Origin of the sequence: Brevundimonas sp. ZS04 (assembly GCF_001956865.1) — a bacterium.
GTDB lineage: Bacteria > Pseudomonadota > Alphaproteobacteria > Caulobacterales > Caulobacteraceae > Brevundimonas > Brevundimonas diminuta.
Genome location: NZ_MTHE01000003.1, coordinates 1 through 335,975, shown reverse-complemented (window position 1 = coordinate 335,975; position 335,975 = coordinate 1). Strand labels below are relative to the sequence as shown.

The window sequence follows — 335,975 nt, the reverse complement described above, 5'->3', positions numbered from 1 at the left end:
GGAGGGGGACGCGGCGAGGGCGCGCGGGCGACGCTCGCCCGCGTGGCGCGGCGGGCGCCGGAGGCCATGGTCAAGATCACCGGCAAGACGCATGACGCCGGTCACCTCGCCCGGCACCTCGACTATATCTCCCGCAATGGACGCCTGTTCCTGGAAGGTCCGGACGGCGAGCGGCTGAAGGGGCGCGCCGAGGTGGGGACGCTTGCGGACGATTGGGCGGGAGAGCTGTCCGCCGAGCCTCTAGGGCGGCGAGGCGCGGTCTCCATGTCGATCGTCCTGAGCATGCCGGCGGGCACCGAGCCGTTTCGTGTGGAGGACGCGTCGCGGGCCTTTGCGGAGCATGTGTTCGGCGAGCGCTTCTCTTACGTCTTCGTCCTGCACGACGAGGACCGGCATCCGCACGTCCACCTAACGGTGAGGATGTCAGGCCGTGACGGCGCGCGGCTGAATCCCAGGAAGGCGGATCTCCAGAGGTGGCGGGAGGTCTTCGCTGAAGCCCTGCGAGAGCGCGGCGTCGAAGCGGAGGCGACGCCACGACGGACGCGGGGCGTGGTGCGCAAGGCGGAGCGGACCTCTGTTCGGAAGGCGCGAGAGCGGTTTGAAGCGGGAGCAGGGCCCCTGCCCAAGGTGCTGGCGGGCGCCTTTCGCGAGGCAGCGCGCGGCGAGGGCGAAGGGGCGGTCTGGGAGCGTCAGGCGATCGAGCGTCAGCGCCTCATCCGGCGGGCCTATGTGGCGGAGGCTCTGGCGCTCGCCCGTTCCGATAATCCGCAGGACCGTGAACTCGGACGTTCGGTCGAAGCCTTCGTCCGCAGTCTGCCGAAGCCTGAGACCCGGCGGATGCGGCTGCGCGACGAGATCGTGGCGGTCCGGGGCCGCGCCAGCGGCGGAGCGACAAGGTCGCCTGAGCCCGGCCCTCGGGGCCGTTCGCGTTGAGGCGATGTCAGGCAGGATGGGCCGCTTTGAGTTCAAGGCGGAGGGCGCGCTGGATGCGCACGGCGTCGGCCTCATAGACGCCGGCGTCGTCAGCGTAGGCGCGCCAAGCCGAGACCGGAGCGCTGACTTCCTCGACAAGGGCGAGGGCTCTTCTACGGCTGAAGCCGCAGTAGCCTCCGAAGGCGACGAGGTCCTCCAGGTCGAAGTCGTCGCGTTTGCCGTTCAGGCTCATCTGATGCTGCCGGGTCCAGGGGCCCGAGGGATTGTAGGCGTAGGCCACGTCATAGGCGGGGGAGAGCCGCCAGGCGCCGGCGCGGTCCATCAGGAAGGCGATGTTCTTGACGTGGTCGTCCTGGTTGCGGATCAGGATGTTGAAGACCGCGCGGCGGAACTGCTGTTCGATGTCGACCGCCGGCAGGCCGAGCCTGCGGATCGTCTCGACGGCCTGTTCGTAGGCATAGGCGCCGGCGGCGTTGAAATCGAAATGACGGATGGCCGCCAGGGACTGCATGTGCAGCTTGTCTCCCGTGGCCCTTCGGTCGAAACGGCGGGTCATGAAATGGCTGCGGCCGCCCTCCTGGTGGAGGCGGCATTCGGACATGTCGACGCCGGCGTCGGCCGCCATGCGCGAGAAGGCGTATTCGATCAGGCCGAAGCCCTGGGGATCGGCCAGTTCCTTGTCGCGGTTGTTGCTCACCCCGTCGAACTTGATCAGCCAGTAGGTGAAGCCCGCATCCGCCGGGAGTTGGCCGGAACGGAATTCGCCTGTGGCCTCATTCCAGGCGAGCACCGCCTTGGCGCGGGCTCCGCCGGCCGAGGTGCCGACGCGCAGGATCTCCTCCAGGGTGTCGCGGTCGTCCTCGCCGGACAGGACGCCGTGCAGGTCGGCGCGGGCGTCGAGGACCTGGTTGGCGAGGTCGACGAGGGCGTCGATCTGGATCGGGCGCGAGCGGCGCTCGGTCTTGAGGATGGTCGGGTGGAACTCAAGCGCGCCCATGCCGCGCGTGCCGATGTAGCAGAGGCGTTCCACCGGATTGAAGCTGGCGGCGTCGCGGCCTTCGCGTGCGAGCCAGGCGTCGATCAGGGCGTTGCCGTACTTGTCGGGAAGGGAGTCCGCCAGGAGGCCGGGCAGGCCCTTGAAAGCGTCTCGCGGCAGTTCTGGAAAGGCGTAGGGCGCCGCGTTCAGCGGCATGACGAGGGGCGCCAGCTCCACGCCGCTGCCGAGGAAGTCTGGCATGTACTGGAAGACGGCGTGGCCGCGCGCCTCGACCCAGCTGACGGCGCCGATGTCGGTGCCCCACAGGCGGATGACGGCGTCGGTCATGACTGGTCGCCCCAGGCCCAGCGGGAGGCGGGCGGGGGCGAGGCGGCGGGCGCCGCGCGCCGGCGTTCCCGGCCGGCAGGGCGCACCCGTTCGACCGGGCGGATGTCCAGGGCGGGCGTAAGGGCCTCGAGGCGGCCGGCGATCTGCAGGGCGTCCATCACGCGGATGAGGTTGTCGAGGGAGATGTTCTTTCCGTCTTCCAGGCGACGCAGGGTGCTGAGCGAAAGCCCCGCCTCCGTCGCGAGCTGCGCCTGGGTGAGGTTGCGGCTCAGGCGTTCGGCCGCCAGCCCACGACCCAGACGTTCGGCCTGACGATTGATCTCGGCCTCGGCGATAGGCATGCAATCCTCCATATATGAACGATTGTCACTCATCAGGTATGATATCGTCTATATATGACTGATTATGAGTAGTCCAGATAGGGCGGGCTGTTATCGCTCATATATGACCATTAATGTCATGTAAGTCGCATAATGGTTCATATATGGATGTTTATGGCTCAGCGATCCCTATCCCGTATCCGCGTCTGACCAGCCTCGCGTTCGAACCGCCGGCCGGCGTCGAGGTGACGGATGACGCGGGCTACGGCGCGCCGCATCAGGCGGTCCCGGGCGGCGGGGTCCTTGATGAGGGCGCCAACAGCGATGGCGACCTGGGCCATGCGCGTCGGCGCCTGGGTTTCAGCCCGGATCCGGTCTTCGTCCTTCCGGGCTGTCTTGCGGGGCGGGGTCTTTCGTTCCGCCGCCTGGCGGTCGATCTCCCGGGGACGATAGCCCCGCACCTGGAGGTCGAGAGCCTGGGCCTGGACCCAGACCTCCCTGCGGAAGGCCTGATCGCCGCTGACGACGATCTCGCGCCAGCCGCGGTGGTCGGCGATCCGGAGCATGTCCCTGACCACGTCGGGATAGGGCTCGCGCGCGGTGAGGCGCCGGCCGTGATCCCGGAAAAGCGCCTCGCCGCTCCGGTTGTCCCGGTGGAAGCGTTCGGCCCTGCCTCTCCGGTCGTGCTCGACGAGGTACTTCGCCTCCAGCCCCTCGGGCAGGTCGCCCTTGCGGCGCGAGACCGGGGCCTGCTTCCGGGCGCGGCCGGGAACGGGGCTGAGCGCGTTCTCCGTGTCGCGAACGGGGGGCGTTGCGGCTTTGTTTCCAACCATCAGCCTCTCCCCTCGGCGCGGTCTCGCGGCGCGGCCGCATGGTCGATGAGGGCGTCCACCCAGGCCGCGACCTGAGCCTCGTCGGCCCCATGGCCGGGAGGCAGGGGCGCGCCCTCCTGCTTGAGCGAACGGACCAGGCCTTCGAAGCTCCAGTCGTCGTTTTCTGGGGCCGGGCCCGGGGAGGGCGGCGCTGGAGAAAGCCGGGGCGCCGGCGACGCAGGAATGGGCGGCACGTCCGGAGGCGCGACGGGCCGGCGTTTCAGCTCGGGGTGGGAGAAGAAGCGAAGCTTGCGGCCGAGAATGGGCGGGAGGCCGGCCTTCAGGACGATGAGGGCGTCGGCGTTCATCTGCATCAGCTCCTGGGGCAGCATCAGAGAGCGCCTCTGGTCGGACTGGGTGATCGAGCGCCTTCCGGCGCCCAGCAGGACCGGGCGGCTGCGGGACAGGGCGGCGTAGGTATAGGCGCCGAGCCGTTCGCTGAGATCCCGGGCCGTTCTCAGCTCCTTGGGCGCGAAGGCGACCTCGACGGCGCAGTTGGACATGATTTCTTCGGCGACGTCCGGGCCGTAGATGGCCCGGAGCTGGGCGGGGCTTTGCAGGACGGGCAGGAGGCGCAGCCCATAGCCGGCCACATAGGCGAAGGCCCGGGCGAGGACGCCGGCGTGGCCGAGGCGGGCGAACTCGTCGAGCAGAACCAGGACCTCCAGAGGCTCGGCCCGGCGATCCGGCAGGCGGCGGGTGTTCAGGTCCACGAGCTGCTGGAAGAAGAGGCTGTAGAGCGGGGCGCAGCGCGCGACATTGTCGGGGGAGACGCCGAGGTAGATGGAGGTCGGGCGGGTTCTCAGGCTTCTCAGGTCCATATCCGAGGACGCGGTCGCGGCGTCGACCAGGGGGTTCAGCCAGAGCGCCATGCGCGCCGTGATGGTCTGTTTGATGGAGGCGAAGGTGTTCTCGCCGGCCGTGGCGAAGTCGAGGAGGGCGGCGACGCAGTAGGACGACAGGGGGCGTTCGGAGCTAGCGCGCGCCTCGACCAGGGCGGGAAGGCGTCGGCGGGGGTCGCCGCCGGTGAGCTGGCGGAAGATCTCGCCCAGGGTGAAGGGCAGGTCGGGCGTTTCGGCCACATAGGCGCCGACGCCGATGAAGCCGGTCCGCGCGGCCTCGTTCCAGAAAGGATCGGCGTGCTCCGGGGCCGGGAAGAGCATGGTCGCGATCTTCTGGAGCTCGTCGAGGGTCTCGACCGAGTTGCGCCGGTTGATGTGGCCGAGCGGATTATAGCGCGCGGTGCGCCCCTGCGGATCGAGCGGATCAAAGCGCCAGACCGTCTGGCCGCAGCCGGCGCGGTAGCCGGCGGTGGCTACCCAGTTCTCCTGTTTGACGTCGAGGACCACGACCGAACCGGGCCAGGTCAGGAGATTGGGAATGACCACGCCGACGCCCTTGCCGGTCCGGGTCGGGGCATGGAGGAGAACGTGTTCGGGACCGTCGAAGACCAGGGGGCGGCCCCGAGCCTGGCCGATGACGATGCCGGATCGCGCCCGAAGCCCGGCCCGGGCGATTTCCGCGCCGTTCGCCCAGCGCGCGGCGCCGTGGAGAGGGCGGCGGCGTGAAAGGACGCTTGCCGCGGCCATGACGATGAGCAGCAGGGCGCTCGAGCCGGCGCCGACGCCCAGCCAGCGCGACAACTCGGGATCATGACGTGATCGCCAGACCCAGGCGGGAAGTCTGACCCAGTCGAGATCCGGCGCGAGTTGTCCCGTGCCGGCCATGGCGATGATGAGGGTCAGCGTCGCGCCGATCCCGGCCAGGGCGAGGCCGGCGACGGCCCAGGCCGCCGCCCTAGCCGCGGGCGAGGCGTTTGCGAGCGGGGTCATGCCAGACCTCCGTCATCCGGAAGCGGCCATCGACCTTCTTCATCTGCACCACCACATCCACCATCAGGTGCAGCAGGCTGCGGATGTCCTCGCGCGGCAGGTCGCGGCCGCCCTCGGACTCGCGCACCAGCAGGGTGAGTTGCTCGAAGGCCAGGGCTGCTGAGTCCGCATGTACGGTGGTGATAGAGCCGGGGTGTCCGGAGTTGACGGTGCGAAGGAAGAAAAAGGCGGCGGCGCCGTCGCGCAGTTCCTGTAGCAGGATCCGGTCGGGACGCATGCGCAGGGCGCTTTCCAGCAGGGCCCTGGGACCAGTCCTGGCCAGACCCTGGCCGTCTTTGAAGTAGAGGAGGTGGACGGCGTTGCGATGCGGGACCGTCAGCTCGCGCGTATCCTCGATTGTCAGGAGACGCTCATGGAGCGGGATGAGCTCGACGAGACCCTTGGCGAAGGAGGTCTTGCCCGAGCCGGTGGCGCCGGAGATGAGAATGTTGCGGCGGCTCTCCACCGCCAGCCGGAAGAAGCCGGGCCAGTCCCCATCCTGTCTCAGGGCGATCAGGGCGGCGTCTGTTTCGTCGATCTCGTGGCCGCTCACGGCCGTCGCCGTCGCGAACAGACCCGCGGCTTCGAAGTCCTCAAGCCCCATCCGGCGGCTGGAAGGCTTGCGGATCGTCAGGGAGATCATGTCGGCCGGGACGGCGGGGGGAAGAACGATCTGGCATCGCTCGTTTCCGGGCAGGACGGTGGAGCAGATCGGATGTACGGCATCGACGTCCTGCCGGGTGAAGGCCGCCGCCGCGACCGCAAGCGTATGCAGCCAGGCTTCGGTCAGGGCTGGAACCTTGTGCCAGCGCCATCGGCCGGAGGCTTCCACCCCCACCTCGCCCGGGCGGTTGACCACCACTTCGGTGACCGCCTCCGGTTCAAGGAAGGGGCTGAGCGGAGCGAGGTAATGGTCCAGGACGGCAGTGTCTTCCATCAGCGCGGCCGGAGGCGATAGACGTTCGCGAAATTGAGGTCCTGGGCCACGAAGATGGAGACCTCGGACCCCTGGCCTTTGCGCAAGGTGGGCGGGATGGCGATCGAGTTCTGCAGGGCGATGGCGGCGGCGTCGGACGGGACCCGTGCGGAGGACTGGAGGTCCTGTCCTCGGCCGGCCGCCGCATAGACGCCGTCATCTACGATCGACAACAGAAGGGCGCCGCCGAAGCGGTCCCAGAAACGGGTGTCGATCTCGCCGTCGAAGCCGGAGCGGCCAAGAGCGTCGGCCGCGGGCGAGGCGAGGGTCACCGCCACTCCTGTCGGCGTGACAGCCCGGGTCCACAGGACGAAGAGCCTGCGACGACCGGTTTCGAGCCCGCCGCGGTATTCGCCCAGAACCCGCGTTCCGCGTTCCATCAAGACCACGGTCCCATTGTCCGAATAGACGTCGCGGGACACCAGGCAGCTGACATAGCCCGGCGTGGCGCTGTCCATGGCGGTCTGCAGCACACAGGGCAGGCTGGTCCCGGCGGTGATCAGGAGGTTGCGATCGGGAAGGATACCCGCCCTGGCCTCGCCGATCGGGCTGAGGCGGCGAAGCTCGTCGAGCGAGGTGGGGCTCCGTGGGTCGGTCAGCGGCAGGGGGGAGGCGTGTCCGGAGGCGGGGGAGGCCCGGCCGGAGCGGCTATAGGCCAGAAGGGGAGCCCGCCGGGCGCTCTCGGCCAAGGCGCGCCTTTCATCGGCCGGCGAGGTCGAGGGGCTGGTCCGGTCGTGGGAAGGCTCGATCGCCGGCAGGACTTCAGCCTCGTCAGTCAGCGGCGCCGCATGGGGATCCCCGGCGTCGCCGATGAGCGGCGGGGGCTCGGGGCGACGGGCGGGTTCGAACGGCGCGCCCTGGCGGGCCGGCTGGTCGGCGACGGGTGGTTTCCGATCCCGGGCGTCGCCCCGCTCCCAGGTCGCGAAGAGGAAGACGCCGCAGCCGGCGGCGAGGGCGGCGAGCGTGATCATCCGACCCTGGCGTCCGCCGAGCCGGCCGGCGATGGGAGAGACGCCCCGGTCCTGAGCGGTCGGCGGGACGTCGGGGCGATCGATGGCGTCGGGCGGCGGCGTGGGATCGGCGGTCATGACCGGCTTCCCTTGTGGGCGCGCTCGACCGTCGCAGAGGCCGTGCCGGTCGCTGCAGCGAGGCCGCGAGCATCCCAGGCCTCGTTGAAGATGCACAGGACCGAGGCGCCGCGACGCAGACGCAGGCCGCGCGGGGTTCCATGGATGACCACGAACTCGCCGCGGACGTCATAGGGGATGAGCCGCTCGCCTCCGTCCTCGGCGACTTCGAATATGGCCGGAAGGGCCTGGGCGCCGGGAAAGCGCAGAAGGGTGAAGCGGCCGTTGTCGCTGACCTCGCTGGGCTGAAGCCGGCTGTCGCCCTGGACCGAATAGGCAAGATTGCGCGGCCCCTGGATCGCGCCCTGCTGAAGTTCGAGGCTGACGAGGCGTTCCTTCGCTAGATCGGCGGCCCGCGCCAGGCTGGCGGCGGCGCGCGCCTCATCGTCGTCGGGGTAGAGGAAGCGGATTTGATAGGCGATCGACGAGCTCGCGCTCGGGTCGCGCGCGACCAGTTCGAAGGCGTAGTGACGGGCCTGTCCAGCGCGGTCAGTGACCACCAGGAGATTGGTGGTCTGGTGGCGTTCGCGCGGTTTGAGGAAAAGGACCGAGCCTTCGGCGGCGACCTCCCAGGCCACGCTGTCGCCTATGGCGGCGTGCCGGATCGTCTCCTCGGGCGAAAAGACGATCTGGGTCGCGGTGCGAAAGGCCCCCGCCACGCGATAGACCTCGCCGGAGGCGTAGACGACCTCGCGCATGCGGGCGTCCGGCGTTTCTTGAGCGAGGACGGGAGCGGCGAGCGTCAGGGCGCCCAGGCTGATGGAAAGTACGAGAGCTTTCATCGGATGACCTCCGGGTCGGCGCGATAGGAAACGACCTGGAATCCGAGGGGATTGCGCAGCCGGTCGGCCTCCGTCATCGGCGCGCGGGTCCAGGTGAAGGCTATGGTGGCGATCCAGTCGCTCTCGACGACCTGCCGGGCGTGTCGGACTGTGCGGCGGAAACGGACATTGGCGACGTCGTCATTGATGAAGCCGATGGCGCGGATGGCGACGACGGCCTCGCCGTCAGGCCCGTAAAGGTTCTGCGGGCTCTGAGGGTTAGAGCCGCGGTAAAGCTCGGACCATCGGGTCTGTTCGCCGGGCGCCGAGAGGACGGACACCATGCGGAAAGCGTCCTCGGCGGCCGGGTCGAGATAGCCTTCCCGGGCGCGCACATATTGGGCGAGGAAGTATTTGCTGACGGCCTCGTCGTAGCTGGCCGGGCCCTGGTCCGTTGAAAGGCCCCTGACCACGTCCACCGCACCGGTCGACTGATCGACGCGGATGACGAAGGGTTCGGTCGTCTTTAGCGGCGTCAGGGCGATGACGGCCAGGCTCGAGGCCGCGGCGAGAAGCGTGGTCGCGCCTGCCGCAGTCCAGGCGAAGCGTCGCGAGCGAAGGGCGGAGGACAGACGGTCCTGATCCCAGCGTCGCGCCTCGGCGAAGTAGCGCTTCAGGTCGTCAGAGGGGACGCCGGTCATGCACAGCCTCCGGATGGTGGCGTCCCGGCGTCGGCGGTCGCCAGGGGGACGGCGGCGGGGGAGAGGATGGAGCCGTAAGGATTGGCCGGACGTCGGGCTGCGCCGTCGCAAGTCGGCAGCTTCGGACCGGGCAGGGAGGCGCAGCCGCTGAGGGCGCAGACAGCGAGAAGCAGAAGGCGAGGAGGCATGTCAGGCTCCTTTTAAGCGGATGGAGCCGCCGCTCTGAGGCGCGGGGCGTGCGAGCGGCGACGGCCCTGAGCCGCTGTTGCGAGGGCTGGGTAAGAAGTCTCCGACGGCGGCGCTGGCGCCGCCGGCGATGCCTGCCGCTATGGCCGGGGTCTGAAGGAAGAAGATCGCGCCAAGCAGACACAGGGCGATGAAAATGAGTCCGCCGACTATTGGGTCTGCGCCCTGGATCGCACCCCACTGGTCGCGCACAAGCGAAAGGACCAGTTGAAAGATGACGATTATCAGGGCGAAGAGGACCAGATAGTTCACCGCTTGGCTCAGCCAGCCCAAGAAGAAGCGCCGGGTAGCGTCGAACAGGGCGCAGGCGATGAAGATCGGACCGAGGGTCACGAGCAGGGCTAGGGCCAGCTTGGCGACCAGCACAACGCCGAAGCCCAGGGCTGCGGCCAGGGCGCCGATGATGAAGACCGCCGCCGAGATGACGTAGGGGGCCGGATTGAAGGCCGAGGCGTCGCGGGCGATGTCCTCGCCTAACCAGGCCGCATAGGCGAAGAACTGATCGAAGGCGGCGCCGACGCTCGGAGCCTCTGCGCCGCTGACCGCGCGGGTCAGGACATTGGGCAGGCCGGTGAAGAGCGGTTCGGTGACAAAGCTGGAATAGGCGGATGTGGTCGCCAAGGCGTAGATCAGGGCGAGCTTGATCGAACGGACGGCGAAATCCATCACCGGCTCGCTGATGGCGCCACGCAGGATGGCGAAGCCGTAGAGAACGACATAGAGGACAAGGGCGATCCTCAGAGGGCCCTCGACTTCGGCGATCACTGCGGACAGGCGGCTGCCGAGGAATTCGTTCAGGCGGCCGTCGATGAAGTCATAGCTTGGCTCGAAGACCCGGAAGTCCATCATCAGGGCTCCCGAACGGTCCGGGCGTAGGCGGCCATGCGTTCCCGCCGGCGGGCCTCAGCCAGACCCTGGCGGGCGACGACGCAATCGCGGGTCCTCCGGCCTGCGTCGCAGTCCGCCACAACCTTAGCGGCGCTCCCCGGCGCCTGTGCGATGCCTTCGGCGTCTCGTGGCGGTGGCGAGCAGGCCGGTAGAAGGACGCAGGCGAGAAGGACGACAGGGCGGGTCATCGGAAGGCGCGCTCATAGACCGCCTGTCGCGCCGTCCTTGCGGCTTCGGCTTGTTCGCGCACGCGCTGTTCCTCGAGCCGGGCTTCCGCGGCCTGGGTCAGGGCGAGACCCTGCAGACGGAGCTGTTCGTTCTGGATCAGGGCCTGTTCAGCCGCGAGGCGGGCCTCGAGATCCATAACGGCGCGGGCGTTGGGGGCGGCGTCCAGGGCGCGGCGCAGGCTTTCCAGGCCCTCGAGTCTCTGATCGGACGCCTGGCTGACGGCCTCGCCGATGGCCAGATCCCGGGCCGTCCGTGCCCCCGACCGTTCGAGGCTGTCGCGATAATAGGTCTCCGCGTCCCCTGAGGGCGGGGTGTAGAGGCGGGTCTCGCGGCGGATGGCGGCGGCGCGGTCCGCCAGATCGCCGAGCGCCGTCAGGTCTCCGTCAGCCGCCGCCCGCAGAGCCCTCAGGTCCGGCAGCGGATTGCGGACTTCGGGAACACCGAGGACGTTCGCCAGGGCGTTGACGTTGGAGATGGCGTTCAGGCTGTCGAACAGGGCCTGACCCTGTTCGACCTGGGCCTGAAGCGCGCGAAGCTGCTGCAGGGCGGTGCGGGCGTCCTCGACCAGCCGGGCGTAGGCGGTCGGGTCGTGAACGATGTGCTGGGCCTGGACGGCCGGGGCTGAGGACAGGAGGACGGCGCCGATCAGGGCCGCGAGCGAACGGGCGTTCATGAGACTCTCCTTCGGGCATGGAAGAGGTCGCGCCACTGGGCGTAGTCGTCGCCCGTCTCGGCGCGGATCTGGTCGAGCAGGGCGACGGTTTCGGTCCGGCCCGACAGGACCGCCAGGGCGTCGTCCATGCCGCTGAGGTCGAGCTCGACCACCAGGCTGTCGTGACCCTGCTTGACCAGGAAACAATGGGACGCGGGCGTCAGCTCGTCCCGGACCAGCCGGAACTCGGCCTCGCTCAGGCCGAAGCCGTCGACGTAGTCGCGGGCCCGGGCGTGGGCGTTGGGCAGGAAGATCTTGGTCGCGCACTGTTCCAGAATGGCGTGGGCGATGGGCGAGCGCAGGACGTCGGCGGGCGACTGGGTGCCGAACACCATCAGGGCGTTCTGCTTGCGCCAAGTCTTCAGGCCGTCCTGGGCCAGGTCGGTGAAGGCGGGGTCGCCGAGGACCTTCCAGAACTCGTCGATGTCCAGGACCAGCCGGCGACCATCCACCCGTTCGGCGATGCGGTGGAAGAGGTAGAGCATGGCCGGGATCCGGACCTCGTCATGGTCCAGCACCCGGGTCATGTCGAAACCGGCCAGGGGAGCCTCCAGGCTCAGGGCGTCCTCCTCATTGTCGAGAACCCAGCCGAGCGGGCCGCCGCGCTGCCAGCGCTCGAGACGAGCGCCGACCCCGCCGGCGTCGCCCTGGCCCAGCAGGCTCCTCAGTGCGGCGATTGACCTCTGCTGGCGGGGGAGGTCCTCCAGCGCCGCAACGCCATGATCAATCGCCCGGGCCTCTGCGACCTTCAGGGTTTCGTCCGGACGGCTGACCAGGGCCCGGACCAGCCGGACCAGGAAGGCGCGGTTGTGAGGCGACGGGGGCAGGGCCTTGAACGGGGCGAAGCCGGTCGACACGCCGTTGGCCAGGGTCAAATAGGTCCCGCCGCAGGCGCGCACGAAGATCTCTGCGCCCCGGTCCTTGTCGATGAAGATCTGCTGGGCGCCGAACCGCTCCAGCTGGGCCAGCATGAAGTTCTGGACGACCGTCTTGCCCGCCCCTGAAGGCCCGCAGATGAAGGTGTGGCCCAGGTCGCCGACATGGAAGTTGAAATAGAAGGGCGACCCTGCGGTCGTCCTGAGAGCGGCGACGGCGGGGCCCCAGTGGTTTCCGGCCGCCCTGCCGACCGGATGGGAATGGAAGGGGGCGAGCGCCGCGAAATTGCGCGAGGTGATGGCCGCCGGGCGGGTGCGCCGCGCGAAGGCGCCGGGAAACTGGGACCAGAAGGCGGCTTCGAGACCGAGGTCTTCGCGCGCCACGACCAAGCCGGAATCCGCCAGTAAGGCGCGCGCCTTGGACAGATGCTCCGCCAGGGCCGCGGGCGTATCGCCGTAGACCAGGACCGAAGCCTGGTGTTCGCCCATGACGAAGCGGTTGCTCGTCAGTTCGTCCAGGGCCTCCGACAATCCGGCGATCTGGGAGCCGGCCCGGTCCCGGGCCGAGACCATCTGGTTCTGTTTGCGCTCCATCACGGCCCGGGCGGAGGCCTTGGACAGGAAGGCGAAGGACTGAGAGACGGCAAAGTTGAAGCGGGCGCTGAGCAGGGCGTTCCACAGGCCGGGCCGGGTCGTGGCCGGATATTCCTTGATAGCCAGGACGCCGGCGTAACGGGCCGAAGCTACGTCCCGCAGTTCCAGGGTCTCCCGGCCAAAGATGACGCGGTTGGCGTAGAGGGCGCCGCCGAGGTGGCCGTAGACGATAGGGGCGGGCGATCGGCGTCCGGTCAGGACCAGCCCCATGATCTCCATGGGTTCGGAGAACCACAGGCCGTTCTTCTCATAGAGACCGAGGCGGCGCGGGGCGTAGCGGTCCAGATACTGGGCGAGGTCGCGTCCGGCTTCCTCGATCCGGCGCAGATAGACGGTGGCGGATTCGAGGTCTTCGCCTCGCGCCTTGCCCAGACGCCGTATCAGGGCGGCTGTCTTGTTTGACGGCGTGCGGCCCGGATGCAGGACCAGGGTGACGAAGAGTTCGTTGACCCAAAGGGGCTTGTCCGTCGTCCGGGCGTTCCAGGCGGCGCCCAAGTCGGCCGCGAAGGCGGAGCGATAGCCCGTGGAGGGTTCAGGCTCGATCCTGCGACGGATGAGGTGGTGCCAGACCGCGAACTGCTCGTCAGCGAGGTTTCGCCAGGCCTGGTTCAGCTTGAGGTGCCAGTCGTTGAGGTCGCGGGCGTCGGCCGTCTCGAAGCTTGCGCCCTGGATCTGGAACACCAGCATGAGGGCGCCGCTGTCGAGGGCCACGACATGATCGCTGACGTGGCGGGCATAGGGCAGGTGCGATCGGGCGTCGTTCTCGCGCTTGAGCCGGTTCCTGCTGATCCCGCCTTCAGCCACGGGTCAGCTCCGTGGCGCGGTAGCGACGGACCAGGGGCAGGGGGGAGGGCGAGCTTCCACCCCACAGGGCGCTGTTTCTGGCCCGCCCCTTGGTGTCGACATAGACGAAGAGCAGCCGGAAGGCGTTGTGGTCGGCGCGGCAGACGGCGCGAAACACCATGTGCAGGGCGGGGGCGACCAGCAGGTAGAGGAGGCTGCCCCCGATAAGGAAGACCAGTCCGGAGAGGATGACATTGACCCCCATGGCCTCCATGGGAACGCCCATGACCATGGCCGGCCGGGTGCAGGCCAGGAAGAGCGGGTCCTCGGCCAGGCCTTCCTCAGCCATGATCGCCTCCGGCAAGAAGACGGACCGCGGCCAGAACAATGACCAGACCGCTCCCCAGACCGCCGACGATCTGGGCGCAACGCAGGGGAGAGATCAGCCGGCGTCCGAGCGCCAGGCCGAGGGCGAAGGCGGTCCCGGCCGCCCCGAGGGAGAGAAGGGCGGGGCTCATCAGGCGCCGCCCGTGATGAGGTTGACGATCTCGGCCGCGCCGAAGACCACGATGATCCCGAGCACGACGATGGCGGCCCGCCGGAGATCAAACAGGCCGAACATCCAGAGGATGCCGACCACCACCACGGCCAGGACCGCCAACAGCCGGGCGGTGTTGCCGGTGAGCATGTCGACGACGTTCTGGAGCAGGCCTTCAATATTGGCCGAGGCGAAGGCGGGCTGGACCAGCAGAAGGCTGGAGGCGCCGGCGATCAGGGCAGCGGCGAAGAGGCGCTGCGTCCTGGAAGACTGTCGGATCATTTCTGACCTCCCGAGGCGTTTCCGGTGGAAGCGAAGACCAAGCGCGCGCTCGCCTGCGCCCGTCCGAAGACGTCCCAGCCGGCGACGGGACTCTGTTCGACAGGGCTCTCCGATGCGGCGACGGGCGCCTGAGGGTGAGAGGCGCGCGGGACTTGAGCCAGGCCGAGCGTTCCGGCGGCGGCCTCGACCCGGGCGACATAGCCGTTGCGAAAGCCGCGCTCCGCATGACCCGTATTGTATCGCGACAGGGCGACCCTCAGGCTCTGCTGCGGCGTCTCGTCCGCTCGCGGCCGATAGCCGGCGCGCAGGACGTGGTCCGCGGCGGCGAGGTTGCGGCAGGGATCGAAGACGGCTTCGGGGCTCAGGCCAAGCCATTCGAGATTGTCGCTGTTGATCTGGGCCAGGCCGAGATCAAGGTTGGCGCCGCGTTCGAGCAGGCCGCGCGCGATCTGGGCGGCGTCGGCGGCGTCCCTGGCGCGTCGCGCTGGGCGTGGACCGCGATTGACGCCGATGGCCAGGGGATCGAACCGGCTTTCGGCCCATGCCACGGCGGCCAGGGTCTCCGGCGCGCTCTGTGGGGCGCAGGCCTGGGCCAGGATGAGAATGGCGGCGAGATCCAGCAAGGCGGGCTCCGAGTTGTGGAGCCTCATTCAGCCCCGCCCCGGAGGAGGCATCGACCCGGCGCCTCCCTGTCGCAGGTCTACGGTGGGGTGATGACGGGGGGCGGCGAGGCGGCGGCGAGCCGCGCCACCGCCTGGATGCGAGTTCTCACTCCGAGCAGGCGGCAGGCGTCCGCCAGATGTTCGTCGACCGTGCGCGGCGAGAGGCCCAGGGCGGCGGCGATCCGGCTCGAGGTCAGACCCTCGGAGGCCAGGGTCAGGCACTGGCGCTGACGATCAGTCAGGGCGTCGACCGGAGCAGGGAGAGGCGACGTGGGGCGCATGAGGCCAGCACAGCCCGCCTCCCGCCCTGCGGCCAGCCCGCAACTTCCCGGCGTTGGATTTACGGACCCTGGTCGGCGGGAGGCTCGTCCTCGTCGCTCATGTCCGGCGGCACCAGCTTCTCAAGCCTCTGCTGAAGCCATATCCGCGCAGCCTCGTCGCGATGGACAGCCTGCATGGCTAGTTCGCGGAAGGCGCGGGTCACCATATTGATGATGGTGCGGCCGTCCAGTTCGGCGATCCCGTCCCCCATGTCGTCGTCGAGGGCGTGCAAGGCGACCACCAGGATCTCGACTAGCTTGTTGTCGGCCGCCCTCAGGGCGAACTCCGGCGAGCCGAGGGCCATGGCGGTGAAGATGGCGTAGGGGTCGGAATCCGTGACCCGGGCGAAGCGATGGATGCGCTCGTGATGGACCTTGCCTTTGCCGGCCTCGAACAATTCATAGGTCCGCAGACGCATCCCCATGGCGTCCGCCACGTCGATGGTGCGCATCCGGCGGTGCGTACGGATGAGGCGGAGCGACGCCGAAAGCGTCGCGCTCTGGGATTGGCGTTTCTCCGGGCCCATCGTCCGCATTTCTCCCTGCTGACGAGGTGTGCGGACTGAACCCCAGCACCCCTGCAGGTTGAAAAATGGGCCAGTGCTGACTCAAATGAAAGTCAGGAAATAAACGGGTGCCGGAAACTTGCGGGATGACGAAAATAACCTGCGGTTATTGGCCGTTTCGTCTCGCATGTCTTGGGAGCGACGGGAGAGTGGGAGATGAGACTGCATGATCCCTATCACATGGCCCTTTCGGCCCTCTCGGGATTCGTCGGGGAGGGCCGTTTCGGGGCGGGCATGCCCATGGTGGTCACGACTCTGGCCCGCGAACTCGGCCTGAGCCCGACGCCCGTCCGGGAAGCGTTGGCCAGGCTGGCCGGGGAAGGGGTGATCGAGCACTGGCCCGGACGGGGCTATTTCGCACCGCGACTGGCTGCGAGCGATATCGTCGAGCTCTACGACTATCATCAACGCCTTATTCTCTGGGCGATTGATGCGCCAGTCGCTGCGGGCGGGCTGGCTGTAGAGCAGAAGGAAGCCTCGCTGCTTGATCGTCTCGAACGGGTGTTCGCCGGAGCGGCGGGGCGATCCGGCAACAGGGTCCTGATCCGCGCCCAGCGCCTGGCGTCAGTCCGCCTTCGTCCGGTTCGTGCGGTCGAGATGACGGTGGCTCCGGTGACACTGGGCGAGGTCGAGCGCCTCGAGGCCCTTTCCCGGAACGAGGAATTGACCGGCTTCAGGGAGGAGGTCATCCGGTATCATGAAGGACGGATGGAGACGGTCTCCAGCATCTCCGCAGCCGTCCGCCGGTCAGGCGAAAGTATAGTTTAAATATAGCTGTCAAATAGGCAGGGGCGGGTGCTTCCTCGAGATACCGGCGCATTTCGCGTCGGTTCCAGGAGGTACTGTCATGTTGAAGACCCTGTCCGGCCTGATCCGCCTCGGATCGGCCTCCGTCCATACCCGCGCCGAGGTCGGCATCCAGAAAGCTGAACTCACCCCCATCTACCGCTACGACGACCTCGGCGCCCGCGCTGACATCGTACGGCTTGGTGGAGCCGAGCAACAAACCCGGGCGGATTCTCCCCGCGGTCAGTTCGAACTGATCCCGGTCCAGCGCTGGGAGATGAACGGCGCGACCCGCTAAAACGGCTGAGGGCGTCGCTTTTCTAGCGGCGTCCTCACGGCCGAAGGGAGATGAGAGATGACGGCTGTGTTCAGACCTGATGTCCATGCTGTGGCGGTCGACGACGCCCTGATCATTCTGGATTTGATGCGGGATGAATACCTCTGCTTGCCGGGGGCGGTGGCGGACGTAGATGGTGGGATCCAGAGCACCGAGTTGATCGCCACTCTTGACGAGGCTGGCCTCGTGACGACCGGGCCAGCCCCCGAGCGGCGGCCTCTTCCCCAGCGCCCATCGGAGACGGTCATCTATCAACGGCCTGAACATCCGCCCGCCATCGCCATGTGGCTGGCGGCGCTGCGGGCGGCGCTGGCGGTCCGCGCGATCCGGAAAGGGGCGGGGGTGGCCAGCTATCTCGCGCTCGCAGACGGGCCGGCCGGCGACCGGACGCCTGCCCGGGTCGCAGAGGCGGCGCTGGCCTTCTGGCAGATGGCGCCCTGGCTACCGATTGAGGGCGAATGCCTGGTGCGATCGGCCCTCCTGATGCGATTTCTGAAGCAACGGGGGCTGGAGGCCGACTGGGTCTTTGGTGTGCGACTCTGGCCCTTCATGGCGCACTGCTGGGTCCAACTGGACGACCTCTGTCTGAACGACGATGTCGAACGCCTGACCGCCTACACGCCGATCTACAGCAGATGACTCCTTCCGAGCACGGCTATATGGTCATTCAGCGCTATGGCCTGGACCCGGCGGGTCTTGCTGTCCTGGAGGCCGGGCGTCGCGGCCTGGAGCGCGCTGGATGGCGCTCTGTGCTGGTGGTTGACGATCTGGAAGTCTTCGTCGGGCCCCGGCGTCCGCCCAGAATCCGGCTTGTCCATCGTCGCTGCATCCTGATCGGAACCTATCGTCCGCACGGCCAAGCCCTTTCGGCCCTGATCGGCAGGAGCCGCAGCCCGGACGAACTCGCCCGAGCGACCGTGGCCGGCGGCTGGGGGAGATATGTCCTGGCCTGGCGGACCGACGCCGGTGACCTCGCGGTGTTGCGGGATCCGAGCGGAGCCGTCGACTGCCTGACTTGGAAGTGTGGCGGATTGTGGCTGGCGTCTGATCAGCCTCCGCCAGAGGCGGATGTCATGATGCCAGCGGTCTTGGCGATCGATTGGGACCGCCTGGGCGAGATCGCCGAGCAGCCGGGTCTGGCGAGTGATCAGCCGCCCTTGAAAGGCCTCACCGGGGTTGCGCCGGGAGAATATGCACTCATGGGCCGCACGGTCGCCCGCTATCCCGTCTGGCGACCGGCCGACATCTGGCGAACGCGTGACGTCGATCCTTCACCCACAGCGCTTCGAAGTGTGGTGGATGAAGCCGTTGTGGCGGAAACGGATGACCATGCAAGGCTGGTCGGCGAAATTTCCGGCGGATTGGATTCTGCGATTGTATCGAGCAGCCTCGCCGCCTCCGGCCGGTCCGACCGTGCCCGCTTCGTCAACTATTATGGCGATTGGGCCGAGGGCGACGAGCGCCCCTATGCTCTGGCCAGCGCGCGAATGAGCAGCCTCTCCCTCGAGGTGGTTCGAAAGCCGGTGGCGCCGATCACGCCTGGGCTGCTCGCGCCTCTGGGTTGGGGCGTGCGTCCTGCGCTGCACGGAGTTGATGCGGCCTATGACGAGGAGATGGCGAACCGGTTGGCGGTGGCGAACGCGACGGGATTGTTGACCGGTCAGGGCGGCGACGCGGTTTTCTTTCAGGCTCCTGATCCTCAGGTGGTCGTCGACCGACGCAGGCGGAGGGGATGGCAGGGGTTCGAGCCTGGCTACTGGGCCGAGGTTGGTCGCTGGACGCGTCATTCCGCTTGGACCGTCGCGGCATTGGCTCTGGGCGGTAGACGTGGCCGTCCCTTAAGCGCACGGCGTCACCCCTGGCTGGCGGGCTGCGAAGACCTGCCGCCCGCTAAGCGGGGGCAGGTGCTTCGTCTGGCCAACTGCCAGCTGTTCTGGGGGGACTGCCTGCGCGCGAGGACAGCCGACCTCGTCCATCCCCTGCTTAGCCAGCCGGTCATGGAGCATGCCCTGGCCGTGCCCGCCGACCAACTCCTGGCGGGCGTCCGAGATCGCGGGCTGGCGCGTCTCGCCTTCGCGGATCGCTTGCCCGCCCTAATCACCGAACGGCGGGACAAGGGCGACCTGAGCGTCTTTTACGGCCGGGTCGTGTTGGCGAGCCTGCCGATGCTCCGTCCCTTCCTGATGGAGGGGCGCATGACAGAGCACCGGCTGCTCGATCCGGTTAGACTTGAACGCGACCTGTCACCTCATCGGCTGATGTGGAGCGCTGACGGCAATCGTCCGCTTGTGCTCGGAGTGCTCGAGTCCTGGGCCCGACATTGGACTGATCGGATCGAGCGGCGTCGGCGGACCGAGATAGCGCGCCAGCCAGTCGATGATGCGGGCGTGCAGGTCCCTTAGGTTGCCGGGACTGGCGTAGGTATGTCCCTCGCCGAAATAGGTCAAAAGCCCCGCTTCCCGATTGCGACGGTAGAGGGCGCTGAAGAGGGTGCTCATGCGCTGAGTGTCGAGGTCGGACTCGATCAGCAGGGCCGGAGTGCGAATGGCCTCGGCCTGATAAAGAGGGCTGGTTTCGACGTAAGCCGCCGGCGCAGCTGCGAAATCGCCGATCGATGCTTGTCCCGTCTCGCCCCATCCAACCATGCGCCCAATGGGCACGCCTTCCTCGGGCGCGACCCGGTAGAACGGCGGCAGTTGCATGGACAAGCTCAGATCCGGATAGCCATTTGAGGCGATGACCGCGCTGAACCGATCGCTCTGGGCCGCAGCGCTGAGAACGCCGTAGCCGCCGAAGCTGTGACCGATCAGGGCGACCCTCCCAGGATCGACGAGCCCGAGATCGCCGGCGGCGTCGACCGCAACGAGTATTCGCTCTGCGATCCCCGCGGCCGGGCGGCTTTCGCCCGGCGCGAGCGGGAGGCTAACGACGAGGACGGCGTAGCCCGCAGCCGCGATCACGGCTGGATTGTTCTGCAACCGGGTTCCTCCGGGGAGGAGCGCCGACGGCGCGGAACGGGGGGCCGTCCCAGGATAGACCTCGACCACGACGGGCAGACGGGTGTCGGGGGCTGCGCCGGGAGGAAGGAGAAGCCAGCTTGTCAAAGGTTCGCCCGCCGGACCCGGGTGAGGCACGGGCACGATGCGCCCCCAGTCGATGTCGGACCATCCCTTATTGAGCGCGATAAGAGTCTTAATCCCCTCTACCGATCTAAGACGAACCTCGCTTTCGCCCTGTTTCGTCTGGCGGGTGACAAGGAAGTCAGCGTCCGGACTGGCCGCGAGGACCACCTCGTCGGGCTCCATCGGCGAGAGACAGGCTGGCGTCCCGTTAAGGCGTGACAGACAGGCCTGATCGACCAGGGTGCGAGCTCCCATATCCCGGGGCGAAGGGTTCCACCGCACTGGATTGCCCATATCGACGATCTGCCCCTGGTCGCGAAGCTGCCCGCGAGCGAGCAGCGGACTGTCCGGCGTGAAGCCATAGACGCCGTCAGAGCGTTGGATGGCGGCGCGTCCGTTAAGCTCAACAATCCGTTCCGAGGGCTCCCGGACAGGAATAAGGTCAGAAGAGGCTGAACCGGGACTGGCCCAGACGCGGGCGCCGTCAGCGGTCCGGGCCTGAACAATCGGCCGGCGGCCGTCCCAACTTGCAAGAGGAATGGCGACGCCGTCCCAGGTGCGCTGAACCCAGGGGGTTAGAGGCCCCAGATCAAGCGCCCTGGCGCGTCCATTCGACGATACAGTCCAGAACCGCCCGTCCTTGTCGAAGTCGCCGCCAAGGGGACGGCCGAAGACGATGAAGGCGTCGGACGCGGGCGACCAGGTCATGAGGTACATGGCCAGATCCTGGTCGGGCAGTGGAGCGCGCACGATGCCGCTGTCGAGCGCTACGAGGCTCAGACGTCCCCGGCGGATAGGGTCGCCGACCCGGACCGGGCGATCCGGTCGGGGTTGAAGATCTTCGGCGTCTTCCAGAAGTGCAGCGTGGCGGCCGTCAGGTGAGAGCCTGAGATCAAACCACTCCCCGCGGGCCAGCATTCGCGGCGTCCTGGCGAGGATGTCCAGGACGACAAGGGTGGACGGCTCGGCCTGGGTTCGGGACTGCCGGGTCTCGCCGCTCGGGATGTAGACGGCGCTGGCGCCATGACCGCTGGCGGCCGTGCGCCACAACTGCTCCACGCGTTTCTGGACCTTGAACCCGACCCGCATGGCGACAGGCGGATCGTGACGCGGTCGGGCGATGAAGACTAGTTCAGTGGGAGATCGCCAGGCGACAGTTTGGCCGAACTGGATCATCTCCGGAGTGAACGGCGTCCAGAGGATTTCGCCGGTGGCGAGTGTAAGCACGCCGAGCTGAAGATCGTCGGCTGTCACGCGAAACACGACCATGCGGGCGCCGTCGGGCGAGAAGGGGCCCGACAGGTGGCCGGCCTCGTGGCTGGGCGAGGCGAGGCGGATCGGCGCCTGATCCTGTGCGACGCGATGAATCTCCAGATCGGTCAACATGGCGCTGACCATGGTTGACAGATCATAGGACCCGGCTTGGTCATAGGGGCGCCGATGCTCGATCGCGACCCATTCCCCATCGGGACTGATGCGGGTCGTTCCGATGTCCTCGTGACCAAGCAGATCATCGATCGAGAAGGGGCGGGGCGTCTGGGCCGCGACCGGCCATGCCGTCGTGGTCGCCAAGGCTAGCGCGAGAAGGGAGCGCCGCATCACCAGGCCTTCGTCAGTTGCAAAGAGACGAAGCGCCCCATCACATTGGCGTTGGCGGCGTCATAGGCCACGCCCTCCGGTGCGTCATAGAAGGGCGGATCACGGTCGAACAGGTTCTGCACCGTAAAGGTGAGACCCGTTCCGGCCAGCGGACCATGGTCGGGCGTGAAGCGGACCGCGAGGTCGGCGGTCGTCCACGAGCCGATGCGCTTCCCGATCAAGTCCCGATAGGAATTGACGAAATTAACCGAGGACGAGACGGACCAGGGGCCGCGCGACCATGAGGTTGAGCCGCGTCCGCGCAGACCGACTGGAAAGTTGGGCCGGTCTAGCTGGGAGACTGCGGCGGAGGTCGGGGTCGGCTGCGCGTCGAACCGTTCGAGCCACGTCAGGTTCAGGCCGAGATCGAAAGCATCCGCTCCCCGGCTGAAGCCGTAGTCGATATTGAGGTCGGCGCCTTGAATCTGGACGCTGGCCGTATTGACGTAGCGGGCGTCGACGATGGTCCCATAGGATGAGGCCGGAAATTGGTCGCGCAACCCGGTCGTGGGCAGATCGAGGATGGCCTGGATAGCAGCGAGATCCTCGCTGTCGGCGGGGTTCAGGGTTCTGACGAAAGGTGCGAGAGAAGGATCGCTCAACACCGTCATGATACTTTCTAGGGCCGGCTGGCCGATCCGGTTTTCGAAATCGGTCCTGAAGCCGTTCACGCCGAGACGCAGTCCGGGAACAAGGTGCGGACGGATTTCGAAGCCGAGGGTCCAGGTGTCGGCCTCTTCGGGCTGAAGGTCAGGATTGCCGCCATAGAGAATCATGGACAGGATCTGCTGCGAGCCGCGTGGAAGGATCGAGGGGCTGGCGCTGGGCGCGTCGTGAACCTCGCGCAGCGCGGGCGCTCTGAAAGAGCGGCCGTAGTTGGCCTTGAGGCGCAGCGCATCGACAGGATCCCAGAAGATCCCGACCTTGGGGCTGGTCGTCTGGCCAACGTCGGCATAGTCCTCGAACCGGGCCGCGAGCGAAAGCTCGAGTCGTTCCAAGCCAGCACGACGGTTGTTGGCGCCGAAGACAGGGACGCGGACCTCGCCGAAGGCCGCCGCCACCTGTCTTTCCGTCCTGACCGCAGCGCCGATGGTGGGGGCGAGACCGCTGCTGAAGCCGGTGGACTGCCGTTTGAAGGTCTCTTCGCGGAAGGAAAGGCCCGTCGCAAGTCGGAGCGGCCCGCCCGGAAGCTCCAGGAGAGCGCCGGAAACCTGGAAATTGGCCGATGCGACGCCTGTCCGGCTGTAGGCGCGCGAGTAGCCCGAACTGATGAAGTCGAGGACGGCGGCCGTATTCACCGCCTCGTCGCCGAAGGGGTTCAGGTATCCGTCCCGCAAAGGACTGAAAGACGTGGCGGGATTGTCGGCGATCGCCCCGAGCGCTTCTCGCAGATAGGTGGACTGAAGCGCTCCGGAAGAGCCGGTCCGGCTCTCCTCCGAGGCGTAGGCGACATAGGCGTCGATCCGCCAGTCGTGGGACAAGTCGAAGGCGCCGCCCAGGCTGGCGCCCAGGCTCTCGACCTCGCCGAAGACGCGCGGCGGAGCAATCTGACCCTGGAAGGAATAGGCTATGGTATGGGAGCGGGCTCCCGTCGGCGAGACGAAAAAGGGGTTTGCGTCGGTCACCGTCAGCAGGGCGCTGATCGGAAAGGAGTGGGTTTCATAGTTGCGCTTGCTGTACCGGGCGTCGGCTGTGACCTCGAGCCGATCGCCGAGGCCCTGGCGCCAGAGGGCGTAGCCGCTGTGCCGGGTCTGCCGCGGCAGGACGTTGATGCCGGCGCGCAGGTTTTCGAGATTGACCTGCCCGGGCAGGAAGTCGTCGGGCTGAAGGCCGACGCCTGATTGACCCGGCGGTATGGCCCAGGCCGGAATATAGCCGCCTGACGCCGGATCGAAGACGACGATGTTTCCCGGATTGCTGTAGAATTGACGGCGATCAGTCCCGCCGCGCCATCGGAGATCGGAGTCGCTCGCCAGCCGCCTCTCCGTTCCGGAGAGGGCCTCGCGATCATTGTATTCATAGGTGAGCAGGGCGTTGCCGCTGCTCCAGCGACGGCCGAAGGTCTGGCCGAACTGGTATTCCCCACTGACCCCGTCGCTGGTGTTCCCGACCCGAATCCGCGTTTCCGCGCCGTCGTAGTCGTCCCGCAGGATGATGTTGACCACACCGCCCACGGCGTCGGCGCCATAGAGGGCCGAGGCGCCGTCGAGAAGGACGTCGACCCGCCTGATCGCGGCCGTCGGAATGGAGGAGATGTCGGCGAAATCGCCCTTGGAGCCCGTGCCCGCCATGCGGCGGCCGTTGATCAGTACAAGCGTGGCGTCGCTGCCCAGACCGCGAAGATTGACGCCGTTGGCGTAGGTCGAGTTGGTCCCGGAGCGATCGGCGCCGTTGTTAAGGGCGCCCTCATTGGCGGTTCCGCCGAAGTTCTGCGGCAGCGCGGCGAGCAGCTGGGCCACGGTGGCCCGGCCCTCGCGGTCCATCTGGTCCCGGTCGATGCTGACCACGGGCGAGGGGCCGTCGCCGACACCCCGGATCAGACTGCCCGTAACGACGACGTCGTCCACCACGGTCAGTTCGTTGTCGGTCAGCCCGGCGCGCGCGTTCGGATCGTAAAGCACGTAGACGTTGGGGCGGGTCCGGCGGAATGCCAGCCCGGTGTCGCGCAGCAGCGCAGCCAGCCCCGCTTCTGCGCTATAGTCGCCCTGAAGGCCGGGAGAGGTGCGGCCCTCCACAAGGGCGGCAGGATAGAGAATCTGGAGGCGGCTCTGCTCGACGAAGACGCTCAGGGTCCGGGCGAGAGGGCCGGCGGGCGCATCATACCGCCTCACGGCGTCCGCGCCCTGGGCCCAAGCCGGCGCGACGCAGGCTAAAAGGGCGGTTGATAGTGCTGTCGTCGTCCCCAATCCGATACGCATGATCTTCCCCGTTTGCTCCTCCCGCGTGGTGCGGGACGGGCAGAGACGCCGGGAAGGCGCGGGTCCCCTAACTCCGCCTAAAGATTATTTTCCTCAGGTTATCGGCGCCTCAAGAATGATGGCGCCGTCGGCGCCCGTGGATGCTGTGACGCCGTAGAGGTCAGAAAGCGCGGCGATGAAGGCGTCAGTGTCGCCTGTGTCGAAGGCACCGCTGACGGGAACCTGCGCGATGCCCGCGTCCTTCAGTTCGATCCGACGGTCGCTGTACCGGCTGACCTCAGCGATCGCCTCCTGGATTGGCGTCGCGGCGAAGATCAGCCGTCCCGTGGTCCAGCTTGTTTCACGGGCCGCGTCGACCGACTGGACCTGCGGACTTCTTCGGGCGGTGACGACCTGCTGGCCCGGCGTCAAGGACCAGGCGGGCTTGGATGTGCCGGAGGTCCCTACGTCGACGCGGCCCTCGATCAGGGTGACCTTCGCGCCCTGGCCCAGCTTCCGGACATCGAACCGCGTGCCGACGGCGGTGACGGTGGTGTCGCCGGCGGCGACGATGAAGGGGCGGGCCGGGTCGCCCTCAACGTCGAAGAAGGCCTGGCCGGAGACCAGGATCACGGATCGGCGGTCTGAGCGCAGGCGGACCTCCACCCGGCTGTTGGTATCGAGGACGACCTGGGATCCGTCGGCCAGACGCAGGGTACGCTGCTCGCCGACGCCGGTGGCGTAGGCCTGCGGCCGGTTCAGGGTCCAGACCGAGACCAGCCCTAGGGCGGCGAGCGCCATGGCGCTCGCCGCGATCGGCTTCCACAGGCGCGACACCATGTGGCGGGCCCGCACCCTCGGCGGGGCCTGGCCCAGGGCTTCCGCCGTCAGGGCGGCGATGTCGGGATCCTCGGCAAGCGTCCGACTCGTGTCCCAGGCCTTCTCGACGCGCTCGTAGGCGCGGGCATTGTCCGGGTCTTTCCGCCATTCGAAGAAGTCGTGGATATCGGTCGTCGACACGCGCTTCTGACCGAGACGGGCGAACCATGTCGCGGCTTCGTACCGCCGGGCGTCCCGTTCCTTATCGATCGTCATCCCGCCTATCCGTCCAGTTGCTCGACGCAGTGCTGCAACGCCTTAGACATACGCCACTCCACCGCCTTGACGCTCAACCCGCGGGCGGCGGCGATCTCAGGATAGCTCATACCGGCAAAACGGCTCAGGACGAAAACTTCACGGTAGAGGGGGGGCATGGTCAGAACCGCCTGCTTCATCATCAGCGCTTCGACTTGGTCGGCCGCTTCGCCCGGGTCGGCGGCTTCCGTAAAGGGCTCTGTCGTTCCCCGTCGTTTGCGTCGGCGGCTCTCGTCCCGGACCACGTTCATGGCGATCCGCAGGAGGAAGGCTCGGGGATGCCGGATGAGGCCTGCCGAATAGGGGGCGGCGCGAATGTAGGTTTCCTGAACCACGTCTGCGGCCTGATCCGGGTCGACGTGGGCCCGCAGCCTGCCGTCAAGCCAACGTGCATACTGGCGATAGAGGGCGTTCAGGCCCTCCAGCGCATCCGCTTTCAATTCCTTGACGTCGCTCACGTCGGTCTCCCGCCTCCAGGGCGGGCCGGGAATCCCGTGGGTCTTGGTCAGCCATGATCATCCGGACGCAGGACACAGCCTGCGCCAGGTACGACGACAGCTCACGCAGCAATTGCGCTTTCCAAATCCGAGTCCGCAAAGGGGATTCCAAGCCCCTGTCGGCGCCAGGGCCGACGCCCGAGCATGAATCAAACCGAATCCGGACGCAAGGCGAGGGGGTCGGGCGTTGGAATCCTCGCGGAACGAGGCCCGCTATCTACCAACGGAGCGCTGCCCTGCCCGAAGGGCCCCCGGCTCCAGCTCCGCGCCTGTTTCGCGGCGCCCGACGCCCAATCCTTAGGCGGGGGCCGCTCCGGGTTCAACTATGTGATGGAGGCCTATTCCGCAGAGAAGTTGCGGTCTGACCGCAACTCTTAGGCGTAGAGAATCGCCGTTATCGCCGTGTACGGACGGAGCAGCAGCCGGTGGGGGGAAGGAATGGACGCCAACCTGAACAGCCAGACCGCATGGCCGGTCACGCCCGGATTGAGCCCGCGCGAGCTCGAATGTCTCGCTTGGGTCAGCCAGGGCAAGAGCTCGACCGACATCGGAGCCATATTGGGCCTGTCAGCTCGCACGGTGGATAGCTATCTCGAGAAGGCAGCGTCCAAACTGGGCGTGCGTACGAGGATAGAGGCGGTGGCTGTGGGGGTGAGGCGAGGTCTCATCGAGGTGGACTAAGCGGAGGGTAGGCCTTGAGCCGCCGTTCTTCAGTCTGTTGAGGTTGATCTAGACGTGGAACTGGCCTGCAGCTGGGGCATCCGTCGAGATGGAATGCTTATGAGTTGTATGTGTAATTTTGTTCCGCCTTAGAACCTTCCTGGTTCCTCTACATATTGTTGCAGGCGAAGCAGGACCCGGCGCGTCTGGCTCGACGACAGCTTTGACTCATCTCGGGCCGCCGGTGACGTCCCGCTTTCGGGAGGGGTGGGATCTATGCTCGTCCTGGGTATCGGCGCGTTCTCCCCATTGGCGGGTGGGATCTCATGATCGGAGGTCCGTTCTTGCAAATGCCGCTCCACACTCGTTCGCGATATCAATCAGCAGTTGTCGCCGGGGCAGCACGCTGTAATACAAGCTGCACCACCGGGCAGAGAATAGGTCCGGCCAGCCTTGCATAGCTCTGCAACACTCGTTTTCGGTACCTCACTGAAGTTGATGATGATCGTTCAGGAAATCCTTCAGCGCGTCGAACGTCACTACGCCACGCCTGGCGTCGGACCGCTTATGCTGTCGTCTCTGGGGCAGGATTTGCGGAAGCACGGCCTCTGGCCCATCGAGAACGACAAGAGAAGCCTTGCTGCTTTCCTGAGCGAGGAGATCGGAGCTGTCGTCCTCAGATCGGATCCCACCGCGACTGCTTATGTCGTGGTTGTTCCCAAAGGCCAGGAAGCTCTCGCTGACAAGGCGTTTGAACGCAGACGAGGTCAGCAACTGCTAAAGCGACTGCCGCGGGCACTTTTACTCGCATTCTGTGTCGATACGAATGCTCCGGTCAGCGTGCGACTGAATCCCGCGCCGCTGCGATATGTGGTTGGCGATTTACCCGACGAAGTGGGTGAATGGGCTGCCGTCGAGGCCAATTTCCGGACGCCAGGGCTCTTTGTCCCTGAGGATCGCGGGCTTCCTGTGGCGGACGCCGACTTGCTTCTAGCTCATCTAACGGCTTGGGCGGACCTCCATGCGGTGGACCTGTTCGAGCTGGCAAGCCGACCGGCTCGGGAGGTTGCGCCACCGGCCGTGCCGGAATTGGCGGCAAATGCATTGGAACGCCTCTATGCCGCTCAGGCAGAGGCGCTCCGGGACAAGCTGGTGGTCCCGGTCGATATTGCATTGCTGTTGAGCCGCCAGCCGTAGCGATGGTTCGCGCGCGGAACCGTAAGGCAGCTGCCACGAGGCAAGGCGGTACTGATCTGTGTGTGATCGCAGGTCTGCCCAGAGCGATCTTGGGCAATGTGATTGAGCGGCTTCAGCAGCGCTTCCCCAAGCGGACGTTCAAGGGAACGCCAGCGCGCCAGGAAGACGGCGTCCTCTATCCGCCGGATATGATCGAGAAGCTGCTGCACGAAGTTGCAGACTTCGCCATTCGTCGACGATCATCTGGCAAGCTGAGTGATCCCGCACCGCGATCAATCATCCTCGCCTATGTGCCCGCCGCAGACGATGAACGACTTATGTCGGCCTTCGATTTCAGCGTCATGCCGGCTCCCTTGGCAGCTCTGGCAGCCTACGGAGGCGACAAGGGTAGGCAGTATCGCCATTCCGCTGATGCAGCGTTTCTGGCGGTGGAAGACGCGCTCGGCGAGCGGGGGATACCCAAACTCAATCTCGACGAGGTGAAGCAACGCGTCGCCCGATTGGCCAACGATTCCGAAGTTCTGCTCTTACCTCCTGAGAACTTTCGCCTCCACGATCGTGACCGTCTGAGCACGTTGTTTCGCAGCTACCGCCGCGGAGAACGCGTTGCGGCCGACCGATTTCCGGAGCTCCAAACGCAACGGCTCAGTTCAGCGGATATTCGAAGGCTAGGGGAGGATGTCCGGCACTGTCACGTGGACGCGGACAAGCGTGCATTCCTCATGGCGCATCCGGCAGCCTATGATGGTTCTGAGTGGGAGCTTGAGGAAGAGAAGGCCAAAGCTGCAGCGATCAAGCCGGTTTTGCGCAGCCTCTATCGCTTCGGCGCCCCCCTGCCGGACGGCTTTCATCATGACGTGCAGTTCGCCGATGGTTCGGCCTTTGCGAACAGCTCGTTCGATTGCTTGCGAAACGGGCTTGTGCGCTACACCTGTCCCTACGTGAACGTATATCCCGACGACTTCGTACGTCCTGGGAAAGCCAAGCGTGCACGTAAGGGAAAAAATAAAACGCCGCGACCTATCGGATAGGTGCGGCGCGATACTCGTTTAAGCCTAGTCTCCACCAGCCGGTCGACAAGGAAAACCCTGCCGTCCCACACGACCGGAGCCGAAGTGGGAGGTTCCTGAGAACCGTCGGATCTCGAGGCTTATGCCCCGGAGGCTTTCCCTAGCCTGCAGGCTAGGGTCACCGTCGGTGTGCCATAGGGCACGAGGAAACTCTTAGATAATCCGCGAATGCGGTTTCTCAAAGTTTTAAAATCGACGATTTCCGCTGCATTGGTCATTCCTGGCACCACAAAGTCGGAGAAACGTGGGTCAAATTCGATCATGGCTCTGACGCGGATTTCCCGAACGTCGGCTGCAGCCTGCGAGATCGTCCCTCCACTCGCCGTCTGGAAGGCGATGTTTCCAGTGGAGTTTTTGTGCGCAGTCCAAAGCCTCTAGTCGCCTCTACATTTTGCTGTAGGTGAGCGGGACTGATTGCGTCAGGCTTGATGACCGCTGTTGACTCAATGCGGTAGTTGGAAAGGTCTGCTCTCGTACGTCGGAGTTGACTTAGATTTTTGGGTTCAGCTGTACCGGAACTGACGCATAGGCATCTTTTCCCGCGACATTCACGTGAACAAAGGTGGTGAGGCCGGAGGTGAGATCGATGCTTGTCGCTTCAGGCCCGAAGCCGCGGAAATGCGTTAGACTGAGCCGTTCAATAAACATCGTACTAGACCTCCCCCTTGGTTATGGGGCCAGCGCCAACTTGCCCCTGATCGGCGGCCTGACGGCAGTAGGCGCGCTGAAACGTCAAAAAGCCAGAGGTCCCTGGCGCGCCCTTTTCAAGCGGGTGGCGCGACCGCTGATAGCTTCGAAAACGGCGTGTGACGAAGTTCGATCTGCGATCCCGGGGGCATGTGCGGAAGCGGTTACGGACATGGACCGGCCGCCACCGATCAGAGATCGCATGGCTGGAGAAGCGGTCGGGGGTGGGCTCTATTTTGGCGCCCCCGCCGATACGACAGCCTTCAAGCAGTGGTTGGTCGGGACGCTTCACGCCTGAGAAAGTCCCGCCATGCGAAGGGATCGATTTCTGCGAACCGTGTGGCGATTCAAGGGGGCTTCGAACCTTCGCGTCAAAGGGCGGCGATGGTGCGAACCTCGGCCATGAGCAAGGGCGAAAGGCCCAGGACTTCCAAGGGGCGGGTGCGAAGCCAGTTCAGGGCACCGGCCGGGTCCAGATCTTTGCGGATGGACAGCTTATTCAGCTTCATGGCGGTCACTCGGGAAAGGCCCAGGGAAATGAAGCTGATCATGGTTCGATCCGATGCGCCAACCTCGAGATAGAGAGGCAGGGACGGAATGCTAGAGGTCAGATCGCTTAAACCCGCCTGATCCAGGCCGTGAACGAGCAAGGCGCTGTAACAGCCGAACAGGCGGACGGCCTGGAAACGAATGTCCCTTTCGATCAGGTCCAAGGTGGTCCTGATGGTCGTCCGGACTGGCTTCCTTTCGTTTCTCTGAATCTGCTCGTCGATGATCAGGGGAAGAGGGTCGCCGATCATCCAGCGCTTGGCGATGACAGCATGGAACCTGTGAAGGCCTCCCTTGGTGTCGATCTCCAGAATGATTTCGTGGCAGAGCTGGAGTATCTTCGCATAGGACTTGTAGGCGTCTCCTTCGCGGGGATGAAGCGGTATCAATCCACGAGCGGGGGCCGAGCCTTGTGCGATCACGCCCGCCAGCCGATCGAACAGGCGTTGCTGCTTGTGCGCTGAAATGCCGGGCGTGCGACGCAAGACCTCTGCCGGCAAGGTGATCGTCTCCCGGGCTGCCTTCAAAGCTGTTTCAAGGTTGACAGTTCTTGGCGTGTCGGCCGAGACGCCTGCGCGTTCGAACGTGCGCCCCAGGTCATTGTCCTGAAAGTCAGTGTAGAGGCGCACGAACGTGGTTTCGAGGTCGGCGACGTCTCGACCCTTCGCCGGGGAAACCCCTTTGATGACATCCAGCAACTGATCATGATGGTCGTTGAGGCTGGACTGGATCGCCGGCGTGACGACCGAATCCTTGGGGCCATCCAGAGGCTGCTTCTTCCATTTCTCGTAGTCAATCAGGAAGATGTTGCCCTGGAACTCTCGCTTCAATCGTCCGGCCCGCCCGGCAAGATTCCAGAAGTCGGTTGATTCAAGAGGGTGGGTTCGCCCCTTTTCCGGCGCGAGCATGAAGATGTTCTTGGCTGGGAGATTGACTCCTTGGAGCAGGGTGCTGGTGCAGACTAGGAAGTCGATGTCGCCGGAAGTGACCGCTGCTTCAATCGCCCGGCGCAACTGGGTGGGAATGTTGGCGTAGTGAAAGGCCACCCCCGATTTCACACATTCCACGAGCGCATAATTGGCGTGAACCGCTTCCTTGGCCATTTCTGACAGTGCGATCCGGGTTTCGGTCGGCGGACGATCGGCGAGAAGCTCAGCGAGCTGCAGGGCGACGTTTTCCGCCTCTGCCGGCCCGTTGGCGTAGATGATGTTGGAATGCCCTCGGCCAAGCTCGACGGGGATCCGGGCCAGCTTTTCCATTCGCGATGCGAGAGCATGGCCCAGCTCTAGCCGCCCGAGCTCTCGCGGGGGGAGAGAGCCGTCACCGGCGGTTTCGACAAGAAGCCGGCCATTGGCGGCGGACTCGACCGTGACCACCAGGAAGTTCTGCGCGACAGTGGGTTCGACGGAAGAGAATTCGACCACATCCTTAAGGCCGAACAAGCGTCCGAAGACATCCAGATTGCGGATCGCGGGACTGGCGAAAAGAACCTGGGCGGCTGGATTGCCCTTCAGGAGATCATCAATCACCCATTGGAGAAGCACGCCGCGAGCGCCGTCGGAAATGGAATGGGCCTCATCGACGATGATGATGTCGGCGCGGAACGCCGGATGGGAGGTCAGCGCCAGTTGGACTCGCTCCTGAGTCATAACATAGATGGCGCGGCCGGAAAGGGCGCTGTCCGGATCGACCGGCACGGTGATGATATCGGGCGCTGACGGCAGGTCGCGGCCGAACATCCGAGACAGATCGTCGGAGACTTGGGCGATCAGGGCGCGGGTCGGCACGAGATAAACGACCGTGCGCGGCTGCGGGTCTTCGAAGAGCGAGGATAGATAGCCCTGCAGGACAAAGGACTTTCCGGCAGATGTCGGCGCCGCAAGGGCGATCCGGCGGCTGCTTGTCAGATCATTCCACAACTCTTGCTGAAAATCGGTCAGGAGGACCGACTGGCCGTTGATGACGACCTCATGATCCTCAGCCGCCGCCATTTCTTCAGCCGCTAGGGCGAATGGTAGGCTAGCCCGCGCCGCTTCGACTTCGGCCCGCGTCCCGATCGAGGGAAAGTTCCCCAGACGCATGAGAACGACACGCAGAGCCTGGTCCAGGGGAGCGTGTTCGGCGCCGAAGAGTTCATAGGTCGAGGTTGCGGCGCGGAAGGCGGCGCGGCGATGATCTGCGACATCGGAACAGGCCAGAATGGCTGCCGAGCGCATCAGTCGGGTCGCCTCAGATAGCTCGACGCTCCTGGGCTCCATGCCGCCGATCTCTCGGGTCAGGGACGCCAATTCCATTCGGTGGGCCGCGTCGTGGAATTTGGGATTTGACCAGACCTTGGTCGCGAGTTCCTGAATCATGACAGCCAGCCGATCCGCTTTTGGAAGAGGTCTCTGAAGTCCTGGACGGCGGGAAGCGGAAAGAAGAAGAGTTCGACCTCCTGCGCGGCGAGGCCCGCCGATTTGAATGCGGCTGAAACCTTGGGTGCGACCTCGGCAAGCTTGGCTCTGGCGAGGTCCCGGAAGGCCTCTTCTGCCTTGTCGCCAGCGGCCGCCGCGGCTTCGAAGCCGTCGAAATCAAACCCGATCAGACAGGTGACGACATCCTTGCGGTTATTGTAGGCCTCCTCGTGCGGGTCGAGATACCTGAGGAGGGCGGCCTTGCCCTTGTCGTCCAGGCCGGCGAAGTCGAGGTTGCGCTGGACCAACTGCAGCTCATGACCCAGTTCATCCTCTCCAACGGATTTGGCGATGGAGGTCGCGGCGGCGGAGATGGCTGCCCCCACGTCCTGGTAGAGTTTTGACTCGCCCCAGTAGAGAAAGAGGCGTTCGGTGTCCGGGCAGTAGCGGACATGAACGCCGTCCGCCCCATGGACCGGCATCTGGGGGTTGGTCTTCAGAGTCATCTTAGCGATGACCTGCGGCGCGCCCAGGATCCATTCCGTCAGAAGATAGAGCAGAAGCTCGCCCGCTTCGCCGTTTCGATTGGTCGCCCTGTGAGCTTTGATGAAGAGCTTGGCTGCGGCGTCGTTGAGCTGGGTGGCGGCAGCCAGGAAGTCGTCGAAGGGCAGGGTGGCCTGCTTGGCCTTCAGGTCGTCCACCTCTTTCCGACTGAGGGCGAAGTGGGGAAGGCTGAGCCAGATCTGATCCACCAGTTCCCGGACGGTAGTCTTTGCCTGCCGGAAGGAGGGGAAATGCAGACGCAGGGTCACGCCCGATCCTTCGCAAGCCACCTCATGCTGAAGCTCGCGGATGCGGGGCGCCAGCTTGGCGTAATCCTTGTGCAAGGCCACTAGGACCGCATGAAGATCAACGGAAGATGCTGGATTGATACTGCTCTGGCTCAAGGCGTCCGCCGGGGGTCTGATTGTTATGGGTTCCGGCGCTGGAGGCGGCCGGATGAGGAATGTCTGGAGCGAGGGCGCGAACTATCGCTTGCCCGTCTTCGCCCGCCCCCAGTGAACCAGGAGCCGGCCGCCAAGGACCGTGCAATATATGGTCAGGCCGAAGGCGAAGGCTTGGGTCAGCAGAAAAGCCGCCTTGACGGCGTCGTAGCGGCGAGAGGCTGGCGAACAGGTGAAGACCTCGCCGATGATGCTGATGATCTCAGGCAGAAAGATCAGAAAGGTCAGGGCGCCGCCGAGCATCAGCGGAAAGGCCTTGGACCAGAAGGCGACGCCGAGAGCGTTCCGCGTTGGCTTGAGGTTTTCAGGAATACCCTTGGTCGGCCGTTTTAGCGCATCCATGACGGGCTGGTGCCAGACGCTGAACAGGATGGCGAGCACAGCCAGGAGGAGGCTGGCGGCAGCGATCAGATCCGACAATTCTTGAGGCTGGGTCACGGCTGGGGCTTCACATCAGAGCCGTAGGTCTGGCAAAGCAGCGTGTAGGAGGCTGCCGCCGTGGTGTAGACGGAGACAGTGCCCTGTTTCTTGCTGATCCGGACGTGGTCGCTTCTGTCCCGTGCGAGAACCCGGTTCATCGCCTCGGCGAGACTGGCGGAAGGGATGGAGATCTCCACCAGGTCGTCAGCCCATTCGGCGTCATCCATGACCGCCTTGCCTGCGGCCTTCATCGAGGCCTCCAGACGCGTGCGATAGCGGGTCATGGTGTTTCGAATGAGGGTGCGGCTGGCCGGCAGGGTCAGCTGGAAAAGACCTGCGACCGTCTCTTCGTCGGGGAGGCCGTCTATAAAGACCCGTTCCGCGAGAAGCGCGAGACGCAGCTGGCGTAGTTCAGATCCGCTCGCCGGGGCTTCGCGGGCGAGGTACATGGCGACATATTCGTCGACGGCCGCCTGGGCATGGCCCTGCAGGTCCTGCTCGATATTGGCGGGCGTTGAGCCTATGGCCGCGGCCAGCGCCGGCAAGTCCGTAATCGGGATGTCGATTTCAAGATTGATCTTCACAAGAAACTCCGATCGACGCCGGGTCCGCGTCGGCAGTATAGGGCCTTGCAGGCCGGCCGCTATTTGGGCTTGTTGACATTGTCCCTAGTGGAGGCGTCTGGGTTGTCGCGCGCGTATTCGCGATTGTTCACCTTGACCACATGAGCGCCGGGATGTTCGCCGCGTTTGATCTCGGCGACGATGTTGCGACGGGGGACGTTCTTTCGCGCTCCCACGTCATAGTGTTCATTGCGGCCGCCCGGCCCGTCGTTCCTGCCCTTGATCCCAGTTATGATCGCTCCCCGCCATTAGAACAACAATGTTATCCATTATGCGGTGGTGACGATCAAGCCCGGGAGGAAGCCGGCGTCTTCATGAAGGCGGGCGGGAAAAGACATCGTCTGTTATGCGGCCGGGGAGAGCGGAGAACATCAATCTCGCGCCAGCCGTGGGCAGGCCGTCAGCTTTTCCCAGCCCTGCCGAATACTGGATGCTCGTAATGCGCCATGATCGCAGGCGCCTTCTAAGCGCAATCGCCGCAACCGTGCTCTTCTGGCTATGAGCCCTGAGCCTAGGAGGGTGATCCCGGCGATAGCTGCCGCGATCTGAAGGTAACGCCACGGCGTCTCCGCTACGGGAAGAATATGCAGCAGCATTCGTTCGTCGTCCCGGATTGAGCTGGCGATAATCCACGGCGGGGGCGGCGCGCAACGTCTGCAATGGGCCGATTTCGGTCTTGGGTGTCTGCGCTGAAAGCGGATCTGCGCGCGAGGTTCGGAATGTCGCCTTTCGGACAGCGCGGTAATGACCGCTCCTGGCGCTTTGAAGCCCTTGCTGCCGGAGGATGGCGACAGATCGGCAATATTCTGCGCGAGCATTTAGGGTCTGGGGGCTCTGCATTCGTCTCTCCACTCGTCGCCTGTAAGGCGATGTTTCCAGTGGAGTTTTTGTGCGCAGTCCGAAGCTTGTCGTTTCCCCTACATATCGTCAGTGGAAATCCCGCGATCCCGGCAGGATGCGTACGTCGCGCGGGTGCCGGTGCGGCGGCTGGCGCGGCGGTTGCGGATGGGCGACGATGTCCGCGCGGGCCAACTGCACGTTGGTCTCATGATCTTCTGACAGGCGGGACAGCTCGGCGCTGCGGTCGAGGATGCGGCGGGCGACGACATGGACGACGCCCTCGGGGCTTTTCTCGACCACGCCTTCGACCTGCATCAGGCGGGCGCCCATGACCTCGCGCCGGAACTGGTCCAGCATCCGCGCCCAGAGGACCACGTTGGTGATGCCGGTCTCGTCCTCCAGGGTGACGAAGACTGCGTTGCCCTTGCCCGGCCGCTGACGCACGAGGACCACGCCGGCGACCCGCACCAGGGAGCCGCCGCGTTTGGCTTCGGTGGCGGCGCAGGTCAGGACCCGCTCGGCGGCGAAGACGGGGCGCAGGATGGCCATGGGGTGGGCTTTCAGCGACAGGCGGGCGGTCTGGTAGTCGGCGGCGACGTGTTCGCCCAAGGGCATCAGAGGCAGATGGGCGTCGGGCTCCGCGCCCAGTTCCCGGGCGCCGCGTTCGCGCGCCTCGGCGGCTGCGAACAGGGGCAGGGGATCGTCGGCGGGCAGGCGGCGCACCGCCCATAGAGCCTTGCGACGATCCTGGCCCAATGAGTGGAAGGCGTCGGCGTCGGCCAGCTTGCGCATGGCTGCGGCGGGCAGTTCGGCGCGCAGGGCCAGGGTTTCGATATCGGCGAAGGGCGCCTCGGCCCGCGCCGCCGACAGGGCTTTGGCCCACTCCTCCCTGAAGCCGTCGATCTGGCGCAGGCCCAGACGCAGGACGGGAGCGTCCGCAGGCCCCTCCAGACTGTTGTCCCAGTCGCTGTGGGAGACGTCGATGGGACGCACCTCGACGCGGCCGACCTCCTGCGCCTCGCGCACGATCTGGGCGGGCGCATAGAAACCCATGGGCTGGCTGTTCAGCAGGGCGCAGGCGAACGCCGCCGGGTGGCGGTGCTTGATCCAGGAAGAGACATAGACCAGCCGGGCGAAACTGGCGGCGTGGCTCTCGGGAAAGCCGTAGGAGCCGAAGCCCTTGATCTGTTCGAAGCAGCGCCGGGCGAAGGCCGGGTCATAGCCGCGTTCGACCATCCGTCCGACCATGCGCGCCTCATAGGTATGAAGGCTGCCGTCGCCGCGGAAGGTGCCCATAGCCTTTCGCAGGCCGTTGGCCTCGCCGTCGCTGAACTCGGCGGCGACGATGGCCAGCTTCATCGCCTGCTCCTGAAACAGGGGCACGCCGAGGGTCTTGTGCAGCACCTGTTCCAGTTCGTCGGGCGGGCCGTGATCGGGGGAGGGCGAGGAATAGACGACCTCCTCCAGACCGTTGTGGCGACGCAGATAGGGGTGAACCATGTCGCCCTGGATCGGACCGGGGCGCACGATGGCGACCTGGATGACGAGGTCGTACAGGCAACGTGGCCTGAGCCGCGGCAGCATGTTGATCTGGGCGCGGCTCTCGACCTGGAAGACGCCGATGGACTGACCCCGGCACAGCATGTCGTAAACGGCCGGGTCCTCGCGCGGGAGGGTGTGCAGTTCCCAATCCTCGTTTTCATGCGCGCGGATCAAGTCGAAGGCCTTGCGGATGCAGGTCAGCATGCCGAGCGCCAGCACATCGACCTTCATCAGGCGCAGGGCGTCGATGTCGTCCTTGTCCCACTCGATGAAGGTGCGGTCGGGCATGGCGGCGTTGCCGATGGGGACCATCTCGTCCAGACGGTCCTGGGTCAGGACGAAGCCCCCGACATGCTGGCTGAGGTGGCGGGGGAAATTCAATAGACGTGAGGCCATATCGACCGCGCGGGCGATCATGGGGTTGGATGCATCCAGTCCCGCCTGAACGACGTGGCGATCGCCGATCTCGGTCCCCCAACTGCCCCAGTGGCTGGAGGCCAGACGAGCGGTGACGTCTTCGGTCAGGCCCAGAACCTTGCCGACCTCGCGGATGGCGCTGCGGGGACGGAAATGGATGACGGTGGCGGCGATGCCGGCGCGATGGCGACCATAGCGTTCGTAGATATGCTGGATGATCTCCTCGCGCCGCTCGTGCTCGAAATCCACGTCGATGTCGGGCGGTTCGTTCCGGTCCTCGGACAGGAAGCGTTCGAATAGAAGATCAGACTCCATCGGGTCCACCGAGGTGATGCCGAGGACGTAGCAGACCGCCGAGTTCGCGGCCGAGCCGCGCCCCTGACACAGGATGCGCTTGTTACGCGCCACGCGGACGATGTCGAAGATGGTCAGGAAATAGGGGGCGATATCCTTGCGGGCGATAAAGGCCAGTTCCTTGTCCAGCAGGGCCTGGACCTTGTCGGGAACGCCGTCGGGATAGCGCATGGCGGCGTGACGCCCCGTAAGCTCTTTCAGCCAGGCCTGTGGCGTCCAATCGGGCGGGACAGGCTCTTCCGGGTATTGATAGCTGAGTTCGGACAGATCGAAGGTCGCACGCGACAGGAAGGCGTTCGTCTCGGCTGCCGCCTCGGGCGCGTCTTTAAACAGGCGGGTCATTTCTTCCACGGGCTTCAGCCAGCGTTCGGCGTTGGCTTCCAGCCGACGTCCCGCTGTCTCGATGGTCGCGCCTTCGCGGATGCAGGTCAGGACGTCCTGCAGGTCGCGGTCTTCGGGAGCGGCGTAGAGGACATCGTTCAGCGCCAGCCAGGGAAGGCGAACCTTCTCCGCTATGGCCTTGAGCCGGGCCAGCCGGCGTCGGTCGTCACCACGCCGGTGCAGGGCCACGCCCAGCCAGACCGCGCCCGGCGCCGCCTCGTTCATGCGGGTCAGCACCTCCTCCAGCCCTGTCAGCCGGTCCGGCGGGACGAGGATCAGCAGCAGGTCCTCAAGATTGGCCAGCAGGTCGCGCAGGCCGATCTCGCATTCGCCCTTCTTCGCCCGTCTGTTGCCCAGGGTCAGCAGGCGCGTCAGCCGACCCCAGCCCGCTCGTGTCTCCGGATAGGCGATGACGTCCGGCGTTCCGTCGTTGAAGACCAGCCGCGTCCCGGTCAGCAGGCGGAAGTTCGCCGCGCGGCGCTTCACCTCTTCGGACAGGGCCGGATCGTTCAGCGGGTCCTCGATGAAGGCGATTTCGCCGGGGCTGCCGCCGTCGCGCATCCTGTCCGGCGGGGCCAGACCCTCGACGCGTATCTCCTTCAGCGCGCTCCAGGCCCTCACCACGCCCGCCACGGTGTTGCGATCGGCCAGCCCCAGTCCGGCGTGGCCGCGCAGGATTGCCGTCAGCACCAGGTCCTTGGGATGCGAGGCGCCGCGCAGGAAGGAGAAGTTGCTGGCCGTCGCCAGCTCGGCGTAGGCGCCGCAAGGGTCGAGCCTCCTCATGCGAACAGGCCGTGGATGAACCAGCGTGGTTCGGGCGTCTCGCCATAGAGGCCCTGGCGAAACAGCCAGAAGCGACGGCCGTCCCGGTCTTCGACCCGGTAATAGTCGCGGGTGCGCTGGTTCGGCGCGCGCCACCATTCGCCGCTGATCCGCTCGGGCCCCTCGGCGCGCGTCACCTCATGCAGGACGCGGCGCCAGCGGAACTTCAGCGGATAGCCGTCGGGGACCTCGGCCAGGGTTTCGACCGGCTGGGGCGGGTCGAACATCTGCAGGGGCCGCAGGGGCGGATCGTCGGGATCAAGGTCGGGCCAGGTCTCGTCGCCATGACGGGCGGCGGCCGGGACCAGCCGCGCGGCGCGTTCGGGAATGTGGGAGGCGAAGGGCTCGAACCGCAGCACGGCCTCGGGTCCCAGGCGCGCGGTCAGCCGGTCCACCAGACGGCTAAAGGCTTCCTCGCCGGGCGTCTCGCGTTCCAGTCCCTGCTGGGTCGGCGCCAAAGCCTGGGTCCAGGGCACGGACATCCGCATCTGATCGAAGCCGAACCCGGGGTCCAGTGGGGCGGCCAGTGTCGCCATCCGCTCGCGGAACAGCCGCAGGGTCGCGGGGGCGTCGCGGGTCGGGCGGCCGGTGCGAACGACGATGCGGCGCGTTTCGCCGTCCACGCGATAGAAGCCGGCCTCGAAGGCGCGGCCGCCCAGACCGGTCTGATCCAGCCTGTCCATGGTCTCGATCAGCAGGTCGGACAGAACCCGCTCCACATCCTCGGGCGCGGAGATCGGCTCGAAGAAGACGCGGTCGATTACGACGGGCGCGGGCGGGCGATGCGGAGTGATGCGCATGTCCTCGTCGCCCAGAACCCGGGCCAGTCGGGTCGGGAAGTCGGCGCCGAAACGGGCGGCCAGAGGCGCACGGGGCCGGTCGTCCAGGTCGCCCAGTCGTTTCAGGCCCAGGCGACGCAGGGCCTCGTCTTCCTTGTCCGATAGCTCCAGGGCGGCGACCGGCAGGCGACGCGCGGCGGCGCGGTCCTGGCCGGGTTCGAACCGGCCGCCGGAGCCGAAGCGGGCCAGGGCGCGAGCGACCTGGGGCGTGCCGGCCAGCGCGCATCGTATCTGAAGTCCGGCGCGTTCGGCTCGCGTCTGGACCGTCCGCATCAGGCCGGTCTCTCCGCCGAACAGGTGGGCGCAGCCGGTCACGTCCAGCATCAGGCCATGGGGCGGGTCCAGCGCGATCATGGGGGTGAAGCGACCGAAATCCTCCAGAACCCGCCCCAGCAGGGCGTCGTCGAGGTCCGGTCGATGGGCGACGACGCGCAGGGCGGGGGTCCGCGCTCTTGCATCGGCCAGGGCCAGGCCAGGGGTCAGTCCCGCTCGGACCGCCGCCGGATCGACGGCGGCCAGCCGTAGCGCGCCCTTGATCTTCTCCGCCAGGACGACCGGCGGCGCATCCTCAGGCGGCGCGCCGTCCCGCTGCTCCTGACGCCGCAGCCGGTCGCTGGGCAGCCAGGGGAACCAGACCGCCAGATAGCGGCGCGGGCGGGCGGAAGGTTCGCTGTTCACGATCCCACTCCATGATCCAGGTTCCGGTCCCCCCGCCGCCGCGCCGCCGCAGCAGGGTCGCCGAAAAAGACGGCCGCCCCGGCGCCCCGGCCTCCAGAGGTTCGGAGGCGCAGGACGCTACCGACCATCGGGTCTCGGCCGCGCTGGGGCAGGGCAGGGCGCCCGCTCGCGCCATGAACAGGGTCGCGCCGCCCGTCTCGGCGGCCAGAGCCAGTCGCCGGCTGGCCGTCAGGCTGAAGGCCTTGGCCTCGCCCCAGGCGCTCAACAGCACGGCGCCCACGGCGGGACTGCGCAGGGCTTCTTCGCCGACGGCCAACAGGGTCTGCACGTCGCGCGTCCGCACCAGCAGCAGGTCGCGCGGCGACAGGCCCATCTCATGCAGGCCCGGACCATGCGGCCGCCCCGCCTCCTGGGCCATCATCTCATGCAGACCCCAGACGACGGGTCGCCCCGCCGCCGCTCGCAGCGCCAGGCCCAGCCCAAAGGCGTTGACCGCCACCGCGTCGGCGGGGGCGGCGGCGCAGAGATCGTGCAGAACGCCCGTGGTCAGCGGCGCAAAGGCGTCGTCGCTTCCCGCGCGCACGCCCGCGCCGACGCGACGGCCGCCCCGATGCAGGGCCTCCAGGCGAGTCTTCAGCGCCGCCAGAGCGTCAGGTTGTGAACGGGTGTTCTCCATATGTTCTATATGCGCGCCAACCCCCTAGGGGAGTCAAGCGGGGCTTTCGGAAAGGTCCGCCCGCCTCATGCTCGGTCGCATGATCACATCGATAGTTAGGGGAAAGCGTCTTTTGAAACGTCTCTCCACCGTCGTCCGAAGACGATGTTTCCAGTGGAGTTTTTGTGCGCAGTTCAAAGCTTGTCGTGCCTTCGCCAGTTGACGCGTCCGTTCCGAGAAAAAGAGGGCGTCCGCCGCTCCCGATCGTCACTCATCCAACTGCCTTGTGGGAGGTTCATGATGACCCCCGGGACTTCCACGCCGCACTGGATCTCCAGATCCGCCGGCATGGCGAGAACTCACATCGCCTGCACCGGGCGATCGTGGTCGCCGGCGGGCTGACGGACCGGACGACCCTTGCGGCCTGGCGGCGAGGCCTGAAAGTCCCGCAGACGCCTGCCAGCCTGAAGGTCCTCGATATCATCGAGCATCGCTATCGGTTGGAGACCGGCTATTTGCGGTCGCGGCTGCAACGGCGTCGTGCGCTCTCCGGCCTGTTGCCGCCGGAGGTGCAACATGCGGAATCACGTCGTCTGGCCTGGCACCTGCCGGATGACTTCGATGAGAGGTCGGCCGAAGAGCGGGAGGCGATCCTGACCTGGGTGCGCTCGACCATCCTGTCCGGCGGCACGGCTTATCATCGTTATCATTCAACGGTTTCGAAGCATAGGTTCGCGCTTCGCTTTGACGGAAGCGGGCCGTCCGACCTGGCAGCTCCTGCACAGCTCCGGGCCGAGATGGACGCTCTTCTGCGGTTCAAGTCGGCGACGCTCACGGACATCGGCTATCAGCGCTCAGGCGTATGGGGCGCGGAGACAGCGGCGCAGCGTGAGGAGCATCTGGCTCTGCTGTTCGGCGCCTTGGCCGCTCTGCCTGACGACGAGGTCAGCGGCCTGGGGGTGCCCCGGGAGGACCTGACCTTCGGGCTGCTCGTCCTGCCGATAGTCTGGGACTGGTACGTGCAGTGGCGCGAGCGACGCCGGGGCTTCTTCACCGGCTGGGAGAGCGAGATGCTCCTGCTGGGCGCGGCCTTTTCGCGTAGCCAGACCGGCTGGCTCCGGCAGAGCCCGTGGCTGGCGGATCGGCTCCGACCCATTCCCGGCCTTGTCGCGCAGGAGGAGATCGATCGAATTTGTGGGGATTGGGACGGCGCCTGCGAGGAGGTGCATCGTCATGCCCTGGCCAGGTCCAGGGAGATCGAGCGGGTCGCACGTGTTCATCGGGATCCCTTTGAACCCATCCTGCCCATTCTCGAAGCGGCGAGCCCTGTCGGGGAGTATCGCAAGATCACGGAGGAAATCCTGCGCCGCATGCCCGAAGAGAGACGCTATCCCCGGGCCGCCGCGGAGGCGGTTCGGTCCTTTCTTATGCTGAGGCTGGGCCTGCACCTCGGGGTCCGGCAGAAGAACCTGCGACAACTCCAATTGCGTCCGCGGGGAAGCCCGCCGACGCCCGAAAGGGAACTGGAGGTCCGGCGGTGCGGCGAACTGCGCTGGAGCGAGAGGGAAGACGGCTGGGAGGTCTTCATCCCCTGCGTGGCCTTCAAGAACTCCGGCTCGACCTACTTCTCCAAACGCCCGTTCCGGCTTCTATTGCCGGACCTCGGCGGATTGTATCGCTGGATCGACGCATATGTGGGGCGCCATCGACCGGCCTTGCTGAACGGCTCGCGCGATCCAGGCACCTTCTTCGTCAAGACCGTGAAGACCTCGAGCCGCGACGCCGCCTACAACCAACAGACTTTTTACAGCGCCTGGCGCCAGGTGATCCAGCGGTATGGGATCTACAACCCTTACACGGGGAGGGGGGCGATTCCGGGCCTGCTTCCCCACGGGCCGCACAATGTGAGGGACGTCTTGGCGACCCATGTGCTGAAGCTGACAGGCTCCTACGAGCAGGCCAGCTACGCCATCCAGGATACGCCGGCCACGGTCGCCGACCACTACGGGCGCTTTCTCCCCCAGGACAAAGCGGCGCTGGCGGCTCAGGTCCTGAACCGGGTCTGGGAGGTGGCTTAGGTGAGCGGAGGGAGCCGGACGCGGGCGACATTTTCAAGGGCCAGCCTCAAGAGGGGAATACTCGCCGTAGAGGAGGCCGGGCACACGGTTCATGCGGTCGAGTTTCCGCCCGAGGGCGGCTTCACGCTGATCCTTGCTGCCGCAGCTGAACAGGCTGAGGTCAACGAATGGGATGTCGCTCTGGGGATTACCGACGCGCAAGGACGCCCCTTGCCTCGGTGAGGAATGAGATTCCCGATATTCGATCCGCGCTGACGTCGTTTGACGAAATGAACAACCGTTTTGTTCTAGCGCTGCTAGGTCGTGCATGTGATGGGAACAGAAACACCTCGCAAGATGATCCATGTGAGCATTGACGCCTTCTTCGCTTCGATGGAACAAAGGGACGATCCCGCCCCGCGCGGCCGTCCCGTTGCCGTAGGCCACGTCGCCTCGCGCGGCGGGGCCGCCGCCGCCGCCTGCTTCCGGCGGTTGTGTTTTCCGGGTCCTCGTAGCCTAGCTGAGCGGTAAATTCTTACCCGCGGACACCGCAGTTAAGGGCGAATCCGGGCACCCGGCGCAGGCCCCTGAAAGCCGCCGTGCTGGTTGAATTCAAAATTGTAAACAGAAGAGCCCGTCTGCTGCGCGAGTCTGCTGGACGACTCGCGGCTGAGACGCATTACTTCCCGTCTGTACGGGGGAGCGGTCTATGCCTGAAGGGCTGTCTCATAGGCAGGCGGAGTGCCTGAAGCTCTCCGCTTTCATGAGCGATAAGGAGATCGGCCGGAAGCTCGGCCTGTCGCCGCATACTGTTGAAAATCATATCCGGGAAGCCAAGCGAAAGCTCGGCGTATCCAGTCGCAAAAAGGCTCTGGAGTTACTGACGGAGTTTCCGTCAGACGGATCTGGAGGCATGGCGAGCTCTGGCGAAAACGGTCCAGCTCCGGGTGTCAGCGAGGCGTCTGTCGCCTTCGATCACAACATTGGCGCTCTTGATCCAAAAACGTCGTTCGGCGTGTATTCGGGGCTGGGGCGATGGCGTACGACGGCCGGGTGGCGAGCACCGAAGCTGGTGCTCATCGTTCTCCTGGCCCTGGGGATGGCGCTGGCGATCGGCGCCATCCTAGCCATAGGCCTGATGGTGTTCGGGGTGATCGAGACGCTTTTGAGCTGGCGATGAAAAAGGGGCTCTCGCCATGCGTAAACAGAACGACAAGGTCATGATGATCGGAACTGTCGTCGCTCATGATCTCATCGACTTCGAACATGCTCTTGATCAGGCCTTCCTGAAGGCCAGTCAGCTTTCGATCAGCATGATCGAAGGTCGTCGCGCCGCGGCTCTTTCTGCGGGGTACGGCCATACGGCTCTGCTGAGCCTGCACGGCGCCATGGGGGCAGTTCTGGACGCAAGGGGGCAGGCGATCCGGACACATGACCGGTTGCACAAGGCGGCCGAGGGCCTCGGGCTTGCGCCAGCGCGCCTGGGTCCGTCCGAAACCAAACCGGCCGAGAATGGTCCGGAAACCCCGATCCGGAAGGTTCTGCAGGTGGAGCCGGAGAGAGAGGCGTTGGTTTGATCGGATACCTTCTATGGTCACTCAATCTTGCAGGCCTTGCCCTGCTGGTCTGGAAGGGCGCCCGCGTCGAGCGGTACGCCGCAGCCATGATCGCCGCCTACATTCTTCTGGAGCCATGGTTTCAGCCCCTCCGGCTCTCGAGCTGGAGGGTGGGCCTAGCTGGTCTCAACCTCGCGCTTTTTGTCGGGCTATGGAGACTCAGCGCGAGTTCGACGCGCTGGTGGCTAGTTCTCGCGGCGGCGCTTCAGCTCCTGATCGTCTGCACTCATTTTCTGCCCTTCCTGTCCTCCGACCTGACCATATGGACGGGCGTGGCGGTGCGACTGACGCTGTGGACACTCATCAGCTTCACGATCTTCGCAGGGGTCTGGGAAGCCATGGCCGACCGTCGCTTCAGGGAGGCGGCTGATGGACAGGGGAATGGCGCAAATCATCGCGCCGGACCTGAACACGGTCTGGACTGAGGGAGATCTGTCGCTTCTGCGGTCTTTCATCGCAGCGGTCGAGCCGTTCGGAGCGGAGAGGCTGGCCGAGAGGCTGACGGGTGAGTTCGATACGCTCGGCGCTCTTTTTTCGGCCTCGCCGGAGCGGCTGTCCCGTGCAGTGGTTGAAGGGCGGGATGGGCAGAGCTTTGTCCAGCACGTCAGCATATGCTCGGCGATCGTCGTCCGATCGCTGCAACAGCGCGTGGACGGCAGAAGGATCCTGTCCTCTTGGCCGGCCCTGATCTCGTACCTGAGGGCCAGTCTTCAGTACGAGATCAAGGAGCAAACGCGGATCCTTTTCCTCGACAAGAAAAACGCCCTCATCAAGGATGAAGTGGCGGGCAGGGGGACAGTGGATCACGCGCCGATGTATGTCCGGGAGGTGATCCATCGAGCCCTGGACGTCGGGGCGTCCGCCATCGTCCTAGCTCACAATCATCCGTCAGGCGACGTCAAGCCGTCACTCGCGGACAGGAGCCTGACGAAGGACATAGCGGAGGCTTGCAGGGTGATTGGCATAACGCTGCACGACCACATCATTATCGGGGCCAGAGGCGACTTTACCTCGTTCAAGCAACAGGGCTTGTTGTTTGGCTGACATCGCTTAGGGGGCTGACTTGTCGATTAGCATCGTGCCGAACCAGACCATCAGCCGCATCGTCGGCTTTGCTGCCGGCCAGGCGGATCTCATGCCGGTAGGCTGGTCTTCCAACGACCTCTACCGGAAGCTCAGGGAAATCAACGAGCGGACCTTCCTGGCCCGCTACCCGCAAGCGGAACTCGAGGCCGGCTCCAGCGAGCCGGACATTCCCGGGGACGCCGCTGACTTCACGAAGCTGGTCCGGGCGCTAGGCGAGTACGAGTACAATTCCGACCTGTCGGGCGAGGGGCAACTGGCGGCGCTGCTGGCTTCGCTCATGTCGCGGGACGACGGCTAGCGTTCGCCAAGCCCTGCATGGCCCAGGCCCGGACTAGCGTGCCTGGAGGTCATCGATCATAGCGAGCATCTCCTCCAGCTTGCCTCAGGCTGCAGACAGTTTCCACGCCGCGACGAGATCCTGGCGGTCCGCCGGGCGGAGGACGGTCTCCAGCACCTCGTCTGATACCTGAACTATCTGTCGCCGGGTCGCTCTACCAGCCAGGCAAGAATCTGCGCGCGGACCTCAGGCCTGCTGTCCGGCATACTCATGGTGACGGTCTTGCCCTTGGCCTTGGCGTGCTCGATCAGCGTCAGTCGTTTCATTGGCGCGGGTAGCGGGCGGCTTGACCGCAGTGTTGAGGCGCTGCGGCGAGTTCTCAACAGTTGCGTCCTAGATCGCCTTCAGCCGCGTTAGACCAGCAGGGGCGCCGGTTTGGCTCAAGGAGATGGTTGCGCACGTGAAAGTCGCTCCCGGTTCGTAGGCGGTCCATGTGTCGCTTAGGCATTATTCTGAAGTAACGCGTGGAATGATATTCTGTGACCATTCCCGTTTTCTGCAAACTGTCTGGCAAATTGGGCGTGTGGCGTTGTCAATACGTCTCGAAAGATGCCTCGATCACGCGTTTTTTACATAAGTTATTTTTCTTAGTGTTTTCAAAATAATTGGATTTCGTCGGTTTCCAGATCGGTTTTGGCGATCAAAGATGGAAAAAATCAGGTAAAAACAAATCAGTAATTCGATTTAGTGTAATCGAGTGGGAGTGATTCAGGGCTTTCGGCAGCTTTCGAAACCACTTCCGAAGCTGCCGATATATCGCTGACGTAAAAGTGAATTTTGACGAGACCCTTCGAAGCCTTTCGAAGGGTCTCGCTTTTGTGGCGCGCCGCATATCAGTGGGCGTGCGGCCTGCGTCGCCAGTTCATCAGGTGGGCGGCGCTCAGCAGCAGGCCGCCGGCGACGGTGATCGGCGTCTCGGCCTCGTGCGTCGGCCATTCGGCGGCGGCCAGGAACAGCAGGGCGACGCCGACGGCGCCAAGGCCGATCAGGGGCCAGGCGCGACGGCCGTCCGGCGCAGGGCGAGTCAGCGTCCAGGCGGCGATGGGCGCGGCGGTCAGGGCGAAGGCCCAGTGCGCCCAGGGAGCCTCGGCGAATAACCCCAGAACCGGCATCAGGCCCGCGACCAGGGGAAGGGCCAGGCAATGGATCATGCAGAGGCCGGACAGGCCGATGGCGGCGGCGTCTCCCCAGGTCTGGGCGCGGGTGGTCATGGGCGGTCCTTTCGAGAGAGGGACGGCCGCGACGTCATGGGACGCCGCGGCCAGGCGGGGGAGGAGGGGAAGGACGGTCAGAAGCGGGCGCGGAATCCCAGGACGAGATTGCGGCCGCGCAAGGGGGCCAGATGGCTGATGAAGGAGGCGTGGTTCAGCGCCTTATCGTTCAGCAGATTGGTCCCGCGCAGGAAGACCTGGCCGTTGATGTCGGCGATCGTCGGGACGTCATAGGCCAAGGTGGCGTTGACCATGTCGTAGCCGGGCGTCTTGCGCTCGAAGGCGGCGATGCGGTCCTGCGTGAAGACGTGGACGTATTCCAGATTGCCCGACCAGGCGCCCTGATAGAAGTCGCCGCGCGCGCCCAGTCGGCCAGCGGGAATGCGCGGCAGATCGCCCCCGTCGCCCTTCAACTCGGCGCGGACGTAGTCGCCGAACACCGTGGCTGACAGGCCGGGCCGGAAGTCGTGGGTGATCTGGCCCTCGATCCCGGTGAAGCGGGCGTCGGCCTGGGTGTAGCGGATCAGGCGGAAGTCCTCGAACTGATCCAGCGTCCGCGCATAGACGTAGCCGTCGTAATCATAGCGATACAGGCTCGCGGCGAAGGTAGTGGCGCCCTCGATCTTCTTCAGACCCAGTTCGATCGAGACGGCCGTTTCGACGTCCAGATCGGGATCGCCGATCTCATAGGTGTTGGTGGCCAGGTGGACGCCGCGCGCATACAGCTCCTGCGCTGTCGGCGCGCGCTGCGAACGGGCCAGGCTTACGCTGGCGACATAGCCGGGCGTGAAGGTCCAACTGGCCGCGCCGGAGATGGAGAAGGGCTTGTGCTCGGCGTCGGGTCGTCCGCGCGCACGGGCGTCCTGCCATTCCTGGCGCAGGGCGCCTTCGAAGCGCCAGGCGCCGGCGACGTATTCCTCGACCAGGAACAGGGCGTGGTTCTCGGTCCGGCTTTCAGGGATGAAGGACTCGGCGCCGACGGCGGCGAAGTCGCTGCGCGAGGTCTGGGCGCCGATGACGCCGCGCACTCCGCCGATGGCGGCGTGCTGCACCTCGATGCGGGCGTCATAGCCTTCGTTGGTGAAGGTGGTGGCGATCTCGCCGTCGTCGATCTCGTCGTGGCGATAATCGGTGAAGCCGCCGCGGAAGCGGATGCGCTCGATCCCGGCGAACGGATCCTGGATCTCGCCGCGCACGTCCACACGCTTGCTGATCAGGTCGACGATCGGGACGTGATCGTGGTCATGGTCATGGTCATGATCGTGGCCATGGTCGCCGTCGCCGTGGTCGTGGCCGCCGCAATGCAGCTTGGAGCCGTGCGGGTGGCAGGACTCGTACTCGTGGCTGTGGCCGGGCAGGCCGTATTCGCTGCGCTGCTCCGTATAGGCGGCGCCCAGATGGCCGCGCGAACCGATCCATGACAGGCCCAGAGTCGCGGTCGAACTGCGGTTGAACGATCCGTCCAGCGTGGCCTCGTCGAAGTTCGGAACCTCGTAGTCGTCGGTGCGGCGACCGGCGGCCTCGACGCGGATGGCGAAGGAGCCGGCCCCGGCGGTCAGGCCGATCACGCCCGCCTGTTCATTGTCCGCCGTGCCCAGGCGGAACTCGGCGACGCCTTCGCCGCTGTTTTCGGGTACGCGCGTAGGAATCTTCCTGTCGATCAGATTGACCGCGCCGCCGATGGCGCCGCCGCCGTAGAGCAGGGCGGACGGGCCGCGCAGGATCTCGACGCCCTCCAGCAGCAGAGGCTCGCCGCCGACCGCGTGGTCGGGCGAGACTTCAGAGGCGTCCATCAGGGCCGAGCCGTCGCTGAGAACCTTGACGCGGGGCGCGGTCTGGCCGCGGATCACCGGACGGCTGGCCCCGCCGCCGAAGGTGTCGGAGTTGACGCCCGGCAGGCCGGTCAGCGTCTCGCCCAGGGTCGATTGTCGGCGCTGGATCAGTTCGTCGCCGCGCAGCACCGCCACATTGGACACCACATCTTTGCCGGATCGACCCAGGGCGTCGGCCGTCACCACCACATCCTCGACGCGCGTCGAGGCCGGGCCCGATTGCGGCAGGGCGTTCGCCCAGGCCGCCGTCGATACGGCTGAAAAACTCGCGGCCGCGAGCAGGATCGATCGTGTGTGCATGACATCCCCGTTCATGAAGAAGGTTGCTATTATGTTATATCATAACACTACACAAGTGAGTGCGGGCGGAGATCGAAACGAGGGCGGCGGCCCCCTCGCAGAGGCGGGCGGCCGTCTGCGTCGGGATGCACGCTCGGCGAAGCGCGCGCCCCTCGGCCTCGCTGGGCGATCATGACCCTGTCTCTTGGGCTGGCGTTCACTTGGGCGCCGTCGACAAGGAATCGACGGCTGGAACGAAACGTGATGAGCCGCGCCGATCCTGGCGTCTCAATCGCTCCCTGGAATTGAGTTCTCCCTCAAAGCGTCATCACATCCGCCTTGAAATGGGCAGAGATTTTGCAATCATCCCCCAAATTCGAAAATGATTTCGAATTTTAAATATCAATGCGGGCCGTGTGGAGAAATTTTTCGCTTAAAATAAAGTGGCGAAAAGGGGGCCTTTTGGGGGATCAGCCCGCGCTGAGGGGCGCTGGTGAGAACGTCAGCAAATAGAGGGGATTTCATGTTTTCTAGTGGTTCTCGGGGCCGTGGCCCCGCGATGTATCGCGTCTTGTTGGCCGGAGGGTGCGCGTCAGTCGCCCTGATGAGCGCGGCGAACGCCGCCGTCGCTCAGGAAGCGTCCGAAGATCCGGGCGCAGCCGTCGAAGTCAGTGAAATCGTCGTCACGGGGTCGCGCATCGCCCGCCGCGACTACGCTTCCAACAGCCCGCTGGTCTCCGTCACCACCGAGGCCATCGAGAACACCGGCCAGGTCACGGTTGAAAAGGCCCTGACCCAGATGCCCCAGTTCTCGGGCGCCATGGGGCAGAGCACGGCCGGGTCGTCCTCCACCTCTCTGAACGGCGGCCAGGCCTACGCCAGCCTGCGCGGCCTGGGGTCCAAGCGCACCCTGCTGCTGCTGGACGGCAAACGTCTGCAGCCGTCCAACCCGGACGGCTCGGTCGACCTGAACATCATCCCTGAAGCCCTGATCGGCAATGTCGAGGTTATCACCGGCGGCGCTTCGACCGCCTATGGTTCGGACGCCACTGCGGGCGTGGTCAACTTCATCCTGAAGCGCAACTTCAGCGGGGTGACGGTCGCGTCCCAGTACGGCGTCAGCGACTACGGCGACGGCGAGACCTTCCGCACGTCGATCACGGCCGGCGACGCCTTCGCCGAGGGCCGCGGCCGGGCGGTGATCTCGCTCGACTACTCCATGCGCGACGTGGCCTATCAGTCCAAGCGCGACTACTATTTCGTGCGAAACCGCCAGTCGAACACGGCCATCATCTCCCAGGGGGCGGCCTGGTTCGGCAGCAACCGTCCGACGCTGAGCGCCGTGAACGACGTCTTCGTGGGGCAGTACGGCGTCAATCCCGTGCTGGGCGCGGGCGACTTCTATAACGGCCAGATCGGCTTCAACACCGGCGACCAGACCCTGTTCAACCTGGGCGGCGCCTCGCCCGTGATGAACCTGAAGGATCCCGAGACCGATAACCACTTCCTGAACGCCGCAGGCACCAACATGCTGTGGGGCTGGAACCGCGGGCGCATCCAGAACGAGAACGAACGCTATTCGCTGTTCAGCCGCGTCGATTATCAGATCACGCCCGAGATCGACTTCTTCCTGCAAGGTTCGCTGACCAGTTATGAATCTGAGGGCACCTTCAACCCGACGCTGGCGGGCCTGGCCTATGCCCTGTCGGCGCCGGTGACCAACCCCTACATCGGGGCCGACTTCGCCCACATCCTGGCCTCGCGGCCGAATCCCACGGCGGATTTCGCCCTATGGAAGGATCTGGATTTCGCGGGCGAGCGCCTGCAGTCCTATGCCTACAACGTCTATCAGTTCATCGGCGGGCTGTCGGGCCAGGTGGGCTACAAGGACTGGACCTGGGAGGCCTACGCCAGCGCGTCCAAGGCTGATTTCGAGAATGTGCAGACCGGCGGCGTCAGCCGTTCTGCCATCACGCGCCTGCTCTACAGCCCCACCGGCGGGTCGGAATTCTGCGCCGGGGGCTTCAACCCCTTCGGCAACCATGATCCGTCGGCCGAGTGCGTGGACTATGTGCGCCGCAACACCACCAACACCAATGAGCTGACCCAGCGCATGGCCGAGGCCTCGATGCAGGGCGGCCTGTTCAATCTGCCCGCAGGCGAGGTGCGCTTCGCCGCTGGCCTGGGCTATCGCTACAACCACTTCGACTTCCGTCCCGACAGCGCCCTGGACCAGCCGGACGGCACCAGCGACATCCTGGGCTACAGCGAGTTGCGGGCCTCTTCCGGCGATGTGGATACGACCGAGGTCTTCGCCGAGTTCCTGGTGCCGCTGCTGCGCGACCTGCCGTTCGTCAAGTCGCTGGAGATGGATCTGGGCTATCGCTTTTCCGACTACAGCTCGGTCGGCGGCGTCCACGCCTATAAGGCGGACCTGAACTGGCAGGTGAACGACGTGGTGCGCCTGCGCGGCGGCTACAACCGCGCCGTGCGCGCGCCCAGCGTGGGCGAGCTGTATTCCCCCGTCTCTTCGGCGACGGTCGACATCGGCACTCCCTCCGCCAGCAACACCAACGGCGACCCCTGCGACTACCGCAGCTCGTTCCGCAACGGCCCCGACGCCGAAAAGGTCAAGGCGCTGTGCGTATCCCTGGGCGTGCCTTCGGCCCTGATCAATGACTTCCAGTTCGGCGCCGCCCAGGTGTTCGCCCTGACCGGCGGCAACCCCGACCTGCAGGAGGAAACGGCCGACACCTATTCGTTCGGCACGGTGCTGCAGCCGACCTTCCAGTCGCCCTGGCTGAGCAACATCAGCGCCTCGATCGACTGGTATCAGATCAAGGTGGCCGATGCGGTCGGCGTCCTGGGCGTCGGCAACGGCATCCGCTACTGCTTCAACGACGGGGGCAACAACCCGACGTTCGATCCCAACAACTACTACTGCACCTTGCAGGATCGCGGGACCAACGACGGCTATATGATCAACCCGCGTCAGCCTCTGCTGAACCTGGGCCAGTTCAACGTCACCGGCATCGACCTGCAGCTGGACTGGCGACTGCACCTGGGCGATGTCGGCCTGCCGGACGAGGGACAGCTCAGCGTCAGTTCGGCGATCAGCTATCTGAACAGCTTCGAGATCCAGGCCCTGCCGGGCGCGCCGACGTACGACTACGCCGGCACCTGGGGGACGGCGATCGAGGCCAACGCCGGTCAGGCGCACCCCGAGTGGAAGGCGTCGACCAGCGTCACCTATTCGCGTGATAGCTGGAACGTCGGCCTGCGCTGGCGCCACATGTCGGAGATGATCAACAGCGCCCGCGTGACCTCGCCGACCAGCACGGCGCGCGGGGTGGACGCCTATGACGTGTTCGACCTGAACGCCCGGGTGACGCTGCCTTACGACACGTCCTTGCGCTTCACTGTGACCAACCTGTTCAATGAAGCGCCGCCGCAGGTGGGGGACGTTCGCGGCACCTACGATCCGCAGAACTACGACACCATCGGCCGCTATTACACGGTCGCGGTCACCAAGACCTTCTAGAGCTCCGCAAGGAGATCTGAAGTCATAGCGGCGGGGCGACCGTCTCGCCGCACCTGATCCCGGCCTCGCGCCGGTAGTATTTCAAATGGGGCGGCGACCTATCGCCGCGTGGAGGAGGACAGTGAAATTGTCATCTAAGAAATCATGGGTCGTCGGCCTTGCGGCCGTTCTTCTCGCTTCAACGCCGGCCGTGGCGCAACAGGCCGCCGCCGCTCCGACCGTCTCTTACATTCACGCCGGGCGCCTGCTGGCTGATCCGGCCACCGGCCGCGTGACCCAGAACCAGACTCTGGTGATCGAGAACGGCCGCGTGCGCGAGATCGTCAACGGCTTCGTCGGCCAGGGCGACGTGGTCGATCTGTCGGATAAGTTCGTGCTGCCGGGCCTGATCGACAGCCACGTCCACATCACCAACCAGCAGGGCGAGGGCAACCGCGTCGCCCGCTTCACCAACACCGCCGCCGATTCCGCCGTTCAGGGCGCGGCCTACGCCCTGGTGACGCTGCGCGCCGGCTTCACCACCGTCGCCGACCTGGGCGGCGCCAGCGACGCCGTCGTGGCCCTGCGCAACGGGATCGCGGCGGGCAAGATTCCCGGCCCGCGTCTGCTGGTCTCGGCCGGTACGGTGACGCCGCACGGCGGCCATGGCGACGCCAACGGCGTGAACAGCGCCCTGGTGCCCGTGTTGCGCCAGAACGGCGTCTGCTCGGGCGCCGACGATTGCCGCCGCTCGGTGCGCGAACGCGTGCGCGCGGGCGCCGACATCATCAAGATCACGGCCACGGGCGGCGTGCTGTCCGACACCGGCGCGGGCCTGAACCAGCAGTTCTCCAATGAGGAGCTGCAGGCCATCGTCGAGACCGCGCACTTCATGGGCCGCACGGTGACCGCCCACGCCCACGGCACGGACGGCATCAACAGCTTCCTGCGCGCCGGCGGCGACTCGATCGAGCACGGCACCTTCCTGGACGACGAATCCATCCGCATCTTCAAGGCCAACAACGGCTGGCTGGTGCCGACCCTGCTGGCCGGGGACTTCGTCGCTCGCGAAGCCGCCCGTCCCGAAACCTTCTTCACGCTGAACCAGCGCAAGAAGTCTCTGGAAGCCGGTCCGCAGATGCTGGACATGGCGCGTCGCGCCCACCGCGCCGGCATCCAGATCGCCTTCGGCACCGACACCGGCGTTTCGCCGCACGGTGAAAACGCCAAGGAGTTCGCCCTGCTGGTCCAGGCAGGCCTGACGCCGCTGGAAGCGGTTCGCGCCGCCACCGTCGGCGCTGCGACCCACTTCCGCCTGCAAAACGAGATCGGTCGCCTGGCGCCCGGCTACGCCGCCGACGTGATCGCCGTTTCGGGCGATCCGCTGACCGACGTGACGACGCTGGAGCACGTCAAATACGTCATGAAGGGCGGCGTGACCTATCGGAACGACTGAGGTCGGCGGACGACTTCAATCGAGGGGGGGCGGCGAGAGCCGCCCCCTTTTTTGGCGTGTCTTCAGGCCGCCGGCTAATGCAGGGCCTCGCCGTGCTGACTGAAGTCGAGGCCCTCGATCTCGGCCTCGGTCTGTACGCGCAGGCCGACCGTGTATTTGCAGATCATCAGCACGACGAAGGTGCCGACGGCGCTCCAGATCATTGCGCCCCCTAGGCCGACGGCTTGCTTCCACACGCTTGCCCCTTCGGCGAGGGGATTGATGGCGGCGTTGGCGAAGACCCCGGTCAGCAGGGCGCCGGCGATGCCGGCGACGCCGTGCACCCCGAAGGCGTCGAGGCTGTCGTCGTACTTGAGTCTGTGCTTCAGCCAGACCGCGCCGACATAGGCGACCGGGCCGGAAATCAGGCCGATCAGGAAGGCCCCCTTGGGATCGACGAAGCCAGCGGCCGGGGTGATGGCGACCAGGCCGGCGACCACGCCGGTCAGCAGGCCCAGCAGAGTCGGCTTCTTCTTTAGCGTCCACTCCACCGCGATCCAGCCGACGGCGGCGGCGGCGGGGGCCAGCAGGGTGTTGAAGACGGCGACGGCGGCGATCTCATTGGCGCCCGCAGCCGAGCCGCCGTTGAAGCCCATCCAGCCGACGAACAGCAGTCCGGTGCCGATGGCGGTGAAGGCCAGGTTGTGCGGGGCCATGTTGTCGCGGCCCCAGCCGTGACGCGGGCCTAGAACGATGGCGCAGACCAGACCGGCCACGCCCGCATTGACGTGGACCACGGCGCCCCCGGCGAAGTCGAGCACGCCCAACTCGCCCATCCAGCCCCCGCCCCAGACCTGATGGCAGATCGGCGCATAGACGATCAGGTGCCACAGGGTGAAGAAGAGGACGCTGGCCGAGAACTTGATCCGCTCGGCGAAGGCCCCGGCGATCAGGGCCGGGGTGATGATGGCGAAGGTCAGCTGATAGCCGATCCACAGGAACTCGGGCAGGCCGGGGGTCAGGGCGTGGGCCGTCTTCACTCCGACGCCGTTCAGGAACAGGGCCTGGACGCTGCCGATGAAGCCGTTGGCCGGGCCGTCGCTGGTCCCGAAAGACAGGGTGTAGCCGGCGACGAACCACAGGACGGTGACGATGGCCATGGCCGCCGTGGAATGGGCGATGGTGGCGATCAGGTTCTTCTTCCTGACCATGCCGCCATAGAACAACGCCAGACCCGGCAGGGTCATCATCAGCACCAGGGCCGTCGAGGTCAGGATCCAGGCCGTGCCGGGACCGTCCAGCGCCAGCGGAACCTGATGCGCCAGAAGGGCAGGTGTGGGCGCTGCGGCTAGGGCGGGCGCGGCAAGCGCAACGGCGAAAAGGCCGCAACAGAATGCTGCGGCCTTGGAAATCGTCGGTGATGTCATGAGGGTCTCGGGGAGAAGACGCTGCGGAAGGGATGACGTCAGGCGGGTTGGGCCAGCCTGACGTCGGTGTTTGCGGCCTCGGCGGCGAGGACGGTCTTGGGCGCGATGCGGACGAAGCGCGGCGCGAACGTCGACCAGTCGGCCAGGACGCGTTTGGCCAGAGGCGAGGCGGTGGCGGAGGCGTGGGCCTCGATCAGGGCCTTCAGTCGGGCTTCCGCTTCGGCGTCGATGCGACCGACCCCGGCCAGATCGCCGTTGAGGGCCTGAGCCGCTCGAGCGTCGGCGTCGAGCACGAACAGCTCGCCGCCGCTCATGCCCGCCGCCAGGTTCCAGCCGACCGACCCCAGCACGACGACGCGACCGCCGGTCATGTATTCGCAGCCATGCGCGCCCAGACCCTCGACCACGGCCTCGGCGCCCGAGTTGCGGACGGCGAAGCGTTCGCCCGCCGCGCCGGCCACGAACAGCCGGCCCGAGGTGGCGCCGTAGAGGGTGGTGTTGCCGCAGACCTGCTGGTCGGCGCGCCACTCATAGGGACGGACATGGATGTCGGCCCCCGACAGACCCTTGCCGACGTAGTCGTTGACCTCGCCGGTGACGTCGAGGATCAGGCCCTTGGCCCCAAAGGCGCCGAAGCTCTGACCGGCGATGCCTTCCAGCTTCAGCTTCAGACGGCCCTGCGGACCCTCAGGCCCGAACTTGCGGACGATGGCCGAGGAGACGCCGGCGCCGGCGGTGCGCTGGGTGTTGTTCAACGGATAGGACAGTTCCAGCGTCTGGCCGCGCTCGAGGAAGGCCTGGGCGTCCTTCAGCACCTGGGCGTCCAGGCTCTCGGGCACGGGCTTGCGCACCTTGTCGGCCCAGCGGCCGGGACGGTCGACATCGACCTTCATCAGCAGCGGATTGAGGTCCAGGTCGTCGAGGTGCGAACCGCCGCGCCGTGTCTGACGCAGCAGGTCGGTGCGGCCGACGATCTCGTCGATCGTGCGCGCGCCGATGGAGGCCAGGATCTCGCGCACCTCCTCAGCGATGAAGGTGAAGAGGTTGACCACCTTCTCCGGCGTGCCGGTGAACTTGGCGCGCAGGCGCTCGTTCTGCGAGCAGACGCCGACCGGGCAGGTGTTGGAGTGGCACTGGCGCACCATCAGACAGCCCATGGCGATCAGGCCCGAGGTGCCGATGCCGTATTCCTCGGCCCCTAGTAGCGCGGCCAGGACCACGTCGCGGCCGGTGCGGATGCCGCCGTCTGCACGCAGGCTGACGGAGGAGCGCAGGTGGTTCAGGCTGAGCACCTGATGCGCCTCGGCCAGACCGATCTCCCACGGCATGCCCGCGTGCTTGACCGAGGTCTGCGGCGAGGCGCCCGTGCCGCCGTTGTGGCCGGCGATCAGGATGGCGTCGGCCTTGGCCTTGGCCACGCCGGACGCAATGGCGCCGATGCCGGTGGCCGAGACCAGCTTGACCGTGACCTTGGCGTCGGGGTTGATCGCCTTCAGGTCGTAGATCAGCTGGGCCAGATCCTCGATCGAATAGATGTCGTGGTGCGGCGGCGGGCTGATCAGGGTCGTGCCCGGCACGGCGTGACGCATACGGCCGATAAATTCAGTGACCTTGAAGCCGGGCAGCTGGCCGCCCTCGCCGGGCTTGGCGCCCTGGGCCACCTTGATCTCGATCTCGCGGCACTGGTTCAGATATTCGGCGGTGACGCCGAAGCGGCCCGAGGCCACCTGCTTGACCGCAGAGTTGGCGTTGTCGCCGTTCGGGCGCGGCACATAGCGCGCCGGATCCTCGCCGCCCTCGCCGGAGACGGCGCGCGCCCCCATCCGGTTCATGGCGATGTTCAGGGTCTCGTGCGCCTCGGGCGACAGGGCGCCCAGGGACATGGCCTGAGACAGGAAGCGGCGGCGGATGTCCGAGACGCTCTCGACCTCGTGCAGCTGGACCGGGGTCAGGCCGTCCTTGAAGTCCAGCAGGTCGCGCAGGGCCAGATCCGGCTGTTCGCGGACGGCGGCTGAGTACTGCTTGAAGCGCTTGAAGTCGCCGCGGTTCACCGCATCCTGCAACAGGTGGATGGTCCTGGCGTCATGGGCGTGGGCCTCGCCGCCCGCCCGGATGCGAAAGAAGCCGCCCATCGACGGGGAGGGGACGGCCGCGCCGAAGGCGACCGAGTGACGCTTGAGCGCCGCCTGCTCCAGACCGGCCAGACCGATGCCCGAGATGCGCGACGGGGCGCCGGGGAAGAACTCGGCGGCCAGAGCCCGCGACAGTCCCAGAACCTCGAACTCACAGCCGCCGCGATAGGCGGAGATGACGCTGATGCCCTTGCGCGCCAGCACCTTGAGCAGGCCGGCCTTGATGCCGTGCTTGTAGTTGAGGCAGGCGTCGTGAAGCGTCAGGCCCGGATAGGCGCCGCGATCCAGACGTTCCTGGAACAGCTCCTGCGCCAGCCACGGATTGACGGCGGTGGCGCCGACCCCGACCAGAACCGCGAAGGCGTGGGGGTCCAGGGTCTCGGCAGACCGCACGACCAGGGAGCAATAGGTCCGCAGGCCGGCTTCGATCAGGCGGCCGTGGGTCCCGGCGGTGGCCAGGATCATCGGCGCGGCCAGACGCTCGGCCGAGGCGTGCTCGTCGGTCAGGACGATCAGGGTGGCGCCGTCGCGGGCGGCGGCCTCGGCCTCGTCGCGGATGCGATCGAGCGCCTGACGCAGGCCGGCGCCGGGGCGATCGTCTTCAGCGGGCACTGGGTAGGTGCAGTCGATCACCGTGGTCGAGCCATCGGCGACGACGCCCAGCAGGCGCTGATACATGCCGGTGGTCAGGACCGGGCTGTCCAGCACGAAGACCTCGGTCTGGGCTTCGTCCTGGGCCAGGATATTGCCCAGGTTCTTGAAGCGGGTCTTCAGGCTCATGGCCCCGGCTTCGCGCAGGGGATCGATGGGCGGGTTGGTGACCTGGGAGAAGTTCTGGCGGAAGTAGTGAGCCAGGGGGCGCGGCAGGCTGGACAGGACGGCGGGCGGGGCGTCGTCGCCCATGGAGCCCACGGCCTCCTTGCCGTCGCGAACCAGGGCGTCCAGCAGCAGGTCCAGATCTTCGCGGCTGAAGCCGGCGGCGATCTGGCGACGGATCAGGGCCTCGCCGACAGCGGCGCGCGGTTCTGGTCCGGGGCCGATGATGGGCTCCAGATCGACCATGTTCTCCAGCCACTGTTCGTAGGGCTGGGCGGCGGCCAGGGCGTCGACGGCCTCATGCTCGTCATAGATGCGGCCGTGCTTCAGATCGACGGCGATCAGCTTGCCGGGGCCGATGTGCAGGCGGCGCTTGATGCGGCCCTCGGGCAGGGGGACCAGACCGGCTTCGGAGCCGGCCAGCAGCAGGCCGTCCACGGTCTCGACCGCGCGCAGAGGGCGCAGGCCGTTGCGGTCCTTGCCGGCCACGACCCAGCGGCCATCGACGGCGCACAGGGCGGCGGGGCCGTCCCACGGCTCCATCACCGCATTGCAATAGGCGTAGAGGGCGCGGTGCTCGGGCTTCATCACCACGTCGTCGGAGGACCAGGCCTCGGGCACCAGCAGGGCCTTGGCCAGGGGCGCGGGGCGCCCGGCGCGGACCAGAACCTCGAAGACGTTGTCCAGGGCCGCCGAGTCCGAACCGCCCGGCTGGACCACCGGCTTGACCTCCTGGTCGCGGTCGCCGAAGGCCGAGGCCGCCATGCGGATCTCGTGGCTGCGCATCCAGTTCAGGTTGCCCTGAAGCGTGTTGATCTCGCCGTTGTGGGCCAGCATGCGGAAGGGCTGGGCCAGCTTCCACTCGGGGAAGGTGTTGGTCGAGTAGCGCTGGTGGAAGACGGCGTAGCCGGCCTCGACCGTGGGGTCGTTCAGGTCGTGATACAGCTGACCCAGCAGCTCGGCGCGGACCATGCCCTTGTAGACGATGGAGCGGGCCGATAGCGAACATAGGTAGAAGCCGTTCAGGCCCGACGCCTGCACCGCCTTTTCGATGCGGCGGCGACACAGGAAGAGCTCGCGCTCCAGTTCCTCGATCTCCATGCCTTCCGGCGCTGCCAGCATGATCTGCTCGATCTCGGGCCGGGTGGCGTCGGCGCGCACGCCGACGACCGACAGATCCAGCGGCGTCTGGCGCCAGCCGTAGATGTAGAAGCCCGAGCGGATGGCCTCGGCCTCGACGATGGCGCGGGCGTGGTCCTGGGCGCCCAGGTCGGTGCGCGGCAGGAAGACCTGGCCCACGGCGATGGGGCCGGGGCGCAGGGTCTGGCCGACGGCGCGCACCTGGGCCGCGAAAAAGGCCTGGGGCAGTTCGATCATGACGCCGGCGCCGTCGCCGGACAGGCCGTCGGCGTCTACCGCGCCACGGTGGGCCACGGCCTTCAGCGACTTGATCGCCATCTCGACGATCTCGCGGCGCGGCTTGCCGTCGATGGCGCAGACCAGACCCACGCCGCAGGCGTCACGCTCCGACGACGGGTCATAGGCGCCGCCTTCGATCAGACGGGCGCGGTTCTCTTGATACTGAGCTAGCCAGTTTTGTTGCGGTGCGTCGGTCATGCGGCGGCTTCCTCGGTACGCGCGCGCAGGTAGCGGTCGATTTCAGCCGCGGCGTCCTGGCCGTCGCGCACGGCCCAGACGACGAGGGAGGCGCCGCGCACGGCGTCCCCGGCGGCGAACACGCCGGGCAGTGTGGTGGCGAAACCGCCATGCGCCACCTGCAGGGTGTTCCATCTGGTCAGGCCCAGGTTGGCGTCCAGCTGTTCGGCGAAGGCCTCGGGCTCAAAGCCGAGGGCCTCGATCACCAGGTCGGCGGGCAGATCGAAGTCCGAGCCGGGCACGGGGGCGATGTCGCGACGCTGGCCGGGCGCGGCGTCGGTCAGGTCCATGCGCTGGGCGCGGACGGCGACGACAGCCTCGCCCTTGGACATCAGGGCTTTGGGGGCGCCCAGCCATTCGAAGCGGACGCCTTCCTCCTCGGCGTTCTGCACCTCGCGGGCCGAGCCAGGCATGTTGTCGCGGTCGCGGCGATACAGGCAGACGACGCTGTTCGCGCCCTGGCGGATAGCCGTGCGGACGCAGTCCATGGCCGTGTCGCCGCCGCCGACGACGACGACATCGCGACCGGCGGCGTGGGGCGCGGAGGCGTCGGCGGCGTCGCCGCAGTCGACGCGGTTCTGGGCGATCAGGAAGTCGAGCGCGGCGACGGTGTCGTTCGGACCGCGACCGGGAACGCTCAGGGTGCGGGCCTGATAGACGCCCATGGCCAGCAGGACGGCGTCATGGCGCGACCGCAGCTCGTCCATCGTCACATCGACGCCGACGTTGGTGTTGAGCACGAACTCGACCCCGCCCTCGACCAGGCGGTCGATGCGGCGCTGGACGATGCGCTTCTCCAGCTTGAAGCCGGGGATGCCGTAGGTCAGCAGGCCGCCGGCGCGGTCGTGGCGGTCATAGACGGTGACGGCGTAGCCTTCGCTGCGCAGGCGATCGGCGGCGGCCAGACCGGCGGGGCCGGAGCCGACGATGGCCACGCTCTGGCCGCGTTCGGCCAGGGGACGGATGGGCTCGACCCAGCCGTTGTCGAAGGCCGCATCGGCGATCCAGGCCTCGACCGAGCCGATGGTGACGCCGTCCCAGCCGGACTGCTGCAGGGTGCAGGCGCCCTCGCACAGGCGGTCCTGCGGACAGATGCGGCCGCAGATCTCGGGCATGGTCGAGGTGGCCGAGGCGACGCGCCAGGCCTCGCGCAGGTCGCCGTCCGCCGACAGGGCCAGCCAGTCGGGGATGTTGTTCTGCAGCGGACAGGCGTTCTGGCAGAAGGGCACGCCGCAGTCGGTGCAGCGCGACGCCTGGGCCGTCCCGCCAGCGGCGGTCGGTTTGAGCGTGATCTCCGTGAAGGCGCGTACGCGCAGATCAGCGGGCTGTTTCTCCAGCCGACGCTGCTCGATCAGAAAACCGCCAGGGTTGGATCGTCCGCCTTTTTGCATTTGCGTATTAAGCGGGTTGCTGGCTTGCGGTGCAAAATAATTTTTCTTATTAGCTCTCGAAAAATATGAATTTGAAATATTATTGTCGAGTATTTTGCATTATGGCGCATAAATGATCTATTTTTTAGTGTGCGCTGCAACCTTTGTCGGGCGCGTGTCGCGGCGTGGGCGGCGGGCGAAGGGGCGTGATTGTGAGCGCCGCCTGATCAGTGCGCATCGTCATCGGGCCAATGCGCCAGAAGCTGGAGGCGGATTCGGCTCAGCACGATTGACCTGGGGGTATTGATTTTCGGACTGAGCGGACCGCGAGGGCGGCGTACTACTGCGGCCACAACTCTCGCATCCGCTGCACCAGTTCGGGCGAGGGCGGGCGGCCGCCTTGGGCGTCGGCGGGAGGCCAGCGGCCGGCCAGGACTTCGGCGCGCACGACCTGGGCCGAGGGCGGGGGGAAGCGCCAGCCGGCGGCGGTCATGCGGGCTTTGACGCGCGTTTCCGCCTGAGCCTCGGCGGGCTCGGCAGGGCGGACGGGGGCGTTCAGGGCGGAGGCGATGGTGTCGCCGTTGACGCCGACCGCCCAGGGATCGGCGCCGCGTTCCAGCAGAAGTTCGGCGATGCGGTAGTTGCGCATGGCGACGGCGGTTTCCAGCGGCGTGCCGCCGGTGCGGTCGGCCCGGTTCACGTCGGCCCCGTGATCCAGCAGCAGACGCACGGCGCCGAGCGAGTTCAAGGCGATGGCCTCGTCCAGCGGCCAGAAGGCGTCAGGCGCGACCGGGTCAGGCGAGGCGCCTGCCTGAAGCAGGGCCTGGGCGTGCCAGGGCTCGCGGGCGCGCAGGGCCAAGCTGAGCGGGGTCTCGCCGTTCGGGCCGTCGGGCGGGGCGCCCTTTTCCAGCAGCAGGCTGACCATGGCCCGGTCGTCGCGCGCGACGGCGAGGGTCAGCAGGTCAAGATTCTCGCCGTCGCCGATGCGGGCCAGGGCGGGATCGGCGTCCAGCAGGCGGCGGGCCTTCGCCAGGTCGCCGTCGCGGACCGCCTCGACCATGTCGCGGGTGGAATGGCCGTCCCGGCCCAGCGCGGCCACGCTGGCCGGGGAGGGCAGGACGGTGCCGACGACAAAACCGTCGGCGCGGGCGTCGCAACCGCTCATCAGAACTCCGGCGAGAAGGATTGGCGTGAAGAGGCGTCCGGGCATCTTGGCGCTGAACGGTCGGCGGGTCGAGGCCGTTCCGCCTCCTTATCGCATGGCGTCCAGGCTGGACTGGAACCATTCGACGCCGTGCAGGGCGCCGGGCGTCCAATTCCACCAGGACTGGTCCTCGGGCGGGGTGGGGGACACGGGGATGCGGTCGCCGACAGCTCCGGGCGCGTCGCCCGCCCATCCGGCGGCCACGCCGCCGAGCGGGCCGAGCAGAACCGCTCCCAGGCCTCCGAGGATGATGCGGTCGCCGCCGTCCTGCAGCAGGCTGAGCGGGTCGCCCTTGAGGTAGAAGGCGTCGATGTCGGGCGTCCGGCGCCCGCCCGCCTGGGCGGCCTCGATCGTCGAGGCGTGCAGGCCGGAGGCGTTGAAGGTGTCAGCGTCGTGGCCCGACGCCAGGGACGCGGCCGAGGCCATGCCGCCGCCCAGCGAGTGGCCGGTCAGGGTGACGTCCGCCTCGACGGCGGCCAGCCGCTGGCCGATGCGCAGGGCCTTGTCATAGTGCTCGGAGGACAGGCCCAGCGCCTGCTGACCGTTGTTGAGCCAGTCCTCGCCCGCCTGGGAGCCGCGGAAGGCGACGACGTAGCGGGTCTGGCCGCCCTCGTCGCTGACATAGACGCGGGCGCGGAACTCGGAATCGGCGCGCTCCAGCAGGTCGGGAGTCAGGCGCAGCCGGTCCAGGTCGTCCGGTCCGGCCACGCGCCAGCCGTCGGGCGGCGAAGGGGTGTCGTTGTAGACATCGGCCGACAGCGCCAGATGCGTGCGCGCTGCGTCCAGGTCGACGACATTGTCCGAACGGGCCGGGGCGGCCGCAGCCTGAGCCGAAACCGGCGCGGCGGGCGGCGGCGCCCAGTCCAGGGCGACGCGCGGATCGTCGTCGAAGCGCGCCGTCGCGGGCGTCGTCTGAGGTTGGAACGATGTCGCGCCGATCCGGTCGATCTGCATGGTCGCCTCCCGATCCTATGCAGTCACCCTATCGCTGCTCGCCGAACCGCGCTGCTAGGGTCTTCCCTAGACTGGAGGCCTAGCGCACCGCGCCTGCGCGCAGAGCCTGGTCGAAGGCGTCGCGGGCGGGGCGAGGCAGGGCGCGGACGCGTTGTGACAGCCATTCGGCGATGTCCTCGCCGGGAGCGGGCGGGGCGACGCCTGCGCCTTGAGCGAAGTCGGGCACGGCCTTGGGGTTTTGCGACAGCGCGGCGGCGACTCCGCCAGTGAAGAACCCGGCCTCCTCGGCGCGAGGGCGCCAGACGCCGCCGTCCTTCTGTTCGGAGGCGGACAGGGCAGGGACATCGGCGGTCAGCGCCGCCCATTGCCGCCCCAGATGCGCCGCCTCGCCGTTCTCCAGCATGGCGGCGGCGTAGGCCTGCAAGGCGCGGCGGCCGCCCAGACCGCTCTGAAGCTGGTTCGCCACGCCTGCAGGGTCGGCGTCCACGGCGGCGGCCAGGGCGGACAGGGACTCTGCATCGATCCGGGCGGCGGCCGCGATGAAGCTTTCGCTCGTGACGGCGGCCGAGGGCGTGGTTTTTGGCGTCTCGGGGGAGGAGTCGCAGGCGGTCAGCATGGTCAGGGTCGCCAGGATCGGGAGCCAACGGGGGGCAGGCAAGGCCGCGTCCTTTCCGTCCGGGCGCGGCCAGACTCTGAGGATCAGTTCAGCGGAATCCGCGTCACGGACTCCCAGCCCTCGTTGTAGCTGACTTCGGCTGGCCCGTCATAGGGGCGGCGGCCGTCCGCGCCGGTCGGGGTGGTCAGGGCCACGATGCTCTCGAACAGGTCCGCCTGGCCGCTCTGATACTGGCTCAGGGCCGTATCGAAGACCTGGTCGCTCAGCCAGCCAGTCGCATCGCCGACGCCCGGTCCGGGCAGCTTGCCGGTGGCGAAGCCGAAGATGGTCTTCAGCGTCTCGACGTTCTCGGCCGCGCCCTTGTTCACGCCCTCGAAGGCCTGGTGCAGGGCGCCGGAGAAGTAACCCATGCGCTCGGCGGCCGGATAGAAGACGCCGCCGTCCTGCTGCGTCGGGGCGGTGAAGCGTTGCAGCATGTCGCCCTTCAGATCATTGCCGCGCGCCAGCTGGTCGACCAGCCCGCGGATGGTGTCGGCGCCGCCGTCCTGACCCAGGGTCTCCTGCAGGAAGGCGGTCATGCCCTTGCCGGCCTGATAATCCTGCTCCAGCGCCTCGACGACGCCGTTGACGTCGGATTTCAGCAGGCCCTCCATGCCGGCGCGGATTTCGTCGGCGGCGTCGCCGGTCCCGACCGAAGGCGTTAGCACGCCGTTGGCGCCCGAGACGCTGGCCATCTGGCGCCCCGCCAGTTCGAACACCCGCGCCTTCAGCTCGGCGTCGGGGCTGGTGGCGGCGGCGTCGACGGCTGCGGCCAGCGGTCCGGCGTCATAGCTGTAGGTCGGCGCGCCGCCTTGCATGTTCGCGTACATGGTCTGCTGGGTTCCGGCCTCGAAAACGGCCGACAGCTGGGTGTCGTTCAAAGATGCATAGGCGGTGCTGAGCGCAGAGGCGTTGCCGCCCAGGCTGCCCAACACGTGGGCCACGGCCAGGCCCTCGGCGTCGCCCATGTCGGAGATCATCACGCCGCCCATGCCGTCGGCCTCGGTCGTCTGGGGCGCCAGGGCGGCGATGAAGCCGGTCTTTACGTCGGACGTCGCGTGGGCGGCGACGCCCTGCGCCAGCTCGATCTTCTGCTCGCGGTTGTCATAGGCGTTGTAGACGCGCTCCAACTGGGCGGCGTCCAGCGAGCCGCCCAGCGTCGCGTGCAGGTCGCGGCGCTCGTCCACGTTCAGCCCGCCGCCCATGCCGAGGAAGCCGGAGTTGTCGAGCTCGTCCGTCCACTTGTTCAGTTCGTCGTCGGACAGTTCGGAGACGACGGCGTTGCGCTCTTCCGCCGTCAGGCCGTTCAGCGCAGCGTTGATGTCTCGTAGGTCGCTCTGGGAGACGTCGTTGAAGAAGCCTTCGTCCAGGCGGTCGCGGATCGTGTCCAGCGCCTGATCGACCCGGCTGGTCGAAGGCGACCCGGGGACGGGGCCGCTGACGGGCGAGGCCAGGACGCGGGTGTCGACGGACGGCGAAAGAGGCGTGACGGTCATGACCGGCTCCTGCACGATACAGACGGATATTGGAGCAAGCCTATGATTGGGGCGTCGGCGACATAAGCTGGGGGCGTCCTTAGCTAGGGACATCCCCTATGCCGGGCCGCCTGCGAACAGCGCCGCTAGGGAAAGCCCCAGATTTCAGACGCGCGAAGAGACGCCAAACTGGCCTGACGGATCACCGCGTCTTTTGGAGCCGACCCATGTCTCTCGCCGCTTCCTCCGCCACCAGCCTGTCCTCCGCCGCCGGGGCGCGCGACGCCGCGCCCGCCCACACGGTTCGGGCGGGCGAGACCCTGTCCGGGATCGCCGAACGCTATGGCGTCAGCGTGGGCGACCTGTTGGCGGCGAACCGCCAGATCACCAATCCGAACGTGATCCATCCCGGCCAGACCGTGACGCTGCCGGTCGGCGCGGGGGAGGGGCGAGACGCGACGCCAGCCGAGGCGACGGTCTTTCATACGGTGCGCGGCGGCGACACCCTGTCGGGCATCGCCCAGCAATACGGGATGAGCTGGCGCGAGCTGGCGGCCGACAACGGCATCGCCAATCCGTCGCTGATTCAGGTCGGCCAGCAGATCCGTCTGAACGGCGCGGCGCCCGAGGCGGCGACGCCGGTCCAGTCGACGCCCGTTTCCGAACCCGCCGCTGAAGCGACGCCCGCGACGGCGCAGGAAGGCGTCAATCCGGACCTGGGCGCCCTGTCGGCGCGCTATGAAACGGGCGGGCGCGGTCCCGGCACGGTGTCGTCCGGTTCGGGGGATCCGGGCGGCGTGTCCTACGGCTCCTATCAGCTGGCGGTGAACCGCAACCGACCGCAGGAGTTCCTGGCCGCCGACGGGGCGCGCTGGGCTGATGAGTTCGGCGGGGCGGCGGCGGGCACGCGCGCCTTCTCCGACACCTGGCGCGCCATCGCCGCGCGCGAGCCGGAAGCCTTCCAGGCCGCGCAGCACGCCTTCATCGAACGCACCCACTATGACGTGCAGTCCGCCCGGATCGAGAATGCGGGCCTGGACATCTCCAACCGCTCGCACGCGCTTCAGGACGTGGTGTGGTCGACCTCGGTCCATCACGGCCCGAACACGGCGGTCGTCACCCGCGCCATGGCGGCGGTCGAGCGCCAGGGGATCGACGCCTCCAGCGCCGATTATGATCGCGCGCTGATCAACGCCGTCTATGACGAGCGCGGCCGTCGCGACGGCAACGGCGAACTGGCCTATTTCTCCAGCTCGCGCGCCGATGTTCAGGCGGGGGTCGCTCAGCGGTTCGAGGACGAGCGCCGCGACGCCCTGAACATGCTGGACGGCCGCTGAGCGCATGACTGAACCCAGCGCCATCTCCGGCGCGAACGGCGCCTCGGCGGTTTCCGCCGGGGCGTCGTTTGCTGAGGGCCGCGCATTGGCCGTCGGCGCCGCCGTCCAGGCGATGGCCGAACTGGCCGGCGCGGTCCTGCCCGATCCGGCGGACAGTGTGGATCGCGGCGTGGCCCTGTCCCAGGTCTGGGCCGAGCAGGGGCAGCAGGGCGGGGCGGTGGTCGGCGGCGACATGCGCGTGCTGGCCGCCCAGACCGGCCAGGCGGTCGCCGCGCGGCTGAGCGCCGTCTCTCCGATCGAGACGGGCCGCATCGACCGCGCCCTGACCGACTTCGTGCGCGCGGTTCAGGATCACGCCCGCGCGACGCCGCACCTGACCGCGCCCGCCGTGGTCGAACCCATGCTGCGGGCCCTGGCGGCGGGCTTGGCGCGTGAAGAAGGCCCCGCCGCCGCCCGCGACAGCGCCGTCGAACAGTTCGCCCGCATGGTGGACGCCGCGACCGACGCCCTGAACCGACGCTGAGTTCAAAGCTGTTCTGGTGAAGAAAAACCCCGCGGACCGAAGTCCGCGGGGTTCCGCGCTGAACCGCAGGTAAGTTCAGCGCGTCGGCGTTGGGCCGAGGGCGACGCGCGGGCTGCCGGGCTCGCTGGTTTCAGAGGCGCCGCCCAGGGCTTCGGCCAATCCGCTCAACACGCCGGTCAGCAGCCAGGCGCCCAGGACGCCGCGCAGGGCGTCGCTGAAAGCCTGAAGCGTCTCGGGCAGTCCGGCGTTGCCGATCTTGGTCAGGTTGAAGTCTTCCTGGCTGACGGCGTCGCCGGTGATGCCGCTGGTCCAGCCCGATCCGGCGGCGTCGTCCTCGCGGATGGTCAGGCCGTCGCGATAGGCGGCGTCGATGGCGTAGCCGTTGTTGCTCATGCTGATATTCAGGTCGCCCAGCCGGTTCTGGCTGACGCCGTCTATGATCATGGCCTGGTCGCCGCGCGTGATGACCAGCTGGCTGGTGACGGTGGCGTTGGGATTGTTGCCGAAGGGCTCGGTGTTGACGGTGATCTTGGTGCCGTTCTCGAGCTCCAGGGTCATGGTGTCCCAGAAGTCGCCGACGTGCTGGCCGTTGTAGTTGAAGTGCGGATCGCCCCAGATCTGGGTGACGTTGCCGTCGGCGTCGCGCACCACGAACTCGGAGTTGGCCTCGTTGATCTCCAGCGTATAGCCGTCGCCCAGGTCCACCGTGGCCTTGCCGTCCTGGGGCATGGAGGCCGAGAAGGCGGGGGCGGCGGGCTGGAAGGCGCCGTTGAGCATCACGCCCAGCTGGAAGCCCATCTGGGCGAAGTTGGCCGCTGTGGCCATGCGGTCGGCGACCGCGCCGAGCACGAGAGTCCCGACGGCGTTGGAGAAGGCGGTGTTGATGCTGGTCATCGTGCAGCCCCGAGGTTGATCTTGCTGACCGGCATCGGACCACGCTGGGGCTTGGCTTCACAGTCGGGACGGTCCCCATCAGGGACGACCCTAGCTTCCTAGCTTGAGCGTCGTCCCATCGCCTTCAGCACCTCCAGAACCGTGTCGTGGCGGCCCATGATCTCGTTCAGCAGGGTCTGCACCAGGCCGGTCATCATGATCAGGATGATCAGGGTCGCCAGCCACGCCTTGATCGACAGCGACAGGGAGAAGACGTTCAGCTGCGGCGCATAGCGGTTGACCAGGCCCAGGGCGCCGTCGGTGACGAACAGCACCACCAGAACCGGCGAGGCGAACAGCACGGCCAGGGTCATCAGCCGTGTGAACTCGCCCTCGAACAGGCTGAGGCTGCTCATGGTCAGCACCGGCGTCAGGCTGCCGATGGGCCAAATGACGAAACTGTCCAGTATGGTGCCGACCAATAGCAGCAGGCCGCCCGAGAACATGAAGACGAAGTTGGCCAGCCGTCCCAGGAACTCGCCGTTCAGCGAGGTCTGGTGCCCGCTGAGCGGGTCCACCACCTGAGCCATGGTGGCGCCGACCTTGGTGTCGATGATCTGGCCGGCGGCCTCGAACGCCCACAGCATGGTGGCGAAGAAGAAGCCGATGACCACTCCGACCAGGGCCTCCTTGCCGAACAGCAGGATCCACTGGACCGTCGGCAGGGTCATCTGGGCCACCTGCGGCTGCATGGTCAGTACGGCCAGGCCGAACACCAGGAAGATGGAGTTGCGAACCATCGCCGGCACGGTCTGCGGCGACAGCAGCGGCATCAGCAGGAAGGTCGTCGCCACCCGCGTGGTCGACACCGCCACCAGGATGGCGTTGTCGAACAGACTGTCCAGACCCTCGAACACCTAGCGGCGCACCAGGGCCGGAAACTCGGTGAAGATGCGGTCGCTGAACTGATACAGCGAGCCGCCGATCAGCGCCGCCGTGGCGAACAGGGTCAGCACGATGGCGAAGAATTTGGCCGTATATTGCAGAGTCTGTTCCTGAAGCTGCGTCGCCGACTGGATCACCGCCACGATCAGGCCGACGATGGAGGCGGCGATGATCGGCGGGGCCGACAGGAACAGGACGAGCCAGAGGGCCTGATTGACGAGCTCAATGGCCTGGGCGTTCATCATGGGGCGCTCTCCTAGACGTAACTGAGCACAAGGCCGTGGGACAACTTCACCCACCCGTCGATCAGCACGAACAACAGCAGCTTGAACGGTAAGGAGACGGTGGTCGGCGACAGCATCATCATCCCCATCGCCAGCAATATGTTGGACACCACCAGGTCTATGATCAGGAAGGGCAGGAAGATCAGGAAGCCGATCTGAAACGCTGTCGCCAGCTCCGACACGGTGAAGGCGGGCACGACGACCAGGAAGTCCCGCGCGGTGATCTCGGCGCGCTTTTCAGGCGTCGAGATGCGCTGGGCGGTGCGCAGGAAGAAGGCGCGCTCGCGCTCGGACGAGTGCTTGATCAGGAAGTCGCGCAAGGGCTCCTTGGCGCTATCGGCATAGGCGAACAATTGCTGGGTGTCGCTGAGGGCGGCGGTGGGCGGCATGTGGTTGGTGGACTCGGCCATGCGCTGGCCGACCGGGAACATGACGTAGAGCGTCAGGATCAGCGCCATGCCGTTCAGCACGATGTTCGGCGGCACCTGCTGCAGGCCCAGGGCGTTGCGCAGCAGGGACAGCACCACCACGATCTTGGTGAAGGACGTCACCATCACCGCCACGAAGGGCGCAAGCGCCAGCAGGATGACGGTGACGAGCGCCGATCCCGGCGAGAACTGGGACAGGTCCATGTCAGACGGCCTCCTTCGGGTCGGCGACGGCGTCGATCAGCACGGCGTAGGCCTCGCCCAGGGACACCAGGCGGCCGCGCGCGAAGGCCTGGCCGGCGCTGCGCAGGGTGACGCGCATTTCGGCGTCCAGTCCGGTCAGGGGCAGGATGGCGCCGGGGCGCAGCTCGGTCAGGGTCTTCAGCGGTACGGCGGTCTCGCCCAGATCGACCGTCACGGCGATCGGCGTGTCGGCCCCCGGCGTCAGTCCGTGCTCGTCTTCGGCAGGCGGGGCGGCGGCCTCGGTCATGCGGCTTTCCTTGCGTTGATGGGTGAAGTTTCGGGACGCGGGGTCGAACAGGCCGACGGCCGTCCCGCCGGGAACCGACAGACGCGCGGACCAGGCCCCGGCCAGAGCGGGGATCAGCAGCAGGTCGCCCGTGTGCAGGCTCGACAGATCGTCGGGCGACAGGCGCGGCCCCTCGATGAGCAGGCGGATCGGCAGGGGCAGGTTCAACCCCGACGCCTGATCGCCGACACGGCGCAGGCGCAGGGCCAATGCGGGCGGCAGGGACAGGCGCGCCTCATGCAGCGTGCGTTCGCCGTCGCTGAGGCGGACCTCGACGTGCGCCGCATCGAACGTGTCGGAACGCACGCCGACAGGCGTCAGCGCTTTGGCGCCTGCGTCTTCCAGCGCCGCCAGCAGCGGCTCCAGCGTCGAGACGGCGGCCAGCAGGGCGGCGTGGTCGCCGTTCTCGAAGGCCGCGCCGTCGATCGTCAGGGGCGCGACACGGACGGGGCCGTGCGGCGTGGCGAAGGCGACTTGCTCACCGACGAAGGCCTCGTCGCGATCGGGGATCAGAACGCTGACGCGCAGTTCGTCCAGCATCAGACCGTCCAGCGCGGCGACGGCGGCGGCGCGGGCGCGCACGGTCGGCTCGTCCAGCCGGGGCGGGCGCGCGGGCGCGAGCGAGGAGGGCAGGGCGTCCAGGGCCACGCTCACGCCTCCTCGACCTGGCCGGACACCGCCATGCGTACCAGATGGGTCAGGGTCGGCGCCTCCATCTTGGTCATGATGCGGGCGCGGTGCAGTTCGACCGTCTTGGGGCTGATGCCCAAGTCATAGGCGATGACCTTGTTGTAGGAACCGGCCACGACCAGATCCATGACCTCGCGCTCGCGCGCGGTCAGGCGAGCCAACCTTTCCTGATAGGCGAGGGACAGCGGGGAAGCGGTTGTTTCGTCTTCTGTTTCTGATGGCGTCGTGCGGAAGGCCAGGGCGATGGCCTCTTCCAGCGCCTTCTCCTGAAAGGGCTTCTCCAGGAAGGTGACGGCGCCGCGCCGCATGGCCTCGACCGCCAGGGGCACGTCGCCGTGGCCGGTCATGAAGATCACCGGCTGATCCAGCCCGCGCTCGCGCGCCGCCTCCATCAACTCCAGCCCCGACATGCCCGGCATCCGCACGTCCAGCAGGAAGCAGGCGGGTTCGACCGGGCGCTCGACCATGGCCTCCAGGAAGGCGGCGGGTTCTTCCCAGCACTCGACCTCATAGCCCAGGCTTTCCAGCCACCAGGCGGCGGACTGGCGGAACTCGGCGTGGTCGTCGACCAGGCAGATGCGGCCGGACGGCCCATCAGCCGGTGTTGCGACGGCGCTCATGGGCGGGCCTCCTCAGTCGGGGTTTCGGCCGCGGCCAGCGGCAGGGCGATGTGAAAGACGCTGCCGCCCGCCTCGCCGGGCGTGAACCACAGGCGACCGCGGTGCAGTTCGATGATCGAGCGGCAGATGCCCAGGCCGACGCCCATGCCGCCGCTGCGGGTGCTGAAGAAGGGCGAGAAGACGCGGGCGGACGCTTCTTCCGGCACGCCCGGCCCGGTGTCGGTCAGGGTCAGCTCGATCTGGCGCGCGTCGAGGCTGTGACGCGCCTCTATGGTGAGCTCGCGCCGGGGCAGGTCGACGCCGCGCATGGCGTCCAGGGCGTTGCGCGCCAGATTGACCAGCACCTGCTGGATCATGACCGGATCGCCCAGAACAGCGGGCAGGTCCGGCGGCGTGGCGGCGCGCGCCGTCACCCGGTCGCGGGTGATCTCCCAGTCCAGCAGATCCAGGGTGTTGCGAGCCAGGCGGGCCAGATCCAGCCGCTGCACCTGGGGTTGGCGCTGATCGACGAAGGTGCGGACGCGCTGGATCACGCCCGAGGCGTAGAGCGCCTGTTCGGTCGCGCGGTCCAGGGCCTCGGCGCCGGTCTCGAGCGTCAGGGCGCCGCGTTGCAGCCGCGCCTTCAGCCCGCGCAGGATGTTGGCGATGGAGCCGATCGGCTGGTTCAGCTCATGGGCGATCATGGTGGCCATCTCGCCGACCGACAGCACGCGCGAGGTGGTCAGCAGCTCCTCGCGGTCGGCCAGGTGGCGTTGCTGGGCCTCCTGACGCTCGGCGGCGTCGGACAGCTCCAGGAAGACTAGGCCGTCGGACAGGGCCAGACGCGCGTCATGCACCCGACGGCCGCCCGGCTGGACGATCAGGGCGTCCGAGGCGCCCTCGCGCCGCGCCGCCGCGATCGCCTCGGACAGGCCGGGCAGGCGGCATTCGACGGCCGACAGGGCCTCGCTCTCGCGCCATTCGGGGAAGGCGGCGACGAAGGCGGGAGAGCGCCACGTCAGGCCGCGCGCATCAAAGGCGGCGGCGCAGATGTTCAGCGCCGACAGGGCGGCGTCGGTCCATTGCGGCGCGTCGAGCGGGCGAAGGGCGACGGTCATCGGCGCGCCTCCGGGGCGCGGGCGGCTAGGGAAGTCCCGCATGGCGAGGGCGCGCCGATGCGCCTAGATTGGCGGTCTAGCGTGGAGCGTTCCACGTCGAGGAGACCGCCATGACCACGATCCGCACCGACAACACGCCCCTGTCCGGCGTCTGGTCGCGCGATCTGTCGGCCTCGACGCCTCTGGGCGCCGAGGCGCGGGCTCACGGTCGCGGCGGCCAGGCCTTCGGCGACTTCACCGCCTTCGCCGGCGACGACGTGCGCGTGCGGGTGTCGGATCGGCTGGACATGGACGCGGCCGCCCGCGCCATCGCCAATCATCTGACTGAAACCCGCGACAACGGCTTCGGCTGAGGCTATGCCTCGGTCATCGTGACCGATCTCGTTCTCAAGGCTGAACCCGACTGGGCCGGCGCGGCTCAGGCCCTGATCGACGGGCTGAATGGCCAGTCGACGCCCGATGCGCGCGTCACCGTACTGCAGCGCGTCTGCGACGGTCTGGGCGAGGCCCTCTATCCCGGTTTCGTCAAGCTGCTGGCCGCCGTGGCGCGCTTCGGCGACGAGGAGGCGCGGAGGCTGGCCGCCGACGCCCTGGCCCGCGCCCTGACGACCGATCGCCTGCCCGCCACGCGCCTGCCGGCCTGGGGCGCAGCGGCCTTTTCGAGCCTGTCCGGCCCCGGCGGGGGGCTGATGACCAACGCCCGCAGCGTGGGGCCGCTGGAGTTCCTGTGCGTCTGGCTGACCCGCGACGTGGTGGGCCAGCCGCTGGAGGACGAAGCGTTCGGGCGCGCGGCCGCCCTGGTCCTGACCCTGATCCAGACCTCGCCCGAAGCGGCGCGCCTCTATGCCGGAAAGCTGGCGGCGGACGCCGACAGCCCGACCGAGGGACTGCACAATCGCCAGAGCCGCCGTCTGGTGCGGCTGACCGCCGAGGGGCTGGCGGCGGGTCGCGCACCGGCCGAGACGGCGCGCGTCGTGCTGGACGCCGCCCGCGCCGATCGCGACCAGGGCCGCTGGGATTTCACGCCGCGCTGAGATCATGGCTCACCGCACCCCGTCCGGCGGGCGATGCTCGCTGTCGGCATCGGCGGGGGCGACGCGCACCTCGGACACGGCCACGCCGCGCGCCTCCAGCCGACGGCGCATCAGCTCCAGCGCGCGCTCCAGCTCGGGCGTCGGCCGCTGGTGGGCGGCCAGTTGCAGCGTCAGGCCGCCGTCGGCCAGCCGCATCACCCCGAACCCGGCCAGGGCGAGGGTCCGGTCGGTGAACTGCACCTGCATGCCCTTGGCGGCCTCGGCCTGGGCCGCCAGCCACGCCTTCTCCATCATCGACGCCATGGCCTCGACGTCGCCGGTGAAGCCCGCCGCTGCGGCGGGACCGCCCTGGACGGCGTTCAGGCCGGTCGCCCCCGCAATGTTGTTCAACTGGCCCTCGGCCTTGTCCGCCTTGTCGTCGGCCTTGGCCTCTTCGCGCGGCGCGTCGTGGGGGCGGTCGCGGACGGGTTCGGCGTCCTCGTCGCGGCGGGCGAAGCGGGGCTGGCGCTCGCCGGCTTCGAGCGCATGGCGGCGCGCGGCGGCCTGGTCCAGGGCCGCCTCGAAGGCGCCGCCGCTCCAGGCCGAGGGGGCGGGGCCGGCGGATCGCGCGGAAGGCGCGGGCCGGGCGGGGGCGGAGTTGTTCACGGCGTCGGCCATCAGGCGCGGCCTCCCATAAGCAGTTGCAGGCGCGGGCGGCCCCGTTCCTCGAAATCGAGCTGTTCCTGGTCCTCGCGGCGTCCGGCGCGCTGGGCCACGGCGCGGCGCAATTGGCCGTCGACGGCGTCGTGGCGGGCCGTGGCGCGCATCAGGGCGCGCAGGGCCTGATCCCGTTCAGCCTGGGCGGCCTCGACCGCCCGCTGATCTTCGGCGCGGGCCTCTGTTTCGGCCTCGCGGCGGTCGGCGATCAGGCCGCGTCGCGATAGGGCGCCTTCGATCAGGCGCGCGTCGCCGCCCGCGCCCGAGGCGAACCATTCGTCCAGGGTCTCGATATGGCGGCCGAGGGCGGCGATAGATTCCTCGCGCGCCTGCAACGCCGTCTGCGCCCGCGCCAGGGCGTCTTGGGCGACGGCGACCAGACGGCGCGCGGCCTCGACCCTCTGCGCCCGCAGCCGGGCCAGACGCCGCAGCAGGGTGATGCGGTCGCGCCCGCTCATGACGCGGCCTCAGCCAACTGGGCCAGGGCCGCCTCCGCCGCCACGCCTTCATACGCGCCCTGCTGCAACAGGCCGCGAAGGGCGGGCATCCGCTGCACGGCCTCGTCGGCCAGGGGATCGCCGCCGGGTTTGTACTCGCCGATCTGCAGCAGGAACTCGATCTCGGCGTATTTGGCCAGCCAGGCGCGGACCTTGCCCGCCGCCGCCTGATGCTCGGGCGAGGTCACGCGGGGGAAGACGCGGCTCAGGCTCGTCAGAGGGTCGATGGCCGGATAGTGGTTCGCCTGCGCCAGCTTGCGCGACAGATAGACGTGGCCGTCCAGGATGGAGCGGACCTCCTCGCCGATCGGGTCGCCGCCTTCCTCGTCCTCGATCAGCACGGTGTAGAAGGCGGTGATGGAGCCGCCCTCGATCGCGCCCGCCCGTTCGAACAGTCGGGGCAGTTCGGCGAAGACCGACGGCGGAAAGCCGCGCCGCACGGCCGGTTCGCCGACTGACAGGCCGATCTCGCGCAGCGCGCGGGCGAAGCGGGTGACGGAGTCCATCTGCAGCATGACACGCAGGCCCTGGGCGCGGAAACCTTCGGCGATGGCGGTGGCGGCGTGGGCGGCGCGGACGCGCTCCATCGCCGGGCGGTCGGAAGTGGCGACCACCACGACCGAGCGGGCCAGGCCTTCCGGCCCCAGGCTGTCGTCGAGAAACTCGCGCACCTCGCGCCCGCGTTCGCCGATCAGGGCGATGACGTTGACGTCGGCGGCGCAGTGGCGGGCGAACATTCCCATCAGCGTCGACTTGCCGCCGCCCGCCATGGCGAAGACGCCGACCCTCTGTCCCACGCCGACGCTCAGCAGCGTATCGACCGCGCGCACGCCGGTCGGGAACAGGGCGCTGATCGGCGGGCGGGCCAGCGGATTGGGCGCGTCGGCGTAGACGTCGCGCAGGGCGACCGGCCCGGCGATGGGGCCCAGGCCGTCCAGCGGGCGGCCGAAGGCGTCGATGACGCGGCCCAGCAGGCCGGGGCCGCTGGGGACTTCGGTCCGGTCGTCGGCGGCGATGACCTCGGCTTCGGGACCGAGGCCGTTCAGGCTGGTCAGGGGCGTCAGTATGGCTGCGCCGTCGCTCAGGCCCACGACCTCGGCCTTGACCACGGGGCCGCCGGCGGGGTCGCGGATCTCGACCTGCTGGCCGATGCGGGCGTTCAGTCCCGTGGCGCGCACGGTGGTGCCGAAGGCCTGAACGACCCGACCGCGCCGGTCCAGGGTGAGGGCGCGGCGCAGGGCGTCGTGCAGGCGCAGTTCGACGGCGTCGTGGCTCATGCGGCGCGCCCCCGCTCAAAGGCGCGCTCCAGGGCGGCGAGCTGGACTTCAAGTCCGGCGTGGCTGCGTCCGGCGGCGGTTTCGATGACGCAGTCGCCGGGGGCCAGGGCGTCGTCAGGGCGCACCTCGATCGCTGCGCCGATGGGCCACAGGCGGGTCGAGACGGCGCCGACGCCGTCGGGCGCGACGTGAACCACGACCGGCGCCTCGGGCAGGACGTCTTTCACCGCCCGCTCGGCCAGGGCCGCCAGCACGGCCTCGGGCGCCAGTTCGGCGGCGATGCGGCGCACCACGTCCAGCGCGAGGCGTCCGGCGGTCTCGCGCAGGCGCTCGCGTTCGGCCTCCATCTCGCGGTGCAGGCGGGCGGCGCGTTCGGCCACGTCGCGCGCGGCGGCGGTCAGCCCGGCCTCATAGCCGGCGGCGTAGCCGTCGGCGCGGCCCGCCTCGCCCTCGGCGGCGCGATGGGCTTCGACCTCGGCCAGCCGCGCCTGGGCCTGGGCCAGAAGGTCGACGGCCGTTTCGACGACGGCGCGTTCCTTGCGGCGAATGACGGGGCGGTCGGTCAGCAGGGCCGCGTCGGGTGCGGCGGCGATCAAGTGAAAACTCATGCGGCGATCCCGCAGAGGGTCAGGGCCAGACGGCGGGCGGCCTGGGCCTGGTCGGCGTCGAGGCGCAGCAGGGGCGGGGCCAGGCCGTCGGCCAGGCGTCGGGCCGTCTCGCCTGACAGACCGGCCAGCAGGGCGGCGGCGCCCAGACCTTCCAGCGCCTCGGCGTCCAGCGCGCCGACCGGCGGCGTCTCGGGTCGCTGGGCGGGCGGCAGGGCCAGGACGGCGTCCAGCGCGCCCTCGCCGATGCTGCGTCCGACGACGCCGAGCATCCGTCCGTCGATGCTGGCCGCCAGCCGCTCGGCCAGCAGCACGGCGCCGCAGGTCGCGGCCAGACGGCGACGCTCGTTCAGCGGCAGGGCGGACCAGGCGGGCGCCTTCAGGATTGCGGCGTAGTCCACCGGCGCGCGCGGCGGCGACAGTCGGCGGGCCAAGGCGCGGGCGCGCGGCGAGCGCGCGGCGTCATCGGCGCCGTCGAGGGCGCGGGCCCGGCGCCACAGGGCGGCGCGTTCGGTCCTGGCGGCGTCCGGCGTCAAGCCTCGCCTCGCTTGGCGTCTGCCTTGGCGCGCGGCTTGGGTCGCCGATAGAGGCCGTAGATGCCCAGTCCCGCCGCGCCCAGGATCAGCACGCCCAGCGGCAGGCTGAGCTGGGTGACGGCCGGCGCCTGCGGCTGGGTCAGGACTTCGGACGCTGGGAAGGCGACGACCGTGACCTTGTCGTAGGGCAGACCCTCGATCGAGTTGACCACCAGGGCCTTGATCGAGCCGGTCTGGGCCGAGATGTCGTAGTCGGGCCGATGCTTGATGAAGACCGAGGCGGAGGAGGGCGGCTTCTCCTGCGCCAGGGGATCGCTTTCCGGCACGGCGATGTGGACGCGCGCCTGCACCACGCCGTCGATGGAGGAGATGGTCTGGCCCAGCTCCTGCTGCAGCGCGTACATCATGCGCATACGCTGCTCCATCGGCGAGGAGACGAAGCCCTCCTTCTGGAAGACCTCGCCCATGCTGGCGAAGTTCTGGCGCGGATAGCCCCGGTCGTGCAGCAGGGCCACCGCGCGGGAGAAGTCGCCGCGATCCGCCTTCAGCACCCAATTGTCGCCGTCGCGGGTCTTGGAGGCGTCCAGCCCCTGAGCCTTGAGCACGGCGACCATCTCATTGGCGTCGCGTTCCGTCAGGCCGCCGTAAAGCTCCTGCTGGCCGCAGGCGGCGAGCAGGAGGGCTGCGCCCGCGAGGGCGGCGAGCGATCGGATTCGCATGACCGCCTCCCTCAGGACTGTTGCCGGAACAGCTGCTGCAGGCCGTCCGAGGTGCGGTTGGCCATGTTGGAGGTGAGCTGGCAGTTGAACATGAACTCGTGCGCGCGGACGGTCATCATGACCATCTCGCCCGGCGTCATGCCGCCGGCCTTGCCCTCGGCGGCCTGGGCCAGGGCGGCGAGGTCCGAGGCCTGACCGTTCACCTGCTCCAGGGCGCCCATCATGGTCTTCATGACGCCGTTGGGCTCGGTCGGGGCGGCCGAAGCCGACAGGGGCGTGACGTGCAGCAGGTTTTGGAACTGCACCGCCTGACTGAGGGTGGCGTTGTAGGCGACGTCGATCTGCTGCGTCTGGGGTTGCAGCATTTCGGGCGGCATGGCCGCTGCGGCGGCCGAGGCTTCGAAGGACATGGGCCCCTCCTGTTGAAATGAAGGGCTCAGTTCTTGCGAGCCATGGTCTCCAGCGCCTTGCCGACGGAGTCGGTCGAGGTGGAGGAGGAGTTGGCCATGAAGTTCATGCGCATCGACTCGGCGGTCAGCATGGCCATGGTCGAGGGCTTGTCCTCGCCGCCCGGTCCGATCTGCTCGGACAGTTCGACGATGCGGCCGGCCTGGGCGTCCAGGGTCTGGCCCCAGGAATGGGCCATGGCCTCGAACCAGGAGCCGGGGCGGGCCTTGTCGCGCTCGCTGTTCAGGCCGGGCGAGACGGCCAGCATGCCGAGGCCGTTCAGACTTTGGGATGACATGGGTATTCTCCTTTTGGGCTGGGGTCAGAAGTTGAGTTCGGAACGGGAGCCGTTGCGTTCGACCAGGACGCGGGTGTCCTCGATCGAGACGATGCGGTGGCCGGTCGGCAGGACGGCGCCGGGGAAGTAGCGGGCGCCGTCGGCGGTGGTGACGTGGCCGCGCTCGCCGCCGATCACCGACACCACCCGCTTGCCGCCGCCCTGCTGAATGTCTTCGAAGCGGCCGCCCTCGTCGGCGCCGGGCAGCATGCTGACGTCGATGCGGCGCAGGCCCTTGATCTCGCCCATGGCCAGACGCTCCAGGCGGGCGGCCTCGTCCGGGTCGCTGCCGGTGACGTCCAGCCGCACCATGCCCGCGCCGACCGAGCGTGCGGCCGCCTTCACGCCGTTGGCGAGGTAGAGCTCCTCGACCTGACGGGCGATGCCGTCGTGGGTCTGAAGCTCCAGGCGGGGGCGCCATTCGCGGGCGGCCAGGATGCGTTGCAGGCGCACGCGCTCGGCGTCCGAGGCCAGCATTCCCTCGATGCGCAGATCGCCCGCCTCGGTCTTGGTGACGACCAGCTTGTCGAACCCTTCCTCCGACAGGACGGCCTGGACCTTGGCGGGCTTGGGCTGCGACTTGGGCCAGGCCGGGACGCCCGTGCTGATGGCGAACAGGGCCGAGGCGGTGATGACGGCGATCAGCAGAACCGGAACGAACTTGGCCGAGCGCGACACCAGGGCGTTGGTGTTGTTCAGCAGATATTGCCAGTTGCGGCCGTCGCCAGCCGGGGCGTCGTCCTCATCGCCGTCGTCGTCCGGCAAGGGGCGGGCGGCGGCTAGGATGCGTTCGGCCTCGCTCCAGCGCGGGCTCTCGGCCTCGCCGATGGCGACGGCGTTGTCGCCGATCAGCAGCGGCAGATAGAGGGGCAGGATGGCCTGGGCTGGGGCGGTCAGCTCATGCCCCAACAAAGTCACGGAACCGGACGTCAGATCCAGGTCGGCGGCGTCCGCCCGCGCCTTCAGCGTCAGCCGCACTCCCTGGGCGCTGGCGTCGCGCAGCACGATGTCGGCGTCGAGGTCATGGCCCACGGCGATGACGCGGCCCCGCTCCAATGGCGCCGAGGCGCCGCGCACGCGCCCGGCCAGGACGCGAAGGACCAGGCTTTCGATCTCGGGTGCGGCGACGGCGTCGGCGGGCATGGCGGATCAGTCCTTGGCCGGTTCATAGGGGGTGAAGCCGGGCGGCGGCGCTTCGCGCACGGCGACGATCGGCGTGGCGGCCGGGGCGGGCAGAGGGTCGTTCGGCGCCGACCCCTGGTTGAAGCCCATGCGCGAACCGCCCTTGGGCAGGGCCGGGGCGGCCGGCAGGGGCTGGGTCTCGGGCGAGCCGGGAATGGCGCCGAAGTCCAGGCGCGGCGCAGGCGCTTCCTCGCCGATGGAGGCCAGACGCGGCGTGATCAGGAACAGGCGCTCGATCCGGCCCGTCGAACGCTCCGAGCGGCGGAACAGCAGGCCCACCGCCGGTATGTCGCCCAGCACCGGCACCTTGGTCACGGCGTTGACGTCCTGCTGCACCACCATGCCGCCCAGCAGCAGGCTCTGCCCTTCCAGGATCATGGCCTGGGTGTTCAGGGCTGCGCGCTGCACGACCGGGATGTCGTCGACGTCGGCGTCGGTCAGGGAGCCGTCCTCGATCTGGATCTGCATCCGGATACGGGTCTGGTTCTGGTCGCGCAGGACGTGCGGCGTGACCTTCAGCGTGGTCCCGGCGGTGACGTTGTAGAGGTCGACGTCCCGCTCGCCTTCCAGGCCGACGTAGAAGCTGCGGGTGTTCTCGAACAGGGCCTGGACGTTCGACAGGGTGACGATCTGCGGCCGCGAGACGATGCGGGCGACGCCTTCATCCTCCATCGCCGTGATGCGCGAGACGAAGTAGTCGCCGTTGCCGATGATGGTGGAGATGGCCAGGCCGTTGTTGCGCGGGGTTATGTCCTGGCCCCGGCGCAGGCGTTCGTCGTTGCGCGTGCCGTCGCCGAACAGGATGCCGCCGCGACCGTCGTCGAAGCGCCAGCTGATGCCCAGCTGACGCGCGCGGGTCGTGTCGATGTCGATGATGGTGGCTTGAATTTCGAGAAGCTGCGGCTCCTTGTCCAGGGCGGCGATCAGCGCCTCATAAGCGCCCATGCGGTCGGCCGTGTCGCGCACGATGACGGCGTTCAGGCGCGTGTCGGCCTGGATGCGCGCATGCTGGACCGGCGCGCCGCCCGCCATCTGTTCGTCTGCCAGCGCCAGACCGAGCGTGTCCGGCGTGGGGGTGAAGCCGCCATCGACATAGCTGGCGTCCATCAGGCCGTTCTGCGCCGCGCCTTGCGACGCCAGGCCCTGACCGCGCAGGCCCCCGACGCGCGGCGAGCGGCGGGTCTCGATGCGCCGGGCGACGGCGCCGTTCGGGTCGTTGCTGACCATGGCGCGCAGGATGGAGGCGACGCCCGGAATGGTGACTTCGCTCTGGGCCGTCTCGAAGGTCACGTCATCGGCCCAGGCGTAGCGCAGGGTGAAGACGCGATACTCATAGGTCGGCTGGGCGGCTTCGGCGCGAGCGCCGGGGCCGGCCCGGGCGATCTCGTCGATCTGCTGGATGAAGCGGCGCGTGCCGTTGGCGATCAGCATCTGCCCGGCGGGCTGCAGGGTGTTGCGGCTGTCCAGCAGGCCCATTTCCTGCGCCGTGGCGCGCACGCGGCGCAGCATCTGCGGCGAGGCGGGGATCGACTGGCTGGTCAGTTCGGAGGTCTGATAGATGTAGACCGCCCCGCCGTCATAATAGGCCACCAGGTCGAAGGCGTCCGCCACCTGGCTGAAGATGGTCGAGGCCGGGCCGCTGAAGGCGCCGTTCACCGTGCCGCGCAGGTTGGGGCTGATGATGACCGGCACGCCCAATTGGCCGAAGAAGCTCTGCAGGAACTGACCCACCGGCTGCTCGCGCGGGGCGATCTGCAGCGTCTGGTTGCCGATCGGCGGATCGCCCGCCGCAGCGGGCGCGGACAGGCCGAGCAGCGTGGCCGCGGAGGCCATGGCCAGGAAGGCGGTCTTGAAGCCTTTGCGGGCGGTCGGCGTCTTGATCGTCATGCAGGGTCCGTCGTTTCAGGCCGCAGCGGCCGTGGAGGCGGGAGGAGCGGAAGGGGCGGGAACAGTCGCCTGCGTCGCCGCGTCGAGGTCGGGCAGGGCGACCCGGCCGACGATCTCGAGCTTCAGGCTGGGCAGCAGCTCGTGGAACGACAGGGCGGGCGTGTCGAACAGCTCGGGCTCGACCAGCTTGCGGATGTGACGGCGCAGGTCGATGGCGGCCAGCACGGCGTCGGCCTCCGTGTCGCGCACCGTCTTCTGCACAGCCTCGATGATCTGGCGGGCCATGTCAGGCTCCAGCGCCAGCTGTTGTCCGGCGCCGCCGACGCGGATGGATTCGCGCAGGTGCTTCTCCAGCGCGGGCTCCAGCACGGCGGCCTTCAGTACGCCGTCGGGGGCGTAGCGGTGGCTGATCTGACGACGCAGGGCCACGCGGGCGAACTCGGTCAGGGCCAGCGGATCCTTCTCGCGCTGACCGGCGTCGGCCAGGGATTCCAGGATGTCGCGCAGGTTGCGCAGCGGCACCTCTTCCTCGGCCAGGCGACGCATGATCTCGGCGATACGGGCCAGGGGCAGGGCGCGCGCGACCTCCTTGACCACCTCGGGATAGCTCTCGCCGGCGCGGTTCAGCAGGGTCGAGGCCTCCTGGATGCCGATGAACATTCCCGCATTGCGCCGCAGCAGGCCGCGCACGCCGGCCAGGGTCGCATCCAGCGCGTCCTCGGCCGGGCCAGGATCGCCCGCGCCCAGGGGCGCCTCGAACGCCATCAGCCGCCAGCGGTCCGACGCCTCGGCCGGGCCGTAGCGCACCGTCACGCGCGGCAGGGCCACGCCCAGCGACGCCTCGAACTCGTCCAGCAGGGTCTCCAGGGCGGCGGTCAGGCGCTCCGGATCGGTCGCGCGCAGGGCGCGGCCGTCGATCTCCAGCAGCAGAGGCGTCATGGCGGCGCTCTCGGTCGGCCGCGTCTGGGTCGAGGCGATGGGGCCGTCGGCTTCGGCGGCGGCGCGGCCGGTCAGGGCCTTGACCTTGCGCCCGGCGGATTTGCGCCAGCGCGGCTCGATCATGATGGAGGCGGTCATAGCCGCCGCGCCCAGCAGCAGGAAGACCACGGTCGGAAAGCCCGGCACCAGGGCCAGCAGCCAGCACATCCCGCCCGCGACCAGGAAGACCTTGGGCTGGGCCGACAACTGACGGTGCATCGAGGCGCCCAGGTGGGCGTCGGTCTCGGAATCCCCGCCGCGCGTCACCAGCAGGCCCGCCGACATGGCCGCCAGCAGGGCCGGGATCTGCATCACCATGCCGTCGCCGATGGTCAGGATGGAGTATTTCTGGACCGCCGCGCCGAAATCCATGCCGTTCTGCAACATGCCGACGGCCAGGCCGCCCAGCAGGTTGATCACCACGATGATGATCCCGGCGATGGCGTCGCCCTTCACGAACTTCATCGCGCCGTCGAGATTGCCGTTCAGCTTGCTCTCCATCTCGAGCAGGCGGCGGCGGCGCTTGGCCTCGTCCTTGTCGATCAGGCCCGAGCGCAGATCGGAATCGATCGACAGCTGCTTGCCCGGCATGGCGTCCAGGCTGAAGCGGGCGGCGACCTCGGCCACCCGTTCGGCGCCCTTGGCGATGACGATGAACTGCACGACGGTGATGATCAGGAAGACCACCAGGCCGACGACCAGATTGCCGCCCGCCACCATGTTGCCGAAGGTGTTGATGATCGCCCCGGCGTGGCCTTCCAGCAGGATCATCCGCGTCGTCGCGATCGACAGCGCCAGCCGGAACAGGGTCGTGATCAGCAGCAGGCTGGGGAAGACCGAGATGTCGACGATCGAGGCGATGTAGATCGACACCAGCAGCATCACCACGCCCGCGCTGATGTTGATGGCCACCAGGGCGTCGATCGCCAGCGAAGGCAGGGGCATGATCATCATGGCGATGATCGCCGCCACCCCCGCCACCAGGAACAGGTCCGAATAGCGGCCGACGCCTCCGCCGTTGTGGCGCAGGCCCAGCAGTTTCAGCGGGCTGGCGAAGGACATGGACGCGCCTTGTGGCTGCCGGCGGATCAGGCCGAACGGAGATCGTTGAGAGCTATCGGAAGGAGGAACGGCGGGCGGTGAGGAGCTGGTCGTAGCGAGCCATGACCTTGCGGACGTAGTCCTGGGTCTCGCGATAGGGGGGGATGTTGCGGCCGTAGCGCTGCACGGCGCCTTCGCCCGCGTTGTAGGCGGCCAGCACCAGGCGCAGGTCGTTGCCGAACAGGCCCTGAAGCGTCTTCAGGTAGCGCGAGGCGGCGCGGATATTGGTTTCCGGCTCGTGCAGCCGCATCTCGTCAGCGACGCCGAAGCGGCGGCCGGTGGCGGGCATCACCTGCATCAGACCGCGCGCGCCGACGGGGGAGCGGGCGTTGGGATTGTCGGCGGATTCGATGCTGATGATCGCCTGCAGCAGGGCCGGATCAATGTCGTGCTCGCGCGCCGCCGCGACGATCAGATCGCCGTGCGGCGTCCAGCTGCGATGCGCGCCCGCGCTGATCGTCGGGGAGCGGCGCGTGTAAAAAACAGCGGTTTCTGAGGAACCGATCACCTCGGTCGGCGACTGATTGTCATAGATCAGCAGTTGCTGGGCCGCCTGCGCCTCCCGCGGCGCGTGTGTCGAGCAAGGCTCTGATCCGAACGCTCCGCTTCCCAGCGCCAGGGAAAACTGGGTGACGGAAGCGGCTGAAGCGACCAGCTGTGATGAGGTGGCGCTGCAGTCTTCCGCAATTGCGGAATGATTCCATACAGTAATTATAAGTATTACTGTGCCTGTTACCGAGCAAAATTGTCTCACTTCGTATTTCGCCCGAAGCTATGTGAATTTCGATCTTGTGTGACAGCGATATTATTGCTCATGAATGTTGTCAACGAAATCGGTAATGAAAATTTTTGCCAGTAGGGTTAACCCTAGCTTGCTTTTTATCTGAAGCGATCAGAGTGCGGATAAAGAATAAGCTTGACCATAAGCTGGGCTGTTTCTGTATTCAGCAAGGCTTGTTTCTGGTGTTTTTTCTAGTTGTTCGATGAGGCGGAGCGCAGGTGGCGGAGAAGAACGACGGCGGCGACAAGACAGAGCGGCCGACGCCGAAACGGCTTCAGGACGCGCGCAAGAAGGGCGACGTCGCCAAGAGCAAGGACGTCGGCTCTACCGCCGTGCTGCTGGCCTGGCTGCTGGTCGGCCTGATGCTGGCGGGGGCGGTGTTCGAGAATTTCGCCGCCCTGTTCGACGACGTGTTCCGCGTGATGGACCAGCCCTTCGGCGACGCCTTCGAGCAGGTCGCCTGGTCGGCGGCGCGGCGGTTCGTCTATCTGACGGCGCTGCTGCTGTTGCCGGTGGCCCTGTTCGCGTCGCTGATGGAGTTCCTGCAGACCGGGCCGGTCTTCACGCTGGAGAAGATGACGCCCAAGCTGGATCACCTGAACCCCGGCGAGGGGTTGAAGCGGATGTTCAACACCGACAACCTGTTCGAGGTGGCGAAATCGCTGGTGAAGACGGCTCTGCTGCTGGGGCTGGCGGGGCTGATCCTGTTCGGCCAGTTCGATCGCATTCTGCGCTTGCCGGCGGCCCAGCCGGGCGAGGTGCTGGGCGCGTTCGGCGCGGCGGGGTTTCACCTGCTGGGCTGGACCCTGGTGGTCTTCGTCTTCGTCGCCATCCTGGATTCGGCCTATCAGCGCTTCAGCTTCATGAAGCGGCTGCGGATGAGCCGCCGCGACATCCGTCAGGAAGCCAAGGACATGGAGGGCGATCCCACGGTCAAGGCGCGGCGCCGCGAACTGGCCCAGGAATGGGCCCAGTCCAGCGCCGTCGGATCCGTGCGCGGGGCCGCCGCCCTAGTGGTCAATCCGACCCACATCGCCGTGTCCCTGGCCTATGATCCCGGCGAGCACGTGGTGCCGGTGGTGGCGGGCAAGGGCGACGGCCTGATCGCGCGCGCCATGCGCGGCATGGCCGAGCGCGAAGGGGTGCCGATCATCCGCAACGTCCCCCTGGCCCGCGCCCTGCACGAACAGGTGCCGGTCGAGGCCGTGGTGCCCGAGGACATGTTCGCCGCCGTCGCCGAAGTGATCCTGACCGCGCGCCGCCTGCGCGATGAAGCGGCGCGCGGCGAGACGCTCGACCCGGTCGACCTGTCGGACGAAGGCGAAGGACTGGGCGACGCCGCCGGGTCCGAGGACGCTTTCCGCCGCGCGCCCCTCTTTCCCGCCATGCCGGACGACGGCGTGGCTTCCGCCTCGGAGACCCGATGACGCCGCTCGCCTTGCTGATGGACTTCCTGACCGTTCTGGTCGCCCTGGCCCTGGTGCTGGGGCTGGCCTTCTTCTCGATCCGCATGTTGAAGAAGGTTCAGAGCGGCGCTCCCAGCGGCGATGAGATCCGCTTCATTCGCTCGCTGCCGCTGGGAACGCGCGAGCGGGCGACGGTGGTGGTCTGGCGCGACGAGGTGCTGCTGCTGGGCGTCACGGCGGGCGGGATCACCGTTCTGGACCGCCGCGCCCGCACGCCCGAAGAAATCGCTGAGGACGCCGCTCGCGCTGAGGCTGCGCGGGCCCAGACGGCGGCCGTCGCCGCCCGCGTTCCGCCGCGCCTGCGCCGCTGGCTAGGGAAGTCCCTAGCTGGGGAACGGCCTGACTACCGAGGATAGGGGACGAGTGGTTTCGTGAGGTCGTCGGGTTTCCGGGCGAGGCGCCTGGCCGGCGAACCGGAAACGCACACTTATTCGGAGAAAGATCATGTTCGGCATCGGCGGCGGCGGCTTCAACATCGGCAGCCTGGTCAGCACGGCGGCCCTGGCGGTCGCCACGGGCGGCACTTCTGTCGCGCTTCAGGCGGCTCTTTCGACTGTTATGCAAACGGTGGGCAGCCAGATCCTGCAGCAGGTCGGCCAGCAACTGGGGTTGCCGCAGTCGGTTATTGATCTTGCTCAGGCTGCTTTCGCGGGCGCTACGGGTAATCCAGCTGGCGTTGCTTCAAATCTTCAGGAAGCGACTCAGGGCGTATCTGATCTGTTTGGCGCCACACCGTATCAGGCTGGCGAATTCCATCGTGCGAGCGAAGACTTCGTCCAGAAGATGTCGAACATGATCATCGACGGCATGAAGAATGAGAATGAAAAGGCGGCTTCGGCAGGCGGTGTAGGCAACGCCAACGGCCAGTCATTCCTAGTCCGCCTCGGCATCGCTCTAGGTTCGGTGCTTGATCAGAAGATGGATCGAATGATGGCGATCTCGCGCGAAATCGCCGGGCTCGGTAAGATTGATCAGAACAATCAATCCAAGCTGGCTGGGTTGACGGGTGAAATGCAAGGTATTGGTCAAGAGTATGGCTTGGTTTCCAACGCCCTGAACAATACGCAGAAAGCGATTGGTGAAGGAAATAAAACCCTGGCTAGCAAGAACGGTTAAGACCGATCGCGCTGATTGGGACAGATTGTCGGCTAAATTCGCAGCCACTCTCAGGAGTGGCTGCGTTGGCGATTTAGAGCAGAGGCTGTGTAGGATGAAGTTTGAACGTTTCTGTAAGTCATTGATTCCGATGATCGGTGTCATGAGTTTGGGGCTGACTTATCCTGTGATCGCTCAATCCTATATGCCGATGGGCAGCTTTGAAGCGGTCGCCTATCCGGTCGCTATAACGCCTCTTCCGCTGAACACCTCCGGGGCTCGTTCGGGCGCAACTGGCGCTGCTGCCGCGCCGCGCCGCGCTGAGCCTGTCGTGCAGACGACGTATCGTGCTCAGTCCGCAGTTACTCAGCGAGTCAAACGCCAGTTTACTGAATTCGTTGGACGCAATGGCGGGGACGCGGCCGGACTGACGGTGGCCATGGAACGTGAGGACTTTTTTGCACGTTGGGGGCGTCACGTATCGTCATATGGCTTACGTCGCGGGGATGCCGCCGACGCCATGACCGCTTACTGGATGATCAACTGGCAGATAGCCAATGATGTGACCGATGTGAGCCGCAGTCAGGTGCTGGCGGTCAAGCGTCAGGTTCTTGCAGGCATGGGGGCGGACGCTGGATTCAGCCGTTTGAACGATGCTGAAAAGCAGGAAATGGCAGAGGCTCTGATCCTCAATTTCATCATTCAGAGCGTTGCCTATGAAGACGCTATGAAGGCGAATGACGCGGCGATGAAGGGGCGACTTCAAAGCGCTGCCGTCGCGCGATTCAGAAATGAGACGGGGGTCGACTTGCGACGTATCCGACTGACCGAGACGGGCTTTTCCTCTTGAAAGGGGCAGGGCGACAGCCCGAAGGCCAATCCCGCGTCTGAAGTTTCGCATGATCCGTCGTCTTTGGGCCTTCTTGCCTATGGGGCGGCCGGATTGGCGACAGGAGCCTTGTTCGTTGCGGCGGTCTGGGCCGTGATGCGTCGGCGACGCCAGAGTTAGGATGCTTGCTATGAAGTATTTGGCGGTCATGGCGGTCATGGCTTGCGCGGCGGCAAGCGCGCCGATGGCTCGCGCCCAGGACTACGCCTTTCAAGGCTTTGCGACCGCGGACGCAATAAACCAGATGCACGCCGCCATGCGTGACAATATGACGGAGCCGTCCTCTGAGCCGCGACCGCCTGAGCGCAGCCGTGTCGCGGCGGTTACGACCTATCGCTCGACGCCGGCTGTATCGACGCGCGTTCAGTCTCAGTTTGCTGACTTCATCGAGCGCACGGCAGGGCGCGAAGCCGCTGAACGGACGCGTTCAGCTTTTCAGAGCGGCGACCCGATCACCAGTTGGGCGGGCATCGTGCGTGAGGATGGCCTGCGTACTGGTGATCTGGCCGACGCCATGGCGGCCTATTGGATTCTCAATTGGATCATGGCCAATCAGGGCGACAACAACCGGACCCAGGCGCTGGCCGTTCGCGATCAGGTGCGCGGGGTTATCGGCGGGTCGCCCGCCGTGGCGCGACTGGGCGATGCGGGGCGTCAGGAGATGGCCGAGGTGCTGATGCTGAACTTCCTGGTGCAGCAAGCGACTTATGTGGATGCGATGAAGCGGGGCGATCAGGCGATGATGCGGCGTCTGGGCGATGCGGCTGTTGCGCGGTTCCGTAAGGAGATGGGTGTTGATCTGCGTCGCTTGCAGTTGACCGACGGGGGCCTGGTGTCTGCCTCTTGAAAGGGGCCGGGCGAGAGCCCGAAGGCCAATCCTTCAACTGAACCGCCAGCGACGTCTATGGGCGCGCGAGTTTTCGGCGTCGCGGGTTTGGCGGGCGCCGGTCTGATCGCTTTGGCGCTGTGGGCTATGGGGCGGCAGCGAGGTCGACAATAACATGAGCGAACTCTCCTAGGCGTCGGTCGACGTGAACTGATCGGCCTTGATGTTTTCCGCGTATCCCGGCAACTTCGTATACGATTTTGCGTCGGGAGAGTGATGTGAGCGTGTTTGAGGCCCAGGAGACGGTGGCCCTGTCGATTGACGAGGTGCTCGCCCTGTCGCGGCGGGTGCTGACGGGGGCGGGACTGTCGGTTCCGCACGCCGAGACGGTGGCCCGCGCCATCACGGCGGGCGAGCGGGACGAGTGCGCCTCGCACGGGCTTTACCGGCTGCCGGGGTGCGTCATGACGATCCGCTCGGGCAAGCTGTCGCTGGATGCGGAGCCGGTGATCAAGGATGCGTCGCCAGCTCTGGTGCGGGTCGATGCGCGTCATGGCTATTCCCTGCTGGCGTTCGAGCGGGCGGCGCCATTGTTGGCGCAGAAGGCCAAGGCGGTCGGGGTGGCGGCGCTGGTCATCAACAACTGCTTCCATTTTTCCGCCCTGTGGCCCGAGATCGAGCAACTGACGGAAATGGGCGTGGCGGCGCTGGCCATGACGCCGAGCCATTCGTGGGTGGCGCCGGTGGGCGGTAAAAAGGGGCTGCTGGGCACCAATCCGATCGCCTTCGGCTGGCCGCGTCCGGGGCCGTATCCTTACGTCTTCGACTTCGCCACCAGCGCCATCGCGCGCGGGGATATGGCGTTGCACGATATCGCCGGAAAGCCGATCCCCGAGGGCTGGGGCGTGGACGCCGAGGGGCGGCCGACGACAAATGCCCGCGCGGCGCTGGACGGCGCCATGCTGACCTTCGGCGGACACAAGGGCTCGGCCCTGTCGACCATGATCGAGCTGATGGCGGGGCCGCTGATCGGCGACCTGACCAGCCGCGAGTCGATGGCCTTTGACGACGGCGCCAAGGCGGCGCCCATGCATGGCGAACTGATCCTGGCCTTTGATCCTGCCATCATGGGCGGGGGCGACGCCGAGGCGAACGCCGCGCGGGCCGAGGCCCTGTTCGCCGCCTTCGCGGATCAGGGCGCGCGGTTGCCGTCGCAGCGTCGCTATGAAGCGCGGGCGCGCAGCCTCAAGCATGGGGTGCGCACGCCCAAGGTGCTCTATGATCAGATTCAGGCCTTGGGTTTCTGAACTCTTCCTTCCTTCTGACGACACCGACGCACGGACGAAAGACACGCCATGACTGCGACCATCGAACTGAGCCACTGGATCAACGGCGAACGCCGGGGGGCGGGAACGGTCGAGAGCCTGAACCCGTCCGACACGCGTGAGGTCGTGGCTCTGGCGCCCGAAGGCGGTGCGGCCGAGGTCGATGAGGCGGTGGCGGCGGCCTCGGCGGCGTTCGACGGCTGGGCGGGCGCTTCGCCCGAGGCGCGGTCGGACGTGCTGGACCGGGCCGGGACGCTGCTGATGGAGCGGCGCGAGGCGGTTGGCCGTCTGCTGTCGCGTGAAGAGGGCAAGACCCTGGCCGAGGGCATCGGCGAGACGGCGCGCGCCGCTCGCATCCTGAAGTATTTCGCCGGAGAGGCCCTGCGCCTGCACGGCCAGAACCTGGCCTCGACCCGGCCGGGGGTGGAGGTGCAGACCTATCGCCAGCCGGTCGGAGTGTTCGGCCTGATCACGCCGTGGAACTTCCCCATCGCCATTCCGGCATGGAAGGCGGCGCCCGCGCTGGCCTTCGGCAATACGGTGGTGATGAAGCCCGCCAGCCATACGCCCGCGACGGCGGAAGCCCTGGTCGCCATCCTGCATGAGGCGGGCCTGCCCAAGGGCGTGCTGAACCTGGTCATCGGCGGCGGCCGGGTGGGGCAGGCCATCGTCGACCACAAGGATGTGGCGGGCGTCAGCTTCACCGGCTCGCAAGGGGTCGGGGCGGGCGTCGCCGCCGGGGCGGCAGCGCGTCAGGCGCGGGTGCAGCTGGAGATGGGCGGCAAGAACCCGCTGATCGTGCTGGACGATGCCGACCTGGACCGGGCGGTGAACATCGCGCTGGACGGCAGCTTCTTTGCGACGGGGCAGCGCTGCACGGCCTCCAGCCGTCTGATCGTGCAGGACGGAATCCACGACCGCTTCGTGTCGGCGCTGGCCGAGAAGGTCGCCGCATTGCGCGTCGGTAACGCTCTTGATCCTGACACTCAGGTCGGTCCGGCGGTCAGCGAGGCCCAGCGCGAGACCTCCTATCGCTATATCGACATCGCCGCGTCGGAGGGCGGGCGCGTCGTCACCGGCGGCGGTCGCCTGAACCGCCAGGCGCCCGGCTGGTACGTCGAACCGACCCTGATAGTCGACACCGACCCGGCCATGCGCATCAACAATGAAGAGGTGTTCGGCCCGGTCGCCTCGACCATCCGGGTCAAGGACTATGAAGAGGCGCTGGCCGTCGCCAACGGCGTCGAGTTCGGCCTGTCGGCGGGTATCGTCACCCAGTCGCTGAAGCACGCGCGCGATTTCCAGCGCCGCGCCAAGGCAGGCATGACCATGGTCAATCTGGCCACGGCGGGCGTCGACTATCACGTGCCGTTCGGCGGCACGAAGGCCTCGTCCTACGGTCCGCGCGAGCAGGGCTTTGCGGCGGCCGATTTCTTTACCCTGACCAAGACCAGTTACAGCGCCGCATAGGCGAACTTCGCTTGACTTCGCTCCAGATCAGATATCGTATACGAAAATAAATCTGTTTGAGGAGGCGTATCTTATGGCTGGGGCGAAGTTGGACTGGACCGGGGTGATCCCGGCGGCGACCACGCAATTCGATGAGGGACTGGCGGTCGATCTGGACGCCACCCAGACGGTGCTGGACGGCCTGATCAAGGACGGCGTCGACGCCATCATCGTCATGGGCACGGTCGGCGAGAACAACTCGCTTGAGCCCGAGGAAAAGCGCGCCGTGCTGAAGGCGGCGGTCGAGGTCGCTGACGGCCGCGTGCCGATCATCACCGGGGTCAGCGAACTGACCACGGCGCGGGCCGAACGCTACGCCAAGGACGCCGAGGATATCGGCGTGGACGCCCTGATGGTGCTGCCCGCCATGGTCTATGTGCCGACGCAGGCGGAGCTGGAGGCCCACTTCCGCGCCGTGGCGGCGGCCAGCGGCCTGCCCAACATGCTCTACAACAACCCGCTGATGTATCGTCAGACGCTGAACAACGACGACCTGCGTCGTCTGTCGGACGTGCCGAACATCGTGGCCCTGAAGGAAAGCGCCCCGGACTCGCGACGCATCACCGACATCTTCAACGAACTGGGCGACCGTTACGCGGTCATGGTCGGTCTGGACGATGTGGCGCTGGAAGGCATGATCCTGGGCGCCAAGGGCTGGGTGTCGGGCCTGACCAACGCCTTCCCCGAAGAGTCCGTGGCCCTGGTCAGGGCGGTCAAGGACGACGACATCGCCCGCGCACTGGAGATCTATCGCTGGTTCATGCCGCTGCTCCACCTGGATTCGGTTTCAGATCTGGTCCAGTCGATCAAGCTGTCCGAGACGATCATGGGCCGGGGAACCGAGCGGGTCCGCATGCCGCGCATGCCGCTGGCGGGCGCGCGCCGGGCCGAGGTCATCGCCATGGTCGAGAAGGCGGCGGAAACGCGCCCGATCGGCTCGGGCAAGGCCGTGAAGATCGTCTGATCGGGATACTGAATGCGCGACGTCTTCTTCTGCATTGACGGTCATACCGCCGGCAACCCGGTTCGCCTGGTCGCCGGCGGCGCGCCCTTGTTGTCAGGGCGCAGCATGGCCGAGCGGCGGCTGGATTTCCTCAGCCGTTACGACTGGATCCGCACCTCGCTGTGCTTCGAGCCGCGCGGCCACGACATGATGAGCGGCGGCTTCCTGTATCCGCCCACCCTGCCGGACGCGGACGCGGGCATTCTCTTCATCGAGACCAGCGGCTGCCTGCCCATGTGCGGCCACGGGACCATCGGCATGATCACCTTCGGCATCGAGCACGGCCTGATCCGGCCGCGCACGCCGGGGCGGCTGAAGGTCGAGGTTCCGGCGGGCGTGCTGGACATCGCCTATGAGACCGAGGGCGACCGCGTGACCTCGGTGCGCATCCGCAACGTCCCGGCCTATCTGGCGGCGGAAGGAATCGAGATCGAGGTTCCGGGCCTTGGTCCGCTGAGCGTCGATGTCTCCTACGGCGGCAACTACTACGCCATCGTCGAGCCGCAGGGCGCTTACGCTGGGCTGGATGATCTGGGCGCCAGCCGCATCATCGAACTGAGCGGCCTGGTGCGCGAACGGGTGCGGGCGGCCTTCCATCCGGTCCACCCGGACGAGCCGTCGATCAACGGCGTCAGCCACGTCCTGTGGGCCGACAGGCCGAAAGGGCAGGGCGCCGACGGCCGCAACGCCGTCTTTTATGGCGACAAGGCCATCGACCGCAGTCCGTGCGGCACCGGCACCTCGGCGCGGCTGGCCCATCTGCACGCCAAGGGGCGGTTGAAGGTTGGCGACGCCTTCGTCCACGAAAGCTATATCGGCAGCCGCTTCATCGGCCGGGTCGAGGCCGAGACGACGGTGGGCGATCAAAAGGCGATCGTGCCTTCGATCGAAGGGGCCGCCATCGCCACAGGCTTCAACACCATCTGGGTGGATCGCCGCGATCCCTTCTGGGCCGGCTTCCAGGTGGTCTGACGTATTCCACATCGCAATTGCGGACTTTGCGGGTTATGGCTGGGCTGGGCGACCGGCCCAGCCTTTCCGACCTGATGAAATCGCATGGCCGCATCTCCGCTTGAAGTCCGCACCCTGTCCGACCGCCTGATGGAGGTGGTGCGCGACATGATCCTGTCGGGAGCGATCGCGCCGGAGGTGCCGATCCGGCAGGACGCTCTGGCGGCCGAACTGAACGTATCCAAGATTCCCCTGCGCGAGGCTCTTGTGCGGCTGGAGCAGGACGGTCTGGTGGTTTCGCACGCCAACCGGGGCTTCTTCGTGCGCGGCATGAGCGCCGCCGAGGCCGAGGAAATCTACGAACTGCGCCTAAAGCTGGAGCCGGACGCGGCGGCCCAGGCCTGTCTCGTCGCCGACGAAGCCCAGCGCGCGACGGCCCAGCGCGTGCTGGCCGAACTGAACGCCGCCGCAGCCGCCCAACTGCCTAGCGTCGGGCCGTTGAATCGCGCCTTCCACATGGCCCTGGTGCAGCCGGGCCAGCGGGTGCTGACGGCCGAGATTACGGCGCGCCTTCACGTCATGGCGGACCGCTATGCTCGCAAGCACCTGGAGCACAAGGGCCGACATCTGACGGCCGAGGCGGAGCACCTGGAGATCCTGCACGCATGGGTGGCTCGCGACGCTGACGCCGTGCGCCGCCTGGCTAGCGCGCATCTGGAGCACACCCTGCGCGACCTGCGCGAGGAGTTCGAACTCGAAGCGGCCGAGGCGGAACGCAAGCGCGCCTCCTGACCGAGGGGGCCGGTCGGAGGCTCAGGTCTCCTTAATGTGTGCTGCGGCGGGACGCGCTGATTTCAGGGCGGTCGTCAGCAGGCTGGCGGCAGCGTAGAGGACCACCACCACCACGCCCCAGCGCAGCACCGTCAGCGGCAGGGAGGTGATGACGAAGGCGGCCAGCAGCACGGCCGGTATGCCGCCGATCGCCATGCCCAGCACCAGACGCAGGTCGATGCGCTCGCTTCTGATGAAGCGCAGGCTCGACACCGGCATCAAGAAGGCGCTGGCGCCCATCATGATGGGAAAGGCCGCCGTCGGGTTCATCCCCATCAGGCTGAGCATGATCAGGGACGGCGCATAGAGGCCGATGCCGAAGCTCATCAGCGCCCCCATGACCAGGTGGGCGAGGACGGCGACGATGAACAGGTTTCCCTCCAGCGAAACCGCCTCGCCGCCCGCCGGCATCAGGTTTAGATTGGTCATGGCGTAGAGGGCGGCGGCGATCAGCAGGGCCGCGCCGACCACCATCTGCACCGCGCGCGCCGGCAGGCGCAGCACGATGGGCGCGCCGATCACGGCGCCCAGGATCGAGGCGCCGATACAGGCGATCAGCAGCACCGGATCGACCTGGATCAGCTTCATGAAGACCAGACCCTGCATCACCGTGGGCAGGCAGTGGCCCGCGTTCAGCACGGCGGGCAGGAAGGTGTCAGGCACCAGCTTGCGGAACCGCAGCCAGGCCGTCGTCGGCGCGAAGGAGCCGATGCCCAGGGCGTCGAAGAAGTTGGCGACGGCGCCGATGGCCACGCCCTCGGCCTTGGGCCTGAGTTCGCCGCGCGCCCTGGCGGTGCGGACCAGTTGTAGGGCGAATAGGCGGCCAGCAGCGCCAGCGCCGTCAGCAGAACGGCTACGATCATGTTTTCCCTCCCCCGAGGTCTCGCCGTCCTTGCCGGACGGTCTGAACCGAAGAAAAACACGGCTAAAAATCAGATACAATATACGCAAACGTTTTTGGCGCTGCTTGGCCCGGCCCCCGGCGCGTCGGGCATCCTGATGGTCGGGCTGTGGCCGAGGCTGGGGGCTGAGCGCGCGCCAGCTTCCTTAAGCTGTGGTCAGGGGCGGGCGGTGAAGACGCGGTAGCCCTTCTCCTCGGCCGCCGCGATCATCTGGGCGTCGCCCGAGGTGTCGCCATAGGCGGCGGCCAGCTCCATGTCCGACCCGTAGACGGCGCGCAGGCGGTGCATCTTCTCTTCGCCCCGGCAATTGCCGCCGACGAAGGTTCCCAGCACGCGATTCTGCTCGTCAAAGGCCAGGCGGGTGCCGATCAGGTTCTCGGCGCCCAGCCTACGGGCGAAGGGAGCGACGGTGGTTTCGGGCGAGGCGGTGACGATGACGCGGTGGGCGCCGCGACGGCCCCAGTCCTCCCATGTCGCCAGGGCGTCGGGGCGCATGAAGCGCGGCCAGATCTCGGCGGCGAAGCGTTCGGCCTCAGCCTCCAGGGCCTTGCGGTCTGCGTCCATCAGGAACTCGCGCACCGAGGCGACCTTGATCCGGCCCCGGTCGCGGTCGCCCAGATAGGCGAAGACGGCGGGGATCAGGCGCGTCAGGCCCTGGACCCAGCGCAGGGGCCCGGCGCGCCATTTCAGGAAGCTGGTGAAGCTGTCGCGAATCGTCAGGGTGCCGTCGAAGTCGAAGGCGACGATGGCCTGGCCGGGGGCAGGGGACTGGTGAAAGGCTTTTTCGCTTCCCATGTCAGACATTAGCCGTGATCCCCATATTATCTGTCCTGTCCGTTCCCCGAAGCGCGCTGCGGCGCCGCAACGGGGTTGTGGCGGAACGTGTGATGGGTGATTGTCATTTTTTGAAGACCTTCGATGATAGATTCCCTGGATCGATCGTGAAGGAAGCGCTTTTCGTCCCAATGTCGGGGCGGATTGCGGATAGTGAGAAGGGTCTATGACCAAAGCCGCCGGCACAGACGCCAAAAGCACGCTCTACTGCTCGTTCTGCGGCAAGAGCCAGCACGAAGTCCGCAAACTGATCGCCGGACCGACCGTCTTCATCTGCGATGAATGCGTCGAACTGTGCATGGACATCATCCGCGAAGAGCACAAGATCGCCTTCAAGACCTCCAAGGACGGCGTGCCCACGCCCAAGGAGATCCGTGACGTCCTCGACGATTATGTGATCGGCCAGAGCCACGCCAAGAAGGTGCTGAGCGTCGCCGTCCACAACCACTACAAGCGCCTGAACCACGCGACGAAGAACAACGACGTCGAACTGGCCAAGTCGAATATCATGCTGATCGGGCCGACCGGCTCGGGCAAGACGCTGCTGGCCCAGACGCTGGCGCGCATCATCGACGTGCCGTTCACCATGGCCGACGCCACCACCCTGACCGAAGCCGGTTATGTCGGTGAAGACGTCGAGAACATCATCCTGAAGCTGCTTCAGGCGTCGGACTACAATGTCGAGCGGGCCCAGCGCGGCATCGTCTACATCGACGAAATCGACAAAATCTCGCGCAAGTCGGACAACCCGTCGATCACCCGCGACGTGTCGGGCGAGGGCGTGCAGCAGGCCCTGCTGAAGATCATGGAAGGCACCGTCGCCTCCGTGCCTCCGCAAGGCGGCCGCAAGCATCCGCAGCAGGAGTTCCTGCAGGTCGACACCGCCAACATCCTGTTCATCGTCGGCGGCGCCTTCGCCGGCCTGGAGAAGGTGATCTCGGCGCGCGGCGAGGGGGCCTCGATCGGCTTCGGCGCCAAGGTCAAGGAGATCGACGAGCGCCGCACCGGCGAAATCCTCAAGCAGGTCGAGCCTGACGACCTGATGCGCTTCGGCCTGATCCCCGAGTTCATCGGTCGTCTGCCGGTCCTGGCGACGCTGGAGGATCTGGACGAGGTCGCTCTGATCAAGATCCTGACCGAGCCGAAGAACGCCCTGGTCAAGCAGTACAAGCGCCTGTTCGAGATGGAGAACGTGACGCTGACCTTCACCGACGACGCCCTGTCGGCGGTGGCCAAGAAGGCGATCACCCGCAAGACCGGCGCCCGCGGCCTGCGCTCCATTCTGGAAGGCGTGCTGCTGGAGACCATGTTCGAACTGCCCACCTATGAGGGCGTCGAGGAAGTCGTGGTCAACGCTGAGGTGATCGACGGCAAGGCCCAGCCGCTGCTGATCTATTCGGAAACCAAGAAGAAGACGGCCGACGGCGCCGCCTGACGCTGAGGTCCGATCCAAACGAAAAGGGGCGGCTCGCCACGGGCCGCCCCTTCATCGTTTCAGAGACGCCCTAGGCGTCGGCTGAAATCACACGCTTTTTCACGCTTCTGTGGGCCGCCGCCCCGTTACGCTTGAACCGCGTCCAGACAGAACCACATACTCACACGAAAGCCGCTCAAAAATAGCGGGTCGAGTCGAGACGAGGCGGCAGTCGCGCCAAGTCGGATCGGTTCGGCGGGTCTGAGATTCACGAAGGCCCCGGAAAGTACGCATCATGACCGAGAGCAAAATCCTCCCTGTCCTGCCGCTGAGAGACATCGTCGTCTTTCCGCACATGGTCGTGCCCCTGTTTGTCGGGCGCGAAAAGTCCGTGCGCGCCCTCGACGAGATCATGAAGGGCGAGAAGCAGATCCTGCTCGCCACCCAAAAGAACTCTGTCGACGACGATCCGGCGACGGACGCCATCTATTCGACGGGCGTGCTGGCGACGGTGCTGCAGTTGCTGAAGCTGCCGGACGGCACCGTGAAGGTGCTGGTCGAAGGCAAGTCGCGCGCGCGCCTGACCCGCTTCACCGACCGTGAGGACTACTACGAAGCCGAAGCCGTCGAGATCGACGACGAAGCCGGCGATCCGTCGCAGAGCGAGGCCCTGCTGCGCGCCGTGATCGAGCAGTTCGAAAACTATGTGAAGCTGAACAAGAAGGTTCCGCCCGAGGCCCTCAGCGCCATCCCCCAGATTACCGATCCGTCCAAGCTGGCGGACTCGGTCGCCGCCCATCTGTCGGTCAAGATCGCCGACAAGCAGGCCCTGCTCGAAACCGTGGTCATCCCGACCCGGCTGGAGAAGGTCTATGGCCTGATGGAAGGCGAGATCAGCGTCCTGCAGGTCGAGAAGAAGATCCGCAGCCGCGTGAAGCGGCAGATGGAGAAGACCCAGCGCGAGTACTATCTGAACGAGCAGATGAAGGCGATCCAGCGCGAGCTGGGCGAGACCGACGACGCGCGCGACGAACTGCTGGAGCTGGAAAAGCGCATCAAGAAGACGCGCCTGTCCAAGGAGGCCCGCATCAAGGCTGAGGCGGAGCTGAAGAAGCTGCGCAACATGTCGCCGATGTCGGCGGAATCGACCGTGGTGCGCAACTATCTCGACTGGCTGCTGTCGATCCCGTGGTCCAAGACCAAGCCCAAGCCCATCGACCTGCAGAAGGCCGAGGACATCCTCGAAGAGGATCACTACGGCCTGGAGAAGGTCAAGGAACGGATCATCGAGTATCTGGCTGTTCAGGCGCGCACCGGCAGCCTGAAGGGCCCGATCCTGTGCCTGGTCGGTCCTCCTGGCGTCGGCAAGACCTCGCTGGCCCAGTCCATCGCCAAGGCGACGGGGCGTGAATACGTCCGCATGTCGCTGGGCGGCGTGCGTGACGAGGCCGAGATCCGCGGCCACCGCCGGACCTACATCGGCTCCATGCCCGGCAAGATCATCCAGTCGATGAAGAAGGCGAAGACCACCAACGCCTTCGTCCTGCTGGACGAGATCGACAAGTTGGGCGCCGACTGGCGCGGCGACCCGTCCTCGGCCCTGCTGGAAGTGCTGGACCCGGCCCAGAACTCGACCTTCGGCGACCACTATCTGGAGGTTGACTACGACCTGTCGCCGGTGATGTTCGTCACCACGGCCAACAGCCTGAACATGCCCCAGCCCCTGCTGGACCGCATGGAGATCATCCGCGTCTCCGGCTACACCGAAGATGAGAAGGTCGAGATCGCCAAGCGCCACGTCCTGCCCAAGCAGCTCAAGGACCACGGCCTGAAGGAAGAGGAACTGATCGTCCCCGATGAGACGATCCGCGACCTGATCCGCTACTACACCCGCGAAGCGGGCGTCCGTTCGCTGGAACGCGCCCTGGGCGGTCTGGCCCGCAAGGCGGTGCGCGAGATGGCCAAGACCAAGGCCGCCTCGATCACCGTGGATGCAGCCAAGCTGGCCGAATACGCGGGCGTGAAGAAGTTCCGCTACGGCGAGACGGACGCGGAAGATCAGGTCGGCATCGTCACGGGCCTGGCCTGGACCGAGTTCGGCGGCGACATCCTGACCATCGAGGCCCTGAAGATGCCGGGCCGCGGCCGCATGACCGTGACCGGTAACCTCAAGGAGGTCATGAAGGAGTCGATCTCGGCGGCGGCGTCCTACGTCCGCAGCCGCGCGCTCAGCATCGGCGTCAAGCCGCCGGTGTTCGAGAAGACCGACATCCATGTCCACGTTCCCGACGGCGCCACGCCCAAGGACGGCCCCTCGGCCGGGGTGGCCATGACGGTGGCCATGGTGTCGGTGCTGACTGGCATCCCGATACGCAAGGACATCGCCATGACCGGCGAGATCACCCTGCGCGGCCGGGTGACGGCTATCGGCGGCCTGAAGGAGAAGCTGCTGGCGGCCCTGCGCTCGGGCGTGAAGACCGTGCTGATCCCTCAGGAGAACGAGAAAGACCTTGAGGATGTGCCCGAAAACGTGAAGGCCGCCCTTGAGATCGTGCCGATCTCCACCGCCGACGAGGCGCTGAAGTGGGCCCTGACGGGCACGCCGACCCCCGTCGAGTGGGACGAGGCGGCCGAGCCGATGACGCCGACTCCCCCCGCCCCGACGGCGGGCGAGGGGGCGAGCGTCAGCCACTGACGCCGGGTCTCTGACCAGATGAAGGACGGCGGTTCGGGGCGACCCGGACCGCCTTCTTTTTGACCCGCCCGCCGACAGAGGCTTAAGTGCGCGCTTCGTTTCGCGAGGGGAGCCGCAGACATGACCAAGACGGAACTGATCGGCCGCATGGCCGAGGCGGCGGGCATCAGCCGCGACCAGGCCAAGCTGGCGCTGGAAGCCTTCACCGACCAGGTGACAGGCTCGCTGGTTCAGGGGCGCGACGTGCGCCTGGTCGGCTTCGGCAGCTTCGTCGCCGTGGACCGCAAGGCGGGGGTGGCCCGCAATCCTCAGACCGGCGAAGAGATCGCTCGTCCGGCCTCGCGCACCGCGCGCTTTCGCCCCGGCGAAGGCTTGAAAAGCGCCTTGAACGGCTGACCGTCACAGGGCATGAAGCCTGTCCCGATGATGAGTCGGATGATGTGGGCGGCTAGCTCAGCTGGTCAGAGCATCTCGTTTACACCGAGAGGGTCGGCGGTTCGAACCCGTCGCCGCCTACCACTCCCTTTGTCTTGAAATCCTATTCCGACGTCGTGCCGTCGAAATGCTCTTCGGCTTCGTCGGCCTTGGTCGGGTGGATCACGTCGTGGCGGTGCTCGGGCGGGCCGTACAGGGTGTAGAGCTTCAGCGGCTCGGTCCCCGTGTTGATCAGGTTGTGACGGGCGCCGGCCGGCACGATGATGCCGGACTCGGCTTCTGCCGGGCGTGACAGGCCGTCGATCACGATCTGGCCCTGGCCCTGTTCGATGCGGAAGAACTGGTCGTGGCCCTCGTGGACCTCTTCGCCGATCTCCTCGCCGGGCTGGAGCGTCATCAACACCAGTTGCAGGTGACGGCCGGTGTAGAGCACCCGGCGATAGTCCTCATTGTCGAGCGTCGCGCGTTCGATGTCGTCCAGATAGCCTTGCATGTCGCCTTCCTTGTCGATGATGGGCAGGGGGATACCTTAGCCAGGGTTCATGGCTGCCGCGCGTTGATCTTGCGCAAGAGCCAAGAAAAACGCCGGAGCTTTCGCCCCGGCGTTTCTGCATTCTGCGCTGGGCGACGTCTTAGCCGCGCTGGGCCAGCGGCACGTAATCGCGCTCGGTCGGGCCGGTGTACAGCTGACGCGGGCGACCGATCTTCTGCGACGGATCGGCCATCATTTCCTGCCACTGGGCGATCCAGCCCACGGTGCGCGCCAGGGCGAACAGCACGGTGAACATGGTGGTCGGGAAGCCCATGGCCGACAGGGTGATGCCCGAATAGAAGTCGACGTTCGGGAACAGCTTGCGCGAGGTGAAGTACTCGTCCTGCAGGGCGACGCGTTCCAGTTCCTTGGCGACCTGGAACAGCGGGTCGTTTTCACGGCCCGTGGCGGCCAGCACTTCATAGGCCGACTGCTGCATGACCTTCGCGCGCGGATCGTAGTTCTTGTACACGCGGTGGCCGAAGCCCATCAGCTTGTACTTACGGTCCTTCACGCCCTGAATGAACTCGGGGATGCGGTCCGGGGTGCCGATTTCCTTCAGCATGTTCAGCGCCTCTTCGTTGGCGCCGCCGTGCGACGGGCCCCACAGGCAGGCGATGCCGGCGGCGATACAGGCGAAGGGGTTGGCGCCCGACGAACCGGCCAGGCGGACGGTCGAGGTCGAGGCGTTCTGCTCGTGGTCGGCGTGCAGGATGAAGATGCGGTCCATGGCGCGCACCAGGGCCGGGTCGACGTGATAGTCCTCGGCCGGCACGGCGAAGCACATGCGCAGGAAGTTCTCGGCGTACGACAGGTCGTTGCGCGGCGAGATGAAGGGCTGGCCGATGTGGTACTTGTACGCACGGGCCGCGATCGTCGGCATCTTGGCGATCAGGCGGATGGCCGAGATGTTGCGCTGGACCGGGTCATGGATGTCCAGGCTGTCGTGATAGAAGGCCGACAGGGCGCCGACGGTGCCGACCATGATCGCCATCGGGTGGGCGTCGCGACGGAAGCCCTCGAAGAAGCGGTCGAATTGGGCGTGCAGCATGGTGTGGCGCGTGACGCTCTGCTCGAACTCTTCGAACTCGGCGGCGTTCGGCAGTTCGCCGTGCAGCAGCAGGTGGCAGACTTCCAGGAAGTTGGACTTGGAGGCCAGCTGGTCGATGGGGTAGCCGCGGTGCAGCAGGACGCCTTCATCGCCGTCGATATAGGTCAGGCCCGATTCGCAGGCCGCCGTGGAGGTGAAGCCGGGATCGAAGGTGAAGGCGCCGGTGCCGCCGTACAGCTTGCGGATGTCGATGACGTCCGGGCCGGTCGAGCCGGAGAGGACGGGAAGCTCAATGGACTTGTCCTGGTAGGACAGGGTCGCCGAGCCGGCGGGTTTCGCTTGTTCAGTCATCTAGGCCCCTTGTTCTTCTTTCGACCGGCGCGCGGGGAGGCGGACGGCCTGAGTTGTTTATGGGTGATCACTTAGTCTGTTGCAGCGCATCATCCAAGCGTCCGAGACTTTCGTCGCGCCCGAGCGCGCAAAGAGTGCGTGCGATATCTGGCGACGCCGAGCCGCCCGTCAAGGCGGCGCGCATGGAAGGCCCGATTTTTCCGAAGCCTACGCTCTCTTCTTCGGCAAAAACCTTAAGTTCGGCTTCCAGGGCGAAGACGTCCCAGCTCTGGAAAAGACCTAGCCGTTCACGCAGTCGTGAAATTCGCTGACCGCTTTCGCCCTGCAGCAAACCGGCTGATTTCTCGTTCAACGCGAGCGGACGCGCCTGCAACACGAATGCCGTTTGATCGGCCAGTTCGGGGATGGTCTTGGCGCGATCCTTGACGAAAGGCATGGCCCGCAGAAGCCGTTCCTCGTCGTCCGGCTGCAACGCGCGGCCGCGCCCCAGATGGGCGTCCAGGGTCAGTTTTGCCAGGCGATCGTCGTCGGCCAGGCGCAGCCAGTGGGCGTTGACGTGGGCCAGCTTGTCGAAGTCGAGGCGGGCGGGGGCCTTGTTGACGCCGGTCAGGTCGAACCAGGCCAGCGCCTGCTCGTCGCTGAACAGTTCGTCGTCGCCGTGCGCCCAGCCCAGACGGGCCAGATAGTTGCGCATGGCTTCGGGCAGATAGCCCATGTCGGCGTATTCGTGCACCGCCTGGGCGCCGTGGCGCTTGGACAGCTTGGCGCCGTCGGGGCCGTGGATCAGGGGGATGTGGGCGAAGGTCGGGCGCGTCCAGCCCAGGGCGTCGTAGATCAGGCTCTGGCGGGCGGCGTTGTTGAGGTGGTCGTCGCCGCGGATGACGTGGGTCACGCCCATGTCGTGGTCGTCCACCACCACGGCCAGGTTGTAGGTCGGCGCCCCGTCCGAGCGCAGGATGACCAGGTCGTCCAGCGACGCGGATTCCCAGCGCACGGTTCCCTGCACGGCGTCGTCGACCGCGACGGCCTGATCCAGCGGACGGCGGAAGCGCACCGTGTGCGGCTTGGTCAGATCGTCGACGCTCGGCTCCCGGTCGCGCCAGGGCGAGACGAAGTCGCGGCCTTCAGCCTTGGCCTGGTCGCGCAGGGCCGTGGTCTCGTCGGCAGTCAGGAAGTCGCGATAGGCGTGGCCGGTCGCCAGCAGTTCATTGACCACGTCGCGGTGACGGTCGGCGCGAGCGAACTGGAAGACCGGCTCTTCATCGCCGAACAGTTCGAGCCAGGACAGGCCGTCGAAGATGGCCTTCACCGCCTCGTCGGTCGAACGCTCGCGGTCGGTGTCCTCGATGCGGATCAGGAATTTGCCGCCGCGTCCCTTGGCGTACAGCCAGTTGAATAACGCAGTTCTCGCCCCGCCGATATGCAGGTAGCCTGTGGGCGAGGGGGCGAAGCGGGTGACGACGGTCGAGGAAGGGGAGGTCATAGAGGCAGGGTCCATAGGGCAGGGTCTTATACGCCCGCCCGTGGGGAAGCGAACCCTTGTGGCCCGGTTAATTGACAGTCTTTGCGATGACGTGCGGGCGCAGGCGGATCGCTGGCCCTTGTGGTCGTCCGTCTGTTTCGGCGCAGGGTGCGCCGCCTATTTCGTGCTGAAAGACGAGCCGGCGACGTGGCCGCTGGCGGCGGCGGCCTTCGTGCTGCTCTGTATGTGGATCGTCGGGCGGGCGCGGGGCTTGCCGCGTTGGGGGACTTTGCTTCTGTTGATGCTGGCCTGCTTCGGCGGCGGGTTGGCGGTCGCCAAGCTGAGGGCTGTGGCCGTGGCGGCCCCGATCGCGCCTGCGGACATGAAGCCTACGCAGCTTGAAGGCTGGGTCATGGATGTGGACTCGCCGGGCCAGAACGGCGCCCGCGTCGTCGTGGCGCCGGTGAAGGTGCGCGGACTGGCGCCTGAGGCGACGCCCGAGCGATTGCGGGTCACGGTGAAGGGGACGCCGCCGCCGCCCGGCGCGGCCATCCGCGTCTTCGGCATCCTGAATCCGCCGCCGCCCCCCGCTAGCCCCGGCGCCTATGACTTCGGCCGCAACGCCTATTTTCAGGGCATGGGCGGGACGCTGTTCGCCTTGGGGCCGACGCGCACCGCCGATTTGGCGCCGCCGCCTTGGCGGGTGCGGATGGCGATGAAGATCAACGCCGTGCGCTACGCCCTGGCCGAGCGGATCGTGGCGCGCCTGGGCGAGCGGACCGGCGGGGTGGCGGCGGCCATGACCACGGGGCACGAGACCTGGATCCAGAGCCCGGATCTGGACGCCATGCGGGATTCGGGACTGGCGCACATCCTGTCGATCTCGGGCCTGCACATGGCGGTCGTGGGGGGCTTTGTCTTCTTCGCGGCGCGCCTGCTGGTCGCGGCCTGGCCGTGGCTGGCGCTGCGCGTGTCGGGCAAGAAGGTCGCGGCGATCGCGGGTCTGATCGCGGTCGGAACCTATCTGGTCATTTCGGGTTCGCCGCCGCCGGCCGAGCGGGCGGCGGTGACGGCCTCCATCGCCTTTCTGGCCGTATTGGCGGACCGGCAGGCGGTGACGATGCGGGCGCTGGCGGCGGCGGCCTTCGTCGTGCTGTTGCTGCGGCCCGAGGCCGTGGTGACGCCGGGGTTCCAGATGTCCTTCGCAGCGACGGCGGCCCTGGTGGCGCTGGTCGAGGTCTGGCCGCGCCGCATCCGAGAGTTCGCCGCGCCCTGGCCCATCGTCGCGGTGCAGAGGTTCGGCAGTTGGCTGCTGGCCGCCTGCGCCGCCAGCCTGGTGGCAGGCATGGCGACGGGGCCGTTCGCCATGCAGCATTTCAACCGCACGGCCGTCTATGGACTGGTCGCGAATCTGGCGACGGCGCCGCTGGCGGACTTCATCATGATGCCCGCGCTTGCGCTGGGCGCGGCGCTGGAGCCGCTGGGCCTGGGCGCGCCCTTCCTGTGGCTGGCGGGCAAGTCGGTGGATGTCATGCTGGCGATCGGCCATTGGGCGGCTGGTCTGCCCGGCGCGGTTCAGGCGATCCCCAGCGCCCCGGCGGCGGCTCTGCCGGTCGCCTTCCTGGGCATACTGTTCATGTGCCTGTGGCGCGGACGGTGGCGCTGGCTGGGCCTGCCGTTCGCGGCGGCGGTGCTGATCTGGCCGCGCCCGGCGCCGCCGGACGTCTGGATCGGCGACGGCGGAGCGAATGCGGCTTATCGGCAGGGGGAGCAGGCGGTCGTGATGCGGCCCGCGGTGCGCCAGTTCGCCAGCGACCTGTGGTCCCGGCGGCGGGGGCTGGAAGCGGTGGTGCGACCGGGCGAAGGCTGGACCTGCAAACGCTCCTTCTGCGCGCCGCAGGACGAGGAAGGCGTGCTGGCGCTGTGGTGGGGCAAGGCGTCGCCTAGCGAGGCGCAGATGGATCAGATGTGCCGCAGCGCCGGGGTGGTCAGCGTACGGGCCGTGGTCGCGGTCCTGCCGTCGTCATGCGAGGGGCGGCTGGTGCTGGACGGTGCGGATCATGCGCGCGGCGGCTCGGTGGAGCTGTGGCGGGATGAGGCGGGCGGCTGGCGCGCCCTGTGGGCGGCGGAAGTGCGGGGACGGCGGCCGTGGAGCGGGGCTCACCTCTAGCCGCTCATCCCGGCGGACGCCGGGATCCAGTCAGAGCCGCACGTGCTGTCGTTGGCCAGAGGAGGCTAGATTAAAGGCAAACTTCCAGACGACCCGCTTGAAGCCAAAGCACTGGATTCCGGCGTCCGCCGGGACGAGCGAGGATGGGGGCCTCAGTGATAGCGGCGCAGCAGGCCGACCAGCTTGCCTTGAACCTCGACCTGATCGGGGCCGAAGATGCGGGTCTCATAGGCGCTGTTGGCGGGCTCCAGCGCGATGGACTGGCCCTTCTTGCGCAGGCGTTTCAGCGTGGCTTCCTCGCCCTCGACCAGGGCGACGACGATCTCGCCGGAAGAGGCGTTCTCCACCCGCTTGATGATGACCGTGTCGCCGTCGAGGATGCCGGCCTCGATCATGGAGTCGCCCTCGATTTCGAGCAGGTAGTGCTCGCCCGCGCCCAGCATGGCTTCGGGGACGGGCAGGCGCTCGCGTTCGTGCTGGATCGCGGCGATGGGGGTGCCGGCGGCGATCTTGCCCAGCAGGGGCAGGTCGCGCACATCGTTGGCGGCCTCGGCGACGGCGGGGCGAGGGTTCAGGCCGCCGCCCTGGATCACGTCGGGCTTGAAGGGCGCGCGGCCCTTGGCCGGGGCGGCGGTCGTGGCCTGCTCCGGCAGCTTCACCACCTCCAGCGCGCGGGCGCGGTGGGCCAGGCGGCGGATGAAGCCGCGTTCCTCCAGCGCCGTGATCAGGCGGTGGATGCCGGACTTGGACGCCAGGTCCAGCGCCTCCTTCATCTCGTCGAAGGACGGCGAAACGCCCGTCTCCCGGATGCGCTCATGAATGAACATCAGGAGTTCGTGCTGTTTCTTCGTGAGCATGGCGCAGAATCCAGAACAAGGCGTGAACCGTTGATGATGTTCTGTAAGTGTTCTGGTTAAAAGTCAACTAACGCCACGCTGAACCCCCGCGCCCGCCGCATGACGGGCGCGGGGCCGGGTCTTATTGCGCCGGAGCGGCCGGTGCGCCGTCCTTGTAGCGCGCGAACCATTCGATCATGGCGTTCATGCGGGCGGCGTTCTGGGACGGGCGGACGGCCAGGCTGTGGCCGACGCCGGGGATCTTCACCAGGGCCGTTGGCACGCCGCGCAGCTGCAGGGCGGTGTAGTACTGCTCCGACTCGCTGACGGGTGTGCGATAGTCCTCGTCGCCGACGACGACCATGGTCGGAGTCTTGACGTTGCCGACCAGCGACAGCGGCGACCGGCGCCAGTAGGCTTCCGGGTTCTCCCACGGATATTCGCCGAACCAGTAGCGGGCGAAGAAGGCCGGGTTGTCGGCCGTCAACACGAAGCTGGCCCAGTCGATGACCGGCTTCTGGACGACGGCGGCCTTGAAGCGGTCGGTCTTGCCCACGATCCAACTAGTCAGCACGCCGCCGCCCGAACCGCCTGTGACGAACAGCTTGTTCGGGTCAGCGATCCCCTGAGCGATGACGGCGTCGACGCTGCTGATCAGGTCGTCATAGTCGTTCGACGGATAGTTGTGGTGGATCAGGTTGGCGAACTCGTCCCCATAGGAGGTCGAGCCGCGCGGGTTGACCGACAGCACCGCATAGCCCGCAGCGGCGAACAGCTGGTTGTCGGTGGCGAAGTGTGGGCCGTAGGCGGCGAAGGGGCCGCCGTGGATCTCCAGCACCAGCGGATAGCGCTGGCCCTCGACATAGTCGGCCGGCAGGGTCAGCCAGCTTTCGACCGCGCGCTGATCGTGGGAGGAGGCGACTTGGATGCGGCGCACCTCGCCCAGCCGGCGGGCGCTGAGGAAGTCGGCGTTCAGGCGGGTCAGCTGGGTGCTGCGGCCGCCCTTCAGGACGTGGACGTCGGCCGGACGCGCAGGCGTGCCGCGCGTATAGGCGATGGCCCCGTCGTCGGCCACGGTGAAGCCGCCGCCGGTGTAGGGGCGGCCGAAGTCGTCGCCGGTCAGATCCTCGATCAGGGTGGTGACGGCGCCGTCCAGCGACACGCGGGCGACCTTGGTGCGGCCCTGATCGTCATAGGCGACATAGACCGAGCGGCCGTCGCGGCTCCACACCGGAGACTGGACCGAGCGGTCGAGGCTCTCGGTCAGGGCGCGGCTGTTCGAGCCGTCGGCGTCCATCACATAGAGGCGGGTGTTGTGATAGCCCATCCGCTTGTCGTCATAACCCAGGTAGGCGATGCGGCGGCCGTCGGGCGAGGCGACGGGGGCGTTGTCCGGCCCCGCGCGGCTGGTCAGGGCGGTCAGGCCGCCGGTCTGAACATCCAGGGCGAAGACTTCGCTGTCGGCGGCTTCGCGCTGCCAATCTGGGCGACGGTTGGCGCTGAGGTAGAGGGTGCGGGAATCGGCCGACCAGGACAGGCCGCCGCCGTGGTGGAAGTCGCCGTGCGTCAACTGGCGCGCGCCGCCGCCCTGCGATCCGACGACGAAGACGTGGCGGAAGCCCGGTTTCAGATAGCCCTGGCCGTCGGAGCGGTAGGAGACGCTGTCGATGATCTCCAGCGGCGGCGCCCACTGGGCGCCCTCGGGCTTGGCCAGGGGCGAGCCGATCTTGGGCTTTTCGCCAGGGACCAGGACGGAATAGGCCAACTGCTCGCCGTTGGGCGACCAACTGACGCTGGACGGGGTGTTGGGCAGGTTGGTGACGCGGACCGATTCACCCGACGCCATCCAGCGCACGAACAACTGGGGCGCGCCGCCCTCGGCGCTGGAGATGTAGGACAGGCGCGTACCATCCGGCGACCAGCGCGGCTGGCGATGCGAACCGGCCGAGGCGATCAGGGGCGAATGACGGCCGGTCTTCACGTCGATCAGCCAGATGGTCGGGCGCATCCGGTCGGTCATGATGTCGGCCGTCTGGCGGACATAGGCGATCTGTCCGCCGTCTGGACTGATCTGGGCGTCGGAGGCGACCTCCATGCCGAACAGGTCTTGCGCGGTGAACAGGCCGCGGTCGGCGGTCGGCAGGCTGGGCGCGGCGGCCGCCTGGACGGCGGTTTGCGCCATCGCGGGCGCGTGGGCGCTGAGGATCAGGGCGCAGGCCGCCCAGGCGAACTTGTTCATATGAAACCCCCTCTGGTTTGGAGGGATCATAGAAAGGCGCGAGGGGGCGGCAAGATAGGGAAAGGGCCGCCGGAACGAATCCGGCGGCCCTTTTTCATTCGCGTTCCGAAGAAAAGTCAGAACTTGAAGCTGGCCCGCAGCAGCAGGGTGTAGCGGACGTAGTCTTCCAGCAGTTCGGCGTCGCCGGTGACGGCCAGCATGCCCAGATCGTTGCCGACGTTCAGACGGAAGCCTAGGATCGGACCGCCGCCCTCGATGCTGGCGGGCGTCAGGGTGAAGGCGTCGCCGCCCGAAGCCAGGCGGGCGATGGTGGTCCCGGCGTCGACCGAGAAGTTCTGACGCCAGCCCAGACGGACCTCGGGGCGGATCCAGCCGTCCTTGCCGAAGCCGTAGCCGATGTTCACCGCAGCCACGCCCGAGAAGATGTGGCCGTCGCGTTCGTCGATCTTCAGATCGAAGCCGTCGCCGCCGCCCTTTTCGGTACGAGCGTCCTCGCTCAGCGAGAAGTATTCGACATAGGCCTCGGGGCGGATGTTCAGGCGGCCGAAGTGACGCTCGTACGACGCGCCCCCGGCGGCGGCCAAGGTCAGGCCGTGCCAGTCGGACTCGTTCTTCAGATTGATGCCGTCGGCGACCAGTTTGCGCGTGGCGCTGAAGGAGGCGTAGCCGCCGGCCGCGCGCGCCCAGGTCGTCCAGTACTGGCCTTGAGCGCGCCAGTAGAGGCCCAGCTCCAGCAGGTTGGCCGACAAGACTTCTTCAGCCGCCGCTTCGGGGTCTTCCAGATCCGACGAGGTGAAGGCCGCCGTCAGGCCGAAAGCGCCCATGTCGGTGCCGCGCTCGACGCCGCCCGCCAGGCCGAAGCCTTCCGAACGGAAGCCGTAGGTGTCGGTCTTGTCCTTGTCGGCGTAGAAGTTGATCTCCTGCACCCAGGCGCTGGTTTCGCCCGGCGTCGCGGCGGCGTTGCGGCCGGTCAGGGCGCGGGTCACGGCGTCGACGCCGCTGGCCAGCGACAGCAGCGGACCGCCAGAGTGGTCAGGCAGCAGCTGCTGATAGATGTTGAAGAAGCCGTCGCGGTCCGTCTGGTTCAGCATGGCCGCGCGGATCAGCTCATTATCGGCCAGGCCGGCGTAGAGCACGTCATAGGCGGCGGCCTCGGCCTTGATCATGCCGGCTTCTTCCGCCGTGCGGCGACGGGCGTCGACCGTCAGCTTGCCGGCGGCGTCGTCGACGTTGGCCTTGACCACGAAGGCGTAGGGCGAGTTGGACTGAAGCGCGTCCTGGTCGATGGCGCCGACGTTCAGGTCGCCCGCCTCGATGATGGTGAAGGACGTCGGATCCTGGATCAGGGAGTTGAAGCGAACGCCCAGACCCGCGCCATCGGCCAGGTCGGCGCTGCCGCTGACCTTGAAGCCGCCGTTGGCGTTGTTGGCGGGGTCCAGGGTGACGATCAGATTGCCGTCGGCGCCGACGTTCAGGTCGCTGACCTGAAGCTGACCCGTATGACGCGCATCCAGCGTGCCCTTGGAGACGTCGATGTCCAGTTGGCCGTCGCCGTTGGACAGCTTGCCGGTCACCACGGCGCCGCCGCTGATGGACAGGCGGTCGGCGCCGGTTCCGAAGGAGATGTCGCCGGTCACCGTGCCGTTGCGGATGTCCAGCACATCAGCGCCCGAACCCAGGCGGATGTCGCCGCGGATGGCGGGTTCATTGGCGTCGGGCACGCCGTCCTTGTCGGCGTCCGGCAGCTTGTGGTCGGGAATGACCACGCCGTCCTGCACCAGGGTGACGCCCGTGCTGTTGGCGCTGACGTCCACGGCGATGGCTGACCCGGTCTGGGCCACGTCCTTTTCAGGGCTGACGACCGCCAGGATCCTGCCGGTGTTGTTGATCGAAGTCAGCGTGCCGGATTGATCGCGCACGGCGACGGCGTCGCTCTTGGAGCCGTTCACGCCCGCCGACAGGGTGCCGGAGTTGCTGAGCGAAGAGACGTTGGCGCCTTGAGTGATCAGCACGCCCGCGGCCACATTGGCTTCGGAACCCGCCGAGACGCTCTGAATCGTGCCGGAGTTGAAGATGCTGGGGACCGTCGCGCCCGCGCCGACCAGCACGCCGGTGCTGTCGCCGGTGTTCGCCGTGGCGGTGATCGTGCCCTGGTTCTTCAGGCCGCCGGCCAGGCTGACCGTCTGGCCCGTGCCGCCGATCTGGACGGCGGCGGCGTCGATGTTCTTGTAAACGCCGGCGGCCTCGATGGCGCCGCGGTTGATCAGCGCATAGGCGTTGTCGCCGGTTCCGACCGCGCCCAGTGTGATGGCCTTGTCGGTCGAGCCTACCAGCAACGCCGGCGCGCCGCCGAAGGAGCGGATGGAGGCCGTCGTTTCCTGAGCGTCTGGAATGCCGTCCCCGTCGCGGTCGTCGTCCTCGCGGTTCTTCTTGCCGTCGCCGTCGTCGTCCTCGTCGCCGTTCTTGACGCCGTCGCCGTCGTCGTCTCCCTCGATTCCGCCGGCCCCATAGGACGGCGCAGTGTCGAACAGAACGCCCTTGGCGACGTCGCCCGCGATGCGGACAGCCGGGCCGCCTTGCAGCAGGTCGTCGGCGTCCAGGTTCTCGAGATAGGTCGCGCCTTCACGGGGTTGGCCCGTGGTCGGCTTAGATGGGGGCGCCGTGGTGTAGCGATAGCCGGTGCTGGTGACGGCCCCTTGAATCTTGACCGCGCCGTCGACGGCGCCGTCGATGGCGACGCCGACCGCGTTTTCGCCGACGGCGGCGACGCTGCCCAGGAGGGTGACGTCGCCCGTGATGTCGCCGGTCGTATGGATGCCGTAGGTGTCATTGCCGACGACGCTGATCTGGCCCTGGCTGAAGAGGTTGCCGGTCAGCGGGGCCTCGACGGTCAGGCCCGACGAATTGTTGCCCTCGACCTTGATCGAGCCGGACGATTCGATGCGGATGTTTCCGACCAGCGGAGCCGAGCCCGTGACGCGGACGCCGTGACGGTTCGTGCCGTCGGCGAACGGGCCGTCCAGGTCGCCGTCCTTGTCGTCGTCCTTATACTCCTCGATGGAGTCGGTGATGTTGATGGCGCCGCCGATGGTGACGTCGCCGGTATTGCCGCCGTTGACCAGGACGCCCGTGGCGCCGTCGGCGGACTTGAGCATGTCGATCTTAGAGCCGGCGTCCAGCTTCACGTCATTGCTGGAATTCAGCGTCACGGCGGCGCCCGAGGTCACGGTGATCGAACCGCCGTTGGCGAGCCGAACGTCGTCGGGAGCGCCGTTGTTGGCGGTCGCGGTGCTGATGGGCGTCGTCCGCCCGTTGGAGATGACCTGTTCAGCCTGAACGCCGGAAGCGACCAGCAGAGGAGCGATCGCAACAGCGCTCGCGAGCAAGATACGCATTCGTAAGAAACCCCTCGTGGTCGCACGCGCAAGGATTGAAGGCGACCCTCCTATCAGGGTCCACGCCCGCATGCCCCAAGTTTCTCGAATTTGAGGCGAATGCAAGACCGGCCGTAGGGAGATCAACCTGAACGGCAGATGAAAAGCGGCGGCGGGCGACTGGAAAGCAGCGGCCTCTTGAGCGTGACGGTTGCAAGCGGTAGGGGCCGAAAAGCACGGTGAAGATTAACCGGGCCCGTCGCATCCAAAGCCGGAGCTTTAGCGTTAACGTGAAGAACGACAGGCAGAAGGTCCACCGCATGAGCGCGAGCCATATCGACGTCCAGGAAAGCGAACTGAGGCTGTTCCCCGGCCTGGATGAAGAGGTGGCCGACACCTTGCGAGCGATGAAGGCGGCCGCTGCTGATTCCCGCCCGCGCATGGTCGACACCACCATGCTGTTCGCGCCGCGCTCCGGCGGGGTGAAGCGCTATCTGCTGTCGAAGAAGGCCTGGCTGGAGGCCAATCGGCCGGGCGTGGCGCACAACCTGGTGGTTCCCGGCGCGGGATACCGGGCGGAGCCGGACGGCGTCGTCCGTCTGCATGCGCCCAAGCTGCCGTTCGGCGACGGCTATCGTTGGCCCAGTTCCGTGCGCCGCTGGGGCGCCTGGGTGTCGTCGCTCAACCCTACGCTGATCGAGGCGGGCGATCCCTATACGCCGGGCCAGGGCGCGCTGGAGGCGGGCCAGAGAGTCGGCTGTCCGGTCGTCGGATTCTGCCACTCGGATCCGGCGGCGCTGGCGGCGCTGCATTTCGGCGAATGGGCCAAGAAGCCGGTCGAGAAGCGCTGGGCCAAGCTGTTCTCGCAATTCGATCGGGTCGTCTCGCCCAGCCGATTCATCGCCCAGCGCCTGGAAGAGGCGGGCGTGGGCGACATTGTGATTCGTCCTCTGGGGGTCGAGGTCGACACCTTCCACCCGGATCGCCGGGATCGCGACTGGCTGTTGAAGCGGCTGGGACTGGGCGCTGACGCCCGCCTGCTGTGCTTCGCCGGGCGTCCGGCCAAGGAAAAGAACGTCGGCGTCCTGATCGACGCGGTGCAGCGCCTGGGCGCGCCCTATCATCTGGTGCTGGTCGGCGCGGGGGCGGGGATGCCGCCTGAGGAACGGGTCATCTCCCTGCCGTATGAGAAGGATCCGCGCGCCGTGGCCCGCATCATCGCCAGCTGCGACGCCTTTGTGCACGCCAATGACAAGGAGCCGTTCGGCCTGATCGTGCTGGAGGCCATGGCCTGCGGCCGGGCCGTGGTCGGCGTCAATGCGGGCGGCGTCGCCGAGACGGTGGACGAGAGCGTGGGACAACTGGCCGCCTCGGCTGATCCGGTCGATTACGCCGAGGCCATCGAGGCTCTGTTCGCACGCGACGTGGAGGCTTTGGGCCAGGCGGCGCGGGTCAAGGCGGTCGAGCAGTTCGCCTGGAACCGCGTGTTCGAGGATCTGACCATGCTTTACGGCGAACTGACCGGGAAGGCCGAGTTCGTCACGCCGCAAGAGGCGCTGCCGATCAACTAACCGTCTGCTGTGGTCGCCCTCGGGCTCGTCCCGAGGGCTTGAGGCCGGACATGGCGGAACAGACGCGCGAAAGCTGCGTCTGCGATCAATCTCGATTTTCTGAGAGAGGAGAGGGAAGGGCGGTGCGCCACTCCCTCAGATCCCTGAGAGGAGTGGCGCGAGTGACGGGGCTCGAACCCGCGACCTCCGGCGTGACAGGCCGGCACTCTAACCAACTGAGCTACACCCGCGTTCCCATCCGAAGCGCTGTGCGCCGCGGCGAGGGGCGTCGTTTAGGCGGGGCCGCGCCGCACGTCAAGCGACGCGGCTGTGGATAAATCAAATCATCTCGCCGAGGGGGCTGCGGCGGCCTGCGGCGGGGCTACGGGACCGGCGATTCCGCCGTCTGCGGGCAGTTGCGACGCCGTGGCGGGCGGCGGCGGTTCATAGTGCACGCCCACGCCCGGTCCCAGCGGCAGATCCAGCGCCACCCAGGACGCCACCATGATCAGGCCGGCGATCAGGAAGGCGCCGGCGTAGGGCAGCATGGTCGCCATCAGCGAGCCCAGGCCGAACTTCGGATCCCAGCGCTGGGCGAAGGTCAGGATCAGCGGGAAGTAGCTCATCAGCGGCGTGGCGATATTGGTGACGGAATCACCCATGCGATAGGCGGCGGTCGTCATCTCGGGGCTGATGCCCAAAAGCATGAACATGGGCACCACGATGGGCGCCAGGGCCGACCACTTGGCCGAGGCCGAGCCGATGAACAGGTCGAAGATGCAGGACACCAGCACCACCACGATCAGCAGCAGCGGCGTGGGCAGGGCCAGTTCGCGCAAGGAGGCCGCCGCGTTGACCGCCAGGATCGGTCCCAGGCCCGACCAGTTGAACATGGCGACGAAGTGAGCGGCGAAGAAGGCCAGGACGATATAGGGGGCCAGTTGGCTGATCCCCTCGCGCATCATGCGAACCAGATCGTGGTGGGTCTTGATCGAGCCTGAGCCTGCGCCGAAGGCCGCGCCCGCCATGAAGAAGGTCAGGGCGAAGAAGGCGACCAGAGAGCGGTACAGGGGATTGAAGCGCTGTTCCGGCTCGGCGTCGGCGTCGACGAAGGGCGAGCCGGGCAGGAAGGTCACGGTCGCCCAGACGGCGATCATGGCCAGGATGGTCAGGCCCGCCCAGGCCAGGCCCCGTTTTTCGGCAGCGGTGAGGGGCGTCTTCTCTTCGGCGGCGACCGGGGCGGCGCTATGCGGAAGCCAGGGACCCAGGCGCGGCTCGATCACCCGGTCGGTCAGGAACCAGACGATGGGGGTGAAGACGATCACCACCCCGACGATGAAGAACCAGTTGCCGGCGATGCTGACGGCGTAGGACGGATCGATCAGGTGGGCGGCTGGCTCGGTGATGCCCAGGATCAGGGCGTCGCTGGCGCCGGGGAACAGATTGCCTGCATAGCCGCCCGAGACGGCGGCGAAGCCGGCGGCCAGACCGGCCAGCGGGTGACGGCCCGCTGCGGCGAAGATGACGGCGGCCAGCGGAATCACCACGACATAGGAGGCGTCCGAGGCGTGGTGCGACACCATGCCGGTGATCACCACGATCGGCGTCAGGATGAAGCGCGGCGCGTTCAGCAGCGCGCCTCGGATCGCCGTGGAGAACAGGCCCGTCCGTTCGGCCACCGAGGCGCCGTAGATGATGGTGATGACGATCCCCAGCGGCGGAAAATCGGCCAGGGTGCGCGGCATGCCGATGAACAGCCGCTCCAGATTGGCGGGCGACAGCAGGCTTTGCGCCTGAAGCACCTCGCCCGTCACCGGATTGACCGCGGACCAGCCCAGGCCCGCGCCGACCAGGCTCAAGGCCACCAGGCCCAGGATCAGCCATAGGAATAGGAAAACAGGATCTGGCAGCCGATTGCCGATGCGTTCGATTGAGTTCAGCAGGCGGGCGGCCAGGTTCATGCGCAAGCTCTCGGCTGTGTTGAAGGCGATGACGCATTTCGCGGATCAACGGCATAAGAGGCAATCACGCGGCCTGCGGCAAATCGCCCAAAAAACTGCGAACCGTTCGCAACAAAAAACCTTTGCCGACATGGGTTTGAACCCTGGCGAGGTTGGGTCTAAGAAGCCCCGAATCCGCCCCCTACCTCCCGGCGGGCGAGGCAGCTCGAATGAACGAATTTCTTCTAGAATATCTTCCGATCGTCGTTTTCCTGGGCATCGCCATCGTGCTCGGCGCCGGCTTCATGCTGGCGGCCTGGGTGCTGGCCCCCAAGAACCCCGACACCGAGAAGCTCTCGGCTTATGAGTGCGGCTTCAACGCCTTTGACGACGCGCGCATGAAGTTCGACGTGCGGTTCTATCTGGTGTCGATCCTCTTCATCATCTTCGACTTGGAAATCGCCTTCCTGTTCCCGTGGGCTGTGTCGATGTTCGACCTGTCGCACGGCGGCATGGTCTTCGCCTTCTGGTCGATGATGGTCTTCCTGGGCGTCCTGACGGTCGGCTTCATCTACGAATGGAAGAAGGGAGCCCTGGAATGGCAGTGATCGCCCCCTCCAGTCCTCTGGTCCCCGCCGGCTCGGCTGCGCGTTCGACCGTCGAGGGCTATGATCCCAAGATCCACGACAAGTTCTTTGAGTCCGTCAATACGGAGCTGGGCGAGCGCGGCTTCCTGACGACCTCGCTGGACGATGTCATCACCTGGGCGCGCACGGGCTCGCTGATGTGGATGTCGTTCGGTCTGGCCTGCTGCGCCGTCGAGATGATCCACCTGTCGATGCCGCGCTTCGATCTGGAGCGTTTCGGCACCGCGCCGCGCGGTTCGCCGCGCCAGTCGGACCTGATGATCGTCGCCGGGACGCTGACCAACAAGATGGCTCCGGCCCTGCGCAAGGTCTACGACCAGATGCCGGACCCGCGCTACGTCATCTCGATGGGCAGCTGCGCCAACGGCGGCGGCTACTATCACTACAGCTACAGCGTCGTGCGCGGCTGCGATCGCGTGGTGCCGGTGGACGTTTACGTTCCGGGCTGCCCGCCGACCGCCGAGGCCCTGCTGTACGGCATCCTGCAACTGCAGAAGAAGATCCGCCGCACGGGGACCATCGAGCGATGAGCGAACTGGTGCGCGTTGCGGAGCGCGAATCCGCCCTGACGCCCCTGGGCACGGAAATGGTCGCGGCGCTCGGCGTCGAGGCTGTGGTGGCCTATGGCGAACTGACCCTGATCGCCCAGCGCGAGAAGATCGTCGAGGTCATGACGGCCCTGCGCGATCAGTTCGGCTTCCAGCAGTGCATGGATGTCTGCGGCGCCGACTACCCCGACCGCGCCGAGCGGTTCGAGATCGTCTATCACCTGCTGTCGCTGACGCGCGCCGCGCGCGTTCGCGTCAAGGTGTCGACCGATGAGGTCAAGCCGGTCCCCAGCGTGTCGTCGGTCTATCCGTCGGCCGGCTGGTTCGAGCGTGAAGCCTTCGACATGTACGGCATGATCTTCTCGGATCACCCGGACATGCGCCGCATCCTGACCGACTACGGCTTCCAGGGGCACCCGCTGCGCAAGGACTTCCCGATGACGGGCTATGTCGAGGTCCGCTACGACGAAGAGCAGAAGCGCATCGTCTATGAGCCGGTGAAGCTGACGCAGGAATTCCGCAACTTCGACTTCCTGTCTCCGTGGGAAGGCGCCGACTATCCGACCGTCCTGCCGGGCGATGAAAAGGCGGGAGCGCAGTAATGGCCGACGTCAAGAACATGCCCGCGCCGCTGGGCGCCGCCATCGACCCGTTCGAGGACTATGAAGACGGCCTGACCCCGCACGCGCGGGCGATGGACGACCGCAAGTTCACCATCAACTTCGGCCCGCAGCACCCGGCCGCGCACGGCGTGCTGCGCCTGGTGCTGGAGCTGGACGGCGAGTTGGTCACACGCGTCGATCCGCATATCGGCCTGCTGCACCGCGGCACCGAGAAGCTGATGGAGGCGCGCACCTACCTCCAGAACATCCCCTACCTGGACCGGCTGGATTACGTCTCGCCGATGAACCAGGAGCACGCCTTCTGCCTGGCCATCGAGCGGTTGCTGGGTCTGGAGGTGCCGTATCGCGGCCAGCTGATCCGGGTTCTGTACTCGGAGATGGGCCGCATCCTGAACCACCTTCTGAACGCGACCATGCAGGCCATGGACGTGGGCGCCCTGACCCCGCCGCTGTGGGGCCACGAAGAGCGCGAGAAGCTGATGGTCTTCTACGAGCGGGCCTGCGGCGCCCGTCTGCACGCCAACTACTTCCGCCCGGGCGGCGTCCACCAGGATCTGACGCCCGAGCTGATCGACGACATCGGCCGCTGGTGCGCCGAGTTCCCGGCCAAGCTGGCGGACATCGAAAGCCTGGTCACCGAAAACCGCATCTTCAAGCAGCGCAACGTCGACATCGGCGTGGTGTCCAAGGAGAACGCCCTGGCGTGGGGCTTCTCGGGCGTCATGCTGCGCGGCTCGGACATCGCCTGGGATCTGCGCAAGGCCCAGCCGTACGACTGCTACGCCGACATGGAATTCGACATCGCCGTCGGCAAGAACGGCGACTGCTGGGACCGCTACCTTGTCCGCGTCGAAGAGATGCGCCAGTCGGTGCGCATCATGGAGCAGTGCATCCACAAGCTGCGCAACTGCCCCGGCGAGCCGGTCTTGTCGGAAGACCACAAGGTCACGCCGCCGCGTCGCGGTGAGATGAAGCGTTCGATGGAAGCGCTGATCCACCACTTCAAGCTCTACACCGAGGGCTTCAAGACGCCGGAAGGCGAGGTCTATGCGGCCGTCGAAGCGCCCAAGGGCGAGTTCGGCGTCTATCTGGTGTCGGACGGCACCAACAAACCCTACCGCGTCAAGCTGTCGGCCCCCGGCTTCCGTCACCTGCAGGCGATGGACTGGATGAACCGCGGCCACATGCTGGCGGACGTGTCCGCCATCCTCGGCTCGCTCGACATGGTGTTCGGAGAAGTGGACCGATGAGCGTTCGTCGTCTGGCCAAGGAGCAACCGGCCTCTTTCGAGTTTTCGAAGGAGACGATGGAAAAGGCTCAGTGGTGGATCAAGAAATACCCGGAATCGCGTCGCCAGTCGGCCGTGATCCCGATCCTGTGGCTGGTCCAGAAGCAGGAAGGCTGGGTGTCCGAGCCGTCGCTGCGCGCTGTCGGCGAGCTGCTGGGCATGGCCTATATCCGGGTGCTGGAGGTCGCGACCTTCTACACCATGTTCCAGCTGACGCCGGTCGGCACGGCCGCGCTGATCCAGGTGTGCGGCACCACGCAGTGCATGCTGCGCGGCTCGAACGATCTGATGCGCGTCTGTCGCGAGAAGATCGGCCCCAAGGACGAGCTGTCCGCCGACGGCCGCTTCACCTGGCAGGAGATCGAGTGCATCGGCGCCTGCTCGAACGCGCCGGTGGCCCAGATCAACGACCTCTATTACGAAGACCTGACGCCTGAAAACATGGCTCAGATCATCGACGACTTCGCCGCGGGCAAGACGCCCAAGCCGGGCAGCTATGTCGGCCGTCACACGTCCGAGCCGCAGGGCGGCGCGCGGACGCTGACCGACCCGGCGCTGTATGACGGCTCGGCCGCCAAGAAGATCAAGAAGCTGCCGAATTCGGAGCCCGTCGCTGAAAAGGCGCCGGTCTGATGGGGCGGCCGAATCTCGAGACAGAAGCGGGCAGGGCGGCCTATCGGGCCGAGCTGCGTCGCGTCGGCTGGCGCCCGCGTTGGGCGGGGCTGGCCTGTATCGTGGTTGCGGCCGCATTGGTTTTGTTCGCACGTGAAGGCCGTTTCGGCCTGACAGACAACGCGGTGATGGCGGCCTATGGCCTGTTGGCCGTCGGATGGGTGCTGGTGATCTACGCCGTCTTCCAGCGCACCCGCCATCATAAACGCCGCATGGCGGAAGGACTTTAAGGGATCATGGTCGGCATCCTCCAAGACAAGGATCGGATCTTCACCAACCTCTATGGCTTCCACGACTGGGGCCTTGAGGGTGCGAAGAAGCGCGGCGCGTGGAACGCCACCAAGGACATGCTGGACCTTGGCCGCGATTGGATCATCACCAACGTCAAGAACTCGGGGCTGCGCGGACGCGGCGGCGCCGGTTTCTCGACCGGCCTGAAGTGGTCCTTCATGCCCAAGGAAGTGAAGGATCGCCCTCACTACCTGGTCATCAACGCCGACGAGTCCGAGCCCGCGACGTGTAAAGACCGCGAGATCATGCGTCATGATCCGCAACTGCTGATCGAAGGCGCCCTGATCGCCTCCTTCGCCATGCAGGCCCACGCCTGCTACATCTACCTGCGCGGCGAATACATCCTCGAGCGCGAGCGCATGGAAGCCGCCGTGAAGCAGGCCTATGAGGCCAAGCTGATCGGTGACGACAACGTCCACGGCTGGGACTTCCACGTCTATATCCACCACGGCGCCGGGGCCTATATCTGCGGCGAAGAGACGGCCCTGCTGGAAAGCCTGGAAGGCAAGAAGGGCCAGCCGCGCCTGAAGCCGCCGTTCCCGGCGGGCGCCGGCCTCTATGGCTGCCCGACGACCGTGAACAACGTGGAATCGATCGCCGTGGTCGGCACCATCCTGCGTCGCGGCGCGGACTGGTTCGCCGGCTTCGGTCGTCCGAACAACACCGGCACCAAGCTGATGTCGCTGTCGGGCCACGTGAACACGCCCTGCGTGGTCGAAGAGGCCATGTCGATCCCGCTGCGCCAGTTGATCGAGGATCACGGCGGCGGCGTGCGCGGCGGCTGGGAAAACCTGAAGGCCATCATTCCCGGCGGCGCGTCCTGTCCGGTCATCACGCGCGAACAGGCTGAAGTCGCCCTGATGGACTTCGATTCCATGCGCGAAATGCGCTCGTCGCTGGGCACCGCCGGCGTCACGGTCATGGACCAGTCCACCGACATCGTGAAGGCGATCGCCCGCATCAGCTACTTCTTCAAGCACGAGAGCTGCGGCCAGTGCACGCCGTGCCGTGAAGGCACCGGCTGGATGTGGCGCGTGCTGGAGCGTATGGCGATCGGCGACGCCGATCCGTCGGAGATCGACCTGCTGCTCGACGTGGCCGGTCAGGTCGAAGGCCACACCATCTGCGCCCTCGGCGACGCCGCCGCCTGGCCCGTTCAGGGCTTGATCCGGCACTTCCGTCACGAGATCGAAGAGCGCATCCACACCTACCGCAGCCGCCGCGCGAACTTCGCCGGCCACGCGATCGCGGCGGAGTAATCGTAATGCCTATCGCCAAGGTCAACGGCGTTGAAGTCGAGTTCGAACCGGGCATGACCGTGCTGCAGGTCGCCGAGCGCGCCGGGCAGGAAATCCCGCGGTTCTGCTACCACGAGCGCCTGTCCATCGCCGGCAATTGCCGCATGTGCCTGGTCGAGGTGAAGCCTGGACCGCCGAAGCCGCAGGCTTCGTGCGCGCTGCCGGCCGCCGACGGCCAGGAAATCTTCACCGACACGCCGATGGTGAAGAAGGCCCGCGAAGGGGTGATGGAGTTCCTGCTCATCAACCACCCGCTGGACTGCCCGATCTGCGACCAGGGCGGCGAATGCGACCTGCAGGATCAGGCGGTCGGCTACGGCCGCGACGGTTCGCGCTACGGCGAGAACAAGCGCGCGGTCGAAGAAAAGAACATGGGCCCGACGGTCAAGACGTTCATGACGCGCTGCATCCAGTGCACGCGTTGCGTCCGCTTCATCACCGAAGTGGCGGGCGTCCCGGACATCGGCATGATCTCGCGCGGCGAAAGCGCCGAGATCACGACCTATCTGGAAAAGAACATCGACAGCGAACTGTCGGGCAACGTCAACGACCTGTGCCCGGTGGGCGCCCTGACGCACCGCCCGTGGCAGTATCACTACCGCCCGTGGGAGCTGAAGAAGACCGAGACCATCGATGTGATGGACGCGCTCGGCTCGAACATCCGCGCCGACTCGCGCGGCGCCGAGGTCATGCGCGTGCTGCCGCGCGTGAACGAGGGCATCAACGAAGAGTGGCTGTCGGACAAGAGCCGCTACGCCGTCGACGGCCTGCAGGCGCGTCGTCTCGACCGTCCGTGGGTGCGTGAGAACGGCAAGCTGCGTCCGGCGTCTTGGGACGAGGCTCTGTCGGTCGTGGCGAACAAGCTGAAGGCGGCCCCGGCCGACCGTATCGGCGCCATCGCAGGCGACCTTCAGGACGCCGAGTCGATGAAGGCGACGCTGGACCTGTTCCGCGCACTGGGCTCCGCCAACACGGACTGCCGCCAGGACGGCGCGGCGCTGGGCGGCGAGGCTCGCGAGGGCTGGCTGTTCAACTCCGGCCTGCAAGGTATTGAAAACGCTGACGCCATCCTGATCGTCGGCGCCAATCCGCGCACGGAAGCGCCGCTGCTGAACGCGCGCATCCGCAAGACCTGGCTGAAGGGCGGCGTCGAAGTCGGCGTCATCGGCCCGCAAGCCGATCTGACCTATGACTACGCCTGGCTGGGCGCCGGTTCGAAGACCCTGGGCAAGCTGCCCAAGGCCGCGACCGACTTCCTGACCAAGGCTGAACGCCCGGCGATCATCGTCGGCGCGGGCGCCCTGACGGGCGAAACCGGCCCGGCCGTGCTGAACGCCCTGGGCGCGCTGGCCAAGAAGGTCGGCGTCGTCAAGGACGGCTGGAACGGCTTCAACGTCCTGCACAGCGCCGCCGCGCGCGTCGGCGGTCTGGACATGGGCTTCCTGCCGGGCGAGGGCGGTCTGGATGTCGCCGGCATGCTGAAGCCGGGCGCGCTGGACGTTCTGTTCCTGCTGGGCGCCGATGAGGTGAACGCCGATGCGTCGGGCGCCTTCCGCGTCTATCTGGGTTCGCACGGCGATCGCGGCGCGCATGGCGCGGACGTGATCCTGCCGGGCGCGGCCTACACCGAGAAGTCGGGCCTGTACGTCAACACTGAGGGCCGGGTGCAGATGGCCGAGCGCGTGGTCTTCCCGAAGGGCGAGGCCAAGGACGACTGGGCCATCATCCGCGCCCTGTCGGAGCGCGTCGGCTGCAAGCTGCCGTTCGACACCTTGGAGCAACTGCGTACGAAGCTGATGGGCGACCATCCGACCTTCGGCCGCATCGACTATCTGGCCCCCGCCGCGACGTTCGACGTCGCCAAGCTGGGCGCCAAGGGAGACCTGGGCGACGTCGCCTTCGTCTCCGTCATCGCCGATCCCTACCTGACCAACCCGATCGCGCGCGCCAGTGAAACCATGGCCCAACTGTCCGCTGAGCGGACGGCGCCGGTCGCCCTGGCGGCGGAGTAAGACATGGACGCTGCGACTTCCTTCTGGGCCACCCCCGTCGGCTGGACCCTCGCCACTCTGGGCGGGATCCTGCTGGTCGTGGTCGGCATTCTGATCTCCCTGGCCTTCCTGCTGCTGGCCGACCGCAAGATCTGGGCGGGCGTTCAGCTGCGCAAGGGTCCAAACGTGGTCGGCCCCTTCGGCCTGCTGCAGTCCTTCGCCGACTTCTTCAAGTTCGTGCTGAAGGAGATCGTCATCCCGGCCGGGTCGGACAAGGTGGTCTTCATCCTGGCCCCGCTGATCAGCTTCGTCCTGGCCTTCATCGCCTGGGCGGTGATCCCGTTCGCGCCGGGCTGGGTGGTGTCGGACCTGAACGTCGGCATCCTGTACATCCTCGCGATCAGCTCGCTGGGCGTCTACGGCATCATCATGGGCGGCTGGGCTTCGAACTCGAAGTATCCGTTCCTGGGCTCGCTGCGTTCGGCGGCGCAGATGGTGTCCTATGAGGTCTCGATGGGCCTCATCATCATCAACGTCATCCTGCTGGCCGGGACGATGAACCTGACCGAGATCGTGACCCAGCAACAGGGGTGGATCTGGAACTGGAACGCCTTCGGCGGCGGCCTCGAGACCCTGCCGACGATCATCGTCATGCTGCCGATGACCATCGTCTTCTTCATCTCGGCCCTGGCCGAGACCAACCGCCCGCCGTTCGACCTGCCCGAAGCGGAATCGGAACTGGTGGCCGGTTATCAGGTCGAATATTCCTCGACCCCCTACCTGCTGTTCATGATCGGCGAATACGCCAACATCGTCTTCATGTGCGCCATGATCACCCTGCTGTTCTGCGGCGGGTGGAATCCGGGCTTCCCGACCGACTTCCTGAACAGCGTTCCGGCCTTCGTCGCCAACCTGTTCTACCTGGCGGTCTTCGCCGTGAAGGTGGTCTTCTGGTTCTTCATGATCGCCCTGGTGAAGGCCTTCGTGCCGCGTTACCGCTATGACCAGCTGATGCGCCTGGGCTGGAAGATCTTCCTGCCGGCCTCGTTGGTCGCCGTGGTCTTCGTGGCGGCGTGGCGCGTGTTCGCGGTGGGCGGCTGATGGGCGGTTACGCCACATTCCTGATCGCGCTGGCGCTCGCCGCCGGCCTGTCGGCCTGCACCTTCAAGCCGATGGATCCGGCTGCGCCCGAGACCGCGTCCGCGCGTCTCGAGCGGCTGGACCGCGAGCGGGGAGAGGAGGCGGACAAGCGCGCCTATTGCCAACGTCTGTCGCGGGACGATCCGCGCTTCAGCAGGGACGGCTGCGAACGCCGGATCGGCGGATGAAGACGAAAGCCGCAGCCCTGATGTTCGCCCTGGCCGCGCCCATGCTGGCGTCGGCCTGCGCGCCCTATGAGGCCGACCCGGTGTCGGTCTATCAGTGGGAGCGCAAGGTGCAGGAAATCGAACGGCGTGAGGCGGAACGCCAGCGCCTTTGCCAGACCCTCGACAAGGAAAGCGCCCGCTATGAACGCGAGTGCGCCGGAGTGAAATCGTAATGCTGACCCGTATCGTTCAGGCGGCCAAGGGCGCGATGCTGACCGACGTGTTCGGCGCCGTCGGCCTGTCGATGAAGTACATGATGAAGCCGAAGGCGACGGTGAACTATCCGTTCGAGCGCAACCCGCAGTCGCCGCGCTTCCGTGGCGAACATGCGCTGCGCCGCTATCCGAACGGCGAAGAGCGCTGCATCGCCTGCAAGCTGTGCGAGGCCATCTGCCCCGCCCAGGCCATCACCATCGAGGCCGAACCGCGCGCCGACGGCAGCCGCCGCACGACGCGCTACGACATCGACATGGTCAAATGCATTTACTGCGGCCTGTGCCAGGAGGCCTGCCCGGTGGACGCCATCGTCGAGGGACCGAACAGCGAGTTCGCCACCGAGACTCGCGAAGAACTGCTTTATGACAAGGCGCGCCTGCTGGATAACGGCGACCGCTGGGAGCGTCTGATCGCGAAGAATCTGGAACTCGACGCTCCGTATCGCTAAACGGAGCGGCGATTCCGCCACGCTGACCCTGACCTTCGGGCCGGGGCCGATTTTGGAAGGGTCCGGGGTTTCCCCTCGGGCCATTGGTTTTGAAGAGGGGCGTCGTCCCGCACATGTTGCAAGGCCTGGCCTTCTATCTTCTGGCGACGGTCGCCGTGGTTTCCGCCCTTCTGGTGGTGACCGCGCGCAATCCCGTGCACTCCGTTCTCTGGCTGATCCTGACCTTCTTCTCGGCAGCCGGTCTGTTCGTTCTGCTGAGCGCCGAGTTCCTGGCGATGCTGCTGGTCGTCGTCTACGTCGGCGCCGTGGCGGTGCTGTTCCTGTTCGTCGTCATGATGCTGGACGTCGACTTCGTGAAGCTGCGCGAAGGATACGCGCGCTACCTGCCGCTGGCGGGCATCGTGGCGGGCGTTCTGCTGGCCGAGATGATCATGGTGTCGATCACCGTCGTTCAGGGCGGCGCCGCCAGGGACGCGACCTCGCCGGTTCCGGCCGGGCCTGACGTCACCAACATCGAGACGATCGGCCGCGTGCTCTACACGGACTACGTCTACTTCTTCCAGGCGGCGGGCGTGGTCCTGCTGATCGCCATGATCGGCGCCATCGTCCTGACCCTGCGCCACCGTCCGGGCGTGCATCGCCAGGATCTGGCCGCCCAGGCCAACCGCGAACGCGCCAAGGCCGTCGAGATCAAGTCCGTGACCACGGGCCAGGGCGTCACCCCCGAGGAGCTTCTGTAATGGATATCTCGCTCCAGCATTATCTGGCGGTCGCCGCCATGCTGTTCACCATCGGCGTCTTCGGCATCTTCGTGAACCGCAAGAACGTCATCATCATCCTGATGTCGGTCGAGATGATCCTGCTCGCGGTGAACATCAACTTCGTGGCCTTCTCGACCCACCTGAACGACGTGTCGGGTCAGCTGATGGCCATGTTCGTCCTGACCGTCGCCGCGGCCGAGGCCGCCGTCGGCCTGGCCATTCTCGTGACCTTCTTCCGTAACCGCGGCGACATCGCGGTCGACGACGCCTCCGTGATGAAGGGCTGATCGGAACCGTGACTATCCAGACTCTCGTCACTCTCGGTGTCTTCGCCCCCCTGCTGGGGGCCATGATCGCCGGCTTCTTCGGTCGCCGGATCGGCGACGTCGCCTCGCAGGCCGTCACCACGGGCCTGCTGTTCTTCTCGTGCGCGGTCTCCTGGATCGTGTTCAGCCAGTGGACCTGGGGCGGGCTGGAAGCCTTCACCGTGCGCCTGGCGCCGTTCATCCATGTCGGCGAGTTCCAGTCGAACTGGTCGATCCGCGTTGACGCCATGTCGGCGGTCATGCTGATCGTGGTGACCTCGGTGTCCTCGCTGGTTCACCTCTATTCCTGGGGCTACATGAAGGAGGACGACAGCCGTCCTCGCTTCTTCGCCTATCTGTCGCTGTTCACCTTCATGATGCTGGCGCTGGTGACGGCGGCCGACTTCCTGCAGATGTTCTTCGGCTGGGAAGGCGTGGGCCTGGCGTCCTATCTGCTGATCGGTTTCTGGTACAAGAAGCCCTCGGCCACCGCTGCCTCCATCAAGGCCTTCGTGGTCAACCGCGTCGGCGACTTCGGCTTCCTGCTCGGCATGATGACCGTGTTCTGGATGTTCGGCACGATCGAGTTCGCCAAGCTGTTCCCGCTGATCGCCGGCAAGGCCGGGACGGGCTGGGAATTCCTGGGCCACACCTGGTCGGCGCTGGATCTGGCCGGTCTGCTGCTGTTCATCGGCGCCATGGGCAAGTCGGCGCAGTTCTTCCTGCACACCTGGCTGCCGGACGCGATGGAAGGCCCGACGCCCGTGTCGGCCCTGATCCACGCGGCCACCATGGTTACGGCCGGCGTCTACATGGTCTGCCTGCTGTCGCCCCTGTATGAGCACGCGCCCGTCGCGTCGCAGTTCATCGCCATCATCGGCGGCGTCACGGCCATCTTCGCCGCGACCGTCGGCATGATGCAGAACGACATCAAGCGGGTGATCGCCTATTCGACCTGTTCGCAGCTGGGCTACATGTTCTTTGCGGCGGGCGTCGGCGCCTATCAGCCCGCCATGTTCCACCTGTTCACGCACGCCTTCTTCAAGGCCCTGCTGTTCCTGGGCGCCGGTTCGGTGATCCACGGCATGCATCATGAGCAGGACATGCGGAAGATGGGCGGCCTGTGGAAGCTGCTGCCCGTCACCTATGCGACCATGATGATCGGCACCATCGCCATCACCGGCCTGGGCATGCCCGGCGTCGGCGGCTTCGCCGGCTTCTACTCCAAGGACTCCATCCTCGAGAGCGCCTATGCGGCGGCGACGACCGGCCACTCGGCCGCGGGCATGTTCGCCTTCGTCATCGGCATCTCGGCGGCCCTGCTGACGGCTTACTACTCGTGGCGTCTGGTGTTCATGACCTTCCACAACAAGCCTGTGTGGAAGGAAGAGGAGGGCGCGCACCATGCCGACGCCCACGCTCATGACGATCATGCGCACGACGACCATCATCATGGTCCGTTGAAGCCGCATGAGAGCCCGCTGGTCATGGTCGTGCCGCTGCTGGTGCTGTCGATCGGCGCGGTGTTCGCCGGCATGATCTTCGCCCCGCACTTCATCGGCCATCATGAGGCTGAGTTCTGGCGCGGCGCCATCTTCGTTGGGGCTGAGAACCACGTCCTGCACGAAAGCCACAACGTCCCGACCTGGGTGAAGTGGGCGCCGCTGATCGTGACGCTGCTGGGCACGGCCATCGCCTACTGGCTGTATGTCGTGAAGGAAGGCGCGGCCAAGGAGATGGCCGACCGCAAGGGCCCGCTGTGGACCTTCCTCTACAACAAGTGGTTCTTCGATGAGCTGTACGACGCCGTCTTCGTGAAGGGGACCAAGGCGATCGGCGACTTCTTCTGGAAGATCGGCGACGTGAAGATCATCGACGGCCTCGGTCCGAACGGCGCGGCCTGGGCTTCGCTGAAGTCGGGCGGCTGGTTGTCCCGGTTCCAGTCCGGTTTCGTCTACTTCTATGCATTCGTGATGCTGATCGGCGTGGCTGCGTTCCTTGCCTTCGCCATCTTCACGTGGGGAGCCTGAGCCTCGTGCCTCACATTCTGAGCATCGTCACCTTCCTGCCGCTTCTCGGCGCGGCCGCGATCCTGGTCGCGCGCCTGCTGAACAAGGGCGGTCAGGACGCCGCGGCCCCGGCCGCCCGCTGGATCGCCCTGATCACCACCATGGTGGTGCTGGCCGTGTCCGTCCTGCTGGTCGCCCAGTTCGATCCGTCGAACCCGGCCTATCAGTTCGTCGAGAACTACGCCTGGTTCGCGGGCGCCGGCTATCACCTGGGCGTGGACGGGATCTCCATCCTGTTCGTCCTGCTGACGGCCTTCCTGCTGCCGATCTGCATTGTGGCCAGCTGGAAGTCGATCGAGACGCGCGTCGTCGAATACATGATCGCCTTCCTGATCCTGGAGACCATGGTCATCGGCGTGTTCACCTCGCTGGACCTGTTCCTCTTCTACATCTTCTTCGAAGGCACCCTGGTCCCGATGTATCTGATCATCGGCATCTGGGGCGGCGCCAACCGCATCTACGCAGCGTACAAATTCTTCCTGTACACCCTGCTGGGATCGGTCCTGATGCTGCTGGCCATGCTGTGGATGGCCCACACGACCGGCACCACCAGCATTCCGGAACTGAAGCAGTACGCCTTCGACCCGGCGGTGCAGCCGCTGCTGTGGCTGGCCTTCTTCGCCTCCTTCGCGGTGAAGATGCCGATGTGGCCGGTGCACACCTGGCTGCCCGACGCCCACGTTCAGGCGCCGACGGCGGGTTCGGTCATCCTGGCCGGCATCCTGCTGAAGCTCGGCGGCTACGGCTTCATCCTGTTCAATATCCCGATGTTCCCGCTGGCGTCGCAGATGTTCACGCCGCTGGTGCTGACGCTGTCGGTCATCGCCGTGGTCTACACCTCGCTGGTCGCCTTCCGTCAGACGGACATCAAGAAGCTGATCGCCTATTCGTCGGTCGCCCACATGGGCTTCGTGACCATGGGCATTTTCGCGGGCAACGACACCGGCGTTCAAGGCGCCGTCTTCCAGATGCTGAGCCACGGCCTGATCTCGGGCGCGCTCTTCCTGTGCGTCGGCGTGGTCTATGATCGGATGCATACGCGTGAGATCGCCTTCTACGGCGGCCTGACGGCGCGGATGCCCTGGTATGCGGCCATCTTCCTGATGTTCACCATGGCCAACGTCGGCCTGCCGGGCACCTCGGGCTTCATCGGCGAAGTGCTGACGATGACGGGCGCCTATCAGGTCTCGACCTGGGCGGCCCTGATCGCGGCCTCGGGCGTGATCTTCTCGGCGGTCTATGCGCTGACGCTGTTCCGCAACGTCATGTACGGCCCGATCACCAATCCGGCGCTGGAAAACATCGCCGACATCGACAAGCGCGAACTGCTGATCTTCGTGCCCCTGATCGTCGGCACCATCTGGCTGGGCCTCTATCCCAACGCCGTTCTCGACTACACCGGGCCGACTGTTGAAGCCCTGACCAGCGCCTATCGCGCCGCGATCGGCGGGTGAGACCATAATGCCTGATCTGTCCTCCGCTCTCCAACTCGCCGCCCCAGAGCTGACCCTTGCGGTCGGCGGGCTGGTGCTGCTCATGCTCGGCGCCTTCGCCGGCGAGAAGTCGACGCGCCTGGTCTCGGGCCTGTCGGTGCTGCTGCTGCTGGCGGCGACGGCTCTGGCCGTCGTCGGTCCGCTGGGGTCCGCCTTCAACGGGGCCTATGTGGCCGATCCGCTGGCCGTCTTCGGCAAGGCGGTGATCTTCCTGTCCGCCGCCGTGGCCGTGGTGCTGGGCGACGGCTGGATGCATCGCAACAACATCGCCAAGTTCGAATATCCGATCCTGATCGTGCTGGCCTCGGTCGGCATGGGCATGATGGCGTCGTCGGGCGACCTGATCTCGCTCTACATCGGCATCGAGATGCACTCGCTAGCCCTCTACGTCCTGGCCGCCTATCGCCGCGACGACCTGAAGGCCTCGGAAGCGGGTCTGAAGTATTTCGTCCTGGGCGCCCTGTCGTCGGGTCTGCTGCTGTACGGCGCTAGCCTGATCTACGGTTTCGCCGGTTCGATGCGGTTCGAGGACATCGCCGCCTTCGCCACCGCCAACCCCGGTCCGGGGCTGATCTTCGGCCTGGTCTTCCTGATCTGTGGTCTGGCGTTCAAGGTTTCGGCCGCGCCGTTCCACATGTGGACGCCGGACGTCTATGAAGGTGCCCCGACCCCGGTCGTGGCCCTGTTCTCGACCGCGCCCAAGGTGGCGGCCATGGTGCTGATCATCCGCGTGCTGGTCGAAGGCTTCGGTCTGGCCCATGCCCAGTGGGCCCAGGTGCTGATCCTGATCTCGCTGATCAGCTTCGCGGTCGGCGCCTTCGGCGGCCTGATGCAAAAGGACATCCAGCGCCTGCTGGCCTATTCGTCCATCATCAACATCGGCTACGCCCTGCTGGGCGTGGCGGCGGGCACCCAGGTCGGCGTCCAGGCGACCCTGATGTTCATGACCCTGTATGTCGTGGATCAGATCGGCTTCTTCGCCATCCTGCTGTCGCTGAGCCGTAACGGCCGTCCGATCCGCAAGATCGCCGACCTGGCCGGTCTGAAGAAGGACCGTCCGGTGACGGCCGTCGCCCTGACGATCCTGTCGCTGTCGGCTGTCGGCATTCCGCCGATGTCGGGCTTCTGGGGCAAGTTCTACGTCTTCGGCGCCGCCGCCGATGCGGGTTATTGGATGGCGGGCGCTGCGGGTCTGGTGGCCTCGGTCGTCGCGGCCTTCTACTACTTGCGCATCATCAAGGTGATCTGGTTCGACACGCCTAAGTTCGACGTGACGACGGACAAGGCGCCGGCCGGCGCGCAATGGATCGGCTGGGCGGCTGCGGCCTTCAGCTTCCCCGTGCTGCTGATCGCCCTGACCTGGCTGGAGCCGCTGACGCGCGCGGCTGCTGCGGGCGTCGGGATTGGATAAGGGGCCTTGGCGGCTCCGGTCCTGATCCTCGAAGAGACCGACTCCACCAACGCCGAGGCGCGTCGTCGCGCCGAGGCGGGCGAGGCCGGGCCGCTGTGGATCGCGGCCCGGCGTCAAACCGCCGGGCGGGGCCGTCGCGGCCGCGCCTGGGACAGCCGGGACGGCAATCTGGCCACGACCCTGCTGCTGACGCTGAACCGCACTCCGGCCGAGGCGGCGCAACTGACCTTCGCCGCCGCACTGGCGGTGGCTGATCTGCTGGACCGCTATGTCCCGCCCGCGCTGGTCAGTATCAAATGGCCCAATGACGTGCTGCTGGACGGGCGTAAGTCGTCCGGCATCCTGATCGAATCCGGTCCTGCGCCCTCTGGCGGCCTCTGGCTGGCTGTGGGCGTCGGCGTGAACCTGTCCCACGCGCCCGAAGGGACCGAGCGCCCGACCACCTGCATCGCCGAGCACCTGCGTCATGACGTGGCCGCCGCGCCATCGATGGAGGAGGGAGCCAAGGCGTTGGCCGAAACCTTCGACGCCTGGCTGGAACGCTGGACGCGCTTGGGCTTTCAGCCCGTGCTGGACGCCTGGGTCGCGCGGACGCCGGGCCTGTTCGGGCCATGCACGGCGCGGCTGAGCCATGAAACCCTGAGCGGGATCGCCGACGGCGTCGAGGCCGACGGGGCCCTGCGCCTGAAACTGCTGGACGGAAGCCTGCGGGTCATCTCCGCCGGCGACGTCTTCTTCGGAGAGGCCGCCTGATGCTGCTGGCGATCGAGCAAGGCAACACCAACACCCTGTTCGCCGTTCACGATGGCGAAGAGTGGATCTTCCAGTGGCGCACCGCCACTGATCCCATGCGCACGGCCGACGAATACGCCGTTTGGCTGCATCAGCTGTTCGAGATGCGCGGGCATGGTCTGACCATGGACGACATGGACGGCTGCATCATCTCCAGCGTGGTGCCGCAGTCGATCTTCAACCTGCGCAATCTGGCGCGGCGCTATCTGAACGTCGAACCCCTGGTGATCGGCGAGAACGTCGAACTGGGCATCGAGGTGCGCATCCATAAGCCCAGCGAGGCCGGGGCCGACCGTCTGGTCAACGCCATCGGCGCGCTTCAGGTCTATGAGGGCGACCTGTTGCTGATCGACAGCGGCACGGCCACGACCTTCGACGTCGTGTCCGGCGCGAACGGGCAGGGGGCGGGGGCCTTTGAAGGCGGGCTGATCGCGCCCGGCATCAACCTGTCGCTTCAGGCCCTGCACGAGGCGGCGGCCAAGCTGCCGCGCATCGCTATCCAGCGCCCCGACACCGTGATCGGGCGCGACACCGTAACCTCAATGCAATCGGGCGTCTTCTGGGGCTATATCGCCCTGATCGAAGGGCTGGTGGACCGTATCAAGGCCGAGTGGGGCAAGCCCATGACGGTCATCGGCACCGGCGGCGTCGCCTCCCTGTTCGAGGGCGCAACCGACTCTATCGACCGGTTTGATCCGGACCTGACCATCCGCGGCCTACTCGAAATCTGGCGGCGGAACTCCCATCTGTAAGGCCGCATGACTAAGAAAACTCAAAAAGACGAACTCGTCTTCCTGCCGCTGGGCGGCTCGAACGAGGTCGGCATGAACCTGAACGCCTATGGTTTCGGCCCGGCGCATGACCGCAAATGGATCATCGTCGATGTCGGCGTGACCTTCGGCGACCAGTCCACGCCCGGCGTGGACGTCATCGTGCCTGATCCGACCTTCCTCGAAGGCGAGAACATCCTGGGCATCGTGCTGACGCACGCGCACGAGGATCACATCGGCGCCCTGGGCTGGCTGTGGCCGCGCATCCAGGCGCCGCTATACGCCACCCCCTTCACCGCCTTCCTGATCCGCGAAAAGCTGCGCGACGCCGGCATCTATGAAGATGTCGAGCTGCACGAGGCGCCGCTGGGCTCGACGGTGAACCTGGGCCCGTTCGAGGTGACCTACGTCACCATCACCCACTCGATCGCCGAACCGAACGGCCTGGCCATCAAGACGCCGCTGGGCACGGTGCTGCATACCGGCGACTGGAAGATCGACAACGATCCGGTCGTGGGCGAGCGCACCGACGTCGACTTCATCCAGAAGCTGGGCGACGAGGGCGTCTTGGCCATGGTGTGCGACTCCACCAACGTCTTCGTGGACGGCGTCGCCGGGTCCGAGGGCGAGGTGAAGGTCAAACTGGCCGAGCTGATTCAGGGCCTGAAGGGCCGAGTCGCCGTTGGCTGCTTCGCCTCCAACGTCGCGCGGATGCATAGCGTCATCAGCGCCGCTGAGGCCGCCGGGCGTCGCGTGGCTCTGGCCGGGCGCTCAATGCACCGCATCACCGCCGCCGCCAAGTCGGTCGGCATGTTGAACGACATCAAGCCCTTCCTGTCCGAACAGGAGGCCAAGGTCTGGCCGGCGGACGAGATCCTGTACCTGTGCACCGGCAGCCAGGGCGAGGCGCGCGCCGCCCTGTCTCGAGTAGCCGAAGGGACGCATCCCTTCATCAAGCTGGGCGAGGGGGATCACTGCATCTTCTCGTCGCGCGTCATCCCCGGCAACGAACTGTCCATCGGCCGTCTGCAGGACAAGATGGCCGAGCGCGGAATCCGCATCTACACCGAGAAGGACCACCCCGGCATCCACGTCTCGGGCCACCCATGTCGTGACGAACTGCGCCAGATGTATCAGTGGGCGCGACCGCAGATCGCCGTGCCGACCCACGGCATGCGCCGCCACCTGATCGAGCACGGCAACCTGGCCAAGGACATGCAGGTGCCGGAGACGGTGACGCCGCGCAACGGCGATATGGTGCGCCTGGCGCCCGGACCCGCCGCCATCATCGATGAAGTGCCCTCGGGCCGTCTGTTCGTCGACGGCGGCATGCTGGTGGAGGAGGCGGGCGAGGCCCTGCGCGAGCGCAAGCACGCCGCCAGCAACGGCATCCTGATCGTCAGCTTCGCCCTGGATCGTCGCGGCCGCATCGCCAGCGACATCGACGTGCGCGGCATCGGCCTGCCGGGCGACGCCGACCGTCCGCTGGGCGATGTGCTGGACGACATGGCCGAGCGCGTCGAGAACACGGTGCGCGGCCTGAGGGGCGAGGCGTTGGAGGACGAAGCCGTCATCGAACAGGCCGTCAGCCGGACCCTGAAGAAGGCCAGCCAGCAGATCTGGGATCGTCGTCCGATCGTGGAAACCGTGGTGCTGAGGCTCTGATGGCGGATCGTCTTTATCTTCTGAACGCCGACTGGTTCGACGACCAGGGCGGGCCGTGGTTCTGCCCGCCCGGCGCGCGGATCGAGGGCGTATTGGGCCTGTATCCGCGCCTGCGCGAGCATCTGACGGTGACCCATCTGGATCACCCGCGCCCGCGCTCGGCCGTGATCGCCGAGGTAGGGGAGGCGAACCAGAGCTGCCCGCTGCTGGTGCTGGACGGCGAGTTCGACTGGCCCGACGCCCAGGTCAGCGCAGAGACCGGCGCGCGCTTCCTGCAGGATGACGACATCCTGCCGTACTGGGCTGCGCGCTACGGGATTGGGCGACCGCACCCGTAAGGGCGCGTGGCTTCTCCCTCCCCACGAAAAGGGGAGGGATAGTTATCAGCTTTCGAGCGTCGCCTTCCGATAGTCGTCGCGCTCCACCTGTCCGACCTCGATCGAGATCTGGCGGGGGCCGTCGTAGGGCGCGACGCCGGCCAGCAGGGCCGCCAGCACCGCTTCGCCCAGAGCGGTTCTCTGCTCTTGGGTGCGGCCGCTGAGGATGCGCAGGTCGCAGTGGACCATGGCCTGGTCCGGGTCGCCGTCGGCGATGATCAGGCGGTCGCAGCGTACGATGCGCGTCTTGCACGCGGGAAGGCCGGCGCCGATCATCTCGACACAGAGGCGATGAATCTCCAGCGCCAGGGCGCGCCAGTCGGTCGCGTCGAAATGGGTGGAGTGTTCCAGCGTAATCTGTGGCATTCAGGGCGTCCTTGTTGCGGAGCCTCTCCTTATCGCGCCGCGACGATGATTGCGATGAACGGACTTTTAGAGACGATGCCCCTTGGCCCCTTCACCTTGGTCGCCACCTTTCTGACGGTGTGGTGGATCGTGTTGTTCGCGATTCTGCCGCTGGGGATGTCGGACCAGATCAAGGATCCGCCGACGGACGGGACCCAGTGGGGCGCGCCGAAGAACCCGAACCTCAAGAAGAAGTTCATCACCACGACCTGGGTGTCGATCATCGTCTGGCTCGTCATCGTCGCCATCGTCTGGATCGGCTGGACCCCCGTGCCCGATATCACCCACGCGAACGCGCTCTAGCTTTCGCCCCCTTCGCCCGGTTAAACCTCGGGCCTGACTGAATTTGCCGAGAATCCTCCCATGCGCCTGTCGCGCTACTTCCTGCCGATCCTGAAAGAAGCCCCCTCCGACGCCCAGATCGTGTCGCATCAGCTGATGCTGCGCGCGGGCATGATCAAGCAGGAGGCCGCCGGCATCTACGCCTGGCTGCCATTGGGCCTGCGGGTGCTGCGCAAGATTGAAGGCATCGTCCGCGACGAGCAGGTCAAGGCCGGCGCCGTCGAACTGCTGATGCCGACGCTGCAACTGGCGGACCTGTGGCGCGAGAGCGGCCGCTACGACGCCTATGGCCCGGAGATGCTGCGCATCACCGACCGTCATGAGCGCGAACTGCTGTACGGGCCGACCAATGAGGAAATGGTCACGGATATCTTCCGGGCCTATGTGAAGTCGTACAAGGCCCTGCCGCTGAACCTCTTCCACATCCAGTGGAAGTTCCGCGACGAGCGCCGTCCGCGCTTCGGCGTCATGCGCGGCCGCGAGTTCCTGATGAAGGACGCCTATTCCTTCGACCTGGACGAGGCCTCGGCTCGCATCGCCTACAAGCGGATGTTCGCCGCCTATCTGAACACCTTCGCCCGCCTGGGCCTGAAGGCCGTGCCGATGCGCGCCGACACCGGCCCGATCGGCGGCGACCTGAGCCACGAGTTCATCGTCCTGGCTGAGACCGGCGAGAGCGAGGTCTTCTGCGACCGCAAGCTGGTCGAGATGGCCGCGCCCGGCCACAACCTCAGCGTCGAGCAACTGGAGAGCGTGTTCAACGAGCGCACGGCCCTCTACGCCGCGACCGAGGAAATGCACGACGCCGCCCAGTTCGAGACCCAGACCGCCGAGGGCGACCGCCTGTCGGCGCGCGGCATCGAGGTCGGCCACATCTTCTACTTCGGCACCAAATACTCGGCCGCCATGAAGGCCAAGGTCGCCGGGCCGAACGGTCAGGACACCGAGGTCCACATGGGCAGCTACGGCGTCGGCGTGTCGCGCCTGCTGGGCGCCATCATCGAGGCCAGCCATGACGAGGGCGGCATCATCTGGCCGGACTCGGTCGCGCCGTTCGACGTGGTGGTGATCAACCTGCGCGCCAGCGACGAGGCCGTCTCGGCCGCCTGTGAAGACGCCGTGGCCAAGCTGGAAGCTCTCGGCAAGGACGTCCTCTACGACGACACGGACGAGCGCCCAGGCGGCAAGTTCGCCACCGCCGACCTGATCGGCGTGCCGTGGCAGCTGACCATCGGGCCCAAGGGCCTGGCCGACGGCGTGGTCGAACTGAAGCGCCGCGCCACCGGCGAGAAGCAGAGCCTGTCGCTGGACGCCGCCCTGGAGCTGCTCACGAAATGACCGACGCCGCGACGGCTTCCGCTCCGCCGCCCGCATCCAAAGGGTCAGGCCCGTTCTCCAGCTGGGAGATCGGGCTGGCGCTCCGCTATCTGCGCGCCAAGCGCAAGCAGGGCGGGGTAGCGCTGATCGCCATGATCAGCTTCATCGGCATCATGCTGGCCGTCGCGGTGCTGATCAGCGTGATGAGCATCATGGCGGGCTTCCGCGGCACGCTGATGGACCGGATCCTGTCGTTCAACGGTCATATGTATGTGCAGGGGCCGGTGCTCTATGCGCCCGATCGCGACGCCGCGCTGAAGCGGATCGCCGACGTGCCGGGCGTGGTGGCGGTGACGCCCCTGATCGAAAGCCCGGCCATGTTCCGCGCGGGCGGGGCGGCCACGGGCGGTGTCGTGCGCGGCCTGCGGCCGCAGGATCTGGCCTCGACCAAGTTCGTCTATGACAGCCTGACCCCCGAGGCGCGCGAGCGTTTCGGCAAGGGTCAGTACGGCGGCGATCACGTCCTGATCGGCAAGAGCCTCGCCGAGCAGATGGGCCTGCGTGAAGGCGATCCCATTTCCCTCTATTCTCCGACTGGAGCCGACAGCGCATTCGGCAATCTGGGCGGGCTGGAGAAGACTTATATCGTCGGCGGAATCTATACGTCGGGCGCGGCGGACTATGATCGCGCCTTCATCTTCATGCCGCTGGAGCAGGCGCAACTGTTCTTCGGCAAGGACGGCGTCTGGGACGTCATCGAGATGAAGGTGTCGGAACCGGATCTGGTCGAGAATCTGCTGACGCCGGTTCAGCGCGCGGCCGGACCGGGCAGCGTCGTCACCGACTGGCGCAACCGCCAGGCCGCCATCTGGGGCGCGCTGAAGGTCGAGCGCGTGGCCATGAGCATCATCCTGGGCATGGTGGTCGCCATCGCCGCCATGAACATCATCAGCGGCATCGTCATGCTGGTGAAGAACAAGACGCGCGACATCGCCATCCTACGTACTGTGGGCGCCAGCCAGTCGTCCATCCTGCGCATCTTCTTCATGTCGGGCGCGGCCATCGGCATCGGCGGCACCATCGCGGGCCTAGTTCTGGGCCTGCTGTTCTGCTGGAACATCGGCGCGATCCAGCATTTCCTCGAGGGCCTGCTGGGCGTCCAGCTGTTCAACGCCGAGGTCTATATGCTGGATTCTGTTCCGGCCAAGGTGGACCCGTGGGACGTGACCTGGGTCGCGGTCTTCTCCTTCTTCATGAGCTGCCTGGCCAGCCTGCCGCCGTCGTGGAACGCGTCGCGCATCGATCCGGTGGAGGCCCTGCGCTTTGAATAAGCTGCTGAAGAAGAAGCCCGCCGTCGCGACGGAAGCGAACGGCGCCATCCTGTCGCTGCGCGGTGTGACGCGCACCTATCCGACGGCCCAGGGCGGGCTGACGGTGCTGAAGGGCGTCGACCTGGAGGTCATGCCAGGCGAGGTCGTCGGCCTGATCGGTCCGTCCGGCTCGGGAAAGTCCAGCCTGCTGCACGCGGCGGGCCTGCTGGAGCGGCCGACCAGCGGCCAGGTGCTGATCGACGGCGAGGACGTCGGCGGTCTGGACGAACGCGCGCGCACGCGCCTGCGTCTGCACCGCATCGGCTTCGTCTATCAGTTCCACCACCTGCTGCCGGAGTTCGACGCTCTGGACAATGTAGCCCTGCCCATGCGGATCGCAGGCGTGCGGGAAGGAGAGGCGCGTCGTCGCGCGACCGAAACCCTGACCTCGCTGGGTCTTGGACAGCGGGTCACGCACCAACCCGCGCAACTATCTGGGGGCGAGCAACAGCGTGTCGCCATCGCGCGCGCCCTGGCCAACAGCCCGCGTCTGCTGTTGGCCGACGAACCGACCGGCAACCTGGACCCCGTCACCAGCCAGGCGGTGTTCGAGGCCCTGCGCGAACTGGCCAAGACCACGGGCGTCGCCGCCCTGATCGCCACGCACAACATGGAGCTGGCCGGTCACATGGACCGCGTCTTCGCCTTGAAGGACGGCCACCTGGAGCAGCGCGCGGCCGAAAGCCACGCCTATTAGGAGGCGATGAGCCGCGTCGTCGCCTGCAGCGGCGTGCGATAGGGCATCATGGCCCAGTGCAGCGCGGCCGCGCCCAGCAGCGGCGGGATGTCGGCATATCGGGGATGAACCGGGTCGATCGCGCGTTGCAGGACCGCTGTCTCATCAGGTCTGAGCAGGGGGTGAGACAGCGCCAAGACACGGTGGATGCGAAATTGCACCGTCTGTCGCCAGGCCTGCATCGGCGCTGTTTCACAGGGACTGGCGCCGAGCAGCTGAAGGAAGCCGTCAAGAGCGCCGGGCGATCCTTCCATGGCGTAGATGATGACATCGTCCACGCTTGCCGCCACGCCGGCGAGGCCCAACGACCGGGCTTGGTCGCGCCGCATGTCGATCAGGGCCGGCCACCGTGCGCTTTGCGCGAATCCTGACGGAGACCGGGTCAGGAATACGGCGCTTTGCAACACAGCCAGCCTCCATGTTCGCCTCAGCGTAACCGAAATATCGTTCTGCGTATGCCCGCACGGGATCAACTGCGTGGGACTACGAGGTTTTTCCCGCGTCAGGCCTTGCGTAGTTTCAACGACATGATGCGTGATGGCGTGGACGGCGGTCGACATGGACAGGATGCAGATAGGATTGGGCGCGCCATCGGTGAAATCGCCATCATTGACGATGATCGGGCGCTGCTGGAGCTGACCCTTCTGGCGGTGCGCGACGCGGGGTTCCCCGCCGTCGGTTTCCACGACCCGCTCGACGCGCTGATGTGGGCGTCAGACGCGGATTCGACCTGCCTCGTCGCTGATCTGAAGATGCCGGGCGTCGAGGGGCTGGATCTCGTGGCCGCCTTTTGCGCCCTGAACCGCCACGCCGTCATCGTCGTCAGCGCCTTCGTCGACGTGCGGACGACGGTCGACGCCATGCGCCTGGGCGTGGATGATGTTCTGCCCAAACCCGTCACAATCGATGAACTGGTGCGCGCCCTGCGTCGGGGCGCAGAGGCCCTCGCGTCCGCCCCGGCCCGTGAAGAGCTGACCTTCACCCGCCGCGAGCGACAGGTGGCCGAAATGCTGGTCGAGGGTCTGACCACCAAACAGATCGCCCAGAACCTGGAACTGAGCCCGCGCACGGTGGAGTTCTTCCGTGCAAGCCTGCTGCGCAAGACTCAGTCCCCGAACTCGGCGGCTCTAGCCTCGGCGCTGACCCGGCTCGGCTTCCTCGCGAATTGAGGTTGACGAGAACAAAGAGGCAACCTAGAACAAATGGGCAACATTTGATCTGGGGATAAATCCGATGACGCGTTGGGTGAGGGATCTGCTGTCGCTTGCGTCCTGCGGCGGCTTCGTCTGGATGGTCTGGCAGGCGGCCTTTCTGGTGACATGACCGCGCCCACTGAGGCGCGACTCCCTGCATGATGACGATGCGCCCGTATGATCGGGCGCTGCGATGCGGAGTTTTCGATTGGCGGATGCGGTGAACAGTCAGGGCTTTGTCCACCTGCGGGTCCGAAGCGCCTATTCGCTGCTGGAAGGCGCCATCAAGGCCGGCAAGATCGGCAAGATGGCCGCCGATGCCGGAATGCCGGCCGTGGCCGTGGCTGACCGCGCCAACCTGTTCGGGGCCCTTGAGTTCAGCCAGACGACCAAGGATGCGGGCGTCCAGCCTATCGTCGCCTGCGCCTTGCCGGTGCTCGATATCGGCGGGCAGGTCGCCCAACGCTGGGCCAAGACGCCGACGGTCGTGCTGATCGCCCAGAACGAGCAGGGGTGGCTCAACCTGTGCGCCCTGTCGTCCGCCGCCTATCTGGACGCGGGCGAAATGGCCGAGCCGGGCGTGCCCTGGGGGCAGGTTGTGGATAAGTCCGAAGGGCTGATCCTGCTGTCAGGTGGGCCGGACGGCCCCATTGATCCTCTGTTCGTGCAGAAGAAGCCGGCGGAGGCCGCCGCCGCCCTGGCCGAGATGAAGCGGGTGTTCGGCGACCGTTTCTATGTCGAACTGCAACGCCACGGACTGTCCAGCGAGACGTTGGCTGAGGGCGGGCTGGTCGAATGGGCCTACGCCAATGACACGCCGCTGGTCGCGACCAACGACGTCTATTACGCCAGGGCGGCCCAGGCGAAGTCGCATGACGCCTTGCTGTGCATCTCCGACGGCGCCTTCACGGGCCAGGAGGATCGCCGTCGCGTCACCGGCGAGCACTGGTTCAAGTCGGCCGAGGCGATGCGCGAACTGTTCGCCGATCTGCCGGAGGCCTGCGACAACACCATTCAGATCGCGCGCCGCTGCGCCTTCCTGGTCAAGACGCACAAGCCGATCTTGCCGCGCTTCGACACCGGCGCAGGTCGTTCGGAAGACGACGAACTGGCGCACCAGGCGCGCGAAGGCCTGAAGGCGCGGCTGGAGAAGAACCAGGCCTATGCGCCCGAGGAAGACTACTGGTCCCGCCTGGAATGGGAGGTCGGGATCATCCAGCAGATGGGGTTCCCCGGCTACTTCCTGATCGTGGCGGACTTCATCAAATGGGCCAAGCTGCATGACATCCCGGTGGGGCCGGGGCGGGGCTCTGGGGCCGGGTCGTTGGTCGCCTGGTCGCTGACCATCACCGACCTGGACCCTCTGCGGTTCGGCCTGCTGTTCGAGCGCTTCCTCAACCCCGAACGGGTCTCCATGCCCGACTTCGACATCGACTTCTGTCAGGAGCGGCGCGAAGAGGTCATCGACTACGTTCAGGACCACTACGGCAAGGACCGGGTGGCTCAGATCATCACTTTCGGCACCCTGCAGGCGCGCGCCGTGCTGCGCGACGTGGGGCGCGTGCTGCAGATGCCGCTGGGCCAGGTGGACCGCCTAGCCAAGATGGTTCCGGCCAACCCCGCGAACCCCGTGACCCTGGCCCAGGCCATCGACCTGGAGCCGCGCCTGCGCGAGGCGCGTGACGCCGAGCCTGCCGTCAAGGCGCTGCTGGAGACGGCGCTGGAGCTTGAAGGCCTCTACCGCAACGCCTCGACCCACGCGGCGGGCATCGTCATCGGCGATCGGCCGCTGACGGAACTGGTGCCGCTGTATCAGGATCCGCGCTCCACCATCCCGGCCAGCCAGTTCAACATGAAGTGGGTCGAGCCGGCGGGCCTGGTGAAGTTCGACTTCCTGGGCCTGAAGACGCTGACGGTGCTGGACCGCGCCAAGAGCTATCTGGAACGGCGCGGTGCGGCTCAGGATTGGGGTCTGCTGCCGCTGGATGATCCCAAGACCTATGAGCTCATGGCCTCGGGGCAGACGGTCGGGGTGTTCCAGCTGGAATCCCAGGGCATGCGCGACACCCTGCGCAAGATGCGCTGCGGCTCGATCGAAGAGATCACCGCCCTGATCTCCCTCTACCGGCCGGGGCCGATGGAGATGATCGACACCTACATCGACCGGAAGTTCGGCCGAGCGGAGGTCGACTACCTGCACCCCAGCCTGAAGGAGGTGCTGACCGAGACCTACGGCGTCATCATCTACCAGGAACAGGTGATGAAGATCGCCCAGATCCTGGCGGGCTACAGCCTGGGCGAGGCCGACCTGCTGCGTCGCGCCATGGGCAAGAAGAAGAAGGAGGAGATGGACTTCCAGCGGGCCCGCTTCGTCAAGGGCGCGTCCGAGAAGTCCGTGCCGGAGGCCCAGTCCGGCTCCATCTTCGACCTGGTGGCCAAGTTCGCGGGCTACGGCTTCAACAAGTCGCACGCGGCGGCCTATGCGCTGATCTCCTTCCAGACGGGCTGGCTGAAGGCCAATCATCCGGTCGAGTTCTTCGCCGCCTCGATGAGCCTCGATCTGTCGAACACGGACAAGCTGGCGGTCTTCTATCAGGATTGCCGCCGATTCGAGGTTCCGGTGCTGGCGCCGGACATCAACCGCTCGTCCGCCGACTTCGACGTGTCGTGGAAGGACGGGCAGGGCAGCGTGCTCTATGCGCTCGGCGCCATCCGCAACGTGGGCCTGGAGGCGATGAAACACGTCATCGAGGTGCGCGAGACGGGCGGGCCGTTCGCCGACATCTTCGACTTCCTGGAACGGGTCGACCCCAAGGCGGTGAACAAGCGCGCGCTGGAAGGCCTGGCGCGGGCCGGAGCCTTCGACAGCATCCACCCGAACCGCCGTCAGCTGTTCGAACAGGCCGATGTGCTGATGGCCTATTGTCAGAGCGTGGCGGCCGAGCGCGCTTCGTCACAGGTCAGCCTGTTCGGCGCCGATCAGGCCGCCGCCGCGCGGCCGCGTCTGAAGAGCATGGAGCCGTGGGCCGGGCCGGACAAGCTGGATCAGGAACTCTACGCCGTCGGCTTCTATCTGTCGGGTCACCCGCTGGAAGAGCTGACGCCTGCCCTGAAACGCAAGCGCGTGACCTTCGTGGCCGAGGCGCAAGGGCTGGCCGAGGCGGGGCATGAAGCCTTCCAGATGGCTGGTGTGGTGCGCCGCCGTCAGGAGCGGGCCAGCGCCCGCACCGGCGAGAAATTCGCCTTCGTCACCTTCTCGGACCCGACGGGCGAGTTCGAATGCCTGTTCCCGCCTGAACAGCTTCGGCGGTGCCGCGAGGTTCTGGAGGTCGGGACGTCGGTTCTGGTCAAGGTTCGGGCCAAGGCGGCGGATGGCGAGGTGCGCTTCTTCGGCGATGACGCCAGCCGCATGGACGTGCTGCTGGACGACGCCCAGATCGGGTTGCGCGTCATCCTGTCGGCTCAGTCAGCGGACGCCGAGGCGCTGAAGGCGCGGCTGGACCGGGCGCGAGCGCAGGGCAAGGGCGGCGAGGTCTGGCTGCAGGCGACGCTGGGCGGCCGCACCGAGGTCGAGATCAAGCTGCCGGGACGATACCGACTGGACGCGGCGCTGCGCGGCGCGCTGAAGTCGGCGCCGGGGGTGGTGATGCTGGAGGACGCCTGATGAGCGAGACGAGCGCGAAGACCCATGCCGGGTCGTGCCATTGCGGCGCGGTGGCCTATGAGGTGGATGTCGGGCTGGACGGCCTGATGGAGTGCAACTGCTCCCATTGCTATCGCAAGGGGTTCGTTCTGGCCTTTGCGCCCCGCTCGGCCTTTCGCCTGACGAAGGGGGAGGGCGAGACGACGTCCTACTTCTTCAATCAGCACAAGATCGAGCATCGTTTCTGCAAGACCTGTGGCGTGCAGCCGTTCGGTTACGGCGAGGCCCCGGACGGCAGCGAGGTTGCGGTGATCAACATCCGCACCCTGACCGACGTGGAGCCGTGGGACTGGACCGCACAGCGCGTGGACGGACGCAGCTTCTGATCAATCCGGCTGAGGCTTGAACTGTTCGCGCGGAGTTCCGTCGACGGCGTAGAGTCGTTCGACAGGAATTTTAATGACCAGTCCGCTGTTCGGAAGGCGCAGGTCGTAGACCGCGCCGAGCAGGCCCGCCATCGGCCGGCCGGCGACATGCGCGCCCTGGGCGTGGAGGCCGATAGCCAGGCCTTCGCCCATGCTGCCGGTCCAGCGTCCGACGCGGACGATGACAGGGCCGCTATGGCGTTTGCCTGGGCGCGGCAGGACTTGTTCGATCCAACGCCGCTCGATCCCGGTTTCGCATGCTTCGGCGGGCAGGCTGTGGATCTGGTAGGCGGACGGCGCATCGACGAACCATCCCATGATGGCGCGGGCGACGACGGTGTTGCCGCCGCTGGGCGTCTCCGTCAGGTCGAGGACGAGGGTTTGACCGGGCAGCGCCGTCGTCATCGCCTGGTCGAAGGCGGCGATGGTCGCGCGGTCGCCGAGCGCGTCATTGATGCGGATGACCAGGGCGCCGTCGACCTGTCGGCTCTCCACCGGGGGGCGGTCGCGCCGCATCGTGTAGAGATTAGGCAGGGTCAGGCGACGCCGAGACCCGTCGGGGGTCTCGATCATCAGGTCGCGAGGGCGGTCGCGTCGCCCGGCGACCAGGACGCGGGCGGCATAGGCGGCGCGCTCGCCTTCGGACGTCAGGCCGATCTCGCTCCAGAAGGCGGCGACGGCGTCGTCGATGGGCTGATCGCCGACGGCCAGCAGACGGCTGCCGGGGCGAATGCCGGCTTCGGCCGCAGGCGATCCGTCGCGGACGTCGGTGATGATCCAGTGCGGTGCGACTCGCTCGATCCAGAGATCCGAATAGCTGGGAACCACGGCCCAGCTGTCGGCGAAGGACGAGCCGGTGATGGCGTGATGGTCGGCCAGCGCCGTGAGGGCGTTCTCGGCGTACTTCAGCAGAGAGGCGGCGTCATGCACCGCCTCGCCCTGGGCCGTCAGCTGCAGTGACGAAAGAAACCGGCCGCCTGGCAGGCGCTCCGGATAGGCGTACTGGGCTTCGATCAGCCCAGGCAGGGCCAGCGCATCCTTTCTATAGGCCTCTGCGGAAACCGGCGCAGGCGTCTGGGCCCTGGCGAACGGAGCCGGAGCGGCGGCGAGCGGCGCGAAAGCCAGGGCGGACAGCAGGCGAAGGGAAGGAGGCATGGCGTCATCTGGCCGTGGCCGCTTGAAGGCGACAAGTTAAAAGCCCATCATCTTCACAGCCTTGCGTTTTGCGGCCGTTTCGCCTAGATGCGCGGCGCACTTCGCACGTGGGCGTGGCGTGGTCCGGGGAGACATCCCGGCCTGCACCGTTCCGAGGGATCAGCCGATCCTTTTAACCGCCCGCGCTAGGTTTGATCGGAAAAAGGAAAAGACGATCATGGCTCTGCCTGAATTCTCGATGCGTACGCTGCTGGAAGCCGGCGCTCACTTCGGCCACCAGACGCACCGCTGGAACCCGAAGATGGACCGCTACATCTTCGGCTCGCGCTCGAACATCCACATCATCGACCTGTCGCAGACGATGCCGCTGCTGCACCAGGCCCTGGTCGCCGTGCGCGACGTGGCCGCCAAGGGCGGTCGCGTGCTGTTCGTCGGCACCAAGCGTCAAGCCGCCGACCCGGTCGCGCAGGCCGCCACGCGCTGCGCCCAGTACTACATGAACAACCGCTGGCTGGGCGGCACCCTGACCAACTGGCGCACCGTCTCCAACTCGATCCAGCGCCTGCGCGAACTGGAAGGCATCGTTGAAGGCGGCGGCGAAGGCCGCAACAAGAAAGAGCTGCTGACCCTGCAGCGCGAGAAGGACCGTCTGGAGCTGTCGCTGGGCGGCATCAAGGACATGGGTTCGGTGCCGGACATCATGTTCGTGATCGACACCAACAAGGAAGCGATCGCGATCCAGGAAGCCCGCAAGCTGAACATCCCGATCATCGCCATCCTGGACACCAACTCGGACCCGGACGGCATCACCTATCCGGTGCCGGGCAACGATGACGCCGCGCGCGCCATCCAGACCTACTGCGACCTGATCGCTGACGCCGTCCTGGACGGCCTGGCCGCCGGCGCCGCCGCTCAGGGCATCGACCTGGGCGCTTCGGAAGCTCCGGTCGAGCCGGCCCTGCGCGAAGCCGTCGTGGTTGAGGCCGAGGCCGCTCCGGCGGGCGCTGAAGGCGCGGCTGAAGAGCTGGTCGCCGCCGAGGCCGAGAAGGTCGAAGGCTGAGACTGACGTTCCGGCGCCGCCGCGCGCCGGACCGACGTCAACTTGACATGCGGCCGGGCTAAACAGTCCGGCCGCCCATTTTGAATTTCAGGAGAAAGACATGGCCGAGATCACTGCCGCCCTCGTGAAGGAGCTTCGCGAGCGTTCGGGCGTCGGCATGATGGACTGCAAGAAGGCGCTGGTTGAGAACAACGGCGACATCGAAGCGGCCATCGACTGGCTGCGCGCCAAGGGCCTGTCCAAGGCCGCCAAGAAGGCCGACCGCGTCGCCGCCGAGGGCCTGGTGGCCGTCGCCGTGCGCGAAGACGGCAAGGGCGAAGTCGCCTCGGCCATCGAGTTCAACGCCGAAACCGACTTCGTGGCCCGCAACGACCTGTTCCAGTCGGCGGCGAAGGAATTCGCTCAGCTGGGTCTGCACCACGACGGCGTGGAAGCCATCCACGGCGCGACCCTGGAGAACGGCAAGACGGTTCAGGACGAAGTCACCAACCTGATCGCCACCATCGGCGAGAACATGCAGCTGCGCCGCGCGGCTCGCCTGTCGGTCGGTGAAGGCGTGGTTTCGAGCTACGTCCACAACGCCGTCTCGCCGGGCGTCGGCCGCATCGGCGTGCTGGTCGCCCTGGAAGGCGCCGGCGACAAGGAAGCCCTGCGTGAAGTGGGCCGCAAGATCGCCATGCACGTGGCGGCCACGGCTCCGCTGGCGCTGGACACCTCGGACCTGGACCCGGCCGCGATCGAAAAAGAACGCGCCGTCCTGATCGAGAAGGCCAAGGAAGAAGGCCGTCCGGAAAACATGATCGAAAAGATCGTGGAAGGTCAGATCAACAAGTTCCAGAAGGACGTGGTGCTGACCAAGCAGCCGTTCGTCATGGACCCGGACGTGACCATCGAGCAGCTGGTCGTCAACACCGGCAAGGAGCTGGGCTCCGAGCTGAAACTGGCCGGCTTTGTCCGCATGGCGCTGGGTGAAGGCGTCGAGAAGGTCGAAACCCCCGACTTCGCGTCGGAAGTCGCCTCGATGACGGGCGGCAACTAACTCGAAACGTCTTCCCGAAAGGGAAGAAATTTCAAAAGGGCGCGTTCGGCTTTGAAGGCTGACGCGCCCTTCGTCTATGATGAGCCGCCGATTCACTTCGCGCGGATGCTAACCCCCTGTATCCACGGACCCCTGATCATGCCCGACGCCCCCTCTGAGTTTCGTTACAAGCGCGTCCTGCTGAAGGTCTCGGGCGAGGTGCTGATGGGCGACCAGCCCTATGGCATCGACATGCCGACCGTGGACGTGGTCGCCGCCGCCGTCGCCGCGGTGGCGCGTCAGGGCGTCGAGATCTGCCTGGTCATCGGCGGGGGCAACATCTTCCGGGGCCTGTCCAAGGCGGCGGCGGGCATGGATCGCGCCAACGCCGACTACATGGGCATGCTGGCGACCATCATGAACGCCCTGGCCATGCAGGGCGCGCTCGAGAAGATCGGCGTCGATACGCGGGTCCAGAGCGCCATCCCCATGGCCGCCATCGCCGAACCCTATATTCGCCGCCGCGCCCTGCGCCACCTCGAGAAGGGCCGCGTGGTGATCTTCGCCGCGGGCGTCGGCGCTCCCTTCTTCACCACGGACTCGGGCGCGGCCCTGCGTGCAGCCGAAATGGGCTGCGACGCCCTGCTGAAAGGCACCAGCGTGGACGGCGTCTACACCGCCGACCCAAAGAAGGACGCCACGGCCACCCGCTATGAGACGCTGACCTATCAGGAAGTGCTGGCCAAGGACTTGCGCGTCATGGACGCCTCGGCCATCGCCTTGATGCGCGACAGCGGCATTCCGATCGTGGTCTTCTCGATCCGCGAGGAAGGATCGATTCAGAAGGCGCTGACGGGAGAAGGCACCTTCACCGTCATCACCAACAAGGCCGCTTGAGCGGCTTCGTCATCTAACGACAGGACCAAGGACACACGTCATGGCCAAACCCGATCTCAAGACGTTCCGCGACCGGATGGACAAGTCCGTCGCCGCCCTGAAGGACGATTACGCCGGCCTTCGTACCGGCCGGGCCAACGCCGGTCTGCTGGAGCCGGTCGTGGTTGAAGCCTATGGCGCAACCTCGCCGCTGACCGCTGTGGCCGCGATCAGCGTGCCGGAGCCGCGCATGATCTCGGTCAACGTCTGGGACAAGGGGATGGTGGTTTCGGTTGAGAAGGCCATCCGCTCCGCCGGCCTGGGCCTGAACCCGGTCGTCGACGGCCAGACGCTGCGCATCCCGATCCCGCCGCTGACCGAAGAGCGCCGCAAGGATCTGGCCAAGCTGGCCGGCAAATACGCCGAGGACAAGAAGATCGCCGTGCGCAACGTGCGCCGCGACGCCAACGACGAGCTGAAGAAGGCTGAAAAGGCCGGCGAGATCAGCCAGGATGAACAGAAGAAGATGGAGGCCGAGGTCCAGAAGGACACCGATGCGGCCATCAAGCGCATCGACGAGACCTTGAAGGCCAAGGAAGTCGAGATCATGCAGGTCTGACGCGGTCAGGCCTGTTTAGGAAGGACGCCCCCATCATGTCGGCCGAGCCCGTCGCCACGGCGCCTGCAAAGGGGCCACGTCACGTCGCCCTGATCATGGACGGCAACGGCCGCTGGGCGCAGCGCCGGGGTCTTCCACGCGCCGTGGGCCACCGCGAAGGGGTCCAGGCCCTGCGCCGCACGATCAAGGCGGCGCCGGAGCTGGGTGTGCGATGCCTGACGGTGTTCGGCTTCTCGACCGAGAACTGGAGCCGTCCGGCCGACGAGGTGTCCGACCTGATGGGCCTGGTGCGCGCCTTTGTCGGCAGCGACCTGAAACGGCTGGCTGCGGCGGGCGTGCGGGTGAAGGTGCTGGGCCGTCGCAAGGGGCTGCCGGACGACATCGCCGCCATCGTCGCACGCGCCGAGGCCGAGACGGCGGACAATGACAAATTCCTGCTGCAGGTGGCCTTCAACTATGGCGGCCGGGCGGATCTGGTCGACGCCGCCCAGCGGCTGCTCGATCGCGCCCGTGCGGGCGAAGACGTGGTTGTCGATGAAGAGGCGCTGGGCGCCGGCCTGTCGACGGCGGGCGCGCCGCCGGTCGATCTGATCGTGCGCACCTCGGGCGAGCAGCGCCTGTCCAACTTCCTGCTGTGGGAGGCGGCCTACGCCGAGATGGTGTTCCAGGAGATCCTATGGCCCGACTACGGCGCCGAAGCCCTGGCCGAGGCCATCGCCCAGTTCGGCTGTCGTGAGCGCCGCTACGGCGGGCGTGAGGTCATGGTTGAAGCCTATGGCGAGGTCGCGGGCTGACATGGCGTTGAAGCCTCGAGATATCGCCTTGCGCGCCGCTTCGGCGGTCGTGCTGGCGCCGGCGGCGGTCCTGGCTACGTGGGCGGGCGGCGACTGGTTCTGCGCCCTGGTGGTCGCGGGGGCGGTGCTGCTGGCTTTCGAGTGGGCGAGGATGTGCGCGCCGAACCTGTGGCGTCCGGTCGGGATCAGCGTGGCCCTGGCCCTGGTCGTTGCGGTGATCGCGGCCCACGTCGGGCAGATTTCCCTGGCCCTGGTGCTGATGGTGTTCGGCGCCCTGGCGGCGGGCCTGTTCGCCCGCACGCGCGGCGAGTCCCTGCTGGATACGGCCTATGGGGTGCTCTACCTCGGCTGGCCCTGCATCCTGCTGATCTGGCTGCGCGACCTGCATGAGGTGCAAGGGCTGTACTGGACCGTGCTGGTCTTCGCCGTGGCCTGGTCGGCGGACATCCTGGCCTATCTGGTCGGCAGCTTCGTCGGCGGGCCCAAGCTGTGGCCGCGCTTTTCGCCCAACAAGACCTGGTCGGGCTTCATCGGCGGCTTGACCGCCGGGATGATCGCCGGCGCCGCCATGGCGGGCTGGCTGGACATGGGCCTGCTGAACGCCTTCTGGGGCGGGGTTCTGGGTCTGGCGGCGGCCTTGGCCACCATGGGCGGCGACCTGTGGGAATCGGCGCTGAAGCGGCGTTTCGGGGTCAAGGACGCGGGCAATCTGATCCCGGGCCACGGCGGTCTGCTGGACCGCGTCGACGGGCTGATGTTCGCCGTCGTCGTGGTGTCGGCCGGGCGTCTGATCGTCCTGATGCTGGAGCGGGCGGCATGATCGCGCGGCGCGTCTCTGTCCTGGGCTCGACCGGATCGGTCGGCTCCTCGACCCTGGACCTGATGGAGCAGGCGCAAGCGGCTGGCTCGGCCGCGTTCGAGGTCGAGGCCCTGACCGGCGGCGCCAACATTGCTCGCCTGGCCGAACAGGCGCGCCGCTGGCGACCGCGCATTGCGGTGACGGCCGATCCCGCCCGATTGAACGAACTGCGCGACGCCTTGGCGGGAACCGGGGTCGAGGCCGCGGCGGGGCCGGACGCCATCGTCGAGGCGGCCGTGCGGCCCGCCGACTGGATCATGGCCTCCATCGTCGGGGCGGCGGGCCTGCGCTCGGCCTGGGCGGCGGCGGGAACGGGTGCGACCCTGGCTCTGGCCAACAAGGAAAGCCTGGTCTGCTGCGGTCCGGCGCTGATCGAGCGGGTCAAGCGCAGCGGCGGGCGACTGATCCCCGTCGATTCCGAACATTCGGCCATCTTCCAGGTCTTTCCGGCGGGGGCGCCCGAGCGGGTGTCCAAGCTGGTGCTGACCGCTTCTGGCGGGCCGTTCCGCACCCTGCCGCGCGCGGCCATGACGCGGATCACGCCGGAACAGGCCGTGGCCCATCCGAACTGGAGCATGGGCGCCAAGATTTCGGTCGACAGCGCCACCATGGCCAACAAGGGGCTGGAGCTGATCGAAGCCGCCTATCTGTTCGATATGCCGGGCGAGCGGGTCGATGTGGTGGTGCACCCGGAATCGATCATCCACAGCCTTGTGGAATATGTGGATGGCTCGACCCTGGCCCAGATGGGCGCGCCGGACATGCGGACGCCCATCGCCTGCGCCCTGTCCTGGCCCGATCGTCTGGCCTGGCCGGCGCCCAAGCTGGACCTGGCGGCCCTGGGGCGGTTGACGTTTGAGGCCCCGGACGAGGATCGGTTTCCGGCCTTGCGTCTGGCGCGCGAAGCTCTGGCGGCGGGCGGAATCGCCCCCATCGTCTTCAATGCGGCCAATGAGGTGGCGGCTCTGGCTTTCCTTGACCGGCGGCTGGGCTTTCTCAATATTGCCGCAGTCGTCGCCGACACCCTTGAGAAGGCGACGGGCGCGGGCGCGTCTTGCGGTTCCGACGATGCCTGCGAGGCGGCCCTGGCCGTTGATGCGCAGGCGCGGCGGATCGCGGGCGACGTTATCGCCTCGCTGAACATCGCGGCCTGAGGGGAACGGGAGATACGAACGGCATGATAGGCGTGATCAGCCAGGCTCTGACCTATATCGTGCCGTTCCTGCTCGTGCTGACGCTTGTCGTGACGGTGCATGAGCTGGGCCACTTCCTGACGGCGCGCGCCTTTGGCGTGAAGATGGACCGCTTTTCCATCGGTTTCGGGCGCGCGATCTTCCGCCGGACCGACAAGCACGGCGTCGAGTGGCGGATCGGCTGGCTGCCGCTGGGCGGCTATGTGAAGTTCTCCGGCGACCTGGATGCGACCGGCGTGCCGGATCGTGCGGGTCTTGAGGCCCTGCGCCAGACCGTGACGGCCGAGCATGGGCCGGGCGCCGAGCGCGACTACCTCTATTTCAAGCCTCTGTGGCAGCGCGCCCTGGTCGTGGCGGGCGGACCGATCGCCAACTTCATCCTGGCCATCTTCATCTTCACCCTGCTGTTCAGCCTGGTGGGCGTCGAGCTGCGTCCCGCGCGGGTGATGGAGGTCCAGCCCCAGTCGCCGGCGGCGCAGGCGGGCTTCCTGCCGGGCGATCTGATCACCCATGTGAACGGCAAGCTGATCTCCGACGGGGGCGAGGTGACGCGCGTCGTGGCCCTGAGCAGCGGCGATCCGGTGCGCTTCACCGTCGAGCGCGGCGATCAGGCGGTGCAGCTTACGGCCACGCCCGAACGTCGGACCGAGACGGATCGCATCGCCGGTCGTGTCAGCGTCGGCCGTATCGGCCTGGCCCTGGGCTCCAACCGCGATGAAATTCGCCACGTCCGCTATGGTCCCATCGCCGCCGTGGGGCAGGGGGTGCGCGAAACCGGCGCCATCCTGAACACCACCCTGACCTATATCGGCCGCATCTTCACCGGCCGTGAGTCGGGCGATCAGTTCAGCGGGCCGCTGGGAATCGCCAAGGCGTCCGGCGCCCTGACCAACGCCGCGGTCGCGGCCAATCCCGAGCCCTGGGCCATCGTTCGCAATCTGTTGCTGACGCTGACCAGCTTCGCGGCCATACTTTCGGTCGGAATCGGCTTTTTAAATCTGATGCCTATTCCCGTTCTGGATGGGGGGCACCTGCTGTTCTACGCTTATGAAGCCGTGGCGCGCCGCCCGATGGCCGCCCGTGTTCAGGAGGCGGGATATCGGGTCGGTCTTGCTTTGCTGGCGGGTTTGATGTTGTTCGCGACCTGGAACGATCTGCAGAAGCTCAATCTCTTCAAATTCCTCGGCGGGCTCGTCTCGTGAGCCGACGCCAGCCCCCGATGGTATTCCGCATGAACCAAAACGACAGTCGCCTCATGATCCAGACCCCTGGCCGCATTCTCGGGGTCAGCGCCCTGGCCCTGACCTTCGCCGCCGGACTGGCGCAACCGGCCCTGGCCCAGCAGGCGGCGCCTGCGCCCGCGCCAGCCCCAGCGCCCGCTGCAGCGGCCCAGACCCCGCAGGCTCAGACGCCTCAGGTGCAGATGGCGCAGCCGCAGGCCGAGCGCGCCGTGGTCAACCGCATCGTGGTGCGCGGCAACCAGCGTATCGATCAGACGACGGTGCTGTCCTACCTGCCGATCCAGCCCGGCGACACCATCGACGCCGTGACCATCGACGTTGCGGTGCGCACTCTGTCGCGCACGGGTCTCTTCGCGGACGTGCAGATCGGCCTTCAGGCCAACGGCGACCTGATCGTCGAGATCGCCGAGAACCCGATCATCAACCAGGTGACCTTCGAGGGGAACAAGGCCCTGGCCGAGAAGAAGCTGCGCGATGAAGTGACCATTCGCCCGCGCGGCATCTACACCCGCGCGCGGGTTCAGGAAGACGTCGGCAAGATCGTTGAACTGTACCGCCTGTCGGGCCGCATCTCGGCGACCGTCACGCCCAAGCTGGTCCAGCTGGAGCAGAACCGCGTCGACGTCGTGTTCGAGATCGACGAAGGCCCTGAAACCGGCATCGCCGCCGTCACCTTCCTGGGCAACACCGCGTTTTCGGACAGCGACCTGCGTCAGGTCATGGTCACCAAGCAGTCGGCCTGGTGGCGTCTGTTCAGCTCGAACGACAACTACGACCCGAACCGGATCGACTACGATCGCGAGCAGCTGCGGAAATTCTACACGAACCGCGGCTATTACGACTTCCGCATCCTATCGTCCGTGGCCGAGCTGAAGCCGGACAACAGCGCCTTCGGCGTGACGGTCACGGTGGACGAGGGCGACCGCTACAACTTCGGCGAGATCAAGGTTGTCACCGAGAACGACCGCCTGAACGCCGACTTCCTACAGCTGTTGCTGCCGATCCGTTCGGGCGATCTGTATGAGAGCGATCGCATTCAGGCGGCGGTCGACACCCTCACCTTCGCCGCCGGTTCGGCCGGTTACGCCTTCGTCGAGATCAACCCTACCTATCGCGCTGACCCTGAGACGGACACGGTCAATGTGACCTTCAACGTGCGCGAGGGCCAGCGCGTCTACATCGACCGCATCAATGTGGTCGGCAACACCCGCACCCTGGACAGCGTCATCCGCCGTGAACTGATGGTGGGCGAGGGCGACGCCTTCAACCGTTCGCTGGTCGAGCGTTCGCGCAACAATCTGCGCGCCCTGGGCTTCTTCAAGGACGTCAAGATTGAGGAGACGCGCGGCAGCGCGCCGGACCGTTCGGTCGTCAACGTCACCGTGGAAGAACAGCCCACCGGCGAACTGTCGGTCGGCGCGGGCTTCAGCTCGGTCGACTCCTTCGTGCTGAACCTGGGCATCACCGAACGCAACTTCCGCGGTCGGGGGCAGAATGTCGTGGCGCGCGCCGAATGGGGCTCGCTGCGCCAGCAGATCGACTTCCGCTTCACCGAGCCCAAATTCCTGGGGCGCGACGTGCGGGCGGGCTTCGACCTGTTCCACATGCGCTATGACCTGAGCAAATACTCGTCCTACGACTATCGCTCGACCGGCGGCGGGGTGCGCGTCACCTATCCGCTGAACGGCTACGCTTCGTTCAGCGCGCGCTACTTCCTGAAGGACGACGAGGTCGTCATTCCGTTCGGCTATTGCGGCGGCGTGGGCGCTGGTTCGTCGGCCCTGTGCGACCAGGCGGGCTCCTACATCAACTCCTCGGCGGGCTACACCCTGCTGGTGAACCGCCTGAACGACCCGGTCCGACCGACGCGCGGCTGGTCCGCCTCGCTGCGCCAGGACTTCGCCGGCATCGGCGGCGACGTGAACTACATCAAGACCGAGGCGGACGCGTCCTGGTACTATGGCATCCGCCCGAACTGGGTGGTCAGCGTCCAGGGCCAGACGGGCTATGTCAGCGGCTGGAACGGCGATCCGATCCGTATCAACGACCGCTTCTTCAAGGGCGGCAACACCTTCCGCGGCTTCGAGACGGCGGGTATGGGGGCACGCGACCTGACCACGACCGACGCCTTGGGCGGCAACTTCTACGCCATCGGCACGGTTGAACTGACGGTGCCGAACTATCTGCCCGACGAATACGGCATCAAGACCTCGCTGTTCGCCGACTTCGGCACCATCGGCAAGCTGGACGACCGCTACCTGGTTGATCCGGCGACGGGACTGCGCAACCCGAACATCGTCGATGAGCTGTCGCTGCGTGCGGCCGCCGGCGTCAGCATTCACTGGCGTTCGCCGATGGGGCCGATCCGTTTCGACCTGTCGAAGGTTCTGTCCAAGGAAGACTACGACAAGACCGAGACCTTCCGCTTCTCGACCTCTACTCAGTTCTAACCGCGGTCTGACCGCCGCCACCAAGGCTTAGATTATGAAACTCATCGCTATCGGCGCCTTCGCCCTCGCTTCGCTGACCGCTTCGGCCGCCCTGGCCCAGACGCAAGGCCCGGCCAACCCCGGTCCGGCCATCCCCGGCGTCTGCGTCTATTTCAACCAGCGCGTTTTGGCCCAGTCGACGGTCGGTCAGGCCGTGCAGACCCGCATGGAGCAGTTGGCGCAGGAAGTTCAGGGCGAGCTCCAGCCCTACGCCACCGCCATCCAGACCGAAGCTCAGGCTCTGCAACAGGGCGCGGCGACGATTCCGGCTGATCAGATGAACCAGCGCCGCCAGCAACTGCAGACCCGCATCCAGGAAGCCCAGCAACTGGAAGGCACCCGCGACAACGAGCTGCGCTACACCCTGGCTCAGCAGCGCCAGAAGATCTCGGAAGCCATCGAGCCGCTGCTGGTCGCCGTCTATCAGGAGAAGGGCTGCGGCATCATGATCGACCGCGAGAGCGTCTTCATCATGAACCCGGCCATGGACGTGACGGACACCGTCATCCAGCGCCTGAACGCCCAACTGCCGACGCTGAGCTTCAACCGCATGCCGGTTCCGGCCCAGCCGCAATCCTAAGGCGGGCCATGCCCGATCCGAGGTTTTTTGAGACCCTGTCGCCCCTGACGGTCGCCGCCCTCGCCGAGCACATCGGCGGGGACGTAGTCCGGGGCGGCGAGGTCGTCATCTCGGCCGTCGCGCCCCTGTCCAGTGCGGACCGGGGCGCGATTGCGTTTCTGGGCGACCGCAAGTTCGCCGCTGCTCTGGCAGAGACGAAGGCCGGGTGCGTGATCGTGCCGCCGTCGGCCGTGGATGCGGCGCCGGCTGACGCCGCCGTCATCGTCTCGGGCGAGGCGCAGGCAGCCTGGGCGCGGGCTTCGGCCCTGCTGCACCGGCCGATACGTCTGGATCGCGCCATCACCGCCGCCGAGGCCGCCGAGGACGACACCGTGGTGGTCGAGCCGGGCGTCATCCTGGGCGAGGGCGTCCGCATCGGGCGCGGCAGCCGCATCGGCGCCAACACCGTCATCGGGCCGGGCGTCCAGATCGGCCGCGACTGCCTGATCAGCTCGGGCGTCACCGTCGGCTTCGCCCTGCTGGGCGATCGGGTGAAGCTGCTGGCGGGCGCGCGGATCGGCGAGGCGGGCTTCGGCGCCGCCGGATCGAAGGCCGGGCCTGTGGATATTCCGCAACTGGGCCGCGTCATCCTGCAGGACGGGGTGACGGTCGGCGCCAACTCCTGCATCGACCGGGGCGCCTATGACGACACCGTCATCGGCGAGAACACCAAGATCGATAATCTGGTCATGATCGGCCACAACTGCGTCATCGGCCGCAACAATCTGATGGCGGCCCACACCGGCATCTCGGGCTCGGTCACCAGCGGCGACAACTGCATCTTCGGCGGCCGGGCGGGCGTGGGCGACCACATCACCATCGGTGAAGGCGCGCGCGTCGCGGCCGGCGGCGGCGTCCTGGCCGACATTCCGCCGGGCGAGATCTGGTCCGGCTATCCCGCCAAACCCCTGCGCCAATTCTTGCGCGAGACGGTGTGGCTGTCCAAACAGGCGTCCCAGAAGAAGGGCGCAAAGGAATCGAAAGAATGAGCGAAGACAACAACATCGACTATGCCGAGGTGATGCGTCGCCTGCCGCACCGCTATCCCTTCCTGCTGGTCGACAAGGCGCAGGACTTCGTGGCGGCGACCTCGATCGTCGGCATCAAGAACGTCACGCACAACGAGCCCTTCTTCCCTGGCCACTTCCCGATCGATCCGGTCATGCCGGGCGTGCTGATCGTCGAGGCCATGGCCCAGACGGGCGCCTTGCTGATGTCCAAGTCTCTGGACGTGGCGGTGGCCGACAAGGTCATCATGTTCATGTCGATCGACGGCGTGCGCTTCCGCAAGCCCGCGCGTCCGGGCGACCAGCTGCGCATGGAGGTCAAGGTGATCAAGGCGCGCGGCGACGCCTATAAGTTCCGCGGCGAGACCTTCATCGACGGCAAGCTGGCGGCTGAGGCCGAGTTCATGGCCATGGTCGTGACTGTGGCGGAGCCTGCCCAGTGAGCATCCACCCGACCGCCGTCGTCGACGCCTCGGCGACCCTGGCGGACGGGGTCGAGATCGGCCCGTTCTGCACCGTCGGGCCGGGCGTGGCGCTGGCCTCCGGCGTGCGTCTGGTCAGCCATGTGGTGATCCAGCAGGACGCCAGCATCGGCGCCAACACGACGATCCACCCCTTCGCCGTCATCGGCGGCGATCCGCAGCACGGCGGCTACAAGGGCGAGCCGGTGCGGCTGGAGATCGGGGAGAACAACCTGATCCGCGAGCACTGCACCTTCAATCGGGGCACGCCTCAAGGAACGGGCGTCACCCGCGTCGGCTCGAACAACCTGTTCATGACCGGCGCCCACGTCGGCCATGACTGCGTGGTCGGCGACAGCGTCACCATGGCCAACAACGCCACCCTGGGCGGTCACGTCCATGTCGGCGATCGGGTGTTTCTGGGCGGCCTTTGCGCCGTGCACCAGAACGGCCGGGTGGGGCAGGGCGCCATCGTCGGCGGTCTGGCCGCCGTGACGCGCGACGTCATTCCCTACGGCTCGGTCTGGGGCAATCACGCCAGCCTGCACGGCCTCAACCTGATCGGGCTGAAGCGCAAAGGCTATGGCAAGGACGCGGTGCGCGGCCTGCTGGCCGCCTATCGCGATCTGTTCGAGGGCGAAGGCGTCTTTGCCGAACGTCTGGATCGGGTCGAACAGGCCTATGCCGACCTGCCCGAGATCATGGAGATCACCGCCTTCATCCGTGACGGCGGCAAGCGCCCGCTGTGCCTGCCGGGCGCGGAATGACGACCGCGCCCAAGCTGGCCTTGATCGCGGGGTCGGGCGATCTGCCCATCCGCGTCGCTCAGCGCTGCGAGGCCGAGGGGCGCGAGGTGTTCGTCATCCGCCTGAAGGGTTTCGCCGACGCCCACCTGCATCGCTGGCCGGGGCAGGACTTCGGCATGGCCGAGATCGGCAAGATCGTGAAGGCCATGCGCGCCGAGGGCTGTCGCGCGGTCTGTCTGGCGGGCTACGTCAACCGACCGGATTTCAAGACGTTGAAGCCCGATCTGAAGGGCGCGTCCCTGCTGCCCGGCATCATCGCGGCGGCGTCAAAGGGCGACGACGCCCTGCTGCGCAAGATCCTGTCGGTGTTCGAGGACGAAGGCTTCGCCGTCGAAGGCGCGGACGACATCCTGGGCGGCGAGATGCTGGCGGCGGGCGCCTTGGGCCACGTAACGCCGACGGCCGAGCAGTTGGCGGACCTGAAGAAGGCGCTGCACGTTGCTGAAAAATCAGGCGAACTGGATATCGGTCAGGGCGCGGTCGTCTGCGACGGGCTGGTGCTGGCGGTTGAGGCGCAGGAAGGCACGGACGAGATGCTGCGCCGCGTGGCGGGCCTGCCGGCCGACCTGCGCGGCTCGCCCGGTTTTGCGCGCGGCGCGCTGGGCAAGGCACCCAAGCCGATCCAGGATCTGCGCGTCGACATGCCCGTTATCGGACCGACGACGGTCGAACTGGCCGCCGCCGCGGGTCTGGCCGGGATCGGCGGGTTCGAGGGACGGCTGATCGTCATCGACCACGAAGGTCTGGTCGAGGCGGCCGACCGTCTGGGCCTGTTCGTCTGGGGAGAGCCGCGATGAGCCGTCCGTTGAAGGTCATGCTGGTGGCGGCCGAGGCGTCGGGCGACGCTCTGGGCGCCGGTTTGGCGCGCGCGCTGAGGGCGCGGCTGGGCAAGGACGTGGTCTTCGTCGGCGTGGGCGGCCCCAAGATGGCGGCCGAGGGCGTCGCCAGCCCCTTCGACATCGCCGAACTATCGATCCTCGGCTGGATCGAGGGGCTGAAGGCCTATGGCAAGGTCAAGAAGCGGGTGGCCGAGACGGCGGCTCTGGCGGCGGCGGAAAAGCCGGACGCCGTGGTTCTGATCGACAGCTGGGGCTTCACCATCCGCGTGGCTCAGGCGATCCGCGCGGCCTCGCCGAAGACGCCGCTGATCAAATACGTCGGACCGCAGGTCTGGGCCTCGCGGCCGGGGCGGGCGAAGACGCTGGCGGGGGCGGTGGATCACCTGCTGGCCCTCTATGCGTTGGACGCGCCCTGGTTCGAGAAGGCGGGTCTGCCGACGACGGTCGTCGGTTCGCAGGCGCTGCACGTCGACATGGCGGGGGCCGACGGCCCCCGCTTTCGCGCTGCGCGGGGCATAGCGGCGGATGCGCCGCTGCTGCTGGTCCTGCCAGGCAGCCGACCCAGCGAGATCACGCGCATGACGCCCGTCTATGAGCAGGCGGTGAAGCAGTTGAAGACCCAGATTCCGGGGCTCGAGGTGGCCGTCGTCGCAGCGGGCACGGTGGCGGTCGATGTGGCGGGCCGGGTCGCCGCTTGGCCGTTCCGCGCCCATGTGGTGCAGGAAGCCGACAAGTACGACGCCATGAAGGCCGCCAACGCCGCCCTGGCGACCAGCGGCACGGTTTCGACCGAACTCGCACTGGCGGGCGCGCCGATGGTCATCGCCTATAAGATCGATGGGTTGAGCTACGTCCTGATGAAGCGGCTGGTGACGGCCAAGCACATCACCCTGTTCAATATCGCCGCCGATGAAGCCATCGCGCCGGAGTTCATCCAGAATGAGGCGACGCCGCAGGCCCTGGCCAAGGCGGTCGGGCTGCTGCTGACCGATCCTGAGGCGGCGGCCGATCAGGCGCGTCGCCAGACCGAGGCGCTGGACCTGATGGGACGCGGCGGGCCGGACCCGTCGGAACTGGCGGCGGATGCCGTGTTGCGGGTGATTGCGGCGAAGGCGGGCTGATTCTCCACACCCCGCGGGGATGAGCGGTAAGTGGGAAGCTTAGGCCAGCAAGGCTCGCGTGGCCGCTTCGACATCCGCCTGACGCATCAGGCTTTCGCCGACCAGCAGGGCGCGGGCGCCGGCGTCGGCCACGCGCGCTACATCCTGCGGCGTAAACAGGCCGCTTTCGGCGACCAGCAGCGCGCCGTCAGGGCTCAACGCCGCCAATTGCTCGGTCGTCGCTAGATCGACCTCGAAGGTGCGCAGCGAGCGGTTGTTGACGCCGATCAGGGCGTCGTCGCGGCCTTGAACCAGCTTGGCGGCGCGGGCCATTTCATCGGCGTCGTGCGTCTCGATCAGGGCGTCCATGCCCCAGCGAGTCGCCTCGGCCAGCAGGTCTGCGGCCAGGGCGTCGTCCACCATGTCCATGATGATCAGGATGCAGTCGGCGCCCAGAGCCCGGCTCTCGGCCACCTGCCACGGATCGACCAGGAAGTCCTTGCGCAGGCAGGGCAGGGCGACCGCCGCGCGCGCGGCCGTCAGATAGGCGTCGTCGCCCTGAAAACTGGGGCCGTCGGTCAGGACGGAGAGGCAGGAGGCCCCGCCGCGCTCATAGGCTTGAGCGAGGGCGGGCGGGTCGAAGTCGGCGCGGATCAGGCCCTTGGACGGGCTGGCCTTCTTGATCTCGGCGATCAGGGCCGGGCGGCCGGTTTCGGAGAAACGGTCAGCCAGGGCGGCGCGGAAACCGCGCGGAGGCGAGGCCTCGCGGGCGCGGGCCTCGATGGCGTCCTGTGATACGGCGGCCTTGCGGGCGGCGACATCCTCGCGCTTGTAGGCGGCGATGCGGTCCAGAACGTCGCTCATCAGGCGTCCTCGTCTTCGATCGGCGCGTGGGAGACGCGCACCAGTTCAGCCAGGGCGGCGGCGGCGCGGCCGTCGTCGATGACGGCGGCGGCCAGTTCGGCGCCCGATTTCAGGTCTTCGGCCCGCCCGGCCACCACCAGGGCGGCGGCGGCGTTCAGCAGGACGATGTCGCGATAGGGGCCGCGTTCGCCCGCCAGCAGGGCGGTCAGGGCGGCGGCGTTATGCTCGGCGTCGCCGCCACGCAGATCATCCATCGTCGCCAGCGGCAGTCCGGCGTCGGCGGGCGTGACGGTGAAGCGACGCACGGCGCCGTCCTTCCATTCGGCCACCTCGGTCGGGCCTGTGGTGGTCAGTTCGTCCAGGCCCTGGCCGTTGACGGTCCAGGCTCGCTTGGCGCCGAGTCGGCCCAGCACCTCGGCCAATGGCTCCAGCAGGGCGGGATCATAGACGCCCATCACCTGATGCGTGGCGCCCGCCGGATTGCACAGCGGACCCAGTAGATTGAACACGGTGCGGAAGCCGATCTCGCCGCGCACCGGCCCGACGTGGCGCATGGCCCCGTGGTAGGTCGGCGCGAACAGGAAGGCGATGCCCGCCTGGTCCAGCGCCCGCGCCTGCTGGGCGGGCGTGGCGTCCAGGTTGACGCCCAGGGCGGCCAGAACGTCGGACGAGCCGGACTTGGAGCTGATGGCGCGGTTGCCGTGCTTGGCGACCTTCAGCCCCGCGCCCGCCAGTACGAAGGCGGCCGCCGTCGAGACGTTGTAGGTGTGCTGGCCGTCGCCGCCGGTGCCGCAGGTGTCGATCACCTGATCGAACGGGTGCTCCAGCGACAGGGCGGCCTCGCGCATGGCGCTGGCGAAGGCGACGATCTCGTCCACCGTCTCGCCGCGGATGCGCAGGGCGGTGACGGCGGCGGCGACCTGTGACGGGGTCGGCTCGCCGCGCAGGCAGGCGGCGAAGAAGCTCTTGGCCTCATCCAGGTTCAGCACCTGTCCGTCGACCAGCTTGGCCAGCAGAGGCTTGATGCTGTCCATCAGACGTTCGCCGATCTCTTGACGCCCGCCAGATCGAGGAAGTTGGCGATCATCTCATGGCCGTGCTGGGTGGCGATGGATTCGGGGTGAAATTGGACGCCGTGGATCGGCCGCGTGCGGTGCGACAGGCCCATGATCTCGCCGTCCTCGGTCCAGGCGGTGACCTCCAGCACATCAGGCAGGGTCTCGCGGCGCACGGCCAGCGAATGATAGCGCGTCGCCGTGAAGGGCGAGGGCAGGCCGCCGAAGACGCCGCGTCCCTCATGCAGGATGGGCGAGGTCTTGCCGTGCATCAGGGTCTTGGCGCGCACCACCTCGCCGCCGAAGGCCTGGCCGATCGACTGGTGGCCCAGGCAGACGCCGAGGATGGGCATGGTCTCTGCGGCCGTTTCGATCAGCGACAGGCAGATGCCCGCCTGATCGGGGGCGCAGGGGCCGGGCGACAGCAGGACGGCCTCGGGCTTCAGCGCCCAGGCTTCCTCGACGGTCAGGTCGTCGTTGCGGATGACGTGCGTCTGGGCGCCCAACTCCGCGAGGTAGTGGACGAGGTTGTAGGTGAAGCTGTCGTAGTTATCGACGACGAGGATCATGGCGAAGGCTTCTTGAAGACGGGGGAGGCAAGGCGGCCCCAAACATGGAAGACAGTCGGGCCGATTGAAAGCGGACGTTAAGCTGTCCGGGCGATACAGGAGCATCGCCATCGGAAGAAATCCGTCTTGACCCCTGTAGAATGCATCCGTGACGCCCGCGCCCTGTTGAACGAGGCCCCGGCGGAACAACCGAAACCCCTGCGCCTGCTTGCCGCAGCCGCCTTCGCCGCCACAGCGGCGGTCCTCCTGGCCGGAACCATGATCGTGGGCCCCGGCGTGTCGTTTGACCAGGGTTCCACGGTTTCCAATCCTTAGACTGATCCGCCGGCGCCCTGGCCGCGAGTGGTCGCAGTGAATCGCCACGCTTCGGCGGCGGCCTTCATCGGCGCGCGAGCCTTGGCCAGGGTTTCAGCATATTCGGCGGCCGGGTCGCTGTCGGCGACGACGCCGGCGCCGGCTTGGACGAAGATCTGTCCCTTCGCGAACATGGCGGTGCGCAGGACGATGCAGATGTCCGCTTCGCCATTGGCCGAGATGTAGCCGACGCCGCCGCCGTAGCCGACGCCGCGCTTCTCGGTCTCCAACTCGTCGATGACCTCCATCGCCCGCACCTTGGGCGCGCCCGAGAGCGTACCTGCCGGCAGGGCGGCCAGAAGCGTGTCCACCGCGTCCAGCTTGGGATCAGCCGCGCCGTTCACGTTGGAGACGATGTGCATGACCTGGCTGTAGCGCTCGACCACGAAGCTTTCCGTGACCTCGACCGAGCCGGGCTTAGAGACGCGGCCCACGTCGTTGCGGCCCAGGTCCAGCAGCATCAGATGCTCGGCCCGTTCCTTGGGATCGGCCAGCAGTTCGACTTCCAGCGCCTTGTCCTGGTCGGGCGTGGCGCCGCGCGGACGGGTGCCCGCCAGCGGGCGGATGGTGACGCGGCCATTCTTCAGCCGGACCAGGATTTCCGGGCTGGACCCCGCCAGTTGGAAATCGACGTAGTCGAGGAAGAACAGATAGGGCGACGGGTTGCCGCGACGCAGCGACCGGTAGAAGGCGAACGGATCCTGGCTCCACGGGGCCGAGAAACGGTGCGCCAGCACGACCTGGAAGATGTCGCCGGCGGCGATGTAGTCCTTGGCCCGCGCTACCATGCGGCCGAAGGCGGCCTCATCGACGTCGGAGTGGAAGTCGGGCGCCGGGACCGGCTCGACTTCGCGCTGGATCGGCAGGGGGCCGCGCAGACGGTCCTCGAAGTCCTCAAGACGGGCCTCGGCGGCGGCGTAGGCCTGGACTGGATCGCTCGCCGTGTCCGGATAGGCGGCGGCGATCAGGACGATCTCGTGCTTCACCGAATCGAAGATGGCGACCAAGGCCGGGCGCGCCATGACGGCGTCGGACAGGTCCAGCGGGTCCGCATTGGGGGTGCCCAGCGGCTCCAGCAGACGCACCATGTCATAGCCGAACACGCCGAACAGTCCGGCGGCCATCGGCGGCAGATCGGCGGGCAACTCGAACTTGGTCGCCGCGATCAAGGCGCGCAGGGATTCCAGCGCGGGTCGGTCTTCGGGCGTGAAGGCGTCGGACAGAACGTCGGCGCCGCGCGCGATCTCGGCCTTGCCGTCCCGGCAGCGCCAGACCACGTCCGGCGACAGGGTGACGAAGGAGTAGCGGCCGTTGACGGCGCCGCCCTCGACCGACTCGAACAGGCTGGCGTAACGCCGCCCGTGCCCGACCTTCAGGAAGGCCGAGACGGGGGTCTCCAGATCATCGACCAGGCGGCGGACCAGAACCTGAGGACGGCCCGCCGTCAGACCGGCGATGAAGGCGTCGCGTTCTTCAAGCATTACTTCTTGGCGGATGCGGGAGCAGCGGGAGCAACCGGAGCCGCAGGCGCAGCGGCCGGAGCCTCCACGCCCAGGGCTTGCAGGGCCAGGGCCGGGTCGTTGCGCGACTTGGTGCGTGCAGCGGCGGCGGCGATGGTGCGGTCGGCCAGGGTGTTGGCCAGCTCTTCGGTCAGACGCGGGCGGGCCTGTTCGGCCAGCGGCGCGGCCAGGGCCGGGTTGGCGGCGTGGATGGCGTCCACGCGGCCGACGACGAAGGCGGTCTGCGACTGGGCGTCGGAGAAGACCTGGCCCTTGCTCTGACCGAACAGGCCGCGCAGCACGCCGTCGCCGACCTGAGCCTGCGACTCGCGGCTCTGTTGCACGCCGGTGCGGACCGTCAGCGGGGCGCCGGCTTCGGCGGCCACCTTGGCGATGTCCTCGCCGGCGCGGACGCGACCGGCCAGCTGCTCAGCCTTGGCCGACAGCAGGCGCGCGTTTTCACGCAGGGTCCACTGCTGGCCCAGCGGGGCGCGCACTTCGTCCAGCGTCGGCAGGGCCGACGGGCGGATGTCGTCCAGGCGGACAGCGAAATACTGGCCGTCGCCGGCGTCGATCACATCGCTCTCGCCGCCCTTGGTCAGGGTGTAGGCGCTTTCCAGAACCTGGCGAGGGGCGTTCATCGGCTGGCCGTCCGGCAGTTGGCCCTGCTGGGTGAAGGGCGGCAGCTGGATGACGCGGGCCTTGGCGGCCGTGGCGGCGTCGGCCAGGTTCTTGCCTTCCTGACGGGCCTTCTCGAACTGCTCGACCTTGGCGTAGGTCGCGGCCTTGACGGCCTCGGCCTGAAGCTCCTGGGTCAGGGCGGGACGAGCGCTTTCCAGCGTCACGGCCTGACCGGCCTGAATGGCGGCCAGCTTGGCTACGGTGAAGCCCAGGCGGCCCTGGATCGGGGCCGAAACCTGATCGACGGCCAGGCCGAACACGGCGGCGCCGACGGCGGGGTCGCCCACGGCGGCCTGCGGCGTGGCCTTGTAGTCGCCCAGCTGGATGTTGTTGGCCTTGGCCACCTCGGCCGGATTCTTGCCGGCGCGCAGGTCGGCGGCGATCTTGTCGGCGGCTTCCTTGGTCGGAACGGTCAGGGTGACGAAGGTGCGCTTTTCCGGGTCAGCCAGGGCGGCCTTGCGGAACTCATAGCGCTCTTGAATCTGTTCTTCGGTGACGGTCGGGCGCGGGTCATTCGGACCCGGCGTGAACAGCACCAGGGAGATCATGCGGAACTCGGGGCTGCGCAGACGCGCCTCGTTTTCCTTCATGAAGGCGGTCAGTTGGGCGTCGGTCGGGGCGCCCGCGCGGCCGGCCATGTCCTGAGTGACCGAGAACCAGCGGCCGTCGCGCGTTTCCAGCGCCTGGCCCGCCAGCAGGGCGGCGTAGACGCGCGGCGCCTGAAGACCGGCGAACACGGCCGAACCGACGTGCGAGGTGACATACTGGTCGCGCAAATCCTGCTCGAGCATTTCCGAGGTCAGGTTCTGCTGGGCCAGGGCCTGGGCGTAGAGGTCTTTGTCGAACTGGCCGGTGATCTGGTTGAAGAAGGCCGGAATCTTGCGGATTTCCGCCAGCACCAGCTCCTTGCCTGGACGGATGCCCGCCTTATAGGCCCAGTCCAGGAAGCCCAGGCGCTGAGTCTGGCTGTCCAGATACTGCTGGTGCAGGTTCTCCTTGACCATGTCGTCATAGCTGACGGGACGACCGGCCTGTTCCTGCAGATTGGCGCGCACGCGTTCGAAGTCGCCGCGGAACTGGTTGGAATCGACGCTGCGGTCCCCGGCGCTGATGATATGGCGCGGCCCCAGATTGGCGAAGATGTCGGATTGCGCCCCGACGATCAGGAAGCTGAGGATGATCAGGGCGAACAGGCCGGCGGCCCATTTCGACTTGGCGAAGTTTCGGAAGTACGTGATCATCGAAAAGAACCTGACGAGGGCCGGCGTCGAAAGGGCGCCAAGGGTCGCGTATAGGGGGTGCGGGGCCGCCGCCGCAAGTGAGGCTTGACGACATCTTGGCTTCCGCCGCTGTCGCCACTAGACAGGCCGCATGAAACAATCTGTGAAGCTGGTCGCCGGCAACTGGAAAATGAACGGCCTGGGCGCGAGCCTGGCCGAGGCTGAAACCCTCGAGAAGGCGCTGAAGGAACAGGCTGCGGCCTGTCGCGTGGCCCTGTGCCCGCCCGCCACTTTGATCGATCGCATGGCCCAGGCGTTGAAGGGCGGCGCCGTCGAGATCGGCGGGCAGGACTGCCACGCTGAAACCTCGGGCGCCTACACCGGATCGGTCTCGGCCGAGATGGTCCGTGATGCGGGCGCCCGCCTGGTGATTCTCGGCCACTCGGAGCGCCGCGCCGGATTCGGCGAGACCGACGCCGACGTCGCCGCCAAGGTCGAGGCCGCCCTGGCCGCCGATCTGGAGCCGATCATCTGCATCGGCGAGACGCTGCAGGAACGCGAAGCCGGGCAGGCGGTCGAGGTCGTCAGCCGTCAAGTCGCTGGCTCGCTGCCGGCCTCGCTGGCGGGCAAGGCGTTCGCCGTCGCCTATGAGCCGGTCTGGGCCATCGGCACCGGCCTGACGCCGACGCTGGAGCAGATCGAGGAAGTCCACGCCGCCGTGCGCGCCGCCATGGTCGCCAAGCTGGGCGACGGCGGCCGCGTCGCCCCAATCCTGTACGGCGGCTCGGTCAAGCCGTCGAACGCCAGGGAGATCCTGGCGGTGGCCGAGGTCGGCGGCGCCCTGGTCGGCGGCGCCTCGCTGAAGGCCGAAGACTTTCTGGGCATCATCCGCGCGGTTTGACCGCGCGCCTGAGCGTTTGCCCGAAACCTCCATCAATGTTAGAGGCGGCCGCTTGATCGGCGCGCTTCTGCGCCCACATGAATGACGCCATGCTCCAGACCATTCTGCTCGTCGCCATGATCCTGATCTCGGTCGCCCTGTCGGCCGTGATCCTGCTGCAACGTTCCGAGGGCGGCGCCCTGGGCATGGGCGGCGGTCCTTCGGGCTTCATGACGGCGCGCGGGGCGGGCAATCTGCTGACCCGCACCACGTCGATCCTGGCGATCGCCTTCTTTGTCTGCGCCATCGGCCTGACGATCGCGGGCAACTATGCGCGCGGTTCGCGCTCGGTGATCGACGCCGACGCCGTCGGCTCCATCGCTGTGGACCAGCCGCAACAGACGGCTCCGGCTACGCCTGAAGCCGCACCGGCGACCCCGGCCGCTCCGGCCGCTCCGTCGCTGGACGATCTGGAAGCCAGCTTGCCGGCCGGCCAGGGCGCGCCCGCCCAATAAGGGCGTCGCCGCCATCGAGTTTTGGGGAAGCGCGCCGCAAGGCGCGCTTTCTTCTTTTGATCAACAGTTGGATTTTTCCTGAGCCCCTGCGCGCAGGACGAATCATGGAGTAAGGTGTCCGCCCATGGCTCGCTATGTGTTCATCACCGGCGGCGTGGTTTCCTCTCTTGGAAAAGGCCTCGCCTCCGCCGCTCTCGGCGCTCTTCTGCAAGCGCGGGGCTACAAGGTCCGCCTGCGCAAGCTGGACCCCTATCTCAACGTCGATCCGGGCACGATGAGCCCCTATCAGCACGGCGAAGTCTTCGTGACCGACGACGGCGCCGAGACGGATCTCGACCTGGGCCACTATGAGCGCTTCACCGGCGTCTCGGCGGCCAAGTCGGACAACATCACGACCGGTCGCATTTATCAGACGATCATCGAGAAGGAGCGTCGCGGCGACTATCTGGGCGCGACGGTTCAGGTGATTCCGCACGTCACCGACCAGATCAAGCAGTTCTGCCTGAACCCGGCGAAGACGGACGACGGCGAGGATGTGGACTTCGTCCTGGTCGAGATCGGCGGCACGGTCGGCGACATCGAAGGGCTGCCCTTCTTCGAGGCGATCCGTCAGCTGGAGCAGGATCTGCCGCGCGGCCAGTCGTGCTTCGTCCACCTGACCCTGCTGCCCTTCATCAAGACCGCGGGCGAGATGAAGACCAAGCCGACGCAGCACTCGGTCAAGGAGCTGCGCTCCATCGGCATCCAGCCCGACATCCTGCTGTGCCGTTGCGAGGCGCCGATCCCGGCCGACGAGAAGCGCAAGATCGCCCAGTTCTGCAACGTCCGTCCCGACAGCGTCATCCAGGCGATGGACTCGGCCGACATCTACGCCGTGCCGCTGGACTATCACCGCGAGGGTCTGGACACCCAGGTTCTGGCTCACTTCGGCCTGACCGACGCGCCCGAGCCGGAGCTGTCAGGCTGGAACGAGATCGTGCGCCGCCGCCTGCACCCGGACGGCGAAGTCACCATCGCCGTGGTCGGCAAATACACCGTCCTGAAGGACGCCTACAAGTCGCTGATCGAGGCCCTGCAGCACGGCGGCGTGGCCAACAACGCCAAGGTCAACATCGACTGGGTCGAGGCCGACACCTTCGCCGGCGACCCGCAGGCCTGCGCCGAACGGTTGGAAGGCGCCCACGCCATCCTGGTGCCCGGCGGCTTCGGCGAACGCGGGGCCGAGGGCAAGATCGAGGCGGCGCGCTACGCCCGCGAGCGCAAGATCCCGTACTTCGGCATCTGCTTCGGCATGCAGATGGCGGTGATCGAGGCGGCGCGGAACCTGGCGGGCTATCCCAAGGCGACCTCGACCGAGTTCGGCCCTGCGGAAGAGCCCGTCGTCGGCCTGATGACCGAGTGGGTCCAGGGCAATGAACGCGTGAAGCGCGAGCAGGGGGGCGATCTGGGCGGCACCATGCGTCTGGGCGCCTATGCGTCCACCCTGGCGCCTGGCTCGAAGATCGCCGAGATCTACGGCCAGACTGACATCAACGAGCGCCATCGTCACCGCTATGAGGTGAACATCAACTACCGGCAGGCGGTGGAGGAGAAGGGCGGCCTGTTCTTCGCCGGTCTGTCGCCGGACGGCGTGCTGCCCGAGACGGTGGAGCGCAAGGATCATCCCTGGTTCATCGGCGTGCAGTATCACCCTGAATACCGCAGCCGCCCCTTCGCTCCGCACCCGCTGTTCGCTAGCTTCATCGAAGCCGCGCTGGTGCAGAGCCGCTTGGTCTGATCACGAACGGTTGTTGCGGTTTTCGCCGAACCGTGTGTCATCATGCTGTTAACCTTTAGGGTCGACGCAGATGGCAGGCGACATTCTCTACTTCCTGCACCGGCATTTTCGCGCGGTGTTTCTGATCGGCGCCACGGTCGGCGTGATGACGCTCGGCCTGATGGTTCGCGGCGTTCTGGGGTTGCTGTTCAGCGTGTCGACTGGCGGCGGCGCCGGTTGAGGGCGTTCCCGAGCTGAGGTTGTCTCAAGCGGCGGTCATTTGACGCGCAGACTCTGTGGCTCGGCCGACGACAAGCCTGACCGTATCGACTATCCCTGACCTGATCGCCGAGGGATTGGCAGGGAGTTCAGTGTTGATCGAGTTTCAGGCGCACGTCGTTGACGAGGTCGTGGTGACGGCGGCGCGGTTGCCGCCTGCGGCGGGCGAGGCGGCCTTTTCGGTCATTCGGCTGGACGAAGCGGCGCTGGCGCGCGCGGATCGGCTGGACGAGGCCCTGAGCGCTGTTCCGGCCGTGTCCCTGTTCCGGCGCACCTCCAGCCTGGCGGCCAACCCCACGACACAGGGCATTTCCTTGCGCGCCATCGCGCCGTCAGGCGCGGGGCGGACCCTGGTGACGTTGGACGGCGTGCCCATGAACGATCCCTTCGGCGGCTGGGTGATCTGGTCGCAGACGCCGACGGAGAGCCTGGAGAGCCTCGACATCGTGCGGGGAGCCGGGGCTGGCCCCTATGGCGCAGGCGCTCTGACGGGCGTGATCCAACTGCGCGAGCGGGAGCGCGGCGGCGTGCTGTCCGCCTCGGTCGCTGAACGGGGAGGGGCGCGGCTGGCCGGGGCCGGCGGATTCGATCTCGGGCCGGCGCGGCTGACGGCGTCCACCCTGTATGAGACCAGCGACGGTTATACGCCTGTGCGCGGCGCGGCGGCCGGGGCGGCGGACACGCCGTTGAATCTGGAGGCGCGCGCGGCGGCCCTGCGGCTGGACGCGCCGCTGGGACAGATCAGCGTGTCGCTGCGGGCTTCGGCCTATGACGAAGAGCGCGGTTCAGGCCTCGCGGGGGCGCGATCCAGCGCCAGCGGGCGCCTGCTGTCCGCCACGGCGGCGCGACGACCGGACGAGGGCCGCTACGGCTGGCGCTTGCAGGCGTGGCGGCGCGAAAGCGACTTCGCCAACACCTCCGTCGCCGTGGCGGCGGATCGCAACGCGACCACGCCCGCCAACGACCAATATGAGACCCCTGCGACCGGCTGGGGCGTCAACGCCGCCTTGCGTCGCGCGACGCGCGACGTCGCCGGAGGGCGGCTGGAATGGGAGCTGGGCGCCGACGCCCGCTTCAACGAGGGCGAAACGCGCGAGCGTTTCCGCTTCATGCAGGGGGCCTTCACCCGCGACCGCGTGGCGGGCGGCGAGACCTCGGTGGCGGGTGTCTATGGCGAAGGGTCGTGGAGCGACGACCTGTGGCTGGTGGCTGGCGGGCTGCGGCTGGACGGCTGGCGCAATGAGAATGGTCGGCGGCGAGAGTGGGACCGCGCCACGGGCTCGCCGACCTTGGATGAGAGCGATCCGGATCGTTCGGGCGAGGTGGTCAGCGCCCGCCTGGCGGCGCGCCGTTTCATCGGCGGCGGTTGGGCGGCGCGGGCGGCGGCCTATTCCGGCTTCCGCCCGGCGAGTCTGAATGAGCTGCACCGGCCGTTCCGCGTCGGCAACGACCTGACCGAGGCCAATGCGGCTCTGGTTCCCGAGACGCTGCAAGGGATCGAGGCCGGGCTGGCGTTCGAGGGGCCGATTTCGGCTTTCGGCGTCAATCTGTTCTGGAACCGGATCGAGGACGCCATCGTCAACGTCACCATCGCCGAGGGGGCGGGAACGTTTCCGCGGGCGGGTTTCGTTCCGGCGGGCGGCGTTCTGCGCCAGCGTCAGAACGCCGGGACCATCGAGGCCAAGGGCGTGGAGCTGACGGCGCGTCAGGCGCTGCGAGGCGGGTTGACCCTGAACGGCGCCCTGTCGATCACCGACGCGCGGATGGACGGCGGATCAGCCGCGCCTCAGCTGACGGGGCTGCGTCCCGCGCAGGCGCCGATCTGGAGTGCGACGGGCGGGCTGGACTGGCAGGCGTCTGACCGGCTCGGCCTGTCGATACAGGCCCGCTATGAAAGCAAGCGCTTCGAGGACGATCTCAACAGCCGCGTGCTGGAGGCCGCCGTCACTGTCGACGCGCGTGCGGAATGGCGCGCCGGACCGCGAACCCTGCTGTGGCTGGCGGCGGACAACCTGTTCGACGCCGAAGTCGAGGTCTCGGAAACGGCGGGCGGCGTTGCCGGCTACGCTCCGCCGCGCACCTTGTCGCTGGGTCTGCGCCTGTCCTACTGAGGCGTGGCTCAGGCGGCGGCTGAGGCCGCCAGCTCGGCGTTGGTGACGCGGTTCCTGCCCGTCCGTTTGGAGGCGTAGAGCGCTTCGTCGGCGCGTTCCAAGAACTGCGAAGCCGCCTCGCCGGAATGGCGAAGGGCGAAGCCGATGGAAATGGTCACGGCCCCCAGGTCGTCATTGGTCGAACGACGACGCAGGCTGCGCGAGGCGATCTCTTCCCTGGCGGCGTTGAGGGCGGCTTCGATCGCGCCCCCCGTCTCGCGCGGGAAGATGACGGCGAACTCTTCACCGCCATAGCGGGCGGCGATGCGCGGCGTGCGTGCGATGCGGGCCAGGACGCTGGCGACATAGCGCAGCACCTGGTCGCCCGTCTGATGGCCCCAGGTGTCGTTGAAGCGTTTGAAGTGGTCGATATCGATCAGCGCCAGTCCGATGGGCGTGCCGTCGCTCTCGGCTTCGTCGCACATACGCTGCAGCTGTTCGTCGAACGCCTTGCGGTTGGCCAGATTGGTCAGGGCGTCGGTCATGGCGTCGCGACGGACCTGCTCCAGGTGGTCGCGCAGCTTGACGACTTCGCGGTTGGAGGATTCCAGACGACGCTCCAGCGCCGAGGTGTGGCGTCGGATCCGCCGCGTGGCGTCGCTGAGGGAGGAAACGATGACGCCCAGGCTGTCGGTGTCAGGCGCCGAGGCCATGCGGTCGACCGCCTGTGACAGGGTGTCGCCGTAGTCGGCCTGGCTTTCGCGCGCCTTGTCGATGGCGGCGGCGACGGCGGCCAGTTCGCGGTTCAGCACGGCGCCCGCGTCGCGAATCTCTTCCGACAGGCGGCTGCGGGGCAGGAATTCGGCGGCCAGCATCTCGGCTGTGGTGTCAGTGAAGGGCGCGCCGCTGGCCAGCAGCCGCGCCATCTCCTGGCTCAATGGGCTGTCCGGCGCACTGAGATAGTGCAGCCAGAGCTCGAAGTTCAGCGGAGTCGGCCAGACGCTCGCCTCTTGCATCGCATCAACTGCGCGGTGCGCCAAGGCATAGGCTTCCGGACTACGAACCGTGGTTTCGACCTGAGTGGTCATGCCTTGAAGCGCCCCTGGAAAGTTCAGGCCAGGAGGTTAGCCCGGCCTTCCGTAACGCAGGGTTAAATCAAGAATCGCGACGTCAATCAGCAAAAATAACCGGGCGACGCAGGAAAGCCGGCACATCATCACCGAAAGCGCTGCCCCGGATATCGCCGGACGATTTGGCGACGGCAGGAGCGGCGGCGGGAGCCGCAGTCGAGGCGCGATCGTCGGACTTCTTGCGGCTGCGCGAACGACGCGGCGCTTCATCGGCCTTGGGCGCGACGACTTCAGAGGCGACGGGCGCGTCGGCCTCGATGTCGACCGGGGCGGCTTCAACCGTCTTGCGCGAACGGCTGCGTTCGCTGCGCTCGCCGCGTCCACGGCCGCGCGAAGAGCGGCTGTCGTCGCGCGGGCGATCCTTGATCGAGGCGAAGTCGATGTCGTCCAGCGGCAGTTCGACCGGCTCCTTCTTGATCAGCTTCAGCACCTTGTCCAACGACTTGTCGTCGGCGGGCGTCACGATCATGAAGGCCTCGCCCAGACGCCCGGCGCGGCCGGTGCGGCCGATGCGGTGGACGTAGTCGTCGGCGTGGTGAGGAACGTCATAGTTGAAGACGTGGCTGACCGCCGGGATGTCCAGACCGCGCGCGGCGACGTCCGATGCGACCAGCAGCTTCAGCTCGCCGCTGCGGAAGTCGGACAGCGTCTTCATCCGCAGGGACTGGTCCAGATCGCCATGGATCGGCGCGGCGTTGAAGCCGTGGACCTGAAGCGACTTGGCGACGATGTCGACTTCCGACTTGCGATTGCAGAAGACGATGCCGTTCTGGACCTCGCCGCGCTCGACCAGGGCGCGCAGGGCGGTGCGCTTGGCCTTGGGGTCCGAAGTCGGCAGGCGGGTGATATGCTGGGTGATGGTGTCGGCGGTCGTGGCCGGACGCGCCACCTCGATCCGGGTCGGATCCTTGAGGAACTGCTGCGTCAGGCGCGTGATCTCCGGCGGCATGGTGGCCGAGAAGAACAGGGTCTGGCGACGCGGCGGCGTCAGTTTGAAGATGCGCTCGATGTCCGGGATGAAGCCCATGTCCAGCATCCGGTCGGCCTCGTCGACCACCATCAGCTCGACGCCGGTCAGCAGCATCTTGCCGCGATCGAACAGGTCCAGCAGGCGGCCCGGCGTGGCGATCAGTACGTCCACGCCCTTGTTCAGGGCGGCGACCTGGTCGCCCATGGAGACGCCGCCGATCAGCAGCACCCAGTTCAGGCGTGTGCCCTTGGCGTATTTGGCGAAGCTTTCGGCGACCTGATCGGCCAGTTCGCGGGTGGGGGCCAGCACCACGGCGCGCGGCATCCGGGCGCGGGCGCGGCCCGAGGCCAGGCGGTCGACCATGGGCAGGGTGAAGGCGGCCGTCTTGCCTGTGCCGGTCTGGGCGATGCCGAGGACGTCGCGTCCGGCGAGGGCCACCGGAATGGCCTGTTCCTGAATGGGGGTGGCGGTCGTGTAGCCGGTATCGGCGACCGCTTGCAGGGTCGTGGGCGAAAGGCCCAGCTTGGAAAACTCAGTCATGCAGTCCTGAAGGGACGGAGGATAGCGTTCGCAAACGCCTTCAGCTGACGGAACCGCCCCTCTTGGGCGAGCGGGCGGCGCGCATCGCCAGTCCTGTTCCGAGCCTGCGGCCGTATAGAGAAAGCCCTACGCCTCAGTCAAGTATTTCCGTTCGGAACGGGCCGCTTGGCAACGGCGTTTCGGCCTGTATGGTCCGCCTGGGGACTGGAAAGACGATTGGGAGAGGGACCGGATGCGCGCAGCCGTGCTGATCACGCTGATCTTGGCCGCGCCTGCGAGCGCGTCAGCCTCAGGCAGCGGCGGAAACGCCGACGCCATGCAGGCGGCTTTCGGCAATACGGTTGTTTCCCATTATCCGGACGGCGATTGGGTCAAGCACTGGTTCGACCGTGACGGCCGCTACCGCGCCCTGTTCTCTGATGGACGGCGCCTGACCGCGCGCTGGGCGCGTGAGGGGGATCGCGTCTGTCTGAACGAAATCCGCCCGCGCATGATCATCTCGCGCTTCTGCACGCCCTATGTCGAGGCATCCGTTGGGGAGAGCTGGCCAGGCCGCGATCCCCTGGGCCGTCGCGTCCGCAATGAGTTGGTCGCGGGGCGGTAAGAAAAACGCCCCCGTTCGTGAGAACGAGGGCGCTTCGTCTTATTCGGCTTCTGCAGCCTTGGCCGCCTTCTTGCCGGGGGCCTTCTTCGCGGCCGGTTTCTTGGCGGCAGGCTCCTTCTTCGCCGCAGGCTTTTTCGCAGCCGCCTTCTTGGCGGGCGCCTTCTTCTTGGGCGCGGCGCCGGCCTTGGCGGCCAGAAGGGGCAGGGCGGCCTCCATCGTCATGTCCTCAGGCGCCGTGCCCTTGGGCAGGGTGGCGTTGATCTTGCCCGACTTGACGTAGGGGCCGTAGCGGCCAGCCATGACCTGCACGGCCTCGCCCGTTTCCGGGTGGGCGCCCAGTTCCTTCAGCGGCGCGGCGGCCGAGGCGCGGCTCGCACGACCCGCGCGTTTCTCAGCCAGCAGGGCCACGGCGCGGTTCAGGCCGACGTCGAACACTTCCTCGATGTCCGCGACGTTGGCGTAAGTGCCCGCGTGCGCCACGAACGGACCGTAGCGGCCCAGGCTGGCGGTGATCATCTTGCCGTCTTCGGGGTGCGGACCCACGTCGCGCGGCAGGCTGAGCAGGCGCAGCGCCTTCTCCAGATCGATCGATGCCGGGGACCAGCCCTTGGGCAGGGACGAGCGCTTGGGCTTGTCCGCATCCGGGGGCGTGGTTTCGACATAGGGGCCGAAGCGACCGATCTTCAGATGCACCGGCTGGCCGGTCGCCGGATCGACGCCCAGTTCGCGATCGCCGCTCTCGGCGCCGCCGTCGGCCGCGTCGGGAGAGGCCACCGGGCGGGTGTATTTGCACTCCGGATAGCGCGAACAGCCGATGAAGGCGCCGAAACGGCTGGTCTTCAGGCTCAGCTGGCCTTCATGGCAGACCGGGCATTCGCGGGGATTGGATCCGTCGCCCTTGTCTGGGAAGATGTGCGGGCCCAGCGCCTCGTTCAGGTGATCGAGGATCGCCGTGGTGCGTAGTTCGCCTGCGGCCTGCGTGGCGGCGTGGAAGTCCTGCCAGAAGCGGCGCAGCAGGGTCTTCCAGTCCAGATCGCCCGCCGACACCTCGTCCAGCTGGGTCTCCAGCGCCGCGGTGAAGTCGTATTCGACCCATTTGGCGAAGAACTGCTCGAGGAAGGCCGTGACCAGCCGTCCCTTGTCCTCGGGATAGAAGCGGTTCTTGTCCATGCGGACGTATTCGCGGTCGCGCAGGGTCGTCAGGATCGAGGCGTAGGTCGACGGGCGACCGATGCCCAGTTCTTCCAGCTTCTTGACCAGGGTGGCTTCCGAGAAGCGCGGCGGCGGCTCGGTGAAGTGCTGGTCGGTGCGGATCGCCTCGACCTTGGCCTTGGCGCCTTCCTTCAGCGCAGGCAGGCGGCCGCCTTCGTCGTCCTCGTCCTCAGCGCCTTTCTGCCTGTCGTCGCGGCCTTCTTCATAGGCGGCGATGAAACCGTCGAAGACCACGACCTGGCCGGTGGCGCGAAGGCCCGTCTGGCCGTCGGGCGTCTCGATCTCGACCGTGGTGCGGTCCAGGCGCGCCGATTCCATCTGCGAGGCGATCATCCGCTTCCAGATCAGCTCATACAGCCGCTGCAGATCGCTATCGAGCCGCAGGGTGTCGGGGCTGCGCAGGATGTTGGTCGGACGAATGGCCTCGTGCGCTTCCTGGGCGTTCTTGGCCTTGGTCTTGTAGTAGCGCGGCTCGGCCGGGACATAGGCGGGGCCGAAACGCTGGCCGATGGCCTCGCGCGCCTGGGCGATGCCCTCGGGCGTCACATAGACGCCGTCGGTACGCATGTAGGTGATCAGGCCGCCGGTGTCGTCGACGCCCTCATACAGCTTCTGCGCCGCCTGCATGGTGCGCTGGGCGGTGAAGCCCAGCTTGCGTGCGGCTTCCTGTTGCAGGGTCGAGGTGGTGAAGGGCGGGGCGGGAGACCGCTTGGCCGGCTTCTTCTCGACCGACTTGATGGTGAAGTCGCCGCTGTGAACAGCCTCGCGCGCAGCCATGGCCATGGCCTCGGACACGATGTCCAGGCGCTGGACGCGCTTGCCGTCATGCTTGACCAGACGGGCGGTGAAGGGCGGGCTGTCGGCGATCAGGTCAGCCTCGACCGACCAGTATTCCTGCGCCTTGAACTTCTCGATCTCCATCTCGCGATCGACGACGATGCGCAGGGCGACCGACTGAACGCGACCGGCCGAACGGGCGCCCGGCAGCTTGCGCCACAGCACCGGCGACAGGTTGAAGCCCACCAGATAGTCCAGCGCCCGGCGCGCCAGATAGGCGTCCACCAGCTCCATATCCAGCTGGCGCGGGTTGGCCATGGCCTCCAACACGGCGGACTTGGTGATGGCGTTGAAGGTGACGCGCTGGACGTCCGTGTCCTTCAGCGCCTTCTTCTTGTTCAGGATCTCCAGAACGTGCCAGCTGATCGCCTCACCCTCGCGGTCGGGGTCGGTCGCCAGGATGACGCGGTCGGCGGCCTTGGCGGCCTCGGCGATCTCGGACAGGCGCTTGGAGGCCTTCGCGTCGACCTCCCAGTGCATGGCGAAGTCATCGTCGGGCAACACCGAGCCGTCCTTCGACGGCAGGTCGCGGACGTGGCCGTAGGAAGCCAGAACCTTATAGTCCGAGCCCAGGTATTTATTGATGGTCTTGGCCTTGGCGGGGCTCTCGACGATAACGAGATTCATGGCGCTCTATCGGGGAAAACGGGGCGCGAACGTGGTTGCGGCGGACGCGGAAGTCAATCGGCCCGTTTTATATGAGCAACCTTTCCGGGTAACGTGAGTTTACAAACCTCCTTGAGTTGTGTTCCTCTCAGGCGTTCTCGGGAGGGTTGACGATGAACAAGCCAGTGCAACGACGTCGCAAGGCGACAGGCCCTGACCTGACGGACTATCCGGTCCGTGAATATGTGGCCGCCATGGCCACCGAACTGGCCGGAATGGCCCGCTGGGACGGGGATGAGCGGCTGGCCGGTCTGCTGGAAAGCGCGGCGGATATGGCCCGCCGCACCGCGCCCGCCTAGGTCGAGGCCAGTCCGCCGGGCAGCAAGGTCGCCCGCCCTGCGAGGTGAAGCTCCAGCAGGGCGGCGGCCGTTTCCGCAATTGACAATCCGGCTGCGCGCGCCAGTTCGTCGCGACCGATGGGCGTCGGCGACAGCAGGGCTTCGATACGATCCAGCACCGCATCGTTGATCTGATCCGGCGAACCGGCGGCGAACGGCGAATCAGCAGGTGGTTCGCGCAGCGTTCGCAGAGCGGCGTAGGCGCGCTCTATGTCCTCGATCCCTTCGCACAGGATGGCGCCCTGACGCAGCAGCTCGTTCGGCCCTTTGGAGCGCGGGTCCAGCGGCGAGCCCGGTACGGCGAAGACGTCGCGGCCCTGTTCGCCCGCCAGCCGCGCGGTGATCAGGGAGCCTGAGCGGATTTCCGCCTCGACCACCACCACGCCGCGCGACAGGCCCGAGATTATGCGGTTGCGACGCGGGAAGTCGCGCGCCTGCGCCCGCGCGCCGACGGGGCTTTCTGATACGATGCAGCCGCGCTCGGCGATCTGGCGATACAGGTCGGCGTTGTCGGACGGATAGACGTCGTCCACCCCGCCGCCCAGCACGGCGACCGTACCGGTCTCCAGCGCGCCCAGATGCGCCGCCGCATCGACGCCGCGCGCTAGACCCGAGACGACGACCTGGCCGCTTTCGCCCAACTGCTGGGCCAGGCCGCGCGCGATGCGCTGGCCGCCCGCCGAGGCGATGCGCGCCCCGACGATGGCCATGCAGGGCCGCTGCATCAGGGCCGGATCGCCCAGCGTCCACAACAGGGGCGGCGGCGGATCGACGGCGGCCAGGGCCTCAGGATAGGCGGTCTCGCCCCACAGGATCAGCTGCGCGCCGATACGGGCGCCGGCCTCCAGTTCGGCCTCGACGGTTTCGGGCGCCGGGATGGAATAGCCGTTGCGTCCCCGGCTGCGGATCAGGTCGGGCAGGGCGTCCAAGGCGCGCTCGGCCGAACCGAACCGCTGCAACAGTTGGGAAAAGGCCACGGGGCCGACGCGGTCGGTCCGGGCGAGCCGGAGGCGGGCGAAGCGCTCGGCCTCCGACAGGAGCGTCACGCCTTCTTCGCCCCGATCTTGGGCTCGGCGCCTTTCAGCAGGCGGCCGATGTTCTCATGGTGGCGGATGAAGATCAGGACGGCGGTGAAGACCGCCATGATGAAGATGGGCTGCGGCGCAGGCAGACCCAGCGCAGGCAGGGGCAGCAGGGCGTATAACGGCGTCAGCGCCGCCGCCACCAGGGCCGACAGGGAGGAATAGCGCAAGGCGAAGGCCATGATCAGCCAGGTCGCCGCCGCCAGCAGGCCCAGCGGCCAGCACGCGGCCAGGATCAGGCCGAAAAAGGTCGCCACCCCCTTGCCCCCCTTGAACCCCAGCCAGACGGGGAACAGGTGGCCCAGGAAGGCCGCGCCGCCGGCGATGGCGCCCGCGACGTCGGTTCCCAGCAGATGACGCGCGATCAGCAGGGCGACCGCGCCCTTGCCCGCGTCCAGGATCAGGGTGGCGATGGCCAGATCCTTGCGCCCGGTGCGCAGGACGTTGGTCGCGCCGATATTGCCCGAGCCGATGTTGCGCACGTCGCCCGCGCCCGCCGCGCGGGTCAGGACCACGCCGAACGGGATGGAGCCCAGCAGGTATCCGCCAATAGCCACAAGCCCGAGCGTAAGGAGCGCCGGCCCCGCCAGATCCTGCAAGTGATTCGCTCCCCTTAACGTGCGTCGTGGACGATGCGGCCCGAAACGACGGTGAGCAAGACCTTCCCTTGCAGTCGCCGCCCGTCAAAGGGCGAATTCTTCGACTTGGAGCGCAGGGTCGCGGCGTCGATCACCACCGGCGCCCCGGCGTCGAACAGCACCAGATCGGCGGGCGCGCCTTGCGACAGCTCTCCGGCCTCCAGGCCCAGCAGGGCGGCCGGGCCCTGCGTCAGCGGCCGCAGCACGTCCAGCAGGTCGACGCCGTATTCGTGGTGTAGCGTCAGGGCGGCGGGCAGCAGCGTTTCCAGACCCACGGCGCCCGGCTCGGCCTCGGCGAAGGGGCGACGCTTGTTCTCGGCCGGTTCGGGACAGTGTGCTGAGGTGATGACGTCGATCAGGCCGTCGCGCACCGCCTCGACCAGGGCCTGCCGGTCGCTCTCGGCGCGCAAGGGCGGGTCCAGCCGGTAGAAGGTGCGGTAGTCGCCGATGTCGATCTCGTTGAAGCACAGGTGGTTGATCGAGGCCGAGGCCGCGACCTCCAGCCCTCGCGCACGGGCGCGGGCCAGCGTTTCAAGCGCGCCCTCGGTCGAGATCTGGTCGATCAGGAAGCGCGCGCCGGTCTGCTCGACCAGGGCCAGGTCACGCTCCAGCTGGATGCGCTCGGCGATGGCGGGGGCGCCTGACAGGCCCAGCCGCGTCGCCAGTTCGCCCGAGGTCGCGACCGCGCCCTCCGACAGCCACGGCTCGGTCGGACGACAGGCGATCAGGGCGTTGAAGGAGGCGGCGTAGCTCATGACCCGTTGCAGGGTGCGGGTGTTGCGGATCACCCGGTCGCCGTCGGTGAAATAAAGAGCGCCGGCCTCATGCATCAGGCCGATCTCGGCCATGCGTTCGCCGTCGCGCGCTTGCGTCGCCGCCCCTGCTGCGCGGACGTGCACCAGATCGAGCGCCGCGCCGCGCCGCTGGATGTGGTCGATCAGGGCCGGGTCGTCGATGGCGGGGTCGGTGTCGGGCTGGACGACGATGGTGGTGACGCCGCCCGCCGCCGCCGACAGGCTGGCCGACTTCAGCGTTTCCTTGGGCTCGTTGCCCGGCTCGCCGGTCTTGACCCGGATGTCGATCAGGCCGGGCGCCAGGCAGCGGCCCTCGGCGTCGATGATCTGCACGCCCTCGGGGCGTTGGGTCGCCTGTCCGTGGATGACCTCGACGATGCGGCTGTTCTCGATCAGGACGGCGCCTGGGCCGTCATAGTCGCTGGCTGGATCCAGCAGGCGGGCGTTGATGATGGCGATCGGCTGTTGAGCGGCGGTCATGCGGCGCCTCCCGCGCGGCGGTGGGCGAGGGCGGCCAGGACGGCCATGCGGGCAGCGACGCCCATCTCGACCTGATCCTGGATCAGGGAGACGCTCAGATCGTCGGCCACGTCGGAATCGATCTCGACGCCGCGGTTCATCGGGCCGGGGTGCATGACCCTGGCGTTCGGCGCGGCCCAGGCCAGCTTTTCGCGGTCTAGACCCCAGAAGCGGAAATACTCGCGCGTCGAGGGGATCAGGGCTCCCGCCATCCGCTCCAGCTGAAGGCGCAGCATCATGACCACGTCGACGCCCTTTAGACCCTCCTTCATGTCGTGGAAGACCTCGCAGCCCCAGCGGTCGGCGTCGCCGGGCACCAGCGTCGGCGGCCCGATCAGCCGCACCCGCGCGCCCATCATCTGCAGCAGGGCGACGTTCGAGCGCGCCACGCGGCTGTGGGCGATGTCGCCGCAGATGGCGATGCTCAGCCCGCCTACGTCGCCGAAGGCGCGGCGCAGGGACAGCAGGTCCAGCAGGGCCTGCGTCGGGTGCTCATGGCGCCCATCGCCCGCGTTGACGACGGCGCAGCCCACCTTCTGCGACAGCAGGTCCACCGCGCCGGAAGACGCGTGGCGCACCACCAGAATCTCCGGCTTCATGGCGTTCAGCGTCACGGCGGTGTCGATCAGCGTCTCGCCCTTCTTCACCGAGGAAGAGGCGACAGGCATGGTCACCACGTCGGCGCCCAGACGCTTGGCCGCGATCTCGAAGGAAGAGCTGGTCCGCGTCGAGTTCTCGAAGAACAGGTTCACGACCGTCTGGCCGCGCATCAGGTCGACGCCCTTGGCCGACTGCCGGTTGAAGTCGACGAAGGCGTCGGCCAGGTCCAGCAAGGCCAAGGCGGCGGGCGGGTTCAGATCGCCTGCGGCCAGGAAGTGATCGCGGGGGAACGGGGTCAGCCGTTCCTGAATGAGTTCGGTGACGGGAGCGGCTTGGGTCATCGAGACGCCGCTATAGGCGGGACTCAGGTCAGATGGAATAGCAGCAGCGCCATTGGAATGCCGATCACGGAGAATACCGTCGTCGCCGCGATGATCCCGGCCATCAGCGGCGCGTCTCCGCCCATCTGTCGCGCCAGCACATAGGCGGAGGCGGCGCCGGGCGCCGCGCCGCACAGCAGGGCGATTCCTTGCGCCAGCTCATCGCCGCCATAGAGGCGCGCCAGTTGCCACATGGCCAGCGGCGTCACGATCATCTTGACCACGACCACGGCGCCGACCGTCACCCGCGTGCGCGCCAGTTCGCGGAAGCTCAGCCCTGCGCCCGCCACGATCAGGCCCAGCGGCAGGGCGGCTGAGCCCAGCAGTTGCAACGTCTCGCTCACCCCCGGCGGCTGGGGCGCGCCCGAGAAGTTCAGCGCCAGTCCCAGCAGGCAGGCCAGCAGGATGGGGTTGGACATCATCGCCCGGAACAGCGCCCTGGGCGAGGCGCCGCGCTGGTCCGCGCCCCATTTGGCCAGGACGACGACGCTGAGGATGTTGCTGACCGGGATCATGGCGGCGATGACCACGGCGGCCAGACCGACGCCCGCCGGTCCGAAGGTCGCCTGCACGACCGGCAGGAAGACGAAGCTGTTCCAGCGGATCATGCCCTGAAAGACGCTGGTGTAGGCCGGGCCGCTGAGGGGCAGCAGGGGCTTGGACAGCAGGGTCAGGGTCGAAATGATGATGGACACGGTCACTGCGGCGGCGCCCGCCGCGCCCGCGGCAGAGCCCGACAGGTCCGCATTCCAGATCGCCGGGATCAGGAAGCCGGGATAGAGGACATTGATGGCCAGCTTCTCGATCGGCCGCCAGGCGGCGTCGGGCAGGTAGTCCGACTTCTTCAGGCCATAGCCGAGCGCCAGCAGCAGGAAGACCGGCAGGACGCCCGCGAGGATGGCCGCCATCTCAGCCGCGCAGCCGGTCCAGCGCGCCTTGCAGGATCCAGGCGGCGGCGGTGCGGTCCACCACATCGGCGCGGCGCTTGCGGGTCAGGTCCAACTCGTCGATCAGGAAGCGCTCGACCGCCGTGGTCGACAGGCGTTCGTCCTGAAAGGCGACGTTGACCGGCCGGAACCGCTCCAGATTGCGGGCGAAGGCGCGGCACGATTGGGCGCGCGGTCCTTCGGTGCCGTCCATGTTCAGCGGCAGGCCGATGACCAGGGCCGAGACCTTGCGGCCGTCCATGATCCTGAACAGTTGTTCGGCGTCCTGGCTGAACTTGGTCTTGCGGATCAGCTCCAGCGGACTGGCGATGATACGGCCGGTGTCGGACACGCTGACGCCGATGGTGTTCTCGCCTAGATCCAGACCCAGCCACGGGGTGTTGGGCGGGCAGGCGGCGGGCAGTTCGGAGAGATCAAGGACAGGCACGAGGGCGCGTTAGGCCCAGACGGGGCGCGTGTCAAAGCGTGGGCCCCTTTTCCCTCCGCCGGGATGAGCGGAGTTGGAGACGGACTCACACGTCGTCGTCCCCGACCGGCCCGCCTTCGTTCTCCAGGCTGCGGATCGAGCGCACTTCCTTGCGGGTGAACTTCAGCCGCACGCCCAGGCCGCCGTCTTCTTCGTGCAGGAAGACGGCGCCGCCTTCCTCCAGCGCGGCCTGAAGGCGGCTGCGGGCCTCGTCGCCGGGATCGACGTTTTCGCGCTCGAAGTCGGCCAGGGCGTCCGCCGTCAGGCCGGACAGGCGGGCCACATGGTCGCGCGGCCATTGCACCAGGGCGCGCGCGGCGCGGACTTGGGGGCCGGTGATCTTCATGGTCGCGTCTCCTGTGATCTGCGCCTCATACTTAGGCGCTGCTCGGGCCTTCGATAGGGGGCGTTTGGCCGCAACGGCCAAGCTCATTTCGCGCCTGCACCCAAATCCTTGTCGAAGCGGCGTCGAGACGCTAATCCCGACCCCTTAGACTCTCATGCTTTGGAGGGCCGCATGGCCATCGACGCCGCGACGGTGCGCAAGGTTGCGCATCTCGCCCGCATCAAGACCCCCGAGGACCGCCTGGAGCCCCTGGCCCAGGAGCTGAACGGCATCCTGAAGTGGATCGAACAGCTGGACGAGGTGGACGTGCAGGGCGTCGAACCGATGACCTCCAACGTGTCCCAGCCGCTGCGCATGCGCGACGACGTGGTTACGGACGGCGACAAGGTCGCTGATGTCCTGTCCAACGCGCCCAAGTCCGCCGACGGCTTCTTCGTCGTGCCCAAGGTCGTGGAGTAAGTCATGACCGATCTGACCAAGCTGACGCTGGCCGACGCCGTCGACGGCCTGAAGGCTAAGACCTTCTCGTCCGAAGAACTGACCAAGGCCTTCCTGACCAACATCGAGGCCTCGAACCCGACGCTGAACGCCTATGTCGAGGTGACGGCGGACAAGGCGATGGAACAGGCGCGCGCGTCCGACGCCCGTCTGGCCAAGGGCGAGGGCGGGGCGCTGGAAGGCGCGCCGCTGGGCATCAAGGATCTGTTCTGCACCGAGGGCGTGCAGACGACCGCCGGCTCCAACATGCTGCGCGGCTTCGTGCCGCCGTATGAATCGACCGTCACCGCCAATCTGTGGCGCGACGGGGCGGTCATGCTGGGCAAGCTGAACATGGACGAATTCGCCATGGGCTCGTCCAACGAGACCTCGGCCTTCGGCCCGGTGAAGAACCCGTGGAAGTCCAAGGGCTCGAACGCCGACCTGACGCCGGGCGGCTCGTCCGGCGGTTCGGCTTCGGCCGTGGCGGCGGACCTGTGCCTGGCTGCGACCGCTTCGGACACCGGCGGCTCGATCCGCCAGCCCGCCGCCTTCACCGGCACCGTGGGCATCAAGCCGACCTACGGCCGCGCCAGCCGCTACGGCATGGTCGCCTTCGCCAGCTCGCTGGATCAGGCCGGGCCGATCGCCAAGACGGTCAAGGATTCGGCCCTGCTGCTGAATTCCATGTGCTCGTTCGACGCCAAGGATTCGACCAGCCTCGACATCCCGACCCCCGACTGGACCCAGTCGGTCGGCCAGTCGGTCAAGGGCCTGCGCATCGGCGTGCCCAAGGAATATGTCCTCGACGGCATGCCCGCCGAGATCCAGAAGCTGTGGGAGCAGGGCGTCGCGTGGCTGAAGGCCGCCGGTTGCGAGATCGTCGAGATCAGCCTGCCGCACACCAAATACGCCCTGCCGACCTATTACATCGTGGCCCCGGCCGAGGCGTCGTCGAACCTGGCGCGCTATGACGGCATGCGCTTCGGCCACCGCGCCGAGCAGTTCACCTCTCTGGACGACCTCTATGCGACCTCGCGCGCCGAGGGCTTCGGCAAGGAGGTCCAGCGCCGCCTGACCATCGGCGCCTATGTGCTGTCGGCGGGCTTCTATGACGCCTATTACGTCAAGGCGCTGAAGGTGCGTCGCCGCATCGCCCAGGACTTCGACAACGTCTGGGGCCAGGTGGACGCCATCCTGACGCCGTCCACCCCGTCGGCCGCCTTCGCCATCGGCGACAAGCAGATCGACCCCCTGACCATGTATCTGAACGACGTCTTCACGGTGACGACCAACCTGGCCGGTCTGCCGGGCATCTCGGTCCCCGCCGGCCTCAGCGCCGACGGCCTGCCGCTGGGCCTGCAGGTCATCGGCAAGGCCCTGGACGAAGCGACCGTCTTCCAGGTCGCGGGCGCCCTCGAAGACGCGGCGGGCTTCGTCGCCAAGCCGGACCGTTGGTGGTGAGCATGACTGATAACTCCAAACTGATCCAGGGCCGCACCGGCGCTTGGGAAATCGTCATGGGTCTGGAGATCCACGCCCAGGTCGCCTCGAACGCCAAGCTGTTCTCGGGCGCGGCGGTCGGCTTCGGCGCCGGGCCGAACGAGCAGGTGTCGCTGGTCGACGCGGGCTTCCCCGGCATGCTGCCGACCCTGAACAAGTATTGCGTCGAGCAGGCGGTGAAGTCGGGCCTGGGTCTGCGCGCCCAGATCAATCTGAAGAGCCAGTTCGACCGCAAGAACTACTTCTATCCCGACCTGCCGACCGGCTATCAGATCAGCCAGCTGTATCACCCCATCGTGGGCGAGGGCGTGGTCGAGGTGGAGGCCGAGGACGGCAGCTTCTTCAACGTCGGCATCGAGCGCCTGCACCTGGAACAGGACGCGGGCAAGCTGATCCACGACCTGTCGCCGACCGAGTCCTACGTCGATCTGAACCGTGCGGGCACGGCGCTGATGGAGATCGTCTCGCGCCCCGACATCCGCACGCCGGAAGAGGCGGTCGCCTACGTCAAGAAGATCCGGACCATCCTGATCTACCTCGGCACCTGCGACGGCGACATGGAGAAGGGCAATCTGCGCGCCGACGTGAACGTGTCGGTCTGCCGCGCCGGGAACTACGACAAGTTCAAGGAAACGGGCGACTTCGGCTTCCTGGGCACGCGCTGCGAGATCAAGAACGTCAACAGCTTCCGCTTCATTTCTCAGGCGATCCAGTATGAGGCGCGCCGCCAGATCGAGATCCTCGAAGACGGCGGTTCGATCACGCAGGAAACCCGCCTGTACGACCCGACGGCGGGCGAGACGCGCTCCATGCGCTCCAAGGAAGAGGCGCAGGACTATCGCTACTTCCCCGATCCCGACCTGCTGCCGCTAGAGCTGGAACAGGCGTGGGTCGACGCCATCAAGGCCGCCCTGCCGGAACTGCCCGACGACAAGCGCCGCCGCTTCATGAGCGAATACGGCCTGTCGCAATACGACGCGGGCGTGCTGATCTCGGAGCAGGCCAAGGCCCTGTATTTCGAGGCCGCCGCGAAGGGCCGCGACGCCAAGCTGGTGTCCAACTGGGTGACGAACGAGGTCTCGGCCCGTCTGGCCGCTGACGGCAAGGACTTCAGCGACAACCCGCTGCCCGCCGCCCATGTGGCGCAGCTGGTCGAACTGATCGAGACGAACGTCATCTCGTCCAAGATCGCCAAGGAAGTCTTCGACTACGTGTGGAACGGCGAAGGCTCGCCCGCCGAGGTGGTCGAGAAGCACGGCCTGAAGCAGGTCACCGACACCGGCGCCATCGAGAAGGCGGTGGACGAGATCATCGCCGCCAACCCCGACAAGGCCGCCGCCGTCGCCGAGAAGCCCCAGGCCATCGGCTGGTTCGTCGGCCAGGTCATGAAGGCCACCGGCGGCAAGGCCAATCCGGCCGCCGTGAACGACATCCTGAAGGCCAAGCTAGGGCTCTGATGCTTGGGGGCTGCGGCCCCCAAACCCCCAGCTGGTCGCTAACGCTCGCGACGCGGGCGCTCGCTGCTTGAGCGACAGGGCGCGTTAAGGGTTAGGCTAGAGCCTTCTTGCAGACCACAAAAAGGCCCCGGAGAGCTCTCTCCGGGGCCTTCCTGTTTTGCGCTACCAGCGCCAGGCGTCGCGGACGACTTCGATGATGTAGCCATCGTAGTCGTCGATCAGATAGATCGCATTGTCGACGTAGACCCATCGCGTGCCTGGAGGCGGATAGCCCAGGCCGTAGGTGCGCCAGTCGTTCACCTGATAGCGCCAGAAGACATCCGGCAGATACTGGCCGACATAGTACTGCCGGTTCCAATAGGTGCGCGGCACGCTGTAGTAGCCGTAGCCGGGCGCGAAATAGAAGCCGATGCGCACGCCGTTCCAGCTGCGGAAGCGTTGGTCATGGCGCCACCAGTCGCTACGGTGACGACGGTCCCAGTCGCGGCGCCACTGGTCGCGATTCCAGCGGTTGTGGAATTCACGATAGTCGCGGTCACGGTTCCACTGGCTGGGACGATCCGGCCTGTTCGGACGCTGGGCGTCCGGGCGACCAGGGCGGTTCCAATCTGGGCGTTCGGGACGGTCTGGGCGATGGGAATCCGGTCGATCTGGGCGCTGGGGACGGTCCGGTCGATTCCAATCCGGACGGTCCGGACGATTGGGTCTGTCAGGCCGCGGTTGATCGGGCCTCTGGGGGCGGTCCGGCCGATCCGGGCGTTGTGGCCGGTCCGGTCGGTTAGGGCGATCGGGGCGATCGGGGCGGTTCCAGTCGGGTCGCTGTTCCTGCCTTTGTTCTAGCCTTTGTTCCGGCCGCTGTTCTGGTCTGCGCTCCGGCCGTTGAGGGCGCGGGCCTTCCTGGCGCGGGCGGTCGGCGTCGCGGTGCTGGCGCTGAGGTTGGCCGCGATCAGGACGACGCGGACCGTCCTCGCGCGCCTGCGGCCGATCCTGGGCCAGAACAGCCATGGGGGCTGGGGCGGGCACGAGGAAGCTGGCGGCCGCCGCGAACATGAGAAGCGAGCGTTTCATGGTCGAAGTCCTCGCACGTCCGAACTGGACGGCTTGCGGACAGAATGGGCCCGGGGCCATGAACTGCTGCTGAACGTCGATCGCAGAGCGGCGTCATGAAAAAAGCCCCGCAAGACAGAGCCTTGCGGGGCGAAGCGATGCCTTGGTCCAGCGTGCCTTAATAGACGTCGCTCAACACGCTGGCGATCAGGCCTGTGGCGACGGCGATCAGCAGGATGTCGTTGCCGGCATGGACGTAGCGATAGCCGCGCGGAGCGGGTCTCAGATTATAAAAATAGGGGTCGTTGACGTAGTAGGAGCGATAGGCGGGCGGCAGGTAGGCGCCCGTGCGCCAGCGATAGCCGTAGTAGCGAGGCTCGACCCGATAATAGCCGTGTCCCGGCGCATACCAGTAGCCGTTGCGTGCGCCGCGATAATCGCGGAACTCGGGCCGCCCGCGCCACCAATTGTGGTTGTCACGGCTCCAGCGGTCGTATCGGCGCTGGTCCTGACGCCATTCTCGACGATCGTCGCGACGGTCTTGACGCCACTCACGACGGTCCTGACGCCACTCACGGCGGTCCTCGCGTCGGTCCTGGCGCCATTCACGACGGTCGTCGCGTCGATCCTGACGCCGCTCACGGTGGTCGTCTCGGCGATCATCGCTCCACTCGCGGCGGTCCCCGCGATGATCCTGCGCCTGGGCCATCATGGGGGCGGCTGTGGTCGCCAGAGCGAGCGCGACGACGGCGGCCTTGGTCAGGCGGTTCATTTGGCAACTCCATTCAAGAAGCGAAATCCCTGTCTGGCGTCGACTTTCACGCTGGTCGAATGAACCGTCGCTGAACCGGCCTGTCAGCTTGCGTCCGCATGCGGACAAGGGCCGCGCTGCGTGGGGCTTGAGCGCGTTAACGCTAATTTCAAACCAACGATACTTGAATGCGTGTCTGATAGCGGGGTCAGAACGACGCCGCGGGGGAGGATTGCTGATGAATCCGCTGCATGACGATCAAGCGCCCCAGGCGCGCGACACCTTGCCCTTGCCCACGCCCGACATGGACGGCGACGCCTTGTTCCGTCTGGGTCTGGCCTATTCGGCGGGACTGGACGGATGCCCGATCGACCGGGTGTCGGCCCATATGATCTTTAACCTGGCCTCCATGAAGGGCTCGATCGAGGCGCGGGAATACCGACGCGACATCAGCCAGGAGATGGAGCACGACGAGATCGCCGAGGCCCAGCGCGCCGCACGCCGCTGGATTGACGCCGGTTCTTCTACGCTCGCCGCCTGATCCAGGCGGTCTGATGAAGTCTTGCGGCGTCTGGACCGGGCGGCGGCGGCGGGGTATGCACCCCGCGAGTTCCCCGTCCGAAGGATTCCGTCCATGCTCGCTCGCATCTATCGCCCGGCCAAGACCGCGATGCAGTCCGGCAAGGCCAAGACGCGCGACTGGCGTCTGGAGTTCGAGCCGGCCTCGGCCCGCACCATCGATCCTCTGATGGGCTGGACCAGCTCGACCGACATGAACGGCCAGGTCCGCCTGTCCTTCGACACCAAGGAAGAGGCGGTCGAATACGCTGAACGCCACGGCATCGCCTTCCGCCTACACGAACCGAACGAGGCGCCGGTCATCATCAAGGCCTACGCCGACAACTTCGCCACCAACCGCAAGCAGTCCTGGACGCACTAACGAGCGACGCCAATTGCGTTGTGCGGCTTCACTTCTCGGATCGTCTGATCGGTGTCGCGGGCCAACCAGGGTATGGGTTTGGCGATAGCGTAGAAGGTCTTGGCGCCACGCGCGGACTCAGTCCCGCCGGAACTCGTCAGATGACCGCAGGCGCTCAGGGTCAGCAACCTGGGCCAGCATCTTCATCATCTGCTCGGCCGAAGGCGTGATGACCGTGAGCGTCGCGGTGAACACGATCATCTAGGCCAGCATCGACATGACGAACACGGGCTTGTCGAATTAGATGGCCAGCACGCCGGTCAGGGCTGTCAGACAGTGCAGCCGATTTGCCCAGCGCGAATGCTCAATTGTCGCCGTCGGAGCTGTAATCAATTCGAGCTTTTCTGATGATGCGTTAGTCATGCCCGACCATCGTGATCACTGCGGGAGTCGGGAATGCACCGAAATCCGCCCTAGGGCCGCCGATACCAGATGCTTAGCTCGTTAGCATCACGCAGCCTTGAGGTCGGGCCGCAGAGTTGGCCGTGGTCGTCGTTCGCTTTAATGGCGTCGATGACGAAGCCGGACTGGTAGAGGAGTAGGGCTACGTCTTCGAACACGAACCGCTCGCCCTTGTAGAGGGCCACGTCATGGCTGCGGCTGCACTCCAGATCGCCGCCGCGCACATTGGCAATCATCTCGCCGAGGCCCAACAGAACCTCCATGTCGAGCCCCTGCACGTCTGAATGGAGGTGGTCGATGCGATCAATTCCGTTCTTGCGGCAAAAATCCTCCAGCCGGATCACCTCAACCTCGATCTGCTGGGTAACCGCGAAGTCCGTCCTACCCGCCCAAGTCTCTTCGATGTTGTCGGCAAAGGCGAGTAGGGATGAGGTTCCCCAGTCACCCTGACCTGCGACGTTGAAGATTGCACGGCCCGGCCAATCCGAAACGGCCTTTTCGATCAGGTGATAATTATCAAACCCAGCCGTGCGCTGGCGGATAGTTTCGGCCAACTCGGGCGTGGGCTCGAAGGCATAAACAACCCATTCAGGATTTCCGGCGAACTCTAAGCCCGCACTCCCGTCGTTTGCCCCAACATCAAAATAGACTTTCTTGTCCATGCGGGAATTCTGGCACTGCCGAGATTTTATGACAAGCTGCTAGATTCGCGCTTCGCAGGCGGCCGGGGTCAGCATCGACGCGCGCAGCGTCGGTTTGGCGTCCGCTGCGGCCCATGTGTTGATCGCATAGACCGCCAGACAGGCCAGACCGAACGGGATCATCACGGGGCGTCAAGGTCCAGCTTGTCAATGCCGCTTGAGAATGACTGAACCATCCTACCTTCTTCACACCATTTGGCGATGTGTCGGCCATCACAACTCCAGGCATGACGCATTGGGAAGGCGGCGGGGTCTTTCGGTCATCGGAGCTGTAAGCGGCATGACAGCAACAAGAGAAGGGAAGCAACGAGGAACACGCCACTCGACAAGAACGGTCGAGCTTGTATTATCTTGGTTATGCAGAATCCCCCATACATCAAGCGCTGGCCTCTCGCGGATGACCGTATGGGGATGGTCGATGCAGTGCCACAAGGTTATACGTTACGACCCGAGTTGCTCGAACAGTTTGAGAGCCTGGGTGATAATTGTGAGTTTGGGTTTGTGCAGCGGTTTCATGGCGCTGAGCCGTCTAGCTTATTCCGTTGGGCAACAGCGCCTCTACATGGGGTGCTTCGCGGGCTGGAAGACGGGTGGGCAGACATCTACTCGTGGGAGCATCTAAAGCCGTGGGCATTCGACATGGCCTGGGACGACAAATATCAGTGCGCGTTTCATTGCGCCGTTCATAGCTCACGATCTTCCGAAGATGCGCCGTTTGAGTTTGTGCTACCCGAGGTCGAACGGCGGGCTGTTTGGGAAGCGGACCGTTCGAAATTCATTCACCTTAGGGACAAGACGATTGCGTCTCTAAAGACAGGCAATAAAATCTACGTGGTGAAGGCGAACGCTGGGCTAACGCTGAGTGAATGTCTCGCCTTGAAGGCTGCGCTAGACCAATATTTACCTCACAGGTTGCTATGCGTCGTTCCCGCATCGACGTTCGCTTTTGATGGCGTAATGCTGATCGAGCCAGGCTTGAAACTAGCCACTATATCCACGCTCGCAAGCTACCATCGCGTTGAGTTAGCCGCGTATGGTGAGTGGACCAATCTACTGCAGACGGCAGTCGACACCCCTTGGAGTTAGGGCCTCACTTCCCTGGCGACCTTAAGGTCAGCGCCAGAGACGTTTAGGAATGGCGAAGTCACAATATCAAATGTCGTGGCGGTAATCCTGCCGCGACACGCCGTTTCAACGCCGCTCAGGTCAGGATTCGATAGATACGACAGTTCACAATATCTGTGGAGATAACACAGTCGTTTTTATGGGCGGGTATGTTACCTGTTAGGTCAACAGCCTGCAGGGCGCAACCTCTTCGGTTGCCGTGTTCAGCGCCGTCAACTCGCCCAAAATGAACCAGCGATTGCCTGTCTGCTGCATCACACGATCGCGGCAGGGCGGGGCCCAAAGTCCAGCCCCGCTTGCAGCGCCACGCTTGATGCTGCGTGCAGTGGCGACTTCGCAACGTGAGTGTCGCGGACGAACATCGGGAACACAGGCAGGTCTGACTGCGAGATCATCACGCGGTTCATCAGGTCCGCGTCGATCTCGTCCTTGGTCCGGCCCTCCAGCAGGCCCATGAGCCGGCTCGGCTCGACGATGTTCAGGTTTTCGGTGACTCGAGCCACGTCTTGATCGTGGTGTTCAGCAGGTCGGGATAGCTGTTGTGGATCACCAGCCACCGCGACCGTCGCTTGCCAGTGAGATCCGGCTCGACGTTCATCATGGCCTCGTAGATGCGCACTACGCTGGCGACGGACTTGCCCGATAGTATCGGCCCCTGAATGCAGACCACGTTCGCGCAGCTGTAGGATACTTCTCGAGCGTCTCGCCGTTAGGTGTGTAGGTTCGTCCCATGCGGCCATGCTTGCGACATGGCCCGCACGCCAGAATGCACCGTCAGATTTCGCCGTCGGCTATCGGCTTCATCAGTACATAGCGCCGCAATATGTCCGCCACGTAACTCGGCAACGTCGTGCGGCGGACCACAGAATCCGCGTCGAGCCGGTGTCCACAATCGTGAGACCCATCAGCTTGATCTTCCCATCAGGCCTTGGCCGCTGTTCGCGTGTGTGAGAGAGCGGCCTTGATCGCTGAATGCCCGTTCAATTGCCTGGAACTGTTCTTGCGATAGGCAGAGCGATAGCAAGGTGGCGAGGAATGCGCAGAGGAAGCGCGGACTCGTCATCTAATCGAGTGGCGCGCCCATCAGGACTCGAACCTGAAACCTGCCGATTAGAAGTCGGCTGCTCTATCCGGTTGAGCTATGGGCGCGGCGGACGCCCGATAGCAGGAGATGCGATCCTTGTGAACGGCTGACGAACAGGAGTCTGGCGGATAGGTCAGGCAGGCGTCTGACAAAACGCAAGAAGCTTTTCCATTCAGATGCATATGGTCGTGGAGCGCCCGCCTTCTAATCGGCAGGTTTCAGGTTCGAGTCCTGCAGGGCGCGCCATGCCTTCAATCCCTTCTCAAGATCGCCGATCAGGTCGGCGGGATCTTCCAGCCCGATATGCAGACGCAGCAACTGACCGGACAGGTCGGGCGCATGCTGCCGATGGGCCAGTTGCGGGGTCTCAAAGGTGATCAGGCTCTCGAAGCCGCCCCAGGAATACCCCATGCCGAACAGGCTGAGCGCGCGCATGAAGGCGTGGGCCGCCGCTGTGTCGCCGCCCTTCATGACCACGCCCATCAGGGAGGCCGCGCCGTCGAAGTCGCGCCGCCACAGGTCGTGTCCGACTGAACCGGGCAGGGGCGGATACAGGACGTCGGCGACTTCTGGCTGAGCTTTCAGCCACTGCGCCACCGTCAGGGCCGAGCGGGCCTGGGCCTCGTAGCGCAGGGGCAGTGTGCGGACGCCGCGCAGCGCCAGCCAGGCGTCGTCGGGCGAGACGTGCCAGCCCATGTCCTCGATGGTGTTTGCGATGGCGCGTAGGACGGACGGCTCGCCGGCGGCGATCCCGCCCATCAGCAGATCGGAATGGCCGCCGACGTATTTGGTCAGCGCCTGGACGCTGACGTCGACGCCATGCGCCAAGGGACGGAAGGCCAGCCCCGCCGCCCAGGTGTTGTCCATGACCGTCAGAACGCCGCGTTCGCGACAGGCGGCGGCCAGGGCGGGGGCGTCTGCGATCTCGAAGGTCAGAGAGGCGGGCGCTTCGATCAGGAGAAGTCGGGTGCGTGGGGTGATGGCGGCCAGAACGGCCTCGGCCGAGGCGTCGGCGGGGTGGAAGCGGGCGGTGATCCCGCGCGCGGCGAGGTGGCGGGTCAGGAAGCGGCGCGTGGGTCCATAGACGGCGTCGGTGGTCAGCACCTCGTCGCCGGGGCGCAGCAGGGCGGTCAGGGGCACGGTCACGGCCGCCAGGCCCGAGGGGACCAGGAAGGCGTCGGTCCCGCCCTCCATCTGGGCCAGCAGGGCGCGCAGCTCGCGCGCCGCGCTCGTGCCGTCGAGGCCATAGACGGGGCCGTCCGACGCATCCTGCATCCGGGCCGGATCGTCGCTGAGCATGGTGGAGGCGCGCTCCACAGGAGGATTGACCGGGCGACGGCCCTGGCCGCGCCGGGTGGCGCCGGCGATCAGCCGGGTTCGGTCGGAAATGGGCGGCATGAAGGCTCCGGCGGGTTGCGGTTCGGGGCCTAGAGGGCTCTAAACTGTTCCGGGGCGCAAGACGGAGCGGTGGATCGGATGCGGAGATGGCGAGCGACAGCAGGCGTGGCGGCGATGCTGACCCTGGCGACAGGCGCCTGTCAGAGATCGGCTGAACCGCAGGCGCCGGAGCCGCGCGAACCTTCACGCCAGGCGCCGACCGCCGCGACCGAGGCGAAGTCCAGCCCGACTCTGGCGGCGGTGCGCCAGCGCGGTCGGCTGAATTGCGGCGTGCATGAGGGGCTGGTCGGTTTCGCCTATACTGACAATCGCGGCGCCTGGCGCGGTTTTGACGTCGACTTCTGCCGCGCTACGGCGGCCGCCATCTTCGGCGACCCGGACGCCGTGCGCTTCGTGCCGTTGACGACGGAACAGCGGTTCGAGGCCCTGCGCGACGGGCGCGTGGACGTGCTGTGGCGCAACACCTCCTGGACCATGAGCCGGGATACGGGCGCGCAGCTCAGTTTCGCCGGGATCAACTACTACGACGGCCAGGGCTTCATGGTGCGCCGCGCGCTCAATCTGAGCAGCGCGGCCGAACTGAACGGCGCTCGCATCTGCGTCCAGTCCGGCTCGACCACTGAGCTGAATGTCGAGGACTATTTCCGCCGCAGGGGCATCGAGTATCGCCCCGTCGTGGTCGCCACCGAAGGCGAGGCGCGCCAGGCCTATGCGCGCGAGGAATGCGACGCCTTCACCGCCGACATCTCGGCCCTGGCGGCGGCGCGCACGACGCTGCCGAACCCGCAGCAGCACGTCATTCTGCCGGACGTTATCTCCAAGGAGCCGCTGGGGCCCGTGGTGCGTAGCGGCGACGACCGCTGGACGGCGGTTATTCGCTGGACGCTCAACGCTCTGATTTTGGCCGAGGAATTGGGCGTGACGCGTGCAAATGCCGCAGACATGGGTAAGAATTCCGCGGACCCTAGAGTCCGTCGTCTGCTCGGCGACGAAGGTGACTTCGGCCCGAGCCTCGATCTGTCGAGAACATGGGCGAAAGACGCTGTTTCTGCTGGCGGAAATTACGGCGAGATATTCAATCGGAACCTGGGCTCACAGTCGTCTCTGGATCTGGAGCGCGGATTGAATGCTCAATGGTCGTCACGGCCCAGTGGGTTGATCTATGGCCTTCCTGTCCGTTAGTCCAAGGGGATGAGGGAATAAGGGGAAGGGATCGGATGGAGATCAAAGCCAAGCGCGGACTGCCGCTCCATATGTTGATGCTGATCGGGTTTCTGGTCGGTCTCACGGGCGGACTCATCGTCAATCTGACCGTCGGAGGGGACGTCGGTTGGGTGCAGTGGCTGACCTCCAACATCACAGGACCGGCCGGGCAGATCTTCCTGCGTCTGCTGTTCATGCTGGTTCTGCCGCTGCTGTTCTCGGCCCTGGTCATCGGGGTGGCCGAGATGGGCGACCTGAAGGCTCTGGGCCGGGCGGGCTCCAAGAGCCTGGGCTTCACCGTCTTCATTTCCGCCGTGGCCGTGCTGATCGGCATGGTCATGGTCAACGTCTTCCGGCCCGGCGACGGGGTTGATCCGGCCCTGGCGCAACAACTGCTGGATCAGGGACGCGCGGGCGCGGCCTCGATTGTCGGCAATGCGCCCAAGTCGGTGCAGGCGGGCGACTTCTTTCTGGAGCTGATCCCGTCCAACGTCTTCACGGCGGCGGCCGAGAACCAGATTTTGCCGGTGATGGTCTTCGCCCTGTTCTTCGGCGTCGGCCTGGTCATGACCAAGAGCCCTGCCACGGACCGGCTGCAACAGACCATCGAGGGGCTGTTCGAGGTGATGATGAAGCTCATCAACCTCGTCATCCGCATCGCCCCGATCGCCATCGCCTGCCTGATGTTCAACCTGGCGGCCCTGTTCGGCTGGGAGCTGCTGATCCGCCTGGGCGCGTTCGTAGCCGTAGCCGTGGGGGCCATGGCGATCCATATGTTCGTGGTCTATCCGCTGGTGATCTGGCTGATGGGGGGCATGTCGCCGCTGAAGTTCTTCCGCGACATCCGCGAGGCCATGGTGGTGTCCTTCTCCACCGCCTCGTCCAACGCCAGCCTGCCCGTGTCGCTGCGCGTGGCCGAGCAGAATCTGGGTCTGCCGCGCAAGATCGCCCGTTTCGTCCTGACCGTCGGCGCCACCGCCAACCAGAACGGCACGGCCCTGTTCGAGGGGGTGACGGTGCTGTTCCTGGCCCAGTTCTTCGGCGTCGACCTGACGTTGGGCCAGCAGGTGATCGTCATGCTGGTCTGTATCCTGGGCGGGGTCGGCACGGCGGGCGTGCCCGCCGGCTCCTTGCCGGTCATCGCCATGATCCTGGCCATGGTGGGGGTGCCGCCGGAAGGGATCGGTCTGATCCTGGGCGTCGACCGCTTCCTGGATATGTGCCGGACCTCGCTGAACGTCACCGGCGACCTGGTCGTCGCCGCCGTGGTGTCGCGCGGAGAAGAGGATGCGGACGCCGACGAGCCGCCTACTGCGCCGGCCGTTACATAGGAAAAAGCCGACGCAGGGGATCCTGCGTCGGCCTTGTCCCTAGCGCCCAGTCCCGGTCAGGACATGGGCGGGGGCGGCGTCCGATCGGGGGGCAGGGGGATGAACTCCTGATCGTCCATGTCGGGCAGTTTCATGCGACCGGCGCGCCAGTCGGCCTTGGCCTGCTCGATCCGCTCCTTCGAAGACGACACGAAGTTCCATTCGATGAAGCGCTCGCCCACCGGCTCGCCGCCCAGCACCATCAGGGTGGTCGGCTGCTGCGCCACGATGATCGAGGGCAGGCCCTTTTCAAGCACGGCCATCTGACCGGGGCCGACAGGGCGGCCGTCGTCGATCTCGACCATGCCCTGGACCACATAGACGGCGCTTTCGGCGTGATCCGTCGGCGTCTGGAACCGGGCGCCCGGCTCCATCTCTAGGTGCATGTAGTGCAGGGGCGAGAAGGTGCTGACCCCGGCCTTCATGCCCATGGTCTCGCCCGCCACCAGACGGCCCTTCACGCCGCTTTCGATCCAGGTCGGCAGGTCGCTGGAGCCGACGTGCTGGAAGGACGGGTCGACCTCTTCCTGACCGTCAGGCAGGGCCAGCCAGGCCTGAATGCCCTCCAGACGCAGACCCTCCATGCGGGCGCGCTCGAACCGCTCGGAGTGGGTGACGCCGCTGCCCGCGGTCATCCAGTTGACCTCGGCCGGGCGGATGTCCTGCTGGACGCCCAGGCTGTCGCGGTGGGTGATCTCGCCGTCGAACAGATAGGTCAGGGTCGAGATGCCGATGTGCGGGTGCGGGCGCACGTCGACCGTCTTGGGGATGCCGGCGGGCATGTCCACCGGGCCCATGTGGTCGAAGAAGACGAAGGGACCGACCGCGCGACGCTTGGCGAAGGGCAGGACGCGGCCGACCTCAAAGCCGCCGAGATCCTTGCGGCGCTGGTCGATGATGAGTTCGATCATGGTTGGGGTTTCCTGAAGGCTGAACGCTGCGACGACGAAAGGGGCGATCCCCGCACTATGACGCGGATCGCCCTCAAGGGTCAGTCTTCCCTGTCGTAGGAGAACTGGATTCCGGCCGTGCCGCCGGTTTCGATGAACAGGTTCATGAAGGCGGGGACAGTTTCCGACCGTTTCCAGTCGCGTTGCAGTTCGCAGAACAGCTGAGGGACGGAAATGAGCTTGCCGCCCGCCTGTTCGATGCGGCGCAGGCCCATTTCGTGCGCCGTGACCGAGGTGCCGCCGACGGCGTCGGCCACGACATAGACCTCATAGCCGTCACGCAGGGCGTCCAGAGCCGGGAAGGTCAGGCAGGCCTCGGTCCACAAGGCCGTCATGATCAGCTTCTTGCGGCCGGTCGCCTCGACCGCCTTGCGGAATTCCACGTCTTCCCAGGAGTTGATCGTGGTGCGGTCATAGGTCGGATAGTCTTTCAGCACCTTGCGCAGTTGCGGGATCGGCGGCCGGTTCAGCCCCGTCTCGACGTTGACGGTCGAGTGGACGATCGGCAGGCCATAGGCGACGGCCGCCTTGGCCGTGCCGACGATGTTGTTCACCAGCAGCTGGCGGTCCATCGAGGCGATGGAGTTCACCTGAACCGGCTGATAGTCGATGATGACGAAGGCCGAGTTCTCGGGGGTTAGAAGATGATCCGACTTCGGATCGCGGATCGGTTCGCTGGCCATTGAGTGGTTCCTTTCCGGGGAAGTTGCGCCTTGGCGAGGCGCGCGCATGACGCCGGTTTCGATTCATTGATGAGGGGCGAGGCGGAACCGGCGCGTCTTCGTCAGTCGCGTTGCGAGTCGAGGGTTTCGTGGTCCGTCGCGACCTGCTGGGCCTTGCCGTAGCTTTCGATTAGCAGTTGGTACGGCGGGAAGATCTGGGTGTAGACCTCGGCCCACTGCTGGGCGTCGTCGCGATGCCAGGTCTTCTGAAGTTCCGAGGCGACGGCGGCCATATCCATCGGCACCACGCCAGCCTGGACCACGCGGGCCAGGGTGATCTCCTGGGCCATCTTCGAATAGGTGCCCGAAGCGTCGACCACCACGAAGACCTTGTAGCCTTCATAGGCGGCGCTGATGGCGGGGAAGGCCATGCAGACGCTGGTGATGGTGCCTGCGATGATCAGGGTCTTGCGGCCCGTGGCCTTCACGGCGGCGACGAAGTCGGGGTTGTCCCAGGCGTTGATCTCCCCCTTGCGCGCCACATACTGGGCGTGGGGGGCGTTGGCGTGGATTTCCGGGATCAGCGGGCCGTTCGGGCCCTGGGGCACCGAGGCGGTGGTGATGACCGGCAGCTTGGCCAGGGTCGCCATCGAAGCCAGGGCGGCGGCGTGGCGGCGCAGGGTGGTCATAGGCATGTCGGCCACGGTCTGGAACAGGCCGCTCTGGTGGTCGATCAGCAGCATGACGGCGTCGTTCGGGTCGATGACCGGACGCTGGCCGTTGAAGTTTGCGGGCAGGGCGGAAGCGGACATGGGCGTCTTTCCTTTCAGGCAGGGGGCCGCGCTCGGACGAATGTCCGGTCAAGGCGGGGGTTGCGGCCCGGTCCGAAGACCGGGCCTTACGTTTTCGTGAGGGCGTTCAGGCGGGGGGGATGTCGCCGAAGCGGCCGATGTTGAAGTCCGTGACGGCGGTGCGGATCTCGTCCTCGCTGTTCATCACGAAGGGGCCGTAGCCGACGATGGGCTCGTCGATCGGCTCTCCGGTCAGGATCAGCAGGGTCGTGTCCGCATCGGCGCTCAGGGTGACGCTGTCGCCCTTGCGGTCCAGCAGCAGGGCCTCGGCGGCGCCGGCCGGCTGGTCGCCGTTGACGGTGACGTGACCCGACAGAACCACCACCATGGCCGTGTGGCCTTCGGGCAGATCCAGCGTCGTCTCGGCGTCCCGGTTCAACCGCACGTCCCACACATTGATGGGGGTGAAGGTCGTGGCCGGGCCTTTCGCGCCGTCTATCGCGCCGGCGATGATCCGGGCCGTGCCTGCATCGTCCGGCAGGGAAACGGTCGGAATGTCGGCGTTCAGGATCGACTGGTAGCCGGGACGGGTCATCTTGTCCTTGGCGGGCAGGTTGACCCACAGCTGAACCATGCGGAACGGGCCGCCGGTGCGCGAGAAGGCCGGGGAGTGGAACTCCTCGTGCAGGATGCCGCCGCCCGCCGTCATCCACTGGACGTCGCCGGGGCCGATGATGCCGCCTTGGCCGGTCGAGTCGCGATGCTCGACCTCGCCGTCATAGACGATGGTCACGGTCTCGAAGCCGCGGTGCGGATGCTGACCCACGCCGCGCCGCTCGGTCGTCGGCTCGAAGTTGTATGGACCGGCGTAGTCGAGCAGCAGGAAGGGGCTGACCTGTTTGCCTGCGGCGTTATAGGAAAACAGCGAACGGACGGGGAAACCGTCGCCGACCCAATGGCCGCGGTCGTTGCCGTAACGGCCCAGAACCTTCTTCATGGTCTTGTCTCCATTCGATGGACCGGCCGTCAGAAGAAGAGGCCGATCGCGTTGAAGACCTTATGCCTGCGAAACGATGAGGCGGGCAGATTGCGAAATCGCCTCGCTGCGTTCTATCAGTAGAACGATGAGAGACCTCAACGACCTCTATTATTTCGTGCAGGTGGTGGATCACCACGGCTTCGCCCCGGCGGCGCGAGCGCTGGGCATGCAGAAGTCCAAGCTCAGCCGCCGCATCGCCGCGCTGGAAGACCAGTTGGACACGCGGCTGATCCAGCGCTCGTCACGCAAATTCTCGGTCACAGAGATCGGACTGGCCTATTATCAACACTGTCTCGCCATGTTGATCGAGGCCGAGGCGGCGCAGGCCTTGATCGACGGCGCCCGGTCCGAGCCGTGCGGCACGATCCGCGTCGCCTGCGCGCCGGGCCTGCTGACCTATCAGATGAGCAGTCTGATCGTCCGCTTCATGGCCCTGTATCCCGATCTGGACGTGCAGTTGCACAGCACCAGTCGCCGGGTGGACGTCATCGGCGAGGGCTTCGACCTGGCGATCCGCGTCCGCGAGCCGCCGCTGGAACAAACCGATCTGGTCATGCGCAAGCTGGACGAGAGCGTGCATCGTCTGGTCGCCAGTCCGGACCTGATCGCCCGCATGGGACGGCCGACCGGCCCGGCCGATCTGGCGAACTGGCCCAGCCTCGACTTCGGCCCGGCGCATCGCGACCACGTCTGGGCGCTGCATCACACGGAAGGCATGACGGCCTCGGTGCGACACGCGCCGCGTCTTGTGACCGACGATCTGCACATGCTGCACGAAGGCGCAGTTCATGGTCTGGGCGTCGCCCTGCTGCCGACGGTGGCCGTCGCCCGCGATCTGGACGCCGGGAAACTGGTCGACCTGCTGCCGGACTGGCGGCCGAAGAAGTGGATCGTCCACGCCGTCTTCCCGTCGCGACGCGGCCTTTTGCCGTCCGTGCGCATGCTGCTGGACTTCCTCGTCGCAGGCTGCGCCGAACAGCAGGCGCACGGCTAAAGGCCTGCCGCCTAGGCCGCGTCGTTCCGTGTGACAGCGTCGGGGTCGTAGTTCAGGATCGGCGCCAGCCAGCGCTCGGCCGTCTCCACGTCCCAGCCCTTGCGGGCGGCGTAGTCCTCGACCTGATCGCGGTCGATCTTGCCGACGCCGAAATAGTGGCTGCCCGGATGGCCGAAGTAGAGGCCGCTGACCGAGGCGGGGGGCGACATGGCGAAGGATTCCGTCAACTCCATCCCGGCGTTGGCGCCTGCGTCCAGCAGACGGAACAGGGTGGCCTTCTCTGTGTGGTCGGGCTGGGCCGGATAGCCGGGGGCGGGGCGGATGCCCTGATACTTCTCTTCGATCAGATCCTGCACCGAGGTCTGTTCGTCGGGGACGTAGCCCCACAGCTGGGTGCGCACCTCCTTGTGCAGGCGCTCGGCGAAGGCTTCGGCCAGACGGTCGGCCAGGGCCGTGGCCATGATGGCGGAATAGTCGTCGCCCGCCGCCTTGAACTCGGCGGCCTTTTCCAGTTCGCCATGCCCGGCGGTGACGGCGAAGGCGCCCAGATAGTCGGCGCCGTCCTCGGCCACGAAGTCGGACAGGCACAGGTTCGGCTTGCCGTTGGATTTCTTGATCTGCTGGCGCAGGCCGTGGAAGCGGGCGGCTTCGGTCGCCCGGGTTTCGTCGGTCCAGACGATCACGTCGTCGCCGCGCGCATTGGCGGGCCAGAAGCCGATGACGCCCTTGGCCGTGAACCACTTCTCTTCGACGATGCGTTTCAGCATGGCCTGCGCGTCGCGGAACAGATCCTGCGCCGCCTCGCCGACAATCTCGTCTTCCAGGATCAGCGGATAGCGCCCGATCAGCTCCCAACTGGCGAAGAAGGGCGTCCAGTCGATGTGATCGGCCAGATCCTGAAGATCCCAGGCCTCATAGGCGCGCACGCCGAGGAAGGACGGCGCCGGGGCAGGGGTCTGCGCCTCGTCGGGCCGCCAGCGGTTGTCGCGCGCTTGTTGCAGCGAGGCGCGGGCCTTCACCTCCTGGCCGCGGGCGTATTGCTCGCGGATGCGGATGTATTCGTCGCGGGTGGCCGCCTCGTTCTTGGCCTTGTCGGTCGGGGACAGCAGGCCGGACACCACGCCGACCGCCCGGCTGGCGTCGATGACATAGGTGGTCGAGCCCTTGCGATAGGCCGGTTCGATCTTCACCGCCGTATGGGTGCGGCTGGTCGTGGCGCCCCCGATCAGCAGGGGAATGTCGAAGCCGCGCCGCTCCATCTCGGCGGCGACGAAGGTCATTTCGTCCAGCGACGGCGTGATCAGGCCCGACAGGCCGACGATGTCGACCTTGTGCTCGATGGCGGCGTCCAGGATGCGGTCGGCCGGGACCATGACGCCCAGATCGACGACCTCGTAGTTGTTGCACTGAAGCACGACGCCGACGATGTTCTTGCCGATATCGTGGACGTCGCCCTTGACCGTGGCCATCAGGATCTTGCCTGCGGCCTGACGCTCCTGACCGGCCTTTTCGGCCTCCATGAAGGGTTCTAGGTGGGCCACGGCCTGCTTCATCACCCGCGCCGACTTCACCACCTGCGGCAGAAACATCCGACCCGAGCCGAACAGGTCGCCGACCACGTTCATGCCGTCCATCAGCGGACCCTCGATGACGTGCAGCGGCCGCTCGGACGCCTGACGGGCTTCCTCCGTATCCTCGACGATGTAGTCGGTGATGCCGTGGACCAGGGCGTGTTCGATGCGCTTGGCGACCGTGGCGTCGCGCCATTTCAGGTCCACGACCTTGGCCGCGCCCTTCTCGCCCTTGTAGCGGGGGGCCATATCGACCAGCCGCTCGGTGTTGGACACGTTGGTCCGCTGCGGCCGATTCAGGATCACGTCCTCGACGGCTTCGCGCAGTTCGGCGTCGATGTCGTCATAGACGGGCAGGTCGCCCGCATTGACGATGCCCATATCCAGGCCGGCGTTGATGGCGTGGTACAGGAAGACGCTGTGGATCGCCCGGCGCACCGGCTCATTGCCGCGGAAGCTGAACGAGACGTTCGACACCCCGCCCGAGACGCGGGCGTGGGGCAGGGTCTGCTTGATGGCCCGGACCGCCTCGATGAAGTCGACGGCGTAGTTGTCGTGCTCCTCGATCCCTGTCGCCACGGCGAAGATGTTGGGATCGAAGATGATGTCCTCGGGCGGGAAGCCGACCTCGTTGACCAGGATATTATAGGCGCGGGTGCAGATCTCGATCTTGCGCGCGGCGGTGTCGGCCTGACCCACCTCGTCAAAGGCCATGACCACCACGGCGGCGCCGTAGCGCAGGCACTGGATGGCGTGATGGCGGAAGGCGTCCTCGCCCTCCTTCATCGAGATCGAGTTGACGATCGGCTTGCCCTGAACGCATTTCAGGCCCGCCTCGATCACCTCCCATTTGGAGCTGTCGATCATGACCGGCACGCGGGCGATGTCGGGCTCGGCCGCGATCAGGTTCAGGAAGGTCCGCATGGCGACGGGGCCGTCCAGCAGGCCCTCGTCCATGTTGACGTCGATGACCTGGGCGCCCGCCTCGACCTGCTGGCGCGCGACCGACAGGGCGGCGGTGTAGTCGCCGTCGACGATCAGCTTCCTGAACTTGGCCGAACCCGTGACGTTGGTCCGCTCGCCGACGTTGATGAAGACAGGACGCATCACGACACCAGTTCGAAGGGTTCCAAGCCCGACAGACGCAGGGCTGTGGGGCGCTCCGGCACGGCGCGCGGGGTCACGTCCGCGACTTCCTCAGCGACGTGGCGGATGTGGTCGGGGGTGGTGCCGCAGCAGCCGCCGACGATGTTGACCAGACCCGACTGCGCCCATTCCTCGAGGAAGTGGGCCGTCTCGTGCGGCTGTTCGTCATACTGGCCCATAGCGTTGGGCAGGCCCGCGTTGGGATAGGCGCTGACCAGGGTGTCGGCGACGCGGCTCAGTTCAGCGATGTGCGGCCGCATCAGCTCGGCGCCCAGGGCGCAGTTGAAGCCGACGGCGAACGGCTTGGCGTGGCGGATCGAGTTCCAGAAGGCCTCCGCCGTCTGGCCGCTGAGGGTGCGGCCCGAGCGGTCGGTGATGGTGCCCGAGATCCACAGGGGCAGGGGCTCCAGCCCTTCGTCCTCCAGATCCTTGATCGCCTTGATCGCGGCCTTGCAGTTCAGGGTGTCGAACACCGTCTCGATCAGGAAGATGTCCACGCCGCCGTGGTGCAGGGCGCGCGCCTGCTGCTTATAGGCCTCATAGACCTCGTCATAGGTGACGGCGCGATAGCCGGGGTCGTTGACGTCGGGGCTCAGCGACAGGGTGCGGTTGGTCGGGCCGATGGCGCCGGCGACGAAGCGGGGCTTGTGCGGCTCTTTTTCCGTCCAGCGGTCGGCGACCTCGCGCGCGATGCGGGCGCCTTCATAGTTCAGGTCATAGACCGCGTCTTCCAGCCCATAGTCGGCCTGGGCGATGGTGGTCGAGGAGAAGGTGTTCGTCTCCGAAATATCGGCTCCAGCGGCGTAATAGACGTCGTGCAGATCGGCCACGATGTCGGGCCGAGTCAGGATCAACAGGTCGTTGTTGCCCTTCTGCGGATGGTTGTGGTCGCGGAAACGCTCGCCGCGGAAGTCCTCTTCCGTCAGATCGCGGCGCTGGATCATCACGCCCCAGCTGCCGTCCAGAACCAGAATGCGCTCTTTCGCCGCCGCGTGCAGGGCGGCGATCCGTTCGGCGCGGGTGAGTGGGGAAGTCATCTACGCAACAGCCTTGGTTTCACGCACGCCCAGAACCCGGCAGATCGCATAGACCAGCTCGGCCCGGTTCAGGGTGTAGAAGTGGAAGTCCGAAAAGCCCTCTTCCTGCAGGCGGGCGCAGGTCTCGGCGGCGATGGAGGCGGCCAGCAGCTTGCGCGTCTCCGGGTCGTCGTCCAGCCCGTCGAAGTGCCCCGCCAGCCAGTCGGGCAGGGCCGCGCCGCACGCCGCCGTCATCCGCTTCAGACCCGCGAAGTTGGACACCGGCATGACGCCGGGGATCAGGGGGATGGTCACGCCCGCCGCCCGCACCCGGTCGCGGAAGCGCAGGAAGGCCTCGATGTCGAAGAAGAACTGGGTCACGGCGCGCGTGGCGCCAGCGTCGACCTTGGCCTTCAACACCTCGATGTCGTGGTCGATCGACGGGCTTTCCGGGTGCTTTTCAGGATAGGCGCCGACCGTGACCTCGAACCCGCCGATGCGGCTGAGGGCGGCGGTCAGTTCGGTGGCGTTGGCGTAGCCGTCGGCGCGCGGCGTATAGGCGCCGCCGATGCCTGCCGCGCCAGGCGGATCGCCGCGCAGGGCGACGATGTGGTCGACGCCGATGGTCTTGTAGCCTTCGATGACCTCATCGACCTCGGCGCGGCTGGCCTCGACGCAGGTCAGGTGGGCGGCGGGGCGCAGGGTCGTCTCGCTGATGATGCGCTGGACGGTGCGATGGGTCCGTTCGCGCGTCGAGCCGCCCGCGCCATAGGTGACGGAGACGAAGGCCGGGTTCAGCGGCTCCAGCCGCCGGATCGCCTTCCACAGATTGGCCTCTGCCTCGTCAGACTTGGGCGGGAAGAATTCGAAAGAGACGTTGACGGCGCTGCGGTTCGAACCGGCGCGGGCCACCGGGCCCAGCGGCGACAGCAGCAGGGCGCGGGCTTCGGCGAGAGAGGAGGGGGCCATCAGGCTGTCTTTCGGGCAGGGTTCGCGGCGCGTTCGCCGGTCCAGATGTGAACGGTCAGGCCTTCCGTGTCGGGCGGCAGGGCGATGGGCGCCGAGGGCGTCAGGCCCGCCTTGGTCAGCCATTCGCGGATCTCGGCGTCGGCGAAGCCCAGGCGGCGGTGCTGGTGCGCCTCGCGCAGATGTTCGAACTTGTGGGGCGCGAAGTCGACGATCAGCAGCTTGCCGCCCGGCATGACCAGACGCGCGGCCTCGGCCACGGCGGCGGCCGGATCGGCGAGGTAGTGCAGCACTTGATGGACGATCACCAGATCGGCGCTTTCATGCGGCAGGCGGGTCGAGAAGATGTCGCCGTGGCGCAGCTCGACCTTGTCCAGCCCGGCCTTGGAGACATTGGCGCGGGCGATGTTCAGCATGTTCTGCGACAGGTCGAGGCCGACCGACATCTTCGCCTGCTTGCCGAACAGGGTCAGCATCCGGCCCGAGCCGGTGCCCAGATCGACCACGCGCTCGAACGGGCCGGACCCAGCCGCGCGTGCGACCGCCGCCTCGACAGCGCTTTCGCAGACATAGAGGCTGCGCATCTGGTCCCACTGGGGTGCGATCTGCTCGAAATAGCGGGCGGCGTCGATGGCGCGCTCCTTGCGCACCTCGTCCAGACGGCGATGGTCGGCCTCGCCCTCGCCGTCGTCCAGCAGGTCCAGAACGGTGTCGATCAACCGCCGCGACAGGGCGTCGTGCGACAGGCGGTAGAAGACGCGCGCGCCATCGGGGAATCGCTCGATCAGACCCGCGTCCGCCATCAGCTTCAGATGGCGCGAGACACGCGGCTGGCTCTGGTCCAGAACACGCGACAGCTCCATCACCGACAGCTCTTCCGCGGCCAGCAGGGACAGGACGCGCAGGCGGGTCGGTTCGCCGGCGGCGCGCAGGGCTTCTACAGTCTGGTCAGCGGTCAGTGTCATGTGTCGTATAAAGATATCCTTATACGCTTATGCAAGCAAAATCTGGTCGCACACGTCTTCTATCCGCGTAATGCAGGCACGGATCGTTCTTTGCTTGTCTGGAATGGGGGGCGAGACGGCCCCGAGGGGCGGAATTTCAGTCTGCGACAGGCGTCTTCAACGGCTCATCGGCAAAGTGGGCCGAGAGATTCTGTAGAAGCAGCATCAGCATCCCCTGCACCGCTTCGGTCGTGGCGCCGCCGGTATGGGGCGTCAGGACGGTGTTGGGCACGCCCGCCCAACGCGCAGCTTCGGTCGGCTCCTGGGCGAAAACGTCCAGCGCGGCGCCGCCCAGTCGGCCCTCTTTCAGGGCGGCGATGACGGCGTCCTCATCGACCAATTGCCCGCGCGCGACGTTGACCAGCAGGCCCGACGGGCCAAGCGCCTCGATCACTTCGGCCGAGATGAGCCCCCGATTGTTCTCATCCGCTCGACAGGCGATGACGAGAATGTCGGAACCTTGGGCGAGGTCGATCAAGGTGTCGGTGCGAGGCCAGCTTGCGTCCTTCTCGCGCGGGCCCCACCAGCGGACGTTCATCCGCATGACGTCGGCGCGTCTCGCCACAGCCTCGCCGATATGGCCCAGACCGACGATCCCCAGTCTCTGACCGCTCAAGGAGGTGGTGATGCTGCGTGTGGAGAGGCTCCACCCGCCCGCGCGGAGCGTGCGGTCGCCCTCGGCGATCTGGCGGCGCGCGGCCAGGATCAGGCCGATGGCGTGGTCGGCCACGTCTTCGTGGTTCACGCCGGGGGCATGGGTGACGGGCAGACCGCGCGCGCGGCACCATTCGACGTCGATGCCGTCATAACCCGCCGTGAAGCAGGCGATCAGCGACAGATTGGGCAGGCGTTCGATCAGGCTCTTGTCCAGTTCGAACTCGCCCGCGACGATCAGAGCGCGGATATCATGGGCGGCCTCGATCGGCGGGCCTTCCCAGAAGCGATAGACGTCGTAGGCGCCTTCCAGGAAGGCGCTCAGCGGGGCCAGATGCCGCTGCATGATCAGGACGGCGGGACGCTGGGTCATGGGGACAGACTATCCCGCTTTCGCTGGAGCGCCAGTCCAAAGCAGAACGGCCCCCCGATCGCTCGGAGGGCCGCTTGTCATCTGGTCAGTTCGATCAGCGACCGAACTTCTGGTGCTGGATGCGCTTGGGAATGATGCTGTCCGCGCCCAGGCGGCGCATCTTGTCCTGTTCATAGGCTTCGAAGTTGCCCTCGAACCATTCCACGTGGCCGTCGCCTTCGAAGGCCAGGATGTGGGTGGCCAGACGGTCCAGGAACCAGCGGTCGTGGCTGATGACCACGGCGCAGCCGGCGAACTCTTCCAGAGCCTCTTCGAGGTTCTGCAGGGTTTCGATGTCCAGGTCGTTGGTCGGTTCGTCGAGCAGGATCAGGTTGCCGCCGGTGGCCAGGGTCTTGGCCAGGTGGACGCGGTTGCGCTCACCGCCCGACAGTTGGCCGACCTTCTTCTGCTGGTCGCCGCCCTTGAAGTTGAAGCTGCCGACATAGGCGCGGGTGTTAATCTCGCGCTTGCCGACCATCATGATGTCGGTGCCGCCCGAGATGGCCTGCCAGATGGTGTCGTCGGGCTTCAGGTCGTCGCGCGACTGATCGACGTAGGCCAGCTTGACCGTTTCACCGACCTTGATCGTGCCGCCGTCAGGGGTTTCCTGGCCGGTGATCAGCTTGAACATGGTCGACTTGCCGGCGCCGTTGGGGCCGATGACGCCGACGATGCCGTTGGGCGGCAGCTTGAAGGTCAGGTTGTCGAACAGAACTTTGTCGCCATAGGACTTCTTCAGGCCATCGACTTCCAGCACGACGTTGCCCAGGCGCGGGCCGGGCGGGATCTGGATGACGGCGAAGGACTGGGCCTGGCGCGAGTTTTCCTGCTCGGCGACCATCTTCTCATAGGCGGCCAGACGGGCCTTGGACTTGGCCTGACGGGCCTTGGCGCCCGAGCGGACCCATTCGAGTTCGCGGGTGAGGGCGCGCTGGCGGGCTTCGGATTCAGACTGCTCCTGAACGACGCGCTTCTGCTTGGCTTCCAGCCACGAAGAGTAGTTGCCCTCGTGCGGGTGGCCCTTGCCGCGGTCCAGCTCCAGCGTCCACTTCGTGACCTGATCCAGGAAGTAGCGGTCGTGGGTCACCAGGATGACGCAGCCGGGGAAGTTCTCCAGGTGGTGCTGCAGCCAGGCGACGGATTCGGCGTCCAGGTGGTTGGTCGGTTCGTCCATCAGCAGCATGTCGGGCTTCGACAGCAGCAGGCGGGCCAGGGCCACGCGGCGCTTTTCACCGCCGGACAGGTTGGTGACTTCCCAGTCGTCGGGCGGGCAGCGCAGGGCGCCCATGGCCTGATCGATGCGGCTGTCGATGTCCCAGACGTCGCCGGCGTCGATCTTCTCCTGGAGGGCGGTCATCTCCTCCATCAGTTCGTCGGTGTAGTTCTCGCCCAGTTCGGCGGCGACTTCGTTGAAGCGGTTGACCCACTGCTTCTCTTCACACCAGGCCTCGACGTTCTGGCGCACGTTCAGCGCCGGATCGAGGTGGGGCTCCTGCTCCAGGTAGCCGCGCTTGACGCCGTCGGCGGCGCGGGCCTCGCCCTGAAACTCGCTGTCCAGGCCGGCCATGATCTTCAGCAGGGTGGATTTACCCGAGCCGTTGACCCCGACAACGCCGATCTTGGCGTCGTTGTAGAAGCTCAGCCAGATGTTCTCGAAGATCTTTTTGCCGCCGGGGAAGGTCTTGGTCAGACCCTGCATCTGGAAGATATATTGCTGCGCCATGCGTCGCGTCGCGCCCTTGATTCAGTGCGGATGGGGAAGTTGACGGGGGATGTAGCGATCCCGACGCCTTTGGGCAAATCTTCGGATAGGCGCGCGGCTTTTCGGAGGCGCTCTCAGCGGGCGGGAAGCACGGCCTCAAGAGCGCGTGTGAAGCCGACGGGCGCGACGGTCAGGTGATCCTCGTCCTCCAGCACCACGGAGCTGACTTTCAGGCCGGGATAGCCGCGCGATTCCAGGTTGCGGTGCAGAGCCTGCATGTCGCCGACCATGTCGGCCTCGCTGTTGCGGCGCGTCGGGCCGGGTTTCTCGTGACCGCCCACATACATGAAGACCTGGGCGTTCAGATCGCGATGGCTGCGGGCGTAGTCGGCCTCGACCCCCATCATGTAGCCCTTGTCGTACCAGAGCGAGGGACTGCCCAGGACGTAGGACTGGAACATCGCCGGGTCGCTGAACAGGATCTGGGCGCCCAGCAAGCCGCCATAGGAATGGCCCAGCAGGACGCGGTGGGCCGGGTCGGCGCGGAACGTCTTTTCGATGAAGGGCAGGGCCTGGGTCTTCAGATAGGTCTGATAGGCCGCGCCGCCGCCATGCACGGCGGCGCCTGAGCTGCGCGGGCCGTTGGGCGTCGGCGTGTAGTCGCGGCGGCGGCTGTCGGCCCCCTTGTCGCCGTCGGCGTAGGACAGGCCGACCAGGATGAACTCCTGCACGACCGGTCCCTCCAGATTCACCCGCCTGGCGATCTGGCGGATGATGGGGAAGGCGTAGTCCGCGTCGGTGACATAGAGGGTGGGATAGCGGCGGCCGGGGTTGGCTTCATAGCCGGCGGGCAGGCTGACGAAGACCTGATAGTTCCGCCCGGACACGGGATCGGGCACGCTCCAAACCTGGGTGCCGGTCAGCACATAGGGCGCGCCTTCGGTCGCGACGGCGGGATCAGGGGCAGGGGCCGTTCGCGCATCCGCCTTTTCGCCGCATGCGCCCAGAAGCAGGGCGCCTGTCGTGAACATGGCGATCGCCGCCGCCGCGCTGAAAACCCGCATCCATTCCCTCCAAGCTGTGCCGTTGGTGCAGGTTTCGGGGCAAATGCGGCGAGGGAAGGGCGAGGACGTCAGGCGTAGTTGAAACTGATTGAGATGCGTTGTTCTTCGGCGCGATTGGCGGGCACCTCGTGGCGCAGCCAGCTTTCCCACATCAGCACCGAGCCGGGCGCAGGCTTCAGATAGACGAATGGCTGCTCGGCCTCGCCGGCGGCGGCGGTCAGGCCGGGGCGGGCCATCATCATGACCAGGCGCGGGTCTTCGATCTTCAGCGAAGAGGCGCCGTCGGGCACATGGATGTAGATGGTGCCGGACAGAACGGCGTGCGGGTGGATGTGGCCGGTGTGCCCGCCGCCGGGCATCAGGACGTTGACCCACAGATTGTCGAGCTGCAGCTTCTTGGCCAGGTCGAAGTGCAGGCTCTCGGCGAAGCTCGCCGCGTGCTTGTCCAGCAGCTTCTTCAGCTCGGCGAACTCGGGGAACCGCTGCGGCAGGTCGTTGATCGAGCCGTAGGAGGTGTAGCCTGGATAGTGGTTGGCCCGGCACCACTCGATCCCGGCCTCGTCCTCCTCGGCCATGACCAGGCAGAGGTCGAGCAGTTCCTCATGCAGTTCCGCCCAGCCGCGCGACGAGGCGAGGGTGGCGTCATAGACCTGGGTGGCGAAGAGGGATCGCAAGGACATGGGAGGTGCAATAGCCCTTCTCCCGCAAGGGGAGAAGGGTGAGAAAGCCGGTTCAGAAGCCCAGACCCGCCTCGCCGCGCAGGATCGCTTCGGCCTGCGGGCTGTGCTTGGCGCCGTCGCGATCATGCAGGATCAGGGGCGGCAGCAACCGCAAGGGCGCCTTGCCGGTCTTGATGGCCTGGACCAGCACGCGCTTGGCGGGTTGGTCGGCGTAGGGGTGGATCGGGCGGACGGCGAAGGAGCCCGCCTTGGGCGCCAGCAGGCTCAGGATGTCGGCGAGACGGTCGGCGCGGTGGATGATGACGATGCGTCCGCCCTCGCGCACCGCCTTCAGCAGGAAGCCCGCCCAGGCGGTCAGTCCGTCGTCGGCCATCCAGGCGCCGAGCTTGCCTTCGGCCGGGGCGCGCAGGGCGCCGGGGTCGTCGAAGAAGGGCGGATTGCTGACCGCCCAGTCGAACGGCGGCAGGTCCAGGGCGCGAAAACCCCGCGCCACGTCGCCGTCCACGATGGCGGTGCGCGCTTCGGCGTTGTTCAGTTCGGCATTCTGACGCGCGAGAGCGGCGGCGGCTGCATCGCGCTCCAGTCCGGTCAGCAGGACGCCGGGGCGTCGGGCGGCGATCTGCATCAGGACGGCGCCCGCGCCGCAGCCCGCCTCGATCAGTCGTTCGCCGGGGCGCGCCTCGACGGCGGCGGCCAGCAGGGCGGCGTCCATGCCCGCGCGATAACCCTTCGTCGGTTGGCGCAGGCGGATGCGTCCGCCCAGAAAGGCGGATTCGGCCACATCTGCGGCGGCAGTAAGGGATGACTCGGCTTGACCCATCATAACGCCGCCACCATTGTGCGCCGCATCGCGTCCGGGCAAGCGGATGCGTGTGAATTTCGGGCGAATCTCCCCCTTCGCCCCTGTGCTGAAAGAGATTTCCGTGGACGCAGCTCTCGCCGTCGCTCCCCGTCCCAAGGGCGATGTGGACGCTCTGGTTCATCTGGCCAAGGACGACATGGCGGCGGTCGACGCCCTGATCATCGCGCGGATGCAGTCCGACGTGCCGGTGATCCCCCTGCTGGCCGAGCATCTGGTGTCGGCGGGCGGCAAGCGTCTGCGCCCGCTGCTGACCGTGGCCGCCGCGCGCGCGATCGGTCAGACGGGCGCCATCGAAGGCCCGAAGAAGCTGGCCGCTTCGGTCGAGTTCATCCACACCGCCACCCTGCTGCACGACGACATCGTCGACGGCTCGGAAATGCGCCGGGGCAAGGTCGCGGCGCACCTGATCTGGGGCTCGGCCTCGTCGGTGCTGGTCGGCGACTTCCTGTTCGCGCGCGCGTTCGAGTTGATGGTCGAGACCGATTCCCTGCGTGCTCTGGGCATTCTGGCGCGAGCCTCGGCCGTGATCGCCGAGGGTGAGGTGCTGCAACTGACGCGCGCTCACGATCTGAACCTGGACCTCGACACCTATCTGCAGATCATCCGCGCCAAGACGGCCGAGCTGTTCGCCGCCGCCGCCGAATCCGGCGCGGTCGGGGCGGGTGCGACGGACGAGCAGGTCGCGGCTCTGCGCGACTACGGCATGGCGCTGGGCATCGCCTTCCAGCTGGCGGACGACGCCTTGGACTACGGCGGCGCGACCGAGACCCTGGGCAAGAACGCGGGCGACGACTTCAACGAGGGCAAGGCCACCCTGCCGCTGCTGCTGGCCGTTCAGCGCACCAAGGGGACCGAAGACCTGTTCTGGGATCGCGTCATCACCAAGGGCGACCGCAAGCCCGAGGATTTCGACCGCGCGCGGCAGTTGATCGTCGCCAGCGGCGCGGTCGAGGCCACGCTCGATACGGCGTCGGAATACGCCGACCGGGCCAAGACGGCTTTGCAGGTTCTGCCCGCCGGGCCGTGGCGCTCGGCGCTGGAAGCCCTGGTCGACTTCGCCGTCAGCCGGGCGATGTGATGCTGGCGGCGCTGCTCGTCGCGGGGCAACTGGCCGCGCAGGAGCCGCCGCGCTTCCTCATGCCGCAAAGGCCGGGGGACGGGTTGAAAGCCGAGCTGTTTCGTCTGGAGCCGGGCGATCCCGGCGGTCAGGCGCGCGCCCTGCTGGGCGAGGCGATGACGCGGGACGACGCCGAACTGGTGGTGCGCCCCGTGCCGCCGATCATCATGCTGTACCGCGAAGGCAGCCTGCCGGACGGCCCGATCGTGCTCTACGCCGGGCCTGAGGTGGAGGGCGAGCCGGACGCCGCCTGCCGTCTATCACGCCTTCCTGACGGAGAGATCGACAACTCGGAGCGCGCGCTGGCGTGGTGCGCGGGGTTCATCCTGAAAACGGCGCCGACGTTGAACATTCCGCCGGCGCCGGTTCACTGAAGGCTTATTTCAGGCTGGCGCAGAAACGCTGGATGCGGGTGCAGCCTTCTTCCAGCACGGCCTCCGAGGTGGCGTAGCTGATGCGGAAGTAGGGGCTGAGGCCGAAGGCGGCGCCCTGGACCACGGCCACGCCCTCGGCGTTCAGCAGTTCGGCGGTGAAGGTTTCATCGTCGGTGATGACCACGCCCGACGGCGCCGTCTTGCCGATCAGGCCCTCGATCGACGGATAGACGTAGAAGGCGCCTTCCGGTTTCGGGCAACGGATGCCGTCGGCCTGATTCAGCATGGAGACGACCAGGTCACGGCGCTTCTCGAAGGCGGCGGCGCGCGGGGCCAGGAAGTCCTGCGGGCCGTTCAGGGCCTCGACCGCCGCCCACTGGCTGATGGACGAGGGGTTGGACGTCGTCTGGCTGGCCACCTTGCGCATCAGGTCGATCAGCGGCTTGGGGCCGCCCGCATAGCCGATGCGCCAGCCGGTCATGGCGTAGGCCTTGGACACCCCGTTGCAGGTCAGGGTGCGGTCGTACAGGTCCGGCGCGACCTGGGCCATGGTGACATAGTCGAAGTCGCCATAGACGAGGTGCTCATACATGTCGTCGGTCAGGATCCAGACTTGCGGGTGCTTGCGCAGCACCGCGGCCAGGGCTTCCAGCTCGGCGCGGGTATAGGCGGCGCCGGTCGGGTTCGACGGCGAGTTCAGGATGATCCACTTGGTCCTGGGCGTGATGGCGGCGTCCAGCACCTCGGGACGCAGTTTGAAGCCGTCGGCTTCCTGACCGACCACGGTGACGGGCTCGCCGCCCGCCAGCAGCACCATGTCGGGATAGGAGACCCAGTAGGGCGCCGGCACGATCACTTCGTCGCCGGGGTTCAGCGTGGCGACCAGGGCGTTGTAGATCACCGGCTTGCCGCCCGAGGCGACGTGGATCTGGCTGGTTTCGTAGGTCAGGCCGTTTTCGCGGGCGAACTTGGCGACGATGGCCGCCTTCAGCTCAGGCATGCCGTCGGCTTCGGTGTATTTCGTTTCACCGCGATTGATGGCTTCGATGGCGGCGGCCTTGATGTTGTCAGGCGTATCGAAGTCCGGCTCGCCGGCGCCCAGACCGATGACGTCGCGGCCCTGGCGTTTCAGTTCGCGCGCCTGGGCGGTCACGGCCAGGGTGGCCGACGGCTTGACGCGAGCGAGGGAGGCGGACTGAAGGCTGGACATGTCTATCCCGTCTGGTGGAAGTGATGGGCCGGGGAGGCTGAGGCTTGATACGCAACCCCGCAGGGGCGCACAACGTTTGTGCGCGTCCCGGACGATCAAAAGGCGATTTGGGCGAAATTTATGCGGCGGGTCGTCGATTTTCTGCTGAATATGGAGGCCAAGCGGTGGCGCACCCTGGCTGTGACCCTGCTGCTGCTGGCGGGAATCATCGCCCTGTTCGCCTTGGGCAAGACGCAACTGGCGTTGGGGGCGGAGGACCGGCTGGAGCATTGGCTGGCCGGATATCGCATCGGCCCGTGGGGGCTGGCGGCGGCGGTGCTGGTCTTCACCCTGTCGGCCTTCATCGGCGTGCCGCAGTTCCTGTTGATCGCGGCCTGTGTCGTGGCTTTCGGGCCGTGGTTCGGATTTCTCTATAGCTGGATCGCCACGATCGCCTCGGCGGCCGTCACCTATTGGCTGGGGCGCGGGCCGACCGCGCGCACGCTGGAGCGTTACGGCGGCGGGACGGTCGAGCGGATCCGCAAATTCGTCGGCCGCAACGCCTTTTCGGCCAGCTTCATCATCCGCAACGTGCCCTCGGCGCCCTTCATCGTCGTGAACATGGCCTTTGGCGCGGTGCGCGCCTCCTTCCCGGCCTATCTGGCGGGGTGCGCCCTGGGGGTGCTGCCCAAAACGGCGCTGGTCGCCTTTTTCGGCGGGTCGTTTATGGCGGCGGTCAGCGGCGACGGAATATGGACCTCGGTGATCCTGGCGGCCGTCGCGGGCGTTTGGCTTGTATTGATGCTGGTGGTGCGCGAGTGGGTGAAGCGCCGTGAGGCTGCGCGCAGCCTGCAAGTGGATTGATCGGAGAACGACGATGCTGAAGCTCTATTATTCGCCGGGCGCCTGCGCCGTCGCTTCGCACATCGGCCTGGAAGAAGCGGGCGCAGACTATGTGATCGAGAAGATCGACCTGCGCGCCGGCCAGCAGCGCACGCCGGAATATCTGGCGATCAACCCTGCGGGCGTGACCCCGGCCCTGCAGACGCCCAAGGGGGTGCTGACCCAGAACACGGCGATCCTGGCCTATGTCGCCCAGACCCATCCGCACGCCCAGTTGGCCGATCTGAACGATCCGTTCGAGTTTGCGCGGATGCAGGCCTTCAACGGCTGGCTGGCGTCGTCGCTGCACCCGGCGATCGGCAAGGCGCTGTTCTCCAAGCCGCCGCTGGAAGGCGAGGCGAAGGACGAGGCCGTGCGGATCGCGCTGGAAAAATACGACCTGGCCGAGAATCATCTGCTGACCGGTCCGTGGGTCATGGGCGAAGATCATTCGCTGGCGGACGGCTATCTGCTGGTCTTCACGCGCTGGGCGCGTCAGGCGGGCCTGCTGGACAAGGCGCGCTTTCCGAAGCTGAACGCCCATCTGGACCTGGTGCAATCGCGCCCGGCCGTGCAGCGCGTGCTCCATGCCGAGGGCATCCCGGCGGTCTGAGCCGCGAACCCGCAAGCGGGGCTGGAAAGCTTGAGCGGAAAGGCTTTCAAGCCTTGCCGTGACAAGCCTGTGATCGAGGAGTCATAGGCGCTTGCAATCCCTGCGGCATGAGGGCAAACGGGCCTGTAGTCGGCTCGGCGAAGACGGTCAGGACAGCTTTGCGATCAACGTGAAGCGGGGGTAGGGCGTCGCCACAGCGGACGAATGAAATTCACGCCCTTGCAGGCCCGAACTAAAGCGGTACCGACGCCCATGCTTTCACCCCTCTTCGGCATGATTTCCAATGACATCGCTATGGATCTGGGGACGGCCAACACCCTGATCTACATGCGCGGCAAGGGGATCGTCCTGAACGAGCCGTCGGTCGTCGCCCTGCGTAACGTCGGCGGCCGCAAGATCGTCCACGCCGTCGGCCTGGAAGCCAAGCAGATGCTGGGCCGCACCCCCGGCCACATGGAAGCCATCCGTCCGATGCGCGACGGGGTCATCGCCGACTTCGAAGTCGCTGAAGAGATGATCAAGCACTTCATCCGCAAGGTTCACAACCGCAAGGGCTTCGTGAACCCCAAGATGATCGTCTGCGTCCCGTCGGGCGCCACGGCTGTCGAACGCCGCGCCATCAATGATTCCTGCCTGAACGCCTCGGCCCGCCGCGTCGGCCTGATCGACGAGCCGATGGCTGCTGCGATCGGCGCCGGCCTGCCGATCCACGAGCCGACCGGCTCGATGGTCGTCGACATCGGCGGCGGCACGACCGAAGTGGCCGTGCTGTCGCTGTCGGGCATCGTCTATTCGCGTTCGGTCCGCGTCGGCGGCGACATGATGGACGACGCTCTGATCGCCTACATGCGCCGCAACCATAACCTGCTGATCGGCGAAACGACCGCCGAGCGCATCAAGAAGGACATCGGCACGGCCCGCATCCCGGCCGACGGCGAAGGCCTGTCGATCGAGGTCAAGGGCCGCGACCTGATGCAGGGCGTGCCGCGCGAAGTGAAGATGAGCGAGCGTCAGGCGGCCGAAGCCCTGGCCGAGCCGGTCTCGCAGATCGTGGAAGCCGTGAAAGTCGCGCTGGAAGCGACGCCGCCGGAACTGGCCGCCGACATCGCCGACAAGGGCATCATGCTGACGGGCGGCGGCGCTCTGCTGCGCGGCCTGGACGCCGAGATCCGCGACCACACGGGCCTGCCGGTGCAGGTGGCGGACGATCCGCTGTCGTGCGTCGCCATCGGCTGCGGCAAGGTGCTGGAGCACCCGTCGTGGATGAAGGGCGTCCTCGAGTCGTCGCTCTGAGACTGATCGGCCTGCCGCAGGCGCCGCATTCCTGAAAAGGGGCGGATTTCTGTGACAGGCTCACGCTTTCGGCGGGCTTTGAGCCCGCCGATTCCTAAGCTCTAGCAGGAAGGCTGGCCGTGGCGTTTCGCGACGGACCGTTCGAGAATCTGAAGGTGCCGCTGGCCTGGACGGCCGCGGTCATGGTCGTCGGCGGAATCGTCGCTGCGGTCATGCTTCTGCTCGCCGATCGGCCGCAACCGGCAGCCGACGACCTGGAGCCTGCGCGCGCCGCCTTCGACAGCGCCGCCGGAACCACGGGCGGCGTTCTGGCCGCGCCGGTCCGCTGGGGCGGCGACGCCGTGGACTACGTCAAAGGCTATTTCTTCGCCGTGTCGGAGAACCGTCGCCTGCGCCGCGAACTGGCGGAGATGAGCGCCTGGCGCGACGACGCCCTGGCGCTGAAGAACCTCAACGCCCGTTACGAACAGCTGCTGGGCCTGCAGACCGAGCCGCCCATCGCCATGACGGCCGGACGCGCCATCACTGACGCGCGCGGCCCGTTCGCCCGGTCGCGCCTGCTGAACGTCGGCGCCGGCAAGGGCGTGCGCGTTGGCAATCCGGTGCTGAGCGAGCACGGCCTGGTCGGCCGCATCTCGGGCGTTTCTGGCGCACACAGCCGCATGGTGCTGCTGACCGACGTGGCCTCGCGAATTCCGGTCATGGTGGAGCGCACCGACGCTCGCGCCATGCTGACCGGCGACGGCAGCCGCAGTCCGCGCCTCGACTATGTGCGCGGGCAGGGCTCTGTGCAGGAAGGCGACCGCATCCTGACCTCGGGCGACGGCGGCGGTTTCCCGCGCGGCCTGCCGGTCGGCGTGGTGGCCAAGGGCGTGGACGGCTCCTGGCGGGTCAAGCTGTACAGCGACCGCACGGCCATCGACTATGTGCGCGTCCTGCTGTTCCAGGATTTTAGCCAGCTGGCGGACCAGAACGCCCTGAACGCAGCCCCGTTGGCCAGTCTGAACACCGCGCCGCCGCCGAACGCCGCCCAGGCCGCCGCCATTCAGGACGTGGCCACGCGCCGCGCCGCCGCCGCTCAGGCCGCCGCAGAGCGCGTCCGCGCCGCCAACGCCGCGCCGCCTCCGGCGCCGGTTGCGCCCGCGATTGCGACGCCGCCTCAGGCCCAGCCGACGCCGCGTCCCGCCGCGCCCCGGCCGACCGCCGCCACGCCGCCGCAACCTTCGGCGCAGGCTCAGACGCCGACCGCGCCTGACGGAGGCCGCGAGTGAGACGGACGATCACCGTGCGGATGGTCGGTCCGATGCAGTGGATCGGCTACCCGGCGCTGATCGCCGCGGCCGCCACCATCCTGTTCGCCATTCCGCTGCGCCTGTTCGGCCTGACCCTGCCCGAACCGGTCTGGCCCATGGTTCTGGCCTTCGCCTGGCCGCTGATCCGTCCATCCATGTTGGCGCCGGCGGTGCTATTTGGTCTGGGCGTATTCCTCGACTTCTTCTGGGGCGGCCAGACGGGCATGTGGGCGCTCAGCTTGTTGCTGATCTATGGCGCTATGCTGTTGGCGTCGAAGTATCTGGCGGGACAGGCGACCATCGTCCTGTTCGCTCTCTATGTCGCCTCGACGGGCTTGGCCTTCGCGGTCGCCTATTTCGTGACGCGCGGCAGCCTTGGGAATGCTCCCAATCTGCTGGCTGTTATGGGACAGATGATCCCGACGCTTCTGCTCTTCCCGCTGGCTGACTGGTTGATCGAGCGCTTCGACGACGCGGACGTGCGATTCCGATGAGCAGCGAACCGCATATCTTCTTTTCCGACGTGAACGAGCGGCAGGGCTCCTTCCTGCGGCGCACCATGTTGCTGGGCGGGGCGACGGTCGTGGGCGGGCTGGCCCTGGTCGGACGCCTGGCGCATCTGCAGCTCTTCAAGTCGGAAGAGTTCGCCACCCTGGCGACGCGCAACCAGTTCAACTTCCGCCAGGTGCCGCCGCCGCGCGGCCTGATCAAGGACCGCAACGGCGTGGTCATCGCCGGGAACCGGCCCAGCTTCCGCGTCCTGGTCGTTCGCGACGAGACCAAGGATCTGGACCAGACGCTGGACCTGCTGGGTCAACTGTTGCCGGACACCCTGGAGCGCCGTCGCACCATCATCCGCGACGTCAACGCCGCGCCGCGTTTCTCGCCGGTCCCGGTCAAGAGCGACCTGACCTGGGAGGAGTTCTCCAAGGTCAATCTGCACGCGGCTGAACTGCCCGGCGTCATGGCTGACATGAACGAGGCCCGCTACTATCCGCACGGCGGCGCCTACGCCCATGTGGTGGGCTATGTGGCCAAGGTGTCGGACCGCGACGTGCAGGCGATCCGCGACAAGGGCGAACAGCCGCCGTCCATCCTGTTCAACCCCGGTTTCCGTATCGGCCGACAAGGCATTGAACAATCGCTGGATCAGGATTTGCGCGGCGTCGAAGGCGGCAAGCGGGTCGAGGTCAATGCGCGCGGCCGCGTCGTGGCCGAGGACATCGCCGGATCGCGTCCAGCGGTTCAGGGGGCCGAGGTGGTGCTTACGCTGGACAACGACGTCCAGCAGCGCGCGCTGGAGGTGTTCGGCGAGGAGGCGGGCAGCATCGTCGTCATGGACGTTCGCAACGGCGATATCCTGGCCATGGTGTCGTCTCCCTCGTTCGATCCCAACCTGTTCGTGTCGGGCGTCCCGACCAAGATCTATCGCGCCCTGGCCGACTATGAGCGTCGACCGCTGACCGACAAGGCGTTGAGCGGCACCTTCGCGCCGGGGTCGACGTTCAAGCCGATCGTCGGGCTGGCGGCGATGAAGCGCGGGCTGGACCCCAGCCGCCGCATCTTCTGTAACGGCAGCTTCTATCTGGGGCGCCGGTTCGCCTGCCTGGGGCGGCATGGGGCGTTGGATCTGCGCGGAGCCATCAAGGCGTCCTGCAACGTCTACTTCATGACCCTGGCGACGGAGATGGGGCCGGACGCCATCGCCGAGACCGCGCGGGATATGGGCTTCGGCCAAACCTTCGACATCGGCATTCCCGGTCAGAAGGCGGGCCTGGTGCCGGACCGCGAATGGCGTCGCAAGAACCCGGTGCGCGGCGATGCGAAATGGTATCCGGGCGAGAATCCCAGCTACGGCATCGGTCAGGGCGCCTTGACGGTGAACGCCTTGCAACTTGCGGTCTATACGGCGCGTGTCGCTAACGGCCGCAAGGCGGTCTCGCCGCGCCTGATCAAGTCGATCGGCGGGGTGGAGCAGGGCGGCAGCGCCTTCGCCGACCTGCCCTATGACCCTCAGATGCTGCAGGTTCTGCGCGACGGGATGGAGGCGGTGACGGCCGCCGGGGGCACGGGCTTCCGCAACAGCCAGCTAGGTCTTGGTACGGTCAAGATGGCGGGCAAGACCGGCACGGCCCAGGCTCGCAACTACGGCTCCGGCTCACGCAAGGGCGCAGGGCGGCCCTGGAATCAGAAGGACCACAACCTGTTCGTGGCCTATGCGCCGACCGATAATCCGCGCTACGCGGTCTCGGTCATCGTTCAGCACGGCGGTCTGGGCGGCGGCACGGCCGGGGCGCCGCGCGCGCGCGAGGTGATGAAGGTCGCCCTGCTGAAGGATCCCGAAATCCGCGCTCGCATCGAATCGGCAGGCTTTGAGGCGCAGGAGGACGCCGGCGCGCGCGAGGCCGAGGCGCGAGGCGAGCCGGTCGACGGCGCCGGCGTCGACGTCGTCGCGCCGCCGCCGCTTACGGAGCCCGGACAATGACCGCATCCGCCCTGACCCGCCCCGGCGAACGCGATCGCCTGTCCAGCAAGTTCGCCGAGCTGGATTGGCGCGTCATCGGCCTGTTGTGCATCCTGGCCGGGATCGGCACGGCCATGCTGTATTCCATCGCGGGCGGCCACTGGCAGCCCTGGGCGGCCAAGCATCTGATCCGTTTCGGCGTCTTGCTGGTCGCCATGATCGGCATGGCCATGGTTCACCCCAAGTGGTGGTTCCATGCGGCCTATCCGCTGTACGGCGTGCTGCTGGTGCTGGTGCTGATGATCGAGTTCACGCCGCTGGGCTATACGGCGGGCGGGGCCAAGAACTGGCTGAACCTGGGGTTCACCCGCATCCAACCGGCCGAGTTCGTCAAGATCGGCCTCGTGCTGGCTCTGGCGCGTTGGTATCACGGCCATTCGGCGCAGGAGGCGCGCTGGTCGTGGAAGCTGCTGATCCCCGTGGGGATGATCGGCGTGCCCTTCCTGCTGGTCGCCAAGCAGCCAGACCTCGGCTCGGCCATGATCATCGGCCTGACCGGGGCCGCCGTCATGTTCATGGCGGGACTGAGCTGGCGTGTCATCGCCGCCGCCGTGGCCGCCGCCGTGGCCGTCATTCCGCCCTTCGTCATGTTCGTGATGCACGACTATCAGCGCAACCGCGTGCTGACCTTCCTGAATCCGGAGGCCGACCCCTCCGGCACCGGCTACAACATCATCCAGTCCAAGATCGCCCTGGGCTCCGGCGGGCTGATGGGCAAGGGCTACGGCCTGGGCAGTCAGAGCCAGCTGGAGTTCCTGCCGGAACGCCATACGGACTTCATCTTCTCGACCGTGTCCGAAGAGTTCGGCTTCCTGGGCTCCTTCACCGTACTGGCCTGCTATGTCGCGCTGATCCTGATTTCGTTGCGGATCGCGGCCCTGTCGCACAGCCATTTCGGTCGGATCAGCGCGGCGGGCATGACGGCCTTCCTGGCGTTGTTCGTGCTGATCAACGGGGCGATGGTGATGGGGCTGGCGCCGGTCGTGGGCGTGCCCATGCCGCTGCTGTCCTATGGCGGGTCGACCATGATGACGGTGATGATCGGCTTCGGCCTGATCCTGTCGATGCGGGTGCACCGCTATGTCGAACTGCCGAAGGGCCAGGGGCTGTTCTAATCGGCTGTACGGGCGTTAGGCTGTCGTCATGACTGTTCAGACGCCCGACACCGAAGCCGCCGACATCCCAAAGGCCGATCCGGCCATGTTCTCCGACTGCGGCGACACGCCCTGTCCGCAACCCGTTCTGGCTGATCCGAAGAATGAGGCGGCGGTCCAGGCCGAGGGGTTGCGGATGCGCGACAACCCGGCCGAGTGGGCCTTCGTGCGCCTGTCCAAGCTGATCGAGGAGTTCGAGGCCAACCTCGACAAGGACGAGGAGATCGGCGCGCGGGTCGTCGGCCTGCCGGGCGATGGGGCCATGCAGGTCATCGACGTGGGCTTCTGGGGCCCGGACCTGATCATGTTCTTCGGCCGGAACGCCGACGGCAAGCCGGTGCGCCTGATCCAGCACTACAGCCAGATCAATGTGGTGCTCAGCGCCATGAAGAAGCCGGAGGAGCGCGAGGCGCGCCGCATCGGCTTCCAGCTCAGCGAAATGGTCGAGAAGACCAACCCGAAATAGCGCCTCAACGCGCGGTGACGCCTAGAGCGTCGCCGCCCAGTCGGTGGCGCGGATCAGGCTGTCGATGATGCCGGGCTCGCTGGAGGCGTGGCCGGCGTCGCCGATGATGTCCAGCTTGGCCTCGGGCCAGGCGCGGTGCAGGGACCAGGCGCCCGAGATCGGCGTCACCACGTCGAAGCGCCCTTGCGCGATCCAGCAGGGGATATGGCGGATGGTCTCGATGTTCTCGAGGATCCAGTGCTCGCTGTCGAAGAAGCCGCCGTTGGTGAAGTACCAGTTCTCGATGCGGGCGAAGGCCACGGCGAAGTCGGGATCGGCGAACTTGTCCGGCTTGCCTGACGGGCCCTGGATGCTGACGGTCTCGCCTTCCCAGGTCGCCCAGGCCACGGCGCAGCGGTTGCGCTCCTCGACGTCGTCGCCGGTCAGGCGCTTGTAGTAGGCGGCCATAAGGTCGCCGCGCTCGGCCTCGGGGATGGGCGCCAGGAAACGCTCCCAGGCGTCGGGGAAGATCATCGAGGCGCCGTCCTGATAGAACCAGTGCAACTCCTTCTTCGTCAGCAGGAAGATGCCGCGCAGCAGCAGGGCCAGGCACCGTTCCGGGTGCTTGATGGCGTAGGTCAGCGATAGGGTCGAACCCCAGGAGCCGCCGAAGACCACCCATTTGTCGATGCCCAGCATCTCGCGCAGGCGCTCGATATCGGCGACCAGATCCCAGGTGGTGTTGTTCTCAAGAGAGGCGTTCGGCCGCGACAGGCCGCAGCCGCGCTGGTCGAACATGACGATGCGGTATTTGGCCGGATCGAAATAGCGCCGCATCCCCGGATTGACCGCCCCGCCGGGGCCGCCGTGCAGGACGATGACCGGCACGCCGTGGGGGTTGCCGCTTTCCTCGTAATAGATCTCGTGGACGCTGTCGGTCGCCATCCAGCCTGAGGCGTAGGCTTCGATTTCCGGGTAGAGGTCGCGGCGCGCAGTGTTGGTCACGAGAGATGCCCTTCTGAGAAAAGGATCGGTCAGGTCTGAAGCGGTCAGGCCTTGGGGGGATTGGACTGGAAGGCGGCGAAGATCAGCAGGGCCCATCCGGCGATCATCAGCGCGCCGCCGACCGGCGCCACAGCGCCCATGACCGGCAGGCTCAACAGCCCGATCATGGCCAGGGCCAGGCAGAAGATCAGTCCGCCCGTGCTGGCCAGCCATCCGGCCAGGCTCAGCAGTCGGCTCGGGCCGAACAGCGCCAGGGCGGCGGCCAGGACGGCGTGCACCATCTGATAGTGACCGCCCGTGGTCAGCAGGGTTTTGACGGCGGGTGCGGCGCCGTGAGCGGCGAAGGCGCCCAAAGCGACAGCCATGGCGCCGTTGAAACCGGCGAAAGCGAGCAGTTTGCGGTCAGGGCTCATGTCTAATGTCTAGACCACAAAAACCCCGAAGTCTGCTATCGCCCGCCGATGAAAGCCGCATCGCGCATGGCGCTGCAATATGTCCTGCTGTTCAGCGCCAGCGGCGTGACCCTGCCGTTCGCCGGCCTATGGTTCCGTGATCAGGGGTTGAGCGGCGCCCAGATCGGCGCCCTGCTGGCCATCCCCATGCTGGCGCGGGCGGTGACAGGGCCGCTGCTGGCGGTCTGGGCCGACGGTTTCGTGCTGCGGCGAACGCCCATCGCCCTTCTGGGGCTGGTCATGGCGGTCGGCTACGGCGGGGCGGGTCTGGTCGAGGGCTTTGTCCTCTGGGCGCTGTTCTGGCTGCTGGGCGCGACGGCGGCGGCCGCCCTCATTCCGCTCAGCGACGTGATGACCCTGCGCGTCGCGGGGCGCGAAGGATTCGCCTTCTCGCTGCCGCGCGGGTGCGGCTCGGCGGCCTTCGTCGTCGCCAATCTGGTCATGGGGGCGCTGCTGACGCGCGTGTCTTCGGACGCCGTCATTTTCTGGGCGGTCGCCGCCTCCCTGCTGATCGCGGTCACGGCCTGGCGCGTCCTGCCGGCTGAGCCTGTGTCTGAAGGCGGTCCTGTATCGAAGCTGGAGCGATTTCAGGGGTTGGGGCGGCTGTTGCGCCGCCCTGTCTTCATGGCGGCGATCTTCTCGATCGGCGCGGTGCAGGCGACGCACGCCTTCTACTACGGCTTTTCGGCCATCAGCTGGCGGGCGCAGGGCTTGGCCGAGAGCGTGACGGGGATGCTGTGGGCCTTTTCCGTCGTGGTCGAGATCGGCTTCATGTGGTGGATCGAGCCGTGGCGTCGCCGCATCGGCATCGGCCCATGGACCATGCTGTTCATCGGCGCAGGGGCGGCGGTTCTGCGCTGGAGCCTGATGGCCTTCGCTCCGCCGCTGTGGATGCTCATCCCGTTGCAGATGCTGCACGCCCTGACCTTCGCCGCCACCTATCTGGCGGGGGTGCAGATTGTCGAACGCCTGTGTCCGCCGGACAGCCACACCGCCGCCCAGACCTTGAGCTCGGCTCTGTCGGCCGGGGTGTTGATCGGTCTGGCGACCCTGGCCAGCGGGCCGCTGTATGACGCCGTTGGGCTGAAGGCTTACCTGGCCATGGCGGCGCTGGCGTTGACCGGGGGGCTGGTCGGCCTGTGGGTGCGATCGAAGGAAGCGGCGTCAGGCCACGTTTGAACGGGGCAGGGGCGCTAGGCGACGCGCCATGGCCGAGGCGGCCGTCTTGACCGCCGTCCGGACCGTGTTTTCGCTCTCGCCGTCAGGAATCCGCAGCAGGCCGATGGAGGGAGATTCCAGGCTGTCAGGCAGGTCCGCCAGAATGCGATACAGGATATAGCTTCCCGCATCCTCTTCAGCGTCAGAGTCGGCGATGGCCGAGACCCCGGCCTCCGCCAGGTCGCGCAGGATGTCGGCGACCGGCGCCGTGACGCGCGCGATGCTGGGGCCGGTGCTGTCCAGGCGTCCCGGCTCGCCTAGGCGACGATTTTCGGCGCGCATCTGCACCCGGATCGGACCGGCGTGAACGGTGCGTCCGACCAGCAAAAGAGCCGAGCATTCGCCGCGCGACAGCAAGCCCGTCAGGGTTTCAGCCAGGGCTTCGGCCGAGGCGTCGCCAGGCGTGGCCAGGGTGCGCGCGCCGGGCGGGTTCCAGGGCTCGCCGGACAGATCCTCGACGGGATCCCAGGCCCGATAGGACGGCGACCAGGCGCAGATGGAGATGACGGGGCGTCGATCAGGACGGCCGTTGGAATCCAGACCCATCAAAGGAAATAGACCCCCTCTAGCGCCGTCGTGGCGCGCCGCAGCGTGAACGGTGCTTTGAAATGCGGCGTCAGGTCAAGCCTGACCGGCGCCGCGATGGCGTGATGAAAGGGCGAGGCGGTCAGCTCAGGTCGCCTACGGCTGCGTCCAGCAACATGAAGGCGCGGCCCTCGTCGGTCGCCAGCCGCATCTGCACGTCCTCGGCGTCGTCGCGTTCCGCCTGGAGCTTCAGCCCATGGGCGAAGGCGCGGACATAGGCCTCGGCGTCGGCGCGTAGGGCGTCGTCGCTCAGCACCCGGCGAGAGACGCTGCGGACGGCGGCCGGCGCCACGCGGCGGACGATCTGACGCGCTCGCGCCGGGTCGTGGCCGGCGAAGGCCTGCGCGGCCTCCTCTACGCGGGGCCGGGGCAGCAGAGCGTTGGGATCGACGCCCATACGCCGGATGGCCGAGGTGACGCGTCCAGCCAGGGCGTCGATCTCTTCAGGCGTGCCGATGGCGGCGTTCAGCTCCAATGGCGCGGCGGGCGCCGGTTCCGGTTGAACCAGATCGCGCCAGCTGAGCGCGTCTCCGATGCGAGTCGGCTCGGCATGGGGCGCCTCAGGCGTGTGCGGCGGCGTCGGGGCCGTGGGGATCGGCTCGATCTCGGATTCGACCGGGTGTTGCGGGCGCATGCGGCCCCGTAGGCCAGAAGTCACGCCGGACGCGAGGCCCGGCGCCGCCGTCGGCCGGGGCTCAGGCGCGGGCGCGACCTGGCGCGGGGCGGGGACGGTCGTCGGGCGGCGGCGCGGCTGGCCGCCCTCGGCGGAGACGGCGCCCATCAGGCGCACAGCCTCGGTCAACATTTCATAGTTGCGACGCACGCGATCCTGGAACCCGGCGTCCAGGGCCTCGGTGTCCTGGGCCGCCTTGCGCGAGGCGGCGGTCAGGGCGTTCAGGCCCTCCTCGACGCTGAGGCGCACGGATTCGACGCGGGCGCGGGCCTCGTCGGGCAGGCGGGCGGCGCGCTGGTCCATTTCGGCGACGGCCTGTTCGACCGAAGCCAGGGCGTCCGTGACCTGGGCCAGGGTCGCCTGAAGGCTGTCGACCAGCTTCTGCCCGGTCAGATCGACCATGTCGGCGGTCTGGGCGACGATGCGGCGGGCGCCGTCGATCCGCGCCTCGGCCGCCTCATCGGCCTTCTGGGCGGCGTCGAACAGGGATTCGCCCAGGCGGTCGGCGCGAATCTGGGCCTGTTCGATCGCGGCCTGAGCGGCGGCGCGCTGTTCGTCGGCCGTGGCCTGAAGCGCCTCCAGCGAACGGCGGGTCTCCTCGACCAGCAGGTCGCGGGACTCGGCGGCCAGGCTTTCAAAGCGATCCAGCGACAGCTTGGTGGCGTGGTCGAAGCCGTCGGCCTCGCGCTGGGACATCTCCACCAGGGCCTTGAACTGGTCGACCACGGCCTCGACCTGGGCCTTGATGGCGGCGGCGGCCTCATCGCCGCGCTGGTTCAGGTCGTCGGCGGCGGTGCGCGTCTGGGACAGGTGGTCCAGAAGCTGGGCGCGCTGGCTTTCGATCTGGGCCGAGAAGTCTTCCTGATCGGTGCGCAGGGCGTAGGCGGCCGTGACCAGGGCGGCGCGTTGCTGGCCCAGGCCTTCCTCGACGGATTGAATCTGTTCGGCGACGCCGGAGCCGGCCGTCTCCAGCCGCAGGGTCTGGCGGGCCAGATCGTCAGAGGCGGCGCGGGCGGCTTCCTGGGCTTCGTTGGCGGCGGCGGCCAGGTCGGCGGCGCGGGCGGCCAGGGCGGCCTCAGCCTCGCGCAACTGGGTCTGGGCCAGGTCGGAGGCGTCGGCCACCATGCGCGACTGACGCTCAACCGTTTCGACAACCGCCGAAGCCTGGCCTTCCAGCTTGCCGCCCAGAACGCCCATCTGCTCGCGTTCGTGCGACAGTTGTTCAGCAAGACGTCGCGCCGTGCCGCCGGCCAGTTCGGCGGCCTCGTTCAGCAGGTTGGATTCCTTGACCAGGGCCTCGCGCAGGGACGCCAGGTCGCCGCGAGCGCGCTCGGCCGATTGCGCGGCGCGGTCGATGTCTTCGCGCAGGGTGTTCAGCACATGCCCGGCCTGATTGGCGGCCAGGGCGGTCGGTCCCACTAGGGCGTCAGCCATTTCCCGCGCGCGCTTCGTTTCCTGGACGAGACCCGCGCCCTGGCGCACGGCATGGGCCAGAAGGACGGACAGACCCACCGGCGCCAGCAGGATCAGGGCGTAGACCGCCAGGCGCAGCGGATCGATCTCCATCATCCCCGAGCCCAGTTCATAGGCGAACCAGGAGGCCAAGCCGCCGACCCATAGGGCGGAGGCCAAGCCCGCGATCAGATAGGCGTTAGCGGCGCCGTTTGAACCCGCGCTCTTGCCCTTGCGCTTGGCCGAGGTCTTGGCCGGCGGCGAGATGGGCGCGACCGTAGCGGGCGGGGCGTCGGCGGATTCAGCGAACGGCGACAGGGCGCGCGCGGCCTTTTCGGCTTCGGCGGCGCGTTCTTCGGCCAGCGCCTGCTGCTCAGCCAGGCGTCGACGCTGGCGCTCGGACATGGGGCGCTGGGGTGCGTCAGGCAGCGGCTCCAAGCCGGCCTCTGGCGTCGCTTCGTCGGGGGTCTCGGCCGCTTCGGGCGTGAGCGAGGCCTCCGTCTCAGTGGAGACGGGCTCGGGGTCGGTCAGATTGAGCGGCGGCCGATGGCGGGATTTCATGGGCGTCGGTCTCGATCACTGATCGCCAGGATAGGCGGCGAAGGGCGCAAGGCATGGACCCTAACGGCTGGATCGTAAGGCGAAAAGGCTCGAGCGCGGATTAGATCGCCGTTTGCCGACGCGGATCAAGGTGATCTGTGGATCAGCAGGACGAGGGAGCGGTCAGGTGGACGGTGGTTGCGGGCTTTGTATCGCCGCAATCCTGCACCCGTTGAATCTCGCGGTCCGACTTTTGCGGCGCTTTCATATCGACGCCGAATTGCGACAACGCCGCTGCGGCGAGCAGGGCGATCAAACCAGCCAGCATCTCGATCAAAGCTTGCATATTCACAGTATGCCAGAAACATCTTCGGGCGACAATGCGGCGAACAGATGAAGCGGCGCCATTGACCCGATTGATGCGAAAATGGAACGATCCGACCTCATCGGCGTCTGAGTGAGATCAGGAGGCCCGTCCGGCCGTCACGCGAATCAGCCATTGCGGGGGGTATGCGAGCAGACCATTTCTATGAGGGCAGCCTGCTGGAGACGGCCACCGCAGTGTGGCGGTCCGCAAAGGCGCATCGGTTCGCCCCCTTGATGGAAAACAAGGCCTATTTCGACGCCCTGGCGTCGGCGCTGCACAAGGCCGAACGCTCCATCCTGATTCTCGGCTGGCAGTTCGATCCGCGCACGCGCCTGGACCCCGAGGGGCCATTGACCGATCGGCGCGCCGAGATCGGCCATCAGTTGAAGGCTCTGGTGCGCCAGAAGCCCGATTTGGACGTGCGCCTGCTGATCTGGCGTTCGCCGTTGCTGATCGCCGCATCGCAGGGCTTCTATCCGCACAAGGCCCAGAGGTGGTTTCGGCGCCGGATCGTGGAGTTTCGACTGGACGGGCCGGGCATACTGGGCGCCTGTCATCATCAGAAGGTGGTGGTGATCGACAACCAGATCGCCTTCTGCGGCGGCGGCGACATCTCGACCGACCGCTGGGACACCGAAGAGCATTTCTCGGGCGACCCGCGCCGGTGCGAGCCGACGGGCGTCATTCCGGCGCCGAGGCACGAAGTCATGTGCGTGATGGACGGCCCGGCGGCGCAGGCTCTGGGCGAACTGGCGCGTGAGCGGTGGAGGCGGGCCACCGGCGAGGTGATCGCGCCGATCACGGCTGAATGCGCGGATTCGTGGCCGGAGCGCGTGGCGCCCGCGCTGACGCAGGTGTCGGTCGGAATCTCCCGCACAGAACCTCAGGTGCGCGGCCGGCCCGAGGTTCGCGAAAACGAGGCTCTGCATCTGGAGGCCATCCGGCGGGCGCGCTCGCTTATCTATATGGAGAACCAGTACTTCACCTCGCCCCTGCTGGCGGCGGCGCTGGCCGAGCGCCTGGCCGAGCCGGACGGGCCGGAGGTGGTGTTGGTCTCGACCGGGCGCAGCCCCAGCTGGTTCGACGGCATGACCATGGATACGGCGCGGGCCGAGGTTCTGTATCGGCTGGAGCAGGCGGACCGGCATGATCGCTTCACCGCCTTCTACCCAGTGACGGACGAGGGCGAGCGGATCATCGTTCACGCCAAGATGACTATCATCGACGACAAGCTGCTGCGGATCGGGTCCAGCAATCTGAACAACCGCTCGATGGGGCTGGATACGGAGTGCGACGTTTCGGTCGAGGCTGAGACGGAAGAGCAGAGCGAGGTGATCCAGCGTTTCCGCCGTCACTCTCTCGGCCATTTCATCGGCGTGTCCGGCGACGCCTTTGCTGAGGCTGAGACGCTGCTGGGTTCAGTCGGTCAGGCGATTCAGACCTTCGGTCATGAGCGCATGAAGCCGCTGGGCGCGACCGAGCCGACGCGGGTGGAGCGGATGTTCGCCGAGTGGCAGTTCGGCGATCCGATGTCTTCCACCGACGCCTGGCGGCCGTGGAAACGGCTGAACCGCTCGCACCGCACTCGGCCTAAGTCAGAGGGCGGTCAGGCGCCGGGTTGACCCTTGGGCTGATCGATCTCGAAGTCGATGATCAGCGGCAGGTGGTCCGAAGCGGCTCGCGCCAGAGGCGATGACGGCGTGCGGGCACCGGTCACGCGGATTTCGCGGCTGACGAAGCAGTGGTCGATGCGGATGGCTGGGAAGCTGGACGGGAAGGTCTTGATCGAGGGCTTCAGCCCCAGCCGCCGCTGGGCGTCGTCCAGCCGCCGGGTCAGGGCCTGATAGGGGCGGGTGATAGAGGTGGCGTTGAAGTCGCCGGTCAGGATGGTCGGTCCGTCGCACATCGGATCACCTAGCCAGTCCCGGCCGACCAGAGCCGCGACCTGAAGCCGCTGTTCACGAGGGACCAAACCCAGGTGGGTGTTCAGGATATTGACGACCACGCCGTCGAAATCGACCGCCGACCACAGGGCGCCGCGCGGCTCCAGCCCCTTGAGGCTGGGCAGGGTGGGCAGGGCGGCGGCGCGCACCAGGCGCTCGGGGCGATGGGTCAGGATGGCGTCGCCGTAAAGTTCGGCCTCGACCTTCATGGCGGGATGGAACTGCACGCTCATGGCCAGGCGCTGGGCGATGGCGTCGGCCTGGTCGACCCAGCCGGTGCGGGCGCGGCCGACATCCAGCTCCTGCAGGCAGACGACGTCCGGCTCGTGTTCGGCGATGACGTCGGCGATGCGATGCACGTCCAGCTTGCGGTCGACGCCGACGCAGCGATGGACGTTGTAGGTCAGAAGTCTCGGCATGAATTCCTTGCCTGCGATCGCAGCGACTGTCGCGCCTCAATGCGGCGGTCGCGAGGCCCCGATAGCGATCCTGATAGCCGGACTAGATGACAACCAGCTTGTCGGGGATCTCGTTTTCATCAGCGGGCTTGGGCGGAAAGCGTTCCGCCAGAACCTGACCGCACAGGGTGATGGCTTGCTCAAAGCCTTCGACCGGCCGGTCACGCCGCAGGGCGCCGGTCAGGGCGGCCACGGCGTCGGCCCAGACTTCGGGACTGACGCAGGAGTGGATGCCCTCGTCGGCCACGACCTCGACCTGATGATCGGCCAGGGCGGCGAAGATCAGGACGCCGGTGCGCGCCTCGGTGACGTGCAGGCCGTGGGCCAGGAACTGCTGCATGGCGGCGCGGCGAACGCGCGTGCGGCGCAGGGCGGCGGGCGTCAGAAGTCGCCGCACGACGGGGATCAAGGACAGCAGGAAGACGGCCACGAAGACGCCGGCCTGCACCAGTCCATAGGCCGCCAGGGCGCGGCCGATCTCGGCCGAGGCGGCGGGGGCGTGGGCGGCCTCCCAACCGCCGCCGAAGGTCAGCCAGTCGCCGTTGAAGCCGAGCGGGATCAGGCCCAGCGGCAGCAGCAAGGCCGCCGCCGCCGCCCAACCCAGGCTGACGTCTCGATAGGACGACACCTGCCGCGCCACGACGCAGAAAATCTCGCCGGAGGTGTCCGCCTCGGCCTGGGCGATGGCTTGGGCCACCCGTGCGTGGTCGTCGTTCGTGAACTGCATCACCATCCCCCCGAGGCGCCGCCGCCGCCGAAGCCGCCGCCGCCTCCGCCGAAACCACCGCCGCCGAAGCCGCCTCCGCCGCCGCCGCCCCAGCCTCCGCCGCCGCCCCAGCCGCCGCGATCATCGTCGTCGCGGTTGCGCAGAGCCTCGTTGGCGGCCCAGATCAGGATGGGGGATAGGCCGTCGCCGCGTCCGCCGCGCCGTTTGCGCCCGCCCGCGGCCGCGCCGACCATGCTGAAGAAGATGAAGGCGAAGACCAGCAGGATGACGACGGCCGGCAGGACCGGCTTGGTCGTCGCGGTCGCCGCGCTCTTGGCCTCTTCGGCGCGCGCCTGGGCCTCGGCCGGATCGGCGGTCAGCTGGGCGATGATGGCGTCAGTCCCGGTGATGATGCCGGCGGCGTAGTCGCCCTGACGAAACGCCGGCAGGATGTCGTTGCGGATGATGAGCGAGGAATAGGCGTCGGTCAGCACGCCCTCCAGCCCATAGCCGACCTCGATCCGCACCTTGCGCTCGTTCGGCGCGACGATCAGCAGGGCGCCGCCGTCGTTTTCCTTCTGCCCGATGCCCCAGTGACGACCCAACTGATAGCCGAAGTCCTCGATCTCCTGATCCTGAAGCGAGGGCAGGGTGACGACGACCAACTGGTCGCCGGTCTGCTGCTCCAGCGTCGCCAGCTTGCCGGTCAGGGCCTGTTCCTGTTCGGGCGTCAGCAGTTGGGCGTCATCGACCACGCGGCCGGTGAGCGCCGGAAACTTGATCTCGGCGGCCAGGCCGGCGCCGGGCAGGGCGGCCAGCCATAGGACGAGGCCCAGCAAAAGCGCGGGGAGCAGGCCCCGCGCCGCGCCTTCCCTCGGGGAGAGGGCGGAAGGGTTCATTTCAGGCTTACTGCGCCGCCGGGGCCGGCGCAGCCGCAGGCGGCGTCGATCCGGGCGCGGCGCCGGGCGTGGTCGCAGGCGCGCCGCCGCCGGGCTGGGCGCCCAGGTCGAAGTTCACGCTGGGCGCGGACTGAGCCTCGGCCGTGGCGGTGAACAACTGCATGGGTTTGGAGCCGCCGTGCAGGGTCTTGGCCCAGATCACGTTCGGGAAGGTGCGCAGGGTGGTGTTGTAGTCGCGCACGGCCTCATTGTAGTCGCGGCGCGCCACGGCGATGCGGTTTTCGGTGCCTTCCAGCTGCGACTGCAGGGTCAGGAAGTTCTGGTTGGCCTGAAGCTGGGGATAGGCCTCGACCGTCACCAGCAGCCGCGACAGGGCGCTGGAAAGCTCGCCCTGCGCCTGCTGATACTGCTGGAAGGCGGCGGCGTCATCGAGGTTGGAGGCGTCGATGTTGACGCTGGTGGCCTTGGCGCGGGCCTCGATCACCTGGGTCAGGGTGGTGCGTTCCTGAATGGCCGCGCCTTGGACGGTGGCGACCAGGTTCGGCACCAGGTCGGCGCGGCGCTGATATTGGCTCTGAACGTCGGCCCAGGCGGCCTCGGCGCGTTCCTGTTTGGTCGGAATGGTGTTGTAGCCGCAGGCGCCCACGGCGGGGGCCAGGACGACGACAGCGGCGACGGCCGCGATGCGAGGCGAAAATCCAGCCATGAAGAAGCTCCTGCGGGCGGTCCTCATGACCGCTGATCGCTAAAGACTATCGGGCCCGAAAGGCTCCGCTTCAAGGCTGGATTTTTGACGCAGTTCTCAGCCGTTCAGGTCTTCCGGCTCCACGCCCGCCGCGCGGCAGGCGGCGGTGTAGGTGTTGGCCAGCAGACAGGCGATGGTCATGGGGCCGACGCCGCCGGGAACGGGGGTGATGCGGCCGGCGACCTCGACCGCCTCGCTGAAGTCCACGTCGCCGACCACACGGGTCTTGCCATCGGCCGCCTTGACCGGATCGCGCGAGGGGACGCGGTTGATGCCCACGTCGATGACGGTCGCGCCGGGCTTGATCCAGTCGCTCTTGATCATTTCCGGGCGGCCGACGGCGGCGACCAGGATGTCGGCGGTGCGGCACAGGGCGGGCAGGTCGCGGGTGCGCGAGTGAGCCACGGTGACGGTGCAGCTTTCGCCCAACAGCAGCTGCGCCATCGGCTTGCCGACGATGTTGGAGCGGCCCACGATCACGGCGTTCAGGCCGGACAGATCGCCGAGTTGATCCTTCAGCAGCATCAGGCTGCCCAACGGCGTGCAGGGGATCATGCCCGGCAGGCCGACCGCCAGGCGTCCGGCGTTGACGACGTGGAAGCCGTCAACGTCCTTGTCCGGCGAGATGGCGTCCAGCACGGCGGCCGAATCGATGTGCTTGGGCAGGGGCAGCTGCACCAGAATGCCGTGGATGCCCGCATCGGCGTTCAGCGATGCGATTAGGGCCAGCAGTTCGTGTTGAGTCGTCTCGGCGGGCAGGCGGTGGGTGTCGGACCGCATCCCGGCCTTCAGCGTCGTCTCGCCCTTGTTGCGGACATAGAGCTGGCTGGCGGGGTCTTCGCCGACGATGACGACGGCCAGGCCGGGCTTGACGCCGTGGGCGGATTCCAGCCGTGCGGCTGCCGCTGCGACGCGCTCCACCAGGGTCTGCGAGAAGGCCTTGCCGTCGATCAGCGAGGCGCGGGCGGGTTCGACAGCCATAATTGGCTCCATCTGCCGGGAACTGGAAAGCGTTGCCGCGATTTACAGGCGCTGCGGTTCGGCGTCTATGATGACGCCAGCAAAGAGGTTTTTATGCGTTATTCCCTGCTCGCGGCGGTCAGTGCTGTCGCTCTTCTGTCCACCGGCGCCGCCTGGGCCCAATCGGCGGCTGACGCCCGGCTGGGGGATGACATCCGCGGTCGGCTGGAAGACGGTGACGCCCGCACGCGCGGAAGCGACGGCTATCGCTATGACGACTACCGCGTGAACCTGCGCGCCGGTCAGCGGCTGGAGGCCCAGATGACGTCGGATGATTTCGACGCCTATCTGGAAGTCTATGCTGAAGGTTCCCTGCGGCAGTCGCTGGCCAGCGACGACGACAGCGCGGGCGACCTGAACGCGCGCCTTCGGTTCACCGCGCCCGAGGCCGGGGTCTATATCGTGCGGGCCCGCACCTTCTCCGGCATCGAGACCGGCGATTATCAGCTGTCGCTGAAGGAGCGCGCCGCGCCGCGGATGCCGCGGCCGGGCCGCATCGCCGTCGGTCGCGACGAGACGGGCAGCCTGGGGGCCAACAGCGCCGAGGATGACGACGGCAAGCGTTACGACGCCTACGCCTTCCGCGCCTCGGCGGGCGAACGGGTGAAGATCGACCTGGAGTCCGACGACTTCGACAGCTTCCTGCGCGTCGGCCGCATCGTGAACGGCGCCTTCGTCCAGATGGCCGAGAACGACGACGGCGGCTCCAGCCTCAATGCGCGCCTGGTGTTCACGGCGCCGCAGGCGGGCGAGTATCTGATCCGCGTCACCTCCTATAACGGCTCGGCCGAGGGCGATTACCGCCTGTCGATGGAGCAGGGACCGCCCGCGCCCACCGCCGCGCCGGTGACGATCGGCGAAGAGACGCGGGGCCGCTTGAATTCAGACAGCGCGACCAGCGATTCCGGCGCTCCGGCCGACCTGTACCGCTTCAGCGGTCGCGCCGGTCAGCGCGTGGCCATCACCATGAAAGCCGACGGATTCGACACTTACCTCGAACTGTTCGACGCCAACCACAACAGCCTGGCGACCGACGACGACAGCGCCGGCGACCTGAACGCCCGGCTGACCCACACCCTGGCCGAGGACGGCGATTACCTGATCGAGGCGCGCGCCTTCTCCAGCGGCGAGGGCCCCTATACGCTGAACATCGAGGAAATCGCGCCGCCGCCGCCGCCTTCGGCCATCGCATTCGGCCAGACGGTCGAGGGCGAACTGACTGACAGCGACGCCACCGACGATGACGGACGCCGGTACGACGCCTTCGTCTTCAGCGGAACCGAGGGGCAGCGCATTCAGGCCGTGATGCGGTCCGGCGATTTCGACGCCTATCTGCAGCTGGGCGAAAACGGCGAGGAGTTCAGCGAGATCGCCAGCGACGACGACGGTCTGGGCCAGGGCACTGACGCGCGTCTGATCTTCACCCTGCCGGAAACGGGTGAGTATGTGCTGCGCGCCCGTTCATGGTCGCGCGACGCCAAGGGTCTTTATGCGCTGGAGTTGCAGGATCTGGGCGGCGAACCTTCGCCGGGCAGCCTGCTGATCGGCTCCACCGTGCGCGCCCGTCTGACCGAGCGCGCCAGCATCACCGACGAAGGAATCTATTACGACGCCTACCACTTCAAGGCCAAGGCGGACGAGAAGCTGCGCTTCACCCTGATCGCCAGCAGCTTCGACGCCGTGGTCGAGGTCGGCGAGGAGAAGGACGGGGACTACTTCAAGCTGGAAGAGGACGACGACGGTCTGTCGGACACCCACGCCCGCCTGAACTGGACCGCGCCACGCGACGGTTCCTATGTGCTGCGCGCCCGCAGCTTCGGCTCCAACTCGACCGGCGACTATGTGCTGATCACGGAGCGGCAGCCCTGAGCGAACCTGACGACGCCGCCGCCTCGGCCCTGATCCTGGGCCGGAAAGACCAGCACCTGGACGTGGTGCTGGCCGGCGGCGGGCGTCACGCCCTGTCGGCGGGGTTCGACGACTGGCGGTTCGTGCACGAGGCTCTGCCGGACCTGGATCATGCGCGCATCGATCTGGGCGTCGACTTTCTGGGGCGACGGCTGAAGGCGCCGTTTCTGATCAGCGCCATGACCGGCGGCCCCGCGCGCGCCGAGGCGATCAACGCGCGCCTGGCCGAGGCGGCCCAGCACCTGGGCATCGCCCTGGCCGTCGGCTCGCAGCGGGCGGCGCTGGAAGGCGGTGCGGCGGGCGGTCTGGACTTCTCGCTGCGCCTCAAGGCGCCGGACACGCCGATCCTGGCCAATATCGGCGCGGCCCAGCTCACGCGCGGTTTCGGCCGGGACGAGGCGCGCCGGGCGCTGGACATGATCGGCGCTGACGCCTTGGTTGTTCACCTGAATCCGCTTCAGGAGGCCTGCCAGCCGGAAGGCGACCGCGACTGGTGGGGCGTCGGCGCGGCGCTTCAGGCCCTGATCCGCGATCTGGACGCGCCGGTCATCATCAAGGAGACGGGCGCGGGCATCTCCGCCGTCACTGCTCAGCGTCTGATCGCCATGGGCGCGGCGGGCGTGGATGTGGCCGGAGCCGGCGGGGCCAACTGGGGCCTGATCGAAGGCGAGCGGGCGACCGATCCGGCGGACAAGGCGCACGCCCTGGCCTTCGCCGACTGGGGCGTGCCGACTGCGCGCGCCCTGGCCGAAACGCGCAACGCCTTGCCGGACGCCCTGCTGATCGGATCAGGCGGCGTGCGCGACGGGGTGGATGCGGCCAAGGCGATTCGCCTGGGCGCTGACATCGTGGGCATGGCTTCGGGCGTGATCCAGGCGGCGACCGTTTCGACCGAGGCGGTCATCGAACAGTTTCAGCTCGCCGTTAGGCAGCTGAGAACCGTGTGTTTTTGCGTAAACGCTTCAAATTTAGCAGCGTTGAAACGAGTGCCGTTGCTTCCTGTCAAATAAGCTGGGCATTTCGCCCCTGCGTTTTTGCGTCGCACCCAAGGAGATTCCCATGCGCGCCCTGTTGATGACGTCGGTCCTCGCGTCTTCCCTGATCTTGGCCGGCGCCGCCGCGGCTCAGAGCTCCATCCGGCCTGGGCAGACCGTGACCGGCAACTTCAGCAGCAAGGACGCCCGCATGGACGACGGGTCGCACTACCGCTGCTATGTGGTGCAGACCCAGGCGGGCCAGGCCTATACGGTGACCATGCAGTCGTCGGACTTCGACACCTTCCTGATGGCGGGCGCCGGCACGGATTGCGACGAGACCTCGGTGACGAATGACGACGGCCCTGACATGGGTACGGACTCGCAACTGCGTTTTGTCTCCAACGGCGGAAACTGGATCATCCGGGCCAACACTCTGAGCGAGGGGCAGACCGGCGCATTCCGCCTCAGCGTCTCGGAAGGCCAGCGCCTGCGCCCGACCACTCAGATCGTGCCGATCTCGGTCGGTGAAAGCCGTCAGGGTCGTCTGGAGGCCAGCGATCGTCAGGCCGACGACGGCTCCTTCTACGACTGCTACGCGCTGAACGTCAGCCGTGGTGGCAATGTGTCGGTGCGCATGGATTCGGCGCAGTTCGACGCCTATCTCTCGCTCCATGAAGGTCCGCAGTGCGACGGCGACAGCCTGGCCTCTGACGATGACAGCGGCGGCGGCACCAGCGCCCTGGTCACTCAGGATCTGCGTCCCGGCTCCTATTCCTTCCGCGCCAACAGCCTCAGCTCGGCGCAGGAAGGCGACTACACCGTCTCTGTCACGACGATGCGCTGACAAGGAAAAGGCCCCGGTTTCGCCGGGGCCTTTTTCAATAGAAGACGCTGTCCGATGTAGGGCGCGTTTCCGATGGCGGGTCATTGAGCGCCGACTGACGCGCCTCGCGTTCAGCGGCGTAGTCGGGCTGAGGCGCATCGAACCCGAATCCGTAGTCGTCTCGTTCCAGCTGTTGCGCGGGCGGAGGCGGCGAGGGGCGGACGATGGTCGGCGGCGCTTCCTGTTCGGGCAGCGGCGGCAGGTCGGGCGTCAGCTCCAGCCAGGCGCTTTCGACATAGGGTTCGTCCTCGCCGGGCAGGGCGGCGAGCCGGTCGGGGTCGTGCTCGTATCCGTCCCGCAACTCCCCAACAGCCATGATGGAGCCGACCGGTAGATCGGGTTCGACGGGCGGCACGACGTCTATGGCGACGGTCGAACCGGATGCCCGCCCGCCATGCGCCGCCGAGGTCGAGTTCCAGGCGGCCCAGCCCGCCGCGCCCAGTCCGGTCAGGACCAGGGCGGCGGAGGCCAGAATCACGGCGCTTTTGTTCATGGTCGGCGGCGTCCTGCGTTCGCTCTGGATACGAAAGCGTTCAACCGCCGTCCGGTTCAAGCCGAAGGCAGAAGATCGCCGGCGAAGGCGCGGTAACGACCCGCGCGCACGCCTTCCGTCGCACGGGCGATGTCCGGCGCGAAGTAGCGGTCTTCCGTATAGGCGCCGCAGGCCTCGCGCACGATGGCGTAGGTCTGCTCCAGTTCCGGCGACGAGGTCAGCGGACGGCGGAACTCGATGCCCTGCGCGGCGGCCAGCAGTTCGATGCCGACCACGGTCGCCGTGTTGGCGGCCATGTCCAGCAGGCGACGCGCGCCGTGGGTGGCCATGGAGACGTGGTCTTCCTGGTTGGCGCTGGTCGGCACGGTGTCGATGACGCAGGGGTGGGCGACCATGCGGTTCTCGGCCACCAGAGCCGCCGCCGTCACCTGGGCGATCATGAAGCCCGAGTTCACGCCGCTGTCCTTGACCAGGAAGGCGGGCAGGTCGGTCATCTTGGGGTCGACCAGGATGGAGGTGCGACGCTCGCTGATATTGCCGATCTCGCACAGGACCATGGCGATCTGATCGGCTGCATAGGCGACGGGTTCGGCGTGGAAGTTGCCGCCCGAGATGACGTCGCCGTCCTCGATGAAGACCAGCGGATTGTCGGTTACGGCGTTGGCTTCACGCTCCAGCATGGCGGCGGCGTTGCGCAGAACGTCCAGCGTCGCGCCCATGACCTGCGGCTGGCAGCGCAGGGAGTAGGGATCCTGCACCTTGGCGCAGTCGTGACGATGGCTCTCGCGGATGGCGCTGCCGCTCAGCAGTTCGCGCAGGCGACGGGCCACGTCGATCTGGCCCGGTTGGCCGCGCAGGGCGTGGATGCGGTGGTCGAACGGCGCGTCCGAGCCCAGCAGGGCGTCGACCGACAGGCCGCCTGCGGCGATGGCGGCGGCGAAGACGTCTTCGGCCGCGAACAGGCCGGTCAGGGCCAGGGCCGTCGAGCACTGGGTGCCGTTCAGCAGGGCCAGGCCTTCCTTGGGGCCCAGGACGACCGGCTTCAGCCCGGCCTTGGCCAGGGCCGACACGGCGTCCAGCGTCTGACCCTGATAGCGGGCTTCGCTGACGCCGATCAGAACGCACGACATATGGGCCAGCGGCGCCAGGTCGCCCGAGGCGCCGACCGACCCCTTGGACGGGATCAGCGGCAGAATCTCGGCGTTGACCATGCCGATCAGCGTCTCCAGCGTGTGACGACGCACGCCCGAAGCGCCCTTCGACAGGCTGGCGATCTTCAGCACCATCAGCAGGCGTGTGGTGTCCGCGCTCAGCGGCTCGCCGACGCCGCAGGCATGGCTGAGCACCAGGTTCTTCTGAAGGGTTTCAAGATCTTCCGCCGCAATGCTGGTGTTGGCCAGCAGGCCGAAGCCGGTGTTGATGCCATAGACCGTGCGGCCTTCGTCCAGGATGGCGGCGACGGTCGCCGCGCCCTTTTCTACATTGGCCCAGGCGGCGTCGGTCAGGCTGACCGTGACCGGGCCGTTCAGGGCGGCGCGTAGCTGGGCGAGGGTGAGGGGGGATTGGCCGATGATGATCTGGGTCATGCTGTCTCTCCCTTCTCCCCATGCGGGAGAAGGTGGCGGGCCAACGGCCCGACGGATGAGGGGTTGCGCCGACCGGCGAAGTCGGCACGGGTGGAAAGAGCGATGAGGGGAGCGGTGGTGCAACCCCTCATCCGACCCGCTGCGCGGGCCACCTTCTCCCGCGAGGGGAGAAGGACGGTCATTTCAGGCTCGGCAGATTGAGCCCATGTTCGCGCGCGGCGTCCTTGGCGATGTCGTATCCGGCGTCGGCGTGGCGCATGACGCCGGTGGCCGGGTCGTTCCACAGGACGCGCTCCAGACGCTTGGCGGCTTCGTCGGTGCCGTCGGCGACGATGACGACGCCCGAGTGCTGGCTATAGCCCATGCCGACCCCGCCGCCATGGTGCAGCGACACCCAGGACGCGCCCGACGCGGTGTTCAGCAGGGCGTTCAGCAGGGGCCAGTCGGACACGGCGTCCGAGCCGTCCATCATGGCCTCGGTCTCGCGGTTCGGGCTGGCGACGGAGCCGCTGTCCAGATGATCGCGGCCGATGACGATGGGGGCGCTCAGTTCGCCCGAGGCCACCATCTCGTTGAACATCAGGCCCGCGCGGTGGCGGTCGCCTAGACCGATCCAGCAGATGCGCGCCGGCAGGCCCTGGAAGGCGATGCGCTCGCCCGCCATGTCCAGCCAGCGGTGCAGGCCGGCGTTGTCGGGGAAGAGCTTCTTCATCGCCTCATCCGTCTTGCGGATGTCCTCGGGATCGCCCGACAGGGCGGCCCAGCGGAACGGGCCGATCCCGCGGCAGAACAGCGGGCGGATATAGGCGGGCACGAAGCCGGGGAAGTCGAAGGCGTTCTCGACTCCCTCGTCAAAGGCGACCTGACGGATGTTGTTGCCGTAGTCGGTCGTGGGGACGCCCATCTTCTGGAAGTCCAGCATGGCCTTGACGTGGGTCGCCATCGACGCGCGGGCGGCGGTCTCGACGGCCGCCGGGGCGCTGACGCGCTTCTCTTCCCACTCGGCGACGGTCCAGCCCGAAGGCAGGTAGCCGTTGACCGGGTCGTGGGCGCTGGTCTGATCCGTCACCAGATCGGGGCGGACGCCGCGCTTGACCATTTCAGGCAGAAGGTCAGCCGCATTGCCCAACAGGCCGATCGACAAGGGTTTCTTGTCCTTGAACGATTGCTCCAGCAGGGCCAGCGCCTCGTCCAGGGTTTCGGCCATCACGTCGACGTAGCGGGTCCGCAGGCGGAACTCGATGCGGCTGCGCTGGCACTCGATGGTGATGCACGAGGCGCCGGCCATGGTTGCGGCCAGAGGTTGCGCGCCGCCCATGCCGCCCAGACCCGCCGTCAGGATCCACTTGCCCGACCAGTCGCCGTTATAGTGCTGGCGACCCGCCTCCATGAAGGTCTCATAGGTGCCCTGAACGATGCCCTGGGTGCCGATGTAGATCCACGAGCCGGCCGTCATCTGGCCGTACATGGCCAGGCCCTTCTTATCGAGCTCGTTGAAGTGGTCCCAGGTCGCCCATTTGGGCACCAGGTTGGAGTTGGCGATCAGCACGCGCGGGGCGTCGACATGGGTGCGGAACACGCCGACCGGCTTGCCCGACTGAACCATCAGGGTCTCGTCGGCTTCCAGCTTCTGCAGCTGGTCGACGATGGTGTCGAAGGCCTGCCAGTTGCGCGCCGCCTTGCCGATGCCGCCGTAGACGACCAGGTCTTCGGGACGCTCGGCCACCTCGGGGTCGAGGTTGTTCATCAGCATGCGCATGGCGGCTTCGGCCGCCCAGGTCTTTGCGGTCTTTTCCGGCCCACGCGGGCTACGAATGATACGGGTATTGGGCGTGGCCATCGAATCCTCCATGCGGCGTCAGCCGCCGTCGTGTGTTGGTCGTACTGTTATGTCTAGACAATATCGCGTGCAAGAGGCATTTTCGTTTCATGGATCAGGAGCCGCTTCATCGTCGCATCGCGGGCGACATCGAACGCCGCATCGCCTCGGGCGAGTGGCGGCCGGGGTTCCGCATCCCGACCGAGGCGGAACTGACGGCGGAATACGGCTGCGCGCGCATGACGGTGTCGCGCGCCATGTCCGACCTGGCGGCGCGCGGGCTGGTGGTGCGACGCCGCCGCGCGGGGACAGTGGTGGCCCACCCGCCGCTGCATTCCTCGGCCCTGGTGTCCATCCCTGACATTCAAGGCGAGATCGAGAGCCGGGGCCTGGCCTATTCTCATCGCTTGCTGGGCCGAATCGTCCGCCCGGCGAGCGGGGAGGAGGACGGGCTGGGCGAGCGGGTGATCGAGCTGCAGACCCTGCATCTGGCCGATGGCCTGCCGTTCGTCTTTGAGCGCCGCCTGGTCTCTCTGTCCGCCGCGCCCGAGGCGGAAGCCGCCGACTTCACGACCCAGCCGCCGGGCGGCTGGCTGCTGGCCCACATGCCCTGGACCGAGGCCGAGCATCGCATCTCGGCCGTCGGCGCCGATCGCGAGACGGCGGCGGGCCTGGGTCTGGCCGACGGCGCGCCCTGTCTGCGTCTGGAGCGCCGCACCTGGCGCGACGGCCAGGGCGTGACCTGGGCCTCACAGATTTTCCCCGGCGCGGCCTATGATCTGGTCGCGCGCTTCTCTCCGACCAAAGGATGACACCCATGAGCCAACCGTCTGAAGCCCTGGGGTGGCGTTCTGTCGGCGATCTGGTGGGGCGTCATCCCGACGCCCGCGTCGCCTTGATCGGCGCGCCGTTGAACGAGCGGTCGTTGACGCCGGGCCGCTGTGACCTGGGGCCGAAGGTGCTGCGTGGGGTTCTGCCGCGTCTGTCGACCTATGACGTCGAGACGGGTCTGGAGTTAGATATCAAGGTCCATGATGTTGGCGATGTGGCGCTGAAGGCCGTCTCGCCGTTCGACTCCTTCGAGCCCGTGCGCGACGCCGTGGCGGCGCAGGCCCATCGCGACCTGACCATTCTGGTCGGCGGCAACAACGCCATCACCCGGCCGGGCGTTCACGCTCTGGGGCTGGACCGCGTCGGCGTCCTGACGCTGGACGCCCATTTCGACCTGCGCGACACGGACCAGGGCCTGACCAACGGCAATCCGATCCAGGCGCTGCTGGATGACGGCATGGACGGGCGTCGGATCAGCCAGGTCGGCCTCGCACCCTTCGCCAACACCCGTCGCGCTCATGAAAAGGCCGAAGCCGCAGGGATCAGCGTTCGCACCGCCCGCGAGTGCCGCCAGCGCGGTCTGGTCAATGTCGTGGTCGAGGAGCTGGAGCGCCTGTCGTCCCTGTGCGAGGTCATCTATGTCGACTTCGACATCGACGTGATCGACCGCAGCCAGTGGCCCGCCAGCCCCGGCGCGCGGCCGGGCGGGGTGTCGGTGCACGACTTCTTCGATGCCGCCCGCGCCATCGGCGCCCATGCCAAGGTGCGCGCTGTCGACCTGACCGAATACGACCCGTCGCTGGAAATCGGCGACCTCGGCTCCCTGACGGCGGGCCGCTGGTTCTGTGAAATTCTGGCTGGAGTCGCCGCGCGATGATCGACGCCGATCTGCTGATCACCGACTGCCACGTCGCCGCCATGACCGAAGGCGGCGAGCCCTATGGCGCGATTGAGGACGCCGCCATCCTGATCAAGGACGGGCGCATCGCCTGGGTCGGGCCGCGCGCCGACCTGCCTGTGCACAAGGCTGTGGAAACCGACCGTCTGGGCGGGCGCTGGGTCACGCCGGGGCTGGTCGACTGCCACACCCATCTGGTCTTCGGCGGCGACCGCTCCGGCGAGTTTGAGCGGCGACTGGAAGGCGCGACCTATGAAGAGATCGCCCGCGCCGGAGGCGGCATCGTCTCGTCCGTGCGCGCTACGCGCGAAGAGAGCGAGGATCAACTCTACGCCTCGGCCCTGGCGCGTCTGGAGGGGCTGAAGGCGACCGGCGTCACCACCGTCGAGATCAAGTCCGGCTATGGTCTGGATCACGACAGCGAACTGAAGATGCTGCGCGTCGCCCGTCGCATTGGGCGCTACGCTGGGGTGCGGGTCCGCACCTCCTATCTGGGTCTGCACGCCGTCCCGCCGGAGCATAAGGCCGACCGCGCCGTCTATGTGGACAAGGCTGTGGATGAAATCCTGCCTGCCGCCCACGCCGAGGGTCTAGTCGACGCCGTCGACGCCTATTGCGAGCCCATCGCTTTCTCGGTGGATGAGGTCAGCCGCCTGTTCGACAAGGCCGAGGAACTGGGCCTGCCGGTCAAGCTGCACGCCGACCAACTGTCGGATGGCGGCGGCGCGGCGCTGGCCGCCCGCTATCAGGCCCTGTCGGCCGACCATATCGAGCACACGACCGAGGCGGGCGTGAAGGCGATGGCCGAGGCGGGCGTGGTGGCGGTGCTGCTGCCGGGCGCCTTCTTGATGCTGCGCGAGACGCAGGCGCCGCCGATCGCCCTGTTGCGCCAGCACGGCGCGCGCATGGCGGTGGCGACGGACTGCAACCCCGGCACCTCGCCGGTCGCCTCCATGACGGCGGCGATCAACCTGGCCTGCGTCCAGTTCCGCCTGACGCCGGAAGAGGCTCTGGCGGGCGCCACGCGGAACGCGGCCCGCGCGCTGGGGCTGCAGGACGAGATCGGCACGCTTGAGGCGGGCAAGACCGCCGATCTGGCCGTCTGGGACATCAGCCGCCCGGCGGAGCTGGCCTATTGGCTGGGCAAGCCGCTGCTGCATCGTCGCTATCTGGCGGGACGCGCGGCCTAGGACTAGCGTCGCTCTCTCAAGCGGGAGGGAGCGCGCATGGCGCAGACGGAAACGGACGTCGTCATCCTGGGCGGCGGGCACAACGGATTGGTCTGCGCCTTCTATCTGGCGCGGGCCGGTCTGAAGGTCACGGTGCTGGAGCGGCGCGGCGTCGTCGGCGGGGCGGCGGTGACCGAGGAATTCCATCCTGGTTTTCGCAACTCGACCGCCAGCTATACCGTCAGCCTGCTGAACCCGCGCGTCATCGCCGATATGGAGCTGGCGCGCCACGGCCTGTGCGTGGTCGAGCGCCGCGCGGCCAACTTCCTGCCCTTTGACGACGGCCGCTATCTGCTGACCGGCGAGGGCCAGACCCAGGCCGAGGTCGCCAAGTTCTCAGTGCGCGACGCCGAGCGCCTGCCCGATTATGAGGCGCGGCTGGAGACGGTCGCCGCCATCCTGCGTGACCTGATCCTGACCACGCCGCCCAATGTCGTCGAGGGTGGTTGGCTGGCCGCCCTGCCGGAGATGCTGAAGGCGGCGTCTCTGGGGCGGCGGGTCTCGGGCCTGGGTCTGGCGGCGCAGCGCGATCTGCTGGACCTGTTCGCCAAGTCGGCGGGCGACTGGCTGGACGGGTGGTTCGAGAGCGATCCGATCAAGGCCCTGTTCGGTTTCGACAGCGTCGTCGGCAACTACGCCAGCCCCTATACGCCCGGTTCGGCCTATGTCCTGCTGCACCACGTCTTTGGCGAGGTGAACGGTAAAAAGGGCGCCTGGGGCCATGCCATCGGCGGCATGGGCGCCATCACGCAGGCCATGGCCGCCGCCTGCGCCGAGCAGGGCGTCGACATCCGGTTGGACGCGCCGGTCGCCGAGGTGCTGACGGAAAAGGGCAGGGCGGTCGGCGCTGTGACCGAGGCAGGCGACGCAGTCCGCGCCCGGGCCGTGGTCTCCAACCTGCACCCGCGTCTGCTGTTCGACCGGCTGGTCGATCCGGCCGTGGTTCCGGGGGACTTCACCGAGCGGATGAGCCGCTACGCCTCCGGCTCTGGCACCTTCCGCATGAATGTGGCCCTGTCCGAACTGCCGCGCTTCACCGCTTTGCCGGGGGTGGGCGATCACCTGACGGCGGGCATCATCATCGCGCCGACGCTGGCCTATATGGACCGCGCCCACGCCGAGGCGCGGCTGAACGGCTGGTCGTCCAAGCCGATCGTTGAGATGCTGATCCCCTCGACCCTGGACGACAGTCTGGCGCCGGGGGGACAACACGTCGCCAGCCTGTTCTGCCAGCACGTTTCACCGGATCTGGCGGACGCGCATCGCGATACGGTGGCTGACCTGATGATCGAGACGGTCGAGGCTCACGCGCCGGGGTTCAAGGCTTCCGTGGTCGGGCGGCTGGCGCTGGGACCGCGCGATCTGGAGCGGCGCTTCGGCCTGATCGGGGGCGATATCTTCCACGGGCGACTGACGCTGGATCAGTTGTTCAGCGCGCGGCCGGTGCTGGGCCACGCCGATCATCGGATGCCCGTGCCTGGGCTCTATCTGTGCGGATCGGGCGCTCATCCGGGCGGCGGGGTTACGGGAGCGCCAGGACACAATGCGGCGCACGCGGTGCTGAAGGATTTCGGCAGGCGCTGAGGCCTGTCGCGTCCAGGTTGTCTGCGATAATGTAAAGTTGTGTTTTTGCTAAAATTCAACCTAATATTGTTCTCTTAGGGGTGGGAGAACAGTCCATGGATGTCGAAGCGTTCATCACGCGCTGGAGCGGCGCGACGATCAGCGAGCGTTCGCACTATCAGACATTCATCAGCCAGTTGTGCGCCTTGATCGGAGCGCCGGCGCCGGATCAGGAGATCGCTGGAGATCGCGGCTATTGCTTCGAGCGGCGGGTGGAGTTCCGCTTTCATGACGGCGGCGCGCACCGGGGATTCATCGACTGCTATCGGCGCGGCGCCTTCGTGCTGGAGGCGAAGCAGTCGCAGAAGCGGGCGCCCGGCGGCGAATTGGACCCGCAGCGGCATCTGGCCCTGTTCAACGGGCGCGGGCGCAAACCGCCGAAGGGCGACGCGGGCGCAATCGAGCGGCTGATGCTGGACGCCAAGCGTCAGGCCGAGACCTACGCAAAGGCGCTGGACGAATGGCCGCCCTTCATCGTCGTCGTGGACGTTGGACGCTCCATCCACCTGTGGGCCGACTTCGATCGGCAGGGGAAGGGCTATGTGCCGTTTCCCGACCTGGCGCGCTGCCGCATCTCCATGGACGACCTGCGTGATCCGGCGGTGCGGGAGCGTCTGCGCCGGGTGTGGGACGAGCCGATGAGTCTGGACCCGGCGAGCCATGTGGCGGCCGTGACCAGCGACATCGCCGAGCGGCTGGCCTGGTTGGTGCGCTCGATCCGCAAGCGGGCGCCGACCGATTCCAGCGGTTGCGTCGATGTCGTGACGCGGGCGGCATGGGACAAGCGCACTTCGCTGTTCGTCATGCAGTGCATTTTCGCCATGTTCGCCGACAGCGTGGGACTGATCGACGACCGGGGATTTCTGCGCCTGCTGGAAAGCTATCGCGGAATGGCGGATCGCTTTCATGTCAGCGCGGCGGACTTCTTTCGCCGCATGGACAGCGGCGGACATTGCTCAGCGGTTCGCCAGGATCTGCGCCGTTTTAACGGGGGCCTGTTCAAGGAAGAGGCGGCCGTGCCGGTGACGGAGGCGGAGCTGGAGGCTCTGATCGCCGCCGCCCAGCGCGACTGGGCTTCGGTCGAGCCGGCGATTTTCGGCGCCTTGCTGGAACAGGCGCTGGACCCGACGGAGCGCGGCGAGCTGGGCGCTCACTATACGCCAAAGGCCTATGTGCGGCGACTGGTCGAGGCGACGATCATGGAGCCGCTGCGCGCCGAGTGGGAGGCGGTCGCGGGGCTGGCGGTCGGCCATTACGCCAGCGGCGACGTCGTGCGGGCGCGCCGCGCCATGCGCGAATTCCACCATGCGCTGTGCACGACACGGGTGCTGGATCCCGCCTGCGGCACCGGCAACTTCCTCTATGTGGCCATGGACATGATGAAGGATCTCGAGAGCGAGGTTCTGACCGCCCTGACCGATCTGGGGGACGCCCAAACGGCGCTCGGCCTGGAGGGGCATACCGTCAGCCCTGAACAGTTCTGGGGGTTGGAGAAGAATGTCCACGCTGTCTGGATCGCCGAGATGGTGATGTGGATCGGCTATCTGCAATGGCACTTCAGAAACGCCGGCGACGCCAAGCCGACCGAACCGATCCTGCGAAACTTCAACTGCATCAAGCATATGGACGCGCTGCTGACGTGGACGCGCGAAGAACTGGTGCGCGACGAACAGGGGCGGCCGCTTACCCACGTGCGGGTATTGAGCCGAGGCGGCGGTCTCTCGGCGGTTGTGGCGCACGAGGAGAGAGAAGTTACGCGATATATTGATCCGCGCCCTACGGTCTGGCCGACGGCGCACTTCATCATCGGCAATCCGCCCTTCATCGGGGGCAAGGACGTGCGCGGCGAACTGGGCGACGGCTATGTCGACGCCCTGTGGCGGGTGCGGCAGGGGCGGTTCCGCTCGGCGGACCTGGTCACAGCCTGGTGGGACCGTGCGGCGGAGATCCTGACGGCTAAGAACAGCACGCTGAGACGGTTCGGCTTCATCACCACTAACTCGATCACCCAGACCTTTTCCCGGCGCGTGCTGGAGCATCATCTGAACGGCGCGCCGTCGATGCGTCTGACCTTCGCCATCCCAGACCATCCGTGGATCAAGGGCTCCGACCGCGCCGACGTGCGCATCGCCATGACCGTGGCTGAGCGCGGCGAGCCGAATGGTCAGGGCCGCCTGCTGACGGTGGTCGATGAGTCGATGGGCGAAGGCGAGACGCCGGAGATCCTCTTTTGCGAACAGCGCGGCGATATCGGGCCGGGCCTGAGCATCGGTCTTCCCATCACCGAGGCGCAGCCGCTCAAGGCCAATGCCCTGCTGTGCTCGCCGGGGGTGAAGCTGCATGGTGCGGGCTTCATGGTGTCGCCGGAACGGGCGGAGCAGTTGCTGGCGGCGTCCAATGACGAGGCGGAAAATCCGATCCGCGCTTACCGCAACGGACGCGATCTGGCGTCACGACCGCGCGGCGTGAAGGTGATCGACCTGTTCGGCTGGAGCGAGGAAGAGGCGCGTCGCAGTCACCCCGCCGTCTTCCAGCATCTGTTGGAGGCGGTGAAGCCCGAGCGTGACCGCAACAATCGCGCCGCCTATCGCGACAACTGGTGGATGTTCGGCGAGCCGCGCAGCGAGTTCCGCCCGGCGTTGGAGGGGCTGTCCCGCTATATCGCCACGGTGGAGACGGCCAAGCACCGGTGGTTCCGTTTTCTGGACGCGGACATCCTGCCGGACAACGCCCTGATCGCCGTCGCCTCGGACGATCCGCGCATCCTGGGCGTGCTGTCGTCGCATGTGCATGGGGTTTGGGCCCTGGCGCGCGGCGGGCGGCTGGAGGATCGGCCCGTCTATAACAAGAAGGCCTGCTTCGACGCCTTTCCCTTTCCGGATCTGAACAGCGCTGCAGGCGAGGAGATCGGCGTTCTGGCCGAAGAGATCGATGACCGTCGCCGTCAGGTTCTGAGCCAGCACGAGGATCTGACGATGACCGGGCTCTACAATGTCCGGCGTCGCCTTCAGGAAGGCGGCGAACTGATCGGGAACGAACGCGATCTCTATGATCGTGGTCAGATCGGCTTGCTGCATCATCTGCACGAGCGGCTGGATCAGCAGGTCGCGTCGGCTTACGGCTGGCGCGACGGCATGACGGATCAAGCGACGCTCAGCGCACTGCTGGAACTGAACCGTGCGCGGCGAGTGCAGGAGGAGAAGGGCGAGATCCGTTTCCTGCGACCGAGCTATCAAGCGGGACGGATCAAGTCGTCCGCACGCGCCGTGCAGATCGAGGCGCCGTTGGACAGGATGAGAACACGAGCGCCATTGCCTGATGCGCCTGCGGTCCTGGCGGGCGTGTTGCTGGAAGAGCTGCGTCGCGAAGGGCGGCCGCTGCAGCCGCTGGAGCTGGCGCGTCGCTTCGAGGGGCGGATCGGTCGCCGCAAGACGGACCGGATCGAACAGACCTTGGCGGTTCTGGCGGTGGCGGGGTCGGTCCAGCACACGGACGAGGGCTGGTTCTCGCCGCGACGACACTGATTTGGCCTAGCCGTGGGACGCGGCGATCATTAAGTCGTCTAAGGGCGGTTCCGGCGGGACCGCCCTTTGCTTTACCGAAGAATTCCAGCCTCGATCGGCGGCGCTTTCGCGCGACGCCTCGGGGAAACGAGATGACCATGCTTGAGAAGACGTTCGAACCCAAGGCTGCCGAGCCGCGCATCTACGCCCAGTGGGAGGACAGCGGGCTGTTCGCCCCGCGCGCGGCCAAGCCGACTGACGGCGCCGCCGACGCCTATTCGATCGTCATTCCGCCGCCGAACGTAACGGGCAGCCTGCACATCGGCCACGCCCTGAACAACACGCTTCAGGACATCCTGGCCCGCTATCACCGCATGAAGGGCAAGGCCGTCCTGTGGCTGCCGGGCACCGACCACGCGGGCATCGCCACCCAGATGGTCGTCGAGCGCAAGCTGGCCGCCGAGGGCAACATCGGCCGCCGCGACATGGGCCGCGACGCCTTCATTGAGAAGGTGTGGGAGTGGAAGGCCGAGTCCGGCGGGACCATCGTGCGCCAACTGCGCCGTCTGGGTTCGTCCTGCGACTGGTCGCGCGAGCGCTTCACCCTGGACGAGGGGCTGAACGCCGCCGTCCGCAAGGTCTTCGTGCAACTGCACAAGGACGGCCTGATCTATCGCGACAAGCGGCTGGTGAACTGGGATCCGCATTTCCAGACCGCCATCAGCGACCTTGAGGTCGAGCAGAAGGAGGTCGACGGCGCCTATTGGCACTTCGCCTATCCGTTGGCCGACGGCGTGACCTATCAGCATCCGATCGCCTTCGACGAAGACGGCAAGGCGACCGAGTTCGAGACGCGCGACTTCATCGTCGTCGCCACGACCCGGCCCGAAACCATGCTGGGCGACACCGGCGTGGCCGTTCACCCGGAAGACGAACGCTATACAGGTCTGGTAGGCAAGTTCGTGACCCTGCCGATCACCGGCCGCCGCGTGCCGATCGTCGCTGACGACTATGCCGATCCGACCAAGGGTTCGGGCGCGGTCAAAATCACGCCTGCCCATGATTTCAACGATTTCGGCGTCGGAAAGCGTGCAGGACTTGAAGCGCTGAACGTCATGGACGCCTTCGGCCGCATCACCGCCGCCGACACGCCCGACGTGCCCGCGGAATACGAGGGCATGGACCGCTTCGCCGCGCGCAAGGCCATCGTCGCCCGCGCCGAGGAAGAGGGCTGGCTGCGCGAGATCGAGAAGACCAAGCACATGGTCCCGCACGGCGACCGTTCGGGCGTCGTCATCGAGCCGTGGATGACGGATCAGTGGTACGTCGACGCCAAGGTCATGGCCCAGCCCGCCCTGAAGGCGGTCGAGGACGGCGCCACCGTCTTCGAGCCGAAGTCCTACGAGAAGATCTACTTCGAATGGCTGCGCAACATCGAACCCTGGTGCATTTCGCGCCAGCTGTGGTGGGGCCATCGCATCCCGGCCTGGTACGGCCCGAACGGCGAGATCTACGTCGCCGAGACGGAAGAGGACGCTCGCGAACAGGCGATGTCGGACTATGATTCCGAGGTCGTGCTGACCCAGGACGAGGACGTTCTGGACACCTGGTTCAGCTCGGCCCTGTGGCCCTTCTCGACCATGGGCTGGCCGGAAAAGACCGAGGATCTGGAGCGCTTCTATCCGACCAGCGATCTGGTGACGGCGGCGGACATCATCTTCTTCTGGGTCGCCCGGATGATGATGATGGGCATCCACTTCATGGACGGCGAAGTTCCCTTCAAGCGGGTCATCATCAACGGTCTGGTCCGCGACGAGAAGGGCCAGAAGATGTCGAAGTCCAAGGGCAACGTCATCGACCCCCTGGGCATCATCGACGAACTGGGCGCCGATCCCTTGCGCTTCACCATGGCGATCCTATCAGGTACGCGCGACATCAAGTTGTCGAAACAGCGCATTGAAGGCTATCGCAATTTCGGCACCAAGCTGTGGAACGCCGCACGCTTCAGCCAGATGAACGAGGCGCGCCGCGTCGAGGGCTTCGACCCCGCTGGCGTGCAGCAGACGATCAACCGCTGGATCCGCGGCGAACTGACCAAGGCCGAGCGCCAGGTGTCGGACGCCATCGAGGGCGGCCGTTTCGACGATGCGGCGGGCGCCCTGTACCGCTTCATCTGGAACGTCTTCTGCGACTGGTATCTGGAACTGGCCAAGCCGGTGTTCAACGGCGCCGACGAAGCCGCCAAGGCCGAGACCCGCGCCATGACGGCCTGGACCATCGACCAGACGCTGAAGCTGCTGCATCCGGTCATGCCCTACATCACCGAGGAGCTGTGGGCCGAACTGGGCAAGGAAGGCGCTGGCCGTGATTCTGGCCGCGACGGCCTGCTGATGGGCGAAACCTGGCCGGTGCTGCCGGACGCCTTTGTCGATGCCGGCGCTGAGGCCGAGATCGGCTGGCTGGTCGACCTGATCGGTGAAATCCGCGCTTTGCGGGCTGAGATGAACGTGCCGCCGTCGGCCAAGCCGCCGCTGGCCTTTGTTGCGCCGGACGCAGCCACGGCTGAGCGCATCGCGCGCCACCGCGATTTGATCCTGACGCTGGGCCGCGTGTCCGATGTCGCCGTGGCCGAGGCCGCGCCGGCCGGGGCTGTGACCTTCGTCTCAGGCGGAGCGACGGTCGCCCTGTCGCTGGCCGGAATCATCGACCTGGCCGCCGAGCGCGCGCGTTTGGAGAAGGAGATCGCCGTCTTCGACAGCGACATCGGCCATGTGAACAAGAAGCTGGGCAACCCCAACTTCGTCGCCCGCGCGGCTGCCGAGGTGGTCGAGGAACAGCGCGCCAAGCTGGCCGAGGCCGAAGAGGGCAAGGCCAGGCTGCAGGCTGCTCTCGCCCGTCTGGACGCCATGGTTTGAGCCGGCTCCGGCTGGATCAGCTCCTGGTCGCGCGCGGCCTGGCCGAAAGCCGGGCCAAGGCCAAGGCGGCGATCGAGGCGGGCGGCGTCACCGTGGACGGCGCGCCCGCCAGGGCGGCGTCTCAGGCAGTCAGCGAAGAAGCTGTCGTCACCTATGTCGACGCCTTTCGCTGGGTGGGACGCGGCGCCTTGAAGCTGGAATGGGCGCTGGACCTGTGGCCGGTCGCGGTTGACAGCCGCGTCGTGCTGGATGTCGGCGCCTCTACGGGCGGCTTCACCGAGGTCTGCCTGGATCGCGGCGCGGCGCGGGTGTTTGCCGTGGACGTCGGCACGGGGCAACTGCATCCGAAGGTCGCCGCCGATCCGCGCGTGCTGAACCTGGAGAAGACCGATGCTCGCGATCTGACGCCGGCCGTCATCACCGAGGCGCCGTCCCTACTCGTTTGCGATGTCAGCTTCATCAGCCTGTCGAAGGTGCTGCCGACGGCGCTCGATCTGGCGACGCCGGGGGCGGACCTGATCACCCTGGTCAAGCCGCAGTTCGAGGCGGACGGCCCCAAGGCGGTCGGCAAGAAGGGCGTGGTCAAGGATCCGGAGGCGCACGCCGCCGCCGTGGCCAAGGTGCGCGAATGGCTGGACGAGAGCGGCTGGGCCGTGCGCGAGGTCGCCGACAGCCCGATCACGGGCGGCGACGGCAACGTCGAGTTTCTGCTCTGGGCGCAGAAAGCCTGAGCTCAAACGATTTGAGGGCCGCCGGATATCCGGCGGCCCTCTTCACATCGTCGATTGACAGGGGGGCTGAAACTTAATCGACGACGCGATAGCGGCCCGATTGGTCACGGCAGGAGCGGACATAGCGCGTCTCCATGCGACCGTCGGGAAGACGGATGTTGCTTTCGGCCAGGCGGCATTCGTCGCCATAGCCCTGATAGCCGCTGGTCTGGGGGCTGAAGCCCGGATCGATGGCTTGCGGATAGTCGCGGTAGTAGTCGTAGCCGTCGCGGCGATCATCATAGCGGCGATCGTAGCCGCGGTTGTCGTAGCCGTAGGCGGGCGGGACGTAGGTTCCGGAATAGCCGGAGTTCGAATAGCGCGTGTCGCGGCGATAGTTGCTGTCGCAGGCGGCCGAGCTGTTGCCCACGCCCGCGCCGATCGCGGCGCCCAGGACGCCGCCCAGGGCGCTGCCTTCGGTGCGGCGGCCGCGCGCCGCCAGTTGAGAGCCTGCGACGGCGCCGATGGCCGCGCCCAGCAGGCCGCCGGTCGTGGCGCGTTGGCGTTGATCACGCGCGCAGGGATCGTAGTAGGTGCCCTGGCTGTAGCCGCCGTTCCCGTAGCCATAGGCGGGCGGATAGTCGTAGCCGTAGCTCTGAGCCGAAGCGACGCCGGGCAGGGCGACAGCGGAGGCGCAGGCCAGGACGGCGATGGCGGCGGCCGAGGCTTTTTTCGAGATGAGAGCGATCATCGTTTTTGTTCCTTCGACGGATGCCGCACCTGAACGGATCAGGCCGCCGTCTGTTGCAGCCATTGATAGGGTCGCGAAGCTGAACGGCTTTTGATCGCGTCGTTCATCTTCGTTCATGTTTCGATTTTTGCGCGGAAACCGCTAGAAGCCGCGCATGATGCAGACGCTGACCATCGCCCGCATGGGCCATCAGGGCGACGGGATCGCCGACACCGCCAACGGCTCGGTCTTCGTGCCGGGCGCCCTGCCGGGCGAGGTGATCGCCGCTGAGGTCAAGGACGGACGGGCCGAGCGGTTCGATCTGATCGAGGCGAGCCCCGACCGCCGTCCGATCCATTCGCGGACCTATGCCGAATGCGGGGTCGCGCCGTTGCAGCACTGGGCCGATGAGCCCTATCTGGCCTGGAAGCGCGAGGTGGTGATCCAGACCCTGGCGCGCGAGGGGCTGGAGACCGAGGTCGAGGCGACCGTGGCGACGCCGCTGGCCAGTCGTCGCCGCCTGGCGCTGCATGCGCGGCAGGGCGCGGACGGCCGCGTCATCCTGGGTTTCAAGGCGCGCAAGTCGTGGCGGGTGGTCGAACTGACGGACTGCCCGCTGTCGGACCCGCATCTGACGGCGGCTCTGCCCGCCCTGGCCAAGGTGGCGGCGCCCTTCCTGGGGCATCCGAAATCGGCGCCGACCCTGCACGTCACCCTGACCGACACCGGTCTGGACGTCGATGTGACCGGGGTCGAGAAGCGTTCGGGCGGCCTGAATGGAGACCAGTTGGCGCTGGCCATTGCGGCGGCCGCCGAGGCCGATCTGGCGCGTCTCAGCCTGGACGGCGATACGCTGGTCATGGCGCGTCAGCCGCGCGTGCGGTTCGGGCGCGCGTCCGTGCCCTTGCCGGCGGGCGGTTTCCTGCAGGCGTCGCCCGCCGCTGAGGCCGCCATGGTCGAACGCGCGGTCGAGGCGGTGAGGGGGGCCAAGAAGGTGGCGGACCTGTTCTGCGGGGCGGGGACGTTCACCTTCCCTCTGGCCGAGATCGCCAGCGTGACAGCCGCCGATTCCGCCGCCGCCTCCATCGCCGCCCTGAAGGCGGGTCTGAGTACCGCTCAGGGCCTGAAGGGGATCGAAGCCCAGGCGCGAGATTTGTTCCGCCGTCCGCTGTCGCCCTATGACCTGAAGGGCTGCGACGCCGTCGTCCTGGACCCGCCGCGCGCGGGCGCTCTGGAACAGACGCAGCAACTGCCGGGGACCAAGGCGTCGGTCGTCGTCGGGGTGTCCTGCAATCCCCAGACCTTCGCCCGCGACGCGCGGGTGCTGGTCGACGCCGGTTTCCGACTGGAGAAGGTCACGCCGATCGACCAGTTCATCTGGTCGACGCACATTGAACTGGTTGGCGTCTTCCGGCGCTAGGCGAGATTAGGTCGAACCGATCACGGACGGGCGAGAGCTTCGGCCATTCGGGACGTGAAGTCGGGTTGGCTGTGCACGTCGTTGTGGCCCGCCTCGGCGAAGACCAGGTGGTCGACAGATCGTCCCTTTGCCGTCAGCGCCTGGGCCAGGCGGCGGCTCAGGACGGGAGGCAGCACCGTGTCGCGCCCGGCCTCAAGCACGATGATCCGGCCGGGATAGTCGGCGAGGGTCGAAGGAATATCGACTTCGGCCAGGGGCGGGGCCAGGCGAACGCGAACCAACAGTCGTTTCCAGCCCAGGGTCTCCTGCATGACGGCGTTGGCTGACGGCGTCGTCGTTTCCAGCACCAGAACGTCGGCCTTGGCGTTCACCGCCCCCTCTGCGCAGACGGTTCCGCCGAGGGAGTGCCCCCACAGGATGAGCCGCCGTTGCTCCCGATCGGCTATCGCCCGTGCACGAGCTGCCATGGCGGCGACAGCCGCCTTCATGCCGGCGATGTCGGACGCGCCGGTCGATGCGCCGTAGCCGGGATAGTCGAACAGCAGGACGTCGCCGAAAGTCGCGAGTTGTCCGCCCACCAGTCCGCCATAGGCCGATTGCCGGAACATGTTGCCGCCGCAGAACAGGATCAGCGGCGCCTGATCGTCCTTCGTGGAGGACAGCCGGGTCGTGGCCAGTTGGCCGCCGGCATAGGGCAGGGTCAGAGTCTGCGCGGATGGCGGCATGGCGGGGCCAGGGGTGAGCTCGATCTTCTCGGCTAAGATACGCGCATCGGGGTAGAGGAAGGCGTTCTCCGGCACGTTGACGGAACAGCCGCCGGCGCTGATGGCCGCTACTGCGACGATGATCATCCGGGTTCCGCGCATGGAGATGGTCCTCACCCTGCCTGCTGAAAGGTCATCCTAGGCGGCGTCAGGCGGGAATGTCGAACAGATCGAGCTGCGGCCGGGCGTCGGCGGGAACGCGGAACTGGGTGAGGTCCAGCGCCTGACGCGGCGCGTCCAGACCATAGCGCCTGGCCGCCGCCCTGAAGCGCGTGGCGATCAGTTCGGCGACGGGGCCGGTTCCCTTCATGCGTTGGGACCAGTCGGGGTCGTAATCCTTGCCGCCGCGCGTCTGGCGGATCAGGGACATGACGCGCGCCGCCCGATCGGGGCGAGCATCGGCCAGCCATTCTCGGAACAGATCCTTGATCTCCATCGGCAGGCGCAGGGTCACATACATGGCCGAGGCCGCGCCCGCCTTCTGCGCCGCCTCCAGCACGGCTTCCAGTTCGTGATCGTTCAGGCCGGGAATGACGGGGGCGAAGCCGACGCCGACCGGGCATCCCGCATCTGCCAGGCGGCTGATCGCCTCCAGCCGCTTGGCGGGCGTGGAGGCGCGCGGCTCCATCGCCCGCGCCAGCTTGCGGTCCAGCGTGGTGATGGAGATGAAGGCCGAGGCCAGACCGCGCCGCCCCATGTCGCCCAGGATGTCGGCGTCGCGCGCGATCAGCACCGACTTGGTGATGATGCTGAACGGGTGGTTGAAGCGCTGCATGACCTCCAGGATCGAACGGGTCGAATTCGTTTCGCGCTCGACCGGCTGATAGGGGTCGGTGTTGCCGCCTATGTGGATGCGCCGGCAGACGTACCGGGGCTTTGAGAGTTCCTGTTCCAGCAGACGCGCGGCGTCCGGCTTGAAGAAGATCCGGCTCTCGAAATCCTGGCCCGGGGATAGGCCCATCCAGGCATGGGACGGACGGGCGTAGCAGTAGATGCAGATTTCGTAACTCCCGCGCATGAATTTAGTAAAATCAATGGCTTAAGGCGATTTTTGGGCAATGTAGCCATGGCGCATGGACGGTACTGCTACGCCCCCGACCCACAATTGACTGAAGCGGACCTGCCGAATGTCTGAGAAGGGTGGAAAGCGGACATTGGACTTGCGTCAAGCGCCGATAGTCCAGCGTATCGATACTAGGAGGCCAAGGCCCGCGTCTCGGCGCGCGCGTCGCGACGGGCCACGTCACCGCCCATTTCGAACCCCATAGAAAATACCTGCCAGCTAAACAGCGCTATCAACACCAGCAAAGACGCAGTCTGCAAACCGCGATAGAGGGCGGCTCCCATGGGCCGCGCTTCGATGATCGACCGGCTCTTGCTCAAGAATAGATATCCGAGGATAGACGCTATCATCAGGGTGAATGGCAAAACGTTCACACTTGGCTCCATGCTGGCACTGTAACTTTATACGGGCTGCGTGTGTTCGCCAGTCATGGGCAGGCTAAAAACGGGCGATAAAAACAACGCCAGAAAAAATGCCCCGAACGTCAGCAAGGGGTCGGAAGCGGAAATAGACGCCTGGCCTGAAAGTAGACACAACATAGAGCGTTGCAGCCGTCAGCTAGGCGAACAGGTCTAATTGGGCACGCGCCGACGCGGGCACCTGAAACTTCGTCAGGTCCAGTTCGTGTTTGGGGCCGTCGAGGCCGTATCGCTTCACCGCCGCCTTAAAACGTGCCGCGATCAATTCGGCTACCGGCCCCGTGCCCTTCATGCGTTGCGCCCAGTCCGCGTCGTATTCCTTGCCGCCGCGCGTCTGGCGAACCAGCGACATAACCCGCGCGGCCCGATCTGGGCGAACATCGGCCAGCCATTCCTTGAAGAGGTCTTTGATCTCTAGGGGTAAGCGCAGGGTGACATACATTGCCGTGGTGGCGCCGGCTTTGGCGGCGGCCTCTAGGATGGATTCGAGTTCGTGGTCATTCAGCCCTGGGATGACGGGGGCGAACCCGACGCCTACGGGAACGCCGGCCTCGGCCAGACGTGAGATCGCCTCCAGGCGCTTTGTCGGGGTCGAGGTGCGCGGTTCCATGGCGCGGGCCAACCCACGGTCCAGGGTGGTGAGCGAGACGAAGGCCGTCGCCAGTCTCTCTCGGGCCATTGGACCTAGGATGTCGAGGTCGCGGGTGATCAGGTTTGACTTGGTGATCACCGAGATCGGCTGGTTGAACTTGGCCGCAACCTCCAGCACGCTGCGCGTGATCAGCAACGACTTCTCGTCAGGCTGATAAGGGTCTGTGTCGCCGCCTATGTGGATGCGTTTGCAGACGTATTTGCGAGCGCTGAGTTCCTGCTCCAGAAGTCGCGCCGCTTCGGGTTTGGAGAAGATTCTGGTCTCAAAATCCAGGCCAGGGGACAGACCTAGATAGGCATGGGACGGCCTCGCGTAGCAATAAATACAACCGTGGCTGCATCCCTTATAAGTGTTGATCGAACGCTCGAAACCGATGTCCGGGCTTTGATTCTTGCTGATAATGGTCCGCGACCGAAGCGGCGTCACCGTAGTAGGAATTTGGGCAGGGAGGGCGTCGTCGTCGTCGGTCCAGCCATCATCGAACGCCTCGACTTTGGTGGCTTCGAAACGACCGCTGGCGTTCGATCGAGCGCCTCGGCCGCGCGCTACCGGCCTAGTTTTGGCGGCGGCGATCATGGGAGTGTAACAGGACAGTAGACCCAGCCATGTTCGCAGCCCTTGTAGGGGTTGATGGAGCGATCGAAGCCGACGTCGGGACTCGTATTCTTGGCGATGATGGTGCGCGCGTGTTCCGGGGACAGGGTGGTGCGAAGCGGGGTCGCCGCCTCGTCCTGATCCGTCCAGCCGTCGTCGTAGGCCTCGCGCCGATCGGCTTCATACCGACCCGAGGCGTTGGAGCGTGCGCCGCGTCCGTTGATCGCCTTACTCATGCCCGCAGGATGGGGAACGAATTAGAACAAATCAAGAACAAAATGGACGATAGAACGAGACTGGCTTCTAGCCGGCCTCGCTCGGGTTAGCGTCGGGCGGCGGCGTTGGGACGGCGGTCGCGACGGTCGCCGCCGGGGCGGGGGCCTTCGCGGCGCCAGCGGACCGACAGGGCTGTGTCGCCTTCGCCGCCGAACTTGGAGGTGATGGCCAGGTTGCGTCGCACCTGCCACTCCACATTGACGGCTGCGCCGCGCTCAGCCCCGCCGATGACCTCCAGATAGATGTCGTCGGTGATGTAGCGACCGCCCGCGACGGTCAGGCTGGAGGCCTCGCCGCTGAAGGACAGGCGGTCCAGGCCGGCCAGTTCGCGCAGGTTGCCGATGACATCGAAACCCCCGCCGCCCGCCAGGGACGCCACGGCCGAGGCCAGTTGCGCCGCTTCGAACGGCGACAACTGGGCCGCCGAACGTCCGAACAGCACCTGCGACAGGATTTCGTCCTGAGGCAGGTCAGGCGTGGAGGTCAGCTCGATCTTGGGCGAGACGGCGGTGCCCGTCACCTTGATCACGGCCGTCAGGGCGGGGTCTTCGCGCACGGCTTCCAGGTTCAGGCGGATGCGCGCCGGATCGGTGGACAGGATGACCGAGCCGCGATCGTTGAAGACGAAGCGCTTGCCCGCGAACTCATAGTCGCCGCGCACCACATTGGCCGTGCCGCTCAGTTCGGGCTGGGTGATGGTGCCGCGCACGCGGGCGTCGGCGCGCAGTTCGACGTTCAGGCCGCGTCCGCGCAGGTAGATCTCGCGTCCCGTCAGGGTTAGGTCCAGGCCGATCTGCGGGCCGGCGGCGGCCTTCTTTTCGGTCTCGACGACGTCGCCGCCGGGGCGGTTGATCTCGACCACGTCCATTTTGACGATGCCGGTCGAACCGGGCAGGTCGGGCGAAATCTCGGCGTCGTCGATATTCACATTGCCGGTCAGGCGGATGTTGCCGTCGGCGCCGCGCACGGCCGTCAGTCGGCCGTTGGCCCGCGCCTTGGCGATGTCGTTATCGATGATCTGGAAGCGCGCCAGCTCCAGGCGCAGAGTCGAGGGCGAACCTTGACGCAGACCCAGGTCGCCGCTGCCGGACACTTCGCCCTTCAGGCCGTCGGTGGCCTGGAATCGTTCGATCACCGCCTGGCTGTCGTTGAAGCGGCTGGCCAGGGTCATGTTCTGTAGGCGCAGGCCCGAGGCTCCATCACGGAACGAGCCTTCGCTCAGATCCAGTCGACCGTTCAGGCGCGGCGCGTTCAGGGTGCCGGCCAGGGTCGCCTGAGCGTTCACCTGAGCCGATAGGGATTGAGCGCCGCCCAGGAACAGATCCCAGATGGGCTGGATCTGACCGCGGATGGCGACCTGGCCCGACAGGTTCTCGGTCCGGGCGATAGCCAGGCGCAGGGGCGCGGCCGAGGTTTCGACCGGCAGGGTGACATCGGCTGTGGCCTGAACGGTCGTACCGTTGTGGGCTTCTGCACGCAGGCGCAGGGCGTCGCCCGTCAGGTCGGCGTTCAGCGTGCCGTCGACGGCCAGGCCGCGCGGCGCGTCCAGGCTGCGCAGTTGCTTCAGGTCGACATTGGCGGAGCCGCGCAGCGTGTCGCCTTGGCCCTGCATCGAAACGCGACCCGTCACCTGGCCGCGCAGATCGGGGATCAGCGAGCCCATTTCGACGTTGCTCATGTCGGCCTGGATGACGCTGCCTTCGCTGTCCTGCTTCAACTCGCCGGTCAGGACGCCGCCGCCGACGCCCAGGTCCAGGCGGGCGACGCGGCCGTCGCCGTTAAGAGCGAAAACGGCGGGCGCGCGGGTGGTGAAGGCGATCTCGCGCACGCGGCCGCCGCCGCGCAGGGTCAGGCTCTGGGCCTGGCCTTGGCGGGCGTATTCGCCCGAGCCGTTGAACTGCACCGGATTGGCGCCGCCGACGTCGGCCGCCAGGGTGAAGGGCAGGCGATCCAGCGTGCCCTGGCCCTTGAGCGACAGGGTGCGCAGGGTCCAGTCCTGGCCGGTCAGGCGCACATTGCGCCCAGTGACGTCGAGCACGGCCGTCTGGTCGCCCGCGCCCTCGGTCAGGCGCACGCGGCCGTTGGCCTCGCCCGAGGCCAGGAAGGCCCCCTGGCGTGCCGTGAAGGTCAGGTCGGCGCTGGAGGGGAAGTTGTTCGACAGGGCGACGTCGCCCTGGGCCGCCACGCCGCCCGCGTTCACATCGACGTCCGACAGACGCAGGCGCGGTCCGCCCAGGAAGAAGTTGCCCGAAGCATGGGCCGGTCCGTAGTTGGAGCCTGAGTTCAGCACCACGCGCCCGTCCGAAGCGTCGGCGCCCTTGCGGAAGCTGAGGATCAGATCGGCGTTGGTCAGGATCAGGCCGCCCGCCGCCACCTTGTCGAAGGCGGCGCGCAGATCGGCGCGCGGCTGGGCAAGGGTGCCGGTCAGGGCGCCGTCGCCCGACATGGCGCCGTCGATGGCGACCGGGCCGACGCCGAAGGGGCCATGGGCGTTCCAGTCCAGCGCCAGCCGCAGCTTGGCGCCCTCGATCAGACCCTTGGCGCCCGCGCGCCCGGCGGCGCCGGTCAGCTCTCCGCGATCGATGGAGACGACGCCGTTGTTCAGAGAACCAGCCAGTTGCAGGCGCGGTGCGGCGCCCAGTAGACGGTCCAGCTCTTCCATGCCGACGGCCATGCGCGAGCCGCGTCCGTCGAAGCTCAATGTCCAGGGCGCGCCCGTCTTGGCCGAGGCCGCCCGGATCGGTCCGCCGAACGCGCCGCGCGCGCCGGGTTGAATGCGCGACAGATCGGTCAGGTCGGCGCGGCCGCTGAAGTTCAGTGCGCCGTTCAGGCTGCGCCCGCCCGAGCCGGTCAGGGTCAGCCCCTGTCCGCGCGCGTCGATCTTCTTCAGCAGCATGGCGCCGTCAGCCATGCGCGCGCCTTCCATCTGGATGCGCGGCGCAGAGCCCAGCAGGCCGCCGATGATGCCCGCCGATGAGCCGCCGACGGCGCGCACGTCGGTCGTCACGTCGATACGCCCCTTGTTGGCGGCGATGTTGACCGGGCCCGAGATGCGCGTGGCGCGATAGGAAGCGATGTCGGCGTTCAGCAGACTGGCCGAGCCTTGCAGACTCCACACCTGGGCGTCGCCCTTGAACACGCCCGTATAGGCGGCGGGACCGGCGATCGGACTGCCCACCAGGCGGCTGAGCGAGGGGGTGTTCACCTCCAGGCTGATGCCGTCGGGCGAAGTGTTGTCCGTAGTGCGGATCAGGCCGCGCGCGCTGGATTCGATGTTGTCGGCGTACAGGCGCCAGGCCACGCCCTGATAGCCTTCGCGCTTGGCGTCCGGCGTCATGGCGAAGCCGAAGCGGGCGGTGCGGCCGATGCGTTCGACGAAGGGCTCCAGCAGGTCGGAGCCGGAGAAGTCGGCGTAACCCGACACCTTGGCGCCGTTATCGCCATAGCTTCCTTGCACCAGCAGGGGGCGGAACTGGCCGGTCTGGACGGCCACGTCGATGACCTCGCCGTTGACCACGGCCACGGCCGAGAAAGGCTGATCGGGCGAATAGCCCAGCGACCCTGCGATCGGGCCGCCCTGGGCCTCATTGGCGCGCAGATTGACGCGCAGGTCTTCGGGCTTGTCGCCGAAGGCGGCGGCCAGACGCAGATAGTCGCCCTTGCGGTTCAGGCTGTAGGCGTTGACGTTGGCGGTCTTGACGCCCTTGCGCGGAATGGCGGCGTCGCCGCTGAGGGTCCAGCGGCCGTACTCCTTGGAGAAGCCTTCCAGCAGTTCGACATTGGCGCTGAAGCGGTCGATGTCGATGGAGATGGCCTGCGGCCCGCCCGGCTCGCTCGGCGGCTCAAGCTCGGGACGGCGCAACAGGCGGATCTGGCCCGCGCTGATTTCCGTCGCATGGAAGCGCCGCGCCAGCAGAGGCCAGTAGGACCAGTCGACGCGGACGTCGGTCGCTTCCAGCCAGACGCCCTTTTCGTCGGTCACGGTGACGCGCTTCAGACGGAAGTCGTCGAACAGATCGCCTTGAAGTCCCTCGACGTTGATCCGGCCGTAGCGGCTGATCTTCTTACCCGCGACGAAGCTGGTGATCAGTTCGCGCCCCGCGTCGGACACCAGATACATCCGTCCGCCCACCAGGGCGACGACGATAAGCGCCAGCAGACCGGCGAAGGTCATGCCCGCGACGAAGGCCGCCAGTTGCAGACGCGTGCGCTTGCGCTTGGCCTTCTCGGCCGGCGTATCGGCGACGTCTGCGCCCGTTTCTTGAGGCGGAGGTGTGTCGGTCAAAACGCCTGGCCGATGCTGAGATAGAGCTGGAATCCGGAGTCGCCCTCTCGCTTGTTCAGCGGGAAGGCGATGTCGGCGCGAACAGGACCGAAGGGCAGCTTGTAACGTACGCCGACGCCCGCGCCGTAGCGCATATTGGTCAGGTTCGGCGTTTCCTGAAAGCCGACGGCGCCGCCGTCGACGAAGGCCACGGCCTGGAATTTCTCGCCGATGTCGCGTCGCACCTCGATCGAGGTCTCGAACAGCGACAGGCCGCCGCGCGGTCGGTTGTTGGGCAGGCGAGGGTTGATGCTCTGATAGGAATAGCCGCGCACAGAGCCGCCGCCGCCGGAATAGAACAGTCGGTCCGAAGGCACGGTCAGTTCCTGGCCGCCGATGATGGACCCGATGCGGACGCGGCCGGCCAGCACGGTCTTGGCGTCATCCTGGATCGGCAGATAGGCGCTCGCCTGACCTTCGGTGCGCAGGAACAGCACCGTATCCTCGCCGGTCACGGCCGTGGGCTGGGTCGACAGCGACAGGCGATAGCCCGAGGTCGGGTTCAGCGGATCGTTCGAGCGATCCATGAAGGCGCCGCCGCGCAGGGTGACGATCGCCAGGTCGCGATCGAAGGTGATCGGCGCCTGGGTCACCGGGTCGAACCGATATTCCGTGTAGCGGCCCGCATCGACGCCCACGCCGTAGCTGAACCACGACGTCTTGCCGAGGCGTTGCGACAGGTCCGCAGCCAGGGTGATGGCGCTGCGGTCGTAGGCGTCGGTCTGTTCGTTGACGATATAGGACGACAGTTTCAGCGTTCGTCCCGCCCTGCGCCAGTGCGGTTGCGACCACTCGCCGCCGATGCGGCTGTCGATGCTGGCGATACGTGCGCCGTAGCGCAGGGTGTCGGCCCGGCCGAAGCGATTGTAGCGGGTCCGGAAAACGTCGGCGCCGACGCCTTCATAAGTCGAATAGCTGGCGCCGGCTTCCAGCAGGCTGACCGGCCGATCGGCCAGGGTGACGACGACCGGGCGCAAGCCGTCCGGTCGAATGTCGTCGAGCGGCGACAGGGCCACGCCCACGCCGTCATAGACGCCGGTGTCCAGCAGGCGCCGTTCCAGTTCGGCCACGTCCTCGGGATCGTAGCGGTCGCCTTCCTCCCAGGGGACCAGGCTCTGAAGCCAGCTTTCCTTGGTCGGCCCCCGGGTCCGTAGCTGAATGCCGTTCAGCCGCACCAGCTCGCCCGAGTTGATGTTGAAGCCCGGTTGAACCAGGAAGGTGGCGTGATCCACGACCACGCGGCGGGGCAGGGCGGCGGCGTCCGCATAGCCCCGTCGGGTCAGGCCGGCGACGACGCGGCCTTCGGCTTCCAGGATGCCGGCGGCCCGGCCCGGCTCGCCCGGCTTGAGACGGATGTCTTCGATGACCGCGGCGCTGGTTTCTGCGTCCGGCGCGGGAGCGGTCCAGTTGATCGTGGTTTCGCCCAGGACGAAGCGGCGACCCGGCGCAATCTGGACTATCGCGACGGGCTTGTCGTCGCCCTCGACCTGATCCTCGACCGTGGCTTGATAATAGCCTTCCGAACGCAACAAGGCTTGAGCCGAGGTCACGGCCGCACGGGCGCGACGACGGGCCTCGAACCGGCTGGACGGGGCGCCGTCGACATCGCCGATCGCCTGTTCCAGCTGGCGTTTGAGGTCGCCGTCTATTTCACCGCGAATCTGGGCGCGAGGTTCGGCGACGGCTTGGCTTGCGAGCGCGCATACAGCTGCGCCAGCAAGAAGGAGGGGGAGCCTCGACGTCAAATCCGAACCCTGGTTACGAGACGATCAAAGGGCGCTTAGCCCCGTTCGCCGGAGGAATCAGTAAAACAGCGTATCGCTTTCGGGTTGAACTGTCTCTTCAGACGAACGCTGGTCCGGCGGAAGGGTTTCCACAGGCGTAGCCGTTTCGGGCGTGGCGGGAGCCTCGGCGACCGCGGGCGCAGCGGCTTCTTCTGCGGCGGGCGCCTCGACAGGCGCCGGCGCTTCGACGGGGGGCGGTTCGCTGTAAGGTTGTTCACAAGCGGCCAGCAAGCCGGTGGCGGCCAGCGCCGCGCCGATCGTCAGACGATTCAACATGGATCGATTCATTCTTGATCCCCCTCTAGGGGCTGGAAACGTGGAGGGGCGGAGCCGGTTCCTCTGGTCGCGCCTTTAAAGGACTCAGGTGAACCTGGAATGAATCGCATGCTGCAAAGCGCCTTGATATCGCGATGGATGGGGTCGTCAGGGCTTTGTTTGTGCAGTGAAAAATTTCCTGAAATTTCCACTTGCCCGTCGCGAAGCTCATCCGTATGTTCCGCGCCTCTTCGCAAACGCGATGTGCGCCCCTAGCTCAGTTGGTTAGAGCATCTGACTTTTAATCAGAGGGTCCTCGGTTCGAGCCCGAGGGGGCGTACCATTTTCCCTAAAAACACGGCCTTATAGGCCAGCTGATTCACCTTCCAGATCGCAACTGGTGTTTTGGCGGCGAATGGGGCGGATAGCTATCGCCTTTGAGGCTGCTTCTTCGAGCAAGAATTCGATCGACCGTGTCCACCGGGAGAAGCTTGAGCTTCAGGCCAGATAAGACCATGGGCTAGCAGGGCTTCAGACGGATCGGGACCGTTCCGTATCATGGGCGAGAGGAAGCTGTAGACAGAAGCAGGCGCCGCTGGATCGATCAGCCAGCCAAGCTCGTCCGCCGTGGGCCAGAGCGATGCGGGATACGATCGATAGGCCCAAGCCTGCACCTTCGCCGTGGGGGTCGCCTCGCGAGAAGGGTTCGAACGCGCGAGCGGCGAATTCGGGCGCCACGCCATCGCCGTCGTCCAGCACGTGTAAAACGTCTTGATCGTCGAACATGACGGTCGTCGTGGATCCGACGGGGGTATGCCGCAAGGTGTTTTCCAGCAGGTTGCGGATCGCAAGACCCACCAGGACATGGTCGCCCAAACAGGGAATGACTCGTTCGGGACGGATCATTTCGATTCGCCGTCCGCTTTGGACAAACTCCGCTGCCGTCTGGCTCGCCGTGGCCAGCGCGAGAGCCGCCAGATCGAATGGGTCGCTGCGCCGCTGCGGGTTGTGCTCGCCATCGGCCAGGATCAATAGCTGATTGATCGTCCGTGACAGCCGGTCGAACTCCGCAACCGCCTGTTTGCGCTCTTCCGGTCCCAATAGACTTTCGACCTACGCTCTCAGCGCGGCGAGGGGAGTGCGGAGTTCATGAGCGGCGTTGGCGGAAAAGGAACGTTGGGATTTCCAAGCCTCTTCGAGCCGGTCCAGGGAGGCGTTGAAGGCGTGCACGAGGGGGGCGAGTTCGACAGGCGCCCGGGCCAAAGGCAGCCGTTCATTGAGATTGGCGGGGCCGATCCGCCTCGCCTGAAGAGACAGTTCTTTGATTGGAGCCAAAACTTTGCGGAGGACCAACCAGATGCCGGCCATCGAAATTAGAACAAAGACAGCTAAGGGGCGCCAAGCATCGTTGAGGCGAGCGAGCAAATAATCGGAGGCTAGCCGGTCCCGCAGGCTGAGCCCGTAGGCGGCGTTCTCGGGTATCAGAAGGCGTGTCACCAGATAGGCGAGCAGGGCGGCTCCAGCGATCGAGACCAGCAAGGTCTGCAGGATCGACCGTCTTTTCCAGAGCATCAGGGACGTTCCACCGTTGCGATGTAGCCGATGCCGCGCAACGAATCGATCGTCACGCCGCCCCCTATGGCGACGAGCCGCCGGCGAACACGGTGGATCAAGATGTGAAGCGAGTTTTCGCTGTAATGGCCCTCAAGCGGATGAAGCGCGTCGCCGAGTTGCTCCTTGGAAAACACACGCTCGGGCCGCCGGAAGAACCGCTCAACCACTATGCTTTCAGCCCGAGACAGCTTTAGCTGGCCCGTGCGGCCGGAAAGCGTCTGAGCTCCGGGGACGTAAGTCACAGGTCCGAGTGTCAGGATGGGGTCGAGCAGGGTTTCCGGACGTCGGCCAAGCGCGCGAAGTCGTGCAATCAACTCATTGATCGCGAAGGGTTTGACGAGGTAATCGTCAGCTCCACGGTCCAGCCCGCGTACACGCTCGTCTATTTCGCCCAGGGCCGTCAGTACGAGAACTGCAGTCGTCAGCCCGCTTTGGCGCGCACGCGATAAGAGATCCAGTCCATTGTCCTGGCCGAGCATCAGATCAAGGACGACGACATCATGTTCGGTTGAGCGCCACGCGATCCATCCATCGTCCGCATTGTGGAAGACATCGACCGTGAAGCCGGAAGCAGTCAGTGACCGCGCCGTGCTGCGAGCAAGAAGCACGTTGTCTTCAATAAGGAGAATACGCATTGATCGCCTGTGTGTCTGGCGCGAAACGCCGACTTCGCGTCGTGTCGCCGCGGGCCAAGTCGAGCCTATCCGGCTTTTCCTTGCTGGTCTCCATTCTCGCGACCAAGGCTTTCACCAGTCTTTCATGGCGATGGCCTCGTTGCGATTTGCGAGTCCGCCGTGCCCATCATCCTGAAAGCTTGGCGGAAGAAACGCTCAGCAGTGTGGCGATCTCGCTAGACGGAGACGCCAGCCATGTTTTCCCCGATCCCCGCTCGTACCGCCCGTCGGGCAGGTTCAATAACGGCCAAATTGCTGACTGCGGTCCTTCCACTTGCCGCCGCCGCCTGCCAGTCGTCTCCCATAGGTCACTCAGGGTTCCTATCCAGCTACGAGGGACTGGCGGATAGGACGGCGGGCATAGACGGCCCCCAGTCAATTCGAGACGACGTTCTTTCTGATGAAATTTCAATCGTCTATATACTTCCTAGCGTTCTTGATCTGGAGGAAGAGAGTGGGATTGCGCTCGAAGACTTGACGCGGGTGCGCAATGAGGTGGATCGCCAGATCTGCTATGAAGTCAGCGAGCGGTTTGACCTGGCGCCTGAACCTGTAGCCGGCGTCGGCTTGATCCGCAGCGTAATTACCAGGGTGGAACCGACGAGCCGGGTGGGATCGGCAGTCAGCGCCGTAGCCGGCTTCTTTATCCCAGTGCCTGTCGTGCAATTTCGAGTGCCGTCGGCGACCGGTGGGCTTGCCGTCGAATCGGAATTAATGACGTCGGACGGTCAGCAGGCCGCCGCGATAATCTGGTCGCGTTCCGTCGAAGTCGTCAGCAGAACGGATCCCTCGCTTTCGCCTGTAGGTGATGCGCTTCAACTCGCGGAGCCTTTGGGCGACGCTGTGGGGGACGCCTTTGCATCAGATGCGAGGAAGGTGAGGTCGATCCCGGAGCCGGATCCCTGCGCCCGTTTCGGCCCCCGCCGCGATGTCCAGCGGTTCATCGGCAGCCGTCTGGTCGGGGCGGCCACCGGTCTCTACGTTCCATCGGTGGCGGGGAGCGGAAGGCCGGTGAAGGGCGATGAGCAGTCGCCGCGATGAAGCGGACCGATCAGGCTGGTGACTTGGCCGTCTTCGTGAATCCGCCTTGGAAGACTTCATTGATTCTCAATGTCAGGCGGACGGCGGATTTCTCCGTTATCCGCCTGTTGGTCGAAGCCGGGGTAGGGGTGGCTGCTCATTTCAGATGCTGCCCCGCGCAAATGAATGGGTTGGTTGAAGAGCTTTGGGACAGCGGAGGACGTATCGTAGCGCTTCGGCAGGACGCCGAGGGGCGAGGCGCACACGCTTGGTTGTTGCATAGCGCCGAACAGATGCTTGGTCCTATCGATATTGTGCTCGATCTATGTGCTCATCCAGATGAAGGGCGCGACAGATTTTCTTATCTAGGCGGCGATGATGCTTGAAATCACTGTCTATGAAATTCGCGTTGGCTTGCAGTGCAGGCGTCGTACCGCGCCTGCGCTCGCTCGATTTCCTCGAAATTGGTCGAGGCCCATTGCGCCAATGCCCTAATGGCTGGCGCAAGCGCGAAGCCTAGGTCTGTGCCGCGATATTCGACTCCGGGCGGCGAGCCGGGGATAATTTGCCGTGAGACAAGTCCGCTTCGTTCCAGCCGGCGCAGGGTCTGGGCCAGAGCCTTGGGCGTTACTGAGCCGACGCATCGTCGTAAAGCGTTGAACCGCAGAGGGCCATGGCAAAGCTGCACGAGGATCAGCAGGGTCCATTTTTCCGACAGATGCGCCATCAGGCTCCTTGCACCTTCCGATAGTTCCGGCGGAGGGCCCTCGTAGGGCGGCGGTATCGTCATGGCTACTATATGATCCATGGGTGCGTTCTTGTACGCTTAGTATACTGAATATAGCTGGTATCTCGTGTGTCGCTCAAAGGAAAAGCAAACATGAGAGCCATCGTTTCCAAAGGGGCGCAGGCCGAACTCATAGCCATGGACATCGCGCCGCCGACTGCCGGTTCCGGCGAGGTAGTCGTCGATGTGCGCGCGATTGGCGTTGGGCGCGTCGACCTGATCATGCGGCAGCTCATGCCTGCAGATTTTATCCCTGGGATCGAGGTTGCGGGTATCGTCACGTCTGTAGGGGCGGATGTGGATCCGCGATGGGGCGATCGACGCGTGTTCGCCCGGATGCAAGCGGGCGGCTATACTGAGCAGGTAGTCGTCAGCGAAGATGACGTAGTCGCTTTGCCGGACGGCGTGGCCTTTGAATCCGCTGTGGCTTCGGGCGTTAATGCGCTGGTCGCTCGCTTTTGCATTGCGAAGGCGCAGTTGATTGCAGGCGAGACTGTTCTTGTGCGTGGAGCGCAGGGTGGCATCGGGCATCTGGTCGTTCAGATGGCGAGAATCCTTGGAGCTCAGGTAATTGAGGGCCGCAAAAATAGCCCGCCAGTTCCCGCTGATGTGGTGATAGATCTCGTCGCGGGTTCAGGCGCTCGCGCCTGCATTGAACAACTGAATGCAAATGGCCGCTATGTCATTGCCGGAATTTCCGCCGGCATGCCGCCTGCGGATTTCGCGGGTCCGCTCCTTACGGACTTCAGGCGCTCTCGGTCGCTCATGACCCTCAGCCTGGATAGCTATCCTCCTAGCGTTGTGAGCTACGCCGCAAAGGAGGTTTTCACCGATGTTGCGGCAGGAAAAATCACCCCGATCGTTGCTGAGACCATGTCGCTTAGCCAAGCCAATGCGGCGCATCGCTTGCTCGAAGCGGGCGGGATCGTCGGCAAGGTTGTCTTGCTGCCGGATCCACGCATGGTTCGATAATCTGTGAGTATCTGATGAGCGCTTGATGACGAGCTTTTCAGATCGACTGACTACCGACGTGGGCGTCGCCTTGACGTTGATTTCGGCCTGTTCGCCGACCCTGGCGCCCCGCTAGCACCCCCTAAACGGGAACTAATGATCGCCATGACGCTTCGAATTTTAGTTGGAAAAATGGTGGACGCGACAGGGATTGAACCTGTGACCCCCTCGGTGTGAACGAGGTGCTCTCCCGCTGAGCTACGCGTCCGCCTGGAACGGGGCGGTCAGTGACTGCGCCGTCGGGAGGCGGGGACATAGCCCGCGTTTCCGACGACGGCAAGCCTCAATTCATCAAATAGCAGCGTCGCTTGCTCAGATTCCCGCCGCCCGCGCGCCTTCCGGAGTTTCATCCTCGGGATCACCCGGCAGCCAGGCGACATGGCCGTCATAGATGTCCTGATTCAGGATGCCTTCTTCCTTGGCGACCAGGACCGGCACGACCATCTGGCCGGTGACGTTGGTGGCCGTGCGCATCATGTCGATGATGCGGTCGATGGCGATGATGTAGCCGACGCCTTCCAGCGGCAGGCCCGCCGTCGACAGCGTCAGGGTCAGCATGACGATGCTGGTCCCCGGCACGCCCGCCGTGCCCAGCGACCCCAGCACGGCCGTCAGGCCGATCAGGATGTACTGCGTCAGCGTCAGGTCGATCTGGAAATACTGGGCGATGAAGATCGAGGCGATGGCCGGATAGATGGCGCCGCATCCGTCCATCTTCACATTGGCGCCCAGCGGCACGGCGAAGGCGGCGTAGGCCTGGGGCACGCCCAGCCGCTCGACTGTCTGGCGCAGGGTGACGGGCAGGGTGCCCAGCGACGACGAGGTGGCGAAGGCCGTCTGCATGGCTGCAGCTCCGCCTCGGAAGAAGCTGACGACCTTCAGCCCGTGCAGCTTCAGCAGGCCCGAATAGACGACGAAGATGTGGAACAGGCAGGCCGCATAAATGGCGAAGATGAACTTGCCCAACGGCAACAGCGCCTCCCAGCCATAGCCCCCGACGACCGAGCCGATCAGGCCGAACACCCCGAAAGGCGTCAGTTGGATCACCCAGCGGGTGATGCGGAACACCAGGGCCGCGCCTTCATCCACCAGCCTGCGCGCGTTTTGCGCCCGGTCGCCCAGCGCCACCAGGGCCGCTCCCAGCAAGGCCGAGAAGAAGATGATCTGCAGCACCTTGCCCTCGGCCAGCGAGGCGAAGGGATTGGTCGGCATGACGCCCAGCAGAACCTGCAGGGGCGAAGGAATCTCGCGCGCCTTCACCTCGCCCAGCGGCAGGTCGGACAGGCCGACGCCCGGATTGATGATGTGGCCGAACGCGAAACCCACCAGCACGGCCAGCAGGGAGGTGATGGCGAACCAGATGATCGTTCGCACCCCCAGCCGCACCGCGCCGACCCCTTCGCCCAGCTTGGCGATCGAACTGGCGATGGTGAACAGCACCAGCGGCGCCACCACCATGCGGATCAGGTTCAGATAGACGTCGCCGATCGGCTGCAGCCAGACGGTCGCCTGCTCGCGCAGGATCAGACCGGCGATGATGCCCAGGACGAACCCGGCGGCGGTGCGCTGCCACAAGGGAATGGCGAAGAAGCGACGAAGCATGACGACCCTGGGAGGAGGAACGGGTCGATCTATGTGTTTCGCAGGCGCAAAGACCGCAACAGCCGCAGGGGCGGTTGAGGGGTAGAAGTTCTAATGCCGCCTTTAGTTTTCCTTCTCCCCTTGTGGGAGAAGGCGGCCCGTCAGGGCCGGATGAGGGGCCTCTCGGCATAGACTGACGAGCGATGATTTGCGGGTCGGCGCAACCCCTCATCCGTCAGGCTCCGCCTGCCACCTTTTCCCACAAGGGGAGAAGGATTCAGCGCATCACCTCGGCCAGCGCCTCTTCAAACCCGTCGTAGTGGTCGATCATCACGTCGCCGCCCAGTTCCGCGTGCGGCACGTCGTTGTAGCCGAAGCTGACCGCGATGCAGGGCACGCCCGCATCCTTGGCCGCCTTGGTGTCCGTGGTGCTGTCGCCGACCATGACGCAGCGCGCCGGATCGCCGCCCGCTTTCTGCACCGCTTCGATGATGTGGGCGCCGCTGGGCTTGCGGGCCGAGACCGCATCCGGTCCGGCGATGAAGGCGAAATGGCGCGTCAGCTCCAGCGCCTCGATCAGCGCCACCGACAGGTCGGTGCGCTTGTTGGTCGCCACGCACAGGGTCGCCCCGCGCGCGCTCAGCCGATCCAGCGCGGCGACGCAGCCGTCGAACGGGCGGCTCTCATCGGCGATGTGGGCCAGGTAATGCTCGATGAAGCGCTCGAACAGGCCGGGGGCGTGGGCCTCGTCCCAGGCGGCGCCCGCTTCCATGAAACCGTGGCGCAGCATGGCCATGGCGCCGTGCCCCACGAGATGCCGGGTCGAGGACATGGGCACGGGCGGCAGCTCATACTCCGCCAGCATCCGGTTCAGCGTGCCGATCAGATCCGGCGCCGAATCCACCAGGGTGCCGTCCAGGTCGAAGGCGATGGTCCAGCCTTCCAGGTCGCGCTCAATGCTCACTCATCTGTCTCCCGGCTCGCGAAGAACCCGGCAATGGGCTAGATCGCAGGCAACGACAAGCCGCCGGATCGATTCATGACCGCACCCCATCCTCGCGCCGCCATTATCCTCGCCGCCGGCCAGGGCACGCGCATGAAGTCGCCCCTGCCCAAGGTGCTGCACCCGGTCGGCGCGCGCGCCATGCTGGACCACGCCATCGATGCGGCCGAGGCTCTGGGCTGCGAACGCATCGTCGTCGTGGTCGGCGCCCACTCGCCGGAAGTCCGCGCTCACGTTGAAAAGCGCCTCGGCGCCGACAGCATCGCCGTTCAGAATCCGCCGCTGGGCACCGGCCATGCCGTCCGCGCCGCCGAGGCCGTGCTGGGCGACTTCATCGGCCAGGTGGTCGTCACCTATGGCGACGTGCCCCTGCTGAAGGCCGCCGACATCGAGCCGGTCTTCGCCGTCCATGAAGGCGTCACCGTCATCGGCTTCGAGGCCCGCGATCCCGGCGCCTACGGCCGCCTGATCCTCGACGGCGACAGCCTGCTGGCCATCACCGAGGCCAAGGAGGCGTCGGCGGACGTGCTGGCCGTCACCGCCTGCAACTCGGGCGTCATGGCGGCCCCGGTCGGCCTGCTGTTCGAGCTGTTGTCCGAGGTGACGAACGACAACGCCAAGGGCGAATACTACCTGACCGACGTGGTCGAGCTGGCCCGCAAGCGCGGCGCCCCGACCCGCGCCGTCTTCGCCGCCGAAGACTCTGTCATGGGCGTCAACGCGCAAGGCGAATTGGCCCAGGCCGAGGCCCTGTTCCAGAAGACCCAGCGCGAGCATTTCCTGGCGCAGGGCGTGACCATGAGCGCCCCAGACACCGTCCACTTTGCCTGGGACACCGACATCGGAGCGGGCGCGACCATCGAACCCTTCGTCGTCTTCGGCCCCGGCGCCAAGGTGGCCGAGGGCGCGCGCATCCGCAGCTTCAGCCATATCGAGGGCGCCAAGGTCGCGACGGGCGCCGAGGTCGGTCCCTACGCCCGCCTGCGTCCCGGCGCGGACCTGGGCGAGGGGGTCAAGATCGGCAATTTCGTCGAGGTGAAGAACGTCCGCATGGATGCGGGCGCCAAGGCCAACCATCTGGCCTATCTCGGCGACGGCGAGGTGGGGGCGAAGGCCAACATCGGCGCGGGCACGATCTTCTGCAACTACGACGGCTTCTTCAAACAGCGCACCACGGTGGGCGAAGGCGCTTTTGTCGGCTCGAACTCGTCGCTGGTCGCTCCCGTGACCATCGGCGCAGGCGCCATGGTCGGCTCCGGCTCGGTGGTGACGAAGGATGTCGCGCCCGGCGATCTGGCGCTCGGCCGCGCGGAACAGACAATGAAACCCGGTTGGGCGGCCCGGTTTATGGCTGCCATGCGCGCAAAGAAGGCGGCGAAATCCCAATGAGCGACCTGCAGAAGAAGAACGCCGGCGAAGCCGCCGCCGCTTACGTCGAGGGCGGCATGGTCGTCGGCCTGGGCACCGGCTCCACCGCCGCCTGGTTCGTCAAGGCGCTGGCCGCCCGCAACCTGCCGGACCTGCGCTGCGTCCCGACCTCCGAGCGCACCGCCGATCTGGCGCGCGAGCTGGGCCTGACCCTGTCGACGCTGGAAGACACGCCGAAGATCGACCTGACCGTCGACGGCGCTGACGAGATCGGCCCCGGCCTCGCCCTCATCAAGGGCGGCGGCGCGGCCCTGCTGCGCGAAAAGCTGGTGTGGGAGGCGTCCGCCCGCTGCATCTGCATCGCCGACGCGGCCAAGGTGGTTCCGGCGCTGGGAACCTTCCCCCTGCCGATAGAGGTCGTCGCCTTCGGCCACAAGACGACCGCCAACCGCATCGCCGACGTTCTGGCCGATCATGATATCGGCTCGCCCGCCCGCGTGCGCGAGGCCGAGCGCGGCCTGATCCGCACCGACGGCGGCAACCTGATCTACGACGCGGCCTGCAAGCTGATCGCGGACCCGGCTCGTCTCGCCGCCGACCTGAAAAGCCTGACCGGCGTGGTTGAACACGGCCTCTTCCTCGACCTGACGGACCTAGCCGTCATCGGCACGAACGAGGGGTTCGAAACGCTTAATCCGTAGTTGTCGGCGCCTCATCGGCCAGTCGGGCGTGCGCGCGACGGATGGAGGACTGGATCTCTGACTTGCCCGCCCGTACGTTTTGACGGGTGCGCTCTGCGCCGTAGAGGCCGTGAAGATACGCCTTGTCCCACTCGGTCAGGTGTGGGGCGCTGTCCGGGTCGTCGAAGACGTTCAGGATCGACGCATAAGCGCTAGTGTCCGCCGTTGGGTCGATCTGCGCCAGCGACACCATAGTGACGTAATCGGCCAGTTGCAGCGAATTGATTGCGCCGGTCTTGCTGATGTCCACGACGATGATGGCGCGGAAAATGTTGTCGACGATCTGTGTCGTCAGACGTGAAGCCGAGGACACATTGATTACCGGGGCATAGTCCATCGGCCCCGAGCAATCGTTCGTACACTCTCCGGGGATGCGAACCGCGCGCTGACCCGTTTCAGAATCGACCGGCATGCTGACCTGCCACCAGCGGACGGGGCGGCTGGTTTCTTGGAAATCTCTCAGTGCAGCAGCGCCACGATCCATGCCGGAGCCGCCCATGCGTAGGGCCCGACGGCGGCGCTCAACCAGTTCCTGCGCAAAGGCGTCGCCATCCGTGGTTGCGACGATCAGCAGATTGGGCGTGCACCCGGGATCGCCTGTATTCAGACCAAGATCTTCCGCCACGGTCGAAACACGGTCCACCAGATATTGCGCGGCTTCACGACGCAGATTGACGGCGCCGACACAGACGCTGCGATCCCATCGTGCGATGCCGCGACCGCGATTGGGCGCGGCGACCTCGCTCACAAAGTTCTCTATCAGGGCGTCCAGGCGCCGCCCTGAGACTTGGATGTCCTCCAGGCGAACGGCTTGATCTTCAGCGGTAGAGTTCGCCTGTGCGGGCGCTTGGTCTAGCGGCATGCTCGCGCTGAGAGCCAGAGCGAAAATTTGAGCAATCATGCCGCGCCCTTTGACGTAGTGATGTTCTTTAAACTCTATTCAAGAGTTGTGGTTTGTCAAAGCTTCAAAGTCGCTCGCACACAGACTTGTTCTGGGATTGCTCAACCGTGTGGCGCCCAAGCGCCTTGCCCCCTCGCGCCCCGGCGCCTAAGTCGGGTCAGCGCCGCGGTTCGGCCGCGCGGATTTCAGACGATTCAGACGAATTGGACTCATCTTTTCGGGTCCATTGCCGGAGAGCCCGATGGCCCAATACGACTACGACCTCTTTGTCATCGGCGCCGGTTCGGGCGGGGTGCGGGCGGCGCGGCTGACGGCGCTGGGCGGCAAGAAGGTCGCCATCGCGGAAGAGTATCGCGTCGGCGGCACCTGCGTCGTGCGGGGCTGCGTGCCCAAGAAGTTCATGGTCATGGCCTCCGAGGTCAGCCACGCGCTGGAGATCGCCGAGGGCTACGGCTGGTCCTTCGACAATGCGAAGTTCGACTGGCCGACCTTCCTGCAGGCCAAGGACGTCGAGATCGCCCGCCTGTCGGGCATCTACGCCGCCAACCTGGCCAAGGCGGGCGTCGATCTGGTCCATGGCCGCGCCATCCTGAAGGACGCCCATACCGTCGAGATCGTCGGAAAAGGCCAGACCATCACCGCCGAGAAAATCCTGATCGCCACCGGCGGCCGCCCGTGGAAGCCGGAAGGCCTGACGGGCGTCGAACACGCCATCACCTCGGAAGAGGCCTTCCACCTGCCGGAACTGCCCAAGCGCATCCTGATCGCAGGCGGCGGTTATATCGCGGTGGAGTTCGCGGGCATCTTTGCAGGCCTCGGCGTCGAAACGACCCTGATCTATCGCGGCCCCAACATCCTGCGCGGCTTCGACGACGACGTGCGCGCCCATCTGGCGGGCGAGATCCAGAAGCGCGGCGTCAAGGTCATCCTGGGCTGCCAGCATTCCTCGATCGAGAAGACCGAGACCGGCCTGGTCAACCACCTCGAAAACGGCATGAAGATCGAAACCGATGTGGTCATGTTCGCCACCGGCCGCGTTCCCTACGTCAAGGGTCTGGGCCTCGAGACCGCCGGGGTCGAACTGAACGACGACGGCGCCGTCAAGGTCGACCAGTATTCCCAGACCACGGCCGCCAACATCTGGGCCATCGGCGACGTCACCGATCGCATGAACCTGACCCCCGTCGCCATCCGCGAGGGCGTGGCCTTCCACGAGACGGTCTATCGGAACAATCCGCAGAGCTTCGACTATGAAGCCGTCGCCACCGCCGTCTTCAGCCAGCCGCCAGTCGGCACCGTCGGCCTGACCGAGGCCGAGGCCCGCCACGCCTGTCCGGGCGAGGTGGACGTCTATGTCACCCGCTTCCGGCCGATGAAATACGCCTTCACGGGCTCGGACGAACGGGTGCTGATGAAGCTGGTGGTGGATGGGGAGACCCAGCGCGTCGTCGGCTGCCACATCGTCGGCCCCGACAGCCCCGAGATGATCCAACTGGCCGCCATCGCCGTGAAGGCGGGCCTGACCAAGGCCCAGTGGGACGCGACCTGCGCCGTCCACCCGACCATGGCCGAGGAGCTTGTCACCCTGAAAGAGAAGCAGACCCCGGCCTCTATGTCCGCCGGTTGATCGCACGCCGGGGCGGCTTGCCAGCCGTCCCGTCTGCGCGCCTTATGCCGTCCGAAGGCCCCGACCGGGACAGCAAGAGATCAAGGAGTTCATCATGAAGCCGCATCTGCTCGCCGCCGCCGTCGTCGCCGCCATCCTCAGCGCCGCGCCCGCCCTGGCCCAGAACGCCGCCGCGCCCGCCTATCAGGCCGCCGTCGCCGACACCCTGCGCCCGGCCGACGAAGTGGCCCGCGACCCCTTGCGTCATCCGGCCGAGATGCTGGCCTTCGCCCAGGTCAAGCCGGGCCAGCGGATCGCCGACATCCGTCCCGGCGCGGGCTATTTCAGCCGCCTGTTTTCACGGGTCGTAGGCGAGGGCGGCCATGTCTACGCCTTCGTGCCCAACCGCACGGCCGAGCGCGAGAACCCGCGCGCCGACGCCCTGGTCGCCGCCTATCCCAACATCAGCCGCGTCAACGGCGACCTGGACGCCATGAGCTTCGATGCGCCGCTGGACCTGGTCTTCATGAGCCAGGAATATCACGACTTCCACATTCCCCGTTTCGGCGTGGACGTGGCCAAGATGAACGCGGACATCTTCAAGGCGCTGAAGCCCGGCGGCCTCTATGTCGTCATCGACCACCAAGCCGCGCCGGGCGCCGCCAACACCGTGGTCGAAAGCCTGCACCGCATCGAGGGCGCCCAGCTCCGCAAGGAGGTCGAGGCCGCCGGTTTCGTCTTCGACGGAGAGAGCACAGCCGTCGCCAACCCGGCCGACGACCACAGCCTGAACGTCTTCGACGAGGCGATCCGGGGCAAGACGGATCAGTTCGTCTACCGCTTCCGCAAACCTAACTGAGGCGTCTCGTCTCAAATTGGTGACTGGCGAAGCGGGACGGGCGGCGCTAACCCTCGGCCAAAATCCATAAGGGAAACGCACAGATGACTCGCATCGCCTTCATCGGCCTGGGCAACATGGGCGGCGGCATGGCCGCCAATCAGGCCAAGGCCGGGCATGACGTGGCCGCCTTCGACCTGTCGCCTGCCGCGCTGGAGCGCGCCGCCGAGGCCGGGTGCCGCACCGTCGCCTCGGTCGCCGAGGCCGTGAAGGACGCCGAGGTGGTCATCACCATGCTGCCCGCCGGGCCGCACGTGCTCGGCGTCTATTCCGACCAGATCATCGGCGTGGCTCCGGCCAGCGCCCTGCTGCTGGACTGCTCGACCATCGACGTGGAAACGGCGCGCAAGGTCGCGGGTCTGGCCAAGGAGGCGGGCTACGCCTTCGCCGACGCCCCCGTTTCGGGCGGCACCGCCGCCGCCGACGCCGGCACTCTGGCCTTCATGGTCGGCTGCGACGAGGCCGACTTCGCCCGCGTCGAACCGGCGCTGGACCCCATGAGCCGCATCACCATCCGCGCGGGCGACCACGGCGCGGGGCAGGCGGCCAAGATCTGCAACAACATGCTGCTGGGCATTTCGATGATCGGCACGTGCGAGGCCATCGCCCTGGCCGAGAAGCTGGGTCTGGAGCCGGAACGCTTCTTCGAGATCGCCTCCAAGTCCTCGGGCCAGTGCTGGAGCGTCAGCAACTACTACCCCTGGCCGGGTCCAGTGCCGACCGCCCCGTCGAACCGCGAGTATGAAGGCGGTTTCGCGAGCGCCATGATGCTGAAGGATCTGAAACTGGCCCAGGACGCCGCCGCCAAGGCGGGCGCCACAACGCCGCTGGGCGCGCAGGCTGAGGCCCTCTACGCCCTGTTCAACGGCCTCGGCTACGGCGGCAAGGACTTCTCCGCGATGGTGCAGATGTTGCGCGGCCGCATCGACACCCTGGCTTGATGCAGGCGTTGATGAAGCTGAGAACCGTTATCAATTAAGGGGTTGGGACGTTTTGTCCGGCTCCTGACATGGACAAGACAGGGCAGCGCGCGCAATTAGGCCGCGAAAGCTGCATAAGCGAAAGAAGCGCCGCCTTGTTCGACTATAAGTCCGCCTTTCAGAACTCTGTGGATCAGGTCCGCAGCGAAGGTCGCTACCGCGTCTTCGCCGATCTGAAGCGGGTGCGCGGCCAGTTTCCTCGTGCGGTTCGTCGTCGCGAGGACGGCGCCCAGCAGGACGTCGTCGTCTGGTGCTCCAACGACTACCTGGGCATGGGCCAGCACCCGGTGGTGATCGACGCCATGCAGGCCGAGATCGAAAAGACCGGCGCCGGGGCAGGGGGAACGCGCAACATTTCGGGCACGACGCGTTCGGCCGTGGATCTGGAAGCCGAGCTGGCCAGCTGGCACCAGAAGGAAGCGGCCCTGCTGTTCACCTCGGGCTATGTGGCCAATGAGGCGACGCTGTCGACCCTGCAGAAGATACTGCCGGGCCTGATCACCTTTTCCGACGCCCTGAACCACGCCTCCATGATCGCGGGCATCCGTAACGGCGGCGGCGAGCGTCACATCTTCCGCCACAACGACCTCGAACACCTTGAGGAACTGCTGGCCGCCGCGCCCGTCAATGCGCCCAAGCTGATCGCCTTCGAGAGCGTCTATTCGATGGACGGCGACATCGCCGACATCGCCGGCACCATCGCCCTGGCCAAGAAATACGGCGCCCTGACCTATCTGGACGAGGTTCACGCCGTGGGCCTGTACGGCGCGACCGGCGCGGGCGTGGCCGAGCGTGACGGCGTGCTGGACGGCATCGACATCGTCGAATGCACCCTGGGCAAGGCCATCGGCGTCATGGGCGGCTACATCGCCGCCGACGCCGTGATCGTGGACGCGGTGCGCAGCTGGGCCTCGGGCTTCATCTTCACCACCAGCCTGCCGCCGGCCCTGACCGCCGGCGCGCTGGCCTCGGTCCGCCATCTGAAAGCGCATCCGGAACTGCGCGCCGCCCATCAGGAGCGCGCCGCCACCCTGAAGCGCCGTCTGTCTGAGGCGGGCATTCCCGTCCTGCCCAGCGTCAGCCATATCGTTCCGGTTCACGTCGGCAATCCCGTGCACTGCAAGCTGATCTCGGACATGCTGCTGGAAGAGCACGGGATCTACGTCCAGCCGATCAACTATCCGACCGTGCCCAAGGGGACCGAGCGCCTGCGCTTCACCCCTTCGCCCGACCATGACAACGCCATGATCGACAAGCTGGTCGAGGCGATGGACAAGCTCTGGTCTCACTGCAACGTGGCGCGTCAACCGGCCGCCGCATGACGCACGACCCCGAGCTCGGCGAAGTCATCGTCGAGTTCGTCCGCAACGGCCCCTATGTGAAATGTTCGGCGATCCACGTGGCCACTGGCCGCGAGGTCAGCGCCATGGGGCCGGTCAACGAGCCGAAGTCCGTCGAACGGGTCGCCCTGGCCAAGTTGAAGCGCGCCTTGACCCAGATGTGAGCGCCGCTGCCGTTTTCTGACAGCAGAAGGCAGTATCCTCTTGATATGAAGGAGGAGCCCCACATGACCCTGACCGCTGTCTGCCACTGCGGAGCCGTGAAGATCGAGGCGCCGGACCTGCCCAAGCAGGCCGCATCCTGCAACTGCACGTGGTGCCATCGGACCGGTGCGGTCTGGGGCTACTACAGTCCGGATGAACTGACGATCACCGCGACAGGACCGGTGGGCGAGTATGCTCCCAACGGCATGAACCACCATCACTTCTGTGCGACCTGCGGCGGCAACACCCACGGCTTCTCGCCGGACTGGGGTTCTGTCTACAACGCCGACGGGACGCCGAAAGAGGGGCATCAGCCCGGCTCCATGCCCTCGACGCGCATCGCGGCGGTCAATCTGCGCATGGCGCCCGACCTGGACCTGTCCTCGATCAAGATCGAGCAGATGGACGGCCGCAACAACTGGTAGGCGATTTTCGCCGCCGTCCGCGATGACGTGGGCGGCGGCCTCGCATCCCCCTAGATGTTGTGGTGTTCGGCGGCGCGGCCTAGAAGGGAGCGCCGTTTCCGCCTTCAGCCTTCGGGATGCCTGCCTGTGACCGCCTTCACCCACGACTCCTACTTCTCCAAGAGCCTCGCCGACGCCGATCCGGCGATCTTCAAGGGCATCCAGGGCGAGCTTGGCCGCCAGAAGGAGCAGATCGAGCTGATCGCTTCCGAGAACATCGTCTCCCAGGCGGTGCTGGACGCGCAGGGCTCGGTCCTGACCAACAAATACGCCGAGGGCTATCCGGGTCGTCGCTACTACGGCGGCTGCGAGTTCGTCGACATCACCGAAGACCTGGCCCGTGAGCGCGCCAAGGAGCTGTTCGGCGCCGCCTTCGTCAACGTCCAGCCCCACTCGGGCGCCCAGGCCAACCAGGCGGTCTTCTTCTCCCTGCTGCAGCCGGGCGACACCTTCCTGGGCATGGACCTGGCCTGCGGCGGGCACCTGACGCACGGCTCGCCCGCCAACCAGTCGGGCAAGTGGTTCCGTCCCGTCACCTACAAGGTGAACGAAGACGACCATCTGATTGATTATGATCACGTCGCTGAGATGGCCCAGAAGGAGAAGCCCAAGCTGATCCTAGCCGGCGCCTCGGCCTACAGCCGCCACATCGACTTCAAGCGCTTCCGCGAGATCGCGGATTCGGTCGGCGCCTATCTGATGGTCGACATGGCGCACTATGCGGGCCTGATCGCCGGCGGCGTCTATCCCGACCCGGTCCCGCACGCCCACGTCGTCACCACCACGACCCACAAGACCCTGCGCGGCCCGCGCGGCGGCATGATCCTGTCCAACGACCTGGACCTCGGCAAGAAGATCAACTCGGCCGTCTTCCCCGGCCTGCAGGGCGGCCCGCTGGAGCACGTCATCGCCGCCAAGGCCGTGGCCTTCGGCGAGGCGCTGAAGCCTGAGTTCAAGCTCTACGCCCAGCAGGTCGTCAAGAACGCTCAGGCCCTGGCCGCCGTTCTGGTCGATCGCGGCCTGGCCATCGTCTCGGGCGGCACCGACAGCCACCTGATGCTGGTCGATCTGCGTCCCAAGGGCGTGACCGGCAAGGCCACCGAGCATGAGCTCGAAAAGGCGCTGATGACCTGCAACAAGAACGGCGTGCCGTTCGACACCGCGCCCTTCACCGTCACCTCGGGCGTCCGCCTGGGCACCCCGGCGGGCACCACGCGCGGCTTCGGCGAGGAAGAGTTCAAGCAGATCGGCCACTGGATCGCCGACGTCGTCTCCTCGATGAACGGCGGCGACGAAGCCGATCCGGCCGTCGTCGCGGGCGTGGCGGCTCAGGTGCGCGAACTGACCGCGCGCTTCCCGATCTACCGCTAAGGGACTGACTGGATGAAGTGCCCCTTCTGCGGAAACGCCGACACCCAGGTGAAGGATAGCCGCCCGTCTGACGACGGCGCGGCCATCCGGCGCCGTCGGTCCTGCCCGCAGTGCAACGGGCGCTTCACCACCTTCGAGCGGGTGCAGTTGCGCGAACTGGTCATCCTGAAACGGAACGGCCGCCGCACCCCCTTCGACCGCGACAAGCTGGAACGCTCGCTGGGCATCGCGCTGCGCAAGCGCCCGGTCCAGCCGGATCAGGTCGAGCTTCTGGTCAGCCGCATCGTGCGCCAGCTGGAAAGTCTGGGCGAGACCGAGATCCCGTCGCACATCGTCGGCGACTTCATCATGAAGGCGCTGAAGTCGGTCGATGAGGTCGCCTACGTCCGCTACGCCTCGGTCTACAAGGACTTCCGCCACACCAGCGATTTCGCCAAATTCCTCGGCGACGAGGGCTTCGACGAGACCAAGTCCGGCCAGGACTGATGCGCTCTCGCGTCACTCTGAAGCTGGCGACCTCCCTGGACGGCCGCATCGCCACGGCCACGGGCGAAAGCCAATGGATCACCGGCCCGGAGGCGCGCCTTCAGGGCCACCGCCTGCGCGCGGCGCATGACGCCATCCTGGTCGGTGTCGAGACGGTGCTGGCCGACGATCCCGAACTGACCGTGCGCCTTCCTGATCATGCCGGGCCGCATCCCTTGCGTGTCGTCCTCGACAGTCGCTTGCGGACCCCCGCGACAGCCAAGGTCGCATCCGGCAACACCCTGATCTTCACAACAGCCCAACCCCATCCCATCGGCCAGGCTGAAATCATCACCGTCGCCGCCGATGACGGCCGTCCCGCTATTTCCGCCGTCCTCGACGCCCTCTCGGCCCGCGCCATCACCTCCATCCTGATCGAAGGCGGGGGCCGCGTCGCCGCCTCCTTCATCCAGGCGGGGGCGGTCGACGCCATCGAGTGGTTCCGCGCCCCAATCCTGCTGGGCGGGGAAGGGCGGCCCTGCATCGCCTCCCTGGCGCTTGCAAAGCTGGCCGACGCCCCCAAGTTCCGTCGTCTGGGCGTCGAGCCTGTCGGAGACGATCTGTGGGAACGCTACGCCCGCGCCTGACGCCTCCTCAGGCGCGATTTCAGACGAATTAGACTAATTAGACTCTGTTTTTTGGGTCCGAAGGGACCGGAGCTTTCATGTTCACCGGCATCGTCACCGACATCGGCCGCGTCCGCAGCGTCCGTGAAACCAACCGCGACCGTCGCTATGAGGTCGAGACCGTGTGGGACACGGCGGGCATCGAGCTGGGCGCCTCCATCAGCCATGCGGGCTGCTGCCTGACTGTCACGGAAAAGGGCGAGGGCTGGTTCGCCGTCGAGGTCTCGGGCGAGACCCTGTCCAGGACCAAGCTGGGCGACTGGAGCGAGGGCAGCCGGATCAATCTGGAGCGCGCCGCCAAGCTGGGCGACGAACTGGGCGGCCACATCGTTTCCGGCCACGTCGATGGTCTGGGCGAGGTTGTGTCCATCACCCCCGAGGGCGGGTCGCACCGCATCGTGATCGAGGCTCCGGCGCCCCTGCACAGATTCATCGCCCCAAAGGGCTCAATCACGGTCGATGGGGTTTCCCTGACGGTGAATGGGGTGCATGAGCGCCGCTTCGACGTGAACATCATCCCGCACACGTGGGATGCGACCACCCTCGGCGGCCTGAAAGTCGGCGAAAAGGTCAATCTGGAGATCGACATGCTGGCGCGCTACCTCGCGCGGTGGCAGGAGACCGCATGATGAAACTGGCCGTCCACAACACCGACAGCCCGATCAGCTCGATCGAGGACATTATCGAGGACGCCCGCAACGGCCGCCCCTACATCCTGGTGGACGCCGAGGACCGCGAGAACGAGGGCGACATCGTCATTCCGGCCCAGTTCGCCACGCCGGACCAGATCAACTTCATGATCCGCTATGCGCGCGGCCTGGTCTGCCTGGCCATGACGGCCGAGCGCGCCAAGCAGCTGCGCCTGCCGCCGATGGCCGCCGAGAACCGCGAGAGCATGGGCACGGCCTTCACCATCTCGATTGAGGCCAAGGAAGGCGTCACGACCGGCATCTCGGCCGCCGATCGCGCCCATACGGTCCAGGTGGCGGCCGATCCGTCGCGCACTGCCGACGACATCGTCTCGCCGGGCCACATCTTCCCCCTGGTCGCGCGCGACGGCGGCGTCCTGGTTCGCACCGGCCACACCGAGGCGGCCGTCGACATCAGCCGCATGGCGGGCCTGATCCCGGCCGGGGTGATCTGCGAGATCATCAAGGACGACGGGACGATGGCGCGGATGCCCGACCTGATCGCCTTCGCCCAGCTGCACGGGCTGAAGATCGGCACTATCGCCGACCTGATCGCCTATCGCCGCCGCACCGAGCGCTTTGTCGAGCGCGTGATGGAGACGCCGTTCGAAAGCGTCCACGGCGGCGCGTTCAAGCTGATCCTGTACCGCAACACCATCGAGGGCGCGGAGCATGTCGCCCTGGTGCGCGGCGACATCGATCCGACCAAGCCGACCGTCGTGCGGATGCACCAGGTCGACTTCGCCGCCGATCTGCTGGGCCATGTCGAGGCCCGCCAGGACTATATTCCGAAGGCGATGCAGGCGCTGGCGGCCCAGGACGGGCCGGGCGTCGTCGTCTTCCTGCGCGATCCCGACCTGCATGGTCTGGCCGAGCGGCTGGGCGGCGTCGCCAAGCCCGCCGCCGTGGATCGTTCGCTGAAAGCCTATGGCGTCGGGGCGCAGATTCTGCTCGACCTCGGCGTCAAAGACATGATCGTGATGAGTTCGACGCGACCCAATCCGACGGCGCTGGAAGGCTACGGCCTGCGCATCGTCGGCTGGCGCGACATGGACGGAGAAGACCAATCTTGAACGACCCCACTCGCGTCCTCATCGTCGAGGCGCGCTTCTACGACGAACTGGCCGACGCCCTTCTGGAAGGGGCGAAGGACGCCCTGCGCGCGCAAGGCGTTCAGTATGACGTCGTGACCGTGCCCGGCGCCCTGGAAGTGCCGACCGTGATCGCCATGGCCGAAGAGGCCGGACGCTATCCGACCGCGCCGCGCTATGACGGCTATGTCGCCCTGGGCTGCATCATCCGCGGCGAGACCTATCATTTCGAGATCGTCTCGGATCAGTCGGCGGCGGGCATCACCCAACTGGGCCTCAAGGGGCTGGCCATCGGCAACGGCATCCTGACGACCGAGGACGAGGACCAGGCCTGGGCCCGAGCCCGTCTCAGCGAAGGCGACAAGGGCGGCTTTGCGGCCCGCGCCTGCCTGGACCTGATCGCCATCCGCAAGCGTCTGCGCGGAGGACTGGCCTCGTGAGCGAACCGACCAACACCACCCCGGCGACCGTCGCCGAAGTCATGGCTCAACTGGCCGAGGCTGACAAAGCCCGCGCCGAGCCCCAGCTGACCAGCCGCCAGCGCCGCGCCCGCACGGTCGCCCGCCTGGCCGCCGTTCAGGCCCTGTACCAGATGGAGCTGGCGGGCGAGGGCGTCGACAGCGTCGTGCGCGAGTTCCGCAATCACCGTTTTGACGCCGATATCGACGGCGCCCCCCTGGCCGAGGCGGACGAGGACTGGTTCGCCGCCGTCGTGCACGGCGTGGTCGAGGACCAGCGCGCGGTGGACGAGGCGGTCAAGGCGCGCCTGGCCTCCAACTGGCGGTTGGAGCGTCTGGACGCGACCCTGCGCGCCCTGCTGCGCAGCGGCGCCTGGGAGCTGAAGCACAAGCCCGACGTGCCGCGTGAAATCGTGATCGACGAATATGTCGAGCTGGCCAAGGCCTTCTTCGACGATGCGGAGGCGAAGTTCGTGAACGCGGCGCTTGACGGCGTGGCGCGCGATGCCCGCGATTGACGTCGCAGGCGAATTCGAGACCATCCAGCGGCTGCTGAAGCCGCTGGCGCACCCGGAATGGGCGCGGGGGCTGGCCGACGACGTGGCCGCGCTGCCCTCGCGTCCGGGGCACGACCTCATCCTGACCAAGGATGCGATCGTGGAGGGCGTCCACTTCCTGCCCGACGACCCGCTGGATACGGTGGCGCAGAAGCTTTTGCGCGTGAACCTGTCCGACCTCGCCGCCAAGGGGGCTGAGCCGTTCGGCTATCTTCTGGCCTGCCACTGGTCCCCACGCTGCGGCTGGCCCGAGCGCGAGGCCTTCGTCGCCGGGCTGCGGCGCGATCAGGCCATCTTCGACATTTCCCTGCTGGGCGGCGACACGGTGAAGACGCCGGGGCCGGCCAGCTTCTCGGCCACCCTGCTGGGCTGGGCGCCGTCGGGCGCGGCGGTCAGCCGAGCCGGGGCGCAACCGGGCGATCTGGTCTTCGTCACCGGCACCATCGGCGACGGCTGGCTGGGCCTTCAGGCCGCCCAGGCGACCCTGAGCCTGGAGCCCGAACGTATGGACGCGCTGGAGGCCGCTTATCGCACCCCCATGCCGCGCGTGGAGTTCGCACCTGTCGTTCTGGGCCTGGCGACCGCCAGCGCCGACGTGTCCGACGGCCTTCTGGCCGACGCCGCGCATATCGCCGAGGCCAGCGGCGTCAGTCTGGAGATCGACCTGGAGCGTCTGCCCATGTCGGCGGCGGCCCAGGCCTGGTTCGAGGGGCGCGTCGATCCGCAGGCGGCGCTGGAGCTGCTGGCCGGCGGCGGCGACGACTATGAGATCCTGCTGACCGTCCCGGCGGGCGCCGAAAACGCCCTGCGCCGTGAGGCCGAGCGGCGCCATCTGCGTCTGACCTGCTTCGGGCGGGTGGTCGAGGGCAGGGGGCTGTCGCCACGCTATCTGGGCCAGGTCATCACCCCGACGCGCACGGGCTGGACCCACGGCTGAGGGCAACGGAATCCTAACGGGACAGGGCCAGACTGTCGCCATGAACCGCCGCACCCTGATCCTCGCCGTCGCCGGCGCCGCCCTGTCGGGGGCGGCCGCAGCAGCCTCGCCATCGGCGGAGACGCCCGCTCAGCCGGCGAGCTTCAACCTGACCGGGGTGGGCCTGCCGATCATCGTGGGCGGTCGGGTTCGGAACTACATCTTCGTGGTGCTGAAGCTGCATCTGGGCGAAGGCCATGCTCTGGACGCGGTGAAGGCCAAGGAGCCCTATCTGCGCGACGCCCTGGTCCGCGCCGGGCATCGCACGCCCTTCGTCCTGGCCGACGACTGGAACCAGTTGGACGCTCAGGCCCTGAGCGCCAGCCTGATCCGCTCGGCCGATGCGCTGATCGGCAAGGGCGCGATCGCCCGCGTCGAGGTCGTCAGCCAGGCCGCGCGCCGCCGCACGACCGTTCGCGCCGTCTAAAAAGAGCGCTGTTGCGCCACGGCTCTGCTTTTGGCACGATTTAGCCGCAATTCCCGAGGGGCGTGAATTTGCGTCCGTAAGCGCACGGGGGGACCGGAAGGCGGCCGAGAGGCGAAAACGCCCGTAGCGCAGCCCATGGATCCGCGCGTCTAGTTGCATAGGGCTTGGAAACGCCATGACGTCATATCTTTGGCTGGTCATTGCGGCCGGCGCCTTGGGGGTGCTTTACGGCGCCGTCCAGACCGCCGCCCTGATGAAGGCCGACAGTGGTAATGAACGGATGCGTGAGATCGCCGCGGCGATCCAGGAAGGGGCATCCGCCTATCTGAAGCGTCAGTACACAACGATTGGCATTGTAGGGGTCGTGATCTTGGTCGCGGCCTTTTTTCTTATCGGGATCTGGGCCGCGCTCGGCTTCCTGATCGGCGCGGTCCTGTCGGGCGCGGCGGGCTATGCGGGGATGCTGATCTCCGTGCGCGCCAACGTCCGTACGGCCCAGGCCGCGTCGCAGAGCCTGTCCAAGGGTCTGGACCTGGCCTTCCGCTCGGGCGCCATCACCGGCATGTTCGTGGCGGGCGGCGCGCTTCTGGGCGTGTCCGGCTACTACGCCTTCATGACGCAGGGGCTGGGCCACGCCTCGACTAGTCGCGAAGTCATCGACGGCCTGGTGGCCCTGGGCTTCGGCGCCTCGTTGATCTCCATCTTCGCGCGACTGGGCGGCGGCATCTTCACCAAGGGGGCCGACGTCGGCGGCGACATGGTGGGCAAGGTCGAGGCCGGCATCCCTGAGGACGACCCCCGTAACGCCGCTACCATCGCGGACAATGTGGGCGACAACGTCGGCGACTGCGCCGGCATGGCCGCCGACCTGTTCGAGACCTATGCGGTGACGACGGTGGCGACCATGGTGCTGGCGGCCATCTTCTTCCGCAACCAGCCCTATGTCGACGTGCTGATGCTGCTGCCTCTGGCGATCTGCGGCGTCTGCATCGTGACCTCGATCATCGGCACCTTCTTCGTCCGTCTGGGCAAGAGCGGCAACATCATGGGCGCCCTGTATCAGGGGCTGATCGTGACCGGCCTGCTGTCGCTGGTCGCCGTCTGGTGGGTGATCAACCAACTTCTGCCGGGGGCGGTCGAAACCTCGGGCGGGCTATTGATCCAGCCCATGAATCTGTTCTGGGCGGGTGTTGTCGGCCTGCTGGTCACGGCGGCCATTGTGGTGATCACCGAATACTACACCGGCACGGGCTTCCGCCCGGTGAAGTCGGTGGCCAACGCCTCGGTCTCGGGGCACGGCACCAACGTCATCCAGGGCCTGGCCATGTCGCTGGAGGCCACGGCGCTTCCGGCTCTGACCATCATCGTCGGCATCGTCGCGGCCTATCAACTGGCGGGCCTGTTCGGCATCGCCATCGCCACCACCACCATGCTGGGCGTGGCGGGGATGATCGTGGCGCTGGACGCCTTCGGTCCGGTCACGGACAACGCGGGCGGCATCGCCGAGATGGCGGGCCTGCCGCCGGAAGTCCGCGTCTCGACCGACGCCCTAGACGCCGTAGGCAACACCACCAAGGCCGTGACCAAGGGCTACGCCATCGGTTCGGCGGGTCTGGGGGCGCTGGTCCTGTTCGCAGCCTATGTGGAGGATTTGAAGTTCTTCGCGGCCGAGGCGGCGCCGGGCAGCTTCTTCCACGGCCTGGGGACGGTCGCGTTTGATCTGTCCAACCCCTACGTCGTGGTCGGTCTGCTGTTCGGGGGGCTGCTGCCCTTCCTGTTCGGCGGCTTGTCGATGACGGCCGTGGGGCGCGCTGCTGAGGCGGTCGTGGCCGAGGTGCGGCGTCAGTTCCGCGAGAACCCCGGCATCATGACCTTCCAGACCAAGCCCGAATACGGCCGAGCCGTTGATATCCTGACCAGCGCGGCCATCCGCGAGATGATCGTGCCGTCGCTGCTGCCGGTGCTGTCTCCGATCGTCCTGTTCGTGGTCATCCTGTTCATCCAGCCGGACAAGGCCAACGCCTTCGCCGCCCTGGGGGCCATGCTGATGGGGGTGATCGTGACGGGTTTGTTTGTCGCCATCTCCATGACATCGGGCGGCGGCGCCTGGGACAACGCCAAGAAGGTGATCGAGGAAGGCTTCACCGACAAGAACGGCGTGGTTCACGGCAAGGGCTCGGAAGCTCACAAGGCCGCCGTCACCGGCGACACCGTGGGCGATCCCTACAAGGACACCTCCGGTCCGGCGGTGAACCCGATGATCAAGATCACCAACATCGTGGCCTTGCTGCTGCTGGCGGTGCTGGCGAGCGGCAAGATCGTCTGACCGCGCTTTGCTGAAACGGAAAACGCCCCGGAGAGCGATCTCCGGGGCGTTGTCTTTTTTGCGCCCTATGCTCGCGACGCAGTCGCTCGCGGCTTGAGGGCGCCTATCTTCTGGAGCTTAGTCCGGGCGGCGCTGGCCGGGCACGTCGTCCTCGGTGCGCGGCAGTTGGCCGCGGCCGACGTTGCCGAGCAGTTGTTCGAGAATGGTCAGCTGACGGCCGCGGGTCGGGGTTTCGCGGCGCTCCATGGCGATCTGGCGGCCGTCTTCCAGACCCAGGGTGCGGACGTTGGCGACCTTTTCACCGCCGTCGGCGAAGGTGATTTCGGTGACCGTCCGCTGCGACACTTCAGGCTTGTTGTAGGTGTAGCGTTGGGTCGTCTGGGTCAGGTAGTACCAGACGTTGTCGGTCTCGAAGGTCGAGGTGGTCGAGGGCGTGCCCAGCTTGGCCAGGACGGTTTCGCGGGTGTCGACGCCCGCCTCGATGTCCTGGGGCTTGGCGTCTACGGCCTGGAAGCCCTGGGTGGCGACGACCGGGGCGCAGGCGCCTGCAGCGGCGGCGAGCGAGGCGGCGATGATGAGCGACGTAAAACGGGGCATCGGCGATGGGCCTCTAGAAACAAGGTCTTTGACCTAACCGTCGCTGCGTCCTAGTGCAACGGCGCGGCGGAAAAGGGGCCGTAAAACCTATGTTCAAGACACTCTTCAGACGACAGACGCAAGAGCGCCAGGCGCAGGGCCTATACGCCCTGGCGGTGGAACAGGCGCGTCAGCCCGATTTTTACGCCCGCCTGGGCGTGGCGGATCGAATCGATGCGCGGTTCGAGCTCTACACCCTGCACGTCCTTCTGCTGTTCGTGCGGACCAAGGCTGAGGGCGAGCGCGGGGCCGATCTGGCCCAGAAGATGTTCGACACCTATGTCTCGGCTCTGGACAACGTTCTGCGTGAACTGGGCGTCGGCGACGTGTCTGTCGGCAAGAAGATGCGCAAGTTGGGCGAGGCCCTTTATGGCCGTATGAGCGCCTATGAGAAGGCACTGCGCGAAGGCGACCGCGACGGCTTTCAGGCTTCGATCGCGCGCAATGTGTTCGAGAGCGACGATCCCGCCGCCGGCGCTGAACTGACCCGTTATGCGCTGGAATCGCACGAACGCCTGGCGCGTCAGCCTATTTCCGCCGTGGAAAAGGCGCCTGACTGGGCCATGATCGTCGCATGACGATTCCCGCCCTGCCTTACAGCGACCCCGTCCGCCTGCATCAGATCGGGGCGAGCCTGTCCCGGCGCCTGGAGCCGGACGCCGAGGCGCGTCAGCGCATTGCGCGCGCGCTGAACCTGAAGTCGCTGGACCGTTTCGAGGCGGATCTGGAGGTGACGGCGACGGTTTCGGGCTGGCGCCTGACCGGGCGTGTCGTTGCCGATGCGGTCCAGTCCTGCGTGCTGACGCTGGAGCCTCTGCCCGTTCATGTCGACGATCGATTCGAGATCAATCTGGTCGAGGCCGTGGATACGGCGCCTTCGGACGAAGGGGAGATCGACCTGGAGCTGGACGACGATTCGCCCGACGTGGTGGAAAACGGTCAGATCGACCTGGGCCAGTATGCGGTCGAGCAACTGGCGCTGCATCTGGATCCCTATCCCCGCAAGGATGGCGCGGTGTTCGAGCAACCGCCTGAGCCGGGCGAGATCTCGCCTTTCGGCGTGTTGCGGGCCTTGAAGCCGAACGACGGCGACAAGAGTTGACCTAAGGGCGCCTCGGTTGCATCCACAGGGTGCGACATTTGCGTCTGCACGCCCTAACATTGAAGCGCCGCGACAAGACGGCGACGGAGTCGATTTCCACTTGGCATCATCCACATTGATCTCGCTCGACGCCATGGGGGGCGACCACGGTCCTGCCGTCGTGGTCGGCGGCGTGAAGGCTTATTATTCGCTGTATGGCGGCGACGGCGTGCGCTTCCTGCTGCACGGAGACGAGGCGGCGATCCGCCCCGAGATGGCGCGCCTGCACGTATCGGACGACCTTTGCCAGGTCCGGCACACCGACAAGGTCGTCGCCATGGACGAAAAGCCTGCTCAGGCCATGCGTCGAGGCAAGGGCTCCAGCCTCTGGAACGCGATCGAGGCGGTCAAGGCGGGCGAGGCCCAGGCCGCCGTCTCGGCGGGCAACACCGGCGCCTTGATGGCGATCTCCAAGCTGGTTCTGCGGATGGCGGTCGACGGGCTGGAGCGCCCGGCCATCGTCGCCAGTTGGCCGACCAAGCGCGGTTTCACCGCCGTTCTGGACGTCGGCGCCAACATCGGCAGCGATGCGCGCCAGTTGGTTGAGTTCGCCATCATGGGCGAGGCCTTCCAGTCCGCCGTGCATGGCGTGGCGCGGCCGACGGTCGGCCTGCTGAACGTCGGCTCCGAAGAGATGAAGGGCCACGAAGAGGTGCGCGAGGCCCACGCCGTGCTGCGCACCGACGCCGTGCCTGTGAACTACACCGGCTTTGTCGAGGGACATGACATCGCCGCCGGAACCGTGGATGTGGTGGTGACGGACGGATTCACCGGCAATATCGCGCTGAAGACGGCCGAAGGCACGGCCCGCTTCATCTCGGGACTGCTGAAGGAAGCGCTGACCTCCGGGCCTCTGGCCAAGCTGGGCGCTCTGATCGCCATGCCTGCCCTGAAGAAGATGGCGCGCCGCATCGACCCCAGCAGCGTCAACGGCGGCCCCTTGCTGGGTCTGAACGGCATCGTCGTAAAAAGCCACGGCGGCGCCACGGCCGAGGGTTACGCTAACGCCATCCGCGTGGCTGTCGAACTGGCCCGCAGTGACTATCTGACCAAGGTCAGCGCCAATTTCGCGCGTCTGGCGGCCGCGATGGACGAACCCGCGCCCGTCGTCATGGGAGAGACCGAACAGTGAGCGTCATCCGCAGCGTCGTTACCGGGGTCGGCTCCTTCCTGCCCGAGCAGGTCGTCACCAACGCCGACCTGACCAAGATCGTCGACACCTCCGACGAATGGATCATCGAGCGCACCGGCATCCGCCAGCGTCACAAGGCCCGCGACGACGAGCCGACCAGCGATCTGGCGCTCAAGGCGGCCGAGCGCGCCCTGGCGGACGCGGGCAAGACGGCGGCGGACGTCGATCTGATCATCGTCGCCACGACCACGCCGGACCAGACCTTCCCGGCGACAGCGGCCATCGTTCAGCGCAAGCTAGGCGCGCCGGTGGGCATCGCCTTCGACGTTCAGGCGGTCTGTTCGGGCTTCGTCTACGCCATGAGCGTGGCTGACGGCTTTGTCGCGCGCGGTCAGGCCAAATGCGCCCTGGTCATCGGCGCCGAGGAAATGACCAAGCTGATGGACTGGACGGATCGCACTACCTGCGTCCTGTTCGGCGACGGCGCCGGAGCCTTCGTGCTTGAGCCGGGCGAGGGGCAGGGGACCAAGGATGATCGCGGCGTGCTGGGCTTCGCCCTGCGCTGCGAGGGCGCCAAGGCTGACATGCTCTATGTCGACGGGGGCCCGGCCACGACGGGTACGGTCGGCCATCTGCGGATGCTGGGCAATCAGGTCTTCCGCCACGCCGTCGTGAACATCGCCGAGGCCATCACGGCCGCCGCCGAGGTTGCGGGCGTCGACATTCCCGAGATCGACTGGTTCGTGCCTCACCAGGCCAACCAACGCATCATCAAGGGCGTGGGCGATCGCCTGGGCCTGGACGAGGACAAGGTCATCTCGACCGTGGCCATGCACGCCAACACCTCGGCCGCCTCCATCCCGCTGGCGATGGACGTCGCCATCAAGGATGGGCGAATCAAGAAGGGCGATCTGGTCCTGGTCGAAGCCATGGGCGGCGGCCTGACATGGGGCGCGTGCGCCTTCCGATTCTAGATTTGCATTGAGGACTTTGATTTCCGGCCGTTTTGCCCTTCAATGCCCCGCCAATTGATTGCGGGGAGATGCAAGTGGCCGGACATCAGACGCTTACCCGTGCGGATTTGTGCGAAGCGGTCCACGAAGAGGTCGGGTTGTCCCGGCAGGAATGCTCCGGATTGGTCGAGCGCACGCTGGACCTGATCGTCGACTCTCTTGAGCAGGGCGAGACGGTCAAGCTGTCGGGCTTCGGCGTCTTCCAGGTCCGCGAGAAACGCGCCCGCATGGGCCGCAACCCCAAGACCGGCGAACCGGCCGCCATCAACCCCCGCCGCGTCATCAGCTTCCGCGCCTCACAGATCATGAAGAGCCGGGTGCACGACGCCGTCGTCGAGACCTGAGACCATTGGCCAAAAGCCCCAAAGCCTTCCGCACCATTTCTGAAGCGGCCGATGAAGTCGGCGCCCCCCAGCATGTGCTGAGGTTCTGGGAGACGAAGTTCGAGTTCGTCGCCCCGGTGAAGCGTGCGGGCGGCCGCCGTTTCTATCGCCCCGACGACATCATGGTGCTGAAGGCTGTGCGGCGGCTGCTGCACGACGAGGGGCTGACGATTCGCGGGGTGCAACGCCTGGTGCAGGATCAGGGTCTGGCGCGCCTGACGGCCTATGCCGACCCGGCCGCGACGCTCGAGATCGATTCGGGGGATCGGGTTGAAACGGTGTCGCAGGCGGCGGCGATTCCGGCAGCTCCGGCGCGCCTTGAGGCTCTGTTGAGCGAGCTGGAAGCGGCCAAGGCCCGGTTGGAGGGCGTTCTGCGCCGTTAAGACGGAAGTTGTTGTCGATAGAGCGTTTTAGGGTTTGCGGAGCACCGAACCGCCGTCTATACGGAGCGCCTTCGGAGCGTGGCGCAGCCTGGTAGCGCACTTGACTGGGGGTCAAGGGGTCGCAGGTTCGAATCCTGTCGCTCCGACCATCTAAATCTTTGATTTGGAATGGCTTTGAAGGGGTCGCCGTACGGCGACCCCTTTGCAATTGGGCGCTAGTGCGCTTCGCGAAAAAGACCAGTCTTCCAGTCAGAACTGTGAACAGGGCAGCCTACTGCTGAACGGCGCTGCGGCCGGGACCGAAACGAGCGCGGAAGTCTTCCAGGCGGATGGTGAACTCGTCCTGCGCCAGGAATTCCTCGTCCGTCATCTGAGGCTGCTCGTTCGGCTTGTACCAGAGTGCGTAGTTCGGCTCGTCCGAGGCGTAGCGTTTGAAGTGGGTCGAATAGGTGCGGACGCGCACGGTCGGAACCTCGCCCGTCATGTCGAAGGCCATCAAACGCAGCCAGCCGTCGCCAAGGCCCGGCGCCTTGGCCGCATCCAGCCCGGCGTCGACGGCGGCGCGGTTGCGGTCCTGATAGTCGGACAGCAGCTGATAGACGGCGCCGCCCTGGCGGTTCGGGTCGGTGCGGAAGGCCTGGCCGTTGTGATGGCCGCTCAGGACCATGAAGATCTGCGGGTTGCGGCTGATCAGCTTGTCCCACACGCCCTGGGCGCTGTTGTCGAAGGGATCGAGGGCGTTGATGTCCACGACCGGATGGGCGCGGCGCTGTCCCGTCTTGTCCAGGAAGTCGTGGGTGCTGATCAGGGTCGGCAGGCCGGGGTGGGCGTGGATGACGGTCTCGGCCCATTTCAGACTGGCGTCGGAAGGGGCGAACTGCAGGCCGATGTGCAGGAAACGGTAGCCGCCGGCCTCGAACACCTGGGCGCTGTCGGCGCCGCCGTCGAACGATCCGACGTACCAGGGGCGATCCCTGAAGAAGGGCGAGGCGGCGCCGAAGACGCGGACCCATTCGGTCAGCCCGCCGACATGGATCATGCCCAGGCGACGCAGGTCGCCCTCGGGCGCGGTCAGGTCGCGCGGCCAGGACTCTTCCCACCACTGGGCGTCATAGTCGTGATTGCCGGGCACGGCCGAGAAAGGCAGGGCGCCGTCCAGCAGGCGATAGGCGGCGATGGAGGCGGGGATCTCCACCTCGCGCACGCCCGGCGCCCATTTCGCCGGTCCGACGCCTGACGGCAGGGCGCGGGGACTGAAGCCGCGCGCGGCGTGATCCGGGTCGATGTCGATGACGGGGTGCTGCCATACGTCGCCCGCGCCGGTGGCGAAGACGATGTCGCCGCCGCGCGAGGCGGCGTTGTCGGCGATGAAGCGAAACTGCTCGGTCATCATGTCCCGCGCGTCGAACGGAAAGCCGGCCGCGCGCTGACGCGTGTGATCGACATAGTTCTGAGTGTCGGGGATCACGGCGATGGTGAAACGGGCGTCAGTCGCCTGCTGGGCCAGGCTGGGGGCGGCCGCCAGAAGGCCGAGGGCCAGGACGGCTGAACGGAACAGCTTACGCATCATCGACATGGACGCATCTTTCTTCGCGAGGAAAAGCGCGAGGCTTCGGAGCCGGGCCCGAAGCCTCGCAGGCAGAGATCAGTAGCGATAGCTAACCCGGGCGCCCCAGGTGCGCGGGGCGTTGGGCGAGCCGGTGGACGCTGAGATGAAGCGGTTGCGCGACTCTTCCGAATAGGCGTTCGTCAGGTTGTTGACGAAGAAGCCGAAGGCATAGCTGCCGTTCATCGGGCGGAACGTCAGGTTGGCGTTCATCAGCCAGTAGTCGCCGATGACCGAGTTGGACGAGGTGCTGAACTTCTCGCTGCGGTAGGCGTAGTTGGTTTCCGCCTCGACGCCCCAGTCGCCGATCTGGTGCTCGTAGGCGATCGAACCCTTGTAGTCGAAGCGCGGGAAGGGCAGGCGCTCGCCTGCACGATCGCTGTAGATGATGGTGTTGTATTCGCCCGTCACCGGATCCTTGGCGGCTTCGGTGGCCGAGGCGTTGACGAAGAAGAACTCGTCATACTCCCCGTATTTGTAGCCGACCGCCTGGGTGATGGTCAGGTTGTCCAGGGGCTGCCAGCGCAGCTCCAGCTCGGCGCCCTGGATATGCGACTTCGGCACGTTGATCATGCGGCCGACGCGCCCCGTCTGGGTGTAGAGCACGCCCTGAAGTTGCTGGTCGCGGTAGTCGTAGTAGTAGATCGCCGCGTTCGCCTGGAGGCGGTTGTCGAACAGGCTGGCCTTCACGCCGGTCTCATAGGCGATCAGCTCCTCGAACTTGAAGGGCTCCAGCTGATCGGGCAGGCCGCTGTTGTAGGTAGTGAAGCCGCCGGACTTCACCCCGCGCGAGACGTTGGCGTAGGCCAGGACGCTGTCGCTGAAGGCGTATTCAGCGCCGATCTTGCCAGTCCATTCGCCCATGCTCTGAGACTTGGAGGCGGTGGCGTTGACGCGCGGGACCGGAGCCAGAACCTCGGTCTTGAAGTCGTTCAGCTCGCGGGTCTCATCCTCGTAGCGCAGGCCGCCGATCAGGGTCAGGCGATCGGTCAGGCGGTAGTCCACATTGGCAAAGGCGCCTGTCGTCTGGACCTTCTGGCCGTAGGTGGTGCTCATCCAGAATCGGAGGCTCTTCGCTTCCGAGAAGTCGGAGTAGAAGCCGCCGTCGATGTCCTCGGTCGCGTGGTAGAGACCGGCCAGCCATTGCAGACGACCGTCGCCGTTCGAGGCCAGGCGCACTTCCTGCGAGATCGTCTCGATGTCGTTGAAGAAGTAGGTGCCGGCTTCGTTCGAGGCCGTGGCGTCCCAGTCGTTGAACTCCTTGCGGTCGAAGGACTCATAGGCGGCGACGGCGGTCAGGGCGGCCCAGCCGAGGTCGTGGTTCAGGCGCAGGCTGACGCCCTTGCCCTCGTTGTCGCGGAACGGCTTGGCGTTGGGCGAGACGCCGATCAGCTGGGCGAAATAGGGGGAGATGCCCCAGCCGGTGATCCGGTGGGCCGTGTCGATCGGATAGACCTTGCCGCCGCCCGAGGTGAAGGGGGTGGTGATCAGGCGCAGGCCCCGACCGTCCGACTTGTCCTGGCTGTAGTGGACGTTCAGGTCGAGGTCGGTCAGGTCGCTGGGGCGCCAGTTCAGGCGCAGGCGCAGGGCCTTGGTGTCCTTGTCGCCCAGAGTTTCGCCCGTGTCGCGGTGGTATTGCCAGCCGCCGCCCGTCTCGGCCGCGACGGCCAGGCGGGCGCTCAGGGTTCCGGCGACCGGACCCGAAACAAAGCCCTCGAACTTGGCGGCGTCATAGCTGCCGTAGCTGGCGTTGAAGCCGGCCGCGACATAGTCCGTCGGCGCTCCGGTGACGACGCTGACCGCGCCGCCGGTGGTGTTGCGGCCGTACAGCGTGCCCTGCGGCCCGCGCAGAACCTCGATGCGGGCGATGTCGAACAACTGGCCCTGGGTCATCACGCCATAGGGATAGGCGACTTCATCAATATAGACGCCGACGGTCGAGGTGTTGTTGGCGGCGTAGTCCGTCAGGCCGACGCCGCGGATGCGGAACTGGGGCTGGCCGCCGCCCAGCTGGCTGTCGACCTCCATGCTGGGGACGGCGTTTTCCAGGTCGTTGACCGTCTGGATGTTGCGCTTGTCCAGGTCTTCGCCCGATACGACCGTCAGGGCCAGGCCGACCTTCTGCGCGGATTCCTCGCGGCGCTGCGCGGTGACGATGATGTCCTGAACGGAGGTGGCCTGAGGCTCGGTCGCGACCTCGGCCGCCGCGGGCGCGGCCGCCGCAAGGAGCAGGGCGGCGCTCGAGGCGCCGAAAAGAAGACGGTTCATGTGTCGATCCATCGGGCAGCGCGGGCGATCCAGTCGCTCAGGCTGGAAAGTTGGGGAATGTCGCGAGCAGCCGTAGTTCTCACGCCGTGTGACCGGCCTTAAAAAAACAACTGTTCGACAACGTTTCCGCTGTAGGAGATGGTCGTGATGCTTTGGTGAAGCTTATTTGAAGTGTTGCTGTCGCGCTGCCTGTCGATGACTGTTCCGAATAAGGAACGATTGTTCGATTCAGTCGCGCTGGGTGACCAAGGTCTTGGCGACGGCTTGCAGGCGCGCAGCATCGGGCGCATCGCCCGTCGCCGCCGCCATGATGGCCGCGCCCTTGATCCATAAGGCGAAACGGGTGGCGGCGCGGCGCGTCAGGTCGAACTGAGGCGGCCAGAGTTCGCCGCGGTTGGTGTAGTTGCCGCCGCCTTCAGGCCCGCGCAGGATCATCGCCAGTTCCTGGAAGGACGGATCGCGACGCGCCTGCAGGCAGACCTGGGCGATCAGACGGGCGTACTTGACGTAGAAGCCGCGCTCGCCGCCCGCAGGCGTCTCCAGGGTAAGGGCCATCATCTCGCCCCACCGCTGCATATCCGGCGGACCGGCGCCTTGCGGATGTCGGTAGTCGAGGTAGCGGGGCATCTCGCGGAAGACCGCGTGCCAGACGGCGTCGATCACGAACCGCCGCATATCCGCCCAATGGTAGGCGATGGTGGAGGTCGAAGTGCCGACCTCCGTGCTGACCGAGCGGTTGGTGACGATCCCGACGCCTCCGCTCAGGATCTGGTCTGCGGCGACGTCGAGCAGACGCCGCTTGATGGAATCCGGTTCCAGTCCGTCGCTCGGCGCCTTGGGGATCACCATCCGATCGATATAGCTTTCGGTCGCTGAGGCCGGATCGTCGGGGCGGCCGAAGGCCCGATCGATCAGGCCGCCCAATCCCTCGGCCGCAATCGCCTTATAGTCCGAGCGACCGCCCAGGGCGCCGACGTAAAACTGCTCGATGATCAGGTAGGTGGAGATCGCCTCGCCGAACGCTTCCAGGCCGGGGCGACGCGACAGGAAGGCCGTCCAGGCGTCGCGCCGCATGAGATCCCAGCGTCGCAGCAGGGGAGGCAGGAAGGCCGCCGGGTCGGGGCTGACCAGCAGTTCTTCCCACACTCGGGCGAAGTCGGCAGAGGACGCGGCGCGTTCTCGTAAATAGCGGGCTGTCAGGGCCAGCAGGCTGTCGCGGCTGAGGGCCAGGTCGTCGACGGCGGCGAAGAAGGCCTCGTGGTAGGCCTCGTCCTGCTCGAACGCCCTGAAGGCGATGGCTTCGATCAGCCCCGCCTTGGCGCCGAACAGATTGACGATGACGGTGGTGCTCTTGCCGACGGCCTGGGCCAGGTCGCGCATGGTCAGGCCGCCCAGGCCGACGTCCGTGACCAGGGTCATGGCCGCGGCGACGACGCGGTCGGCCTCGAGCGAGCGTGATGAAGCGATCGTCGTCATCGCAGCGTGCATGGCCGCCTGAAGCGGTCGTGTCGAGACCTGATCGCTTTCTTGGGCAAGGCCTGCGACGAAAGACGGCGGACCCCGTCGCGGACTCAATCCTGAAGTTGGGGCGGGAAGGGCAGCACGAACTCGGACCGTTCGGGCGAGACGCCGAAGGTCGCTTCGCCGTCGCGACCGGCATACCGGCCCAGCAGGCTCGAATAGGTATAGAAGCGGATGGTGCGGGCCTCGGTGTCGAAGGCCATGAAACGCAGCCAGCCTGCGCCGCCGTTGGCCGAACCGGCCTGTCCGTCTGGGCCGACGGTGTTGCCCTGATAGTCTTGGATCAGTTGATAGACGGGACGCCCGGCGTCATTGTGGTCGATGCGCAGGTTCTCGCCGTTGGATACGCCCTCGATCGGGCGGGTGTAGTTGTGGCCGCTCAGGACCATAAAGATCATCGCGTTCTTGCGGATGAAACGGTCCCAGACCTGATCGGGCGGCAGGTTGTCTGCGCCCGCGAAATAGCTGTCGTAGCCGTTGGAGCGTTCCTGCACGTCAGGCTTCAGCCATTCATGGGTGGTGACGATGACGGGCGTGTCCGGATGGGCGTCGATCACGCCCTGGGCCCAGTCCAGCGCCGCCTGGGGCGGCTGCATCTCCAGCGACAGGTGCAGGAAGGACAGGCCGCCGGCCGTGAAGGTCTGGAAGCTGTTCAGACCGTTCGTCGAGGCGCCGCCATACCAGGCCTTATCCGTGAAATGGCGCGACTGGGGGCCGAAATAGAAGTTCCAGGCGCGGCCGCCCGACAGGGGTTCGGAGACGCCGTCGTAGCCGCGCCATGCATAGTTGTCGTAGTCGTGGTTGCCGGGAACCATGCCGAACGGCAGGCCGCTGTCGGTCAGGATCGAGAGGGCGCGGTTGGCGATGTCCCATTCTTCGCGCGTGTCGAAGAGCTGGTATTCGCCCTCTGCGTCCGGAATGGCGCGTCGGAACTGGCCGTCGCCATGCTGGACGATGTCGCCGACGAAGGTGACGAAGGCCAGGTTCTTGTCCTGGCGGGTCTCGACCAGATAGCGCATCTGCTGGTCGAAGGTGTCGGCGCCGCGCGGCTGGGGCAGGGTTATGTCGGCGTAGTTCTGGGTGTCGGAGACGACGGCGATGGTGAAGACCTCGGCCCAGGCCGGAACCGCCGCGCCCAGCAGCGCCGCGCTGAAGGCGACCGCCGCGCCCAAATGTTTGAACATCGTCATATGCGTCATCCTGAAACCGATATGCAGCCGCCCTTAGCGACGCTGTGTGACGCTTTGGCTGCGATGACGCGACTGAGCGCATCGGGGATGTGCTGATACGGAAATGTCGTGCGACCGACATGAGGCGGTGACGATGCGGCGTCATTGGGCGCGCGGTGAACCGACAGCCAAGCCAGCCCTTCGACATGGACGACGCGACGTCCGCCCTGACGCGCGACGAGGGATTCGCGGCGTTGACGCGGCGGTTGCGGGCGCCGTTGACGCATTTCTTCCTGCGGCGGTCGAAATCGTCGGCGGATGCGGAGGAGATGGTTCAGGATTTGTTCCTGCGCCTAATGCGCCGCGCGGACTTGATGAGCCTGCAGAACATCGACGGTTATGTCTTTGAGGCGGCGGCCAACATTGCGCGGGATCGGGGGCGCTATGAGCAGGCGCGGGGTCGAGGCCTGCATGTCGAGATCAACGACGCCGTGGCCGAGTATGACGCGCCTGACGCCGAACAGATCATCGCGGGGAGGCAGCGTTTGAAACGGATGCTGGCGGCGCTGGACGCCCTGCCGCCGCGTGCGCGGGCCGTGGTGATCCTGCGTCGGTTCGAGAACCTGACCTATCCGCAGATCGCCCAGCGTCTGGGCATTTCGGTCAGCGCGGTCGAGAAGCACATGGTGCGAGCCATGTCCGCGTTGAGGGTCGATCTGGTCGAGGGGGATCGCTGATGTTTCCGGTTCACCCCCGATTAAACGACGAGGAAGCGGTCGATCCGGCCGCCTTCTGGTTCGCGCGAATGAACGGCGGCGATACGCCCTGCCCTCAAGACGAGATCGCCTTCCGGCGGTGGTTGGATGAAGATCCTGGCCATATCCGCGACTATCGAGCCTGTCAGCAGGCGTGGAGAATGCTGGATCTTGAGGCGGGGCAGCCCGAGGTGTTGGCCCTGAGGGCGGCGGCGCTGGGGCGTGCCGATTCAGGCGCGACGCGACGGCGGGCTCTGCTCGGCCTGACCGGCGGGGCCATTGCGGCGTCCTGCGGCGGGCTGTGGGTGATGACGGCGTCGTCACCGGCGCGGGCGCTGATCGCGACCGAGGCGGGGCAGCGACTGACCGCGCCCCTGCCGGACGGGTCGGAGGTGACGTTGGCGCCGTCTTCTCGACTGCGCCTCGATTACGGCGCCGAACGTCGCGCGGCGGTGCTGGAAGCCGGTCAGGCCTATTTCCACATTCAGCCTGACGCCGAGGCCTTCGTCCTGCGCGTCGGCGATCGCTTGATGGCGACCGCGCAGGGGCGCTTCCAGGCGACCCACGCAGACCGAGGGCCGGAGGCGCTGGTCGAACAGGGACGGCTGAGGGTGGTTCAAAGAGGCGGCGCTGGCGCGCCTCTGATCCTGACGGCGGGGCAGGGCGGGCTGGCGCGCGGCGATGAACTGCGGGCCGCGCCGGCAGACGTCGAGGCCGAGACGGCCTGGCGGATGGGGCGTCTGGTCGTGCGCGACCGTCCGCTGAGCGAGGTGGTCGAACGCTTCAATCGCTATTCGGCGGAGCGGTTGACGCTGACGGATGCGGCGGCGGGGGAGGTCCGCATCTCAGGCTCGTTCCGCTATGACGGCGGGCAGGAGTTCGCCCTGGCTCTGGCGCGCGGGTTCGGCCTGTCGGTGCGGCGCACGACGGACGGGGACTGGCGCATCGGATCGCCCGAAAAAACGTCTGACGAAACGGCTGCGCTTTGATGAAATTTCCACGACGGGGTGGGGGTCTGCGCAGGCGCTTCCGTTTCTGAGGGGGAGCCGCCGACGAGCGGCGGACCAGATCTCAGGGGCTACCATGTTCATTTCCAAGCCGCGCGCCAGCGCCTTCAAGCGCATGCTGCTGGCCTGCTCGGCCGTCGCTGCGGTCGCAGCGGCGACGCCGGCTCTGGCCCAGTCGCCGAGCGGCGGCGCGGCCGTCTCCTTCGCCATCGAAAGCCAGTCGATGGAAGAGGCGCTGACGACGCTGGCGCGCACCGCCGACGTGCAGGTGCTGTTCGCGCCGGAAGCCGTGCGCGGTCGCCGCGCCAATCGCGTGGTCGGCGTCCTGGCGCCCGCCGAGGCGCTGCGCCGCATGGTGGAGGGCACGGGCCTGACCGTGACGCCGGTCGGCGCGCGCACCTTTTCTGTTGCAGTCGCTCATGCCGATCTCGGATCCGACGGCGTCACCGCGATCGAGGACGTGATCGTCACGGCTCAGAAGCGCGCCCAGCGCATCCAGGACGTGCCGCTGGCCGTCACCATGCTGAACGGTGAAGACGCCCTTCGTCGCGGCATCGACAGCGTGACCGACCTGGTGGACGAAGTTCCAGGCGTGTCGGTCAACTACGCCTTCGGCGGCACCAACTACGGCCTGATCAGCATCCGCGGCATCGGCGGCGCCGATGACTACAAGCCTAACGGCAATCCCTCGGTCGCCCTGCACGTCGACGGCGTCTATCAGACCTCGAACGCCTATCTGGGCATGCCTCTGTTCGACCTGGATCGGGTCGAGATCCTGAAAGGACCGCAAGGCACCCTGTACGGCCGCAACACCACGGCGGGCGTCATCAACGCCATCACAAAGGGGCCGGGCGAGGCGGTCGAATGCTCGGGCCGTCTTGAGTTCGGCAGCTATGACTATCTGGCGATGGAGGCGGCCGTCGGCGGTCCCCTGAGCGACACGGTCGGCGTGCGGCTGGCCGTGCTGGCCGAGCAGGGCGGCGGCTTCATGACCGGGGCGGGCGCGGGCGACCTGGCGGGCTTCCAGCCGGTCATCGCCGGCGTGACCCAGACCCACGTTCCGTCCATCGTCGATCCGGGCCGCCGTGAAGGTTTCGGCGACAAGGATCTGTTCGCCGGCCGGGCCACTGTCGCCTTCGATTTCACGCCGGACACCAACCTGACCGTGAAGCTGTTCGGCAGCCGCGACCGGGGCGACACGCGCCAGTACGACCGTATCTCGGCGACGCTGGACAGCAATATCGCCAATGCGGGCGAGAACGACGACCCGTACGAGTTCTATTCGTCGGAGTATCCGACCCACAGCATCGACATCTATGGCGTGTCGGCGGCGTTGCAGCATCGTCTGGGCGATGACCTGAATCTGGCGGTGATCGGCAACGTCCAGGGCACGACTCGCTCGGTGCAGGGCAACGGCGACGGCTCGCCCTATCCGGCCTCGCGCTTCGATGCCGATGAGACGCTGAACCAGACCTTGCTGGAAATGCGCTTGAGCGACGACAACGACGGTCGTCTGGACTGGATCGTGGGCGCCTTCTACGTCTCGGACGATATCGACTTCGACACCCACTGGACCAGCTATACGGCCCGGACCCAGTACGACAACCTGCACAAGCAGACGCGCAACAGCTTCGCCGTGTTCGGCCAGGTCGACTATGACCTGACCGACAAGCTGACCCTGTCGGGCGGCCTGCGTTACACCCGCGACGAGGCGACCTTCAGCGGGCGCAACGACGACCTGGACCCGTGGGGCATCTCGACCTTCACCAAGACCTTCGCCACGACCGATCCCTTCATCTGGGACCGCGCCTTCGAGGATGACAACGTGTCGGGTCGGGTCACGGCCAAATACGCCTTCACGCCGAACCTGAACGTCTTCGTTTCGGCGGGCACCGGCTATCGCGGCGGCGGCTTCGACGGCACCTCGATCTTCACCCAGGCCGAGACCCTGCCGTTCGATTCCGAAACCGTCACCGCCTATGAGGCCGGCCTGCGCTGGACGACGAACCGTCTTCGCCTGTCGGTGGACGTCTTCTCCTATGAATTCAAGGAGCTGCAAGCGACGACCCGTCTGGCCAATGACACCAACGGCCGCGCTAACGTCGGCGAGGCCGAGAGCAAGGGGATCGAGTTCGCACTCAACGCCGTCCTGTTCGAAAGCGCGAACCAGAGCCTGGATCTCGACGTCGCCGCCGCCGTCCTGGATACGGAGATCATCTCGTTCAGCTCGGCGCGCGTGGCCGAGGTGCTGTCGACCGTCGGCGACTCCCTGCCGGGCGCGCCGGACGTGACGGCGACGGTTTCGCTGAACCACGGCCTGGTGCTGGCCAACGGCTGGCGTCTGGACAGCCGCCTGTCGGTCTCGCACCACGGCGAGGAGAGCAACCGCCTGAACGCGGCTCCGGGCAATACGGCGGACGCCTATACCCTGCTGAACGCCCGCGTGGAGCTGCAGACGGCGGCCGACTGGGCGGTCTACGCCTATGGCCGCAACATCACCGACGAGGTGTATTTCCCTGAAAAGAACGGCGCTTCGCGTCTGGTCGGGGCGCCTGCGACCTATGGCGTGGGCCTTCGCTACAGGTTCTGACGACACTGAGGTCTCGCCGTCTCTCGCGTGTTGGAGCGGCGGCGCAACCTCACCAGCGCGTGCCGGCTAGCGGGCAGCGGGGTTTGCCTACGACAGCGAGCAGGAAGGTTTGTAGGTTGGCAGCCGGACGTGGCTATGGAAGGCCGCAAGCCTAGGTCAGCTTCGGCCCTGATGTCCGTCGAGGGAGGTTGATTGGCTTTGACGCGCGAGGCGTGATTAAACCAACTCATGCGCCAGATTTCATTGACCGTCATCGCCGTGTCCTTGTTGCTCGCCGGTTGCAACGCCGGCGCTTCCGCTCGAGACGGCGTGGATCAGGTGGGCACAGGATTAGGCGACGCCGTTACCGCGCCGCTTGAGGATCTAAATCTCAAGCGTCAGGAAATCCCAACCATTCTGCTTCAGGCGGAATCCAATCCGTATGACCTGCGCAACATGACGCGATGCTCGGTGATCGCTGCCGAAATCGGGCGATTGGATGAGGCTCTGGGCCCGGATACGGACGCTGCGCCCACCGATGATGGAACCTTTATGAGCGAGCGCGCTGCCGACGCTGCGGCAGGCGCGACGCTGGACGCCGTGCGCGGCACGGTGACGGACTTCATTCCGGCTCGCAGCTGGGTGCGCCGTCTGACCGGCGCCGACGCGCACAGCAAGCACGTTCAGTCAGCCATTCAGGCGGGCCTGCGTCGCCGCTCCTTCCTGAAGGGCGTGGGAATGCAGCGGAATTGTGCGCCTCCGGCTGCCCCGGCGGGCTTCGTTCCGCGTAGAGGCTAGGCCTTTAGGTGCCGCGCGCGGAAGTCGCGGCGGAACTGCTCGAACCGCCCCTCGGCGATGGCCGCGCGCATGGCGGCCGTCAGAGCCTGGAAGAAGGCGATGTTGTGCCAGCTCAGCAGGATCTTGCCGAGAATCTCATCAGCGCGGATCAGGTGGTGCAGGTAAGCCTTTGAATAATCTTGTGAGGCCGAGCAGGGAACTTCGAGGTCCAGAGGATCCTGATCCTCGGCGAAGCGGGCGTTCTTGAGATTCAACGGGCCGTCCCATGTCCAGGCCTGACCATGGCGCCCCGCGCGCGTCGGCAGGACGCAGTCGAACATGTCGACGCCACGATAGACCGCTTCGACCAGATCAATCGGCTTGCCGACGCCCATCAGATAGCGGGGGCGGTCCTTGGGCAGGAACTCCGGCGCGAAGTCCAACACCTCGCACATGGCCTCATGGCCCTCGCCGACGGCCAGGCCGCCGATAGCGTAGCCGTCGAAACCGATCTCCTGCAGGCGTTCTGAGGATTCACGGCGCAGGTTCTCATAGGTCGAACCCTGCTGAATGCCGAACAGGGCCTGCGCATCGCGCGTGCCGAAGGCGTTCTTGGAGCGCTGGGCCCAACGCGCCGACAACTCCATGCCTTCGCGCGCGCGCTTTTCCTCGGCGGGCCAGGCGACGCATTCGTCCAGCTGCATGACGATGTCGGAGCCGAGGCGGTCGGCCTGGATCTGAATCGAGCGCTCCGGCGTCAGGACGTGTTTGGAGCCGTCGATGTGGCTGGAGAAGGTCACGGCCTCCTCGGACAGCTTGGAGATGCCCGACAGGCTCATGACCTGGAAGCCGCCTGAGTCCGTCAGGATCGGCTTGTCCCAGCGCATGAAGTTATGGAGGCCGCCCAGGCGCTCCATCCGCTCGGGACCGGGCCGCAGCATCAAATGATAGGTGTTGCCCAGAATGATGTCCGCGCCGGTCTGCTTGACCTGATCCACCGTCATCGCCTTGACCGTTGCGGCGGTGCCGACGGGCATGAAGGCGGGGGTGCGGATATCGCCGCGCGTGGTTTTCAGCACGCCGGTGCGGGCGCGGCCTTCGACAGCGGAGATCTCAAACGGAAAAGGCATGGGCGTTCCTTGCAGGGAGGCGCGTCTTAGGCCGAACGGCGGGAGGCCGCCAGCCCTGGGCCTGCTTCGCCCCGGTACGGCGGCGGTTCTGTGGCGGCAATCCGGCGTTGTCGCCTTTGTTTGAATAGCGACGGTTGTTTGGCAACCGAACGATCACGCGGCTGTTAGGGCAGCGCACGAAACCGTGAAAGTCGCCTGATTAATGCTGCTCCGTTCGGGAACCCTGGGTTCCGTCTCTCTGCTTGCGCTCGCCGTCGCCCACCCTGCCTGGTCTCAGGATTCCATTGAAGTCACGCCGCCGTCGGGCGTCTCGGACGGTCCCGTCCAGGTGCAGGACGTGGTGGTGACGGGCCTGCGCGGCAGTCTGCGCTCGGCCCAGGCGCTGAAACGCAACGCCGACGAGGTGATGGACGCCATCGTCGCTGAGGACATCGGCAAGCTGCCGGACGTGAACGCCTCGGAATCCCTGGCGCGGGTCACGGGCATCCAGGTCGAACGAGGCGGCGGGGAGGCGTCGCGCGTGATCGTGCGGGGCCTGCCTGATGTGGCGACCACCTACAACGGCCGCGACATCTTCACGGACCAGGGGCGTTCGGTCGCCATGCAGGATTTCCCGGCGGCGGCCATCGCCGCGCTGGAGGTCTACAAGTCCAGTTCCGCCTGGCGGCTGGAATCGGGCATCGCCGGTCTGATCAATGTAAGGTCGCGGCGGCCGTTCGACTTCGACGGTTACGAGTTGTCGGCTTCGGCGAAGGGCTCCTACGCCACCCAGTCGGAAAGCTATGATCCGAACGGCGACATCCTGATCAGCAACCGGTGGAACACAGGTGCGGGCGAGGTCGGAGTCTTGCTGAACCTGTCATACACCAGCCTGCGCTATCTCGACTCCGTGCGCTGGGTCAGCGGCGGAATCGTCGCCGTGGATGGGCAGTCGGCTGATCCGGCGGTGCAGGACGCGTACTATCCCGATGCGATCGGCATCTTCTACGGGACCGGCGACCGCTGGCGGCCGTCGGCCAATCTGGCGTTGCAGTGGCGACCGAACGACCAGTGGGAATTCTACGTCGACGCCCTCTATCAAGGCTATCGCAACAAGATTTCGGACCGTCAGTTCATCGTGCCGCTGAACCACGAGACGACCCGGTTCGCGGATGTGACGCTGCGCGGCGGCGGCAATGAGATTCAGAGCCTGACCCAGATCGCCGGGCGTCGTCCGGAGCAGTGGCAGGGCGCCTCGACCGGCAAGACGAACACTTGGCAGGCGGCCGTGGGCGGCAGCTACAACGCCGGGCCGGTTCAGATCGCCTTCGATCTGGCGCGCACTGACAGTACCTATGAGTTTTCGAACTACAGCTTCGACACGGCCTTCACCCATGCGCCGGTGACGCTGATCGACTTCGATACGCCGGGCGAAGACGGCGGGGCGGCCTTCGAATTCCGCGACTTCGACGTCACGAACCCGGACAACTACGTCTATCGCGGTCTGTTCGATCGCCACTTCATCGGCGCGGGCGACGATTGGCAGGCGAAGATCGACCTGACCTATGACACGGGAAACAGCCTGATTCCGCAGTTGAAGTTCGGCGTGCGCTACGTCGATCGCAACGGCTCCTATCAGAACGGCGAGCGGTATCAGAACCAGGAAGACCTCGGTCTTCCGTTGACCACTCTTCCGGTCGAACTGGCCCTGATCCCGGCCGGGTTCAACGGCAGCGACGTTCAGGCCATGCGCGCCTGGGTGTCGCCGACCTACGACAGCTTGCGCGCCAACATGGACATCCTGCGCGCGCTGGCCGGGTTCGAGCCGGGTCGCCCGCCGATAAACCCTGTCCAGACCTATGAGGCGTCCGAAACGGCCTATACGGCCTATAGTCAGGCCGATTTCGCCATCAACACCCGCATCCCGATCGAGGGCGAGCTGGGGCTGCGGATCGTCGCCACCGACTTCAGCGTGCGTGGGACCAGCCGTTCGATCGAGGGCGAGAAAGAGGTCTTCACGCCGGTCGATCAGGGCGGACGCTACACCGACCTGCTGCCCAGCCTGGGCGTGCGATTCATGCTGGACGACGGCCTGATCCTGCGCATGGCGGCGAACCAGACGCGGACGCGCCCGGCCTTCGGTCAACTGAACCCCAGCCTGTTCGTCAGCCCTTCGGCCGATACTTCCGGTCGGCGTACGGCCTCGGGGGGCAATCCCGATCTGAAGCCGATCCAGTCGACCAACTACGACCTGACGCTGGAACGCTACTTCGCCGATACCGGCGCGGCGACCCTGGCTCTGTTCCGGCGCGAGATTTCAGGCTTCATCGCCGATCAGACGATGGACGTGGACGATCCCGTCTACGGCGTCCTGCGCGTCACGCGGCCGGTCAATCTGAACGACGCCGTGCTGCAGGGCGTCGAGGCGTCGTTCACGACCTTCTTCGACTATGGCTTCGTGCCGCAATGGGCGCGCTCCTTCGGCGTGCAGGCCAACGCCACCTACATCAACGGGGCGCTGCCCTATGTGTCGAAATATTCCTACAACCTGACCGGCATGTACGAGAACGGGCCGTGGACGGCGCGGCTGGCCTATAATCTGCGGACCAAGTTCGGCAACGGCGTCGTCGGCGAGCATGTCGACGACGTGGGGAGGCTAGACTTCTCGGCGGGCTGGTCGCCGACCGAGCGGATCACCATCAGCTTCGACGCGACCAACCTCCTGGGCCAGCCGTTCCGGTCGTTCTACGACTATGGCGAGGGCGTCTATCCGCGCGACGTGCGCCACGAAGAGAGCCTCTACACCGTGGGTCTGCGCTTCCGGTATTGAGGCGGTCTCAGCGCAGGAGCGTCTCGAGGCGCTCCGCGCGCTGCAGATCCTTGGGGCGACCGAACAGACGGCATTTCTCGATCTGTTCGGAGACGGTGGGGATGTAAATCGTCCCCCCGTCCAGTTCGACACCCTGGCGCGTGGTGAAGATGACCGGGGTCCAGTCCGCGCCTGCGCGGACGTCCATCATCGCCATGACCTCGATTGGAACCGGCGTGGTCAGGATTTCGCCGAACACCTGCGACCGGAACAGGCCTTCGCCGGGGTCTTCGATGGCTTCGCCGTGCAGGGCCTCGATCAGGCGCCGCGCGTCGCGCGGACTGGTCATGACGTCGACGTCAGGCACGTGCCACTCCGACAGGCCCGACAGGGCCATGCCGGCGCCGCCGAACACCCACCAGGGATCCTGAAGCTCACTCGCCGCCGAGGCCAGGATGTCGAAGGTCGCGGCCAGATTTTCGGGCAGGTCGTCGATGTGGCTCATTGGGCGTCTTCCCGGAACAGCAGGCTTCCGTCGCCATAAGAATAGAAGCGATAGCCGCTGTCGATGGCGTGGGCGTAGGCGGCGCGCATCGTCTCCAGCCCGGCGAAGGCGTTGACCAGCATGAACAGCGTCGATTTCGGCAGGTGGAAGTTGGTCATCAGCACGTCGCAGGCGCGGAAGCGATAGCCCGGCGTGATGAAGATGGCGGTGTCGCCGTGGAAGGGCTGGACCACGCCGTCCTCGCGCGTCGCGCTCTCCAGAAGGCGAAGCGAGGTTGTGCCGACGCAGACGATGCGCCCGCCCGCCGCGCGCACCGCGTTCAAGGCGGCGGCGGTCTCGGCCGAGACCTCGCCCCACTCGGAATGCATCTTGTGATCGGCCGTGTCGTCCGCCTTGACCGGCAGGAAGGTGCCCGCCCCGACGTGCAGGGTCACGGCGTGGGTCGTCACGCCGCGCGCCCGTATGGCGTCCAGCAAGGCCGGGGTGAAGTGCAGACCCGCCGTCGGCGCCGCGACCGAGCCGTCATGCTCGGCGAAGACGGTCTGATAGTCCTTCAGATCCTGATCGTCCTCGGCCCGCTTGGCTGCGATATAGGGGGGCAGGGGCATGACCCCGACCTCGCGGATGGCGTCGTCCAGCACCGGACCCGTCAGCTCAAAACGCAGGGTGACGAGGCCGTCCTCGCCCTTGGCGGTGATCTCGGCGTCGACCTGGCCCAGGAAACAGGCGTTGTCCTCCTCGCGCCCGAAACGCACGCGGTCGCCGACCTTCAGCCGCTTGCCCGGCTTCATGAAGGCGCTCCAGACATCGGGCGCGTCGCGGTGGTGCAGGGTGGCCTCGACCGGCACCGACAGCAGCTCGCCTTCCGGCCCGGTGCGGTGGCGCACGCCCGACAGGCGCGCGGGGATCACGCGGCTGTCGTTGAACACCAGGGCGTCGCCCGGTTGCAGAAAACCTGGCAGGTCGCGGATGATCCGGTCCTCAAGATCGCCGCCCTTCACGACCAGAAGGCGGGCCGAGTCGCGCGGGTCGGCGGGGCGCAGGGCGATGCACGCCTCGGGCAGGTCGAAGTCGAAATCGGATGTCCGCATGGGGCGGGGAATGCTCACGCCCCGCCTTTGCGGTCAAGCGACACCCGGCGGAAAGTCGACTGGCGAAAACCGCTCCAGCCGCTATGTCAGACGCAGCCCATGGGAGTTTGAGTGCATGACCGACCGCTATCTGGACGACCTGACCGTCGGCGAAAGCTGGGACAGCGAACCCTTCACCATGACCGAAGCCGAGATCATCGCCTTCGCGACCGAGTTCGACCCCCAGCCCATGCATATCGATAAGGCGGCGGCCGAGGCCGGGCGCTTCGGCGGTCTGATCGCCAGCGGCTGGCACGTCTGTTCGCGCGTCATGCGCCAGTTCGTGGATGAAGCCTATTTCGGCCAGACGCCGCTGCTGGGCATGAACGTCGACGCCCTGTGGTGGGTGCGGCCCGTGCGTCCCGGCGACACCCTGACGGTGCGCCGCGAGATCATCGAAATCCGTCCGTCCAAGAGCCAGCCCGATCGCGGCGTGGTGCGCACCAAGACGACCGTCACCAATCAGGACGGCGATCTGGCCATGAGCTTCGAGAACCAGATGCAACTGCCGAGAAACGCTGAAGCGCGGCTGTAAGACGCCGCTGCTGTTGACCCCGGCCCTTCAAGGCGTCAAAGCCCGGTACATGCTACAGAACCTCGAAACCCTGTCCCGTGAGGCCCGTTCGTGGCCGTTTGAGCAAGCGCGCAACCTGCTGGTCCATGTGCTCAAAAAACGGCTGTCGGATGCGGAACGCGATGCGGCGAAACTGCTGATCGACGCGGGCAAGGCGGATGAGGCTCTGGCGACCTTTGAAGCGCTGAATCGGCCGGTGATCCTGGAGACGGGTTATGGTCCGTCGGGCCTGCCGCACATGGGCACCTTCGGCGAAGTCGCGCGCACGACCATGGTGCGCAACGCGTTTCGCGCCCTGACCGGCGACCACTGGCGCACACGCCTGATCGCCTTCAGCGACGACATGGACGGCCTGCGCAAGGTGCCCGAGGGCGTGCCGAACCCCGAGATGCTGCGCGAAGACCTGCATCTGCCGCTGACCAAGGTGCGCGATCCGTTCGGCACGCATGACAGCTTTGGCGCGCACAACAACGCCCGCCTGCGCGCCTTCCTCGACAGCTTCGGCTTCGACTATGAGTTCATGTCCTCGACCGAGACCTATCGGTCGGGCCGGTTCGACGCGACCCTGCTGACCCTGCTGGAACGCTTCGACAAGGTCATGGGCATCATGCTGCCGACCCTGGGCGAGGAGCGCCGCGCCACCTATTCGCCCTTCCTGCCGATCAGCCCGATCACCGGCCATGTGCTGCAGGTGCCCACGCTGGAGCGCAATGTCGAGCGTGGGACCATCGTTTTCGACGATCCGGCCGGCGGCCGCACCGAGGTTCCCGTCACCGGCGGCCATGTGAAGCTGCAATGGAAGCCCGACTGGGCCATGCGCTGGACCGCGCTGGACGTCGACTACGAGATGTCGGGCAAGGACCTGATCGAGAGCGTGCGCGAGAGCGGCAAGATCTGTCGCGCCCTGGGCGGCACGCCGCCGGAAGGCTTCAACTACGAGCTCTTCCTCGACGTCGAGGGCAAGAAGATCTCCAAGTCCAAGGGCAACGGCCTGACGATGGACGAGTGGCTGCGCTACGGCACGCCCGAGAGCCTGAGCTGGTACATGTTCCAGTCGCCGAAGTCGGCCAAGAGCCTGCACTTCAATGTCATTCCGCGCGCGACGGACGACTATCTGTCCTTCATCGAGCAGTACAAGACGCAGGAACCGGCCAAGCAGATCGACAACGCCGTCTGGCATATCCACTCAGGGACTCCGCCCGAGAGCGTCTCGCCGGTGTCCTTCGCCCTGCTGCTGAACCTGGTGGGCGTGGCCAACGCCTCGACCAAGGAACAGTTGTGGGCCTATTTCGCCAAATACCTGCCGGACGCCACGCCCGAGAACGAGCCGGTTCTGGACCGGTTGATGGGCTATGCGCTGAACTATTACGAGGACTTCGTGAAGCCCTCGAAGACCTATCGTCTGCCCGGCGACAAGGAGAAGGCGGCGCTGCTGGATCTGGCGGAACGTCTGAAGGCCCTGCCGGCCGACACGACCGACGGAGAGATCATTCAGGGCGAGGTTTACGCCGTGGGCAAGGCGCACGAGTTCGAGCCGCTACGGGCTTGGTTCCAGGCGCTGTATGAAGTGCTTTTGGGCGCCTCGCAGGGGCCGCGTTTTGGTTCGTTCGCGGCCATCTACGGCCTGTCTCAGACAATCGAACTGCTCGAGAAGGGCGCTGCAGGCGGCTTGGTCGAGGGGTAGGGATTGAAAGTTTCGGGCCGCTGATCTCATCAGCGGCCCGTCTTCGTTCTGAATTTGATCAGGCGACGAAGACGGCCCCGGCTAGCGAGGCTAGAGCCAGCATCAAGAGCAGACTCTCAAACGGGGACGGCAGCCAGATTGATCGGCGATGGCGTCGGCGGGTGCTGGGGACCATGATTTTCGCTCACATTCCATAATGACCTGCAGGGCGAGCTCAGCAGAGCCGGAGATCGGCAGCGGCTGGCCGTAAAGGCTGCGCCACAGCACATCCAGAGCCACGTCTGCTTTTCCAAGTGCGCCCATGGATGCCATAGCGCACGACAATGCGGCCTCTGCCCATCCCCCGTATGGGGGAGGAAATGAACAATATCTGTTTTTTCATACGAACTTGGGCGGGGTCGGAGCGTCAGGCGGCTCTGCGTCCGACAAGAAAGATGAACGGCACATAACGACAAGGCTGGGGGAGCCTTCAGCTTAGGCAAGGCATTCTCACTCCATCGACAACTCGATGACAGGAGAGCCATATGTCGAAGACCTTCAAGGCGGGTTTGGCCGCCACCGCCATGTTCACCGCGCTGGCCGCCGCCGCTGCGCCCATGACCGCCAGCGCCATGCCTCAGGCTAACGGCATCACCAACTGCGACGCGCCGGGCGGCCGTCAGCAGGCGGGCGCCGCAATCGGCGCCGTGTTGGGCGGTCTGGCTGGCAGCCAGGTGTCGAAGAATGAGCGCGCCCTGGGCGCTGTGGTCGGCGCGGGCGCCGGCGCTGCGGCCGGCTCCTATATCGGCTGCAACCAGCAGCGCACGCGCGCTGCGGCCCAGTCTAACGCCAACATGTACCGCGCCACATCCAACCTGCGCATCCGTTCGGGCCCCGGCACGCAATATCGCCAAGCCGGCAGTCTGTCGGCCGGTCAGCCCTTCACGGCCACGGGCTCGCAGGGCGAGTGGGTGCAGATCGCCGGCGGCGGCTGGGTCAACGCTCGCTACGTGGCGCCGAACTGATCGGCGGATTTCTCCCCCGCGTCGATCAAATGCGAGGGCCGTCCCGAAAGGGGCGGCCTTCTGCTGTTATTGGCTGACCCACAAGATGCGGGCCATCCACCGTATCTGGCCGCGCGGCAGGATGCGTGGCTCATAGTGCGGATTGACTGAAGCCAGAACAACTTCGCGACCATTCAGAGCGGCGATTTCCTTGGCCAGGGTCTCGCCCTTCGCCGTGCGAACCACCACCCGGTCGCCGCGCCGGACCTCTGTAGCGTCTAGGTCGACGATGACTCGGTCGCCTGGCCGAAATACCGGCTCCATGGAGTCGCCGTCGATAGTCAGACTGAACAGACTGTCTTTGTGGGCAGGCAGTTCGGTCTGATCCCAGCCTTCCGCCATAGGCAGGCCGGCGTCGTCGAAGAAGCCCTCGTCGCCCGCGCGAGCGAGGCCCAGAAGCGGTATGGCGCGAGGGTGCGGCGCGGCGTCATCCGCAAGGGCGGCGAACTCGCCCAGACTTAGACCGCTCGCCTGAAGCACGCGCATCAGGCTTTCTGTCGAAGGCCAGCGAGGGCGAGGAGGCTGGCCGGGCCCTAGCCGCTTGGAGGGATTGAAGCTGGTGGCGTCCAAGCCCGCGCGTCGCGCCAGACCCGAAGCCGAAACGCCCTCTCGTCGCGCCAGGGCGTCGATGGCCTTCCAAATTTGGGCGTGGGACAAAGGCAATGGCGCACGTTCCAAGAAACTCGAGGCGTCAGTCTACTTGGATGAAATAGGAATATCTACCTATGAAATTTCTACGCCTGCCGCACGACGCTCTTGCCAGGCGAAAAAGGTTCCAACGCCTAAGGCGATGATGATGCCGTATCCCGCCATGTTGACGACTGTGTAGAAGGCGGAAATCTCAGGCCGTAATTTCATGAGAACCATGACATGGCTGGCGACGGATAGGAGTTGGAAAGCGCTGGCCCACACGGGCCAAGTCCGGGGAGCTTTCCAAGCTAGAGCCACAAAAGCCGCCAAGGCGATCAGGTCGATCAGCAGTACCGGCCATTGGGTGGCGACATAACCCAAATAGCGTTGAGCCAATATCGAAAGGAACCACCCGCATAGAACGACGATCGCGCGTATCCGCTCTGGATGGCCTCCCTTTGTCAGCGCAAAAAAGCACACGAGCAGGACGCTCGCGGCGCCTATGTAGCCTGCGATGAAATCAAACAACGAAAGGCCCCCATCGCCTCTAAAACGATGGGGGCCAAGCTACACCAAGCTAGTTTGAAGCCGGATAGCTGATACGTAATATTACGCCGAATTCACGCCACGCGCAGGTGACGCTCCTGGCTGCCCATGGGGCGGCTATCCCATTCATTGGGCTTGTCGAGCGGACCCAGGGCGTAGGTGCCGTAGCCGAGACGACGATGGTCCTTCTCGAGTTCGGCGTGGCACGCGATCAGGGCTTCACGAGCGGTGCTGAGAGCGGCGATGGCTTCCATGGCCTTGGTCTGGGAGCCTGCTGCGGCGACGGCTGAGAGCGACAGAGCCGAGCGTGCGCCGATCATGGTCTGAACCAGGGTCGCGGCGTGGGCGATGGCGTCATCCAGCGCTTTTTCGGTGGCGTGCAGTTCGCCGGCGACACCGGCGATGACTTCGTTGCGATCCATGACTTAACCCCTCGTTGAAAAGAACAACGAGAAAAGGTTAACGCGTATTAACTAATTTGAACAGGGCCTTCTTTACAAAATTTACAATTGACGTTGTCGCTCCATCGCTCGTCACGCGCCTTCACTTTCGGGATCCAGCAGGAAGTGGGCGGTAAGAGAGGCTATCGGGTCTTGTCGGGCGTCTTGCCACGCTTCGGCGACCACATGGGCGACGCGGCGTCCGGCCTTGTTGATTCTGGCGCGTGCGTAGACGTCGATCGGGCGACCCGAACGAAGATAGGCCACGGTGACGTTGATCGGGCGCGGCAATCGCAACCTTGGATAGGTGAGAGAGACCTGGGCCATGGCCGTCATCTCCAGCAGGGCCGCGGTTGAGCCGCCGTGCAGAGCCGGCAGCATCGGGTTGCCGATCAATTTGTCGGCGAACGGCATGACGACGGTGATCTCGTCGCCGTTCATCTGAGTTTGAAGGCCCAGGAAGCGGGCGTAGGGCAGGCTGTCGAGCAGGGAGGCGGTCATGCGACGGTCCTGGATTTCAGGTTTGCGCCGGGGCGGTGATCGCCTTCCGCGCTGACCATATAGGCGGACTGGGCGGCGGCGACGGGATCGGTCGGATCATCTTCGAAGGCCCAGGCGCGCACGAAGGCGAGATTGCGCGTCAGGCGATAGCACCGCGCCTCGGCCAGCAGATCGCGACCGGGCGCTGCGGCGCGCATATAGTCGACGCGAAGATCGAGCGTCGCCACGGGCCGAAATGTTCCCAGCCCCACCCAGACGGCCAGACCGCCGACGTGGTCCAGCAGGGTGGTGACGAGGCCGCCGGCCAGGACGCCGGTCTCGGGATCGCCGATCAGATCATCCCGATAGGGAACGCGAATGCGAACGCGATCTCCGTCCAGGCCTTCGAAAGCGAAGCCTAGGGCGTGGGTGTGCGCCGCGCCGGATGCGAGTTGCGGCAATAGAGTCTCTAGGAACGAATCCGTCATCGAGGCGTCCTGTGTTGCGTCTCGTCTTGGTCGCCCGTCAGGGGCGTCCTTGTCCAGCGAGCGGATAGATTGATGATCCGACCTCAAGATCTTCTGAGGCCCGCGCCAGCCGGTCTCTACTGCCCGATTGGCGATTTCTATGTGGATCCCGTGCGTCCGGTGGATCGGGCGGTGATCACGCATGGCCATTCTGATCACGCGCGGCCGGGGCACGGCGCTGTATTGGCGACGCCCGAGACACTGGCCATCATGGCCGAACGATACGGACCCGACTTCGCCGGATGGGCTCAGCCCGCCGCTTACGGAGAGACGACGACGATCAACGGCGTGGCGGTGCGCTTTGCCCCCGCCGGGCATGTGCTGGGCTCGGCTCAGGCCGTCATCGAGCGAGACGGCCTGATCATGGTGGTGTCTGGCGACTACAAGCGGCGACGCGATCCGACCTGCCTGCCGTTCGAGCCGGTTCGCTGTCATGTGTTCATTTCGGAGGCGACGTTCGGTCTGCCGGTCTTTGTTCATCCTTCGGACGTGGAGGAGATCGCGCGCCTGGTTCATTCTCTGGCGCAGTTTCCTGAACGCGCCCACCTGGTCGGGGCCTACGCCTTGGGCAAGGCGCAGCGGGTGATCCGCCTGCTACGCGAGGCGGGCTGGGATCGGACCATTCATGTTCACGGCGCGCTTGAGCGTCTGAACCGCCTTTATCAGAACGAAGGGATCGACCTGGGATCGCTCGCTCCCGCCACGGGGCTGAAGGCGGGGGCCTTGGGCGGCGAGGTGGTGATTGCGCCGCCTTCGGCCATTCAGGACCGCTGGGCGCGCCGGTTCGCTGATCCGGTGACCGCCTTCGCCTCCGGGTGGATGGGCGTGAGGGCGCGAGCGCGTCAAAGGGGCGTGGAGCTGCCCCTGGTCATTTCGGATCATGCGGACTGGCCCGAACTGATCCAGACCTTTGAAGAGCTGGCGCCGGAAGAAATCTGGATCACACACGGGCGCGAGGAAGGCCTGCTGCGCTGGGCGGAGCTGACGGGGGTGAAGGCGCGCGCCTTGCGTCTTGTCGGCTATGACGAGGACGATGAAGAAATGCTGGGCGAGCCGGCGACGGCTTGATCGCCTTTAGGCGACGTCTCGCGCCCGCGCAGGGGCGGCGTTCGCCGGTTCCAGCGCGGTGTTCATGGCCAGGCGCAGGCGTTCCGGCTTGATGGGCTTCTCCACCACGGCCGCCATGCCGGCGGCCAGATAGGCCTTGGCGTCGTCCGGGTCGGCGTTGGCGGTCAGGGCGATGATCGGAATGTCACGCTGAGGGCCGTCGAGGGCGCGAATGGCGCGTGTCGCGCCGACGCCGTCGAGACGCGGCATCTTGATGTCCATCAGGATCAGGTCGAAGGGGCGCGACTCGACGGCTTCAACCGCTTCCTGACCATCTTCGACGGTCTCGGAGGTGCAGCCGAACATCTCGCACAGGGCCTGGGCCACCACGCGGTTGGTGGCGTTGTCGTCTGCGATCAGCACATGCGGACGCGCCTGAAGATGAAGGCTGTCCAGATCGGCGACGTTGGTCGGTTCGTCACGCTCGATGAAGGCGATCGGCGCGGACAGGTCGAAGGCGAAGGTAGCGCCGCGCCCCGTATTGTTCTCGGCCCAGATGCGACCGTCCATGCATTCGATCAGGCGTCGGCTGATCGCCAGGCCCAGTCCGGCGTCTGGCGCCGAAGGATTTAGCAGGCCGCTGGTGCGGCTTTCGTCAGCGGGACCGTCATCGCGGATGCGAGCCTCGATCTGCACGCGGTCGCCATAGGCGTGGGCCTTGAGGCTGGCCTCGACCATGCCGTGGCGGGCAAAGCTCAGGGCGTTGCCGATCAGGTTGTTGAACACCTGGCGCAGGCGATCTGCGTCGACCATGGCCGCCAGTTCCGTGTCGCCTTCATAGCCGACCATCAGGGTGACGCCGTCCTGAGCCGCGCGCGGCGACCAATGGCTCTGCAACTCATCCATCAGGGTGCGCAGAGGGGTGGCGGTTGCGCTGATCTGCAGTTCGCCCGCCTCGGCGCGCGCCAGGTCGAGGGCGTCGCGCAGGCTGTCCAGCATGTCCTCGGCGGAATCCATGATGGTCCGGGCATGGGCCTTGGCGGCCTCGTTCAGCGGCTGGCGATGCAGCAGCTCGGCCACGGCCAGCACCCCGTTCATGGAGGTGCTGAGTTCGCGGTTCAGCAGGCTCATGAAGCGGCTTTTGTCCCGCGCCGCGGTCTGGAGCGCGCGCTCGGCCGCGTCGGAGGAGCGGAGCTGCTCGACCAGGCGCTGGTTCTCGTGACGCTGGTCTTCATTGATGGCGCGCAGCAGGGCCACGGCCGTGCCGACGCCGCGATAGGCTCCGCCATGCGTGACGATGAAGCCGCGCATCAAGGCGCCGGGACCGCTCTTCAGGATGATGGAGGAAAAGGCGTCCACCCGAACGCCGGATTCGATCACGGCCGGTTCCGGGTCCATCACATGGACGACCTCGCGGGCGCCGTACAGGCTCTGGCCCAGGGGGCCGGCCAGCTTCAGCAGGAAGTCTCCGCGCTCAATCAGGCCGATAGGGCGATCGCCGTCGACGACCGGTATCACCAAGGTGTCCGGTTCGCGCTGGAACCGCGCGAGAATGTCGCCGGTCATGGCGGTTTTCGCCACCGGCTCCACGCGGTCAGTCAGCACTTCAATCGTCGGCATTCGGCCGGCTCCTACTGAGGTTCTTTTACAATCTCAGAGAATCTTTTGCAGAAGGGTTAAGCCGCCTTGTTTATTGTCAATCTCGCGTCCTTTGCCGAGCCCGTCGCTCTGGCGTATAGGGGGCGACGTCCCATCTATCCGACCCTGGTTCCTTTTTTCGAATGCGCGCGGCCTGCGGGCCGACCGCAGGCTTGTCATGAGCGCAATCGTGCAACACTCTGAAAAAACAGCTCTTGTTCTTTTTTCCGGCGGGCAGGACAGCGCCACCTGCCTGGCCTGGGCGCTGGAGCGTTTCGATCGGGTGGAGACCGTTGGCTTCGACTACGGCCAGCGTCATGCGGTCGAGATGCAGGCGCGCCAGTCCGTTCGCGAGGAACTGGTTAAGGCCTTGCCGCAGTGGGCCGACCGCCTGGGCGACGATCATGTGGTCGATCTGACGGGCTTCGGCGCCATCGGCGAGACGGCGATGACGACCGAGCGCGCCATCGAGGCGGACGCGCGCGGCCTGCCGAACACCTTCGTGCCGGGGCGCAATCTGATCTTCCTGGTCGCGGCGGCGGCCCTGGCCGACAGGCGCGGGCTGGAAGTCCTGATCGGCGGCATGTGCGAGACCGACTACTCCGGCTATCCCGACTGTCGCAACGACACGATCCAGGCCACGGCCCGCGCCCTCTCGCTGGGGCTGGACAAGTCCGTGCCGGTCGAGACGCCGCTGATGTTCCTGACCAAGGCCCAGACGTGGGAGTTGGCGGATCAGATCGGCGGTCGAGCCCTGGTCGAGGCCATCATCGAGTTCAGCCATACCTGCTATCTGGGCGACCGGACGCATCGCCATGTCTGGGGTTATGGCTGCGGGGCCTGTCCGGCCTGCGAACTGCGCGCGGCGGGCTATGCGCAATGGGCGGCCGCATGACCTATTCGGCCAAGGAAGTCTTCCTGACGGTGCAGGGCGAGGGCGGGCAGGCGGGCCGCCCCGCCGTCTTCCTGCGCTTCGCCGGATGCAATCTGTGGAGCGGGCTGGAGCGGGACCGTGCAACGGCGATCTGCACCTTCTGCGACACGGATTTCGTCGGGGTGAATGGCGACGGCGGCGGCAAGTTCAAAACGGCCGACCTGATGGCTGACCATGTCGCAGGGATGTGGCGTGGTCGCGAAGGCGATCCGAAGCTGGTGGTCTGCACGGGCGGCGAGCCGCTGATGCAACTGGATACGCCGCTGATCGACGCCCTGCATGCGCGCGGGTTCGAGATCGCCATCGAATCCAACGGCACCCTGACGGCGCCGGACGGCATCGACTGGATCTGCATCAGCCCCAAGGCCGACGCCCCCGTGGTTCAGACCTCAGGACAGGAGCTGAAGCTGGTCTATCCGCAGCCCCTGGCTATGCCGGATCGGTTCGAGAGCCTCGACTTCCAGCATTTCTGGCTGCAGCCCATGGACGGCCCCGACCAGGCCGCCAACACCGCCGCCGCCATCGAATATTGTCTGACCCACCCGCAATGGCGGCTCAGCGTTCAGACGCACAAGTACATCGGGGTGCGGTAGGGCGAGGGCAGGGCGGCGAACCGCCCTGCCGGGTGCCTTAGGCCGCCAGAAGCATCTGGGCGTTTTCGAACGGCAGGCCTGAATCGTCCGTCGCTCGCCGCGATTGCTCGCGGAAGCCGAGGGCTTCGTAGAAGCGCATCGCCTGATCATTGTCCGTATAGACTTCCAGCATCAGCGTCCCTTTCAGTGAAAGGGCGTGCGCGACCAGCGCGCGTCCGATCCCGTGGCCCTGTTGGTCGGGGGCGACGAACAGGCCGCCGATGAAGCTGTCGATCAGGCTGATGAAGCCGACGGGTCGGCCTCCACGGCAAGCGACCCAGGTTTCCGCGCTGGGCAGGTATTGGCTCTCGATCAGGCCCTGCTGTTCGAGCAGGCGGTCCTCGCCGATGAAGGCGTGGGCGAGAATCGAGGCTTGAAGCCAGATGTCCGACAGCGAGGCCGTGTCGGTCGAAGGGCTATAGGCACGAATGATCGTGTCCATGTGTGGCATGAGTTTTCCGCAGATAGATATGCAAACAGAGACTGCGCCCGATCAGGCGCAGGAAAATCCCGCGTGGGCGGGCCTAGTTGAGGGCTCTGCGCATAAATCTCCTTCTGCGAGCCGAGGCGGTTAGCAGGCGGCGGAGAGAGATTCAATGGAGTGTCGGCGAAACGCCTTGAAGCGAAGGGGACTTAGCAGTCCTTGCCCTGCCGCTGCCTTTGTTCGCAGCGGCGCTGTTCGCGTTCATACTCGCGTTGTTCGCGCTCGCGCTTGGCCTTTGTTTCTTCGTCCGAGGTTGTGACCGCGTCGAAACCTGCGCCGACGGCGGCGCCCGTCACCTTGGCCGCGCCGCCGACGACGGCGGCTCCTGCGCCGACGACGGCGCCTGCGACACAGCCCTGAAGCATCAAGGCGCCGGACAGACAGAAGGCGAGGGCGGTAAGGCGCTGGATCATGACGACAGTCTGCCGCGCCGCCTGCCTTCTGTCAGCGCGCAAAAAGAAAGGGGGCGCTCTTTCGAACGCCCCCTGTGATCTTTCGATCAGCGTAGACTTACAGGCTGTCGACCATGACCAGTTCGGCATCCTGCTTGGCCATGATGGTGATGGTCGACTCGTCGACGATGCCGGCGCCGTCGCGAGCGTTCAGCGTGGTCCCGTTGACCTCGACTTGCCCGACTGCGGGGACCAGATAGGCGCGGCGACCGGCGGCCAGGTCATAGGAAAGGCTTTCGCCCGCCTTCAGCGTGGCAGCCAGGATCTTGGCGTCGGCGTTGATCGACAAGGCTTCGTCCGACGGATCGCCCGAGGCGACGACGGTGAAGCGGCCCGAGCGATCGTTCTTGGGAAACTCACGCTGGCCCCAGGACGGTTGAGCGCCCGGTTTGTCGGTCTCGATCCAGATCTGGAACAGGGTGGTCGTTTCATTCTCGAGATTGAACTCGGAGTGACGCACGCCTGTACCCGCGCTCATCACCTGAACGTCGCCCGCGCCTGTACGGCCCTTGTTGCCCATGGAGTCCTCGTGGGTGATGGCCCCGGTGCGGACGTAGGTGATGATCTCCATGTCGGCGTGCGGGTGAGGCGGAAAGCCCGACCGGGCGCCGATTTCATCATCGTTCCAGACGCGCAGGCGGCCCCAGCCCATCCGCTTGGGATCATAGTAGTTGGCGAACGAGAAGTGGTGTTTGGCGTTCAGCCAGCCGTGGTTGGCGCCGCCGAGGGTGTTGAAAGGTCTGACGTCGATCATGGTTCGGTCTCCGAGAAATGCTTGAAACCTAGATAGGATCGCGCGCCCTTATTCGCAACTGTTATTGTTCCTGATGGCCTCAGCCCATCTGAGCTCGGTGGCGCAGCATGGCGTCGGCCAGGACGATGGCGGCCATGGCCTCGACCACCGGGACGCCGCGCAGGGCGACGCAGGGGTCATGACGTCCCTTGGTGCGCAGGTCGACCTCATCGCCGTCGCGGTTGATCGTCTGGCGCAGAGTCAGGATTGAGGAGGTCGGCTTGAACGCCACGCGCGCCGTCAGCGGCTGGCCGGTGGAGATGCCCCCAAGGACGCCGCCCGCCTTGTTCGACAGGAAGACAGGCTGGCCGTCGTCGCCCAGCCGCATTTCGTCAGCGTTATCCTCGCCCGACAGTTCGGCGGCGCCGAAGCCCGCGCCGATCTCGACGCCCTTCACGGCGTTGATGGACATCAGGCCCGCGGCGAGTTCCGCATCCAGCTTGGCGTAGAGGGGCGCGCCCCATCCGGCCGGGACGCCCGTGACTTCCAGCGCGACGACGGCTCCGATGGACGAGCCCGCCTTGCGCACGCCGTCCAGATACCGCTCCCACACAGGCACGACCTCGGTCGAGGCGGCGAACAGGGCGTTGTCGTAGACGGCGTCGAAGTCGACCGCCTCATCTGGGATTCTGTGCGGGCCCAGTTGGACCACGCCTGCGCGAATCCGCACATCCGGGCCAAGGACTTTGCGGGCCACCGCGCCCGCCGCTACGCGACTGGCCGTCTCGCGCGCCGATGACCGGCCGCCTCCGCGATGATCGCGCACGCCGTATTTGGCCTGATAGGCGTAATCGGCGTGGCCTGGACGGAAGGCGCGGGCGATCTCGCCGTAATCCTTGGATCGCTGGTCGGTGTTCTCGATCATCAGGCTGATCGGGGTTCCGGTCGTGACCGGGCCGTCGCCGTCATCATAGACGCCTGACAGGATACGGACCTGATCGGCCTCCTGTCGCTGAGTGACGAAGCGGCTGCCGCCGGGCTTGCGCAAATCCAGCCAGGGCTGGATATCGGCTTCAGTTAGCGGGATCAGCGGCGGACAGCCGTCGACGACGCAGCCGATGGCGGGGCCGTGGCTTTCGCCCCAGGTGGTGACGCGGAACAGGTGGCCGAAGGTGTTGTGCGACATGATGGCGAGGCTTAAGCCGCCATCCGCTCCGGCGTCCAGACCCGAGTGAAGCGAAGCAGCATATCCTCGGCGGCCGAAGGCAGGTCGTCAGAAGGAACCAGCTTGACGAACAGGTCGCCGGCGGCCCGCTTGCCCCGCGCGGGCAGGCCGAGGCCGGGAAGGCGCAGTCGCACCGGTTCGACCATGTCCGGCACCAGCCAGGCGGCTTGTGGTCCGGCGTGCGTGTCGATCTCGATCCGTCCGCCGTCCCGCATCAGACGCGGCGCGATGGGCCAATCCATGAAGAGATCCGCTCCCAGAACGGACAAGCCGTCGGCCGGTCGGATCAAGACGCGCAGCAGGGCAGGGCGGCCTTTCAGGCGAATGCGGTCGGCGGTCCTCACGCCTGGAGGAACGTGGATCAGCAGGCTCCGTCCCCAGGCATTGACGATCACGCTGCCTCCGGTGAGCGCCTGCATCGGCGTCAGCACGATCAGGGGCGGCGGAGGAGAGGCGGTGCGCGCAGTGTGGACGCCTGGAGCCCCGGAATCTCTGCGTGGTGCAGGCAGGGCGCGCGTTTCGGTTTGCAACAGGCGATAGGCGGCGATCACGCGCCGGAACCGTTCGGCGTCGCCGCCGGGCTGATCCGGGCGAGAGGCCTTGATCGCGATGCGGAAGGCGGCCGCCAGAGCCTGCGGCCCTGCGGGGCCGTTGAGGCCGAGCAGGCGCCGAGCGTCCATGAAGGAGAGGCTGTCTGCGCGCATGGCGGCCACTGTGCGGGCCACATGGTCAAGACAGGGTTAACCTTATTTGCAAAGCTGACGCAGGATTGAACGAACGCCATGTGACGCGAACCGCGAGCGGGACTATAGGTCCAGCATGACCCAGTCAGCGATCCCCCCCAGCCCGTCTCGCGAAGACTATGCCGCCCAGCTCGAGGCGAACGCGGATGAAAGCCTGTTCGACCGGGACGAGCCTATCGCCCTGTTCGTGGAGTGGCTGGAGGATGCGCGAGCATCAGAACCCAACGACCCCAACGCGATGGCCCTGGCTACGGTCGATGTCGACGGTCATCCTGACGTGCGGATGGTGTTGCTGAAGGATGTCGATACGCGGGGCTTCACCTTCTTCTCCAATCAGGAAAGCGCCAAGGGCGGTCAATTGTGGTCCAGCCCCAGCGCCGCCCTGCTGTTCCACTGGAAAAGCCTGCGCCGCCAGGTGCGTGTTCGCGGCTCGGTAGAGCCGGTCAGAGTGGAAGAGGCCGACGCCTATTTCGCCAGCCGGGCGCGCGAAAGCCGAATCGGCGCCTGGGTGTCGGATCAGTCGCGCCCTCTGGCGGACCGGGCGACGCTGGAACGGCGGGTGACGGAACAGACCGCGCGCTTTGACGGTCAGGAGGTGCCTCGTCCCGATCGCTGGACCGGCTGGCGGGTCAAGCCCGTACAGATCGAGTTCTGGCGCGATCGTCCTTTCCGCCTGCACGACCGCCTGCGCTTTGATCGGGCGACGAAAGATCAGCCTTGGCGCCGCAGTCGTCTGTGGCCCTAGGCGGTTTTGAAGCGGCTCAGGCGGCGTAGCGGGCCAGAAAGGTCTCCACGGCGTCTTCGGCGATGGCGGCGGGAGATCGGGTAGGCAGAACCTGGTCCCCGGTCACTGTCGGCACAAAGAACAGTGGGTGCTCCACCATGCCCATCAACTGGCTGGCGGCCCACGAAGGCTTGTGGAGATTCAACTCGCCTTTGGCGGCCATTTCGGCCAGGGCCGAGACCAGCACTGTGCCGAAGTCGTGCTTCGCTTGCTCATAGAAGGTGGTCGCCAAGCTCTCGAAGCGGCGCCGCTCGGTCATGACCAGGCGAAAGATGGCCCTGACGAACGGGTCGCTGATGAAGTCGGCGTAGGCGGTCAGGAAGCTGTTCAATCTCGGCTGCGCCGGGCCGCTGCAGGTTTTCACCTTGGCCATGCGTTCAGCGAAATCTGCGGATGCTTCATCGATCACCGCCGCGAACAGCGCCGCCTTGTTTTCGAACATGGCGTAGAGGGTCGCCGTCGATACGCCCGCTTCGCGAGCGATCGGCTCCATCTTGGTGCCGGCGTAGCCTTCTTCGACAAAGTGCAGACGAGCCTGGCGCACAAGGGCGTCGCGTCGAGGGTCGTCGAGGACATGGACCGAGACGGTCATCGGATTGTCACCAGCCGTTAGACGGTGATATTGCCTTTAATTTGCCACGATTGCAACGATCACGGTTAATAAGCTCAACGAGGCCCGTTACTTCAGCCAGGGCTCGAGCAGAGGGTGGGCCAGCACGGGCGCGGCCAGACGCACGACGGCCTGAGGGTCTTCCAGGCGTACGGCGGCGGTGGCGTCTGCGACAATGAAATCGGCATGAACCCGCGAGGGTTCCGTCAGGCGTTCGTGACCGGGGCGGACGGTGGCGAGGTACTGATGGATGACCGATTCCGCCGTTCGTCCACGCTCCGTCTGGTCGCGCAGCAGCCGGCGAATGAAGCGGATATCCGCCGGGGTGTCGACGAAAACGCGAATGTCGAACAGGGCGGTCAGGGCCGGCGTGCACAGCAGGTGCGTGCCTTCGACGACGACGATCTGGGCGGCCGGCACCGGTTCGCCGCCCGGTTCGCGTCCATGATGGATGAAGGAGTAGAGGGGGGCGGTCACGCTGCGCCCGGCCTTGAGGTCGGTCAGATCGGAAATCAGCAGATCGTGATCGCGAGCGGCGACATCGTCAAAGTCATGCGTCGCGGCGTCGAAGCCCGGCACGGACGCCGCGTCCAGATAGTAGGAATCCTCGCGCAACAGCGCGGCGACGCCCTCCGGCAGCGAGGAAATCAGGGCTTCGGCCAGGGTGCTCTTGCCGGAGCCCGAGCCGCCGGTGATGGCGATCAGTATGGTCATGGGCGGCTCATTCACCCGGATGCAGCCGGATGCAAGCCTTGATCGCGCGCTGAAACGGCGATCTGTCGCGGCCTGCCTTCCCTTGCGTCACGTTGCTTGTCGCTGTTCACCTGTCTTAGCGTGGGCGCAAGCGCCGCTTTCAACCAAGGCGCATAGACGAGGGAAGACGCCGAATGCTGGGTATGATGCAGGACTGGCCGTTGACGGTCGACAAGATCCTCGATCACGCGAAGAACTGGCACGGGGAGCGTGAGGTCGTCACGCGTTCGGTCGAGGGGCCGATCGTTCGCACCAACTACGCGGCCATCCATGAACGGGCGCGTCGCGTGTCGAACGCTCTTCTGGCCTGGGAAATCAAGCCAGGCGACCGCGTCGCGACACTGGCCTGGAACACCGGCAACCATATCGAGACCTGGTACGGAATCATGGGGATCGGGGCCGTATGCCACACCCTGAACCCGCGCCTGTTCCCGGAACAGTTGGCCTACATCATCAACCACGCCGAAGACCGGATCCTGTTCACCGATCTGACCTTCGTGCCGCTGCTGGAAGCCGTTCTGCCGCATTGTCCGACGGTTGAGCGCGTCATCGTCATGACCGACGCCGCCCACATGCCGCAGGCCAGGCTGCCGAGGGCGGAGGCCTATGAGACTGTGCTGGAGCAATTGTCGAGCGACGTGACCTGGGGCGGGTTCGACGAGCAGACGGCCTGCGGCCTCTGCTACACCTCAGGCACGACGGGCAACCCGAAGGGCGTGCTGTATTCGCACCGCTCCAACTTCATCCATACGCTGCTGGGGATGCAGGCGACGGTCGTCGGCGGCACGCCCAGCGAAGTCATTCTGCCTGTGGTGCCGATGTTCCACGCCAACGCCTGGGGCATCGCCTTCGTCGGCCCGGCGGCGGGCTCCAAGCTGGTCATGCCGGGCGCCAAGATGGACGGCGCTTCCATTTATGAGTTGATCGAGACCGAGGGCGTTACCTTCTCGGCTGCCGTGCCCACGGTCTGGCAGGGGCTGTTCGGTCACATGGTGGAGAACAATCTGAAGTTCTCGACTCTGCGAAAGGTGCTGATCGGCGGTTCGGCTTGCCCCGAGGCTCTGATCCGCGGGTTCCAGGACAAGTTCGGCGTCGAGGTGGTTCACGCCTGGGGCATGACCGAGACCTCGCCCATCGGCACCATCGCCAATCTGACGCCGGAGCTGAAGGCGCTGCCTTATGATCAGCAGATGGCCTGGCGCATGAAGCAGGGCACGCCGCCGCTGGGTGTCGAGCTGAAGATCAAGAATTACGGCGGCCAGGACATGCCGCATGACGGCAAGACCTATGGTCGGGTCATGGTCAAGGGACCGACCATCGCCGGCGCCTATTTCAAGGGCGAGGGCGGCGATATCCTGGATCACGAAGGCTTCTTCGACACGGGTGATATCGCCAGCGTCGATTCCCACGGCTTCATGCAGATCACTGACCGCGCCAAGGACGTCATCAAGTCGGGCGGAGAGTGGATCAGCTCGATCGACATCGAGAACATCGCTGTCGGCCATCCCAAGGTCGCGCTGGCTGCCGTCATCGGCGCGGCCCATCCCAAGTGGGACGAACGGCCGGTGCTGCTGGTCAAGCTCAAGGAGGGCGAGGCCGAGGACAAGCAAGAGCACCTCGACTTCCTGCAGGGCAAGATCGCCAAGTGGTGGATGCCGGACGATGTGGTCTTCGTCGATGACATTCCTCTGGGCGCCACCGGCAAGATCGATAAGAAGACGCTGCGCGAGCGGATGAAGGACTACCAACTGCCCGCCGCCGGCTGACAGCGACGGAGGACGCCATGTCGACCACACGCCCCAAGGGCCAGTCTCTGGCCGTGATGTTGCTGCTCGTTGCGCTTTTGGCGCCGACGTTGTTGCTGGTCGCGGTCTGCGGCGCGCGGGTGGGCGTGTGGAGCGCTGATTTCAGTCTGGGCGTGCTGGCCCTGAAAGCGGGGCGGGTGCTGGCCTATCTGGGCTTGGCGGCCGCCCTGACCGCCTGCCTGATGGCGTTTCGCGAGCGTCGACTGTTGGGGATTGCGGGAGCGGCCCTGGCGATCGCGGGCGTGACCCTGGGCGGCTATCTGGTTCAGGAGCGCCGTTTCACCGATGCTCCGCGCGATGTGGCGACCGATCCATCGGAGCCGCCGGCCTTCGCGCGTATTCTGGCGGCGGAACGGCGCCTTGCGGGCGTGCCCGAAACTCGGCCTCAGGCGTGTGAAGGATTGAGTCCCGCGCCGACCCAGGTCGCGCCGGAGACCGCCGCCTGGGCGCTCGAAAAGGCGGGGTTCACGGTTCTGGGCACGGCGCCTTTCCGTGTGGACGGGCGCAAGGAAGGCGCGTGGTTCGGCGTGACCCATGACGTCACTGTCCGAATCCGTCCTGGCCGCACCGACGTTCGCGTCGCCGGGCGCGACAGCCTTCAGGTCGGGGATGAGGCTTGTCGTCTCGCCAAGGCCGTCGTCGCAGAGCTGACGCCTTAGAGGGCTGGATCGGTCAGTCGCCAACTCGCGGCCATCTCTGGCTGAGGGGATGCCTGGACGCGTCCCTCTTTCGCCAGCTTGATCAGATGGGCGAGCACAGAAAGGCTGGCGGCGGGCCACAGTCGCGGATCGACGGCGGCGTATAGCGTGGGCACCATGTCCGCGATCATCTGGTCGCCTGACGCGAGCCGAGCCATGATCTGGGCCTCACGCTCCAGCCTGTGGTCACGATAGGCCTTCAGGAAGGGAGCGACCTGGGTGATCGCCGGGCCGTGCGTCGGCCATATCGTCGAGAAACCGCGCGCCAGGACGGCGTCCAGGCTGTTCATGTAATCGGCCATATCGCCGTCCGGCGGAGCCACCACTGTGGTCGACCAACCCATCACATGATCGCCGCTGAACAGGGCGTTCTCCTGTCGCAGCACGAAGGCCATATGGTTGGAGGCGTGCCCAGGCGTGGCCATGGCTTCCAGCGTCCACCCGTCGCCCTCGATCCATTCGCCTCCGGCTAGGAGCACGTCAGGGCGGAAGTCGTAGTCTTCATTCTCGTCCAAGCCGCTGCCGGAACCGGAGATCGTCGGCATGGGCAGTTGTCCCGCAAGGATCGGCGGTTCGCCCACTGCCTCGGCGAATGGGCGAGCGAGCGGAGCGTGATCACGGTGAGTGTGCGTGACCAGCACATGGCTGACTTTGCGACCCGCAACGGCGCTCAGCAGGCTGTTTAGGTGTGAGGCGTCGAGGGGGCCCGGATCGATGACGGCCACCTCTGCACCTGGGCAGTCCCTGCCGATGATGTAGGTGCCCGTCCCCGTGAAAGTGAACGGTCCCGGATTGTCCGCAATCACGCGCTGGATCAGAGACGAGACTTGGTCACTTCGTCCGTAGCTGAAATCGAATTGGCGAACGTAGGGGATCATGGTCTTCCTCTTAGAGAGGCCGTTTGTTGAGATCGTAGGGGGCTTTCACTACCCATCCTCGCAGGGTTCCGCATTCGCTCCCTTCAGGCCTTGCCCCCCCCCCCCCCCCCCCCC

At 66.7% G+C, this 335,975-nt stretch carries 316 protein-coding genes, 6 tRNA genes and 1 pseudogene; 163 read left to right on the top strand and 160 right to left on the bottom strand.

Translation table 11 applies throughout. The features are described from left to right. Nucleotides 1-933: relaxase/mobilization nuclease domain-containing protein (locus tag BJP32_RS06360; protein WP_143255432.1), on the top strand; the 933-nt coding region annotated here is incomplete at its 5' end. A 7-nt stretch (nucleotides 934-940) separates the two neighbouring features. Here BJP32_RS06360 and BJP32_RS06355 read toward each other — a convergent pair. From BJP32_RS06355 to BJP32_RS06280, 18 genes are all read right to left on the bottom strand, one after another. After that, nucleotides 941-2,257 carry a type II toxin-antitoxin system HipA family toxin gene (locus BJP32_RS06355; RefSeq protein ID WP_076223345.1) on the bottom strand — a complete coding sequence of 439 codons (1,317 nt, stop codon included), beginning with the start codon at nucleotides 2,255-2,257 and terminating at the stop codon, nucleotides 941-943. Further along, the gene (locus BJP32_RS06350; protein WP_076223344.1) at nucleotides 2,254-2,598 is read right to left on the bottom strand and encodes a helix-turn-helix domain-containing protein; all 345 of its coding nucleotides are present in this window, start codon (nucleotides 2,596-2,598) and stop codon (nucleotides 2,254-2,256) included. Before BJP32_RS06350 ends, BJP32_RS06355 begins: the two co-directional genes overlap by 4 nt. A 158-nt stretch (nucleotides 2,599-2,756) precedes the next feature. Next, nucleotides 2,757-3,410, bottom strand: a complete 654-nt coding sequence (locus BJP32_RS06345) for an LPD7 domain-containing protein (RefSeq protein ID WP_076223342.1) — start codon at nucleotides 3,408-3,410, stop codon at nucleotides 2,757-2,759. Next, the gene (locus tag BJP32_RS06340; RefSeq protein ID WP_076223340.1) at nucleotides 3,410-5,281 is read right to left on the bottom strand and encodes a type IV secretory system conjugative DNA transfer family protein; all 1,872 of its coding nucleotides are present in this window, start codon (nucleotides 5,279-5,281) and stop codon (nucleotides 3,410-3,412) included. Before BJP32_RS06340 ends, BJP32_RS06345 begins: the two co-directional genes overlap by 1 nt. Next, the gene (gene virB11 / locus BJP32_RS06335) at nucleotides 5,247-6,257 is read right to left on the bottom strand and encodes a P-type DNA transfer ATPase VirB11 (protein ID WP_076223338.1); all 1,011 of its coding nucleotides are present in this window, start codon (nucleotides 6,255-6,257) and stop codon (nucleotides 5,247-5,249) included. The genes BJP32_RS06340 and virB11 overlap by 35 nt, the downstream gene beginning before the upstream one ends. Further along, nucleotides 6,257-7,384, bottom strand: a complete 1,128-nt coding sequence (gene virB10 / locus BJP32_RS06330; protein ID WP_076223337.1) for a type IV secretion system protein VirB10 — start codon at nucleotides 7,382-7,384, stop codon at nucleotides 6,257-6,259. Before virB10 ends, virB11 begins: the two co-directional genes overlap by 1 nt. Then, nucleotides 7,381-8,205 (bottom strand): TrbG/VirB9 family P-type conjugative transfer protein, encoded by an 825-nt coding sequence (locus BJP32_RS06325; protein WP_076223336.1) that lies wholly within the window; start codon nucleotides 8,203-8,205, stop codon nucleotides 7,381-7,383. Before BJP32_RS06325 ends, virB10 begins: the two co-directional genes overlap by 4 nt. Then, nucleotides 8,202-8,885, bottom strand: a complete 684-nt coding sequence (locus tag BJP32_RS06320; RefSeq protein ID WP_076223335.1) for a virB8 family protein — start codon at nucleotides 8,883-8,885, stop codon at nucleotides 8,202-8,204. The genes BJP32_RS06325 and BJP32_RS06320 overlap by 4 nt, the downstream gene beginning before the upstream one ends. Then, complete coding sequence (locus BJP32_RS17095; protein ID WP_143255431.1) at nucleotides 8,882-9,073, bottom strand: hypothetical protein; 192 nt, start codon at nucleotides 9,071-9,073, stop codon at nucleotides 8,882-8,884. The genes BJP32_RS06320 and BJP32_RS17095 overlap by 4 nt, the downstream gene beginning before the upstream one ends. Before the next feature lies 1 nt (nucleotide 9,074). Continuing rightward, entirely contained in the window at nucleotides 9,075-9,980 is a 906-nt protein-coding gene (locus BJP32_RS06315; protein ID WP_233126740.1) for a type IV secretion system protein, read from the bottom strand. A gap of 223 nt (nucleotides 9,981-10,203) precedes the next feature. Beyond that, entirely contained in the window at nucleotides 10,204-10,920 is a 717-nt protein-coding gene (locus BJP32_RS06310) for a type IV secretion system protein (protein ID WP_076223334.1), read from the bottom strand. Continuing rightward, a complete protein-coding gene (locus BJP32_RS06305) occupies nucleotides 10,917-13,292 on the bottom strand; it encodes a VirB4 family type IV secretion/conjugal transfer ATPase (RefSeq protein WP_076223332.1) in 2,376 nt (791 codons plus the stop codon). The genes BJP32_RS06310 and BJP32_RS06305 overlap by 4 nt, the downstream gene beginning before the upstream one ends. Further along, a complete protein-coding gene (locus BJP32_RS06300) occupies nucleotides 13,285-13,620 on the bottom strand; it encodes a type IV secretion system protein VirB3 (RefSeq protein ID WP_076223330.1) in 336 nt (111 codons plus the stop codon). Before BJP32_RS06300 ends, BJP32_RS06305 begins: the two co-directional genes overlap by 8 nt. Continuing rightward, nucleotides 13,613-13,789 (bottom strand): hypothetical protein, encoded by a 177-nt coding sequence (locus BJP32_RS17310; protein ID WP_158043297.1) that lies wholly within the window; start codon nucleotides 13,787-13,789, stop codon nucleotides 13,613-13,615. Before BJP32_RS17310 ends, BJP32_RS06300 begins: the two co-directional genes overlap by 8 nt. Next, on the bottom strand, nucleotides 13,789-14,091 hold the full coding sequence (locus tag BJP32_RS06295) for a TrbC/VirB2 family protein (protein WP_076223328.1): 303 nt from the start codon (nucleotides 14,089-14,091) through the stop codon (nucleotides 13,789-13,791). The genes BJP32_RS17310 and BJP32_RS06295 overlap by 1 nt, the downstream gene beginning before the upstream one ends. Continuing rightward, nucleotides 14,088-14,741 (bottom strand): lytic transglycosylase domain-containing protein, encoded by a 654-nt coding sequence (locus BJP32_RS06290; RefSeq protein ID WP_076223327.1) that lies wholly within the window; start codon nucleotides 14,739-14,741, stop codon nucleotides 14,088-14,090. The genes BJP32_RS06295 and BJP32_RS06290 overlap by 4 nt, the downstream gene beginning before the upstream one ends. A 50-nt stretch (nucleotides 14,742-14,791) precedes the next feature. Beyond that, nucleotides 14,792-15,034: a helix-turn-helix transcriptional regulator gene (locus BJP32_RS06285; protein ID WP_076223325.1), complete on the bottom strand. Its 243-nt coding sequence runs from the start codon at nucleotides 15,032-15,034 to the stop codon at nucleotides 14,792-14,794. Between the two features lie 59 nt (nucleotides 15,035-15,093). Then, nucleotides 15,094-15,525: a Cro/Cl family transcriptional regulator gene (locus BJP32_RS06280; RefSeq protein WP_083673901.1), complete on the bottom strand. Its 432-nt coding sequence runs from the start codon at nucleotides 15,523-15,525 to the stop codon at nucleotides 15,094-15,096. Nucleotides 15,526-15,819: 294 nt separating this feature from the next. Here BJP32_RS06280 and BJP32_RS06275 point away from each other — a divergent pair, with 294 nt between their 5' ends. The 4 genes from BJP32_RS06275 (at nucleotide 15,820) to BJP32_RS17640 (ending at nucleotide 19,164) form a co-directional block, all read left to right on the top strand. Beyond that, entirely contained in the window at nucleotides 15,820-16,407 is a 588-nt protein-coding gene (locus BJP32_RS06275; RefSeq protein WP_158043296.1) for a GntR family transcriptional regulator, read from the top strand. A gap of 79 nt (nucleotides 16,408-16,486) precedes the next feature. Continuing rightward, nucleotides 16,487-16,723 carry a hypothetical protein gene (locus tag BJP32_RS06270; RefSeq protein WP_076223319.1) on the top strand — a complete coding sequence of 79 codons (237 nt, stop codon included), beginning with the start codon at nucleotides 16,487-16,489 and terminating at the stop codon, nucleotides 16,721-16,723. 57 nt (nucleotides 16,724-16,780) lie between these two features. Continuing rightward, on the top strand, nucleotides 16,781-17,401 hold the full coding sequence (locus BJP32_RS06265) for a lasso peptide biosynthesis B2 protein (RefSeq protein ID WP_076223318.1): 621 nt from the start codon (nucleotides 16,781-16,783) through the stop codon (nucleotides 17,399-17,401). Beyond that, on the top strand, nucleotides 17,398-19,164 hold the full coding sequence (locus tag BJP32_RS17640) for an asparagine synthase C-terminal domain-containing protein (RefSeq protein WP_083673900.1): 1,767 nt from the start codon (nucleotides 17,398-17,400) through the stop codon (nucleotides 19,162-19,164). The genes BJP32_RS06265 and BJP32_RS17640 overlap by 4 nt, the downstream gene beginning before the upstream one ends. A gap of 9 nt (nucleotides 19,165-19,173) precedes the next feature. Here BJP32_RS17640 and BJP32_RS17635 read toward each other — a convergent pair. The 4 genes and pseudogenes from BJP32_RS17635 to BJP32_RS06240 form a co-directional block, all read right to left on the bottom strand. Further along, a pseudogene (locus tag BJP32_RS17635) lies at nucleotides 19,174-20,067 on the bottom strand (alpha/beta hydrolase family protein); the annotation flags it as partial. Nucleotides 20,068-21,482: 1,415 nt separating this feature from the next. Continuing rightward, nucleotides 21,483-24,440 carry a TonB-dependent receptor gene (locus tag BJP32_RS06250; RefSeq protein WP_076223314.1) on the bottom strand — a complete coding sequence of 986 codons (2,958 nt, stop codon included), beginning with the start codon at nucleotides 24,438-24,440 and terminating at the stop codon, nucleotides 21,483-21,485. A 93-nt stretch (nucleotides 24,441-24,533) separates the two neighbouring features. After that, nucleotides 24,534-25,514 carry a FecR domain-containing protein gene (locus BJP32_RS06245; protein WP_076223313.1) on the bottom strand — a complete coding sequence of 327 codons (981 nt, stop codon included), beginning with the start codon at nucleotides 25,512-25,514 and terminating at the stop codon, nucleotides 24,534-24,536. Nucleotides 25,515-25,519: 5 nt separating this feature from the next. Next, nucleotides 25,520-26,011 (bottom strand): RNA polymerase sigma factor, encoded by a 492-nt coding sequence (locus tag BJP32_RS06240; protein WP_076223311.1) that lies wholly within the window; start codon nucleotides 26,009-26,011, stop codon nucleotides 25,520-25,522. A gap of 477 nt (nucleotides 26,012-26,488) precedes the next feature. Between BJP32_RS06240 and BJP32_RS17815 the strand changes: the two genes are divergently transcribed. The 3 genes from BJP32_RS17815 (at nucleotide 26,489) to BJP32_RS17090 (ending at nucleotide 28,938) form a co-directional block, all read left to right on the top strand. Then, entirely contained in the window at nucleotides 26,489-26,731 is a 243-nt protein-coding gene (locus BJP32_RS17815; protein WP_083673899.1) for a response regulator transcription factor, read from the top strand. Between the two features lie 477 nt (nucleotides 26,732-27,208). Next, nucleotides 27,209-27,907 carry a hypothetical protein gene (locus tag BJP32_RS06230; protein ID WP_076223310.1) on the top strand — a complete coding sequence of 233 codons (699 nt, stop codon included), beginning with the start codon at nucleotides 27,209-27,211 and terminating at the stop codon, nucleotides 27,905-27,907. Between the two features lie 62 nt (nucleotides 27,908-27,969). Next, nucleotides 27,970-28,938 carry a hypothetical protein gene (locus BJP32_RS17090; RefSeq protein WP_143255430.1) on the top strand — a complete coding sequence of 323 codons (969 nt, stop codon included), beginning with the start codon at nucleotides 27,970-27,972 and terminating at the stop codon, nucleotides 28,936-28,938. A gap of 119 nt (nucleotides 28,939-29,057) precedes the next feature. Here the strand turns inward: BJP32_RS17090 and BJP32_RS17085 are convergent, their stop codons facing one another. The 8 genes from BJP32_RS17085 to BJP32_RS06180 all read right to left on the bottom strand — a co-directional run bounded on the left by BJP32_RS17085 (nucleotide 29,058) and on the right by BJP32_RS06180 (nucleotide 41,205). Then, the gene (locus BJP32_RS17085) at nucleotides 29,058-29,240 is read right to left on the bottom strand and encodes a hypothetical protein (RefSeq protein ID WP_143255429.1); all 183 of its coding nucleotides are present in this window, start codon (nucleotides 29,238-29,240) and stop codon (nucleotides 29,058-29,060) included. 795 nt (nucleotides 29,241-30,035) lie between these two features. Next, entirely contained in the window at nucleotides 30,036-32,570 is a 2,535-nt protein-coding gene (locus tag BJP32_RS06215) for a DEAD/DEAH box helicase (protein WP_076223306.1), read from the bottom strand. Next, entirely contained in the window at nucleotides 32,567-33,556 is a 990-nt protein-coding gene (locus BJP32_RS06210; protein WP_198935260.1) for a DUF1837 domain-containing protein, read from the bottom strand. The genes BJP32_RS06215 and BJP32_RS06210 overlap by 4 nt, the downstream gene beginning before the upstream one ends. Before the next feature lie 81 nt (nucleotides 33,557-33,637). Beyond that, nucleotides 33,638-34,051 (bottom strand): hypothetical protein, encoded by a 414-nt coding sequence (locus tag BJP32_RS06205; RefSeq protein ID WP_076223305.1) that lies wholly within the window; start codon nucleotides 34,049-34,051, stop codon nucleotides 33,638-33,640. Then, nucleotides 34,048-34,617 carry a hypothetical protein gene (locus tag BJP32_RS06200; RefSeq protein ID WP_076223304.1) on the bottom strand — a complete coding sequence of 190 codons (570 nt, stop codon included), beginning with the start codon at nucleotides 34,615-34,617 and terminating at the stop codon, nucleotides 34,048-34,050. The genes BJP32_RS06205 and BJP32_RS06200 overlap by 4 nt, the downstream gene beginning before the upstream one ends. 966 nt (nucleotides 34,618-35,583) lie before the next feature. Continuing rightward, nucleotides 35,584-38,973 (bottom strand): error-prone DNA polymerase, encoded by a 3,390-nt coding sequence (locus tag BJP32_RS06190; protein ID WP_076223300.1) that lies wholly within the window; start codon nucleotides 38,971-38,973, stop codon nucleotides 35,584-35,586. Continuing rightward, nucleotides 38,970-40,529, bottom strand: a complete 1,560-nt coding sequence (locus BJP32_RS06185; protein WP_143255428.1) for a DNA polymerase Y family protein — start codon at nucleotides 40,527-40,529, stop codon at nucleotides 38,970-38,972. Before BJP32_RS06185 ends, BJP32_RS06190 begins: the two co-directional genes overlap by 4 nt. Beyond that, entirely contained in the window at nucleotides 40,420-41,205 is a 786-nt protein-coding gene (locus BJP32_RS06180) for an ImuA family protein (protein ID WP_076223296.1), read from the bottom strand. The genes BJP32_RS06185 and BJP32_RS06180 overlap by 110 nt, the downstream gene beginning before the upstream one ends. A gap of 263 nt (nucleotides 41,206-41,468) precedes the next feature. Between BJP32_RS06180 and BJP32_RS17625 the strand changes: the two genes are divergently transcribed. From BJP32_RS17625 to BJP32_RS06145, 7 genes are all read left to right on the top strand, one after another. Then, the gene (locus BJP32_RS17625; protein ID WP_143255427.1) at nucleotides 41,469-43,262 is read left to right on the top strand and encodes a hypothetical protein; all 1,794 of its coding nucleotides are present in this window, start codon (nucleotides 41,469-41,471) and stop codon (nucleotides 43,260-43,262) included. Nucleotides 43,263-43,574: 312 nt separating this feature from the next. Next, complete coding sequence (locus BJP32_RS17620; protein ID WP_369822387.1) at nucleotides 43,575-43,772, top strand: hypothetical protein; 198 nt, start codon at nucleotides 43,575-43,577, stop codon at nucleotides 43,770-43,772. Between the two features lie 178 nt (nucleotides 43,773-43,950). Further along, a complete protein-coding gene (locus tag BJP32_RS06165; RefSeq protein WP_076223290.1) occupies nucleotides 43,951-44,421 on the top strand; it encodes a helix-turn-helix transcriptional regulator in 471 nt (156 codons plus the stop codon). Nucleotides 44,422-44,437: 16 nt separating this feature from the next. After that, nucleotides 44,438-44,818: a hypothetical protein gene (locus BJP32_RS06160; RefSeq protein WP_076223288.1), complete on the top strand. Its 381-nt coding sequence runs from the start codon at nucleotides 44,438-44,440 to the stop codon at nucleotides 44,816-44,818. After that, a complete protein-coding gene (locus tag BJP32_RS06155; RefSeq protein ID WP_076223286.1) occupies nucleotides 44,815-45,282 on the top strand; it encodes a hypothetical protein in 468 nt (155 codons plus the stop codon). Before BJP32_RS06160 ends, BJP32_RS06155 begins: the two co-directional genes overlap by 4 nt. Then, nucleotides 45,239-45,901 carry a RadC family protein gene (locus BJP32_RS06150; protein WP_158043294.1) on the top strand — a complete coding sequence of 221 codons (663 nt, stop codon included), beginning with the start codon at nucleotides 45,239-45,241 and terminating at the stop codon, nucleotides 45,899-45,901. The genes BJP32_RS06155 and BJP32_RS06150 overlap by 44 nt, the downstream gene beginning before the upstream one ends. Before the next feature lie 19 nt (nucleotides 45,902-45,920). After that, entirely contained in the window at nucleotides 45,921-46,241 is a 321-nt protein-coding gene (locus tag BJP32_RS06145) for a hypothetical protein (RefSeq protein ID WP_076223283.1), read from the top strand. A gap of 872 nt (nucleotides 46,242-47,113) precedes the next feature. Here BJP32_RS06145 and BJP32_RS06140 read toward each other — a convergent pair. Beyond that, the gene (locus tag BJP32_RS06140) at nucleotides 47,114-47,491 is read right to left on the bottom strand and encodes a MerC domain-containing protein (RefSeq protein ID WP_076223281.1); all 378 of its coding nucleotides are present in this window, start codon (nucleotides 47,489-47,491) and stop codon (nucleotides 47,114-47,116) included. Between the two features lie 77 nt (nucleotides 47,492-47,568). Next, the gene (locus BJP32_RS06135; protein WP_233126739.1) at nucleotides 47,569-49,623 is read right to left on the bottom strand and encodes a TonB-dependent receptor domain-containing protein; all 2,055 of its coding nucleotides are present in this window, start codon (nucleotides 49,621-49,623) and stop codon (nucleotides 47,569-47,571) included. A 583-nt stretch (nucleotides 49,624-50,206) separates the two neighbouring features. Here BJP32_RS06135 and BJP32_RS06130 point away from each other — a divergent pair. Then, complete coding sequence (locus BJP32_RS06130; RefSeq protein WP_052748068.1) at nucleotides 50,207-53,143, top strand: TonB-dependent receptor domain-containing protein; 2,937 nt, start codon at nucleotides 50,207-50,209, stop codon at nucleotides 53,141-53,143. A 190-nt stretch (nucleotides 53,144-53,333) separates the two neighbouring features. Then, nucleotides 53,334-54,578, top strand: coding sequence for an amidohydrolase family protein (locus BJP32_RS06125; protein WP_076223277.1), 1,245 nt, complete (start codon nucleotides 53,334-53,336; stop codon nucleotides 54,576-54,578). Between the two features lie 74 nt (nucleotides 54,579-54,652). On the opposite strand, the gene BJP32_RS06120 is transcribed toward BJP32_RS06125, so the two are convergent. The 7 genes from BJP32_RS06120 to BJP32_RS06090 all read right to left on the bottom strand — a co-directional run bounded on the left by BJP32_RS06120 (nucleotide 54,653) and on the right by BJP32_RS06090 (nucleotide 66,267). Further along, on the bottom strand, nucleotides 54,653-55,984 hold the full coding sequence (locus BJP32_RS06120; protein WP_076223276.1) for an ammonium transporter: 1,332 nt from the start codon (nucleotides 55,982-55,984) through the stop codon (nucleotides 54,653-54,655). A gap of 38 nt (nucleotides 55,985-56,022) precedes the next feature. After that, the gene (gene gltB, locus BJP32_RS06115) at nucleotides 56,023-60,549 is read right to left on the bottom strand and encodes a glutamate synthase large subunit (protein WP_076223274.1); all 4,527 of its coding nucleotides are present in this window, start codon (nucleotides 60,547-60,549) and stop codon (nucleotides 56,023-56,025) included. Continuing rightward, the gene (locus BJP32_RS06110; RefSeq protein WP_076223272.1) at nucleotides 60,546-61,979 is read right to left on the bottom strand and encodes an NAD(P)-dependent oxidoreductase; all 1,434 of its coding nucleotides are present in this window, start codon (nucleotides 61,977-61,979) and stop codon (nucleotides 60,546-60,548) included. The genes gltB and BJP32_RS06110 overlap by 4 nt, the downstream gene beginning before the upstream one ends. Nucleotides 61,980-62,298: 319 nt before the next feature. Beyond that, a complete protein-coding gene (locus BJP32_RS06105; RefSeq protein ID WP_076223270.1) occupies nucleotides 62,299-63,123 on the bottom strand; it encodes an ankyrin repeat domain-containing protein in 825 nt (274 codons plus the stop codon). 87 nt (nucleotides 63,124-63,210) lie between these two features. Further along, nucleotides 63,211-64,116: a DUF2974 domain-containing protein gene (locus BJP32_RS06100; RefSeq protein ID WP_076223268.1), complete on the bottom strand. Its 906-nt coding sequence runs from the start codon at nucleotides 64,114-64,116 to the stop codon at nucleotides 63,211-63,213. Nucleotides 64,117-64,195: 79 nt separating this feature from the next. Further along, nucleotides 64,196-64,774 carry a hypothetical protein gene (locus tag BJP32_RS06095; protein WP_076223266.1) on the bottom strand — a complete coding sequence of 193 codons (579 nt, stop codon included), beginning with the start codon at nucleotides 64,772-64,774 and terminating at the stop codon, nucleotides 64,196-64,198. Nucleotides 64,775-64,815: 41 nt separating this feature from the next. After that, nucleotides 64,816-66,267, bottom strand: a complete 1,452-nt coding sequence (locus tag BJP32_RS06090) for a hypothetical protein (RefSeq protein WP_076223264.1) — start codon at nucleotides 66,265-66,267, stop codon at nucleotides 64,816-64,818. A 206-nt stretch (nucleotides 66,268-66,473) separates the two neighbouring features. Here BJP32_RS06090 and BJP32_RS06085 point away from each other — a divergent pair, with 206 nt between their 5' ends. Next, nucleotides 66,474-67,583, top strand: a complete 1,110-nt coding sequence (locus BJP32_RS06085) for a LysM domain-containing protein (RefSeq protein WP_076223262.1) — start codon at nucleotides 66,474-66,476, stop codon at nucleotides 67,581-67,583. 4 nt (nucleotides 67,584-67,587) lie between these two features. After that, complete coding sequence (locus tag BJP32_RS06080; protein ID WP_076223260.1) at nucleotides 67,588-68,106, top strand: hypothetical protein; 519 nt, start codon at nucleotides 67,588-67,590, stop codon at nucleotides 68,104-68,106. Nucleotides 68,107-68,181: 75 nt separating this feature from the next. Here BJP32_RS06080 and BJP32_RS06075 read toward each other — a convergent pair whose 3' ends face one another. From BJP32_RS06075 to BJP32_RS06045, 7 genes are all read right to left on the bottom strand, one after another. After that, a complete protein-coding gene (locus BJP32_RS06075; RefSeq protein WP_076223258.1) occupies nucleotides 68,182-69,000 on the bottom strand; it encodes a DUF1521 domain-containing protein in 819 nt (272 codons plus the stop codon). Nucleotides 69,001-69,098: 98 nt separating this feature from the next. Further along, the gene (gene sctT, locus BJP32_RS06070) at nucleotides 69,099-69,896 is read right to left on the bottom strand and encodes a type III secretion system export apparatus subunit SctT (protein ID WP_046653644.1); all 798 of its coding nucleotides are present in this window, start codon (nucleotides 69,894-69,896) and stop codon (nucleotides 69,099-69,101) included. Next, nucleotides 69,897-70,169 carry a type III secretion system export apparatus subunit SctS gene (sctS, locus tag BJP32_RS06065; RefSeq protein WP_003164547.1) on the bottom strand — a complete coding sequence of 91 codons (273 nt, stop codon included), beginning with the start codon at nucleotides 70,167-70,169 and terminating at the stop codon, nucleotides 69,897-69,899. An 11-nt stretch (nucleotides 70,170-70,180) separates the two neighbouring features. Beyond that, nucleotides 70,181-70,840 (bottom strand): type III secretion system export apparatus subunit SctR, encoded by a 660-nt coding sequence (gene sctR, locus BJP32_RS06060; protein ID WP_076223256.1) that lies wholly within the window; start codon nucleotides 70,838-70,840, stop codon nucleotides 70,181-70,183. 1 nt (nucleotide 70,841) lies between these two features. Then, a complete protein-coding gene (locus BJP32_RS06055; RefSeq protein WP_046653643.1) occupies nucleotides 70,842-71,813 on the bottom strand; it encodes a FliM/FliN family flagellar motor switch protein in 972 nt (323 codons plus the stop codon). Nucleotides 71,814-71,815: 2 nt separating this feature from the next. Next, a complete protein-coding gene (locus BJP32_RS06050) occupies nucleotides 71,816-72,475 on the bottom strand; it encodes a response regulator transcription factor (protein ID WP_046653641.1) in 660 nt (219 codons plus the stop codon). After that, a complete protein-coding gene (locus tag BJP32_RS06045) occupies nucleotides 72,472-73,572 on the bottom strand; it encodes a sensor histidine kinase (protein WP_052748065.1) in 1,101 nt (366 codons plus the stop codon). Before BJP32_RS06045 ends, BJP32_RS06050 begins: the two co-directional genes overlap by 4 nt. A 110-nt stretch (nucleotides 73,573-73,682) precedes the next feature. Here BJP32_RS06045 and BJP32_RS06040 point away from each other — a divergent pair, with 110 nt between their 5' ends. Next, nucleotides 73,683-73,925 carry a hypothetical protein gene (locus tag BJP32_RS06040; RefSeq protein WP_046653640.1) on the top strand — a complete coding sequence of 81 codons (243 nt, stop codon included), beginning with the start codon at nucleotides 73,683-73,685 and terminating at the stop codon, nucleotides 73,923-73,925. A gap of 18 nt (nucleotides 73,926-73,943) precedes the next feature. After that, entirely contained in the window at nucleotides 73,944-74,606 is a 663-nt protein-coding gene (locus tag BJP32_RS06035) for a hypothetical protein (RefSeq protein WP_046653639.1), read from the top strand. A 9-nt stretch (nucleotides 74,607-74,615) separates the two neighbouring features. Here BJP32_RS06035 and BJP32_RS06030 read toward each other — a convergent pair whose 3' ends face one another. The 12 genes from BJP32_RS06030 to BJP32_RS05975 are packed head-to-tail and all read right to left on the bottom strand — an operon-like array spanning nucleotide 74,616 to nucleotide 85,376. Then, a complete protein-coding gene (locus BJP32_RS06030; RefSeq protein WP_076223254.1) occupies nucleotides 74,616-75,263 on the bottom strand; it encodes a hypothetical protein in 648 nt (215 codons plus the stop codon). Continuing rightward, nucleotides 75,263-75,760, bottom strand: coding sequence for a hypothetical protein (locus BJP32_RS06025; protein WP_046653636.1), 498 nt, complete (start codon nucleotides 75,758-75,760; stop codon nucleotides 75,263-75,265). Before BJP32_RS06025 ends, BJP32_RS06030 begins: the two co-directional genes overlap by 1 nt. Next, the gene (locus BJP32_RS06020; protein ID WP_046653635.1) at nucleotides 75,757-77,076 is read right to left on the bottom strand and encodes a FliI/YscN family ATPase; all 1,320 of its coding nucleotides are present in this window, start codon (nucleotides 77,074-77,076) and stop codon (nucleotides 75,757-75,759) included. The genes BJP32_RS06025 and BJP32_RS06020 overlap by 4 nt, the downstream gene beginning before the upstream one ends. Next, nucleotides 77,073-77,684, bottom strand: a complete 612-nt coding sequence (locus BJP32_RS06015) for a FliH/SctL family protein (protein WP_052748064.1) — start codon at nucleotides 77,682-77,684, stop codon at nucleotides 77,073-77,075. Before BJP32_RS06015 ends, BJP32_RS06020 begins: the two co-directional genes overlap by 4 nt. After that, nucleotides 77,681-78,217: a hypothetical protein gene (locus tag BJP32_RS06010; protein ID WP_052748063.1), complete on the bottom strand. Its 537-nt coding sequence runs from the start codon at nucleotides 78,215-78,217 to the stop codon at nucleotides 77,681-77,683. Before BJP32_RS06010 ends, BJP32_RS06015 begins: the two co-directional genes overlap by 4 nt. Beyond that, entirely contained in the window at nucleotides 78,214-78,936 is a 723-nt protein-coding gene (sctJ, locus tag BJP32_RS06005; RefSeq protein WP_003164555.1) for a type III secretion system inner membrane ring lipoprotein SctJ, read from the bottom strand. Before sctJ ends, BJP32_RS06010 begins: the two co-directional genes overlap by 4 nt. Before the next feature lie 11 nt (nucleotides 78,937-78,947). Continuing rightward, nucleotides 78,948-79,346, bottom strand: a complete 399-nt coding sequence (locus tag BJP32_RS06000; RefSeq protein ID WP_052748062.1) for a hypothetical protein — start codon at nucleotides 79,344-79,346, stop codon at nucleotides 78,948-78,950. Nucleotides 79,347-79,372: 26 nt separating this feature from the next. Beyond that, on the bottom strand, nucleotides 79,373-79,681 hold the full coding sequence (locus tag BJP32_RS05995) for a hypothetical protein (RefSeq protein WP_112999251.1): 309 nt from the start codon (nucleotides 79,679-79,681) through the stop codon (nucleotides 79,373-79,375). A 24-nt stretch (nucleotides 79,682-79,705) separates the two neighbouring features. Then, entirely contained in the window at nucleotides 79,706-80,863 is a 1,158-nt protein-coding gene (locus tag BJP32_RS05990) for a hypothetical protein (RefSeq protein WP_046653630.1), read from the bottom strand. A gap of 6 nt (nucleotides 80,864-80,869) precedes the next feature. Beyond that, nucleotides 80,870-82,789, bottom strand: coding sequence for a type III secretion system outer membrane ring subunit SctC (sctC, locus tag BJP32_RS05985; protein WP_046653629.1), 1,920 nt, complete (start codon nucleotides 82,787-82,789; stop codon nucleotides 80,870-80,872). 15 nt (nucleotides 82,790-82,804) lie between these two features. Then, nucleotides 82,805-84,829 carry a flagellar biosynthesis protein FlhA gene (locus BJP32_RS05980; protein ID WP_052748061.1) on the bottom strand — a complete coding sequence of 675 codons (2,025 nt, stop codon included), beginning with the start codon at nucleotides 84,827-84,829 and terminating at the stop codon, nucleotides 82,805-82,807. 52 nt (nucleotides 84,830-84,881) lie between these two features. Beyond that, a complete protein-coding gene (locus tag BJP32_RS05975; RefSeq protein WP_052748060.1) occupies nucleotides 84,882-85,376 on the bottom strand; it encodes a lytic transglycosylase domain-containing protein in 495 nt (164 codons plus the stop codon). Nucleotides 85,377-85,867: 491 nt separating this feature from the next. Between BJP32_RS05975 and BJP32_RS05970 the strand changes: the two genes are divergently transcribed. The 10 genes from BJP32_RS05970 to BJP32_RS05925 all read left to right on the top strand — a co-directional run bounded on the left by BJP32_RS05970 (nucleotide 85,868) and on the right by BJP32_RS05925 (nucleotide 95,505). Further along, on the top strand, nucleotides 85,868-87,076 hold the full coding sequence (locus BJP32_RS05970) for a flagellar biosynthesis protein FlhB (protein WP_076223252.1): 1,209 nt from the start codon (nucleotides 85,868-85,870) through the stop codon (nucleotides 87,074-87,076). Next, on the top strand, nucleotides 87,073-87,471 hold the full coding sequence (locus tag BJP32_RS05965; protein ID WP_052748058.1) for a flagellar biosynthetic protein FliO: 399 nt from the start codon (nucleotides 87,073-87,075) through the stop codon (nucleotides 87,469-87,471). The genes BJP32_RS05970 and BJP32_RS05965 overlap by 4 nt, the downstream gene beginning before the upstream one ends. An 88-nt stretch (nucleotides 87,472-87,559) precedes the next feature. After that, nucleotides 87,560-88,231 (top strand): hypothetical protein, encoded by a 672-nt coding sequence (locus BJP32_RS05960; protein ID WP_003164562.1) that lies wholly within the window; start codon nucleotides 87,560-87,562, stop codon nucleotides 88,229-88,231. 94 nt (nucleotides 88,232-88,325) lie between these two features. Further along, on the top strand, nucleotides 88,326-89,060 hold the full coding sequence (locus BJP32_RS17080; protein WP_143255425.1) for a DUF6683 family protein: 735 nt from the start codon (nucleotides 88,326-88,328) through the stop codon (nucleotides 89,058-89,060). 169 nt (nucleotides 89,061-89,229) lie between these two features. Next, on the top strand, nucleotides 89,230-89,946 hold the full coding sequence (locus BJP32_RS05950; protein ID WP_076223251.1) for a DUF6683 family protein: 717 nt from the start codon (nucleotides 89,230-89,232) through the stop codon (nucleotides 89,944-89,946). A gap of 257 nt (nucleotides 89,947-90,203) precedes the next feature. After that, nucleotides 90,204-91,232, top strand: a complete 1,029-nt coding sequence (locus BJP32_RS05945; RefSeq protein WP_046653625.1) for an Ldh family oxidoreductase — start codon at nucleotides 90,204-90,206, stop codon at nucleotides 91,230-91,232. Nucleotides 91,233-91,280: 48 nt separating this feature from the next. Beyond that, the gene (locus BJP32_RS05940; protein WP_046653623.1) at nucleotides 91,281-92,720 is read left to right on the top strand and encodes an aldehyde dehydrogenase family protein; all 1,440 of its coding nucleotides are present in this window, start codon (nucleotides 91,281-91,283) and stop codon (nucleotides 92,718-92,720) included. Nucleotides 92,721-92,793: 73 nt separating this feature from the next. Beyond that, nucleotides 92,794-93,723, top strand: a complete 930-nt coding sequence (locus BJP32_RS05935) for a dihydrodipicolinate synthase family protein (protein WP_046653622.1) — start codon at nucleotides 92,794-92,796, stop codon at nucleotides 93,721-93,723. Nucleotides 93,724-93,735: 12 nt separating this feature from the next. Next, nucleotides 93,736-94,734: a 4-hydroxyproline epimerase gene (locus BJP32_RS05930; RefSeq protein ID WP_046653621.1), complete on the top strand. Its 999-nt coding sequence runs from the start codon at nucleotides 93,736-93,738 to the stop codon at nucleotides 94,732-94,734. Nucleotides 94,735-94,818: 84 nt separating this feature from the next. Next, nucleotides 94,819-95,505, top strand: a complete 687-nt coding sequence (locus BJP32_RS05925) for a GntR family transcriptional regulator (RefSeq protein ID WP_046653619.1) — start codon at nucleotides 94,819-94,821, stop codon at nucleotides 95,503-95,505. Between the two features lie 21 nt (nucleotides 95,506-95,526). Here the strand turns inward: BJP32_RS05925 and BJP32_RS05920 are convergent, their stop codons facing one another. Next, on the bottom strand, nucleotides 95,527-96,297 hold the full coding sequence (locus BJP32_RS05920; RefSeq protein ID WP_233126738.1) for a TSUP family transporter: 771 nt from the start codon (nucleotides 96,295-96,297) through the stop codon (nucleotides 95,527-95,529). A 305-nt stretch (nucleotides 96,298-96,602) separates the two neighbouring features. Beyond that, nucleotides 96,603-97,241 (bottom strand): HAD-IB family hydrolase, encoded by a 639-nt coding sequence (locus BJP32_RS05915; protein WP_312295763.1) that lies wholly within the window; start codon nucleotides 97,239-97,241, stop codon nucleotides 96,603-96,605. 205 nt (nucleotides 97,242-97,446) lie between these two features. On the opposite strand from BJP32_RS05915, the gene clpX reads away from it, so the two are divergent. From clpX to BJP32_RS05895, 4 genes are all read left to right on the top strand, one after another. Next, nucleotides 97,447-98,715 carry an ATP-dependent Clp protease ATP-binding subunit ClpX gene (clpX, locus tag BJP32_RS05910; protein ID WP_003164573.1) on the top strand — a complete coding sequence of 423 codons (1,269 nt, stop codon included), beginning with the start codon at nucleotides 97,447-97,449 and terminating at the stop codon, nucleotides 98,713-98,715. A 274-nt stretch (nucleotides 98,716-98,989) separates the two neighbouring features. Beyond that, a complete protein-coding gene (gene lon, locus BJP32_RS05905) occupies nucleotides 98,990-101,389 on the top strand; it encodes an endopeptidase La (protein ID WP_046653615.1) in 2,400 nt (799 codons plus the stop codon). Nucleotides 101,390-101,509: 120 nt separating this feature from the next. Further along, complete coding sequence (locus BJP32_RS05900) at nucleotides 101,510-101,785, top strand: HU family DNA-binding protein (protein WP_003164575.1); 276 nt, start codon at nucleotides 101,510-101,512, stop codon at nucleotides 101,783-101,785. 46 nt (nucleotides 101,786-101,831) lie between these two features. Next, nucleotides 101,832-101,908 (top strand) — tRNA-Val (locus BJP32_RS05895). A 19-nt stretch (nucleotides 101,909-101,927) separates the two neighbouring features. Here BJP32_RS05895 and BJP32_RS05890 read toward each other — a convergent pair. From BJP32_RS05890 to gltX, 3 genes are all read right to left on the bottom strand, one after another. Next, complete coding sequence (locus BJP32_RS05890; protein WP_003164576.1) at nucleotides 101,928-102,317, bottom strand: cupin domain-containing protein; 390 nt, start codon at nucleotides 102,315-102,317, stop codon at nucleotides 101,928-101,930. A gap of 139 nt (nucleotides 102,318-102,456) precedes the next feature. Next, entirely contained in the window at nucleotides 102,457-103,758 is a 1,302-nt protein-coding gene (gene gltA / locus BJP32_RS05885) for a citrate synthase (protein WP_003164577.1), read from the bottom strand. 67 nt (nucleotides 103,759-103,825) lie between these two features. Then, the gene (gene gltX, locus BJP32_RS05880; RefSeq protein ID WP_076223249.1) at nucleotides 103,826-105,241 is read right to left on the bottom strand and encodes a glutamate--tRNA ligase; all 1,416 of its coding nucleotides are present in this window, start codon (nucleotides 105,239-105,241) and stop codon (nucleotides 103,826-103,828) included. A gap of 118 nt (nucleotides 105,242-105,359) precedes the next feature. Here gltX and BJP32_RS05875 point away from each other — a divergent pair, with 118 nt between their 5' ends. Beyond that, nucleotides 105,360-107,390 (top strand): ComEC/Rec2 family competence protein, encoded by a 2,031-nt coding sequence (locus BJP32_RS05875; RefSeq protein ID WP_233126737.1) that lies wholly within the window; start codon nucleotides 105,360-105,362, stop codon nucleotides 107,388-107,390. Between the two features lie 152 nt (nucleotides 107,391-107,542). Here the strand turns inward: BJP32_RS05875 and lexA are convergent, their stop codons facing one another. The 3 genes from lexA to BJP32_RS05860 form a co-directional block, all read right to left on the bottom strand. Next, nucleotides 107,543-108,247 carry a transcriptional repressor LexA gene (gene lexA, locus BJP32_RS05870; RefSeq protein ID WP_003164579.1) on the bottom strand — a complete coding sequence of 235 codons (705 nt, stop codon included), beginning with the start codon at nucleotides 108,245-108,247 and terminating at the stop codon, nucleotides 107,543-107,545. Nucleotides 108,248-108,368: 121 nt separating this feature from the next. Further along, nucleotides 108,369-110,465, bottom strand: a complete 2,097-nt coding sequence (locus BJP32_RS05865; protein WP_046653610.1) for a S9 family peptidase — start codon at nucleotides 110,463-110,465, stop codon at nucleotides 108,369-108,371. Between the two features lie 116 nt (nucleotides 110,466-110,581). Beyond that, the gene (locus BJP32_RS05860) at nucleotides 110,582-113,860 is read right to left on the bottom strand and encodes an autotransporter domain-containing protein (RefSeq protein ID WP_076223246.1); all 3,279 of its coding nucleotides are present in this window, start codon (nucleotides 113,858-113,860) and stop codon (nucleotides 110,582-110,584) included. Between the two features lie 299 nt (nucleotides 113,861-114,159). Between BJP32_RS05860 and BJP32_RS05855 the strand changes: the two genes are divergently transcribed. Beyond that, nucleotides 114,160-115,410: a glycosyltransferase gene (locus BJP32_RS05855; RefSeq protein WP_052748056.1), complete on the top strand. Its 1,251-nt coding sequence runs from the start codon at nucleotides 114,160-114,162 to the stop codon at nucleotides 115,408-115,410. A 153-nt stretch (nucleotides 115,411-115,563) separates the two neighbouring features. Here the strand turns inward: BJP32_RS05855 and BJP32_RS05850 are convergent. Beyond that, nucleotides 115,564-115,640: transfer RNA gene (locus tag BJP32_RS05850), tRNA-Asp, on the bottom strand. 93 nt (nucleotides 115,641-115,733) lie between these two features. Next, on the bottom strand, nucleotides 115,734-117,350 hold the full coding sequence (locus BJP32_RS05845; protein ID WP_046653607.1) for an AbgT family transporter: 1,617 nt from the start codon (nucleotides 117,348-117,350) through the stop codon (nucleotides 115,734-115,736). Between the two features lie 209 nt (nucleotides 117,351-117,559). Here BJP32_RS05845 and BJP32_RS05840 point away from each other — a divergent pair, with 209 nt between their 5' ends. From BJP32_RS05840 to BJP32_RS05740, 21 genes are all read left to right on the top strand, one after another. Beyond that, nucleotides 117,560-117,937, top strand: coding sequence for an NADH-quinone oxidoreductase subunit A (locus BJP32_RS05840; RefSeq protein WP_003164585.1), 378 nt, complete (start codon nucleotides 117,560-117,562; stop codon nucleotides 117,935-117,937). After that, nucleotides 117,907-118,506, top strand: coding sequence for an NADH-quinone oxidoreductase subunit B family protein (locus BJP32_RS05835; RefSeq protein ID WP_087141646.1), 600 nt, complete (start codon nucleotides 117,907-117,909; stop codon nucleotides 118,504-118,506). The genes BJP32_RS05840 and BJP32_RS05835 overlap by 31 nt, the downstream gene beginning before the upstream one ends. Next, complete coding sequence (locus BJP32_RS05830; protein WP_046653606.1) at nucleotides 118,503-119,126, top strand: NADH-quinone oxidoreductase subunit C; 624 nt, start codon at nucleotides 118,503-118,505, stop codon at nucleotides 119,124-119,126. The genes BJP32_RS05835 and BJP32_RS05830 overlap by 4 nt, the downstream gene beginning before the upstream one ends. A gap of 17 nt (nucleotides 119,127-119,143) precedes the next feature. After that, nucleotides 119,144-120,397 carry an NADH-quinone oxidoreductase subunit D gene (locus BJP32_RS05825; RefSeq protein ID WP_076223359.1) on the top strand — a complete coding sequence of 418 codons (1,254 nt, stop codon included), beginning with the start codon at nucleotides 119,144-119,146 and terminating at the stop codon, nucleotides 120,395-120,397. Beyond that, nucleotides 120,394-121,068: an NADH-quinone oxidoreductase subunit NuoE gene (gene nuoE, locus BJP32_RS05820; RefSeq protein ID WP_046653605.1), complete on the top strand. Its 675-nt coding sequence runs from the start codon at nucleotides 120,394-120,396 to the stop codon at nucleotides 121,066-121,068. Before BJP32_RS05825 ends, nuoE begins: the two co-directional genes overlap by 4 nt. Next, the gene (locus BJP32_RS05815; protein WP_040345153.1) at nucleotides 121,068-121,337 is read left to right on the top strand and encodes a hypothetical protein; all 270 of its coding nucleotides are present in this window, start codon (nucleotides 121,068-121,070) and stop codon (nucleotides 121,335-121,337) included. Before nuoE ends, BJP32_RS05815 begins: the two co-directional genes overlap by 1 nt. Before the next feature lie 6 nt (nucleotides 121,338-121,343). Further along, complete coding sequence (nuoF, locus tag BJP32_RS05810) at nucleotides 121,344-122,657, top strand: NADH-quinone oxidoreductase subunit NuoF (protein ID WP_046653604.1); 1,314 nt, start codon at nucleotides 121,344-121,346, stop codon at nucleotides 122,655-122,657. Between the two features lie 5 nt (nucleotides 122,658-122,662). Further along, the gene (nuoG, locus tag BJP32_RS05805) at nucleotides 122,663-124,708 is read left to right on the top strand and encodes an NADH-quinone oxidoreductase subunit NuoG (RefSeq protein WP_046653602.1); all 2,046 of its coding nucleotides are present in this window, start codon (nucleotides 122,663-122,665) and stop codon (nucleotides 124,706-124,708) included. 3 nt (nucleotides 124,709-124,711) lie between these two features. Then, nucleotides 124,712-125,788, top strand: a complete 1,077-nt coding sequence (nuoH, locus tag BJP32_RS05800) for an NADH-quinone oxidoreductase subunit NuoH (protein ID WP_003170182.1) — start codon at nucleotides 124,712-124,714, stop codon at nucleotides 125,786-125,788. Further along, nucleotides 125,788-126,015, top strand: coding sequence for a hypothetical protein (locus BJP32_RS05795; protein WP_046653601.1), 228 nt, complete (start codon nucleotides 125,788-125,790; stop codon nucleotides 126,013-126,015). Before nuoH ends, BJP32_RS05795 begins: the two co-directional genes overlap by 1 nt. Continuing rightward, nucleotides 126,012-126,227, top strand: coding sequence for a hypothetical protein (locus BJP32_RS05790; protein ID WP_040345160.1), 216 nt, complete (start codon nucleotides 126,012-126,014; stop codon nucleotides 126,225-126,227). Before BJP32_RS05795 ends, BJP32_RS05790 begins: the two co-directional genes overlap by 4 nt. After that, nucleotides 126,227-126,718 (top strand): NADH-quinone oxidoreductase subunit NuoI, encoded by a 492-nt coding sequence (gene nuoI, locus BJP32_RS05785; protein WP_040345161.1) that lies wholly within the window; start codon nucleotides 126,227-126,229, stop codon nucleotides 126,716-126,718. The genes BJP32_RS05790 and nuoI overlap by 1 nt, the downstream gene beginning before the upstream one ends. Before the next feature lie 113 nt (nucleotides 126,719-126,831). Further along, nucleotides 126,832-127,458, top strand: a complete 627-nt coding sequence (locus tag BJP32_RS05780) for an NADH-quinone oxidoreductase subunit J (protein WP_040345165.1) — start codon at nucleotides 126,832-126,834, stop codon at nucleotides 127,456-127,458. Further along, nucleotides 127,458-127,766, top strand: a complete 309-nt coding sequence (gene nuoK / locus BJP32_RS05775; protein WP_003164596.1) for an NADH-quinone oxidoreductase subunit NuoK — start codon at nucleotides 127,458-127,460, stop codon at nucleotides 127,764-127,766. Before BJP32_RS05780 ends, nuoK begins: the two co-directional genes overlap by 1 nt. 14 nt (nucleotides 127,767-127,780) lie before the next feature. Continuing rightward, the gene (gene nuoL, locus BJP32_RS05770) at nucleotides 127,781-129,814 is read left to right on the top strand and encodes an NADH-quinone oxidoreductase subunit L (RefSeq protein ID WP_076223357.1); all 2,034 of its coding nucleotides are present in this window, start codon (nucleotides 127,781-127,783) and stop codon (nucleotides 129,812-129,814) included. A gap of 5 nt (nucleotides 129,815-129,819) precedes the next feature. Next, nucleotides 129,820-131,307 carry an NADH-quinone oxidoreductase subunit M gene (locus BJP32_RS05765; protein ID WP_076223244.1) on the top strand — a complete coding sequence of 496 codons (1,488 nt, stop codon included), beginning with the start codon at nucleotides 129,820-129,822 and terminating at the stop codon, nucleotides 131,305-131,307. A 7-nt stretch (nucleotides 131,308-131,314) separates the two neighbouring features. Further along, entirely contained in the window at nucleotides 131,315-132,757 is a 1,443-nt protein-coding gene (gene nuoN / locus BJP32_RS05760; protein WP_076223242.1) for an NADH-quinone oxidoreductase subunit NuoN, read from the top strand. Nucleotides 132,758-132,763: 6 nt separating this feature from the next. Beyond that, nucleotides 132,764-133,510, top strand: coding sequence for a biotin--[acetyl-CoA-carboxylase] ligase (locus tag BJP32_RS05755; protein ID WP_046653598.1), 747 nt, complete (start codon nucleotides 132,764-132,766; stop codon nucleotides 133,508-133,510). Then, a complete protein-coding gene (locus BJP32_RS05750; protein WP_046653597.1) occupies nucleotides 133,507-134,301 on the top strand; it encodes a type III pantothenate kinase in 795 nt (264 codons plus the stop codon). The genes BJP32_RS05755 and BJP32_RS05750 overlap by 4 nt, the downstream gene beginning before the upstream one ends. Before the next feature lie 6 nt (nucleotides 134,302-134,307). Continuing rightward, complete coding sequence (locus tag BJP32_RS05745; RefSeq protein ID WP_076223241.1) at nucleotides 134,308-135,984, top strand: ribonuclease J; 1,677 nt, start codon at nucleotides 134,308-134,310, stop codon at nucleotides 135,982-135,984. Continuing rightward, entirely contained in the window at nucleotides 135,984-136,322 is a 339-nt protein-coding gene (locus BJP32_RS05740) for a DUF3088 family protein (protein ID WP_003164601.1), read from the top strand. Before BJP32_RS05745 ends, BJP32_RS05740 begins: the two co-directional genes overlap by 1 nt. A gap of 45 nt (nucleotides 136,323-136,367) precedes the next feature. Here the strand turns inward: BJP32_RS05740 and BJP32_RS05735 are convergent, their stop codons facing one another. Then, nucleotides 136,368-136,727, bottom strand: a complete 360-nt coding sequence (locus tag BJP32_RS05735; RefSeq protein WP_003164602.1) for a 5-carboxymethyl-2-hydroxymuconate Delta-isomerase — start codon at nucleotides 136,725-136,727, stop codon at nucleotides 136,368-136,370. Between the two features lie 75 nt (nucleotides 136,728-136,802). On the opposite strand from BJP32_RS05735, the gene BJP32_RS05730 reads away from it, so the two are divergent. From BJP32_RS05730 to BJP32_RS05715, 4 genes are read left to right on the top strand one after another with little or no spacing between them, the layout of a single operon-like run. Further along, nucleotides 136,803-137,069 (top strand): DUF1467 family protein, encoded by a 267-nt coding sequence (locus BJP32_RS05730; RefSeq protein WP_003164603.1) that lies wholly within the window; start codon nucleotides 136,803-136,805, stop codon nucleotides 137,067-137,069. A gap of 60 nt (nucleotides 137,070-137,129) precedes the next feature. Beyond that, nucleotides 137,130-138,446, top strand: coding sequence for a proline--tRNA ligase (gene proS / locus BJP32_RS05725; RefSeq protein WP_046653590.1), 1,317 nt, complete (start codon nucleotides 137,130-137,132; stop codon nucleotides 138,444-138,446). After that, the gene (locus tag BJP32_RS05720; protein WP_076223239.1) at nucleotides 138,443-139,756 is read left to right on the top strand and encodes a lipoprotein-releasing ABC transporter permease subunit; all 1,314 of its coding nucleotides are present in this window, start codon (nucleotides 138,443-138,445) and stop codon (nucleotides 139,754-139,756) included. The genes proS and BJP32_RS05720 overlap by 4 nt, the downstream gene beginning before the upstream one ends. Next, on the top strand, nucleotides 139,749-140,492 hold the full coding sequence (locus BJP32_RS05715; RefSeq protein WP_003164606.1) for an ABC transporter ATP-binding protein: 744 nt from the start codon (nucleotides 139,749-139,751) through the stop codon (nucleotides 140,490-140,492). Before BJP32_RS05720 ends, BJP32_RS05715 begins: the two co-directional genes overlap by 8 nt. On the opposite strand, the gene BJP32_RS17615 is transcribed toward BJP32_RS05715, so the two are convergent. Continuing rightward, nucleotides 140,489-141,217 carry a hypothetical protein gene (locus tag BJP32_RS17615; RefSeq protein ID WP_233126735.1) on the bottom strand — a complete coding sequence of 243 codons (729 nt, stop codon included), beginning with the start codon at nucleotides 141,215-141,217 and terminating at the stop codon, nucleotides 140,489-140,491. The two genes, BJP32_RS05715 and BJP32_RS17615, sit on opposite strands and share 4 nt — an antisense overlap. Between BJP32_RS17615 and BJP32_RS05705 the strand changes: the two genes are divergently transcribed. The 3 genes from BJP32_RS05705 (at nucleotide 141,182) to BJP32_RS05695 (ending at nucleotide 145,753) form a co-directional block, all read left to right on the top strand. Continuing rightward, the gene (locus tag BJP32_RS05705) at nucleotides 141,182-141,700 is read left to right on the top strand and encodes a response regulator transcription factor (protein WP_233126733.1); all 519 of its coding nucleotides are present in this window, start codon (nucleotides 141,182-141,184) and stop codon (nucleotides 141,698-141,700) included. The genes BJP32_RS17615 and BJP32_RS05705 overlap by 36 nt on opposite strands. Nucleotides 141,701-141,932: 232 nt before the next feature. Then, nucleotides 141,933-145,388 (top strand): DNA polymerase III subunit alpha, encoded by a 3,456-nt coding sequence (gene dnaE / locus BJP32_RS05700; protein ID WP_046653587.1) that lies wholly within the window; start codon nucleotides 141,933-141,935, stop codon nucleotides 145,386-145,388. Then, nucleotides 145,388-145,753: a GFA family protein gene (locus tag BJP32_RS05695; RefSeq protein WP_076223237.1), complete on the top strand. Its 366-nt coding sequence runs from the start codon at nucleotides 145,388-145,390 to the stop codon at nucleotides 145,751-145,753. The genes dnaE and BJP32_RS05695 overlap by 1 nt, the downstream gene beginning before the upstream one ends. Here the strand turns inward: BJP32_RS05695 and BJP32_RS05690 are convergent, their stop codons facing one another. Beyond that, entirely contained in the window at nucleotides 145,754-146,947 is a 1,194-nt protein-coding gene (locus BJP32_RS05690; RefSeq protein WP_046653585.1) for a S41 family peptidase, read from the bottom strand. 217 nt (nucleotides 146,948-147,164) lie between these two features. Between BJP32_RS05690 and rpsB the strand changes: the two genes are divergently transcribed. The 15 genes from rpsB to lpxB all read left to right on the top strand — a co-directional run bounded on the left by rpsB (nucleotide 147,165) and on the right by lpxB (nucleotide 161,949). Continuing rightward, entirely contained in the window at nucleotides 147,165-148,007 is an 843-nt protein-coding gene (gene rpsB / locus BJP32_RS05685; RefSeq protein WP_003164611.1) for a 30S ribosomal protein S2, read from the top strand. Nucleotides 148,008-148,107: 100 nt separating this feature from the next. Beyond that, nucleotides 148,108-149,046: a translation elongation factor Ts gene (gene tsf, locus BJP32_RS05680; RefSeq protein ID WP_003164612.1), complete on the top strand. Its 939-nt coding sequence runs from the start codon at nucleotides 148,108-148,110 to the stop codon at nucleotides 149,044-149,046. A gap of 138 nt (nucleotides 149,047-149,184) precedes the next feature. Beyond that, on the top strand, nucleotides 149,185-149,922 hold the full coding sequence (gene pyrH / locus BJP32_RS05675; RefSeq protein WP_003164613.1) for a UMP kinase: 738 nt from the start codon (nucleotides 149,185-149,187) through the stop codon (nucleotides 149,920-149,922). A gap of 40 nt (nucleotides 149,923-149,962) precedes the next feature. Continuing rightward, a complete protein-coding gene (frr, locus tag BJP32_RS05670) occupies nucleotides 149,963-150,520 on the top strand; it encodes a ribosome recycling factor (protein WP_003164614.1) in 558 nt (185 codons plus the stop codon). Nucleotides 150,521-150,555: 35 nt separating this feature from the next. After that, nucleotides 150,556-151,314: a polyprenyl diphosphate synthase gene (gene uppS, locus BJP32_RS05665; RefSeq protein WP_076223236.1), complete on the top strand. Its 759-nt coding sequence runs from the start codon at nucleotides 150,556-150,558 to the stop codon at nucleotides 151,312-151,314. A 1-nt stretch (nucleotide 151,315) separates the two neighbouring features. Next, nucleotides 151,316-152,134: a phosphatidate cytidylyltransferase gene (locus tag BJP32_RS05660; RefSeq protein WP_076223234.1), complete on the top strand. Its 819-nt coding sequence runs from the start codon at nucleotides 151,316-151,318 to the stop codon at nucleotides 152,132-152,134. Then, entirely contained in the window at nucleotides 152,131-153,327 is a 1,197-nt protein-coding gene (gene dxr, locus BJP32_RS05655) for a 1-deoxy-D-xylulose-5-phosphate reductoisomerase (protein WP_003164617.1), read from the top strand. The genes BJP32_RS05660 and dxr overlap by 4 nt, the downstream gene beginning before the upstream one ends. Before the next feature lie 23 nt (nucleotides 153,328-153,350). Beyond that, nucleotides 153,351-154,568, top strand: a complete 1,218-nt coding sequence (locus BJP32_RS05650) for an RIP metalloprotease (protein WP_076223232.1) — start codon at nucleotides 153,351-153,353, stop codon at nucleotides 154,566-154,568. A gap of 53 nt (nucleotides 154,569-154,621) precedes the next feature. After that, nucleotides 154,622-157,057, top strand: a complete 2,436-nt coding sequence (bamA, locus tag BJP32_RS05645; protein WP_369822384.1) for an outer membrane protein assembly factor BamA — start codon at nucleotides 154,622-154,624, stop codon at nucleotides 157,055-157,057. A 34-nt stretch (nucleotides 157,058-157,091) separates the two neighbouring features. Further along, nucleotides 157,092-157,676 carry an OmpH family outer membrane protein gene (locus BJP32_RS05640; protein ID WP_003164619.1) on the top strand — a complete coding sequence of 195 codons (585 nt, stop codon included), beginning with the start codon at nucleotides 157,092-157,094 and terminating at the stop codon, nucleotides 157,674-157,676. Nucleotides 157,677-157,684: 8 nt separating this feature from the next. Continuing rightward, the gene (gene lpxD, locus BJP32_RS05635; protein WP_076223229.1) at nucleotides 157,685-158,704 is read left to right on the top strand and encodes a UDP-3-O-(3-hydroxymyristoyl)glucosamine N-acyltransferase; all 1,020 of its coding nucleotides are present in this window, start codon (nucleotides 157,685-157,687) and stop codon (nucleotides 158,702-158,704) included. Then, a complete protein-coding gene (fabZ, locus tag BJP32_RS05630) occupies nucleotides 158,701-159,165 on the top strand; it encodes a 3-hydroxyacyl-ACP dehydratase FabZ (RefSeq protein ID WP_046653574.1) in 465 nt (154 codons plus the stop codon). The genes lpxD and fabZ overlap by 4 nt, the downstream gene beginning before the upstream one ends. Continuing rightward, complete coding sequence (lpxA, locus tag BJP32_RS05625) at nucleotides 159,162-159,950, top strand: acyl-ACP--UDP-N-acetylglucosamine O-acyltransferase (protein ID WP_046653573.1); 789 nt, start codon at nucleotides 159,162-159,164, stop codon at nucleotides 159,948-159,950. Before fabZ ends, lpxA begins: the two co-directional genes overlap by 4 nt. Then, nucleotides 159,947-160,786 (top strand): LpxI family protein, encoded by an 840-nt coding sequence (locus tag BJP32_RS05620; protein WP_046653571.1) that lies wholly within the window; start codon nucleotides 159,947-159,949, stop codon nucleotides 160,784-160,786. Before lpxA ends, BJP32_RS05620 begins: the two co-directional genes overlap by 4 nt. Then, nucleotides 160,783-161,949: a lipid-A-disaccharide synthase gene (lpxB, locus tag BJP32_RS05615; RefSeq protein ID WP_046653570.1), complete on the top strand. Its 1,167-nt coding sequence runs from the start codon at nucleotides 160,783-160,785 to the stop codon at nucleotides 161,947-161,949. The genes BJP32_RS05620 and lpxB overlap by 4 nt, the downstream gene beginning before the upstream one ends. Nucleotides 161,950-161,988: 39 nt before the next feature. Here lpxB and trpC read toward each other — a convergent pair whose 3' ends face one another. Genes trpC through BJP32_RS05600 form a run of 3 tightly spaced genes read right to left on the bottom strand, consistent with a single transcriptional unit; the run spans nucleotide 161,989 to nucleotide 164,416 of the window. Next, on the bottom strand, nucleotides 161,989-162,792 hold the full coding sequence (gene trpC / locus BJP32_RS05610; RefSeq protein ID WP_003164626.1) for an indole-3-glycerol phosphate synthase TrpC: 804 nt from the start codon (nucleotides 162,790-162,792) through the stop codon (nucleotides 161,989-161,991). Next, on the bottom strand, nucleotides 162,792-163,829 hold the full coding sequence (gene trpD, locus BJP32_RS05605; RefSeq protein WP_233126746.1) for an anthranilate phosphoribosyltransferase: 1,038 nt from the start codon (nucleotides 163,827-163,829) through the stop codon (nucleotides 162,792-162,794). The genes trpC and trpD overlap by 1 nt, the downstream gene beginning before the upstream one ends. Further along, complete coding sequence (locus BJP32_RS05600) at nucleotides 163,826-164,416, bottom strand: aminodeoxychorismate/anthranilate synthase component II (protein ID WP_046653566.1); 591 nt, start codon at nucleotides 164,414-164,416, stop codon at nucleotides 163,826-163,828. Before BJP32_RS05600 ends, trpD begins: the two co-directional genes overlap by 4 nt. Nucleotides 164,417-164,542: 126 nt before the next feature. Between BJP32_RS05600 and BJP32_RS05595 the strand changes: the two genes are divergently transcribed. Then, nucleotides 164,543-164,731 carry a hypothetical protein gene (locus BJP32_RS05595; protein WP_003164629.1) on the top strand — a complete coding sequence of 63 codons (189 nt, stop codon included), beginning with the start codon at nucleotides 164,543-164,545 and terminating at the stop codon, nucleotides 164,729-164,731. Here BJP32_RS05595 and trpE read toward each other — a convergent pair. After that, nucleotides 164,728-166,251 carry an anthranilate synthase component I gene (trpE, locus tag BJP32_RS05590; RefSeq protein WP_046653564.1) on the bottom strand — a complete coding sequence of 508 codons (1,524 nt, stop codon included), beginning with the start codon at nucleotides 166,249-166,251 and terminating at the stop codon, nucleotides 164,728-164,730. The two genes, BJP32_RS05595 and trpE, sit on opposite strands and share 4 nt — an antisense overlap. Then, nucleotides 166,251-168,191, bottom strand: coding sequence for a peptidylprolyl isomerase (locus tag BJP32_RS05585; protein ID WP_046653563.1), 1,941 nt, complete (start codon nucleotides 168,189-168,191; stop codon nucleotides 166,251-166,253). The genes trpE and BJP32_RS05585 overlap by 1 nt, the downstream gene beginning before the upstream one ends. Nucleotides 168,192-168,321: 130 nt before the next feature. Between BJP32_RS05585 and tpiA the strand changes: the two genes are divergently transcribed. The 5 genes from tpiA to BJP32_RS05565 all read left to right on the top strand — a co-directional run bounded on the left by tpiA (nucleotide 168,322) and on the right by BJP32_RS05565 (nucleotide 173,711). After that, entirely contained in the window at nucleotides 168,322-169,071 is a 750-nt protein-coding gene (gene tpiA, locus BJP32_RS05580) for a triose-phosphate isomerase (protein ID WP_003164633.1), read from the top strand. Nucleotides 169,072-169,160: 89 nt separating this feature from the next. After that, entirely contained in the window at nucleotides 169,161-169,565 is a 405-nt protein-coding gene (secG, locus tag BJP32_RS05575; RefSeq protein ID WP_223850708.1) for a preprotein translocase subunit SecG, read from the top strand. Between the two features lie 124 nt (nucleotides 169,566-169,689). Beyond that, on the top strand, nucleotides 169,690-171,342 hold the full coding sequence (locus BJP32_RS05570) for a CTP synthase (RefSeq protein ID WP_076223227.1): 1,653 nt from the start codon (nucleotides 169,690-169,692) through the stop codon (nucleotides 171,340-171,342). A gap of 70 nt (nucleotides 171,343-171,412) precedes the next feature. Beyond that, nucleotides 171,413-171,562, top strand: coding sequence for a hypothetical protein (locus BJP32_RS17480; protein ID WP_164918017.1), 150 nt, complete (start codon nucleotides 171,413-171,415; stop codon nucleotides 171,560-171,562). A gap of 133 nt (nucleotides 171,563-171,695) precedes the next feature. Next, the gene (locus BJP32_RS05565) at nucleotides 171,696-173,711 is read left to right on the top strand and encodes a TonB-dependent receptor (protein ID WP_076223225.1); all 2,016 of its coding nucleotides are present in this window, start codon (nucleotides 171,696-171,698) and stop codon (nucleotides 173,709-173,711) included. Nucleotides 173,712-173,719: 8 nt separating this feature from the next. On the opposite strand, the gene BJP32_RS05560 is transcribed toward BJP32_RS05565, so the two are convergent. Then, nucleotides 173,720-174,778 (bottom strand): GGDEF domain-containing protein, encoded by a 1,059-nt coding sequence (locus BJP32_RS05560; RefSeq protein WP_046653560.1) that lies wholly within the window; start codon nucleotides 174,776-174,778, stop codon nucleotides 173,720-173,722. An 82-nt stretch (nucleotides 174,779-174,860) separates the two neighbouring features. Further along, nucleotides 174,861-176,330: a DEAD/DEAH box helicase gene (locus BJP32_RS05555; RefSeq protein ID WP_046653558.1), complete on the bottom strand. Its 1,470-nt coding sequence runs from the start codon at nucleotides 176,328-176,330 to the stop codon at nucleotides 174,861-174,863. A 232-nt stretch (nucleotides 176,331-176,562) separates the two neighbouring features. Here BJP32_RS05555 and BJP32_RS05550 point away from each other — a divergent pair, with 232 nt between their 5' ends. After that, entirely contained in the window at nucleotides 176,563-176,934 is a 372-nt protein-coding gene (locus BJP32_RS05550; protein WP_046653557.1) for a hypothetical protein, read from the top strand. Between the two features lie 39 nt (nucleotides 176,935-176,973). Here BJP32_RS05550 and topA read toward each other — a convergent pair whose 3' ends face one another. Then, the gene (topA, locus tag BJP32_RS05545; RefSeq protein ID WP_076223223.1) at nucleotides 176,974-179,610 is read right to left on the bottom strand and encodes a type I DNA topoisomerase; all 2,637 of its coding nucleotides are present in this window, start codon (nucleotides 179,608-179,610) and stop codon (nucleotides 176,974-176,976) included. Nucleotides 179,611-179,762: 152 nt separating this feature from the next. On the opposite strand from topA, the gene BJP32_RS05540 reads away from it, so the two are divergent. Further along, complete coding sequence (locus BJP32_RS05540; protein WP_040345201.1) at nucleotides 179,763-179,948, top strand: hypothetical protein; 186 nt, start codon at nucleotides 179,763-179,765, stop codon at nucleotides 179,946-179,948. Here BJP32_RS05540 and dprA read toward each other — a convergent pair. The 7 genes from dprA to BJP32_RS05505 all read right to left on the bottom strand — a co-directional run bounded on the left by dprA (nucleotide 179,945) and on the right by BJP32_RS05505 (nucleotide 185,759). Further along, nucleotides 179,945-181,033 (bottom strand): DNA-processing protein DprA, encoded by a 1,089-nt coding sequence (gene dprA, locus BJP32_RS05535; RefSeq protein WP_076223221.1) that lies wholly within the window; start codon nucleotides 181,031-181,033, stop codon nucleotides 179,945-179,947. The two genes, BJP32_RS05540 and dprA, sit on opposite strands and share 4 nt — an antisense overlap. Continuing rightward, a complete protein-coding gene (gene plsY, locus BJP32_RS05530) occupies nucleotides 181,030-181,668 on the bottom strand; it encodes a glycerol-3-phosphate 1-O-acyltransferase PlsY (RefSeq protein WP_076223219.1) in 639 nt (212 codons plus the stop codon). Before plsY ends, dprA begins: the two co-directional genes overlap by 4 nt. Before the next feature lie 14 nt (nucleotides 181,669-181,682). Next, nucleotides 181,683-182,981, bottom strand: coding sequence for a dihydroorotase (gene pyrC, locus BJP32_RS05525; RefSeq protein ID WP_076223218.1), 1,299 nt, complete (start codon nucleotides 182,979-182,981; stop codon nucleotides 181,683-181,685). Continuing rightward, nucleotides 182,978-183,961, bottom strand: a complete 984-nt coding sequence (locus BJP32_RS05520) for an aspartate carbamoyltransferase catalytic subunit (protein WP_076223216.1) — start codon at nucleotides 183,959-183,961, stop codon at nucleotides 182,978-182,980. The genes pyrC and BJP32_RS05520 overlap by 4 nt, the downstream gene beginning before the upstream one ends. Nucleotides 183,962-183,984: 23 nt before the next feature. Continuing rightward, nucleotides 183,985-184,908 (bottom strand): AEC family transporter, encoded by a 924-nt coding sequence (locus tag BJP32_RS05515; RefSeq protein ID WP_076223215.1) that lies wholly within the window; start codon nucleotides 184,906-184,908, stop codon nucleotides 183,985-183,987. A 1-nt stretch (nucleotide 184,909) separates the two neighbouring features. Next, nucleotides 184,910-185,374, bottom strand: coding sequence for a Holliday junction resolvase RuvX (gene ruvX / locus BJP32_RS05510; RefSeq protein ID WP_003164650.1), 465 nt, complete (start codon nucleotides 185,372-185,374; stop codon nucleotides 184,910-184,912). Between the two features lie 85 nt (nucleotides 185,375-185,459). Continuing rightward, nucleotides 185,460-185,759, bottom strand: coding sequence for a DNA-binding protein (locus BJP32_RS05505; RefSeq protein WP_076223213.1), 300 nt, complete (start codon nucleotides 185,757-185,759; stop codon nucleotides 185,460-185,462). A 171-nt stretch (nucleotides 185,760-185,930) separates the two neighbouring features. On the opposite strand from BJP32_RS05505, the gene gatC reads away from it, so the two are divergent. Genes gatC through gatB form a run of 3 tightly spaced genes read left to right on the top strand, consistent with a single transcriptional unit; the run spans nucleotide 185,931 to nucleotide 189,196 of the window. Continuing rightward, a complete protein-coding gene (gene gatC, locus BJP32_RS05500; RefSeq protein WP_076223212.1) occupies nucleotides 185,931-186,218 on the top strand; it encodes an Asp-tRNA(Asn)/Glu-tRNA(Gln) amidotransferase subunit GatC in 288 nt (95 codons plus the stop codon). Nucleotides 186,219-186,221: 3 nt separating this feature from the next. After that, on the top strand, nucleotides 186,222-187,700 hold the full coding sequence (gene gatA, locus BJP32_RS05495; protein WP_076223210.1) for an Asp-tRNA(Asn)/Glu-tRNA(Gln) amidotransferase subunit GatA: 1,479 nt from the start codon (nucleotides 186,222-186,224) through the stop codon (nucleotides 187,698-187,700). Nucleotides 187,701-187,702: 2 nt separating this feature from the next. After that, nucleotides 187,703-189,196 carry an Asp-tRNA(Asn)/Glu-tRNA(Gln) amidotransferase subunit GatB gene (gatB, locus tag BJP32_RS05490; RefSeq protein WP_076223356.1) on the top strand — a complete coding sequence of 498 codons (1,494 nt, stop codon included), beginning with the start codon at nucleotides 187,703-187,705 and terminating at the stop codon, nucleotides 189,194-189,196. 162 nt (nucleotides 189,197-189,358) lie between these two features. On the opposite strand, the gene BJP32_RS17610 is transcribed toward gatB, so the two are convergent. Together BJP32_RS17610 and BJP32_RS05475 are read right to left on the bottom strand one after the other, a co-directional pair. Next, nucleotides 189,359-190,264: an RcnB family protein gene (locus BJP32_RS17610; protein WP_233126731.1), complete on the bottom strand. Its 906-nt coding sequence runs from the start codon at nucleotides 190,262-190,264 to the stop codon at nucleotides 189,359-189,361. Nucleotides 190,265-190,421: 157 nt separating this feature from the next. Beyond that, on the bottom strand, nucleotides 190,422-191,015 hold the full coding sequence (locus tag BJP32_RS05475; protein WP_076223208.1) for an RcnB family protein: 594 nt from the start codon (nucleotides 191,013-191,015) through the stop codon (nucleotides 190,422-190,424). A 217-nt stretch (nucleotides 191,016-191,232) separates the two neighbouring features. Here BJP32_RS05475 and BJP32_RS05470 point away from each other — a divergent pair, with 217 nt between their 5' ends. After that, entirely contained in the window at nucleotides 191,233-191,535 is a 303-nt protein-coding gene (locus BJP32_RS05470; protein WP_003164659.1) for a hypothetical protein, read from the top strand. A 93-nt stretch (nucleotides 191,536-191,628) separates the two neighbouring features. Then, complete coding sequence (locus BJP32_RS05465) at nucleotides 191,629-191,934, top strand: ETC complex I subunit (RefSeq protein ID WP_003164660.1); 306 nt, start codon at nucleotides 191,629-191,631, stop codon at nucleotides 191,932-191,934. 117 nt (nucleotides 191,935-192,051) lie between these two features. On the opposite strand, the gene BJP32_RS17810 is transcribed toward BJP32_RS05465, so the two are convergent. From BJP32_RS17810 to BJP32_RS17805, 3 genes are all read right to left on the bottom strand, one after another. Further along, nucleotides 192,052-192,174 (bottom strand): hypothetical protein, encoded by a 123-nt coding sequence (locus BJP32_RS17810; RefSeq protein ID WP_003164661.1) that lies wholly within the window; start codon nucleotides 192,172-192,174, stop codon nucleotides 192,052-192,054. Nucleotides 192,175-192,386: 212 nt separating this feature from the next. Beyond that, a complete protein-coding gene (locus BJP32_RS05460) occupies nucleotides 192,387-193,037 on the bottom strand; it encodes an FkbM family methyltransferase (RefSeq protein ID WP_076223207.1) in 651 nt (216 codons plus the stop codon). A gap of 39 nt (nucleotides 193,038-193,076) precedes the next feature. Continuing rightward, entirely contained in the window at nucleotides 193,077-193,202 is a 126-nt protein-coding gene (locus BJP32_RS17805) for a hypothetical protein (RefSeq protein WP_003164664.1), read from the bottom strand. Nucleotides 193,203-193,481: 279 nt separating this feature from the next. On the opposite strand from BJP32_RS17805, the gene BJP32_RS17070 reads away from it, so the two are divergent. Beyond that, nucleotides 193,482-194,162, top strand: coding sequence for a hypothetical protein (locus tag BJP32_RS17070; RefSeq protein WP_143255423.1), 681 nt, complete (start codon nucleotides 193,482-193,484; stop codon nucleotides 194,160-194,162). A gap of 293 nt (nucleotides 194,163-194,455) precedes the next feature. Here the strand turns inward: BJP32_RS17070 and BJP32_RS05455 are convergent, their stop codons facing one another. From BJP32_RS05455 to metC, 3 genes are all read right to left on the bottom strand, one after another. Beyond that, entirely contained in the window at nucleotides 194,456-194,704 is a 249-nt protein-coding gene (locus BJP32_RS05455) for a hypothetical protein (protein ID WP_003164665.1), read from the bottom strand. 569 nt (nucleotides 194,705-195,273) lie between these two features. Continuing rightward, nucleotides 195,274-195,350: transfer RNA gene (locus BJP32_RS05450), tRNA-Arg, on the bottom strand. A 139-nt stretch (nucleotides 195,351-195,489) separates the two neighbouring features. Beyond that, entirely contained in the window at nucleotides 195,490-196,683 is a 1,194-nt protein-coding gene (gene metC, locus BJP32_RS05445) for a cystathionine beta-lyase (RefSeq protein WP_083673893.1), read from the bottom strand. Nucleotides 196,684-196,761: 78 nt separating this feature from the next. Between metC and BJP32_RS05440 the strand changes: the two genes are divergently transcribed. Together BJP32_RS05440 and BJP32_RS05435 are read left to right on the top strand one after the other, a co-directional pair. Next, nucleotides 196,762-197,865: an amino acid ABC transporter substrate-binding protein gene (locus tag BJP32_RS05440; RefSeq protein ID WP_046653541.1), complete on the top strand. Its 1,104-nt coding sequence runs from the start codon at nucleotides 196,762-196,764 to the stop codon at nucleotides 197,863-197,865. 35 nt (nucleotides 197,866-197,900) lie between these two features. Further along, nucleotides 197,901-199,217: a dicarboxylate/amino acid:cation symporter gene (locus BJP32_RS05435; RefSeq protein ID WP_046653539.1), complete on the top strand. Its 1,317-nt coding sequence runs from the start codon at nucleotides 197,901-197,903 to the stop codon at nucleotides 199,215-199,217. A 56-nt stretch (nucleotides 199,218-199,273) separates the two neighbouring features. Here the strand turns inward: BJP32_RS05435 and BJP32_RS05430 are convergent, their stop codons facing one another. The 4 genes from BJP32_RS05430 to BJP32_RS05415 form a co-directional block, all read right to left on the bottom strand. Continuing rightward, a complete protein-coding gene (locus tag BJP32_RS05430) occupies nucleotides 199,274-200,167 on the bottom strand; it encodes a pirin family protein (protein ID WP_003164669.1) in 894 nt (297 codons plus the stop codon). Between the two features lie 80 nt (nucleotides 200,168-200,247). Continuing rightward, a complete protein-coding gene (locus BJP32_RS05425; protein ID WP_046653538.1) occupies nucleotides 200,248-200,889 on the bottom strand; it encodes a hydrolase in 642 nt (213 codons plus the stop codon). A 101-nt stretch (nucleotides 200,890-200,990) separates the two neighbouring features. Further along, the gene (locus BJP32_RS05420) at nucleotides 200,991-201,680 is read right to left on the bottom strand and encodes a hydrolase (RefSeq protein WP_003164671.1); all 690 of its coding nucleotides are present in this window, start codon (nucleotides 201,678-201,680) and stop codon (nucleotides 200,991-200,993) included. A gap of 106 nt (nucleotides 201,681-201,786) precedes the next feature. Further along, nucleotides 201,787-202,656, bottom strand: coding sequence for a pirin family protein (locus tag BJP32_RS05415; RefSeq protein WP_076223206.1), 870 nt, complete (start codon nucleotides 202,654-202,656; stop codon nucleotides 201,787-201,789). A gap of 127 nt (nucleotides 202,657-202,783) precedes the next feature. Here BJP32_RS05415 and BJP32_RS05410 point away from each other — a divergent pair, with 127 nt between their 5' ends. Next, the gene (locus tag BJP32_RS05410; RefSeq protein WP_076223205.1) at nucleotides 202,784-203,692 is read left to right on the top strand and encodes a LysR substrate-binding domain-containing protein; all 909 of its coding nucleotides are present in this window, start codon (nucleotides 202,784-202,786) and stop codon (nucleotides 203,690-203,692) included. Between the two features lie 11 nt (nucleotides 203,693-203,703). Here BJP32_RS05410 and metH read toward each other — a convergent pair whose 3' ends face one another. The 9 genes from metH to BJP32_RS05365 all read right to left on the bottom strand — a co-directional run bounded on the left by metH (nucleotide 203,704) and on the right by BJP32_RS05365 (nucleotide 214,730). Beyond that, the gene (gene metH, locus BJP32_RS05405) at nucleotides 203,704-206,370 is read right to left on the bottom strand and encodes a methionine synthase (RefSeq protein WP_076223203.1); all 2,667 of its coding nucleotides are present in this window, start codon (nucleotides 206,368-206,370) and stop codon (nucleotides 203,704-203,706) included. Then, entirely contained in the window at nucleotides 206,370-207,446 is a 1,077-nt protein-coding gene (locus BJP32_RS05400; protein WP_076223202.1) for a homocysteine S-methyltransferase family protein, read from the bottom strand. Before BJP32_RS05400 ends, metH begins: the two co-directional genes overlap by 1 nt. After that, nucleotides 207,447-208,394, bottom strand: a complete 948-nt coding sequence (gene metF, locus BJP32_RS05395; RefSeq protein ID WP_046653532.1) for a methylenetetrahydrofolate reductase [NAD(P)H] — start codon at nucleotides 208,392-208,394, stop codon at nucleotides 207,447-207,449. Further along, nucleotides 208,394-209,356 (bottom strand): metalloregulator ArsR/SmtB family transcription factor, encoded by a 963-nt coding sequence (locus tag BJP32_RS05390; RefSeq protein ID WP_076223200.1) that lies wholly within the window; start codon nucleotides 209,354-209,356, stop codon nucleotides 208,394-208,396. The genes metF and BJP32_RS05390 overlap by 1 nt, the downstream gene beginning before the upstream one ends. Before the next feature lie 136 nt (nucleotides 209,357-209,492). After that, nucleotides 209,493-210,422, bottom strand: a complete 930-nt coding sequence (locus tag BJP32_RS05385) for a 2-hydroxyacid dehydrogenase (RefSeq protein WP_076223199.1) — start codon at nucleotides 210,420-210,422, stop codon at nucleotides 209,493-209,495. Between the two features lie 94 nt (nucleotides 210,423-210,516). After that, complete coding sequence (ettA, locus tag BJP32_RS05380) at nucleotides 210,517-212,184, bottom strand: energy-dependent translational throttle protein EttA (RefSeq protein WP_076223197.1); 1,668 nt, start codon at nucleotides 212,182-212,184, stop codon at nucleotides 210,517-210,519. A 113-nt stretch (nucleotides 212,185-212,297) separates the two neighbouring features. Further along, complete coding sequence (locus BJP32_RS05375) at nucleotides 212,298-213,227, bottom strand: alpha/beta hydrolase (RefSeq protein WP_076223196.1); 930 nt, start codon at nucleotides 213,225-213,227, stop codon at nucleotides 212,298-212,300. Between the two features lie 68 nt (nucleotides 213,228-213,295). Then, complete coding sequence (locus BJP32_RS05370) at nucleotides 213,296-213,907, bottom strand: TIGR02466 family protein (protein ID WP_076223194.1); 612 nt, start codon at nucleotides 213,905-213,907, stop codon at nucleotides 213,296-213,298. A 52-nt stretch (nucleotides 213,908-213,959) separates the two neighbouring features. Further along, the gene (locus tag BJP32_RS05365) at nucleotides 213,960-214,730 is read right to left on the bottom strand and encodes a tRNA1(Val) (adenine(37)-N6)-methyltransferase (RefSeq protein WP_083673891.1); all 771 of its coding nucleotides are present in this window, start codon (nucleotides 214,728-214,730) and stop codon (nucleotides 213,960-213,962) included. A gap of 142 nt (nucleotides 214,731-214,872) precedes the next feature. Here BJP32_RS05365 and BJP32_RS05360 point away from each other — a divergent pair, with 142 nt between their 5' ends. Beyond that, on the top strand, nucleotides 214,873-215,847 hold the full coding sequence (locus BJP32_RS05360) for a polyprenyl synthetase family protein (RefSeq protein WP_076223352.1): 975 nt from the start codon (nucleotides 214,873-214,875) through the stop codon (nucleotides 215,845-215,847). Continuing rightward, complete coding sequence (locus tag BJP32_RS05355; RefSeq protein WP_003164684.1) at nucleotides 215,847-216,260, top strand: hypothetical protein; 414 nt, start codon at nucleotides 215,847-215,849, stop codon at nucleotides 216,258-216,260. The genes BJP32_RS05360 and BJP32_RS05355 overlap by 1 nt, the downstream gene beginning before the upstream one ends. 4 nt (nucleotides 216,261-216,264) lie before the next feature. Here BJP32_RS05355 and BJP32_RS05350 read toward each other — a convergent pair whose 3' ends face one another. Further along, nucleotides 216,265-217,470, bottom strand: coding sequence for a pyridoxal phosphate-dependent aminotransferase (locus tag BJP32_RS05350; RefSeq protein WP_046653523.1), 1,206 nt, complete (start codon nucleotides 217,468-217,470; stop codon nucleotides 216,265-216,267). A gap of 120 nt (nucleotides 217,471-217,590) precedes the next feature. Between BJP32_RS05350 and BJP32_RS05345 the strand changes: the two genes are divergently transcribed. From BJP32_RS05345 to BJP32_RS05310, 8 genes are all read left to right on the top strand, one after another. Beyond that, a complete protein-coding gene (locus tag BJP32_RS05345; protein WP_046653522.1) occupies nucleotides 217,591-218,313 on the top strand; it encodes a TVP38/TMEM64 family protein in 723 nt (240 codons plus the stop codon). A gap of 13 nt (nucleotides 218,314-218,326) precedes the next feature. Next, nucleotides 218,327-218,944, top strand: coding sequence for a glutathione S-transferase family protein (locus BJP32_RS05340; protein WP_046653521.1), 618 nt, complete (start codon nucleotides 218,327-218,329; stop codon nucleotides 218,942-218,944). Nucleotides 218,945-219,196: 252 nt separating this feature from the next. Continuing rightward, nucleotides 219,197-220,237: a rod shape-determining protein gene (locus tag BJP32_RS05335; protein ID WP_003164688.1), complete on the top strand. Its 1,041-nt coding sequence runs from the start codon at nucleotides 219,197-219,199 to the stop codon at nucleotides 220,235-220,237. A gap of 119 nt (nucleotides 220,238-220,356) precedes the next feature. Then, the gene (gene mreC, locus BJP32_RS05330; protein ID WP_046653520.1) at nucleotides 220,357-221,508 is read left to right on the top strand and encodes a rod shape-determining protein MreC; all 1,152 of its coding nucleotides are present in this window, start codon (nucleotides 220,357-220,359) and stop codon (nucleotides 221,506-221,508) included. Next, a complete protein-coding gene (locus BJP32_RS05325) occupies nucleotides 221,505-222,023 on the top strand; it encodes a hypothetical protein (RefSeq protein WP_232463961.1) in 519 nt (172 codons plus the stop codon). Before mreC ends, BJP32_RS05325 begins: the two co-directional genes overlap by 4 nt. Next, nucleotides 222,020-224,014 (top strand): penicillin-binding protein 2, encoded by a 1,995-nt coding sequence (gene mrdA, locus BJP32_RS05320; protein ID WP_076223192.1) that lies wholly within the window; start codon nucleotides 222,020-222,022, stop codon nucleotides 224,012-224,014. The genes BJP32_RS05325 and mrdA overlap by 4 nt, the downstream gene beginning before the upstream one ends. Then, nucleotides 224,011-225,168 (top strand): rod shape-determining protein RodA, encoded by a 1,158-nt coding sequence (rodA, locus tag BJP32_RS05315; RefSeq protein ID WP_046653517.1) that lies wholly within the window; start codon nucleotides 224,011-224,013, stop codon nucleotides 225,166-225,168. Before mrdA ends, rodA begins: the two co-directional genes overlap by 4 nt. A 28-nt stretch (nucleotides 225,169-225,196) precedes the next feature. Continuing rightward, a complete protein-coding gene (locus tag BJP32_RS05310; RefSeq protein ID WP_046653515.1) occupies nucleotides 225,197-225,673 on the top strand; it encodes a DUF6173 family protein in 477 nt (158 codons plus the stop codon). 21 nt (nucleotides 225,674-225,694) lie between these two features. Here BJP32_RS05310 and pip read toward each other — a convergent pair whose 3' ends face one another. Together pip and BJP32_RS05300 are read right to left on the bottom strand one after the other, a co-directional pair. Then, complete coding sequence (gene pip / locus BJP32_RS05305) at nucleotides 225,695-226,657, bottom strand: prolyl aminopeptidase (RefSeq protein WP_003164694.1); 963 nt, start codon at nucleotides 226,655-226,657, stop codon at nucleotides 225,695-225,697. A 44-nt stretch (nucleotides 226,658-226,701) separates the two neighbouring features. Next, nucleotides 226,702-227,070 (bottom strand): DUF423 domain-containing protein, encoded by a 369-nt coding sequence (locus tag BJP32_RS05300; protein ID WP_046653514.1) that lies wholly within the window; start codon nucleotides 227,068-227,070, stop codon nucleotides 226,702-226,704. A gap of 48 nt (nucleotides 227,071-227,118) precedes the next feature. On the opposite strand from BJP32_RS05300, the gene BJP32_RS05295 reads away from it, so the two are divergent. Next, nucleotides 227,119-228,288: an MFS transporter gene (locus BJP32_RS05295; protein ID WP_046653512.1), complete on the top strand. Its 1,170-nt coding sequence runs from the start codon at nucleotides 227,119-227,121 to the stop codon at nucleotides 228,286-228,288. On the opposite strand, the gene BJP32_RS05290 is transcribed toward BJP32_RS05295, so the two are convergent. The 3 genes from BJP32_RS05290 to BJP32_RS05280 form a co-directional block, all read right to left on the bottom strand. Then, nucleotides 228,274-228,873, bottom strand: a complete 600-nt coding sequence (locus tag BJP32_RS05290; RefSeq protein WP_046653510.1) for a hypothetical protein — start codon at nucleotides 228,871-228,873, stop codon at nucleotides 228,274-228,276. The genes BJP32_RS05295 and BJP32_RS05290 overlap by 15 nt on opposite strands. Nucleotides 228,874-228,994: 121 nt before the next feature. Further along, entirely contained in the window at nucleotides 228,995-231,598 is a 2,604-nt protein-coding gene (locus BJP32_RS05285) for a tipN (protein ID WP_076223191.1), read from the bottom strand. A gap of 142 nt (nucleotides 231,599-231,740) precedes the next feature. Then, nucleotides 231,741-231,914, bottom strand: coding sequence for a hypothetical protein (locus BJP32_RS05280; RefSeq protein WP_232624039.1), 174 nt, complete (start codon nucleotides 231,912-231,914; stop codon nucleotides 231,741-231,743). Nucleotides 231,915-232,087: 173 nt separating this feature from the next. On the opposite strand from BJP32_RS05280, the gene BJP32_RS05275 reads away from it, so the two are divergent. Further along, complete coding sequence (locus tag BJP32_RS05275) at nucleotides 232,088-233,566, top strand: phospholipase D-like domain-containing protein (RefSeq protein ID WP_046653507.1); 1,479 nt, start codon at nucleotides 232,088-232,090, stop codon at nucleotides 233,564-233,566. Here the strand turns inward: BJP32_RS05275 and BJP32_RS05270 are convergent. From BJP32_RS05270 to folD, 5 genes are all read right to left on the bottom strand, one after another. After that, complete coding sequence (locus tag BJP32_RS05270) at nucleotides 233,551-234,306, bottom strand: endonuclease/exonuclease/phosphatase family protein (RefSeq protein ID WP_076223189.1); 756 nt, start codon at nucleotides 234,304-234,306, stop codon at nucleotides 233,551-233,553. The genes BJP32_RS05275 and BJP32_RS05270 overlap by 16 nt on opposite strands. A gap of 82 nt (nucleotides 234,307-234,388) precedes the next feature. Further along, on the bottom strand, nucleotides 234,389-235,072 hold the full coding sequence (locus BJP32_RS05265; RefSeq protein WP_369822382.1) for a TPM domain-containing protein: 684 nt from the start codon (nucleotides 235,070-235,072) through the stop codon (nucleotides 234,389-234,391). Then, entirely contained in the window at nucleotides 235,072-235,950 is an 879-nt protein-coding gene (locus tag BJP32_RS05260; RefSeq protein ID WP_083673888.1) for a YgcG family protein, read from the bottom strand. Before BJP32_RS05260 ends, BJP32_RS05265 begins: the two co-directional genes overlap by 1 nt. Nucleotides 235,951-235,957: 7 nt before the next feature. After that, nucleotides 235,958-236,656, bottom strand: coding sequence for a LemA family protein (locus BJP32_RS05255; RefSeq protein WP_076223188.1), 699 nt, complete (start codon nucleotides 236,654-236,656; stop codon nucleotides 235,958-235,960). A gap of 96 nt (nucleotides 236,657-236,752) precedes the next feature. Next, nucleotides 236,753-237,676, bottom strand: coding sequence for a bifunctional methylenetetrahydrofolate dehydrogenase/methenyltetrahydrofolate cyclohydrolase FolD (folD, locus tag BJP32_RS05250; RefSeq protein WP_040345229.1), 924 nt, complete (start codon nucleotides 237,674-237,676; stop codon nucleotides 236,753-236,755). A gap of 93 nt (nucleotides 237,677-237,769) precedes the next feature. Between folD and BJP32_RS05245 the strand changes: the two genes are divergently transcribed. Genes BJP32_RS05245 through BJP32_RS05235 form a run of 3 tightly spaced genes read left to right on the top strand, consistent with a single transcriptional unit; the run spans nucleotide 237,770 to nucleotide 241,444 of the window. Next, nucleotides 237,770-239,584, top strand: coding sequence for a PPC domain-containing protein (locus BJP32_RS05245; RefSeq protein WP_076223186.1), 1,815 nt, complete (start codon nucleotides 237,770-237,772; stop codon nucleotides 239,582-239,584). Next, nucleotides 239,581-240,633: a type 2 isopentenyl-diphosphate Delta-isomerase gene (gene fni, locus BJP32_RS05240; RefSeq protein WP_307723787.1), complete on the top strand. Its 1,053-nt coding sequence runs from the start codon at nucleotides 239,581-239,583 to the stop codon at nucleotides 240,631-240,633. The genes BJP32_RS05245 and fni overlap by 4 nt, the downstream gene beginning before the upstream one ends. A gap of 49 nt (nucleotides 240,634-240,682) precedes the next feature. Then, the gene (locus BJP32_RS05235) at nucleotides 240,683-241,444 is read left to right on the top strand and encodes a hypothetical protein (protein ID WP_046653500.1); all 762 of its coding nucleotides are present in this window, start codon (nucleotides 240,683-240,685) and stop codon (nucleotides 241,442-241,444) included. 34 nt (nucleotides 241,445-241,478) lie between these two features. Here the strand turns inward: BJP32_RS05235 and BJP32_RS05230 are convergent, their stop codons facing one another. The 3 genes from BJP32_RS05230 to hutU all read right to left on the bottom strand — a co-directional run bounded on the left by BJP32_RS05230 (nucleotide 241,479) and on the right by hutU (nucleotide 245,402). Next, nucleotides 241,479-241,976 (bottom strand): hypothetical protein, encoded by a 498-nt coding sequence (locus BJP32_RS05230; RefSeq protein ID WP_233126729.1) that lies wholly within the window; start codon nucleotides 241,974-241,976, stop codon nucleotides 241,479-241,481. Between the two features lie 56 nt (nucleotides 241,977-242,032). Beyond that, nucleotides 242,033-243,562: a histidine ammonia-lyase gene (gene hutH / locus BJP32_RS05225; protein WP_076223183.1), complete on the bottom strand. Its 1,530-nt coding sequence runs from the start codon at nucleotides 243,560-243,562 to the stop codon at nucleotides 242,033-242,035. Nucleotides 243,563-243,740: 178 nt separating this feature from the next. Continuing rightward, a complete protein-coding gene (gene hutU, locus BJP32_RS05220; protein ID WP_040345233.1) occupies nucleotides 243,741-245,402 on the bottom strand; it encodes a urocanate hydratase in 1,662 nt (553 codons plus the stop codon). 89 nt (nucleotides 245,403-245,491) lie between these two features. Here hutU and BJP32_RS05215 point away from each other — a divergent pair, with 89 nt between their 5' ends. The 7 genes from BJP32_RS05215 (at nucleotide 245,492) to BJP32_RS05185 (ending at nucleotide 257,111) form a co-directional block, all read left to right on the top strand. Continuing rightward, on the top strand, nucleotides 245,492-246,193 hold the full coding sequence (locus BJP32_RS05215; RefSeq protein WP_040345236.1) for a UTRA domain-containing protein: 702 nt from the start codon (nucleotides 245,492-245,494) through the stop codon (nucleotides 246,191-246,193). 5 nt (nucleotides 246,194-246,198) lie between these two features. Continuing rightward, nucleotides 246,199-247,089 carry an agmatinase family protein gene (locus tag BJP32_RS05210; protein WP_233126727.1) on the top strand — a complete coding sequence of 297 codons (891 nt, stop codon included), beginning with the start codon at nucleotides 246,199-246,201 and terminating at the stop codon, nucleotides 247,087-247,089. Then, nucleotides 247,089-248,300: an imidazolonepropionase gene (gene hutI / locus BJP32_RS05205; protein ID WP_369822389.1), complete on the top strand. Its 1,212-nt coding sequence runs from the start codon at nucleotides 247,089-247,091 to the stop codon at nucleotides 248,298-248,300. The genes BJP32_RS05210 and hutI overlap by 1 nt, the downstream gene beginning before the upstream one ends. Before the next feature lie 36 nt (nucleotides 248,301-248,336). Next, the gene (locus BJP32_RS05200; protein ID WP_046653491.1) at nucleotides 248,337-249,923 is read left to right on the top strand and encodes an NAD(P)/FAD-dependent oxidoreductase; all 1,587 of its coding nucleotides are present in this window, start codon (nucleotides 248,337-248,339) and stop codon (nucleotides 249,921-249,923) included. 95 nt (nucleotides 249,924-250,018) lie between these two features. Next, entirely contained in the window at nucleotides 250,019-253,486 is a 3,468-nt protein-coding gene (locus BJP32_RS05195) for a DNA methyltransferase (protein WP_046653489.1), read from the top strand. Between the two features lie 137 nt (nucleotides 253,487-253,623). Further along, complete coding sequence (locus BJP32_RS05190) at nucleotides 253,624-256,380, top strand: valine--tRNA ligase (RefSeq protein ID WP_046653777.1); 2,757 nt, start codon at nucleotides 253,624-253,626, stop codon at nucleotides 256,378-256,380. Next, on the top strand, nucleotides 256,377-257,111 hold the full coding sequence (locus BJP32_RS05185; RefSeq protein WP_046653488.1) for a TlyA family RNA methyltransferase: 735 nt from the start codon (nucleotides 256,377-256,379) through the stop codon (nucleotides 257,109-257,111). Before BJP32_RS05190 ends, BJP32_RS05185 begins: the two co-directional genes overlap by 4 nt. A 73-nt stretch (nucleotides 257,112-257,184) precedes the next feature. Here the strand turns inward: BJP32_RS05185 and BJP32_RS05180 are convergent, their stop codons facing one another. Next, entirely contained in the window at nucleotides 257,185-257,841 is a 657-nt protein-coding gene (locus BJP32_RS05180; RefSeq protein WP_076223178.1) for a glycine zipper 2TM domain-containing protein, read from the bottom strand. A 157-nt stretch (nucleotides 257,842-257,998) separates the two neighbouring features. Between BJP32_RS05180 and BJP32_RS05175 the strand changes: the two genes are divergently transcribed. Continuing rightward, nucleotides 257,999-259,240: a class I SAM-dependent RNA methyltransferase gene (locus BJP32_RS05175; protein WP_046653775.1), complete on the top strand. Its 1,242-nt coding sequence runs from the start codon at nucleotides 257,999-258,001 to the stop codon at nucleotides 259,238-259,240. A 20-nt stretch (nucleotides 259,241-259,260) separates the two neighbouring features. Here BJP32_RS05175 and BJP32_RS05170 read toward each other — a convergent pair whose 3' ends face one another. From BJP32_RS05170 to BJP32_RS05135, 8 genes are all read right to left on the bottom strand, one after another. Beyond that, nucleotides 259,261-260,106, bottom strand: coding sequence for an alpha/beta hydrolase (locus BJP32_RS05170; RefSeq protein ID WP_076223177.1), 846 nt, complete (start codon nucleotides 260,104-260,106; stop codon nucleotides 259,261-259,263). Nucleotides 260,107-260,152: 46 nt separating this feature from the next. Next, nucleotides 260,153-261,022, bottom strand: a complete 870-nt coding sequence (locus BJP32_RS05165; protein ID WP_233126725.1) for a PA0069 family radical SAM protein — start codon at nucleotides 261,020-261,022, stop codon at nucleotides 260,153-260,155. A gap of 176 nt (nucleotides 261,023-261,198) precedes the next feature. Further along, on the bottom strand, nucleotides 261,199-261,387 hold the full coding sequence (locus tag BJP32_RS05160; RefSeq protein WP_143255421.1) for a hypothetical protein: 189 nt from the start codon (nucleotides 261,385-261,387) through the stop codon (nucleotides 261,199-261,201). 238 nt (nucleotides 261,388-261,625) lie between these two features. Then, nucleotides 261,626-262,714, bottom strand: coding sequence for a PA0069 family radical SAM protein (locus BJP32_RS05155; RefSeq protein ID WP_046653483.1), 1,089 nt, complete (start codon nucleotides 262,712-262,714; stop codon nucleotides 261,626-261,628). Continuing rightward, the gene (locus tag BJP32_RS05150; protein WP_046653481.1) at nucleotides 262,711-262,968 is read right to left on the bottom strand and encodes a hypothetical protein; all 258 of its coding nucleotides are present in this window, start codon (nucleotides 262,966-262,968) and stop codon (nucleotides 262,711-262,713) included. Before BJP32_RS05150 ends, BJP32_RS05155 begins: the two co-directional genes overlap by 4 nt. A gap of 86 nt (nucleotides 262,969-263,054) precedes the next feature. Then, nucleotides 263,055-267,293 (bottom strand): translocation/assembly module TamB domain-containing protein, encoded by a 4,239-nt coding sequence (locus BJP32_RS05145; RefSeq protein WP_076223175.1) that lies wholly within the window; start codon nucleotides 267,291-267,293, stop codon nucleotides 263,055-263,057. Continuing rightward, the gene (locus BJP32_RS05140) at nucleotides 267,290-269,077 is read right to left on the bottom strand and encodes an autotransporter assembly complex family protein (RefSeq protein WP_046653477.1); all 1,788 of its coding nucleotides are present in this window, start codon (nucleotides 269,075-269,077) and stop codon (nucleotides 267,290-267,292) included. Before BJP32_RS05140 ends, BJP32_RS05145 begins: the two co-directional genes overlap by 4 nt. Before the next feature lie 57 nt (nucleotides 269,078-269,134). Beyond that, nucleotides 269,135-269,392: a hypothetical protein gene (locus tag BJP32_RS05135; RefSeq protein ID WP_233126723.1), complete on the bottom strand. Its 258-nt coding sequence runs from the start codon at nucleotides 269,390-269,392 to the stop codon at nucleotides 269,135-269,137. A gap of 245 nt (nucleotides 269,393-269,637) precedes the next feature. On the opposite strand from BJP32_RS05135, the gene BJP32_RS05130 reads away from it, so the two are divergent. Continuing rightward, nucleotides 269,638-269,714, top strand: a tRNA-Lys gene (locus BJP32_RS05130). A 188-nt stretch (nucleotides 269,715-269,902) separates the two neighbouring features. Here the strand turns inward: BJP32_RS05130 and BJP32_RS05125 are convergent. From BJP32_RS05125 to BJP32_RS05115, 3 genes are read right to left on the bottom strand one after another with little or no spacing between them, the layout of a single operon-like run. Beyond that, nucleotides 269,903-270,472: a sensor histidine kinase KdpD gene (locus tag BJP32_RS05125; RefSeq protein WP_076223174.1), complete on the bottom strand. Its 570-nt coding sequence runs from the start codon at nucleotides 270,470-270,472 to the stop codon at nucleotides 269,903-269,905. A 12-nt stretch (nucleotides 270,473-270,484) separates the two neighbouring features. Beyond that, a complete protein-coding gene (locus tag BJP32_RS05120; RefSeq protein WP_076223172.1) occupies nucleotides 270,485-270,943 on the bottom strand; it encodes a HAMP domain-containing protein in 459 nt (152 codons plus the stop codon). Then, the gene (locus tag BJP32_RS05115; protein WP_076223171.1) at nucleotides 270,943-271,620 is read right to left on the bottom strand and encodes a response regulator transcription factor; all 678 of its coding nucleotides are present in this window, start codon (nucleotides 271,618-271,620) and stop codon (nucleotides 270,943-270,945) included. The genes BJP32_RS05120 and BJP32_RS05115 overlap by 1 nt, the downstream gene beginning before the upstream one ends. Before the next feature lie 291 nt (nucleotides 271,621-271,911). Here BJP32_RS05115 and BJP32_RS05110 point away from each other — a divergent pair, with 291 nt between their 5' ends. Beyond that, complete coding sequence (locus tag BJP32_RS05110; RefSeq protein ID WP_158043293.1) at nucleotides 271,912-272,700, top strand: DUF3313 family protein; 789 nt, start codon at nucleotides 271,912-271,914, stop codon at nucleotides 272,698-272,700. Continuing rightward, on the top strand, nucleotides 272,697-273,065 hold the full coding sequence (locus BJP32_RS17065; RefSeq protein ID WP_143255420.1) for a hypothetical protein: 369 nt from the start codon (nucleotides 272,697-272,699) through the stop codon (nucleotides 273,063-273,065). Before BJP32_RS05110 ends, BJP32_RS17065 begins: the two co-directional genes overlap by 4 nt. 2 nt (nucleotides 273,066-273,067) lie before the next feature. Here the strand turns inward: BJP32_RS17065 and BJP32_RS05105 are convergent, their stop codons facing one another. Then, nucleotides 273,068-273,406: a helix-turn-helix domain-containing protein gene (locus BJP32_RS05105; RefSeq protein ID WP_197733815.1), complete on the bottom strand. Its 339-nt coding sequence runs from the start codon at nucleotides 273,404-273,406 to the stop codon at nucleotides 273,068-273,070. A gap of 153 nt (nucleotides 273,407-273,559) precedes the next feature. Here BJP32_RS05105 and BJP32_RS05100 point away from each other — a divergent pair, with 153 nt between their 5' ends. Then, the gene (locus BJP32_RS05100) at nucleotides 273,560-274,438 is read left to right on the top strand and encodes a zinc-binding dehydrogenase (RefSeq protein WP_046653471.1); all 879 of its coding nucleotides are present in this window, start codon (nucleotides 273,560-273,562) and stop codon (nucleotides 274,436-274,438) included. 172 nt (nucleotides 274,439-274,610) lie between these two features. Here the strand turns inward: BJP32_RS05100 and BJP32_RS05095 are convergent. The 3 genes from BJP32_RS05095 to BJP32_RS05085 form a co-directional block, all read right to left on the bottom strand. Beyond that, nucleotides 274,611-274,685 (bottom strand) — tRNA-Val (locus tag BJP32_RS05095). A gap of 104 nt (nucleotides 274,686-274,789) precedes the next feature. Then, nucleotides 274,790-276,079, bottom strand: a complete 1,290-nt coding sequence (locus BJP32_RS05090) for a dicarboxylate/amino acid:cation symporter (RefSeq protein WP_046653470.1) — start codon at nucleotides 276,077-276,079, stop codon at nucleotides 274,790-274,792. 256 nt (nucleotides 276,080-276,335) lie between these two features. Further along, complete coding sequence (locus BJP32_RS05085; protein WP_046653469.1) at nucleotides 276,336-277,022, bottom strand: HAD-IA family hydrolase; 687 nt, start codon at nucleotides 277,020-277,022, stop codon at nucleotides 276,336-276,338. A 75-nt stretch (nucleotides 277,023-277,097) separates the two neighbouring features. Between BJP32_RS05085 and glmU the strand changes: the two genes are divergently transcribed. Next, entirely contained in the window at nucleotides 277,098-278,450 is a 1,353-nt protein-coding gene (gene glmU / locus BJP32_RS05080) for a bifunctional UDP-N-acetylglucosamine diphosphorylase/glucosamine-1-phosphate N-acetyltransferase GlmU (RefSeq protein ID WP_076223169.1), read from the top strand. Beyond that, a complete protein-coding gene (gene rpiA / locus BJP32_RS05075; protein WP_076223168.1) occupies nucleotides 278,447-279,130 on the top strand; it encodes a ribose-5-phosphate isomerase RpiA in 684 nt (227 codons plus the stop codon). Before glmU ends, rpiA begins: the two co-directional genes overlap by 4 nt. On the opposite strand, the gene BJP32_RS05070 is transcribed toward rpiA, so the two are convergent. Continuing rightward, nucleotides 279,120-280,070, bottom strand: coding sequence for a hypothetical protein (locus BJP32_RS05070; protein ID WP_046653466.1), 951 nt, complete (start codon nucleotides 280,068-280,070; stop codon nucleotides 279,120-279,122). The genes rpiA and BJP32_RS05070 overlap by 11 nt on opposite strands. A gap of 241 nt (nucleotides 280,071-280,311) precedes the next feature. Between BJP32_RS05070 and gor the strand changes: the two genes are divergently transcribed. From gor to BJP32_RS04990, 16 genes are all read left to right on the top strand, one after another. Further along, nucleotides 280,312-281,697, top strand: coding sequence for a glutathione-disulfide reductase (gor, locus tag BJP32_RS05065; protein WP_003164738.1), 1,386 nt, complete (start codon nucleotides 280,312-280,314; stop codon nucleotides 281,695-281,697). A gap of 94 nt (nucleotides 281,698-281,791) precedes the next feature. Beyond that, complete coding sequence (locus tag BJP32_RS05060) at nucleotides 281,792-282,535, top strand: class I SAM-dependent methyltransferase (RefSeq protein WP_076223166.1); 744 nt, start codon at nucleotides 281,792-281,794, stop codon at nucleotides 282,533-282,535. Between the two features lie 83 nt (nucleotides 282,536-282,618). Further along, a complete protein-coding gene (gene mmsB / locus BJP32_RS05055) occupies nucleotides 282,619-283,515 on the top strand; it encodes a 3-hydroxyisobutyrate dehydrogenase (RefSeq protein WP_046653462.1) in 897 nt (298 codons plus the stop codon). Nucleotides 283,516-283,649: 134 nt separating this feature from the next. Beyond that, nucleotides 283,650-284,876 carry a 5-aminolevulinate synthase gene (gene hemA, locus BJP32_RS05050; protein ID WP_046653461.1) on the top strand — a complete coding sequence of 409 codons (1,227 nt, stop codon included), beginning with the start codon at nucleotides 283,650-283,652 and terminating at the stop codon, nucleotides 284,874-284,876. After that, entirely contained in the window at nucleotides 284,873-285,058 is a 186-nt protein-coding gene (locus BJP32_RS05045) for a hypothetical protein (protein ID WP_003164740.1), read from the top strand. The genes hemA and BJP32_RS05045 overlap by 4 nt, the downstream gene beginning before the upstream one ends. Nucleotides 285,059-285,121: 63 nt before the next feature. After that, nucleotides 285,122-285,523, top strand: a complete 402-nt coding sequence (locus BJP32_RS05040; RefSeq protein WP_046653771.1) for a GFA family protein — start codon at nucleotides 285,122-285,124, stop codon at nucleotides 285,521-285,523. Between the two features lie 126 nt (nucleotides 285,524-285,649). After that, nucleotides 285,650-286,933: a serine hydroxymethyltransferase gene (gene glyA, locus BJP32_RS05035; RefSeq protein ID WP_076223164.1), complete on the top strand. Its 1,284-nt coding sequence runs from the start codon at nucleotides 285,650-285,652 to the stop codon at nucleotides 286,931-286,933. A gap of 12 nt (nucleotides 286,934-286,945) precedes the next feature. Further along, nucleotides 286,946-287,419, top strand: a complete 474-nt coding sequence (nrdR, locus tag BJP32_RS05030; RefSeq protein ID WP_003164743.1) for a transcriptional regulator NrdR — start codon at nucleotides 286,946-286,948, stop codon at nucleotides 287,417-287,419. Then, on the top strand, nucleotides 287,419-288,045 hold the full coding sequence (locus BJP32_RS05025; RefSeq protein WP_076223163.1) for a RibD family protein: 627 nt from the start codon (nucleotides 287,419-287,421) through the stop codon (nucleotides 288,043-288,045). Before nrdR ends, BJP32_RS05025 begins: the two co-directional genes overlap by 1 nt. Nucleotides 288,046-288,122: 77 nt before the next feature. Next, nucleotides 288,123-288,713: a riboflavin synthase gene (locus tag BJP32_RS05020; protein ID WP_076223161.1), complete on the top strand. Its 591-nt coding sequence runs from the start codon at nucleotides 288,123-288,125 to the stop codon at nucleotides 288,711-288,713. Then, the gene (ribB, locus tag BJP32_RS05015; protein ID WP_076223159.1) at nucleotides 288,710-289,846 is read left to right on the top strand and encodes a 3,4-dihydroxy-2-butanone-4-phosphate synthase; all 1,137 of its coding nucleotides are present in this window, start codon (nucleotides 288,710-288,712) and stop codon (nucleotides 289,844-289,846) included. Before BJP32_RS05020 ends, ribB begins: the two co-directional genes overlap by 4 nt. Further along, nucleotides 289,843-290,304, top strand: coding sequence for a 6,7-dimethyl-8-ribityllumazine synthase (gene ribH / locus BJP32_RS05010; protein ID WP_040345280.1), 462 nt, complete (start codon nucleotides 289,843-289,845; stop codon nucleotides 290,302-290,304). Before ribB ends, ribH begins: the two co-directional genes overlap by 4 nt. 41 nt (nucleotides 290,305-290,345) lie before the next feature. Further along, nucleotides 290,346-290,840 (top strand): transcription antitermination factor NusB, encoded by a 495-nt coding sequence (nusB, locus tag BJP32_RS05005; RefSeq protein WP_083673904.1) that lies wholly within the window; start codon nucleotides 290,346-290,348, stop codon nucleotides 290,838-290,840. After that, nucleotides 290,827-291,816, top strand: coding sequence for a thiamine-phosphate kinase (gene thiL / locus BJP32_RS05000; RefSeq protein ID WP_052748072.1), 990 nt, complete (start codon nucleotides 290,827-290,829; stop codon nucleotides 291,814-291,816). Before nusB ends, thiL begins: the two co-directional genes overlap by 14 nt. A 40-nt stretch (nucleotides 291,817-291,856) precedes the next feature. After that, nucleotides 291,857-292,282 carry a hypothetical protein gene (locus BJP32_RS04995; protein ID WP_046653454.1) on the top strand — a complete coding sequence of 142 codons (426 nt, stop codon included), beginning with the start codon at nucleotides 291,857-291,859 and terminating at the stop codon, nucleotides 292,280-292,282. Between the two features lie 175 nt (nucleotides 292,283-292,457). Beyond that, complete coding sequence (locus tag BJP32_RS04990) at nucleotides 292,458-294,608, top strand: sodium-translocating pyrophosphatase (protein WP_046653453.1); 2,151 nt, start codon at nucleotides 292,458-292,460, stop codon at nucleotides 294,606-294,608. A 117-nt stretch (nucleotides 294,609-294,725) separates the two neighbouring features. Here BJP32_RS04990 and BJP32_RS04985 read toward each other — a convergent pair whose 3' ends face one another. After that, on the bottom strand, nucleotides 294,726-295,205 hold the full coding sequence (locus BJP32_RS04985) for an outer membrane protein assembly factor BamE (RefSeq protein WP_003164749.1): 480 nt from the start codon (nucleotides 295,203-295,205) through the stop codon (nucleotides 294,726-294,728). 89 nt (nucleotides 295,206-295,294) lie between these two features. On the opposite strand from BJP32_RS04985, the gene BJP32_RS04980 reads away from it, so the two are divergent. From BJP32_RS04980 to BJP32_RS04950, 7 genes are all read left to right on the top strand, one after another. Further along, complete coding sequence (locus BJP32_RS04980; protein WP_040345284.1) at nucleotides 295,295-295,822, top strand: ubiquinol-cytochrome C chaperone family protein; 528 nt, start codon at nucleotides 295,295-295,297, stop codon at nucleotides 295,820-295,822. Beyond that, complete coding sequence (locus tag BJP32_RS04975; protein ID WP_003164750.1) at nucleotides 295,819-296,346, top strand: DUF177 domain-containing protein; 528 nt, start codon at nucleotides 295,819-295,821, stop codon at nucleotides 296,344-296,346. Before BJP32_RS04980 ends, BJP32_RS04975 begins: the two co-directional genes overlap by 4 nt. Nucleotides 296,347-296,461: 115 nt before the next feature. After that, nucleotides 296,462-297,517 (top strand): phosphate acyltransferase PlsX, encoded by a 1,056-nt coding sequence (gene plsX / locus BJP32_RS04970; protein WP_083673886.1) that lies wholly within the window; start codon nucleotides 296,462-296,464, stop codon nucleotides 297,515-297,517. Next, on the top strand, nucleotides 297,514-298,491 hold the full coding sequence (locus BJP32_RS04965) for a beta-ketoacyl-ACP synthase III (RefSeq protein ID WP_003164752.1): 978 nt from the start codon (nucleotides 297,514-297,516) through the stop codon (nucleotides 298,489-298,491). Before plsX ends, BJP32_RS04965 begins: the two co-directional genes overlap by 4 nt. Before the next feature lie 74 nt (nucleotides 298,492-298,565). Continuing rightward, nucleotides 298,566-298,874 carry an integration host factor subunit alpha gene (locus BJP32_RS04960; protein WP_369822381.1) on the top strand — a complete coding sequence of 103 codons (309 nt, stop codon included), beginning with the start codon at nucleotides 298,566-298,568 and terminating at the stop codon, nucleotides 298,872-298,874. A gap of 5 nt (nucleotides 298,875-298,879) precedes the next feature. Beyond that, nucleotides 298,880-299,296, top strand: coding sequence for a MerR family transcriptional regulator (locus BJP32_RS04955; protein WP_046653452.1), 417 nt, complete (start codon nucleotides 298,880-298,882; stop codon nucleotides 299,294-299,296). A gap of 72 nt (nucleotides 299,297-299,368) precedes the next feature. Beyond that, nucleotides 299,369-299,445, top strand: a tRNA-Pro gene (locus BJP32_RS04950). A gap of 122 nt (nucleotides 299,446-299,567) precedes the next feature. Here the strand turns inward: BJP32_RS04950 and BJP32_RS04945 are convergent. The 4 genes from BJP32_RS04945 to BJP32_RS04930 form a co-directional block, all read right to left on the bottom strand. After that, a complete protein-coding gene (locus BJP32_RS04945; RefSeq protein WP_046653451.1) occupies nucleotides 299,568-300,872 on the bottom strand; it encodes a serine/threonine protein phosphatase in 1,305 nt (434 codons plus the stop codon). 69 nt (nucleotides 300,873-300,941) lie between these two features. Then, entirely contained in the window at nucleotides 300,942-303,170 is a 2,229-nt protein-coding gene (locus tag BJP32_RS04940; RefSeq protein WP_046653449.1) for a TonB-dependent receptor, read from the bottom strand. A gap of 228 nt (nucleotides 303,171-303,398) precedes the next feature. After that, on the bottom strand, nucleotides 303,399-304,646 hold the full coding sequence (locus BJP32_RS04935) for a TetR/AcrR family transcriptional regulator (RefSeq protein WP_233126721.1): 1,248 nt from the start codon (nucleotides 304,644-304,646) through the stop codon (nucleotides 303,399-303,401). A gap of 95 nt (nucleotides 304,647-304,741) precedes the next feature. Next, nucleotides 304,742-305,881, bottom strand: a complete 1,140-nt coding sequence (locus BJP32_RS04930) for a metallophosphoesterase (RefSeq protein ID WP_076223156.1) — start codon at nucleotides 305,879-305,881, stop codon at nucleotides 304,742-304,744. Between the two features lie 155 nt (nucleotides 305,882-306,036). Between BJP32_RS04930 and BJP32_RS04925 the strand changes: the two genes are divergently transcribed. The 4 genes from BJP32_RS04925 (at nucleotide 306,037) to BJP32_RS04910 (ending at nucleotide 310,989) form a co-directional block, all read left to right on the top strand. Further along, a complete protein-coding gene (locus tag BJP32_RS04925) occupies nucleotides 306,037-306,597 on the top strand; it encodes an RNA polymerase sigma factor (RefSeq protein WP_083673884.1) in 561 nt (186 codons plus the stop codon). After that, nucleotides 306,597-307,604 carry a FecR family protein gene (locus BJP32_RS04920; protein ID WP_046653444.1) on the top strand — a complete coding sequence of 336 codons (1,008 nt, stop codon included), beginning with the start codon at nucleotides 306,597-306,599 and terminating at the stop codon, nucleotides 307,602-307,604. Before BJP32_RS04925 ends, BJP32_RS04920 begins: the two co-directional genes overlap by 1 nt. Nucleotides 307,605-307,698: 94 nt before the next feature. Then, on the top strand, nucleotides 307,699-310,212 hold the full coding sequence (locus tag BJP32_RS04915; protein WP_076223155.1) for a TonB-dependent receptor: 2,514 nt from the start codon (nucleotides 307,699-307,701) through the stop codon (nucleotides 310,210-310,212). 228 nt (nucleotides 310,213-310,440) lie between these two features. Next, entirely contained in the window at nucleotides 310,441-310,989 is a 549-nt protein-coding gene (locus BJP32_RS04910; protein WP_046653441.1) for a hypothetical protein, read from the top strand. Here BJP32_RS04910 and tgt read toward each other — a convergent pair. Beyond that, complete coding sequence (tgt, locus tag BJP32_RS04905; protein ID WP_046653440.1) at nucleotides 310,986-312,098, bottom strand: tRNA guanosine(34) transglycosylase Tgt; 1,113 nt, start codon at nucleotides 312,096-312,098, stop codon at nucleotides 310,986-310,988. The genes BJP32_RS04910 and tgt overlap by 4 nt on opposite strands. Nucleotides 312,099-312,300: 202 nt before the next feature. On the opposite strand from tgt, the gene BJP32_RS04900 reads away from it, so the two are divergent. Beyond that, nucleotides 312,301-314,907 carry a TonB-dependent receptor gene (locus tag BJP32_RS04900; protein WP_052748053.1) on the top strand — a complete coding sequence of 869 codons (2,607 nt, stop codon included), beginning with the start codon at nucleotides 312,301-312,303 and terminating at the stop codon, nucleotides 314,905-314,907. Nucleotides 314,908-314,914: 7 nt separating this feature from the next. Here BJP32_RS04900 and BJP32_RS04895 read toward each other — a convergent pair whose 3' ends face one another. Beyond that, nucleotides 314,915-315,391 (bottom strand): hypothetical protein, encoded by a 477-nt coding sequence (locus tag BJP32_RS04895; RefSeq protein ID WP_003164763.1) that lies wholly within the window; start codon nucleotides 315,389-315,391, stop codon nucleotides 314,915-314,917. After that, on the bottom strand, nucleotides 315,388-316,482 hold the full coding sequence (queA, locus tag BJP32_RS04890; protein ID WP_046653438.1) for a tRNA preQ1(34) S-adenosylmethionine ribosyltransferase-isomerase QueA: 1,095 nt from the start codon (nucleotides 316,480-316,482) through the stop codon (nucleotides 315,388-315,390). Before queA ends, BJP32_RS04895 begins: the two co-directional genes overlap by 4 nt. Before the next feature lie 115 nt (nucleotides 316,483-316,597). Between queA and BJP32_RS04885 the strand changes: the two genes are divergently transcribed. The 3 genes from BJP32_RS04885 to BJP32_RS04875 all read left to right on the top strand — a co-directional run bounded on the left by BJP32_RS04885 (nucleotide 316,598) and on the right by BJP32_RS04875 (nucleotide 319,783). Continuing rightward, nucleotides 316,598-317,056, top strand: coding sequence for a MaoC family dehydratase (locus BJP32_RS04885; protein ID WP_003164766.1), 459 nt, complete (start codon nucleotides 316,598-316,600; stop codon nucleotides 317,054-317,056). Between the two features lie 49 nt (nucleotides 317,057-317,105). Then, on the top strand, nucleotides 317,106-318,779 hold the full coding sequence (locus BJP32_RS04880) for a lysine--tRNA ligase (RefSeq protein ID WP_046653436.1): 1,674 nt from the start codon (nucleotides 317,106-317,108) through the stop codon (nucleotides 318,777-318,779). A 524-nt stretch (nucleotides 318,780-319,303) separates the two neighbouring features. Then, a complete protein-coding gene (locus BJP32_RS04875; RefSeq protein WP_076223153.1) occupies nucleotides 319,304-319,783 on the top strand; it encodes an SH3 domain-containing protein in 480 nt (159 codons plus the stop codon). 66 nt (nucleotides 319,784-319,849) lie between these two features. Here BJP32_RS04875 and BJP32_RS04870 read toward each other — a convergent pair whose 3' ends face one another. The 5 genes from BJP32_RS04870 to BJP32_RS04850 form a co-directional block, all read right to left on the bottom strand. Further along, nucleotides 319,850-320,485, bottom strand: a complete 636-nt coding sequence (locus BJP32_RS04870) for a helix-turn-helix transcriptional regulator (protein WP_046654647.1) — start codon at nucleotides 320,483-320,485, stop codon at nucleotides 319,850-319,852. Between the two features lie 60 nt (nucleotides 320,486-320,545). After that, on the bottom strand, nucleotides 320,546-320,980 hold the full coding sequence (locus BJP32_RS04865; RefSeq protein ID WP_076223152.1) for a hypothetical protein: 435 nt from the start codon (nucleotides 320,978-320,980) through the stop codon (nucleotides 320,546-320,548). Nucleotides 320,981-321,072: 92 nt separating this feature from the next. Further along, the gene (locus tag BJP32_RS04860) at nucleotides 321,073-321,420 is read right to left on the bottom strand and encodes a hypothetical protein (protein ID WP_003164776.1); all 348 of its coding nucleotides are present in this window, start codon (nucleotides 321,418-321,420) and stop codon (nucleotides 321,073-321,075) included. A 111-nt stretch (nucleotides 321,421-321,531) separates the two neighbouring features. Next, on the bottom strand, nucleotides 321,532-321,939 hold the full coding sequence (locus tag BJP32_RS04855; protein WP_046654646.1) for a PaaI family thioesterase: 408 nt from the start codon (nucleotides 321,937-321,939) through the stop codon (nucleotides 321,532-321,534). After that, nucleotides 321,936-322,406 carry a PaaI family thioesterase gene (locus tag BJP32_RS04850; RefSeq protein ID WP_003164778.1) on the bottom strand — a complete coding sequence of 157 codons (471 nt, stop codon included), beginning with the start codon at nucleotides 322,404-322,406 and terminating at the stop codon, nucleotides 321,936-321,938. Before BJP32_RS04850 ends, BJP32_RS04855 begins: the two co-directional genes overlap by 4 nt. Before the next feature lie 72 nt (nucleotides 322,407-322,478). Between BJP32_RS04850 and BJP32_RS04845 the strand changes: the two genes are divergently transcribed. Next, nucleotides 322,479-323,513 (top strand): ligase-associated DNA damage response exonuclease, encoded by a 1,035-nt coding sequence (locus BJP32_RS04845; RefSeq protein WP_046654645.1) that lies wholly within the window; start codon nucleotides 322,479-322,481, stop codon nucleotides 323,511-323,513. A 6-nt stretch (nucleotides 323,514-323,519) separates the two neighbouring features. On the opposite strand, the gene BJP32_RS04840 is transcribed toward BJP32_RS04845, so the two are convergent. Continuing rightward, a complete protein-coding gene (locus BJP32_RS04840) occupies nucleotides 323,520-325,112 on the bottom strand; it encodes a response regulator (RefSeq protein ID WP_076223150.1) in 1,593 nt (530 codons plus the stop codon). A gap of 205 nt (nucleotides 325,113-325,317) precedes the next feature. Here BJP32_RS04840 and queC point away from each other — a divergent pair, with 205 nt between their 5' ends. Further along, nucleotides 325,318-326,025 (top strand): 7-cyano-7-deazaguanine synthase QueC, encoded by a 708-nt coding sequence (gene queC, locus BJP32_RS04835; RefSeq protein ID WP_369822388.1) that lies wholly within the window; start codon nucleotides 325,318-325,320, stop codon nucleotides 326,023-326,025. After that, complete coding sequence (gene queE, locus BJP32_RS04830; RefSeq protein WP_046654031.1) at nucleotides 326,022-326,657, top strand: 7-carboxy-7-deazaguanine synthase; 636 nt, start codon at nucleotides 326,022-326,024, stop codon at nucleotides 326,655-326,657. Before queC ends, queE begins: the two co-directional genes overlap by 4 nt. A gap of 37 nt (nucleotides 326,658-326,694) precedes the next feature. Here queE and BJP32_RS04825 read toward each other — a convergent pair whose 3' ends face one another. The 5 genes from BJP32_RS04825 to BJP32_RS04805 all read right to left on the bottom strand — a co-directional run bounded on the left by BJP32_RS04825 (nucleotide 326,695) and on the right by BJP32_RS04805 (nucleotide 330,294). Then, nucleotides 326,695-327,138 (bottom strand): GNAT family N-acetyltransferase, encoded by a 444-nt coding sequence (locus tag BJP32_RS04825; protein ID WP_003164783.1) that lies wholly within the window; start codon nucleotides 327,136-327,138, stop codon nucleotides 326,695-326,697. 191 nt (nucleotides 327,139-327,329) lie between these two features. Beyond that, entirely contained in the window at nucleotides 327,330-327,593 is a 264-nt protein-coding gene (locus BJP32_RS04820; protein WP_040345311.1) for a hypothetical protein, read from the bottom strand. A 97-nt stretch (nucleotides 327,594-327,690) separates the two neighbouring features. Next, the gene (locus BJP32_RS04815) at nucleotides 327,691-328,386 is read right to left on the bottom strand and encodes a pirin family protein (protein ID WP_003164786.1); all 696 of its coding nucleotides are present in this window, start codon (nucleotides 328,384-328,386) and stop codon (nucleotides 327,691-327,693) included. 79 nt (nucleotides 328,387-328,465) lie between these two features. Next, nucleotides 328,466-329,551, bottom strand: a complete 1,086-nt coding sequence (aroC, locus tag BJP32_RS04810; protein ID WP_046653910.1) for a chorismate synthase — start codon at nucleotides 329,549-329,551, stop codon at nucleotides 328,466-328,468. Nucleotides 329,552-329,562: 11 nt separating this feature from the next. Then, a complete protein-coding gene (locus tag BJP32_RS04805; protein WP_040346642.1) occupies nucleotides 329,563-330,294 on the bottom strand; it encodes a molecular chaperone DnaJ in 732 nt (243 codons plus the stop codon). Nucleotides 330,295-330,409: 115 nt separating this feature from the next. Here BJP32_RS04805 and pdxH point away from each other — a divergent pair, with 115 nt between their 5' ends. Beyond that, entirely contained in the window at nucleotides 330,410-331,078 is a 669-nt protein-coding gene (gene pdxH / locus BJP32_RS04800; protein WP_076223149.1) for a pyridoxamine 5'-phosphate oxidase, read from the top strand. A gap of 16 nt (nucleotides 331,079-331,094) precedes the next feature. Here the strand turns inward: pdxH and BJP32_RS04795 are convergent, their stop codons facing one another. Together BJP32_RS04795 and udk are read right to left on the bottom strand one after the other, a co-directional pair. Beyond that, on the bottom strand, nucleotides 331,095-331,709 hold the full coding sequence (locus BJP32_RS04795; RefSeq protein ID WP_003164790.1) for a TetR/AcrR family transcriptional regulator: 615 nt from the start codon (nucleotides 331,707-331,709) through the stop codon (nucleotides 331,095-331,097). An 87-nt stretch (nucleotides 331,710-331,796) separates the two neighbouring features. Next, nucleotides 331,797-332,441: a uridine kinase gene (gene udk / locus BJP32_RS04790; RefSeq protein WP_076223147.1), complete on the bottom strand. Its 645-nt coding sequence runs from the start codon at nucleotides 332,439-332,441 to the stop codon at nucleotides 331,797-331,799. A 173-nt stretch (nucleotides 332,442-332,614) separates the two neighbouring features. Here udk and BJP32_RS04785 point away from each other — a divergent pair, with 173 nt between their 5' ends. Then, complete coding sequence (locus BJP32_RS04785) at nucleotides 332,615-334,246, top strand: long-chain-fatty-acid--CoA ligase (protein WP_076223145.1); 1,632 nt, start codon at nucleotides 332,615-332,617, stop codon at nucleotides 334,244-334,246. 17 nt (nucleotides 334,247-334,263) lie between these two features. Next, nucleotides 334,264-334,944, top strand: a complete 681-nt coding sequence (locus tag BJP32_RS04780; protein ID WP_076223144.1) for a DUF1499 domain-containing protein — start codon at nucleotides 334,264-334,266, stop codon at nucleotides 334,942-334,944. Here BJP32_RS04780 and BJP32_RS04775 read toward each other — a convergent pair. Beyond that, nucleotides 334,941-335,861, bottom strand: coding sequence for an MBL fold metallo-hydrolase (locus BJP32_RS04775; RefSeq protein ID WP_003164794.1), 921 nt, complete (start codon nucleotides 335,859-335,861; stop codon nucleotides 334,941-334,943). The two genes, BJP32_RS04780 and BJP32_RS04775, sit on opposite strands and share 4 nt — an antisense overlap. Nucleotides 335,862-335,975: the final 114 nt, after the last annotated feature.

What these genes read in the sequence shown, in the direction of transcription:
- BJP32_RS06355 (WP_076223345.1), bottom strand. Translation starts at nt 2,257, where the DNA reads ATGACCGACGCCGTCATCCGCCTGTGGGGCACCGACATCGGCGCCGTC.
- BJP32_RS06350 (WP_076223344.1), bottom strand. Translation starts at nt 2,598, where the DNA reads ATGCCTATCGCCGAGGCCGAGATCAATCGTCAGGCCGAACGTCTGGGT.
- BJP32_RS06345 (WP_076223342.1), bottom strand. Translation starts at nt 3,410, where the DNA reads ATGGTTGGAAACAAAGCCGCAACGCCCCCCGTTCGCGACACGGAGAAC.
- BJP32_RS06340 (WP_076223340.1), bottom strand. Translation starts at nt 5,281, where the DNA reads ATGACCCCGCTCGCAAACGCCTCGCCCGCGGCTAGGGCGGCGGCCTGG.
- virB11 (WP_076223338.1), bottom strand. Translation starts at nt 6,257, where the DNA reads ATGGAAGACACTGCCGTCCTGGACCATTACCTCGCTCCGCTCAGCCCC.
- virB10 (WP_076223337.1), bottom strand. Translation starts at nt 7,384, where the DNA reads ATGACCGCCGATCCCACGCCGCCGCCCGACGCCATCGATCGCCCCGAC.
- BJP32_RS06325 (WP_076223336.1), bottom strand. Translation starts at nt 8,205, where the DNA reads ATGAAAGCTCTCGTACTTTCCATCAGCCTGGGCGCCCTGACGCTCGCC.
- BJP32_RS06320 (WP_076223335.1), bottom strand. Translation starts at nt 8,885, where the DNA reads ATGACCGGCGTCCCCTCTGACGACCTGAAGCGCTACTTCGCCGAGGCG.
- BJP32_RS17095 (WP_143255431.1), bottom strand. Translation starts at nt 9,073, where the DNA reads ATGCCTCCTCGCCTTCTGCTTCTCGCTGTCTGCGCCCTCAGCGGCTGC.
- BJP32_RS06315 (WP_233126740.1), bottom strand. Translation starts at nt 9,980, where the DNA reads ATGATGGACTTCCGGGTCTTCGAGCCAAGCTATGACTTCATCGACGGC.
- BJP32_RS06310 (WP_076223334.1), bottom strand. Translation starts at nt 10,920, where the DNA reads ATGAACGCCCGTTCGCTCGCGGCCCTGATCGGCGCCGTCCTCCTGTCC.
- BJP32_RS06300 (WP_076223330.1), bottom strand. Translation starts at nt 13,620, where the DNA reads ATGGCTGAGGAAGGCCTGGCCGAGGACCCGCTCTTCCTGGCCTGCACC.
- BJP32_RS17310 (WP_158043297.1), bottom strand. Translation starts at nt 13,789, where the DNA reads ATGAGCCCCGCCCTTCTCTCCCTCGGGGCGGCCGGGACCGCCTTCGCC.
- BJP32_RS06295 (WP_076223328.1), bottom strand. Translation starts at nt 14,091, where the DNA reads ATGATCCGACAGTCTTCCAGGACGCAGCGCCTCTTCGCCGCTGCCCTG.
- BJP32_RS06290 (WP_076223327.1), bottom strand. Translation starts at nt 14,741, where the DNA reads ATGAGGCTCCACAACTCGGAGCCCGCCTTGCTGGATCTCGCCGCCATT.
- BJP32_RS06285 (WP_076223325.1), bottom strand. Translation starts at nt 15,034, where the DNA reads ATGCGCCCCACGTCGCCTCTCCCTGCTCCGGTCGACGCCCTGACTGAT.
- BJP32_RS06280 (WP_083673901.1), bottom strand. Translation starts at nt 15,525, where the DNA reads ATGCGCACCATCGACGTGGCGGACGCCATGGGGATGCGTCTGCGGACC.
- BJP32_RS06275 (WP_158043296.1), top strand. Translation starts at nt 15,820, where the DNA reads ATGGCCCTTTCGGCCCTCTCGGGATTCGTCGGGGAGGGCCGTTTCGGG.
- BJP32_RS06270 (WP_076223319.1), top strand. Translation starts at nt 16,487, where the DNA reads ATGTTGAAGACCCTGTCCGGCCTGATCCGCCTCGGATCGGCCTCCGTC.
- BJP32_RS06265 (WP_076223318.1), top strand. Translation starts at nt 16,781, where the DNA reads ATGACGGCTGTGTTCAGACCTGATGTCCATGCTGTGGCGGTCGACGAC.
- BJP32_RS17640 (WP_083673900.1), top strand. Translation starts at nt 17,398, where the DNA reads ATGACTCCTTCCGAGCACGGCTATATGGTCATTCAGCGCTATGGCCTG.
- BJP32_RS06250 (WP_076223314.1), bottom strand. Translation starts at nt 24,440, where the DNA reads ATGCGTATCGGATTGGGGACGACGACAGCACTATCAACCGCCCTTTTA.
- BJP32_RS06245 (WP_076223313.1), bottom strand. Translation starts at nt 25,514, where the DNA reads ATGACGATCGATAAGGAACGGGACGCCCGGCGGTACGAAGCCGCGACA.
- BJP32_RS17815 (WP_083673899.1), top strand. Translation starts at nt 26,489, where the DNA reads ATGGACGCCAACCTGAACAGCCAGACCGCATGGCCGGTCACGCCCGGA.
- BJP32_RS06230 (WP_076223310.1), top strand. Translation starts at nt 27,209, where the DNA reads ATGATGATCGTTCAGGAAATCCTTCAGCGCGTCGAACGTCACTACGCC.
- BJP32_RS17085 (WP_143255429.1), bottom strand. Translation starts at nt 29,240, where the DNA reads ATGATCGAATTTGACCCACGTTTCTCCGACTTTGTGGTGCCAGGAATG.
- BJP32_RS06215 (WP_076223306.1), bottom strand. Translation starts at nt 32,570, where the DNA reads ATGATTCAGGAACTCGCGACCAAGGTCTGGTCAAATCCCAAATTCCAC.
- BJP32_RS06190 (WP_076223300.1), bottom strand. Translation starts at nt 38,973, where the DNA reads ATGAGGAGGCTCGACCCTTGCGGCGCCTACGCCGAGCTGGCGACGGCC.
- BJP32_RS06180 (WP_076223296.1), bottom strand. Translation starts at nt 41,205, where the DNA reads ATGGAGAACACCCGTTCACAACCTGACGCTCTGGCGGCGCTGAAGACT.
- BJP32_RS17620 (WP_369822387.1), top strand. Translation starts at nt 43,575, where the DNA reads ATGGGAACAGAAACACCTCGCAAGATGATCCATGTGAGCATTGACGCC.
- BJP32_RS06165 (WP_076223290.1), top strand. Translation starts at nt 43,951, where the DNA reads ATGCCTGAAGGGCTGTCTCATAGGCAGGCGGAGTGCCTGAAGCTCTCC.
- BJP32_RS06160 (WP_076223288.1), top strand. Translation starts at nt 44,438, where the DNA reads ATGCGTAAACAGAACGACAAGGTCATGATGATCGGAACTGTCGTCGCT.
- BJP32_RS06150 (WP_158043294.1), top strand. Translation starts at nt 45,239, where the DNA reads ATGGCGCAAATCATCGCGCCGGACCTGAACACGGTCTGGACTGAGGGA.
- BJP32_RS06140 (WP_076223281.1), bottom strand. Translation starts at nt 47,491, where the DNA reads ATGACCACCCGCGCCCAGACCTGGGGAGACGCCGCCGCCATCGGCCTG.
- BJP32_RS06135 (WP_233126739.1), bottom strand. Translation starts at nt 49,623, where the DNA reads ATGCACACACGATCGATCCTGCTCGCGGCCGCGAGTTTTTCAGCCGTA.
- BJP32_RS06130 (WP_052748068.1), top strand. Translation starts at nt 50,207, where the DNA reads ATGAGCGCGGCGAACGCCGCCGTCGCTCAGGAAGCGTCCGAAGATCCG.
- BJP32_RS06120 (WP_076223276.1), bottom strand. Translation starts at nt 55,984, where the DNA reads ATGACATCACCGACGATTTCCAAGGCCGCAGCATTCTGTTGCGGCCTT.
- gltB (WP_076223274.1), bottom strand. Translation starts at nt 60,549, where the DNA reads ATGACCGACGCACCGCAACAAAACTGGCTAGCTCAGTATCAAGAGAAC.
- BJP32_RS06110 (WP_076223272.1), bottom strand. Translation starts at nt 61,979, where the DNA reads ATGCAAAAAGGCGGACGATCCAACCCTGGCGGTTTTCTGATCGAGCAG.
- BJP32_RS06105 (WP_076223270.1), bottom strand. Translation starts at nt 63,123, where the DNA reads ATGAGCGGTTGCGACGCCCGCGCCGACGGTTTTGTCGTCGGCACCGTC.
- BJP32_RS06100 (WP_076223268.1), bottom strand. Translation starts at nt 64,116, where the DNA reads ATGCAGATCGACCGGATCGGCGCGACATCGTTCCAACCTCAGACGACG.
- BJP32_RS06090 (WP_076223264.1), bottom strand. Translation starts at nt 66,267, where the DNA reads ATGACCGTCACGCCTCTTTCGCCGTCCGTCGACACCCGCGTCCTGGCC.
- BJP32_RS06085 (WP_076223262.1), top strand. Translation starts at nt 66,474, where the DNA reads ATGTCTCTCGCCGCTTCCTCCGCCACCAGCCTGTCCTCCGCCGCCGGG.
- BJP32_RS06080 (WP_076223260.1), top strand. Translation starts at nt 67,588, where the DNA reads ATGACTGAACCCAGCGCCATCTCCGGCGCGAACGGCGCCTCGGCGGTT.
- BJP32_RS06075 (WP_076223258.1), bottom strand. Translation starts at nt 69,000, where the DNA reads ATGACCAGCATCAACACCGCCTTCTCCAACGCCGTCGGGACTCTCGTG.
- sctS (WP_003164547.1), bottom strand. Translation starts at nt 70,169, where the DNA reads ATGATGAACGCCCAGGCCATTGAGCTCGTCAATCAGGCCCTCTGGCTC.
- sctR (WP_076223256.1), bottom strand. Translation starts at nt 70,840, where the DNA reads ATGGACCTGTCCCAGTTCTCGCCGGGATCGGCGCTCGTCACCGTCATC.
- BJP32_RS06050 (WP_046653641.1), bottom strand. Translation starts at nt 72,475, where the DNA reads ATGAGCGCCGTCGCAACACCGGCTGATGGGCCGTCCGGCCGCATCTGC.
- BJP32_RS06045 (WP_052748065.1), bottom strand. Translation starts at nt 73,572, where the DNA reads ATGACCGTCGCCCTTCGCCCGCTCGACGCGCCGCAATGGACCGACGCC.
- BJP32_RS06040 (WP_046653640.1), top strand. Translation starts at nt 73,683, where the DNA reads ATGACCACGATCCGCACCGACAACACGCCCCTGTCCGGCGTCTGGTCG.
- BJP32_RS06030 (WP_076223254.1), bottom strand. Translation starts at nt 75,263, where the DNA reads ATGGCCGACGCCGTGAACAACTCCGCCCCCGCCCGGCCCGCGCCTTCC.
- BJP32_RS06025 (WP_046653636.1), bottom strand. Translation starts at nt 75,760, where the DNA reads ATGAGCGGGCGCGACCGCATCACCCTGCTGCGGCGTCTGGCCCGGCTG.
- BJP32_RS06020 (WP_046653635.1), bottom strand. Translation starts at nt 77,076, where the DNA reads ATGAGCCACGACGCCGTCGAACTGCGCCTGCACGACGCCCTGCGCCGC.
- BJP32_RS06015 (WP_052748064.1), bottom strand. Translation starts at nt 77,684, where the DNA reads ATGAGTTTTCACTTGATCGCCGCCGCACCCGACGCGGCCCTGCTGACC.
- sctJ (WP_003164555.1), bottom strand. Translation starts at nt 78,936, where the DNA reads ATGCGAATCCGATCGCTCGCCGCCCTCGCGGGCGCAGCCCTCCTGCTC.
- BJP32_RS06000 (WP_052748062.1), bottom strand. Translation starts at nt 79,346, where the DNA reads ATGTCCTTCGAAGCCTCGGCCGCCGCAGCGGCCATGCCGCCCGAAATG.
- BJP32_RS05995 (WP_112999251.1), bottom strand. Translation starts at nt 79,681, where the DNA reads ATGTCATCCCAAAGTCTGAACGGCCTCGGCATGCTGGCCGTCTCGCCC.
- BJP32_RS05990 (WP_046653630.1), bottom strand. Translation starts at nt 80,863, where the DNA reads ATGCCCGCCGACGCCGTCGCCGCACCCGAGATCGAAAGCCTGGTCCTT.
- sctC (WP_046653629.1), bottom strand. Translation starts at nt 82,789, where the DNA reads ATGACGATCAAGACGCCGACCGCCCGCAAAGGCTTCAAGACCGCCTTC.
- BJP32_RS05980 (WP_052748061.1), bottom strand. Translation starts at nt 84,829, where the DNA reads ATGTCCTTCGCCAGCCCGCTGAAACTGCTGGGCCTGCGCCACAACGGC.
- BJP32_RS05965 (WP_052748058.1), top strand. Translation starts at nt 87,073, where the DNA reads ATGACGCCGCTCGCCTTGCTGATGGACTTCCTGACCGTTCTGGTCGCC.
- BJP32_RS05960 (WP_003164562.1), top strand. Translation starts at nt 87,560, where the DNA reads ATGTTCGGCATCGGCGGCGGCGGCTTCAACATCGGCAGCCTGGTCAGC.
- BJP32_RS17080 (WP_143255425.1), top strand. Translation starts at nt 88,326, where the DNA reads ATGAAGTTTGAACGTTTCTGTAAGTCATTGATTCCGATGATCGGTGTC.
- BJP32_RS05950 (WP_076223251.1), top strand. Translation starts at nt 89,230, where the DNA reads ATGAAGTATTTGGCGGTCATGGCGGTCATGGCTTGCGCGGCGGCAAGC.
- BJP32_RS05940 (WP_046653623.1), top strand. Translation starts at nt 91,281, where the DNA reads ATGACTGCGACCATCGAACTGAGCCACTGGATCAACGGCGAACGCCGG.
- BJP32_RS05935 (WP_046653622.1), top strand. Translation starts at nt 92,794, where the DNA reads ATGGCTGGGGCGAAGTTGGACTGGACCGGGGTGATCCCGGCGGCGACC.
- BJP32_RS05930 (WP_046653621.1), top strand. Translation starts at nt 93,736, where the DNA reads ATGCGCGACGTCTTCTTCTGCATTGACGGTCATACCGCCGGCAACCCG.
- BJP32_RS05925 (WP_046653619.1), top strand. Translation starts at nt 94,819, where the DNA reads ATGGCCGCATCTCCGCTTGAAGTCCGCACCCTGTCCGACCGCCTGATG.
- BJP32_RS05915 (WP_312295763.1), bottom strand. Translation starts at nt 97,241, where the DNA reads ATGGGAAGCGAAAAAGCCTTTCACCAGTCCCCTGCCCCCGGCCAGGCC.
- clpX (WP_003164573.1), top strand. Translation starts at nt 97,447, where the DNA reads ATGACCAAAGCCGCCGGCACAGACGCCAAAAGCACGCTCTACTGCTCG.
- lon (WP_046653615.1), top strand. Translation starts at nt 98,990, where the DNA reads ATGACCGAGAGCAAAATCCTCCCTGTCCTGCCGCTGAGAGACATCGTC.
- BJP32_RS05900 (WP_003164575.1), top strand. Translation starts at nt 101,510, where the DNA reads ATGACCAAGACGGAACTGATCGGCCGCATGGCCGAGGCGGCGGGCATC.
- BJP32_RS05890 (WP_003164576.1), bottom strand. Translation starts at nt 102,317, where the DNA reads ATGCAAGGCTATCTGGACGACATCGAACGCGCGACGCTCGACAATGAG.
- gltA (WP_003164577.1), bottom strand. Translation starts at nt 103,758, where the DNA reads ATGACTGAACAAGCGAAACCCGCCGGCTCGGCGACCCTGTCCTACCAG.
- gltX (WP_076223249.1), bottom strand. Translation starts at nt 105,241, where the DNA reads ATGACCTCCCCTTCCTCGACCGTCGTCACCCGCTTCGCCCCCTCGCCC.
- lexA (WP_003164579.1), bottom strand. Translation starts at nt 108,247, where the DNA reads ATGCTCACGAAGAAACAGCACGAACTCCTGATGTTCATTCATGAGCGC.
- BJP32_RS05865 (WP_046653610.1), bottom strand. Translation starts at nt 110,465, where the DNA reads ATGAACAAGTTCGCCTGGGCGGCCTGCGCCCTGATCCTCAGCGCCCAC.
- BJP32_RS05860 (WP_076223246.1), bottom strand. Translation starts at nt 113,860, where the DNA reads ATGCGTATCTTGCTCGCGAGCGCTGTTGCGATCGCTCCTCTGCTGGTC.
- BJP32_RS05855 (WP_052748056.1), top strand. Translation starts at nt 114,160, where the DNA reads ATGAGCGCGAGCCATATCGACGTCCAGGAAAGCGAACTGAGGCTGTTC.
- BJP32_RS05845 (WP_046653607.1), bottom strand. Translation starts at nt 117,350, where the DNA reads ATGAACCTGGCCGCCCGCCTGCTGAACTCAATCGAACGCATCGGCAAT.
- BJP32_RS05840 (WP_003164585.1), top strand. Translation starts at nt 117,560, where the DNA reads ATGAACGAATTTCTTCTAGAATATCTTCCGATCGTCGTTTTCCTGGGC.
- BJP32_RS05835 (WP_087141646.1), top strand. Translation starts at nt 117,907, where the DNA reads ATGGAAGAAGGGAGCCCTGGAATGGCAGTGATCGCCCCCTCCAGTCCT.
- BJP32_RS05830 (WP_046653606.1), top strand. Translation starts at nt 118,503, where the DNA reads ATGAGCGAACTGGTGCGCGTTGCGGAGCGCGAATCCGCCCTGACGCCC.
- BJP32_RS05825 (WP_076223359.1), top strand. Translation starts at nt 119,144, where the DNA reads ATGCCCGCGCCGCTGGGCGCCGCCATCGACCCGTTCGAGGACTATGAA.
- nuoE (WP_046653605.1), top strand. Translation starts at nt 120,394, where the DNA reads ATGAGCGTTCGTCGTCTGGCCAAGGAGCAACCGGCCTCTTTCGAGTTT.
- BJP32_RS05815 (WP_040345153.1), top strand. Translation starts at nt 121,068, where the DNA reads ATGGGGCGGCCGAATCTCGAGACAGAAGCGGGCAGGGCGGCCTATCGG.
- nuoF (WP_046653604.1), top strand. Translation starts at nt 121,344, where the DNA reads ATGGTCGGCATCCTCCAAGACAAGGATCGGATCTTCACCAACCTCTAT.
- nuoG (WP_046653602.1), top strand. Translation starts at nt 122,663, where the DNA reads ATGCCTATCGCCAAGGTCAACGGCGTTGAAGTCGAGTTCGAACCGGGC.
- nuoH (WP_003170182.1), top strand. Translation starts at nt 124,712, where the DNA reads ATGGACGCTGCGACTTCCTTCTGGGCCACCCCCGTCGGCTGGACCCTC.
- BJP32_RS05795 (WP_046653601.1), top strand. Translation starts at nt 125,788, where the DNA reads ATGGGCGGTTACGCCACATTCCTGATCGCGCTGGCGCTCGCCGCCGGC.
- BJP32_RS05790 (WP_040345160.1), top strand. Translation starts at nt 126,012, where the DNA reads ATGAAGACGAAAGCCGCAGCCCTGATGTTCGCCCTGGCCGCGCCCATG.
- nuoI (WP_040345161.1), top strand. Translation starts at nt 126,227, where the DNA reads ATGCTGACCCGTATCGTTCAGGCGGCCAAGGGCGCGATGCTGACCGAC.
- BJP32_RS05780 (WP_040345165.1), top strand. Translation starts at nt 126,832, where the DNA reads ATGTTGCAAGGCCTGGCCTTCTATCTTCTGGCGACGGTCGCCGTGGTT.
- nuoK (WP_003164596.1), top strand. Translation starts at nt 127,458, where the DNA reads ATGGATATCTCGCTCCAGCATTATCTGGCGGTCGCCGCCATGCTGTTC.
- nuoN (WP_076223242.1), top strand. Translation starts at nt 131,315, where the DNA reads ATGCCTGATCTGTCCTCCGCTCTCCAACTCGCCGCCCCAGAGCTGACC.
- BJP32_RS05745 (WP_076223241.1), top strand. Translation starts at nt 134,308, where the DNA reads ATGACTAAGAAAACTCAAAAAGACGAACTCGTCTTCCTGCCGCTGGGC.
- BJP32_RS05740 (WP_003164601.1), top strand. Translation starts at nt 135,984, where the DNA reads ATGGCGGATCGTCTTTATCTTCTGAACGCCGACTGGTTCGACGACCAG.
- BJP32_RS05735 (WP_003164602.1), bottom strand. Translation starts at nt 136,727, where the DNA reads ATGCCACAGATTACGCTGGAACACTCCACCCATTTCGACGCGACCGAC.
- BJP32_RS05730 (WP_003164603.1), top strand. Translation starts at nt 136,803, where the DNA reads ATGCCCCTTGGCCCCTTCACCTTGGTCGCCACCTTTCTGACGGTGTGG.
- proS (WP_046653590.1), top strand. Translation starts at nt 137,130, where the DNA reads ATGCGCCTGTCGCGCTACTTCCTGCCGATCCTGAAAGAAGCCCCCTCC.
- BJP32_RS05720 (WP_076223239.1), top strand. Translation starts at nt 138,443, where the DNA reads ATGACCGACGCCGCGACGGCTTCCGCTCCGCCGCCCGCATCCAAAGGG.
- BJP32_RS05695 (WP_076223237.1), top strand. Translation starts at nt 145,388, where the DNA reads ATGAGCGAGACGAGCGCGAAGACCCATGCCGGGTCGTGCCATTGCGGC.
- BJP32_RS05690 (WP_046653585.1), bottom strand. Translation starts at nt 146,947, where the DNA reads ATGCCTCCTTCCCTTCGCCTGCTGTCCGCCCTGGCTTTCGCGCCGCTC.
- rpsB (WP_003164611.1), top strand. Translation starts at nt 147,165, where the DNA reads ATGGCTCTGCCTGAATTCTCGATGCGTACGCTGCTGGAAGCCGGCGCT.
- tsf (WP_003164612.1), top strand. Translation starts at nt 148,108, where the DNA reads ATGGCCGAGATCACTGCCGCCCTCGTGAAGGAGCTTCGCGAGCGTTCG.
- pyrH (WP_003164613.1), top strand. Translation starts at nt 149,185, where the DNA reads ATGCCCGACGCCCCCTCTGAGTTTCGTTACAAGCGCGTCCTGCTGAAG.
- frr (WP_003164614.1), top strand. Translation starts at nt 149,963, where the DNA reads ATGGCCAAACCCGATCTCAAGACGTTCCGCGACCGGATGGACAAGTCC.
- uppS (WP_076223236.1), top strand. Translation starts at nt 150,556, where the DNA reads ATGTCGGCCGAGCCCGTCGCCACGGCGCCTGCAAAGGGGCCACGTCAC.
- BJP32_RS05660 (WP_076223234.1), top strand. Translation starts at nt 151,316, where the DNA reads ATGGCGTTGAAGCCTCGAGATATCGCCTTGCGCGCCGCTTCGGCGGTC.
- dxr (WP_003164617.1), top strand. Translation starts at nt 152,131, where the DNA reads ATGATCGCGCGGCGCGTCTCTGTCCTGGGCTCGACCGGATCGGTCGGC.
- BJP32_RS05650 (WP_076223232.1), top strand. Translation starts at nt 153,351, where the DNA reads ATGATAGGCGTGATCAGCCAGGCTCTGACCTATATCGTGCCGTTCCTG.
- bamA (WP_369822384.1), top strand. Translation starts at nt 154,622, where the DNA reads ATGATCCAGACCCCTGGCCGCATTCTCGGGGTCAGCGCCCTGGCCCTG.
- BJP32_RS05640 (WP_003164619.1), top strand. Translation starts at nt 157,092, where the DNA reads ATGAAACTCATCGCTATCGGCGCCTTCGCCCTCGCTTCGCTGACCGCT.
- lpxD (WP_076223229.1), top strand. Translation starts at nt 157,685, where the DNA reads ATGCCCGATCCGAGGTTTTTTGAGACCCTGTCGCCCCTGACGGTCGCC.
- fabZ (WP_046653574.1), top strand. Translation starts at nt 158,701, where the DNA reads ATGAGCGAAGACAACAACATCGACTATGCCGAGGTGATGCGTCGCCTG.
- BJP32_RS05620 (WP_046653571.1), top strand. Translation starts at nt 159,947, where the DNA reads ATGACGACCGCGCCCAAGCTGGCCTTGATCGCGGGGTCGGGCGATCTG.
- lpxB (WP_046653570.1), top strand. Translation starts at nt 160,783, where the DNA reads ATGAGCCGTCCGTTGAAGGTCATGCTGGTGGCGGCCGAGGCGTCGGGC.
- trpC (WP_003164626.1), bottom strand. Translation starts at nt 162,792, where the DNA reads ATGAGCGACGTTCTGGACCGCATCGCCGCCTACAAGCGCGAGGATGTC.
- BJP32_RS05600 (WP_046653566.1), bottom strand. Translation starts at nt 164,416, where the DNA reads ATGATCCTCGTCGTCGATAACTACGACAGCTTCACCTACAACCTCGTC.
- trpE (WP_046653564.1), bottom strand. Translation starts at nt 166,251, where the DNA reads ATGCTTGAAGAACGCGACGCCTTCATCGCCGGTCTGACGGCGGGCCGT.
- BJP32_RS05585 (WP_046653563.1), bottom strand. Translation starts at nt 168,191, where the DNA reads ATGATCACGTACTTCCGAAACTTCGCCAAGTCGAAATGGGCCGCCGGC.
- tpiA (WP_003164633.1), top strand. Translation starts at nt 168,322, where the DNA reads ATGAAACAATCTGTGAAGCTGGTCGCCGGCAACTGGAAAATGAACGGC.
- secG (WP_223850708.1), top strand. Translation starts at nt 169,161, where the DNA reads ATGCTCCAGACCATTCTGCTCGTCGCCATGATCCTGATCTCGGTCGCC.
- BJP32_RS05570 (WP_076223227.1), top strand. Translation starts at nt 169,690, where the DNA reads ATGGCTCGCTATGTGTTCATCACCGGCGGCGTGGTTTCCTCTCTTGGA.
- BJP32_RS17480 (WP_164918017.1), top strand. Translation starts at nt 171,413, where the DNA reads ATGGCAGGCGACATTCTCTACTTCCTGCACCGGCATTTTCGCGCGGTG.
- BJP32_RS05560 (WP_046653560.1), bottom strand. Translation starts at nt 174,778, where the DNA reads ATGACCACTCAGGTCGAAACCACGGTTCGTAGTCCGGAAGCCTATGCC.
- BJP32_RS05555 (WP_046653558.1), bottom strand. Translation starts at nt 176,330, where the DNA reads ATGACTGAGTTTTCCAAGCTGGGCCTTTCGCCCACGACCCTGCAAGCG.
- BJP32_RS05550 (WP_046653557.1), top strand. Translation starts at nt 176,563, where the DNA reads ATGCGCGCAGCCGTGCTGATCACGCTGATCTTGGCCGCGCCTGCGAGC.
- topA (WP_076223223.1), bottom strand. Translation starts at nt 179,610, where the DNA reads ATGAATCTCGTTATCGTCGAGAGCCCCGCCAAGGCCAAGACCATCAAT.
- BJP32_RS05540 (WP_040345201.1), top strand. Translation starts at nt 179,763, where the DNA reads ATGAACAAGCCAGTGCAACGACGTCGCAAGGCGACAGGCCCTGACCTG.
- pyrC (WP_076223218.1), bottom strand. Translation starts at nt 182,981, where the DNA reads ATGACCGCCGCTCAACAGCCGATCGCCATCATCAACGCCCGCCTGCTG.
- BJP32_RS05520 (WP_076223216.1), bottom strand. Translation starts at nt 183,961, where the DNA reads ATGACCCAAGCCGCTCCCGTCACCGAACTCATTCAGGAACGGCTGACC.
- BJP32_RS05515 (WP_076223215.1), bottom strand. Translation starts at nt 184,908, where the DNA reads ATGGCGGCCATCCTCGCGGGCGTCCTGCCGGTCTTCCTGCTGCTGGCG.
- BJP32_RS05505 (WP_076223213.1), bottom strand. Translation starts at nt 185,759, where the DNA reads ATGAAGATCACCGGCCCCCAAGTCCGCGCCGCGCGCGCCCTGGTGCAA.
- gatC (WP_076223212.1), top strand. Translation starts at nt 185,931, where the DNA reads ATGGCCATCGACGCCGCGACGGTGCGCAAGGTTGCGCATCTCGCCCGC.
- gatA (WP_076223210.1), top strand. Translation starts at nt 186,222, where the DNA reads ATGACCGATCTGACCAAGCTGACGCTGGCCGACGCCGTCGACGGCCTG.
- gatB (WP_076223356.1), top strand. Translation starts at nt 187,703, where the DNA reads ATGACTGATAACTCCAAACTGATCCAGGGCCGCACCGGCGCTTGGGAA.
- BJP32_RS17610 (WP_233126731.1), bottom strand. Translation starts at nt 190,264, where the DNA reads ATGAAACGCTCGCTTCTCATGTTCGCGGCGGCCGCCAGCTTCCTCGTG.
- BJP32_RS05475 (WP_076223208.1), bottom strand. Translation starts at nt 191,015, where the DNA reads ATGAACCGCCTGACCAAGGCCGCCGTCGTCGCGCTCGCTCTGGCGACC.
- BJP32_RS05470 (WP_003164659.1), top strand. Translation starts at nt 191,233, where the DNA reads ATGAATCCGCTGCATGACGATCAAGCGCCCCAGGCGCGCGACACCTTG.
- BJP32_RS05465 (WP_003164660.1), top strand. Translation starts at nt 191,629, where the DNA reads ATGCTCGCTCGCATCTATCGCCCGGCCAAGACCGCGATGCAGTCCGGC.
- BJP32_RS17810 (WP_003164661.1), bottom strand. Translation starts at nt 192,174, where the DNA reads ATGATCGTGTTCACCGCGACGCTCACGGTCATCACGCCTTCGGCCGAG.
- BJP32_RS05460 (WP_076223207.1), bottom strand. Translation starts at nt 193,037, where the DNA reads ATGGACAAGAAAGTCTATTTTGATGTTGGGGCAAACGACGGGAGTGCG.
- BJP32_RS17070 (WP_143255423.1), top strand. Translation starts at nt 193,482, where the DNA reads ATGGGGATGGTCGATGCAGTGCCACAAGGTTATACGTTACGACCCGAG.
- metC (WP_083673893.1), bottom strand. Translation starts at nt 196,683, where the DNA reads ATGCCGCCCATTTCCGACCGAACCCGGCTGATCGCCGGCGCCACCCGG.
- BJP32_RS05440 (WP_046653541.1), top strand. Translation starts at nt 196,762, where the DNA reads ATGCGGAGATGGCGAGCGACAGCAGGCGTGGCGGCGATGCTGACCCTG.
- BJP32_RS05435 (WP_046653539.1), top strand. Translation starts at nt 197,901, where the DNA reads ATGGAGATCAAAGCCAAGCGCGGACTGCCGCTCCATATGTTGATGCTG.
- BJP32_RS05430 (WP_003164669.1), bottom strand. Translation starts at nt 200,167, where the DNA reads ATGATCGAACTCATCATCGACCAGCGCCGCAAGGATCTCGGCGGCTTT.
- BJP32_RS05425 (WP_046653538.1), bottom strand. Translation starts at nt 200,889, where the DNA reads ATGGCCAGCGAACCGATCCGCGATCCGAAGTCGGATCATCTTCTAACC.
- BJP32_RS05420 (WP_003164671.1), bottom strand. Translation starts at nt 201,680, where the DNA reads ATGTCCGCTTCCGCCCTGCCCGCAAACTTCAACGGCCAGCGTCCGGTC.
- BJP32_RS05415 (WP_076223206.1), bottom strand. Translation starts at nt 202,656, where the DNA reads ATGAAGAAGGTTCTGGGCCGTTACGGCAACGACCGCGGCCATTGGGTC.
- BJP32_RS05410 (WP_076223205.1), top strand. Translation starts at nt 202,784, where the DNA reads ATGAGAGACCTCAACGACCTCTATTATTTCGTGCAGGTGGTGGATCAC.
- metH (WP_076223203.1), bottom strand. Translation starts at nt 206,370, where the DNA reads ATGCGTCCTGTCTTCATCAACGTCGGCGAGCGGACCAACGTCACGGGT.
- BJP32_RS05400 (WP_076223202.1), bottom strand. Translation starts at nt 207,446, where the DNA reads ATGACTTCCCCACTCACCCGCGCCGAACGGATCGCCGCCCTGCACGCG.
- metF (WP_046653532.1), bottom strand. Translation starts at nt 208,394, where the DNA reads ATGGCCCCCTCCTCTCTCGCCGAAGCCCGCGCCCTGCTGCTGTCGCCG.
- BJP32_RS05390 (WP_076223200.1), bottom strand. Translation starts at nt 209,356, where the DNA reads ATGACACTGACCGCTGACCAGACTGTAGAAGCCCTGCGCGCCGCCGGC.
- BJP32_RS05385 (WP_076223199.1), bottom strand. Translation starts at nt 210,422, where the DNA reads ATGACCCAGCGTCCCGCCGTCCTGATCATGCAGCGGCATCTGGCCCCG.
- ettA (WP_076223197.1), bottom strand. Translation starts at nt 212,184, where the DNA reads ATGGCGCAGCAATATATCTTCCAGATGCAGGGTCTGACCAAGACCTTC.
- BJP32_RS05375 (WP_076223196.1), bottom strand. Translation starts at nt 213,227, where the DNA reads ATGCGGGTTTTCAGCGCGGCGGCGGCGATCGCCATGTTCACGACAGGC.
- BJP32_RS05370 (WP_076223194.1), bottom strand. Translation starts at nt 213,907, where the DNA reads ATGTCCTTGCGATCCCTCTTCGCCACCCAGGTCTATGACGCCACCCTC.
- BJP32_RS05365 (WP_083673891.1), bottom strand. Translation starts at nt 214,730, where the DNA reads ATGATGGGTCAAGCCGAGTCATCCCTTACTGCCGCCGCAGATGTGGCC.
- BJP32_RS05355 (WP_003164684.1), top strand. Translation starts at nt 215,847, where the DNA reads ATGCTGGCGGCGCTGCTCGTCGCGGGGCAACTGGCCGCGCAGGAGCCG.
- BJP32_RS05350 (WP_046653523.1), bottom strand. Translation starts at nt 217,470, where the DNA reads ATGTCCAGCCTTCAGTCCGCCTCCCTCGCTCGCGTCAAGCCGTCGGCC.
- BJP32_RS05345 (WP_046653522.1), top strand. Translation starts at nt 217,591, where the DNA reads ATGCGGCGGGTCGTCGATTTTCTGCTGAATATGGAGGCCAAGCGGTGG.
- BJP32_RS05340 (WP_046653521.1), top strand. Translation starts at nt 218,327, where the DNA reads ATGCTGAAGCTCTATTATTCGCCGGGCGCCTGCGCCGTCGCTTCGCAC.
- BJP32_RS05335 (WP_003164688.1), top strand. Translation starts at nt 219,197, where the DNA reads ATGCTTTCACCCCTCTTCGGCATGATTTCCAATGACATCGCTATGGAT.
- mrdA (WP_076223192.1), top strand. Translation starts at nt 222,020, where the DNA reads ATGAGCAGCGAACCGCATATCTTCTTTTCCGACGTGAACGAGCGGCAG.
- rodA (WP_046653517.1), top strand. Translation starts at nt 224,011, where the DNA reads ATGACCGCATCCGCCCTGACCCGCCCCGGCGAACGCGATCGCCTGTCC.
- BJP32_RS05310 (WP_046653515.1), top strand. Translation starts at nt 225,197, where the DNA reads ATGACTGTTCAGACGCCCGACACCGAAGCCGCCGACATCCCAAAGGCC.
- BJP32_RS05300 (WP_046653514.1), bottom strand. Translation starts at nt 227,070, where the DNA reads ATGAGCCCTGACCGCAAACTGCTCGCTTTCGCCGGTTTCAACGGCGCC.
- BJP32_RS05295 (WP_046653512.1), top strand. Translation starts at nt 227,119, where the DNA reads ATGAAAGCCGCATCGCGCATGGCGCTGCAATATGTCCTGCTGTTCAGC.
- BJP32_RS05290 (WP_046653510.1), bottom strand. Translation starts at nt 228,873, where the DNA reads ATGGGTCTGGATTCCAACGGCCGTCCTGATCGACGCCCCGTCATCTCC.
- BJP32_RS05285 (WP_076223191.1), bottom strand. Translation starts at nt 231,598, where the DNA reads ATGAAATCCCGCCATCGGCCGCCGCTCAATCTGACCGACCCCGAGCCC.
- BJP32_RS05275 (WP_046653507.1), top strand. Translation starts at nt 232,088, where the DNA reads ATGCGAGCAGACCATTTCTATGAGGGCAGCCTGCTGGAGACGGCCACC.
- BJP32_RS05270 (WP_076223189.1), bottom strand. Translation starts at nt 234,306, where the DNA reads ATGCCGAGACTTCTGACCTACAACGTCCATCGCTGCGTCGGCGTCGAC.
- BJP32_RS05265 (WP_369822382.1), bottom strand. Translation starts at nt 235,072, where the DNA reads ATGCAGTTCACGAACGACGACCACGCACGGGTGGCCCAAGCCATCGCC.
- BJP32_RS05260 (WP_083673888.1), bottom strand. Translation starts at nt 235,950, where the DNA reads ATGAACCCTTCCGCCCTCTCCCCGAGGGAAGGCGCGGCGCGGGGCCTG.
- BJP32_RS05255 (WP_076223188.1), bottom strand. Translation starts at nt 236,656, where the DNA reads ATGGCTGGATTTTCGCCTCGCATCGCGGCCGTCGCCGCTGTCGTCGTC.
- folD (WP_040345229.1), bottom strand. Translation starts at nt 237,676, where the DNA reads ATGGCTGTCGAACCCGCCCGCGCCTCGCTGATCGACGGCAAGGCCTTC.
- BJP32_RS05245 (WP_076223186.1), top strand. Translation starts at nt 237,770, where the DNA reads ATGCGTTATTCCCTGCTCGCGGCGGTCAGTGCTGTCGCTCTTCTGTCC.
- BJP32_RS05235 (WP_046653500.1), top strand. Translation starts at nt 240,683, where the DNA reads ATGCGCGCCCTGTTGATGACGTCGGTCCTCGCGTCTTCCCTGATCTTG.
- BJP32_RS05230 (WP_233126729.1), bottom strand. Translation starts at nt 241,976, where the DNA reads ATGAACAAAAGCGCCGTGATTCTGGCCTCCGCCGCCCTGGTCCTGACC.
- hutH (WP_076223183.1), bottom strand. Translation starts at nt 243,562, where the DNA reads ATGACCCAGATCATCATCGGCCAATCCCCCCTCACCCTCGCCCAGCTA.
- hutU (WP_040345233.1), bottom strand. Translation starts at nt 245,402, where the DNA reads ATGGCCACGCCCAATACCCGTATCATTCGTAGCCCGCGTGGGCCGGAA.
- BJP32_RS05215 (WP_040345236.1), top strand. Translation starts at nt 245,492, where the DNA reads ATGGATCAGGAGCCGCTTCATCGTCGCATCGCGGGCGACATCGAACGC.
- BJP32_RS05210 (WP_233126727.1), top strand. Translation starts at nt 246,199, where the DNA reads ATGAGCCAACCGTCTGAAGCCCTGGGGTGGCGTTCTGTCGGCGATCTG.
- BJP32_RS05200 (WP_046653491.1), top strand. Translation starts at nt 248,337, where the DNA reads ATGGCGCAGACGGAAACGGACGTCGTCATCCTGGGCGGCGGGCACAAC.
- BJP32_RS05195 (WP_046653489.1), top strand. Translation starts at nt 250,019, where the DNA reads ATGGATGTCGAAGCGTTCATCACGCGCTGGAGCGGCGCGACGATCAGC.
- BJP32_RS05190 (WP_046653777.1), top strand. Translation starts at nt 253,624, where the DNA reads ATGCTTGAGAAGACGTTCGAACCCAAGGCTGCCGAGCCGCGCATCTAC.
- BJP32_RS05180 (WP_076223178.1), bottom strand. Translation starts at nt 257,841, where the DNA reads ATGATCGCTCTCATCTCGAAAAAAGCCTCGGCCGCCGCCATCGCCGTC.
- BJP32_RS05175 (WP_046653775.1), top strand. Translation starts at nt 257,999, where the DNA reads ATGCAGACGCTGACCATCGCCCGCATGGGCCATCAGGGCGACGGGATC.
- BJP32_RS05170 (WP_076223177.1), bottom strand. Translation starts at nt 260,106, where the DNA reads ATGCGCGGAACCCGGATGATCATCGTCGCAGTAGCGGCCATCAGCGCC.
- BJP32_RS05165 (WP_233126725.1), bottom strand. Translation starts at nt 261,022, where the DNA reads ATGCGCGGGAGTTACGAAATCTGCATCTACTGCTACGCCCGTCCGTCC.
- BJP32_RS05155 (WP_046653483.1), bottom strand. Translation starts at nt 262,714, where the DNA reads ATGATCGCCGCCGCCAAAACTAGGCCGGTAGCGCGCGGCCGAGGCGCT.
- BJP32_RS05150 (WP_046653481.1), bottom strand. Translation starts at nt 262,968, where the DNA reads ATGAGTAAGGCGATCAACGGACGCGGCGCACGCTCCAACGCCTCGGGT.
- BJP32_RS05135 (WP_233126723.1), bottom strand. Translation starts at nt 269,392, where the DNA reads ATGTTGAATCGTCTGACGATCGGCGCGGCGCTGGCCGCCACCGGCTTG.
- BJP32_RS05120 (WP_076223172.1), bottom strand. Translation starts at nt 270,943, where the DNA reads ATGCTCTGGAAAAGACGGTCGATCCTGCAGACCTTGCTGGTCTCGATC.
- BJP32_RS05115 (WP_076223171.1), bottom strand. Translation starts at nt 271,620, where the DNA reads ATGCGTATTCTCCTTATTGAAGACAACGTGCTTCTTGCTCGCAGCACG.
- BJP32_RS17065 (WP_143255420.1), top strand. Translation starts at nt 272,697, where the DNA reads ATGAAGCGGACCGATCAGGCTGGTGACTTGGCCGTCTTCGTGAATCCG.
- BJP32_RS05105 (WP_197733815.1), bottom strand. Translation starts at nt 273,406, where the DNA reads ATGGCGCATCTGTCGGAAAAATGGACCCTGCTGATCCTCGTGCAGCTT.
- BJP32_RS05100 (WP_046653471.1), top strand. Translation starts at nt 273,560, where the DNA reads ATGAGAGCCATCGTTTCCAAAGGGGCGCAGGCCGAACTCATAGCCATG.
- BJP32_RS05090 (WP_046653470.1), bottom strand. Translation starts at nt 276,079, where the DNA reads ATGCTTCGTCGCTTCTTCGCCATTCCCTTGTGGCAGCGCACCGCCGCC.
- glmU (WP_076223169.1), top strand. Translation starts at nt 277,098, where the DNA reads ATGACCGCACCCCATCCTCGCGCCGCCATTATCCTCGCCGCCGGCCAG.
- rpiA (WP_076223168.1), top strand. Translation starts at nt 278,447, where the DNA reads ATGAGCGACCTGCAGAAGAAGAACGCCGGCGAAGCCGCCGCCGCTTAC.
- BJP32_RS05070 (WP_046653466.1), bottom strand. Translation starts at nt 280,070, where the DNA reads ATGATTGCTCAAATTTTCGCTCTGGCTCTCAGCGCGAGCATGCCGCTA.
- gor (WP_003164738.1), top strand. Translation starts at nt 280,312, where the DNA reads ATGGCCCAATACGACTACGACCTCTTTGTCATCGGCGCCGGTTCGGGC.
- BJP32_RS05060 (WP_076223166.1), top strand. Translation starts at nt 281,792, where the DNA reads ATGAAGCCGCATCTGCTCGCCGCCGCCGTCGTCGCCGCCATCCTCAGC.
- mmsB (WP_046653462.1), top strand. Translation starts at nt 282,619, where the DNA reads ATGACTCGCATCGCCTTCATCGGCCTGGGCAACATGGGCGGCGGCATG.
- BJP32_RS05045 (WP_003164740.1), top strand. Translation starts at nt 284,873, where the DNA reads ATGACGCACGACCCCGAGCTCGGCGAAGTCATCGTCGAGTTCGTCCGC.
- BJP32_RS05040 (WP_046653771.1), top strand. Translation starts at nt 285,122, where the DNA reads ATGACCCTGACCGCTGTCTGCCACTGCGGAGCCGTGAAGATCGAGGCG.
- nrdR (WP_003164743.1), top strand. Translation starts at nt 286,946, where the DNA reads ATGAAGTGCCCCTTCTGCGGAAACGCCGACACCCAGGTGAAGGATAGC.
- BJP32_RS05025 (WP_076223163.1), top strand. Translation starts at nt 287,419, where the DNA reads ATGCGCTCTCGCGTCACTCTGAAGCTGGCGACCTCCCTGGACGGCCGC.
- BJP32_RS05020 (WP_076223161.1), top strand. Translation starts at nt 288,123, where the DNA reads ATGTTCACCGGCATCGTCACCGACATCGGCCGCGTCCGCAGCGTCCGT.
- ribB (WP_076223159.1), top strand. Translation starts at nt 288,710, where the DNA reads ATGATGAAACTGGCCGTCCACAACACCGACAGCCCGATCAGCTCGATC.
- nusB (WP_083673904.1), top strand. Translation starts at nt 290,346, where the DNA reads ATGGCTCAACTGGCCGAGGCTGACAAAGCCCGCGCCGAGCCCCAGCTG.
- thiL (WP_052748072.1), top strand. Translation starts at nt 290,827, where the DNA reads ATGCCCGCGATTGACGTCGCAGGCGAATTCGAGACCATCCAGCGGCTG.
- BJP32_RS04995 (WP_046653454.1), top strand. Translation starts at nt 291,857, where the DNA reads ATGAACCGCCGCACCCTGATCCTCGCCGTCGCCGGCGCCGCCCTGTCG.
- BJP32_RS04990 (WP_046653453.1), top strand. Translation starts at nt 292,458, where the DNA reads ATGACGTCATATCTTTGGCTGGTCATTGCGGCCGGCGCCTTGGGGGTG.
- BJP32_RS04985 (WP_003164749.1), bottom strand. Translation starts at nt 295,205, where the DNA reads ATGCCCCGTTTTACGTCGCTCATCATCGCCGCCTCGCTCGCCGCCGCT.
- BJP32_RS04980 (WP_040345284.1), top strand. Translation starts at nt 295,295, where the DNA reads ATGTTCAAGACACTCTTCAGACGACAGACGCAAGAGCGCCAGGCGCAG.
- BJP32_RS04975 (WP_003164750.1), top strand. Translation starts at nt 295,819, where the DNA reads ATGACGATTCCCGCCCTGCCTTACAGCGACCCCGTCCGCCTGCATCAG.
- BJP32_RS04945 (WP_046653451.1), bottom strand. Translation starts at nt 300,872, where the DNA reads ATGTCGATGATGCGTAAGCTGTTCCGTTCAGCCGTCCTGGCCCTCGGC.
- BJP32_RS04940 (WP_046653449.1), bottom strand. Translation starts at nt 303,170, where the DNA reads ATGAACCGTCTTCTTTTCGGCGCCTCGAGCGCCGCCCTGCTCCTTGCG.
- BJP32_RS04935 (WP_233126721.1), bottom strand. Translation starts at nt 304,646, where the DNA reads ATGACGACGATCGCTTCATCACGCTCGCTCGAGGCCGACCGCGTCGTC.
- BJP32_RS04930 (WP_076223156.1), bottom strand. Translation starts at nt 305,881, where the DNA reads ATGACGATGTTCAAACATTTGGGCGCGGCGGTCGCCTTCAGCGCGGCG.
- BJP32_RS04920 (WP_046653444.1), top strand. Translation starts at nt 306,597, where the DNA reads ATGTTTCCGGTTCACCCCCGATTAAACGACGAGGAAGCGGTCGATCCG.
- BJP32_RS04915 (WP_076223155.1), top strand. Translation starts at nt 307,699, where the DNA reads ATGTTCATTTCCAAGCCGCGCGCCAGCGCCTTCAAGCGCATGCTGCTG.
- BJP32_RS04910 (WP_046653441.1), top strand. Translation starts at nt 310,441, where the DNA reads ATGCGCCAGATTTCATTGACCGTCATCGCCGTGTCCTTGTTGCTCGCC.
- tgt (WP_046653440.1), bottom strand. Translation starts at nt 312,098, where the DNA reads ATGCCTTTTCCGTTTGAGATCTCCGCTGTCGAAGGCCGCGCCCGCACC.
- BJP32_RS04900 (WP_052748053.1), top strand. Translation starts at nt 312,301, where the DNA reads ATGCTGCTCCGTTCGGGAACCCTGGGTTCCGTCTCTCTGCTTGCGCTC.
- BJP32_RS04895 (WP_003164763.1), bottom strand. Translation starts at nt 315,391, where the DNA reads ATGAGCCACATCGACGACCTGCCCGAAAATCTGGCCGCGACCTTCGAC.
- queA (WP_046653438.1), bottom strand. Translation starts at nt 316,482, where the DNA reads ATGCGGACATCCGATTTCGACTTCGACCTGCCCGAGGCGTGCATCGCC.
- BJP32_RS04885 (WP_003164766.1), top strand. Translation starts at nt 316,598, where the DNA reads ATGACCGACCGCTATCTGGACGACCTGACCGTCGGCGAAAGCTGGGAC.
- BJP32_RS04880 (WP_046653436.1), top strand. Translation starts at nt 317,106, where the DNA reads ATGCTACAGAACCTCGAAACCCTGTCCCGTGAGGCCCGTTCGTGGCCG.
- BJP32_RS04875 (WP_076223153.1), top strand. Translation starts at nt 319,304, where the DNA reads ATGTCGAAGACCTTCAAGGCGGGTTTGGCCGCCACCGCCATGTTCACC.
- BJP32_RS04860 (WP_003164776.1), bottom strand. Translation starts at nt 321,420, where the DNA reads ATGGATCGCAACGAAGTCATCGCCGGTGTCGCCGGCGAACTGCACGCC.
- BJP32_RS04855 (WP_046654646.1), bottom strand. Translation starts at nt 321,939, where the DNA reads ATGACCGCCTCCCTGCTCGACAGCCTGCCCTACGCCCGCTTCCTGGGC.
- BJP32_RS04850 (WP_003164778.1), bottom strand. Translation starts at nt 322,406, where the DNA reads ATGACGGATTCGTTCCTAGAGACTCTATTGCCGCAACTCGCATCCGGC.
- BJP32_RS04845 (WP_046654645.1), top strand. Translation starts at nt 322,479, where the DNA reads ATGATCCGACCTCAAGATCTTCTGAGGCCCGCGCCAGCCGGTCTCTAC.
- BJP32_RS04840 (WP_076223150.1), bottom strand. Translation starts at nt 325,112, where the DNA reads ATGCCGACGATTGAAGTGCTGACTGACCGCGTGGAGCCGGTGGCGAAA.
- queE (WP_046654031.1), top strand. Translation starts at nt 326,022, where the DNA reads ATGACCTATTCGGCCAAGGAAGTCTTCCTGACGGTGCAGGGCGAGGGC.
- BJP32_RS04825 (WP_003164783.1), bottom strand. Translation starts at nt 327,138, where the DNA reads ATGGACACGATCATTCGTGCCTATAGCCCTTCGACCGACACGGCCTCG.
- BJP32_RS04820 (WP_040345311.1), bottom strand. Translation starts at nt 327,593, where the DNA reads ATGATCCAGCGCCTTACCGCCCTCGCCTTCTGTCTGTCCGGCGCCTTG.
- BJP32_RS04815 (WP_003164786.1), bottom strand. Translation starts at nt 328,386, where the DNA reads ATGATCGACGTCAGACCTTTCAACACCCTCGGCGGCGCCAACCACGGC.
- aroC (WP_046653910.1), bottom strand. Translation starts at nt 329,551, where the DNA reads ATGTCGCACAACACCTTCGGCCACCTGTTCCGCGTCACCACCTGGGGC.
- BJP32_RS04805 (WP_040346642.1), bottom strand. Translation starts at nt 330,294, where the DNA reads ATGCGCGCAGACAGCCTCTCCTTCATGGACGCTCGGCGCCTGCTCGGC.
- pdxH (WP_076223149.1), top strand. Translation starts at nt 330,410, where the DNA reads ATGACCCAGTCAGCGATCCCCCCCAGCCCGTCTCGCGAAGACTATGCC.
- BJP32_RS04795 (WP_003164790.1), bottom strand. Translation starts at nt 331,709, where the DNA reads ATGACCGTCTCGGTCCATGTCCTCGACGACCCTCGACGCGACGCCCTT.
- udk (WP_076223147.1), bottom strand. Translation starts at nt 332,441, where the DNA reads ATGACCATACTGATCGCCATCACCGGCGGCTCGGGCTCCGGCAAGAGC.
- BJP32_RS04785 (WP_076223145.1), top strand. Translation starts at nt 332,615, where the DNA reads ATGCTGGGTATGATGCAGGACTGGCCGTTGACGGTCGACAAGATCCTC.
- BJP32_RS04780 (WP_076223144.1), top strand. Translation starts at nt 334,264, where the DNA reads ATGTCGACCACACGCCCCAAGGGCCAGTCTCTGGCCGTGATGTTGCTG.
- BJP32_RS04775 (WP_003164794.1), bottom strand. Translation starts at nt 335,861, where the DNA reads ATGATCCCCTACGTTCGCCAATTCGATTTCAGCTACGGACGAAGTGAC.